The following is a 449,520-nucleotide window of genomic DNA, read 5'->3' on the forward strand; positions in this document are numbered from 1 at the left end:
GACGAACGCCTCCTGGACGGGGTCGAGCCGCTCCTCGCCCGGCGGCCCCTCGGCCAGCCCCTCCACGGTGACGACCTCGCGGCCCTCGGCCTGGCCCGCCGCGACCAGGCAGGCGCACACCGGCACGCCGTCGAGGTAGACGGTGCAGGAGCCGCACTCGCCCTGCTCGCAGGCGTTCTTGGAGCCGGGCAGGCCCATCCGCTCGCGGAGCATGTAGAGCAGGCTCTCGCCTTCCCACACCTCGTCCACGGCCTCCTCGGCCCCGTTGACGGTCAGGTTCACGCGCATCACGAGGCCGCCTTTCCCACGGTCGCCCTGCGGTGGTCGTCCCAGGCCCAGGTGAGCGTGCGGCGCGCCAGCACCGCCAGGGCGTGCCTGCGGTACCCGCCCGTCCCGCGGACGTCGTCGATCGGCGACGCCGCGTCCCGCACCAGCTCGCCGAAGCGCCGGGCGGCGGCCTCGGCGAGCGGGCGGCGCCCGTCCCAGTCCAGCTCGCCGGAGATGAACGCCTCGGCCTCGGTCGCGCGGCGCGGGGTCGGGGCGGCCGAACCGAGGCCGGTGCCGACGCGGCGCTCGCCCGGGTGCAGCGCGACCGCGAACGAGCAGACCGCGATCACCATCGCGTTCCGGGTGCCGATCTTGGAGAAGTACTGCGGGCCGGACGCGGGCGCCGTCCAGAACGCGCGGATCAGCTCGTCCGGCGCGAGGGCGTTGCGCTTCACCCCGGTGAAGAACTGCGCGACGGGGATCATCCGGACGCCGCGCTCGGCCGACTCGGCCTCCACCACCGCGTCCCCGGCCAGCAGCGGCGGATGGCCGTCCCCGGCGGGCGACGCGGCGCCGAGGTTGCCGCCGATCGTGCCACGGTTGCGGATCTGCGGCGACCCGACCGTGCGGGCCGCCTGGGCGAGGCCGGGCAGCCGCCCGCCCAGCTCGCCGATCAGCCGCGCGTAGGGGACGCCGGCGCCGACGCGGAGCCGGCCGTCGACCGTGTCCCATTCGGCGAGGGCGCGGATCCGGGTCAGGTCGAGCAGTGCCTCGGGCCGCCGGACGTCGAAGTTGATCTCGACCATGACGTCGGTGCCGCCCTGGACGGGCAGGGCCCCGGGCCGCGCGGCCCTGGCGGCGAGCGCGTCCTCCCAGGTCAGCGGTCGTAGAAAGTCCATGTCTCAGTATTCCTCCATGGCGGCCTCAGTCGAAGGCCGCCGGGGCGGCGGGCGCGTCGTCGGTGAGCACCGTCCCCTCGATGAGCCCGTACGGGCGGTCCGCCGCGAAATAGACCTCGTTGTCGTTGTCCATGCCGAACGGTTCGAGATCGACCAGGAAGTGGTGCCGGTTGGGCAGCGACAGCCTGACCTCGCAGACCTCCGGCCGTTCGGCCAGGACCCGGCGCCCCATCTGGTAGAGCGTCTGCTGGAGCGACAGGCTGTGCGTCTCGGCGAACGCGTGCAGCAGGCCGTCGCGGGCGGCGGCGTAGGACTCGTCCCAGGCCCCGGCCGTGCCCCGGTGGCGCCACCGGGCCGTCACCGCCGTGGCGAGGATCCGGTCGTCGGTCGGTTCGAGCGTCGTGAACTCGTCCCGGGCGAAGCCGTGGAACTCGCTGCCGGTGGAGTTGAGGACGACCAGGTCGGTGAGGCCCGAGACGACCGACTCCCCCTCGGCGCCGCAGTGCACCAGCGCCGTGCGCACCTCGCCGCCGTCCCGGACGAACGAGTGGCCGCCCGTGACGCGCCGCCAGCCGTACTCGCGGATCTCCACGCGGGCATGGGCGACCGCCGGCTGGGAGGCCGTGAAGTGCCGCGCGAGCAGGAGGCCGAAGTCCTCGATCGCGCCGATGCCGTGCCTCTTGGCGAACGCGAACACGGTGTTCTTCTGGGTGTCGGTCGGCAGCACGGCCGCGTTGTCGCCGGTCAGGTGGACCTCGTCCATGGCGCCGGAGAGGGCCACGCCGACGTTCAGGTCCTTGAGCCGGTGGACGCCGCCGTCCCGCGTCACGCGCACGACGCGCGTCTCCGCCTTGCCGTAGCGGTTGGGCCCGAGAACGATCGCCACTAGCTCCCCCGGTACGTCGAGTACGCGAACGGGCTGATCAGGAGCGGGACGTGGTAGTGCCGGCCCGGGTCGGCGATGGTGAACGCGACCGTGACCTCGGGGTAGAAGTCCGACAGCCCCTCGGTGGCGAACGTCAGCCGGTGCACCCCCTCGCCGGGCTCGGCGCCCCACTCCCGGACGCGGCCGTCGGCGTCGGTGCGGGCCTCGGCGAGCGTCGTCCAGCCGCCGCCCGCGTCGCGGCGGTCCAGCCGGACGGCCACGCCCGCGGCGGGCACCCCCTTCGCCGCGTCCAGAACGTGCGTCGAAAGGCTCACGCGTCCTCCTCCCCCAGCCGGGCCAGCCGCAGGTCGACGATCTCCGCCAGTTCCCGGCGGACGGCGTCGCGCTCGGCGGCGGGGTCGTTGCCGAGCCGTTCCCGCAGCGCGGCGAGCATCTCCAGCGCGGAGCGCCCGGACGCGCGGATCAGGAACACGTGGCCGAAACGCTCCTCGTAGGCCCGGTTCCCCGCGACGAGGGCGTTCTGAACATCGGCCTCCGCGGTTCTCGCCGCGGCCTGCTCTCCCCGCGACCAGCGGGCCTCCAGCGTGGCGCCGCCCACCCGGTCCCCGATGCGCGGATGCGCCGCGAGCGCCTCCTCGACGTCCGCCCAGTCCAGGCCGTCCAGCGCCCGCCGCGACGCGGCGCGCAGCGCGGCGAGGTCGGGGTAGGCCCGCCCGCCGACCGCGGCGATCCACCGGCGGGAGGCGCAGCAGGCCGCCAGTTCCTCGGTGCTCGGTTCCACCACGCTTGCAGTACACAAGCCCGTCCGGGGCCAGGTCGAGAGGCAGGACGTCCGAACCGGGGCGCCGGTCGCGGGCGGTCTTTTGTAGCTTCCTACGTATGAAGCTGCGTTCCCTGCTCGCCATGCCCGGCCTGCGGCTGGAGGTCGTCACCGGGGAGGACGAGCTGGACCGGCCGATCCGCTGGGTCGTCACCACCGACCTGATCGACCCCGGCCGCTACCTGCGCGGGCGCGAGCTCGTGCTCACGGGTCTCGTCTGGCGGACGGGCCCGGCCGACTCGGAGGCGTTCGTCGCGGCGCTCGCCGGGGCGGGCGTGTCCGGCCTGGCCGCGTGGGACCTCACGCTCGGCGCCGTCCCGGACGACCTCGTGGCGGCGTGCCGCCGGCACCGGATGCCGCTGTTCAAGGTCCCGGAGGACGTGGCGTTCGCGACCGTCACCGAGGAGGTCGTCCGGCACCTGTCCGGCGCCCGGGCCGCCGACCTCGCCGCCCTGCTGGACCGGCACCGCCGCCTGGTCGAGGGGACCGGGCTCGACGCCGTGCTCGACCTGGTCGGCCACTGCCACGTCCTCTCCCCGGCCGGGCGCGTCGTCGCGGGCCCGCAGCCGGCCGACCCCGCCGCCCTGGCCGCCGCGTTCCTCGGCGCGCCGCGGCTGCCGCACCACGTCCCAGATCAGGACATGTCGGTCTTCGCCGTGTCGCCCGCCGACACGCCCCGGGTCGCCGACTGGTTCGTGGCGCTGGAGGGCGACGTCGCCGCCTGGCCGCCCGAACGCCACGCGATGGCCGGAGAACTCGCGGCCATCGTCGGCCTCGAACGGGCCCGGATGCGCGCCGACGACCGCGCGTCCCAGGACATCGTCACCGCCGCCTACACCGGGGACGACCCGCCCGAGCCGGAGAGGCTCGCCTCACCGGTCGTGGCCGTCGCCGCGTCCGCGCAGGGACCGCTGCGTCCGGGCGAGCTGCGCACCGTCCTCGCCGAGGTCGTGCCGGGGGCGCGGCCGGTGGTCGGGCTGCTGGACGGGGAGGCCGTCGCGCTCGTCCCGTCCGCCGGGGAGGACGTCGCGGCAGCCGTCCAGGACGCCCTCGGCTTCCTCGCCCCCGGCCTGGCGGGCACCCGCGTGGCCCTCGGGGTGAGCGGCCCCGCCGGGCCCTCCGGGCTGCGCGGCGCGATCGAGGAGGCGCGGCACGCCCGCCGCCTCGCCGCGACCCGCCCCTCCCCTGTCTGCGTGGTCCGGCACGAGGAGCTCGCGACCCACGTGCTGCTGCTCGCCAGCGTGCCGGACGACGTCCGCCGGATGTTCCGGGTGCGCCTGCTGGACCCGCTGCACTCCTACGACGAGGTCCACGGCGCCGACCTCGTCCGGACGCTGGAGACGTTCCTGCGCAACTCCGGGTCCTGGACGCGCTGCGCCGAGGAGCTCCACCTCCATGTGAACTCGGTCCGCTACCGCGTCCAGCGCATCCAGGACCTCACCGGCCGGGACCTGTCCCGGATGGAGGACCGCGTCGACTTCTTCCTCGCCCTCCTCGTCTGAGCCGCACCGGCCCCGGCGCCCGTCAGGCGGAGGTGTGGCGCAGGAGCGCCGGGACGACCGCGTCCCAGGTACGGCGCGGAAGCTCGTTGCCCGTGCCCGGCAGGACGAGGAGCTCGGCGGACGGGATCTCGGCGGCCAGCGCCCGGCCGTTGCCCAGCGGGAAGAAGGGGTCGTCCTCCCCGTGGACGACGAGGGTCGGGGCGCTGATCCCGGGAAGGCGCTCGCGCCAGCGGTCGCCGGTGTCCAGGGCCGCGAAGACGGTCCCCATCTGGTTGGCCCGGTGCGCCTTGCCGGGGTCGGCCCCGGTCACCGTACAATCGAAGATCCGCTCGATGTTCGCGCGGGCCTCGGCCTCGTCGAAGGACGTGCCCGCCATGTGGCGGGCGTTCTCGACCTGGAAGGCGACCACCGACTCCCGGTCCGTCCAGTCGACCTGCGGGCGCTGCATGAAGCGGGCCATCAGCTCCGGGGCGTGGTCGGGCAGGTCGGGGTCGGCCGGCCCCGGGGCGGTGGGCCGGGTGGCGACGAGGGTCAGGGTGGCGACGCGGGACGGGTGGTCGAGGGCGAGGAGCTGGGCGATCCAGCCGCCGGCGCCGAACCCGGCGACGTGCGCGGACGGCAGGCCGAAGGCGTCGAGGACGCCGGCGGCGTCGGCGACGAGGTCGCGCAGGGTGTAGCGGGGCGCCTCGGGGTCGGCGGTCTCGGACCGGCCCGTGTCGCGCAGGTCGTAGCGGACGGCGAACCTGCGCGAGGCGGCGAGGCGCTCGCACAGGTCGTCCGGCCACGTGAGCATCGTGTTGCCGATCAGCAGGATCGGCGGGTCGGACGGGTCACCGAACGTCTCCGCGCACAGTTCCGCCCCGTTGGCCTTGATGAGGTTCTCCATGGTGGGGTGGACCGTGCGCGGAGCCGGAACTCATCGCTTCACGGCGTGTCCCTCTTGGCGGCGATGGCCTCCAGGGCGGCGGTGATGTTCGCCTCGGCGGCCGCCTTGTCGACGCCCGCGTCGGAGAGGGCGCCCGTGCCGTCCTCGAACTCCAGCAGGGCGAGGAGGATGTGCTCGGTGCCGACGTAGTTGTGGCCGAGGCGCAGAGCCTCGCGGAACGTCAGTTCGAGGGCCTTCTTGGCGTCCTGGCCGAAGGGGATGAGCTCGGGGAGCTCGCCCTCCGCCTCCGGCGGGAGCGCCGCCGTGGCGGCCTGCCGGAGGGTGTCCAGCAGGACGTCCTGGGCGAGGATCGCCTTGGCGGCGAGCGCCTCGGGCTCGGTGAGCAGGGCGAGGACGAGGTGGGCCGGGGTGATCTCGGCGTTGCCGGCGGCGCGGGCCTCGCTCATCGAGGCCACGACGACCTTGCGGGCGCGCTCGGTGTAGCGGGAGAAGCCCTGCGAGGGGTCGAGGTCGGGCTGCTCCCCCTTCGGGACGAAGCGCTTCTGCGCCGCCTGCTTGCTGACGCCCATGCTCTTGCCGATCTCCGTCCAGGACGCGCCGGAGCGGCGGGCCTGGTCGACGAAGTGGCCGATGAGGTGGTCGGCGACCTCGCCGAGGTGCTCGGCGGCGAGGACCGCGCTGGTCAGCTGTTCGAGGGCGTCGGTGTGGACCTTCTTGATGCCGTTGATCAGGTCGTCGAGGCGGACCTGGACGGGAGGCCGCTGGGATTCGGTCATGCGTCAACCATAGGTTGACGATCCTCGATCGTCAACCTTGGGTTGACGCTCACCAGCCGGCGGCCCCGGCGAAGGACGTCGGGGCCGGGTCGTAGCCGAGGGCCTCGCGGGCGGCGGTGGTGTCGAAGGTGCGCTCCAGGGCGAGATGGCTGATCGCGTAGCGGGTGAGGCGCGGCGGTTCCGGGCGGCGGGCCAGCAGGAACGCCCCCTCGGCAACGGCGGCCAGCGGGCGGGCGGCGCGGGCCGGGACGTACACCGGGCGCGCCCGCACGCCGCGCTCCCGCAGGATCGCGCGGAAGGCGTCGTCGATCGCGACCGGCTCCGCGTCGGCGACGTTGAAGACGCCAGAGGCCGAGGGTCCGGTCGCGGCCAGCACGCAGGCCTGGACGAGGTTCCCGACCGAGGTCAGGCTGACGCGCTGGCGGCCCGTCCCGACGGCGGGCAGGACCGGGCCCCGCACGGCCGACAGGACGCGCGGCAGGAGCGTCGTGTCGCCGGGCCCGTAGACCGCGTGGGGGCGCAGGATGATCGCGCCGACGCCCGCGGCGGCCCGTTCGGCGGCGGCCTTGGAGGCGCCGTAGGCGTTCATGTAGCGGCGCACCGGGGCCTCGTGCTCGCGCGCCATGGAGCTCGGCACGAACGGGTCGTACACGCTGGCCGTGCTGACGTGCACGAACCGCGCACCCGGGAAGCTCGCCAGGGCGTTGCGCGTGCCGGTCAGGTTGGCGGCGAAGAGGGCGGCGGCGGGCCCCCAGTCGGTGACGCTGCCCGCGCAGTGGACGACCGCGTCCACTGCGGGCGCGTCCGGAAGCGGGCCCCGCGTCAGGTCCCAGGCCCGGTAGGGCGCGCCGCCCACGTGGGCGGCGTTCACCGCCGGGCGGCGGCCGAACGCGAGCACGGCGGTCCCCGCGGACGCGAGCGCCCGGCACACCGCGCCGCCGACGAACCCGGACGCCCCGGTCACCGCGATCCTCACGGCGCCACCAGTTCGCGGAGCCGGTCCCGGTCGAGCTTGCGGGTGCGCCCCGACCGGGGCAGCTCATCCAGGACGACGATGCGGTCCGGGAGGGCGTCGTGGTCGATGACGTCCGGAAGGGTCCGGCGCAGCCGGTCGGGCAGGTCGCGGGGGCCGACCACCGCGAGGACGACCTCCTCGTCCCCGGTCCGCGGGTCCGGCACGCCCACGATGGCGGCCTCGGCCACGCCGGGCAGCGCGGCGATCGACGGTTCGTACAGGCCGGGGTAGAGGTTGAACTTCCCGCGGATCAGCATGTCCTTCTTGCGGCCGGTCAGGACGAGGCGGCCGCCGTCCAGCCGCGCGAGGTCGCCGGTCGGCAGCTCCGCGACGGGGTCCGCGCCGAGGTAGCCGCGGCACAGGTTGGGGCCGGACAGCAGCAGCTCCCCGTCGGCGCCGAGCCGGGCCCCGACCCCGGGCAGCGGCGCGCCGAGCAGGTCGCCGGGCCCGTCGTGCGCGAGCTTCTCCCGCGCCGACGCGATCGCCACGGGCAGGATCTCCGTCATCGCGTACACCGACAGGACCTCCGCGGCGGGGGCCGCCTCGACCGCCTGCCGGAGCACGGCCGGGGGCGCGGGCGCCGCGCCGAGCAGCACGTACCGGACGGACGGCGGCAGCTCGCGGCACGCGTCCAGGATCTCGGCCAGGTGGACCGGGACGCAGAACGTGTGCGTGGCCCGCCGCTCCCGCATCAGCCGCGCGAAGTCGGCCGGGGCGCAGAAGAGCGGCGGCATCGACCAGCGGGCGCCCGCGATGAGCGTCGGCAGGCCGAGCATGAGCTGGTCGGTGTGGACGACGTCCCCCGGCCCGAGGGGCAGCCGGGACCGGAAAAGGTCGAGCGCCGCCGCCAGCGACGCCTGCGTGTGGACGACCGCGCGGGGGTCCGCCGTCGTCCCCGACGTGAAGATGACGGCGGCGGGCGCGTCCGGGTCGGCCTCGCGGTCGGGCTCGGGGGCCTCGCCCCCAGCCAGGCGCGCGAAGGACAGCGCCCCCCGGGGCACGCCCGGCAGGCGGCGGCCCACGTGGAGGTGCCGCATCGGGCCCTCGCCCGGGATCTGCAGGTCGGCGAGGTTCGGCAGGAGCAGCCCGCGCCGCCGCGCGTACGCCCTGACGGGCCGGAGCCTGCTGCCCGCGTACAGCACCGACTCGGCCGCCGACCAGCGGGGACGGGCCAGCCGCAGCCGCGCGGTGAACATCTCCGGCCCGGCCCCCGGGTCGGCGAACACCACGACTCCCCCGGCCGCGACCACGCCCAGCGCGAGGACGAGCGACTCCGGCGAGGGGCGCACCGAGAACAGCACGCCGTCGCCCGGGGCGAGCCCGCCGGACAGCAGCCCGTGCCGGACGGCGAGCACCTGCCGCCGCAGGTCGCCGTAGGTGAGCTCCGCGCCGTCCCCGGAGATCAGGGCGACGGCGGACGGGGTCCGCGCCGCCTGGTCGAGAAGCCGCCGGACGAGCGTCATGCCGCCCTCCCTTCCGGGGAGCGCCCGGACCGGACGGCCAGGTGGCGGTACGTCGGGATCAGCACGTTCCGGGCGGCGGCGCGGCGCGTGACCGTGAGCGGCGCGGCGGCGAGCAGCGTCCGGGCGACCAGCCGGATCTGCGCCATGGCCAGCGGATACCCGATGCAGAAGTGCGGCCCGGCGCCGAACCACAGGCGGCGCAGCTCGGGCGGGTGCGGCCGGTCCAGGTCGAACGGGCCGTGGGCGCGGCAGCAGTTGTGCGTGGCGATCAGCACCCGGTCGCCGGGGCGGACCGCCGCGCCCCCGACCACGGCCGGGCGGTGCACGCTGCGCAGCATGACGGGCGTCGGCGTCGCGACCCGCATCGCCTCCTCCACGGCGCGGTCCAAGAGAGCGGGGTCGCCGGCGACGCGGTCGAGCTGCCCGTGGTCGGCGAGCAGGGCGATCAGACGCGGCAGCAGCGTGGCGACGGTCTCGGTGCCGGTCAGGAAGAACGCGCCGGCGGCGCCGCGCGCCTCGTCCCGCGACAGGCCGAGGGCCCGCATCCGCCCCATGACGGTGGACTCGTCCCCCGCCAGGTAGGACTTCGCCGCGATGTCGCCGAGCGGGTCGAGCACCGCGCGGGCGCGGCGGGCCTGGGACGGGGAGAGCCGCCGCGTGCGCAGCGACACCATCGACACGATCTTCTCTCCCTCGTCGAACAGGTCCCGGTAGGCGGCCTCGGTGCCGCCTTCGAGCCCGATCACCTCGCCGATCACGGTTCCGGCCATGACGCGCGCCGCGTCCACGAGGTCGACGGCCGCGCCGCGGCGCAGGCGGTCCGACAGCGCGGCCAGCGGCTCGGCCAGCACGCGGGCGCACAGCGCCTCGGTGTAGGAGGGGGTGAACAGGTCGGTCAGGCGGCGGCGGAGGGCGCGATGGGCGTCGCCCTCCATGTTGAGCAGGACGGACGGCCCGAGGACGGGCGTCCACAGCTCGCCGGGCGAGCCGGGGCCGTCCTTGCGGAACGTCTCGCCGTCCATGAGGACCTCGCGGGCCAGGGCGGAGTCGTTCACGACCACCCCGACCCCGGGCACGCGCACGACCGGCCCGCGCCGCGCGACGCCGCGCAGCAGGGGGTAGGCGACCGGATGGGCGGCCAGGTAGAGCCGCGTCTCCCAGTTCACCGGCCGTCCCCCGCGCTCAGCCGGATGTCCACGACGGCGGGGCGGTAGCGGTGGTCGGCGTACCAGCCGAGCGTTCTGACGAGCCCGAAGGCGCGGAGCCGGCGGACGGACCCGTAGACGACGACGTCCCTGCGCAGCCCGTAGGCGTCGGTCACGTAGCGGACGCGGTTGACCAGCGCGCGGTCCTCGTGGACGTCCTCGATGCGGGTGCGGGGGAAGCCGCCCGCCCGCGCGTACAGGTCGGCGGTGATCGCGAGGTTGCAGCCCGGCATCATCACGTACGGCCCGAGGTACAGCGGGTCCTGGTTGCCGGGACGGAACCGCCCGAACAGGGCGGCGAGGTCGATGACGGCGGGCAGCAGGCGGCGCTCCCAGAACTTCAGCGGGAACTCGTCGGTGCGCGGCAGCAGCGGTCCGGACACCATCTCCAGGCCCTCGGCGAACGCCCGCTTCACCGCCGCGACCCAGCCGCGGTGGGGCAGGCAGTCGGCGTCGGTGCGGGCGACGTGCGTGGCGCCCGCGCCGATCGCGTGGCGGACGCCGGTGTCGGCCGCGGCGCCCGTCCCCTTCTCCGGCTCGTGGACGATCCGGACGTCGAACGCCTCCGTGCCGGCGGCGAACTCCTTGACGGCGGTGGCGGTCGCGTCCGTGCTGCCGTTGTCGACCACGACGAGCGTGAAACCGGTGTCGGTCTGCGCGGCGAGGCGGCGCAGCGTCGCGCCGATCGAGCTCTCCTCGTTGTAGGCGGGGATGACGATCCACAGATTCATCGGCTCCGCGGGTCCGGGCTGGTTCATCGTCAGAGCTCCGCGAACACGACGCCGAGGCTGACGCCGCCGGCGAGCCCGATCAGCGCGATCCTGTCGCCGGGCCCGCAGCGCCCCTCGGCGAGCGCGGTGGCGATCTGCAGCGGGAGGCTCGCGGACGCGACGTTGCCGTGGTCGGGCAGCGTGACGACGAGCCGGTCGGGCGGGATGCCGAGGATCGCGCGCAGCGTCTCCAGGTACGGCAGCGTGACCTGGTGGACGCCGACGACCGCGAAGTCGTCCCAGGTCAGCCCGGTCTTGGTGAGCGCGGTGGTGAAGATCTCCGGACCGGTCGCCAGGAAGGCGTCCTTCAGCCGCCGCCCGTCCCCGCTGAAGTAGCCGAACTCGGGGTCGCGCGGGTGCATCGAGCCGCCGCCCGGGAGCGTCCCGACCTCCCACGCGGCGGAGACGGCGGCGAAGTCGCGGTAGAAGATCCCGCCGTCCGGGGCGGCCTCGACGAGCATCGCGGCGCCGCCGTCGGAGAGGGTGTAGCCGGCGAACGCGTCCACGAACTGCGCGCGGTCGCGCACGTTCCAGCGGATCGCGCGGGACGGGCTCTCGCCCGTGCAGACCAGGACGCGCTCGTGCTGCCCGGTGCGGATCAGCGCGTCGGCCATCTGGAGGCCGTTGAGGAAGCTGTTGCAGGCGTTCTTGACGTCGAAGACGGGGCAGGTCGCGCCGAGCTTGGCGGCGACGATGTGCGCGGTCGCGGGCTCCACGAGGTCCTGCGACGCCGACCCGAAGACCAGCAGGTCCAGTCGCTCCGGCTCGACCGCGCGGTCGGCGAGGGCACGGCGGGCCGCGGCGACGGCGAGGTCGGACGCCTGCTCGTCATCGCGCATGACGTGCCGGGCGCGGATGCCGGTCATCCGCTCCACGATCGTGGGGTGCGGCCGGTACCCGGCGCTCTCGGCCGCGACGCGGGCCTCGACCTCGGCGCTGCTGACCGTCCGGTCCGGCAGGTGCGCGGCGGCGGCGGTGATGCGGGCTCTCATGGGATCGGGTCCCCCGGTTCCTCGTGCTCGGTGTCCGGCCAGCCTCGCCGACCGCGGGCGCTCCCGGTCAGAGGAACCCTACGCATCCCGGACCGGGCGTTGTACCCGGTACGTCGTGAGTACTGCCACTTAGCCCGGTTTGAGGGATACCGCGTTTCCCTCCGGGTTCCCCGCCCGCCAGAATCGGCGGGTGACCAGCATGAGGACCGACCGGGCGGCGCGGTACGAGGCACGGCTGCTGTGGACGGCGAACCCCGGCCTGTACGCCCTCCTGGAGGCGGCGCGCCACACCGGCCCCATCACCCGCGTGCCGAGGCTCGGGTGGGTGGTGACCGACCCCGTCCTCGCGCGGCAGGTCCTCAACGACCACGCCCGCTTCGGCATGAACGGCGAGGGCGGCGTCGGCCACCTCTGGACGCAGCTCTTCGGGGACGAGATGGGGCGGTTCTTCGGCGGGGCGACGCACACCGAGGTCCGCACCCGCGCCCGGGACCTGTTCACCGAGGACGCCGCGCGGACCCTGGTGGAGCGTTCCCAGGGCCGGACCCACGCCGCGCTCGCCGCCCGCCTCGCCGCCGGAGCCGCCGTCGACGTCGCCGACGCGGCCCGCGTCCTGGCCGGACGCATGGTCGCCGACCTGCTGGGCCTGCCCGCGGACCGGGCCGACGCCGCCTACCGCGCGCTCTTCGCCTCCGGGGAGCGGCTCGCCCGGCTGGCGCTCGGCACGACCGCGTCCACCGGCCTGGACCCGGCGGTCGTCGCGCGGGCCCGCGCCGTCGTGGACGAGATCACCACGGGCGTCCCGCACGCCTACCGGACGGCGGGGCCGGACACCCTCCTCGGCCGCTGCCGCGAGATGGGCCTCGGCCTGCCGCTCGCCCGCGGCCTGGCGACCCTGCTGGTGATCGCCGGGACGGAGACCGGGGCGTCCGGGACCGTCCGCACCGCGGCCCTGCTGCACGACACCGGAGGGCAGCGGGCGCTGCTCGACGACCCGTCCCTCATGGACAACGCGGTGCGCGAGGGCCTGCGCGTCGCGGCCCCCGCGCCAGTGATCGGGCGGCACGTCTCCCGGGACGCCGCGCTCGGCGGGCGGCGGCTCCGCGCGGGCGACCGGGTCCTGCTGCTGACCTACCGGGCGACGGGCGCCGCCGGGCCGTTCGACGTCCGCCGCGCGTACGTGCCCGAGACGCGGCAGCTGTGGTTCGGCGGCGGGCGGCACCTGTGCCTCGGCGCCGCCGTCGCGCGCGTCCAGGTGGCCCGGATGCTGGAGACGCTGCTGGCCTCCGGCCGCCCGTACCGGGTCGCCTCCCGCCGCCCGGCCCGCCGCGTCCTCGTCCCGTCGTACGCCGAGCTGCGCGTGCGGTCCGCCTAGGGCCGGCGCCGCTCCGGAACGCTAGACCTCGGGGATCTCGGTCGGCGGGGCCTGCTTCCCCGGGGCGTTCGGGGTCGGGGCCGTCGGGGTCGGGGCGGGCGCCGGGGAATGCGTGATCGTCGGACCGACCGGCCGCGCCGGCCGCTCGTCGCGGGGGGCGGAGTTCCACCACCAGAGCGCGAAGGAGATCGCGAGCAGCACCAGCACGCCGCCGACCACCTGGAGCACCGCCGCCCGGGGGCTCGGCTCGCGGCCGCGGCGGCGCAGCGCGAAGCGCCCGCCGGCGGCCCGCCGCGACCGGCGCCGCTCGCGCCGGGACGGGGGACGGGCGCGCTCACGTGCGGACGGCTCGGTGAAGACGGCGCTCCTGACGAAGTCCTCGTCGAACACGGGCTCGTCGAAATCTGCGGCCATGGGACTCTCCGGCGCGGGGGGATCGTCGTGCGCCCAGGCTAGTAGACGCCGCCGACGCCCCCGCCGGGCGACCACCGGCGCGGCGGCGTGGGGACCGGTGCGGCGCCGGGTGCCGTGCGGCGCCGGATCCCTCTCACCGGGACCGGCCTTCCCCGGCAAAGTTAGAACACGTTACATTCGGAGGCGAATCGCGTTCTAGAAGGAGACCGCATGGGTACCCCGGTGATCGTCGAGGCGGTGCGCACGCCGCTCGGCAAGCGTGGCGGATGGCTCGCGGGCCTGAAGCCGATGGCCGTCCTCGCGCACGCCCTGAACGCCGCCGTCGAGCGCTCCGGCATCGACGCCGCCGAGGTGGAGCAGGTCTTCGCGGGCTGCGTCACGCAGGCCGGCGAGCAGGGCGGGCACGTCGGCCGCTACTCCTGGCTGTACGCCGGCCTTCCGTGGCAGGCGGGCGTCACCACCATCGACGCCCAGTGCGGCTCCTCCCAGCAGGGCGTCCACCTGGCCGCGTCCCAGATCGCCGCCGGGGTCGTGGACGTCGCGATCGGCTGCGGCGTCGAGGTGATGAGCCGCGCCCCGCTCGGCAGCAACGTCATGCCCGCCAACCCGCGGCCCGACGACTGGTCGCTCGACATGCCGAACCAGTTCGAGGCCGCCGAGCGGATCGCCGCCCGCCGCGGCATCACCCGCGCCGACCTCGACGCGTTCGGCGCCCGCTCCCAGCAGCTGGCCGCCAAGGCGTGGGCGGACGGCCGCTTCGACCGCGAGATCGCCCCGATCACCGCGCCCGTCCTGGACGCCGAGGGCGGCGTCACCGGCGAGACGCGCGAGGTCACCCGCGACCAGGGCCTGCGCGAGACGACCGCCGACGGGCTCGCCAGGCTCAAGCCGGTCCTCGGTCCCGAGGGCCTGCACACGGCGGGCACCTCGTCCCAGATCTCCGACGGCGCCGCCGCCGTCCTGCTGATGTCGGAGGACAGGGCCCGGGCCCTCGGCCTGCGCCCGCGCGCCCGCATCCGCACGCAGGCCCTCGTCGGCGGCGAGCCGTACTACCACCTCGACGGCCCCGTGCAGTCGACCGAGCGGGTCCTGCGGCGCTCCGGCATGACCATGGGCGACATCGACATCACCGAGATCAACGAGGCGTTCGCGTCGATCGTGCTGTCCTGGGCGTCCGTCCACGAGCCGGACATGGACCGGGTCAACGTCAACGGCGGCGCCATCGCCCTCGGCCACCCCGTGGGCGCCACCGGCGCGCGGCTGATCACCACCGCGCTGCACGAGCTGGAGCGCCGCGACGCCGGGACCGCCCTGGTCACGATGTGCGCGGGCGGCGCCCTGTCCACCGCGACGATCCTCGAACGGATCTGACCGGCAGGCATCCCGGAGAGCAGGACAGGGCAGGACTCAGGGCCCCGGCCGCCGCGGCCGGGGCCTTCGAACCATGACAGGCGCGAAAGGCGGTCTCGGTGCAGCCGGAACCTGAGGACCTCGGCGGCGGGCTGTGGAGCGTCCCCGTCCCCATCCCGAACAACCCCCTGTCGTACACGCTGGTGTACGCGGTGGAGAGTCCCCGGGGCCCCGTCCTGATCGACGCGGGCTGGCAGCACGAGGACGCCTGGACGGCCCTGCGCGACGGGCTCGGCACGTTCGGGATCGACGTCGCCGACGTGTACGGCGTGGTCGTCACGCACTTCCACCCCGACCACGCGGGCCTCGCCGGGCGCGTCCGCGAGACGTCCGGCGCGTGGATCGCCATGCACCACTCCGACGCCGGGATCGTCCGGCTGTTCAACGAGGTCGGCCAGGGCGGGCGCCGCTCGTTCGAGCTCACCGCGCTGCGCCGCGCGGGCGCGGCCGAGTCGGATCTGACCGGGCCGACCCAGCAGACCCGCGTCTCGCCGCCCGCGATCCCCGACCGCGAGCTGTCCGACGGCGACCTGGTGGACGTCCCCGGCCGCCGGCTCCAGGCCGTCTGGACCCCCGGGCACACGCCCGGCCACATCTGCCTGCATCTGGAGGACGGCGACCGCATCTTCACCGGCGACCACGTCCTGCCGCGCATCACCCCGCACATCGGCCTCTACCCCTACGACACCCCGGACGTGGACCCGCTGAGCGACTTCCTCGGCTCGCTCGACAAGGTCTCCGCCATGGCCGTGGCCGAGGTCCTGCCCGCCCACCAGCACCGCTTCCGCGGGCTCGGGGACCGCGCCCGCGAGATCATCGCCCACCACGAGGAGCGGCTCGCGGAGGTGGCGGCGCTGCTGTCGCCGCGCCCCGTCACGCTGTGGGACCTCACCGCCGGCCTCACCTGGCGGCACCCGTGGTCCGAGATGGCCCAGCAGGCCCGCCGCATGGCCGCCGCCGAGGCCGCCGCCCATCTGCGCACCCTGGAGACCCGCGGCGTGGCCCGCCGCGACGGCGCCGACGACCCCCTCCGGTACGTGCTGCGCTGACGTCCCCGATCCGCCGCCCGGTGTCGTCCGGGGACGTTAGTCTGCCCGCCGATGATCTCGGGAGGGGATGGGCGGATGCGGGCGATGCCGGGGCAGGACGAGGACGAGGACGAGCTGCGCGGCGCGGTGGCGCTCGCGGCGGACGAGCCGGAGGAGGCACGCGCGCGTGTCCTGCGGACCGGCGGGCGGCAGCCCGCGGCCTCCCTGCCGGACTACTTCTCGGCCGCGGCGCTGGCGTTCGCGCGAGCGGGCCACGCCGAGCAGGCCGCGTTCTACCTGGGCAGGTCCGGCGAGGCCGAGGAGGCGAACGCGCGGCTGCTCGACCTGGCGCCCGACACGGCCCGGGCGCAGCGGGTGCTGGTGGAGCTGGTCCCCCTGGGCGCGGTCACCGCGTCGGCGCTGCACGGCCATCTGAAGCGGCTCGCGCGGCACGACGACGCGGCGGCGGCCCACGCCTGGGCGCGGGAGGCGGTGTGCGCATTCTTCGACGCGGGCGTCGTCCCGTACCCGAACGTCGTCGCGGACCTGCTTCCGGTGGCGCGGGCGGCGGGCGTGGGCGAGGCGGACGAGACCGACTTCGTCGCCGAGCGGCTGCTGCGCGGAGGGCTGCTGCCCCGGGCGCCGCTGCCGCTGTGGGAGGCCCTGGACGCGGCGCTGCGGCGCCTCGCGGAGACGCCCGAGCTGCTCGACCTGCTGATCGGGGCGGGGCCCGACGGCGAGTTGTACGCCGATCCCGGTCCGCGCGCCGAACACCACCGCCGCTGGCTGCTGCTGCTCGGGCTGGTCGGGGCCGGGCGGCGGCTGCCGCGTGACTGGTTCGCCGCCGCCGGACCGCAGCCCGCGAGCGAGCTGATGCGCCTGGCCGCGGACGCGGGCGACCGGCTGTTCCCCGCGCCGGGCCGGTGGTTCGACCCGGCCGCCGACCCGGTCGTCGGACGTCCCGCACCAGACCCCCTCGCCTTCACCCGCACGAAGGTCCAGGCTCCGCACTGGACCGGCGAGGACGACGCCCTCCCCCGGTTCCTCGCGCAGTTCGACGAAGGCGCCCCGAACGCGCGGGAGCGGCTGGACGCCTGCGTGCGGGAGCTCGGCCGGTACGACAACGTCGACTACCCGTCCCTGATGCGGGCGCTGTGGGCGCGGGGGACGGTCCGCCGCGCCCTCTCCGAGGACGTCGCGCGGTGGCGGGAGGAGGGCGCGGCGGGCGACCTCCTCGGCCTGGAGGTCGCGCTGCCCCGGCTGGCGCCGCTGGCGGAGGCCGCGGCCGGAACCCCGGCCGCCGGAGCCCTGGCCGGCCTGGAGATCACCGATCCGGTCGGCGCGCTGTGGCGCGCGCTGCGGGCCGGGCTCCCCGAGGAACTGCGGTTCCCGGCCGTCGAGGGCTCGCCCGTCACCGTCGTCCTGCACGACGATCTGCTCACGCTCGGCGTCGCGGGAAAGCGCGTCGAGGTCCTCGGGCCCGCCGGGCCGGTCCATCGCGCCGACCTCCCCCACAGCACCGGCACCTACCCGTGGTACGACGGCGCCGACTGCTACGTCTCGCGGCTGAACGGGAACCGCGCGGAGACCTACCGCGCACCCGACCCCGGACGGCTGGAGGTGCCCGCCGACGGGCAGTGGCGGTGGCCGCGGAGCCCCGCGGCGGTCGCCCTGACGTTCCCGGGCGCGACCGCGCCGACGCAGGTCATCCTGGACTGGGGGCTCCTGCGCCTGGTCGACGGCGCGGGCCGGACGACCCTCAGGATCCGGTACTCCCCGGCCCAGCGCGGCGACGCGGTCATGCCCCCGCCCGGCTTCTGGCCCCACCTGCCGGCCGTGGACCCCGAGGGCTCGGCGGCGCTGCGCGGCCTCACCCGCGACGGCGCGGTCCGCCTGGTGGACGCCGCCCTCGTCCACCGGCGGGAGCTGGACGCCGAGCTCGGCCGCGTCCTCCCCGGAATCACCGACGCCCGGCTGCTGGAAGGCGTGGCGGAGCTGGTGGTGCGGGCCGCCGCGTGCCTGCTCGACGTGCTCCGCGTGCGGGACGCGCTCCGCCTGGCCCCGCCGGAGGGCCTGCCGGAGCGGATCCGCCCCGTCGGCGGCCTGCGGGCCGGGCGGCTGGGCTACCGCCGGCCGGCCGTCCGGTACCTCGCCGAGGTCCTCGTGGAGGCCGCCGAGACCGGGCCCGCCTACGACACGCCCCATCCGCTCGGCCGCATCGACCTGCCCACCGGCGCGCGGGGCGTGTACTTCGCGTTCGGGACGCTCGGCGGAGAGGCCCTGCTGGCCGCGCTGCCGTGGCGGGCCGCGTACCAGCGGGCCAAGGCCGCGGACCTGCTGGGCGCGTGGGGCGGCACGCCCTGGGGCGACGGCAGCGGCCGGTGGCGGCGGCTGTGGTTCGGCGCGCAGGCCACGCAGGACCCCGAGGGGCAGATCTGGCGGACGCCGAACGGCGCGATGGTGGTGCTCTCCTGGCAGGCCCGTCCGCACAAGGAGTCCTACGCCGTCGAGTACTCGCCGGACGGCGTCTTCCGCGACTTCACCTTCCCCGGCTGGCACCACCGGAATCCGCCCAAGCCGCAGGGCTGGGGCGGGGCGGACCGCATCGCGCGGTACCTGCGCCTGCTGGACGAGCGGGGCCCGGCCCCCTACGACGTGGCGGCCGTGCGGCGCCTGGCCGAGGGCACGGGGCTGCCGGTCTCCGCGGCCGCGTCCGCCGCCTACGGCTACCCGTTCACGGTCGGGCGCGAGAAGGAACTGGCCCGGCTCCCCGCGGACGTCGCCGCGCTCTACGCCGATCCCGAGACGGGCGAGCACGCCCGGGACACCTGGTCGTGGCAGCGCGACGAGGCGCTACGGCAGCCCCTGATGCCCGCGAACCCGGAGGACCTCTGGGTCACGGGCCTGGACGTGGACGCGGCCGTCGCGTGGTGGGACGCCGGGGGGCGCGAACTGGGGCTGTGATCCTCCGTTCCGGGTGCGACGCAGATCACTCTCACCGGCGGGACTCTTGATGAGACTGGAGTCTCATGTTAGAACCTGTTCTAGGTAAGTGCAGCAAGCAAGCGCTCACTGTGGCCTGCTCGCCTCGTGTGGTCTCCACCCCGGCACGAAGGATCCTCCATGGCACTCGCGACGTCCCCCCTCTCCGCCGCCCGGCCCTTCCGGGCACCCGAGATCGACATCATCGATCCGGGCGTCTACGAGCGCGGGGGGATCCCGCACCGCCAGTTCCAGTGGCTGCGCGACAACGACCCCGTCCACTGGCACCCGGATCCGAACGACGGGGTGCCGGGCTTCTGGGCCATCACGCGGCACGAGGACGTGGTGTCGGTGTCGCGGCGCGCCGACCCGTACTCCTCGCACGAGCGCACCTCGATGTTCGAGGAGTTCTCCAGCGACGACATCGCCATGTACGGGCAGATGATGCTCTTCCAGGACCCGCCGGACCACACCCGGCTGCGCTCCATGGTCAACAAGGGCTTCACCCCGCGGATGATCGGGCGGCTGGAGGGGCACATCCGCAAGATCTGCAACGAGCTGATCGACGAGGCGGCGCCGCTCGGCGAGTGCGACTTCGTCGAGCGGTTCGCCGCGCCGCTGCCGCTCTACACGATCTGCGAGCTGCTCGGCGCCCCGATGGAGGACCGGGAGAAGATCTTCCACTGGTCGAACAAGCTCGTCGCGTTCAACGACCCCGAGTTCATCGGGGGCCGCGAGGAGTCGACCCTGTGCGCCGCCGAGTTCGCCGAGTGGGGCGGGCAGCTCGCCGCCGCGCGCGAGTCCACGCCGCGCGACGACATCGTGACCAAGCTGCTGACGCCCGACGCCGACGGCAACCGGATCAGCCTGGAGGAGTTCCAGCTGTTCGTGATCATGCTGTCGATCGCGGGCAACGAGACCACCCGGACCGCCACCGCGGGCGGCATGATCGCCTTCTTCGAGCGGCCGGACCAGTGGGCCCGGCTGCGGGAGGACCGGAGCCTGCTGCCGACGGCGGTCGAGGAGATCGTCCGCTGGGTCAGCCCGATCAACCAGTTCCGCCGGACGGCCCTGGTCGACACCGAGATCGGCGGCAAGCAGATCAAGGCCGGCGACAAGGTCGTGATGTTCTACGGCTCCGCGAACCGCGACGAGCGCGCCTTCGACAACCCGTTCGCCTTCGACGTGGCGCGCGACCCGAACCCCCACATCGGCTTCGGCGGCGGCGGCCCGCACTACTGCCTCGGCACGCACCTCGCGCGCATGAACCTGCGGATCATCTTCGAGACGATCCTGGAGCGCATGCCCGACATCCGGCTCGCGGGCGAGCCGCGGCGCCTGCGGTCCAACTTCGTCAACGGCTACAAGGAGATCCCGGTGCGTTTCACGCCATCGGCCCCGCTGGGAGGTTGACGGCGCCCATCACTCCGGACGAGGAGGTTCGAGGCGATGACCACCACCCCCGACATCGAACTGGTCGACCCCGGCGCGTACGAGCACAGCGGCGTCCCGCACGGGCAGCTGGCATGGCTGCGCGAGCACGAGCCGGTGTACCGCCACCACGGCGACCCGGCCCTCGGCCACCCGCCGTTCTGGGCGGTCACCCGGCACGAGGACGTCGTGCACGTCTCGCGGCACCCGGAGCTCTTCTCGTCGTGGCAGCGGCTGGCGCTGTTCCACGAGACGCCGGACGACCAGCTCGTCCTGCAGCGGATGATGATGCTCAACCAGGACCCGCCGGAGCACTCGCGCAAGCGGAGCATCGTCAACCGGGGGTTCACCCCGCGCGCGATCGGCGCCCTGGAGCAGCACATCCGGGACATCTGCCGACGCCTCGTGGCCGAGACCGCCGAGCGCGGGCCGGAGGCCGACTTCGTCCGCGACCTGGCGGCGCCGCTGCCGCTCTACGTGATCTGCGAGCTGCTCGGCGCCCCGCCCGAGGACCGGGAGAAGATCTTCCACTGGTCGAACACGCTGATCGGCGGCGACGACCCCGACTTCCAGCGCACGCCGGAGGAGGGCCAGCAGGCGGCGACCGAGCTGTACGCCTACGCCAACGAGCTGGCGGCGGCCCGGAGGGAGAACCCGCGCGAGGACATCGTCACCCGGCTGCTCCAGCCGGACGCCGACGGCGAGGTGCTGACCGGGGACGAGTTCGAGCTGTTCGTGCTGCTGCTGTCGGTCGCCGGGAACGAGACGACCCGGAACGCGGCCTCCGGCGGCATGCTCGCGCTCCTGGAGCACCCGGAGCAGTGGGAGCGGATGAGGGCCGACCCGTCGCTGGTCCGGACGGCGGCGGACGAGATCGTCCGCTGGGTCACCCCGGTCAACATGTTCCGGCGCACGGCCGTCCGGGACACCGAGATCGGCGGCCGGGCGATCGCCGAGGGCGACAAGGTCGTGGTGTTCTACTCCTCGGCCAACCGCGACGAGGCGGTGTTCGACGACCCGTACCGCTTCGACGTGGGCCGGGACCCGAACCCCCATCTGGGCTTCGGCGGCGGCGGACCGCACTTCTGCCTGGGCTCCCATCTCGCCCGGCTTGAGCTGAGTGTGCTCTTCGGAACACTCTTGGACACCATGCCCAATATTGAACTCAACGGTAACGTTCGCAGGCTAAGGTCTAGTTTCATCAACGGCGTAAAGGAGATGCCGGTACGGGTGCGTCCGGCGTCCCTCGACTGACGGGAGTGGTGCGTGGGCAGGGGATGGCGTGGGTGAGGCAGGCGAGACGAGCGGTCCGCTGCGGGTGGCCCTGCTCTCGTACCGCAGCAAGCCGCACTGCGGCGGCCAGGGCGTCTACCTCCGGCACCTGACCCGGGAACTGGTCGACCTCGGGCACGCCGTGGAGGTCGTCTCCGGCCAGCCGTACCCGGAGCTCGACCGCGAGGAGATCACCCTCACCAAGCTGCCGAGCCTGGACCTGTACCGGGACGAGGACCCGTTCCGCACCCCGGCCCTCGGCGAGTTCCGCGACTGGCTGGACGTCCTGGAGTTCGCGCACATGAAGACCGGCGGCTTCCCCGAGCCGCTGACCTTCAGCCTGCGCGCGCTGCGGCTGCTGCGCGAGCGCCGCCGCGACTTCGACGTCGTGCACGACAACCAGGTCCTCGGCGTCGGCAACCTCGGCATCTCCCGGCTGGGGCTGCCGCTGGTGACCAGCATCCACCACCCGATCAGCGTCGACCGGCGGATCGAGATCGAGGCCGCCCGCGGCCTCAAGCAGAAGCTCGGCAAGCGCCGCTGGTACGGGTTCGTCGGGATGCAGTCGCAGGTCTCGCGGCGCATCGGGCCCGTGCTGACGGTGTCGGAGTCCTCCAAGGTCGACATCGTCAAGGACTTCAAGGTCGACCCGCGCGACATCGAGATCCTGCCGCTCGGCGTCGACACCCGGATCTTCCACCCGCGCGGCGAGCGCGTCCCCGGCCGGATCGTGGCGATGGCCAGCGCCGACGCGCCGATCAAGGGCGTGGACGTGCTGCTGCGCGCGGTCGCCAAGGTCGCGACCGAGCGCGACGTCCACGTGGTCGTGGTCAGCCGGCCGCAGAAGGACGGCCCGACCGAGCGGCTCGTGCGCGAGCTCGCGCTCGGCGAGCGGGTCCGGTTCGTCAGCGGCATCAGCGACGGCGAGCTGGGCGAGCTGCTGGCGTCCGCGGAGACCGCCGTCGTGCCGTCGCGCTACGAGGGGTTCTCGCTGCCCGCCGTCGAGCACATGGCGTCCGGGACGCCGCTCGTGGCGAGCCGCGCCGGCGCCCTGCCCGAGGTCGTGGGCGACGCCGGGATCCTCGTCGCGCCGGGTGACGTGGAGGAACTGGCCGCGACCCTGCACCGCCTGCACGACTCCCCCGAGGAGCGTGCGCGGATGGGAGCCGCCGGCCTCGCGCGCGTCCAGGAGCGGTTCGCCTGGCCCGCCGTGGCGCAGGCCACCGTGGAGCACTACCGGGCCGCCATCACCCAGCAGAACTACCGGCGCCTAGCCGCGCGCAAGGGCAAGTGAGGGAGCGTCCCGCGGACGCCCTCTGATCGGAAGGAGCACGACCCTGCTGACCGTGGATTTCCAGCGGTTCCGCGTCTCCCCTGGAGACCGCGTCCTCGACATGGGATGCGGCGCCGGACGGCACGCCTTCGAGCTGTACCGACGGGGTGCGCACGTCGTGGCCTTCGACCAGGACGCCGGCGAGCTGTCCGGCGTCGACAAGATGTTCGGGGCGATGCGCCTCGAAGGCCAGGTGCCCGAGGACGCGACCGCCGAGACCGTGCAGGGCGACGCGCTGGACCTGCCGTTCCCCGACGACCACTTCGACGCGATCGTCGCGTCGGAGGTGCTGGAGCACATCCCCGACGACATGCGGGCGATGCGCGAGCTGCTGCGCGTCCTCAGGCCGGGCGGCAGGCTCGCCGTGACGGTGCCGAGCTGGCTGCCCGAGCGGGTCTGCTGGGCCCTGTCGGAGGACTACCACACCGCCCCCGGCGGGCACGTGCGGATCTACACCCGCGCGGAGCTGGAGGCCAAGCTGAAGTCGGTCGGCTTCCGGGTCGGCGGCCACCACCACGCGCACGGGCTGCACGCCCCCTACTGGTGGATCAAGTGCGCGGTGGGGGTGGACAACGACGGCAACCCGCTGGCCAAGGCCTACCACCAGCTCCTCGTCTGGGACATCATGAAGCGGCCGCTCGCCACCCGGCTGGCCGAGCGCGTCATGAACCCGCTGATCGGCAAGAGCGTCGTCGTCTACTTCGCCAAGCCCGCCGCGCCGGACGCGCCGGCGGCCCCGGCCCGGGAGACGGCGGATGCGGTCTGAGACCGCCCCGCCCTCGGTTCCCGGAGTCCTGACCGCGGACGACGTCGTCGCCACGGCGCGGAGCATCGCGGCGCAGCAGGAGGCGTCCGGCGCGATCCCGTGGTTCTCGCCGACGCACGGGGTCCCCGGCCACGTGGACGCCTGGAACCACGTCGAGGCGGCGATGGCGCTGTCGGCCGCCGGGCTCGGCGCCGAGGCCAGGCGGGCCTACGAGTGGCTGCGCGGCGTCCAGCGCCCGGACGGGTCGTGGCCCGCGAAATGGGTGCTGGGCGAGGTCACCGAGCCGGGCGGGGAGTCCAACCACGCCGCCTACGTCGCGGTCGGCGTCTGGCACGAGCTGCTGACCACCGGGGACGAGGACTTCGCCCGGCGCATGTGGCCGGCGGTCCGGCGGGCGATCGACTTCACGCTCGGGCTGCAGACCGGGCGCGGCGAGATCATCTGGATCCGGCACGAGGGCGGCGAGCCGTCCGACCACGCGCTGCTGACCGGCTGCTCGTCGATCTACCAGTCGCTGCGCTGCGCGGTCGCGCTGGCCGAGCGGCTCGGCGAGCACCAGCCGGACTGGGAGCTCGCCGCCGACCAGCTCGGGCACGTGGTCGCCGCGCATCCGGAGGCGTTCGCCGACAAGAGCCGCTGGTCGATGGACTGGTACTACCCGGTGCTCGGCGGCCCCGTGCGCGGCGCGGACGCGGCGCGCCGCTTCGACGAGGCCTGGGACACCTTCGTGGTGCCGGGCCTCGGCTGCCGCTGCGTGTCCGACCAGCCGTGGGTGACGGCGGCGGAGAGCTGCGAGCTGGTGCTGGCGCTGGACGCCTCGGGCGACCGCGACCGCGCGCTGGAGCTGTTCACCACCGTCCAGCACCTCCGGCACGAGGACGGCTCGTACTGGACGGGCTGGCAGTTCGAGAACGAGCGGCACTTCCCGGGGGACCGTTCCACCTACACGGCGGCGGCGGTGATCCTGGCGGCGGACGCGCTGGCGGACGCCTCCCCCGGCTCCCGGCTCTTCAAGGAGATCGCGGGACGGCCCCTCGGCCCGTCCGAGGCGTCCGACCCCCTGGCGTGCGGCTGCGCGCTCGTCGCGGCCGCCCACCGCGCCTGACCGGGCTCCCCCGGCCGCCCGCCCGGGCCGGGCGGCCGGGAACGCCGGTCAGGCGGGCGTGAGCGGGTCGGCGTCGCTGACGCGCTCCAGGACGCGCAGCGAGCCCTCCGCCCGGCGCTCCTCGAAGGCGCCGCTCGCCAGCGCCCGCAGGTAGAGCTCGTAGGGCGGCCGTCCGCCTTCGCGGGGGTCGGGGAAGACGTCGTGGATCACCAGGGCCCCGCCGACGGCGACGTGCGGCGTCCAGCCCTCGTAGTCGCCCTGCGCGTGCTCCTCGGCGTGGCCTCCGTCGATGAACAGCAGCGCCAGCGGCGTCCGCCAGAACGCCGAGACGGTGCGGGACTGCCCGACGATGGCGACGACCTCGTCCTCCAGCCCGGCGGCGGCCATCGTCTTGCGGAACTTGGGCAGGGTGTCCATCCGGCCGGTGCTCGGGTCGACCAGGGACGGGTCGTGGTGCTCCCAGCCCGCCTGGTTCTCCTCCGAGCCGTGGTGGTGGTCGACGGTGACCAGGACGGTTCCCGCCGCCCTGGCCGCGGTCCCCAGGTACACGGCGGACTTGCCGCAGTAGGTGCCGACCTCCAGCATGGGCCCGGTCCCGGCCAGGCGGCCGCCGTACTCCAGCCCCGTCTCGTACAGCGCGAGGCCCTCGCCGTCCGGCATGAAGCCCCGGGCGCTGCGCGCGGCGCGCAGCAGTTCGGCGGGCATCGGCGCCGCCGAGGGCGGTGCGCCTTCGCTGGTCGTCCCCGGTGCGGTGGACGCCTTGGTGTGGGTCATGATCTCCTCCGTCCGGGCACCATATCCGACATCGCCGGGATGAGACGCGAGTCTCACGCGGAGTCTTGCCGGAGCAGACTGGAACGTGTTCTACTTTCGAGGTGAGCCACCCGTTTCCGAACGTTATTCGGTAGGTTGACGGGTGAGTCCCCCGAACGGAGCAGAGCGATGAGAGTACGAGTCGACCCTCTGGTGTGCGAGGCGAACGCCGTGTGCGTCGGGCTCGCACCCGAGGTCTTCGACCTCAACGACGACGACGAGCTGCGGATCCTGCGGCCGGACGTCCCGCCCGAGGAGCAGGACCGCGTCCGCCACGCGGTGCGGTCGTGCCCGAAGGCCGCCCTGGCGCTGGAGGAGTAGCCGGCGGCTGCCCCCGGTCCCCGTTCACCCACCCCAGACGGCAACAGCTCAGGCACAGTGGAGGCAGCCATGGCACGCGCCGCGGTACTGCATGCGGTCGGCGACAGGGAACTCGACCTGCGCGACGACGTCTCGACGATCGATCCGGGTCCCGACCAGGTCAAGGTCAAGATCAAGGCGACCGGGGTCTGCCACTCGGACCTGTCCACCATGACCGGCGTGCTGCCGTCCGCGATGCCGACGGTCATCGGCCACGAGGGCGCGGGCGTCGTGGCGGAGGTCGGCGACCGGGTGACCGGCGTCCGGCCGGGCGACCACGTCGTCGTCAACTGGACGCCCGACTGCGGCGAGTGCGCCGAGTGCCTGCGCGGCGAGCCGTACCTGTGCATGACCTACCTCGCGCAGTCGTTCTCCGAGCCCGGTTTCACGCTCGGCGACGGCAGCCCCGCGTTCGGCATGGCGGGCACCGGCACCTGGGCCGAGGAGATCGTGCTCCCCCGGCGCGGGGTGATCAAGATCGCGGAGGACATCCCGTTCGAGTACGCGGCCCTGCTCGGCTGCGGCATCCCCACCGGCGTCGGCGCCGTCATCAACACGGCCAAGGTCACGCCGGGCTCCACGGTGGCGGTGGTCGGCGCGGGCGGCGTGGGGCTCTCCGTCATCCAGGGCGCCAAGATCGCGGGCGCGTCGACCATCCTGGCGATCGACCCGAACGAGGCCAAGCACCCCATCGCCAAGCAGTTCGGCGCGACCCACACCGCCACCCTGGACGACCTGGAGCAGACCAAGGGGCTCCTCACCGGCGGCGCGGGCTTCGACTACACCTTCGAGGTCGTCGGGAAGTCCGCGGCGATCACCACGGCGTGGAACACGACCCGGCGCGGCGGCGACGTCATCGTGGTGGGCGCGGGCGCCGCCGACGACGAGTGGAGCCAGACGGCGTTCGCGCTGCTGTTCGACGGCAAGAGCCTGAAGCCGTCCCTCTACGGCGGCTGCGACCTCAAGCGCGACATCCCCCTGTTCGTCGACCTCTGGCGCGCCGGGAAGCTCGACATCGACAGCCTCATCTCCCGCCGGATCGGCTTCGAGGACCTGAACGACGCCGTCCGCGCCCTCACCAACGGCGAAGTCATCCGCCAGGTAGTCCTGTTCGACTGATCCCCCCAAGACCGCGGCGTGCCATCCCGCAACCGCGCCCATCCGGGACGGCACGCCGCAGGGTTCCGGACGCGTATCATCCTTGTCTGTTCGGGTCGGGCGGCGAGTCGTCATGGAGCGCGGTTGGTGCACGGTCTGCGGAGGCTCCCGGCCACGGCGGCGATCACGGCGGTGCTCACGGGCTCCGTCACGCTCGCCCTCCTCCCGGCTTCCGCCGCGCACGCCGCTCCGCGGGCCGTCCGCATCCACGACATCCAGGGCGCGGCGCACATATCGCCGCTGAACGGGGCCGCGGTCGCCCGGGTCCCGGGGGTCGTGACGGCGGTGACCTCCAACGGCTTCTGGATGCAGGACCCGCGTCCCGACAGGAGCGCCGCGACGTCCGAGGGCGTCTTCGTCTTCACCCGGGACCGGCCGCGTGCGGCGGCCGGCGATGCGGTCCGGGTCGACGGCCGGGTCAGCGAGTTCCGGCCGGACGGGGGCGCGTCCGGCGGGCTGACCCGCACGGAGATCGACGCCACCGCGACCACGGTCGACGCGCACGGGACGCCCCCGCCGCCCGCCCTCGTGCTCGGCGCCGGCGGGCTCAGGCCGCCGGGCGTGATCGACCACGGGCTGGGGAACGTGGAGCGCGGCGGCGCGTTCGACCCCCGCCGCGACGCCCTGGACTTCTACGAGGCCCTCGAAGGCATGCGGATCGAGCTCCGCGACGCCGTCGCGGCCGGTCCGTCCCGCTTCGGCGAGCTGCCCGTGCTGCCCTCCGGGGGCGCCGGCGCCGGGCCGCGGACGGCGCGCGGCGGCGTCCTGCTGCGCGACGGCGACGCCAACCCCGAGCGCGTCATCCTCGACGACGCGCTCGCCCCGCTGCCCGGCATGGACGTCGGCGACCGGCTGCCCGGCGCGAACACCGGGGTCCTCGACTACTCCTACGCCGACTACAAGCTGCTGCTCACCGCGACGCCGAGGCGCGCCCCCGGCGGGCTCGCCCGCGAGGCGACCCGGCCGCAGCGCCCCGGCGAGCTCGCCGTCGCCACCGCCGGGCTGGACGGGCTCGACCCCGACGCCCCGGCCGCGCGCTTCGAGGCCGCCGCGCGCGACATCGTGGACGGCCTGCGCTCCCCCGACCTCGTCGCGGTGAGCGGCCTCGGCGACAACAGCGGCCCCGACGACGACGGCACCGTCGCCGACGACCAGAGCGTCGCGCAGCTGGTCACGGCGATCAGCGCGGCGGGCGGCCCCGCCTACGACTGGCGCTCGGTCGAGCCGCGCGACAACGCCGACGGCGGGCGCAAGGGGACCAACGAGCGGGTGGGGTTCCTGTTCCGCACCGACCGCGGCCTCTCGTTCGTCGACCGCCCGGCGCTGGCCGACCCCGTCCCCGACGCCCCGCCCGCACGGCCCGACCCGGCCGTCACGCCGGTCCGGGCCGTCCCGCGCGGCGGCGCGGCGGGGCTCACGCTGAGCCCCGGCCGGATCGCGCCGGGCGACGCCGCGTGGGCCGGCGCCCGCAAGCCGATCGCCGGGGAGGTGACCTGGCGGGGGCGCCGCATCATCGTCGTCGCGAACCAGTGGTTCCCCCGCACCGGCGACGACCAGCCGCTGTTCGGGCGCCGCCAGCCGCCCTCCCAGCCCACCCAGTGGCGCCGGGACGCGCAGGCCCGCGTGGTCGCGGGCTTCGTGAACTCCGTCCGGAAGGCCGACGCCCGGGCCCGCGTGATCGTGGCGGGCGACCTCGGCGACCGCGGGACCTCCGCCCCGGTCCGCACCCTCGCCCAGGGCGCGGGACTCGCCGACCTGCCCGCCGAACTGCCCGCGGGCGACCGCTACACGGCGGTGACCGGCGGCAACGCCGAGGACCTCGACCACATCCTGCTGAGCCCGTCGCTGCGCGCGAACCGGCACGAGTTCGACGTGGTGCACCGCAGCGCGGAGTTCGCCGACCGCGCCGGCGACCGCGATCCCACGGTCGTCCGCATCGCGGTGACCGGCCGGTAGAGGCCCCCGGGCGGGCGGCCGATAGGGTCTCCGAATTTGGGAGATGCCGAAAGTAGCGTCACGGTTAGGTCCGGAATACCTCCGGGGTTTTTCTCCTGACCGGCGGGGCAGCGTCCGATCGGCACAACCCCCCACCGGGAGGAGACGCCTTCCATGGCGACCCGATATCGGCCGCACATCAGCCTGCTCGGCCTCATCTACCTGATCATCGGCGTGTTCATCGCCTGGGACCGCGGCTACATCGACGAGGGCCTGGTCGAGAAGATCGTCAGCGCGTTGCTGGCCGTCTTCCTCTGGATCCTCGTCCTGCTCGGCGTGGACTTCCACATCAACTTCTGAACCCTCGCGTCCCCCGAACCGGGCACGGGCCGTCCCTCTTCCCCCGCGGAGGGACGGCCCGTGTCCTTGCCGACAGGTGCACGTCCCCACCCGGGCCATAGACGACAAGTGCCGCAAAAGTTACTTTCCGCTCATGACGAAAAAGGACTGCAGTTGCGGACATGGCGGCGGATGCTCGTGCGCGAAGGGCTGCTCCTGCGGCTGCAACGGCTGACCGCCGCGCCGCCGCGCTCAGCCGAGCGCGGGGGCGCGCCAGAGAATCAGGGCGTCGGCGTCGGCGCCGGTCGCGATGACGGTGGAGCCCGCGGCGGACAGGGCCGTGAGGCGCTGGTCGCCGGGTCCGGTGAGGCCGGGAACGGCGACCCGCCGCCAGCTCACGCCGTCGGGTGACGTCAGAACCGCCGCGTCGTCCTTCGCGGAGGCCGCCGCGACGAAACCGCGCGGCGTCGCCGCGAGCGCGGTGGCGCTCAGGCCGGGGCCGAGGTCGTGCCGCGTCCAGTTCGCCCCGGCGTCGGTGGACACCAGCGCGGCCGCGTCGCCCGCGATCGCGACGAGGGTGTCGCCCCGGGCCGCGACCTGGGTCAGCGGAGCGGTGAGGCCGGCCGGAAGCCGGGCGGCGGTCCAGGTGAGGCCGTCCGGGGACGTCCAGGCCGCGGGCACCCTGCCGCGTCCGCCGACCGCCGCGTAGGCCCTGCTCGTCGCGGCCACGTCGGCCGGTGCGCCGTCGAGGCCCGCGCGGCTCCAGGTGCGCAGGTCGGCCGAGCGCCAGGCGACCCCGGTCCCCACCGCGACATACCCGGCCGGCCCGGCGGCGGCTGCCACGGGCGGCGGGCCCGCCGGGAGAACGGGCTTCTGCCAGGTGAGACCGTCCTGCGACGTCAGCGCGAGGGGGCCGGGGGACGTGCCCGACGCGCGGCCGACGGCCAGCCAGCCGCGCCCGCCGCGGACGGCGTCGGACAGCAGGCCGGCCGTGGTGGGGAACCCGGCGCGCCTCCACGCGCGGCCGTCGGGGGACGTCCAGACCGCGGCGTTGCCGTTGGTGCTGCCCACCGCGACGGAGACCCCCGGCCCCGCGGCGAGCGACCTGACCGAGCGCTCGGGGTGGACGGCCCCCGGGACGGTGCGCAGGTCCACGCCGAACAGGTAGCCGTCGTCGCCCTGCCGCCCGGAGATGTTGATCTTTCCGTCGGCGACCGTCAGTCCGCTGCCGCGCACCGGCGCGGGGACGGCGCCACCCGGCTGCCAGGTGCGGCCGTCAGCGCTGCGCAGGACGGTGCGCGCGCCCCGCTGGCCGGCCGCTGCGCCCCGGACGATGACGGCGAGCCCCGAGGGGGTGCCGTCGAAGCGCTCGACGCCTCCCCCGCCGAACCGGCCCGCGGCCCGCCAGCCGGTGCCGTCCGCCGAGGTGAACAGGACGCCGAAGCGCGCCGTCCTGCGGTGCTTCCCGCGGCCGGTCGTCCGCCGGCCCTCGCGGACGGTCGCGAACCCGCCGGGGCCGACCGCCAGGCCCTTCATGGGCCCGAACGAGCCCTGCGCCTGCGGGACCCCGGCGGACGTCCACGTCCGGCCGCCGTCGGTGGACCGCCAGAGGCCGTCGGTCCGCACGGTCCGGGTGACCTTCTTCCTGCCCCGCTTCTCGGTGACCTTCCTGCCGTAGGTCCCGTGGACCACGATCACGTTGCCGGAGGCCGCGACGCGGTCGAGGGCGATGATCCCCGGGAGGCCGTCGACGCGCTGCCACGCGCGGCCGTCCGCCGAACTCCAGGCCACCGCGCGGCCTCCGGACGCGCCCACGGCGACGAAGCCCTGGCCGGTGCGGGCCAGGTCGTTCACCTGGTCGGACGGTGTGAAGCCCGCGGCGGGCGGGCGGCGCGTCCAGGTCGCGGCGTCCTCGCTCGTCCACGCCGTCACGCTTCCGGCGGAGGTGCGGCCGAGCGCCGCCCAGCGTCCCGCGCCGCCGTCGATCAGGCGCGGGGTGTCGCCGGCGGGCACGGCCGAGCCGTCCGCCGTGCGCAGCGCCGCGAGCGACCAGGCGTGCCCCGCGTCGGCGGAGACGAGGAAGCGGGCCCGCTCCCGGCCGGGGACGCCGTCGCCCTCGGTGCCCGCCGCGACGACGGTGCCGCCCGCGGAGGCGATGGTCGTGAGGTCCTGGACGAGGCCGTCGCTCGTGGCGGCGGGGTCGGGGGCGAACAGCCGGTCCGCCGCGACGGGCCCGGGGACGCCCTGCTCCGCAGGCCCGTCGTCGCCCCGGGACACCGCGTAGACCGCGCCGCCGGCGACCACGGCGAGCCCGGCCGCGACCGCGGCACGCGCGCGCAGCCGCCGCGTGGGTCCGGACCGCATCGCCGGCCCGGGCTCCGGCCGGGGCCGGGGCCGGGGCGGACCGGCGACCCGGACGTCGTGCGGGTCGGGGCTCACCGGGCGCGGCCGCGCCGGCCCGCGCTGTGCGGGGGACTTCGCCGGGGACTTCGCCGGGGACTTCGCGCGGGCGGCGTCGCGGCCCGCGGGCCTCGGCGCGGCCTCCGGGGCCGGAGCGCCGTGGCCCCAGTCCAGCCCGGCGGACCGCCACGCCTCGTAGGCGCGCTGCCAGGGCGACCGCGCGGCCGGCATGTCGGCGAGATCGCCCGCGACGCCGAAGGTGAGGCGCCGGCGCACGTGGCGGGAGTCCGCCGGGCCCTCCTCGGCCGTCCGCCGGGCCTCGTGCTGCTCCGGGGTCCTCGCCGTCACACGCGCTCCTTCACGGTCCCTGTCGAGTCACCATCACATCGCGCCACGGGCGGCCTTGTACTGACATCCACGTGAACGGCGGCCGATGGGGCCGCGGGAGCGTTCTATCACCTCACGCCCGAGATATCCGATCTTTCACGTCGATCGCTCCCTTGTAGGCGTAGCCCTTGACGCGCAGGACCGGAGCCCCGGACGGAGGGGCGCCGCGGACCTCGGCGGACACGCCCACGCCGTCCGCCTCCACGCGGACCCCAGGCGGAGCGACGATCTGCACCGTGGACTTGTAGGCGAGCACCCACAGCGTCGTGACCTCCCCGTCCAGGTCGGCCTCGCGGAGGTCGAGCAGGCCCGTCCCCTTGTAGACGACGGTCGTGAACCGTTCGGGCAGGCGCCAGCGCCCGGCCTTCGCCACCGACCCCTTGTAGGCGACCTGGAACCGTCCGGCGGGCGCCCTCCCGGTCTCCTCCCGGGCGGCCCGCCCGGACGGCAGGTCGGCGACCAGCGCGCCCAGGTCGTCGTAGGTGCGCGCGGCCAGGGCCAGGTCGATGCGCTCGTCCAGCTCGGCTTCGCTCAGCCGCCCCTCGGCGAAGGCGGTGTGGAGCCGGACGAGCATCTCGTCGCGGTCGCGGTCCGAGGCGCGCACGGCGGGCACGGCGCGGTCTTGCTCGACGCTCATCGCATCTCTCCTTCGGGCGTTTCCGCCTCGACAGCCTGGCTCCTCCAGCGACTGGAGGGTCAAGACGCGATGTATCTTAACTCGCCGTCGCTCGGCTATCGAGACATTCGTCCGCATCCCGACGCGCGATCATGGCTGCGCTCTTTCCGGACGGCCGTCCACTAGATTCGGATCAGCCCGTTCATCGAGGTCAGGGGGTCGGTCCATGGGCGGCACGGTCGGCCGTGCGCACGGTCCGTACACGCTGTACGACCTGGACGCGCTCCCCGAGGAGGGCCGCCGCTACGAGCTCGCCGACGGCTGGCTCAACGAACTGCCCGGCGACCTGTGGCACGACCACGCGGCCGAGCAGCTCAAGACCGTCCTGAAGGAGGCGGCCCGGCAGGCGGACGCCGACGTGCACGTCGCCGGAGCGCCGCAGGACGTCACGACCCCGGCGGGCGTCCGCAAGCCGGACGTCTTCGTCGTCGCCCGCGACGTGGCCCGCGCGGCGCTCGAACGCCAGACCCGCACCTACTACGGCCCCGACCTCCTCCTGGTCGCCGAGGTCGTCACGCCGCGCACGGTCAACGAGCAGATCGACCGCGTCCGCAAGGTGGACGAGTACGCCGCGACCGGCATCCCGCACTACTGGCTCGTCGACCTGGAGCCGCGTCCCGCCCTCACCCTGCTGGAACTCCGCGACGGCCGCTACGAACTGGCCGGCAAGGCGCGCTCCGGCGAGACCCTCGCCCTGGACCGCCCCTACCCGATCACCTTCGACCCGGCCCGCCTCTCCGAAATGGACTAGCGGGCGGCGCGGTTCTACGTCCCATGACTGAGAAGATGCGCGCGATCCGGCAGGACGTCCTCGGCGGGCCCGAGGTGCTCAGGGTGGTCGAGGTCGAGCGGCCGGAGCCGGGGCCCACGGAGGTGCTCGTCCGGGTGCGGGCGGCCGGGGTGAACCCGACCGACTGGAAGCACCGGGCCCACGGCGGCTTCCTCGGCAGGCCCCCGTTCACCCTCGGCTGGGACGTCTCCGGCGTGGTGGAGAAGGTCGGCGTGGGCGTGACGCTGCACAAGCCGGGCGACGAGGTCTTCGGGATGCTCCGCTACCCGTTCGGGGCCGGCTCCCACGCCGAGTACGTCGCGGCGCCGTCCCGGACGTTCGTCGCCAAGCCGTCCGCCATCGACCACGTTCAGGCCGGGGCCCTGCCGCTGGCCGCGCTGACGGCGTGGCAGGCGCTGGTCGACACCGCCGACGTGCGGGAGGGCCGGCGGGTGCTGATCCATGCGGCGGCGGGCGGGGTCGGGCATCTGGCCGTGCAGATCGCCAAGGCGCGCGGCGCCCACGTGATCGGGACGGCGAGCGAGGGCAAGCACGCCTTCCTGCGCGGGATCGGCGTGGACGAGCCGATCGACTACCGCGGCGTCGACTTCGCGGACGTCGTCGAGGACGTGGACGTCGTCCTCGACACCATCGGCGGCGACTACGGGCCGCGCTCGCTGCGGGTGCTCCGGCCGGGCGGGACGCTGGTGTCGCTCGTGCTCAGCAGGCTCGACGCCATGGACGCCACCGGCGTCCGCGCGGAGAGCCTGCTCGTCGAGCCCGACCACCACGCGCTGGAGCGGATCGCCGCGCTCGCCGGGGCCGGGGAACTCCGCGCCGAGATCGACTCGGTGTTCCCGCTGGAGGAGGCGGCGAAGGCCCACGAGCGCGGCGAGACCGGCCGGGTCACCGGAAAGATCGTGCTGACGGTCTAGGCTCGGAGCGTGCTGCTGCTGACGACGCTCGACGCCTGGCGGGCCCAGCCCGGTCCCCGTTTCGTCCTCGGAGAGGCGGAGGCCGTGTGGGCGCCCGACGACGAGCCCGGCCTGCTGGCCGTAGCCGACCGGGAGTTCACCGGCGGCCCGCTCGTCGCCGTCACCCTCGACCCCGCTCCCGGCGTCGTCCCGGCGCGCGGCGTCGTCGACCGCACGACCGCGTCCCGCGTCCGCCACCTGCGGCGCGGCCCCGACGGCCGGCACGTCGCGGCCCTGGACCGTCCGGCGACCGCCGAGGCGCTGGACCTGCTGCCCCACCCCGAGGGCGGCTGGTACCGCGAGACGTGGCGGTCGGACGCGGCGTTCACGCCGGACGGCTACCCGGGCGAGCGGGCCGCCGCCACCGCCATCTACTTCCTGCTGCCGCCCGGCGAGGAGTCGATCTGGCACGCCGTCCGGTCGGCGGAGCTGTGGCTGTGGCACTCCGGCGGCCCGCTGACCCTGCTGCTCGGCGGGGACGGCGACCGTCCGTCCCCGGCGCCCGAGCAGGTCACGCTGGGCGCGGACGTCGCGGGCGGTCAGGTGCCGCAGGCCCTCGTCCCGCCCGGCGCCTGGCAGGCCGCCCGCCCGGCCGGGGGCGAGGAGGTCCTGGTCAGCTGCGTCGTCTCCCCCGGCTTCGACTTCGCCGACTTCCGCGCCCTCTGACCGCCGGGCCCCTCACCGCTTGCGGCGCGGGCGCACCGCCTGCTCCGCCCAGAACGGCTCCATGACCCGGCCGATCGCCCGGACCACGGTGCTCAACTCGCCGTCCGACAGCGGCCCGAAGACGTCCTCGCCGACCGCGTCGGCCAGGGCGCGCGCCCGGCGGTGCAGAGCCCGGCCGTCCTCGGTGACGCGGACGCGGTACCGCCGCCGGTCGTGCGGGTCGCGGGCACGCTCGCAGAGGCCGCGCGCCTCCAGGTCGTCCACGAGCCCGACCATCAGCGTGGGGTCGAGCAGCAGGTAGTCGGCCATCTCCTGCTGCGACAGCGTCTCGGACGTGCTGAGCATCGCCAGCACGAGAAAGTGCCGCACACGGATGCCGAGCGGTTCCAGTTCCTCCTCCAGCCGCTGCTCCAGCCACCACCCGCACTTGGACAGCTGGAAGCCCGCCAGGGACGCGAGCCCCTCCGGCAGCCCGTCGCGCATCGCACCCTCCGCCATGGCAGCAGGATATATCCGTTCGATCATCAGTTGACTCGATCATAGAAAAGTTCGATCATCTACGGATGGCACCAACTCTCGGGCTCTTCGCCGTCAACCTGCACGCCTGCGCCGACCCGCACGTCGCCGCCCGGATCGCCGCCCTGGCCGAGGACCTCGGATACGACTCCGTCTGGGCCGGCGACCACGTCGTGCTGCCGCGCCCGCGCGTCGCGCCGTCCCCCGCCGAGCCGGACGCGCCGTTCCTGGACCCGCTGGTCGCCCTCGCCCACCTCGCCGGCCGCACCGAGCGGATCGCGCTCGGCACCGGCGTGGTCGTCCTGCCGCAGCGCAACCCCCTGGTCCTCGCCAAGCAGCTCGCCAGCGTCGACGTGCTCAGCCGGGGCAGGCTCGTCTTCGGCACCGCCGCCGGATACCTGGAGCCGGAGATGCGCGCGGTCGGCGTCCCGCCCGAGGGGCGCGGGGCCCGCGCCGACGAGTACCTCGCGGCGATGCGGTCCCTCTGGTACGACGACGAACCGTCCTTCCACGGCCGCCACGTCGACTTCGCGGGCGTGGACGCCCACCCCCGGCCCGTGCAGCGGCCGATCCCCGTCGTGACGGGCGGCCACAGCCCCGCCGCGCTGCGCCGGGCCGCCCGGCACGCCGACGGCTGGTACGGGTGGATGCTCGGACGCCGCGCCGCCGCGGAGACGATCGCCCGCCTGCGAACCCTGACCGCCGAGGAGGGCCGCGATCCGCTCCACGTCTCGATCAGCCCGCCCCGCCCCCCGGACGCCGGGTACGTCCGGGACTACGGGGAGCTGGGCGTGGACCGGCTCATCGTCGTCCCGCCCATGGGCGTTTCGCCGTCCGAGCTGGAACGCTTCGTGACCGACCACGCCCCCCGAGCCCTGGGCGCCCGCCCCGCCCCCTGAGGCCGGGCCAGCCGGCCGCGGGGGGCCGCAACCACCCAACAACCTCAACGGTTGCGATCGCGTCCGAAGGCAGGATCGAGCGAAGCGAGAACCTGATCGCGCAGCGAGCCGCCAAGGCGAGACGGAGCGATGCCAGCGATCGCCCGCGTCCTTCGACGATGGAGGGCCGCCAGGCCCGAAGGAGGAGAAGAACGCTATGTGAACGCCGAATCGAAGGCGGTGGTGGGGAGTTCCATGGCGTTGAGGGCGCGGACGAACTCCAGGGCCTCGGGGGCCCCTTGGAGGCGGTCCATTCCGGCGTCCTCCCACTCGACGGAGATCGCGCCGGTGTAGCCGATCGCGTTGAGGGCGCGGAAGACGTCCTCCCACGGGACGTCGCCGCGGCCGGTGGAGATGAAGTCCCAGCCGCGCCGCAGGTCCGCCCACGGCAGGTGGGACGACAGGCGTCCGCGGCGGCCGTCGCCCGTGCGGACCTTCGTGTCCTTGCAGTCGACGTGGTAGATCCGGTCGCGGAAGTCGAGCAGGAACCCGACCGGGTCGAGCTCCTGCCACACGAAGTGGGACGGGTCGAAGTTCAGCCCGAAGGCGGGGCGGTGCCCGATCGCCTCCAGCGTCCGGACGGTCGTCCAGTAGTCGTAGGCGATCTCGCTCGGGTGCACCTCGTGGGCGAAGCGGACGCCGACCTCGTCGAACACGTCCAGGATGGGGTTCCACCGCTCGGCGAAGTCGGCGTAGCCGCGCTCCACCATCGACTCGGGGGTGGGCGGGAACATCGCGACCGTGTGCCATATCGAGGAGCCGGTGAACCCGACCACCGTGTCCACGCCGAGCCGCGCGGCGGCCCGGGCGGTGTCCATGATCTCGGCGGCGGCGCGGCGCCGGACGCCCTCGGGCTCGCCGTCGCCCCAGATCCGTTCGGGCAGGATCGCCTGGTGCCGCTCGTCGGGGTTGTCGCAGACGGCCTGCCCGACGAGGTGGTTGGAGATCGCCCACACCCTGAGGCCGTGCTCGGCGAGCGTCTCCAGCTTGCGCGGGACGTAGCCGTCGTCGGCGAGGGCCTTGTCGACCTCGAAGTGGTCGCCCCAGCAGGCGATCTCCAGGCCCTCGTAGCCCCAGCCGGCCGCCAGCCGGCAGACCTCCTCGAACGGCAGGTCCGCCCACTGGCCGGTGAACAGCGTGACCGGTCGTGTCATCATTCGCTCCCTTCGACGTCGATCCAGCATCGGGCCTCGGCGCTGCCGGCGACCGCGGCGAGGACGCGCTGCACCTGCAGTCCGTCGGCGAACGACGGGCGCGGGTCGGTGCCGTCCGCGATCGCGGTGAGCAGGTCGGCGGCCTGGTGGGTGAACGTGTGCTCGTAGCCGAGGAGGTGGCCGGGCGGCCACCACCGGTCCGCGTACGGGTGGACGGGCTCGGTGACGACGATCCGGCGGAAGCCGGCGGTCGCGCCGTCTTCCTCGCGGTCGTGGAACCACAGCTCGTTCAGCGACTCCAGGTCGAACGCCAGGGCGCCGGAGGAGCCGCTGACCTCGATCCGCAGGGCGTTCTTGCGGCCGGTGGCGAACCGGGTGGCCTCGAACGAGGCGAGCGCACCGCCGTCGGTGCGCCCGACGAACAGGGCCGCGTCGTCCACGGTGACCCGCGCCGTCCCGCCGCCGGGGACGGGGCGTTCCGGGACGAACGTGTCCATCAGCGCCGAGACCCCGACGAGGTTGTGCCCGGTGATGAACTGCGCGGTGTCGATGATGTGCGCGCCGATGTCGCCGAGCGCGCCCGTCCCGGCCCGGTCGCGGTCCATCCGCCAGGTGAACGGCGCCTCCGGATCGGCCAGCCAGTCCTGCAGGTACTGGGCCCGGATGTGCCGGACGGCGCCGATGCGCCCCTGGTCCACCAGCCTGCGGGCCAGGGTGACGGCGGGGACGCGCCGGTAGTTGAACCCGACCATCGACCGGACGCCGCGCTCGCGCCCCCGCTCCGCGGCGGCGGCCATCGCCTCGGCCTCCGCGACGGAGTTGGCGAGCGGCTTCTCGCACAGCACGTGCTTGCCCGCGTCGAGCGCGGCGACGGCGATCTCGGCGTGGCTGTCGCCCGGCGTGCAGATGTCGACGAGCTGGACGTCGTCGCGGCGGAGCAGCTCCTTCCAGTCGGTCTCCACCGACGCCCAGCCGAGCGCGTCGGCGGCTGCGCGGGCGCGCTCGGCGGAGCGTCCCGCCAGGGCGGTCATGACGGGTCTCAGCGGCGGCTCGAAGAACGGCCCCACGCTGCGCCACGCCTGGGAGTGGGCGCGTCCCATGAACGCGTGCCCGACCATCCCGACTCCGACGGTCGTCATGTTCTGCTCACCTCTCTGTGTCGTGTTCCGGGGGCGGGCCGCGGTCCCCCGAGCCGGCGCGCCCGCCCTCCGGGGGCGGGCGCGCCGGCGCCCCCGCCGCTCAGGACTCGAAGCCGAGCGGCATGTAGGTGTCGACGTTGTCCTTGGCGACCGTCTCGGAGGCCAGGGTGATCGACTGGGGCACCTGGAGCTCGACCAGGTCGGCCATGCCCTTGCCCTGCGCGATGAGCCGGCCCAGCTTGATCGCGGACGCGGCCATGGTCGGCGGGTAGGTGACGGTGGCCTCCAGCACGCCGCCGCCGGACTTGATATCGCGCATGGCGTTGGCCGAGCCCGCGCCGCCCACCATGAAGAACTCCTTGCGGCCGGACTGCTTGATCGCGGCGAGCACGCCGACGCCCTGGTCGTCGTCGTGGTTCCACAACGCGTCGATCTTCTTGTGCGCCTGGAGCAGGTTGGAGGCGACCTGGTTGCCGGACTCCACGGTGAACTTGGCGTCCTGCTTGGCGGTGACGGTGTAGCCGTAGGACTTCAGCGCGTCCGCGAAGCCCTTGCTGCGGTCCTGCGTCAGCGGCAGCGTCGCGATCCCCTGGATCTCCAGGATCACCGGGTTCGAGGCGCCCTTGCCCTTCAGCTTCTTGCCGATGTAGTGGCCGGCGGAGACGCCCATGCCGTAGTTGTCGCCGCCGACCCACGTCCGGTATGACAGCTTGTCGGGGAAGACACGGTCGAGGTTGACGACCGGGATGCCGGCGTCCATCGCCTTGCGGGCGACCTGGTTCAGCTGCTCCCCGTCGTTGGGCAGGATCACCAGCACGTCGACCTTCGCGCGGATCAGCGACTCGACGGCGGAGATCTGCTGGTTGATGTCGTTGGTCGGCTCGACCGGCTTGAACGTCACGTCCTTGTACTTCTTGGCCTGCGCCTCGGCGTTCTTGGCGATCGCCGCGATCCAGCCGTGGTCCGCGGCGGGCGCGGAGAACCCGATGGTGACCTGCTTGCCCGGCTTGTCGTTGTCGCCGGCGAGCGACCCGGCCTGCGCCGCAGGGCTCGGGTCGTCCTTCTCGCTGTTGCTCGTGCAGGCCGCGGCGAGGCTGCCCGCCGCGACGACGGCGCCGCCGAACAGGACGCCTCTGCGGGTGGGACGGGGGCTCTGATCACGCATGACGTGCTCCTGATCAAGGGATGGGGCGTCCCCCGCCGCGCGTTCCCCGGGACGCGCGGCGCCGGACGTGGGGTGGGTGTCGGGCGGTGTCCTCAGGTGGGCGAGCGGAGCCCGCGGCGCTGCAGCAGCACGGCGATCACGATGATCGCGCCCTTGGCGATCAGCTGGTCGCTGGTCTGCAGGCCGTTCAGGATGAACAGGTTGGTGATGAGGGTGAACACCAGCACGCCGAGGATCGACCCGGCGACGGTGCCGCGCCCGCCGGTGAGCAGCGTCCCGCCGATGATGACGGCGGCGATCGCGTCCAGCTCGTACAGGTCGCCGTGGGTGCTGGAGCCGGTGGTGGTGCGGGCCATGATGATGAGCGCGGCGACGCCGCAGCAGAACCCGGACAGCGCGTACAGCAGCAGGGTGTGCCGGCGGACGTCGATGCCGGCCAGCCGCGCCGCCTCGGGGTTGCCGCCGACCGCGAACGTCCGGCGGCCGAACGTGGTGCGGTTGAGCAGCAGCCATCCGGCGGCGGCGACCGCGGCGAAGATGTACACGACGAGCGGCAGCCCGAGCACCTTCGTGGTGGACAGCGCCTCGATCGCGTCGTTCTCCGGCCGGACGAGCTGGGTCCTGCGGTCCGACATCCGCTGCGCCAGCCCCCGCGCCGCGACGAGCATCGCGAGGGTGGCGATGAACGGGACCAGCCTCCCGTAGGAGATCAGCAGCCCGGTGACGACTCCCGCGCCGGTGCCGACGAGGACCGCGCACAGCGCCATCACCGCGGGGCCGTAGGACTGCGTCGCCACCGTCGTCGCCCACACCGACGCCAGCGCCATCACCGACCCGACGGACAGGTCGATCCCGCCGCCGATGATGACGAACGTCTGGCCGACGGTGATCACGCCGATGGTGGCGGCGAGCGCGAGGATGCCGACGACGTTGCCCGAGGTCGCGAAGTTGCCGGGCTCGGTCACCAGGCCGACGACCGACAGCAGGACCAGAGCGGCGACGAGCCCGAGGTGGTGGATCTCGCGGCTCCCGGCGCCGCCCCGCGCGAACGGCAGCCGCGGCCCCCCGCTCCCGCCGGTCGGCCGGGCGGGCGCCCCGCCGTGCTCGCCGGTGTTCTTCTCGGTCCGGGGGGCCGACCCTCCGGAGTGAAAGGTGCCGGTCACAGGGCACTCCCCTCCATGATCATGTTGAGCACGGCGCCCTCGTCGAGGTCGCGGGCGTCGCCGGTGTGCACGACGCGCCCCTCCCGGACGACGAGGACGCGGTCGGCGAGCCCGAGCACCTCGGGTACCTCGCTGGACACCAGCAGCACCCCGATCCCGCGTCCGGCCAGCTCGCGGATCACCGCGTACAGCTCGGCGCGGGCGCCGACGTCCACGCCGCGGGTGGGCTCGTCGAGGATCAGCAGCCGCAGCCCGGCCGTGCCGAGCAGCCACCGGGCCAGCACGACCTTCTGCTGGTTGCCGCCCGACAGCGTCACGACCGGGCGCCGCGGGTCGGGCGGCCGGATGTCGAGCGACTCGATCTGGCGCCGCACGTCGGCGAGCTCGCGGCGGCGGCTGAGCCAGCCGAACGAGGCGTAGCGCGGCAGCGAGGCGACGCTGACGTTGGCGGCGACGGTCTCGTTCAGCAGCAGCGCCTGGCTCTTGCGCTCCTCGGGCGCCATGCCCATGCCGCGCCGCACCGCCGCGCCCGTGTCGCCGGGACGGACCGGGCGGCCGTCCACGAGCACCCGTCCCCGGGCGGGGCGCCGGGCCCCGTAGACGGTCTCCAGGATCTCCGAGCGCCCGGACCCGACCAGCCCCGCGAGCCCGACGATCTCGCCCGCGCGGACGGTGAGCGACACGTCCTCGAACGCGCCGGGCAGCGTGAGGCCCTCGACCCGCAGCACCTCGGGGCGGCCGTCCTCGGGCTCGGGCCGCGGGGGGAACACGTACTCCACGTCGCGCCCGGTCATGAGCGAGACGATCTCGTCGGTGGAGGTGCCCCGCGCGGGCAGCCCGCCCGCGACCGACCGGCCGTCCTTGAGGACGGTCACCCGGTCGCCGATCTCGCGGATCTCCTCCAGCCGGTGCGAGATGTACACCACCGCGACACCGGCCGCGGTCAGCTCCCGGATGATGCGGAAGAGGTTGGCGACCTCGTCGTGGGCGAGCGCGGCGGACGGCTCGTCCATCACGATGAGGCGGGCGTCGTGCGACAGGGCGCGGGCCATGCTGACGACCTGCTTGCCCGCCGCCGGCAGCCGCCCGACCTCGCGGCGCGGCGGGATCTCCCCGTGCCCGAGGCGCCCGAGCAGCTCCCGCGCCGCCCGCTCGGCCTCGCCGCGGCGGGTGAACCCGAAGCGGGCCCTCTCGTGCCCGAGGAAGATGTTCTCGGCGACCGACAGGCCGTCCACCAGGTCGAGTTCCTGGTAGATCGTGGCGATCCCTGCCCGCATCGCGGCGGTGGGCCCGGCGAGCCGGACCGGCGCCCCGCCGAACACGATCTCGCCCTGGTCGGGCTGGTGCGCGCCGGCGAGCACCTTGATGAGCGTGGACTTGCCGGCGCCGTTCTGGCCCAGCAGGCAGTGCACCTCGCCGGGGCGGACGTCGAGGTCGACGCCGTCCAGGGCGCGGACGCCGGGGAACTGCTTGACGATGCCGCGCATCCGCAGCAGCGGTTCGGGTTCGGGCGAGCCCATCGGGCCTCCTCGGGGGCCGGAGAGGGGGTCAGGACGCGGAGAAGACGTGGTCGCTGATGAGCCGGGCGCCGCCGACCACGCCGGCGGCGCCGGCGAGCTCGGACAGCACGATCGGAAGGTTGCCGGTCGCGAGCGGCGCGGACCGCCGGTACACGACGCTGCGGATCTCCGCGAGCAGCGCGTGGCCGAGGCCCGCGACGCCGCCCGCGATGATGACGAGGCCGGGGTTGAAGAAGCTGACGAGCCCGGCGAGGACCTGGCCGACGTGCCGGCCGCCCTCCCGGATGATCTGCACCGCGCACGGGTCGCCGGCGGCGGCCGCCTCGCCGACGTGCTCGCCCGTCAGCTGCCCGTGGGTCTCCAACAGGGCCGCGAGGGCGGGCGAGCGGCCGGACCGCGCCGCCGCCTCGGCGTCCCGCGCGAGCGCCGCGCCGCCGAAGAACGCCTCCAGGCATCCGGCGTTGCCGCAGGCGCAGGTCGGGCCGTCGTCGTCGACCCGGATGTGGCCGATGTCCCCCGCGCTGCCGGACACGCCCCGGTAGATGGCGCCGTCCACCACGATGCCGCAGCCGATCCCGGTGCCGATCTTCACGAGCAGGAAGTCGTCCACCGACCGGGCGAGCCCGGCGTGCAGCTCGCCGAGGGCCATCAGGTTCACGTCGTTGTCGACGAGGACCGGGCAGCCGAGCTCCTGGCCGATCGCGTCCCGCACCGGGAACCGGTCCCAGCCGGGCATGATCGGCGGGACGACCGGCATGCCGTCGCGGAAGCTGACCGGCCCCGGCACCCCGATGCCCGTCCCGTGCACCTGCGGGATCAGGCCCTCGTCGCGCAGCTTGCCGAGAAGGTCCAGCGCCCGCTCCAGCACCACGGTCGCGCCCTGCCGGACGTCGCACCGCTCGCTGACGTGCCCGAGGACCTCCAGCGCGCCGTCGGTCACCGCCACGTCGATCGAGGTCGCCCCGATGTCGAAGGCGACGAACCGCAGCCGCGGCGACAGCCGGACGATCCCCGACCGCCGCCCGCCCCGCGAGGCCGCCAGCCCGGCGCCCTCCACGAGACCGAGCTCGACGAGCCGGTCCAGCTCCACCGCCAGCTTGGACCGCGACAGCCGGACGACGTCGCCCAGCTCGGCGCGCGAGCGCGGCCCCTCGTCACGCAGCAGCCGCAGCAGGCGTGCCTGGTGCACGTTCTGCGGGCGAGCCGACATGCGCATCACGCCGTCCTCTCGGGATCGGGCCCGGCGCGGTGTGACGCCGGTCTCATGCCCGAGACCGTAACCCGCTTTCGCCGCCCTGAGAAGACCTTTCCCTCAGAATCTCCAAACTTTCCACACTCAGAAGACAAAGCCGCCGACACAGAACGACCCCGCCCAGCGCACAACCACGCCGAGCGGGGCCGTAACCCGCCTAACCGCCTACCTCAGCCCCCACCGCAACCACGCGACGACCTCACCGCCGCGATCGCGTCCGAAGGCAGGTTCGAGCTTGCGAGAACCTGATCGCGCAGCGAGCCGCCAGGCGAGTCGAAGCGATGCCGGCGATCGCCCGCTTTTCTCGACGATGGAGGGCCGCCAGGCCCGAAGGAGGAGAAAAAAGCAATCAATACGCCATCTGTCGTCCTGTGCTCATGGTTCGCATGATGTGTTCGACGAGGCTGATGAGGACGCGCTTGGCGTCCTCGCGGTCGCGGACGTCGCAGGAGATCACGGGGATCTCCGGGGCCAGGTCGAGGGCGTCGCGGACCTGGTCGGCCGAGTGCTGGCCGGCGCCGTCGAAGCGGTTGACGCCGATGATGAACGGGACGCCGCGGCGTTCGAAGTAGTCGACCGAGGCGAAGCAGTCGGCGAGGCGGCGGGTGTCGACGAGGACGACCGCCCCGAGCGCGCCCTTGGCCAGTTCGTCCCACATGAACCAGAACCGGTCCTGGCCGGGGGTGCCGAACACGAACAGCACCAGGCCGTTGGGCAGGGTGATGCGCCCGAAGTCCATCGCCACGGTGGTGGTGGTCTTGGACGCGACGGCTGTGGTGTCGTCGATCCCGATGCTCTTCTCGGTCAGCGCCTCCTCGGTGCGCAGCGGGCGGATCTCACTGACCGCGCTGACCAGGGTGGTCTTGCCGACGCCGAAACCGCCGGCGACGAGGATCTTTACCGTCAGCGCCGAGTCGCCCTGCTGGGCGGCCGCGTCAGAGCGCACGGATTCCATCGATCACTTCCTTGAGTACGCGCTCGCTGGGGAACTGCGCCACCGGCGCGGGGCGCCGGACCTGTATCAGCGAGTGGTCGAGCAGATCGCCGAGCAGGACACGGACGACCCCGAGGGGAAGTTCCAGATCCGACGCTATCTCGGCGACCGACAACGGGGTGCGGCAAAGCTCCAGGATCATGTCATGTTCGGGCTCCGGCGCCCATGGGGTCGCCGGAAGTGCGTGGGCGTCCTCCGCGGGTTCGGGCGGGTCGGCCGCGACGATCAGCGCGACCAGGTCGAACTCGACGCCGTCGTAGTGCGTCCGGCCTCGGGTGAGCGCGTACGGGCGCACGACGGGGCCCGCCGCGTCGTCGTACCACGCCGTGCCGCCCACCTCACGCTCCGCCGGACTCGGCCGCGACGACGCGCGGGTTGGCCGACAGGTGCTGGCCGACCCGGGTGACGAGCATCGCCATCTCGTAGGCGATGATCCCGAGGTCGGCCTCGGCGTCGGCGAGGACGGCCAGGCAGGCGCCCCGGCCGGCGGCGGTGACGAAGAGGAACGACGACTCCATCTCCACGATCGTCTGCCGGACGGGCCCGCCGCCAAAGGACTCCCCGGCCCCGCGGGCGAGGCTCTGGAAGCTGGCGGCCACGGCCGACAGGTGGTCGGACTCCTCAGGCGCCAGCCCGCTGGACGCGGCGATCCGCAGCCCGTCGCTGGACAGCACGACGGCGTTCTGCACCGGGGCGACCCGCTGGACGAGGCTGTCCAGGAGCCAGTTGAGCTCGCCTCCGGCTCCGCCCGGGACCTCCGCGCCGGAGTGCTGGGGCTGTGTCATGGGGCGTCGTCCTCCTGGTCGCCTACGTGTCCCGCGGCCTCCGCGTCGGCCGCGTCCTGCCTGCCGCGCTGCCAGCCGCGCTGCATGCTGGACAGCATCGTTCGCATCGACTCGGGCGAGCGGGCGGCGCCGTCGTCCGGGTCCTCGCCCGCGGGAACGGTCCCGGCCGGGTCGCGGCCGGCCCCGTCCGCGGGAGCGTCCATGGGGACGGGCGCCGCGAGCGGCGTCCCGGCCGGCTCCGGGGCGGGCGGCGCCGGGGGCGCGGCCGGTTCCGGAGCGGTCGGCGGGGCCTGCCCCTGCGCGGCCAGGTGCGCGTCCACCCGTTCCTTGAGCTGGGGCGCCAGGTGCTGCTGCCGCCTGCGCCTGGGCAGCTCTCCCTCCCGCGGGGGCGGGACGGGCTCCGGCCGCTCTTCGGGCCGGGCGGGCGCGGGCGGCGCCTCCGCCTCGGCGGGAGGCGTCGCGGCCGGCACGGGCGCCATAGGCACCGCGGGCGCCGGCTCCTCGGCCGGACGCGCCGGCTCGGGCCGGTAGGGCTCGGCCTCGGCGACGAGCCGGACGTACCCGCCGGACTCGCCTCCGGGCGTGGCCGCCGGGAGCGCCGCGGCGGCGCTCGGCAGCTTCTGCATGGGGCCGGTGGCGCGGCGCACGGCCGGTTCCGGCTCGGCGCTCTCCACGATGAGCGAGCTCGGGATCAGCGCGATCGCCGTCGTCCCCCCGTACGGGGACGGGCGGAGGGTGACGGTGATGTCCTGCCGCTGCGCCAGCCGGGCGACGACGAACAGCCCGAGCTGGGCGCTGTCGGACGGGTCGAACTCGGGCGGGTGGGCGAGCCGCTCGTTGGCCCTGCGCAGCGCCTCCTCCGTCATCCCGAGGCCGCGGTCCTCGACCTCGATCGCGAACCCGCTGGCGACCGCGTGGCCGCTGACCCGCACCGGCGACTGCGGCGGCGAGAACGTGGTGGCGTTCTCCACCACCTCGGCGAGCAGGTGGATGACGTCGGCGACGGCGGAGCCGAGCAGCGAGACGCGCGGCAGCGGCTGCACCCGCACGCGCGGGTAGTCCTCGACCTCGGCGACGGCGCCGCGCACCACGTCCACCAGCGGGACGGGACGGCGCCAGCCGCGCCCGGCGGTCTTGCCCGCCAGGATGACCAGGCCCTCGGCGTGCCGGCGCATGCGCGTCGCGAGGTGGTCGAGGCGGAACAGGTCCGACAGCTCCGAGGGGTCCTCGGTGCGGCGCTCCATCGTGTCGAGCAGGCTGAGCTGCCGGTGCAGCAGCGCCTGGTTGCGGCGCGCGAGGTTGACGAACACCTCGCTGATGCCGCGCCGGGCCGCGACCTCGCCCTCGGCGGCGACGAGCACGGCCTCGCGGGCGCGGTCGAAGGACTCGGCGATCTGCCGGATCTCGGTGATGCGGTAGTCGATGTCGGGCGCGGCCTCGGGCTCGACGGAGGCGCCGGCACGGACCTGCTCGGCCAGCAGCGGCAGCCGCATGCGGGTGAAGTCCACGACGCCGGAGGCGAGCGTGCGGCACTCCTCCAGCAGCCGCCGCGACACCCGGACCGCGAGCAGCGCCGACAGCACGATGGCGAGCAGGCCGACGCCGCCGGCGAGGCCGAGGCGGGTGAAGGCGCTGATCGCGATGTTCTCGCCGTGGTCGACGACGTCGTCGAGGGCCCTGTTCTCCAGCTCGAACAGCCGGCCGTTGACGGTGTCGGCGAGCGACCGCCAGATGGCGGGCTCGATGACCGGCGTGTGCGGGGCGCGGGCGGCGGGCTGCCCGGTGCGGGCCCCCGCGGCGGGCCGGGTGCTCGCCTCGGGGGTCGTGCGCACGGCGGCGCGGGGCGGCTCGGCGCCGCGGATGACCTGGTCCTCCAGCGACCGCAGCTGGACGAACGGCGGGGACGCCGCGAGCCGCTCGTAGCGTTCGTAGTCGTGGTGCAGGTTGGGCGCGTTGTCGGCGTACAGCATCCGCTGGGCGCCGACGAGCTGCGCGAACTGCCCCCGCTCGGCGGTCGTGATGTGCCCGGCGGCCAGCGCGCCGGACAGCAGGGCGTCCTCGCGCGACATGAACTCGCGGGCGCGGCCCAGCGAGGCGAGCGTGCGGGCGTGCGCGGTGATGGACCCGTCCCCCGGCGTGGTCGCGTTGTAGATGGCGAAGCCCGCGTCGATGATGCCGCTGTACTCGCTCAGGACGCGCTCGCGGTCGGAGACGCGCTGGTCGATGCCCTGGCGGACGCCGTGCAGCGTGTCGATCCGCTCCACGAAGGCGTCCAGCCGGTCGGCGACCTGGGGCAGGATCGAGCCCCGCAGGCCCTTGTCGCGCGCGCCCTCGCGGACCTTCTCGGCCGCGTCGTCGGTGGTCTGCCGCTGCGTCCGCATCACGCCGGCGTCGAGGCGGGCGCCGCCGAGCTCGGCCATCGTCAGCCGCCGCTCCTTCTGCAGCGCGTCGATGAGGTGCTGCGTGGGCAGCACGGTCTTCTCCTGGAACTCGCGGCTCCGCAGCAACTGGTTCGCGTCGCCGTAGGTGAAGGCCGTGAGGAACACCCACAGCGAGGCGAGCGCCAGCAACGGCACGAGGACCAGCAGGCTGATCCTCGCCCGGATGGAGGAGAAACGGGGGCCCATCACGGCTGGCGGACCCTGCTCACGTGTGTCGCGGTCGGCATTGGGGGGCGGGACATGCGGGGGAAACCTCCCGATGCGTGGAGTACGGGGGTGTGCGGGAGCCTACTACGTCGCGGGTTCACGATGATCGGCCTTCCGGCCGCCGGGCGCCTCGTCCTCGTCGTCCGGCCAGCTCAGCACGTGCTCCATCAGCGCGACGAGCACCTCCTTGGACGACTCGCGGAGGCGCGCGTCGCACAGCACCACCGGGACGCCGGGGTCCAGGTCGAGCGCGATGGCGATGTCGCGGGGCCTGTGCGTCCGCTCGCCGTCGAAGCAGTTCACGGCCACCACGAACGGGACGCCGCGGCGCTCGAAGTAGTCGATCGCGGGGAAGCTGCCGGTCAGCCGGCGCGTGTCGGCGAGCACGACCGCGCCGATCGCGCCCGCCGCCAGCTCGTCCCACATGAACCAGAACCGCTCCTGGCCGGGCGTGCCGAACAGGTAGAGCAGCAGCTGGTCGGAGAGCGTGATCCGGCCGAAGTCCATGGCGACGGTCGTGGTCTCCTTCGCGGCGACGCCCGCCACGTCGTCGACCCCGGTCCCGCGGTCGCTCAGGAGCTCCTCGGTGTGCAGCGGCCGGATCTCGCTGACCGAGCCGACCATGGTGGTCTTGCCCGCGCCGAACCCGCCCGCGATCAGGATCTTGGTGGTGACCGGCGGCCGGGCCCCGAAGCCCGGCCCGGCCGCCGCCCGGTCAGAGCGCGCGGAGTCCATTGAGCACCTCCCTCAGCACCCCGGACGAGGGCCGCCGGCCCTCGGCCGGGCGCGCCTCGTCCACCACCGCGATGAGCCCCTTGTCCCGCAGGTCGCCGAGCAGCACCCGCACGACCCCGAGGGGCAGGCCGAGGTCGGCCGCGAGGTCGACCACCGTCACCGGCCGCGCGCAGCCGCGCAGCACCCGCGCGTGGTCGGGGCTGTAGCGCAGCCGGTCGCCCGGGGGGACGCCGGTGGCCGCGACCATCGCGATCAGCTCGAAGCCCGCGCCCTCGGGACGGGTCCGTCCCCGCGTCATCGCGTAGGGGCGCACGAGCGGACCGGCCTCCCGGTCCAGCCAGCGCTCTCCCGGCGGGGTCATCGGTCAGAAGCCCCGCGGCGCGGACCCCCCGGCGCCTCCGAACCCCTGACCGCCCGCCTCCGCTCCGAACCTCGGGCTCGCCTGCAGGTGCTGGCCGACCCGCTTGACCAGCACCGCCATCTCGTAGGCGACGAGTCCGGCGTCGGCCTCCGCCTCGGCGAGCACCGCCAGGCAGGTGCCGTCGCCCGCCGCCGTCACGAACAGCAGCAGCGCGTCCATCTCGATGATGGTCTGGCGGACGTTGCCGCCCGCGAAGTGCCGCCCGGCGCCGCGCGCGAGGCTCTGCACGCCGGACGCCAGCGCCGACAGGTGCTCGGCGTCCTCGCGGGCGAGCTCGTTGGAGGCGGCCACGGCCAGCCCGTCGCGCGACAGGATCACCGCCTGCCGCACCGTCGTGACCCGCTGGGCGAAGTCGTTGAGCAGCCAGTTCAACTCACCGGTCACGGTGTTGTGCATCATCGGGTCCCCTCATCCCCCATGTCGGACGCGCGTCCGCGCCGCCATCCCTGCTGTATCGATGCCATCAGCGAGCGTGCCTCCTCGGGCGAGCGTGCGACGGCCCCGGTCGCGCCACCGCCGGACGGCGGTGGCGACGGGGGCCTGTCGCGCAGTTGCGGGGCCAGGTTCCTCTGCCTGACGCGGCGGGGCAACCCGGCGTGGGTCCCCGCGGGCTGCCAGTCCTCACCGGCGGCCTCGGGGGTGTTCTCGGCGCCGCCGCCGGGGCCCTCGGGCGCCGGCGGGTGGGCGTCGTCCGACCAGGGGTTCGGGGCGGGACGCGGCGGCGCGGCGGGCGCCGGCCGGTCCGGGACGCCCCACGGCGCGGCGGGCTCGGCGGGCGCCGGGCTCGCGGCGGGCGCCGCGGGGCCGGTGAGCGCGGGCAGCGCGGGCGGCGCCTCCAGGTGGCCGCCGGCGCCCTCCAGGTGCCCTGGAGCGTTCCGCTGCCACGGGTCCCGGCCGTCGGCGGGAAGGGCGGGAAGATCCTGCGGGGCGCCGGGGTCGCGGAGCGGGACGACCCCGTCGGGGACGGGCGCGGCCATGAGCATCGGCTCCCCCTCCGGGGGGCCGTCGACGGCGGTCCCGGTCAGGGCGGCGGGCTCGTCCCGCGGCCCGTCCGCGGGCGGCGCCGTCCCGGCGGCCATCTCCTCGGCCGGCACCACCAGCTCGTGCGGGAACAGGACGATCGCGGTGACGCCGCCGTACGGGGACCGGTGCAGCGTCACGGTGATCTCGTGGCGGGCGGCCAGGCGCGCGACGACGAACAGCCCGAGCTGGTCGGTGTCGACCAGGTCGTACTCGGGCGGCTCGGCGAGCCGCCGGTTGGCCTCGGCGAGCTGCTCCGGCCGCACGCCGAGGCCGCGGTCCTCGACCTCCACCGCGAACCCGGTGCCGACCCGCTCGGCCATCACCCGCACCTCGGTGTTGGGCGGGGAGAACGCCGCCGCGTTCTCGATCAGCTCGGCCAGCAGGTGCACGACGTCGGTGACGGCCGCGCCGACCAGGCCGTCCTCGGAGTCGGTCAGCACCGTCGCGCGGGTGTAGTCCTCGATCTCCGAGACGGCGGCGCGCAGCACGTCGGCGAAGCGCACCGGCCGCCGCCACCCGCGGCCCGGCGTCGCGCCGGACAGGATGATCAGGCTTTCGGCGTGCCGCCGCATGCGGGTGGTGAGGTGGTCGATGCGGAACAGGTCCTCGAGGTCGTCGGCCTCGGCGCGGCTCTCCAGGCCGTCCAGCAGCGTCAGCTGGCGGTGCAGGAGCGACTGGTTGCGGCGGGCGATGTTGAGGAAGATGCGGCTGACGCCCGCGCGCAGCTCGGCCTGGCCGACGGCGGCGTCGACTGCGGTCCGCTGCACCTTGGCGAACGCCTCGGCCAGCCGGGCGACCTCGGCGGTCCGGCCGGCGTCCAGGGGCGGGGCCTCCGCGGCGACGTCGACGCTCTCGTTGCGGCCGAGCCGCTCGACGATGCCGGGCAGCCGCTGCTCGGCCAGCTCCTCGGCCGACCCGCGCAGCCCGACCAGCTCGCGGACGAACCCGCGCGCGAACCGCAGCGACAGCAGCACCGACAGCAGGATCGACAGCAGCCCGAGGCCGCCGACGGCGGCGAGCCGGAGGTAGGCCTCGCGGCCGAGTTCGTCGGCGTGCTCCCCGGCGCGCCTGGAGTTGCCGAGCACCATCGTGTTGACCGACAGCACGAGCGGCTGCGCCGTCTGCTGCCACTCGGCGGGCTGGACGGGGATCGGCCGGCGCGGGTCGGCGTCGGCGATCCGGTCCTCCATCGCCTTGAACGTCTGGTACTGCGGGGACGCGAAGACCTGCGCGGTGCCGGTCCGGTAGACCAGCGGGTCGAGCAGCGAGCGCTGCTTGGTCCACTGCCAGCGCTGCTCGCCGACCATCTCCACGAACATGCGGTGCTCGGCCGCCGTCATCCGGCCCCTGGTGATGAACGCGCCGGCGACCAGCGCGTTCTCGCGCTGCAGCAGCTCCATGGCGCGGCCGGCGTGCCGGGTGGACTGCGTCCAGTCGTAGAGCGCGGCGTCGTCGATGGCGACGAGGCTGTCGTAGAGCCGGTGCATGTTGTCGACCATCGTGCCGTACCCGTTGACCGCGGCCAACCGGTCGACGGACCGGGCGTCCACCGCGGCGCGCAGCCCGCCGAGCCCGCCGAGCGCCCGCAGGACCGCGGCGACGCGGGACTCCATCTCGGCGTTGGTGGCGCTGAGCGCGGCGGCCGAGGTGGCCTTGCGGCGGAAGTTCTCGACGGCCGCGTCGACGTGCGTGCGCTGCGACACCAGGGCGGCCGGGATGCCGCCCGCGGTCTGGCGCGGGGTGCTGAGGAACACGGCCGAGGCCAGCCGCTCCTTGCCCAGCTCGACCAGGACGCCCTGGCCGCTCGGCGCGAACACGCGGTCGAGGGTGTGGTAGCGGCGCTGCGCCAGCGCGTCGCGGCCGGTGCCGATCGCGGCGTATCCCCAGAGCGCCACGAGCGAGAGCAGCGGCACGAGCAGCAGCGCGGTGACCTTCGAGCGGATCGACCGCCTACGGGGGGATTTCATGTGACCTCGAACGTTCCGGCACGGAGGGCCCCTGGATCATAAAGGCCGCCGGCAACGCTCCCGCAACCCCTTTGACGGCATTCGGCCGTATTGCCGTAATTCCTTGCCACCTGCGGCGATGTGCGGAGGCAAGACGATCTTGTCGAACCCGGCGCAAGTGGATAGCGGCAAATCCGGACAATTTGCTTCATTTCCCCCTGTCGCTCAGCGACAATGCGCCATACTCTGCTTCTTCACCACCGCTCGCGCCGCGACCGGTCCGGGAAGGAGATCAGCGATTCCTACAGGCAACGACGACGGCCGGGCCGGGAGGACGGCTCCCGGGCCGGAGGGCGTTACGATGCCCGCCGTGAGTCCCGAAAGCCAGGCATCCGAGGCATTGCCGTCGCGACGGCGCCGCACACCCCGCGGCGGCCGTCACCGCGGCGACGAATCCTTCCTGCTGCCCCCCGGATCCCCCACGCTCGTCCTCGCCGTCCCCGGACCCGCCCGGCGGGCCGGCACCGACCTCGCCGCCGAGCTCGCCCGTCTCGTCGAGCTGGAGCACACCGGACAGCCCGCCCACGTCGGGCACCTGGAGGGCGACGAGGCGAGCCTGCACGCCGTGCTCGCCTCGATCCGGCAGCAGGGCGACGAGCTCGCGGCCGTGGTGGTGCCGCTGTCCACCGGGCCCGACCCGGCGCTGGACGCCGCCGTGCGCGCCGCCGTCGCGGCCGCGCCCGTGCGCACCGTCGCCGCCGAGCCGCTCGGCCCGCACCCGCTCATCGCCGAGGCGCTGCACGACCGGCTCGCCGACGCGGGGCTCGCCCGCGCCGACCGGATCAGACTGATGACGATGGTGACGGCCGCGTCCGGCGTGATCGTCGCCACTCCGGGCGACGCGGCCGCCGTCCGGCAGGCCGAGGTCACCGGCGTGCTCCTGGCCTCCCGGCTCGCGGCCCCCGTCTTCACCGCCTCGCTGAACGACGAGGCGTCGGTGAAGGCCGCCTACGAGCAGCTCCGCGCGGCCGGCGCGGCGTCCATCGCCGTCGCCCCGCACCTGATCGGGCCCGAGCCGGAGGCCGCGCTGATCGGGGCGGCCGCCGCCGCCGTGGGCTCCGCCCACTCCGCGCCCCTGGGCGCCCACCCGGCCCTGGCCCGCCTGGCCGCCCTCCGCTACGTCGAGGCGCTCTCCACCGCACTCGCCGACTGACCCGTGTCTTCGAAGTCCCGGCCCACTTCGCTCGCCTGACGGCTCGCTACGTGACCCGGCCTTGGCGAACGCGGCATCGCTTCGCGATCTGCCCGGTATCGCTCGCCTTCGGCGTCGCGACACCGGGCAGATCACGCGTTCGCGCACGTGGCCGGGGCCATTCGAGACCGGCCCTGGCCCAAGGGGGCTCACCCCCTTGGGCCGGTCACGGCGCCGGCGATCCGCCGGGAAGCGACTCCTCGCCCCTCCGGCGGTTCCCGGGCTAGCGGTTCTTGAACTCCGGACGGCGTTTCTCCAGCGCGGCCGCCATGCCCTCGGCGAGGTCCTCGCTGAAGAAGGCCAGCGTCTGCACGGCCGTCTCCGCCATGAGCTGCCGCCGCAGACCGGGAACGTCCAGGGACGCGTTGAGCAGTTCCTTCGTGCGGCTCAGGCCGTAGGGCGACCTGCCGAGCAGCTCGTCGGCGAGGGCCTGGGCGGCGGCCAGGTCCCCGCCCTCGGGGGCGATCTCGGTGACGAGGCCGAGGGCGTCGGCGCGCGCCGCGTCCAGGCGCTGCGCCCGGTAGCAGATCTCCGCGGCCTTCGCCGGCCCGACCAGGCGCGGCAGCAACCAGGACAGGCCGCAGTCCCCGGCCGAGAGCCCGAGGTCGACGAACGGCACGACGAAACGGGTCGTCGGATCGGCGACCCGCAGGTCGCAGGCCAGCGCCCAGGACACGCCCATGCCGGCGACGGGGCCGTGCAGCGCCGCGATCACCGGCTGCGGGATCTCCCGCAGCCGCGCGGTGACCTCGCCGCCCCGGGCGATGCCCCGGTAGAGCCGCTGGACGCGGCCCTCCCCGGACGCGCCGCCCGGGTCGCCGCCCTGCAGGTCCATGCCCGAGCAGAAGCCGCGGCCCGCGCCGGTCAGCACGACCACCCGGGTGGACGGGTCGCGCATCAGCCCGTTGAGGACGTCCAGCATCTCCTCGGTCAGCGCGCCGTCGACCGCGTTCAGGCGCTCCGGACGGGACAGGGTGATCGTGAGCACCCCGTCCCGCCGGTCGAGCTCGATCCCGGCCAACGGCTCAGGACGTGAGCTGCTGGATCAGCGGGCCCATCTGCTCGCCCACGTTGCCGAACACGGTCAGCGGCTCCGCCGCGCCGATGGCCGCCCAGTTGTCCCGGACGTCCTCGACCGACAGCGTCTCCTTCTGCCCGTAGCCGGGGCCCTCCGCCACGAAGATCTTCGCGATCCGGCCGCCGCCGACCGTGTAGACCTGGCCGGAGTCCTCGATGGACTCGTGCACGAGGTAGGCCACGAGCGGGGTGACCTGCTCGACGCCGAGCTTGTCGGCGAAGTCGGCGGGCAGCAGGTCCTCGGTCATCCGGGTCCAGGCGACCGGGGCGATCGCGTTGGCCTTGATGTTGTACTTGGCGCCCTCCTGGGCGAGGGTCTTGGTGAACCCGACCAGCCCCATCTTGGCCGTGGAGTAGTTGGCCTGGCCGAAGTTGCCGAACAGGCCCGCGGGCGAGGAGGTGTTCACGATCCGGCCGTAGCCCTGCTCGCGCAGGTGCGGCCAGGCGGCGCTGGAGACCAGGAACGAGCCGCGCAGGTGGACGGCGATGACCGAGTCGAACTCCTCGACCGACATGTTCTTGAACGACCTGTCGCGCAGGATGCCCGCGTTGTTGACGACGATGTCGACCTTGCCGAACGCGTCCAGCGCGGTCTTCACGATCGCCTGCGCGCCCTCGGGGGTGGCGACGTTGTCGGGGTTCGCGACGGCCTCGCCGCCGTTCTTCTTGATCTCGTCCACGACCTCCTGGGCGGGGCCGGCGGAGGCGCCGGTACCGGTCCGGTCACCGCCGAGGTCGTTGACGACGACCTTGGCGCCGCGCGCGGCGAGCTCCAGCGCGTGCTGCCGGCCGAGGCCGTGACCAGCCCCGGTCACGACCGCCACGCGGCCGTCGTAGCGCAGTTCCGACATCTCGTGTCTCCTCACATCGCACCGACTACGCCCCCAGGTAATCATCAAGGGGTTACCCAGTGGTACCACTAAACCGAATCCCGCTCGGCCGCGGCCCCCGGGTTCCTTCCCGACTGGACGCCGGACCAGTCCTGCGTACGATGGGACGTGCGAGGAAGTTGCGCCATTTGCCGCAATTCCCTCCGTGCCCACCGCGTAGTCTCCTCCCCCGACGGCATCACGAGGAGCAACGGAGGTCCCGTGCGATGAGCACCGCCACCGCGTCCGCGCCCGGCCGCCGCTACCGGGTGGTGCAGTGGGCGACGGGCGCGCTCGGGCGCAGCGCGATCCGGGGCGTCCTCGACCGCGACGACATGGAGCTCGCCGGCGCGTGGGTGCACACCCCCGCCAAGGTGGGCTCCGACGCCGGGACGCTCGCCGGACGCGACCCGGTCGGCGTCGCCGCGACCGGCGACCTCGGCGAGATCCTCGGCCTGGACGCCGACTGCGTCCTCTACGCCCCGACTCCCAAGTCCGACCGGTTCGCCGAGCTGGACACGATCTGCGCGCTGCTGGCGTCCGGCAAGAACCTGGTCTCCCTCACCGGGCTGGTCTACCCGCGGGCGCACGGCCCGCTCTTCGTGAACGAGCTGGAGCAGGCCTGCAAGCGGGGCGGAGTGTCGGTGCACGGCAGCGGCGTCAGCCACGGCTTCATGGCCGACGTGATGCCGCTGGTGCTGTCGCGGCTGTCGCGCCGGATCACCCACGTCTACGCCCGCGAGTGCTCCGACTTCGCCCGGCACCCGTCCTGGCGTCTGGTCCACGACCTGCTCGGGTTCGGCAAGGACGAGGAGGAGTACCTCCGCGCGCTGCGCCCCCACCGGGCCGCGATGCGGACGCTGTTCTCCGAGAGCCTGCACCTGGTCGCCGCCGGGCTCGGCGTCGAGCTCGACGAGATCGACGTGGACGTCGACCACCGGCTGGCCGGCGCCGACCTCGCCACCGCCGCCGGTCCGATCCCGCGCGGCACGGTCGCCGCCGACCGCTGGACGTTCAACGGCTTCGCCGCCGGCCGGCCGGTGATCACTGTCGAGATCGTGCACAAGGCCGACGCCGCGCGGATGCCCGACGTGTGGGGACGGCCCGGGTACTCGCTGCGCGTGGACGGCCGGCCGCCGCTCACGCTGACGGCCGGCGAGGAGTGGGTCCGCGACGCCATCTCCGCCGCGTCCGCGCACGCGCTGAACTCCGTCCCGGCCGTGTGCGGGGCCGACCCCGGCATCCGCACCTACCTGGACCTGCCGATGATCAGCGGGCGGATGCACCTCTGAACGCGCCCGCCCGTCAGGACGGCAGCGTCGGCGCCGACTCCGCCTCCTCGCCGTCCCCGGCGACGTCCTCGGCGGCCTGGGCCTCGGCCTCCTCGCGGGCCTCGCGGCGGTGCTTGCGGACGCTCCACACCACCAGCGCGACGACGGCCGCCGCCGCCAGCCCGATGGCCAGGCCCCGGCCCGCGAGCTTGGCCGCGTGCTCGAACGCCGTGCCCGCGAAGAAGCCGCCGAGCGTGAACGTCACCACCCACGTGACGCCGCCGATGACGTTGAAGAGCAGGAACTTCGGATACGGCAGCCGCGAACTGCCCGCGAGCGCCGGCATGAGCGCCCGCAGCAGCGCCGTGAACCGGCCGATGAACACCGCGAACGCGCCGCGGCGGCGGATCATGTCCTGCGCGGCCGCGACCTTCGACCGGTGTCTTCGCATCATCTTGACGTCCAGCAGCCGCGGCCCGTACTTGCGGCCGATCTCGTAGCCGACGGAGTCGCCGGCCACCGCGGCGACCACCGCGACGACCAGCAGCAGCGGCAGCGACAGCACGTGCTGGCTGGCCAGGACGCCGCCGACCACGATCGCTGTCTCGCCGGGGAACACGAAGCCGACGAACAGCGCGGCCTCCGCGAACACCAGCGCCGCGATGATCAGATAGATCATCGCCGGTGGAAGGCCGTCCACCAGGGCGTTGAACTGCTCGAGCATGGACCCCCGCCACCTCGTCGATCCGCCGGTCGGCCGTCGCGGCCGTTTCACACTGGATACCGACGGTTATGGTAGCCGCGAGGTTCCCGTATCCGGATCGCCCTCAGGTGCCGGACCGGGGGCCGTCCTCACCTACTTCGGAGGGAGACGGGCATGAGCGTCCAGGAGGTCGAGGGAGGCCGCTTCGTCCGTCAGGCGAACCGGTTCACCGAGCGGATCACGGCGGACGGGTCGAGCGGACTGCCCGCCGAGCCCGGGCGGTACCGGCTCTTCGTCTCCTACGCGTGCCCGTGGGCGCACCGCACCCTGATCGTGCGGCGGCTCCTCGGCCTGGAGGACGCGATCGGCGTCGGCGTCGTCGACCCCATCCGGGACGAGCGGGGCTGGCGGTTCCCCGACCGCGACCCGGTGACCGGCGCCGTCTTCCTCTCCGAGCTGTACCTGTCCACCGACCCGGCGTTCCAGGGCCGCTACACCGTGCCCTGCGTCTGGGACACCGAGACCGAGCGCCTGGTCACCAACGACTTCCCGAACATCACCACGATGTTCGAGACGGAGTTCACCGCCCACCACCGCCCCGGCGCGCCCGACCTGTACCCCGAGGCGCTGCGCCCCGAGATCGACGAGCTGAACGAGCTCGTCTACCAGACCGTCAACAACGGCGTGTACAAGGCGGGCTTCGCCACCTCGCAGGGCGCCTACGAGGAGGCCTTCGACGCCCTCTTCGACACCCTCGGCCGGCTGGAGGAGCGCCTGTCCACGCGCCGCTACCTGTTCGGCGACGAGATCACCGAGGCCGACGTCCGGCTCTACCCGACGCTCGCCCGCTTCGACGCCGTCTACCACGGCCACTTCAAGTGCAACCTGCGGCGCCTCGCCGACTACGAGAACCTGTGGGGCTACGCCCGCGACCTGTACTCGAACCCCGCGTTCGGCGAGACCACGAACTTCGACCACATCAAGCGGCACTACTACGTGACCCAGCGGAACATCAACCCCTCAGGCGTCGTCGCCAAGGGCCCGCTCATGGACTGGACCGCCCCGCATGACCGGGGACGTTGACCGCTTCTCCCTGGTTATGCTGGCGCATCTCCAGTAATCCCCCACGAGAGGCACGACCCCACCATGCGCAGCCAGTTCTTCGGCAACCTCGAACAGGGACAGCAGCTCCCCGGCCACTTCGCCCTCCAGAACTCCAAGATGCTCCGGGTCCACCTGAACGGCGACGTCCTCGCCCGGCAGGGCTCCATGGTCGCCTTCCAGGGGCAGATGGAGTTCGACTACGAGGGCGCGGGCGGCATCGGCAAGTTCATGAAGAAGGCCCTGACCGGCGAGGGCGTCCCCCTCATGCGCGTCAAGGGCCAGGGCCTGCTGTTCGTCGCCAACGACGCCGACGACATCCACCTGTTCTACCTGGAGAACGAGGGCATCACCGTCAACGGCAAGAACATCCTCGCCTACGACTCGCACCTCCAGTCCGACATCCAGCGCGTCCAGGGCGCGGGCATCGCCGCGGGCGGCCTGTTCAACACCACCCTCCAGGGCACCGGCTGGGTGGCGCTCACCACGCACGGCACCCCCGTGATGCTCGACTGCGGCCGCGCCCCCACGTTCGCCGACGGCCAGTCCGCCGTCGCGTGGAGCACGAGCCTCCAGGTCGGCGTCAACCGCACCTTCAAGGCCAGCGCCCTCATCGGCCGCGGCAGCGGCGAAGCGATGCAGCTCGCCTACCAGGGCCAGGGCTTCGTCCTCATCCAGGCCTCCGAAGGCCCGACCGTCGCCCCGCATACTCACTAGCATTTTTCTCCTCCTTCGGGCCTGGCGGCCCTCCATCGTCGAAAAACGCGGGCGATCGCTGGCATCGCTCCGGCTCGCCTTGCGGCTCGCTGCGCGATCAGGTTCTCGCTCCGCTCGAACCTGCCTTCGGACGCGATCGCGGGTGTCCGGGTCGTTTGCCGGTTGCCGTGACCGCTGAGGTCGTTGCAGTAGTGGGGCCCAGTCGGCGGGCATCGCTTGCCGTGCGGGCGGTTCTCGCTTCGCTCGAACCTGCCTTCGGACGCGATCGCAACCGTCGAGGTCGGCGCGTGGGCTCAGGAGGGGGAGCGCGTTGGTGATTCTTGCCGAAGGCACGGCCCTGCCTTCGGCCGGTTCAGCCAATGGACGGGGCGGTGTGGGCGGGGTTGCGACGCGCTGGCGTGGTGCGGGGGTAAGTGCGAGTAGCCTTGATGCGTCTCAGAACTTACCTGCGAGCTGCGGAAGAGGGCGATCTCCGCCGTGTCGACAGAGTCGTCGCATACTAGTGCCGACCCGATGCTGACCGATTTCGGCGCCAACGAGTGGCTGGTCGACGAGCTGTACCAGAAGTACCTCGACGACCCCAACTCCGTTGACGAAGCCTGGTGGAACTTCTTCGCGGACTACCAGCCGGGCAGCCGGCCCGTGTCCGCCATCCCCCAGGCCGACGGCGCGGCCCCGAAGGCCGCCAACGGCACGGCGGCCGCTCCGCCGACACCGCAGCCACCGGCCGCGCCGCCGAAGGCTCCGGCCAAGCCGGCCGCCAAGGCCCCGAAGACGGACAAGCCGGCGCCCCCGCCGGTGCCGGCGGGGGCCGAGGAGGTCCGGCTGCGCGGTGTCGCCGCCCGGACGGCCACCAACATGGAGGCCAGCCTCGGCGTGCCGACGGCGACCAGCGTGCGCGCCGTCCCTGCCAAGCTGCTGATCGACAACCGCATCGTCATCAACAACCACCTCAAGCGCGGGCGCGGCGGCAAGGTCTCCTTCACGCACCTGATCGGGTACGCGATCGTCAGGGCCCTGACCGCGATGCCCGAGATGAACGCCGCGTTCACCGAGGTGGACGGCAAGCCGGTGCTGATCAGGCCGGAGCACGTGAACTTCGGGCTGGCCATCGACCTGCAGAAGGACGACGGCTCGCGCCAGCTCGTGGTGCCGAGCATCAAGGCCGCCGAGACGCTGGACTTCCGTCAGTTCTGGGCCGGTTACGAGGAGATCGTCCGCAAGGCCCGCGGCGGCAAGCTCACCCTGGAGGACTTCCAGGGCACCACGATCAGCCTGACCAACCCGGGCACGATCGGCACCGTCCACTCGGTGCCGCGGCTGATGCCCGGCCAGGGCACGATCATCGGCGTCGGCGCCATGGAGTACCCGGCCGAGTTCGCGGGCGCGTCGAGCGACACCCTGTCGCGCATGGGGATCAGCAAGGTGATGACGCTGACCTCCACCTACGACCACCGGATCATCCAGGGCGCGCAGTCCGGCGACTTCCTGCGCCGCATCCACCAGCTGCTGCTCGGCGAGGACGGCTTCTACGACGAGATCTTCGAGGCGCTGCGCATCCCGTACGAGCCGGTGCGCTGGGTCAAGGACATCTCCGCCACCCACGAGGACGACGTCGCCAAGGTCGCCCGCGTCCACGAGCTGATCCACGCCTACCGGGTCCGGGGCCACCTGATGGCCGACACCGACCCGCTGGAGTACAAGCAGCGCCGCCACCCCGACCTCGACATCCTCAAGCACGGCCTCACCCTGTGGGACCTGGAGCGCGAGTTCGCGACCGGCGGGTTCGGCGGCAAGCCGACGATGAAGCTGCGCGACATCCTCGGCGTGCTGCGGATGGCGTACTGCCGCACGGTCGGCATCGAGTACATGCACATCCAGGACCCGGAGGAGCGCGCCTGGATCCAGGAGCGCGTCGAGGTCCCGCACGACAAGCCCTCGCGCGAGGAGCAGCTGCACGTGCTGCGGCGGCTGAACAGCGCCGAGGCCTTCGAGACGTTCCTGCAGACGAAGTTCGTCGGGCAGAAGCGGTTCTCCCTGGAGGGCGGCGAGTCGGTCATCCCGCTGCTCGACTCGGTGATCTCGGCGGCGGCCAAGGCCAGCCTGGACGAGGTCGTCATCGGCATGGCGCACCGCGGCCGGCTGAACGTCCTCGCCAACATCGTCGGCAAGTCCTACGGGCAGATCTTCGGCGAGTTCGAGGGCAACCTCGACCCGCGCAGCGCCCAGGGCTCCGGCGACGTGAAGTACCACCTCGGGGCGTCCGGCGACTTCGTCGCCGGCGACGGCTCCAAGATCCACACCGAGCTGGTCGCGAACCCCTCCCACCTGGAGACGGTCGACCCGGTGCTGGAGGGCGTCGTCCGCGCCAAGCAGGACCTGCTGGACGTCGGCGAGGCCGGCTTCACCGTGCTGCCGATCCTGATCCACGGCGACGCCGCGTTCGCCGGGCAGGGCGTGGTGGCCGAGACGCTGAACCTGTCGCAGCTGCGCGGCTACCGCACCGGCGGCAGCGTGCACGTGATCATCAACAACCAGGTCGGCTTCACCACCGCGCCGGAGTACTCGCGCTCCAGCGTCTACGCCACCGACGTGGCGCGGATGATCCAGGCGCCGATCTTCCACGTGAACGGCGACGACCCCGAGGCGTGCGCGCGGGTGGCGCGGCTGGCGTTCGAGTACCGGCAGACGTTCAAGAAGGACGTCGTCATCGACATGATCTGCTACCGGCGGCGCGGCCACAACGAGGGCGAGAACCCCTCGTTCACGCAGCCGCTGATGTACGACCTGATCGATGCCAAGCGGTCCGTGCGCAAGCTCTACACCGAGGCCCTGATCGGCCGCGGCGACATCACGGTGGAGGAGGCCGAGCAGGCGCTCCGCGACTACCAGGAGCAGCTGGAGCGGGCCTTCACCGAGACCCGCGAGGCCGTGAAGAAGCCCCTCGAACCGGGCTCGGTCGTGAAGCCCGACGTCGAGGAGCGCATCCCGATCGACCACGGCAGCGCCGGCTCGGCGATCCCGCTGGAGACGGTGAAGCGCATCATCGACACCCAGGTCAGCCTGCCGGAGGGCTTCACGCCGCACCCGCGGCTCCAGCCGATCCTGCAGCGCCGCGCCCAGATGATCGAGGACGACGCGATCGACTGGGCGACCGGCGAACTGCTGGCGATGGGCTCGCTGCTGATCGACGGCCACCCGGTGCGGCTCGTCGGTCAGGACACCCGGCGCGGCACGTTCGGCCAGCGGCACGCGGTGCTCGTCGACCGCAGGACGGGCGAGGAGTACACGCCGCTCAAGCAGTTCGGGCAGGGCGTGTCGAAGTTCTACGTGCACGACTCGCTGCTCAGCGAGTACGCCGCGATGGGCTTCGAGTACGGCTACTCGATGACCCGGCCCGACGCGCTCGTGTGCTGGGAGGCCCAGTTCGGCGACTTCGCCAACGGCGCCCAGTCGATCGTGGACGAGTACATCTCCTCCGGCGAGCAGAAGTGGGGCCAGCACTCGGGCGTCGTGCTGCTGCTGCCGCACGGCTACGAGGGCCAGGGGCCCGACCACTCGTCCGCGCGGATCGAGCGGTACCTGCAGCTGTGCGCGCAGGACAACATGACGGTCGCCTACCCGACCACTTCGGCGAACTACTTCCACCTGCTGCGCTGGCAGGTGCTGTCGAACCGGCACAAGCCGCTGGTCGTGTTCACGCCGAAGGTGCTGCTGCGGCTGAAGGCCGCCGCGTCCCCGGTCGAGGAGATCACCGGTGGCGCCTTCCAGCCGGTGATCCCGGAGAGCGACCCGGCGATCGACCCGGCGGGCGTGCGGCGGGTGCTGCTCACCACCGGCAAGATCTACTACGAGGTGGTGAAGGCCCGGGAGGCGACGGGCGCGAACGACACCGCGGTCGTGCGGGTCGAGCGGCTCTACCCGCCGCCGGTCGACGAGATCAAGGCGGAGCTGGCCAAGTACCCGGAGGACGTCGAGGTCGTCTGGGTGCAGGACGAGCCCGCCAACATGGGCGCCTGGCCGTTCATGGCGCTGAAGCTGCCGCGCCACATCGACGGGCTGAAGATGTCGCGGGTGTCTCGCCCGGCGTCCTCGTCCCCGGCGGTGGGGTCGAACAAGCTGCACCAGGCGGAGCAGGAGGCGCTGCTCGCGCGCCTGTTCGGCGAGCAGAAGTAGAGCGGTACTGATCGATCCGAGGGCTCCGGTGCACCGCGCCGGGGCCCTCGGCGTCCATGGGGAGGGGACGCGATGTACTTCACCGACCGCGGGATCGAGGAGCTGGCGGACCGGCGCGGCGCCGAGGAGGTCAGCCTGGAGTGGCTGGCGGGCCGGCTCCGCGAGTTCGTCGACCTGAACCCCGAGTTCGAGACTCCCGTCGAGCGCCTCGCCACCTGGCTCGCCCGCCTGGACGAGGAAGAGGACTGACCGGCGACCGGAGCGGAGCGCCAGCGGAGCGGAGGGCGCCGGTCAGTCTCTTCGGGGGGTCTGGGGGTCCGCCCCCAGAAGGCGCACCACCGGCGACCGGAGCGGAGCGCCAGCGCAGCGCAGGGCGCCGGTCAGTCACTTCGGGGGGCTGGGGGTCCGCCCCCAGAAGGCGCACCACCGGCGACCGGAGCGGAGCGCCAGCGCAGCGCAGGGCACCGGTCAGTCACTTCGGGGCCCGGACCCACCTCCGGGGTAACGCGATATGTCTTGACTTCTCAAAGACGCGACATATCGTGTTAACTGACGGCAGGCCTCTCGGACGAAGGGCACATCGTGATGTCGCGCTGGACGATCGACGAACCGACCACCCTCGACTTCGACGGCGTGGTCGCACTGAGGGTCACGCTGATCGCGGGCAGCGTGTCGGTGCTCGCCTCCGACGAGCGCCCCTCCATCATGGTGGGCGGCGTCGAGGGGCCGCCGCTGGTGGTCACGCACGAGGCGGGGATGCTGACCGTCACCCACGAGAAGATCTGGGAGGGCGTGCTGGGCTGGTTGCGCAACCAGCGGGTCCGCGCGGAGGTCACCGTGACCGTCCCGCACGACTGCCCGGTCAGCCTCAACCTGGTGTCGGCCGACGCGGTGGTGACCGGCACGACGGCCCGCACGTCGATCAAGAGCGCCTCGGGCGAGGTGACGCTCGACGGGGTGGCGGGCGCGATCGACGCGAACACGGTCTCGGGCGCGGTCGAGGCGCAGGGCCTGGACGGGACGGTGTCGTTCACCTCCGTCTCCGGTGACCTGACGCTTGCCGGGGCGTCCGTCGAGCGGCTCGCGGCGCGGACGGTCAGCGGCCGCATCGCCGCCGACGTCGACCTGTCCGGCAGCGGCGGCGTCGAGGTGAACACGGTCTCGGGCGAGGTGGCGCTGCGCGTCCCGGCGTCCACGGACGCGCGGGTGACGCTGAACTCGGCGGCGGGGCGGATCGAGACGTCCTTCCCGTTCGACCGCCAGGAACGCGCCGTGTCGCGCTCCGTCAGCGGGAAGATGGGGGACGGCTCGGGGCGGGTCGCGGTCAACACGGTCTCCGGCACGATCGCCCTCCTCGGCCGCGACGACGACGCCCCGGAGATCACCACACCCCGAATGGAGAAGTGACGACGTGAGCCCCGTCTTCGGCCACGGTCGCCTGCGGCTGTACCTGCTCAAGCTGCTGGAGGAGAGCCCGCGGCACGGCTACGAGGTGATCCGGCTCCTGCAGGACCGGTTCCTCGGGGTGTACTCGCCCTCCCCCGGCACCATCTACCCGCGGCTGGCCCGGCTGGAGGCCGAGGGCCTGGTCACCCATGAGGTGGTCAAGGGCAAGAAGGTGTACTCGCTGACCGACAAGGGACGCGAGGAGCTGGAACGCCGGATGGACGAGCTGGCCGAACTGGAGGATGAGATCGCCGCCTCCGCGCAGGAGTTCGCGCGCGGCGTGCAGGAGGACGTCCGCCAGACCGTCCGGACGCTGCGCGAGGAGCTGACGCAGGCCGCCCGGACGATGCGCGACCAGGGCAAGGCCACGTCCAAGGACGCGTGGAAGGAGACCACCGAGCGCCAGAAGGACGAGTGGCGCCGGCAGAAGGAGCACTGGCGGGAGCAGACGCAGGCGTGGAAGGAGGAGTGGCGGCAGAACTGGGACGACGCCTGGAAGACGGCGACCGGGACCCGCGAGGACGTCGCCCGCCTCAAGCTGGAGCGCCTGCTGCGCCGGTTCGTCGAGGACGTCCGCGGGTCCGCGAAGAACGCCCGGCTGGACGACGACGACCTCGCCGCGGCGCAGGCCGTCCTCGACGAGGCGCGCGAGCGGCTGCGGAACGAGATCTTCGACCGGGAGCCGTGACCGGGAGCCCCGGCCACGGCCTCCCCCACGGCGTCAGGGCGTGAAGACGATCTTTCCGAAGAGGTCGCCCTCCGCCATCGCGGCGAAGCCCTCCTCCGCCCTGCCGAGCGGCAGGACGCGGTCGATCTGCGGCCGCACGCCGGTCTTGACCAGGAACCGCGCGAGCCGCTCCAGCTGGTCGCGGGTCCCCATCGTGGAGCCGACGATCTGGAGCTGGAGGAAGAACACGCGGTTCAGCTCGGCGGGCGGCACCTGGCCGCTGGTCGCGCCCGACACCACGACGCGCCCGCCGGGGCGCAGCGACTTCAGCGAGTGCGACCAGGTCGCCTGGCCGACGGTCTCGATCACGGCGTCGACCCGCTCGGGCAGCCGCGCGCCCGTCTCGAAGGCGGCGTCCGCCCCGATCTCCTCGGCGCGCCTGCGCTTGGCCTCGCTGCGGCTGGTGGCGTAGACGCGGTAGCCGGCGGCGGCCGCCAGCGCGATCGCCGCGGTCGCGACGCCGCCGCCCGCGCCCTGCACCAGCACGGACCCGCCGGGCTGGAGCCCGGCCTTGCCGAACAGCATCCGGTACGCGGTGAGCCAGGCGGTGGGGAGGCAGGCCGCCTCCTCGAACGACAGCTCGGCCGGCTTGGGGACGAGGTTGCGGCGCGGCACCGCCACCTTCTCCGCGAGCGTCCCGGGGTGGACCTCCGACAGCAGCGACCGCCTGGGGTCGAGGGTCTCGTCGCCGCCGCCCCGGTCCGGGTCGCCGATCACCGAGTGGACGATGACCTCGTTGCCGTCCTCGTCCACCCCGGCCGCATCGCCGCCGAGGATCATGGGCAGCCGGTCGGCGGGCAGGCCGACGCCCTTCAGCGACCACAGGTCGTGGTGGTTGAGCGCGGCGGCCTTCACCGTGACGGTCGTCCAGCCGTCCGGTACCTCGGGGTCGGGCCGCTCCCCCAGCGTGAGCCCGTTCAGCGGATGGTCTGCGTCGATCTGTGTGGCCGTGACAGCGAACATGAACGCACACTAACCGCCGGCCGGCGAGCGGAACGGCCCGGCCCCGGCGTGTCGGGGACGGGCCGCGCGCCCGGTGTCACAGCACCTTGGACAGGAAGTCCTGCGTCCGGGGGTGCTTGGGGTTGCCGAGGACCTCCCGCGGGGTGCCCTCCTCGACCACGACGCCGCCGTCCATGAAGACCAGGGAGTCGCCGACCTCGCGGGCGAAGCCCATCTCGTGGGTGACCACGACCATGGTCATGCCGTCGAGGGCGAGCTGCTTCATGACCTCCAGGACCTCGCCGACGAGCTCGGGGTCCAGCGCGGAGGTGGGCTCGTCGAACAGCATCAGCGCGGGCTCCATGGCGAGGGCCCGCGCGATCGCGACCCGTTGCTGCTGCCCGCCGGACAGCTGCGCCGGGTAGCTGCTCACCTTGTCGCCGAGGCCGACCCGGGTGAGCAGGGCGACGGCCCGCTCCCTCGCCTCCCCCTTCGGCTGCCGCTTCACCCGCACCGGCGCCTCCATGACGTTCTCCAGCGCCGTCATGTGCGGGAAGAGGTTGAACCGCTGGAAGACCATGCCGATCTCGCGGCGCTGGGCGGCGACCTCCCGGTCGCGCAGCTCGTAGAGCTTGCCGCCCGACTCCCGGTAGCCGACGAGGTGGCCGTTCACCCACAGCCGCCCGGCGTTGATCTTCTCCAGGTGGTTGATGCAGCGCAGGAACGTCGACTTGCCCGAGCCGGACGGTCCGACGACGCACATCACCTCACCCGGCTTGACCTCCAGGTCGATGCCCTTCAGCACCTCGAGGCGCCCGAACGACTTGTGCACCGCCTCGGACTTGACCATCAGCCCGCCGCTCGCGGGCTCCGGGACGCCGGCCGGGGCGTCGCCCACGATCTCCTCGCCTCCGCTCACTGGCCGCCTCCTCCGCCGCGGAAGCGGAGCCGCTGCCTGGCCTCCGCCCCCTTGCTGGTGCCCCGGCTGTAGTACCGCTCCAGGTAGAACTGCCCGATCATCATGACCGAGGAGATGAGCAGGTACCACAGGCAGGCCATCACCAGCATCGGAATGATCTTGTACGTGCTGGCGTAGATGGTCTGCGCGGTGAAGGTCAGCTCCGAGTACGGGACGGCCACGACGAGCGAGGTGTTCTTCAGCATCGAGATCGCCTCGTTGCCCGTCGGCGGGACGATGACCCGCATCGACTGCGGCAGCACGATCCGCCGCATCGTCTGCATCCGGGACATGCCGAGCGCGCTCGCGGCCTCCTGCTGGCCCTCGTCCACCGACAGGATGCCGGCCCGGACGATCTCGGCCATGTAGGCGGCCTCGTTGAGGATGAGCCCGAGCGCCGCCGCGAGCGCGGCGTTGACCAGTTCCTGCGTCTTCCACGTCTCGAACTCGGGACCGAAGGGGATCCCGATCCCGACCGTCGGGAACAGCGTGCCGATCGCGCCCCAGATGAGCAGCTGCGTGTAGAGCGGCGTGCCGCGGAAGAACCACAGGTACACCCAGGCGGCACCGCTCAGCAGAGGGTTGGCCGACAGCCGCATCAGCGCCAGCACGATGCCGAGCACGACACCGCCGACCATGGCCGCCAGGGTGAGCCAGACCGTGTTCCGGACGCCCTTGAGCACCGGATCCGAGAACAGGTACTTCCACTGCTCCGACCAGTCGAGGGCCTTGCTGGTCAGGAGGAAGTGGACGAACATGGCGACCAGCACGAGGACGACCGCCGCCCCGAGCCAGCGCCCCGGATGCCGGACGGGAACGGCCTTGATCGCCTCAGGCCGTCCCTTGCCGGCGTCGTTGTCGACCGTCATGCGATCAGCTCTGCGCCCCGTTGATCTTCGGTTCGGTGATCGCGCCGGTCTCCACACCGGCGTCGGTGAGGATCTTCTTGTAGGTGCCGTCGGCGATCAGAGCCTTGAGCGCGCCCTGGATGGCCTCCTTGAGCTGGCCGGAGTTCTTGCCGACCGCGTAGCCGTAGGGCGCGGTGTCGTAGGTCTGACCGATGATCTCCAGCTTGCCGCCGGTCTTCTTCACCGCGTCGCCGACGATGGGCGAGTCCGCGGCCATGCCGTCGACCTTGCCCGCGACGAGGTCGTTGTTGACCTCGGTCTGCTGCTTGCGGACGACGCTCTTGATGGCCGGCTTGCCCGCGTCGGTGCACTTCTTGCTGCGCGCCGCGAGGTCGTCGACCTGCACGGTGCCCTGCTGGACGCCGATGGACTTGCCGCAGGCGTCGTCGGGGTTGACGCCCTTCGGGTTGCCCTTCAGCACGGCCCAGGACGTCCCGGCCGAGTAGTAGGTGACGAAGTCGACGGCGCCCTCGCGCTCCTTCGTGTCGGTGAAGGAGGAGACGCCGGCCTCGTACTTGCCGGACTGGACGCCGGGGATGATCGTGTCGAAGCCCGCGTTGCTGTACTGGGTCTTCAGACCGAGCTTGGCGGCGACGGCGTTGAAGAGGTCGACGTCCCATCCGACGATCTTCTGGGAGGCCGGGTCGACGGACTCGTTGGGCGGGTACGAGGCGTCCGTGCCGATCGAGATCTTCCCGTCGCTCTTGACGGCGGCCGGGACCATGGCGGCGAGCTTGCTGTCCACGCTCGTGTTCGAGGCCGCGGAGCCCGAGTCGCCAGAGTCGTTGCTGTCGCCGCATGCGGACAGCGCGAGCGCGCCCGTCAGTACGAGCGCGCTCGCCGCGACGGCGCGGCGGCGCAGAGAACCGGTGTTCACTGGTCCCCCTCCTGGTGGTTTCGTCGGATCCGCGTAGATCCGAAGGTCAGGTGCATAGTTTGGCGTACAACGTCCCTGATCTGGATAAAGGGTGCGAAACAATCACGCAACGAGGCGAACCCGGATCCGCCAGTGCTCAAGGGGTATGCCCTACGCAACGCGACCGACCCACCACCGTGTGGGCACGGTCACGTGACGGTCACCACCCACCCCGGCCTCCGGGCGGGTCCGGCCCCCTGTGGCACAATCAGACAACGGGTGACCCCCGTGCGTCGCGAGATCCACCGGGTGACCGGCCACACCACACCACCACGCGGCGGCATCTCAAGAAAGCCAACTTTCACAGACAGGGGTCGCTGTGGCTGCTCAGCCCATTCCCACTGAACCGCCCTCACTGGACGACGATCCGGCCTTTCCGCTGCACCGCGGCGGCAAGCTGGAGATGCGCTCGACCATCCCCGTCCGCAACAAGGACGACCTCTCGCTGGCCTACACGCCGGGCGTCGCCCGCGTGTGCACCGCGATCGCCGACAACCCCGAGCTGGCCTACGACTACACCTGGACCTCCAAGGTCGTCGCCGTCGTGACCGACGGCACCGCGGTGCTCGGGCTCGGCGACATCGGCCCGGCGGCGTCCATGCCGGTCATGGAGGGCAAGTCGCTGCTGTTCAAGGAGTTCGCGAACGTCGACTCCGTGCCGATCGCGCTGAACTGCACGGGCGTCGACGAGATCGTCGACACCGTGATCCGGATGGCGCCGAGCTTCGGCGGCATCAACCTGGAGGACATCAGCGCCCCCCGCTGCTTCGAGATCGAGGACCGGCTGCGCGCCGCCCTCGACATCCCCGTCTTCCACGACGACCAGCACGGCACCGCGATCGTGGCGCTCGCCGCCCTCACCAACGCGGCGCGCTTCGTCGGCAAGCCGCTGTCGGAGCTGCGCGCGGTCGTGGCGGGCGCGGGCGCGTCCGGCATCGCGGTCTCGCAGATCCTGATCGAGGCGGGCATCGGCGACATCGCCCTGTCCGACAGCAAGGGCATCATCCACGAGGGGCGCGACGGCCTGAACCCCGTCAAGGAGCGCATCGCCGCGATCACCAACCGCTCGCACCTGAAGGGCTCCACGGAGGAGGCGCTGCGCGGCGCCGACGTGTTCATCGGCCTGTCCGGCAGCACCGTCCACGAGTCGTGCGTCGCCACGATGTCGGACAGCGCGATCGTCTTCGCGCTCTCCAACCCGACCCCCGAGGTGCACCCCGAGGTCGCCCGCAGGCACGCCAAGGTCGTCGCGACCGGCCGCAGCGACTTCCCGAACCAGATCAACAACGTGCTGGCGTTCCCCGGCATCTTCCGCGGCGCGCTGGACGTCCGGGCCCACACCATCACCGAGGGGATGAAGCTGGCGGCGGCGAACGCCCTCGCCGGCATCGTCGGCGACGACCTGACCGCCGACTACGTCATCCCCGGCCCGTTCGACGACCGCGTCGCCCCGGCCGTCACGGCCGCGGTGGCCGCCAAGGCCCGCGAGGAGGGCGTCGCCCGCATCTGATCTTCCCGACGGCCCGTGTTCCGCACCGGAACACGGGCCGCTTGGCGGTCGGAGGGGCGGCCGGGCCGCGTCAGGACGGTTCCACGTGGTTGTTCTCCCACGCCCAGGTGACGATCCCGACACGGTTCCGCACCCCCAGCTTGGCCTGGATGCCCGCCAGGTGGCTCTTGACCGTGCTCAACGAGATGAACAGCTCCGCGGCGATCTCCTGGTTGGTGAGGCCGCGCGCCAGGGCCCGGACGACGTCGAGTTCGCGCTCCGACAGGGGCGGGGGCCGCTCGGCGCGCGGCGGCGCCGAGGCGGCCGCCAAGTGCCGCAGCAGCCTGACGGTGACGGAGGGCGAGACCAGCGCCTCGCCGTTGCGGGCGGCGCGGACCGCCTCGACGAGCAGCGCGGGCCCCGCGTCCTTGAGGACGAAGCCGCACGCACCGCCGCGCAGCGCTCCGTACACGTACTCGTCCAGGTCGAAGGTGGTGACCACGACGACCCGCATCGGGTCGGGCACCTGCGGGCCGGCCAGCGCGCGGGTCACCGCGATGCCGTCGAGCCGGGGCATCCGGATGTCCACCAGGCACACGTCCGGTCGGAGCCGCCGCGCCAGGTCGACCGCCTCGACCCCGTCGACCGCCTCCCCGACGACGGTGATGTCGGGCTGGTCCTCGAGGATGAGCCGCAGCCCGCGGCGGACCATCGCCTGGTCGTCGGCGAGGAGGACCGAGATGGTCACCGGGACCGCCCCGCGGGGACGGGCAGCGCCGCCCGGACGGACCAGCCGCCGCCGGGCCGCGGTCCGGCGGCCAGCGAACCGCCCAGCGACTCGACGCGCTCGCGCATGCCGACCAGCCCGTAACCGCCGCGATGGGGGTGCCGGGCCGGGGCCGCCGGGGCGTCGTCGGCGACCTCCACGGTGACGCCCTCCGGGCCCTGCTCGACGGTGACCGTGACGGAGCGGGCCCCGGGCGCGTGCCGCAGCACGTTCGTCAGCGCCTCCCGGGCGACGCGGTACACGGTGGTGGTCACCTCCGGCGGCCACGCGGCGTCCGCGTTCCCGTCCGGCATGCTCAGCCGCACCTCCGGGCCCTGCCGGCGGAACCGCTCCACCAGCGCGCCCAGGCGCTCCGGCCCGGGGGACGCCGGCGCCGCGTCGTCGGCGTCGCGCAGCAGCCCGACGACCCGCCGCATCGCGGCCAGGGCCTCGGTGCCCGCGGCCTCCATCTCGCCGAGGTACCCGCTCACCTGCTCCGGGTCCCGGCGGGCGACCACCTGGGCGCCCTGCGCCTGGACCACCATGCCCGTGATGTGGTGGGCCACGACGTCGTGCAGCTCCCGGGCCAGCTCCAGCCGCTCGGCCCGGCGGACCTGCTCGGCCGCCCCGCGCGCCCGCGCGTCCAGGAGCCGCAGCGCCAGCCCGGCGCCGGCGGCGGCCAGCCAGACCAGGCCGTCCAGCGCCGTCACCGCCGCGACGCCCGCGGGCGGCGGGCCGGCGGCGAGCTGACCGGCGATGATCACCGCCGGTCCGGCGGCCGTGACGGCGGCGGCCGGCGCCGGCGGGAGGTGCCGGAGCGCGGAGCAGGTCAGCACCCCCAGGCCCAGGGCCATCGCCGGGCTCGGCTCGGCGGGGAGGTCGGGACCGGCCGCGCGGACGCCGGCGATGGCCGCCACCGCGAGGCCGAACGCCGCGACCGCCGGCCGGAGCGGCCGGCGCAGCCCCAGCAGCGCCGGGACGCACACCGCCGCCGCGGCGACGCAGCCCGGGACCCAGTACCAGGAACCCCAGCTCCCCGCGATGGCGACGGCCTGCGCGGTGATCGCCGCGAGGAGCACGACGCCCAGCCCGGCCACGGAGGCGCCCCGGCCCCACGCGCCCGGATCGGTCATGCGGGCCAGATTATCGACGCCCCGCCCGGCGGCGCACCCGGACGGATCCGCGCCCGCCCCGCCCTCGTCGCGTCCCATCGCTACCGGACCGGGGCGAACGCGCGGAGCAGCGGCCCGGCCACGAGAGCGCCGACCACCATCACCGTGGCCAGGGCCAGCGAGGCCGTGGAGGACGTGGGACCCGACACCCATGCGAGCGCGATCACCGCGGCGCCGCCCGCGGCGATGGCGGCGGCCGGCCGCACCGGCAGCGCTCTGAGGGAGGAGCCGATGAGCACGGCGAGGGCCAGGCCCGCCACCGGCGACGGCTCCTGCGGCAGGCCGGCGGCCATGGAGACCCCCACCGCACCGGCCGCCACGGCGACGCCCGCGGCCGCGGGCCAGGCGCGCCTCCGCCGGATCAGCGCCAGCCCGCCCATCACCACCGCGACGGCGGTGGTGTAAAGCCAGTAGGCGCCGCCCCAGCTGCGGATGAGCATGAACGCCGTGAAGGCGATGCCCAGGGCGAAGACCACGCCGAGCCCCGCGTTGACCAGCGCGTCCGGTTTCACCGGAGACCCGCCGGCACCATTTCGATGACTGTTTCCAAGCGACATGAGAGACCTGGTTTCGCTGTCGGGAATGGTCGCTTCACGCGCGCCGGACGCGCCGCAGGGAAACGGCGGTGAGGAGCGCGGAGGCCAGGAGGTAAAGCCCGGTCTCGGCCAGCTGGAAGCCCCAGTAACGGCCGCTGGGCTGGTATTCGACGTCGACGTGCAGGTCGAGTGCCGCCAGGCACACCGCGGTGTCGCCGAACGTGCCGCCGGCGCCGGTCTTCGCCGGGGTGTCGAGACAGGCGTTGAACCGCTTCCCCTCGATCGTCCGCCCGTCCGCGGTGCGCAGCGGGCTGGTCCCGCTGATCCACGCGTCCGGCGCGCCGGGCACCTGAAGGCCGCCGATGACGGGGGCGCCGGTGATGCTGCCCAGGCTTCTGGCCTGGTTGATGGTCTGCGCGGTCATCGGCAGGGACGTCTTCTCGGGCGGCATGAGGTGCGGACGCACCAGGTTCGGCACCGCGAACTGGACGACGAGGAAGACGACGCCCGTGACGGCCATGGCCGGAAGCGTCCGGCGGACGAACAGGCCGACGGTGGTGCCGAGGGCGAAGGAGAGGAGGGCGTAGCCGATCGGGGCGATGTGGCGGGCGCCGAACTCGATCGTCCCGAACCGGTCGGCGGCGACCTCGTCGTACGGGGAGGCCGCCCAGGTGAGCAGCAGCGCGGCCAGGCCCGCGAGGATCATCGCGGCCAGGCCGACGAACGCCATCCTGCCGATCAGCCAGCGGCGCCGCGTCACGCTCTGGTTCCACACCAGCCGGTGGGTGCCGAGTTCCAGTTCCCGGGCGATCAGCGGCGCGCCCCAGAACACGCCGATGACGAGGGCGAGCAGCTGGAGTCCGGCGGCGAGGAACAGCAGCGGGTTCATGTAGGCGCCCTGGAACTGGGCGACGGCCTGGGCGCAGGCGGCGGGGTCGGTGCACCGGGACCGGTAGGCGTCGTGCGCGTCCCGGATGTCCATGCCCAGGTACAGCAGATAGGCGGCGATCAGGACGAGCCCGGCCGCACCGGCGATCGCCTGGAGGCGGAACTGCCGCCAGTTCAACCAGATCATCGCGATCCCTCCCGGACCTGGGCGGCGGGCGCGCTCGCCCGCGACATGTACGCGAGCACCAGCTCTTCGAGCGTGACGGGCCCGGCCCGGAACGGAAGCTCCGACGCCGGGAGGCCGGTCCGCACCACCGCGCCGCCGGGCTCCGCCCGGACGACCTCGACGCCCGCGGGCAGGTGGCCGAGGTCGCCGCCGGGCGCGGCCAGCCGGTGGTGGCCGGCGAGCAGGTCCCGGACGTCGCCGGCCACCTGGACCCGCGAGTCGCACAGCACGATGAGGTAGTCGCAGACCTGCTCGATGTCGCCGAGCAGGTGCGAGGACAGCACGGCACTGGCGCCGAGCTCCGCGACGAACTCCATCAGGTTCGCCAGGAACCCCTGGCGCGCCAGCGGGTCCAGCGCGGCGGCCGGCTCGTCGAAGATCAGCAGCTCGGGCCGCTTGGCGGCGGCGACGGTCAGCGCCAGCTGCGCGCGTTGACCGCCCGACAGCCGTCCCGCCTTCTGCTTCGGGTTCAGCCCGACCTGCCCGATGCGCCGCTCGGCCAGCCCCTGGTCCCAGGACGGGTTGAGGCGCGCCCCCATGCGCAGGTGGTCGGCCACGCTGAACGACGGGTACACCGGAGTGTTCTGCGCGACGAACCCGACTCTGGCCAGGTGCGCGGCGCTCGCCGCCGGTCTGGAGCCCAGGACGCGCAGCGAGCCCGACGTCGGCTCCAGCAGCCCGCAGGCCAGGTTCAGCAGCGTCGACTTGCCGGCCCCGTTCGGCCCCACAAGGCCCACGACGCATCCGGCCGGAACGTGCAGATCGACGTCGCTCAACGCCTCCCTGCGCCCGTATCTCTTCGTCAGTCCCTCGGCGTGCAGCATCGGGACCGGGTCTTCAAGTGGCATGAAGGGATCGTCGGCGACGGCGCCGCCTCGGGGCACCGGCGCAAAGGACGGTTCCCACCGGCGGCCGTCGTACTTTCGGCCGGTTCGCCGCCGGCGCTCCGCCGGACGCGGCTCAGGTCACCGCGTCCGCCGCAGGGCCAGGCGCGGGCGAGGCCAGTAGCGGCCCACGACCCGTCCCACGACCAGGTCGTCGGCGACGGGACCGAAATCCCAGCTGTCCCTGCCGCCGGGGGCGCGCTGGTTGTCGCTCTCCAGCCACCACCCGTCCGCCGACCGGTGCGCGACGCGCTTCACGATGAGCAGTCCCTCCCGCTCCGGGTGCTCGGCGACGACCACGGCGCCGGGCGCGGGACGGGCGCCGTCGCGGACGACGAGCCAGTCCCCCGGCCGGAGCCCGGGCAGCATCGAATCTCCGGTGACCTCGACGGTCCGCAGCCTCCGCGCGGCGAGCGCGACCGCCGCCGCCCCCGCCAGGCCGCACAGCAGCGGGGTCCGGATCCGCATGGTCCTCCTCGGCCCGCATACTTCGGCGGGCGGCGGTCACAAACAGTGCTGGAGAGGTTCCGGGCCGGCCGGCCCGGGTCTTAGGCCGAATTACCGAGTGCCCTGCCCGGACGGGCCCCGGTGCACAAGGGTAATGTCGGTGACCTGAGCATGATCCACAACGAGGGAAGGGAATCGCAGGTGTTGCTCAAGCTTCTGCGCCCGAAGACCACGGTGTCTGCGCACTGCGATCTGCCGTGCGGCGTCTACGACCCGGCGCAGGCCCGGATCGAGGCCGAGTCCGTGAAGGCGATCTGTGAGAAGTACGCCGCCAACGAGGACCCGGAGTTCCGCGCCCGGGCGATCCTGATCAAGGAGCAGCGCTCGCAGCTGGTCAAGGAGCACCTGTGGGTGCTGTGGACCGACTACTTCAAGCCGCCGCACTTCGAGAAGTACCCGCAGCTGCACCAGCTGTTCAACGAGGCCACCAAGCTCGCGGGCGCCGCCGGCACCAAGGGCAGCATGGACACCAAGGCCGCCGAGGACCTGCTCGCGAAGATCGCTGAGATCGACAAGATCTTCTGGGAGACCAAGCAGGGCTGAGCGCGTCCAGCTCATCGCGAGGGCCGTCCGCTCCCGGACGGCCCTCGCGGCATGTCAGGGGGCGGTCATCCGGGCGAGGGACGGGCGGCCCGGGTGAGGGCGTCGCCGGTGAGGCGGTAGACCGTCCACTCGTCCTGCGGGCGGGCGCCGAGGGCCGTGTAGAACCCGATCGCCGGCTCGTTCCAGTCCAGGACCGACCATTCGACGCGCCCGTAGCCGCGGTCGTCGGCGACGCGGGCCAGCTCGGTGAGCAGCGCCTTGCCGTAGCCGTGGCCGCGGTACTCCGGCTCGACGTACAGGTCCTCCAGGTAGATGCCGTGCGTGCCGTTCCACGTGGAGAACGACAGGAACCACACGGCGAACCCGACGACCCGTCCGTCGTGCTCGGCGACGTGGGCGAAGACCTTGGGGTCGTCGCCGAACAGCCGGTCCCGCAGCTGGTCCTCGGTCGCCTTCACCTCGTGGCGGGCGCGCTCGTACTCGGCCAGTTCGCGGACCAGCCGCAGGATCTCCGGGACGTCGCCGGCCGTCGCGTAACGAATCACACGTGGCAGGTTAATCGAGCGGCGGCAGTGCGGCGTCGGGGTCGGCCCACCGGTCGTTGGGGACGAGCGGGTACCAGCCCGGACGGCCGGGGTCGCGGTCGTAGGGGTAGCCGCCGAGCTCCCTGTACAGCTCCGCGTACTCGGCCAGCTTGTCGCGGTCCAGGCGGACTCCCAGGCCGGGCCCCGACGGAACCGGGATCCTGCCGCCGGAGTACCGCATCGGCCCGCCCTCGATGACGTCGTCGGCGAGGTGGTGGTAGTGCGCGTCGGCGGCGTAGGTGAGGTTGGGCAGGACGGCGCCGAGGTGCAGCATGGTGGCGAGCTGGATGCCGAGCTCCCCGGAGGAGTGGACGGCGACGCCGATCTGGAACGTCTCGCACACCCCGGCGGCCTTCACGCACGCCCGGATGCCGCCCCAGAACGTGGTGTCGAGCAGGACGACGTCCGCGCTGCGGCGCAGCACGTTCGCGGCGAGCTGCTCGAAGTTCACGACGACCGTGTTGGTGGCGAGGGGGACGTTGACGCGCTCGCGGACGAGGCGCAGCCCCTCCAGCCCGAGGACGGGGTCCTCCAGGTAGTCGTTGGGCAGGTCCTCGATGGCCTTCCCGAACCGCAGGCCCTCCTCCAGGCTCAGCACGGAGTTCGGGTCGTAGCGGAAGCGGTCGCCGGGGAACGCCTCGGCGAGCGCCTTGTAGCACTCCAGCTCGTGGGCCGGCGGGAACACCCCGCCCTTCAGCTTGTGGACGGTGAACCCGTGCGCGTCCTTGAGCGCGCGGGCGTGCTCGACGAGCTGCTCGGGGGTGCGGACCTCCGGCGAGCCCCCGGCGCCCGGATAGCGGTAGAACAGGTAGGACGCGAACGGGACGGAGTCGCGGATGCGTCCGCCGAGCAGGTCGTGCACCGGGACGCCGAGGTGCTGGCCGACGAGGTCGAGGCAGGCGAACTCGATGGCGGCGAGCATCTGGGTGCGGTTGTTGTACAGGCTCGCCGTCGGGTTCGCGATCTTGAAGCGGAGCGCCTCCAGCTCGAACGGGTCGTGGCCCTCCAGGTGCGGGGCGAGGGCCTGGAAGGCGGCCTCGGCGCTCTGCCCGCCGCCGCCCATCTCGCCGAGCCCGACCAGGCCGTTGTCGGCCTCGACCTCGACGATCGTCCGGACGAAGCGGCCCCAGTGCGCGCCGTTGCTGTGCAGGAGGGGGGCCTCCAGCGGCACGGTGACCGTGGTGGCGCGGATACCTGTGATCTTCATGTGTCCCCGATCCGTACTCAACGCCGAACCGTGACGGTGGCGACGCCGCAGGCGGGCAGCCGCACCGTCATGGTGCCGTCCCGGACGGGCAGCTCCGCCGGGTCACGCTCCAGACCGCCGCTCAGCGAGGCGCCGGTGGCGCCCGGAACGTGCAGGCCCGTCTCCACGGGGCCCGCGGCGAGCGACTGGAGCCGGACGGCCAGCCCGTCGCCGTCGCGGGCGCGGCCCACGGAGGTGACGAGCACGTCCGGGTCGTCCACGCGCAGGAAGGTCCCCGATTCCGCGGCGGGCATGTCGCCGGTGGCGAGGGTGGCGACGAACGGGTCGGTGATCCCGGCGGCCGTGCGGGCGCCGAGCCGCCGGCCCGAGCCCGCCGCGCCGGACGCGAACGCGTACCGGAACGTGGTCTCGCCCTGCTGCTGGGACGGGAAGTTGGTGTCCCAGATGTTGTTCAGCGCCCACGAGTAGACGGTGCCGTCCTCGTTGTCGAGCGTGGGCGGGAACGGCGCGTAGGGCATGTGGATGGAGCCGAACTGGACGAGCGGGGCCTCCAGCGTCGCCCACGCCACGGTCAGCTCGGGGTCCTCGAAGGCGACCCAGTGGCGGATCGGGCGCATGTGCTCGGCCGATCCCGGGACGCTCGGGACGCCGGTGCCGCCGACGCCGCCGGTGAGCTCCCACGCGGCGGGCGGGCCGTCCACCGCGAACGGGAACGCGAAGAAGACCGCCTCCTTGGCCGCGGTGGGCTGCTTGCCGAGCTGGTAGCGGACGTCCACGCGCGGCACGCCCGCGTACAGGTCGATGGTCGTGCGGAGCCAGTCGACGCCCTTGCCGTGCAGTTCGACGACGAGCCGCTCCCCCGCGGGCGTCCGGCTGCACTCGGTGACGGTGGCGTGGGTGGCGACGGCCCGGTCCCCGAGCATCGTCTTGTCGTGCACGAGCATGTGCCCGGACATGTGGTTGAAGTGCGGCGCGGTCGCGTACCGGTCGTAGACGTACTGCCCGAAACCGGCGACGGCGTCGGCGTTCACGAGCTCGCGGCCGGCGGTCTTGTCGAAGACCGAGGCGATGTGCCCTTCCCTCAGGTCGTAGACGACCCGGTAGAACTCGTTCTCGATCGTGCCGCCGGAGCCGAGGTCGACCGGATCCGGCGCGCCCGCCTCGGCCCGGACGACGTCCACGCGGACGTGACCGTGGCCGGGGACGTCCGGCACGACCGCCTCCAGGTGGCGGCCGATGGGGCGGGTGGGCCACTCGTCCGGGTCGACCTCCTCCTCGCGGTGCGGGACGGGTTCGCCGGTGCGGGCGTCGACCAGCGCGACGGGGACGTCCACGGCGACGACGTCGCGGGGCAGGAACGCGCGGGCCACGTCCGTGCGGGCGGCCGTGCCGGGGTTGACGACGAGGAACGAGGCGAGCGCGTCCGGCGCGGCCCCGAACGTCGCGCCGATCCGCCGCGCGCCGGCCTGGAGCAGGTCGAGGGCGTCGTCGTGGGCCTGGTAGCCGACCTGGGACTTGCGGGTCCACTGCAGGCCGCCGGAGTCGCCGCCCTCCTCCGCGTCCTCCCACGGGTTGGCGGCGCCCCAGGTGTGCTCGTCGAACAGCGCGGCCCGGTCGTAGGCCTCGTCGATCGCCCGGGTGGCCGCGAGGGACGCGCCGGCGCGCTCGCCGCCGCGCTCGTCGGCGAGGGCGTGCAGCGTCTCGGCGGCCCGCAGGACGTTCTGCGCCCGCCGCACGTAGCCGAGCGGACGGGCGCCGGAGCCGAGGCCGTCGGCCCACCAGTCCGTCCAGTCGCCCTCGTGGGTCTGGAGCCGGTCGCCGTGGTGCTCCTCGACGTACTCGAAGAAGTCGGCGTTGGTCGCCATCCGCAGCCGCGGGTAGGCCCAGGTCTCGTTCCACCGGTGCGCGATGTCGGCGGGGACGATCGACGGCCCGGCGTTGTCGGCGTGCGCGCCCTGCACGCGCAGGTGGACGGCGTCCAGGAAGTCGGGGTCCTTGGCGGCGCCGACCTGGCCGGGCGCGGCGTACCAGCCGAACGTGCCGGGCCCGTAGGGGTAGGGCCGGTCGGCGAGGGACCCGAGGTAGCGGGGCAGCAGGTCCTCGGCGAGGTCGTAGCCGTCGACGAGCCCGACGGTGTTGCCCTCCATGTAGGCCATGCCGTGCGGGGTGTCGGTGAACCAGACGATCAGCTCGCCGCCGCCCGGCGACCGCCACCGGAACGGGCGGGCGAGCCTGTCGCCGCCCGTGATGTACGGGACGGAGCGCCCGGCCCAGTTGTGCGCGGCGGCGAGGTAGCGGACGCCGGCCGCGTTGAGGGCGTCCACGGTCCCGACGACCGCGCCCGGGATGTCGGTGTGCATCGCCGAGCGGACCTCGATGCCGTGCTCGCGGCGCAGCTGCTCGACGAAGCGGAGCTGCCGGTACAGCTCCTCGGTCGAGCACGCCTCGGTGTGCAGCTGCATCGGGAACGCGGTGACCTCGATGTCGCCCGCGCGGGCCCGCTCGGCGAACTCGGCGACCTGGTCCTCGGGGCGGGTCGCGAGCCACCGCAGCGCGGGCATGGACGACTCGACCGACCAGCGGAACCGGGCGTCGTCCGGCCGCCCGTCGGTCTCCCGCGCCAGCCGCAGCGCCGCGTCGAGGTAGTCGAGGTGGTGCCGCAGGACGGTGCCCTGCGTGTCGGTGTAGCCGATGTCGAGGTGCGAGTGGTGGACGACGAAGACGTTCCACTTGCGCTGCGGGGTGACGTCGAGCGGCGCGGCCCCGACGAGGCCGCCGGAGTCGCGCACCTCCAGGGTGAGGCGGCGGGGGGCGTCCACCTCGGGGACGAGCAGCGTGACGCTCCCGCCCTCCGCCGCCGCGGACGCGACCCGGGCGTCGCCGTCCTTGAGGGCGACCTCCACCGGCGCCCCGCCGGACAGCGTCAGCCGGACGGCCTGGTGGAGCGCGCCGTTCTCGTCCCGCCTGAACAGCGGCAGCACGGCGGCGCGCACCGACAGGCCGCGCACGGCGAGCACCTCGGTGGAGGTGTCCTGGCGCAGCGCGTCGCGGATCCCGTCATAGTCGGGCGAGCCGAGGCTCGCCTGAAGCAGGCGACTCGTCATCGTTATGCGTCAATCTCTCTTTCGGGGATCTTTCAGAACTGGGCGAGGGTGAGGCCGCGGGTGAACAGGCGCTGGGTCGCGAGGAAGATCGCGACGGTCGGCAGGGAGACCACCAGGCCGGCGGCCAGCGCGATCGGCACCGGCGTCCCGGCGTAGACGTCGGTGGTCAGCGCGGACAGCTCGGCCCACACCGGCCGGACGGTCGGCGACTGCGAGAGCGTCAGGCCGAACAGCAGGTCGTTCCAGACGAAGGTGAACTCCAGGATGAACACCGCGGCGAGGGCCGCGGCCGACAGCGGCAGGTAGATCCGCCAGAAGATCCGGAAGGTGGAGGCGCCGTCCAGCCGGGCCGCCTCGAAGATCGACACGGCGACGTTGCCGAAGAAGTTGCGCATCACCAGCGCGGCCAGCGGCACGTTGACCGCCGAGTAGATGATGATCAGCCCGAGGCGGTCGTCGTACAGCGTCACCTTGCTGTAGCCGACGAACAGCGGCACCAGCAGCATCTGGAACGGCACGACCGTCCCGGCGAAGATGACCACGAACCAGGCGAAGCCGTGCCGCAGGCGCAGCACCACGATCCCGTACCCGGCGAGCGCGCCCATCAGGACGGCCAGCGCAGGCGAGACGACGCTGTACAGCAGGGTGCTGAGCAGCGTGTCGCCGACGGCGGTGCGGTCCCAGGCCTGCGCGATGTTGTCGAACAGGCCGATGGAGGACGGCGGGCTCACCGCGTCCGAGGGGTCGTAGTCGCCGGCGGGCCGCAGCGCGTTCGCGACGATCAGGTAGGTGGGGAAGAGCCACACCAGGCCCAGCGCCGCCAGCACGGCGCGGCGCGCGTGGAGGAGTCCCTTTCCGGTCATCGCGTCTCCTCCCTGCTCACCTGGCGGCGCAGGTACACGTACGAGGCCAGGCCCGTGACGGTGGTGAGCAGCACCGCGACCGCCGACCCGTAGCCGTACTCGTTGGCGACGAACACGTCCCGGTACATGGTCACGGCGAGGGTCTCGGACGAGCGCCCGGGACCGCCCTGCGTCATCACCCACACGATGTCGAAGTTCTTCAGGCCGGCGACGAGCGCGAGGCCGAACACCACGGTGGTGATCGGGCGCATCAGCGGCCAGATGACGTGCCGGAACATCGCCCATCCGGACGCGCCGTCGATGCGGGCGGCCTCGATCGGCCCCTTCGGGATCGACTGGAGGCCGACGACGAACAGCAGCATGTTGACGCCGAGCTGCTGCCACGTCCACACCACGATCATGGCGACGGTGTTGCGGGGGCCGTCCTGCAGGAACGCGGTGTCGCCGCCGGGCATCCCGAACAGGGTCAGGATCTGGTTCGCCATCCCGTCCGGCTGGAGGATGAAGCCCCAGATCACGCCGAGTCCGGCGCCCGACATGGCGTACGGGAGCAGGAACGGCAGCCGGAACCACGCGCCCCGCTTGAGGTCGTAGGACAGGACGGCGACGAGCAGCCCGAGCCCCACCGGCAGGACGACGGTGCCGGCGACCCACAGCAGCGTGTTGCGGATCGAGGTGACGAGCGCGTCGTCCTCAAGGAGCCGCCGGTAGTTGTCGAGGCCCGTGAACTCGGGTGAGGCGAGCCCGTCGTAGCTGGTGAAGCTCAGGTACGCCGTCCACAGGAACGGCAGGTAGAGCAGGACGGCGACGAACAGCACGGCCGGCGATATGTAGACGTGCCGGAACCGGCCGTGCAGCGCGAACCCCTTGCCGGGGCGGGTGCCGGACGCCTTGCGGCGCCCGCCGCCGGCGGGGGGCACCACCGTCAGCTGGGGACGGTCGGCGGTGGCCTTGTGCGTGCTCATGGGTCAGTGCGACTTCCAGTAGTCCTCGTTGACCTTCTGGATGCCCTTGAGCACGTCCATGTAGGTCTCCGGCTTGTTGAGGAACTTGTCGAAGCCGCTGAGCGCCTCGGTGAGCACCGGCGCCGGGGCCGCCTCGAAGTAGCGCAGGACCAGGCGGTTGCCGCCCGACGCGGCCTCCTTGGTGACCTTGTCCAGCTCGGGGTCGGCGACCTTCACCTTCGGGTTGCCGGAGACGTCGCCGCGCGCGTTCGCCCACTTCTCCTGCGCGGCGGGCGTGACCCACCACTTGAGGTACTTGGTGCTGGCGGCCGCGTCGGGGGCCTTGCGCAGCGAGCAGAGCGGGCCGCTCTCGAACACCAGCGACCGCTTGGGCAGCGCCGGGTCCACGTTCGGGATGAAGAAGAACCCGTAGTCCTCGCCCTGCTTGAGGCCGCGCTGGGTCATGCTCGTGTTGAACCAGGTGCCGTTGACGACCATGGCCGCGTCGCCGGACTTGAAGTGGTCGGCGGGGTCGGCCTTGTCGCCCGGCTTGCTGAACCACCCGGCGTCGATCATCGACTTCCAGCGTTCCATCGCCTTCACGACGCCGGGGTCGGTGTAGGACGCCTGGCCCTTCGACAGCCGCTCGTACAGGTCGGGGTCGGTGCCGGCGAGGATCTGCTCGAACCAGGCGAAGGAGAACAGCGACGTCGGGGTGGTCTGGTTGAAGGGGACCTGGCCCTTCGACTTCAGCGTCTGCGCCGTCTTCTCCAGCTCCGCCCACGTCGTGGGCGGCTTCAGGTCGTACTTGTCGAAGATCTTCTTGTTGTAGAACATCCCCCAGTAGGCGGTGTTCAGGGGGACGCAGTACTGCTTGCCGTCCACGGTGTAGTACTTCTTCAGGTCCTCGGTGAGGTCGCCGCTGCCGATGGCGTCCTGCCAGATCCTCGTGGTCTCGGCGACCTGGTTCTGCTTGACGATCTCTTCCAGGCGCCCGCCGGTCGTCCAGGTGAACAGGTCGGGCTTGACGTTCGTGCGGAACGAGGTCTTGATGAACGCGGTGTAGGTCGGCTCGTCGGTGTAGCCGACCGGCGTCATGCCGAGGCCGGTCTGCTGCTTGCCGAGGGCGCCCATCTGCTCGAAGAAGGGCTTCCACGCGCCCTTGTCGTTGTAGAGCTTGAGCTCGGACCTGCTCCCGCCCGAGTCGCCGGATCCGCAGCCGGCGGCGAGCAGCAGCGCGCCCACGGTGAGCGCGGTCACCTGGAGTCGCTTGGACGGCACCATGGTGAGCCTCCTTCATCGGGCGGCGATGCCCGATCGGGGTGGTCGAAGGATGGAATCGGAGAAGGGTGAACCGGCCGCGCGGCGCTCTCGCCGGCGGCGGGGAGGCGGCCCGCTCAGGCGAGCCGCTGCTCGATCACGTGTTTGACGTCGGCGAGGTGGGACCGCATGAGGGACTCGGCGTCCCGCTCCGCGCCCGCCTCGATGGCGGCGAGGATCGCGGCGTGCTCGTCGAAGTCGCGGACGCGGTCGTCGAAGATCCGCTGTATCGCGCGCTGCTCGGAGGCGTGCACCGACAGCAGGGAGTCGATGACCTCGCAGAGCACGGAGTTGCCCGCGACGCCGGCGACCTCCCGGTGGAAGGCCATGTTCGCCTTGTGCAGGCGGGCCTCCGCCTCCGGCTCGTCCGTGCCGAGGTCCGCGCCCGCCTGGTCGAGGAGGGCCCGGAGCAGCTCGATGTCGGCGGGCCGCGACCGCCGCGCCGCCCGTCCGGCCAGCGGCGGCTCGATGAGCAGCCGCGCGTCCAGCAGCTGGAGCAGCCGGTCGGCCTCCAGCTCGCGGACGTTGGGGTTGGGGATGACCACGCGTTCGAGGTCGGCGCCCACGTAGATGCCCGAGCCGTGCCGGAGCTGGATCGCCCCCGTCGCCTCCAGGCGGCGCAGGGCCTCCCGCAGCGTCGGGGTCGTCACCGCGAAGCGCTGGGACAGCTCCCGCGCGGACGGCAGCCGGTCGCCGGCGCGCAGGCCGCCGTCCCTGATCAGGTCCAGCATGCGCTCCGTGAGGGCGTCCGCCAGGCTCGGCCGGGCCACATCCTGTGACATCGCCACCTCGTTCCCAAGACGTAAAGTCATCTAATCACTTAGCGATTGGCGTGTCCACCCTCCCGGAGAGACATCGCCGCAGGACGGCGCGCTCCTCCTCGAACGCGAGCCGCCCGAGCCGCGCCGACATGATGCCGTCGAAACCGTGGCAGGCGCCCGGCACATGGTGCAGCTCCGTGGAAACCCCGGAGACGATCAGCCGGTGCGCGTAGGCGAGTCCCTCGTCCCGCAGCGGGTCGTGCTCGGGCACGAGCACGTACGCGCGCGGGAGGCCGCTCAGGTCCTCGGCCCGCGCCGGGGCGGCGTAGGCGGGGACGTCCGCCCGCCCGCCGAGGTAGTGGCGCCACATGTGCCGCACGTCGCCGCTGTTGAACAGCGGCGGCTCGGTGAACGTCCGCATCGACGGCGTGGCCATCCGGTCGTCCAGGACGGGGTAGAGCAGCATCTGGAACACCAGCGGCGGCCCGCCCTCGTCCCGCGCCCGCAGCGCCACGGCGGCGGCCAGCGCCCCGCCCGCGCTCCCGCCGCCGACCGCGACCCGCTCCGGGTCGCCGCCGAACTCCCCCGCGTGCTCGTGGGCCCACGCGGTCGCGGCGTAGCAGTCCTCGAACCCGGCCGGGAAGGGATGCTCGGGCGCGAGCCGGTAGTCGACGGAGACGACCGCGATCCCGTCCTCCCCGGCGAACTCCAGGCACCGCTCGTGCTCGTTCTCCAGCCCGCCGGTCACGAACCCGCCGCCGTGGAAGTACACGAGCACGGGCGCCGGCGTCTCGCGCGGCCGGTAGATCCGCACCGGGACCCCGCCGGCGACGAGCCGGTCCTCGACGGCCGCCCTCCCGTCGCCCACGGGCCGGGCGAGGGCGCGGACCAGATCGTTCATCGCGGCGCGGGCCCGCGCGGGATCCGCGAGCCCGACGTAGGGCATGCCGTCCAGCGCGGCGGCGAGTTCGGCGTCAAGGGGCATGGTCGGAACCTCCGAGCGGGGGAACGGGACGCGCCCCCGGGCGGGAGGTAACCCGGGGGCGCGGGAAGCGGCACCGCCGTGGACGGGACGACGGCACCGCGGCTTGGGGCTAGCCGGAGACCGGCAGGTTGATGTAGCGCGCCCGGTAGATGCTGACGTCCCGGTAGTTGTCGTTGGCCGGGCCGGCGGTGGCGTCCAGGCTGTTGACGTTGTAGGAGATGACCAGCGTGCCGCTGGACGAGAGCGCCGCGTGCTGGTGGGCGTTGTAGGTGAAGATGTCAGGGTCGCCGTAGGAGCCGAGGGGCCCGGTCTCGGGCGTCCGGTACACGGTCTGCTCGCCGCTGAACGGCCCGGCCGCCGAGCACGACAGCCAGACGTCGATCTCACCGCCGAAGGCGATGTTCGCGTCCTGGTTGACCATGACGTAGTGCGATCCGCGCTTGGTGACGCTGAACTCGTTCGACACCCCGCTCATCAGCCGCACCGAGTCCGTCTCCGTGGACGACCAGCCGCTCGCGGTGCGGTACTGCCAGGCGCCGCGCAGGTCCGTGCCGCTGACCCGCGCGACGCGCAGGTACTTGGTGTTCACCTGCGTCTGGGGGTCGGTGTAGTCCTCGGTGCCGTACACGTAGGTGTAGCCGCCGTCCCTGAGCAGCGCCGACCCCCACTGCACGCCCGACGCCGAGGGCATCGCCTGCACGGTCGGCGCGGCGAGGTTCCCGGTGGAGAACCGGGCGAGGACGTTGTCCTTGAACTTCATGTCCCACCCGGTGCCGTTGCTCGGGTCCGGGTCGTAGTACTCGCGGTAGAGCTGCTGGACCTCCGACCCGCTCTGGGTGAGGTCGCCCGCCCAGTACCAGTGGGCCGGCTGCGCGGGCGGCATGACCGCCTTCGGGGCGGCGGCGGTCCCGCCGTGCACGGTGGTCAGCCCGCCTCCCGTGCCCTGGACGACGAACGAGTTGTTGATGAACGGCGTCGTCCCGCCCTCCTCGACGACGACCGGCCGCGACCCGTCCGCGTTGACCTTGCCGAGGAAGGTGTCGGAGTAGGCGTAGACGATGCGCCCGTCCGCGAGCTTCAGCGAGTACGTCGTGTCCGCGCCGGTCCAGTCGTCCAGGAGCGTGTTGCTGTTGCCGTAGGACGTGAACTTGCCGTTGAGGGCGGTGTTCTGCGAGGCGGTCCCGAAGGTCGGCGCGGCGCTCCCGGAGCACGTGGGGCCGGCGGCCGCGCGACCGAGGGCCTTCCCGCGCCCCTTTCCGGGGCCGTGGCCGTGCGTGTCGGCGCCCGCGGGCACGGCGGGCGCGGCGACGAGCAGCAGGGCGGCCGCGAGGACTCCGGCGCGCCGCCGCCACCCCCCGCGAACGGAGGAGGGGCGATCGGGAGAGAAGGGAGAGGGAGGGACGGACGCCTGCATGGAAACCTCCGCGAGGTCACGATCACACGGTCCTCGTGCGCCCCACATTTTGAGTCATCAAATGACTTGGTGTCTAGGTCTTTTAGGAGATTTCCGGCAGTGCCGCCGGATTGCGGGCCAGCAGCCCGCCGTCCACCCGGTGCTCCGCCCCGGTCACGAACGACGAGCGCGGCCCGGCGAGGAACGCCACCACCTCGGCGACCTCCGCGGGCGCCGCGACCCGCCCGAGCGGATGCGCGCGCCCCCACTCGGCGACCTGCGCGTCCTGCCCCCTGTCGCCGCGGAACAGGTCGGCGGCCCAGCGCAGCATGGGAGTGTCGACCGACCCCGGGCACACGACGTTCGCACGGATGCCGTCGGCCGCGTGGTCCAGCGCCACCGCCCGCGTCAGCGCGTTGATCGCGGCCTTGCTCGCGCTGTAGGCGGCGACCCGGTCCTGCGAGACGAACGCCTGCACCGACGACACCGTGACGACGGTGCCCCCGCCCCGGCGCCGCAGCTCGGGCACGGCGGCGCGGCAGGCGAGGAAGACGCCCTTGACGTTGACGCCGAGCACCTCGTCCCACAGCTCCTCGGACGTCTCCTCGACCGTCCCGTACCGCTGCACGCCCGCGCACGTCACCAGCACGTCCAGGCCGCCGTACCGGGACACGGCCTCCCCGACCAGCCCGTCCATCCGCGCGGCGTCGGTCACGTCGGCGACGGCGCCGGCGACCTCCAGCCCCTCGCCCCGCAGGTCCTCCTCCGCCCGGCGGACCTCGTCCTCGCCGATCCCGCAGAACACCACGGCGGCGCCGTCGCGGGCGAGCCGCTCCACCACGGCCCGCCCGATCCCCAGCGACCCGCCGGTCACCACGGCGACCTTGCCCTCGAACTCCCTCACGTGCCCTCCTCGATGACCGCGGCACGCAGCCACAGGCTCCGCCGCGCATGCGGTTCCAGCGTCAACGCGGTGCCGTTCGCGACGGCGGCGGCCAGCCCGTCCGTCGGGTATCCGGCGAACGGCTCCAGGCCCATCACGTACGCGCGGCCCCACCACGGATGCCCCGTGGTCGCCCCGAACTCCTGCCACAGCCACAGATGCGGCAGGACGTCCACGTCCCAGCGCACCCGCATCCCGAAACCGTCCGGGTCGACGACCTCGTAGCGGCCCTCCTCCAACCCGGTGAGATAGACGATCTCACTCGGCACCCCGGCATCGGGCACCACACCAAGGTCGACGATCCCGCCGCCCTCACCCGGCACGCACGGCCACGCATGCGGACCACCGCCCCGCACCCGCCGCCCGCCGGGACCGATCGCCGTCTCGTGCGGAACCACGAGAGCGCCCTCGGCCACCCTGACCCGGTGCCCGGGCCGCAGAAACGGCGCCCCGAACACGATGTGGTGCCCCCACATCGCCTCCAGCGCCACCCCCGACTCGTTGACCAGCTCCTCCTCCACGAGGAGCTCGGCCTCGCCCGCCTTCAACCGCAGCGTCTTGACGACCCGCAGCGGCATCCGCCGCCCCCGGACGGTGAGCCGGACCGCGACCTCCCGAGCGTCGTCGGCCACGATCTCGGAATCCCACGGCAGCCCGGCCACCTCCCCGTGCTGCGCGAACGCCGCCCCCCGGTACGTGCTGGGCGCGCCCCCGTTGGGCAGGACCTCCTGCCACCCGCCCTCGTAACCGTCGAGGAACAGAGCGACATCGTCGCCCGCTCCCCCCGCCACGTCCCGCGGATCGCGCAGCCCGCCAGGCGAGAGCCACACGAAGTCCATGTCGCGCGGCTTGAAGCAGAACTCGGCGACATCACCGCCCTTGCCCACGAGGACAGTCACCCGGAGCAGCTCGTTCTCCAGGACCACGGCCTCGATCCCAGCCCAGGTGATCTCGTGAACGCGGGCGCCCCAGTTGCGGGACGGCCGGTGCCGGCGCATCAGCTCCAGTTCTCCGCGCCGCTGAAGGCGAAGTGCTCCCCCGCCCGGTACCGGGGCCGCGGCTGGTACTCGTTCACGCCCGGGTCGCCGCGCAGCAGCAGCGCGGACGGGAACGGCAGCGGCTCCGCGGTGATGCGCGTCGAGGTCGGGATGTACCGGATGGTCAGCCCGCACCGCCGGTGCGGCGACTCGTTCGCGTTGCTGCCGTGCATGATGTTCGGGTGGTGGACCTCGACGTCGCCGGGTTCGAGGACGAGGTCCACGGCGCGCGACTCGTCCACGCCCACGGCGCTCTCCACCCCGAAGACGGCTTCCGCGTCCTCCCGCTCCCGCACCTCGTGCAGGACTTCCCTGTGGCTCCCGGGAATGACGCGCAGGCACCCGTTCTCCGGCGTCGACCGGTCGACGGCGAGCCACAGCGTCACCACGCGCATCGGTTCGAGCGGCCAGAACGCCCCGTCCTGGTGCCACAGCACGGCCTTGCCGGTGAAGGGCGGCTTGGAGATGTAGGCGGACGCGAACAGGGCGATGTCGGGCCCGACGAACCGCTCGGCGACGTCGAGGAGCCGCTCGTCGGACACCAGCCGCACCCAGAACGGGTCCCTGGCGACGAGCTCGGTGGAGAGCTCCTCGCCGGTCCGGTCGGGATACCGAGCCTCCAACCAGCGGACATGCTCGTCCGCCTCCGCCACCAGTTCCGGATCCAGCACGTTCCGGAAGATCTCGTACCCGTCCTCGTCGTAACCTCGCAGCGGGTCGTGCATGGGGCGTCCCCTCTCGATGAAGCGCGACACCCCGAAGTCTTAGTCATCAGATCACTTGTTGTCTAGATGTATCGTGGCCCGCCATGCGGAACCGGATCGCCCTGATCGGCGAATGCATGATCGAACTGAGCCATCTCGCCCCCGACCGCCTGGCCGTCGCCTACGCGGGCGACGCCTTCAACGTCGCCGCCTACCTGGCCCGCACCGCCGCCCCCGGCACGGCCGACGTCCAGTTCGTCACCCTCGTCGGCGACGACCCCTACAGCACCCGGATGCGCGAATCCTGGGCCGCCCACGGCGTGAACGCCGACCACACCCGCGCCATCCCCGGCGGACAGGCTGGCCTCTACCTCATCCGCACCGACGAGAACGGCGAGCGGACCTTCCATTACTACAGATCGCAGTCGGCGGCCCGCGGCCTCTTCGGCCCCGCCCACCCCCCGGAGATCGACGACGCGATCGCCGACCACGACCTCGTCTACCTCTCCGGCATCACGCTGTCGATCCTCGGCGCCGACGCCCGCGGAAGGCTCCTCGCCGTCCTGGACGAGACCCGCCGCCGCGGCGGCCGAGTGGCCTTCGACACCAACTACCGCCCCGCCGGCTGGCCCTCCCCCGCGGCCGCCGCCGAAGCCATGTCCGCCGTCCTGACCAGGACGGACATAGCCCTCCCCACCTTCACCGACGACCAGGCCGTCTTCGGCGACCGGACCCCGGCCGACACGATCAGCCGCCTGAGACGAGCCGGGGTGACCGAGATGGCGGTCAAGCGAGGCCCCCAGGGCTGCGTGATCGCCGACACCGTGACGAACCTCAAGATCCCCGCCGTCCCCCACGTCCAGGTGATCGACACCACGGCCGCGGGCGACGCCTTCAACGGCGCCTACCTGGCCACCCGCCTGACCGGCGCCCCCCAGCGACAAGCAGCCGAAGCCGCCACCACCCTGGCCGCCCAGGTGATAACCCACCGAGGCGCCCTACTCCCCCCAGCGCAACCCGCGCAAGCCAAGAGCGAGGCAAGCCACTAGGGAAGCCGAAGCCCCCACCCACGCACGGCACGAGCGAAGCAAGGGCCCCCCGCGAAGCGAGCCGCCAGGCGAGCCGAAGCGCCACCGCAACCCCCCACAACCCGCGGTAGACCCCAGCAAACGAGCCGAACCGAAACCCCCCGCTCCGCACACATCACCAGCCACCACAGCACCCCGGACCAAGGGTGACTGTCGCGATCGCGTCCGAAGGCAGTTTCGAGCGAAGCAAGAAACTGATCGCGAAGCGAGCCGCCAGGCGAGACGGAGCGATGCCAGCGATCGCACGCGTTGGGTTGGGTTGGGGCGCCCCAGGCGCCCCAACCCAACCCAACGCAAATAAACACAGCGCGCCGAAGTCTCGATGCACGGCTCGTAGGCGGTAGTTTCGATGGCAGCGGGACCATCCTGCGAGGGAGTGACGTGACCGAGGAAACCGCTGCAATGCCGGCCAGTACGAAGTTGTCCGTCCGTGACGTGGTCACGGTGAAGCTGCCTGCCGCGAGTGCCTACCTGTCCGTGCTGCGGACCGCGACCGCGGGCCTGGCGGCCAGGTTGGACTTCACGCTGGACGAGATAGAAGACCTGCGCATCGCCGTTGACGAGGCGTGCGCGATGCTGCTCGCTCAGGCGGTGCCGGGCACCGACCTGACGTGCGAGTTCGAGCTGACCGGGGAGGCGATGCGCATCTCCGTGTCGGTCCTGACGGTGGACGGTGAGGAGCCGAGCCGCGACACGTTCGCCTGGACGGTGCTGTCGTCCCTGGCGGGCGAGGTGGACGCCAGGGCGGGCTCCGACGACCGGGTCACCGTGACGCTGCAGAAGCGGCGCGGTGCGGCGGGGGCCCCGTGACGGAGAAGACGACGACGGAGCAGACGACGGTCGCGGGGGCGAGCACCGAGCGTTCGGACAGCAGCGCGGTCCCTGACCGGGCGCGGGCGCGGGCGCTTTTCGAGCGTCTCGCGCAGCTGCCGGAGGGCGACCCGGAGCGTCAGCGCATCCGCGACCAGCTCGTGGAGCTGCATCTGCCGCTGGTGGAGTATCTCGCCCGGCGCTTCCGCAACCGCGGGGAGTGGCTGGACGATCTGATCCAGGTCGCCACGATCGGTCTGATCAAGTCGATCGACCGGTTCGACCTGGAGCGCGGGGTGGAGTTCTCCACCTATGCCACGCCGACGATCGTCGGCGAGATCAAGCGGCACTTCCGCGACAAGGGCTGGGCGGTGCGCGTGCCGCGCCGGCTGCAGGAGCTGAAGCTGTCGCTGACGAAGGCGATCAGTGATCTCGCGCAGCGGGAGGGCCGCGCCCCGACGGTGAGCGAGCTGGCGGCGCACCTGCAGATGAGCGAGGAGGAGGTGCTGGAGGGGCTGGAGTCGGCGAACGCCTATTCCACGGTGTCCCTCGACGCGCCCGACTCCGGTGACGAGGACGCGCCCGCGGTGGCGGACTCGCTCGGCATGGTGGACGAGTCGCTGGAGGGCGTGGAGTACCGCGAGTCCCTCAAGCCGCTGCTGGAGAAGCTCCCGGCGCGCGAGAAGAAGATCCTTCTGCTGCGCTTCTTCGGGAACATGACGCAGTCGCAGATCGCGGCGGAGCTCGGCATCTCCCAGATGCACGTGTCCCGGCTGCTGGCGCGGACGCTCGCGCAGCTCCGGGACGGGCTGACCGCCGACGAGTAGCGGGTGAAGAGCCGAAAGGGCCCCGAGGACGCGTCCTCAGGGCCCTTTCGGCGTCCGTTCAGTTCTCGCCCTTCTTGGCGGGCTGCTCGTTGAGGCGGTCTTTGAGGCGGCGTCCGAGGGAGCGCGGCTCCCCGGTCGGCGGGGCGCCGGCAGCCTTGGCGGGTGCGGGTTCCTTCGGCGCGTCCTCGTCGTCCTCGTCGTGGTCCTCGATGAGCCAGGCGGTGCTCGGCGGGCTGAGGACGGCGATCAGCGCGAGGACGGCGACGAGGCCCAGCGGGACGGCGATCGCGGGCCGGTCGCTCTGCCACAGCGAGTACGCGATCGGCAGGGCGAACAGCTGGGTCAGGACCGTGGGGGCGCGGCTCCACTGGGCGGCGCGCAGCAGCCCGCGGGCGCAGCCCAGCATGCCGAGGCCGCCGGCGAGGGCGAGGACGGTGACCCCGATCGCGCTGGCCGGGTCGACGGCGGCGCCGGCGGCCGTCTCGACGCCGGTGAAGACGCCGAATCCGACGGCGGCGGCACCCTCGGCGGCCTGGAGCGCGGCGGCGGCCTGCACGGTGATGGGACGCTTGGTCACACCCAGAAACCCTACTCGCCCCCTGCGGCGGGCCGCTCCCAGGGGAAACTGCGGGCGAACGCATCCGGAACGATCGATACCCTGACGCCGTGCGCGCCATGCTCATCGCCAACCCCAAGGCGACCTCCACCTCCCGGCGGGCCCGTGACATCCTCGTGCGGGCCTTCACCGGCGACCTCGACCTCGTCCTCGCGGAGACCGGCCACCGCGGCCACGCGACCGAGCTGGCCCGGCAGGCCGCCGTCGAGGGCTACGACGTCGTGGTCGCCCTCGGCGGGGACGGGACGGTGAACGAGACCGTCAACGGGCTGCTGGCGGACGGCCCGTCCCCCGATCTGCCGGCTCTGGCGGTGCTGCCGTGCGGGAGCGCGAACGTGTTCGCCCGCGCGCTCGGTCTGCCGGACGACCCGATCGGCGCGACGCGGTCCGTGCTGGAGGCGCTGCGGGCGGGCCGGCATCGGACGGTCGGGCTCGGCACGGCGTCCCATCCCGGCGCCCCGGACCGGTATTTCACGTTCTGCGCGGGCGTGGGGCTGGACGCGGAGGTCGTGCGGGAGGTGGAGCGGCGCCGCGAGGCGGGCCTGCGCGCGGACCCTTCGCTGTATGTGCGGACGGCGATACGGCATTTCTTCTCCGGCACCGATCGGCGCCATCCGTCGCTCACTTTGGAACAGCCGGGACGGCCGCCGAAATCCGGACTGTTCCTGGCGTTCATCTCCAATACGTCTCCGTGGACTTTCATGGGCCGGGTGCCGGTGAATCCGAGCCCGAAGGCGACCTTCGCGCGCGGGCTGGACGTGTTCGGGATGCGCTCCCTGGAAGTCGGGCCGACGGTGGGGGCCCTGGCCCAGATGCTGACGCCGCGAGCGCGCCCCGTTCAGGGGCGGCACGTCCTCAACCTGCACGATGAGGCCGAGGTCACCGTACGCGCGGACCGTCCCGTGGCGTTCCAGTTGGACGGCGACTACCTGGGCGAGCAGCGGACGGTCACGTTCCGTTCCGTGCCGAAGGCGATCCGCATCGTCATTTGAGACGCGCGAGCACGCATGTGAGAGCCAAGTAACACACCCGACCGATGGGTGTGACACATGCGACACCCATACTTTGAGAATCCTTTCTCAAAGGTCTTGCGTCTGCCCGCACCCTCCTGAAACGCTCAAAGTGCGCCAGCCGACAGGGGCCCCAACGCCGCCGGTCACCTGCTCGCGGCGCCGCCGAACACGCATCCCTGGACCTGGCCACAGCCACCCCGGGCGTTCGCGACATGTGAACCCGTTCACAAAGAGTGGAGCATCTCCACCACCTGACGAAGGAGTGGACCGCATGGACTGGCGCCACCGCGCAGCCTGCCGTGACGTGGACCCCGAACTCTTCTTTCCGATCGGCAACACCGGCCCCGCGATCCTGCAGATCGAGGAGGCCAAGCAGGTCTGCCGCCGCTGCGACGTGAGCGCGGCCTGCCTGCGCTGGGCGCTGGAGTCCGGCCAGGAATCCGGCGTCTGGGGCGGCATGGGCGAAGACGAACGCCGCGCTCTCCGTCGTTCTCGCCGTGCCCTTAGCGTCAGGCGCTGAGCGCCTTCCTTGCGGGCACGGCCGCGATCGCTGGCATCGCTCCGGCTCGCCTTGCGGCTCGCTGCGCGATCAGATTCTTGCTTCGCTCGAATCTGGCTTCGCACGCGATCGCACACCTCCAGCTCTCTGACGGCTGAGGTGCCGGTTGCTCTTGGTGAGGCGCGGCATCTCCGGCCACGGACCGGATCGAATAGCCGTGGTCAGGGGCGGCTGGGGCGGTGGTGGTGGTCTAGGGGGATGTCCACCACTACTTCCGTGCCGCCGCCCTTTCTTGGGCGGAAGTCCAGGTGGCCGCCCAGTTCGCCGACGATGAGGGTGCGGACGATCTGAAGGCCCAGGCTCTCGGTGCTCTCCATGTCGAAGTCGGCGGGCAGGCCGACGCCGTCGTCCGCGACGATCGTGACGAGGCGGCGGCCGGACGGGCGCTCGGGTTCGGCGCCCGGGGCGCGGGGCTCGTCCGCGCCGGGCGCCGTCCACTCGCCCCAGACCGGGACGCCGGCCGGCTCGTGGGAGACCTCCCCCTCGCCGTAGCGGTGCGCCACGACCTCCAGGGTCCCGAACCGGCTGGCCAGGCCGTGCTCCAGAGCGTTCTGCAGCAGCTCGGTGAGCGCCATCGCGAGCGGCGTCGCGACCTCGGCGGGCAGGACACCGAAGCTGCCGGTCCGCTTGGGCGTCACCTTGGTCTCGGGGGTGGAGACCTCCCCCGCCATCGTGATCACCCGGTCGGCGATGTCGTCGAAGTCGATCAGCTCGTCGGGGGTGTGCGACAGGGTCTCGTGCACGATCGCGATGGATCCGACGCGCCGGACGGCCTCGTCCAGCGCGGCCCGTCCCTCCGGGATCCGCAGCCGCCGCGCCTGGAGCCGCAGCAGCGCCGCGACCGTCTGCAGGTTGTTCTTCACCCGGTGGTGGATCTCCCGGATGGTGGCGTCCTTGGTCATCAGCTCCCGGTCGCGCCAGCGCAGCTCCGTCACGTCCCGGCACAGGACGATCGCGCCGATCCGCGTCCCGCCGACGACGAGCGGGATCGTGCGCAGCTGCATGATCGACCCGCGCGACTCGACCTCGACCTCGCGCGGCGCGCGGCCCGACAGCACGACGCTCAGCGCCTCCTCCATCGGCTCGCCGGTGTCGCACAGGTCCGCGGTGATCTTCCCGAGCGCCTCGCCGACCAGGTCCGTCGGGTAGCCGAGCCGCCGGTAGGCGGACTGGGCGTTGGGGCTGGCGTAGGTGACCTTGCCGGAGCGGTCCAGCCGCATCAGGCCGTCGCCGACGCGCGGCGAGCGGACCATGTTCGGCTCCTCGCCCGGCACCGGGAACCGGCCCTCGGAGATCATCGTGGCGAGGTCGCTGGCGCTCTGCAGGTAGGTCAGCTCCAGCCGGGACGGGGTGCGCGCCGAGCTGAGGTTGGTGCTGCGCTGGATCACCCCGAGGATCTTGGCGCCGCGGCGCACCGGGATGGACTCCTCGCGGACGGGGATGCCGCTGCCCCACTCCGGGTCGCCCTCGCGGACGATCCGGCGCTCCCGCCACGCCACGTCGATCAGCCCGCGGCGGCCCGTCCGGACGACCTTGCCGACGAGGTCCTCCGGGTAGGCGGTCGGCCCGGTCGTCGGCCGCATCTGCGCGATCGCGACCCAGCCGGGGACGGCCGCGCCGGTGTCGAGCACGCCCGGCCTGCCCCGGCCCGCGCGGGACGCCCCGTCGGCGGGCAGCGCCTCCGCCGACCGGAGCGGCACCCACAGCAGCAGGTCCGCGAACGACAGGTCGGCCAGCAGCTGCCAGTCCGAGACCAGCGCGTGGAGCCACTCCAGGTCGGTGTCGGTGAGGTCGGTGTGATCGCGGACCAAATCGGTCAAGGTAGGCACGCCACCATCATCGCCGATGGTTTTCGTTCCCGGGGCAGGTGGCCCCGCCGCCGGGGCCACCTGGCAGGATGCCCGGCATGACCGCAGGACGAGACCCCCTGGCCAGGCTCCGGGACGCGGCGGAGCGGCGCGCCGCCGCCGGGCTGCGCCGGTCGCTGCGCCCCCGCCCCCGCCGCGACGGGCTCACCGATCTGGCATCCAACGACTACCTCGGCCTGGCCGGCGACCCGCGGCTCGTCGAGGGCGCCGTCGCCGCCGCGCGCGAGTGGGGCACCGGCTCCACCGGTTCGCGCCTCGTCACCGGGACGACGGAGCTGCACGCCGAGCTGGACCGGCGGCTCGCCGCGTTCACCGGCAGCGCCGCCGGCCTGGTGTTCTCCTCCGGCTTCCTGGCCAACCTCGGCGCCGTCACCGCGCTCGCCGGGCCCGACACGCTCGTGGTGTCCGACCAGGTCAACCACGCCTCGATCGTGGACGCGTGCAGGCTGTCACGGTCCCGCGTCGTGATCGTCCCGCACCGGGACGCCGCCGCGGCGGAGCGGGCCCTCGCCGAGCGCGAGGAGGACCACGCCCTCGTCGTCACCGACGCGGTGTTCTCCGTGGACGGCGACCTCGCGCCGCTCGGCGCGCTGCACGCGGCCGCCCGGGCGCACGGAGCGCTGCTCGTCGTCGACGAGGCGCACGCGCTCGGCGTCGTCGGCGACGGGGGCCGGGGCGCCGCGCACGCCGCCGGCCTCGCGGGCGAGCCCGACGTGGTCCTCACCCTGACGCTGTCGAAGTCCCTGGCGTCGCAGGGCGGGGCGGTGCTCGGCGCTCCCGAGGTGATCGACGCCCTGGTCGACACGGGGCGGTCGTTCATCTTCGACACCGGGCTGAACCCGCCCGCCGCGGGCGCCGCCCTCGCCGCGCTCGACGTCCTCGGATCCGACCCGGGCCTGCCCGGCCGGGCCCGCGGGCGGGCGCAGGCGATCTCAAACCTGGCGGCCGGTTCCGGCCTGGAAACGGCCAGGCCCGCGGCGGCCGTGGTCCCGGTGTTCCTGGGCGAGCCGCAGGCCGCGGTGCGGGCCGCGGGGATCTGCGCTGAGCACGGTCTCCGCGTCGGCTGCTTCCGTCCGCCGTCGGTCCCGAAGGGCCGCGCGTGCCTGCGCCTCACCGCACGTGCCACGCTGGACGAGTCGGACCTCACACGATTGCGGGCGGCCCTGGCGGAAATCGCGTCTTCTACCGGCCGTAGTCTTCACCCATAACATCGGGGAAACCGGTGATGAACGTGAGGAGACGCCGTGACGGAGGTCAGGGGCGGGCCCCGGCACGGGGGCGGATTCGAGCACGGCTTCGACCGGATCTCGCTCGGCGACCTCGGTAAGCGCCACCCGAACCAGGCGCCGCGGATCCCCAAGTACTACAAGCTCAAGGAGCTGCTGGTCGAGCTGATCCAGTCGCTCCCGGCGGGCAGCCCGCTGCCGCCCGAGCGGACGCTCGCCGAGAAGTACGAGACGTCCCGCACCACCGTCCGGCAGGCCCTCGCCGAGCTGGTCGTCGAGGGGCGCCTCCAGCGCATCCAGGGCAAGGGGACCTTCGTCGCCAAGCCGAAGGTCGCCCAGGAGCTCCAGCTCGTCAGCTACACCGAGGACATGCGGCACCACGGGCTGCGTCCCGAGACCCGCATACTGGAGGCCGGCTACGTCAGCGCCGACGAGCGCCTCGCGACCCTGCTGTGCATCCGCCCCGGCGGCCGGGTGCTGCGGATCCACCGCCTCCGGCTGGCCGACGGCGAGCCGATGTCGATCGACACGTCGCACCTCCCGGCCCGCCGCTTCCCCGGCCTGCGCCGCGAGCTGCCGCGCCACCACTCCCTGTACGAGACGCTCGCGACCGCCTACGACGTCCACCTCACCGAGGCCGAGGAGACGATCGAGACCGTCCTCGCCACCCCGCACGACGCGCAGCTCCTAGGCGTGGACGTGGGCCTGCCGATGCTGCTGCTGTCCCGCCACGCCTTCGACACGACGGGGCAGCCGGTCGAGTGGGCCCAGTCCCTGTACCGGGGCGACCGCTACAAGTTCATCACCCGGCTCAGCCGCTGACCCGCCGCGCGGGCGCGTCTCAGAGCGTCCGGCCGAGGGCCTTGATCGGCATCTGGAGCTCGGTGAGCAGCTCCAGGTCCTGCCGCGCCGGGCGGCCGAGGGTGGTGAGGTAGTTGCCGACGATGACGGCGTTGATGCCGCCGAGCATGCCCTCGCGGGTGCCGAGGTCGCCGAGGGTGAGCTCGCGGCCGCCGGCGTACCGCAGGATGGTGCGGGGCAGGGCGAGCCGGAACCCGGCGATCGTCTTCAGCGCCTCGGTGCCCTCCACCAGCGGGTAGTCGGCGAACGGCGTGCCGGGGCGCGGCGCGAGGAAGTTCAGCGGGACCTCGTCGGGCTCCAGCTCCGCGAGCTGCGCGGCGAACTCGGCGCGCTGCTCGACGCTCTCGCCCATGCCGACGATGCCGCCGCAGCACACCTCCATCCCGGCGTCCTTGACCATGTGGAGGGTGTCCCAGCGCTCCTCCCACGAATGCGTGGTGACGACGTTCGGGAAGTGGGAGCGGGCCGTCTCCAGGTTGTGGTTGTAGCGGTGGACGCCCATCGCGGCCAGCTCGTCGACCTGCTCCTGGGTGAGCATGCCGAGCGAGCACGCGATGTTGATCTCGACGGCGTCGTTGATGGCCTTGACGCCGTCGCGGACCTGCGCCATCAGCCGCTCGTCCGGTCCGCGCACGGCGGCGACGATGCAGAACTCGGAGGCGCCGGTCGCGGCGGTCTCCTTCGCCGCCTCGACCAGCTCGGGGATGTTCAACCACACCGACCGGACGGGCGACTCGAACTTGCCGGACTGCGAGCAGAAGTGGCAGTCCTCCGGGCAGCCGCCGGTCTTCAGCGACACGATCCCCTCGACCTCGACCTCCGGCCCGCACCACCGCATCCGGACGTCGTGGGCGAGCGCGAGCAGGTCCTGGAGCCGGTCGTCCGGCAGGTTCAGCACCTCCAGCACCTGTCCCCGCGACAGGCCCTCGCCCTCGTCCAGGACCTGGCGGCGCGCGATGTCGAGGATGTCCGTCACGTGTTCTCCTTGTCGGGGCCGAAGGCGGCGCGGAAGACGGCGGAGTCGAAGCCGCCGCCGAACGAGGGGGCCAGGCCGCGGTGCGCGGCCACGAGGAACTCCGCCGGGTCCATGGCCCCGGCGCCGGCGGGCAGCGCGCCCGACAGCGGGCGTGCCGCGATGGTCTCCAGGTCGCGGATGTTGCTGCGCATGGCGAGGTCCGGCTCGTCCGGCCAGGCGCCGATCACCACCCCGGCGAGCTGCACGCCGCGGTGCGCCATCGCCTCCAGGGTGAGCGCGGTGTGGTTGAGCGTGCCGAGGTCGGGCCGGGCCACCACCACGACCGCGGCGCCGAGCCAGCGCGCGAGGTCGGCGATCGTGGTCCCCTCCTCGTCGTAGCGGACGAGGAGCCCGCCCGCCCCCTCGACCAGCACCAGCCGCCGCCCGGACGCCAGGTCCCGGACGCGTTCGGCGACGTCCGGCATCCGGACGGGCGGCATTCCGGCACGGCGGGCCGCGGCGGCCGGGGAGAGGGGGTCGGGGAAGCGCGCGTACTCGTGCACGTCGTCGATCCCGGCGAGCCTGCGGACCTCGTCGAGGTCGCCCGGCTCCCCGCCGCCGACGCCCGTCTGGCCGGGTTTGACGACGGCGACCGACGCGCCGCGCGCGGCGGCGACCGCGGCCAGCGCCGCGGTGACGACGGTCTTCCCCACACCCGTGCAGGTCCCGGTCACAACGAGCACACTCACAGACCGGCACACTAGCGCGGGCCCGGAACCGGCCCGTCGCCGGGTGTTCCCGGAACCGGCGGAACCCGGGCGGGCCGACGAGCGTCCAACCGTCATGGCCGGTCCGTACACACGCTCCCGCCGGGCGCCGGCACTCGCCTGCGTCGCCCTGACCGCCGGCGCCGCGCTGGCCGCCTGCGGCGACGGCTCCGGCACCGCCGAGCCCTCCTCCCCCGCGCCCTCTCCGTCCTCGTCCTCGTCCTCGCCGGGCGGCGCCCCCGCGGGCGAGACGCTCGTCCTGCGGTGGCGCAAGACCGGCGGCATCGCCGGTCTCGGCGGCCCGGGGAGCCTCCCCGACTTCTCGCTCTACTCCACGGGCCGCGCGGTCGCCTCGGCCCAGGGCGGGCCGACGGAGTACCGCCTGAAGCCCGACGCCCTGCGGCGCCTCCTCGACGGGGCCCGCGCGGCCGGCCTGGCCCGCTCCCACTCGGTCGGGCCCGGCGGCGTCGCCGACGCGATCACGATCGTGGTCGCCATGGACGGCACGACGACCCGGATCGTCCAGCCCGAGGCCCAGTCGGGCCCGGAGGCCCGCTTCCTCCAGCGCCTCGACCCGGCCGCCTGGCCCCCGTCCGACCTGACCAGGAAGCCCGCCCCGTACAGGCCGGAGAAGACCGCCGTCCTCGCCGGGCCGACCACGGGAAGCGCCACCGTCAAGGCGTGGCCGCTGGAGCCGCTCGGCAAGGGCGTCCCGGTCGCCGGTGCGATCTGCACGGTGGCCCCGGCCGCGAAGGTTCCCGCCACGAACCCCGGCACCGCGTGGCGCAGCGGCGGCCAGGCCTACTCCGTCCGCCTGCGCCCCCTCCTCCCCGCCGAGTCGTCCTGCCAGGACGTCAAGTGATCGTTCGGACGGCGCGCCCGGACGAGTACGACCTCGTCGGCGAGCTGACGGTGGAGGTCTACGTGCGCGGCGGCCTGGTCAGCCCGGAGTCCCCGTACGTGCGCAAGCTGCGCGACGCCGCCGACCGGGCGGCGAAAGCCGAACTGCTCGTCGCCGAAGACGCCGGGCGGATCGCCGGTGCCGTCGCGTACTGCCCGCCGGGCACCCCCTACGCGGATCTGGCCGGACCGGACGAGGCCGAGTTCCGCATGCTCGCCGTTCTGGAGGACGCCCGCGGGAGGGGCGCGGGCCGGGCCATGGTGCGCGCCTGCATCGAACGGGCCCGCGCGGCCGGCCTGTCCGGCCTGCGCCTGTCGACGCAGCGCAACATGGAGTCCGCGCAGCGCATGTACGAGAAGATGGGGTTCGTCCGCACCCCCGACCACGACTGGGCCCCGGCCCCCGGCGTGGGCCTCATCACCTACGCCATGTCGTTCCGCGACGCGGATTCGCCTCCCCGTACCTCTGAAGGTGGCGATGAGCATCCCCCGCGCCGGTGATGCTGACGGAGACCGCCTACCTGTTCAAGAGCCCTGAGAACGCCCGGCGGCTCATGGCCGCCATCGGCCGGCCGGAACGCGGAGGCGGAATCGAGCGGTCTCTCGCCGAAGAGAAGCGCTAGGGGGCCTGGTCCGCGGGTTCGAGGGGGCCGTGCTGGGAGCATTCGGCCGTCCAGGCGGTCGGGGTGACCTGCACGATCAGGCGGCGGCGGCAGTCGGGGCAGTAACGGGGCGGTTCCATCCGGCGGGCGGTCCGGCAGGAAGCGTGGTCGCCCTCGGCGGGCTCGCCGCAGCGGTCGCAGTACACGGCGTCACTCTACGACGGGCGCGGAGGCGGTGCTCAGGGGGCCTGGTGGCCGCGCATGCGCGCGACCAGCCCGGTGTCGTAGGTTCCGTCGGCGAACTCGGGCCGGTCGAGCAGTTCGCGCAGGAAGGGCAGGTTCGTCGGCGGGCCCTCGATGTGGAACGCCTCCAGGGCGGCGCGGGCGCGGGCCAGGGCGTGGGCGCGGTCGTCGCCGTGGACGCAGAGCTTGGCAAGCAGCGAGTCGTAGTGGCGGGTGACGGTGGTGCCCTCGGCGTAGCCGGCGTCGATGCGGATGCCGTCGCCGACGGGCTCCTCCCACACCGTGATCTCGCCCGTCCCGGGCAGGAAGCTCCGCGGGTCCTCGGCCTGGACGCGGAACTCGACGGCGTGCCCGTGGGGGACGGTGGAGGTGAACGAGACGGGTTCGCCCGCGGCGATGCGGAACTGCTGCTCGACGAGGTCGATGCCGGTGACCATCTCGGTCACCGGGTGCTCGATCTGGAGGCGGGTGTCCATCTCCAGGAAGGTGAACTCCTGCGCGGCGGGGTCGACCAGGCATTCGACGGTGCCGGCGCCGCGGTAGCCGACGGCCTCGCCCGCGCGGACGGCGGCCGCCAGCATCCGCTCGCGCAGCGCCGGGCTGACGCCGGGAGACGGGGACTCCTCCACGACCTTCTGGTAGCGGCGCTGGACGGAGCAGTCGCGGTCGCCCAGCGCGACCACCGTGCCATCGGCGAGCCCGAGGATCTGGACCTCGACGTGCCGGGCGCCCTCGACGTACCGCTCCAGCAGGATGTCGCCCTGGCCGAAGAGCTGCTCGGCGGCGGCGCGGGTCTCCTCGAACGCCATGCGCAGCGACGCCTCGTCGTGGACGGCGGCCAGGCCCATGCCGCCGCCGCCCGCGGCGGGCTTCACCATGACGGGGTAGCCGATGCGCTCGGCCTCCTCGGCCGCCGTCGCCGCGTCGGGCACCGGCTCCCAGACGCCGGGCGCGACGGGGACGCCCGCCTCCTTCATCAGGTTCCGGGCGTTGATCTTGTCGCCCATCCGGGCGATGGCGAGCGGCGGCGGGCCGACCCAGACCAGGCCGCGCTCGGCCACCCGCCGGGCGAACGCGGCGCTCTCGGCGAGGAACCCGTGGCCGGGGTGGACGGCCTGCGCGTTGGTCCGGTGCGCGGCCTCCAGGATCGCGGCGGCGTTGAGGTAGCTGCCGGACGGCTCGGCGGGCCCGATCAGGACGGCCTCGTCCGCCTCGGCGACGAAGGGGAGGCCCTCGTCGGCCGCGGAGTACACCGCGATCGCCTTGAGCCCCATCGCGCGGGCGGTGTGCACGATCCGCCCGGCGATCTCGCCGCGGTTGGCCACGAGCACCGACTCGAACACCTGGGGGCTCCTCCTCGCGGACCGGCGGGACCCCGTGTCCCGCCCCGGCAGAGACTAGTGGGGCCGCCGGGTCCGCGACCGACGATTCCCGGGTCCGCGCCCCGTACACGCCGTGTGGCGAACGTCTCGGCGAGGGTGTCGGCGAAATCGCCGGTCTCCATTCCGGCGGGTCGGGCGGGGGCCCTGCTCATCCCCCTGATCGGCACGGTTGTGTGCACCTACCAGCCGGTGCTCGGCTCGCACATCAGGCCGGTGGTCCCGCTGTGGCTGGACGCCGGCGGCTGCGCCGACTCGACCTGGGACGTCCCCGCGGGGCCGCAGAGCGAGAAGTCCAGGACGTGGCGCTCCACGGTCTCGGGCGACGTCGTGCACGTCCGCGGGCACCTGCACCACGGCGGCGTCGCCGTGCGGACGGAGGACGCCACCACCGGGCGGCTGTTCTGCCGCAGCGAGGCCGAGGAGGGCGGCACGCCGGAGTTCGTCGACCACCACGGCATGACCGAGGTCTCGAACATGCCGTCGTGCGGCGGCTCGCCGATCGGCCGGATCGGTCTCGGCGACACCCTGCGGATCACCGCGTCCTACCGGGCGTCCGAGGAGGGCTTCACGGACGTCATGGGCATCATGCACGCCTGGGTGACCGAGGGATGATCCCGATGGACCGACTGGGCGAACCGGTGCTCGGGCTGTTCCGCGCCGTCGTGGGCCTGCTGTTCCTGTGCCACTGCGTACGCGTACTTCACCGTCCACCAGCCGCACGCGCTGCTGCCGCTGCGCAACGGCGGCGAGAGCGCGGCGATGTTCTGCTGGGCGTTCCTGCTGATCGCGGTGCTCGGACCGGGCGCCTGGGCGCTGGACGCCCTGCTGGCGGGCCGCCGCCGGGAACCGGCGGCGGCGCCGTCCGGATCCTGAGCCGGGCGCGGGAAAGGGGGTCCGGCGAGAGCCGGGCCCCCTTCACGTCAGCCCGAGACGAGCGTTCGGGCGACCGCGTCCGGGACCTCCGCGTAGGACGCGAACCGCATGGTGAACACCCCGCGGCCCGACGTCATGCCGCGCAGGTGCCCGACGTAGCCGAACATCTCCGACAGCGGGACGAGGGCGTGCACGATCCGGGCGCCGGCGCGCTCGCCGGTCCCCTCGATCCGCCCGCGGCGGGCGTTCAGGTCGCCGATCACCGGGCCCAGGTGCTCCTCGGGGGCGGTGACCTCGACGGTCATCACCGGTTCGAGCAGCACGGGCGACGCGCGCCGGACCGCCTCCCCGAACGCCAGCGAACCGGCGATCTTGAAGGCGAGCTCGGACGAGTCGACGGGATGGAAGTCGCCGTCCAGCAGCGTGACCCGCACGCCCGTCATCTCGTACCCGGCGAGGACGCCGAAGCGCATCGCCTCCTGGCAGCCCGCGTCCACCGAGGGGACGAACTCCTTCGGGATCCGCCCGCCGGTGACCCGGTTGACGAACTCGTACCCGTCCTCGATCGGCTCGACGGCGATCTGCACCTTCGCGTACTGTCCCTTGCCTCCCGTCTGCTTGCGGTGGGTCAGGTCGACCCGGTCCACGGCCCTGCGGATCGTCTCGCGGTAGGCCACGCGCGGCCGGCCGACGTTGGCCTCGACGTGGAAATCCTCCCGCATGCGGTCGATGAGGATCTCCAGGTGGAGCTCGCCCATGCCGCCGATGACGGTCTGCCCCTCCTCGTCGTGGACCTGGAACGACGGGTCCTCCTCCGAGAGCCGCTGGATCGCGGCGCCCAGCTTCTCCCGGTCGGCCTTGGACCGCGGCTCGATCGCGACCTCGATGACCGGCGCCGGGAAGTCCATGGACTCCAGGACCACCGGGCGCGCCTCGTCGCAGAGCGTCTCGCCGGTGGTGGTCTGCTTGAGCCCCATCACCGCGACGATGTCGCCCGCGCCCGCCGAGGCGATCTCCTCGCGCACGTCGGCGTGCATGCGGTAGAGCTTGCCGATCCGCTCCTTGCGCGCCTTGACGCTGTTGAGGACGCTCGCGCCCGCCGTCAGCCGCCCGGTGTAGATCCGAACGAAGGTCAGCCGCCCCAGGTACCGGTCACTCACGATCTTGAACGCGAGCGCGGAGAGCGGGGTCCGCTCCAGGGCGTCCCCGACCTCCGGCGGCGCGACGTCGAGCGGCGACGGCAGGTACCGCACCACCGCGTCCAGCAGGGGCTCGACGCCCTTGTTGCGGAACGCGCTGCCGCACAGCACCGGGGTCGCCTCGGAGGCGACCGTGAGCCGGCGGATCGCCGCGTGCAGCTGCTCCGGCGACGGCTCCGCACCGCCCACGTACAGCTCCATGAGCCGCTCGTCGCGCTCGGCGACCGTCTCGACGAGCCTGCCGCGCCATCGGCGGACGTCCTCGGCCATGCCGGACGGGACGTCCACGACGGCGTGCCGGCCCTCCGGCCAGACGTGCGCCCGCCCGGAGACGAGGTCGACGACGCCCGCGAATTCGGACTCCGCGCCGATCGGCAGCTGCACGACCAGCGGGACGGCGCCCAGCCGCTCGCCGATCATGTCGGCGCAGCGGAGGAAGTCGGCCCCGGCGCGGTCGAGCTTGTTGACGAAGCAGATCCGCGGCACGCCGTAGCGGTCGGCCTGGCGCCACACCGTCTCCGACTGCGGCTCGACGCCCGCCACGCCGTCGAACACGGCCACGGCGCCGTCGAGGACGCGCAGGCACCGTTCGACCTCGATCGTGAAGTCGACGTGGCCCGGCGTGTCGATCAGGTTGATCGTATGCTCGGCGCCGCCGGCGGCGTCCTCGACGGTCCAGCGGCAGGTCGTCGCCGCCGAGGTGATGGTGATGCCCCGGACGCGCTCCTGCTTGGTGTAGTCCAGCGCGGTGTTGCCGTCGTGGACCTCGCCGATCCGGTTCGACACACCGGTGGTGAACAGGATCCGCTCGGCGGTCGTCGTCTTGCCGGCGTCGATGTGCGCCATGATCCCGATGTTGCGAACCTTGGTCAGAGCGAAGGCTGTGGTTGTTGTCATCGGGAATCCTCCTGGTTCTCTCTGATGACGACCGCCGCCGGACAAGATCGTGCCGTGCGGCAGGCCGACCGTAACGGCGGAGGGAGGACCGGCGCGACGAGTTTTTCCGGCTAGGACGCGATCTCGCCGAGGGTCTCGATGACGCTGCGCAGGTGCGCGCGGGCGGCCTGCTCGGCGGCGGCCGGGTCGTGGGCGGCGATCGCGTCGATGATGGCGAGGTGCTGCGGGAGGGAGACCTGGGGGCGTCCCGGGTGCATGGCCAGCTTGAACTGGTGCCGGACGTTCTGGGCGCGCAGGCGCTCCAGGACGCCCGAGGCGGTCCGCTGCCCGCTGATCTCGCGGACGCGGCCGTGGAGGCGCTCGTTCAGCCGGGAGTAGCCGAGCACGTCGCCGGACGCGACGGCGGCGCGCATCTCCTCGCCGATCGTCCGCAGCTCGGAGACCTCGGCGGGGGCCGCGCGCTCGGCGGCCTTCGCCGCGCACAGCCCCTCGATCACCATCCGGACCTCGGAGATCTCGACGGCCTCCGCCACCGAGACGGCGCGCACCCGGGCGCCGCGGTTCTGGACGCGCTCGACCAGCCCCTCGCCCGCGAGCACGGCGAGCGCCGCGCGGACCCCGGCGCGGCTCGCCGCGAACTGCTCCGACAGGTCCGCCTCGACCAGCCGCTGGTTCGGCACGAACTCGCCGCCGAGGATAGCCTCGCGGATCGCGGCCGTCACGTCGCTCACGGAGTCTCCGGGATTGTCGCCAATTTTGGTGTGATCTAGGGTAGCGGTTCGCGGGACATCCCGGCCGCGGAGGAGGACGCATGACGGTGATCGCCGTACTGGGGCTCGGTGAGGCGGGCGGCGCGATCGCGCGCGACCTCGTGGCGGCGGGGGCGGTGGTGCGGGGGTACGACCCGGCCGTCGCCGCGTCCGGCGGGATCGTCCAGGCCCGGAGCGAGGCCGACGCCGCCGCCGGGGCCGATCTGGTGCTGAGCGTCAACAGCGCGCACGACGCGATCGCGGCGCTCCGGGCGGGGGTCGGCGCCGCCCGTGGCGCCGTGTGGGCCGACCTGAACACCGGCTCGCCCGGGTTGAAGCGGGAGCTGGACGCGCTCGCGCGGCGGGCCGGCGCCCGGTTCGCCGATGTCGCGATCATGGCTCCGGTGCCGGGCCGCGGGCTCGGCACGCCGATGCTGGCCTGCGCGGAGGGGGCCCGGGCGGTCGCCGCGGCCCTCACCCCGCTCGGCGCCGCGGTCGAGGTGATGGACGCGGAGGCGGGCGCGGCGGCCGGGCGCAAGCTGCTGCGCAGCGTGTTCTTCAAGGGGCTGGCCGGGTCGGTGGTCGAGGCGCTGGAGGCGGCGCGGGCGGCCGGCTGCGAGGACTGGCTCCGCGAGGACATCGTCGCGGAGCTGGCGGCGGCCGGGGAGCACACCGTGGACCGGCTCGTCGCCGGGACGTACCGGCACGCCGACCGCCGCGCCGCCGAGATGGAGGCCGCGGCGGCCATGCTGGACGAGCTGGGCGTCCCCCCGGCGATGGCCGCCGGGAGCCGCGACCTGCTGAGGCGGCTGTCCGCCCGCGGCGCGCGCTAGGCGCGGCCGTCGCGCAGGTCGTCGAGCAGCAGGCGGCTGAGCCGCAGCAGCTCCTTGTGCGGGTCCCACAGACCGGGGGCGTCGGTCCGCGGGCCGAGGTGGGGGCGCTCCATCTCGTCCTGCATCTTCTCGGCCTCCGCGAGCGCCGCGCCGTCCGGCACGTCGGGCAGTTCCCGGACGAGGCCGCCGAGGGTGCGGAGCACCTCCGCGTACCCGCGCAGGAAGTCCTCTCCCGGCACCACCGCCTCGTCGGCGTCCGCGAGCCGGCGCAGCGTCGCCGCGATCGACCGGCTGTAGGCCGTCGCGTGGTCGAGCATCGTCGTCAGCCGCGGCGCCGGCCACTGCCCGGGGACGTCCCGCCAGCGCAGCCGGTAGCCGCGCAGCTTCGCGCGGGGATTGGCGCGCAGGCTGGCCTCCCCCTGCTCGACCGCGTACCGCGCCTGCTCCTGGACGCTCACCAGCCGGGACTCGCGCTCCTGCCACAGCGAGCTCCACTCGGCGGGCTCGACGACGTCGTCGGCGAGCGTCCCGAGCGCGTCGGCCAGGGTCTCGCGCATCTCCCGGACCGCGTACTCGCCGCGCCGCAGGTACAGCGGCGGGAAGACGGCCGCGTTCACGCCGAGCCCGACCACGAGCCCGACCGCGACGTCGGCCAGGCGCGGCAGCGTGTAGCCGACGACCCCGTGCCCGCCCAGCAGCAGCGCGAACACCGCCGTGAACGGGACCTGGGACGCCTGCGCGCCGAGCCGCCGCCATCCCGACGCCATCATGGCGAGGACGACGACGATGGCGATGCCGGCGACGTTCGGGCCGACGAGCAGCCCGACGGGGATCGCGAGCGCCGCGCCGATCACGAATCCGCCCCCGTAGGCCAGGCTCTCCCGCACGGAACGCACGACCGTCGGGTACACCCCGAGCAGCGCGGCCAGGGGGGCGAAGTACGGCTGCGGTTCGCCGAACACGTACTTCGCGACCAGCCATGCCGTGACCGCCGCCAGGACGGCCTTGAGCGTCAGCTTCGCGCGCTCGTCCCAGTAACGGCGTCCCGCAAAAGGCATCAAATGCCGTCGAATCCTCCCAAAAATCACCGCTTCGCGGTTCCCTCCCACCGCGCTTCGAATCATGGCCGGGCGCGCGGGGAGGCTCGGGCGGGGCCCGTCCCGGGCGGTCCCGGTGAGCGAGACCACAGGGGGGTGATGTATGACACAAGACCGGTTTGCGGAAAGATGCCGGACGAGTGAGCGGAGGGAGGGGGTCACGTGGCGGGCAGGCGCGCGACACCGACCGGCAGGTACGGCGGCCGGTCCGCGGCCGAGCGGCGCGCCGAGCGGCGCCGCCGGTTCCTGGACGCCGGGCTGGAGATGTTCGGCCGCGGCCCCGGCTACCGCGGCACCACGGTCGCGGCGCTCAGCGAGGCGGCCGGGCTGTCCACCCGCCAGTTCTACGAGGAGTTCAGCACGCTGGAGGACCTCCTCGCCGAACTGCACCTGGAGGTCAACGACGCGGCCGAGCGGGACGTCCTGGCCGCGCTGCCGTCCGTCGCGGGCCTCGGGCTCGCCGAGCGCACGGCGCACCTGTTCCGCGCCTACGCCGCAAGCATCACCGCCGACCGGGCCCGCATCCGCATCGCGTTCGTCGAGATCATCGGCGTCAGCCCCCGGCTCGACCGCCAGCGCCTCACCCGCCGCGCCCGCTGGGTCCAGTTCATCTGCGCCGAGGCCGCCGCCGCGGCCGAGCGCGGCGAGATCACCGACCGCGACTACCGGATCGCCGCGACGGCGTTCATCGGCAGCATCAACGGCCTCCTGCACGACTGGACCGCCGGCTGGGTCGAGGCCACCCTCGACGAGGTCATCGACGAGCTCGTCCTGATGCTCCTCGGCCGCCTGCACCTCCAGGACGCCCTGCCCGCGCCCGGATCGGCCTCCCTCGACCCCGGGCCGCCCGACCGGTGACCGGTCGGCCGGGCCGTCAGGGGCGTGCGCGCTCGGCCCGGACGTCCGTCGTGGGGGTGACCAGGCCCAGGCGGGCCCCGGTCGGGTCGGTGACCACGGAGAACCGGCCGGGTTTGAGGTCGGTGGGCGGGATGCGGACGTGGGCGCCGAGCTCGGAGGCCAGGGCCGCGGACTCGTCGCAGTCGGAGACCCAGAAGAACGGCGTCCAGTGCGAGGGGTGGCCGGGCGGCCAGTGCTCGTCCATGGAGACCATGCCGGCCACCGCCCAGTCGCCGACCTTCCAGTGGGTGTAGACGGAGTCGTAGTAGTCCCGGTCGACGGCCCTCCAGCCGAAGACCTCGCCGTAGAAGCGGCGGGCGCGCTCGATGTCGCGGGCGGCGAGCTCCACCCAGACCATCGCGGACGGCTCGTCGACGACGCCCGCGCCCTTGAGGTCGTAGGGGTACCAGAGCCCGAAGTCGGCGCCCTCCGGATCGGAGCACAGGGCCATCCGCCCCAGGTTGGCGATGTCGGTGGGCTCCACCGTCTCCAGACCGCCCGCCCCGCGCACGGCGGCGAGCGTGGCCGGGATGTCGTCGGTCCGGAAGTAGCACGTCCAGGAGGCGGTCTCCGAGTCGTCGGCGAGCGCCTGCATCCCGGCGACCTCGGGCCCCTGGACGCCGCCCAGCGTGAACATCTCGTAGTCGCCGAGGTCGCCCACGGTCAGCGTGTAGGAGTACCAGCCGAACAGCTCGCGGTAGAACCGCTTGGACCCCTCCGGGTCCGGGCTCGCGAGTTCGGCCCACGACGCGTGGCCGGGGGGGAACGCGGTCACCTCGGGCATCGGATCACCTCCGGCATCGGATCACCTCCGGCATCGCCGCGCCCTGGCGGCACGCCCTGGGGCGCGCGTTCCTCCAGGCTAGGGACGCCCGCGCAATCCCCGCCGACACGAATCCCCAAGATCACCCCAATGTTCGCGTCTCCGTCCGGGCGGGGCGGCGGGCCGCGGTCATCCGTGCGGACGGAAGGTGAGGCGCGAGCCGGCCGCCGGGGTGAGGACGGCGAGGCGCGCCCCGCACGGATCGGTCATGACGGCGAAGCGGCCGGCCTTGATGTCGGTCGGCGGGACATGGACGACCGCCCCCAGCACGGCCGCCCGCGCCGCCGCGGCATCGCAGTCGGAGACCCAGAAGTAGGGGATCCAGTGGGGTTCGGAGTGGGCGGGCCACCACTCGGCCAGCGGCACCATGCCCGCCACGGACCACTCTCCGACCTTCCAGTTGGTGTAGTCGGGCGCGAGGTAGGAGCGGTCGACGGCCCTCCAGCCGAAGACCTCCCCGTAGAAGCGCCGGGCGCCCTCGACGTCGCGGACGGCGAGCTCCATCCAGCACATCGCGGACGGCTCGTCCACGACGCCCGCCCCCTGGAAGTCGTAGGGGTACCAGAGCGCGAAGTCGGCGCCCTCGGGGTCGGCGCAGTGGGCCATCCGCCCGAGATTGGAGATGTCGGTGGGCTCGCTCAGCTCCTGCCCGCCCATGGCGAGCACCCGGTCGAGGGCGGCCTGGACGTCGTCGGTCCGGAAGTAGCACGTCCACGTCGGTTCCATCGAGTCGTCCGCGAGCGGCTCCATGCCGGCGACCTCCGGGCCCTGGACGCCGCCGAGGGTGAAGATCGAGTAGTCGTTGAGGTCGCCCGCCAGCGTGTAGACGTCCCAGCCGAACAGGTCGCGGTAGAACCGCTGGGAGGCGCGCACGTCCGGGGTGACCAGTTCGACCCAGGCGGGATATCCGGGGGCGTATGCGGTTACTTCGGGCATCGCCGACCCGCAAAAGTTCGCATATCCCCACGTTACGGACCGCCGCGCAATTTCCAGGGCCGCGAAGACCCAAGATCACCCCAACGTCGGCGGTGCGCCCGGCCACGGCTCGTTTCCGACGCTCTCGACGGTCTGGAGGAGCCCCCAGACGAAGTGCGCGACGAGGACGGCGCCGTCCGGGCCCGTGATCGTCGCGTGCCACCGGCTCGGGACCTCGCCGTCCTGGTGCGCGACGGCGCCGAAGCGCGCGTCCACGTCGCCGGCGACGCAGGACCACGGGACGAGGTCGTCCACGGTGTCCAGCCGCGGGACGGGCACGCCCTCGTCCCGGACGAGCCACTCCTGCATGACGGAGCCGTCCGGCCCCATCATGATCTCGAAGCGCAGGCCCGGCCACAGGGGGAAGGGCCGCCACCAGGCCACCGCGCAGGCGACGTCGCCGATCGGACGCTCCTCGACCGCGACCGGCGGGCCGAGGACGGCCTCGTAGCGGCGGCGGCCGCGCGGGAACGTCCGCGACCGCAGGACGCGCTGCCACCGGGCGTTGACCTCGCGCATCTCCGTGCGCGAAGCGCCGAGCGACCGGATCGCGTCCTCGACGAGGCCCGGCTGGTAGTCGGCCATGCGCCGCAGCAGCACGAGCTGGAACTCCCGCCGGGCGAACCCCTTCACCGTGCCGCTCCCCGAACCGGCGGGCGGGCGGTCAGGACTTGCGGGCGCCGATGGACCTGGCGATGGTCGGCCAGCTGCGGACCAGCTCGATGCGCCAGTACTTCCAGTTGTGCATGCCGGGCCCGTACAGGTGGGAGGTGACCGGCACCCCCGCCTTCCGCGCGGCGGCGACGAAGTTCTCGTTCATCGTGCCGGCGAGCTGCTCGCCGATGCGCCCCGCGTCGTGGGGCGGGGTGTCGGCCTTGTCGTAGGGGCCGGGCTGCCCGTTGCCGGACGAGACGTAGACGCCGACGCCCTTGAGCCTGGACACCATGACGGTCGCGTCGTGCGCCCGCCAGTTCGCCCGCGCGGTGATCGGGTCGCCCCAGATGGCGGTGCCGGCCTCGCGGTTCATGGACGTCAGGATGACCGGCATGCCGGGCGCCGTGATGTTGAGGGCGCCGCTGTAGGAGGCGGCGTACTTGAACATGCGGTGCCGCTCGGCGTAGGTGATGGCGCCCTGCCCGCCGGACGACAGGCCGATCGCGGCGCGCACCGACCCGGCGTGGAAGTTGCGCTCCATCAGCGGGATGACCTCGCCGATGTGGAAGGTCTCCCACTCGGGGATGCCGCCCTTCCCGCCGTTGTACCAGTTGGTGTAGGACCCGTTCCAGCCGCCTTCGGGCATCACGACCATCGCGTCGTAGGGACCGATGACCTGCTCGATGTTGGAGTCCTTGGTCCAGGACAGGTAGTTGTTGTTGCCGCCGTGGTAGGCGTACACGACGGGCCACGACCTGGTGGCGCCGGCCTTCCAGCCCTTGGGGACCATCACGCGGGTCTTCACGGCGGCGCCCAGCGCCGGCGAGGCGATCGTGACGTCGAAGATCCGCGAGTTGATCTTCTTGACGCCCGTGATCGAGGCCCCGTCGGGGGCCTTGGCGTACTTGCCCGGCGAGGTGCCCGACGGCATCTGCGGCTTCTTGCCGCGGTTGCCCGCGTTGCTGTCGGGGTCGGTGGGGCTCGGCGTCCCTCCCCCGGTGCGGAACGGGTTGCTGTTCAGCGGGATGCTGGGCAGCTTCGCCGCACCCGGCGACTTCGTCGGGGAGGCGGACGCGCCGCCGGGGACCGACGGCTGCGTGGCGGGGCCGAACGAGGGGATCGGCTTGGAGTTCCCGCTGGCCTCCGACCTGCCCTTCGGGACCCCCACGCCGGCCTGCGCGAGGCCGACCATGACGGCGGGCAGCAGCACGGCCGCCGCCGCGGTGCCCGCGATGGCGATCTTCCTGTCGGTACGCTTCTTCATGACTCCCCAGCCGCTCGGGCCACGCCAGGCCCGACGCTCCGCTCGCCCGACGAAACTACTGTCCCCGCCGTCACAGCCGCAAGTATTGGCAGCGGATGCAATAAAGGCGAGATGATCCGTGACGCTGCGCCACCGGCCCGTGCCGCTACCCCCGCTTCCCCGGACGGATGGACTGGGCGTGCCGGAACACGTTTCCCGGATCCCAGTGCCGTTTGACCTCCTGGAGTTTCGCGTAGGCGTCCTTGTAGTAGAGGGTCTCCCACGTCTGGGACGACTCGTTCCAGCGCCCGTCGTTCAGATCCGCGTCGGGATAGCCGATGTAGCAGCCGTCCGTGGTCTCGCCGTCCGCGACGGGGACGCCGCCGGTCGCGGCGAACGTCGCCTTGTAGACGTCCCGGATCCACGCGATGTGCGTGTCCTCGTAGGCGTCATTCTGCGTCCAGTACACCTGGTACTGCAGTTTCATAATGGAATCGCGCTGCCGCGCCGCCGTCTTGTGCAGCGGCCGGTTGATGGCGCCGCCGTACGAGTCGACCTGGATGAGCGCCTGCGTGTTCACGTAGTCGGTGTACTTCTCTTTGCCGAGATAGGCCCACATCGCGTCGATCTGTTGGCGGGTAAACGGTTTGCGCAGGTAGGCCGACTTGTACTTTCCGCAGCGGTTCTCGCCGCTGGCGTTCAGCGCCTGGGTGGCGGTCAGCCACGGCATCACGCGCGGGATCTCCAGGTGCACGAAGTGCTCGCCCATCATCGTGCGCATCGGTCTCGCCGACGGGCCGATCCGCCCGTCGAGGGCCACGATGAAGTCGGTCATCGCCCTCGCCCCGTCGGGGTCGTCCACGTCCACCTGGGCCAGCAGCCCGATCTGGCCGTTGCTGACATGGTTGAGCTTCAGCATCGCGAAGAGCTTCCCCGCCGCCGAGGACGGGTCCTGGTGGTCGCGGAAGTACTCGCCGTACGCCCCCAGCAGGGCGGCGAACTCGTCCTTGGTGAAGTCCTTCCAGTCCCACGCGAGCGCCGTCAGCAGCACCTGCTTCGGCGGCTGCGGGAGCCCCCGGAACCAGAACCGCGTGACCACGCCGAAGTTCCCGCCCCCTCCCCCGGTGTGGGCCCACAGCAGGTCGCGGAGCCACCGGTCGCCGTCGTCGCGCCGGGCCACGACCAGCTCGACGTTCTGGCGCTCGTCCACCACCGCCACCTCCACCGCGTAGAGGTAGTCGACGGTGAGGCCGTGCTGCCGCGACAGCAGCCCGAACCCGCCCGCCGGGATGTGACCGCCGAGCCCGACCGAGTAGCACGACCCGCCGGGCAGCGCCTTGCCGCTGATCGGGTACAGGTGGCTGTAGACGTGCCAGTTCGTCGCCCCGGCCTCCACGCAGTACGCCTGCATCGCGGGGTCGTAGGACACCCCGCACATCGGGCTCACGTCCAGGATGACCCGCACGTCGGAGCCGCAGACGAAGTCCTCGTAGCAGTGGCCTCCGGCCTTCACCGTGATCCGCGTCCGCCGCGGGTCGGCCGGCCGTTCGCGCACCGCCTCGGCGAGCGCCGTCCGCGCCTCCTCGGGCGAGCGCACCAGCCGCACGTACTCGGGCTCTCCGATCCACCGCTGGTTGAACCCGCGGCTGAGCGCCGGGTACCGCCGGTCGCCGGGCCGGACGGTCGTGCTGGGCAGGGTCGGGGTCTCACTCATCGGGGCATCGCCTCCGCGCACCTCGGATATGGGATGCGAGGACACCTTCCCCACCATGTCATAAAGTAGTCGATCAGTAACGAACAGTTAGCATCTTGGTCAGGTTTTCGCTCAGCGCGTCCCACTCGCCCGCAAGTCGCGGTGCAACGGCGGAAAGGGGGGCCCTCTCCGCCGTTGCGGATCAGCGGAGGCGTCGGCCGCCGCTGGGTTGGGTCAGCGGAGGCGTGCGCCGCCGCTGGGTTGGATCAGCGGAGGCGTCAGCCGCCGCTGGATTGCGTACCGACCCGCACGGCGCCGCCGGCGGGTTCCTTGAGCAAGGAGACCGCGAAGGCGGCCACGGTGATCAGGATGATGCCCGCCCACTCCGGGAAGAGGGCGAGCCGCTGGTCGGAGTCGATCCAGCCGAGCGCGGCGCCGGCCATCCCCACCAGGGCATGGACCGGCGACGAGAACGACTGCATGATTCCCACGTCCTGCGTCGAGGAGCGGCGCAGGGCGGCGTTGACGCACACGACCGGCAGCACCAGCGTGAGCAGACCCGCCGGACCGGCCGCGTAGAACAGGTCCAGGGAGATCCACCCGTTGCCCCGCGCCTTGAACACCAGCGCGAGGAGCAGAACCGCCGCGATCAGGTTGGCGACGGCGGCGCCCTGGTCCTCCAGTCCGTGCTTCTTCATCTGCCCCAGCATGGTGACCGTGTTCCAGACGCAGAGCGCACTGATCAGGGCCCACAGCATCCCCACGGACTCGCCCGGCGAGGGCCGGTTGAGCATGACGACTCCGAACCCCACGAGCACGCGCCCGCAGATGTGCTGGAGTCCGTACGTGGTGGTCCGGTAGGGCCAGATCTTCTCGATGCCCACCAGCAGGTAACCGATCACCACGACGGCGGCGACGGTGCCCAGCGTCAGGTGGTCCACGGCGTACGGGTAGCTGTACGCGACGGCCGCGTTCCCTCCGGCGAGGAGGGAGATCCACAGCCACATGACAGCGGGGTAACGCCTGAACGGATTCCGTCCGGTGAACAGCATCACCGCGCAGAGCGCGACGGCGCCGACGGCTTGCATCGGCGCCGCCACCACCAGTGCCGAGTGGCCCGTCGTGAAGGCGTAGCCGACGGCCGACGACACCAGGGCGGCGATGACGAGACCCCGGCCGGCGAGCCGGCTGAGGTCGGGCGTAAAGGACATAAGCTCGTGCCCCTCTGGGTTGTGAGAGGCCGAGCGCTCCGCGAGCGGCAAGCCACCGGTTCGCGAACCGGTGGCCTGGGCTCACAGAGCGTTCGACCACCGGTTTCGGAAACCGGCAAGAGGGACCGTGCGGGATGGTGCCGATTTATCAACTACACCGGTCGATAAACCATGAAATGGTGCTGGGCGGGCGGCGAACCGGGCATGGCCTCACAGTGAGCGACCCGCGTCAGGATCCAGGATGCGACGGCGGAGGCGGCTCGTCAGCCGGACTGCCGATGCGCTCCCGCTCGCGACTCCGGACCGAGGTGCGTCATCGCTCCAGGTGGTGGGCGTAGAGGGCGCCTGCCTGGAAGCGGGTGCGGGCGCCGAGGCGGTCGCAGAGGTCGCGGACGCGGCGCTGGACGGTGCGGGTGCTGATGGAGAGTCGGCGCGCGATGGCGTCGTCGGTGAGGCCCGCGGCGAGGAGGGCGAGGACGGCGTCGTCCGGGGCGTCCTCGCCGGGGAGCGGGACGGCGGAGCGCCACAGGGCCTCGAAGAGGGAGACCAGCGCGTCCAGCAGGGCGGACGGGTGGACGATCAGGGAGCTGTCGACCGAGCTGGCGTGCTGGGAGGTGAGCGGCAGCATCGCGGTGCGGCGGTCGGCGACGGCGAGCTTGATGGGCACGGCGCCGAGGCGGGCCTGCTCGCCGGACGCGACGGCGCGGCGGACGTACTCCAGGGCGCGGGGCTCGTCGAGCGCTTCGGGGCCGTAGATGCCGCGCACCGTGATGCCGCGGCGCATGGTGCGCTCCTGCTCGTCGCTCGACACGGCGGCGTCGGTCGCGAACGGCGGCTGGACGAGGACGAGCAGCTCCTCGCGGGCGCCGTTCATGAGTTGCAGGTAGCGGCGGGACACCGCCGCCCGGCCGCTGACGACCTCGACGAGCTCCTCCGGGTGCGGGGCGGCCTCGGCCAGGAGCGGGCCGATGGCGGCACGGCTGCGGGCGATCTCCTCCTGGCGGCTGGCGACGAGGGCCTCCACCGCGACGTGGGGCGGGGTGGCGAGGAGCCGCAGCGGGCGGCCGGCCAGGCGGGTCACGAGTCCGAGTTCCTCCAGGCGCGGCAGGAGGCGGCGCAGGGCCGCGACGGACGCGCCGTGGCGCGCGGCGAGGTCGGCGAGGGTGGACGGGCCCTCCCGCAGCAGGGCGCGGTACGCCCCCTCCTCGGCGGCGGTGACCCCGAGCCCCTCCAGGAGCGGCGAATCGGACACGTCCTAAATCTACGGTGTCCCGGTCCGTTTGACGGGTTCCCGCCATGGCGGAAGCCGCCAGCGCCTTCCCTGGATCGGCCGCGGCGGCCGGCCCGACAATCAAGATCCACTTTTTGGGGAGGGATGGCCATGTGGTCGAGAACCGCGGCGGCCCTGGGGATCGGCGCGCTGGCGCTCGCCGCGCCCGCGCCCGCGGCGGCGGACGCCGGGCCCGCGTCCGCGTTGCGCGCGGAGGCCGGAGCATTCGACGTCACGCTGCCCACCGGTGACACGGTGCACGTCGCGGGGGGCGGCACGACCGTGACGCCCGCGCCGGGGCGCGACCCGGCGTTCTCCGTCCGGCACAGCGGAGGCGACCTGTACGTCGTCCCCGCCGACCGGCTCGGTGACGATCCGGAACGGTACAACGTGACGGCGCTGCACGAGCGGCGGCCGGCCGCGCCGGAGCCGAAGGCGAAGGCTTCCGGCGAGCTGGTCACCGTCCGGGTGAGGAGCATCGCGCGGGACGGGCGGCCCGGCCCCGGCGCGGTCGGCTTCCTGAACGTGAAGGACGCCTCGCTCGGCAACGCCCACCGGCCGCTGCCCGGCGACCCGGACGGCCCCTGCACCGACGAGGGCTGGAACGACTCGAACTGCGTCCGGCTGGCGCCGGGGACGTACTCCGTCATGGGCGTCGTGAAGACGATGCCGTCGTGGGCGCCGAGCACCGACGGCGGCAAGCCGCTCGACTACAGCCTCGTCGGCTACCCGGAGATCGAGATCACCGGGGACACCGAGATCGTGCTGGACGCGCGCAAGGCGCGGGAGGTGACGGTCCGCACGCCCGAGCACGCCACCGCGCCCGGACCGGGAGCGGTCAGCCACCTGATGTGGACGCGCGGCACCGCGAACGGTCAGGCCGTGGACGAGGGCGTCTACCTGGGCGACGGATCGATGCTGGAGGAGCGGGTGTTCCTCCAGCCGACCGAGCGGGTCCGCACCGGGACGTTCGAGGCCTACACGCGGTGGCGGCTGGAGGCGCCCGCGATCACGATGCGGGCGGGGAGCCGGGCGCTGCGCCCGCAGTACTATCCCGCGGCCTACTTCAGCGACACCTCGGACCAGTTCCCGCGCCTCGACGGCAGGGCGGAGATGCGGGTCGCGGACGGGGACAGGCCGGGCGCCGACCTGCGCGGCCGGCTCGCCCTCGTCCAGCGCAGGGACGGCGTGCCCGTCGCCGAGCAGGTCGAGAGGGCCGCCAGGGCGGGTGCGCGCATGGTCGCCGTCTACAACGACGCTCCCGGCGTGAACGACGACCCGGGCGGCTACGGGAGGCCGCTGAAGGTGCCCGCGGTCCGCCTGTCCCACGAGGAGGGACGCGCTCTCCTGCGGGAGCGGGCGACGGTCACGGCCAAGGGCATCGTGGACAGCCCCTACCAGTACGACCTCGTGTTCCCGGAGGAGGGGCGGATTCCCGAGAACCTGGACTACGTCGCTCGCACAAGGGATCTGGCGCGGATCGACAGCGCCTACCACGGCGATGGCGCCATGACCGCCGCGCGCTACAGCAAGCGCCCCTGGGAAGAATTCGCCCTCGCGTACGCCCACCCGGTCACCGGAACTCCGAGAACGCGCGTGGAGTACGTTTCAGCCGATCCGAAAACGCAGTGGTCCGCGATGGCGGTCACTCCGGAGCAGCCCTACAACAACGCTTTCCCCGGCCCGGAGACACCGCACGTCGTGCTCGGCGAAACGAAATGGTCGTCGTACAGGGCGGGGCAGCGCGACGCGCACAGCTGGAACAAGGGACCGCTCACCGGCGGCGTCAGCGCGCAGTCACCGATCGTCCGCACCGGCGACCTGATCCGGCTCCGCGTCGGCCTGGCGGACGCGGCACGCAATTTCTCCGACGTCTACTCCAGCTCCTTTCCGAATGGCTTCGCCACCGACTTCCGCGTCCACCGGGACGGCGAACTGATCGCGCAGACGGCCTACAAGCCGAACGGCACCCTGATGACGACCCCGGAGGACGCCGAGTACCGGATCGAATTCGACTTCGCCAACAGCGCCCCCTGGGCCCGGCTGTCCACGCGCTCCAGAACGTCGTGGACGTTCCGTTCCGCGCGCACGGCCGATCTCACCGTCCTTCCGCTGCTCCAGGTGGGTTACGACGCGGCTCTCGACCCGCAGAACAGGACGCGCTCCAGGACGTTGAAGCTCACGGTCGCCCACCAGGACGGCTCGCCGGCGCCGCTGCGCCGCCTGTCCCTCCAGACATCGTTCGACGACGGCGGGACCTGGACGGACGTCCCGGTGCGGGACGGCGTCGCGCGCCTCCACGGGAAGGGGGCGGTGTCCCTGAGGGTCACCGCCGAGGACGGCCGGGGCAGCTCGATCACCCAGGAGACCATCCGCGCCTACGAACTGCACTGACGGCCGAGCGCCGTGACCCCGGCGGAGGGCCGGGGTCACGGTGCGGGGGCGGGTCCGGCCGACGTCAGGACCGGGCTCCCGCCCTGCCGGGGATCAGGGCTGCTTGTAGTCGTACTTGGCCGTGATCTTGGCCGAGGACGGGCAGAGGATGCCGCTCGTCTTGGGGACGACCTGGTTGGTGAAGGTGGCGGTGAACGGGAAGTTCGTGGCCGAGGCGGTGCCGGTCAGGGTCCCGCCGTAGGTGCAGCCGATCGCGCTCATCGAGAAGTTGTTGATCTTGACGGTGGTGCCGCTGAAGGTGCCGCTCCAGGGCAGGGCCCCGGGAGTGACGGTGACCCCGCAGCCGCCGGCGCTCGCGGACGTGTAGGACGCGTTGACGCCGCCCGACAGGACCGTGCCCTTCAGCACGGAGCTGGTGCAGCTGGCCGGGACTCCCGCGTCGATCACCATGGTGCCGTTGAGGGTGGCGGTGAACGACCCGGTGTTGACGGCCAGAGCGGGGGAGGCCGTCAGGGCGACGGTGGCGGTGGCGGCGGCCGCGACCGCGGCCGAGGCGATCGCGGCGGTCTTCGTGGTGCGAGACAAGGGGGGTCCTCATTTCGAACGGTGGGCGTCGCGCCTGCACCCGAAGGGGTGGGGTGGGAGGTCCGTCGATTCGTGCGCGGCTCCGCCCATGGCCGGTGGGGAGGCCGCCGCGAATCGGGGACCGGGCCGGGGAACCGCCCTGTCGCCCTCGACACGGGTTCCAACCGGAGTAGAACGCGTTCTAACAGAGACCATAGACAAGGGCGGTTGGGTGGTCAATACCTGGACGACACTCTGTCATTATCTGAAGATGACACTGTTCATAAAATGCCGTCGCGCATGTCCGTAAGTGGGTATCCATGCAGGATACAGACGTATTTGTGATCAGCGGCCTTCTTCGGCTCCCGTGCCGCAGCCTCCCTCACGCCGAAACCCCGAGAAGAGAGGCAAGGCCGGTAAGAACCGGTTACAGAGCGCCAACGCGGCACCGGGTTTACGAGGGAGCGTCCAGGCGCCTGTGAAATTTCAGATTCGCTCTGATCGGCATTGAAAACTCGGTTCCGTCTCGATGGCGCGGCATCGGTGAGCTGGCGTTTCGCCCGTGGCTCCAGTTCCCGTAACGCCCGCCTGGACCGGTCTCCCGGCCATTGTCAGGCGGGCGGTTCCGGTCCATCGTGACGGGATCGCGAGCGTCCGTGAGCGTCCGCAGGAGACCCCGCCGCGCGACGAGCGGGCGCGCAGAGCCGAACGGCAGGTACCCCGTCATGAGAAGCTCCCGCCGATTGCGTTCCCTGCTCGCCGTCCCGTGGGCGCTGGCGCTGGCCCTCGCCGGGCTCGCGGCGCCGTCCGCCGCCTCGGCGCCCGGCCCCGAGACCGCGGGCCAGTACGTCGTGACCGGTCCCCGGACCGGCCAGCAGCGCAGCCAGGTCGCCCGGACCGGAGCGGCGATCGGCGCCGTCCGGGCGGGCGGGCTGGAGGTCAGCGCCCTCCCGTCGGAGGTCAGGGCCATCCGGCGGCTCGGCTTCACCGTGAAGCCGGCCCCCGCGCGGACCGCGGACCCGAGCGCGGCCCCGAGCACCGCGGCGACGTCGTACCACACGTTCGCCGAGATGCGGCAGGAGGTCGACTCCGTCGTCGCCGCCCACCCGCAGATCGCCCGCCAGTTCGTCGTCGGCAAGTCCTACCAGGGCCGCGACATCGTCGGCGTGAAGATCAGCGACAACGTGGCGACGGACGAGAACGAGCCCGAAGTGATGATCATCGCCAACATCCACGCGCGCGAGCGGCTCACCGCCGAGCAGGCGCTCGACTACATCGGGCAGCTCACCAGCGGGTACGGGTCCGACAGCCGGATCACGAACCTGGTGAACACGCGCGAGATCTACGTGATGCCGATGGTCAACCCCGACGGCCAGGTCTACGACATGACCAGCGACACGCAGCCGGGGCGGATGTGGCGCAAGAACCGCCAGCCCAACCCCACGTCCACGGGCACGGACCTGAACCGCAACTTCGCCTACAAGTGGGGCTGCTGCGGCGGCTCGTCCGGCAACGGCTCCAGCGAGACCTACCGGGGCACCGGCCCCGAGTCCGCCGTCGAGACGAAGGTCCTCGCCGACTTCGTGCGCAGCCGGGTCGTGGGCGGCAGGCAGCAGCTCGGGATGTTCCTGGACATCCACTCGGACGCGGAGCTGGTGCTGTGGCCGTTCGGCTACACCTACAACAACACCGTGCCGGGCTCGATGTCCGCCGACGAGGAGGCCGCCCACCGCACCATCGGCCGGGAACTCGCCTCGACGAACGGCTTCGCCCCCGAGCAGTCCAGCGACCTCTACATCACCGACGGCACCACGGACGACTACACGTGGGGACAGCAGCGCATCTTCTCGTTCACGTTCGAGCTGGCCGGAGGCAGCTTCTACCCGCCGCCGTCCGCGATCGCCGGTGAGGTCCAGCGCAGCCGCGAGGCCCTGCTGCGGCTGGCCGAATACGCCGACTGCCCCTACCGGGCCATCGGCAAGCAGAGCCAGTACTGCGCCTAGCGGCGGACGGCACGCCGGTCCGGCCCGCGACGGGGCGGACCGGCGCGTCAGCCGAAGCGTTCGCGCAGGGCCGGCAGGAGGTCCGCCTCCGCCCAGGTCCGGAAGTCCTTCTGGTGCTCCGGACCGGACTGGCAGAACGAGATGTGGGTGAAGCCCGCGTCGGCCCACTCCTGGACCGCCTCGACGTAGTCGTCCACGTCGTCGCCGCACGGGACCGACTCCACGACGTCCTCCGGGCGGACGGTCTTCGTGGCGGCCTCGAAGTTCGCCGGACCCGGCAGCTCGGCCATCACCTTCCACGCCGGGGCGGAGAACTTCCACGTGCTGTGGGCGCGTTGCCTGCACTCCTCATAGTCGTGCCCGAAGGCCACGGGGATCTGCCCGTAGACGGGCTTGCCCGCGCCGCCCTCGTTGCGGAAGAGCTCCACGACCTCCGGCACGGGCTGGTCGGAGATGAGAAGGTCCGCGTGCTCGGCGGCGAGCCGGCCGGCGCGCTTCCCGAAGGCCGCCATGCCGATCCGGACGGGCTCGTCGGGCAGGTCGTACAGCTTCGCGGAGTCGACGGTGAAGTGGCGGCCCCGGTAGTTGACGTAGTCGCCGCCGAACAGCGCCCGGATGATCTCCACGGCCTCGGCGAACATCTCGTGCCGGACGTCCACCGACGGCCATCCGCGCCCCACGACGTGCTCGTTGAGGTTCTCCCCCGCGCCGAGGCCGAGCGTGAACCGGCCGTCCGACAGCACGCCCATCGTGGCGGCCTTCTGCGCCACCACGGCCGGGTGGTACCGCATGATCGGGCAGGTCACGAAGGTCATCAGCGGGATGTGGCGGGTGGCCTGGGCGAGCGCGCCGAGCACCGACCAGGCGTAGGCGGAGTGGCCCTGGCTCTCCAGCCACGGGAAGTAGTGGTCGGAGATCACCGAGTAGGCGAACCCCGCCTCCTCGGCCTCCACGAGGTCGGTGACCAGCTGCTTGGGCGGCGTCTGCTCGCAGAGCAGTGTGTATCCGAATTCCATGTCAGATCCCCAGCAGGTCCGTCAGATCGTCGGCATGCTCTTCCTCTTCGGCGAGGATGTGCTCCATCAGCCGCCGGGTCGTCACGTCGCCGTCGCCGAGCCAGCGGATGATCTCCTGGTAGGACTCGATGACGATCCGCTCGGCGACGAGGTTCTCCTCCAGCATGCTCCTGAGGTCGTTCTCGTCGAAGGTCTTGTAGGTGGTGTGCGACCGCTCGGCCAGCGTCTTCGGGTCGAAGTCCGGCTGCCCGCCGAGCTGGCTGATGCGCTCCGCGGCCCGCATCGCGTGGCCGCGCTCCTCGTCGGCGTGCTCGCTGAACTCCGCCGCCACCTGCGCCCGGTCGATCCCGGTCGCGCTGATCGCGTGCTGCGCGTAGCGCATCCAGCACACGATCTCGGTGGCGAGGACGTCGTTGAGGACGCCGATGACCTCCTCGGCGCGTCGGCCGTACCCCGCGGTCACGGGCCCGTCGGTCATCTTCGCGCGGGCGCGTTCCCGGATCGCCGCGACGTCGATGCTGAAGCTGCTCTCGGCCATGCACTCCTCCTGATCAGCGCGAATGTGGGGTCCCTACCCATCACGGGCCACTCATGCCTGTGCGCCGGCGCGAGGCACCCGCTCCCCGGAGGGTCACTTGGCCACCGTCCGTCACATCTGCTATACGTAGAGCTACCTCGCTCCGACCTGGGGCGAGGGAAGGGACATCCGGTATCCACCTTGAGATCCGGGCGTGACAAGGAAGAAAAGGAACCACATGAAGTCCTTCAGCTACACCGAGCTGGACAAGCTCGCCGGTGAGGTCCTGCCGGAGCGCGCCGTGCTGTCCACCCTTCTCGTCGGGGGCGGCGAGAACGAGAACGTCAACATCAACCACGGCGGCGGCAACGGCGGCACGACCGCCATCGTGAACGCCTGCCAGAGCCAGCAGACCCGTCCCGACAGCGGCCTGCTGCAGCTCGTCGGCCTGCACGCGCAGACCGACGCCAGCTCGCAGTCCTGCGTGCCGGGCGCCGCGATCTCCGGCCACTGAGCCGAGCGCGTGTAACCGCGGGCTTCTGCCCGCACTCGGAAGGGCTGGCGGCTTCCGCCAGCCCTTCCCCCTTCCCACAGCGATGCGAAAGCGATTCCATGAGCTCTTCCAACCCTCAGCGGCTCACCTACGCGGTACTGGACCGGTTGACCGCGGAGGTTCTACCGCGACGACTCGCGCTGTCCGCCGGGACCGGCGGCGGCCACCACGGCGGCGACACCGAGGTCTTCTACGCCTGCCAGGCCACCCAGTCCGCCGGCACGTCCGGCCTGCTCGGCACCGGTCTGCTCGCCGAGGCTCCGACCTCCACGGTGTCCTGCATCCCCGCCGTCGTGGTGCACGACAACCGATGAGCGCGCCCGCCGCCCTCGCCCTGCCCGCCCTGGTGGACGGCGCCGAACTCGTCGGCGAGTTCAAGAACTCCGGATACCGGGAGCCGCCGCAGCTGGTCCGGCTGCCGAACCGGCAGCTCGTCCGGCTGCCTCCGCTGCTGTTCCTGGTCGCCAAGGCGCTGCACGAGCACCGCCACCTGGCGGGCGAGGGCGACGTGGCCGCCTCTCTCGCCACGGTGGCCGACTCGGTCAGCCGGGAGGCGGGCGCACGGCTGTCCGCCGAGCAGATCGTCTACCTGGTGGACCGCAAGCTCGCCCCGCTCGGCGTCACCACCTTCAGCGACGGCACCGCGCCGCGGAGCGTGCGGTCCGACCCGTTCCTGGCGCTCAAGTTCAAGATCGCCGTGTTCCCCGAGTCGGTGACCTGGGTCATCGGAGGCCTGTTCGCCTGGCTGTTCCGCCCCTGGGTGATGGCCCCGGTGCTCGCCGCGTTCGTGGCGGGCGAGTACTGGGTGCTCACGTCCAAATCGATCGCCGACGCCATGTCGACGGCGATCCTCAAGCCGGTCAGCATCCTGCTGGTGATCGCGCTCGGGATCGCCTCGTGCGCGTTCCACGAGGTCGGGCACGCCTCGGCCTGCCGGTACGGCGGCGTCCGCCCGGGCGTCATGGGCTGCGGCATCTACCTGGTGTGGCCCGCGTTCTACACCGACATCACGGAGTCGTACCGGCTCGGCCGCGGGGGTCGGCTCCGCACCGACCTCGCCGGCGTCTACTTCAACGCCATCTTCGTCATCGGGCTGACCCTGCTGTACGCGCAGACGGGGTTCGCGCCGCTGCTCGTCGCCATCGTCTACGTCAACCTGGAGATCGTGCAGCAGCTGCTGCCGACGCTCCGGTTCGACGGGTACTACATCATGTCGGACCTCATCGGCATCCCCGACCTGTTCCGGTACATCGGGCCGATCCTGCGCCGGACGCTCCTGCGGCGCCCCGCCGACGCCCGGCTCGAAGACCTCAAGCGCTGGCCCCAGATCTTCGTCACGGTCTGGGTGCTGACGGTGATCCCCATGCTGGCGTTCCAGATCGTGCTGATCATCACCCAGGTCCCCCGGCTGGTGGCCCAGGACTGGGGCATGATGCGCCGGCTCGCGCACGCCGCCGCCGACGGCGCGGACCCCCTCACGCTGCTCACCTCCGGGCTCCAGATCGTCCTGCTCGTCCTGCCGCTGGTCGGTGTGGCGTTCATCCTGTACAGCCTGGTCCGCGGGGTGGTGCGGTGGGCCGTCCGGTACGTGAACGCACCCGTCGCCGAGGCGGCCTCCGGGACCTGACAGACCCCTCTCGCCAACGCGCCGGGTGCCGCCAGGGGGGCACCCGGCGCGTTCTTTTCCCGTTCCGGGGAAAAGCATTTTATAAGCTTTTCCGGTCGCGCTTCGGACCGTGAGGGCCCGGGAATCCCCGGGGACGGGGAGAGAAACTCCACGCAAAGGATCTCTTCCTTTCCCAAGGCCGGCCCCTCCTCGCCGCCGGTGTCTCCGGAAGGCCCCGCGTTGCTCCGTCGCCCTGCCCCCGCCGCGTGGCTGGGGGCCTTCGCGCTCCTCCTGCCCCTCGCGCTCGCGGACCGGTCCGCAGCGGCCGCCCCGCCCCGCGCCGAGGTCGTCGCCGAGACGGCCGTCGCGCCCCGCACCCTGGACCTGACCATCGCCTCTCCCGCCATGGAGGGCCGCCAGAAGGTGCGGCTCCTGCTCCCGCCGGGCTGGTCGCGGGACGCGGGGCGCACCTGGCCCGCGCTGTGGCTGCTGCACGGCGGCGTCGACGACCACACCGCCTGGACGCGCGACACCGACGTCGCGGAACTCACCGCCGGCGCCGGGATCATCGTCGTCATGCCGAACGGCGGCCGCTGCGGCAATTACTCCGACTGGTGGAATTACGGGAAGGGCGGCCCGCCGCGCTGGGAGACGTTCCACATGACCGAGCTGCGCGGCATCCTCGAACGCGACTACCGCGCGGGGACGCGACGCGTGATCGCCGGGAATTCCATGGGCGGCCTCGGCGCCCTGCTGTACGCGGCGCGGTTCCCCGGCGCGTTCGCGGCCGCGGCGGCGTTCAGCGGCTACCTCGACACCCTGTACGGCCACGAGCCGGGCGACGACTCGACCGGCTGGGGACCGTCCCTGGCCTGCCCCGGCACCGACTGGCGGCGGGTGTGGGGCGACCCCGACGGCCAGGCCGGGATCTGGCACGCCCACAACCCGGCCGACCTCGCGGGGCGGCTGCGCGGCGTCCGGCTCTGGGTGGCGAGCGGCAACGGGAGGGCCGGGTCGCTCGGCGGGCTGCCGTTCACCGACCCGGTGGAGGCCGGCGCGAACGACCACGCGCGCGCGTTCGTCGACCGGCTGCGGGCACTCGGCGTCCCGGTGACCGCCCGCTTCTTCGACGGCCAGCACGACTGGCCGTACTGGCAGCGCGACCTGCACGAGGCGTACCCGATGCTCCTGGACGCCCTGGGCCTCGGCCCCTGCCCCGGGCTCAGTCGTTCTTGAGCCGCTCCGCGGGGTCTTCCAGGCCGAGGGGCCCGTGCCATTCGAGCAGCAGGACGGTGGCGTCGTCGTCCAGGCGCCCCGCGTGGTGCTCCAGGATGCTGTGGACGAGGCGCCGCAGCGTCTCGGGGACCGACAGCCCGTCGGCCTCGCGCCGGATGATGAAGTCGACGAACCGGTCCAGCCCGAACTCCTGCTTGCTGGGGTCGCGCGCCTCCACGATCCCGTCGCTGTAGAACAGGATCCGGTCACCCGGTTCCAGCTGCTCGCCGCACAGCTTCGGCTGCACGCCGAGGCCGGTGCCGAGCGGGGTGCCGGGCGGGCATTCCAGCGTGGTGACCCACCGCGACCCGCGGATGACGACCGGCGGGGGGTGCCCGTTCGAGACCCAGGACAGCTGCCCCGAGGGCAGGTCGAGCTCGGCCAGCACCCCCGTGACAAAGCGCCCGCTCGGATCCCGTTCCAGGAGCGCCGCCTCGACCGCCTGCGCCGTCTCGACGAGCCCGGCGCCCTGGATGCGGGCGTTGCGGCAGGCCGCGACGGCGAGGTTGGAGGTGAGCCCGGCAGCGGTGTCGTGCCCCATGGCGTCGAAGATCGTGAGATGGACGGTGTCGCCCGCGAGCGCGTAGTCGAAGGTGTCGCCGCCCAGCATGTAGGCCGGCTCCAGCGCGGCGCCGATGACCACTTGGTCGTTGGCGAAGGTCATCGGGGGCAGCAGCCGCCACTGCATCTCCGCCGACACGGTCATGTCCCTGGTCCGCACGAGCCGGGAGAAGGAGTCGCTGTACGGGCCCTTGCTGACGATGATCAACGCGACCAGGCCGGCCAGGGACTCGGCCTCCTGGTAGGCCCGGGCGTCGTCGCGGCGGACGGTCACGCGCAGCACGCCGATCCGCTCGGCCCCGTCGAGGATCGGCACCCAGTACTGGCAGTTCCCGCCGTCGAGGACCTGCCCGGCCGTGGGTTCCATCGTCTGGAAGGCCCGGCCCGCGACCGTCCCGTCGATTCTCAGTTCCGGGGTCTCGGCTCCGGGGTTCCGCCCGGCGTCCGGGCCCTCGCCCGTCAGCAGCCGCAGCACCGTCTGCTGGAGGTCGACGACGTAGATGATCGCGTCATGCAGGCCGCGGGCGCCGGCGTGCCGGGCCACCGCGCCCGGCAACTGCTCCATCGACATCAGATGGCTGGCCGCCAGCAGCTCTCTCAGCATCGGTTCGCCGCCCTGCCTGCTCGGGTTCTCGGGGGTCGTGCACTCCACCGTCCCGCGGGCGGACCACCTCTCACCAGGACCGCATTCCCCCCTTTTCGCAGGACACTACCCTCCCGCGGCATGTCCATGTGGCATCCGGTCCGAGGCGGGCCAGACGTAGGGCAGGTCGTCGGGCACGCCGGGGAACAGGGGGCGGTAGAAGCCGGGGTCCTTGCGGACGAGCGCCGACCGGTGGCTGAGGTGGAAGGCGCGGTCGCCGAGCCAGGGCGGCAGCTCCCCCGCCGCGGCGAGCCGCTCCTGCGCGCGCGGGCCCCGGACGCCCCGCACGTCGGCGAGCTCGGCCGTCAGCGTCGCCGCGCAGGTGTCGCCGTGGCCGAGCCCGCACCAGCGCCCGCAGATCTCCAGGCCGTACCGGACGAGCGCCTCCTCGTACCCCGTCCACATGAGCGCCGCCGGGTGGCGCCGCCAGCCGTAGCCGGGCACGGTGAGCGCCCGCAGGACCTGGACGGTCTCGACACGCTGCTTGCCGAGCCGCCGCCGGTCGAGGACGCCGGCCGTGGCCGCGAAGTCCGCGTACGGCAGAAAGGTCTGCACACCGCCCCCCGGATATGCCCCGTCCGGCATACCTACCCGGCGGTACACGGCGGACGCGTCGCGCCCGAGGTCAGGTCCGGGACGGGGAGGGACCGGAGGGCAGCAGCGCGGCGATCTCGGGCTTCAGCAGGCCGCGGACGTTCGCGTAGGAGGTGCCGAAGTTCAGGTTGCCGCAGCCGTCGCTGCCTCCCGCCAGGAAGGAGAGCTCGAATCCGGAGGGGGTGAAGAACGGGAACAGGAACGGCACCTGGCCGAGCGTCGCCGGCCGGTCCCTGCGCGGGGAGAAGTCGGCGAGCTCGAACGGACCGTCGGGGCCGCAGTCCTGCCACCGGCGCTCGTTCGGAGCCGGCTTCTGCGGGACCAGGGAGTTGAGCCGGCGCACGCCGTCCGCGGTCAGGGTCGAGGGCTGGAAGACGTCGGCCGCGGTCAGCTTGCGCCCGGTGCGCAGGTCGACGGTGACGACCTCGCCGCCCGGGGAGCCGTCCGCCTGCTGGCAGTTGTCCGACAGCATGAAGTAGCGGACCGACACCAGGCGGGGACCGCGCAGCCCGAGCCTCGTCTCGGTGCCGAGCTTCACGGGCTTGCCCTTGCAGTCGACCTGGGAGGCGAGCCGTCTCGCGGAGGCGACGAGCCGGTCCACCGGCCCGCGGAGTTCGGCGTTGACGCGGCGCTCCAGGGCGGGGTCCTTCAGTCCGGTGACCTTCGGGTACCGCGCGTTCTGGACCACGATCGCCGGGCCGGTGAGCTTGCGGTTGTCGGCGACGAGGGTGACGACGGGGGCGGGTGCGGCGGCGGGCGGCTGGGGTTTCTGGTCCTGCACCGCGTAGACGACGCCGCCCGCCGTCCCCGCGACCACGGCGGCGCCCGCGGCCGCCATCGTGCCCTTGCCGACCGCGGTGGCGAGGAAGCCCTTGCTCACCGCCGCGCCCGTGGTCCCCGCACCGCCCGCGCCGCCCGCACCGGCCGTGCCCGCGGTGCCCGCCGCGCCCGCGGTCGCGGCGGCCGCGGCCGCGCCCGGCGTGACGGCGAGGGCGCCGAGCGGGAACAGCGCGACCAGCGCGACGGCGGCGGCGGCCAGGGCGCGCATGCCCCGCTGCTCCCAGTCGCTCCCGTACGCGGCGATCGCGACGGACTCCAGCCGCGTGACGAACTCCGCCGCGCCCGGCGGCCGCTGCCCCGGGTCCTTGGCCATCCCCTCCAGGACGAGCCGGCGCAGCGGCTCGGGCACCTCCCGCACGTCGACCTGCGCGGTGAGGTGCTGGTTCATCAGGGCCGCCCGCTCGGCCGTCGCGAAGGGGCGCCGCCCGGTGACGCACTCCACGAACACGCACGTCGCGGCGTACACGTCGGTGGCGGGGCTGGCGGGTTCGCCGCGCCACTGCTCCGGCGCCATGTAGACCGGCGTCCCCGACATCGAGCTGCCGCCCGCCAGGACGGCGATGCCGAAGTCCACGAGCTTGCTGAGGCCGTCGCCCCGCACCACGACGTTCGCCGGCTTGTAGTCGCGGTGCACGACGCCGACGGCGTGGGCGGCCGCGAGCCCGAGCAGCGAGCCCTTCAGCACGAGCAGCGCCGCCTCCGGGGCGAGGGCCCCGTGCTCGCGCAGCACCTCCTTCAGGGACGCGCCGTTCACCGCCTCCATCACGATCGCCGCGCCGTGCTCGCCCTCCACGAACTGGTAGAGGCGCGCCACGTACGGGCTCGTCAGGCGCCCCAGCATCTGCGCCTCGGACCGCAGCGCGCCGACCGCGCCGGGATCCCCGCCGACCAGGTACTTGATCGCAACCGGAGTCCCGGACGCCGTGTGGCGGGCCAGGACGACCCGTCCCTGCGCGCCCCGTCCGAGTTCGCGCTCCTCAGTGAACCCCGTCAGCCGCCAGTCCATCCCGCGCTCCCGCCGCTCTTCAGATCATGCTTCACAGGACGGTGACGCCACCGCGTGAGGAAAGGTTCGCGGAAAGTCCGCACGACCGCCGCATCCGGGGGCCGGGCAGGGCCTCCGGGGACGGCCGGTGAGATGGGACACACCGCCCGCCGCGCGACCCCCGGCCCGGAGGCCTCCGAAGCCACAGGTCACGGGCCGCGCTTATCATTCCATGACAAAGCGCGAAGGAAAAGCGCGGCCGGGAATTCACGGAAGGAATGTGCTACAACCCGTTGGAGTTCGCCGACCGCGAAAGGATCTTCATGGGCGCAGCGGAGGCTCTCGCAGGGGTCGTCGACACGGAGCGCTATCCGCTGGCCGCGCCGGGAGGCGCCGGCTGGGACGTTCTCGTTTCCCGGACCAGGGCCGAACTGGCGAAAACGGGCTGCTGCGTGCTGCCCGACTTCATTCGCCCGGCATTGCTGGACGCGCTGCGCGCGGAATGCGAGGCGATCGCGCCGCACGCGCATTACGACGTCGAAACGGTGAACGCCTACAACATCGATGTGAGCACGCCTTTGCCGGAGGACCATCCGGGGCGTCTCACCGTCGAGCGGGGCAACGCGTTCGTCGCCCGCGACCACATCCCCGCGGACTTCCTCGTCCACCGGCTCTACGCGAACGGGCTCTTCCAGCGGTTCGTGGCGGCCTGCTTCGGGCTGCCCCGGGTGCACGAGCTGGCCGATCCGCTGTCGGGGCTCGTCCTCAACGTCGTCAACCCGGGAATGGAGCATCCCTGGCACTTCGACACCAACGAGTTCACGGTCAGCCTGCTGACGCGGGAACCCGAGGACGGGGGCGTCTTCGAGTACTGCCCGAACATCAGGTCGGCGGAGGCGGAGAACTTCGGCGACGTGCGCCGCGTGCTGACCGGCCGCGGCGGCGACCTCGTCCGGCGGCTCACGCTTCGCCCGGGTGACCTGCAGTTGTTCAAGGGACGGTACTCGCTGCACCGGGTCGCCGCGGTCCGGGGGGACACGGCGCGGCACACGGCGATCCTCGCCTACAGCGAGCGCCCGGGGGTCATCGGCAGCGTCGCGCGCACGAGGCAGCTCTTCGGCCGCGTCCTGCCCGAGCACCTGGCGGCGGAGGGGCGCGCCGTCCGGGTCGACCGGCTGCTGGACTAGGAGGCACCCGCCCGTGCGCACGGACGCCACAGGGAAGATCTCGCTCGACCACATCTACACCAGCCCCGATCCCCGCGCCTACTTCGGCACGCTGCGCGAACTCCACTACGACATCCCGGAACTGGCCAAACCGCACTTCCAGCGGCTCATCGCCGAATACCGGGAGGCGCGCGGTGTCCCGGTTCCGACCGTTCTCGATATCGGCTGTTCCTACGGCATCAATGCGGCCCTGCTGAAATATGGCGTGACGATGGCTGACCTGTACGATCGCTACGGCGGTCCCGACGCCCTCGGATACACCCGTGCCAGGCTGCTGGCCCGAGACCGGGAGTTGGTCCGTTCCCGTGAGACGACGAGCCGGCTGCGCTTCCTCGGCCTGGACGCCTCCGACAGCGCCCTTTCCTACGCGCTCGAAGCCGGTTTCCTCGACGGCGCCGTCCACGCGGATCTGGAGAACGACGAGCCGACCCCCGAGCAGCGCGCCCAGCTCGCCGGGACGGACGTGGTCATCTCGACGGGGTGCCTCGGATACGTCACCGAGCGCACCATCACCCGCGTCGTCGAGGCGCACGGGGAGCACCGGCCCTGGATGGCGCACTTCGTGCTGCGCATGTTCCCGTTCGACCCGGTCGCCGACGCGCTCGCGGCCGCCGGGTACACGACGGTCCGCCACGACGGCCTGTTCCGCCAGCGGCGGTTCGCGACGCCGCAGGAGCAGGCGCTCGTCCTGGACCGCCTCGCCGACGTCGGCGCCGACCCGAGCGGCCTGGAGACCGGCGGCTGGTTCTACGCACAGCTCTACGTCTCCCGTCCTGACGACAGAACAAGAGGATCGATGTGAACGCCGGCGATGAACTCTCGTCCCGCACCTTCGGCAACGAGGAGCGCCTGCCGCGGGTGCCGCTGCCCACGCTCGACGAGACCTGCGAGCGGTTCCTCGAATGGTGCGGGCCGCTGCTGACCGCGGAGGAGCGGGCCCGGACGGAGGCGGCGCTGGCCTCGTTCGCCCGCCCGGGCGGGCCGGGCCGCACGCTGCACGCCGCGCTGGAGCGCTACGACGCGAGCGAGGGGGTGGACAGCTGGCTGGACACCTTCTGGCCCTACCGGTACCTCGGCCGCCGCGACCGGATCGCGCTGAACGCCAACTTCTTCTTCCTGTTCAAGGAGTCGCCGGAGGGACAGGTCGAGCGCGCGGCCGGCCTCGTCGCCGGAGCGCTGGACTACAAGCTGCGGCTCGACCGCGAGGAGATCCCGCCCGTCGTGCAGCGCGGCCGGCCGCTGTCGATGGCGCAGAACCGGTACCTGTTCTCCACCACCCGCATCCCCGGCGCCGAGCAGGACACCGTCCGCGCCCCCTACACCGCCGAGTGGCCCGGCCCCTCGGACGCCCGCCACATCGTCGTGCTCTTCCGCGGCAACATGATCCGGATGGACGTGCTGGGGCCCGACGGCCGCCCCCACACGCTGGAGGAGCTGCGGGCGGGACTGGCCGCCGTCATGAGGGCGGAGGCCGCGCCGGAGCCGTCCGCCGGGCACCTCACCACCAAGGCCCGCGCCGAGTGGGCGGCGAGCCGCGAGGCGCTGCTGGCCCTCGGCAACGCCGAGGCGCTCGACGACGTCGAGACCGCGCTGTTCTGCGTGTGCCTGGAGGACTTCGTCCCCGCGAGCACCCTCGACGCCTGCGACCACCTGCTCCACGGCGACAGCGCCAACCGCTGGTTCGACAAGGCCGTCTCCTTCGTCGTGTTCGGGGACGGCACCGCGGGCATCAACGTGGAGCACTGCGGCCTGGACGGCACCACGATCCTCAGCTTCGTCGACGCGCTGCTGGGCGAATCCCCGGAGAAGCTGTCGCACCGGTCGGGCGCCCGGTCGCAGGGGCTCCCGGCCGTCCGGGCGATCGAGTTCACCCTCGACGATGCCCTGCGGCGCGACATCGGCGACGCCGCGGCGGCGTTCGCCGCCTACGGGGCGGCCACGGCCACCGCGACCGTGTCGTTCGACGACTTCGGCACCGAAAGCATCAAGCAGCTGAAGATGTCACCGGACGCGTTCGTCCAGACGGCCTACCAGCTCGCCCACAAGCGCGCCAAGGGCCGCGTCGGCGCCACCTACGAGTCGATCGCCACCCGCCAGTACCGGAACGGGCGGACCGAGGCGATGCGGGTCGTCACCCCCGAGGTGCTCCGCTTCGTCGAGGCCATGGACGACCCGGCCGCCGGGCCCGGACCGCGCCGGGACGCGTTCCGCGCCGCCGCCGACGCCCACGTCCGGCGGGCCAGGGAGTGCCAGGCGGGGCAGGCGCCCGAGCAGCACCTCTGGGAGCTCCAGCTCGTCCAGAAGCGGCGCGGCGCCGAGCTGGGCGTCACCGAGCCGCTCCCGCTGTTCGGGTCCCCGGGGTGGCTCGTCATGCGGGACGACTACCTGAGCACCAGCTCGGCGCCGTCGGTCAACATCCGGTACTTCGGGTTCGGGTCGACGAGCGAGCAGTGCATCGGCGTCGCCTACGTCCTGCTCCCCGACCGGTTCAACGTCTACCTGAGCACTCCGCGGCCGGTGGCGGGCGCGATGCGGGAGTTCGCCGACCGGCTCCGCGAGGCCGTCCGGGAGCTGCGGGAGCTCCTGGCGTGATCACCGGCCGGGTCTCGCCGGCCGGTGCCTCCGCCCGATCGGGTAGAGCCAGCGCCGGAACACCCGGCTGAGCCCGGGCATCACGAGCAGGGTGAGCAGCGGGATCACGATGACGGGGAACGTCAGCGCCCGCACCGGCAGCGGCCACGACTGGGTCAGCGGCGTGACGAACGCCTGCAGCAGCAGGCTGAGCGGGTACACCGCGCAGAAGGTGACCACGATCATCTTGAGCTTGGAGGGCGGCGGGACGGACTCGCCCGGCAGGTTGAACCACGTCTCCAGCCCGGTGGTGTCCTGCCGGTGCTCGTCGGCGATCCCGCTGACCCGCTCGATCCACTCCGCGCGCTCGCCGGAGTGCAGCCACCGGTCGAGACTCTTCTGGTCGGCGAAGTTCACGACCGTGTAGTACCGGTGCCGCGACCCCTCCGCGCGCAGCCAGGTGGCGCCCTGGTGGCCGGAGTACCGGGTCGCGACCTCGTGGAGCCCCTCCGCCCACTCCTCGAAGTCGCGCTCCCGGCCCGGCTTGACGTCCCAGGTGAACACGACCGTGACGGGCTCGGTCTCCGTGGAAGCCATGGCTGAGATCTCACCCGTCACGTCCGGTCCATGCATGTATGTACCGGTCAGGTGGCGGCGAGCGCCTCGGTGGGGCTGAGGCGGGACGCCCGGATCGCCGGGTACAGGCCGGCGACCGCGCCGATGAGCAGGGTCGCGGCGACCCCGCCGAGCACCGCCCACGCGGGGATCACCACCGGCCACCCCTGGGAGACGGCGTAGCCGGCGGTGACCAGCGCGCCCACGGCCGCCCCGCCGGCGCCGCCGAGCGCCGACAGCAGCAGCGACTCGGCGAGGAACTGCGTGCGGATCTGGCCGCGGGTCGCGCCGAGGGAGCGGCGCAGCCCGATCTCCGACCGGCGCTCCAGCACCGAGATGACCATGGTGTTGGCGACCCCCACGCCGCCGACCAGCAGCGCGACCGCGCCGAGGCCGAGCAGCAGCCCGGTGAACGCCTCCCCCGCCGCCTTCCTGGCCGCCAGCGCGTCCGACGGCCGCGACACCTCCACCTCGTTCGGCGCCTCCGGGTCGGCGGTCGCGGCCAGCACGTCCCGGACGTCCTCGACGCTCGCCTCCGCCGACCGGGTGTAGATCGTCGTCGGATGGCCGTCGAAGCCGAGCCGGGACCGCGCCGCCGGCCAGCCGACCAGCGCGGCGCTGTCCAGCTCGGGGGCCAGCACCACCGGCTCCAGGATGCCGATCACGGTGAACCAGCGGCCGCCGATCAGCACCTGGACGTCCGGGGCCGCGTGCCCGATCCCGAGGCGCCGCGCGGCGGTCGAGCCGAGAACCGTCGCGGGAAAGCCGCCGGTCGCGGCGTTCAGCCACACGCCGCCGCGCAGTTTCGCCCCCGTCGCGGCGCGCAGGTCGGCGCGGGCCGCGTACGCCGAGATCCCGTTGGTCTCCGCCTCCGGGATCCTGCCCGTCCGGTAGACCTTCGCGCCGTCCAGCAGACCGGTCGCCGACACCTCCCGGACCGGGGCGATCCGGGCCACCATGGCCTCCGACTCCAGCGGCAGCTCCGCCTTCTCTCCGGTCAGGGTGTTGCCGGGCGAGACGGTCAGCAGGTTCGTGCCGAGCGCCGCGAGCGCCCGGTCGAGGTCGGCGCGGGACGAGGAGGACACCCCGACGACCGCGACCATCGCGGCGATCCCGATCGCGATGCCGAGCGCGGACAGGAACGCCCGCAAGGGCCGGGTCCGCAGGCCCACCGCGCCGACCCTGAGCACGTCGCCCGGCCACAGCCGCGCCGGGCGCAGCGTCCCGGCCGTCATCGCGCCGCCCCCGCCGGGCGCGGGCCGTCCCCCGCCGGGCGCGGGCCGTCCCCCGCCGGGCCGTCCACCGCGGCGGCGTCCTCCACCACGGCGTCCTCCACCACGGCGTCCTCGACCCCGGAGTCCTCCACCACCAGGCCGTCGCGCATCCGGACGCGGCGGGGCAGGGCCGCCGCGATCTCCCGGTCGTGCGTGATGAGCACGACGGTGGTGCCCGCGGCGTGCAGCTCGCGCAGCAGCGCCATCACCCCCTCGCCGGACGCCGAGTCCAGCGCGCCGGTCGGCTCGTCCGCGAGCAGCAGCGCGGGCTCCCCGGCGACCGCCCTCGCGATCGCGACCCGCTGCCGCTCCCCGCCGGACAGCTCGTGCGGCTCGTGCTCCAGCCGGTGGCCGAGCCCGACCCGCTCCAGCGCCGCCGCCGCCCGCCGGCGCCGCGCCGCCGGGCGCAGCCCGGTGTACAGCAGGCCGTCCGCGACGTTGTCGATCGCCCGGGTCCCGGCGGCCAGGTGGAAGTGCTGGAAGACGAACCCGATGCGGCTCGCGCGCAGCGCCGACAGCCGCGCGTCCGGGAGCCGCCCCACGTCGTGGCCGTCGACGCTGATCTCGCCCGAGGTGGGGCGGTCCAGGGTGCCGAGCATGTTGAGCATGGTCGTCTTGCCCGACCCGGAGGGGCCGACGATCGCGACCAGCTCGCCCGCGCCGACGTGCAGCGACACCCCGGCGAGCGCGTGCACGCCGCCCGGGTAGGACTTCCTCACGTCCCGCAGTGTGATCATTTCGGCACCCCCACGAGCACGCCCTCGGCGATCCCCGGTCCGGAGACCTCGACCTTCCCGTCGGCGAACAGCCCCGTCTCGACCGGGACATAGGACGACGTCCCGCCCTTGACGACCTCCACGCCGAAGCCGCCCTCCCGCAGCGCGACCAGCGCGGACACCGGCACCGTCAGCACGTTCTCGCGCCTGCCCGCGGTGAACCGGACGTCGGCGGAGGCGAGCGCGTACCGGGCCGCGGCCTTCCTGGCCGCGGCGGAGTCGAGCCAGATCGTGACCTCCACCTTCGTCTCCGGGTCCTCGCCCTGCCCGCCCGGCTCGATCACGGTGGTGACCTCGTCGATCTCGGCCGCGACCGGCCGGCCCTCCGGCAGGGTCACCTCGACCCGCGCGCCCTTCTTCGCCAGCCGCTGGTCGGCGGTGTCCAGCTCGACCGTGACGGCCTGCGCGGTCCCGGTGTAGCCGAGGATCTTCTTGCCGGGCGCGGCGGGCTCGCCCGGGTTCGCCGCGACGGTCTCGACCCGGACGGGCCCCTCCGCGTAGGCGACCCGCCCGACCTCGACGGTCCCGGTCTCCGGCGCGCCGATGTCCTCCTGCCATTCCCGGACGGCCTCGGCCGTGCCCGAGGTGTACTCGTCGTCCACGGTGAAGCCGTCGTAGCCGAGCGCGCTGAGGTTCCGCTCGAACCGCTTCACGTCGGAGCCCTCGGTGCCGACCCGCAGCGGCCGGTAGGACGGCTTGGGCCCGTACATCAGCACGACGGGGTCGCCGTCGAGCTCGTACAGCCGATGGCCGCGGGTGACCTCGTCCCCGCTCTCGGGCAGCCAGGTGATCGTGCCCCTGGCCTGGCTCGTCGCGGTCAGGGTCGGGCCGTAGCCGAGCCGCCCGTCCTCGGTCTGGGTGTCGCTGAGCGTCTCCCGGGCCACCTTCGCGGTGCCGGGCGGCAGGGCCGCGGCCCGTCCTCCCTCCCGGTCCCCGCCCGCGGCGAGCGCGGCGACGGTGGCGGCGCCGCCCGCCGCGACGACGGCGGCGACGGCCAGAGCGATCTTCAGGCGGGGCCCGCGGCGGCGGGCGCGGCGGCCCGCGGGCTCGGCCGGCGCGCGTTCCGCGACCGTCTCCCCCGTCACTTCCCGCCGCCCTGCAGGACCTTGTCGCACGCCTGCTGCGCCGTCTCCAGATCCGGGTCGTCACCGACCGTGTTCTTGTCGATCCGGATGCCGGGCTGGTTCGGGTCGGGGTCCGGGAACTTCTCCACGCCGTTCTTGCGCATGCACGCGGCGAACTCGCGCGCCCGCTCCTGCATCTTCGGATCGGGCGCGCCGGTGCGGTCGGCCATGGGGTTGTACTGCCGGCACGCCTCCATGGCCTTGTCCATGGCGCCCTTGTCGCCCTTGTTCTGGATCCGGATGCCTCCGCCGGGCTTCGGGTCCTCCATGTCGACGCCGTGCTCGCGCATGCACTGGGCGAACTTGACGCCGCGCTCCTCCGGGGCGAGCTGCTCGCCGCCCTGCTTCGCTCCGCCCTGCTTCGCGCCCCCGTTCGCCGAGGCCACGCCGTCGCCCTTGCCGTCAGAGCCGCACCCGGTCAGGGTCAGCGCCAGCGCGAGCGGCACCATCGCCAGGATCCGCAGTCGCATGTCTCCTCCTCACTCCCGGCCGGAGCGGTTCCGGCCGGCGAGGAGCGATGCAACCCGGAGGAGCGTTTCCCCCGTGTTTCCGCCCTCCCGCGTTCTCGCCGGGAGGCGGCCGCTAACGGAAACGAAACACGTCTTCCGGCACCATCGGCGTTCTGAGGAGGCTTCATGAGAGTGCTGGTGGCAGAGGACGAGCGGCTCCTGGCCGACGCGATCGCCGAATGGCTGCGCGACGACGCGCACGCCGTCGACCTGGCCCACGACGGCGCGGCCGCCCTGGAGCGGCTCACCGTCAACGACTACGACGTGGTCGTGCTGGACCGCGACCTGCCCCTCGTCCACGGCGACGACGTGTGCCGCGAGATCGTCCGGGGCGGGGGCGCGGCCCGGGTCCTGATGCTCACCGCCGCCGCGGAGGTCACCGACCGCGTCGCCGGGCTCGGCCTCGGCGCCGACGACTACCTGACCAAGCCGTTCGCGTTCCCCGAGCTCGCCGCCCGCGTCCACGCGCTCGGCCGCCGCTGCCGCCCGGCCGCGCCGCCGGCGCTGCACCGCGCCGGCATCACCCTGGACCCGGCGCGCCGCGAGGTGTTCCGGGACGGGCGCTACGTGCCGCTCGCCCGCAAGGAGTTCGCCGTCCTGGCCGAGCTGCTGCGCGCCGAGGGCGCCGTCGTGTCCTCCGAGCAGCTCCTGGAGAAGGCGTGGGACGAGCACGCCGACCCGTTCACCGGCGCCGTCCGCCTGACCGTCCTCAAGCTGCGCCGCAAGCTCGCCGACCCGCCCGTCGTCGAGACCGTCAAGGGAGCGGGGTACCGGATCCCATGAGGCTGTCACTGCGCGCCCGGCTCACCCTCACCTACGGCGGCCTGTTCCTCGTCGCCGGGGTGGTGCTGCTCGGCGCGACCTACGCCCTGTTCGACCAGCAGCTGTCGCGGTCCAGTACGAAGGTGCTGGCGACCCGGGTGAACCCGGCGCCCGGCACCGCCCCGCCGGCCGGGAGCGCGCAGCAGGCGTCGCAGGAGGCGAGGGCGATGGCCGACGCCGACCGCTGGATGCGCGATCGGCGCGAAGAACTGCACGACGCCGCCGTCACCTCCCTGGTCACCCAGGGGTCGATCGCGCTGCTGGTGGTCGGGGGCGCCGCGGCGGGCTTCGGCTGGCTCATCGCGGGCCGGGCGCTGTCCCCGCTGCACCGCGTCACCGAGACCGCCCGCCGCATCGCCGGCTCCCCCGCCGCCGACCGCGGCCTGCACGAGCGCATCGCGCTGCGGGGCCCCCACGACGAGGTCAAGGAGCTCGCCGACACCTTCGACGCGATGGTCGACCGCCTCGACCGCTCCTTCGACGGCCAGCGCCGCTTCGTCGCGAACGCCTCCCACGAGCTGCGCACCCCGCTCACCCTCGGCCGCGCGCTGGTCGAGGTGGCGATGCACCGCGAGTCGGCGTCCCCGGACGTCCGGCAGCTCGGCGAGACCCTCCTGCAGATCAACGCGCGGCACGAGCGCCTCATCACCGGCCTGCTGCTGCTGGCCCGGTCCGAGAACGAGATCACCAACCGGGCGCCGGTGGACCTGGCGGACGTCGTCGCCCACGTCGCCGCCCAGACGGCGCTGGAGGCCGACGGCTCCGGCATCGCCGTCGAGACCGACGCCGCCGAGGCCATGACGGCGGGCGACGCCCTGCTGCTGGAACGCGTCGTGCAGAACCTGCTGGAGAACGGCCTGCGCCACAACACCGACTCCGGGTGGGTCTCCGTCTCCTGCCGGACCGAGAACGGCCGCGCCGTCCTGGAGGTCGCCAACTCCGGCCCCGCCGTCCCGCCCTACGAGATCCCCGCGCTCTTCGAGCCCTTCCGCCGGCTCGACGCCGACCGCCTCGTCACCGCCAAGGGGGCCGGTCTCGGCCTCTCCATCGTCCAGTCCATCGTCCGCGCCCACAACGGCACCGTGACCGCCGTGCCCCGCCGGGAAGGCGGCCTCACCGTCACCGTCGCCCTCCCGTCCGCGGATCCGGAGCCGGAGCTGGAGCCGGAGCACCGCCCCGGCCCGCTCGCCGCCCGCGCCTAGGCGCGGGCCGCCTTCGGGGAGAAAAGCCGAGTTCACCGGGGTTATTCCGCTTTGTTATGTCTTGCTGGCATTACCGGGCCAAGACCGCGAATGAGACTTTTATCGCGTTCATTCGGCCTCTCGCGGCCTCCCCGCCCGGACACTCCCCCGGCGCCGGACGGGACTCGCTCGGCTCCCTCGCGAGAGGCGGTGCGGCCCTCGCCGGGAGAAAAGGCGGAAGTGCATGAGAACGCGTACCCGACCCGCCCGGGCGCGCCGGCGGCTCGCGGCCGGACTCGCCGGGGCGGCCGCCGCCCTCGCGGCGTCCACCGGCGTCGCCTCGGCCCAGAATCTGCCGATCACGCAGCAGGTGCAGCAGCAGGACCAGTGGTGCTGGGTCGCCAGCGGCCTGACGATCGCCAAGTTCTTCGGCAAGGGCAACGTCAGCCAGAACGACTTCTGCGCGCTCGGACGCGGCTACCCGCGCGGCAGCGCCTGCCCGAACCAGGCCGGCTACCTGGAGTACGACCAGCGCGCGTTCCAGGCGCTCGGCGTGTCCCCCGGCCAGGTCAGCGGCCCCCTGTCGTACCAGGCGGTCACGACCGAGATCAACGGGCAGCGGCCGATCCTCACCGGCATCTACTGGACGGCCGGCGGCGGCCACGCCCAGGTCATCTACGGCTACTCCGGCCAGACGGTCTCCTACGGCGACCCGTGGCCCTCCAGTCCCCGGTACGGGGAGATGGCGTACAGCAGCTACGTCAGCAACTACCAGTTCCGCTGGGGCCAGGCCCTGTCCAGGATCGGAGGCTGACATGCGCACGACCGCGAGACTCGCGACCGGAGCCCTGATCGGCGGGACGGTCCTGCTGGGCGGCACCGCCGCGCAGGCCGCCGGGCCGTCCTCCGACGAGGCCGCCGCGGCGAGGGCCGCCGCGTCCCCCGCCGTGCAGCAGAGGCTCGGCGCGTTCTTCGTCCACCTCGACCAGCACCGGCGCGGGCGGCTGGTGAACCAGGCCGTGCCCAAGGCCGAGGCGCAGGCCAAGGCCCCGCGCCTCGAAGGAGCCGTCCAGCGCGTCTACTCGCTGAACCCCGCGTTCGTGAAGGGCGACGGCGGCGCTCCCGTGGCGACCTTCGCCTACATGGCGGTCGGCGCGGCGTCGGCCACCGGGCAGCACGCGACGGTGTGGCTGACCAGGTCCGGCGCGGGCTGGCAGGTCATGAACGTCATCTCCGGGTCGGAGGAGGCGGTCTACCCGGCGCGGGCGCGGGGCGGCACGGTGTTCACCGAGCCGCAGATCCACGCGTGGTACCGGCTGAAGGACGGCCGGGTCACCGCGCTCAACGGCACCGCCGCGTCGTCGGTCGGCAGGTCCGGCGTCACGGTGGCGGCGTACCGGAGACTCGTGCGCTCCCGGTACGCCGACAAGCTCCCGGGCAGCGCCTACCAGCGCTCCGGGAAGTTCGGCGGCTTCTCGCCCGCGACCGGCGTCAGCGATCCGGCGCCGGACGGGGGCCCGGCGCCCGCCCTGCTGGCGCTGGGCGCGGGCGGTGCGGTGACCGCCGCGGGCGTCGCCCTCGCGCGGCGCCGCCGCCAGGGCGGCTGCTAGCCGCCCTCCCGCGGGTCCCCGGAACCGCCCCCCTCCCCGGGCCCCGCACCGGCGCCCGGCCCCGCGCCCTCCACCGGGCCGGCGGGGACGGGCAGCGCCGGGTGCGCCTCGGGATGCTCGTCCCACCAGTCGCCGTAGGCGCGCTGGGCCCGGACGAGGTCCAGGTAGACGGCGTCGAACACGTCGCGCAGCCGGGCCGCCGCCCGCCCGGCCCCGGGCCGCCACATCAGGACGACCCGCTGGCCGAGCGGGTCGCCGGTGATCCGGCGGAACGCGACCCCCGCGCGGGGGGCCGCGGTCGGCTGGTAGATGGCGACGGCGCGCCCGGACCGGATGAGCGACGCCGAGATCTGCCAGTCCGTCGCCCAGTACCTGACCCGCGGCCGGAACCCCGCCTCGGCGCACACGCCGCGCAGGTAGGCGGGCCAGGGGCCGTCGTCGAGCGGATCGTCGATCCAGTCGTGGTCGGCCAGGTCGGCCAGGTCGACGGTCGCGCCGGCGGCGAGGGGGCTGGAGCAGGACATCCCGACGAGCGCCGGCTCGCGCTCGACGAGCACCAGCCGCTCCAGGCCGCCGCGCGGCCGCGGCGGACGGTCGACGGGCTCCTGGAACAGTCCGATGTCGAGGGTGCCGGAGGCGAGGAGCGCGGGGATGCGCCCGCCCCCGGGATCCACGCGCAGGTGCAGCCGCGACTCCGGGGAGAGCGAGCCGAGATGGTCGCCGAGCCGGGTGAGCACCGGGCACGCCTGCACCCCGATCCGCAGCAGCGGCGCGGCGGCGGGTTCGCTGACCCGGTGGGCGAGCGCGGCGTTCAGGTCGTCGATGCCGGCCAGCGCGGCCCGGGCGCGGGTGGCGACCTCGGCGCCGACCGGCGTCGGCGTGACGCCCTCCGGGGAGCGGACGAACAGCTGCACGCCGAGGTGGCCCTCGACCCGGCGCAGCATGGTGCTGACGGCGGGCTGGGTGAGGCCGAGCCGGGCGGCGGCCTTGCTGATGCTGCCGGTCGCGGCGATCGCCTCGATCATCCTGAGGTGGTGGGGGCCGAGGTCCACGGGCGCGCTCCTGACCGTCTCTCCGCCCCGTCCGGTGATCTCAGCCGCATCGTAACCCGGGATCGGTCCGGGCCGGCTGGAAATCCGTGCCCGTCAGCGGGCGGCGCCGTGCCGGCGCAGTTCCCGCGGGCTGACCCCGAAGCGCTGCCGGAACGCGTGGCTGAGCGCGCTGGCCGAGGAGAACCCGGTGGCGTGCGCGAGGTCGGTGATGGTGACGTCCCGGTCGAGGGGGTTGCGGAGCCGGTCGCGGACGAGCCGGAGCCGCTCCTCGCGGATCAGCTCGCGGGGCGTGGTCCCGGCGCGCTGCAGGGCGAGCTGCACCTGCCGCAGCGACCAGCCGAGGTCCTGCGCCATCGCGGCGCCGGTGAGCCCGGGGTCGGTGGCGTGCTCGCGGACGTAGCGGCGCACGACCGCCTCCACCTCGGCGAGGTGGCCGGGCGCGGGCGGGCGCTCGTCCCCGGCCAGCAGCAGGCACAGCAGCTCGGTGATCCGTTCGCAGGCGGCGTCGAACTGCGGCGCGGTGAGGCTGCGGCGCTCCTCGCCGACGGCCCGCACCATGTCGGCGACGACGCGGCCGAGGCCGGCGGACAGGTCGAGGCCGGTCGCCGGGAGGACGGGGCCGCCCAGCCGGCCGTCCATCTCGCGGGCCGGGATGGTCATGACGAGCGCGCGGGCCGGGCGCGGCTGGACGACCCGGAACGGCGCCGCGGGCGCGATGAGGCCACCGGTCCCCGGGCGCAGCCGCGCCTCGCGGCCGTCCTGCACCATGAGCATCTCGCCGTCCAGCGGGAGCAGGAACCGGTAGCCGCGGTCGCGGCGCCCCTGCCCGGGGGCGCGGTCGTACTCCGCCCGGTCCGACAGGTGCAGCACGAGCCGGTACTCGGCGCCGTTCGCCCCGCCGAGCGCATCGTCCACCCCGGGCCCCTCCGCCGCTCTAGATCACCTTCGGGCGAGCGTAGTACCGCCGTCACCTGCGAAACAGCCGAATCCATCGGAAAGTAACGTGATTCGGACGATGGGTGATCTTGCGATGCGCCCGGCGGCAAGTTCTCTGCGCGCGAGCACAAGCGCGGCCCCGCGCACCCGTCCTACGGTGCCGAAACTGCGGCGTATCCGCGCCGCCCCCACCAGCCATGAGGCGGTCCGCCGGGTGTCGCCGACACCGGACCGGGCCCCACCTCGCCCGAAGACTTCTGCACCGAGGATCTGATGGAGCAATTCCTGTTGGCGGCGGCGCTCGTCGTCGTGGCGGGCGCCGGCATCGCGGCCGCAGCCCTGCTGGTGCGCCAGCGGCGGGAGACGGCCGGCCTCCGCGCGCAGAACGCCGCCCTGGCCCGCGGGCTCGACCTGCGCGAGAGGGAGCTGCGGCACCTCGCGGACGTCCGGCTGCCCGAGCTCATGGAGTCCCTGCACAACCCCGGCGTGCGCGTCACCGGCCCGCTGCACGACCTCGACCGCGAGGCGCCCGCCTACGGGCAGGCGCTGCGGACCGTCACCGAGCTGTTCGCCGGGTCCGCCGCACGCGTCCGGGAGCGGGCCGACCTGTCGGCCAAGTCGACGCTGCGGGCGATGATGCGCGCCGTGCAGAGCCTCGCCAACGAGCAGCAGCTCGCCATCTCCGACATGCAGGAGCGCCACGACGACCCGGACGTGCTGGAGGGCCTGCTCCGCGTCGACCACATGAACGCCCAGCTCGGGCGGCGCGCCCAGGCCACCGCGGTGCTGTGCGGGTCGTGGCCGGGCCAGCAGCGCTCGGCGTCGTCGATGAGCGACGTGGTGCGCGGCGCCACCTCCCGCATCCGCGACTACCTGCGGGTCAACATGCAGGGGCCGGTGAACACCGCGGTGACCAGCCGGGCCGTGGAGCCGATCGTGCTGACGCTGGCCGAGCTGCTGGACAACGCGGCGCGGCACTCGCGCCCCGACACCACCGTCGAGGTCAACTTCCAGTCCACGCACAACGGCGTCGCCATCATGATCGACGACGCCGGGGTCGCGATGGACGCCGAGGAGCTCCAGCGCGCCGCCGACCTGCTGTCCGGCGACGCGTCGGTCGACATCCACCGGCTCGGCGACCCGCCCCGCGTCGGGTTCGCGGTGGCGGGCGTCCTCGCCGCGCGCTACGGCTTCCGGGTGTCGGTCGACACCCGCTCCCCCTACGGCGGCGTGCGGGCCGTCGTGTTCGTGCCGTCCGCGCTGCTCACCGACCTCCCGGGCGAGCACGCGCCCGACCCGGCCGCCGCGTCCCGCCCGGCCGCGGAGGGCCCCGCGCCCGCGGCCTGGACCCCCGCCCCCGCCACCCCCGGCGGGCTGCCGAAGCGCACCCGCGTCGCGGTCGCCGAACGCCCCGCCGAAGAACAAGAGCCGCCCGACGTGCCCGACGCGGGGGCGCCGCCTCCGCTCAGGCCGGCCCGGGAGACCGCCGCGGGCCTCGGCGCCTGGCAGCGCGGGACGCGGTCCGGCCGCGCTTCGACGCCGTCCGACGGCGAGGGCCCCGGCATCGAGAGCAAGGACCTGCGGCCATGAACGAGGGATGGAACGGCGCGATGGACGACGGTACGAACCGGCTGGGCTGGATGCTGGACGACGCGCTGCGGATGCCGGAGACCCGCTACGCGATCCTGCTGTCGGCCGACGGGCTGCTCATGGCGCACTCCGAGCGGATCAACCGGGACGAGGCGGAACGGCAGGCCGCCGGCATGGCGGGCCTGCAGTCGCTCGCCCGCAGCACCGCCGAGTTCTGCGGGGACGCCGGCACTACCTGGCGGCAGACCGTGAACGAGTTCGACGACGGGTACGTCTTCCTCGTCGCCGCCGGCCCGGGCGCCTACCTGGCGGTGTCGGCGACGCAGCACGTCGACATGGAGACCGTCTCGTTCCGGCTCCAGGAACTCGTGCAGCGGCTCGGCAAGGAGTTGACCACCCCGCCGCGTCCGGGCGCCGGCCGTCCCGCATGACCCCGCGCCGCAGCAGGCGGGCCCTGGTCCGCCCGCACGTCGTCACCGGTGGGCGGGCCCACCCCACCCGCAACGTGTTCGATCTCGTCACCCTCGTGACCGCGACCGGCGACCTGCCGCGCACCGGCCTGTCCCCGGAGAAGACGCGCATCGTCGAGCTGTGCCGCGGCGGCGCGCTGTCGGTGGTCGAGATCTCCGGCCATCTGAGCCTGCCCGTCGGGCTCACCAAGGTGCTGCTGTCCGACCTCGTCGACAGCGGGCACCTCTCCACCCGGGCCGCCGCGCCCTCCGCCCAGCAGTCCAAGGCCCGGCTCCTTCAGGAGGTGCTCGATGGACTCCGCGCTCGCCTCTGAGACCCCCTACCTGCGCGAGAGCGTCCGGACCGCCGTCAAGATCCTCATCGTGGGGCACTTCGCGGTCGGCAAGACCACCTACGTCGGAACGCTCTCGGAGATCCGCCCGCTGCGCACCGAGGAGCGGATGACGCAGGCCGGGGCGGCCGTGGACGACCTCGCCGGCATCAGGGACAAGACGACCACGACCGTCGCGATGGACTTCGGCCGCCTCACCCTCAGCGACGACCTCGTCCTGTACCTGTTCGGGGCGCCGGGGCAGCAGCGCTTCACCCGGCTGTGGGACGACCTCGCGCGCGGCGCCCTCGGCGCGCTGATCCTGGTGGACACCGCCCGCCTCCAGGAGTCGTTCGCCGTCATGGACATCGTGGAGAAGCAGGGCCTGCCGTACGCGGTCGCCGTCAACCACTTCGACGGCTCGCCGCGGTTCCCCGAGGCCGAGGTGCGCGAGGCCCTCGACCTCACGCCGTCGACGCCGCTCGTCAGCTGCGACGCCCGCGACCGCGTCTCCTCGACCGAGGCGCTCATCTCCCTCGTCGACCACCTCCTCACCCTTGACGGGGAGCACCCATGACCATCGACCGCACCGCGCCCGAACGCGTCCCGCTGTACGGGCCGGAGTTCGCCAGGAACCCGCAGGCCGCCTACGCCCGGATGCGCGAGTACGGCGACCTCGCGCCCGTCGAACTGGCGCCGGGCGTGCCGGCGACGCTCGTCCTCGGCTACGACGCCGCCCTGGAGATCCTGCGCGACCCGGCCACGTTCCCGCGCTGCAGCGAGGTGTGGGAGGAGACGGTCGGCCCCGAGTGCCCGGTGCTGCCGATGTTGATGGCGCGGCCCAACGCGCTGTTCACCAACGGCTCCGTGCACGCCCGCCTGCGGTCGGTGATCGTCGACAGCCTGGACCGGGTCGACCCGGTGTCGCTGCGCGAGAACGTCGAGCGCAGCGCCGACACCCTCATCGACCGGTTCAGCCGCGACGGCAAGGCCGACATCCTCGGCCAGTACGCCCGCATGCTGCCGCTGCTGGTGTTCAACGAGCTCCTCGGCTGCACGCCCGAGATCGGCGACAAGCTCCTGCGCGGCATGAACGCCATCTTCGACACCGTCTCCGCCGAGGAGGGCAACGCGCTGCTCGGGGAGGCGGCCGGCGAGCTGATCGCGCACAAGCGCGTCAACCCGGGCGCGGACGTGACGTCCTGGATGCTGAGCCACCCCGCAGGACTCGACGACCTGGAGACGATCCACCAGGTCATCCTGCTGATGGGGGCCGGCACCCAGCCGGAGGGGAATCTCATCGCCAACGGCATCCTGCTGCTGCTCTCCGACGACCGGTTCGGCGGCGACCTGTCCGGCGGCGCCCTTCCCGTCGAGGACGCGCTGGACGAGATCCTCTGGACCGACCCGCCGATGGCCAACTACGGAGGGACCTTCCCCCGCCAGGACATCGACTTCCACGGGTACCGGCTGCCCGCCCACCAGCCCGTCCTGGTCAGCTACGCCGCGGCGAACACCGACCCGTCCCGGAGCATCGCCGACCGCCGGGGCAACCGCGCCCACCTGTCCTACGCGGGCGGCCCGCACAGCTGCCCGGCCAGGAGCCACTCCCGGCTCATCGCGTCCGTCGCGGTCGAGAAGCTCCTCGACCGGCTGCCCGAGGTGGAGCTGGCCGTCCCCGTGGAGCACCTGGAATGGCGGCCGGGCCCGTTCCACCGGGCCCTCATCGCCCTCCCGGTCACCTTCCCGCCGGACCAGGCCCTTCCGTAGCGGCGCGCAGCGCGCCGATGACGGCGGCGAGCTGCGTGACCAGGCCGGCGACGCCGGCCTGGTCGGCGCCGTTGACGGTGACGGTGCGCAGCTCGTCCGGCTTGGGCAGCCTCGCCATGATCTCCGGCAGCGACGCGATGAGCCGCGCCTGGACGGCCGCGGGCGTCCGCTCGTTCTCCAGCGCGGCGCGGGCGGCGTCCCGCTCCAGGTCGAGCAGCGCCTGCTCGTGCCGCGACCGGGCCCGCAGGTCGGCGAGGGCCAGCTCGCCCTCGGTGCGCAGCCGGGCCAGCTCGTGGTCGCGCTCGATGCGCAGCCGGCCCGTCTCGGCCTCCTCCTCGTGCCGCTCGCGCTCCATCCGCAGCGCGTGCCGGGTGGTCTCGGTCTGGAGCTCGGCGAACTCGCGGGTGTCGTCGTGCTCGCGCCGGGTGCGGCGCAGCTTCTCGGCCGCCTCGGTGTCGAACAGCTGCGACTCGTTGCGGGCGCGCAGCTCGGCGAGCTCGCGCTCGTGCTCCAGCCGCTGCGTCTCCTTGATCCGCGCGGCGGCCATCTCCCGCTGCGCGACGGCCTCCTCGGCCTCCAGCTCCGCCAGCCGCGCGATCTGCCCCTGCTCGGCCCGGTAGGGCTTCTGCAGGTTCTCCCAGAGCCGCGACGAGCTGACCACGGCCTCCTTGATCTGCACCGTGACGATCCGCAGGCCGAGCCCCTGGTCGCTGTTGTCCTCGCCCTCGGCGACCGCGCGCAGCCGGGCCGTCAGCTCCTCGATGATCGGCTGCTTGTCGCTGAGGACGTCGCGCACCCCCATCGTGGCGACCTTGTCCTTGATCGCCGCCTCGGCCTGCTCGCGGAGCTGGAGGTTCACCAGCCGCATCGGGTCGTCGCCGCCGAAGTCGAGCTTGCGGTAGGCGGTGCCGAAGTCCTGGATGATCCACTGCACGTAGCCCTGGACGAGCACGCCCTGCAGCTCCCGGCAGATGCAGTACGCGTTGATCAGGATCGTCTGCGTCGCGCCCGGCACCACGAGGAAGGAGTCGGTGGACGGGTTGAAGCGGAACGACACCCCGAGGCCGATGTGCAGCGGTTCGGCGCGCCCGCGCCGGGTGTGGACGACGAACGCGTTGGGCGGGACGAGCACGTTCTTCCACCGCCAGAACCCGCTGATCCGCACGTCCACCGGCCCCGGGCCGGGGCGGTCGGCGGGCGCCGCGCCGCCGAGCGCGCGGTCGCGCTTGGCCAGCGGTCCCGGCGCCGGGACCGCGCCGGGCGGGCCGGGGGGCGGCGGCGGAGAGCGCCGCGCCTTCAGGTCGTCCTCCAGCACCGCCTGCTGCGCGACGACCTTGTCCAGATAACTGTTGCCCTGGTCTGAGGCGCTCATCTCGCTCCCCCGGAATTCGGTGTGGCCGATACATTAATGAACCTTTTGCTTTGATGCGTGCGTATTTGCCTTCGTGGCAGCACAGGAAGCGACGGCGACGCGCGAAGGGGAACGGCGGGAAGCGGCCGGGACGGACCTGCCGATGCTCGCGCTCGGGGCGGGAGCGATCGCGCTGGTCGTCCTCGCGCTCGCCGTGCGGCTCGGCGGCGCGTTCAGCGAGACCGCGGCGCCGGGGCTCTCCCAGGCGGGCGCGCTGGCCAAGACCGGCCTGGTGACGGCGCGGCTGGGCGGTAACGCCGCCGCCGTCCTGACGGTCGGATGGCTGCTGGTCGCGGCCGTGTTCGTGCCCGGCACGCCCGCCGCGCGGAAGTGCCTGCGCGCCGCGTCGCTCACCGCCGCGGCCTGGGCGGCGTGCACGCTGGCGCTGATCGTGTGCACCGTCCTCGACCTGTTCGGCGTGGGCGTCACCAAGGTCACCGGCGACATGATGCGAACGTTCCTCGTCGAGCTGCCGCAGGGGCGGGCCCTCCTCCTCGTCCTCGCCGCCACGGCCGCCGTGTCGGTCGCGGCGAGGCTCCCCCGCGCCGCCGGCGGGGCCGGGTACCTGCTGGCGGGCGCGCTCGCCGGGATGCTGCCGCCGCTGTTCACCGGGCATGCCGCGAGCGGCGCGGACCACGCCCTCGCCGTCTACAGCCTGGTCGCCCACATCGCGGGCGTCGCGCTGTGGACCGGCGGCCTGGTCGCCCTGGTCACCCTCGCCCCGGCGGTCGGCGACCGGCTTCCCCGCGTCGCGGAGCGCTACAGCCGGCTGGCGCTGGTGTCGTTCGCCGTCGTCGGCGCCAGCGGCGCGGTCAACGCGTGGGTGCGGCTCGGCGGACCCCACCTCGGATCGCGGTACGGGGCGCTCGTCGTCGCGAAAGCCGCCGCGTTCGCCGTGCTCGGCGCGATCGGCTGGCGGCACCGCCGCGCCACCCTGCCCGCCCTGCGCGGCGGGAGGGGCGCGCGGCCCTTCCTGCGGCTCGGCGCCGTCGAGGTCCTCGTGATGGCGGCGGCGATGGCGCTCGCGACCGGCCTGTCCCGCACGCCGCCGCCGGAGGTCGCGCCGGGCACGCTGGACGTCGTCGCGCTGCGGCTCGGGTTCCCGCTGCCCGGTCCCGCCGGGGCCGGGCCGCTCCTGCTCGACTGGTGGATCGACCCGCCGTTCCTCGTGCTCGTCGTCGGCGGCGCCGTCCTGTACGGGACGGGCGTCGCGCGGGTGCGCGGCTGGCCGCGCCGGCGGAGCCTGTCCTGGGCCGCCGGGCTCCTCGTCGTCCTTCTCGCGTCCTGCGGCGGGCTCTCCCGGTACAGCATGGTCCTGTTCAGCGCCCATGCCGTCCAGCACGTTCTGATCGGCCTGGTGGCGCCGGTGCTGCTGCTCCACGGGGCGCCTCTCCGGCTGGCGCTGGAGGCGGCGCGCGGAGAGGGCGGGGCCCTGCTCGCCGCCGCTGCCGGATGCCGGGCAGTACGGGTGCTCACGGACCCGGCCGCGGCGTCCGTGCTGCTCCTGCTCAGCCTCTACGCGTTCTACGGCTCGCCGCTGTTCGGGGCGTCCCTCGGCAACCACGCCCTGCACTCGCTGGCGCTGGCCGCCTTCCTGGCCGCCGGGCTCGCCTACTTCCACGGGACGACCGGGACGCCGATGCCGCTCGCCCTCCTGCCGCTCCACGCCATCGCCGGGACCGCCCTGGCGCGGAACGGGACCGTCCTCGGCGGCTGGTACGAGCACCTCGGCCGCCGCTGGGGCGCGTCACCGCTGGAGGACCAGCACCTCGGCGCCCTGCTGCTCTGGACGGCGGCCGCCGCCGTCACGCTCGCCGTGGCGGCGGCCCACGGGCTCTACTGGCGGGGCCCCCGGTCCACGACCCGGCTGAGCGCCTCCACCACCGTCGGGTCGTACTCGGAGGCCGAGTCCAGTCGCAGCCTCTCCAGCACGGCGGCGCCCCGGTCGCGGTCGGCGGAGTCGCCGACCAGGTCGTCGTAGGCGTTGGCGACCTTGATGATGCGGCCGGCGAGCGGCGGCGGGAGCGGCCGTTCCCCGGAGTCGCCGGACGGCTCGCGCCCCGTCCGGTAGGGGTGCGACGACAGCTGGACGATGTGCGCGACCCGGTCCAGGACGCCGGTCTGCTTGATCACCTCGGCGCCGAGCTCGGCGATGCGGCGCTGCTCGGCCGGGGACGCCAGCACCGTCGCGCCGCCGGGGATCGGGTCGCCGAGCGACAGCTGCCCGATGTCGTGCATGAGGGCGGCGTACTCCAGTTCGAGCAGCTCCTCCTCCGACATCCCGAGCTCGCGCCCCATCGCCACCGCGAGCTTGGACACCCGGTGCGAGTGCCCCGCCTCCACGTAGCCGCCGACCTCGGTGACGCGCGACAGCGCCCGGACGGTCTGCAGGTAGGTGGCGCGGATCCCGGCGTAGCGGCGGAACGCGAACTGCGTCACCAGGATCGGCACCGTGAAGATCAGCAGCGCGGCCTCGCCCATCGCCGTCGTGGAGACCGCGATGAGCATGGCGGTCGCGCTGGTCGCGGCGCACAGCGCCATCTTCGCGTCGATCTCGTCGCGCAGCGCGATGCCGAACCGCGCCCGCACGGCCTCCGCGCGGATCATCGCGGCGATCAGCATGTCGGTGAAGCAGGACAGCACCACGACGAAGCACATGACGGCCAGCAGCAGCTGCCAGGGCAGGTGCAGGGACAGCAGCGGCCGGAAGCACAGCGCGACGACCGCGACCGTGAACAGCCGCCGCGCCATCGCGTCGGGCCGCGGCGACCGGCCGACCGCGATGTGCGGCAGCGAGCCGACCAGCATCCCGGCCGCGGCGACCGCGACGACCTGGAGCGCGGAGTGCTCGGCGGCCACGACGCCGAGCGGCGCGTCCGGCGCGGCGCCCTCCGGGCCGACGCCGACCAGCATCGCGTACCCCATCGCGCCGGCGCTGGCGATCGGCGCGACCTCCCGGTTGCCCGGCATCACCATGCGGAACAGCTCGCCGAGCGCGATCAGCACGCCGAAGATGATCGCCACGTCGGGCTGGCGCAGCCCGACGGACCCGACCTCGGCGATCGCGACGATGACGAACAGCCCGGCGGTGGCGATCAGCAGGAGCTGGCCGGAGTCGATGGTCTGCCACGCGGCCCGGTCGCGGGCGCGCGCCTCCCCGCTCACCGCCGCCCCCTCACTGGCGCACCCCGTCGCCGCCGGCGACGCGCAGCGGCGCGCTCGGGTCGTCGTGGTCCTGCTGGGTGGTCTCGACGACGTCGTCGTCGGGCAGCACGACCGGCCGCGGCGGCTCCCAGCCCTCCCGCTCCAGCGCCCGCAGGAACGCCTCCACCATCGCGGGGTCGAAGTGGTCGCCCATCCCGCGGCGCAGCTCCTCGACGGCCTCGTCCTTGGTGCGGGCGGCCCGGTAGGAGCGCGTCGAGGTCATCGAGTCGAACGCGTCGGCGACGGAGATGACCCGGGCGAACTCGGGGATCTCGTCGCCCGCGAGGCCCATCGGGTAGCCGCGCCCGTCCATCTTCTCGTGGTGGTGCATGATGCCGGCGAGCGCCTCGTCCAGGAAGCCGATCTCGCGGACGATCTCCAGCCCGCGCATCGGGTGCAGCTGGATCGCGGCGAACTCCTCCTCGGTGAGCGAGCCGGACTTCTGCAGCACCTTGGTCGGGACGCCGAGCTTGCCGACGTCGTGCAGCATCCCCGCGTACCGGATGGCCTCGACCCGGTCCGCGCGCATCCCGATCTCCTGGGCGATCATCACCGAGCCGCGGGAGACGCGCTCGGAGTGGCCGCGGGTGTAGAAGTCCTTGGTCTCGACCGCCTGGCACAGCGCGGCGAGCGTCGCGGCGTGCGCCTGCTGCTGCGCGTACGCCTGGTCCATGGCCCAGCGGGCGATGAACAGCGGGAGCAGGACGAGGATCGCCGCGAACAGGCCCACCCGCGGCCAGAGCCCGGCGATCAGCAGGCCGACCATGCCGTAGCCGAGGCAGCCGATCGCGAGCTGGCCGCTCTCGCGCAGGAGCTCGCGCGGCGAGGCCTGCCGGCTGAGCAGCAGCACCCCCGCCATCAGCGTCAGGTTCACCAGGACGAAGGCGACCAGCGCGCCGAGGAACGGCCCGATGACGTTCTCGACCCAGCGGGCCTTCTCGGGGTGGAACCGGTCGCCGTCGAGGAGGTTGAACACCGTCCCGGCCATGAAGCCGCTGAGCGCGAACTGCGCGCCGTTGAAGAGCCGCTTGACCGGGGCGAAGATCCGCTGCCCGGTGACCAGCGCGCAGAGGCCGAGCAGCGCGGCGCCGACCGGGCCGAGCAGCACCACCGACGCCAGGCTGGCGGCGAAGCTCAGCGACACCCTGGCCCGCGTGATGTTCAGCCGCGCGGGCGCCGAGTCGCAGATCAGGAACAGCAGCGCCAGGACGGCGAGCTTCGTCCAGTCGATATCCGTGAAGGACGACGTCGCGATGAGGCCCGCCGCGAGCGCGACCACACCGCAGACGTACGCCCAGGCAGCGAGAGGTAGTCCACGCATTGCCGCCCCTCGGGGAGTGACGAGTTGGCAGGCCGCCACCGGGCTCACACGTGCCAGCCGGCACCTAGACCCAGGACACGCCCTTGGTCATCATCAGCGACGACGACGACGGGACGCTCAGGCGCCGCCCGTGTCCATGCGGTGTCACGCGCTTGTGCATGGCTCCTTGCCTCCCCCCAGCCGAGCCGGGCCGACCGGCCTCGCGGCCGGCCACCGGGACCGGTGCGGTCCAGGTCTCCCGGGCGAGCACGTACCCCGAATTCCTCGGAGTGCACGCGCTCCGTCACTGATTTCGGCATAAGCCTAACGCGGACTGCCCAGGTCACACAGGCGTGCAGGAAAACGTGAGCAAAGCGTGAACCAATCGTCACCTTAGGTGATCAATTGTCCTGGTTGAAAATCCAATCATCGGCCCTCTCTCCAGCCTGCACAAACCGCCTGCACAAACCGGCTGCACAATCCCGCTGCACATCATGAATGCACGTGCATCCGCAAATGCATCCACCTAATTCCTTAAAGGTCGGCGAACGAGGCCCCGGAGTTGGAGAAAGCGTGGACCAATCAGCGGCGCGCGGGGTTCCGTTCCCGCGCCCAGGCGACCGTCTCCGCAAGCCCTTCGGGCAGGCCGACGGCCGGCTCCCAGCCGAGCGCCTCCCGGGTCCGGCGCGGATCGACCGACATCGCCGGCAGGTCTCCCAGCCGGGGCGGCGCGAACTCCGGGTCGTCCGGCGCCCCCGCCGCCTCGGCGACGAGCGCGTGCAGCTCGCGGTCGGTCGTCTGCAGGCCGGTGCCCACGTTGAGGCGCAGCCCGCCGCCCGCCTCCCCCGCGGCCCGGGCGTACGCGTCGACCACGTCACCGACGTAGACGTAGTCGCGGGTCTGGGAGCCGTCGCCGAAGACCCGGGTCGGACGGCCCGCCAGCAGCGCGTCCGTGAAGATCGAGACGACCCCCGCCTCGCCCTCGGGGGTCTGCCGCGGCCCGTAGACGTTCGCCAGCGTCAGCGTCGTGAAGTCGATCCCGTGCAGCTGCCGGTACATCCCGGCGTACACCTCGCCGGCGACCTTCGAGGCCGCGTACGGCGACGCGGGGCGCAGCTCGGCGTCCGGGGGGACGGGCAGCGCGTCCGGCACCCCGTACACGGCGCAGCTGGAGGTGAACACGACCTTGCGGGCGCCCGCCGCCCGCGCGGCCTCCAGGACGTTGGCCGTCCCGACCACGTTGGTGCGGGCGTCGCCCAGCGGGTCGCCCACGCTGACCCGCACGCTCACCTGCGCGGCGAGATGGAAGACCACCTCGGGGCGGCGGGCCGCGGCCCGCTCGGCGAGCGCCGGGTCGGCGACGTCCATCTCCCACAGCTCGACCCCGGGCCGGGCGTTCGCGCCCGACGACATGTCGTCCACTCCCACGACCTCGTGGCCGTCCGCGAGGAGCCTGTCGACGAGATGGGACCCGATGAATCCGGCCGCGCCGGTGACGAGTGTCAGCACACCGGAAAGATACCGGCGGTCAGGCGCTCTCCGGCTTGCCGGCGCCACCGGACGCCGGGACCTCGCCGGCCCCGGACGCCTGGATCTCGCCGCAGATCTCCTCGATGCGGCCGAGCACCTTGGCGCGCAGTTCGGTCGGGGCCTGCTCGCACCCGCACGACTTGCTCACGAGCTTCTTGACGGCCTCTTCGAGGCCGTACTCGCGCAGGCACGGGCCGCACTCGTCGAGGTGCTGGCGCACCTCGCCGCAGCCGCCCTGGTCGAGCTCGCCGTCGAGGTAGGTGTACACGCGGGCGAGCACCTCGTCGCAGGGCGTGTCGTGGTGGTTGCCGCAGCTCATGTCGACCCCCTGCTCGCGCGGGTGAGCCCGCGCTCGTCGGCGTAGTCCTCGAGCATGCCGCGCAGCTGGCGCCGGCCCCGGTGCAACCGGGACATCACCGTGCCGATGGGCGTGCCCATGATCTCGGCGATCTCCTTGTAGGCGAACCCCTCGACGTCGGCGAGGTAGACGGCGATCCGGAACTCCTCCGGCAGCTCCTGGAGCGCCCGCTTGACGTCGGAGTCGGGCAGGTGCTCCAGTGCCTCGGCCTCGGCCGACTTCAGACCGCTCGACGTGTGCGACTCGGCACGCGCGATCTGCCAGTCCTCGATGTCGTCGGTGGCCGCCTGCTGCGGCTGGCGCTGCCGCTTGCGGTAGGTGTTGATGAACGTGTTGGTCAGGATGCGGTACAGCCAGGCCTTGAGGTTCGTCCCCTCCTTGAACTGGTGGAAGGACGCGAACGCCTTGGCGAACGTCTCCTGGACGAGGTCCTCGGCGTCGGCCGGGTTGCGCGTCATGCGCAGCGCGGCCGAATACAGCTGGTCCAAGAACGGGAGCACGTCGCGCTGGAAGCGCTCCTGGCGCTGCTCCACGGTCTCCGCGGTGCCCGGTACCTGACCCACCCCCTCGGCTCTGGCGCCCGTGGCCTTGACCGGCCGGGCGGCGCCATACCCCTCAGACGATATCGACCCCACAGACGATATCGGTCCGCGCGGCCCTCCGACGCGGGCGGGGGCCCGCGCGTCGCCGCGGGGCGCCGCCGTGCCGGCTCTCCGCTGCTGATCGGCGACGGCTGTGGTCATCCGGCTCGCACCTCCGCTTTCGCTGCTCTGTGAGAGGGTGCAACACCGGAACGCCCCCGCCGATTCCCGGGCGGGGGCGGGCGCTCCGCGACCGTGTCGCCGGGTCCCGTCCCTCACTCAGGGTGATGACCGGCCCCGGACGGGGAAAGATGTGACGTACACGGCTAGAACAGGAGCAATTGGTGCACTCGGTGCCTTCGGCGCGACCTTCCGAGCCCACCATCGCCAGCCTGCGGGACACCTCCGGTGACGGGTCAGGGGACTCCCTGGCGCGCTACTGGACCTTCTACGAGGCGGTGGCGGACGCCCAGCTCACCCGGTGGCTGCCGCGCAGGCCGTCCCGCGTGCTCGACATCTCGGGCGGGCAGGGGCACAGCGCCGCCCGCGCGGCCGCGGCGGGCCACACGGTGCTGGAGGTGCGCGACCCCGAGCGCCGGGGCCGTCCGGCGCCGGTCCGCCCCGGCACCCCCGGGGGGCGGACCGCCCGCACGGTCCCGCTGATCGCCGACTCCGGCACCCTGTCCTACCTCGCCGACGCCTGCGTGGACGCCGTGATCGCCGAGAACCGCGTGCTGTCGCGGCACCTGGCCACCGAGGCGACGATCGGCGAGATCGCCCGCGTGCTGCGCCCCGGCGGCCGGGTCCTGCTGTGCGTCGACTCCCTCACCCTCGGCATGGCGCTGCTGGCCGAGCGCAACTACTGGGCGCACCTGTCGGACGTCCCGAGCGCCGAGGTCGTCCTCGTGCCCTGGCCGGACGGGACGATCACCCGCTCGTTCTCGGCCCACCAGCTCCGCGAGCTGCTCGCCGACGCCGGCCTGGAGGTCGAGTGGATCCGGCCGCGCACGGTGCTGTCCCCCTCGACCGTCGAGCACGTCCTCGGCGAGTCCCCGCGGGCGCTGCAGCGCCTCGTCCGCACCGAGATGGGCGCACGCCAGACCGACGAGTCGCTCGGCATCCACCTCCTGGCGAGCGCCCGGCTGCGCTAGCCGGCACGTCACGCCGTCACGCGGTCACGCGGTCACGCGGTCACGCCGGCCGTGGCGGAATTGTCGCGCCCGGAGCGCTCCCCGAGCGGAATGGCGCCGGACCCTCCGGCGCGGCCCGTGTCAGAAGAGACCCTCGGAATGGTCACCGGAACCATCCCCGGAATTTGCCGGTTCTATAAGTTCCGGGCCGTTGTTCCGCACGTTGTTGACGGCCTTCGAGACGGGATAGGCGTCCATTGTCCCGGCCATGGCGGGAACGAGCAGGCCGCGCACCTGCTCGGTGTCGGTGAGCGCGGGGTCCAGCCAGGCGTCCCACCGGTCCGGTTCGACGACCATCGGCATCCGGTCGTGGATGCGGCCGAGGTCGTCCGGCGCGTTGGTGGTGATGACGGTGCACGTCCACACCCACTCGTCCTCGGGTGACTTCCACAACTCGTACAGGCCCGCCATCGCCATGACCGCGCCGTCCTTGGGGCGGATGAAGTACGGCTGTTTCCGCGGCTTCCCCTTCGCCTTCTTCTCTCCCTCGGCCGGGTCGGCCCCGTCACCCTGGTCCTGCAGCGTGTACCACTCGAAGTAGCCGTCGGCGGGCAGCAGGCATCGGCGCTTGGCGAACGCCCGGCGGTAGGACGGCTTCTCGTGCACCGTCTCGACCCGGGCGTTGATCATGCGCGACCCGATGGACAGGTCCTTGGCCCAGGACGGCACGAGCCCCCACCGCACCGTGCGCAACTGGCGCACCGCGGCCGCCTCGTCGGGCTCGTCCTTCGGCCGCCGGTCGAGCACGACCGGGACCTGTTTGGTGGGGGCGACGTTGTAGTCGGCCTGGATGTCCCCGTCCACCGCGTCGAGCTGCACCTGGAACTCGTCCAGGAGCTCCTGCCGCGCGCGGGAGGTGGCGTAGCGTCCGCACATGGGTCCCATCCTGCCGCGCTTGAGGCGCGGCGCGCTGGGCATGTAGCGGGCTATGCGACCCTTCACGACCCTGGCCCGCCCGTTCGTGGCGGCGCCGTACATCATGACCGGCCTGGAGGCACTCCGCGACCCGCGCGAACGCGCCGAGCGGGTGGGCCCGGCCGTCAAGCCCGTCGCCGACCGGATCGACTGGCTGCCGAAGGACCCCGAGACCCTCGTCCGCATGCAGGGCGCGCTCAGCCTCGGCACCGGCGCGCTGCTGCTGACCGGGAAGTTCCGGCGGCTCACGACGCTGGTGCTCGCCGCCCAGCTCGTCCCCGCGCTGGCGACCGAGCACCGCTACTGGACCGAGGACGACCCCGAACGCCGCGCGAACGAGCGCTCCCACCTGCTGAAGAACGCCGGCCTGTTCGGCGCGCTGCTGATGGTGGCGACCGAGCCCCGCCGCGCGCCGCGCACGGCCGAGCTGCGCCGCGCCGTGCGGGAGACGCAGATCAAGAGCGGCGCGGAGGCCAAGGCGATGCGCCGCGAGGCCGCCGCGACGCTGCGGGAGGCACGCCGCGAGGCGTCCCGTCAGGTTCGCGTCGCCCGCGCCGAGGGCGGGCGCAAGGCCGCCAAGGCGTCCGGCCGTGCCAAGTCCGCCAAGTCCGGCGGCATGTTCCGGCTGGGCAAGGCGGGCGGCAAGGCGGGCGGCGCGCTCACGGCCGCCGGGGCGGCGAGCGGCGCGCTGAAGGCCGGCAAGGCGGGCGGCAAGGCCGGAGGCAAGGCGGCCCGCAAGGCCGGTGGCGCGCTCAAGAGCGCGGGCGCGGGCGGCGCCCTCGTCGCGGGCAAGGCGGCCGGGAAGGCGGGCAAGGCCCGGGGCAGGAAGAGCGGCAGGGGCGGCGGCGCGCTCAAGGGCGTCCTGGCCGCGGGGAGCGCGTTCAAGCTCGGCCGCGCCTCCAAGCCGGGCAAGGCCGCGCGGGCGGGGCAGGCCGTGAAGGCGGGGACGGCGACCCAGGCGGCGAAGGCCGCCAAGGCCGGCCGGACGGTCAAGGCCGGAACCGCCGCCCAGGCGGGCAAGGCCCTGCACGCCGTCAAACGCTGACTTCCCGAAGAGAACCTTAAAAGAGTCTCAAGGGCGTTGAACCGAAGGCCGGGGCGGTCCCGTACTGCCAGATGACCGCCCTTCCAGCACGACGGAGACGCCCCGGCCATGGCAGTTCCCGGATCGACCGGCCGCCCCGGCGGCGGCCTGCGCAGCCTGCTCCGCCGCCCCGGCGCGGCGCGGGCCGCGCAGACCGCGGCCGACGAGGAGATGGCGGCCGAGCTGTACCGCGAGTACCATCGGCCCCTCCTCGCGTTCGTCCTGCGGCTGACGGGCGGCGACCGCCCGTGGGCCGAGGACGTGGTGCAGGAGACCATGATCCGGGCATGGCGCAGCGCGGACCGGCTCGACGACCGGACGTCCTCGCTGATGCCGTGGCTGGCCACGGTCTCCCGGCGTATCGTGATCGACAACCGGCGGCAGCGCGAGGTCAGGCCGCCGGAGGTCGGCGACGGGCCCCTGGAGAACCTCCCGATGGCGGACGAGATGGACGCGCTGCTGCGCAAGGTCGTGGTGACCGAGGCGCTGGAGTCGCTCTCCCCCGCGCACCGGCAGGCGCTGACGGAGACGGTGCTGCGCGACCGGACGGTGAACCAGGCCGCCGAGCACCTCGGCATCCCGGTGGGGACGGTCAAGTCCCGCGTGTACTACGCGTTGCGCGCTTTGCGGGTCGCCTTGGAGGAGAGGGGGGTGACGTCATGAGTTCCCAGGTCGAGCACACCGATGTCGGCGCGTACGCGCTGGGCCTTCTCGAAGAGGGCGACCGTCGGGCGTTCGAGGCGCATCTGCGGGGATGCGGGTCGTGCCAGGCCGAGCTCGGGGAGCTGTCCGGGGCGGCCGGCGCCCTGTCCGGGCTGTCACCCGCGGCGGCCGGCCCGATCCCGGACGGGCCCGGATGGGAGGGCGCCGGCGAGCCGTCCGCGCCTCCGGCGCCGGTGATCGACATGATGCGGCGCAGGCGGCGGGCCGACCAGCGGTTCCGGCGCGGCGCGTACCTCGCGGGCACGGCCGCCGCCGCCGCGGCGCTGGCCGCGGGCATCGGCATCGGCGCTGCCGTGAACGACGAGGCCCCCGCCCCGAAGCCGCCCGTGACGCAGGCCCTCACCGGCCAGAAGTTCCACGCGGCCGACGCGAGCACGGGCGCGTCCGGGACGGTCGCGCTGGTCGACAAGGGCTGGGGCACGCAGGTCGGGCTGGAGCTGAAGGGCGTCCGGGGGCCGCTGAAGTGCCACCTGGAGGCGGTGTCGCGGACCGGCGAGCGCAGCGTCGTCGCCGGGTGGAGCGTCCCGGACAAGGGCTACGGCGTCCCCGGCCAGCCCAAGCCGCTCGTCATGCAGGGCGGGACCGGGCTCAGCCGCCAGCAGATCGGCCACTTCGAGGTCCGCCTGGACGGCGGCGGAACGCTCCTGACGATCCCCCTCTGATCGTCCCCTCTGATCGTCCCCTCTGATCGCCCTTCTGATCGCCGCGGGCCGCCCGATCGTCCCGCTCTCTCCGGCGGCGGCCCGATAACCTTGGGGCATGGCCTCTCCGCACTGGTCCGCCCCGGTCGCCCATGCCCCGGTGGACGCCACCGTGCCGCTGCCCGGCTCGAAGTCGATGACCAACCGGGCGCTGGTCCTCGCCGCGCTCGCGGGGGCGCCCACCCGCATCGCCCGGCCCCTGCACAGCCGCGACACCGAGCTGATGGCGGGGGCCCTCCGCGCGCTCGGCGCCGGCGTCGGGGAGGACTCCGCCGACTGGCAGGTGCTGCCGGGGCGCCTGGAGGGCCCGGCGCGCGTCGACGTCGGGCTGGCGGGGACGGTGATGCGGTTCCTGCCGCCGGTCGCCGCCCTGGCGTCCGGCGAGGTGTTCGTCGACGGCGACCCGCGAGCCCGCGAGCGGCCGATGGGCCCCATCATCACGGCGCTGCGGGCCCTCGGCGCCGAGATCGACGACGGGGGGCGCGACGCCCTCCCGTTCACCGTCCGGGGCTCGGGCTCGGTGGCCGGGGGCGGGGTGACGATCGACGCGTCGGCGTCGTCCCAGCTGGTGTCGGGGCTGCTGCTGGCCGCGCCGCGGTTCGACAAGGGCGTGGAGGTCAGGCACGAGGGGCCGCCGGTCCCGTCGGCGCCGCACCTGGCGATGACCGTCCAGATGCTGCGCGCGGCGGGCGCCGAGGTCGAGGCGGGGCACGACGTCTGGCGCGTGGCGCCCGGTCCGCTGCGCGGCGGCGAGGTGGTGATCGAGCCGGACCTGTCGAACGCGGCGCAGTTCCTCGGCGCGGCGCTGGTCACCGGCGGGCGCGTCACCGTCCCGGACTGGCCGGCCGAGACGACCCAGCCCGGCGACGCGCTGCGGGAGCTCCTCGCCGCGATGGGCGCCGAGGTGACCCGCGGGCCGGACGGGCTGACCGTGCGCGGCGGGGACGGGTTCGGCGGCCTGGAGGCCGACCTGCACGAGGTCGGCGAGCTGACGCCGGTGCTCGCGGCCCTCGCGGCGCTCGCCGGCTCGCCGTCCCGGCTGACGGGGATCGCGCACCTGCGCGGCCACGAGACCGACCGGCTCGCCGCGCTGGTCGCCGAGATCAACGGGCTGGGCGGCGACGTCCGGGAGCTGCCCGACGGCCTGGAGATCCGCCCGCGCCCGCTGCGCGGCGGCGTCTTCCGCACCTACGACGACCACCGGATGGTGATGGCGGCGGCCCTGCTCGGATTGGCCGTTCCCGGCATCGAAGTGGAGAATCCGGGCACCGTCGGCAAGACTCTTCCGGACTTCACCCGGCAGTGGGCGTCGATGCTGGCGTCCGCCTGACAGCAGGGAACGGACCACTGGCACGGAAACACGACTACGACGAGGACGACGTCCGGGTGCGGCCCGGGCGCCGCGGGTCGCGGCCGCGCACCCGCCGCCGCCCCGCGCACGAGGACGCCTCGCCCGGCCTCGTGACGGCCGTGGACCGCGGCCGCTACCGGTGCCTGGCCGACCCCGGCACGGACGACGAGCGCGCCGTCACCGCGATGCGGGCCCGCGAGCTCGGCCGCAAGGGCGTCGTCGTGGGCGACCGCGTCGCGCTGGTCGGGGACGTCACCGGCGCCCAGGACACCCTGGCCCGGATCGTGCGGGTCGAGCCGCGCACCTCGGCGCTGCGCCGCACCGCCGACGACACCGACCCGTTCGAGCGGATCATCGTCGCGAACGCCGACAGCCTGGTCATCGTGACGGCGCTGGCCGACCCCGAGCCGCGGCCCCGCATGATCGACCGGCAGCTCGTCGCCGCCTACGACGCCGGCATGGCCCCGCTGCTCTGCCTCACCAAGGCCGACCTCGCGTCCCCGGACGCCCTGGTCGCCGAGTACGCGCCGCTCGGCGTCCCCTACGTCGTGACCGAGCGCGGCGGCGACCTCGGTGAGCTGCGCCGCCGCCTCGCCGGCCGCACGAGCGTGCTCGTGGGCCACTCAGGCGTCGGCAAGTCGACGCTGGTGAACTCCCTCGTCCCGGACGCCGAACGCGCGGTGAGCCACGTCAACGCCGTCACCGGCCGGGGCCGCCACACCTCCTCCTCGGCGCTCGCGCTGGAGCTGCCCGGCGGCGACGGCTGGATCATCGACACTCCGGGCGTGCGCAGCTTCGGCCTCGCGCACGTCGACCCGGAGAACGTGCTCGGCGCGTTCGACGACCTCGCCGAGGGCGCCGCCGAACGCTGCCCGCCCCGCTGCGACCATCTCCAGGACGACTGCGGCCTGGACGGCTGGGTCGAGGAGGGCCACGCCAGCCGGGCGCGCCTGGACTCCCTGCGCCGCCTCCTCGCCGCCCGCGAGGGCGAGCCCGAATAGGCCGCGGCGCCGCGGATTCCGCCCGCCAAAAGGTGATCTAGCGCGACAATGGCCGCATGGAGCGGCGAGCGATGCTCAAGGCGGCGGCCCTCAGCGGGCTCGGCGGGCTTGGCGGGCTCGGCGTCGCCGGGTGCTCCGATGAGCGGCCCCGCCCGCGCCGGGCTCCGTCCTCGCCGCCGAGGCCGATGCCGACCGGCCCCGCCGACTGGAACGCCCTGGAACGCGGCCTGGAAGGAAAGCTGGTCCGCCCGTCCGACGCGTCCTACCAGGAGGCCAGGCGCCTCTACATCCCGCGCTACGACCGGGTCCGCCCGGCGGGCGTCGCCTACTGCGCGACCCCGCAGGACGTCGCGGAATGCGTGGCGTTCGCCACGGTGAAGCGCATGCCGGTGGCGGTGCGGTCCGGCGGGCACAGTTACGCGGGCTGGTCGACGGGGCCGGGCCTCGTGATCGACGTCTCCCCCATGGACGGCGTGAGGCGCGACGGCGACCGCGCGGCCGTCGGGGCCGGGACCCGGCTGATCGACCTCTACGACGGGCTCGCCCGCGACGGTGTGAGCGTCCCGTCCGGAAGCTGCCCCACGGTGGGCGTGGCGGGGCTGACGCTGGGCGGCGGGCTGGGCGTGACGTCCCGCGCGTACGGGCTGTCGTGCGACGTCCTGGAGGAGGTCCAGGTCGTCACGGCGGACGGACGGGTCCTGACCTGCGACGGGCAGCGGAACCCGGACCTGTTCTGGGCGTGCCGGGGCGGGGGCGGCGGCAACTTCGGCGTGGCGGTGGCGTTCACGTTCCGGACGCACGAGGTCGGCGACGTGACGCCGTTCAGCATGCGCTGGCCCTGGCGGAAGGCGGCCGCCGTGGTGCGCGGCTGGCAGCGCTGGGCGCCGGCGGCGCCCGGCGAGGTCTGGACGAGCCTGCACCTCGACACCGCCCCCGATCAGGGCGCTCCGGGCGTCGAGGTGACGGGCCTCGCGCTCGCCGGCGCCGACGGCCCCATGGAACGCCTGACGGCCGCCGTGGGCGCGGATCCCGCCTCCACCACCGCCCAGAGCCGGCCCTACATGGACGCGATGAAGTTCATGGGAGGCTGCGCCGGGCAGTCGATCGAGCAGTGCCACGGGCGGGGTGCCCTGCCGGGGCGGCGTCCCGGCGGCGCCTTCCCCCGCACCGAGTACTCGGGGAAGTCGCACATCGCCTACAGGCCGCTGCCCGACGACGCGATCAGCGCTCTGCTCGCCCGGTTCGACAAGGGCAACGACGTCGGGAACCGTTCGGTCCTCATGGACGCGATGGGCGCCGCGATCGCGCGCGTCGGGCCGGGCGACACCGCCTTCCCGCACCGCAAGGGTCTCTTCTGCGTCCAGTACCTGGCGCCTGACGACGCCTGGCTGTCGGCCACGCACGCCGCGATGGAGCCCCACCTGGGAGGCGCCGCCTACGTGAACTACATCGACGCCGGTCTGAAGGACTGGGCCCGCGCCTACTACGGCCCCAACCTGGACCGGCTCAGGAAGGTGAAGGCGGCCCACGACCCCGGGCGCCTGTTCCGCTTCCCGCAGGCCGTCTAGCCCCGCGACTCCTCGAACAGGCTGCGCGCCTTGGCCTCGGCCTCGTTCAGCGCCTGCACGTGCCGGGGCGCGAGCTCCTCCACGCACCGGGTCATCTCCTCGGTGACCTGGCTGAACGCGGCCTCCTCCGCGCCGCGCAGCGCCGCCCGGACGGTCGCGGACCGGGCGCCGAGCGCCGACCACTCCAGCTCCAGCCGCGCCACGGCCTCGTCGAACGCCCGGGACGTCTCGGCTCCGGCGTCCTTCAGCTCGGCCGGGACCGGCCCCCGCCCCGCCTTGCGGGCGTGGCCGGACAGGGCCGAGATCCGGCTGGCGAGCGTCAGCCCCTCGCGGGCCAGCGGGAGCACGTCGTGGATCAGGTCGGTGACCGCCCTGGCGAGCTCCTCGACCCGGGTGAGCAGCAGCTGCGTCGCCTCCTCCAGGGCCTTGGAGGTGCGCTCGGCGACCCGCTCGGCGACGTCCTGCTGCTGCCGCGACAGCGCCGGGACGACGTCGCGGTCGAGCCGGCGGCGCATCTCCCGGCCCCGGTCGCCGTCGCCGGCGGGGCCCGCGCGGTCGGTCCAGTCGGCGAAGACCCGCTCGATGCGCTCCTCCCCGGACGCGGCGATCTCCGCGGTGATCTCCTCCATGGCCTCGCCGACGCGGGCCTTGAGGCGTTCCACCCGCCCGTACAGCGCCTCGCGCTTGAACGGGTCGTTGAGCTCGTTGAGTTGCGCCTGCAATCGACGGGAGACGTCGATGGCGTGCTCGGCCAGGGGGACGAGGCGGTCGGCGAGCTCGTCGAGCGTCTCGGCCCGGCGGGGATCGGTCAGCTCGGCCACCCACTCGGGGAGATCGTGCGCCATGGCCCCCATGCTGCCACCACCCGCGCCCGGAAGCGGGACATCGCGCCCGGCGCGCCGGTCCCGGCCGCCCGAAAAGCCGGAACGGCCCGGGTACGTGTGTCGCGACGGGCGGTGATCAGGGTAGCGTGGCTCGCCGTGGCGGGCTATTCCGATGACCTGCGTCTCGCGCACGTGCTGGCGGACGGGGCCGACGACATCACGACCAAGCGTTTCCGCGCCCTCGACCTCGACGTCGAGACCAAGCCGGACCTGACGCCGGTCAGCGACGCCGACCGCAGCGTGGAGGAGCAGATCCGCGGCACGCTGAAGCGGGCCCGCCCGCGCGACGCGGTCCTCGGCGAGGAGTACGGCAGGACCGGCTACGGCAACCGCTGCTGGATCATCGACCCGATCGACGCGACGAAGAACTTCGTGCGCGGCGTCCCGGTGTGGGCCACGCTGATCGCGCTGATGGAGAACGACGAGATCGTCGTCGGGGTGGTGTCGGCGCCCGCGCTGAACCGCCGCTGGTGGGCGGCCCGGGGCGGCGGCGCCTGGACGGGCCGCAGCCTGACCCGCGCGTCCCGCATGAGCGTCTCGTCGGTGGGCGAGCTGTCCGACGCGTCCCTGTCCTTCTCCAGCCTGAGCGGCTGGGAGGAGCAGGACCGGCTGCCCCGGTTCCTCGAACTGACCCGCTCGGTGTGGCGGACGCGGGCGTTCGGCGACTTCTGGTCGCACATGATGGTCGCCGAAGGCGCGGTCGACATCTCCACCGAGCCCGAGGTGTCCCTGTGGGACCTCGCCGCCCTCCAGGTCATCGTGGAGGAGGCGGGCGGCATGTTCACCGACCTGTCCGGCGTGCCGGGCCCGGACGGCGGCAGCGTCGTGTGCACCAACGGCAGGCTCCACGCGGAGGTCCTCCGCACCCTCGGCGGCGGCCAGCTGTCCCTGCGCATCTGACGGGGCGCATCTGACGGGGCGCCTCCGCCATGGCGCTCGGGCCGACTCGCGACATATCGTGGAACAGCGGTCGCCCGACGGCCGTTCTACAAGTGGGCGGTCCGTCAACGGAGGTGCGAGATGTCGACCCAGACCAAGCTTGTGATCGGCGGCGTCGTCGTCGGCTTCCTGACCCTGTTCGTCTTCCCGTGGTGGCTGAGCGCGCTGATCATCCTCGGCGTCCTCGGCGCGCCGCTCGTCGGGTACATGATGCTCGACCCGTCCCAGCGCAAGCGGGTGCGGGCGCAGGGGCGCAAGCGCCTCGGGAGCTGAGCCGCGCCCCCGCTAGGGTGCGGATGTGGCGGAGACACGGGTCGGCGTCGTCGGCGCGGGCATCGTCGGGCTGGCGATCGCCCGCAGGCTGACGCTGGAGCGTCCGGGGCTGAGAGTGACGGTCCTGGACAAGGAAGACCGCGTCGCGGCCCACCAGACGGGCCGCAACAGCGGCGTCGCCCACGCGGGCCTCTACTACGCGCCGGGGTCGCTGAAGGCGACCCTGTGCAGGCGCGGCATTGGCCTGCTCAAGGAGTTCTGCACCGACCGGAACCTGCCGTACGAGGAGTGCGGCAAGCTCGTCGTCGCCCGCGACGAGGCGGAGACGGCGGCGCTGGAGGAGATCGAGCGCCGCGCGACGGCCAACGGCGTCCCCGGGCTGCGGCGGCTGACCGGCGGCGAGCTGGCCGAGATCGAGCCGCACGCGGCGGGCGTGGCGGCCCTGCACTCCCCCACCACGGCGATCGTCGACTTCCCGGCGGTGGCCCGCGCGTTCGCGGCGGACGTCGCGGACGGCGGCGGCGAGGTCAGGCTCGGCTTCGAGGTCGTGCGGATCGGCCGGGCGGGCGACCGCGTCACGGTCGCCTCCCCGCACGAGCAGCTGACCTTCGACCGGCTGGTGGTCTGCGCCGGTCTCCAGTCCGACCGGGTGGCGCGGCTGGCGGGCGACTCCCCGGCCCCGGCGATCGTCCCGTTCCGCGGCGAGTACTACCGGCTCGTCCCGTCCCGGACGGATCTCGTTCGCGGTCTCATCTATCCCGTCCCCGACCCGCGCTACCCGTTCCTCGGCGTCCACTTCACCCGGCGCGTGGACGGCGGCGTGGACATAGGCCCGAACGCCGTCCTCGCCCTCGCCCGGGAGGGCTACCGGCGGCGCGACGTCCGTCCCGAGGACCTGTGGGAGGCGCTCCGCTGGCCCGGCTTCCGCCGCCTGGCCCGGCGGCACTGGCGCACGGGCGCGCGGGAGCTGTACGGGTCGGCGGTCAGGCGGGCGTTCGTCGCCGAGGCCCGCCGCTTCGTCCCCGAGCTGACGGCGGCCGACGTCGTCCCGGCCCCCGCCGGCGTCCGCGCCCAGGCGGTCGACCCCGACGGCACGCTCGTGGACGACTTCCGCATAGGCCGCCTGGGCCCGATCACCACCCTCCGCAACGCCCCGTCCCCCGCAGCCACATCCTCCCTGGCCATCGCAGAGCACGTAGTGAAAGGGCTGCTCTAGTCCCAGAGTTTGCGGTCGTCGCTGTGGGGGTCGTGGACGATCGCGTCGCCGGGGCCGTCGAAGACCATCACCGCGCGGTCCGACGGGTCGAACCGCTCCCAGCCGGGGTCGCCGTCGACGGCGAAGCGGTTCCAGGCTCGGTGCATCCGGTCGGCGAGCGCCTGCGGCGGGTTCGGCCCGGTGAGGCCCTCCTCCTCGCCGGTGAGGTTGTCGAAGACGAAGCCGAGCTCCAGCGCGTGGCAGGCGCCGAGGTCGTGGTTCGGCGACCGCCACGCGAACTCGTACATCCAGGTGCGCCCGCCGGACGCGCAGTGCCCGGCGGCGGCGCGGTGGGCGGGGATGCGGAACAGGCTGTCGGTGATGATCGTCGCGAGCAGCTCGCCGGACGTCGCCTCCGGATGGTGGGCGCGGTAGGCGGCGGGCAGCCCCGGCGGGACGCCCATGCCCGCGGCGACCGCGCCGACCAGTTCGTCGGTCAGGTCGGCGGCGATGCCGGTCGGCATCAGGAAGAATCGGAACTCCTCGGTGGTGTACCCGATGAGCAGGTCCACGTCCCGCCCGGCGCCGGCGGCGATGGCGTCCTCGGGGCGCCGGGTGATCAGCTCGCCGTCCAGGACGGGCGTGAGCGCCATGCCGCCCGCGGCGGTGGTGGCGCCCCAGCGGCCGGGGTCGGGCAGCATCGCGACCTCGGCGGCGACCTCGTTCTGGACGGGGATGACGGCGGCCGGGTCGAGCGCGGCGAACGCCTCGGCGGTGGGCTCGACGCCGAGCCGGGCCGCCATCTCCTTGGTGACGAGCAGGGCGTCGGCCGGGTCCTGGGCGATGCTGCCCGCGCCGCTCTGCGCGACGGCCCGGTGGAAGAGGCCGAGGTCGAGGGAGAGCAGGGTGGTGACGCTCATCCCGCCCGCCGACTCGCCGAACACGGTGACGCGGGCGGGGTCGCCGCCGAACGCGGAGATGTTGTCGCGGACCCACTCCAGGGCGGCGATCTGGTCGAGCAGCCCGCGGTTGGGCGGAGCGCCGGGCAGATACGCGAAGCCCTCGACGCCGAGCCGGTAGTTGATCGTCACGCAGACGACGCCGTCGCGGGCGAAGTTGCGGCCGTTGTAGACGGGCACCGCGCCCGATCCGTTCCGGAAGGCACCGCCGTGGATCCACACCATCACCGGGAGGCCCTCCTCGCCGTCCGGAAGGCGGGGAGTCCACACGTTCAGGTTGAGGCAGTCGTCACCGGGGATCTGGGGGTCGGGCACGAGAGCGGCGAACACCGGGGGGTAGCCGGGCTTGGGCGCGGTCGGCCCGTACTCGACGGCGTCACGGACACCGTCCCAAGGCTCGGGCGGCCGCGGAGCCTGAAACCGGTCGGCCCCGAACGGCGGCGCGGCATAGGGAATCCCGAGAAACGCGGTCACACCGTCCCGCTCCGCCCCCCGGACCTTCCCGTAGGACGTCTGCACGACCGCCGCCATGCCCACCTCGCTTCTAGAACGAAATTCGACACCCAAAGCCTACGGGACACACCCCCGCAATCACCTCAACCCAAGGGCACTGCCCATGACCTCCCACCTCAGCCCCCACCACAACCACGCAACAACCTCAATGGCCGCGATCGCGTCCGAAGGCAGGTTCGAGCTTGCGAGAACCTGATCGCGCAGCGAGCCGCCAGGCGAGCCGGAGCGATGCCAGCGATCGCCCGCTTTTGTCGACGATGGAGGGCCGCCAGGCCCGAAGGAGGAGAAAAAAGCAATTAACACAGAAGGCGCGACAAATATTCGCGGGCGAAGGCGCGGGTGGCGTCTTCGTCGTCTAGGGCGAGGCCGCCGCCGGGGACGAGGAGCAGCGAGACCGCGACCCGCAGCAGCACCTCGGCCACGGTGCCGTGGTCATCGGGGTCGCCGGGGCGGGCGCGGCGCAGGCGGTCGGCGAGGATGTCGCGGGCCGCGAGCATCACCGCGCCGCCGTTCATGCTGAGCTGCGGCAGGAACGCCTCGGGCTCGCTCTGCAGGACGCGCGTCATGAGCGGGTGGGTGCGGGCGTTGCGCAGGCCGACCACGAAGCCCTCGACGACGGCGTCCTCGGGGGAGGCGAGGTCCTCGGTGGCGTCGGCGATGGCGGTGAGGAAGCGGCGGCACTCCCGCAGGATCACGGCCTGGACCAGCTGCTCCTTGTTGGTGAACCGCCGGTAGATGGTGGTGCGGGCGACCCCGGCCCGCTTGGCGACGTCCTCGACGCTGACCCGGCGCAGCCCGTAGGTCTCGAACTCCGCGAGCGCGGCGTCGAGGATGCGGGTGTCGAGGTCGTCGGCGCCGGCGTCCGGCGCCGCCAGCCGGTCCCGCAGCCCCTGCGTGATGGTCGCGTCCGTGGTCATGCCCGCACCCTAGCCGCCGGACGGCCGGCGCCCCGCCACCGGATGGGACACAGTTACAATGATCGTCGTTCTGTAGTCCCGTTCCGACCCCCGGCGGTGCACATGACGGACGAGGCCGACGCGCGGACCCCGGCCCCCCTCGGACCCGGGTCGTTGACCTGGCGGTACTTCGGCGACACCCGGATGTTCCTCGTCGGCCCGCGGGCGGGCGTGCTGCAGAACATGCTCCCCGCGCTCGGCCAGGGCGTCCTGGACCACTCGGTGTTCTTCACCGAGACGTTCGCGCGGGTCAAGCGGTCCGCGGGCCCGATCCTGAACACCGTGTACGGCGGGGAGCGGTCCGGCGAGACGGGCCGCAGGGTGCGGGACTACCACCGCGAGATCAAGGGCACGATGCCGGACGGCTCCCGCTACCACGCGCTCGATCCCGAGACCTACTACTGGGCGCACGCGACCTTCCTCGACAACATGCTCTACGGCGTCGAGACCTTCATCCGGCCGCTCGGCGAGGACGAGAAGCGCCGGATCTACGAGGAGTCCAAGACCTGGTTCCGGATGTACGGGGTCAGCGACCGGGCCATGCCGGACGACTGGGAGGCGTTCCAGGCGTACTGGAAGCGGATGCTGGACGAGGAGATCGTCGCGCACAGGACCGCGCGGTACGGCGTCGGGTACGTGACCAAGGGGCTGCCGGCGCCGCCCAGGGTGCCGGCGCCGGTGTGGCGGGCGGTGTCGCCGCCGCTGAACGCGGTCGCCCGGTTCATCACGGTCGGCGGGATGCACCCGCGCATGCGCGAGCTGCTCGACCTGCCGTGGAGCGCCGCCGACGAGCGCCGGCACCGGCGGTTCGCGGCGGCCGTCCGCGCGGCGGGACGGGTGTGGCCGCTGCTGCCGGAGGCCGTCCGCTACCTGCCGCCGGCCCGCCGCGCCTTCCGCAGGGCGCGGCGGGCGGGAGCGGTCTAGGAACCCGACCGGATGCGGGCGTCGTAGCCCTTGCGCGCCTCGGGGTCGTACTCCAGGAAGATCTTGTCGAGGCCGAGGCGGCGGGAGGTCGCCCGTCGGACGCGCTCGGGCAGCAGCGCGCCGAGCCGGACCTGCGTGCCGAGCTTCTTCGGCACGGCGACCTGCGGGCGCGGCCTGCCGACCAGCTCGACGACCGCGGCGGCGATGTCCTCGGGCTCGCAGTTCTTCTGCCCCTTCGGGCTGCGCGTCCCCGCGGTCAGCTCGGTGTTGGTGAAGGTGGGCAGGACGGCGCTGACGTGCACGCCGCGGTCCGCCACCTCCAGCCGGGTCGCCTCGGTGAACCCGACGACGGCGGCCTTGCTGGCGTTGTAGAGCGCGAGGCCGGGAGTGAACATGACGCCGGCGAGCGAGGCGATGTTGATGACGTGGCCCCGGCCGCGCGGCAGCATCCGGTCGAGGGCGAGCTTGGTGCCGAGCATCACGCCGTGCACGTTGATGTCGATGCAGCGGCGGGCGTCGGCGTCGCTCTCGTCGGTGACCGGCCCGATCGGCATGATGCCCGCGTTGTTGACGACGACGTCGAGGGGCCCGGCGGCCTCCTCGGCCCTGTCGAGGAAGGCGGTGAACGACTCGCGGGATGTGACGTCCAGGGCGAGGCCGGTGACGCCGAGCGACTCGGCGGCCTCCTTGACGGCGGTCTCGTCGATGTCGCCGATGACGACGGTGGCGCCCCTGGCCTTGAGGGCGCGGGCGGTGGCGAGGCCGATCCCCCGCGCGGCCCCGGTGATGGCGACGACCTTGCTCATCTTCACTGCTCCAGTCGGTCGAGGCGGACGGGAAGCCCGTCCTTGGGCGAGGGAAGGGACGTGGTGTCCAGGGGCCATTCGTAGCGGGCGGGCACGCTCCAGCGGTACCGCAGGAGCATCTGGTGCAGGATCGTCCTGACCTGCATTCCGGCGAAGTGCAGCCCGATGCACTTGTGCGCCCCGCCCCCGAACGGCGCCCAGGCGTACTTGTGGACCTTGTCCTCGCGGCGCTCCGGGGAGAACCGCTCGGGGTCGAACTCGTCGGGGTCGGTCCACCAGTCGGCCATGTGGTGGTTGCTGAGCATCGGCACCACGACGGTCGTCCCGGCGGGGACGTGGAAGCCGAGGATGGAGGTGTCCTTGACGACCTTGCGCGGGAGCGCCGGGACGGGCGTGACCAACCGCATCGACTCCTTCATCACCATGTCGATGCCGGTGAAGGCGTCCAGGTCGTCGAAGCCGGGGCTCTCCTTGCCGAGCCCCAGGGACTGCTCGCGGAGCCGCTCCTGCCACTCGGGGTACCTGGCCAGGTAGTAGGCCATCGTCGTCAGCGTGATGGTGGTGGTGTCGTGCGCCGCCATCAACGCGAAGATCATGTGGTTGACGACGTCCTCGTCGGTGAACCGCTCGCCGTCGTCGGTCTCGGCCTGGCAGAGCGCCGAGAACAGGTCGCTCCCGTCGCCCCGGCGCTTGGCGGGCAGGTGCCGGTGGAAGAACTCCTCCAGCACCTTGCGCGCCTGGAGGCCCTTGTGCCAGCGCAGGCCGGGCACCGGGAAGCGGACGTAGGCCGTCCCCGCCCGGACGGCGTCGATGAACGCGCCGTTGACCCGCGCCCGCTCGGCGTCGTCGAGCTCGACGCCCATGAAGACGTCCACCGCGAGGTCGAGCGTGAGCTTCTTGATGTGGTCGTAGACCTTGAAGCCCTGCCCGGGCTCCCACGACTCCACGCCCTTGACGATGCCGGGGGCCATCGCGTCCATGTAGGAGCGCAGCCGGGGGCGGGTGAACGCCTGCTGCATGATGCGGCGGTGGTGCAGGTGCTCCTCGAAGTCCAGGAGCATGATGCCGCGGTTGAAGAACGGGCCGATGAAGTAGCTCCACGCGGGCCCGTTCGCGAACGCCTTGTCGCGGTTGACCAGGACGACCTCGGCGGCCTCGGGGCCGTGGACGGTGACCATCCGCTGGCCGAGCAGCCATCCCCAGGCGACCGGGCCGTACTCGGCGTACCGCTTGCGGGCCATCCCGATCGGGTCGCGCATCACCGCGAGCGTGCTGCCGATGTAGGGGACGCCGGGGACGCCGGGCACCGGTTTCAGGTCGCTGCCCTGCGGCGGCGGCGCGAGAACACTCGTCATGACCCCTCCGGACGCGTGCAACAAATGCGCGAATTCTGTCGCTTTGTTCTAACGCAACGGCCGCCTGTAAGTCCAGACTTATCGGCGGTGACTTGGGCGTCAGCGGGCCTCGCGGGCGGGCGCCGCCTTGAGGAGCCGCCGCCGCGCGGCGTCCGTCAGCGGCCGGTACGCGCCCGCCTTGTCCCGGTAGAAGGCGCGCCCGTCCCCCGCCGGCGGGACTCCCTCGTCCCGCAGCGGCGCCGTCCGCAGCCGCCGTCCCGCCGTGACGGGCACCTCGTCCACGATCCGCACGATCGCGGGCCGCAGCCCCGGCTCCACCCGCAGCAGCGCCTCGGACAGGTCCACCGGCTTGACGGCGCCCTCGGCGGAAGACCCGGGGGCGGCCCGCAGGCTGACGGCTGCCGCGGCCAGTTCCGTGTCGCCCACCGGGATCCCGTAGACGGCGACGGCGTCGACGTAGGGCAGGTCGCCCAGCGCGTCCCGGATGGGGCCGGGCGGGACGATGCCGTCGGCCGTGCGGATCAGCTCGGTCTCCCGGCCGACGAGCCAGAAGTCGCCGTCGGCGTCCCGCCGGAACAGGTCCCCGGTGATCGTCCAGGCGTCCTCGGGGCGGAACACGCCCCGCACGGGACGGGCCGCCGACCCGATCGCCGACAGCCGCACCCGGGCGAGCAGCATGCCGATCTCGCCGGGCTCGCAGGGGATGGCGAACCCGTCCGGCCCCTCGGCGAGCCGGCCGTTCTCCAGGTCGTAGCGGGCCAGGCGCACCCCGGCGCTGCCCGGCAGCGGCCGCCCGAGCGACCCGGGCTTCTTGCCGCTCAGGTTGACCAGCACCGACTCGCCCTCGGTGGAGGCGTAGAACTCCAGGACCCGCGCGGGCGCGAACCGCTCCTCGACCCGCTGCCACAGGTTGCGCGGCATGCCCGACCCGATGAACAGCCGGACGGCGTGGTGCCGCTCGGCCGGGTCCGGCGGCGCGTTCACGAGCTCGCGCAGCAGCGTCCAGGTGTAGGAGGCGACGGTCACGCCGTAGCGCCGCGCCTCGTCCCAGAACGTCTCGGGGTCGTACTCCTTGCGGGGGGACGACCCCCCGCTCCCCCCGGGATCGGCGTGGGCGCTCGCCAGGGCCAGTCGCGCACCGCCCGCGACGGCTCCTCCGAGGCTCATCAGCAGCGCGGACGGATGCTGGAGCGGCGTGAGGCTGTAGACGGTGTCGGACGAGGACAGGGAGGCCGAGGACGCCGTCCCGAACGCCGACAGGGCCCACCGCCGGTTGGTGATGCGGCTGGCGCGCAGCTGGTCCCCGTCACCGCGGAAGACCACGAACGCCAGGTCGCCGGCCCGGCCCGGGTTGGGCCGGTACCAGCCGGGAAGCTCGACCCGGTCCGGGTCGATGGCCTCCATGTCCATCAGCGGACCGCGCTCGCCGCGTCCCGCGCCGCCCAGCAGGAAGCCGGGCACGTCCTCCAGCCCCGCGGCGGCCGCGGCGTGCTCGGGGTCGGCGATGACCCGCGTGACCTGGCCGAGCCGCGCCTCGGCGGCCGGGTCGCCGTCGGGCCGCAGCAGCACCGCGACGGCGCCGAGCCGGTTGAGCGCGGCGACGAGAGCGAGCGCGGTCGGCCGGGTGCCCATCAGCACCCCGACCGCGTCGCCGCGCCGCACCCCGATGTGGATCAGGCCGCGGACCACGGCGTCGATGCGGCGCCTGGCCGCGTCGTGGGTGTGCCCGCGCCCCTGGTAGAGGAAGAAGACCTCGTCCGGCATGCGGCGGGCCTGCTCGTCCAGCAGCAGCCCCATGGACATGCGGGTGTCGGACTGGATGCGCTCCAGCCGGGCCAGGCGCGGCAGGTTCTGCGCGGCCTCCCCGCCGAGCTGGCGGGTTCCGTGCACGGCCCGCGAGGCCGTCCGGTACGCCGAGCGGGCGGCGCTCGCCCCGACGCCCATGGCGAGCTGGAGGCCGTACCCGGCGGGGCCGCCCGGGAGCCCGGCGGACGCGGCCTCCTCGTCCCCGGCGACGGGCACGACGATCTCGGGGAGCTCCGCCTCGCCGTCCCGCCAGCGCGCCCACGCGGCGACGGCCGGCCACGTCCGCGCGATGGCGAGGCTGCCGACGACGAGCCCGAAGTGCCCGGCGCGCAGCGACGCCTCGTACACCTGGGCGCGCGGCGCGGCACGGCGGATCCCGCGCACCATCGGCGGCGCCGCGATCTCGTCCACCTCCCCGACGAACGTCAGGACGGGGCAGGTGATGTCGGCGAGCGTGACGAGCCGGTCGCCGATGAGGAACCCGCCGGTCAGCATGCGGTTGTGCTGGATGAACTGGCGGATGAACTCCGCCAGCGCCGGTCCGGGCCACGACACCCAGCCCTCCCGCTCCAGGAAGCGGCGCTGGCGCTCCCGGGGCGCGAGCCGCTCCCGGTCGTGGAGCTGGAGGATGAAGTCGACCCGGGAGCGCACCGACTTCACGGGGCTGAGGAGCTGGAACCCGAGCCGCGTGACCCAGCCCGGCACCGCGAACCCGCCGAGCAGGGCGTCGGGGATGCGCTCGACGCCCTCGGACGCGAGCCAGCTCGGCAGCCCGAACGGCAGCCCGACGCTGGTGTCGGCCGGGCTCCCGAACGTCACCACGGACGCGACGCCCTCGCTGCGCCGGTACGCGGCGGCCTGGTAGACGAACATGCCGCCCTGCGAGTACCCGGCGAGGTGCACGTCCCGGCCGGTGGCCTCCCGGATCCGGTCCACCGCGTCACTGACGGCCAGGACGTGGTCGCTGACCGTCCGCTCCAGCCCGCCGGGCTCCCGCTCGGGCGCCCCGAAGTCGACCACCCACGGGTCGACGCCGAGGTCGCGCAGCACGCGCACCGCGCTGACCCGCGAGGAGATGTCGTACACCTCCGCGGTGATCATCAGCGGCGGGACGAGCAGCACGACCGGCCCGCCGCCCGCGCCGGGGAAGTAGTGCCGCAGCCGGTAGACGCGCTGCTCGGTCACCACCTCGCAGGGCGAGGCGTCCTCGTCGGTGTCGAACCCTCCGAACCGGGCGACCTCCAGGGCGTTCTGGGCGGTGGAACCCAGGCGGGAGCCCAGCTTCAGCAGCGTCTTGGCAACAGCCGGCATCATGGCCCTCTCACAGCGTCAACGCCATGTTGTCCTGTTATCACCGGCTTTAGCAATCAGCTGATGATCCGCGCGCCCTCCAGGTGGCCGCCCTGCAACCGCTCCCACATGTACCTGCGGCGGGGCTTGCCGCTGGAGGTGCGCTGGATCAGGCCGGTGCCGACGACGATGGTCAGCTCCACGTCGTCTCCGAGCCGGCGCCGCAGCATCTCGCGCACCCCGCCGATCCAGGTCTCGTCCTGCGTCTCGGCGAACAGCGCGAGCCCCTTGCGCCCGGCGCCGGGGACGCCGACCACGACGATGCGGCCCTTACCGAGCCCGCTCACCTCGGCGATCTTGGATTCGAGGTCCTCGACGTAGACCGAGCGCCCCCGCACCTTGATGCTGTCGCCCATCCGCCCGAGGACGAACAGCTGCCCCTCGTGGAAGAACCCGGCGTCGCCGGTGTAGACCTTCCCGTCCATGAACCGGGTCGACTTGGCCTCGGCCCCCGCGAAGTACCCCGGGCACGCCGACGGTCCCCCGACGACGATCTCGCCGAGGAGGCCGCTCTCCAGCTCGTTCCCCTCGTCGTCGACGATGGCGACGGGCACGTCGTCCTCGGGCGTCCCGCAGCCGACGACCCAGCCGGCCTTGGCGCCGAGGGACTCCGGTCCGAGCGGGTGCTGCTCCAGGATCCGGACGGGCTGCCCGAACGCCAGCGCCTCCGGGTCGGGCCGGACCGCCAGCGGGTTGCGCGGGACGTCGTCCATGGTGACGAGCAGCGTCGTCTCGGCCATCCCGTAGGCGGGCTTGAACATCGTCCGGGAGAACCCGAACGGCTCCATGAGCTGCGCGAACACCTCGAGCGTGTGCGGGTCGATGGGCTCGGCGCCGATCAGCGCCATCTTCCACCCGGACACGTCGAGCCCCTCCAGCTGCTCGGGCTTGACCCGCCGCGCGCAGTAGGCGTACGCGAACGGCGGCGCCGCCGTGTGGGCTGCCTCCCCGAAGCACCGCAGCCACCGTGCCGGGTCGCGGATGAAGTGGTCGGGCCGCATCAGCTTCAGCGTCCCCTGCCGCGCGATGGGCGTGAGGAAGCAGCCGATCAGCCCCATGTCGTGGTAGAGCGGCAGCCAGGAGGCCACCACGTCCCCGTCCTCGTAGCCGGCCTCCCGCGCGATCAGATCGCTGTTGGCCTCCAGGTTCTCCCAGGTGACCATGACGCCCCGGGGGGACCCGCTGGACCCGGACGTGAACTGCAGCAGGGCGAGCTCGCCGGCGGGCCGGACCTCGGCCTCCTCGTCGGCCTTGCGGGGCCGCCACGGCTCCCCGTCCAGCCCGGCGCCGGCCATGGCCCGCCTCGCGTAGTCGGCCAGCCCGTCGGAGGCCACGACCAGCGCCGGCGACGCCTGGCGCAGGATCGCCGCCACGTGCGCGACGTAGTCGTCGCCGTCCTGGAACAGCGGCGGAGTGATCAGGCACACCGTGGCGCCCGCGGCCCAGACCGCGAAGTACGTCTCGACGCAGGTGAAGTCCGTGGGCAGGATCAGGCACACCACGTCGCCCGGCCGGACGCCCTCCTCGACCAGCGCCCCCGCGGTGCGCCGCGCGGCCGACGCCAGCTCACCGTAGTCGCGGAACTCCCAGCCGCCGTCGTCGGCCGCCAGGTGGACGCCGCGTCCGGTGTTCGGCTTGTCCAGCCAGTCGCGCAGCGCAGATGGCATCGTGTCCCCTTCACAGGAAAGGCTCGCGCCCGTACATGACTCGCGGGTAACTTCACCAGGGCGGCGCGACGCCGTCAACCGGTTCGATCAGCCGAAGAGACCGCCCGGTCATCCGGGGGCGTCCTCCAGGGCCCCTCACCCGGAGGCGGACACCTTCCGAGCCGCCGCCAGCCGGGCCACGAGCCGGGCCGCGACCCGCCATCCGAGCAGCGCGGCGCCGAGGAACACCGAAGCCACGATCACGAACGCGAGAGCGGTGCCCTGCCCGGACACGACCCGCAGCACCATTCCCACGGCCACGGACGAGACCCAGATCCCGACCCCGGCCGGAAAGACCTCCTCAGGCCGCCGCCAGGCCCGGAGAAGACCCCATCCGACGCCGAGCCCCACGAGGAACGGCCAGGCGGTGGACAGGAACCCGCCCAGACTGGCCGCCTCCTCATGCGAAGCCCGCCCGATGGCGACGAAAACGAGCACGCAGAGAACGTCGGCGACCGCACCCAAGACCTTCCTCACCCCTCCAGGCTAAGGGCCGCCGCCTGCGCTCTTGCCGCCGGGGAGCAGCCGCGCCATCATCGCGCGATGGACCTCGACCGGGCCTGCTTCCGCCGCCTCTACGAGGATCTGCTGGACCACGACGGCGAGCCCCGCCGGTTCCTGGCGGGCCGGCGGCGGACGGCGGCCGCCCACCTGGCCGGGCTGGCGCCCCTGCGCAGGCGTGAGCGCATCCCGCCGGGCGGCTTCACCGGGGACGACGAGCACCTGTGGCGGATGATGAAGCTGTACGCGCTGAGCCGGGTCAGCGACTACCTGATCGAGCAGGGCGGCGCCGCCCACACGCGCTTCTTCACCGAGATCGGGCTGACCCCGTTCGAGCACGCGGAGGCGTTCTCCCCGTTCCACCACGAGATCTCCGCCGTGGTGCAGGATCCGGGCGCGACGCGGGTCACCGTGGAGGAGGTGCTGTGGCCCGGTTTCTGGTTCGGTGACCTGCTGTTCTGCCGCGCCGGCGTGCGGGTGCGGGCGCCGCGGCATCTGATCGACGCCGCGGTCGCCACGACCTCGACGCTGTACTTCACCTTCCGCCGCGCCTCGCGCCCGGCCGGCGACCTGTCACACGGCTGGGGTTCCCAATCGCAGTGGCGGACGAGCTTCCCCCGTTTCTACGCCGACGAGGCCGGCCTGCACCTCAACTGGGACGGCGCGATCGACATCGGCGAGGACCCTCCGCACCGTCCGGCCGGCCGCCTGGAGGATGAGGCCCCGCTGGACGAGCGCCGTGAGCTGCTGCTGCACCGCTGCTTCGTCCGCACCGCCCTCCCCCGCGACGAGGACGACCGTTTCCCCTACAACGACCGCCTGAGCCTCACCACGGCGGAGTGGCCGATGAATCCGGATGCGATCGTGCGAACACCAAGACCCGAGTAGAACGCTCCCCACATCAGGTCGTGCCGACCTTTGGGGCCGGTGATGCCGCCGCACTCCCGGAGACCTCACCGCTGGACCCGCCGGCGGGGCGACCGGGAAGGGCGAGGGCCGCGATGACACCCACCAGGGTCAGGACGGCCGACACGGCTACGGCGGCGCGCAGGCCGGCGGCGGCGCCGCTGCCGGATGCCGCGACGCCGACGAGCACGGCCAGTCCGACGCCCACCCCGATCTGCATGGCGGTGTTGGCCATGCCGCCCGCGATGCCCTGCTCCCGCGCGTCCACACCGGTGGCCGCGGCGGCGAACTGGGTGGGGTAGATCGTGCCCATGCCCATCCCGTACACGGCGATCCCGGCCAGGACGGTGAGGTACGAGCCGTCGGCCATCATTCCGGCCGCCAGGAGGGCGCTGCCCCCTGCCCCGAGCAGGAGCGCGGTGATGAGGGTGCCGCGGATGCCGATGCGCAGCATCAGCCGTCCGGCGGCGAAGTTCCCCAGGGCGATCACCGCGGACAGGCCGAGGAACGCCAGTCCCGCCCGCAGGGCCGTGTAGCCCAGCACGTCCTGGAAGTACAGGGTGAGGAAGTACACGACGTTCTGCATGGTCGCCCCGAACACGAAGATGATCACAAGGGCGGGGGCCAGGTCGCGGTCGCGCAGGAGGCGCAGCGGCATCAGCGGGCTGCGGCTGCGCGCCTCGACGGCGAGGAAGGCGGCCAGCAGGCCGAGTGCGAGCAGGGCCCCGACGGCGAACTCCGCGGAGGTCCAGCCCGTGTCGGGGACCTCGGCGATCGTGTACACGAGGAGGGTGGCGCCCGCGGTGCCGGTGACCACGCCGGGCAGGTCGTACCCGCGGCCGCGGTCGACCGGTCCGTCCGCCGGCAGCAGCCGGAACGCGGCGGCGGCCGCGGCGGCCACCAGCGGCACGTTCACGAGGAACACGGCCTCCCAGCCGAACGCGTGGGTGAGGACGCCGCCGAGGAGCGCCCCGGCGCTGAGCCCTCCGGCGCCGGCCATGGCCCACACCCCGAGCGCCCTGAGCCGTTCGCGTCCCTCCGCGAACATGGTGTTGACCTGCGCGAGGGTGGCGGGGAACACGATCGCGGCGCCGACCCCCTGGATCGCGCGGGCGGCGACGAGCGTGCCCGGGGAGGTGGCGAGGCCGCCGAGCAGGGACGCGCCGCCGAACGCGACCATGCCGAGGACGAACATGCGGCGGCGTCCCAGCAGGTCGCCCGAGCGGCCGCCGAGCAGCAGGAAGCCGCCGAAGAACACGGCGTAGGCGCTGATCACCCACTGGGCCGAGCCCTCGGAGAAGCCGACGTCGCGGACGAGGTCGGGCAGCGCCACGTACACGATGGTGAAGTCGAGCGAGGTGATGAGGCTGGAGAACGCCAGCAGGGCCAGGCTCAATCCCGGCCTGGGCGCGGAACGCATGATGGACCTTCTTCGGTAGAGGTTCTGGTGCCGTCGCCCGACTATGCGGCGGGCCGCTTACCGCCCGCTTTCCCTCCGCCTACCGTCTCCCGGGCGCCGCCGTAGGCCCCGGTCAGGGCGTTATCGTGGGGATCATGCGTTTCGGGGTGCTCGGACCGCTGGCGGTCTGGACGGCCGACGGCACCCAGGTCGCGGTCCGGGGGCTGAAGGTCCGGGCGCTGCTGGCCGATCTGCTCGTCCAGGACGGGCGGCCGGTGTCGGCGGACCGGCTGATCGACGATCTGTGGGGGCCGGCGCGTCCGGCGGACCCGGCGGGGGCCCTGCAGGTCAAGGTGTCCCAGTTGCGCCGGGCGCTGGAGGACGCCGAGCCGGGCGGCAGGGATCTGGTGGTGTACCAGGCGCCGGGGTATCTGCTGCGGGTCGATTCCGAGGCGGTGGACGCGGGCCGGTTCGCCGCGCTCGTCGCCCGGGCGCGGGAGACCGCCGACCCTCGGGCCAGGGCCGCGCTGCTCACCGAAGCGTCGGCCCTGTGGAGGGGCCCCGCCTACGCCCCCTTCGGCGACGAGCCGTTCGCGCGGGCCGCGATCCTTCGCCTGGAGGAGCAGCGGCTGGCGGCCGTGGAGGATCTCGTCGAGGCCCGGCTCGCCCTGGGCGAGCACAGCGCGCTGGTGGGCGAGCTGCGCGACCTGGTGGCCCGCCACCCCCTCAGGGAACGGCTGCACGCCGCCCTGATGCGCGCTCTGTACGGGGCCGGAAGGCAGCACGAGGCCCTGGACAGCTTCGGGGAGCTGCGCGACCGGCTGCGCGAGGATCTGGGTCTGGATCCGAGCCCCGAGCTGGCGGATCTCCGGCAGGCGATCCTCACCCGGGACCCGGACCTGGCGCCCGGACGTCCCCGGACCAACCTGCCCGCGCCGCCCGGCGAGCTGATCGGCCGCGAGGAGGCGGTCCGCGAGGTGCGGGCGCTGCTGGAGCGGTTCCGTCTCGTCACGCTCACGGGGCCGGGAGGGGTCGGCAAGACCCGGCTGGCCCTGGAGATCGCCGCCGGGGCTCTCGACGCGTTTCCCGACGGGGTGTGGTCGGTCGGTCTCGGCGGTCACGACCGGCCGGACGCGCTGGCGGACGCGGTCGCCGCCACGCTCGGCGTCCGCGATGACGCCGGTGGAGGAGCCGTCCCTGCCGCCGACCGGGTCGCCTGTGCGCTGCGCGGCAGGCGGCTGCTCCTGGTGCTCGACAACTGCGAGCACCTGATCGAGCCCGCGGCGGATCTGGCGCACCGGCTGCTGGCGGCGGCGCCGCAGGTGCGGATCCTCACGACGAGCCGGGAACCGCTGGGGGTCGGCGGTGAGGCGATCTGGTCGGTGCCGCCGCTGGAGCCGCCCGGCGAGGCGGAGGAGGCGGGCCCGTCGGCCCTGCGCCGGTCCAGCGCCGTCCGGCTGTTCGTCGCGCGTGCCGCCGCCGCGTCTCCCGGTTTCGCTCTCACCGCCGGCAACGCCCGCGCCGTCGCGGCGATCTGCCGCCGTCTCGACGGCATCCCGCTGGCGCTGGAACTGGCGGCCACGCGGGTCCGCGCGCTCGGCGCGGACGAGCTGGCGGCCCGGTTGGACGACCGGTTCCGGCTGCTGTCGGCCGGCCGGCGGGACGTCCCGCGGCGGCAGCGGACGCTGCGCGCGGCGATCGACTGGAGCTGGGACCTGCTGACCGGGCCGGAGCGCGCCGTCCTGCGGCGGTTGTCGGTGCATGCCGACGGCTGCTCGCTGGAGGCGGCCGAGGCGGTCTGCGCCGGGGACGGGGTCGCGGGCGAGGACGTCGCGGAGCTGCTGTCCCGCCTGGTCGACCGCTCCATGGTCGTGGTCTCCGACGGCGTGCGCGGCCACCGCTACCGGCTGCTGGAGTCCGTCGCCGCCTACTGCGCCGAGCGCCTGCGGGAGGCCGGGGAGTCCGAGCAGGCCCGAGCCCGGCGCGACGGGTACCACGTCGGGTTCGCGGAGCGGGCGGCGGAGCGACTCCGCGGCCCCGACCAGCGGCGTTGGCTCCAGCACCTGGACCTGGAACACGCCAATCTGCGCGCCGCCATCGAGAGCACCGTGCGGCACGAGCGCCCGGATCTCGCGCTGCGCCTGGTCAACGCGATGGCCTGGTACTGGTTTCTGCGCGGGCGGCTCAGCGAGGGGCGCCGCCTGCTGGATCTGGCGCTCAGGCACGACGGCACGGCGCCGTCCTCCTCACGGGCCGCGGCCGGCGCGTGGCGGACGGGCATGGAGATGCTCGGCCGCCACGGCATCGACCGGACGCGGCAGGTCGAGGCGGCCCTGGAACCTTACGACCGCCTGGACGCCCCGGACGGCCGGGCCCGAGCGGAGTGGTTCCTCGCCGAGATCCTGCTGGGCGGCGCGGACTCGGCCACCGGCGAAGGGCTGGCGCGGCGGGCCCTTGCCGCCTTCGGCGAGGCCGGGGACCGCTGGGGCACGGCGGCCGCGCTGACCACGCTGGCCCACTACGCGCTGATCCGCGGGGATCTGGCCGCCTGCGCGCGCCACACCGAACAGGGCGCGGCGCTCTTCGACGAGCTCGGCGACCGCTGGGGCCGGTTGAGGGCCGCCGATCTGCGAGGCAGGCTCGCCGAGATCCGCGGTGACCTCCAGGGCGCCGCCCGTCTGCTCCGCGAGGGGCTGCGGCTGGCCGAGGACCTAGGGATCTGGACGCAGGTCTCGTACCTGCTGTCCGGGCTGGGCAGGATCGCGATGATGACGGGCGACCTGGCCGGGGCGGAGCGGCTCCACGAGAAGGCCATGCGGCTGGCGACCGAGCAGAGCAACCGCCCCGGAGAGGTGTTCGCCGAACTGGGCCTGGCGATGGGGGCGCGGCGGCAGGGTCGGCTGGACGTGGCGGAGAAGCTCTTGCGCGACGCGCTCGACTGGCAGCGGCGCGTCGGGTTCGACCCCGGTGTAGCGCTCACCCTGTCGGAACTGGGCTTCGTGGCCGAGCAGCGCGGCGACGCCGGAGCCGCCCGCGAGGCGCACCTGGAGGCCCTGGCCGTAGCGCGCCGCACCGGCGACCCGCGGGCGGCGGCGCTGGCGCTGGAAGGGCTGGCGGCCGCCCACACCCTGGCGGGCGAACACCACCGGGCCGCGCGTCTGCTGGGCGCGGCCACCGCAGCGAGGGAGGCGACGGGCGCCCCAAGACCCGCAGCCGCCGGCACCGACGTGGACCGCACCATGAAGGCCCTGCAAGCCGCCCTAGGCGAGCAGACCCTGAACGCCGAACTCCAGCAAGGCCGCACCACCGCCACCCCCGAACCCTGACCGGGGCAAAGCGGAGGGGAACGAGGGCCGCCCCCGAGGGAGATGGAAGGCCGAGGCCCAAGGGAGGCCGATGAGCGAACCCCGAGGGAGGTCGATGGGCGAAGCCGAGGGAGGGCGAAGACCGGAGCCCGACGGAGATCGATGGGCGAGGCCCGAGGAAGGGCGAAGCCCGAGAGGGGTCGAAGGCCGAGGCCCGGGGGAGATCGAAGACCGAAGCCCGGGGGAAATCGAAGACCGAAGCCCGGGGGAAATCGAAGGGCGAAGCCCGAGGGGGGTCTAGGGGCGAAGCCCCAGGGGCGGGCGGGTGGGGGAGGCGGAGGAACAGGGGGCTCCGGGGGATCGTCCCCCGGGCGAAATGCGAAGGGTCCCCGGGAAGCCGCAAGCGGCGACCAGGGGACCCCAGACCAGTAGCGGGGGCAGGATTTGAACCTGCGACCTCTGGGTTATGAGCCCAGCGAGCTACCGAACTGCTCCACCCCGCGGTGATGCCTTAACTGTATGGGGTGGGGGGTGGTTAGGCAAACGGGTTGGGGTGGGGGGCTTGGAGGGCGGCGGTGAGCATGGCGGTGAGGTCGGTGGTGAAGGTGTCGTGTGCGGGGGCGGGTGGGGGTGTGGGGGGGTGGTGTGTGCGGGTGGCGCGGTCGGCTAGGGCGGCGGTGAGGAAGGCGATGAAGAGGGAGATGCGTTCGAGGGCGATGGGTTCGGGGAGGGTGGCGCGGCAGGCGGTTTCGAGGAGGTGGAGTTGTTGTTGGAGGGCGGTGTCGTGGAGGAGGGGTGGGGGTTGGTGGTCGCGGATTCCGGCGCGTCCGGCGAGTTGGGCGGTGATGCGGAGGAAGTCGCGGCCGTGGGGGGTGCGGAGTTCGTCGGCGGTGGGGCGGACGATGGCGTCGACGATGGTGTGGGGGTCGTCGGGGTGGAGGGTGGGGAGGGTGGCGGCGCGGGCGGGTTCCATGCGGGTGATGCCGGCGCGGAGGATGGCGTGGAGGAGGCCGTCGCGGGAGCCGAAGTGGTAGGTGACGGCGGAGTCGTTGGCCTGTCCGGCGAGGGCGACGATGTCGCGGGTGCGGGTGGCGTCGATGCCGTGGGCGGCGAAGAGGTGGGCGCCGGCGCGGATGAGGGCGTCGCGGGTGGCTCTTGCGTCTTTCGGCACGCCGGTGATACTAACAGGGGGCGTTAATAACGACGCCTGTTATAACCGGAGGCGGGCATGGCGGACGTCTACGATCCCTTCGATCCCGGCTTCCAGGCCGATCCCTATCCGGCCTACCGGCGGCTCCGCGACGAGGAGCCGGTGCACCGCCACGGGGAGCCGCCGTTCTGGGCGCTGTCGCGGTTCGAGGACGTCTGGGCGGCGACGCGGGACGCGGAGGCGTTCTCGTCGGCGCAGGGTCTGACGTTCCACCCGGACGAGATCGGCACGCTGGGCCTGGCCCCGACGATCGTGATGCTGGATCCGCCGCGGCACACGGTGCTGCGGCGCCTGATCAGCCACGGGTTCACGCCGCGCCGGACGGCCGCGCTCGAAGGCCTGCTCCGGGAATTCGTCCGGTCCCGGATCGCGGTGATGGAGCGCAGGGCGGCCGACGGCGAGGCGCCCGACCTGCACCGGGACTTCTCCTCGCCGCTGCCGACGTTCGCGCTGGCGCACCTGCTCGGCGTCCCGGAGGCCGACCGCGCGAGGTTCGATCCGTGGGTGTCCGCCCTCACGACCCTGCAGGACGAGGGGTTCGGCCCGCACTCGGCGCGGGAGGGGGCGGTGAACGCGGTGGCGGAGATGTTCGGCTACTTCAGCGACGTGATCGCCGCGCGCCGCGCCGATCCGTCCGACGACCTGGTCAGCGCGCTGGCGGCCGCGGAGGTGGACGGGGAGCGCCTCACCGACTGGGACGTCCTCGGGTTCTGCTTCGTCATGGTGGCGGGCGGCAACGACACGACCGGGAACCTGATCTCGCACGGCGTGGCGCTGCTGGACGGCGCCCACGGGCAGCGCGAGCGCCTGGCGGCCGACCCGTCGCTGATACCGAACGCGCTGATGGAGTTCCTGCGCCTGGAGAGCTCCGTGCAGGCGCTGGCCCGGACGACCACGCGCCCGGTCACGCTGCACGGGACGCGGATCCCGGAGGGCGAGAAGGTGATGATGCTGTTCGGGTCGGCGAACCGGGACGAGCGCGAGTTCGGCCCGTCGGCCGGCGAGCTCGACGTCACCCGTGAGATTCCGCGCCATCTGGGTTTCTCCAGCGGCGTCCACTTCTGCATCGGGTCGCATCTGGCGAAGCTTCAGGCCCGTGTCGCGCTGGAGGAGCTTCTCCAGGCCCACCCCCACATCGGGGTGGACCTGGAGAACGCGGTGCGCATCCAGTCGCCCTTCACCCGCGGCTGGGTCTCGCTTCCGGCGACGGGCGCCGCGGGGCCGCCGCGGACGTCGTGAAGGGCGGCCGCCGTCAGAGAGGGGCGAAGGCTCCGTTCTCCTGGCAGGCTGAGACGGTCGCGGTGTCGACGTCGTAGTACCAGAGGTGCATGCGCAGGCGTCTGGCGCGCAGGCTCTTGGTCACCGCCGGGTAGCGGCGCAGCTTGTCGGCCTGGGCGAGCAGATGCTGGTGCCCGGGATCCGCGTCGGGGGTGTGCAGGCGGCGCCAGTGGTGGGTCTGGAGCAGCCACAGCCACATCGTCGGCGCCGTCCGCGGGGCCTGCGACCGGGTCCGCGCCTGGACGGCGCCGCACTGGGTGTGGCCGCAGAGGATCAGGTCGGTGACGCGCAGCACGTTGACGGCGTACTCCACCGTCGCGGCCTCGGCGGTGAGCCGGCCGATCCGGTGCGGCGGGATGACGTTGCCGGCGGTGCGGAGTTCGAACAGTTCGCCCGGCCGGGCGCCGGTCAGCTCGGTCGGCACGAGCCGGGCGTCGGAGCAGGCGATGAACATCGCGCGGGGCGCCGGGGCCGGCGCGCCGCCGGTCCGGTGGCCGCCCTGGCGCTGCGGGGCGAGGCGGGCATGGTCGATCAGGGGTTGCATGGGGAGCAGATCCTTCGGTTCCGATGACGAACCAGACGGGGCCGGGTGCGGGCACGCGGAGCTCGCACGCGCTCGACCGCGCGCCTATCCGCGTGGGCGTCCGGTTCTAGCAGCGCAGGATCTGCGATCGGTTGCGGGGCGGCGCCGCCGGACCCCCGGCCGCCGGTGGCCTGCCGGTGCCGGCCACGGGGCGCCGGGCCACGGCGGTCACCGTGGGGGCGGTCCGGCTCGGCGGGAAGTGCGCGGCGCCTCCGAAGTAGGAGCCGTGGCCGGCCTCGCAGTGCTCGAAGGACGGCTGGAGGAGGGCGTCCGCGCCATGGGCGGGCGACGTCGCGCAGGACACGGCGGCGGCCGAGCGGTCGGCGTCGGCGATGTACGCGGCGCTGCCGCGATGTCCGCTGGAGTGGCTCACCCCGTGCAGCAGCAGCACCAAGGGGATCGCCGCCAGCACCCACGCGCGCATCGCCCGCGTACGCGGTCGGCCTGCCCTGGTCGCACGGTTCCCCACGCCGCAGAGATTACTCAAAGTAATGATCGGACACTAGCTGTGACGGGTGAGGGGTTCCTGCCCCCCGTGACGCGGGCGGGCCCGCACCCCCCGGGGTGCGGGCCCGCCAGGACCAGGGGAACCGCCTACCCCATGTGCGGGTACCGGTAGTCGGTCGGCGGGACGAACGTCTCCTTGATCGAGCGGGGGGACGTCCAGCGCAGCAGGTTGAACACCGAGCCGGCCTTGTCGTTGGTGCCGGAGGCCCGGGCGCCGCCGAACGGCTGCTGCCCGACGACGGCGCCGGTGGGCTTGTCGTTGATGTAGAAGTTGCCGGCGGCGTAGCGGAGCACCTCGGCGGTGTGCGCCGCCGCGGCCCGGTCGGTGGCGATGACGGCGCCGGTCAGGGCGTAGTCGGCGACCGACTCCATCTGGGCGAGCATCGCGTCGTAGGCGTCGTCCTCGTACACGTGGACGCCGAGGACCGGCCCGAAGTACTCGGTCCGGAAGATCTCGTTCTCCGGGTCGCCGGACACGAGCACGGTGGGCCGGACGAAGTACCCGACGGAGTCGTCGCAGGTCCCGCCGGCCACGATCTCGACGTCCGGGTCGCCCTGGGCGCGCTCGATGGCGGCCTTGTTCTTGGCGAAGGCCCGCTCGTCGATGACGGCGCCCATGAAGTTGGACAGGTCGGCGACGTCGCCCATGGTGAGCCCGTCGACCTCGGCGGCCAGCTCCTCCTTGAAGCCGTCCTCCCAGATGGAACGCGGGATGTAGGCGCGGGACGCGGCGGAGCACTTCTGGCCCTGGTACTCGAAGGCGCCGCGGACGAGCGCCGTCTTCAGGACGGCCCGGTCGGCGGACGGGTGCGCGACCACGAAGTCCTTGCCGCCCGTCTCCCCCACGACCCGCGGGTAGCCGCGGTACTTCTCGATGTTGGCGCCGACGGTCTTCCACAGGTGCTGGAACGTCGCGGTGGAGCCGGTGAAGTGGATCCCGGCGAGGTCGCGGTGCTGGAGCGCGACGTCCGACACCGCGAGCCCGTCGCCGGTCACGAGGTTGATCACGCCCGGCGGGAGCCCGGCCTCCTCCAGCAGCCTCATGAGCAGCACGGCGGAGTACGTCTGCGTGGGGGACGGCTTCCACACCACGACGTTGCCCATCAGGGCGGGCGCGGTCGGCAGGTTCGCGGCGATCGCGGTGAAGTTGAACGGGGTGATCGCGTAGACGAACCCCTCCAGCGGCCGGTGGTCGGACCGGTTCCACACGCCGGGGCTGCTGATCGGCTGCTCGGCGAGGATCCGCCGGGCGAAGTGCACGTTGAAGCGCCAGAAGTCGACGAGCTCGCAGGGGCTGTCGATCTCCGCCTGCTGGACGGTCTTGGACTGCCCGAGCATGGTCGCGGCCAGCAGCGTCTCCCGCCACGGCCCGGCGAGCAGGTCGGCGGCCCGCAGGAAGATCGCGGCGCGGTCGTCGAAGGCCATCGACCGCCACGCGGGCGCGGCCGCGAGCGCCGCGTCTATCGCGTCCCGCGCGTCCTGCTCGGTGGCGGTGCCGAAGGTGCCGAGCACCGACGCGTGCCGGTGCGGCTGGACGACGGCGACCTTGGCGCCCGCGCCGAGGCGCCGCTCGCCCCCGATCGTCATCGGCAGGTCGATCGGGGTCTCGGCGGTCAGCTCGGCGAGCTTCGCCTCCAGCCGGGCCCGCTCGGCGCTGCCGGGGGCATAGCCGCGTACCGGCTCGTTCACCGGCGTCGGAACGTTGGTGACGGCGTCCATGGAAACTCCTTAGCGGGAGACGAACGAACGGAGGAAGAAGGCGAGGTTGGCGGGACGCTCGGCGAGCCGCCGCATGAAGTAGCCGTACCAGTCGGCCCCGTAGGGGACGTAGACGCGCATCCGGTGGGCCTCGGCGAGCCGCCGCTGCTCGGCGGCCCGGATGCCGTAGAGCATCTGGAACTCGTAGGAGGAGGGCGACCGCTCGGCGGCCAGGGTGAGCGCGATCTCGATGATGCGCGGGTCGTGGCTGGCGACCATCGGGTACCCGTCGCCCCGCATGAGCCGCCGCAGCGCCCGCACGTACGCCCGGTCCACCTCGTGCCTGCTCTGGAACGCGACCGAGGCGGGCTCGGCGTAGGCGCCCTTGACCAGCCGCACGCGCGACCCCTCGCCCACGAGGTCCCGCAGGTCGCCCTCGGTGCGCCGCAGCATCGCCTGGACGGCGACCCCGGCCCACGGGAAGTCGACCCGCAGCTTCCCGAGGATCTCCAGCGTGGAGTCCACGGTCGTGTGGTCCTCCATGTCGAGGGTGACGGTCATGCCGACCCGCTCCGCCGCGGAGCAGATCTCCCGCGCGTGGTCGAGCGCGAGGTCGCCGGGCAGCGCCTGCCCGAGCGCGGACAGCTTCACCGAGGCGTCGGAGCCCCCGGCGAGCCCGTGCTCGTCGAACGCCTCGAACAGGCGCAGGTAGGCGTCCCGGGTGGCCCGCGCCTGGGCGGGCTCGCGGGTGTCCTCCCCCAGGTGGTCGAGGGTGACCTCCAGCCCGCCGTCCCGCAGTTCCCGCACGGCCTCGAGCGCGGCGTCGAGATCGTCCCCGGCGACGAACCGGTCGACGACTCCCCTGGTCAGCGGCACGGAGGTGATGACATCGCGCATCCGTCCGCTGCGCGCGGCGGCGAGAAGAAGCGGGCTGAGCATGGAACCCTCCAACGTCAAGGAACACCTCGCACGTTAGGAGCACCGCCGCGCAGCCCCTATAGTCAAACGCCACTTTCAGGGTGGCCAGTCCTCATACAGATGTACGAAGGAAGCGCGATGGCACTCGACCTCCAGGAAATCGTGGAACAGGCCGCCGACCTCCTGGGCGCGCCCGCGACCCTGGAGGACCGCGACTTCCATCTGGTCGCCTACGCCGCGCACGGCGACACGATCGACCCCGTCCGGATGGACTCGATCCTGCACCGCCGCGCCACCGGGGCGGTCCGCGCCCGCTTCGAGCGCCACGGCATCGCCCGCGCCACGGGCCCGGTCCGCATCCCGGCCGACGCCGCGCTGGGCCAGCTCGCCCGCCTGTGCCTGCCCGTCCGCTGGAACAACGTCACCTACGGCTACCTCTGGCTGCTGGACGACCGGCAGCGCATCACCGACCCCCAGGCGGCCAGGGCCATGCCCCTGTGCGAGCGCGCCGGCCTCCTCATGGCCCGCCAGGCCCGCGAGCGCGACGACCTCGGCTGGAAGGTCGCCGACCTGCTGTCCACGCATCCCGACGTCCGGACCCAGGCGGCCGACGACCTCACCGACGCCGGGGCGGTCGACACGCCCCTCACGGTGGCGGTGCTGCGCACCCCGAGCCCCGAGCCCCTGAACCCGTGGCTGCTCCCCCACTCCGTCCTGGCGACGGTGTGGCAGCGCGACCACGTTCTGCTCCTCCCCGCGGGCAACGCCCCGGCGGCCCTCGCCCGCGCACGCCGCCTTCTGGAAGAGCGCAACGCCCCGGTCCAGACGGGTGTGCACTCGCCCTGCCCCACCTTGGACGACGTCCACGAGGGCTGGCTCAGGGCCCGCGTGGCCGCCCGCACCGCGGCCCCCGGCGAAACCCGCGACTGGACGTCCCTGGGCGTGCTGCGCCTGCTCCGCACCGCAGGCGACGAGGCGCTGGCCCAGACGACCCAGACGCCGGGAACCGAACGCCTCCTGCAGCACAAGGATCTCGCCGCGACGGCCCGCACCTACCTGGACCTTGCGGGCAACGTCCAGGAAACGGCGAAGACCCTGAACATCCACCGCCAGACCCTCTACCACCGCCTGCGCCGCATAGAGGAACTGACGTCCCTGACCCTCGCCGACGGCCAAGACCGCCTGACCCTCCACCTGGCCCTGACACTGGCCCCCCACCTGGCGTGAGGGTGAGGGCTCAGTCCTGCGCGAGCCCCGCGTGCCGTTCCCGCAGATCCCGCTTGAGGATCTTGCCGCTGGGGTTCTTGGGCAGGGCGTCCGCGAGCACGACGTACTTGGGGCGCTTGTAGGAGGCGAGACGCTCACGAGCATGGGCATGGACGTCGTCCACGGTCAGAGCGGCGCCCGGCTTCGGCACCACCACCGCCGTGACGGCCTCGATCCAGTGCGGGTGGCTGATCCCGAAGACGGCGACCTCGGCCACCCCGTCCAGCTCGTAGACGGCCTCCTCGACCTCCCGGCTGGCGACGTTCTCGCCCCCGGTCTTGATCATGTCCTTCTTGCGGTCGACGACGGTCAGGTAGCCGTCCTCGGTCATGATCCCGAGGTCGCCGGAGTGGAACCATCCGCCCCGGAACGCCTCGGCGGTCTTCTCCTCGTCGCGGTAGTACCCGAGCGCGGCGTGGGGGCTGCGGTGGACGATCTCGCCGACCTCCCCGGCCCTCACCGGCTCGCCCGCGTCGTCGACGAGGACGGTCTCCACGTTGACGGCCGCACGCCCCGCGCTCCCGGCCCGTTCGAGCTGCTCGTGCGGCTTGAGGATGGTGGCGAGCGGCGCCATCTCCGTCTGCCCGTAGAAGTTCCACAGCCGCACGTCCGGCAGCCGCCGCATCAGCTCCCGGAGCACCTCGACGGGCATGGGCGACGCCCCGTAGTAGCCCTTCCGCAGGCTGGACAGGTCGCGCCGCTCGAAGTCGGGGTGGCGCAGCAGCGAGATCCAGACGGTCGGCGGGCAGAAGAGCTTGGTGACCTTCTCCCGCTCGATCGTCTCCAGCAGCGCCGCGGGGTCGGGCCCCGGCAGGATGACGCTGGTGGCGCCGAGGTAGACGTCGACGGAGAAGAAGCAGTCGAGCTGCGCGCAGTGGTACATCGGCAGCGTGTGCGCCTCGACGTCGTCGGCGCTCATCTCGCCGTCGATCACGCAGCTCACGTACTGGCTGACGAGTGACCGACTGGTCAGCACCACGCCCTTGGGCCGCGACTCGGTCCCCGAGGTGTACATGATCCGCAGCGGGTCGTCGTCCTCGACCATGACGTCCGGCGCCGTCGCGGGCCCGTCGCGCCACCAGGCGTCGACGTCCTCCCACCCTTCGCCCGGCGCGGCGCCCGACAGGGGGATCCACCCGCGCACCCCGTCCTGGACGCCGGCCGCGGCGAGCGCCTTCTCCGCGGTCGCGGCGAGCGCGTCCTCCGCGACGATCCCGGACGCCCCCGAGTGCCCGAGGATATAGGCGATCTCCTCGGCGTTCAGCATGAAGTTCACCGGGACGAGCACCACGCCGAGCTTGGCCGTGGCGAACACCGTCACCGCGTACTGCCAGCAGTTGTGGCTGAGCAGCGCCAGCCGGTCCCCCTTGCGGAGCCCCCGCGCCGCCAGAGCGTGCGCGGCCCGGTTCACCGCGGCGTCGAACTCCGCGTAGGTGACCCGCAACTCCCCGCTGACGACGGCCAGCTTCCGAGGATCCCGCCGCGCCGTCCGATGCAGCAGATCCCCCACCGAATGCCGCCGAGCCCGAGCAACGACCGACACAACCGCCACCTTCCCCACAAAGCCGCAGGTGAGAGCAAGTGGGACAGATCATAACCACCCACCCCAATCCCCACACCACCCCCGAAAAGGGGGACGAGGAGCAGAACCTGGAGGGGAAATGGAAGCCGAACCCGAGAGGAGTCGAAGGCCGAGGCCCGAGGAAAATCGAAGACCGAAGCCGGGGGGAAATCGATGGGCGAAGCCCGAGGGGGGTCTAGGGGCGAAGCCCCAGGGGCGGGCGGGTGGGGGATGGCGGAGGCACCAGGGGGCTCCGGGGGATCGTCCCCCGGGCGAAATGCGAAAGGTCCCCCGGAAGCCGCAAGCGGCGACCAGGGGACCCCAGACCAGTAGCGGGGGCAGGATTTGAACCTGCGACCTCTGGGTTATGAGCCCAGCGAGCTACCGAACTGCTCCACCCCGCGGTGATGTCTTAAGTCTATGGCATGGGAGGGGGTGGTTCGTACGGGGCGCTCATCGGGTGCAGGCGGGGACGGCGCCTTTGCCGCTCGTGAGGGCGTTGAGGGCCTGGACGGCGTCGTGGAGGGTGTCGGCGCGGACGAGGCGGAGGCCGTCGGGGCGGGAGCCGGCGGCGTCGGCGCAGTTGTCCTTGGGGGTGAGGAAGACGGTGGCGCCGGCCCGGCGGGCGGCGATCATCTTCTGCTGGATGCCGCCGATGGGGCCGACCTTGCCGTCGGGGGTGATGGTGCCGGTGCCGGCGACGAACCTGCCCTGGGTGAGGGCGCCGGGGGTGAGCTTGTCGACGATGGCGAGGGAGAACATGAGGCCGGCGGAGGGGCCGCCGATGTCGCCGATGCTGATGTCGATCTTGAAGGGGAACTTGTACTGGTCGGAGAGGACGATGCCGACGACGGCGCGCTTCCCGCTGGGGTCGGCGACGGTTTTGAGGGTGGCTTTGGCCTGCTTGCCGTCGCGGATGTAGGTGAGGGTGACGGGGGCGCCGATGGGGCGTTTGGCCATGGTGCCGGTGACCTGGGAGACGCTGGTGACGGCGGCGCCGTCGAGGGTGGTGATCTCGTCGCCGGGCTTGAGGACGCCGTCGGCGGGGCGCCCCTTCTGGACGCCGTCGACGACGACGCGGGTGGTGAGGGGGACGCCGAGTTCGTGGAGGGCGGCGGCCTCGGCGTTCTGCTGGGAGTCCTGCATCGCCCGGGTGTTCTCCTGGTCGACCTGCTTGGGCGACTCGTTCTTCGGGAAGATCGTCTCTTCGGGGACGATGGCGGTGTCGCCGGCGAACCAGCCGCGCAGGGCGGTGAACAGGTCGATGCGCCCGCCGGGGCCGCCGCGGTAGGTGACCGTGGTGAAGTTGAGGTGGCCCTGGTCGGGGTAGGTCTGGCGGCCTTCGATCCGGATGAGGGGCTGGCCTTTGTCGTTCGTGCCGAGGGTGTTGCTCGTGGGGCCGGGCATCAGGGCGACGTAGGGGACGCGCATGACGGAGCCGACGAGGGCGAGCACGAGGACGAGCACGCTCGCGAGGCTGAGCGTGGCGGCACGACGAGACATGCCGGAAACTCTATGCGGTTCGGGCCCTCAGCAGGCCCCGACCCACTCGTCGCCTCCGTCGGCGAAGGTCTGGTGCTTCCAGATGGGGACGGTGGCCTTGAGGTCGTCGATGAGGCGGCGGCAGGCGGCGAAGGCTTCTTCGCGGTGGGGGCAGGACGCGGCGACGACGACGGCGATGTCGCCGACCCGCAGGTCGCCGACGCGGTGGACGGCGGCGAGGCCGAGGACGGGGAAGTCGGCGGCGACCTTCTCCATGACGGCGCGGAGTTCGCGCTCGGCGGTGGGGTGGGCGCTGTAGGAGAGGGCGGTGACGGCGCGCGCGTGGTCGGTGTCGCGGACGGTGCCGGCGAAGACGGCGGTGCCGCCGGCGCCGGAGGCGCCGACGGCGGCGTACACCTCGTCGACGGACAGGGGCGTGTCGCGCACGCCGATCAGCCGGATGACGTCTCCGCCGGCAACGCTTTGGCTCACGTCCCGCAGGCTACCTCTCCGGGGCGGCGCCGTTCACTCGGGTGCGCCGGGCTCGTCGGGTTCGAGGGTGGCGGCGAGGGCTTCGGCGAGGGCGGGGACGAGGTCGGGTCCGGTGAGGACCTCGTCGTCGGCGTCGTGGCGGCGCAGCCGGAGGGCGGAGTGGCGGGCGCCGTCGCGCAGCACGCCGACGATCATGCGTACGTCCTCGCGCTTGGGGTGGGACGCGGCGAACTCGGCGGCCTGGGCCTCGTCCTCGGGGATCTGCTCCTCGACCTCGGGCGGCAGGACGATCCGTTCGAGGACGAGGGCGCAGCCTTCGACGGTGTCGGGCCAGGCGATGGTGGCGAGGGCGTCCTCGACGCCGGCCTGGTCGGGCAGGGCGGGCTGTTCGAGGGCGGCGAGGGTGTCGGCGCCTTCCCGCAGGCCGAGCTGCTCGGCGAGTTCGGGCTCGGCGCGGCGCAGTTCGGAGCTGCGGACGAGGGCGTAGATGCGGGGCGCGCTGTCCCAGCCCTCTTGGGCCGAGTGACGTTCTAGGTCCAGCACGACTTCTTCCAGAAGACTCACGGGCCCATCTTTCCCCCATTCAGCCCGGGGAAGTGCGGGAACCCCCGTCCCAGTCGGTAAGTTGCATCTACAGCACCGGCGGGCGGCCGGTGGGAGAGATCTCGATCGGAGGGGCCACTTGACCTTCCGGACTCCCGGTTTCGGGCGCCGGCTCGGTACCGGACGGACGCGGCCGCTGCTGCCGGTCCTGGTGGCGCTGGCCGCGCTGCTGGTGGCGTTCCTCACGTTCACGGCCGTGTACACGGACCTGCTGTGGTACCGCTCGATCGGCTTCTCGTCGGTCTACACGACGCAGCTGCGGGCGAAGGTGGTCCTGTTCTTCGGGGCGGGGCTGCTGATGGCGCTGGTGGTGGGCGCGAACGTGGCGGTGGCGTACCGGCTGCGCCCGGCGTACCGGCCGCTGTCGGTGGAGCAGCAGGGCCTGGAGCGCTACCGGGCGGTGATCGACCCGCGGCGGCGGCTGATCGCGTGGGGGCTGCTCGGGGTGCTGGGGATGCTGACGGGGTCGTCGGTGGCGGGCCAGTGGCCGGTGTGGCTGGCGTTCCTGAACCGGACGCCGTTCGGCGTGAAGGATCCGCAGTTCCACAAGGACGTCTCGTTCTACGTCTTCACGTACCCGTTCCTGCGCCTCGTCATCGGGGTGGTCTTCGCGACGGTGATCTTGTCGATCCTGGCCGCGGTGATGGTGCACTACCTGTACGGGGGGCTGCGGCTGCAGGGGCCGGGCGACAAGGCGAGCCCGCCCGCGCGGGCGCACCTGTCGGTGCTGTTCGGGTTGTTCATCCTGCTGAAGGCGGTCGCGTACTGGTTCGACCGGTACGGGCTGGTGCATTCGGAGCGCGGGGTGGCGACGGGCGCGTCCTACACGGACGTGAACGCGCTGCTGCCGGCGAAGACGATCCTGGCCGTGATAGCCCTGCTGTGCGCGGCCATGTTCTTCGGCAACCTGCTGCGGCGCGGCATGATGCTGCCGGGCGTCGGGTTCACGCTGCTGGTGCTGTCGGCGATCCTGCTGGGCGGGGTGTACCCGCTGCTGATCCAGCAGTTCCAGGTGAAGCCTGACGAGCTGGCCAGAGAGCGCCAGTACATCCAGCGCAACATCGAGTTCACGCGCAAGGCCTACGGGGTGGACGGGGCGCGGGTCGTCCCGTACGGGTCGCAGCCGGTGACCGACAAGAAGGCCCTCCAGGACGAGGCCGCCAAGCTCGGGCAGAGCGGGGTGCGCGTCCTCGACCCGAACGTGGTGGGCGAGACGTTCCAGCAGTTGCAGCGGATCCGGCCGTTCTACCGGTTCCCCGACACGCTGGACGTGGACCGCTACCAGGTCGACGGCAAGCTCGTCGACACGGTGGTGGCGCTCCGCGAGCTCTCCGGGGCGCCGGTGGGGCAGCGCAGCTGGGTGAAGGACCACATGGTCTACACGCACGGCTACGGGTTCGTCTCCGCGTACGGCGACCGTTTCGACTCGACCGAGCCGGCCTTCATCACCCCGGACATGCCGGCGTCCCCGAACCAGCCGATCAAGGTGGCGCAGCCGGAGATCTACTTCGGGGAGCGCTCGCCGCGGTACTCGGTGGTCGGCGGGCGCGGCCAGCAGGAGCTGAACTACCCGGACAACAGCCCGTCGGGGCAGCAGAGCAGCACCTACGACGGCCAGGGCGGCGTGCCGGTCGACTCGTTCGCGCACCGGCTGCTGTACTCGGCGAAGTTCCAGGACAAGAACCTGCTGCTGTCGGGCGCGATCAACAAGAACGCGAAGATCCTCTACGACCGGTCGCCGCGGCAGATGGTGCAGAAGGCGGCGCCGTGGCTGACGCTGGACGGCGACCCGTACCCGACGGTGGTGAACGGCCGGATCCTGTGGGTGGTGGACGGCTACACGACGTCCGACAGCTACCCGTACTCGGAGGAGATGAGCCTCGGGGAGGCCACCCGCGACACGATCACCGACACGCGGTCGGCGGTGGCGCGGCAGGCCAACGACCACGTCAACTACCTGCGCAACTCGGTGAAGGCGACGGTGGACGCCTACGACGGCACCGTCCACCTGTACCAGTGGGACGAGAACGACCCCATCACCAAGACGTGGATGAAGGTGTTCGACGGCACGGTGCAGCCGCGGTCGTCGATCCCGCCGGAGCTGGAGTCGCACTTCCGCTACCCGCAGGACCAGTTCAAGGTCCAGCGGAAGATCCTCACGAAGTACCACGTGACGGACCCGTCGGCGTTCTACAACGGGGAGGGCTTCTGGGAGGTGCCCGAGGACCCGTCCGCCAAGGGCAGGCAGCAGCCCCCGTACTACCAGAGCCTGCGGATGCCGGGCCAGGACGCCCAGTCCTTCTCGCTGACCACGGTGTTCAACCCGCGCGGCAACCCCCAGCTCGCCGCGTTCATGTCGGTGGGGTCGAACCCGGGGCGCGACTACGGGCAGATCCAGATCCTGCAGATGCCGCGCAACGCGCAGCCGGCGGGGCCGGGCCAGGTGCAGAACTCCTTCGAGACCGATCCGAAGGTGAAGGCCGACCTGTTCGCGTTGCGGCAGGGCGGGACGAAGACCGTCGCGGGCAACCTGCTGACGATCCCGTTCGGCGGCGGCCTGCTGTACGTGGAGCCGATGTACACGAAGGCGGCGGGCGGCTCCGAGCAGCAGCCCTACCCGATCCGCGGCAAGATCCTGGTGCGGTACGGGGAGAGCATCGCCGCGGCCGACACGCTCGACGAGGCGTTGAAGCAGGTGCTCGGCGGCACCGGGGCGCCGGCCCAGCCGGGGCCGCAGGCCCCGCCGGGCGAGGAGCTGAGCGCGTCGGCGCAGAAGGCGATCGACGATCTGAAGGCCGCCGTGGCCGACTACGAGAACGCCCAGAAGAAGGGCGACTACCCGGGCATGGGCGAGGCCTGGAAGCGGATCAAGGACGCGCAGGCCGCGCTGTCGGCCGCGGGCAAGGAGGAGCCGAAGACCTCCCCGAGCCCGTCGCCGAGCCCGTCGGCGTCGCCGTCCGCCTCGCCGAGCGCCACGCCGCCGGCGAGCTGACAGCGCCCGCCCGCCCTCCGGGGCGGGCGGGCGGGAGCTCAGCGGCGGCGCCTGCGGGCGCGGCGGATGGCTGCGGCCGCGCCGATCGCGGCGACGGTGGCGCCCGCGGCGGTGGCCATGGTGGCCTCCTTGCCGCCGACGCGGCGGCCGACGACGGCGTGCCGTCCGGCGGTCTCCTCCATCACGGCGCGCAGGGCCGCGGCGTTGTCGTGGAGGGGTTTCCAGCCGGCGGCGCGCAGCCGCGCGCAGTCCACGACCCACGGGTAGGCCACGTAGTGCAGGTCGGTGGCGGGCGCCGGGGTCATGCCGAGCCGGTGCAGGCGCTGCGCCATCCCGAAGGTGAGGGCGGCGGGCAGCTCGAAGTGGCGCTTGCCGGTGATCTCGGCGACCTCCTCGGGGCCGAGCCAGCCTTCGGAGCCGACCGCGAGGGGGCCGGGCACGTTCTCGGTGACGACGACGTCCAGCGCGGACGCGAGGTCGTCGATGTGGCAGAACTGCCAGCCGGGCGTGCTGCCCTTGACCGACAGCAGCCGCGGCGCCTCGAAGTGGCGGGTGACGACGGTGTCCACGCCCGGCCCGGCGAGCGCGGCCGGCCGGACGACGGTGACCTCGACCCCCGGGTGGGTGAGGTGCGCCGTGGCGGCCAGTTCCTCGATCTCCAGGTAGTCGCCGGCGATGGAGGTGCTGGCCTCGGCGAGCAGCGGGGCGTCCTCGCTCAGCGGCACCTCGTTGTCCGGCCCCGCCCCGTAGACCATCGCGGACGTGACGAGGACCACGCGCCGGACGCGGGCCGCCGCCGCGGCGGTGACCACGGTCTGGGCGCCGCGGACGTTGTGGGTCCGGCGCTCGCGCGGGTCCGCGTCCGGGGACCGTTCGAGGTCCAGATTGACGATCACGTCGACGTCGGAGAGCCGGCCGGGCAGCAGCGGATCCCTGATGTCGACGACACGCCAGGTGACGCCGGACACGTCGCCGCGGTGCCCGTCGATGGCGACGACCTTGCGGATCTCTTCCCGTTCGGCGAGCCGGGCGGCCAGCAGCCGCCCCGCGCCGGTGGCCGCGCCGGTGACGGCGACGACCGGGCCCTTGCTACGCCGAGGGCGAACCTTGCCCGTTGCCACGGGGGTGCCCCCTTCCTTGAGTACGCGACCTTGCCGGGACCGGCTAACGTTGCGGATATGAGCCCATCATGCATCCCAGGGGCAAACCGATGAGTGACACTCCGTTCGGCTTCAACCGTCCCGGGGACGGCGACGACGACGACCGGCCCCAGGATCCGTTCAAGGGCATGGGCGGCGACATGGCCCAGTTCGCCGACATGCTGCACCGGTTCGCGGACATGATCGGCGCGCAGGGTGCGGGCGGCGAGGGCGGCGGCCCCCTCAACTGGGACCTGGCCAAGAACATCGCCCGGCACACCGTGGTGGAGCAGGGCGACCCGTCGGTGGTGGACACCGAGCGGCGCCAGGTCGAGGAGGCGCTGCGCCTGGCGGAGCTGTGGCTCGATGAGCGGACGACGCTGCCCGCCGGGATCCGCACGCCGCAGGCGTGGAGCCGGTCGGAGTGGATCGAGCAGACGCTTCCGGTGTGGGCGAAGGTGTGCGACCCGATCGCGGCCCGCATGGTCGAGTCGATGGGCGGGGCGCTCGGCGGCGGCGACATCCCCGCCGAGATGCAGGCGATGGCGGGCCCGCTGATCGGGATGGTCAAGCAGATGGCCGGGGCGATGGTCGGCGGCCAGGCCGGGCAGGCGCTCGGCGGGCTGGCCCGCGAGGTGACCGGCTCCGCCGACGTGGGGCTGCCGCTGGCGCCCGACGGCGTCGGCGCGCTGCTGCCCGCGGGCGTCGAGGCGTTCGGGGAGGGCCTGGAGGTCTCCTCCGACGAGGTCCGGCTCTACCTGGCGCTGCGCGAGGCCGCGCACCAGCGGCTGTTCACGCACGTGCCGTGGCTGCGCGCGCACATGCTGGGCGCGGTCGAGGAGTACGCGCGCGGCATCACCGTCGACCTGTCGGGCATCGAGCAGGCCGTGCAGGGGCTCGACATGAGCAACCCGGAGGCCATCCAGGAGGCGCTCGGCGGGGAGATCCAGCTCCAGCCCGAGGAGACGCCGCGGCAGAAGGCGGCGCTGGCCCGGCTGGAGACGACGCTGGCGCTCGTCGAGGGCTGGGTCGACACGGTCGTGAACGAGGCCGCGCAGGGCCGGCTGCCCGGCTCGGTGAAGCTGGCGGAGGCGGTGCGGCGGCGCCGCGCGACGGGCGGCCCGGCGGAGCGGACGTTCGCGACGCTGGTCGGCCTGGAGCTGCGGCCGCGCCGGCTGCGGGAGGCCGCGGCGCTGTGGCGGTCGCTGACCGAGGCCCGTGGCGCCGAGGGCCGGGACGCGGTCTGGGAGCACCCCGACCTGCTGCCAACGTCCGACGACCTCGACGACCCGGAGGGCTTCGTCCACGGCCGCGACGAGATCGAGGGCCTGTCCGACATCGACCTGTCCAAGCTCACCCGGGGGCTGGACGAGGACGAGAAGCCCGACGAGAAGCCCGACGAGAAGGAGTCCGGCGACGCGAAGGGGCCGGACGGCGGGGAGCCCGGGGGGGAGCCCGGCGGCGAACGGGGGCCCGGCGACGAGGGGCCGCGCGCATGAGCCGGTCGCGCCCGTCGCGGGTGAACGGCTGCCGCTACGAGCCGGGCTCGTCCACGAACGCGATCCGGAGGCGGGTCGCGCGGGCGAGCCTGTGCTGGCAGCGCCCGCTCGACCAGGAACGCCGCCGCCGCCATCCGGCCAACTCCCGCTACCCCCGCGTCGGCCGCGCATGAGGCGCTCACCGGGCCCGCGGTCGTGACGGCCGGGGTCCTCTACGGGGACGCGGTGCGCGTCCTCTCGTCCTGGCGGGCGCCCGATTCCGGCCAGGACGGGCTGCGGCAGGAGTTCCTGCGGCATCTGGAGCGGCACCCGGCCGACGGCCTGTGGCGCGAGTGCGCTGACGCGCACATCACGGCCAGCACCGCCGTGCTCGACGCGTCCGGTACCCGGGTGCTGCTGACGCTGCATTCGAAGGTGAAGGCGTGGCTCCAGCTCGGCGGGCACTGCGAGCCGGGCGATGTCGCGCTCGCGGGTGCGGCGCTCCGCGAGGCGACGGAGGAGTCAGGCATCCCGGGCCTCCGGCTGTTCCCGGGGCCCGTCCAGCTCGACCGGCACGAGGTCCCCTGCCACCCGCGGGGGACCTGGCATCTGGACGTGCAGTACGTCGCGGTCGCCCCGGAGGGCGCCCGGCACGCGATCTCGGACGAGTCGGACGATCTCCGCTGGTTCCCGGTGGACGATCTGCCGGAGTCGGCCGACGCGGCGGTCCGGCGGCTGGTGGCCCGGGCGATCGCCGCGCGAGCGTGACGCCCCGGTCAGCGGCCGAGCGGGTGGCCTTCGAGGAGGGCGCGGGTGTTCTCCCAGCCTTCCAGGCCGGGGTCGAGGAAGCGCAGGTCGTCGGGGGTGCGGAGGCGGTGCCAGCCGGGGCCCTGGGGCACGAGGCCGGGGCGCGGCGCGGCGGCCCGGAGCCGGGCGAGGGCGTCGGGGGTGTCGAGGTCGACCTCGCGCAGGGCGCCGGCCAGCCAATCCGGCAGCGGGAGGCGGGCGGCGAGGGCGACCAGGCCGTTGCCGAGGGCGGCGGCGCCTTCGGCCTGGCAGGCGGCGGCCGGGGCGGAGCCGAGGGCGCGGAAGAGCTTGCCGAGCAGCAGCGGCGGCAGGTCCGGGGCGTCGGGGGCGATCAGCGCGGCGGTCTCGGCGCCGAGGGCGTGCAGGGCGGCGAACGCGCCGGCGAGCGTGCCCTCCCGGACGATCGGCGTGCCCGGCCAGGTGACGGCCTCGGCGTCCGGCTGGTCCGGCGGGTCCAGGACGAGCGCGGGCGTCACGAGTTCGAGTCCGGCGACGACCTCGTAGGTGTCCTCGAGGAGCGCGAGCCGGTAGTCCTCCGGGTCGAGGCCGGGGGGCACGGCGGAGCGGAGCGGCCACGCGAGCACGGCGGCGCAGCGCGCCGGCCCTTCGGGCGTGTGACCCGTGGCGACCTGGTCGGTCACCCGGCGGCCTCGTGCGGGTACGCCTCGCCGGGGTGCAGGCCGTCGCCGTGGTGGATGTCGGCGACGTCGCCGGGGGCGTCCGCTTCGAGCGGCAGGTGGGCGGCGGCGGCGACGCCCTCCAGGTAGCCGCGGGCGCGGTCGGCCTTCGGGTAGTTGCCGACCAGCTCCCAGAAGTCGGCGCCGTGCCCGGGGATGAGCAGGTGCGCCAGCTCGTGGACCAGGACGTAGTCGACGACCCAGCCGGGCATGCCGCGCAGCCGCGTGGACAGCCGGATGGTGCCGTCGTCGGGGGTGCACGATCCCCAGCGGGCGCGCTGGTTGGCGACCCATCGGACGCTGACCGGGTCGGCGCGGCCGGCCAGGTAGCGGCGGGACAGCTCGCGGGCGCGGGACTGGAGGTCGGCGTCGGTGGGCCGCCGCCGGCGTTCCCGCTCCGCGAGGCGTTCCAGGATGGTCGCGATCCACTGTTCCTCTTCGGCCTTGCTCAGCCTTGACGGAACCATCACCACCACCTTGTCGCCCTCACGGTAGGCGGACACGGTGCGCCTGCGCCTCGGGCTGCGGCGGACCTCAACGTTAGGGGGCACGGTCAGAACCGTACTCGAATTTTTGCCGAATCCACAGGGGGTGTTTGACGTTACCGCAGGTCAACCCCTACGTTTTAGACAGTTCTCCAGCGGTTCCACCAATCTCGGCGGACCGTTGCGGCGGTGCGCCCGCGCACTTTACTCGCCTGAGAATTGCGGGCTGCGCTTCTCCCGCTGCGCCGCGAGGCCCTCGCGCATGTCCCGGGAGGCCATCGTCACCGGCTGGGCGAGGGACTCCCAGCGCAGCGCCGACTCCATGTCGGGGTGGCCGCCGTTCGCCAGGGCGACCTTGGTGAGCCGGGTCGCGATCGGCGCCTGCGCGGCGATCCGCTCGGCGACGGCGAGGGACTCCGCCAGCACGTCCTCGCGCGGGAAGGCCTGGTTGACCAGGCCGTGCCCGGCGGCCTCGGCGCCGGTGAGGACCCGTCCGGCCAGCAGCATCTCGCGGGCCAGCGGCAGCCCGGCGACCTCGGGGAACAGCCAGGTCGCGGCCATGCCGGGGTGCAGGCCGAGGGCGGTGAACGGGGCGAGCAGCTTGGCGTCCAGCGCCGCGTACCGCAGGTCGCAGGCCAGCGCGAGGCAGAGGCCGGCTCCGACGGCGTGCCCGTTGACGGCGGCGATCGTCGGCACCTCCAGGCCGCGGATCGCGAGCCACGTCCGGTAGAACTCCAGCATCCGGTCGCGCAGCGGCGGGACGGCGACGTCGCCGGTTCCGGCCAGCCAGGACAGCTCGCCGCCGGAGCTGAACGCGGTGCCGGCGCCGGTCACGACGACGCAGCGCAGCGCGGCGTCGGCGCGCAGGTCCTCGACGGCCCGCTTCCAGGCGGCGGTGAGCTCGTCCGCCATCGCGTTGCGGCGGCCGGGGTCGTTCAGGGTGAGGACGGCGATCCCGTCGGGACGGCGGTCGATCAATAGCACATCGGCAGGCTCCGCGGACATGTCCGGCACCGTACCGTGCCCGCCGCGGCGCGCGGCGCGCGGCCCCGCACCCGCGTGAGAAAGCGCACACTTACCGTGTTTGAGCAGGTCAGATCGGTGGACCGGTTCCGGCTGCGGGGAGAGTTCGGGATGGTTGTGGCGTGAACGACAGTGGATCATCGACAATGGTCGTCGTGAGCGATCTTCCCCGCCGCGCGGTGACGCGGTCAGCAAAGCTGGCGTCCCTCCCCATCGGCTTCGCGGGACGCACCGCCCTCGGCGTGGGGAAGCGGACCTTCGGCCGGCCGGCGGAGACGGTCGCGATGGAGATCCAGACCCGGACCGCCGAGCAGCTGTTCAAGGTGCTCGGCGAGCTCAAGGGCGGCGCGATGAAGCTCGGCCAGATGCTGTCGATCTTCGAGGCGGCGCTGCCCCCGGAGATCGCCGGCCCGTACCGGGCCACGCTGACCAAGCTGCAGGAGGCCGCTCCCCCGCTGCCGGCGTCGACCGTCCACAAGGTGCTGGAGGAGTTCCTCGGGGAGGACTGGCGGGACTACTTCGAGTCGTTCGACGACCGGCCGGCCGCCGCCGCGTCGATCGGCCAGGTGCACCGCGCCGTCTGGCACGACGGCCGGGCCGTCGCGGTGAAGGTGCAGTACCCCGGCGCGGGCAAGGCGCTGATCAGCGACTTCAACCAGCTCGCCCGGCTGGGGCGGCTGTTCGGGGTGCTGATGCCGGGCCTGGACGTCAAGTCGATGCTGGCCGAGCTCAAGGAGCGGGTGGTCGAGGAGCTCGACTACACGATCGAGGCCGAGTCGCAGACCCGGTTCCGCGAGGCCTACCTGGACGACCCCGACTTCGCCATTCCCGAGGTCGTCGCGCAGTCCGGCAACATCCTGATCACCGAGTGGATGGACGGCACCGCGCTCTCGAAGATCATCAGCGACGGGGACCAGGAGACCCGCGACCACGCGGCCCTGCTGTACTGCCGCTTCCTGCTGTCGGGGCCGAAGCGGTCGGGGATGCTGCACGGCGACCCGCACCCCGGCAACTTCCGGCTGCTGGAGGACGGGCGGCTCGGCGTCCTGGACTTCGGCGCCGTCGACCGCATCCCCGGCGGGTTCCAGCGGCGCCTCGGGCTGCTGCTGCGGATCGGCACGATGGCCGACATCGACGAGGTCGAGGAGGCCCTGCGCCGGGAGGACTTCATCCGCGAGGGCGTGGAGATCGACGCCGAGTCGCTGCAGGCGTTCCTCGCGCCGATCACCGAGCCGTTCGTCACCGAGACGTTCAAGTTCAACCGCGAGTGGCTGCGCGACATGGCCGCCCAGGTCACCGACCTGCGGCCGTCCAACGTCGTCCGGCAGCTGAACCTGCCGCCCGAGTACGTGATCATCCACCGGGTGCTGTCGGCGGGCACCGGCGTGCTCTGCCAGCTGGAGTGCGAGATCCCGGCCCGCGCCGAGTCGCTGAAGTGGGTGCCCGGCTTCGCCGACGACGCGGACGGCGAGCTGGTCGGCGGCTGACGGCCCCGTCCGGGAGGCGCCGGAAAAGCTCGGGGGCCCCGCGCACTGATGAGGTGCGCGGGGCCCCGCTCTTCGCGCGGCCGGCGAGTGGGTCACCGGACGCGCTCCACGCGCCCGCCGGGAGGCGTGCCGTCCGCCAAACCATCCAAGAAAGGACGGACGGCGGCCTGCGACCGGCGGGTCTGAAGCCTTTCGGTCCTGCGTCGTCTGTCGAGCCTGCGCCGTCTGTCGAGCCTGCGTCGTCCGTCGAGCCTGTGCCGTCTCCCGGCCCCGGCTCGTCCGCCGGGCACGGTGGGCGGTCGGGCCCGGATCGGGATCCGGGCCCGGTCCGTCGGTCAGTCCCGGTGCCGCGGCCGCTGCGGGTGCGCGTACGCCTCGCCGGCCGCGGTGGGCGCCAGCAGGACGCGCCGCACCCGCGACGCCCTCGTCCGCGCCTCCCGGCGGGCGCGCCTGAGCGCGACCACGCGGGCGGCGAGCTCGTCGGGCACGGGTGGTCGCTCCCGGGACAGGTCCTGGCTGAGCAACGTCATCTCGCTGAGCGGTGTCATCTCGTTCTCCCCGGCCGCCCGTGGGCGCGGTCCCCGCGCGGGGACCGCGTCCACGGGTTCGATTCGGCCGATCACCGGCGTGCTGGGCATCGTCGCCTCACACGGCCACTTCGTCGGGCCGCGGGTGCTTGCGCGGGCGGCCGCGCGGCCGCTTGCGCGGCACGATCACACCGCGGACGAACAGTTCGCCGCCCCAGACGCCCCAGGGCTCCTTGCGCTCCAGCGCCCCGGCGAGGCACTCCTTGCGGAGCGGGCACTCCAGGCACAGGGCCTTGGCGAGCTCGACGTCGGCGGGAGCCTCGGCGAAGAACAGCTCCGGATCGGTCCGGCACGGAAGCGTGAGGTCCTCCTCGCTTACTGCGAGAGCCCCCTGCATCACAGTCACCCTTGTTCCTCTCGTTGGATCTCAACGGGCGTGTCGGTGGGTCTGGACAAAGAAGAAGGCCGCGGATCCGGTGTCGGATCCGCGGCCTGGGGGCTTGCCGGCCTTGTTCTAGACCGGTCGTCGCCTCCAGGGGTACGGACCCGACACGCCACCCGTGAAGGTGACGCCCGTGTGGGCCGTGGCCGGAGCCGGAACGCTCATGTCCTCGAGAAGGTGTTCGAAGACACTGCGCCCCTGGTCGTCCTGGATTCGCTGCTCGAAGCGCAGATCGCACAGATTCGTGCCGCGCAGCCCGCGCTCGTCGCGCCGCCACATGCCGCGCTCACGCTGCCGCAGGGCGGACGCCTCGAAGACGGACGCCTCGACATACGCGGCGGACTCGCCGGGCTTCGAGACACGGGTCATCGGGGCGGGCACGGAGGTGCCGAGCATCGAGGTGCCGGGGCAGGCCGCGGTCCAGGACGCGAATTTGATCAACGTGTTGCTCACCGGACTGCACACCACCTCTCGGGCTCCTCGGGCCGTGTCCGGCGGATCCAAGATCCACACCGGTCGGCCGGTTGATTGCTCGCGTCGAGCGTACGGGGACTCCGCCGAATCAAGCAAGATATTTTTGACCTGCGGTTTCGTGGGCGACCTCACCCGGATTCCGCAGAACCCCGGGCGTCCCGCGAGCGTCGAAACTCCCGGGCGCCCCTTACGGAACGATCATTTCACGGACGGGCCGCCGGGCGCCTCGCGTCCGGTGTCGGAGACCCGGACCAGGCCCTCCTGCATGACCGACACGACCAGCTCCCCCGAGCGGGTGAACACCTGGCCGCGGGCGAGCCCGCGGGCGCCGCCGGCGAACGGCGTGTCCTGGTAGTACAGCAGCCAGTCGTCGGCGCGGAACGGCCGGTGGAACCACATCGCGTGGTCGAGGCTGGCGCCCATCGTCCGCTTGTCGCCCCAGGCCAGCCCGTGGTTGAGCAGGACGGTGTCGAGCAGCGTCATGTCCGACGCGTAGGTCATGAGGCACACGTGCAGGAGCGGGTCGTCCGGGAGCTCGCCGTCGACCTTCAGCCACACCTTCGACTCGGGCGTGGCGAGGGCCGGGTCCTTGGCCGCCTCCCACGTCAGCGGCGTCGCGTGCCGGATGTCGAACGGGCGGCGGGTGACGAACTCGCGCGCGCCGACCTCGCCGAACAGCGGCGTGAGGCGGGTCAGGCCGTCCGGCAGCGACTCCGGGGCGGGGGCCTCGGGCATCGGCGCCTGGTGGGACGGGCCGTCCTCGACGATCTGGAACGACGCCGACAGCGTGAAGATCGCCTTGCCGTGCTGGACGGCGGTGACGCGGCGGGTGGTGAAGGACCGCCCGTCCCTGACCCGGTCGACGGTGTAGACGAGCGGGACCAGCGGGTCGCCGGGGCGGATGAAGTAGGCGTGCAGCGAGTGGACGGGCCGGTTCGCGGGGACGGTGCGCCCGGCGGCGACGAGCGCCTGCCCCGCCACCTGCCCCCCGAACACGCGCTGCCGCCGCTCCTCGGGGCTGCGGCCGCGGAAGATGTCGTTCTCGATCTGCTCCAGGTCGAGCAGGTCCAGCAGTGCCTTCAGCGATTCCTTCACGGCGGCCAGTCTTCCCTATCGGTACGAGTGAGCCAGGTCTCACCCCGCGTCACCGGCGCCTCCGCGCCGCCCCGCCACGCCCGCGGCGCTAGTGCCCGCACAGGCCGAGGACGGCGTCGCCGTAGCGGTCGAGCTTCACCCTGCCGACGCCGGGGATGCGCGCCAGCTCCTCCATGGACTCGGGGGCGTGCTCGGCGATCGCCTGGAGCGTCGCGTCCGTGAACACCACGTAGGCGGGCACCTTCTGCTCGGCCGACACCCCGGCGCGCCACTCCCTGAGCGCGAGGAGGAGCTCCTCGTTCAGCTCGGAGGGGCAGTCCTCGCAGCGGCCGAGCTTGCGCTCGACGGCCGCGGTCAGCGGGCGCCCGCAGACGCGGCACGGCTGCGGGCCCTTGGCGGGGCGCCGCTTCGACCGGTCGACGCGCGCGGGCGTGTGCGTGGTGGTCTTGCCGGTCAGACCGTCGAGGAAGCGGGACGGGCGGCGCGCCTGCGTCCCGCCGGGCGAGCGCGCCAGCGCCCACGACAGGTTCAGGTGCACGCGGGCCCGCGTGACGCCGACGTACAGGAGGCGGCGCTCCTCCTCGATCTGCTCGGGCGTCTTGGCGTAGACGATGGGCAGCGTGCCCTCGGCCAGCCCGACGAGGAACACGGCGTCCCACTCCAGGCCCTTGGCGGCGTGCAGCGAGGCGAGGGTGACGCCCTCCAGCGGCGGCGCGTGCTGCGCGGCGGCGCGCTCCTCCAGCTCGGCGACGAACTCGGGGAGCCCGGCCCTGGGGTCGTCGGCGGCCATGTCCTCGGCGAGCTGCGCCAGCGCCGCGAGGGACTCCCAGCGCGCGCGGGCCGCGCCCGCGCCCTCGGGCGGCCGGTCGGAGAACCCCGCCCCGCTCAGCACGTGGCGGACGGTCTGGATCAGCCCCATCCCGTCGGTCTCGGCGTCGGCGCCCGCCCTGGCCGCGCCGCGCAGCCGGACGACGGCCTCGCGCACCTCGGGCCGCTCGAAGAAGCGCTCCGCGCCGCGCAGCACGTACGGGACGCCCACGGCCGCGAGCGCCGACTCGTACGTCTCGGACTGCGCGTTGATCCGGTAGAGGATCGCGATCTCCCGCGCGGGCACGCCCTCCTCGATCAGCTTGCGGGCCCGCCGCGCGGCGTCGTCGGCCTCGGCGACCTCGTCGTCGTACTCGTTGAACACGGGCTCGGGCCCGTTCTCGCGCTGCGCGACCAGCTCCAGCTTGTGCCGCGCGCCCCGCGCCTGCCCGATCACCCCGTTCGCCAGCCGGACGACCTGCGGCGTCGAGCGGTAGTCGCGGACGAGCCTGACGACCTTGGCGTCCGGGTGCTCGCGGGTGAAGTCGAGCAGGTGGGAGGGGGACGCGCCGGTGAAGGAGTAGATCGTCTGGTTGGGGTCGCCGACGACGCACAGGTCGTCGCGGTCGCCGAGCCAGGCGTCGAGCAGCATCTTCTGCAGCGGGTTGACGTCCTGGAACTCGTCGACGACGAAGTACCGGTACTGCTCGCGGACCTGGTTGGCGACCTCGCGGTGCTCGGTGATCACGGCGGCGGTCAGCTCCAGCATGCCCTCGAAGTCGAGCAGGTTGCGCTCGCGCCTGAGCTGCTCGTACATCGCGTAGACGCGGGCCACGTCGACGATCTCGGCGGGCGGGCGGCGGCTCGCCTTCACGACCGCGGCGGGGTAGTCCTCGGGGCGGTTCTGGGTGACCTTCGCCCACTCGATCTCGCTCGCGACGTCGCGCAGCTCCGTGCGGCCGAGCGAGAGCCGGCACGCCCGCGCCGCGTCCGCGACGAGCCCGATCTTCGAATCGACGATCTTCGGCGGCTCGCCGCCGACGACGCGCGGCCAGAAGTAGCCGAGCTGCCGCAGCGCGGCCGCGTGGAACGTGCGGGCCTGCACGCCGGGCGCGCCGAGCTGCCGCAGCCGGCTGCGCAGCTCCCCCGCCGCCCGGGTGGTGAACGTCACGGCGAGCACCCGCTGCGGCGTCACGACGCCGGTGAGCGTGGCGTAGGCGATCCGGTGGGTGATGGCCCTGGTCTTGCCCGTCCCGGCGCCCGCGAGGACGCAGACCGGGCCCTTCACCGCCTCGGCGACCGCCCGCTGCTCGGGGTCGAGTCCCTCCAGCACCGACTCAGCTGACATTCCCCCATACTCGCAGCCCGCCTCACCTGCATCGGCCATCCCGCCGCCTGTGGACGGCGCGGAATGCGAAACGGCTGTCTACTGTTCTTCCGGAGGTACACCCCCGAGCGCAAGGAGACGCGGAAGCGATGGCGACGCCGACGACCGACCGGGCCAAGGGCGCGGCCGGCCAGCTCACCATGTACACGACGTCCTGGTGCGGTTTCTGCCGGCGGCTGAAGAGCCAGCTGGCCCGCGACGGCATCCATATGGTGGAGATCGACATCGAGCGCGACCCCGAGGCCGCGGAGTTCGTGATGAGCGTGAACGGCGGGAACCAGACGGTCCCGACCCTGGTGTTCCCCGACGGCACGGCCGCGACCAACCCCAGCGCCAAGGAGGTCAAGCGCCGCCTCGCGCAGATCGCCGACGCGGGCTGAGACCCACGAGAAAGGCCCGCCGACCGTCCGGTCGGCGGGCCTTTCGCACGCCCCTAGAACGGCGGCATCTTGGGAAGCTCGCCGCCGTACCAGCGCATGATGATCTGGGCGGCGATGGACAGCGGGCCCGGCGCGACGATCTCGCCCGCGTCGATCGCCGCGCGCAGCTCCTCGCGCGTGTACCAGGCGGCGTCCAGGATCTCCTCGGGGTCGGGGCGCAGCGGGAGGTCCCCGTCCGTCTTCGCGGTGAACCCGAGCATGAGGCTCCGCGGGAGCGGCCACGGCTGGCTGCCGAGGTAGCGGACGTCCCGGACGGGCAGCCCGACCTCCTCCTGCACCTCCCGCGCGACGGCCTGTTCGAGGGACTCGCCCGGTTCGACGAACCCGGCGAGGATCGAGCGGCGGTCGGCGGGCCACTGCGGGCCGCGGGCCAGCAGCACGCGGTCGGCCTCGTCCGTCACCAGCATGATGACGGCGGGGTCGACGCGGGGGAAGTGCTGCGAGCCGTCCTCGGGGCAGACGCGCACGTGCCCGGCGGACGCCACGCGCGTCTCCGCGCCGCACCGCGGGCAGAACCGGTGGGTCGCGTGCCAGTGCTCCAGGGCGACGGCGTGGGTGAGCAGGCCGGAGTCCTGGTCGCCGAGAAGGGCGCCGACGCGGCGGAGCCCGGCCGGCTCCGCCCCCTCGATGACGGGCAGCGGGCCGCTCACCCCGAAGTGGGCGACGCCGTCGCCGTCGACGCCGAGGAGCCACCGGTCGCCGTCCGGCGCCTGGTCCGGCGGGACGAGGACGAGCGCGGGGACGGGCTCGAAGGCGACCGGCGACCGGCCGTCCTCGATGACCAGGACGCGCGTCCTGGGGTCGGCCCACGCCTCGTCCAGCCAGGCCTCGTCGCGCCGGTTCAGCGCGACGCGGTCGAGCGTGCCGCGCGCGAGCGCGAGCCACTCCAGCGGGGCGTGCGGACTGTCCGTCGGGGCGTCGGTCATCGTGCTCCTCTCCTGCGTGTTCAGCGCAGCGCGGCCGCGAGTTCTTCCCACAGGTAGGCGGCGGTCTCGGCGCCCTTGAGCAGCAGGGGGATCTCGACCTTCTCGTTGGGGGCGTGGATGCGGTCGCCGTCCAGCCCGACCGCGACGAAGATCAGCGGCGCGTCAAGGATGTCGGCGATGTCGGCCTCGGGGCCGCTGCCGCCCTCGCGGGTGAACAGCACCTCGGTGCCGAACGCCCGCTCCATGGCGCGCCGGGCGGCCTTCACGCCGGGCGAGTCGATCGGCGAGAAGCAGGGCCGGACGCCGCCGCCGGACACGCGGACCTCGGCCTCGACGCCGGGCGGCGCCTGCTCGGCGACCCACGCCTCGAAGCACTCCTGGATCTTGCGGGGGTCCTGCCCGGCGGCGAGCCGGAACGAGATCTTGGCGTGCGCCTCGCGGGGGACGATCGTCTTGCCGCCCGGACCGGTGTGCCCGCCCCACATGCCGTTGATCTCGGCGGTCGGCCGCGCCCAGACGCGTTCGAGGGTGGTGTAGCCCTTCTCGCCGTGGGCGGCGCGGCTGTTCCCGGCGGTGCGCAGCCACTCGGCCTCGTCGAACGGCAGCTTGGCGAACAGCTCCCGCTCCTCGTCGCTGAGCGGGACGACGTCGTCGTAGAAGCCGGGGACGGCCACGCGGCCGTCGTCGTCGTGCAGGGCGGCGAGCAGCGAGACCATCGCGTGGAGCGGGTTGGGGACGGCGCCGCCGAACGAGCCGGAGTGCAGGTCGCCGTCCGGGCCCCGCAGCGTGACCTCGGCCTCGGCGAGGCCGCGCATGCCGGTGCACATGGACGGCACGTCCGCCGCCCACATCGTGGTGTCGCTGATGACGACGGCGTCGCAGGCGAGCCGGTCGCGGTGGGTGCGCAGCAGCTCGGCGAAGTGCACCGAGCCGGACTCCTCCTCGCCCTCGACCAGCAGCTTGACGGTGACGGGCGGGGCCTGCCGCCCGGACGCGGCGAGCGCCGCGCGGATGCCGAGGGTGTGGAAGAAGACCTGGCCCTTGTCGTCGGAGGCGCCGCGCCCGACGAGCCGGTCGCCCTTCTCCACGGGCTTGAACGGGTCGGTCTCCCATTCCTCCAGCGGCTCGACCGGCTGGACGTCGTGGTGCCCGTAGACGACGACCGCGGGAGCCTCCGGGTCCTCGGCGGGCCATTCGGCGAACACCGCCGGCAGGCCGGGGGTCTCCCAGACCTCGACGGTGGGGAAGCCCTGCCCTCGCAGGTACTCGGCGAGCCATCCGGCGGAGGTGCGCACATCCTCGGCGTGCGCCGGGTCCCCGGAGATGGACGGGATCGCCAGCCACTCCTTGAGGTCGGCGACGAACCGGTCGCGGTCCGCCTGGATGTAGGCGACTACATCGTTCACCTGCATGCCCCTTCGCATGTCGTAATGTCGGGCTGAGTTACCTCTGTCCGGGGTCTCCGGACGTCCCGACCCCTCGGGTTCCCCGAGACTGGAGAATCACAGTAGGGGATCCCCTTGCCTCGATCGCGGGAGTGGCCTTGATCCTCATCGACCCGCCGCTGTGGCCCGCGCGGGGCCGCGTGTGGTCGCACATGGTCAGCGACGTGTCCTACGACGAACTGCACGTCTTCGCCGCCGAACTGGGCATGCCGCCGCGGGCGTTCGAGCGCGACCACTACGACGTCCCGTCGGAGCTGTACGAGGCGGCGCTGCTCCAGGGCGCCGAAGCGGTGGGCTGCCAGGAGCTGCTCCTGCGGCTGACCGAGGCGGGCCTGCGCCGCCGCAAGGCGTCCCGGCCCCGGCCGGTGCCGGACGGCCGGCTCGGCGTCTAGGCGTTGAGGAGGAGGAGTTCGGTCCGCATGTTGCCGCGGGCGCGCTCCTCGAAGCGCTCGCGCGCGGCGGGCGTGTGGAAGAGCCGGGGCAGGGCCAGGAGGCCGTTGAGGACCTCGGCCCGTCCGGCGCGGAAGAACTCGTCGGGGACGAACGCGTACTCCTCGCGGACGGCCGCCGCGTAGGCCGCGTACTGCTCGGGCTCCGCGCCGAGGACGGCGAGGTCGGCGTCGCAGAGCACCTGCCCGTCCCGGTCGTCCTCCTCCGGGGCGTGCGTGGCGGTCAGCTCGACGAGGCGGACGACCCGCGCGACGACCGCCTCCGGGAGGTCGGTGTCGGCGAGCATGCGCGCGGCCAGGCGGGCGCTGCGCTCCTCGTTGTCGGCGCGCTCGGGGTCGTAGACGGCGTCGTGGAACCAGGCGGCGATCCGGACGGCGTCGGGGTCCTCGGCGTGCCCGGCCAGCTCGTCCACGAGATCGAGCACCGCGGCGAGGTGCGCGCGGGTGTGGTAGCGGCGGTGCGGCTCCCCGTAGCGCTGGTCGAGCTCGGTCCCGATGTGCCGGGTGTGAGGCCCCGCCAGCGCCACCCACCGGTCGACAAGATCCATGGGCCCATCCTGGCGGATCGCGGGACGGGCCGGGACACGCGGTGCCATCGTTCTTGCGTGCGGAGGGCGCCCCGGCCACTATGGTTGATCACTGCGAGTTAGGCAAGGCTTACCTCACTCACTGGAAGGGCCGGTCGTGGCCGCCTCTCTCTACCTGGTCGCCGGCAAGGCGACCGACTCGGTGACGCACGGGTTCCTGCCCGCCGCCGCGCGCCTGGGCCTCGACGTCACGCTCCTCACCGACCGTCCCGCCGACCACGACGCCGGCGTGCCGGTGGTCGAGTGCGACGTCTCCGACTTCCGCGACATCATCGCGCGCGTCGAGGACACCGCCGCGCGCGGCGGGGGCCGGCCCGCCGCCGTGTTCTCCAACAGCGACTTCCTGCAGGCGCCCGCCGCCTTGGCCGCCGCGTACTTCGGCCTGCCCGCCAAGGACTGGCGGGCGGCGACCCGCGCGAAGAACAAGGCGCTCATGCGGCGGCACCTGGCGTCCCTCGACCCGGTCTTCTCGGCGGACGCGGGCCGGGTCCCGGCGGACGCGCCGTATCCGCTCGTCGTCAAGCCGCGCGAGGGCGTGGCGAGCGAGGACGTGTTCCTCGTCCACGACGCCGTGGAACTGGCCGCCCGGGTGGAGGAGATCAGGGCCCGCCGCGGCGATCCGCTCGTGGCCGAGGAGTACCTGCCGGGCCGTCTCCACACGCTGGAGACGCTGGGCGACGGGCGGGAACTGCGGGTGCTGGGCTCGTTCCGCACGACGCTCTCGCCGCCGCCGTTCTTCGTGGAGGAACGGCTTGAGTGGGCGCCCCCTCCCCCGGAGACCGGGGAGGTCCTGCGGCAGCTGGAGGCGCTGGGGGTCGGCTTCGGGGCGTGCCACACCGAGTTCGTCGTCCATGAGGGGCGCGCCCGCGTCATCGAGGTGAACTACCGGCTGATCGGCGACCACTGCGACTTCCTGCTGGCCGATCTGCTGGACGTGCCCCTCTTCGAGCAGATCCTGCGGGTCCATCTCGGGGCGGCCCTTCCGGGGCGGCGGGTCCCCCGTCCGCGCCATGCCGTCGCCGAGCCGGTCATCGCCGATCGCTGCGGCACGCTCACCGCGGCTCCCGGCCCCCTGCGGTTCGAGGACGGCCCGGTGCGGCTGGCGTACCGTCCTCAGCGCGCGGTGGGCGACACGGTCTCCCTCACCCGGACCAACCGCGACTACCTCGGCACCGTGCGCGCCATCGGTCCCGGACCGGACGAAGTGAACGCCGCCCTGGCGCGGTTCCGCGCGACCCACGACTGGACGATCGCGTGACGGGCGACGATGGCGAGGGCCCGCTCGCGGCCCGCGTTCTGGACGCGTTGCTGAGGGAGGACTACGCGGGCCTGAGGCGATTCGTCCGGGGCCGCGCGTTGGAGCTTCCGGGCCGTACAGTGCGTCTTCTGGAGGCCCGGCCCGCCTTCCTCTCGGAACTCGTCGTGGATCCTGGGCAGGGCCTGAGGCTGAACGACGTCTTCCATGCCGTTCGCCTGGTCTCCGACCCGCGTGACGACACGGCGTCCTTCGAGCGCGAGTGCCTTGAGGCCCTGGCGACCATCAAGCTGCACGACGACGCGCGTCCGGCCGTCCACAGGCGGCTGGGCCGCCTCCCGGCCGAGCTGCGCAAGGGCCCCGGCACGTTCTACGAGACGCTGGCGGCCTACAACGACCACCCCGTGCATCCGACGGGCCGGAGCCGTTCCGGACTCTCCCTGGGCGAACTGAGCCGCTACGCACCCGAGTTCGCGCCGTCGTTCCCGCTGCGCTGGGCGGCCGTGCCGAACGCGACGCTGGCCGGGACGCTCCCCGCATGGTGGCCCAGGCCGTCCGACGTCGGCCTGCGCTTGGACGACGCGGCCGGAGCGCTGTTTCCCGTCCATCCGCTGGCGGCGCGGCAGGTGCGCTCCCGGCCCGGCGTTTCCCTCGCGCCCGAGCCGTACCTGCACGTCACGCCCACCTTGTCGATGCGGACGGTCGCCGCGGCACCGCTCGACCACGTGAAGATGCCGCTGCCGACGAGCACCCTCGGGCTGCGCAACCGGCGCACCATCATGCCCGGCACCCTCCCGGACGGCGCGCTCGTCGAGCGGATCCTGCGCCAGGTACTTCTGCAGGAGCCGTCGCTTCCCGTGCTCCTCGCCGACGAACAGACCTACGGCCACGCCGACGACCCGCTTCTCGGCTATCTCGTGCGCCGTTTCCCGTCCGAGACTGCGCGCGCGCACATCGTCCCTGTCGCTGCCCTGCTCGCCGAGGCACCGGACCGCGGTCACGTCATCGAGCGCTGGGACGTCGAGGAACTGTTCGGCGCCTACCTGTCGGCACTGCTCTCCTGGAACGTCACGCTGTTCCGGTACGGCATAGCGCTGGAGGCGCATCAGCAGAACGTGGCGCTCGTCCTGGACGAGTCTCCGCTGCGCCTCCTCATCAAGGACAACGACGGTGCGCTCATCGACCCGTCCCGCCTCCGCGAGCGCGTCACGCCCACCCCTGACACGGACCCTCGCGACCTCGTCGACCACCGGATGACGACGTCCGACCCTGAGGCGCTCGCCCGCGTCTTCGTCACCATCACCCTGCATCTGTGCGCCGCGGCGCCCGCGCTGGGCCTGGCCGAGCGCGGCCTGCTCCCCTGGCGGGCCGGGCGCCGGATGATCCGCGAACGGCTCGACGCGGCCCTCGGGCCCGAGGACGCGTTCCTGCGCGCCCGCACGCTCGACGCCGACACGCTGCCCGGCAAGGCCATGGTCACCGCCGGGACCCTCGTCGACAAGGCGAGGACGGGCGCGGCCGACATCAACAAGCACTACGGCCCGCCGGGGCCCAACTACCTACTGGACACGACGTGCTGCTGACAGAACCGGCCGTCACGGCCGACGACGCGACCGCGACCGCCCTGCTCAACTGCCTGATCCGGGAGGTGTGCGGGCCGGAGCAGCAGGTCTGGCCGGACGGCGCCCGCCTGGTGTTCCGGCTGCCCCGCGCGGGGGTCGTGCTGCGTGCGGGACTGGCGCGCCCTCCGGTCGGGGCGACCTACCGCCTGGCGCCGCCCTACGAGGAGCGCCGCGAGGACGACTGGATACCCGCCGCCTGGGGCAGACTGGCGAACCTGGTCGCGGGCGAACTGGAACTGGCGACCGGCTCCCCTAACGCGGAGTTCCTCGCCCAGGTGGACGACAGCCACACCGCGCTCACCGCGATCCTCGCCGCCAGGGGCGAGTCCGCTGAGGACCGCTCCATCGACTACATCGGGTCAGAGCAGTCCCTTGTCGCGGGGCACCGTTTCCACCCGTCCCCCAAGGCCCGCCAAGGGTCGCCGGAGGAGTGGCTGGCCTACGCGCCTGAGGCGAGGGCTCGATTCCGTCCGCTGTGGCTGGCCGTTGCTGCGGAACTCGTCGCCGAGGAGGGGGCCGCGGAGGCGTTCGCGGCTCTGGAGGCGCACGGCCCCTCGGCGCCGCCCGGACGTCGGCTGCTTCCCGTTCACCCGTGGCAGTTCTCCTTGCTGGCGGACAATCCCGTCTTGCAGAAGGCTTTGGCGAACGGCTCTCTGGTCAATCTCGGTCCATCCGGCATGGAGGCGGTGCCCACCTCGTCCGTCCGGACCGCGTACCTGCCGGACGCCGACGTGTTCTGCAAGTTCAGCCTCGACGTGCGCATCACCAACTGCGTCCGTAAGAACGCCTGGTACGAGCTGACCGGGGCGATGACGCTCGACGAAGTGCTGCCGCCCATCCTGGAAAAGCTGAACGCCACGTTTCTCAGAGAACCCGCCTACCGCAGCGTGGCCCTCCCTGACCGACGCCTGTACGAGGGCCTAGGGGTGATCCTGCGGCAGGGCGTCAGATCCCTTCCCGGCACGCCTCTCCTTGCGGGAGCCCTGGCCGATCCCTATAACGCGGTCCTCGCCGGGCTGCCCGTCCTCTCGTCTCTGGAGGGCGCCCAAGCTTGGTGGGACGCGTACGTAGCCCATGTGGCACCGCCTGTCCTGGGCACCTATCTGGACCACGGCGTCGTCCTGGAACCTCATCTGCAGAACGTCCTCGTCTGCGTCGGCGCCGACGGGATGCCGGTCCATGCCGTCTTCCGCGACATGGAGGGCACCAAACTGACCGCCGGCCACTGGGATCTGTCGCATCTCCCCTCCCGCGTGGCCGAGGGGCTCACCTACTCCCCCGACGAGGGCTGGAACCGTGTCGTCTACTGCCTCCTCGTCAACCACCTCACCGAGATAGCCGCCGCCGTGGCCGACCTCCACCCGCCCTTGGACGAGACCCTCTGGCGCACGGCGCGCAAGCACTTCGCCGCCTATGACCGCCACCCGCAGGTGAGGGCTCTTCTCGCCGGTGTGCCGCTGCCCGCCAAGGCCAACCTCCGCACCCGCTGGTCGCAGACGGCCGACCGCGGCGCGGCCTACGTCCCCGTCCCCAACCCGCTCGCCGCGTCCCGACCGCTGTGAACGACCTCGCGCTCGGCCTCGACCGGTACCCCGCCTACGTCTATGACCTTCCCGGCCTCGAAGCCCACGTCCGCGGCATCCGTGCCGCGCTGCACGGCACGGAGGTCTTCTACGCCGTCAAAGCCAACCCGGACGCCGAGATCCTCCGGACTCTCGCGCCCCACGTCGACGGCCTGGAGGTGTCGTCCGGCGGCGAACTCGCCCACGTCCGGGAGACCCTCCCCGGCAAGCCCGTGGCTTTCGGCGGCCCCGGGAAGACCGCTGACGAACTGGAGTCCGCACGCACGCTGAAGGCCGACCGGATCCACGTGGAAAGCCCTAACGAATTGGTCCGCCTCGCCGGCATGGGGCCCGCCGACGTCCTGCTCCGCGCGAATCTGCCCGTGAACGTGCCGGACGCCGCCCTCACCATGAGCGGCCCTTTCGGCATGGACGAGGACGCCCTCGACCATTGCGCCCGCCTTTTGACCGAGCACCCGCACCTCACGCTACGAGGCGTCCACGCCCATCTGGCATCCGGCCTGGACGCTCCGGTGATGCTCGAACTGGCCCACCGGATAGCGGAATGGGCGATCCCCTGGCTCCGTTCCCGAGGAGTGGACGACCCCGAATTGAACGTCGGCGGCGGAATGGCGGTGGACTACACCTCCCCGGAGGCCCGCTTCGACTGGCAGACCTACGGGGCAGGCCTAAGGCACATTCCAGCGAAAGTCCGCATAGAGCCGGGACGGGCGATGACCGCCTACCACGGCTGGTACGTCACCGACGTCCTGGACGTGAAGACCACGCGCGGAGAGACCTACGCCATTCTCAGAGGCGGCACCCACCACCTGCGGACTCCCGTGACGAAGGGCCACGATCAGCCTTTCGAGGTTCTGACCGCGAACGGCCCGGAGCGCCCGGCGACCCTGGTCGGCCAGCTCTGCACCCCGAAGGACGTGTTCGCACGCGACGTCCTCGTGCCGCCCCTCGCGCCAGGCGACGTCATCGCCTTCGCCATGGCCGGCGCCTACGCCTGGAACATCTCCCACCACGACTTTCTGATGCACCCCAAGCCGGCCTTCCACTACCGGCGCTGAGCGAGACGGCCGTCAGCCGCGGGGGCTTCCGTACCAGCGCCAGGACGTCACGCGCGGGTGGCCGGGCAGGTCCCCGCGACCGGTGGCCCACAGCAGCGTCGACCAGGGGTCGGTGTCCTGCGGCGCGCCGGGGAACAGGCGTCCCAGCACGCGGGCGCACAGGTCGGCGGGCGGCTCCCACGACAGCCCCAGGCCGTCCGCGAGGTCGTGCATGTGGACGAGGGTCTCGACGATCCCCATCGCGGCGAACCCCTCGGCGTCCGATGCGCCGAAGGTGTGGTGCGCGCGGACGTCCGGAGGCGTGCGGCGGACCACGGCGGACAGCATCCCGCCGCACGCGTCCAGCACCTGCAACAGCCCCGCGGGCCCGGCGCTCCTGTCGGCGTGGACGGCGTTGGCCGGCCCGCCGGGACGCCGGCTCTCCCAGACGAACGGCACCTCGCCGTCCGCCGGCGGCGTCCTCGGAGCGATCTGGGCGGCGTAGGCGAACAGGTCGTCGCTGAGGTGCTCGACGGTCTCCCAGCAGCTCCATTCGAGCGACCCGGCCTTCCCGTCCCAGGCCTCCGGGGGCGCCTCCCGCAGAGCGGCGACGGCCAGCTGGACGGCGAGGTCGAGATCGTCTGCGGTCACGGCAGCGGTCGAGTTCGGCATGGCCCGACGCTACTGGACGCCGCCGGTCAGCCCATCGGCGCGGCGGTGCCGCTCACGCCGACGCCCGCGTCCCCCGGGGGGACGTCCACCAGCAGCCGGCTGGGACGGCCCATGTCCTCCCCCTGGTTGACGGTGATCTCGGCGGGGGCGGAGACGAGGCCCAGCGAGCGCAGGTACCCGCCGAAGGCCGCCGCGGCGGCGCCGGTCGCCGGGTCTTCCACGACCCCGCCGGGCGGGAACGGGTCGCGCGCGTGGAAGACCGTCTCGCTCTCCCGCCAGACGAGGTGGACGGTCGTCCAGCCGCGGCGCGCCATGAGCTCGCCGAGGGCTACCCAGTCGTAGTCGAGGTCGGCGAGCCGGGCGCGCGTGGACGCCGCCAGGACCAGGTGGTCGTTGCCCGCGTTGGCGATGCGCGGCGGCAGTTGCGGGTCGAGTTCCCCGGCCTCCCAGCGCAGCGCGGCCAGCGCGGCGGCGAGATCGGCCTCCTCCACGGCCCGGACGGTGGGCGGAACGCTCGTGAGGGTGGCGAGGACGCGGCCGCCCGCCTCCCTCGTCTCGACCCCGACCTCGCCGGCCGGGGTCCTCAGCCTCACGGTCCCCGTCCCCTGGCGCTCGGCCAGCGCGACGGCGGTCGCGATCGTGGCGTGCCCGCAGAAGGCGACCTCGGCCAGCGGGCTGAAGTAGCGGATCGCGAACCGGCCGGGCGCGCCGCCCTCGTCCACGAGGAAGGCCGTCTCGGAGAACCCGACCTCGGCCGCGATCTCCTGCATGCGCGCGTCGTCCAGGCCCCGGGCGTCCAGGACGACCCCGGCGGGGTTGCCGCCCTCGCCGTCCACGTCGAATGCGGTGTAGCGGAGTACTTGTGCGCTGTCGCTCATGCGGGCAGTCTGCTCCACGGACTAGCATCGCGTCCAACGATGGTTATTGATCGAGCACATCGGGAAACTCGATGGACACGCGCCTCCTCACCACCTTCCTGGCCGTCCTGCGCACCGGCGGGATGACCGCCGCCGCGGCGGAGCTCGGCTTCGTGCAGTCCACGGTCACCGCGCACGTCCAGGCGCTGGAGCGCCTCGCCGGGACGCCGCTGCTCGACCGCCGCCCCGGCGGCGTCTCCCCCACCCGCGCCGGTTCGCTGCTCGCCGAGCACGCCCGGGGCGTCCTCGACCTCCAGGAGCGCATGCTCGCCGAGGTCGGCGCCGCCGCCACCGAGCCGTCCGGCCCGGTGCGGGTCCGGGCGCCGGAGTCCGTGTGCGCCTACTGGCTCGCGCCCCTCCTGCCCCGGTTGCGCGCGCGGCTCCCGGACGTGACCCTGTCGCTGTTCCCCGCCGACACGCGGACCGCTCTCACCGCCCTCGCCGACCGCCGCGCCGACCTCGCGCTCGTCCTCGACCCCTCGCCGGACCCGTCCGGGGCGGACCTCGTCGACCTCGGCGCCCGGCCCCTGTCTCTCGTCGGGGCGGCGGCCACGGCCCTCCCCCGGGACCGGCCCCCGTCCCCGGCGGAGCTGGCCGCGACCGGCGTCCTGCTCCTGGAGGAAGGCTGCTCCTACAGCGACGAGCTCGCCGCCCTCGTCAAGGCCGCCGACCCCGCGGCGGACCCGCCCCGCTTCGGCGGCGTCGAGACGGCGAAGCGCTGCGCGGCGGCGGGCCTCGGCGTCACGCTGCTGCCCACGGTCACGGTCGCCGACGAACTCGCCGCCGGTGTGCTCGTCGAGCTGCCCCTGCCCGCCGGCCTGTCCCGGCACCACCTCTGGCTCGCCGAACCGGCCTCCCGCTGGCGCTCTCCCGCCGTCCACGCCGTGCGCACCGCCCTGATCGACTCGATCAGGCCGGGCACGCCCGCTCCACCGCCGCGCGCCTAGCGTCCGGTCTTCGCGCGCTCGTAGTGCCGGGCGGCCTTGGCCCGGTTCCCGCAGACCGCCATGGAGCACCAGCGCCGGGTGCCGTTCTTGGTCGTGTCGTGGAAGTGGAGCACGCAGCCGGGACGCGCGCAGGGCTTGATCCGCTCGGGACTGTCGGCCATGAGGCGCAGGTAGTCGGCGGCGGCCGACCAGGCCGGCAGCCAGGCGGGGTCGTCGGTCCGCGGACGGCTCTCCGGGCCGTCGGGCCCGAGCCGGTGATGCAGCGCGCCGCGTTCCAGGACGCCGTTGAGCGCGGCCACCGCCTGCGGGGACGGGTCCTCGTCCACGAGCGTCAGAAGGATGTCGCGGGTCTGAACGGCGGCGTCGAGCGCCGCCCGGGTGGCCGCCGCGCGTCCGTCCAGCCCGGCCGACCGCAGCCAGACGGCGAGGCCGTCGGTGGAGTCGAGCAGGTCGCGCCGGACGCCGTCCTCGACCCACCGGGTGTTGAGCAGGTCGAGGCAGAGCGGCTCCCCGACCAGGGGACGAGGGTCCGCGGCGTCCCGCCTGGCGGTTCCGTCTTCCGGCTGCACACCGCGATTCTACCCGCCTATCCCGCCTTAGCCGGTTGACGCCGCGCCTCTAACCTCTTATCTTCAGTTAGCCAGTTAGATCAAGACCGGGCGCGACGGCCCGGGTTTGCGAGGTGTGCCATGGAGACGGTCGCCATCAAGTCCCTGCAGACGGGGCACGTGGGACTGAACGTGAACGACCTGGATCGGTCCTTGCCCTTCTACCTGCGCGTCTTCGGACTCCAGGTGCAGGCCCGGGGCGACGAGCCCGGCCGCCGCTGGGCCTTCCTCGGCCGGGACGGGCGGCTGGTGCTGACCCTGTGGGAGCAGAGCGACACCGTCTTCGCGACCCGCTCGGCGGGCCTGCACCATCTGTCCTTCCAGGTCGAGACGATCGAGGAGGTCAGGGCCGCCGAGCAGGTGCTGCGCGACCTGGACGCCGCGTTCGCCCACGACGGCGTCGTCCCGCACGGCGAGGGCGCCTCCTCCGGAGGCGTCTTCTTCACCGACCCTGACGGGACCCGCCTGGAGATCTACGCGCCCTCCGGCGCCGACACCGCCGCCGCGCCCAGCGGAGCGGCCCCCACCTGCGGATTCTTCTGACCCACCGGCACATCGAAAGGAGGCCGCCGTGGCGGCCGACGTCTACCACCAAGGCGAACGAGCCGCCCAGCGGCGCGCCGGGCTGCTGGACCAGGGCGCGTTCTCCTCCCGCGCCGTCCGCGCGGAGATCCCCGAGGTCGCGCGCGGGTTCCTGCTCCAGCAGCCGATGCTGGTCCTGGGCGCCGCCGACGACCGGGAACGCATGTGGGCCACCCTGCTCACCGGGCGGCCCGGCTTCCTGCACGCCGAGGACGACCGCACCCTCGCGATCGACGCCCGTCCCGCGCCCGGCGACCCGCTGCACGACCGGCTCACCGAACCGGCCCCGGTCGGCATGCTGGCCGTCGAACCGGCCCGGCACCGCCGGATGCGGATGAACGGCCGAGCCGTCCCGACCGCGCGCGGCCTGCGCGTCGATCTCGACCAGGTGTACTCCAACTGCCCCAAGTACATCCAGAAGCGGCAGCCCCGCTGGGAGCAGGCCACGCCGTCCGCGCCGCGCCGGTCGCGCGCCCTGACCGGCGACCAGCAGCGGTGGATCACCGGCGCCGACACCTTCTTCATCGCCACCGCCGGCCCCGACGGCCACGCCGACGCCTCCCACCGCGGCGGCGCTCCCGGCTTCGTGCACGCGCCGTCGCCGACCGTGCTGCGCTGGCCGGACTACGCCGGCAACGCCATGTTCAACACGCTCGGCAACCTGGAGGTCCGGCCCCGGGCCGGACTGCTCTTCTGCGACTGGCGCACCGGCGGCGTCCTCCAGCTCACCGGCACCGCCCGCACCGACTGGGATCCCGCGCACGCCGCCGCGGTGCCGGGCGCCGAACGGCTGGTCGAGTTCACCGTCACCGACGTCGTCGAGACGGCCGGAGCGTCACCGCTGCGGTGGAGCGACCCCGTCCCGTCCCGCTTCAACCCGCCCGCGGCCCTGGATTTCCCCTCCTGACCGACGTCGCCCTGCGGCACACTCGACGTTGGCCATCGCTAGAAGATGCCTTTGCTCGGCCGAGAGCCGGGTATGCGGGGAGCGAAGCCGGGTCATCGGAGGAGTGACGTGCTGTTGCTTGAGCGGGTGCGGGGTGCTGCGGAGGCGGGAGTCAAGGCGGCTCGGGCGGTGCGGGACGCCGGGTTGGTGCGGCCCGTCCGGCCTGATCGGGCCGCGCGGCTGCTGTTCCCGTACGCGCGGTACGGGCCCGTCCCCGCGACGCTCGGCGCGATGGCCGCGCTGCGGTTCCCCGACCGGACGGCCCTCATCGACGAGCGCGGGGCGCTGACCTACGCGGAGCTCGAACGGCGGGCCGCGTCGCTCGCCACGGCGCTCGCCGGCCGTGCGGGCGACGGGAAGATCGGGATCCTGTGCCGCAATCACCGGGGGTTCGTCGAGACGGTTCTCGCGGCGACGCGGCTCGGCAACGACGTCGTGCTGCTGAACACCGACTTCTCCGGCAGGCAACTGGGCCAGGTCGTCGAACGCGAGGAGATCGAACTCCTCGTCCATGACGAGGAGTTCGGGCCGGCCGTCGAGGAGTCGGGGTTCGGCGGGGAACGGGTCGTCGCCTGGGCCGACGGCGGCGGGGCGCTCGACTCGCTCGTCGCGGAGACCGCTCCCGAGCCCGTCAAGCCCGAGCGGGCGAGCCGGGTGGTCCTGATGACGTCCGGGACGACCGGCACGCCCAAGGGGGCGCGGCACGACCTGTCCGCCTCGTCGCTGCTGCCCGCGGCCCTGAGCCACCTGATGCGCGTCCCCGTCCGGTCGGGCGCGCCGATCGTCATCGGGCCCCCGCTCTTCCACCTGCTCGGCTTCGCCTACACCACGGTCGGGCTCGCCATGGGGATGCCGCTCGTCCTGTCCCGCCGCTTCGAGCCCCGGCAGGTGCTGGAGACGATCGCGGACTGCCGGGCGGAGGCGCTCGTGGCGGTGCCGGTGATGCTCCAGCGGATCCTGGACGTGCGGGACGCGCCGCCGACCCCGGCGCTGCGGGCGGTCGTCTGCGGCGGGGCGGCGCTGCACCCGCACCTGTCCGAGGCGTTCATGGACGCGTTCGGCGACGTGCTCGTCAACGTGTACGGCGCGACCGAGACCGGGTGGGCCACGATCGCCACGCCCGAGGACCTGCGGGCCGCGCCCGGCACGGTCGGCAGGCCGTCCTTCCGGCTCACGATCAAGGTGCTCGGGGAGGACGGGCGGGAGCTGCCCGCCGGCGAGACCGGGGAGGTCTACACCGGCGGCGGCCTGCGGTTCGCCGGGTACACGGGGGGCGGCGGAAGGCGGACGCGGGACGGCCTGACCGGCACCGGCGACCTCGGGCACTTCGACGCGGCGGGGCGGCTGTTCATCGACGGCCGCGCCGACGACATGATCGTCTCGGGTGGGGAGAACGTGTTCCCCGCCGAGGTGGAGGACCTCCTCGGCGGCCACCCGGACGTCGCGGAGGCGTCGGTGACCGGGGTGGACGACGAGAGGTTCGGGCAGCGGCTCGCCGCGCACGTCGTCAGGACCGAGGGGGCGTCGGTCACCGAGGACGAGCTCAAGGAGTACGTGCGCGCGCACCTGGCCCGGTACAAGGTCCCGCGCGACATCCGGTTCGTCCGGGAACTGCCCCGCACCAGCACAGGCAAGGTCAAGCGGCCGGCCGCCGGCGACCGATGAGGGAAACGCCCGGGCCCAGGGCCGCGAGGTCCCGGGCGTGCCCCGTCCCGAGGGTCAGGCGGCGCCGGCGCTCCGCTTGGCCGCCATGCAGATGCGGGCGAGGTCGTTGAGGGCGTCGGCGCGGCGCTCGTCCAGCGTCCGGCGGTCGCCCGGCCCGGCCTCGGCGAGGGTGTCGATGACCAGGGAGAACACCGGCCACTCGGCGGGCCCGATGGCGCCCTGGAAGTCGACGCCGTCCTCAAGGTCGTCCAGGTCGAGGTTGCGGGCGAAGGTGGCGAGGGCGGCCTCGGCCGCGACCACGCCGATGCGCATCGCCAGCGCGGCCGGCTCGCGGTCGAGAGCACGCGCGGTGCTAGAACCCATGTTCGACAACATAGACCACACGCGTCACACGCGTCGAAAGTTTGCTCGAAAAAACGTCTACCCGGCGATGGCCTGCTGGAAGGCGTAGGAGTGCGTGAAATGCAGGACGCCGTCGACCATGCTCGGGCGCATGCCGGTCGCGGGGCCGCCCGCCAGCTCGTCCCGCAGCTCCCGCCTGATCTGCTCCGCGGTGTCGGAGGGGGTGTGCGAGAACTCCAGCCACGGGTCCAGCGGGCGGGTGTGGTCGAACCGGTCGGCGCGCTTGACCTCCGCGCCCGCCGCCGCCACGAGCTCGGCGATCCGCGCCTCGGTGAGGGCCTCGCCGTGCGAGGGGTCGCGGAGGCGCTCGATGCGGTCGGGGTCGCCGTCCAGCCCCTCGGGCCGGACCAGGTCGGCGATGATCAGCGCCGCGCCGGGGCGGCTGACCCGGGCCATCTCCCGCACGACGGCCTCCGGGTCGGCGACCTGGTGCAACGAGAAGCGGGTGACGACGAGGGTGAACGACCGGTCGAGGTAGGGCAGGGCGGTGGCGTCGCCGTGCGCGAAGGTGACGTTGGTGAGGCCGGCGTGGTCGGCGTCGCGCTTGCCCTCGGCGAGCATCGCGGGCGTGAGGTCCAGCGCCGTCACGTGCCGGACGCGGCGGGCGATCGCGCGGGCCACCATCCCGGTCCCCGCGGCGACTTCCAGCACGACGTCCTCCAGGTCGAGCTCGGGGTCCATGAACCGGACGAGCCGGTCCAGGTGGCGGGTGAAGGCCGCGTTCAGCCTCGGGTCGGAGAACCCGGCCGCCTGCTTGGAGAACTCCCGTACCACCTTCTCGTCATGGGTCACCGACACGTCGCCTCCTCGGATGGTTGCCCGGATCATCCCCGAAACCACGCACGGTGAACAGGGGGCGGCGGCGAAACCCTCAGGCGGCGGGGACGCCGTCCAGCAGCGCCGCGAGCCCGGCGGCGTCGAGCAGGTCCGCGGGACGGACCGTGACCTCGGCGGAGACGTAGTGGAACGCGGCGCTGACCCGATCGACGCCCACCCCGGCGAGCTCGGCCCACGCCAGCCGGTACGCGGCGAGCTGCACGGCGGCGAACCGGGCCTCGTCCCCGCGCGGCGGGGAGCCGGTCTTCCAGTCGACGACCTCGTACCCGCCGTCCCGGGACCGGAACACGGCGTCCATCCGGCCCCGGACCAGCCGGTCGCCGATGACGGTCTCGAACGGCACCTCGATGTCGAGCGGCTCGCGCGCCGCCCACTCCGACCGCTCGAAGCGCTCGCGCAGCGTCGCCAGGTGCGCGTCGTCGGCGGCGCCCTCGTCGGCGGCGCCGGGCAGCTCGTCGGGGTCGAGGAGGCGCTGCTGCCCCCAGCGGCCCTCCAGCCAGGCGTGGAAGGCGGTGCCGCGCCGCGCGTACGGGGCGGGCGGGCGCGGCATGGGACGGCGGATCTGCCGCGCGAGCGCCACCGGGTCGCGGGCCAGCGACACCAGCGACGACACCGACAGGTGCGCGGGAAGCTCGACGAGCAGGCCGTCGCCCCCGCGCCCCCGGTCGCGCTCGGCGAGCAGCAGCTCGACGTCGCGCGCCCACGCCGTCATGCGCCCCCGGTCGGCGTCGGACAGCCCGGCGTCCCCGGCCCAGTGGCGGGTGCGCCCGGCCATCTCGTCCTCGACCATGCGGGCGCCCTCCACGACCGCCTCGTAGCGCGCCCGCGCCGACAGGTCGGACCGGCCCCGCTCCCCCGGCGCGACGGGCCACTGCGCCTCGTCGGGGTCGGCGAGCAGCGGGTTGGCGGCGCCCTCCTCCGGCGGGTCGGCCCACACGGCGACGGACCCGGCCCCGGCGAGGCACACCGCCCGCACCTCCTCCAGGAACGGCGACGGGCCGAGCGGCCGCCCCGAGGACCCCCACCAGTAGCCGGTGGTGATCAGCAGGCTGGACGCGCGGGTGACCGCGACGTACGCGAGCCGCCGCTCCTCCCGCAGGTCGCGCTCGGAGCACGCCTGGTCGAAGGCGGAGAGGTCGTCCTTCTCCAGCCCCGTCAGCGCGGGCAGGTCGGCCCGGTCGCCGCGCAGCATGAACGGCAGGACGCGCGGGTTCGCCGTCCAGCGGGTGGCGTTCTGCGGCGGCGAAGGGAAGATCGACCCCTTGGCGGGGGATCCGTTCTTCTGCGGCGTGTAGGCCAGCCCGGGGACGACGACGACCGGCCATTCCAGGCCCTTGGAGGCGTGCACGGTGAGGAGCTTGACGCTGTCGGTCTCCCCGACCCGCCCGGCCTCCAGCCCGAACTCCTCGGTCTCGGCGGCCTTGAGGTAGGCGAGGAACGCGCCGAGCGTCGGGTCTTCGGCGTCGCCCGCGAAGGTGGCGGCGGCGTCGATGAACGCGTCGAGGTCGGCGCGGGCCGTGACGGGGTCGAGCCCGGACCGCGCCGCGACCTCGATGTCGAGGCCGAGCGTGCGCTCGACCTCGTTGACCAGGTCGGGAAGCGGCAGCCCGACCTGTCCGCGCAGGGCGCGCAGCTCGTCGCGGAGGCGGCGCAGGCGCCCGTGGCCCTCGGGCGAGAACGCGTCGGGCGGGCCGAGGTCGTCGAGCGCGTCGACGAGGCTGCCGGTCTCCTGGTTCAGCTCGCTGACGAGCTGCCGCAGGGGATCGTCCCCGGCGCCTTCCTCGCCCCCCTCACCAGGCGCGATGTCGGAGGCGGACGTCATGTCGAACGAGGGGCCGGCCTCTTCGCGGGGCGCGGCGCCGGACTCGGCGGCGCCGGGCGCGGGGCCGGGGTCCTCCTCAGGCGCGGCGGCGGGTTCGGGGCGGGTGATGTCGCGGGCCGTCTCCTGGGCCAGGGCGCGGGCCCGGCGGCCGAGGGCGACGAGGTCGCGGGGGCCGAGGCGCCAGCGCGGGCCGGTGAGCAGGCGGGCGAGGGACGCGCCGGCGGTCGGGTCGTGCATGACGCGCAGCGTGGCGACGACGTCCTGCACCTCCGGGACGGTGAGCAGGCCGCCGAGCCCGACCACCTCGACCGGGATCCCGCGCGCCTCCAGGGCCCGCCTGATCAGCGGGAACTGGGACCGCTTGCGGGCGAGGACGGCGACGTCGGAGTAGCGGAGCGGCTCGGTCTGGGGGCCGCCGTCCGGGGCGGTCCCGGGGTCGGCGGCCATGAGCCCGGCGATGCGCGCGGCGATGCGGTCGGCCTCGTCCTCGACGGTGGGGAAGAGGGCGCATTCGACGCGGCCGCGCCCCTCGCGCCCGGCGCCCGGGACGAGGCGGGGCACGGCCTTCGTCTCGGCGCGCAGCTCCTCCTGCACCCTGGCCGCCGCCTCCAGGATCTGCTCGCCGTTGCGGAACGAGCGGCTGAGCTGGACGACCGGAGCCGCCACGGGACGTCCGCCGGGGGCCGCCGCGGGCTGCGTGGGGAAGTCGTAGGCGAAGCGCAGCAGGTTCCCGGCGCTCGCGCCGCGCCACCCGTAGATGGACTGGCACGGGTCGCCGACGGCCGTCACGGGATGCCCGCCCGCGAACAGCGACTTGAGCAGGACGAGCTGCGCCTGGCTGGTGTCCTGGTACTCGTCGAGCAGGACGACGGAGAACCGGGACCGCTCGATCATCCCGACCTCGGGATGCCTGTGGGCGATGCGGGCCGCCAGGGCCATCTGGTCGCCGTGGTCGATGACCTCGCGGTCGGCCTTCGCGCGCCCGTACGCCTCGACGAGCGGCATGAGCTGCTCGCGGACGGCGTGCTTGGCGAGGATGTCGCGCTGCGCCTTGAGCGGCTTCTTCACCACGGCGAGCCGCTCGTCGAGCCACGCGCCGACCTTGCGGACGTCCTCGGCCGTGCGCAGGTGCTCCGACAGGTCGCCCGAGAGCTCCATGACGGCCTTGGTGACGGTGTCGGGCTGCCAGTCGATCCGGTCCATGGGGCCGTGGTAGGCGTCCACCACCCGGGAGCAGATCTGCCAGGCGACGGCGGGGGAGATCAGCCGCATCGTGGGTTCGAGGGCCTCGCGCAGGGCGTGGTCGCCGAAGAGCCGCGCCGCGTACGAGTGGTACGTGGACACCATCGGCTCGCCGTCGAACAGGGCCTCGCCGCCCAGCCGCTCCAGCTCGTCGCCCGGCAGGACCTCGCGGAGCCGGTCGAGCCGCTTGCGCACGCGCACGCCGAGCTCGGCGGCGGCCTTGCGGGTGAAGGTCAGCCCGAGGACGCGCTCCGGCCGGACGAAGCCGTTCGCGACCAGCCACACCACCCGGGCGGCCATCGTCTCGCTCTTGCCCGACCCGGCGCCGGCTATCACCGCCATCGGCGCCATCGGCGCCTCGATCACCCGGGCCTGCTCCTCCGTCGGCGCCGGGATCTCCAGCAGCCGGGCCAGCTCTCCCGGCGTGATCACCTCGCTCCCCCCGAGCTAGTCAGTCACCCACCTGCCCGCCCTCGTCATGGACGGGGCAGCAGGAGCGTACGGGACAGGTGCGACACTTGTCGTTCGCCCTGGCCTGGAAGACGTCGCCGGCCATCCCCGTGGCGACGATCTCGACGAGCCTCTTCGGCCACTCGGGGTCGGCGTCCTCGGCGGGCGGGGGCTGCTCCTGCTCGCGCGCCTTCGCCGTGAACGCGGCCTTGCCGACCTGGATCAGCTTCGCGCCGCCCGGCTCGATCAGCCCGTGCCGCTCGAACGCGCCGAGCATCACCGCGTACTGGTACACGCCGAGCTGGGGATGCCGGGCCAGCTCGTCCTTCGGGACGGCGGTCGAGGAGGTCTTGATGTCGATGATGACCGCGCGGCCCTGGTCGTCGCGTTCCGCGCGGTCGATGCGGCCCTTGATGACGACGCGGCCGAGGTCGACCTTGAACGACTCCTCCAGCGCGACGACCTCGTTGGGGTTGTCGCGGTGCCAGGCGAGGAACTTGTCGACCATCCTCGCGGCCTGCTCGCGCTGCTTCTCCGAATACCACGAGCTGCGGAACTCCAGGTCCTTCCAGATCTCGTCGAGCCGCTGGGCGACGTGGACCTCGTCGACGCCGTCGTCCGCGCCCGCCATCTCGGCGACGGCGTGGACGACCTTGCCCATGGTGCTGTACTCGTTGGGCCCGCCCTCCTGGGCGCCGACCGCCGAGGCGAGCAGCCAGCGCAGCCCGCACGTGGTGAACGCCTCGACCTGGGACGGCGAGAGCGTGATGGGCTCGTCCTCGGCGAACGCGGGCCCGCCGTCGGACAGCGCGGTGATCGCGTACCAGTTCTCCGGCCGCGCGCCGCGCACGCCCGCGCGCGCCAGGCGGGCCAGGTGCCCGGCCGCCGCGCGCCGCAGCGGTTCCGGCCGGGCCGGGTCGCCGACGACGGAACGCAGGTCGGCCACCAGCGCGGACAGCGACAGCCACCGGGTCTTCTCGTCCAGCTGCGACTGCTCGATCGCGCCGGGGAGCAGCTCGTTCAGGAAGCGGGACGGGCGCTCCTCGGTGTCGTCGCCGCCGACGGCCGTCACCACGAGCCGCCGGCGCGCCCGCGTGACCGCCACGTAGAACAGGCGCCGCTCCTCGTCGAGCATCTTGGCGGCCATCGAGGCGCCGGCGGCGGCGTCCCCGTCGGGCTCGGCCCCGGCCGCGTGCTCGACCAGCTCCTCGACGCCGAGCAGCGACCCGCGCAGCCGGACGTCGGGCCACACGCCCTCCTGGACGCCGGCGACGACGACCACGTCCCACTCCAGGCCCTTGGAGCGGTGCGCGGTGAGGATCCGGACCGCCTCGCCCTCGGGCGCCTGCTCGGCCAGCGTGTCCCCGGCGATCTCCTGGGACGCGATGTTGTCGACGAACAGCTCGGGCCCCGCCTGGGGAAGCCGGTCGACGAACCGCGCGGCATGGTCGAACAGCGCCACCACGGCGTCGAGGTCGCGGTCGGCCGCCGCGCCGCGCGTCCCGCCCTTGACGCTCTGCTCCAGCAGCACGTCGGCCTGGCCGCTCTCCTGCCAGACGGCCCACAGCACGTCCTCGGCGGTGCCGCCGTCGTGCACGCTCCGCCGCGCCACCTCGATCAGGTTCGCGATCCGCTCCGCCGGGGCGCGGACCCTCTCGTGGACCAGAACCAGCTCGCGAGGGTCGTTCACCGCCGCGACCAGGAGCTCCCCCAGTGGGCGCTGCCCGCCCGACAGCTCCTCCAGATCGCGCAGGGCGCGCTTGAGGCGGCGCATGGCGAGCGCGTCGGCGCCGCCCAGCGGCCCGGTCAGGAGGTCCTCGGCCACGACCTCGTCCAGGAAGCCCTTCTTCAGCGCCGCCCGCAGCAGGACGAGGAACGGGCGGACGGCGGGCTCCCCGACCAGCGGCACCTCGTCGCCGGCGACCACCACCGGCACCCCGGCCTGGGCGAGCGCCCGCCGCAGCACCGGGACCTGCCGCACGGCGCTGCGCACCAGGACCGCCATCCGCGACCACGGCACCCCGTCGAGCAGGTGGGCGCGGCGCAGCTCGTCGGCCACCAGCGCGGACTCCTGGCTCTCGGAGTCGGCGATGACCGCGCGCACCTCGCCCTCGTCCAGTTCCTCCACCGGCCGCAGCGCGCGGTGCTCGGCGGCGCCCGCCGACCCGGCGGGCAGCCGCCGCGCGATGCGGCGCGACGCGGTGAGGATCTCGGGCCCCATCCGGCGGCACGTCCGCAGCGCCACCACGGGCGCCGGGTCGCCGTCCAGGGTGCGGAAGCGGTCCGGGAACTCCTGGATGCCGCGCACGTCGGCGCCCCGGAACCCGTAGATCGACTGGTCCGGGTCGCCGACCACGACCAGGTCGCGCCCCTCGCCCGCGAGATGGTGCAGGAGGGCCTCCTGCGCGGGGTCGGTGTCCTGGTACTCGTCCACGAACACGGCGTCGTAGGCGTCGCGCTCCCGGATCCGCACCTCCTCGTCCGCGAGCATGCCCGCGGCCATGTGGATCAGCTCGCCGTAGTCGTAGGTGGGGACGGGGTCGAGCAGGAACCGGTCGACGTACCGCTCCATGAACCCGCCGACGGCGGCCCAGTCGTCGCGGCCCCGCAGGCGTCCGAGAGCGGCGAGGTCTTCCGCGGCGTACTGCCGCTCGACCGCGCGCAGGGCGAAGTCGCGCAGCTCCTCGGCGAACCCCCGCGTCGCCAGCGCGGCCCTCAGGCGCTCCGGCCAGTCGCGGGCGCCGTCCGCGAGCTCGCCCTCCAGCAGCCGCCGCACCTCCAGCAGCTGCTCCGGACCGGACAGCAGCCGGGGCGCCGGCTCCTCGTTCAGCACGGCGTCCCGCCGGATCAGCGCGTACGCGTAGCTGTGGAAGGTGAGCGCCAGGGGCGTCCGCGTGGTCCGGTGCAGGCGGCCGGTGATGCGCTCCCGCAGCTCCCCTGCCGCCTTGCGGCTGAACGTCAGGACGAGCACGCGCTCGGGGTCGGCGCCGCGGTTTTCGATGCGGTCGACGACCGCCTCGACGATCGTCGTCGTCTTCCCGGTGCCCGGCCCCGCCAGCACGAGCATCGGCCCGCCGGCATGCTCGACCACCCGCCGCTGCTGCTCGTCGAGCACGGGCGGGACGCTCCGCGCGGGACCCGCGCGTCGCACGAGACGGTAGGAAGCAGACGGCACAACAGTTCATTGGAACAGATCAGCGGGACCGTTCTGACCACAACGCACGCATGTCGCCAGAGAGAAAGACCACCGGAGCGGCGCCCCCGCACGGCGACACCCTGCACAATCCACGGCCCCCGCGCTGTGCGGTTTCGTCATTGCTCCCGCCGGGAGGCATCGTGCACATTCACCAGAACCCTCGTGCACGGACGCGGACCCACCGCGTCCCGGAGGTGGGAGGTACGCGTTGTCCCCTGCCCACTGGATCTACCTGCTCGGCCTGGCCGCCCTCATCGCGACGGTGGTCGCGCGGAGGAACGTCGTCGCCCTCGCCCTCCTTGGAACGTTCCTCACCGCCCTCGTGTACAGCGGGAGCGTCACGACCGGCCTCGGCGCGGTGTTCAACGCCGCCATCACCGCCGCGAAGGAACTGCTGCCGATCTTCGTCATCATCGCGGTGGTGACGGCGATGCTCGGCGCCATGCGCACCCTCGGCTCCGACCTGATGATGGTGCGGCCCCTCCAGCGGCTCGTCCGCAACGGGCACGTCGCCTACCTCGTGCTCGCCGTCGTCACCTACCTGTTGTCGATGTCGTTCTGGCCGACGCCGGTACTGCCGCTGATCGCCGCGATCCTGCTCCCCGCGGCCGTCCGGGTCGGGCTGCCGCCGATGGCCGCCGCCATCGCGATCGCCATCACCGGGCAGGGCATGGCGCTCAGCTCCGACTACGTCATGGGCGTCGCGTCCGGGCTGTCCGCGCAGGGGGCCAAGGTCCCCGCGGACGCCATCGCCGGCCGCGCGCTGGTCATCTCGCTGATCGCGGGCGTGGTCGCGCTGGCCTTCTGCTACCTGCGCGACGTGCGCGGCAGGCTGCTGGACCCGGCGGAGGCCGAGGCGGAGGCGGTCGACCTGGCGGCGGTCGGCGAGGGCTCCGCGCACGCGGCGGCCGGAGACGACGGGACGCAGGCGGTGAGCGCCGAGCCCTCCGGCGGCGGCACCGCGACCCTGACCGCCACCGGCGGCGACGGTCACGGTGACGCGGAGGCTCCCTCAGGCCGGACGCGGCTCGTGGCGTTCGCCGTCCCGCTGGCGTTCGCCGCGCTCCTGGTGGTGATGCTGCTCGGCCGGTTCACCTCCCTCGTCCCCGACATCGACGACGGCGCGGGGGCCCCGCTGGTGGGCGGGACGGCGTCGCTCGCGCTCGTCGCCATCTGCGTCATCGCGAACCGGCGGACCTGGCTGCAGGACTGCGCCGACCATTTCACCGAGGGCATCGCGTTCGCGTTCCGCACGATGGGGGTGGTCATCCCGATCGCCGGGTTCGTCTACGTCGGGCTCTCCGACTACTCGGGGCAGATCCTCGGGCTGCCGGACGGCGAGCAGGGCCCGGCGCTCCTGCTGGACGCGATCGCCAAGGTCCAGCCGCACATCCCGCACGTCCCGGTGTTCGCCTCCTTCGCGATGCTGCTCGTCGGCATGGTGATCGGCCTGGACGGCAACGGCTGGCCGGGGCTGCCGTTCACCGGCTCGCTCGCCGGGGAGCTCGGCCACAGCGCGGGCGCGGACCCGGCGACGCTCGCGGCCATCGCCCAGAACGGCGCGAGCTGGACCGGCGGCGGCACCCTCGTCATCTGGTCTTCGCTGATCGTCGTCGCGGGCCTGACCGGCGTCTCCGTCATCGACCTGGCGCGACGCCTGTTCCTCCCGGTCGTGGCGGGCCTGGTGGTGGCGACGGCGGTCGCGGCGGTGGCGCTGTGAACGCGGTCGAGCTGGCGGAGGAGGTCCGCGCCGGACGGCTCTCGGCACGCGAGGCGGTGGCGGAGGCCCTCGCGCGGATCGAGCGCTCGGACGGCGCCGTCGGCGCGTTCGTCCACGTGGACGCCGAAGGCGCGCTCGCCCGCGCCCGGGCCATCGACGCGGCGGTGGCGCGCGGCGCGGACCCCGGGCCGCTGGCCGGGGTGCCGCTCGCGGTGAAGGAGCTGCACGCGGTGGCCGGATGGCCGTACGCGATGGGCAGCGTCCTGCACGCCGGCCGGATCGCCGACCACACCTCCACGATGGTGGCGCGAGCGATGGCGGCCGGGGCGGTCCCCGTCGGGCTCACCGCGTCGCCGGAGTTCGGGCGCGCGTCGTTCACCGCGTCCGCCCTGCACGGCGTGACCCGCAACCCCCACGCCCCGGAGCTGACGCCGGGCGGGTCGAGCGGCGGATCCGCGGCGGCCGTGGCCGCCGGGATGGTCCCACTCGGGACGGGCACGGACGGCGCCGGCTCGCTCCGCATCCCCGCCTCCTACTGCGGGCTGGTCGGATTCAAGGGGACCTACGGGCGCGTCCCCCGCGGGCCCCGGCACCGGGGCACGGCCGAGAACGACCACTACGGCGTCCTCACCCGCACGGTGCGCGAAACGGCCCGCTTCCTGGACTGCGTCTGCGGGACGGACGAGTACGACCGCGCCTCCCTGCCCGCCCCCGCCGCGCCCTTCGAGACGTCCCTCGACGGCATCGACCTGAGCGGCCTCCGGGTCGCCTGGTCGCCCGACCTCGGCTACGCGCCCTGCGACCCGGAGGTGGCCGCCGTCGTGGAGGACGCGGCCAAGACGTTCATCGCCGGAACCGGCGCCCGCCAGGTCCCCGCCGACCTGACGCTGGAGTCCTGCGGGGCCGCCTTCCGGACGCTGTCGGTCCCGGACGTCCACGCCGAACTCCGCGACGCCCCGGCCGACCGCCTGGAGTCCGTCCACCCCACGGTCCGCCGCTACGGCGACGCCGCACGCGCCCTGGACGCCGACGCGCTCGTCGACGCCCACGAGGCCCGCGCCCGCCTGGTGGCCGCACTCGCCGAGGGCTTCGCCCGCTTCGACCTCCTGCTCACCCCGGCCACCCAGGCACCGGCGTTCCCGGCCGAGGGCCCGATGCCGACCGAGATAGCGGGCCGCCCGGTGGACCACTGGGGAGCCCTGGCCGTCACCTTCCCCTTCAACCTCTCAGGCCACCCGGCGATCTCCGTCCCCGCAGGCCGGGCAGGCGGCACCCCCACCGGCCTCCAGATGGTCGCCCGCAGACACGAGGACCTGCTCACCCTGGCGGCCGCGGCAACCTACGAACGGCTGTGTTGAATGCCTTTTTCTCCTCCGCCAGGCCCGAAGGAGGAGAGAAAAGCAATCCTATACAGCCACTTTTTCCCTGAAGGCTTTCAGGGCGGCGGCGCCCACGGCCTTGTCCTGCTCGCCGTTGCCGCCGCTGACGCCCACGGCGCCGACGACCTCGCCCTCGTGGACGATGGGGAAGCCGCCCACGAAGATCGCGAACTTGCCCGGGTGCATCTGGTTGATGCCGAAGGCCTCGTTGCCCGGGAGGGCGGGGCCGTGGGGCGGCTCGTTGAACTTGTGGGTGTCGCGCTGGTGGCCGGCGGCGGTGAACGCCTTGGCGATGGCGATGTCCACGCCGGTGAGGCGGGCGCCCGTCATGCGGTGGACCGCGATCGGGTGCGCGCCGTCGTCGGCGATGCAGATCGTCTGCTTGACGCCGATGCGGCGCGCCTCCGCCTCGGCGGCGGTGAGCATGACGAGGGCGTCTTCCAGGGTGAGCCGGTGGACGGTGTGCACGGGGCCTCCAGAGGGGTATTGCCCTATTCAGGTCGGTAAAGCAGGATGTGAGGGACGGTTTCTCCAGGTCACGCCGTCCGCCACGTACCTCTTCCCACCCCGTCAGTCTCGAAGGACCGCGTCCATCGGGGCTATGTACACTTCGCCGAACGAACCCGACGGGATGTGGGCACATGGCACATCACCCTGCGATCGTCACGACCGCCGGCGGGCATCTGCCCGTCGGGGCGCTGCTGGCAGAGCCGCTGCTGCGCGGGACGCTCGTCGCCGGACGGGCGGGGCTGGAGCGCGGCGTCGGCTGGTGCCTCCCGCTCTCGGAGACCCGCCGCTGCGCCGGCGACCCCGACCGCGACCTCGCCGGCGTCGCCGTCCATCTGCCGGTGACGGCGGTGGCCGCGCCGGAGGAGGCGGCGGCCGTGGTGGGCGACCTCGTCCGGCGGGACGCCGCCGCGCTGCTGGCGTGGCGGCCGCCCGGCGTCGACTCCGACCTCGACGCGGCGGCGCGGGCCGCCGAGGCCGCGGGCGTGCCGCTGCTGGCGCTGCCCGCGGAGGCCGACTACCGGGCGGTGAGCCGGCTCGTCGGGCAGAAGGCGCTGGCGCAGTCCGCGCACATCCTGGAGTACGGGTCGCGGGTGCACCGCACGCTCGCGGAGGTCCTCGCGCGGGGCCCGGGGGTGCCCGCCATGGCCCGCGCGGTGGTCGGGCTGTCGCGCTGCGGCGTCCTCATCTGCGACGCTGACGGCGAGCGCCTCGCCTGGGAGGAGGCGCCGGACGCCGCGCCGATCGACCCGGACGCGCTGCTGGCCGCGCTGCCCGAGGAGCCCGGGCCGGACGCGCAGGCCGCCGAGACGCGCCTGCGGCCCGACCCGGACGGCCCTCCCGTGCACGTGATCGTCATGCCCGTCCTGGTGGGCGGGGAGGCGTTCGGCCGGATGGTGATGGTGGAGCGGGCGTGCCCGCCCGACCCGCACGACCTGGCGCAGCACCGCGTGGTCGCCGAGCACGGCGCGACGCTGGTCGGGTCGGAGATGCTGCGGCAGCGGTCGGTGCGGGCGGCCGAGGAGCGGGCGCGCGGCGACTTCGTCGAGGCGCTCGTGCACGGCCGGTTCGCCGACTCCCACGAGCTGGGCGCGCGGGCCCGCCACCACGGGTTCGACGTGGACGGGCACTTCGCCGTGCACGTGGTGGCGGCGGCGTCGCTGCTGCCCGTCGGCCGCGACTACCTGCGCCGGACGGTGTCGGCGACGCGGACGGCGCAGAACCTCGAACCCGGCGGGTGCGCGCTGACCGCCGCGATCAGCTCGACGATCGTGGTGATCCAGCAGGTCCCGGCGCGGCCGGACCCGAACGGGCAGCGGGCGGACGCCGCCCGGTTCGCCGAGCGGCTGCACCGGGCGCTGCGCCCGCACCTCGGCGACGACCTGCGGGTCGCGCACGGCCGCCCGGGGCAGGGCGCCGCCGGGGTCGCGTCGGGGTACCACGAGGCGCGGCTGACGATGGGCCTCGCGTGGCACACCGCCGCCGAGCCCGTCTGCGGCTACGACGACCTGCGGGTGTTCGCCGCGCTGAAGGACGTGGCGCGTAGCGCGGAGGCCAAGTCGTTCGCCCGCGAGACCCTGGCGCCGCTGCGCCGCGCGAACGGCGGCGACCTGGAGCGGATCGTGCTCGCCTACATCAGGACGTCGGGGAACCTGAACGCGGCGGCGCGCGACCTCGGCCTGCACCGCAACACGATGCTCTACAAGCTCGACCGGGCGTCCCGCGCGCTGCGCATGGACATCCGGTCGGCGGACGCGCAGTTCATGTTCTGGCTGGCGCACCACATCGACACGCTGACCACGGTCACCGGCGCCCTCGACGAGGAGATGGCCCCGCCGGCCGCCGCGCCCGGCTGATCAGGCACCGCCGGTTCCCGGCAGATCAGGCACCGCCGGTTCCCGGCAGATCAGGTGGGGTCGGGGCCGGCGAAGGACGCCAGCAGCCCGAGCGCGGCGGTCGCGGCGCAGACCGCGAACATGACGCCGAAGGCGGGGGCCCGGTCCAGCACGGCCCCGACCCACGCGGCGCCGAGGGCGGAGCCGCCGAAGCGCAGCAGGTTGAACAGGCCGAGGCCGGCGCCGCGGCGGCCGGCGTCCGAGCGGGTGGCGCCGGTCGCGGCGGGCGTCTGGACGAACGCGACACCGGCGCCGGTGAGGGCGAGCGCGGCGAGCAGCCACGGAACCGGCCCGGACGCGGCGAGGACCGCGGCGACGAGGACCTGGCCCGCGATGAGGACGAGCAGGCCGCCGCGCAGCACGGCGCGCGGCGACAGCCGTTCCATGAGGACGCCCGTGACCGGTCCCAGCACCGACATCACGACCGGCAGGCTCAGCAGGACGGCCCCCGCGTAGAGGGTGCCGGCCTGCCGCTGGGTGGTCAGGTAGACGGGGACGGCGAGCAGCGTGGCGCCCAGGCAGAACATCTGCGCGAGCACGCTCAGGCAGGAGCGCAGGTAGCGGGTCTCCAGCAGCAGCCGCGGCGGCAGGAACGCGTCGGGCCGCCCGCGCGAGGTCGCGACGTAGGCGGCGGCGGTGAGAAGGCCTGCGAGCACGCCGCCCCAGACGAGGGGCGAGGTCGCGCCGAGGGTCGCGGCGGAGGAGGTGGCGCCGAGGCCGAGCCCGGCGGCGAGGGTGAGCAGGGCCGCGCCGCGCCGGTCCAGCGGGACGCGCCGGGGCCGCCCCGCCGGGACGAACCGGACGGCCAGCGCCGCGGCGGCGGCGCACAGCGGCACGACCGGCCAGAACACGGCGTGCCAGCCGAACCAGGTGGCCAGGCCGCCGCCGAGCGTCGGCCCGGCGGCCTGGCCGACGCCGTTGGCGGCCGCCCACAGCCCGAGGGCGCGGCCGCGCCGCCCGCCGCCGAACAGCGAGGCGATCAGCGCCATGACCGCGGGCAGCATCGCGGCGGTCGCGACGCCCTGCACCGCGCGCATCGCGACCAGGGAGGCCAGGTCGCCGGCGAGCCCGGCGCCCGCCGAGCCGATCCCGAGCAGCAGCAGCGCGGCGAGGAACACCCGGCGGGGGCCGCAGCGGTCGCCGAGCCACCCCGACAGCGGCAGCAGCACGGCGAACGGGAGCGTGAACCCGACGACGACCAGGGTGCCGGCGGAGATCGAGGCGTCCAGGTCGCGCAGGATCAGCGTGAGCGGGACGTTGACGATCGTGTTGGCGACGGTGCCGGTGAACGTGCCGAGCAGCAGCGGGACGAGCGCCGGCCACGGCCCGCGCCCCGTGCCGCGCCCGTCCGCCGGGTCAGGCTCGGCCAACGGGCCGCCGCCGTCGGGGCCCGCCGTTGGCGGCGTCCTCCGGGGGGACGTGCACGAGGATCTCCCCGTCCTCCTCCTTCACCGGGTACACCGTGATCGGCCTGGTCGCGGGCGGGGTGATCGGCTCGCCGGACCCGAAGTCGAAGACGCTGCCGTGGCACGAGCACAGCAGCCCGTCCTCGGTCACCCGCCCGGACGACAGGAGGCAGTCCAGGTGGGTGCAGTAGTTCGACATGGCGTGCACCTCGCCGTCCCAGCGGGCGACGGCGACCTCCGCCTCGCCCACGAAGAAGCGGCGGACGACGCCCTCGGGCACCTGGCCCGAGCGGGCCACGCGCTGGTATTCCATCGGTCGCTCCCTAGCTGAGTGTGTCGAGCAGGTCGGTGAGGTCGGCGTCCTCGTCGCGCAGGGCGCCGGGGTCCAGGACGGCCCCGCGGGCGATGAGCTGCCGGGCGATCGCGAGGTCGCCGCCGCGGTCCACGGTGAACGCGGCGCGCAGCACGCCGTCCGCGAGGTAGAACGCGATGAAGTCGAAGTCCTCGACGCGGCCCCGGACGACGAGCCGGTCCGTGCCCTCGCCGTGCCCCGCGTGCTGGACGGCGTGGCCGAACTGGTCCGACCAGAACCAGGGCGGCGCCGTGTGCGCCGACGCGCCGCCGAGGATGTTCTTGGCCGCCGCCATGCCCTGCGCGTTGGCGTTGTCGAAGTGCTCGGCGCGGACGTGCCGTCCGAGGAGCGGCTGCCACTGGCAGGCCACGTCGCCCGCGGCGTAGACGCCGTCCACGCCGGTGCGGCAGTACGCGTCGACCGCGATGCCGCCGGGGGTCTCGATCCCGGCGCCGGTGACGGGCTCGACGTTCGGGACCATCCCGGCGCCGACGACCACCACGTCCGCCTCCAGGGCCGTCCCGCCGCTGGTGGTGACGACGGCGCCGGACGCGGTCTCCTCGTACCGCTCGACCTTCTCGCCGGTGCGCAGGTCGACGCCGTTCGTGCGGAGCATCGCGGCCATCACGTCGCCCATGGGCTCGCCGACGACGTGCCCGAGCGGGCGCCCTGCCCGCTCGACGACCGTGACGTGCGCGCCGCGGTCGAGCGCGGTGGAGGCGACCTCGCAGCCGATGAACCCGGCGCCGACCACCACGACCCGCGCGCCCGGCCGCAGCTCGCCGCGGAGCCGGTCGGCGTCGGCGACGGTGCGCAGGTGGCGGACGCGCTCGCCCTCGACGCCGGGCAGCCGCCGGGGGCGCCCGCCGGTCGCGACGAGCAGGGCGTCGCCCCGCAGCACGGTGCCGTCCGCCAGTTCCAGGGCCCGCTCGGCGGGGCGGATCGCGGCGGCCGCGGCGCCGAGCCGCAGCTCCACGTCGTTGGCCTCGCACCATTCGGGGGTGAGCAGGCACAGCTCGTCGCGGTCCTGCTCTCCCGCCAGGTACTCCTTCGACAGCGGCGGGCGCTGGTAGGGCGCCTCGTGCTCGGCGCCGACGAGGGTGACGCGGCCGTCGAAGCCGCGGCGGCGCAGCGTGCGGGCGGCGACCGCGGCCGTCTGCCCCGCCCCCGCCACCAGGACGTCTCTCATGAGGGATGCTCCTCCGACAGGATCCGGGGCCGCGGGTCGACGTAGACGTCGTCGCCGTCGACGCGCACGGCATGGCTCGGCTGGCATTCGTCCCGGCCCTCGATCTCGCCGGTCTCCGGGTCGAACACCCACTGGTGCCCGGGGCAGATCACCCGTCCGTTCAGGACGGCTCCCTTGGACAGCGACCGCTGCTTGTGGACGCACACGTCGTCCAGCGCGTAGACGTCGCCGCCGACCAGGAAGAGCGCGATCCGCCGTCCCCCGACGGTCACGGCGAGGCGCCGGCGCCGGCGTACCTCGGCGAGCGCGGCGGCCCGCACCCACTCGCCCGTCTGCTGCTCCACGGTCGTCCTCCCTGCTGGATGGCCGGCGGCGGGGCGGGACGCCGCCCCGCCGCCGGACCGGATTCGGGTCAGGCGCTGACGAGGTCGGGCTTGACGTAGGTGTCGTACAGGCCCTGCGTGTAGGAGAAGCGCATCTCCGCGCCCCACCGGCACAGCCGCAGGCAGCGCTGCTGGAGCTCCGGCGTGTCCGCGTGGTCGAGGACGATCTGGTAGCCGCGCTCCCCGTGCACCACGTCGGAGGTGATGTGCAGGTCGAAGAACTCGATCTCGTCCTCGGTGAACCCGTAGACCTCGCGCAGCGGCACGATCTGCTTCTTGTAGATGCTCGGCACCTGCGATTCCAGGCCGACCACGAGGGCGGCGGTGGCGACCACGAAGTGCTCGCGCATCGCGACCGCGTAGCACCACGCCTGGAGGCCGCGGGTGATGGCGTTCATGTTGGACGGGTCCTCGACGCGCTCGCGGGTCGTGCCGCACGCCTCGGCGAACCGGATGAGGAGGTCGGTGTGCCGGATGTCGGCGAGCTCCTCCTCGTACATGTTCTGGAGCGTGAAGTCCTTGGCGCCGGTGAACTCGTCGGGCGTGTTGGCGTAGACGTAGGCGAGGTAGTCGGCGAACGGGCCCACGTAGTGGTAGTGGTTCTCCGCCCAGCGGGCGAAGTGCTCGCGCTTCAGCTCGCCGTCCGCCCACGCCTTGCTGAACGAGGCGTTCTTGGCCTCGCGGCCCTTGATCGCGTTCTGCAGCTCGGCGCGGAACGCGTCCTTCGACAGCAGCTCTGCCATTTCCTGATCCCTTCTCGGATTTTCTTACCGGGGTGAGATGTAGACGCTTTTCTCCTGCGTGTAGAAGAGCATCATCGAAGGTCCGGCCTGCTCTTTGAACGTCTGCGTGCTGGATTCCTTGAGCCCGCCGAACGGCACGGTCATCGCCATTCCCGAGGTCGGCTGGTTCACCTTCACCAGGCCGCTCTCGGAGCGCCGGGCGAACTCCAGCGCCCGGCCGGTGTCGCGGGTGACGATCCCGGCCGACAGCCCGTAGTCGGTGCCGTTGGCCAGCGCGACGGCCTCGTCGAGGCCGGACGCCCGCAGGAAGGCCAGCACCGGGCCGAAGATCTCCTCGCGGGCGATCCGCATGTCCGGCGCGACCTCGCCGAAGACGGCCGGCCGCACGAAGTACCCGTCGCCGGGGAGGCGCCGCCCCCCGGTGACGAGCTTGGCCCCCTCCTCCTCGCCGATCCGCACGTAGTCGAGGAACTTCTCCAACTGGAAGTCCGCGGCGAGGGGCCCGAGGTCGACGCCGTCGCCCAGCCCGTTCCCGACGGTCAGCGCCTCGGCGGCCCGCGCCACGCGTTCGAGCAGCTCGTCGTGGACGGCGCCGTCCGCGATGACCCGGCTCGTCCCGGTGCACGCCTGCCCGGACAGCCCGAACGCGCCCTTGACGATGATCTGCGTGGCGCGCTCCAGGTCGGCGTCGTCCAGGACGACCACCGGGTTCTTGCCGCCCATCTCCAGCTGCGCGCGGCGCGACGGGCCGACCGCCGCGTGGACGGCGCGACCGGCCCGGGTGGAGCCGGTGAACGTCACGGCCCCGACCCGCTCGTCCGCCGCCACGGCGGCCCCGGCCCCGGCGCCGCCGTGCACCAGCGCGATCGCGCGCGGCGGCAGCCCGCCGGCCAGCAGCGCCTCCACCAGCCGCTGCGCCAGCAGGGGCGTCACCGGGCTCGGTTTGAACACCACCGCGTTGCCGGCCGCCAGCGCGGGCCCGATCTTGCGGGACGGGATGTTCAGCGGGAAGTTCCAGGGCGTGATCGCGCCCACCACCCCGACGGGCTCGCGCCGCGTGTAGACGAGCCCGCCGTCGGGCGCCGGGTGGCTCTGGCCGGTGATGCGGTGGGCCTCCCCCGCGTAGAAGCGCAGGTTCCGGGGCGTGCGGGAGACCTCCATGGCCGCCTCGGCGCGCGTCTTGCCCTCTTCCCGCACCAGTTCGGCGACGAGTCCGCCCGCCCGCTCCTCCAGCCACCGCGCCGCCGACTCCAGCACGTCGGCGCGCTTGTCCGCGGACGCCGCGGCCCATTCCGCGGCGCCCTCGACGGCCCCGCCGACGGCCGCTTCCACGTCGGCGGCCGACGACTCGGGGAACTCTCCGACGATCTCGCCGAGTTCCGCCGGATTCCTCCGCCGGAACGTCCTGCCGTCCTGTGCCGGGCGCCATTCGCCCCCGACGAGGTTCAGGCCCTCATGCATGCTCGCTCGTCTCCATTCCCGGGTCACCGGCGATCGCGGTGAGTTCGACTTCGACGGGGGCGCCGCCGGGGAGGGCGCGGACGCCGACGGCGCTGCGGGCGGGGCGCCCGAGCCCCGGCGCCAGCGCCTCCAGGGCGGCCGAGGCGCCGTCCGCGACCGCCGACAGGTCGGTGAACCCGTCGGCGCAGGCGACGTAGACCGTCATCCGGACCCACCGCCGGACGCGGCCCCCGCTGCGACGGAGGTCCCCGTCCGCGACCGCGGCGACGGCGTTGCGGACGGCCAGGGCGGCGGCCTCGCGCGCGGCGGGGACGTCCAGGTCGCGGCCCACGAGGCCGGTGGCGGTCAGGCGGCCGTCCCGGCGCGGGGTCATGCCAGCGCTCGCGACCAGGAGGTCGCCCGCGCGGATCGGCTCGGCGACGGCCGGGACGTAGTCGCCCTGGGGGCGGGGCGCGGCGGGAAGCTCAGACACCGAGGGCCACCCCGTCCTGGCGGGGGTCGGACGCGCCGAGGAGGGCGCCGTCCGCGACGGAGACGATCTGGGCGCTGCCGCCCGCGTCCCAGGGGTCCTGGACGGCGACGTCGTGCCCGGACGCGCGGAGCGCCTCGATCCGGCCGGTCCCGAGACGGGACTCCACGCGCAGTTCGGGCGGACGGCCGAGGACGTCGGCGTCGCTGCCCGGGTGGACGGTGAAGCGCGGCGCCGCGACGGCGGTCGCGGGGTCGTGGCCGTGGTCGAGCAGATGGGACAGCAGCTGGGCGTTCCACTGGACCTGGCCGTCCCCGCCGGGGGTGTTGCCCGCGTGCAGGAGGCGGCCGGAGGCGCCGGTGACGAGCCAGGCGTTCAGGGTGTGCAGCGGGCGCCGGCGCGGGCGGACCTCGTTGGGGTGCCCGTCGATGAGGTAGGCGCCGCGGCCGAGCCGGTTGTTGAGGACGATGCCCGTGCCCGGGACGGTGATCCGGGCGCCGAAGGTGAAGGCGAGCGAGTGGATGAGGCTGACCGCCCGCCCCTCCGCGTCCACGGCGACCATGGAGGTCGTGTCGCCGCCCGCGGGGACCGGCGACGTGAGGCCGGCCGGGAGGTCGCCCGCGTCGAGGCGGGCGCGGGCGGCCGCCAGCGCGGGCGGCGCGAGCAGTCCGCGCCAGTGGTCGCTGCCGTCGCCGCACCCCGCGAACCGGTCGGCGAACGCGATGCGGGCGGCCGAGGCCATCCGGTGGACCGCCTCGGCCGACAGCCACGGAAGGCCGGACAGGACGCCGTCGCAGAGGCCCGCCTGCTGAGCCACCATCCAGCCGGGCGTGGGCGGCGGGGTCAGGTGGATCGTCGTCCCCCGGTACTCGCAGGTCAGCGCCGCCTCGGGGACGGAGCGGCCGCCCGCCATCCATTCGTAGCCGGAGAACGGCGCCCCGGCGTCGACCAGGGCGTCCACGGAGCGTTCGGCGAGGGCGCCCGAGTACAGGTCGGCGGGGTCGTCCGCCAGCCTGCGGAGGGTGGCGCCGAGGTCGCGCTGGACGATCGGCGCGCCGGCGGCGGGCACGCGGCCGCCGGGAAGGAAGACCTCGGCCGTGCCGGGGTCGCGGGCCAGCGCGTCGCGGCGCTCGACGATGTCGGCGCGGGTCTTGCGGGTGCAGGGCAGGCCGTCCTCGGCGGCGGCGATCGCGGGCGCCCACAGCTCGGGCAGCCCGCGGGAGGCCGAGTCGGCGTGCAGGGCGGCGAGCGCGGCGACCGCGCCGGGGGTCGCGACGGCGAGGGCGCCCTCCAGCGGGACGGCGGCGAGGCCGCGGTCACGGTAGAAGGCGGGCTCGCCGCCGTCCGGGCCGAAGCCGCTGCCGCCGAACGCGGCGACGGAGCCGTCCGGGCGGCGCAGCAGGGCGAAGGCGTCGCCTCCGACCCCGCACTGGCCGGGCAGCGCGAGCCAGGACAGGGCGGCCATCGCGAGCGCGGCGTCCACCGCGTTCCCGCCGCCCGCGAGGATCCGCGCGCCGAGCAGGCTCACCGCCGGATGGCTGGAGGCGACCATGCCGCCGGACGCGACGGACGGGCCGCGGTCCGGGAGGCCGAAGGGGCTGCGCTCTGACATGCCGCCAGTGTCGGCGGCCCCCGATCAGCGCCGATACGGACCGATCGCCGAAGATCCGGCACCTTCCTTGGGCACCGTGCACACCGGCCCCGGGCACCGCTGCTTCGCTCGCCGGACGCCCGACATGGTGCACAAAATGACCAAGCGCGTAGTGTGCACGTTCCTCATTGTTCACCTCGGACCGATCGAGCAGATTCTCTGCAATCGTTGCGCCCGTCGGCCTCGCAGAGGGCGCGTACAGGGAGGGGGCGTCCTTTGGAAGCCGCTCACTGGATCTATCTGTCCGGAATCGTCGTCATCATCGCCGTGATGATCGCCCGTAAGAACGTCGTCATCCCCGCGGTGACCGCGACGTTCCTCACCGCCTGGGTGTTCACCGGCAGCCTCGTCACGGGACTGGAGTCGATCTTCAACGCCAGCCTCACCGCGGCGTCCGAGCTGTTCAGCATCTTCCTCATCATCGCGCTGGTCACCGCGCTGCTCGGGTCGCTGCGCGCGCTCGGCGCCGACCGCCGCATGGTGGAGCCGTTCCGCGTCGTCATGCGGTCCGGCCACTCCGCCTTCTGGGTGCTCGCCGCCGTCACCTACGTGATCAGCCTGTTCTTCTGGCCGACCCCGGCGGTGCCGCTGATGGGCGCCATCCTGTTGCCCGCCGCGATCGCCGCGGGGCTCCCGCCGATCAGCGCGGGGGTGGCGATCGCGATCGCCGGGCAGGGCATGGCGCTGTCCAGCGACTACGTCATCCAGGTCGCCCCGGGCCTGTCGGCGAAGGCCGCCGGGGTGGAGACCGGCGCGGTCGCCGACCGCGCCATGGTGCTGTCCCTGATCACCGGCCTGGTGGCGCTCGGCATCGGCTACCTGATGACGCGCTCGGAGTTCCGCAGGCCGGACGCGGCACTGCTCGAACGCTGGGAGGCCGGGGAGTCGGAGCTGGAGGCGCCGGCGCCGCGCCGCTCGCTCATCCGCGTGCTGCCGCGGCGGCGCGTCCTGCAGCCGGAGCCCGCCGCGGCGGGCGGCGGCGACGGCGGCGTGGCCGTCCTCGACCACGGGCCCGGCTCCGGGTCCGGCGGCGGCTCGTCCACCGTGCCCGGACCCCGCTCCGGCGGATCGGGCGACGCGGGCGAGGCGTCGGACGAGATGACGCGGCGGGCGCTGTCGTCGCTGAACGGCGGCGACCGGCCGGGCGCGGACTGCCCCCGGCGGTCCAAGGCGTTCGCCGCGATCGTCCCGCTGGCCCTGATCGGCCTCGTCGGCTACATGATGCTGGGCAAGTTCACCGGGCTCGTTCCGGAGGTGGTGGGCGGGGACGCCGCCGCGCTCGTCGGCGGCGTCGCCACGGCGCTGCTGCTGGCCGCCGCGATCGCCAAGGACGGCCGGGGCAGCCTGGAGCGGTGCGCCGACCACATCGTGGACGGGCTGGTCTTCGCGATGAAGGCGATGGGGGTCGTGATCCCGATCGCCGGGTTCTTCTTCATCGGCAACGCCGACTTCGCCGGGAAGATCATGGGCATGGAGGAGGGCGCGAAGGCGCCCGGCTTCCTGTTCGACGCCGTCGTCCGGATGCAGGACGCGATCCCCGACAGCCAGTACGTCGTCGGCTTCGGCGTGCTGATCATCGGGATGGTCACCGGGCTGGACGGCTCCGGGTTCTCCGGGCTGCCGCTCACCGGCTCGCTGGCCGGCTCGCTCGGCCCGGCCTCCGGCGTCGACCCGGCGCTGCTCGCCGCGATCGGCCAGATGGGCTGCATCTGGGCCGGCGGCGGCGTGCTGATCGCGTGGTCGTCGCTGATCGCGGTGGCCGGGTTCGCCCGCGTGCCGGTGCTCGACCTCGTCCGCCGCTCGTTCCTGCCCGTGATCGCCGGCCTCGTCGTCGCCACGGTCGCCGGTCTGATCATCTACTAGGGAGCACGGTGACCGCGTCCTCCGACCTGTCCGATCCGGCCCCCGCCGCCGCGCCCGCCGCGGCGGCGGGGGGCCCGCCGCGCGCCGCCCTCCGGTGGCGCGCCGCGCTCCTGGTCCTGCTCACCTTCGGCGCCGGGACGACCGACATCGTCGGTTTCCTCGGCATGGAGAAGGTCTTCACCGCCAACATGACCGGCAACATCGTGCTGTTCGGCCTCGCCGCCGGCGAGGGGAACGGCGCCGACCTGGCCCGCTGCGGCGCCGCGACGCTCGCGTTCGCGCTCGGCCTGCTCGCCGGGTTCCTCATCGCGGGACGCACCGCCGCCGGACGGGTGTGGCCGCCCCGCGTCACCGCCGTCCTGGCGTTCGTGCTGGCGCTGCAGACCGCGTTCCTCGCGGGGTGGGCCGCCGCGGGCGCCGAGCCGCGCGGCGGCGGGCTGCTCGCCCTCGTCTCCCTGTCGTCGGTGGCGATGGGCGCGCAGACGGCGGCGGCGCGCAGCATGGCCGCCGACGGGATCACCACCACGTTCGTCACCGGCACGCTGACCTCGATGATGGGCGGTCTCGCGGTCGGGCAGGGCGCGGCGGCCGGGCTGCGGACCGCGGTGATCCTCAGCCTCGCCGCCGGGGCGGCGGTGGCGGGCGCGCTGATGACCAGCGCCCCCCTCGCGGCCGCGGCCGTCAGTCCCGCCGTGCTGGCCGTGGTGATCGCCGGCGCCTTCCGGCTGCACCCGGCCCGGACGTCCTAGGCCGGTTCCGCCCGGTCAGGCGGGGCCCGTCCAGCGGGCGCGGGCCATGTCGACGCGGCGGCCGTCCGGGCGCAGCGGCGTCCCCTCGGCGCGGTAGTTCTCGTGGGCCCGGAGCTCGTGGCCGCTCGGCGGGTTCCCGTCCGCGCGGATCACCCGCCACCACGGGACGGCGCCCCCGTACAGCGACATCACGCGCCCGACCTGCCGCGGCCCGCCCCGTCCGACCAGCTCGGCCACGTCTCCGTAGGACAGGACGCGGCCCGGCGGGATGCGCTCCACGGCGTCCAGCACCGCCTCGGCGTACTCGTCAGGTTCGGACCACATCCGCTCATTCTCCCGGATCCCGCTCGGCGCGCAGCAGGACGGCGGCGCCCGCCAGGCCGAGCAGGCACAGCGCGCAGATCAGCGAGTAGGCGAGGACGAGACCGCCGGAGCGGTGCACGACCTGGACGGGGCGGACCGGACCGGTCGCGAACCGCTTCCCGGCGGGCAGGCCCGCACCGTCCGTCCGGGCCCCCGCCAGGGCGTCGGACGCGGCGAGCGCGGCGGCGGCGTCCACCCGCCCGAACCCGACGCCCCGGTCGTAGCCGCGCGCCGGGCGGTTCGCGGTGCTCGCCGCGACGGCCTGCGTGACCAGTGCGGGGGCGAGGCCGCGGTGGCGCGACCGGATGAGCGCGGCGACGCCGGAGACGAACGCGGTCGCCGGGCTCGTGCCGTCCCCGATCCAGTACCGCCCGTCCGGGCCCGCGCCGACGATCCGCACGCCGGGCGCGGACACGACGACGCCGGAGTTGCGGTTGGAGAACCCGGCGTGCCGGCCCCGCGCGTCCACGGCGGCCACGGAGATCACGCCGGGGAACGACGCCGGGTACAGGTACCTGGTGGAGCCGCCGCTCCCGGGCCGGGGGGCGCCGCGCGCCGGGGCGGGACGGCCGCCCGCGCCGCGCGGGTCGTCCTCGGCTCCGCTGTTGCCGGCGGCCGCGACCACGACGACGTTCCGGCTGATCGCGTAGGCGACGGCGTCGCGCTCGCGCGGCGTGGGGTAGGAGCGGCCGAGCGACAGGTTGACCACGTCGGCGCCGTGGTCGACGGCGTACCGGATGCCCTGGGCGATCGTCCCCGTGTAGCGCGCGCCGCCGGTGAACTCCGCGAAGCCCGGCTCGTCGCGTTCCAGGATCACCCGCAGGGACAGCAGGCGGGCCTCGGGCGCGACGCCGACGACCCCCTCGGCGCCGCCGGGGCCGTGCCCGTGCCCGGCGATGATCGACGCCATGTTGGTGCCGTGCAGCCGCTTCGGCGGGACGCCGGGCGGGTTCGCGCCGCGCGTGTAGTCGGGCCCGGTGGTGACGGAGCCCGCGAGGTCGGCCTGGCCCTCGTCCACACCCGAGTCGAGGACGGCGACGGTGACGCCGCCGCCCTTGGACATCGTCCAGGCGCGCGGCACGTGCAGCGACTCCAGGACGGGGGTGACCGCGTCCCGCACCGGGTCGGAGGCGAGGGCCGCGCTCCGGGGTCCGGCGGCGCGGGCCGGCGGCGCGGCGGGGGCCGCGGCCAGCGCCACCGCGGCGGCCCCGGCCGCGGCGCGCCTCAGCACCGCCACTCCCGGGTGCCGCAGCGGACCTCAGCGGGTGCGGTCAGCGGCCGCAGGACGCCCTGGACGAGCTGCGGCGCCAGCTCGGCCGCGTCGGCCGGCGAGCCGCGCATCGCGGGACGCCCGTCGGCGTACCCGGCCGTCGCCGCGACCACGTACGGGCCGCGCTGCGCGGCGGTGGACGCCTGCCGGGCGGCGTCGCCGAACCGGGCGGCCACCGACCCCGGGAGCGGCAGCGCGCGCAGCCCCGGGCCGGGCTTGCGGGACGGGAAGAAGGCGACGGCCTCGCGCGCGGACCGCTCGTCCGGGAGCACGACCACGCCGACCGTGACCGCGAGCCCCTGCGCCTGGTCGAGGTAGGTGGCGCGCAGCACGGCGCGGCAGCCGCGGGCCGTCAGGGTCCCGGCGAACGCGTCGTCCACGGCCGTCTCGCAGCGGGTGTCGGGGCCGATCCCCACCCGGCGGGCCGTCTCGGCGGACGCCTGGCCGAGCCGGTAGGCCAGGCCCGCGGGGAAGATCCGCCCGGCCGTCCAGGTGCGGTAGCGGCCGGACCGCTCCGCCGCCGCGGCCTCCGCGCGCTCGGCGGGGGTGGGGGCGCGGGTCAGCTCGGAGGTCAGCCGCACCCCGGCCACGAGCAGGACGGTCGCGCACGCCGGCGCGGCCACCAGCGCGGCCGTCCTGCGGGAGATCCGCCGTCCGGCGCCCGGTTCCGGCTCGCCGTCCGGAGCGGAGATCTCGGCGCGCGACACCAGCGGAGCGTAGCCCAAGGCGGCTCAGGACGGGGCGGCGGGAGGCCGCCCGGGATGGCGCCGCCGGAACGCGACCGCGAGCGCGAAACCTCCGGCCGTCCCGCCGAGCCCGAGCAGCACGATCACGATGACCAGCGGGCGGACCCAGAAGGGCCGCTCGATGACCTCCACCGGGCCGGGGTCCTGCTTCCCGAACCGCTGCCCGGCGGGCTTGGCCTGCGCCGGGCCGGGCGACGCCGAGGCCAGCGAGTCCGCCGCCGACAGGGCCCGGGCCGCGTGCACCTCCCCGAACCCGATCTCCGGGTCGTAGCCCCCGGACGGGCCGTGCCGGGTGCTCTGGATCAGCGCCTGCGCGACCAGCGCGGGCGCCATCCGGGGGTGCTTCGCGCGGATCAGCGCCGCGATCCCGGCGACGATCGCGCTGGCGTCGCTGGTCCCGCTGCTCGCGAAGTACCGGCCGCCCGGCGCCCCGACGGGCAGGCCCGTGCCCGGCGCCGACAGCAGCACCGAGTAGTTGCGGTTGGAGAACGGCGCGCGGGAGTGGCCGGGCTCGGTCGCCGCGACCGCGATCACACCGGGGAAGGACGCCGGGTAGAAGTACGGCGCGAACCCGTCGCCGTCCAGCAGCCGCTCCTCGTCGCCGTCGTTGCCGACGGCCGAGACCACCACGACGCCCTTGCCGATGGCGTAGCCGACGGCCTCGCGCTCGGCCGGGTCGTCGTCCCCGCTGCCGAGCGACAGGTTGATGACGTCGGCGCCGTGGTCGGCGGCGTAGCGGATGCCGCGCGCCACCGCTCCGTTCGCGCTGCCCGCCGCCCGGAAGCGGCGGTAGCTGGCGTCCTCCGGCTCGCCGATCGTCCGGACGGCGAGGATGCGCGCCTGCGGGGCCATGCCGATGACGCCCGACCTGCCGCCCGGGCCGTGCCCCTGCCCGGCGATCAGCGTCGACATCCCGGTGCCGTGCAGTCGCGCGGGCGTCGTCCCCGCGTCGATCCCGGCGAGCATGTTGGGGCCGACGGTGACCCTGCCGCGCAGGTCCGGCTGCGTGGGATCGACGCCCGAGTCGACGACGCCGACCGTCACGCCGGCGCCCTTGGTCACCTTCCAGGCGGTCTCCATGCCGAGCAGGGCGAGGACGGGGCGCTGCCCGTCCCGCACCGCGTCGGCGCGCGCGTGGACGGGCATCAGCCAGGTTCCGGCCACGACCACCGCCGCCGCGGCCGCCGGCAGACCGCGACGCCTCACAAGCGCCCCCCTCAGCATTGCCACTCGGGCTGGTCGCAGTCGGGCAGGGCCTTGGCCGACAGGGTCCGCGCGATCGCGTGGGCGATCTGCGGGGACACCGCGAACGGCTCGCCCGGGCGCGCCTTCTTGATCGCGGAGGCGGGGCGGCCGTCGGCCTGACCGGACGTGGTCAGCACGACGTAGGGGCCCCCGCGGTCGATCGTCCGGTCCTGCCTGGCCTCGTCGGTGAAGCGGGCGGACGCGGTCCCCGGGAACGCGGCGGCGCGCAGGGCCGGGCGGACGGAGCCCGTCCCGTCAGGGCCCTGCGAGCCGGGCAGCTCCTTGTAGGCCCGGTCGGCCTTCCACGGGTCGGGGAACGCCACCACCCCGACGGTGACGACGACGCCCTGCAGCTGGTCGACGTAGGTCGCGCGCAGGACGGCCCGGCAGCCGTGCCTGACGATCGTCGTCGCGATCTCCTCGTCCACGCCCTGGACGCAGCCGGCGTCGGGGACGATCCCCGTCCGGGACGCGTACTCGGTGTGGTTGCCCGTCGGACGGTAACTGAGCCGCTCGGGGAACACGCGCCGCGCGGGCCAGGCCTCCCAGCGCTGCGCGACCTCCTTGTTGGCCGCGGTCTGGAGTTCGGCGTTGGTGGGCTCGCGCCTGAGGGTCGCCCAGGTGCCGACGAACGAGATCCCCGTGGCGACGAGGTAGCAGCAGCCGACGACGAGCGCCGCGAGCATCCACTGTCGGCCGGTCAACCCCAGCACCGTCGGCGGGGCGCCGCCCTCGCCCGCCGGTCGCGGCGGCGCGCCGAACGGGCGCGCGGGCCCGGGGCGCGGGTTCGCGGGCGGGCCGGGCGGCCCGGGCGGGCGGAAGCCGCCGGGCGCGCCGGGCTGGTGCGGGGACCGCGGCGGGGGCGGCTGCTGGGAGGGGGGCAGGAATGCCACAACAGTCAAGATTAACGGCGCTTCGCGACATTCCGCCGGTCATCCCGCGAAGGCCGGGCGTCGCGGCCCGGCGGAGAAAGGGAAGAGGCCCCTCCGCAGAGGGGCCCGCTTCACCAGGTTCCGCGGCCGGAGGCCGAGGTCCGCGGACTCACTCCACGGCCCGCTTCGCCTCCCTGGCGGCGTCCTTGGCCTTCTCGCCGACCTGCTTTGCGCCGCCGGTCGCGCGGTCGCTCTTGCCCTCGGCCTCCAGGTACGGGTCACCGGACTGGCGTCCGGCCTCTTCCTTGCCCCGGCCCTTGGCCTGCTGAGCCTTGTTCTTCAGCTTGTCGAGGAAACCCATGGTTCCTCCTCGTGTACGGAGAGTCGTCCAACCCGGCTATGCCCCTGAAAGCCCGGATTATGCGGAAGTCCGGGTGCCGCGGCGCAGCCGCTCGGCCTCCTCGTGGATGAGGGCCTCGGTCTCCAGGAGCTTCTGCTCGGCCTGCTCGGTGCGCATCCGCGCCCGCAGCTCGCGCTGGCTGGGCTTGCGCCGCCTCCCCGCCGTCCGGCGGCCGGCCCGTTCCCCCGTGAGCCTCTTCATGAACCCCATGCCCGTCACCTCTCCTCACCCGCGGCCGGTCCGGTCGCCGGCCTCGCGCCCGTACGGTGCCCCTTTTATGGCGATCCATTCCGGTAGCGGGGGAGACACCGGCGACCGTCCGGCGGGCGGCTGCCGGGAATGCCGCAGCACATGGCAAGGTTGTGCCGTGGGAGGACGATGACGTCCCGCCGTCCCTGAACGTCGAACGCCAGCACAGGAGCACTCACGTGTCGTTGCCACCTCTGGTCGAGCCCGCCCCGGAGCTCACCCGCGACGAGGTCAACCGCTACTCGCGGCACCTGATCATTCCCGACGTGGGCATGGCCGGGCAGAAGCGCCTCAAGAACGCCAAGGTCCTGGTCGTCGGCGCGGGCGGCCTCGGCTCCCCCGCCCTGCTCTACCTGGCCGCCGCCGGGGTCGGCACCCTCGGCGTCATCGACTTCGACGTCGTCGACGAGTCCAACCTGCAGCGGCAGATCATCCACCGGCAGTCGTCGCTCGGCAAGCCGAAGGTCGAGTCGGCCGCCGAGACCGTCCGCGACATCAACCCGCTGATCGACGTCGTGGTGCACGACGTCGCGCTCGACCGCGACAACGTCATGGAGATCTTCTCCGGATACGACCTGATCGTGGACGGCACCGACAACTTCGCCACCCGCTACATGGTGAACGACGCCGCCGTCCTGCTCGGCAAGCCGTACGTCTGGGGCTCGATCTACCGGTTCGACGGCCAGGCGTCGGTGTTCTGGGCCGAGCACGGCCCCTGCTACCGCTGCCTCTACCCCGAGCCGCCGCCGCCCGGCATGGTGCCCTCCTGCGCCGAGGGCGGGGTGCTCGGCGTGCTGTGCGCGTCGATCGGCTCCATCCAGGTGAACGAGGCCATCAAGCTGCTGACCGGCATCGGCGAGCCGCTCGTCGGCCGGCTGATGGTCTACGACGCCCTGGAGATGACCTACCGCTCGGTCAAGGTCCGCAAGGACCCCGAGTGCCCGCTGTGCGGCAAGAACCCGACGCAGACCGAGCTGCTGGAGGACTACGAGGCCTTCTGCGGCGCGGTGTCCGACGAGGCCGCCGAGGCCGTCAGGGACTCCACGATCTCCGTGCACGACCTCAAGGCCATGCAGGAGCGGGACGACGACATCTTCCTCGTGGACGTCCGCGAGCCCAACGAGTACGAGATCGTCGCGATCCCGGGCGCCACGCTCATCCCCAAGGGCGAGTTCCTGAACGGCTCCGCCCTGGAGCGCCTGCCGCAGGACAAGAAGATCGTCCTGCACTGCAAGTCGGGCGTCCGCTCCGCCGAGGCCCTCGCCGTCGTGAAGAACGCCGGCTTCGGCGACGCCGTCCACGTCGGCGGCGGCGTCCTGGCCTGGGTCAACCAGATCGACCCCAGCCTCCCGTCCTACTGACGCCCGCCCGAAGGCCCCCGCACCCGTCCCGGGTCCGGGGGCCTTCCGCTGTCCGGACCCCGCCCGGCCGCCGCCGAGCCCCGGCTCACCCCCTGGGGGGCGCGTAGGTCAGGCCGAGTTCGACGGTCACCTCTTGGAGCATCAACTCGAACATGGGGGCGGCGTCGCTCAGGGCGAACTCCAGGTGGCCGAAGACCTCCAGGCTGACGCCGCCCTGGAGCCTGATCCAGCACTTGAGGAACTGCTGGATCACCCCGAGCGGCAGGGCGATGCCGAGCACGTCGTCGCGGTAGCGGCGCAGCTCCTCCCGCAGGCCGGGGTCGATCTGCTCCTCGGGCATCACCGGGAACGGCTGCTTCCTCCACAGCTCCAGGAACAGGGCCATGAACGTCCAGCCGAACTGGCGGGCGCACTCCTCGGCGAAGTCGACCTCCTGCTGGTGCGCGGCGCCGCGCACGGGCGTCCCGAAGAGCAGCGAGTACTCGCGGGGATGCGCCAGCGCCCAGAGGCGGAACTGGCGGGCCACCGTCATGAACTTGCCGCTCATGTCGCCCTTCGGCACGTCCTCCATGGCCGCGTGCAGGTCTGCGGTCAGCTCGGTGAACAGGTCGCCGACCAGGTGCCGCAGCAGCTCGCCGTGGCTGCCGAAGTAGCGGTAGAGCGCGGGGGCGGTCATGCCCATCTCGCGGGCGATGGCGCGCAGCGTCACCGCTTCGGGGCCCTCCTCCACGAGGATCCGCCGGGCGGTGTCGGTGATCTCCCTGACGGTCGCGGCCCGCAGACGATCACGACGCGATGCCACCTCGCCCCCTCTCTGCCGGGTGCCCGGCCGTCACCGGCCGCCCTCGCATGATTCCTCAAAAACACCCTTGACGACAGCTAACGCTGTATGCGAAGTTAACGCTGTTCTCAGTTTACGGCGTTCACTGGAATTACTCAAGGTAACGGGGCTGGAGGAGGAGCGTCATGTTCGAGCGATGGGGCAGGTGGGTCCACCGGCGCAGGCGGTGGGTCCTCGCCGCCGCGGGGGCGTTCCTGGTGTTCGCCGCGGTGTGGGGCACGGGCGTCTTCGGCGCGCTGACCTCCTCCGGCGGCTTCGACACGCCGGGCAGCCAGAGCGCGACGGCGGAGCGGATCGCCGAGCGCGACCTCGGGCGGGACGGCGCCGACGTCGTGGTCCTCTACCAGGGCAGGACGACCGTCGACGACCCGTCCTTCCGGGCGTCGGTGGAGCGCGCGCTGGCCGCGCTGCCACCCGGCAAGGTCGCCAAGGCCAGCACGTACTGGACGACCAGCGCGCCGCAGTTCGTCAGCGACGACCGCAAGGCGACCTATGCCGTCCTCCAACTCGCCGGCTCCGACGAGGCCGCCAGGGAGGACAACTACAAGGCGGTCGAGGACGACCTCACCGAGGTCGGCGGCGGGCTCACCGCGAAGGTCGGCGGCGCGGTCGGCACCGGCGTCGCGATCAACGAGCGCGTCTCGTCCGACATCGGCCGGGCCGAGGGCATGGCCATGCCGGTCCTGCTGGTGCTGCTGGTGCTGATCTTCGGCGGGCTGGTCTCGGCGAGCCTGCCGCTGCTGGTCGGCGGCCTGGCCATCCTCGGCTCGTTCACCGCGCTGCACGCGCTGGCCTACGTCACCGACGTGTCGATCTTCGCGGTCAACATCACCACGTTCCTCGGGCTCGGCCTCGCCATCGACTACGGGCTGTTCATGGTCAGCCGGTTCCGCGAGGAGATCGGCCGGGACGGCGCCTCCGCCGAGGACGCGCTGGCCGCCACCATGGCCACGGCCGGGCGCACCGTCGCGGTCTCCGGCGTCACGGTCGCCGTGTCGCTGTCCGGGCTGCTGCTGTTCGACCAGAACTTCCTGGTCTCCATGGGCTACGGCGGCATCGCCACCGTGCTGGTGTGCATGGCCGGGGCGCTGACCGTGCTGCCCGCGCTGATGGCCGTCCTCGGCCCGCGGGTGAACGCGCTGCCGATCCGGCGGCGCCGGGCGGCGGCCGGCGGCCGGTCCGACGGCTGGTGGGGACGGGTCGCGCGCAGCGTGATGCGCCGCCCGGTCGTCTACATGGTCGCGACGGTGGCGCTGCTCCTCGCGCTCGGCGCGCCGTTCCTGCGCATCAACTGGGGCGGCGTGGACGCGAAGGTGCTGCCGGACGGCACGGACGCGCGGGTCGTCTCCGAGACGCTGGAGACCCGGTTCCCCCGCAACGCCACCAGCCCCATCGAGGCCGTCGTGACCGGGACGTCCGACCGGGCCGCCGTCCAGGCGTACGGGGCCCGCCTGGACGCGCTGCCCGGCGTCACGGACGCGACGGTGACCGGCGCCGGCGGGACGACGACCCGGATCGCGCTGCGCTACGACGCCGACCCGAACTCCGGCGCCGCCCGCGACCTCGTCCAGCGGGTCCGGGACGTCCCGCCGCCGCCCGGCGCGCGCGCCTACGTCGGCGGCGAGACGGCCGACGTCGTCGACCAGCTCGATAGCATCGGCGCGACCCTGCCCTGGCTGGCCCTGCTCGTCGGCGGCGCCACGTTCCTCCTGCTGTTCCTGGCGTTCGGGTCGGTGCTGCTGCCGCTGAAGGCGATCGTCATGAACATGCTGTCGCTGTCGGCCACCTTCGGCGCGGTCGTGCTGGTCTTCCAGGACGGCCACCTGTCCGGCCCGCTCGGCTTCACCGCGACCGGCTCCATCTCCCCCGCGATGCCGATCCTCATGCTGGCGATGCTCTTCGGCATCTCGATGGACTACGAGGTGTTCCTGCTGTCGCGGGTCCGCGAGCAGTACGACCTGACCGGCTCCAACACCGCGGCCGTCGCCTCCGGCGTGCAGCGCACCGGCGCCATCATCACCAGCGCCGCGCTGCTGTTCATCGTGGTGATCGGCGCGTTCGCGACGTCCGGCATCACGTTCATCAAGATGACCGGCGTCGGGATGGCCGTGGCGATCCTGCTGGACGCGACGGTCGTCCGCGCGCTGCTCGTGCCCGCCACGATGCGGCTGCTCGGCCGCGCGAACTGGTGGGCGCCCGGCCCGCTGGCCCGGCTCTACGGCCGGTACGGGATCCGGGAGAGCGACGCCCCCGCCGCTCCCCCGTCGCGGCTGGAGCCCGTGGGCTGACGCCCGCCCCGGTGGCCGGCACTCCGAAGTGCCGGCCACCAATCCTTCCGAACCGCTTGTGGTCTCCTCCGCCCGGCGCAAGACTGAACGCCATTCCACCGGCTGCACCCCTCGTGTGACGCATTCCGCGACGGCCCCCGCCCGGCGGATCCCCGAACCCTTCCCGTGCCGGGACGTTCCTTTGGAGGCACCATGTCCGTGCTGATGATCACCGAGGCCGAGACGGCGCTCGCGCACCTGGAGCGGCTCACGGACGTCCTGCGCTCCGCCGGCTGGGCGGTCGAGGTCGCCGCGCCCGCCGACCGCCGTCCGACCGCGCACATCGCCGACCCGCGCCTGCCGCGGGTGAACGAGAGCGTCATCGCGGTGCGGGAACGTTCCGGCGACGGCTGGTCCTACTGCTACGGCTGGGGCGAGCGGATCGCGCCGTGCGCCGACCCGTCCGCCGCCGCCGCGGCCGTCGGGCGCGTGCTCGCCGCCCGCCGCGACAACTGAACCGCTCGGCGCACGCGGCCGCCCCCTGACCGATTCGGGGGGACGCCGCCGCCCGCTCCGGGGGCATGCTCGTGAACCACCGAGCCCGGACGCCGCCACGCCCGCGGCGTCCGGCGCCCCGCACCACGGAGAGGAAGCGTCATGCGAACGCCCGTCCGCGCTCCCGCCCTGCTCGCCGCGTCCGCGCTCGCCGCGTCCGGCGCCGCGCTCGTCCCCGCCGCCCCTGCCCTCGCCCGGTCCGGGCCGCACGCGATCGTCGTGCGCGGGCCCGACAACGTCCACGACCAAGCCTTCCGGACCGCGAAGACCAAGGTCGTCGTGGTCCGCGACCACCACAGGACCTGGGTGTCCCTGCGGGTGTGGGGCATGCCGCGCGAGGCCGCCGGCCGGACGTTCGGCGCCCACGTCCACGTGAACCGGTGCGGGCCGAAGCCCGAGGACGCCGGGCCGCACTACCACGATCCCGACGCGCCGCCCGGAACGCCGATGCCGAAGAAGGAGATCTGGCTCGACGTCACCGTCCGCGCCGACGGGCGCGGCCACTCCCGCACGTCCGTGCCGTGGCGCGTCGCGGAGAAGGCCGCGGGATCGCTCGTCGTGCACGCCAAGCCCACCGACCCGAAGACGGGCGACGCGGGCGCACGGCTGTTCTGCACCACCGTCCCGTTCTGAGCCGCGGCTCCGGGATCACCCCGACCTCGCCGCCGGCCCGGCCGGCGGCGGGGTCACGCCGACTTGCGGCTGCGGCTCTTGGCCGGCTCCTTCTTCTCGCCGGCCTTGGACGACGCCGTCTTGCGCGCGGCGGGCTTCTTCGCCGCCGTCCCCTTGCCGGACGCCGCCTTCCCCGCCTTCTCGCCGCGGCTCTTCTTCGCCGCCTCAACGCTGGCGCGCAGCGCGCTGAGCAGGTCCGCGGCGGGCTCCTCCGCGCCCTCCTCGGCGGGCCGCGCCACCTCCCGCCCCTCGACCTTGGCGTCGATCACCGCCTGGAGCGCCTCCCGGTAGGCGTCCTTGTACTCGCCGGGGTCGAAGTCCCCCTCCATCGACTCGATCAGCGACGTCGCCATCGACAGCTCCTGCTTGCGGACCTCGATGTCCTCCTCCAGGAAGGGGAACTCCGGCGCGCGGACCTCGTCCGGCCACAGCATCGTCTCCAGGACGAACACGCCCTCGCGGACCCGCAGCGTCGCGAGCGACTCGCGCTGCCGCAGCGCCACCTTGACGATCGCGACCTGGCCGGAGCTCTCCAGCGCGTCCCGCAGCAGCACGTACGGCTTGGCGCCCTGCGCGTCGGGCTCCAGGTAGTAGGACTTCGCGAAGTAGATCGGGTCGACCTCCTCGCGCTCCACGAACTGCAGGACGTCGATGCGGCGGCTGGACGACAGCGGCAGGTCGGCGAAGTCCTCGTCGGTGAGGATGACCATCTCGCCGCTCGGCAGCTCGTAGCCCTTGGCGATGTCGGAGTAGGGGACCTCCTCGCCGTCGAGCGTGCACACCCGCTTGTACTTGATGCGCCCCCCGTCCTCCCGGTGCACCTGGTGGAAGGCGACGTCCCGCTGCTCGGTCGCCGAGTAGAGCTTCACCGGTATGGTCACCAGACCGAAGGAGATCGCGCCCTTCCAGATACTGCGCATGATCCGTCCTTACCCAGCACGTTCCTGCCCCTAGCGTCGCAACGTCGTTCGATTTGCGCCAGAAGGGCGTCGTGATCCTTTCCCCGTGCGGCGGGACGGGGTAAGACGGCGTTATGACCATGCCGTGGCCCGTCGAGCCGATGATGGCCTCCACCGGGGACCTCCCCTCCGACGGCGGGAAGTGGGGTCTGGAGCTGAAATGGGACGGCGTGCGCGTCCTGTCGCACGTCTCCGCCGACGGCGTCCGCGCCGCCGGGCGGCGCGGCGGCGAGGTGGCGAGCCGCTACCCCGAGCTGTCCGCCCTCGCCGACCTGCTGCCCGACAGCGACGTCGTCCTGGACGGCGAGGTCGTCGCCTTCCAGGAGGGACGCCCCAGCTTCGAACGCCTCCAGCGCCGGATGCACGTCCAGCGCCCCGACCCCCGGCTGATCCGCGAGGTTCCCGTCCGCTACGTCGTGTTCGACGTCCTCTTCCTGGACGGGCACGTCCTGTACGACGTCCCCTACGCCGACCGCCGCTCGGTGCTGGCGGAGCTGGACCTCGCCGGCACCGGCCCCGTCGAGGTGCCCCCGTACCTGCACGGCGGTGACCAGACCCAGGTGGAGGAACTGCTCGCCTTCACCCGCGAGCAGCAGATGGAGGGCCTGCTCGCCAAGCGCCTCGACTCGCCGTACCGTCCAGGGCGCCGCGTCGACTTCTGGCGCAAGGTGAAGAACTTCATGACGCGCGAGGTCGTCATCTGCGGCTGGAAGCCCGGGAAGGGCCGGCGCGAGGGCGGCGTGGGCTCGCTGCTGCTGGGCGAGTACGACATGAAGGGCCTGCTCGGTTTCGTCGGGCACGTGGGCACGGGTTTCAGCGACCGCGCCCTGGACGAGCTGTACGAGACGCTGTGGCCGCTGCGCCGTTCGACGAGCCCCTACGACGAGCCCGTTCCGCGCGAGTTCGCCCGCGACGCCCAGTGGGTTGAGCCCCGGCTCGTCGGGGAGGTCGCCTACAGTGCCCGGACCAGGGACGGCCGCCTCCGCTTCCCGTCCTGGCGGGGCCTGCGTGACGACAAGGACCCCCTGGAGGTCACGAGTGAGCAGTAAGAGGACCGCCGTCGACGTGGACGGCCGTCAGCTCTCCCTCTCCAACCTCGACAAGAACCTGTACCCGGAGTTCACCAAGGGCGAGGTCATCGACTACTACGCCCGCATCGCCCCGGTCATGCTCCCCCACCTGCAGGACCGCCCGGCGACCCGCATCCGCTGGCCGGACGGCGTCGACGGCGGCAAGTTCTTCGAGAAGAACGCCCCCTCCCACACCCCGGACTGGGTCCGCACGGCGACGATCCCCACCCCCGGCAGCTCCAAGGGCCGCGACACCCTCGACTTCGTCGTCGTCGACGACCTGCCCACGCTCGTGTGGTGCGCGAACCTCGCCGCGCTGGAACTGCACGTCCCGCAGTGGAAGGTCGGTCCGCGCGGCAAGGTGCACACCCCCGACCTGGTGGTCTTCGACCTGGACCCGGGCCCGCCCGCCACGATCGTGGAGGCGTGCGAGGTCGCCGCCCTGCTCCGCGACGTGCTCGCCGAGGACGGCCTGGAGTCCTACCCGAAGACGAGCGGCAAGAAGGGCCTGCACCTGTACGTCCCGATCGAGGAGCCGAAGGAGGCCGAACGGACGTCGGAGTACGCCAAGGCCGCCGCGCAGCGCCTGGCCGACGAGAACCCGAAGCTGGTCGTCGCCAAGATGGAGCGGCGGCTGCGCAAGGACAAGGTCTTCGTCGACTGGAGCCAGAACAACCCGGCCAAGACGACCGTCGCGCCCTACTCGCTGCGCGCCGGGAACCGCCCGTCGGTGTCGACGCCCATCACCTGGGACGAGCTGGAGTCGTGCGGGGACGCCGCCGACCTCGTCTTCGGCCCCGAGGACGTCCTCGCCCGGGTGGACGAGCACGGCGACCTCCTGGAACCGCTGCTGAAGGACCACCGGCCCCTGCCCTGAGCGACATCGGCGATCTCGCGTGCCCTATGTGTTCGAATCGGCACTCTCCGGGACCGCGTTCCGTCACCATGGTGCCTGGGGACACCACGGGTGGAAGGAAGAGACCGTTGTCGCACAACCATCACTACGACGCCGTGGTGCTGGGCGGGGGGACCGCGGGGGAGCTGGTCGCGACCGGCCTCGCCCGCGCGGGAAGGGACGTCGCGCTCGTCGAGAACCGCCTCGTCGGCGGGGAGTCGCCGTACTTCGCCTGCGTCCCGTCCAAGTCGCTGCTGCTGTCGGCCCGCCGCGGCGAGACCTGGGAGATGGCCCTCGCCCGCCGGGACGCCCTGGCCGGGAACCGGGGCGACGACCCCGCCGTCGCCCGGATGGCCGAGGACGGCGTGACCGTCCTGCGCGGCCGGGGGCAGGTCCTCGACCACGGCCGGATCGAGGTCGACGGCGCCGTCCACGGCTTCGGCGACCTCGTCGTCTGCACCGGCAGCGAGCCGGTCATCCCGCCCGTCGAGGGGCTCGCCGACGTGCCGCTGTGGACGAGCGCCGAGGCCCTGTCGGTTCCCGACCTGCCGCGCCGGCTGGTGATCCTCGGCGGCGGCCCGGTCGGCTGCGAGCTGGCGCAGGTGTACGCGGCGTTCGGCTCCCAGGTCGCGGTCGTCGAGGCGTCCGGGCGGCTGCTGACCGCGGAGGCGCCGTTCGCCGGCGAGGTGCTCGCGGACGCCCTGCGCCGGATGGGCGTCGACCTGCGGCTCGGCACCGCCGTCGCCGACGCCGAGCGCAAGGACGTCGGGCTGCGGCTGTGGCTGACCGACGGCGGCACCCTCGACGCCGACCGCGTCCTCGCCGCCGCCGGGCGCCGCCCCCGCGTGGAGGGCCTCGGGCTGGAGAACCTCGGCATCGACGTCACCCCCGGCCAGGGGATCCCCGTGGACGAGACGTGCCGGGTGCCGTGCGAAGCGGGCGGCGTGTGGGCGGCGGGCGACGTCACCGGCGTCGCCCGCACCGCGCACGCCGCCCGCTACCAGGCGCAGGTCGCGCTGTCGAACCTGCTCGGCCACCGGCGCGAGGCCGACTACCGCGCCATCCCCCGCGTCGTCTACACGACGCCCACCGTCTACTCCGTGGGGATCTCCCCGACGCAGGCGGAGGAACTCGGCATAGACATCCTCACCGCCGGGTACGACCTCGCCGCGACGGCGCGGGCGGCGGTCGAGGCCGACGAGCGCGGACGGGTGGAGCTGTACGCCGACCCCGCCCGCGGGCTGCTGGTCGGCGCCGCCGCCGCCGGACTCCACGCCGAGGAGTGGATGAGCGAGATCGCCCTGGCCATCCGCGCGGAGACGCCGCTGAGCCTGCTCGCCGACGTCGTCCACGCGTTCCCGACCCACGGCGAGTCCGTCGAGGCGCCGCTGCGGGAGCTGGCCGGGATGCTGTGACCCGAGGCGGCCGTGGACCCTGAGGCGGCCGTGAACCTGGAGGAGGACCCCTGATGAGCGAGACCGACGACCTGGAGCAGCCCGCCCCCGACGACGCCAACGAGGCCGACGCGGCCGAGCAGCGCGCCGCCCTCGACGACGAGGAGCGCGTCGAGGGCGGCCCCATCCCGGACGACGCGAACGAGGCCGACGCGGCCGAGCAGCGGCGGGAGGTCCGGCTGGACGAGGACGACTACCGCTGATCCGCGTTGGCCGCCGGCACAGGAAGGAGGGTTCACAGAAAGATCGTGGCGGCCCGCTTCCGGTTCCGGCGGGAATACACTGACCTGCGCGAAGGAACGACGGCGGGCGCCGCCCGTGACCAACGGAGTTACTCGCGCGTAGGATAATGAGATTGTTTCCCGGTGACGGACACCCCCCATCCGTCCCCCGATTCGGTGATCGGAGAGTGTGGTGACCGCGACCCCGGACGCCCGCCCCCGTGGCACGAGACTGCCGCGACTGGCGCGCCGCAAGCAGTTGCTCGGCGCGGCCCAGGAGGTGTTCGTCGCCCAGGGGTACCACGCCGCAGCGATGGACGAGATCGCCGAGCGCGCGGGCGTCAGCAAGCCCGTGCTCTACCAGCACTTCCCGGGCAAGCTGGAGCTGTACCTGGCGCTGCTGGACGAGCACGCCGAGGCCCTGGTGAAGATCGTTCGCGAGGCGCTGGAGTCCACCACGGACAACAAGCTTCGCGTGCAGGCGAGCATGCAGGCCTTCTACGACTTCGTGGCGGGCGACGGCGAGGCCTACCGGCTGGTCTTCGAGTCCGACCTGCGCAACGTGGCGCCCGTGCGCGCCCGCGTCGACCGCGCGAACCAGCAGTGCGCCGAGATGATCGCGCAGGTCATCGCCGAGGACACCAACGCCCCCGCCGAGGAGGCGCACCTGCTCGGCATGGGCCTGGTCGGCATGGCCGAGGTCAGCGCCCGCTTCTGGCTCTCCCAGCACCGGGCGATCCCCAAGGACACCGCGGAGAAGATCATCGCCCGGCTGGCCTGGCGCGGCATCTCCGGTTTCCCGCGCACCACCGACCAGAGCTGACGCCGGCTCCGGCCCTGCCCGCGCCGGAGGGCGTTCACCCTCGGCACAACCGGGCGCGCCACGCTCCGGCGATCTCCGTGCGACCATCGGATGCGGGTCCGCCGGCGGTCGGCGGGACGCGCCCGACGACGGGAGGCATCGCGTGCAGGTTCGCATCGGGGTTCAGAACGTGGCCAAGGAACTGGTGGTCGACACCGACCAGACCGCCGACGAGGTGCAGGACGCGCTCGGCGCGGCGCTCGCCGACCCGCACGGAGTGCTGGTGCTGAAGGACCGCCGCGCCGGCCGCGTCGTCATCCCCGGGGCCCGCGTCGGCTACCTGGAGATCGCCGAGGACGAGCAGCGCAGCGTGGGCTTCGGCACCCAGTACACCTGAGCCGCGTACCTGAGCCGTGCACCCTGAACCGCGCACCTGAGCCGTCCACCCCGGGCGGCACCGGCGCGGCGAGCCGCGCACACGAGCGGCGCGACACCTCACCAGCCTGCTGACCTGCGACTTTACCGTTCCCATACGCGCCTTGACCAGATTTTTGTTTCAACCTGGCAGGCGGGGCATACCGATCACCGACCTCGGGCGACCGGCCCAGGGAAAGGAACGGTTGATCGAAATGCTCACCACGATCCTTTGGTTCATCGTCGTCGGTGCCGTGATCGGTGCACTCGCGCGGCTGGTCGTGCCGGGCCGCAATCCGATCGGCATCCTGCTCACGGTCCTCGTCGGCATCGCCGGCGCGATCCTCGGCGGCGTCGTCGCGGACGCGCTGGGGGCGGGCATGCTCGTCGCCTTCGTCTTCGCGGTGGTGATCGCCGCGCTGGGCGTGGCGGCGCTCACCACGATGCACACGCGCGGCCGCGGGCGCGGCCACGGATGGCGGACCCGCCGCCGGAGCTACTGACCCCCGGCACCACCCCCGACGCGGGCCCCCGCCTCCCCGGGCGGGGGCCCGCGTCGTCGCGATGTGTCCGGATGTGGCCGTCCTCGTCCCGCCTTGGACCGGTCCGGAGGCCCCGCCTCGCCGAGTGCGTAAGGCCTGGCGGGCTGGGGACGGAATAGATGAAACCATGGAAACGTTGGGTCGAGTGACCGGCTATTGGTGTAGGCAATCAACGGTCGGTACACTGCGTCGCGGAGTGTGACCGCACGCAGCCACAGTGAGTGACTGCTTTCAACCCCTGACTGCGGTCGCCGGAAGATTTGAGCAACGGCTGGTCCCTCCCGCGCGAGCGCGTGGCCACAGGAACGGCGGACACGCCGGTTCGGCGGCGTCACGCCACCAGGCCGCGCCGCACCCGGGAGCGGAGACCCCGCATATTGGAGGCTGAAAGCCCTGACTACCTTTCGTGAACTCGGGGTCGTCCCCGAGATAGCAGACGCCCTCGAAGCCGAAGGCATCGTGGAGGCGTTCCCCATCCAGGAGCTCGCCCTGCCGATCGCGCTCGGCGGGCATGACATCATCGGCCAGGCCCGCACGGGCACCGGCAAGACCCTCGCCTTCGGCGCCGCGCTGCTCCAGCGCATCGAGCACGGCGGCCGCGAGCCGCGCGCGCTCGTCGTCGCGCCGACCCGCGAGCTGGCCCTCCAGGTCACCGACGACCTGCTCGTCGCCGGCGGCAAGCTCGGCAGCCGGGTGCTGTCGGTGTACGGCGGCCGCGCCTACGAGCCGCAGATCGAGGCGCTGCGCGAGGGCGTCGACGTCGTCGTCGGCACCCCGGGGCGGCTCCTCGACCTCGTCAAGCAGAAGTACCTCGACCTGTCCAAGGTCGGCGTGCTGGTGCTGGACGAGGCGGACCGGATGCTCGACCTCGGCTTCCTGCCGGACATCGAGCGGATCATCGACCGGATCCCGGCGCAGCGCCAGACCATGCTGTTCTCGGCGACGATGCCGGGCGAGATCGCCGCGCTGTCGCGCCGGTACCTGACCCGCCCGACCAACGTCCGGGCCGAGTCGCACACCGAGTCGGACGCGACGCCGCAGGTCGTCCAGCACGTCTTCCAGGCCCACCAGATGGACAAGCCGGAGATGCTCGCCCGCCTGCTCCAGGCGGAGGGCCGTGGTCTGACCATGGTCTTCTGCCAGACGAAGCGTGCGTGCGACCGGGTGGCCGCCGACCTCGCGCAGCGGGGCTTCGACGCCGCCGCCGTGCACGGCGACCTCGGGCAGAGCCAGCGCGAGCGGGCCCTGCGCGCGTTCCGCAACGGCAAGATCGGCGTGCTGGTGGCCACCGACGTGGCGGCCCGCGGGCTCGACGTCGACGACGTCACCCACGTCGTGAACTACGAGTGCCCCGACAGCGCCGACACCTACGTGCACCGCATCGGCCGGACCGGCCGCGCGGGCAAGGAGGGCGTCGCCGTCACGCTCGTCGACTGGTCCGACCTCACCCGGTGGAAGCTGATCAACGGCACGCTCGACCTGCCGTTCGCCTCCCCGGAGGAGACCTACTCGACGTCCCCGCACTTCTTCGAGACGCTCGGCATCCCCGCCGGCACGAAGGGGACGCTGCCCGCCGACAAGCGGAACGGCCGCGCCGGGCTCGACGCCGAGAAGCTGGAGGACATCGGCGAGACGGGCAAGGTCCGCAGCCACGACCGCGGCCGCGGCCATGACCGAGAGCGGGAGCAGGAGCGTCCGCGGCCGCGCCGCCGCAAGCGCGACCGCACCCGCACGCGGGCGGGCCGGCCGGTCGAGGGCGCCGCGGCGGACACGGCGGTCGAGACCGCCGCGGACGACAACGTCGTCGACGCGGTCGCCACGGAGCGCAAGCGCAGCCGGCCCCGCCGCCGCACCCGCGCCGGCAAGCCGGCCGCCACCTCGGGCGGTACCGCCGAGGCGTCACAGACCGCCTGACCGGGCGGCGGAGCGGCCGACCGCGAGACGTCTCAGTCCCGCGGTCGCGTTCCGTCCGGGCCTCTTCCCTCGCGCAGTCGGAGGGCGAGGCCCGGGTGGTCGGTGACGAGGACGGCGACGCGCGGGTCGCGCAGGAAGCGGTGCATCACGGGCTCGGCGTTGACCGTCCAGATCATGGCCGGTATCCCGGCGCGCCCGCACTGGCGCAGCACGCCGACGCGGGCGAGCCGGTGGTTGAGGGCGACCATGTCGGCGCCCGCCCGCCGGATCAGGCGCAGCGGCGCGAAGTCGTGCGCGGCGCCCCGCTCCCACAGGTTGCGGCCGACCGACAGGGCCGTCCGCACCCCGGGGAAGCTCTTCTTGATCTCCACGAGGGACGTGATCTCGCGCGTGGTCACCACGAAGTTCCCGGTGCCGAACGCCTCCACCGCCAGCGCGACACTCTCGTGCTCGCAGCCGCGCTCCTTGAGGTCCAGATGTCCCTGCGCCCGGCCCGCGATGACCTTCATCGCGTCGCCGGCCAGCGGCACCGGCCGCACCGCGAGCTCCTGGATCCGCTCGTAGGGGAGCCGGTTCAGCCGGAGCCCCGCGATCTCGGGATCGTGGTGGACGACGAGCCGCCCGTCCCCCGTCCGCCTGATGTCGATCTCCACGTACTCGGCGCCCGACGCGACCGCGTCGCCGAGGCCCGTGAGGCCCGCCTCGTCGCGGCGGTGGGCGGAGATGGCAGGCATGGCGACCACGCTGGCGACGCTACCACCGAAGATTTCTTACCGATGCCCGCAGGCCCCCATTGACTAAGGTTTCCACCGTGAGTACGCCCCGGTTCGTGAGTCTGCCCCCCGGTGTTCGCCGGACGACCGTCGAGACCTCCCGCGGCCCGTTCGCCGCGCTGGAGGCCCTTCCGGGATCGGGCGTGCCCGACCGCTGCCCCGCCCTCCTCGTCCCCGGCCTCACCGGCAGCAAGGAGGACTTCCTCGCCGTCCTGGAGACCCTGGCCGCGTCGGGCCGCCGCGTCGTCGCGATCGACATGCGCGGCCAGTACGAGACCCTCGGACCGGACGACGAGAGCGCCTACACCCGCGCGGCCCTCGGCGCCGACATCGCGGCCCTCCTGTCGGCGCTGGGCCCCGGCCCCGTCCACCTGGTCGGGCACTCGTTCGGCGGCCTGGTGTGCCGCGAGGCCGTCCTCGCCGGGGCCCGCCCCGCGTCCTTCACGGTGATGAGCTCGGGGCCGGGCGCCGTCGGCGGCCCGGCCGCCGCCAGGGCCCTCGCCCTGCGCGACGCCATCCCCGAACTCGGCATGGCGCAGATCTGGGAGCTCGGCCTCGAACCCGACTACCTGGGACGGGGCGTCCAGCGCGAGATCGTCGCCTTCCTCAAGGCCCGCACGCTCGGCAACTCCGAGAAGGGGCTCGCGCGCATGGCGGACGAGATCCTCACCGCGCCCGACCGCGTCGACGAGCTGGCCAAGCACTGCGCCGACACGGGCCTGCGCGTCCTCGTCATCTACGGCGAGGACGACGACGCCTGGGACCCGCGCGCCCAGGCCGCCATGGCCGAACGCCTCAACGCGCCCAAGGTCGTCATCCCGGGCGCCGCCCACTCCCCCGCGTGGGACGCCCCCGAGACCACGGCCGCCGCCCTCCTCGCCCTCTGGTCCGACAGCGAACGCACCCTCAAGTAGGTACCGGTCGCACGACCGGTTCACGCCCTCGCCGGGTGCCCGCCGGTCCCGGAGACCGACGGTGGGTCACCGCAGCGTCCTCAGCCCGCCTCGGCGCCCGGCGGGCCGTGTCCGCCGTTCACGGAGCCTGGAAGTAGTGCCCCTTCTCCAGGTCCTCGACAAGGTTCGGGCCGGTCGGGCGCCATCCCAGCAGCTCGCGGGTCAGCGCGCTCGACGCCGGCGCGTCCAGGCCCACGACTCCGGCGAGCCAGCCGAAGTGGCCGGCCGCGTCCCCGGGAGCGATGGACGCCACCGGCAGGTCGAGCCGGCGTCCGATCACCTCGGCGATGGCCCGGAACGGCACGCCCTCATCGGCGTTCGCGTGCAGCGCCGACCCCGCCGGGGCCTTCTCCAGCGCCAGCCGGAACAGCCGCGCGGCATCCGACACGTGGCCCGCGGGCCAGCGGTTGGCCCCGTCACCGATGTATCCGGCGACGCCCTTGTCACGCGCGATGCCGACCAGGCCGGCCACGAAGCCCTTGTCGCCTTCGCCGTGCACGGTCGGCGGGAGCCGGACGACCGACGAGCGGACACCACGGGACGCGAAGGAGAGCGCGAGCTGTGCGGTGGCCTGCCGAGCCTGCACCTCCTCCCCTTCTGCAGGCTCGCGCCCGTCCCGCTCGGTCGCCACCTTCCCCGGCGCGAGGCCGAGCAGGCCGGACGCGAGCACGAAGGGCCGGTCGGAGCCCGCGAGCGCGTCGCCGAACGCCTCGACGGCGCGCCGGTCCGCGTCGGTGGCGTCCTGGAACCCGCCCGAGAACGCGATGTCGTGCTTGAACGCCAGATGGACGACGCCGTCGGAGGCCGCCGCGGCGCCGGCGAGGACGTCGAGGTCGTCCAGGGTGCCGCGGCGCACCCCGGCGCCGGCCGCGGTGAGGGCGGCGGCCGAGGCGTCGGAGCGGGCGAGCCCGGTGACGCGGTGCCCCGCCGCGAGGAGTTCGGGAACGAGCGCCGAGCCGATCCAGCCGGACGCCCCGGTGACGAAGACGTGCATGGAGACCTCCCGATGAGCCGCCGGGCACGGTCGCGCCCGGCTGATGTCAGTCACTGTCGTCAGCATACCCCCACGATGGCAGTGACTGTCATCGACTAGGATTCCGGCCATGGGGCGATGGGAGCCGAACGCGCGCGGCCGGCTCGAACAGGCGGCACTGGACCTCTACGGCGAGCACGGCTTCGACCGGACCACCGTCGCGGAGATCGCCCGCCGGGCCGGCCTCACCGAGCGCACGTTTTTCCGCCACTTCGCCGACAAGCGCGAGGTCCTGTTCGCGGGCTCGGCACTGCTCGAGGACATGCTGGCGAGCGCCGTCGCCGAGGCGCCCGCGGAGGCGGCGCCGCTCGCCGCGACGGCCGAGGCGCTGGAGGCCGTCGCCGCCGTCTTCGAGGGGCGCCACGACCACGCCCGCCGCCGCCAGGCCGTCATCGACGCGAACGCCGAACTGCGCGAACGCGAGCTGATCAAGCTCGCCGCCCTGGCGGGCGCGCTCGCCGGGTCCCTGCGCCGCCGCGGCGTCCCGGACCCGGCCGCGGCCCTCTCCGCCGAGGCCGGCATCGCCGTCTTCAAGGTCGCCTTCGAACGCTGGCTCGCCGACGACCGCCACGACCTCCCCCACCACATCCACGAGTCCCTGAACGCGCTGAAGTCCGTGGCCGCCGGCAGGTGACCGGCGCCGCGCGACGCCGGGCCACGCGGACGCGCCAAGAGGGCACCCGCTGCTTAGTCGAGCTGCGCCGGGACGATCCCGAGTCCCGCTTTCCCGGCCTGCTGGACGCCGTCCGCCCCGACGGCGTCGGCGCGCATGCCGGCGAACAGCGGCGCGGCCCCGCCCGATCTCTCAGTCGAGGCAGAACTCGTTGCCTTCGGGGTCGGCCATCACGATGTGGCCCGCGTCGAGCGGGGGCTTCGGGTCATGGCGCTGGAGGCGGGCGGCGCCGTGGGCGATGAGGCGGTCGGCCTCGGCCTCCAGGGCCGCCATCCGCTCGTCGCCGTCGAGGCCCGGCGCGGCCCGCACGTCGAGGTGCACCCGGTTCTTGACCTGCTTGCCCTCCGGGACGCGCTGGAAGAACACCCGGGGTCCGGAGCCACCGGGGTCGACCACCGCCGATGCGTCGTTGCGGTTCTCCGGCGGGACCCCCATCGCCTCCAGGGCCTCGTCCCACGACGCGAAGCCGCCGGGCGGGTCCTGGAGCCGGTAGCCGAGGGCCTCGGCCCAGAAGGCCGCCATCGCGGCGGGGTCGGCGCAGTCGAAGGTGATCTGGACGTCGCGGGCCATGTCAGCTCGCCTCCCGGTGAGTGTGCGTGTAGAGGTCGCGGAGCAGGCACACCTCGGACAGGTGGTGGACCAGCTCCCGGTTGATGTGCAGGACCAACGCTGCCAGAGGGCGCTCGGCGTACGGCCCCTCGGCCTCCCCGCACGGGCGGGTGAGGCCCGTCTCGCCGAGCGATCCGACCCCGGCCAGCCACGTCGCGTACTCCGCGTCGAGCTGGGCCAGCGCCTCGTCCGCCGTCGCGGCGTACCCGAACGCCTGGTAGTCGGTGGGCGGGCGCCCGAAGTGCGCGGCGCTCCGCACCGCCAGGACGCCGACGATCACGTGCGCGAGCCGCCAGGCGATCGTCGTGAACGGGGCAGGGTCGGGCGGAGGCATCGCGAAGTCGATGGTCATCGCAGAGCCGCCCTGCCCTGGCGGGGCGTCGGCGACGCGCGGTCGCACGCTCCAGCAGCCGGGCGCCGGCTCCCAGAAGTACTCGTCGTCCGTGAGCCCGCTGATGCGAGGCCGCAGCTGGTTGTCCCAGTGCCAGGCGATCTGGTCCCGGAGCAGCGGGTTCCAGGTTTCGGTCATGGGGCCACTGTCGCCGAGATAGCGGACAGCTTCGTTCCGCGTTCCGTGCGACGATGGGCACATGAGCGTCGAGGCGACGACCGAGCGGGTGCTGCGGCTTCTGGGACTGCTGCAGCGGCGGCCGTCCTGGACGGCCGCCGCCCTCGCCGCCGAACTCGGCGTCACCGACCGCTCGGTGCGGCGCGACGTGGAGCGGCTGCGAGCGCTCGGCTACCCGGTGCACGCGACGGCGGGCGTGGGCGGCGGCTACCGGCTGGGCGCGGGCACCCGGCTGCCGCCCCTGCTCCTCGACGACGAGGAGGCGATCGCGACGGCGGTGTCCCTGCGGATGGCGTCCGGCGGCACGGTCGCCGGTGCGGGCGAGGCGGCGCTGCGGGCGCTGGCGAAGCTCGACCAGGTGATGCCGCCCCGCCTGCGGGCCGAGGTGCGGGCGGTGCACGGCGCCACCGAGACCCTCGTCGGCCCCGGCGTCCAGATCGACGCGGAGCTGCTGGTGACGCTCGCGCGGGCCTGCCGCGACGCGGTCCGGGTGCGGTTCCGCTACCCCGGGCGGGACGGCGAGCGCGAGCGCACGGTCGAGCCGGTGCGGATGGTCGCCACCGGCCGCCGCTGGTACCTCATGGCGTGGGACACCGACCGCGACGCCTGGCGCACGTTCCGGCTGGACCGGATGCGCGAGGCGGCGGCGACGACCTGGCGGTTCCGGCCGAGGGAGCATCCGGACCCGGTCGCCTACGTGCAGCGGGCCGTGACCGAGGCGCCGTACCGGCACCGCGCGCGGATCCGCGTCCACGCCACGGCCGACGAGGTGCGGCAACTGGTCCCGCCCCAGGTGGGCCGCGTCGAGGACGACCGCGACGGCTGGTGCGTGCTCGTCGTCGGCGCAGCGGACCTCGACGCGGTCGCCGTGCACGTGGCCCGGCTGGACTTCGAGACGGAGGTCCTGGAGCCTCCGGAGCTGCGAAAGGCCGCCGCCCGCCTCGCCCACCGCCTAGCGGCACTGGCCGGCTAGGGCGTGTTTCGAAGTCCCGGCCCACTTCGCTCGCCTGGCGGCTCGCTACGTGACCGGGCCCGGGCGAACGCGGCATCGCTCCGCGATCTGCCCGGCTCCGCTCGCCTCCGGCTTCGCTCCACCGGCCAGGTCACGCGTTCGCGCGTGCGGCCGAGGCCACTTCGAGACAGACGCTAGGGCACAGGGCGGAGCTGCACGAGGATCATCCAGTTGCGGTCGTCCCGGATGGGGGCGGCGCGCACGCGGTAGCGGCCCGGGGCCAGGTCGATGCCCAGGTGGTTGCCGGGTTCGGGGGTCGCGCCGGGCCAGGCGGAGTCGAAGAGGACGACGGCGCCGTCCACGTCCCAGTCGAGCTCCTCCTGCCACTCGACGCCGTGGACGGCCTGCCTGGCCGCGTCGACGAGCTCGGACTCGGAGTCGGCCGCCGCCCACCGCACGAAGAGGCGCTCGTCCGGCAGGTAGGTGGTGGTGGCGGGTTCGTCACCGAGGACGAGGCCCTGCCCTTCGCCGATGCCGAGCAGCCCGATGTAGCCGCCGACCGCGCAGGCGCGCCCGTAGTCGCCCCAGTTCTCCTCGGGCCCCTCGTCGTCGGTCGCGCCCTCCCAGCGGGCCAGCTGCGACGCGGGCGCGGCCAGCAGCGGCCCCCCGCCGGACTCGACCCACTCCATGGGCACACCCTCTCCTCGGTGAGGCGACACCGTACAACGCGCCTCGGACACCTTCCCCCTGACATGGGGATATGCGACGATTGAAGTGCATTGTGACGGTGTGGCGGGATGAACGGCCGGACGGGGCGCCGCCGCCGAGCACGACCTCACCTCGCGCGCGGGCGCCGGGCCGGCGAGGGGGAGACATGCGCAAGGTGGCCGACTGCAGGGACATGCCGAGCGAGATGAACTGCACGCTCGCCATCAGCGGCGAGGAGGACGAGGTCGTCCGCGCCGCCGCCGAGCACGCCGCATCGGTGCACGGGCACGAGGACACCCCGGAGCTCCGCGATGAGATCCGCACTCACCTCAAGGACGAGCGCGCGACCGTCGGGAGCTGAGCCGGATGGGCTTCGTACAGATCATCGACTACCGCACCGACCGCCAGGACGAACTGGAAGGCCTGTTCGACGAGTGGGCGCAGGCCAGCCAGGGCAAGCGGACGGCGACCCACGAGCTGCACACCAAGGACCGCCAGGACTCGTCCCACTACGTCGACATCGTCGAGTTCCCGTCCTACGAGGAGGCCATGCGCAACAGCGACCTGCCCGAGACCCGGCGCATCGCCGGGCAGATGGAGGCCCTGTGCACCGACGGCCCCCGCTTCCTGAACCTGGAGGTCATGCGAGACGAGCCCCTCTAACCAACCAGACCACCGGAGCCGCGGGCGCCGTGGACGCCTCGCCCCCCGGAAGGGGGGCGGTGGCGCGGGGACACTGGGGTAATGACACACTTACTTCAGTTTGTCTCATGGAGGTGTACATGTCGGCGACCGTCCAGGCTCCCGAGAGCGTCACGTGGCGCGTCCACATCGATCGGTCCATGTGGATCGGCGGGGTGCGCAGCCTCATGCTCCAGGCGCTGCACCCCATGGCGATGTGGGGCGTCTGGCAGAACTCCAACTTCCAGGAGGACCCGTTCGGGCGGCTCCAGCGCACCGCCGACTTCGTCGGGGTGGCCACATACGGGTCGCACGAGGAGATCGACGCGTTGGCGTACCGCGTCCGGGAGATCCACCGGAGCCTGCGCATCCTCAACCACGACACCGGGAAGCGGGAGCGGCTCGACCAGCCCGAACTGCTGCGGTGGGTGCACTGCGCCGAGGTGTACTCCTACCTGGAGGTCGCGCGGAGGGCCGGGCTGCCGCTGACCGGCGCCATGGCGGACAAGTACCTCGACGAGCAGCGGCACACCGCGACCTACGTCGGGCTGCACGCCGACGACGTCCCCGGCAGCGTCGCCGAGATGGAGGCCTACCTCGCCGAGATGCGGCCCCAGCTGCGCGTCACCGAGGAGGCCGCCGCGACGGTGCGGTTCCTCATGTGGCCGACGATGCCGGAGAACCTCAGGTTCCTCGCGCCCGGGAAGCCCGGCTACTTCCCGTTCGGGGCGCTCTGCTACTACTCGCTGCCGGACTGGGCCCGCCAGATGTACGGGGCGCTGCCCGAGGTGCCGCAGCCCGCGGTGACGGCGGCGCTCCGCTCGTTCCGCCTCGCGATGAACGCGGTTCCCGAGCGGCTGCACGACTACGCGTTCGCCAAGAACACCCGCGACATGCTGGAACGTGCCCGGCAGCGGCTCGCCGCCGACGGCTACGACCTGAGCAAGGGCCTCTACGGTCTCCGCGACCCGCGCCGCTGGCCCGGGCAGCGGGCCCTGGCCACGGTCTAGACGGCGTCGACGGGAAGCGCCGCCCACGGCTCCTTGCGCGGGGCGGCCTCCCTGCCCTCCGGGCAGTGGCGGGCGAAGTCGCACCACGAGCACAGGTTCCCCGGACGCGGGGGGAACAGCTCGTCGTGCGGGGCGTGGTCGACCTCCCCCTCGCGGGGCCTCGGCACGCCCGCGCGCTTCCCGGCGCCGGCCCGGTAGGCGTCGTCGGCGGCCGCGGCCTCGGCGGCGATCTGCTCCGCGCGCCGGATGTGCCGGGCCAGCGACTCGTCGGTGTGCTCCCACACCGCGACCTCGCCGGACGGCAGATGGTGCAGCTCGACCCGGCGGCACGGGCGCCGCAGGACGCGCGACGCCGCCACCGCGTAGATCGCCAGCGCCAGCGAGCCGCGGGCGTCGTCGGCGGTCAGGACGTGCCGCCCGGTCTTGTAGTCCACGACGACCAGCTCGGAGCCGCGCGCGTCCAGCCGGTCGATGCGCCCGGACACCGCGATGCGGTCGGTGCGGGTCGCCACGGTGCGCTCGACGCCGAGCGGCTCGTCGGACGGGTCCAGCCCGGCGACGTACCGCTCCGTCATCTCCCGGGCCCGCTCGCGCCACTGAGCGGACTGCGCCTCGTCGCGGAACCCGTCGGTCAGCCAGCCGCGGAGCAGCAGCCTCCCCGCCGCCTCGGGGCTGCGCTCGTGGACGGGCAGCCGCCACCAGCCGGCCAGCGCGTTGTGCACGCTCGCACCGACGCTGTTGTGCGCCCACGGCGGCCCCTTGGGCGGCATCGGACGATCGAGATACGTCATCCGGTACCGGCGCGGGCAGTCCAGCCACGTGTTCAACCGCGAAGGCGTGCACGTGTAAAGCCGCTGAGGCATCCCCTCAAAGCCCAGCTGCTCGGCCACCGTTAGTCGTCAGACTCCCGGGCCATGGAGCCCCAGCTCTCCCAGCGGGCGTCCTCTTCGCCGACCGTGGTCTCCTCGCCCTGCGCGGGCAGGACGCGCAGGTCCTTCGGCAGCGGGGTGAGCAGCGCGCCGATCGAGTTGAGCTGCTTGCGCAGGTCCTCGTAGACGCCGCCGACCGAGCCCGGACGGCCGCGGTGCAGGGTGTCGCCGGAGAACAGCAGGCCGAGCTGCTCGCTGATCACGCAGACGCTGCCGGGCGTGTGGCCCGGGGTGTGCACGATCTCCAGCTGCGCCTCGCCGATCTCGAAGACGCCGCCGTCCTCCAGCCAGATGTCGGGTTCGAGGGAGCGCAGCGCCTTGGCGTCGTCCTCGTCGTCCTCCTCCTTGGCGAGGCGGCCGAAGTAGTCGCGCCACAGCAGCCGGTCGGCGCGGTGCAGGGCGATCGGGGCCCAGTTGTCCTCGTCCTCCTCGCCGGCCGCGGCGACTTCGAGGACCACGCTGAGGCGGTGCTCGTTGCCGTCGGTCAGCAGGACGGCCATGACCTCGCGGTCACCGACCTCCTTGAGGATGGCCTCGGCGTCGTTGGCCGGGTCGATCACGATGACCTCGTCGTCGTCGCCGACGATGTAGGTGTTGTTCTCGACGTCGTACTCGGTGTCGTCCAGGGTGAGCTTCCCCGACGTCACCACCTGTTCGATGCGCGCGTCCACGCTTCGCACCCTACCGCGATTCGCCGCCCCGGTCGGGCAGACGGAGATCGCCGCCGGTGGCGGCCGCGCGGAGCGTGTCGAAGGCGTCCGGCGCGGTGGTCTCGACGCCGATCCGGTCGCCGGTGAACGCGCCGTGGTCGTCGCTGGAGCCGGTCACGGCGAGGCCGAGCGCGGCGGCCAGGTCGCGCAGGCGGGCGCGGTCCTCGGGGGTGTGGTCGGGGTGGTCGGTCTCGACCCCGGCGAGCCCGGCGGCGGCGAGCCGCTCGATCACCTCGTCGCCGAACACGTAGCCGCGGCGGCGCGCCCGGGGATGGGCCAGGACGCACACTCCCCCGGCCGCGCGGACGAGCTCGATCGCCCGCTCCGCGTCGAGCGCGTACCGCTCGACGTAGGCGCGGCCGCCCTGCGCGATCCACCGGGGCGTGAACGCCTCGTCCGCGGTCTCGATCACGCCGGCCTCCACCATGGCGCGCGCGATGTGCGGGCGGCCGACCGCCTCGCCCGTGGCCAGCGCGCGGACCGTGTCCCAGCCGACCTCGGCGCCGAGCTCGTTCAGCCGCTCCACCATGCCGCGCGCCCTGACCACCCGGTCGTCGCGGATCCGGGCCAGCTCGGCGGCCAGCACCGGCTCGGCCGGGTCGAACAGGTAGCCGAGCAGGTGCAGGCTCCGGTCGTCCTCCTTGCACGACAGCTCGATGCCGGGGACCAGCGCCAGGCCGTCCGGGAGGGACGCGGCGGCCTCGTCCCAGCCGGCGACGGTGTCGTGGTCGGTGAGCGCGACGACGTCGACGCCGTTCTCGCGCGCCCGCCGGACGACCTCCGCCGGGGGGCGGGTCCCGTCGGACGCGTCGCTGTGGCAGTGCAGATCGATCCGCATAGGCCCTTCATACCAGCCGCTCAGCCGTCGAGGCGGGGGCTGTAGGCGCCGTAGGGGAGGTCGAGTTCCATTCCCGGCTCGCGGAGGTCGAGCAGGGTGAGGCGCTCCACCATGAGCACCCCGGCGTCGGCGGGCCACAGCACCGCCCACAGCCAGTTCCCCATCGCCTCGCCGACGTAGGCGGCGCGGTCGGGGCGGTCGCCGACCGCCCACAGCGGCACCGTCTGCCCAGTGGTCGCGGCGGGGCCGCCGATGTCCAGCTTCACGTGGGGCGGGCCGCCGTTGAAGGCGGTGCCGGGGTCGGGGCCCGCGAGCCCCGCGAAGTGGGCGCCGAGGCCGATGCCCGGTTCCTCGGCGATCAGGACCATGTCGGCGGGGCCGTGCAGCAGCCCCGGACCGGACACCGCGACGGCGGTCGCGCGGGCGCCCGAGCGCTCGTCCCCGACGGAGGCGAAGCCCGTGACGAGCCACGCCGCCGGAAGCGGCCACGGCGCCCAGACCGGGACCCTCGCGTCCTGCAGGACGACGGCCAGCCCCTCGGCGCCGGGGCGATGGGACGGCTGCCTCGGCAGTACGGCGCCGTGCACGCCGCAGCTCCAGTCGCTGGACCAGAGGCCCGGCGCGGTCAGCGGGCCCGCGCAGCGCGGGCAGGTGGGCTCCGCCCTCATGAGTAACCACCCTGCGCGGCCACGTCCCGCCTCGTCAAGGGGCTGCCGGGTCGCCGCCCTGGAAAGTGGCGACAAAATGGGGTCATGCGAGTGCGCTGCGTGGGCGGGGTCGTCCGGGACGGCGAGGGACGGTTCCTGCTGGTCAGGCGCGGCCACCCGCCGGGAGAGGGCCTGTGGTCGATCCCGGGCGGGCGGGTCGAGCCCGGCGAGGACGACGCGGCGGCGGTCGCCCGCGAGCTGAGGGAGGAGACCGGTCTGGACGTCCTCGTCGGCGCCCTGGCCGGGACGGTGGAGCGCCCCGGCCCCGGCGGCGTCGTCTACGAGATCCACGACTACACGGCCACCGTGGCCGGCGGGACGCTCCGCGCGGGCGACGACGCGTCCGACGTCCGCTGGGTGCCCCGGGGCGAGCTGGGCGCCCTTCCGATGACGCCCGGCCTGCTCGACGCCCTCGCCGAGTGGGGCGTCCTATGAGGCGTGCGCGGGCGCCGTGGCCGCGGTCAACGGGGCCTCACCGTCCCCGGGGCCGGCCGTGACCCGCTGGATTCGCATCCGCCGCGCCACCCACGTGACGGCGGCCGCGTAGAGCAGCATCGGGACGATGTCCGCCGCCACGAGCTGCCAGGGGACGGAGCCCTGCTCGATGTCGAGCTGACCGATCGCCGCGGGGCCGAGGAACGCCATGAGGTTGTTGAGCACGTGCAGGGCGATACCGGCCTCCAGCCCGCCCGTCCGCACCGTGAGCCACGCCGCGACCGCGCCGAACGCGAAGATGTCGAGGATTCCCCAGCCCGTGTAGCCGTGCCCGGCCGTGAACAGGGCCGAGCCCACGACGATCCCCGGCCACGGCGTGCGGAACACCACGCTGAAGGCACGGCCGACGCGGCTCCTGGCGTTCTCCAGGGTGCACGCGCCCACGGCCTGGAGCATCCAGCCGCGGAAGGCGTACTCCTCCGCCGCCGACTGGAACGGCACCAGCAGGATGATGACGATGGCGGGGGCGATGAACCGCCCCCATCCGACCCAGTGCTCGTCGCCGCCCGACTGGTCGTCGATCGCGGCGGAGGCGACGATGGACGTCCCGTAGGACACGGCGCAGAACAGGATCGCCAGGCCCGAGCAGGCGAGGAGCCAGCGGCGGCGCAGCCGCCCCGCGACCGAGGAGAGCGTGCCCGGGCGCCGCCGCTGGACGAGCCACGCCGCGCCCAGCGTGACCGGCAGGAACAGCGCCAGCGACCCGAGGTTGTACGCCAGGTCGGCCGTCTGGTCGCCGAAGATCGCGTCGGTGTCCGTCCCCGAGGTGTCGGGGGTTTCGCCCGTGACCACCACCTGGACGATGACGCCCACGATCAGCAGTCCGATGGCCAGGGCCATCCCGAGGGCCGCGATCCCGAAGGTCCCCGCGAGCGGGCGCCACCACCGGTGCGCCTCGTTGCGCGCCAGCCGGTGGAACGGGGCCGCTTTGGGGGTCTCCACCGTCCAGGGCCGCTTCGCCGCGTGGATCCCGTATCCGGGAGCGTAGGGGCCGAGGTGGTCCGCGCCCGGCGGCTGCGCCGGCGCCCCGTCCCAGTACGGCGTTCCGGGCGCGTACCCCTGAACCTGCGGCCGGCCGGGGCCGTAGGGCTGCCCTGCGGCAGGGGGTTGTGCCGGGTTCGGCGGCCAGGCGGCGGGCGGCGGCCGCACGCCCTCCGGCACCGGCTCGGGACCGGACGGCTGCGGGTTCCGCCGGGGCTCGCGTCCCAGATCGGGGTCGAGGGGCGCCCAGCCGTCGCCGTCCCCTGGTCCTGCCACGTGTGACGCCTCTCGGTAGATCTCGTGTACGTGGGACGAATCGTACGGGCCCCTCAGTTCCCGGACGGATCGAAGCGCTTCGTCCGGGCCATCCCCGCGGCGCGGCCCTTGGCCGCGACGACGAGCGCCATCTTGCGGGACGCCTCGTCGATCATCTCGTCGCCGAGGCGGGCGGCGCCGCGGCCCTCGCCGAGCGAGTGCTCGTAGGCGTCGAGGATCAGCTCGGCGTGGTCGTAGTCGTCCTGCGACGGGGAGAACACGGCGTTGCCCGCCTCGATCTGGGACGGGTGCAGCACCCACTTGCCGTCGAAGCCGAGGGCGGCGGAGCGCTCGGCGACGCGGGTGAAGGCCTCCACGTCGCGGACGTTGAAGTAGGGGCCGTCGATCGCCTGGAGGTCGTGGGCGCGGGCGGCCATCAGGATCCGCATGAGGATGTAGTGGTAGGCGTCGCCCTCGGTGTAACCGGGCGGCTGCTCGCCGACGACGAGCGTCTTCATGTTGATCGACGCCATGAGGTCGCCGGGGCCGAGGACGAGGGCCTCCAGCCGGGGCGAGGACGCGGCGATCGCGTCGACGTTGACCATGCCGCGGGCGTCCTCGATCTGCGCCTCGATGCCGATCCGGCCGACGGGCAGGCCCGTCGCCCGCTCGATCTGGGTGAGCAGCCGGTCGAGCCACTGGACGTGGGAGGCGTCCGGCACCTTCGGCAGCATGACCGCGTCGAGGTTGGCCCCGGCGCCCTCGACGACCTCGATCACGTCCCGGTAGGCCCAGTGGGTGTCGAGGTCGTTGACGCGCACCACCCGCGTCCGGCCCGTCCAGTCGCCGTCGTTGAGCGCGGCGACCACGGTCGCGCGGGCGCCCTCCTTGGCCGACGGCGCGACGGCGTCCTCCAGGTCGAGGAAGATCTCGTCGGCGGGCAGCCCCTGCGCCTTCTCGACGAAGCGGGGATTGCTGCCCGGGACCGCGAGGGTGGTACGTCGTGAGCGCATGGCCCCGGATGCTATCCAGGGGTGTGAGACCCTCGGGGCATGGGTCTGAACAGGGCACTGCTGGAGGAGGCGGCCAAGAAGTCGGGGCTGCTGTGGCTGGACCTGCCCGGCCTGCCCCAGCCGCGCGCCGCCTGGCACGTGTGGCACGAGGGGTCGGCGTACGTGCTGACCGGCGGGGAGGGCGAGCAGCCGCTGCCGGGCCTGCCGGAGGCCGCGCAGGTGACGGTGATCCTGCGCAGCAAGGACAAGGGCGGGCGGCTCCTGACGTTCGTCGCCGACGCCGAGCAGGTCGAGCCCGGTTCACCGCTGTGGGACGAGGTCGCGCCCGTCCTCGCCAAGGAGCGGCTGAACGCCCTGACCCACGAGGGCCAGGTGGAGGCGTGGGCCGAGGAGTCGTGGATCGTCCGGCTCACCCCGGCCGAGGAGGTCGTCGAGGCGGGCGGGGAGTACGCGACCGTCCGGCCGGTGCCGACGCCCGCGACGACCGCCGGAACGCCGCCGCGCCTGTACGGCCGCAAACGCCGGCGCGCCGACCGCTAGCCGCCGCGCGGGCCCCACGGCGGGCCCTCACATCGGCAGGCGGCGCCCTTCCGCGAGGGCGCGCAGCTTGTCGGGGTTGGCCACCAGGTGGATGGCCTTGACCCGTCCGTCCGCGCCGACGTCGGCGGTGACGGCGCTGATCGGCCCGTCCGGGCCGTCCACGATGACCGCCGGGCCGCCGTTGAGCTCCACGGGCCGGATGCGCATGTCCGCCGGGTCGACGCCCTGGTAGGGCTGCCCGCCGATGGCGACGAAGAAGCGGGCCACCTTCTCCGCGCCGATGATCGCCCGGAGGGGCGCCCGGACCTTGCCGCCGCCGTCGGACCACAGCGCGACGTCGGGCGCGAGGACCTCCATGAGCCGGTTGACGTCGCCGCCGAGCACCGCCTCGAAGAACCGCTCGGTGGCGGCGCGCCGCTCGGCGCCGCGGGCCTCGAAGCGGGGGCGCCGCGCCTCCACGTGCTTGCGGGCGCGGGTGCCGAGCTGGCGGACCGACGCCTCGGACCGGTCCAGCGCCTTGGCGATCTCGGCGAACGGGTAGCCGAAGACCTCCTTCAGCACGAACACGGCGCGTTCGAGGGGGCTCAGCGTCTCCAGGACGACGAGCATGGCCATCGACACCGACTCCGACATCTCGGCGTCCTCGGCGACGTCCGGGGTGGTCAGCATCGGCTCGGGCAGCCACGGCCCGACGTAGGTCTCGCGCCGGGCCCGCGCGGAGCGCAGCCGGTCCAGCGCGACGTTGGTGGTGATCCGCACGAGGTAGGCCTTGGGGTCGGCCACGCCGGAGCGGTCGCCCGCCGACCAGCGCAGCCAGGCGTCCTGGACGGCGTCCTCGGCGTCGGCCGCCGTGCCGAGCATCCGGTAGGCCACCGCGAACAGCAGGTTGCGGTACTGCTCGAACGGCTCTGCGAAGGCGTCGCTCACGGTCCCCCACCCTTTCACGTCCCTTTCGCCCCCCAGACGGGGGGTGACGGCCGGATGTGACATACCCGTCCGGATCAGTCGGGAGATCACGGGTAGTGTCCAGGCCATGAGCGGACCTCCGTCGCGGGTGTTCATCGCCCGCCTCGCGGGCGTCGCGGTGTTCGACCCGGCCGGGGACCAGGTCGGCCGGGTCCGCGACGTCGTGGTCGCGCTGCGTCTCGCGCCGCGCCCGCCGCGGGCGCTCGGGCTGGTGGTGGAGGTCGCCTCGCGCCGCGCGGTGTTCCTGCCGATCACGCGGGTCACCGTGATCGAGGCGGACGCCGTCGTCTTCGACGGGCGGCTGAACATGCGCCGCTTCCAGAAGCGCGAGTCGGAGACGCTGGTGATCGCCGAGATGCTGGACCGGACCGTCCGGTTCCGCGACTCCGGCGAGGCCGCCTTCGTCGTGGACGTGGCGATGGAGCCGACCCGCACCCGCGACTGGCTCGTCACCAAGGTCGCCGTCCGCCGCCGGACGGGCCGGGGCCTGCGCAAGCGGGGCGAGAGCATGGTCGTGAGCTGGGACGCCGTGGAGGGGTTCTCCGCCGTCGAGCACGGGCAGGGCGCGGCCGGGCTGATCGCCGCGTTCGAGCGGATGAAGCCCGCCGACCTCGCCACGATCGTGCACGAGCTGCCGGAGAAGCGGCGCACCGAGGTCGCCGTCGCGCTGGACGACGAGCGGCTCGCCGACGTCCTGGAGGAGCTGCCCGAGGACGACCAGATCGAGATCCTCGGCAAGCTCGGCGTGGACCGCGCCGCCGACGTCCTGGAGGCGATGGGCCCCGACGACGCCGCCGACCTGCTCGGCGACCTGCCGACCGAGCAGCGCGAGCAGCTCCTGACGCTGATGGAGCCGCGCGACGCGGCCCCCGTCCGGCGGCTGCTCACCTACCCCGACCAGTCCGCGGGCGGCCTGATGACGACCGATCCGGTCATCGTCCCGCCGGACGCCACGGTCGCCGAGGCGCTCGCGCTGATCCGCCGTCCCGACCTGAACCCGGCGCTGGCCGCCCAGGTGTACGTGTGCCGGGCCCCGACCGCGACGCCGACCGGCCGCTACCTCGGCACGGTGCACTTCCAGAAGCTGCTGCGCGAGCCGCCGCCGACGCTGGTCAGCGGGATCGTCGACACCGAGCTCGACCCGCTGCGCCCCACCATGTCGCTGGAGGCCGTCGCGATGTTCCTGGCCACCTACAACCTGGTCGCGGGCGCGGTCGTGGACGAGAACGGGCACCTGCTGGGCTCGGTGACGATCGACGACGTCCTCGACCATCTGCTGCCCGAGGACTGGCGGGAGGCCGCGATGGAGGCGACCGCCGAGGAGACCGCCGATCCCGAGGAAGAGGCTCTCCGGGGGACGACATGACGACGACACGCCAGATGGCCTCGCGCCTGGACCAGCCGAGGGAGCTCCGCCGGACGCTGCTGCCGCGCCCCTCCTACGATCCCGAGTCGTTCGGGCGGCTGTCGGAGCGGATCGCGCGGTTCCTGGGGACGGCCCGGTTCCTCGTGTACATGACGGTGTTCGTCACCGTGTGGATCGGGTGGAACCTCCTCGTGCCGTCGTGGTTGAGGTGGGACCCGTACCCCTTCATCTTCCTGACGCTGATCCTGTCGCTCCAGGCGTCCTACGCGGCGCCGCTGATCCTGCTCGCCCAGAACAGGCAGGACGACCGGGACCGCGTCCAGTACGAGCAGGACCGGTCGCGCAACGAGCGCAGCATCGCCGACACCGAGTACCTCACGCGCGAGATCGCGGGGCTGCGGGTCGCGATGAGCGAGGTCGCCACCCGCGACTTCCTGCGCTCGGAGCTCCAGCAGATGCTCAGGGAGATGGACGCCAAGAAGCCCGTCCCCTAGGCCCCCTCGTCGGCGAGCCTGTCGAGGAGGTGGCCGAGGGCGCGCAGGTCGGGCTCGTCCAGCCGGCTCAGGATGTGGTCGCGGACGCCCTGCCGGTAGGTGGGCGCGGCCTCGGCGAGCCGGGCCCGGCCCTCGGCGGTCAGGACGGCGAACAGGCCGCGCGCGTCGCTCGGGCAGGACTGCCTGGCCACCAGCCCGTCCCGCTGGAGCCGGTCGACCAGCCGCGTCAGGCCGCTGCGCGACAGCAGCACGCGGTCGGCGAGGTCGTTCATCCGCAGCCGCCCGTCCGGCGCCTCGCCGAGGTGCACGAGGACCTCGTAGGCCCCGAGCGCGAGGTCGTGGCGGGCCGTCAGGTCGGCCTGCAGCCGGCGGGAGATCTGCGCCTGGGCGCGCAGCATGGTCCGCCACACGATCAGCTCGGCGGCGGCCGAGGCGAGGTCGGTGGTCACGGACCGATGGTAGGACGGGCGTGCCTTCCGCGCGACGGACGCGCAGGCCGGGTGCACGCCGCGTGTGAGGACCGACACCCTGATTAGCAGGTTGGCGCGTCGGGTTCATACCATGGACGTATGGCCTCCCTTCTGACGAACGAGCGGGTGAACGCGGCTCTCGCCACGGTGCTCGATCCCGAGATCCGCAAGCCCATCACCGAGCTCGACATGGTCAAGAGCATCGACATCGACGCGGACGGCGCCGTCCGCGTCGGCGTCTACCTGACCGTGGCCGGGTGTCCGATGAAGGACACCATCACCAGGAACGTCACGGAGGCCGTGTCCAAGCTCGACGGCGTGTCCTCGGTGGTCGTCGACCTCGACGTGATGAGCGAGGAGCAGCGCAAGGACCTGCAGACCAAGCTGCGCGGCGGGCAGCCCGCCAAGGAGATCCCGTTCGCCCGGCCGAACTCGCTGACCAAGGTGTACGCGGTGGCGAGCGGCAAGGGCGGCGTCGGCAAGTCGTCGGTGACGGTGAACCTCGCCGCCGCGCTGGCCGCGCAGGGCCGCAAGGTCGGCGTCGTGGACGCCGACATCTACGGCCACTCGGTGCCGCGGATGCTGGGCGTGGACGCCCCGCCCACCAAGGTCGAAGACATGATCATGCCGCCGACCGCGCACGACGTGAAGGTGATCTCCGTCGGCATGTTCACCGCCGGGAACCAGCCGGTCGTGTGGCGCGGGCCGATGCTCCACCGCGCGCTCCAGCAGTTCCTCGCGGACGTGTACTGGGGCGACCTCGACATCCTGCTGATGGACCTGCCGCCCGGCACCGGCGACATCGCGATCTCCGTCGCGCAGCTGCTGCCGTCCGCGGAGATCCTCGTCGTCACCACCCCGCAGCAGGCCGCCGCCGAGGTGGCCGAGCGGGCGGGCGCGATCGCCGCGCAGACCCACCAGCAGGTCGTCGGTGTGATCGAGAACATGTCCTACCTGTCGTGCCCGCACTGCGGTGAGCAGCAGCACATCTTCGGCGAGGGCGGCGGCCAGACGGTCGCGGACGCGCTGACGAAGACGCTCGGGACCCGCGTCCCCATGCTCGGCCAGGTGCAGATCGACCCGCGCCTGCGCGAGGGCGGCGACAACGGCGTCCCGCTGGTGCTCTCCGACCCCGACGCCGGGGCGGCCAAGGAGCTGCGCACGATCGCCGACAAGCTCGCCGGCCGCAGCCGCGGCCTCGCCGGCATGGCCCTCGGCATCAGCCCCAAGGGCCGCTGACCGCCGCCCGCCCGGGGCCTCCCCGGGCGGGCGCCCGCCGCCGGGCCGGGCCCGCGCGGACGCCGCGGCCCCGGGGGGCGGCGCCTCGCGGGGTCAGGTCGCCTCGTTGTCGAAGGGCGGCTTCTCGCTCGGGTCGAGGCTCGCGGTCGCCGTCGCGTACGAGGGCTCGTCGTCGAAGACGCCCGTGTCGTTCTTCAGGTACGTGTCGTCGTCCTCGAACAGGTGCTTGCGGACGAACGTCTTCGGGTTGAGGTCGTTGAGGTCGAAGTCCTTGAACTCGGGGCCGAGGCCCTCCTGAAGGTCGGCCTTGGCGCTGTTGGCCATCTCGCGGAACTGCCGCAGCATCCGGCCGGCCTGCCCGGCGACCTGCGGCAGCTTGTCGCCGAAGATGACCAGGGCGAGGACGACGAGCACCGCCATCTCACCGAGTCCGACGTCGAACAACCCGTCCTCCACACACACGGCAGGCCGCGGCGCGACCGCCTGCACACGACCCGAAGGGGACCGGCCCAGAGACGGGCCGGTCCCCCCAGCGTATCCCCAGCCCGGATGAACCGGACTTGAACATCGGTGCCCTAGTCGGAGGCCAGGGTCACCTGCGCGGTGGCCTCCTTGCCGCCCCGCTGGTAGGTGAGGGTGACGCGGTCGCCCGGCGCCCGGCTGCGGATCTGCGCGATCAGGTCGGTGGCGTCCTCGATCGGCTTGTCGTCGACCTTGGTGATCACGTCGCCGGGCTTGAGGCCCGCCTTGTCCGCCGGGCCGCCCTTGGTCACCGGGTCCTGCCCGTTGACCGGCTGCTGCATGATCCGGGCGCCGCCCTCCTGGTAGCGGGGGTCGGGCAGCACGCCGAGCTTGGCCTGCTTGACGACGCCCGTCCGGATGATCTCCTCGGCGATCCGCTTGCCCTGGTTGATCGGGATCGCGAAGCCGAGGCCGATGCTGCCGCTCTGCTGCTCGCCGCCGAGGGACTGGCCGCCGAGCGTCGCGATCGCGGTGTTGATGCCGATCACGCGGCCCTTCGCGTCCACCAGCGGCCCGCCCGAGTTGCCCGGGTTGATCGCGGCGTCGGTCTGGATGGCGTTCAGGTAGGACGCGTCGCCGCCGCCCCCCTCGCCCCGCGTGGGCACGGCCCGGTTCAGCGAGCTGACGATGCCGGTGGTGACCGAGCCCTGCAGGCCGAGCGGCGAGCCGATCGCGATCACCGGGTCGCCGACGGCGATGGCGCTGGAGTCGCCGACCGGCAGCGGGGGCAGCGAGTGCTGGCCCTCGGGCTTGAGCACCGCGACGTCCGAGCTCGGGTCGGCGCCCTTGATCGTGGCGGGCAGCGTCTTCTTGTCGTTGAAGACGATCTGGATCTGGCCGCCCCCGCCGCCTCCGCCGGAGGCGACGTGGTTGTTGGTGATGACGTAGCCGCCGTTGACGATGAAGCCGGTGCCGCCGATCTCTCCCTGCGACGACTGCACGCGGATCATCACGACGCTCGGCAGCACCCGCTGCGCGACGCCCGCGACCGAGTCCGGCGGACGGTTCTGCACCTTGGTGTCGTTGCTGTCGCTGCCGCCGAGGCTCACCGAGCCGGGGTCGTCGGACCCGCCGGTGGCGATCACGCCGATCCCGGCGCCGACGGCCCCGGCCACCAGCGCGACGATCAGCGCGACGACGGCGAGGAGCCCGAGGCCCGGCCCGCCGCGCGACGACGACGGGGGCGCGGGGACGGGAGCCCAGTTGGGCCCGGTGCCGCCGGGCGGCATCCCGTACCCCGCCATCGGGCGGGGGCCCGGGCCGCCGGGCGGCGGCGGGCCGGGCGGCGCGGGCGGCGGGCCCATCGGCGGGCGGCCGGGGGCGGGCGGCGGCGGGCCCTGGTGGGACTGCTGCGGCCAGCCCCCGTACGGGCCGCCCTGCGCGGCCCTCGGGTCCTGGTTGTGCGGCACGAACCCGGGCCGCATCCGGTCGTCGGGCGCCTCCACGGGGGGCTTGTCGAGCGCGACGGGCGGCGGGGGCTGCGGCATGTCGCGCGGAGGGGCGTCCTGCAGCGGCACCTCCTGCGGCATGTCCGCGGCGGCCCCGGAGAGCACGTCCTCGCTGGTGTCGGGCGGGCCGCCGAGCGAGTCGGGGGGCGCGAACCCCCCGGCCACCAGACGGTCGCCCTCCTCGCCGGAGTCGCGCCCGTCGCCGCTCGCGGCGGCCTCGCCGCGGGCGGGTGCGGGCTCGGGGTCGTCGGCCTCGGGCTCGTCCGCCGGCTGCTCCCCGGGGATCCCCTGGTCGGTCACCGTCTCGGGAGGAGCCGCCGCCTCCTGCCGCTCAGGCTCCTGCCCGGGGGCGACGTCGTCGCCCTCCGACGGCGCCCTCACCGGGCCGCGGTTGTCTTCCGTCATCCCCATCTCTCCTACCGAGCATGGTCCTCGTTATCGGTGCACATGCTGCCCCGCGGGGCATGTGGCGAGCATAAGACTCGCCGCCAATACCCATAACTCGGGTCAATCGAACGGATTCACCGCCGATGCCAGGCGCCGGGCGCCGCGGGAGAGGCGCGTCCGGAACGGCACGGAGCCGCGCGGCATGTTCAGCGCCACCGCCGTGGCCGTGCTCTGCGGAGCGTCCGTCACGACGGTGTAGACGTAGCCGTTCCCCCCGGACACCGCCCAGCGCCTCAGGGACTCGCGGCGGTACACCGTCCGGCCCCGGCGGACGGTCCGCTGCCACCCGGCCATGCCGCGCTCGTCGAGGGCGCCGCGCTGCACGAACACCGACACGGCGGCGAGGCCGTCGGAGTAGCTGAGGTGCAGGGCGCCGCCGCCGTGCTCGCGGCGGGCCTCGTAGAGGGCGAGCCGTCCCGGCAGCTCCTTCGGGACGGGCCAGCCGCGCCCGCGCAGCCCGGCGAGGCCGGCGCGGTCCAGCCGCTCGCCCCACGCGCCCGCGGTGCGGGCGCCGGCGGACTCCTCGGCGTCGCCCGCGGTGGCCCCCGGGAAGCGGGAGGGCCCGCCGAGGGGGCGGCCGAGCGGGGAGGGCTCGACGGGCGACGGGGTGAAGCTGATCTCGGTGAAGCCGGTGGCGATCACGGGGCGGCCGGTGGCGTCGATCAGCTCGCGGTGCAGCATCAGACCGGTGTCCCGGTCGATCCAGAAGCGCCCGGCGGGGCTGCCGTCGGCGCGGCGCGCCTCGACGACGCGGGCGGGACGGCCGCAGGCCGACCCGTCCGCGGCGCGCACCACCGCGTAGTTGCGGGTCAGCAGCGCGAGCGTCGCGGGCGTGAAGCCGGTGGTGTCCCCGGCGGAGGACTCCGGCCGGTACCCCTCGCCGCTCGGCCCGGACCGGTACCGGATGCCCGCGCCCGGCGTGTGCGACACGACGACGCGGGAGGTGGCGGCCCGGCCGCCGCCGCGGGTGGTGAGGAACCGCCGGCCCTCGTAGGGGACGCGGCGGGCGGCGTCGGCGGCGGCGCGCAGCAGCGCGAGGGCGCCCGGGTCGGTGCGGGCGCGGCGGACGGAGGCGGGGTCGCCGGCGAGCGCCCCGGCCAGCGCGAGGGCGCCGGCGAGCCCGCCGGCCAGGACGGCGCCGCGCCGGCGCCGGCCCGGCGGAGCCGCCCGCCTCACGGGCTCGGGGAGACCTGGATCTGGTTGACCGGGTCGGTGAGCGGGTCGGTCATCGGCGCGTCGCCGGACGTGAGCGCGTGCTCGACCGCGAACCGGTCGAAGGCGGGCGTCACGGCGGGGCTGTCCTGGCGGCCGCCCGCCACGTAGGAGGCGGTGCCGAGGCCGAGGAACAGGGTGGCGGCGCCGACCACGAGGTAGCGGCGCCGGGGCTGGACGCGGATCGCGGCGGCGTGCCCGGCCGGGCGGTTGTCGCGCGGGCGGGCGACGTGCGGCGGCCTGACGGGACGGGCCGATGATCGAAGCGGCCGGGAGGGGTGCCGGGGGTGCGAGCCCGGGTGCGGCACGGGAGACTTCGGCGACAGGCCGGGAACGGGTGCCTCAGGGGCCGCGGGACCGCCGGGAAGACCGGACATTTCCGGCAGAGTGCGCAGTCGGCTCAGGAAGTCGGGGGACGGCAGGTCGTCGGTGCCGTCGGTCGCCGGCAGCTCCGAAAGGCCCCGCAGCCTCCCCTTGAGCCTGCGCAGCTGGTCGGCCTCCTCCCGGCAGCGGGCGCATCCCGCGAGATGGGCGTGGGCGCGCTCGCGCTCCTCGTCCCCCAGCTCACCGTCGACCAGCGCGGTCAGACGCTCCCCCAGACAACTCACGCCGCCTCCGTCGATTCCGTTCGGTCAGGCGCGCGGTCCCGCCCCGCGCGCGGTGCACAGCTTTACACGCCCTCCGGCAGCGGCCGGACGCCGCCCGCCGCGTGCACTCCCCCGGGCTCGCCCTCGAAGGCCGCGTCGGCGGCCTGGTAGTCGTTCCTGGTCCCGGGCCGGCGCCGGGTGGGCGCGCGGTGCTCCAGCGCCGAACGCAGCTGCGCCCGCCCCCGGTGGATGCGGCTGCGCACGGTGCCGAGCTTGACGCCGAGGGTCGCGGAGATCTCCTCGTAGGACAGGCCCTCGATGTCGCACAGCACGACGGCGGCGCGGTAGTCGGGGGCCAGCGCGTCGAGCGCGGCCTGGACGTCGGCGTCGAAGTTGCTGTCGTCGAACGCCTGCGCCGGGGTCGGCTCGCGGCCCTGGAGTCGTTCCGCGGCGTCGTCGGCGAGACCCTCGAAGCGGATGCGCTGGCGGCGCCGGGCCATGTCGAGGAACAGGTTCGTGGTGATCCGGTGCAGCCAGCCCTCGAACGTGCCCGGCGTGTAGTTCGACAGCGAGCGGAACACGCGGACGAAGACCTCCTGCGTGAGGTCCTCGGCGTCGTGCTGGTTGCCGGTCAGGCGGTAGGCCAGCCGGTAGACGCGGGCGGAGTGCTCACGGACGACCTCGTCCCAGGACGGCGGCGCCCATTCTGCCTCGGGTGCGTTCTCTCGGGTGCGAGCGGCGTTTCCCAGACCCTGCCTGGCGCCGACCCCCACAGCGCTTCTGAAACTGAGTGCTGCGACTCCCATGGTGCCGGGCTGTTCCTCTCTCGTGAGCCAAGGTCTCGCCTTGGAACGGCACGGTCTCGCCTGGGCTGGGGCGGTTCTGATACCGACTCGGTGCTTGCCTGTGTTGGTAACAACGCACTGAAACGCCAGTTGGTTCCCCTGCAACGATATGGTCTTTCCAGCATGAGCCATGCGGGGGTCCCACGAGGAGGCAGCCATCGACGCCATTGAGGCCACCCGGGCCTATGTGGAGGATTTCCTCCCCGAGGACGAGCCGCTCCTGAACGCCAGGCGGCGCGGCCAGGAGGTCGGCGCGACGCCGATCGGCCCGGCCGGGGGCGCCGCGCTGCGCTTCGTCGCCACGCTGATCGGCGCGCGGACGGTGGTGGAGGTCGGTTCGGGCTGCGGCGTGTCCGGCGTCTACCTGATGCGCGGCATGCCGAAGGACGCGGTGCTGACCAGCGTCGACATCGAGCCCGAGCACCAGCGCCTGGCCAAGCAGGCCTACCGGGAGGCGGGCCTGTCCGGCTTCCGCACCCGGATGATCATCGGCCCGGCGCTGGAGGTGCTGCCGCGGCTCACCGACGGCGCCTACGACATGGTGTTCTGCGACGCGGCGAAGCGCGAGTACCCCGAGTACCTGGTGGACGCGCTCCGGCTGCTGCGGCCGGGCGGCGTCGTCGCGTTCGACAACGCGCTCTGGCACGACCGGGTCGCCGACCCCGACCGGCGCGACCCCGACACCGAGGCCATCCGCGAGGTGCACCGCATGATCCGCGAGGACGACCGGCTCGTCCCGCTGCTGATGCCGGTGGGCGACGGCCTGCTCTGCGCCGTCAGGCGTGACTGAGGACGTCGAGCGCGACCGGGCCGCCGGGGAGGCGTTCGCGGTCCGGGTGCGGATCACCTGGCGCGGGATGTGGCGGGTCGCCGCGTTCGTGATCCTCTTCCTGGCGTCGGCGGCCTTCGTCGCGGGCGGCGCGATGCGCGGCGCGGCCGTCGGCGGCGTCGCGGTCATGGTGCTGGGGGTGGCGGGGCTCGGCCTGTTCGGGGCGGGCCTGCTGGTGTCGGCCGGGGCGATGCTGTCGCGGCGGCCCGTCCTGGAGCTCGACGGCGGCGGGGTGCGGCGTCCCGCCCGCTGGCCGCTGCCGCGCCGGTCCGGGCGGACGCTGCCCTGGGACGACGTCGCGGCGATCGCGGCGCTGCGGCGCGGCGTCGGCGGCACCCGCCGCGGCGAGCAGGACTACCTTGTCTTCCTGCCGACCCCGGAGCTGGCGGAGATGGCGCGCACGTCCGAGCGGGCGCCGCTGGTGGCGCTGACGATGCGGGACGTGCCCGCCACGGCGGCGGCCGTCCCGTGGTGCTTCGCGGTCGAGCCGGGCTGGGACGCGACGCTTCCGGAGATCGTCAAGCAGGCCAGGCGGCGCCGCCGCGTCCCGGTGATCGACCGCCGGAGCAGGTGACCGGCGCCTGACCGCGAGGCCCGGTCAGGCCGTGAGCCAGTCCAGCAGGAGGCGGGCGCCGTAGCCGGTGGCGCCGCGGGTGATCTCGGCGTCCTCGGAGGTGGAGCGGCCGGGCCCGGCGATGTCGAGGTGCGCCCAGGGCCGCTCGCCCGCGAACTCGCGCAGGAACAGCGCCGCCGTGATCGAGCCTCCGCCGTAGCCGCCGCGCCCGATGTTGTTGACGTCGGCGACGTCGGAGTCGATCGCGGTGCGGTACTCCTCCACCAGCGGGAGCCGCCACACGGGCTCTCCGGCGGCCGCCCCGGCCCGGGTGAGCTCCTCGGCGAGGGCGTCGTCGCTCGCGAACAGGGCCGCGTGCTTCAGGCCGAGCGCGACCTTGGCCGCGCCGGTCAGCGTCGCGACGTCCACCACCGCGTCGGGGTCGAGCCGGGCGTCGGCGTAGGCGAGCGCGTCGGCGAGGACGAGCCGTCCCTCGGCGTCGGTGTTCAGCACCTCCGACGTCGTGCCGCCGTAGTGGGTGATCACGTCGCCGGGGCGCATCGCCGACCCGGACGGCATGTTCTCCGCCGCGGCGACCAGACCGGTGACGCGGGCGCGGACGCCGAGGGCCCGGAGCGCGCTCATCACGGCGATGACGGCGGCGCCGCCCGCCATGTCGGTCTTCATCGTCTTCATGCCCTCGTTCGGCTTCAGCGACAGGCCGCCGCTGTCGAACGTGATGCCCTTGCCGACGAGGACGACGTGGCGCGGGGAGGACCCGCCGGCGTCTCCCGGGTCGTAGGCGAGCTCGATCAGCCGGGGCGGGCGGGCCGAGCCGCCGCCGACGGCCAGCAGGCCGCCGAACCCCTCGTCCGCGAGCTCCTTCTCGCCCCGCACGCGGACGGTCAGGCCGGACTCGCCGGCGACGCGCTCCGCCTGGGCGGCGAGCCACGACGGGTCCTTCTCGCCGGACGGGGTGTTGGCGAGGTCGCGGGCGAGGGCGGTGGCCCGCGCCCGCGCGGTGCCGAGCTCGATCGCGGGGGCGTCGGACCCGGGGCCGGCCTCGGTCAGCACCGCGAGGGTGCCGAGCGCCTTCTTCGGCGGGGCGGCGCCGATCCTGAACTCGTAGGAGGCGAGCAGCGCGCCCTCGACGAAGGCGGCGAGGTCGCCGTCCGGGACGCCCGCGACGAGCGCCGTGCGCCCCCTGCCGCGGCGGGCCAGCGCGGCTCCGGCCCTGCGCAGGTCGGCCGGGGCGGCCTCGCCCACGCCGTAGAGGAGCAGTTCCCGTATCCGGTCGCCGACGCGGACCTGCGTGGCGACGATCTCACCGGGCTCGCCCTTGGCCTGGTGCAGCGCGAGCAGCTCGTCGAGCGTGAAGGGGAGGGAGGCCGCCACCTCCGCCGCCGGGGCGGCGGGGCCGGACCGGACGGGCACCGCCACCACCTCGGCCCCGAGGTCGACCGCGGTCTGCGACACGGTGCCGCCGGCGCCGTGGATGCGGGTCTCGATGGGCATGGCGGTGGTCCCCCCTGGTCGCGCTGGATCGTCGCGCTGGATGGTCACGGAAATGGCAAGGGCCCCGGCGCCGACGCCGGGACCGTCACCAGAAGGCCGGGAACGCCGGGCCGTCAGCCCACGACGTCCTTGAGGGCCTCGCCGAGCTCCTTGGCCTCGTCGGCGGAGAGCTCGACCACGAGGCGGCCGCCGCCTTCGAGGGGGACCCGCATGACGATTCCGCGTCCCTCCTTGGTCACTTCGAGCGGACCGTCTCCCGTCCGCGGCTTCATCGCCGCCATGCGTGCATCCCCTTCCTAAGTAGGGCCGCGGCCTCGCACACCTCTGGCCGCGTGGCCGCGTGTCGCATCCGCGTCATCAGTAGTGGTCCATTATCTCGTCTTCCGGGCGCGAAGTGGTAACGATCAGCCTCCAGATCGGCAGCCGGGGCACGCGGACGCAGGTCGCGGACCGCTCCGGGCCTCCGGATCGGCGGGGGCCGCAGGGCCGCTCCGCCCGCCCGCGGACCGCCGCACCGGGCGGGACCGCCCTTGCCCAGGGCGCCGGTGTTCGTCGAAGGTGGCCTGGGAAGATCTACCGAGGACCGAGAGGACGACGATGTCTGAGACCGTGCTCTACGACGTGACCGGCGCAGTGGGGACAATCACACTCAACCGCCCCGACGGGATGAACTCGCTGACCGTCGAGATGAAGGAGGCCCTGCGCGCGGCGGTGGTGCGGGCCGCCGCCGACCCGGCCGTCCGCGCGGTCGTCCTGACGGGCGCGGGGCGGGCGTTCTGCGCGGGCCAGGACCTGCGCGAGCACGGCGACAACCTCGCCGCGGGCCGGGGGCTGGACGACACCGTCCGCAAGCACTACAACCCGATCGTGCTGGCGATCGCGGGCATGCGCAAGCCGGTCGTGGCGGCGGTGAACGGCGTGGCGGCGGGCGCGGGAGCGTCGCTGGCGTTCGCTTGCGACCTGGTCGTCGCGTCCGACAGGGCCCGGTTCGCGACCGCGTTCACCGGGATCGGCCTCGCTCCCGACAGCGGCATGTCGTGGACGCTCCAGCGCCTCGTGGGCCGCGCCAAGGCCACCGAACTGCTGCTGCTGGGCGAGCCGGTGAAGGCCCAGGAGGCCCTGGAGCTGGGGCTGGTGACGCGGGTCGTCCCGGCCGACGAGCTGGCCCCGGCGTCGGTGGAGCTGGCGCGCCGCCTGGCGTCCGGTCCCACGGTCGCCTACGGCGCGGTCAAGGCGGCGCTCGACCACGCGGCGACCCACGACCTGGCGTCCGCGCTCGAACGCGAGGCGGAGCTCCAGGACGAGTGCGAGAGGACGAGCGACCACCACAACGCGACCGAGGCGTTCCTGAAGAAGCAGCAGCCCGTCTTCGAAGGCCGCTAGTCCTCGGGCTCTCCCGGGGGCGGGGGTGGGGGCTTCCCCCGTAAGAAGTGGGGAGGCCGCGTCAATGTGGGCCGGGGGCGCCCGGCGGTTTGCTGGACGGCATGACGCAGACAGCCGCCGCATCCCTCGCCGGACAGGTCCACGACCATGTCGCCGTCGCCCGCGACGTCGTCAGGACCTACGGGGCGGGCGAGAACGAGGTGACCGCGCTCCGCGGCGTCTCGGCGGCCTTCCCCCGGGGCCGGTTCACCGCGATCATGGGGCCGTCCGGCTCGGGCAAGTCGACGTTCCTGCACTGCCTGGCCGGGCTCGACACCGTGACCTCCGGCTCGATCATGATCGGGGACGTGGACATCACCCGGCTGTCGCGGACCCGGCTGACCAAGCTGCGCCGCGACCGGCTCGGGTTCGTGTTCCAGTCGTTCAACCTGCTGCCGATGCTGACGGCGGAGGAGAACATCCGCCTGACCGGGCGCCTCGGGAACCGGCGCGCCGACCGGGAGTGGTTCGACACGATCGTGGACTCGCTCGGGCTCCGGGAGCGGCTGGCGCACCGGCCGAGCGAGCTGTCGGGCGGGCAGCAGCAGCGCGTCGCGGTCGCGCGGGCGCTGCTGACCCGGCCCGAGGTGCTGTTCGCCGACGAGCCCACCGGCAACCTCGACTCCCGGTCGGGGGCGGAGGTGCTGGGCTTCCTGCGCCGCGCGGTGGACGCCTACCGGCAGACGGTGATCATGGTGACGCACGATCCGGCGGCCGCCGCGCACGCCGACCGGGTGCTGTTCCTGGCCGACGGGATGATCGTGCACGAGCTTCCCGCGCCGACGGTCGACGGCGTCCACGCCGTGATGCGCCGGATGGAGGGCTGACGGTCATGTGGCTGATCGCGCGCCGCTCCTTCGCCGAAAGCTGGACGCGGCTGGCCGCCACGCTGCTGGCGGCGGTGTTCTCCATCGGGCTGATCGCGGGCTCCCTGCAGTTCACGATGCGGGCGCAGGAGGCGGTGTCGGGCAGCGACGCCAGCGAGTACTCCCGCGCGGACGTGCTCGTCCAGGGCGGCTCGGCCGACCCCGACGACCCCTACTCGCCGCCGGACGGCCGGGTCGCGCTCGCCGCCGTGGCGGGACGTCCCGGCGTGGCGGCGGTCGCGGGCGACGCGACGGTCCCGGTGACCGCGAGCGGCGCGGACGGCGAGCCGATCCTGCCGCCCGCGGGGGCGGGGACGTCGCTGCGGCCGTGGACCTCCGACGGCCGCCTCAACCCCTACCGCCTGGAGTCGGGCCGCGCGCCCGCCGCCGACGGCGAGGTCGCCGTCACCCGGCACATCGCCCGCGCGGGCGGGCTCGGCGTCGGCGGCACCCTGAAGGTGCTGCTGCCGAAGCAGAGCCGTGACATGAGGATCGTCGGCGTCGTCACCGTGCAGGGGCACAGCTCCGTCGCGAGCGGCGACCTGGTGCTGGCGCCCCCCGCGACCGTCGCGCAGGCGGCGGGCCTTCCGGCGGGGACGTGGCAGAGCGTCTGGGTCAGGGCGTCGGGCGGGCCGGCGTCGGGACTCCGCGCCGCCCTCGCCCGCGACCTCGGCAAGGACGTCACCGTCCGCACGGCGGCGCAGGTCCGGCGCGCCCAGTCGGCCGACCTGGAGGGCGCCGGCGCGTCGATCGGCGGCGCCATCGGCATGCTCTCGTCCGTCGCGGTCTTCGTGGGGCTGTTCGTCGTCGCCAACACGTTCGGCACGCTCGTCCGGCAGCGAACCAAGCGGCTCGCGCTGCTCAGCGCGATCGGCGCGACGCCCCGGCAGATCAGGCGGCTGATCCGGTTCGAGGCCCTCGCCCTCGGCGCCGTCGCCTCCGTCGGCGGCGTGGCGCTCGGCTACCCGGTGTCGGCCCTGCTCACGCACCTGTTCGCCGAGGACGGCTTCGACATCTCCGCCGCCGACGCGCAGTACGGCTGGATCGCGCTCGCGGTCCCCGCCGCGGCGGGGATCCTCGTCACGCAGCTCGCGGCCCGGCGCGCCGCGCGCCGCGCCGCGAAGATCTCCCCGATGCAGGCGCTGCGCGCCGCGAGCACCGAGACGGCGGGCCGCCGCTGGCCGCGCCTCCTCGGCGCGCTGGCGGTGTTCGCCTGCGCCTGGATCTTCTTCGGGGGCGTCTTCGGCATCCGCTACGAGGAGCCGCCCGGCCCCGAACGCACCGCCGGCACCAGCGTGATGACCCTCATGGGCTGCATGACGACCGTGGCGGCGCTCGCCGTCCTGGCCCCGTTCTTCGTCGGCCCCCTCGGCGGCCTCGTCGGCCGCGTCGGGACGGCCGTGAGCGGCGAGGCCGGGCGGCTCGCCCGCGCCACCATCACCCGCAGCCCGCGCCGCGTGTCGTCGGCGGCGTCCTCCCTCATGCTCGGCGTCGCGCTCGTCGCCTCGACGGCGCTGATCGTCCTGTCGGTGGGCGCGCGGTTCGACGAGGCCGGCCGGGAGGTGATGCGGGCCGACCACGCGATCACCGCGACCGGGATGACCTCGAACGGGCAGGCGCCCCTCCCCCGCGACGCCGCCCGGAAGGCCGCCGCCGTGCCCGGCGTGTCCGCCGCCGCGGCGCTCACGGCGTCGGAGGTCAAGCTCGTCTCTCCCCCGCCGCGGAGGCCGTCGCCCGAGGAGGCCCCGGAGCCCGTCTACCTCGCCGTCACGGGCGCCGACCAGAACGTCCTGCCGGCGGTGCTGAGGCTCGGCGGGCGCCTCCCGCGCCTCGGGGACGGCCAGATCGCCCTCACGTCCACGATCATGAAGGGCCAGAAGATCAAGAAGGGGCAGCGGATCGTGGTGCGCGGCGCCCGCGGCAGGGTCGCGCTCACCGTCGCCGCCGCCTACCACGACCCGTCCCACCTATTCGCCGACCAGGCGCTGGTCTCGGAGGCCACGATGGACCGGCTCGACCCCACCGCGGCCGCGCAGGTCGTGCTCGTCAGCGGCGGCGCCGAGCGGGACCTGTCCCGCGCGTTCGCGGACGCGCCGGGCCTCAAGGTGGTCGACCGGGCCGGCTACGTGAAGGCGGCGTCCGACGCGATGACCAAGGGCATGAGCGTCATCTACGGGTTCATCGGCATGGCGCTCGTCCTCGCCCTGTTCGGGATGGCGACCACGGTGTCGATGAGCGTCGGCGAGCGGACCCGCGAGTTCGGCCTGCTCGGCGCCGTCGGCGCGACGGCGGCGCAGATCCGCTCGATCGTCCGCTGGGAGGCCGCGACGGTCGTCCTGCTCGGCAGCCTCCTCGGCCTCGGCACGGCGCTCGGCACGGCGACCCTGCTGCACCTCGCCACGGGCAGCTCGTTCCTCACCCCGAACGCCCCCTGGTGGCTCTACGCCGCAGTGATCACCGGCGCCGCCGCCGTCACCTTCGCCGTCTCGGCCCTCCCGGCAAGGCGGGCAGTGGCCATCGCCTCCACGCGTTAAGCACCGCCGTGGCGGTGGCAACCGGTGAGGTGGTCGTCGACCAGGCCGCAGGCCTGCATGAGGGCGTAGGCGGTGGTGGGGCCGACGAAGCGGAAGCCGTGCTTCTTCAGCTCCTTGGCGAGGGCCTTCGACGCGTCGGTGTAGGCGGGAACCTCGGACATGTCGGTATAGGACGGGGAGTCGGGGTCGGCGTAACGCCAGGCGGTGGCGGCGAGGCCGCCGGGGAGGTCGAGGGCCGCGCGGGCGTTGGCGATCGTGGCCTCGATCTTGGCGCGGTTGCGGACGATGGAGGCGTCGGCCATCAGGCGCTCGACGTCGTCCGGCCCGAACGCGGCGACCTTCTCGGGGTCGAAGCCGTGGAACGCGGCGCGGAAGCCCTCGCGCTTGCGCAGGATCGTCAGCCACGACAGGCCCGACTGGAACGCCTCCAGGCACAGCCGCTCGTAGAGGCCCTGGTCGTCGCGGACCGGACGGCCCCATTCGTCGTCGTGGTAGGCGACGTAATCGGGCGCCGACAGCCCCCAGGGGCAGCGCGCCAGCCCGTCCTCGCCCATAATCGCGGTGCTCACGCGCCCGTTCTACCTCATGGCTGCGACAGAACGGCGAGGCGGCGCAGCCCGAGCCTCATGAACGCCTTCACGACCGGCCCCGCGACCAGCCAGGCGGCGCGGCCGAGGGGGCCCAGCGGCAGGTCGACGCGCTCGGCCCAGATGACGCGGCTGCCCGAGCCCTCCGGGACGACCTTGAAGAACGCCTCGCCGCGCACCACGCGGCCGGTGTGCCGGACCGCGACGCGGCGGCCGGCCCGCCAGTCGGTGATCACCATGGTGTCGAGGAAGCCGACCGGGCCGACGCCGGTCCACGCCCGCAGCTCGTCGCCGACCTGGTCGCCGCCCTCCGCGCGGGTGAACGGCATCCACTCGGCGTGCCGCGGCCAGTCGGTGAGGACGTCGAAGAGCCGCTCGGGCGGGGCCGCCGAGACCGCCTCCGCGTGGACCGCGACCGCGCTCACCGGCTCTCCTCCGCGTCCGCCTCGAAGGACTCCTTGCCGAGCGCCACCCGGGCGCCGGGCTCCTCGATGCCGTGCAGGGCCCCGACCGGGCCGGCCGGTTCGTCGTCGCCGGCGCGCTCGCGGACGTCGTCGAGCTGCCGCTCCAGGTCCGCCACGCGGACGTCGCGCTCGTGCAGGGCCTCGGTGAGGCGGTGGAACGCGTCCTCGGTCACGTGCGGCTGGTACCCCCACAGAGTCCGGGGGAACCGGAGGTGGGAGCCTTCCCAGCCGATGACGGGCCGCCCCTCGGCGTCGACGCTGACCGGCGGATAGTCGGGATGGGCCTCGGCCAGCCCGCCGCCCCGGCCCATGGCGAGGACGACGACGGCGCCCAGCACGGCCACGCCGGCCAGGACGAGAACCACGACCACGATCACGCTCCGATCTGACGGGACCCCATCGGGAAGACGATCCCCCGTCCCCGATCGTGCCACGATCGGGGACATGGGGATGCAAGAGCGCGGGGTCCTTCCACCGGGTGCGCAGGTTTCCGGCGGGTCGCGGACGCGGCACGGCGCCCCCGGCGAGCCGTGTCGAGCGGCTCGCCCCGTCCGGGGACGCCGTGCCGGTGGTCCTCAGCCGCGCAGGCGGTGCCAGGGCCCGGTGATCGCGAAGGTGGCTCCCGGGTCGGACTGGCGGTTGGCGAACAGGATCCGCCCGTCCGGGGAGAACGTCACGCCGGTGAACTCGCTGTCGTTGAGGGCGTTGCGGGCCATCGCGAACGGCTCGTTCCGGCGGGTGGTGCCGACGAGGTACTGCTCGCCGTCGCCGTCCTCGGCGAGGATCACTCCGCCGCCGTACGGGGACACGGTGATGTTGTCGGGGCCGTCGAAGCGCCCGCCCGGCTTGAAGACGAGCTGCAGCTCGATCTCGTTCCGGTGCGGGTCGTAGGTCCAGACCTGCCCGGCGTGGTCGGCGGCGCCGCCGTCGGACTTCCGGGAGTAGCTGCACACGAAGTAGGCCTTGCCGTGGCCCCACCAGGCGCCTTCGAGCTTCTGGCTCCGCGTGATCGTGTCGAACTGCTTGCGGACGGACGTCTGCTTCGCCGACGGGTCGGGCACCTCCACCCATCCGGCGCGCAGGCGCGTCCCGGGCTCCTGGACGGCCGACAGGTCCGGGACGCCGGGGACGTTCAGCGCCTCCAGCCTCCCGCCCGACATGTAGGCGTGGTAGCCGCCGCGGTGGGCGCGGGGCCGGAACCGGTAGAACAGGCCGAACGGCTTGGAGGCGTCCTCGGTCAGGTACGCGGTGAGCGTGTGCGGGTCGACGGCGACCGCCTCGTGCGCGAACCGGCCGAGCCCGGTGAGCGGGACGGGCTCGGTCCTGCGGCCGGTCGGGTCGACCTCGAACACCCACCCGTGGCTCTTGGTCTGGCCCGTGAAGCCCTCGGTCTCCTCGCAGGTCAGCCACGTCCCCCACGGGGTCCGCCCGCCCGCGCAGTTGGTGGACGTCCCGGCGAGGCTGACGTACTGCGACAGCAGGTCGCCCTGGCTGTCGACCTCCAGCGTGGTGGTGCCGCCGTTGGCGGCCGGGTCGTAGGTCAGCTCGGGACGGCCCACGGCGCGGGTGCCGTTGTTGCTCTGCTCGTGGTTGCGCACCAGCCGGGTGCGGCCGTGGCGGCTGCCGGAGAACGTGGCCATCCCGTCGTGGTGCCCGGGGACGACGACGCCCTCGGAGATGGGTTCGCCTTCCACCGACAGCGTCTTGTAGGAGAAGCCCTTGGGCAGGTCCAGGACGCCCTTGGGGTCGGGGACCAGCGGGCCGTAGCCGTACGCCTCCCCGGTATCGGCGCCTGCGGACGTCTGGAAGATTCCGTCCAGGCTTCCGGCGAGGGCGATGGACAGCGCGCCGGCCGCGCCGCCCTTGACGACTCCGCGACGGGTCACGGACATGGGCACTCCTTCACGTAAGGGGATCACGCGGGAGCCTGGTCGCCGTCCCTGAACCGGGTATGAACGATCACTGGCCGGGAGGAGAAACCCCAGGACAACGTTGGTCCGCACTGACCGGGAGTGCCCGCGGGCTTGCGGAGCGCCGCCTCAGAGGAGGTCCACCGCGGCGTCGACGGCCCCGGCGACGTCGCCGTCCGGCGGATACAGCAGGGACCGGCCCACCACCAGACCCCGCACGGTCGGCAGCCGCAGCGCCCGCCGCCACCCCTCACGCGCGGCGCCCTGGTCGGCGGCCACCTCCCCGCCCAGCAGCAGGGCCGGCAGCGTCGACGCCGCCATCACCCGCTCCATCTCCGCCACCACCGGCACCTTCAACCACGTGTACGCCGACGTCTCCCCCAACCCCGACGCGATCGAGACCGCACGCGTCATCGCCTCCGGCGACAGATCGTTGCGCACCCGCCCCTGCACCCGCCGCGAGACGAACGGCTCCACCATCGCCATCAACCCCCGCCCCGCGAGCTCGGACACCGCACCCGCACACGCCTCCAACGTGCGCACCGTCGCCGGATCGGCGTCATCCACCCGCAACAGCATCTTCCCGCCGTCCAACCCCGACGCCGCGATCGCACCCGCCCCGTACGCGGTGAAACGATCATCGATCTCGAACGACGCCCCCGCCAGCCCGCCCCGGTTCATCGAACCGACCACGACCTTGCCGTCCAGCACGCCCAGCAACAGCAGATCCTCGATCACATCCGGCGTCCCCAGCACCCCGTCCACACCCGGACGCTCCAACGCCGTGCACAACCGATCCAGCAACTCCCCCCGATCGGCCATCGCCAGCGGATCACCCCCCGCCGCCAGCGCACCCCGAGCCGGATGATCAGCCGCCACCAACATCAACCGACCCGAACCACCCAGCAACGACGCACGCCTCACCCGCCCCCGAGCCGCCTCCGCCACCGCACCCGGACGCACCGCCCGCACCTCCGGCAGCCCCGCGATCCGCTCCGCCCGGGACCCGGCCGGAGTCACCGGGTCCCCCGTCCCACCAGCGCATCGATCATCGTTCACCGTTCCTGTCCGCGAGCGCGCGGCGCCGGGTCGCGCCGCCGGCGCCGCCGAGTCTGGTCAAGATCACGAAGGGCTGTCAAACCACCACGGGGCGCGCTCGCGGGCGGGTCCTCAGGCCCCCGCGCCCTTGTAGTCCGCGACCTCGGCGATGACGGACCCGGCGAGGTCGAAGCCGGCCACGCACGCCAGGTAGCCGGGGGCCTCCCAGTCGTCGCCGCCGGGCTCGCCGCCGAGCGGCACGTACGTTCCGCCCGCCTGCCTGACCAGCAGAAGTCCGGCGGCGATGTCCCACGCGTTGATGGACGAGTCGTAGGCGGCGTCCGTCCATCCGGCGGCGACGTGGGCGAGGGTGAGGGCGGCGCTGCCCGGGCGGCGGACGGTGGCGAACGCGTCGACCATCCGGCCGTAGCGCCGTAGCGCCTCCTCGCGCCCGAGGCTGAGGTCGTAGGCGCTCGGGTAGGACGTGGCGACGACGGCGGTGTCGTCGCGGGTCGCGCCGCGGCTGCGGATCGGTTCGCCGTTGCAGGTCGCGCCGTCGAGCGTGGCGGTGAACATGTCGTCGCGCACCGGGTCGTAGACGACGCCGGCCACCAGCTCGCCGCCCAGGGCCGCGCCGATGGACACGCAGAAGAACGGCAGGCCGACGGCGAAGTTGGCCGTTCCGTCGATGGGGTCGACGAACCAGCGCAGGTCGCCGTCGCCGCCGCCCACGCCGCCCTCCTCGCCGACGACGACGCTGCCGGGGGTGTGCTCGGCGAGCACCTGGCGGATCGTCTCCTCCGCCGCCCGGTCGTGCTCGGTGACCGGGTCGTGGATGTCGCGCTTGAGATCGACCTCGGGACGCGACCGGAACGCCGTCCGCAGACGGTCCCCGGTGGCGCGGGCGGCGAGTTCGGCGATCCCGGCGAGCTCCCGCGAGGCGGGGACGTCGACGCTCATCGTTCTCCTTCGATTACGGCAAGGTCACGAATACGCACAGCACGACCGTATCCGAGCCCCGCGAGGCGTCCGGGCGGGCCCTTTGTTACAGGGCCCCCGGCTCGGGCAGTGGGTCCCTGTGCCGGATCCAGCATCGCCGTCATGGGGAATGAGCATGAACTACAAGATCGATAAGGGCACGGTCGTCGTGGTGACGGGAGCCTCCGGCGGCATCGGGCGCGCCGCCGCCGAGGCGTTCGCGCGCCGCGGCGCCCGGGTCGCCCTCCTGGCCCGCGGGGACGAGGGGCTGGAGGGGGCCGCCGCCGACGTCGAGGCCGCCGGCGGGCGCGCGCTGCCGATCAGCGTTGACGTGGCCGACCCCGGCGCGGTGGACGAGGCGGCCGAGCGCGCCGAGAGGGAGCTCGGGCCGATCGCCGTGTGGGTCAACGTGGCGTTCTCCTCGGTGTTCGCGCCGTTCTGGGAGATCGAGCCGGAGGAGTTCAGGCGCACCACCGAGGTCACCTACCTCGGCTACGCCAACGGAACCCGGGCCGCGTTGCGGCGGATGATGCCGCGCGACCGCGGTGTGATCGTCCAGTGCGGGTCGGCGCTGGCCTACCGGGGCATCCCCCTCCAGAGCGCGTACTGCGGCTCCAAGCACGCCGTCCAGGGGCTGCACGACTCGCTGCGGGCGGAGCTGATGCACGAGCGCAGCGGCGTGAAGCTCACGATGGTGCAGATGCCCGCGGTCAACACGCCCCAGTTCGACTGGGTGCTGAACCGGATGCCGCGCCGCCCGCAGCCCGTCCCGCCCATCTACCAGCCGGAGATCGCGGCGGACGCGCTCGTCTACGCCGCCGAGCATCCCCGGCGCCGGGAGTACTGGGTCGGGGGCAGCACGGTCGGCACGATCCTCGCCGACAAGTTCGCCACGGGGCTGCTGGACCGCTACCTGGCCCGGACGGGCTTCAAGTCCCAGCAGACCGAGAAGCGCACGCGTCCGGACCAGCCGGCGAACCTGTGGGAGCCGGCGGACGGGACCCCGGGCCGCGACCACGGCAGCCACGGGCGGTTCGACGAGCAGGCGCACGCGCGGAGCCCGCAGATGTGGGCGGGGCGCCACAAGTACCTGGTGGGCGCCGCGACGGCCGGCGCCGCCGCGGGCGCCGCCGCGGGCGCGGCGCGGCTCCTGCGGCGATGACGCACGACCGACGACGAAGGAGAGAGCGATGGCGCAGCAAGTGGCCGACTACGTCCTCCAGCGGCTGACCGAGTGGGGCGTGAAGCGCGTCTACGGCTACCCGGGCGACGGCATCAACGGGCTGCTCGGCGCGTTCGACCGCGCGGAGGGCGAGCCGGAGTTCATCCAGACGCGGCACGAGGAGATGGCCGCGTTCATGGCCTGCGGGCACGCGAAGTTCACCGGCGAGGTCGGCGTCTGCGCGGCGACGTCCGGGCCGGGCGCGATCCACCTGCTGAACGGCCTGTACGACGCGAAGCTCGACCACCAGCCGGTCGTGGCGATCGTCGGGCAGCAGAAGCGCCTGGCGCAGGGCGCGCACTACCAGCAGGAGGTCAACCTGGAGAACCTGTTCTCCGACGTCTCGGAGTTCTGCCAGATCGTCATGCATCCCGGCCAGATGCGGCACGTCATCGACCGGGCGTTCAAGACGGCCCTGACCACCCGCGGCGTCTCGACGATCATCATCCCCGAGGACGTTCAGGAGGCCGGCGCGGTGCCGTCGCCGCCCAAGGAGCACGGCTCGGTGTACTCCAGCGTGGGCTGGAGCAGGCCCCGCGTCCTGCCCGACCCCGAGGAGCTGCGCAAGGCCGCCGGCGTCCTCAACGAGGGCGCGAAGGTCGCGATGCTGATCGGCCAGGGCGCCGCCGGCGCCGAGGCCGAGGTGATCGAGACGGCCGAGCTGCTCGGCGCGGGCATCGCCAAGGCGCTGCTCGGCCGCGAGGTGGTCCCGGACGACCTGCCGTTCGTCACCGGCCCCATCGGCCTGCTCGGCTCCAAGGCCAGCGACGAGATGATGATGAACTGCGACGTGCTGTTCATGATCGGCACGAGCTTCCCGTACGCCGAGTGGCTGCCGGACGAGGGCAGTTGCAGGGGCGTCGAGATCGACATCGACGGGAGCATGATCGGCATCCGCTACCCGATGGACGCGCACGTCGTCGGGGACGCCAAGGAGACGCTGCGGGAGCTGATCCCGCTGCTGCGCCGCAAGGAGGACCGCTCCTGGCGCGAGGAGATCGAGGAGAACGTCCGCGCCTGGAACACGGTCATGGAGAAGCGGGCGGGGCAGAGCTTCGAGGGGAAGGTCAACCCGCAGGCCGTCGCGCACGAGCTGTCGCCGCTGCTGCCGGACGGCGCGATCCTCACCGCCGACTCCGGCTCGGCCACCAACTGGTGGGCCCGCCACATCAAGCTCCGCGACGGGATGAGGGCCTCCCTGTCGGGCACCCTCGCCACGATGGGCCCCGGCGTCCCGTACGCCATCGCGGCCCGGTTCGCCTACCCCGACCGCCCGGTGATCTGCTTCGTGGGCGACGGCGCGTTCCAGATGAACGGCATGAACGAGATGCTGACCGTGAAGCGGTACGCCGACCGGATGGCCGGCCCGGCGCCGCTGATCTTCGCCGTGTTCAACAACCAGGACCTCAACCAGGTCACCTGGGAGCAGCGCGCGATGGGCGGCGACCCGAAGTACGAGGGCTCGCAGAGCATCCCCGACTTCCCGTACTCCGAGTACGCCGAGCTCTGCGGGCTCAAGGGCGTCTACTGCGACGACCCCGGGAAGGTCGCCGACGCCTGGCGCGAGGCCCTGGCGAGCGACCGTCCCGTCGTCCTGGAGTTCGTGGTCGACAACGAGATCGCCCCGATCCCGCCGCACATCATGAAGGACCAGGCCAAGAAGGCCGTCAAGGCGGGCCTCAGGGACCCGCAGAAGCTCGGCATCGCGGCCCGCGGCTTCCGGCAGAAGCTCACCGACATGTACGAGAACATGCCGGGCCGGAAGCATGACTGACCGGCGCCCGGAGCGGAGCGCCAGCGGAGCGGAGGACGACGGTCAGTCCCCTTCGGGGGGGTGGGGGTCGCCCCCCACAATGACCAGCAGGCGGGAAGGGGGACGGTCAGAGTTCGGCTTCGGCGTAGTCCTCGGGGGAGAACTCGATCCGGGGCTGGGACCGCTCCAGGAGGTCGAACGCCTCGGGGACCGAGCTCGTCCAGCCGACGGCGTCCCAGATCTTGGGGCGGGCGAAGCCCTGCTCGGTGAGGCCCGTCATCAGCTCGCGCAGCGGCTCGTAGACGCCGGTCGGGTCGAGGATGACGATGGGCTTGTCGTGCATGGACAGGACGCGGGCCGTCCACACCTCGAACAGCTCCTCCAGCGTGCCGATGCCGCCGGGCAGGACGAGGAACGCGTCGCTGCGCCGGTCCATCTCGCCCTTGCGGGCCCGCATGTCCGGGGTGACGATCAGCTCGTCGTTGTCCTCGTCGGAGATCTCGACGCTGACCAGCCCCTCGGGGATCACGCCGACCGTGCGGGCGCCGCCGGCCCGCGCGGCGCGGGCGACGGCGCCCATGCACGAGACCTGGGCGCCGCCGCTGACGAGGCTGTGGCCGCGCCGGGCCAGCTCGGCGCCGGCCTCCGCGGCGAGGTCGACGTAACGACGGTCGATCTTGCCGCTGGACGAGCAGAACACGCAGACGGCGAGGGGTTTCCGGGAAGTCACCCGGCCAATCTAACGGCTCGGGTCCGGGGAGGCTCGCCGATTATCCGGCGCCGGGGTCATGCCGTGGAGAGGTCGCGGCGGCGGAAGCCGAGGAGGCCGAGGGCGGACAGGACGGCCGCGATCGCCAGCAGCCAGAGCAGCGGCGCGGCGGTGACGTCGTGCCCCGGCAGTTTCGGGACGTGGGTGAACGGCGAGACGTCCAGGGCCCACTGGCTCAGGTCGAGCCCGGCTCCGAACAGCGTCACGACCGCGAAGACCCCGACCGCGGCCCAGGCGCCGCCGGTGAACCTCGGCGCGAGGCCGAACAGCGCGAGCGCGATCGCCCCGACCAGCCACACGGCGGGAAGCTGCGCGAGCGCGGCGAGCAGGACGCGCGGGACCTCGCGGCCGGGGTCGCCGGTGTCGACGCCGTGCGCCAGCCCGGCGGCCAGGCCCGCGACGCCGAGCCCCGCGACCGGGCCGAGCAGCGCGAAGGCCAGGTGGCCGGACGCCCACCGCAGCCGCCCGACGGGGGTGGCGAGCACCGGCTCGGCGCGCTGGCCCGTCTCCTCGGTGCGCAGCCGCAGCGTGGCCGAGACCGCGTAGGCGGCGGCGATCAGGCCGAGCATGCTCATGATCGAGGCGAAGTAGGCGTCGGTGATCCCGCCCTGCCCGCCGAGCCGGGTGAAGATCTTCTCCAGCTCGGGGTTGTCCTTGACCATGTCGCCGACGCCGCCCGCCACCGCGCCGTACACGACGCCGAGCGCGGCGAACCCGGCGAGCCAGCCGTAGAGGGCGCGGCTCTGGAGCCGCCAGCCGAGGCCGAGGGGCCCCGAGAGCGGGCGCGACGCGTCCGCGGGGCCGAGCCTGGGCGGCAGCACGCCCGCGCCCACGTCCCTGCGCGCCGACAGCAGGCCCGCGGCGGCGACCAGGGCGGCCGTGAGCGCGGCGATCGGCAGGAGCGTCCACCAGCGCTCCCCGCCGTAGGCGCGCAGGCGGTTCTCCCATCCGAGCGGGGACAGCCAGCCCAGCCACGACAGCCCGTTGCCGGCGCCGCCGACGTCGGCGGCCATCCGGACCACGAACGCGGCGCCGACGGCGGCGATCGCCATGCCCCTGGCGGCGCCCGCGCCCTCGCTGAGCTGGGCGGTGACGCCCGCGAGGGCGGCGAAGACGCATCCCGCGGCGGCCAGTTGCAGGCCGAACACCAGCGAGCCCGCGAGCGGCAGGCCCTGCGCCGTCATGCCGGCGGTCAGCAGGGCGGCGAGGACGAGGTTCGCCGCCATGGTCACGGCCAGCGCCGCGGCCAGGCCGGCGCCGCGCCCGGTGACGGTGGCGCCGAGCAGCTCGCGGCGGCCCGCCTCCTCCTCGGTCCGGGTGTGCCGGACGACGGTGAGCACGCTGATCAGCGCCACGATCACCGGGATGAACCCGGAGCGCTGGGCGATGATCGCGCCGAGGCTCGTGTCGTACAGCGGCCCGTACAGGGCGAGGAACGTCGGGTTGTTCCCCGTGGTCTGCGCGTACTTGAGGCGCTCGGCGGCCGTCGGGTAGAGGCTGTCGGTGGCCGCCACGAAGTTCATCGGGATCAGCGCCAGCACGATCACCCAGGACGGCAGCAGGAACCGGTCGCGGCGCAGGATCAGCCTGATCAGCCCGCCGGTCCCGGTGAGCGACCGCAGGGGCGTGGCGCGGGACGGCGCGGCCGCCCGCGGTTCGTGGACCGTCGTGCTCATCGCGCGGCCTCCGGGGCCGCCTGGGCGAGCTCGTCCTTGTAGTGGCGCAGGAACAGCTCCTCCAGCGTCGGCGGGCGGCTGCTCAGGCTCCGCACGCCGACCTCGGTGAGCTGCCGCAGCGCCGCGTCCAGTTCGGGGGTGTCCACCTCGAAGCGGATCTTGTTGCCGTCGATGCGGACGTCGTGCGCGCCGGGCAGCGGCAGGCCGTCCGGCGGCGAGGCCAGCTCCGCGTCGATGGACGTCCGGGTCAGGTGCCGCAGCTCGTCCAGCGTCCCCGACTCCACCGCGACGCCCTTGCGGATGATCGTCACCCGGTCGCAGAGCGCCTCGACCTCGGACAGGATGTGGCTGGACAGCAGCACGGTGCGGCCGTCGCGGCGCTCCTCCCGGACGCACTCCTGGAAGACCTCCTCCATGAGGGGGTCCAGCCCGGAGGTGGGCTCGTCGAGCAGCAGCAGCTCGGCGTCGGAGGCGAGCGCGGCGATGAGCCCGACCTTCTGCCGGTTGCCCTTGGAGTAGGCACGGCCCTTCTTGCGCGGGTCGAGCTCGAACCGGTCGAGGAGCTCGGCCTTGCGGCGCGCGTTCACGCCGCCGCGCATCCGGCCGAGCAGGTCGATCACCTCGCCGCCGGACAGGTTCGGCCACAGCGTCACGTCGCCGGGGACGTAGGCGAGCCGGCGGTGCAGTTCGGTCGCGTCCCGCCACGGGTCGCCGCCGAGCAGGCGGGCGGTGCCGCCGTCGGCGCGCAGAAGGCCGAGCAGGATGCGGATGGTGGTGGACTTCCCGGCGCCGTTCGGGCCGAGGAAGCCGTGCACCTCTCCGGGCCGGACGGTCAGGTCCAGGCCGTCCAGCGCGCGGGTCCGGCCGAACTTCTTGACCAGGCCGGAGAGGGCTATGGGGGGCGTGTTCGTGGTCACCGGTCCTCCTCGTCGAGGGGTCGCCCGCCGGGGGCGGGCAGGTTCTTCAGGGCGGCGCGCGTCTGCGCCACCAGCTCGGGCGACAGGAGCCGGTCGTCGAGGACGTCCAGCATCGCCAGCGCCATGCGGGGGTAGCCGTCGCCCAGGAGGACGTCGCCGCCGAGGGCCCTGGACATGTGCTGGTGCAGGACGATCACGCCGAAGCTCATGCCGGTCAGGACGGTCGCGTAGCCGTGCAGGTCGTCGGTGTTCGGCGCGGCCATGCCGGGCGCGCCGCGTTCGAGCATCTCCTCGCTGAACGCGATCGCCTCGGCGAAGAGCACGGACGCGGCGGCCGACCCGTCGGTCAGGGCGCGGGCCAGGTAGCGCTGGACCGGCAGGGCCGTCCGCATGGCGATCGCGAGGAAGCTCGGGCTCGCCATCCCGCCGTTCAGGGCCTCCTGCTTGGTCTCGCGGATCACCTCGATCACGTGCTCGTCGCACGCGGCGCGCAGCGCCTCCTTGGTGCCGTAGTGGTGCTGGACGAGGGCGGGCGACACGCCGGCGGCCTTCGCGATGCCCCGGATCGTGGCGCCCTTCACGCCGTGCTCGGCGAACTCCAGCAGGGCCGCGTCCCTGATCCGGGCGCGCCCGGTCAGGTCGTCGGCCCGCTCCCGCGTCGCCATCCCCACCCCCTGTACGCATGTTCAGTAGCCTGTACGCTTGTACACTGTACTCGCGTACAGGCCACCGTCAACCCGTTGGGGACGGGTGGTGCTGGCGGTCCGGGCCTAAGGGGCTCAACCGCCTCCGGGCAGCTGGCCGAGCGTCACCTGGACCTGCTTCTTCGAGCCGTCCGGCTTCTGGATCTCGACCTTCACCGTCTGGCCGGGCCTGAGGTTCGCGAGGACGGTGGTCAGCGCCGTCTGGTCGGGCGTCGCGGTGCCGTTCACCGCGAGGATCAGGTCGCCCGGCCGGATCCCCGCCTTGGCGGCCCCGCCGCCCTTCTGCACCTCCACGACGGCGACCGCCGTCCGCCGGCCGGTCTGCGGGTCGACGATCGTGCGCACCGCCACGCCGAGCGCGGCCCGGCCGGAGTTCGACACCTTCCCCGACTCGATGAGCTGCGGGACGATCCGCTTGACCGTGTCGCTCGGCGTCGCGAACCCGATGCCGGGCGCCGCGGCGCCGATCTGCGGGTCGGAGGCCGCCGCGGTCGGGATGCCGATCACCTGGCCGTCCAGCGTGACCAGGGCGCCGCCGCTGTTGCCCGGGTTGATGTCCGCGCTCGTCTGGATGGCGTCGGCGATGGTCGAGCCCTGGAAGGCCCCCTCGCCCTTGGTCGACACCGTCCGGTGCAGCGCGGAGACGATCCCGTTCGTCACGCTTCCGGAGAGGCCGAGCGGGTTGCCCATCGCCAGCACGATCTGCCCGACCTGCGCCGTGCTCGACTCGCCCCACGACGCCGGTTTCAGCGACGCGCCGGCGACCTTGACGACGGCCAGGTCGTCGGCGGCGAACTCGCCGACCAGGGAGGCGTTCATCGGGGAGCCGCCGCCGGACGAGGTGACCTGGATCTTCTTCGCCCCCGCGACCACGTGCGCGTTGGTGACGATGTCGCCCTGCGCGTCGAACACGACGCCCGACCCCTCCCCCTGGTCGGTCTGGATCTTCACCACCGACGGCAGGACGGCGTCCACGACCTTCACGTACTGCTGCTGCAGGTCCGACCCGGACTCCGGCACCGGCGCCGACGTCCGCACCGACGCCGGACCCGGGTTCCCGGCCCGCCCGGCGTTCTCGGACCCCCCGCTGCACCCGGCGAGCGTCATTCCTCCCGCCATCGCCCCCGCCAGCGCCGCCGCGCACGCCTTCGCTCTCGCGCTCCTGTCCACGCTCCACCTCCAGAGGGCACCGTTCCCGCCCTCCGCGCGGCGGGCGCCGCGCCGCGCGCGATTTTGCGACGTCATGCCGCAGGCCGGGGCCGCAGATGATCTTTCGGGGGCCTCCGGCGCTCCCGGCCGCCCGCCGCAGGGGCCCGGCCGGTTTCCCGTGACCGGAGCCGGGTAGCCGTCCGGCCATGGCGGGCGCGAGCGGGCACCGGGGCGTCCCCCACCCCGCCGACCTGCGGATCGAGGCGTGGGGGCCGACGCGGGAGCGCTGCGTCGCCGAGGCGGTGGCCGGGCTCGTGGAGTCGTTCGCCGACGTCTCCGGCGTCCGCCCGTCCGGCGGCGTCCGGGTGGACGTGCCGCCGGGCCCGGACGCGGACCTGCTCGTCGCCGTCCTGGACGAGGTGATCTACCGCCTGGAGGTCGACGGCGCCGTGGTCCTGGACGCCGCGCTCGCGGGGGCGCCGGACGGCGGGCTCACCGCCCGGCTGGCGACCGGGGACGCGGCGGAGGCGGTGGGGACGGGCGCCGTGCCGAAGGCGGTGTCGCTGCACGACCTGCGGTTCGGCCGCGACGCCCGCGGCTGGTCCTGCGCCGTGACGATCGACGTGTGACGGGCGCCGCGCCGGGCGCCCGCCACGCCGCGACCGGCCGGTCAGCCCTTCACGACGCCCAGCGGCACGAGGCGGGCGACCTTGCGGCAGAGCCCCGCCCCCTCGCCGGCCTCGACCACGGCGGACACGTCCTTGTAGGCGTCCGGCGCCTCCTCGGCCAGACCGCGCCACGACGACGGACGCACCGCGATGCCCCGCTCCTCCAGCGCCGCCCGCAATCGCCTCCCGTCGACGCCGCGCGCGGCCTGGTGGCGGCTCTGCACCCGTCCCGCGCCGTGGCACGTGGACGCGAACGCGGGCCCGCCCGGCACGCCCGTGAGGACGTAGGACGACGTTCCCATGGTCCCGGGGATCAGCACCGGCTGGCCGGCCGCGCGCAGGTCGGGAGGCAGCTCGGGGTGGCCGGGCGGCAGCGCGCGGGTGGCCCCCTTGCGGTGCACGCACAGCCGCCGCCGCTCGCCGTCCACCACGTGCTCCTCGATCTTGGCCAGGTTGTGCGAGACGTCGTAGACGAGGTCGAGCCGGGCGCCCGCGACCCGCCGGAACACCCGGCGCGCCGCCTGGGCGAGCAGCTGCCGGTTGGCGCGGCCGTAGTTGGCCGCCGCCGCCATCGCGCCCAGGTAGGCGCGGCCCTCGGCGGAGTCGACCGGGGCGCAGGCGAGCTGCCGGTCCGGGACCTCGATCCCGTGCCGCGGCATCGCCGCCTCCATCGCCCGGACGTGGTCGGTGCAGATCTGGTGGCCGAGCCCGCGCGACCCGCAGTGGATCATGACGCAGACCTGTCCCGGCCGCAGCCCGAACGCCCCGGCCACGTCCGCGTCGTAGATCTCCGCGACCCGCTGCACCTCCAGGAAGTGGTTGCCCGAGCCGAGGCTGCCGACCTGCCGGGCGCCGCGCTCCACCGCGCGCTCGCCCACCTGGCCGGGGTCGGCGTCGGCGACCGCCCCCGCGTCCTCGCAGCGGCGCAGGTCGCGCTCGTCCCCGTGGCCCCGCTCGACCGCGTACCGCGCTCCCCCGGTGAGGATGCCGGTCAGCTCCCGCCGTCCCGGCAGGCTCCACACCGCGCCCTTGCCCATGCCGCGCGGGATGACGGGGTCGAGGCCGTCCATCAGGTCCCGCAGGACGGGGGCGAGGCCGGAGGCGTCGACGTCCGCCGCCAGCAGCCGGACGCCGCACGAGATGTCGAACCCGACGCCGCCGGGCGAGACCACGCCGCCCTCCGCCGGGTCGGTCGCCGCCACGCCGCCGATCGGGAAGCCGTATCCCAGGTGGATGTCCGGCATCGCGTAGGAGGCCTCCACCACCCCCGGGAGCGCGGCGACGTGGGCGACCTGCCCGATCGCGTTCTCGGCGGGCGCGAGCAGTTCCCGCGACGCGAACACCACGCCGGGCACGCGCATGGCGCCGGTCGGCTCGATCCGGAACCGGTAGGGGCCGTCCTCGACCAGGTCGGCGTTCACAAGGCGGGGCTACCCGCGGCTCCGCCCCTCATGCGCAGTTCACAGGCCCCCGGCACGCCGGCGGTCGAGGAGTTCACGCGTGTCATGCGGGTAGCGTGCGAATCATGCTCGCCGAACCCGCGCCCGCGCTGAGCGACCTCGCGCTCGGGCTGGTCGTGGTGGCGCTCGCGGTCCGGCTGGGACGGTTCCCCGCGCCGCATCGGCACTGGCGCACGGCCTTCTGGTGGGCCGGGAGCGCGGCGCTCGCGGGGTCCGTCCACCACGGGCTGATCAAGTACTCGGCGCGGTGGTCGGGGCCGAGCTGGGCCGTGATCAGCGCCATGGTCGTCGTCGCGGTGTCCTACCTGCTGGCGGCCACCGTCGCGGAGGTGCTCGGCCCGCACCACGGCAGGACGTTCTGGCTGCTGCGCTCGGTCGGGATCGGCGCCTACGCCGTCCTCGCGGTGACCGGGCACGCCGGGGTCGGCGCCCTGCTCGCCTGCGAGGGCCTGACGATGGCGTGCATCCTCGCGCTCTGGGGCCGGGCGGCCCGGCGCCGCCACCCGATGGCCGGCCCGGTGCTCGTCGCGCTGGTCGCCAGCGGGGCGGCCGCCGCGACCAAGGCGATCGACCCGAGCGTCACCCGCGGCGTCGCACTGGACCCGACCTCGGTCTACCACCTCGCCCAGATCGTCGGCATGGTCCTGCTCTACCTGGCGGTCAGCAACCCGCGCCGCCCGGATCCCGAGCCCCGCGCCCTCCTCGGATAGCCGCGGGCCCGTCCGCTACCACGGAGCCCGCCGGGCGCGCGGCGCCGGGCGGGCAGGAGTGTCCGCGGTGGAACATTCCCCTAACGGAGGTGTCTTCCTTCTGTGCTGAAGAGCGCCCTTTCGGACACGGACGGTCACCGTTAGCTTTCAACCCGTGATCCCGAGCCACCGTCCCCGTGGAGGAAAGCGTTCATGACGGCCATCGCCAGCGTCTACCAGCACGACGTCGCCACCTACTGGAACACCGAGCGCAACCCGGTCAACCTGCGGCTCGGCGACGTGTCGGGGATCTACCACCACCACTACGGCATCGGCGAGGTGGACTGGTCGGTCCTGGAGACCCCGGAGGACGCCCGCGAGGAGGCGGTCATCGCCGAGCTGCACCGGCTGGAGAACGCCCAGGCCCGGTTCCTGCTCGAACACCTCGGCGACATCCGGCCCGACCACCGCCTGATGGACGCGGGCTCCGGCCGCGGCGGCTCCAGCATCATGGCCAACGCCGCCTTCGGCTGCCAGGTCGACGGGGTGTCGATCTCCCAGGCCCAGGTGGACTTCGCCAACGGGCAGGCCGCCGAGCGCGGCGTGTCCGACAAGGTCCGGTTCCACTTCAAGAACATGCTCGACACGGGTTTCGAGGCGGGCGCCTTCCAGGCGATCTGGAACAACGAGTCGACCATGTACACCGTGCTGGACGACCTGTTCGCGGCGCACTCCCGGCTGCTGGCCCGCGGCGGCCGGTACGTCACCATCACCGGCTGCTACAACGACGTCTACGGGCTGCCGTCCCGGGCGGTGTCGACCATCAACGCCCACTACGTGTGCGACATCCACCCGCGCAGCGCCTACTTCCGCGCCATGGCGGCCAACCGGCTCGTCCCCGTCACCGTGGTCGACCTGACCGCCGACACCATCCCGTACTGGGAGCTGCGCGAGAAGTCGTCGGTGGCGACCGGCATCGAGAGCGCCTTCCTGGAGGCTTACCGCGACGGCAGCTTCCAGTACCTGCTCATCGCCGCCGACCGCATCTGAACCCGTTGACCCGGACCGGTCGCCTTCGGGCGGAGGCAGGTGAGCAGACCATGGAAACGAGGCACCACGGGTGCAGCGGCCGGCGCGCCCCCTACGGCTCGGCCGCGGAACCCCGGCTGGCGCGGCCGTCCGGGCCGGGCACCGAGGCGGCGGCCCTGCCGTCGCTGATCGCCGCGGCGCGTCCCAGCCGGGAGGTCCCCTACGGCGACCTCCTGGCCGGGAGGCATCCGCGTCCGGTCGGCGGCGGCGGGCCCGGCTACGTCGAGCGCGACTGGGGCGACGGCTCGCACTCTCCGCTCTACTGCCCTCTGCCCGAGCGCGCCAACGACGTCCTCGCCGCCGAGGTCGACGCCCGGCTGGCCTCCTGGGCGAGCGACCGCGGGTTCGACGAGCACGAGCTCGACGCGCTGGGCAAGGCGGCCTTCGGGCGCCTCGTCACCCTCGCCCACCCCGACACCGACGACCCGGACGCCCTGCTCGTCGCCGCGCAGCTGAACGCCGGATGGTGGGCGGCCGACGACTACTACGCCGACGACACCGCCCTCGGCGCCGTGCCCGCGCGGCTGCCGCAGCGCCTCACGCTGGTGATGTCGGCGATGGACCCGGTGCCGTCCGCCGGCGAGTTCACCCCGCCGCTGGACGAGGCCGTGGAGGGCGACGTCGTTCTGCGGATGCTCGGCTCGGCGGTCGGCCACCTGAAGCGCCACGCGTCCGCCGTGCAGGTCCAGCGGATCTGCTACTCCACCTTCGCCATGTTCGTGAGCTGGACGGCCTACGCGGCCTGGCGCGAGACCGGCGAGCACCCGCCCGCCTGGGAGTACCTGGCGGCGCGCCAGCACGACAGCTTCTACACCTCGATGACGCTCATCGACGTCGTCGGCGGCTACGAGGTCCCGGCCCACCTGTACTACGACCCGCGCGTCCGCCGCGCCGCCTTCCGGGCGGGGACGGCGAGCGTGATCGTCAACGACCTGCACTCGGTGGCCAAGGACGCCGCCGACGAGAACCCCGTCTGCAACCTGGTGCTGCTGATCGCCGCGGACCGGGGCTGCTCGGTGGAGGAGGCGACCGAGACCGCCGTGCGCCTGCACAACGACCTCGTCCGCGACTTCGAGGCCGGGCACCGGGAGCTCGCGGGCGTCCCGTCCCCCGAGCTGCAGCGGTTCCTGCGCGGGCTGCGGGCCTGGATGGGCGGCGGCTTCGAATGGCACGCCACCAACCCGCGCTACCGCGACGGCGGCTGAATCCGCTGTTCCGGAGGTGTCCGGCGCCGGGCTTTACCGGACACCAGTGATCACCAGATCATGTTCGGTCGCACGGCCGGTGTTGACGGCATTACCACATCGAGTCAAGACGGAAGCCAAGAATCGTCCGATGTGCAAGCGTGATCCGGCACGGCCGGGCCGGCGCGCACCGGAAAAGGCCGCCTGCATTACTCTCTCTGCGTCGCTGTATCCGGGGATGAAGCGAGGCGCACGGTGGAATTCCGTATTCTGCGCAAGAGGCTGGGCATCCGGGCGGAGAGCGGCGAATCCATCGCCGTGCCCCACTCCGGCGCCCGCGGGCTGCTGGTGACGCTGCTGATCGAGGAGGGCCGCCCCGTCCCGGCCGACGTGCTCGTCGAGCGGCTCGCCGCCCCCTCCGGCGTGCCGGATCCGGCCGCGGCGCTCACCCGGGCCGTCGGCGCCGCGCGGCTCTCGCTCCCGCCCGGCCGGCTCGTCACCGAGAACGGCGGGTACCGGCTCGTCCTGGACGAGGACGACGAACTCGACCTGACCCGGTTCCGGTCGCTCGCCGCCCGCGCACGGCGGCTGCGCGCCTCCGACGCCGCCGCGGCGATCGCCGGCTACGAGCGCGCGCTGGGGCTGTGGGGCGGGGAGCCGCTGGGCGACCTGCCCGCCGCCGGCGCCATGGACGCGACCCGGCGGGCCCTCGTCGGCGAGCGCGGCCAGGTGCGCGAGGAGTTAGCCGAGGTGCGGCTCTCCCAGGGCCGGCACCGCGAACTCATCGGGCCCGCGCGCGGCTGGGTCGCGCAGGAGCCGGCGAACGAGCACCTGCGGAGCATGCTGATGCTCGCGCTGCACCGGGCCGGGCGCAAGCACGAGGCGCTCCGCCTGTACGAGGAGGCGGAGGACCTGCTGGCGCCGGGCGGGCCAGGGCCCGCCCTCCGGCGGACGGCCGGCCAGATCGGCCGCGACGACCCGGGGGTGGACTACCGGCCCCGCCCCGTGCTGGTGCCGCTGCCCGCGGACCGGGCCGCCGACCTGGCCATCGACACCCTCCAGGCCTCCCCCGCCCGCATCTACGACTACTTCCTCGGCGGCAAGGACAACTACGCCGTCGACCGCGCGGCCGCCGAGGAGATCATGAAGACGGTGCCCGACGCCCCCGCCGCGGCCCGCGCCAACCGCGACTTCCTGACCCGCGCCGTCCGCCACCTGGCGGCGCAGGCCGGCATCCGGCAGTTCATCGACGTCGGGACCGGCCTGCCCACGCAGGGCAACGTCCACGAGATCGCCCGCGACGCCGCTCCGGACGCCCGCGTGGTCTACGTCGACCACGATCCCGTGGTGCTCGCGCACGGCCGCGCCCTGCTGGAGGGCAGCCCCAGCGTCGCGGTCGTCGAGGGCGACCTGCGCCGCCCCGAGGAGCTGCTGGCCGACCCCCGGCTGAACGAGCTGATCGACTTCGGCGAGCCCGTCGGCCTGCTGCTGGTGGCCGTCCTGCACTTCGTGCACGACGATGACGACCCCGCCGGGCTCGTCGGGCGCCTCGCCCGCCGGCTGCCCTCCGGCAGCCACGTGGTGATCTCCCACGGCTACGACGGCGGCATGGACCCCGGCGACACCGAGCACTCCCGGGCCGTGTACCGCAGGTCGAAACTGCCGATCTACTCGCGCGGCCCCGAGGAGGTGGCCCGCTGCTTCGCCGGGCTGGAGATCCTCGACCCCGGCGTCGTGTGGGTCCCGCAGTGGGGCCGCCCGCGCCCCGCGGGGCCGGCGCCGGACCCGCGGTGGTGCCACTTCATCGGGGCCGTCGCCCGCAAGCCCTGACCGGTCCCCCGCCCTCATCCCGCCCCGCGAACGATCATGGTCGGCAGCTCGGCGAACCCGCGCACGTACGGCGAGTTGACCCGCCGGGCCCGGGCCTCGTCGATGTCGTAGTCGCCGGTGCGGGCCGCGAGCTCCTCCAGGGCGACCCGGGCCTGCAGCCGGGCCAGGTGCGCGCCGATGCAGTAGTGCCGCCCCGACCCGAAACTGATCTTGGCGTTGGTGTCGCGGTCCAGGTCGAAGCGGTCGGGATCGGCGAAGGCGCGCGGGTCGCGGTTCGCCGCGCCGATCACCAGCAGCATGCGGGCCCCGGCCGGGACGGTCACGCCGTGCAGCGTGAACTCCGCGGTCACCGTCCGCCCGTCGGCCTGCGCCGGGGCCTCCAGCCGCAGCGTCTCCTCGATCCAGTCGCCGATCCGCCCGAACGCCCCGGACGGCCGGTCCAGATGCCGCCAGGCGCAGTGCCAGGCGTTCGAGATCAGGTGGGTGGCCGTCTCGTTCCCGGCCGCGATCAGGATGAACAGCACCCCCATGATCTCGGCCTCGGTCAGGTGGTCGTCGCCGTCGGCGGCGTCCAGCAGCGCCGACGCCAGGTCGTCGCGGCGCCGCGCCCGGCGCTCGGCGAGCAGACCGTGGAAGTAGCCCACCAGGGCCGAGATCGCCCCGCGGCCCGCCTCGGTCACGTCCCGGACGCCCTGCTGGTGGTGGACGATCGCGTCGGCCAGCCGCCGCAGCTCGCCGCGGTCGGACTCCGGGACGCCGACCAGCTCGGAGATGACGTCCATCGGCAGCAGCGCCGCGTAGTCGGCCACGAGGTCCAGTTCCGCGCCGCCCGGGCCCGCGCCGTCCAGCGCCCGGTCCAGGTGGCCGCGCGCGATGCCGCGGACCCGTCGCTCGAGCGCGGCGACGCGGCGCGGGGTGAACGCCTTCGCCACGAGCCCGCGCATCCGGGTGTGCTCGGGCGGGTCCATCGCGAGGAACGACGCGTGCGTCCGCGCCTCCGGCCCCCACACCGACGGCTCCAGCAGGATCCCGTTCGCGCTGGAGAAGCGCCGGAAGTCCCGGAATGCCGCGGTCACGTCCGCGTGCCGCGACAGGACGAAGAAATCCTCCTCGTCATTTCTGTAGACCGGCGCGTCCTCCCTCAACTGCGCGTAGACCGGATACGGGTCCTGTTGAATTCCGAAGTCGTACAGGCTGTACCGCACACCCATCGCAGCCTCCTACCGCCATCGAAAGCCGCACGCCGGTCAGCATTCGCTTACGGCGTCCTTCCCCCCAACCCCAGCACATCGCGAAGGGCGCCATGTGACCGATTACGGCCATCCGGCGGTGGACCGTGCCACAATTCCCGCGCTCGAATGGCCGCGTCACGACCGAAGGCGGCGGGACGCGGGCTGGGGCGGGCGGGGGCGCGGCGGGCGGTCAGCCGGCGGGCTTGTCGCGGAGGCGCCCGACCGGGTGGGGCCCGTCGGTCTCCAGGCGGTACTCGTCGCCGAACTTGGCGCGGTGCTCGTCGATGACGCGCTCCTGCGGCGGCCGCTCGGCGTTGATCTTGTCCTGGTACTCCTCGAAGCGGCGGTGCGCCTCCTGGACGTAGCCGGTGCCGAGGGTCGTGTAGTCGATCTGCGTGGCGAGCAGTTCGCGCACGTACTGCTTGTTCGGCTCGAAGGTGACCGGCTCGGGAAGCATGGGGGCGAGGATGCTCTCGGGGTCGCGGCCGTCGTGGCGGCGCATCAGGTCGCAGGCGATCCGCAGGTGCTCCAGCTCCATGTTCAGGTGCAGCTCCCAGATGTCCTTGACGCGCGGGTCGGACTCGGTCTGCATGAACGAGTAGTACAGGTAGCACTCGTTGTACTCGTGGTTGACGAGGCGCTCCCACCAGGTCTCCCCGGGGTCGACCAGCGACTCGTAGTGGGTGACGTGCTCCTCTTCGATGAGGCCGATGTCCTGGTAGAGCTGCCGCGCGATGGGCTCCATGTACATGGGGCCGACGTTCATGTAGAAGTTCATCGTCTGCTGCTCGGCCGCCATGATCGTCAGCGCGTGCAGCTTGGAGATCGGCGCGGCCGCCTCGCGGTCGTAGGGCTCGCGGACGTTGTCGAAGGGGTGGCGGTGCTGGAGGTGGCCGGGCCGTCCCGGCATCACCTCGGTGAGCTGGTCGACGATCTTCTCGGCCCGGCGGTGCTCGATCATCTCGTACAGGTTGGCGTACCGGTACAGGTGGTCGAAGTCCTCCAGCAGCCCGAACTGGTAGGCCTGCTTCAGGTAGGGGTCGGGCTCCTGGCGGGCGACCCAGCCGGTCAGGTCGACCGCGACCTGCTCGTAGCTGATGGTGGTCTCCAGCACCGACGCCTGGCCGGGCAGCAGCCAGTTGACCACCTTCTGCTGCTGCTGCTCGATGTTGCGGACCTGGGCCAGCTGCCGCTTGACCTCCAGGTCGGGGCAGATGCGGTTGAAGTGGTGGCTGAACATGATCGCCTCCACCTCGATGCCGTTCATCGCGATGATGCGGCACTTGGTGTAGGGATCGGACTTGTCGGGGTCGACGGGTGCCACGTCCAGCTGCGCCCAGTTGCGCAGCTGGTCGTCCAGCGGGATGCCGCGGTGTTCGAGCGGGTTGAAGGCCACCAGGCTCCTCCCTTCCTGTGCGGGGCGGTTCGGGCTGACGCCCGGGGCGCGTACCCGAAGCGATCCGTCCCGCACCTCCCGGCACCGTCCGATTCCAAGATTGGTCCGGCGTTGACCGAAGCCCGGCGGGAAGAAGCCAGAGCCACCGGTATGGGGCCTCCCTCCCTGGGTACGGCCCGCCGCATCGCCCACCCACCGCGCCGTTCGGCGCTCCGCACCAGGCCGCGGCCGAGCGAGAAAGCGAGAGAGGCCATGCGGACCACACCCGCCAACACCGGGACCACCGAGGACGTCGTCGACCTGCTGCGCGCGCAGCACGGCCGGATCAGGGACCTGTTCGACGAGGTCATGAACTCCGAGGGCGCCGAGCGCAGGGACGCCTTCCGGCAGCTGGTCAAGCTGCTGGCGATCCATGAGACCGCCGAGGAGGAGATCGTCCACCCCGTGGCCCGGCGCCTGCCCGGCGGCGACGGCATCGTGGACGACCGGCTGGCCGAGGAGCGCGAGGCCAAGGAGCTGCTCGCCGAGCTGGACGGCATGGACCCCGGCGATCCGCGCTTCCTCAAGTCGCTCGACAAGCTTCGCGTGGACGTGCTGACCCATGCCCGCGCCGAGGAGCGCTACGAGTTCGACCGGCTCAAGGACGAGCTGAGCCCCGCCCAGCTCAGGGGCTTCGCCGCCGCCGTCCGCGCGGCGGAGGCCACCGCGCCCACGCGCCCGCATCCCGGAGTGGAGTCCGCGACCAGGAACATGCTCGCCGGGCCGCTCGCCGCGGTGACCGACCGCGTCCGCGACATGATCCGCGCTGCCCGCGACAAGAGCTGACCCGGCCGTTCAGCGCGGCGGCCGGAGGTCCGTGCAGCCGTGCCGCTCGACGGCGCGCCCGGCGAAGGCGCGCAGTGCGGCCCGCAGGAACGACTTCGTCGGGGCGGCGTACTCGGTCGCGTCGACCAGGAACAGCGCCCGCGCGGTGTGCCCCGGGCAGCGTGCCGTGGCCCAGGCGCTGTGGGTGTCGAGGCCGGAATCGGCCTTCAGGCCGTAGCGGCCGCCGTGCCCGCCGTCGTACCGGGTGGTCCGCAGCCTCTGCGCGTACGGGCCGTAGTTCGCCTGGAAGTGGTACGCCGCCGCGGAGAAGGCCACGGTCTTGCCGAGCACGCACTCCTCGACCGGCGCGCTCCCCCCGCCGTCCGTCCACTTGATCCAGTTGACCTCGCCCCGGTCCACGGCGGTGGCGACCGGGATGCCCGCGCAGGTGCCGCCGGCGTTCTCGGGGGCCGTCTCCCCGGTCGGCCTCGGCACGGGCGGCACCGGGCCGCCGGGTCTGGCGGCGCAGCCGTAGTGGCGGGCGGCCCGCACCGCGGTGGCGGTGACGAGCCGGGCCACCTGATGCGCCTTCGCGGGATCCGCGAGCGTCTCCTGTGAGGCCGCGGACACCAGGACGGACGCGGGCCGGTTGGCACAGGGCAGCACCACGGCGGTGTTGCGCAGATCGGTGTAGCCCTCCCAGCCGCCGCCCAGCGCCACCGGCAGTTCGCCGGAGCCGCGGTGCAGCCGGGTGAAGAACGCTCCGGGAGCGCCGGTGTTGTCCAGCGTGTCGGCGACGTCGCCGATGGTGAGGCTGAGGTCGGCGACCGTGCACCGCTCCCATCGCAGGGCGTCGTCCGCGATGTGCTCGTCGCGTCCGAGACCGCTCGCCTCGTGGCCGGTGAGGACGGCGGACTCGGCCTCGGGGACGAGCCCCTGGCAGAAGCCGGCGAGCGCGTCCCGGTAGCGCCAGTCCCTGCCGGTGTCGCTGAGCCGGTACCAGGCGAACACGGCGACGGCGATCGCCACCAGCGGCACCACTCCGAACAGCCCCGCTCGCCGCAACCCCGGCATCCCGCTCCGCGCCCCACTTCCGGTCGGCCGCAACACCCTCCGGCGCACGACACAAAGCCCTCTTCCTATCGGCACCGGCACCCGCCGTCAACAGTCCGCTGGGCGCGACGCCCCCCGCTGAGTACCGCACCGGACGGACCTGAGTAGCCGCACGGATCGATCAAGCGTCCGGGGGGCTGTTCACTGAAGTCGTGACCACAGAGAACACCGCTGCCGTCTCCCGGAAGCGCTCGGGCTGGCGCGTGGCCGCGGCGATCGCGCTCGCCCTGCTGCTCCCCGCCACCGCGCTCGCCTGGATCTGCGTGCTCGCGACACCCGAGTACGGCCGGTGCCTCACCTACGGGGAGCAGTGCGATCCGGCCTCCGGCATCCTCATGCCCATCGCGTGGTGGTCCTTCTGGGCCAGCGCCGCGGCCGGCGTCACCGCCCTGATCCTCCGCTCCTCCTGGACGGCGACCCGGCGAATCCACCCGATCCTGGTCACGGGACAGGTCGTGCTCGCGATCGTGACCCCGGCAGCCGTGATCGCCAGTGGATGAAGCCCGGACCGGCCGTGTCGTGTGACGCAGGTCACGGGAACCTGAACGTTCCGGCGAACAGTCCCCGCATGTGGAGATGAGTTTGCGTACCCGGGTTCACGCCGGGGATCCGGATGCGTTCAGAGAACTGTTCGACGAACAGGTGCGCTCGGTCTACAACCACGCCTTCCGCCTGACGGGGAACTGGGCGACGGCGGAGGACGTGGTGTCCCTGACCTTCCTGGAGTCATGGCGCCTTCGCGAGAGGGTCGACGTCGAGGCGGAGGGGTCGCTGCGTCCCTGGCTGCTGGGCATCGCCACCAACGTCGCCCGCAACGTGCGCCGCGCGGCCAGGCGGCACGACGGCGCGCTGGCGCGGCTTCCGAGGAGCGACACGGTCCCGGACTTCACCGACGAGGCCGCGGGCCGCATCGACGATCGCGAGCGGCTCGCCCTGATGCGCGCGGCGCTGGCGGCGCTGCGCGAGCCCGAGCGCGAGGTGCTGGCGCTGTGCGTCTGGTCGGGGCTCGGCTACGCCGAGGCCGCCGAAGCGCTCGGCGTGCCGGTCGGCACGGTGCGCTCCCGGCTGTCGCGCGCCCGCAGGAAGCTCGACGGCCTCACCACCGGAGGCGCCCGGCCGCCCGCAGAAGACCGGGAACCGCCTTCCGGCCACGGACAGCAAGAGGGTGACCGCGAGATCGCGGTCCGGTCCGCTCAGGAGAAGACCCGATGAATTCCACACCGATCCAGCCGAACCCGGACGAGCGTGAGGAGCTGGCCCGGCTGCTGCCGGTGCCGGCGGAGCGGGATCTGCCGGGCGACCGCCGCCAACGACTCCAGGAGTTCGTGATGAGCGAGATCCAGCAGGACCTTCGATCGGCCGAGCAGGCTCCGCGCCGCCCCTCCAGGCGGCGCCCCCTCCTCCTCGCCGCGGCGAGCACCGCGATCGCCGCGGCGGCCGCCGCGGTGGCGATCGGCGCCGTCGGCACCGGAGGGGCCCGGAAGCCTGACGGGGGCCCGGGGGCGTCGGCCCCGTCCGGCCGGCAGGTCCTGCTCGTGGCCGCCACCACCGCGGCGAAGACGCCGGCGGGAGGCGGCGCGTACTGGTACGTCAGGACGGTGTCCACCGCTCGCGAGGGCGGCGCCCGTACCTCGCTGGAGAGCTGGACCGGGCGCGACGGCCGGGTCTGGTGGAAGGGAGAGAAGACGGGCGGCAAGGTGGTCCCGCTGACCCGTCCCGCCCCGTTCCGGCTCGGCGGCCCCGGCGTCACCCTCGCCCAGCTCCAGAGCCTTCCGAGCTCTCCCGGCGCACTGAAGGCGCGGATCGCCGCCGGGTTGGAGCGCGGCGGCATCGAGACCAGTGCCGGCCGCCCCGACGCCGCCGCGCGGGAGCGCTCCGTCTTCGACGGGCTGCTCTCCCTCGTCTCCCAGCTCCCGGCCCCGCCGAAGGTCCGCGCCGCCGCCTTCCGCGCGATCGCCGCCTATCCGAACGTCCAGGACCTCGGTGCGGTCAAGGGCGGGCAGGGCCTGTCGATCTCCTTCGGCGGAGGAGGGGACGCGCACCTGGTCGTCGATCCGAAGACGTCCCGCATCACCGACACCGACTTCTTCGTCTCGGCGGACGGCGCGCGGGTCACCGTCCCCGGCGGCGCCGCGATCACGGCCGAGTGGACGGACCGGGCGCCCAGGTAGCGCCCCCCGCACGCGGAGACCGTCTGGACCTGCATGATCGGGGGATCATGCAGGTCCACGGGACGGGGGCTACTCCCCGGCGGTCTCCGCGGCCTCGGCGGCGGCGCGGGACTCGATGATCTCCTGCTGGGCCCGGGTGTGGCCCTCGATGATGATCCGGACGACCTCCTCGGGGTCGTCGGTGAGGTGGATCAGGTCGATGTCCTGCGGCGAGATCTTGCCGGAGGTCAGCATCGACTCCTTGACCCAGTCGAGCAGGCCGCCCCAGAACCTCGTGCCGACCAGCACGATCGGGAACCGGGTGATCTTCTTGGTCTGGACGAGGGTGATCGCCTCGAACAGCTCGTCCAGCGTCCCGAAGCCGCCCGGCAGGACGACGAAGGCCTGCGAGTACTTCACGAACATCGTCTTGCGGACGAAGAAGTACCGGAACTCCAGGCCGATGTCGAGGTAGTCGTTCAGCTTCTGCTCGAACGGCAGCTCGATGCCGAGGCCGACCGACAGGCCCCCGTTCTCGTCGCAGCCCTTGTTGGCCGCCTCCATGATCCCCGGCCCGCCGCCGGTGATCACGGCGTAGCCGGCCTCGTGCAGGCGGGCGCCGATGTCGACCGCGAGCTCGTACTCGGGCGAGTCCGGCTTGGTGCGGGCGCTGCCGAAGACGCTGACGGCCTTCGGCAGCTCGGCGAGGAGGCCGAAGCCCTCGACGAACTCCGCCTGGATCCGCAGCACCCGCCACGGGTCGGCGTGCACCCAGTCGACCGGGCCGCGGCCGTCCAGGAGCCGCTGGTCGGTCGTGGTCGGGGGGACGGCCCTCCCCCGCAGCATGGCCGGCCCCTGCCGGCGCGAGCGGGAATTCACTTCCGATGTCATGAGGCCACGGTAATGGGACCCTCCAGCCACGTGCGCATTCGTTGCTCGCACTCGGCGATGAGAGGGATCTCGACGTACTCGTCCCGCGTGTGCGCGAGGGTCGGCTCGCCGGGGCCGTAGTTGACGGCCGGGACGCCGAGCTCGGCGAAGCGGGCGACGTCCGTCCAGCCGAGCTTCGCGCGGACCTCCGCGCCGCTCGCCGCGGCGAACGCGGCGGCGGCCGGGTGGTGCAGCCCCGGGCGGGCGGCCGACGCGCCGTCGGTGACCGTCACCTGGAAGCCGGCGAAGGTTTTTCGCAGGTACGCCTCCGCGTCGGCGAGGGACTTGTCGGGCGCGAACCGATAATTCACGGTGACGACGCACTCGTCCGGGATGACGTTCCCGGCGACGCCTCCCGAGATGAACACCGCGTTCAGGCCCTCGTGGTACTCCAGCCCGTCCACGACCGGGCGGGACGGCTCGTAGGCGCGCAGGACGTCCAGGATCGCTCCCGCCGAGTGGATCGCGTTCGACCCCATCCAGGCGCGCGCGCTGTGCGCCCGCTCCCCCGTCGCGGTGACCTCGACGCGCATCGTGCCCTGGCAGCCGCCCTCGATCAGCCCGCCGGTCGGCTCCATCAGCACCGCGAAGTCGCCCGCGAGCAGCTCCGGCCGTGCCTGCGCGAGGTGCCGCAGCCCGTTGCGCGCGGCCTCGACCTCCTCGCAGTCGTAGAAGACGTAGGTGACGTCGCGGCTGGGCCGGGCGACGGTCGCGGCGAGCCGCAGCGCGACCGCGACGCCGCTCTTCATGTCGGTGGTGCCGCAGCCGTAGAGCCGGTCGCCCTCCACGCGGGACGGGAGGTTGCCGTTCAGCGGGACGGTGTCGAGGTGCCCGGCCAGCACGACCCGTTCGGCCCGTCCGAGATCGGTGCGCGCGACGACGTTGTTGCCGACGCGCTCCACCGCCAGGTGCGGCAGCGCGCGCAGCGCCTCCTCGACGGCCCCGGCCAGGGGTTCCTCCCCGCCGCTCACCGACTCGATGTCGACGACCGCCGCCGTCAGGTCCGCGACGTCCGAGTACAGATCAAGCCCCATGGTCGAAGGTTATCTATCATCGCGTCCGTGGAGATGCCCGTACTGGAGTGCGCCGTCCATTGGGCGCGTCCCGCCGACGACCCCCGGATGCGCGACCTCCTCGACGACGGGGAGCGCGCCCGCTACGACCGGTTCATGCGCGCCGAGGACAAGGCCCGGTTCGTCACCGGGCGGTTCCTCGCGCGCACGGTCCTCGCCGAGGCCACCGGCCGGGCCCCGCGCGACCTGCGCTTCACCACCGACTGCCGCCTGTGCGGCGACGCGCACGGCAAGCCGCGCCTGCCCGGCAGCGGCCTGGACTTCTCGCTCTCCCACTCGGGGGACCGCGTCCTGCTCGTCGTCGTCGAGGGCGCCGAGGTCGGGGCGGACGTGGAGCAGGAGAGCGACCGCGACATCGACGGCCTCTCCCGGATGGTCCTCACCGCCGCCGAATCGGAGGCGCTGAAGGCCATGACCGACCGGAAGCGCGGTTTTCACGTCTACTGGAGCCGGAAGGAGGCCCTTCTGAAGGCCACCGGCCACGGCCTGGCCGCGCCGATGACCGCCATCCACGTGTCCGGCCCGGACGAGCCCCCCGAGGTGCTGGGCTGGGAGGGCGAGGCGGCCGTCTCGCCCGTCCGCCTCGCCGACCTGGACGCGGGCCCCGGCTACGCCGCCTCGGCCGCCGTCCTCACCGACCGCCCCCTCGACGTCGCCGAGTTCCCGCTCAGGTGTTGATGCCGTGGTCGCGGAGGATGTCGTTGAGGGACGCCTTGTCGTGGCGCTGCCCCTCCTCCAGCCGCTTGAGGATCAGCACCGCCGGGAGCCCGAACGTGCCTCCCTTGAACTCCTTGTAGCGGGTGCCGCCGACCGCGACGCACCAGTCGGGGATGCGCCCGCGGCTGATCTCCTCGCCCGTCTCCACGTCGATGACCGGCATGGACGCCGACAGGTTCGTCCCCGACCCGACGACGGCGCCGCGCCCCACCCGCGCGCCCTCGACGATCATGGACCGGCTGCCGATCATCGCCTCGTCCTCGATGACCACCGGCTTGGCGTTCGGGGGCTCCAGCACGCCGCCGATGCCGACGCCGCCCGACAGGTGGACGTTCTTGCCGACCTGCGCGCACGACCCCACGGTGGCCCACGTGTCGACCATCGTCCCGGAGTCGACGTAGGCGCCGATGTTGGTGAACGACGGCATCAGCACCACGCCCGGCGCCAGGTGGGCGCCCCACCGCGCGATGGCGCCCGGCACGACGCGCACGCCGTCCAGCCGCGTCTTCAGCGGGATGCGGTCGTGGTACCGGAAGTCGCCCACCTGCGAGCGCGCCATGCCGAGGACCTTGAAGCTCAGCAGGATCGCCCGCTTGGCCCGCTCGTCGACGACGACCTCGTCGGTCGCGGGATCGATCCGGGCGACGCGGGCCTCCCCCGCGTCGAGCTGGTCGACGGCGGCCACGATGGCCGCTCGGGCCTCGGCGTCGTCCGGCGTCAGCTCGGCGCGCCGCTCCCACAACTCGTCGATGCCGCCGGAGATCGGGCTGGTGAACGTTTCGGTCATGCCTCCTGAGCTTACTGGTGGCCATCTCCCAGTACTGTCTTCGCGTGGCTGTTTGGGCGAGGTTGAAGGCGCGCCCCGATGAGGGGGCGAGCGGCGGGCGCCGCCGGCGCGGCGTCCGCTGGGCCGCGGTCCTGTGCGTCGTCGTGCTGCTGGCGGGCGTGGGCGGCTACGTGGCGTTCCAGCGGATGCGCCCGTACCTGCACGGGTCCGGCTGCGAGGTGCGCACGAGCCTCGGCAAGATGCCGCTCGACCTGGAGCAGGGCGCGAACGCCGCCACCATCGCCGCCGTCGCGTTCCGCAAGCAGCTCCCCGAACGCGCCGTGGTGATCGCCTACGCGACCGCGATCCAGGAGTCGCACATCCACAACCTGCCGAACGGCGACCGCGACTCGGTGGGCATGTTCCAGCAGCGCCCGTCCCAGGGCTGGGGGACGCCGGACAAGCTTCGCGACCCCGTCCAGGCCACCAGCAAGTTCTTCGACGCCCTCGTCAAGGTCAAGGACTACCTCGACCGCGACCTGCACGACGCGGCGCAGAAGGTGCAGCGCAGCGCCGACGGCCGCGCCTACGCCCAGCACGAGCCCGACGGCAAGCTCCTCGCGACCGCCTTCACCGGCCGCGAGCCCGCCACGGCCCGCTGCTGGTACCCGCCCGACAAGAAGACGACGTCCCGCCGCCCCGAGGCGCTCCTGGAGATGCGCCGCGCCTTCGGCAGCCGCCTGAAGGTCGGCGGCCCCGGCCCCCTCAAGGCGGGCTCCCCGTCCGACCCGAAGTCGTGGAACTCGATCCAGGTCACGAACCCCCGCTCGGGCTGGGCCGTCGCGAGCTGGGCCGTCACCCACGCCCAGGCCTACGGCCTGACCGAGGTCCGCTACGCGGGCAAGCACTGGCAGTCCAAGGCCGGCCACGACGGCTGGACGGACGACAAGCAGGCCGCCCAGACCACCGTCATCGTCCAGTAGCTCGGGGGCCGCTATTCCAGCCAGGCCCCGTCGCGCATGATGACTCGGCCGCGCAGCTCCGGCTCGCCGCGCCAGGCGCGCACGACCTTCGGCACTACGCGCACATACAGATAGGGGTCCTTCTCCGCGCGCGGGTCCCATCCGAATTTGGCGGTGAAGGCCTCCGCCGCGTCTTCGGGCACGTCCCGGTCCGGGAAGCACTCTGCCTCGCCCTGGAGGAGCACCACGTCGAAGGTGTCCGGCAGCCCTAGCCGCACGCGGGGCTCCTCGCGGACGTTCCGAGCAGTCGCGGAACCGGCACCGGTGCACATCCACACCGCTTCGCCGTCCCACATGAACCACAGCGGCACCTGGTGCGGGCCGTGATCAGGGTGTGCCGTCGACACCCACACATCCCGCTCGCTGACGAGCCGCTCCAGGGTGTCGCGCCTACGTTCCGCCACCTGGCGGCCGACTATGCCCGTGGTCCGCATGAGCGCCGACCTTAGCCAGCAGACTCAAGGCGCGCATGAGGCGAGAGACCTACTCCCAGCGACCGAGAAACCCTCAGCCTCAGCCTTGTCGGCCTATCGCGGGCGTATCGAAAAGCGCATACGCCGCCGCAACAGTCCTTCGTCTTCGGTGGGGGCACGGACCACAGCGGTTCGTGCCGGGGGCCGTTTTCCCCGGCTTCGGAAGGCGAACACGAAAAGGAAACGCGTGGTGTCGCACAAGAACGTCCGCCCGCTGCTGAAGGCCGGTCTCGCCGCCGGTCTCGCCATGACGATGGCGGCACAGGCCGCGCCCGCCACCGCCGCCCCGGCGCAGGCCGGGAACGTGCAGAAGGCGATGGAGGAACTGGCCGGGACTCCCGGGGTCGTGGGGGCTGTCGGCGGGGCCTACCTCGACGGGAAGGCCGTCGGGCAGGGCAGCGGGGGCTCGCGCCTGCTGGACGGAGAGGGCGGACAGATTCCGGCGAACGCCCGCTTCCGGATCTGGTCGCAGACCAAGCAGATGGTGGCCACCGTGGTGCTGCAACTGGTCGAGGAGGGCCGGCTGGGCGTGGACGACAAGCTCGGCGACCTGCTGCCGGAGGTGGCGGAGAAGGATCTGGTGGAGCGGGCCGACGAGATCACGGTCCGGCAGATGATCCGGCACACCTCCGGCATCCCCGACTGGTACGCCGGAAAGCCGAAGCCGGACGGGAGCGAGGGAGACGACCCCGCGTTCGACGTGTTCGACTTCACGACCCCCTACCAGCCGCTCGATCTGGTGAGGTGGAGCCGCGCCCGGCCCCGGACCGGGGAACCGGGCGAGAAGTGGACCTACTCCAACACCAACTACACCCTCCTCGGCATGATCATCGAAAGGGCGACCGGCCACGACCTGGGCACCGAGCTGCACGATCACCTGTTCGGCCCGCTCGGGATGACCAAGACCTACCTCATGGTCGCGCCGCCGGACGGCGTCGTGGGGCCGCACGGCCACGGCTACTACCCCGACGCCGAGGGGAGGCTGCGCGACGTGGACCGGTTCAACGCCGGCTACACCGGCGGGGCCGGAGGGGTGGTCTCCACCGCGCACGACGTCAGCGTCTTCCAACGGGCGTTCAACCAGGGCAGGCTGCTGCCGCCGGAACTCCAGCGAGTCCTGACCGACCGGCTGCCCGGCGACTCGCGCCTCCAGGGCAAGCGCCGCACCAGTTGCGTCGACGATTTCTACATCGTGGGCGGGCTGGCCCCCGGCTCCATCGCCTTGACCTTCTACTCAGAAGACGGCCGCCGCCAGTTCGCGATGTCGCTCACCCTGAGCGCCAAGCCCAGCGCCGTGGAGTTCGACGCGGGCAAGGCCGTGGAGGCCGCCTTCTGCCCGTCGAAGCCGTCATGATGACGGCGTGGCCCCCTTTCCAGTTCGGAATGCCAAGCCTGAACAGGCCGTGCCCGCCGGTCGGATGGGCTACGACCTCGACGCGGAGCGGCTGCTGCTTCACACCGTCCAACCGGTCGAGGCGTTGGAGACCCTGCTCACGACGGGCACACTGAGGCCGGACCCGAAACTGGCTGAGGAAGCGTTCGCGGACGCCTACGCCTGGATCTACCGCATGATGGCGGCCCGCCTACCGACCAGCGGAGACGGCGCACTGTGGTTCTGGGCACGCACCCATCGCAAGCATCTGGTCGAAGCCTGTCGCCACTCGCGCGGCCAGGTGCTGCTCACCTGCCGGGTCCCGCGCGACCGGGTGCTCCTCTCCCACTTCGACGAGTGGCATCTGGTCCTGAACAGGGGCCTGGGGATGCCGAGGCGCCCTGGCGAGTCCGAGGACGACGCGTTCGCCCGCTGGGAGGAGACGTACGACGAGTTCGACGCCCGCCTCCGCGCGACAGGTATGCGCGACACCCCGATCCGGGAGTGGCCCACCGACCTGCGGAACGAGATCGAGAAGTCCTGGGAATGCATCCTCGACCGAGGCAACTACGGCCCGTTCGAATGCTGGCAGGGCACCGCCCACGCCCTGAACGCCGACGAAGTGCTGGAAGCCGTCCGGATCACCTGACCGCCCGAATCGGCCGAGCGGCAGCGAGACGACCCACGGGGCACACAAGGTCTCGGGGGTTGAAGGCGCTTCGAGAGGCGCAGGCTAGTCTTCGGCGCCATGACCGAGCAGCAGGAACAGCGCACCGTCGAGGCCAAGTTCGAGATCACCGACTTCGACGAGAGCGTGTACGAGGAACCTTCCGAGGGGCCCAAGATGACCCGGGTCACGATCCGCAAGCGGTACCAGGGCGTGATCGACGGTACGGGCGTCGCGGAGGTGTTGACCGCCCAGGGAGAGGCGGGCGGCGGTTACGTGGCGTCCGAGCGGATCGAGGGGACGCTCGACGGGCGACAGGGCACGTTCGTCATCCAGCATTTCGGGCTCGCCGACGGGGACGAGCAAAGCAGCCACGGCAGCATCGTCCCCAACTCCGGAACCGGAGGCCTGGCCGGCATCTCCGGCCAGGCCATGGAACGTGAATTCCAGGTGCTCACCCTCGCTTACACCCTGTAATTTCGCGGCGCACTCCAACTGGCGTACTAGGTTCGCCGGGCGTGGTCGGGGCAGAGCGTCTTGATCCACGCCTGGCCGGTCTCACTGCCCGGCTCGCCGCACACCTCGCAGGTGCGACGCGACTCTTCCCGGGCGGCCCCGAGAATCGCACTGACCCGGCTGCCGAGTTCCCGGTCGATGCCCAACTCCCCAGTGACGGGGTCGACGTACCCGCCCAGGTTGACGTCCAGCATCCCGTACTTCTCCTTGACCTGGGCCACCTGGTAGTTCGGCAGCACAGCGAGGAGTTCGGCGTGGGTCCGCATCAGGATGTCGCGCCACCCGGGCCCGACAAAGTCGAGGTACTCGGGAATCTGCCGGTCGGCCACGTTCGTCATGGATCCGATTCTGCCCCTAGTGCACCGCCGAGGCCCTCCCATTTTCAGCTCATTAGGGGCGTAGCGCCAAGCGCACCGCCCGGCATCTGCGGTCCCCGTTACCGGATGTCGTGGCCGGGGTTGGTCTGGTCGTACCGGTGCCGCGCCTCAGCGATGACGTCGCGATGAGTGAGGGACCAGTCGGCGAGTGCTTTGACCAGGTGGGTCAGACTGGTCCCAGTCTCCGTCAGGCGGTAGTCGACCTGGGCCGGGACGGTCGGGTACACGGTGCGGAGGACGAGTCCGTCGCGCTCCAGCCTGCGCACCGTGAGGGTGAGCATGCGCTGGGAGATGCCGTCGATCGCGCGCTGGAGCTCCCGGAAGCGCCGCGGCCCGCCCGCGAGTTCAACGACCACCAGTACCGACCACTTGTCCCCGATGCGGTCCAGGACATCGCGGATCCCGCAGTCCGGGTGGTCCGCCCGCCCGCAGGGATCGAGGGCCGCCGATGCGGCGGTTACCCCGGTGTGCGTGGGTGACATGAGACTGCCTCCTTGTGGCCGACGCGCGGGCAAATCAAGATCAAGCGTAGTTACCGAAGAGAACCACTACGGAAGTCGGGGACTGACATGATCTTGGTGACCGGAGCGAGCGGGAACCTCGGCTCGGCGACGCTCGCGGCGCTCAACGCCCGCGGCGCGAGCGCGACAGGCGGCAGCCGCACGCCCAAAGACGGGATGCGGCGCCTCGATTTCGACGACCCCACCGGCATGGACCTGGCCGGCATATCGACCCTGGTGCTGATCTCCGCCGGCTATGCCGAGGACGACCAGGTCATCGGGCGCCACAAGGCCGTCCTCGACGCCGCCGTCCGTGACGGCGTCCGGCACGTCATCTACACGAGCCTGACCGGCGCCGGCGACCACCTCGCTTTCGCACTGGCGCACCGCGCAACCGAAAGGCTCGTGCGCGCCTGCGGCCTGCCGTGGACGATCCTGCGCAACGGCCTGTATGCCGAACTCTTCGGCGGTCTGCTGATGTGGGCCGACGACGGGGTGGAGTCCGCGTTCGGCGACGGTGCTCTGGCCGCGGTCTCCCGCGCGGACCTCGCCGAGGCCGCGGCGATCATCGCTGAGGATCCGGCACGGCACAGCGGGCGCACCTACGACCTGACCGGCACGCCGATCACGACAGCGCAGGTGGCCGAACGACTCGGAGTCCCCTACCGCGCCATCGGCCTGGACGATTACCGGCGCCTACTCCTGAACGAGATGCTGGGCTTGCTGCCGTTCCAGCCGCCCATGCTCGTCTCGATCGCGACAAGCATCCGGCACGGCTTCCTCGACGGCACCAGCCCCGACCTCGCCCACGTCCTCGGCCGCCCCATCCGAGACCCACTCGCTACAGCCGTCGCAGCCGCCTCCACCACAAAACCGGCAGCACCCCAATAACACCGACCAGCACGGCAACGAGATGAGTCCTCCCAGCAATCACCCTGGGAGGACTCACACGCGTCCCCACCCAGACCCCCACCAGAAGGCCACCTCACCAGCCGCGCACACCAACCCGGCGACAGGAACCCGCCACCTGAAAGCGCTATTCAATCCTGGCGAAAACGGCGCCGAGCTTGTCCCAGCCAGCCTCTTCGACTCGCTCCAGCCTCCAGGTCTGGTTCCCGATGAGAAAGGTGTCTCCAGGACGGAGGATCAAGTCGCGCTCGCTATCGTCCTTGACGAACAGAGCAATCTCTGGAGGGCGGTCCTCAGTCCCCTTGCGCGCACCGACCAGACCGATTTTCATCTCGTTCTCGATGTAGGTCTGCGTACCCTGCTTCAGGCCGATTTCCTCGATCGCCATCGTCACTCCATTGTGGTGTAGGGCGGCCAAATGCAAGCCTTGAACTCTTTGACCGTCAGCGGGAGGGGCTCTTTGTCTCTCCAGGGGTTACGCAGGTGGAAGTTCCCCTGATCGTCAACCTTGGTGACCTCGTAGACGTGGCCGGCAACGAGCTTCTTCGGCAGAAGCAACTCGTTCTCCTTCAGCTCGCGGGTTCCCACCAGCACAGGCCTGCCCTCGGAGAGATGATCAGCGATTTCGTCCTGGAGCCGACGATCAGCGCTTCGCCCTTGACCATCATAGCCGGTGGGAAAATCTACCGTTCTGGCGGGACGGCCCGTGAGCTGTGTGAGAAGTTCGGCCCGATGTTCAGAACTGCTCCCCTGATTCAACCGCACATAACCAGTAGGCGCATCCCCAGGCTTGCCTTGCGCTTTCCAGATGCGGTTGACCCTCTCCTTGCGTTCAGTGCTCCACGTTTGATCCAGCCCGGCTATCGCCTTCTCCAGAACAGGCGCCCATGCCACATTCGTTGCCGTCAACGCAGCGAATGCGGGTCTACTGGGATCTCTGTCTTTGATCGGCAGTTCAGGCGTCACCGTGAGCTTTATAGACCGTCCGGTCGGCTCGTAACGCTGCCTGGACTTCGAGTACTCAGTATCGTGAAGGCGGACTTCATAGCTGCCGTCACCAAGTTCGATCACGCTGTTCCGGATGGCTTCGGGGTATTTCTCAGCGACTGCCCCAAGGGTGGCTATGATCCCGCAGTCCCCAAGCACTCCCTGTTCCGCCTGCTCCCGGGTGAGTTGATCGGAGAACAGTGGAACCCGGGTACCGTCAGCACGATCCAGCGGCGTACCATAGCGATCGGGAATGTTCTTCGGGTTTTCCCAAGGGTCCTGAGAGTCCGGGCGATCTACCGTACCCTTCAACTCCTCTGGCTTGCCGCTTCGGTCCAATTTGGCGGCAAACTGCTTTAGCCGGTCCGATATCCCGCGTTGGAGGACGACTTCCTCGTCGTAGTCGACGACACGTCCGTTATCGGAGGCTGGTTCTTCTTCCCCGGCGATCTTTCCCTTCGGGTCGTCTGTCACCTGATCGGAGCCCCTGGGGGCCGCTACACCGTCCAGCTCGCTGATCGGCCGCGCACCCAGGTCATTGCCGGGCACGTCTTCCGGCTGATTCGCGGACTCCCGAGCGAGACCTGCCCCCAAGTCGCGCGCGTCCTCGTTCCCCGTTCCGGAGGCGGGCGGTGGTTCACCGGTGCCTGGATTCTGGTCCTGCTGAAGCCTTGAGTCCTGCTCCTGCGGACGCTCGCTCTTCGAGCCGCCGTTCTCCGGTGATGGCGGCATGGGCTCGACGGCGGGTTCCGCGGGTTGCTGACCACCGGTGTCCGTAGTTTCGGTTCCTGGTGTCCCGCGCTCTTGCAGAGCGTCTTCGCGGGCGCGGGCGAGGCTTTCTCGGCGGGACGGCTGATCTGGGGAGCCTGGGTTGTCGGCCGGCAGGGTGTGCGGCCGTTTTGAGGAAGCGGGGTCGTCATGCGTCTCGGCCTTCTCGCCAACTCTCTCGGTTTGCGCGTCAGTGGGCTTGCCGTCACTCTCGCCCTGCGAGTCGTCGCTGCCCAGCCCCGTGTCAGGCTGCTCGCTTTCGGCGCCTTCCCCACCCTCGGTGCGCTCGTCGTCCCCTCTGCCCTCGTCCCGCTCGGCCTGCTCGGCCTGCTCGGCCTGCTCGTCGTGCTCGTCGTGCTCGTCGTGCTCGGCCTGCTCGGCCTGCTCGGCCTGCTCGTCCCGCTCGGCCTGCTCGTCCCGCTCGGCCTGCTCGTCCCGCTCGGCCTGCTCGGGTTGTTCGGCGGGCTTGGAGTTGTCTGCTTCTACGTCCTGTTCGGCTGCATCGTCTTCCCGATCGGGGGTCTCGGGACCGGTCGGCCTGTCCTTCTCGTCACCGGTGGGGGCAAGCTTGGCGCGTGCTTCCGTCCCCTTGGCGCCGCTGTCTTTGATCGCTGGCTGTTGGGTGTCGCTCTCTTGCGGTGCGGGTTCGCGGGCGCGGGCGAGGCTTTCTCGGCGGGACGGGTAGCCGGGAGCGCCAGGGTTGTCCGGTGGGGGCCCGGGAGGCTTGTCGGACGGCTTGGGCCGGTCGGTGTCCTCGACCTTGGCATCGGTCCTGGTGGGATGCTCCAAGCCCACGCTGCGCCCCTTCCACAAGACGAACCCACACCGGCCCGCGTCGACCCCATGCGAGCCTGGGTGGCCGATGCCGAGCGGGGCCTTCGGCCGGTCACACCGTCGTCTATGAAAGCGTGAATGCTCAGGGATTGCACGCTTCGTTGATCAGTGAGTCGTTCTCCTGTTTCGATGCCGCGGCTCGGACACCCTCACCACCGCCTCATCGTCGACCTCGCGAGATCAACGCTGCCGGATGGACTCATCGCACACCCGACAGCTCGCGGGCACGTGTCCAGCGAGGAGGGCGGTCTCAGGAGGCGCGAGCATGCTGGCCTGGTCTCTCCTCGCGCGGCGCCGGCCGCTCTTCGTCGACTTGTCACTTGTTTACCGTTGCATTTGCTCCGTGTTCCTTACACCATCCTTTCTTTTTGCTTTTGATCGGTTCGGGTCGACTTGTGCTGGTGCTTTGGGAGGGACATATCGGCTCGTGGCCTGGTGGATTGGTTGGGGGGCGTCTGGGCGGGAAATCGTGGACGCATGGAGATACCGCGGACGTTGGTGCTGACCGGGCACTTTCCACCGGAGCCCGGCGGTGTGCAGACGTTCACGTGGGAGTTGACTCGCCGGCTGCCCGAAGACCGGCTGCTCGTCGTGGCGCCCGCCTGGCCCGGGGCCGCGGAGTTCGACGCCGAGCTCGGGTTCCCCGTCGTCCGGCGGCGCGGGTACCTGCTGTTCCGGGGGCTGCGGCGGCTCGTGGTGCGGCACCGGGTCGAGGCGGGGTGGATCACGGCGGCGGCGCCGTTCGGGATGTACGCGCCGCTGGTGCGGGCGGCCGGGGTGCGGTGGCTGGTCGGGTCCGCGCACGGGCAGGAGCTGGGGTGGTTCCGGGCTCCCCCGACGCGGGCGGCGCTGCGGGCGGCGGCGCGGTCGTTCGACGTCCTCACCCATCTCAGCACGACGACGCTGCCGGAGCTGCGGGACGCCGTCGGCGACCGGACGCGGCTGGCGCGGCTCGCCGGGGCCGTGGACACCGTGCGGTTCCGGCCGGGGCTGGACGGGACGGCGGTCCGCCGCCGGCACGGCCTCGGCGGCGGGCCGGTGGTGCTCAGCGTCGCGCGGCTCGTCCGGCGCAAGGGGCACGACATGCTGGTCCGCGCGTGGGGGGACGTGGTGCGCCGGTGCCCCGACGCGCGGCTGGTGATCGTCGGGGACGGTCCGATGCGGCGCAGGCTCACCGAGATGGCGGACCGGGAGGCGCCCGGGACGGTCACGGTGGCCGGGCCCGTTCCCGCGGCGGAGCTGCCGCGCTACTACGCGGCCGCCGACGTGTTCGCGCTGCCGTGCCGCGACGACCGGGCGGGGCTTCAGACCGAGGGGCTGGGCCTGTCGGTGCTGGAGGCGTCCGCGTCGGGGCTGCCCGTGGTGGTGGGCCGGTCGGGCGGCAGCCCCGAGTCCCTGATCGACGGCCGGACGGGGGTCCTGGTCGACGCCACCGGGCCGGACGAGATCGCCCTGGCCCTGCACCGCATGCTCGGCTCCCCCGCGCGCGCCGCCGCGATGGGGGCGGCCGGACGGCGGTGGACGTGCGAGCGGTGGAGCTGGGACGCCGCCGCGGGGCGGCTCGCCGCCCTGCTGAAGGGCTCCGTCCTCGACGCGCCGCCGAAGCACGACACACCGGGGATGGAGCCCGCATGGGACTCAGGGAGCAGCTGAACAAGCGCGACTTCCGGCGGCTCATCATCGGCCAGACGGTGTCCTCGTTCGGCGACTGGATGGGCACGCTGGCGCTGATGTACTTCGTGCTGGAGCTCAGCGACTCCACGACGGCGGTCGGGGGCGTCCTGGTGCTGCGGCTGCTCCCGTCCGCGCTGGGCGCGCCGGTGGCGGCGCGGGTGGTGACGCGCTGGCGGCGGCGGAGCGTGCTGATGTGGTCGACCCTGGTCCAGACGGGCATGGCGCTGGCGCTGCCGATCGTGCCGTGGCTGGCGTGGGTGTACTTCTGGGCCTTCATGATCGAGGTGGCGGGCCTGATCTTCCTGCCGGCCCGGGACGCGTCCATCCCGTTCCTCATCGAGGACGAGGAGAACCGGCACGACACCGGCACGCTGGAGATCGCCAACGGGATCACGATGGCGACCTCGTACGGGATGATCCCGGTGGGCGCGGGGGCGTTCGGGCTGATCCTCTACTTCTCGCAGCACATCGGCCTCGGCACCCATCTGCGCTACCTGGTGGTGTTCTGGCTGGACGCCCTGACGTACCTCGCCTGCTACCTCGCCATCCGCTCGATCCCCGATCTCGGTCCGGGGCCGGCCGAGCGGCTGGAGGTGGAGCGGAGCGAGCAGGAGGCGTCGCCCCGCGGACTCCTCGCGGCCCTGCGGCTGCCCGTGGTGCGCGGCGTCCTGCCGGGCGTGGCGGTGGTCTCGCTCGGGCTGGGCGCGCTGTTCTCGCTGGGCGTGGTGTTCGTGCGGAACGTCCTGACCGCGGGGCCGCTGGAGTTCGGGACGCTGGTGGTGCTGTTCGGGGTGGGCGCGCTCGTCGGGCTGCTGATCATTCACCGCAAGGTGCGGAACCTGGAGGTGCAGATCCGGGTCGGGACGGCCGTGCAGGGCGTGGTGATCTTCATGATGGCGCTGCTGGGGACGGTGACGTGGGCGTTCATCGGGGCCGTGCTGTTCGGCGCGGCGGCGACCAGTGCCCTGGTCGGCGGGATCACCTACCTGCAGGAGGCGCTGAGCGGCGTCAACCGGAACCTCGCCCTCACCGCCTTCCACGCCGTCCTCCGGTTCGGCCTGGCGCTGGCCGCGCTGCTCGCCGGGGCCGCGTCCGACCTTCTGCGGAAGGCCGGCGTGTCGCCGCTCGGTCTGTCGCCGTCCCAGTTCGCCCTGGCCATGTCCGGCCTCATCGTCCTGTTCGGGGCGACACTGATCCGCGTCCCCGGCGCGAAGGACATCGCCTCTAGGTGACGGGGACGGGGCCGGCCTTCTTCTCCGGCTCCGCCGCGGACGCCTCCCCTCGGCTGTTGGCGGCGCGGAGGGCGACGACGGCCGCGGCGGCCAGGAAGAGGGAGCCGGCCAGCAGCGCCCGGGAGAACCCGCCGGTGAGCGCCTCGGGCACGGGCCTGCGGTCGGCCAGCAGGTCGTCGGTGCGGGCGGTGGCGACCGCGGAGAAGATCGCCAGGCCGAGGGCGCCGCCGATCTGCTGGGAGGCGTTGAGCAGCGCCGCCGCGAGCCCGGCCCGGTCCGGCGGGACGTTGGCGTTGGCCGCGGTGGTGACGGCCACGAACGTGAAGCCGAGCCCGAACGAGGTGACCATCAGGCCGGGCAGCAGGTCGGCGAGGTAGTGGCCGTCCACCGGGATGCGCGACAGCAGGTAGGTGCCGGCGGCCGCGAGCAGCAGCCCGGCGATCATCACCGGGCGGGTCCCGGCGCGTCCGATGAGCGGGGCGGACGCTCCCGCGGCGACCGCCACGCCCGCGCAGAGCGGCAGGTAGGCCGAACCGGTCTCCAGCGGCGAGTAGCCGAGGACGTTCACCATGTACAGGCTGAGGAAGAAGAACATCGACAGGAACCCGGCGACCGCGACGAGCTGGGTGACGTCCGCGGCGGCCAGCCCCCGGATCCGGAAGATCGACAGTGGCAGCAGCGGGTCGCGGCTGCGCTGCTCGTTGAGCAGGAACGCCGCCAGGAGCGCGGCGGCTCCGGCGAGACCGCCGATCGTGCGGCCCGCGTCCCAGCCGACCTCCGGGGCCTTGACCAGGGTGAACACCAGAAGCAGCATGCCGCCGGTGACGAGGACGGTGCCGAGCGCGTCGAAGCCGGCGAGCCGGGCGGTGCGCCGGTCGCCCTCGACGAGCAGGAACAGCCCGGCGATGACGATCGCGCAGACCGGGACGTTCACGAGCATCACCCAGCGCCAGCCGGGCCCGTCGGTGAGCAGCCCCCCGAACAGGACCCCGGCCGCCGAGGCGCCGCCGCCGACGCCGCCCCACACGCCGAGCGCCTTCCCGCGGTCGCCGCCCTCCTTGAAGGTGGTCGTCAGGATCGACAGCGTGCCCGGCAGCATCAGCGCCGCGCCCGCGCCCTGGGCGAGCCGCGCCGCGATGAGCGTCCCGGACGTGGCGGCGAGCCCGCCCGCGACCGAGGACAGCGAGAACAGCGCGGTGCCCGCGACCACGATCCGGCGGCGTCCGAGCAGGTCGGCGAGCCGTCCGCCGAGCAGCATGAACCCGCCGTAGGTCAGCAGGTAGCCGGACGGCACCCACTGCAGGTCCTGGACGGAGAAGTCCAGGTCGGCGCGGATCGCGGGCAGCGCCACGTTGACGATCGAGGCGTCGATGAAGTCCAGGAACGCGATGGCGCACAGCAGGGTCAGGGTGAGCTTGCCGCGTCCCGTCGCGAGGAAGGACGGAGGGGATTCGGTCATGGGAGGTCTCCGGTCGGTGGGCCCGCGCCGGGCGCGGGGCGCCAGGGTCCCCTGGCTGATTCGTTCCGCGACCCATGAGCGGATCGGAGGGCGGGTGTGTGACGCGGCGGGACGCGAATGAGGTCCAGGTCACATTCCGGTCGCGGATGTCACGATCGGGGGTCCGGTCTCGCTCTGAGGGGGGAGCGCACAGGAGGTCGAGCCATGTCCGAAGGCGTCGCGGACGACACCGCCACGCGGGTGTTCGCCGATCATCGGGAGCTGCTGTTCTCGGTGGTGTACAACATGCTCGGAAGCGTCACCGACACCGAGGACGTCCTGCAGGACGCGTGGCTGGCGTGGGCGTCGCGCGGCGGCGCCGCGGGCGAGGTCGAGAATCCGCGCGCCTACCTCGTGCGGATCGCGGTCAACACGGCGCTGTCGCGGCAGGCCGCGATCAGCCGCCGGCGCGAGACGTACGTGGGGCCGTGGCTGCCCGAGCCGCTGGTGGCGCGCGCCGACGTGGACGACGCCGCCGAGCGCACCGAGGCGGTCTCGATGGCGCTGCTGGTCGTCCTGGAGACGCTCACGCCGCTGGAACGGGCGGTGTTCGTCCTGCACGAGGTCTTCGGCTACGCCCACACCGAGATAGCGCCGATCCTCGACCGCAGCCCGGCGGCGATCAGGCAGCTCGCGCACCGCGCCCGGGAGCACGTGCACGCCCGCCGCCCGCGCTACCAGGCCGACCCGAAGGTGCAGCGGCAGGCGACGGAGCGGTTCCTGCAGGCCGCCCTCGGCGCCGACCTGGAGGCGCTGATGGAGATCCTCGCGCCGGATGTGACGCTGTGGACGGACGGCGGCGGCAAGTCCAGGGCCACGGCGGCGCTGCGTCCCATCCAGGGAGCCGGCAAGGTGGCGCGCGCCATCGCCGGGACGGCCGCCCGGAGGCCCATGGATCTGGACGTCGTCTACCGCACCGTCAACGGCGACCCGTCCGCGGTGCTGTTCGACCAGGACGCGCCGTTCGCCGTCATGGTCCTCGACCTGGACGCGGACGGCCACCGCGTCCGCGGCGTCTACGCCGTCACCAACCCCGACAAGCTGACCCACATCGATGAGGACCAGCAGGGCGAGGGAGACGGCTGACGGGCGCTCGTGTGACGGCGTCACGCGCCCTCACGTGCAATACCTACTAAGACAGTCGGAATAGTTGACTTAACGCGTGGGGTCGTGGTTCGCTGATGCCTGGGTCCGAAGGGGTTCTGCGGTTGTCCCGCGTACCGGGCCCGGCGCGGGGTGGCGCCGGGCCCGCCTCCGCGTCAGGAGTGCGGCAGGACGCACATCGCGTCGAGGCCGAGGACGCGGTTGAGGCGGCCGAAGGCCAGCCACGAGCCGATGCACATGCTCAGCTCCACGATCTCCGCCTGGGTGTAGCAGTCGGACATCCGGGTCCAGAACTCCTCGTCCAGGCCGTGGTGGTCGAGGATGTAGCGCTCGGCGTACTCGGCGGCGAGGCGGGTGCGGTCGTCGAAGGCGCCCGTGGTGCGCCATTCGGTCACCGCGTCGGCGAACCCCTCCTCGACCTTCTCGCCGTCGCGCTCCGTCCGCCAGTCGAGGCAGAACAGGCAGCCGTTGAGCTGGGCGACGCGCAGCCGGGCGGCCTCGAACTCGCGGAGCCCGAGCGTGGTGTGCGCGTAGACGGCGAGGGAGAGGTTCGAGGCGGCGGGGCCGATGCCCGGCACCATCTCGCCCCACACGTACTGGATCGGGTCCTTGCCCTCGGGGATCTCGATGTTCACGGGCCTGCCCTTCTGCTGACGCCTCTCATGGCGCCGTCCTGCCGAGTTTGCCCACGGCGGGACGGACGGGAACGTCGAGCGCGTCGTAGAGGCCCGGTTCGGCGTCCACGAGCCAGTCGATGGCGTTCACCAGGCGCCCGGCCGCCGTGGCGTTCCCTCCGGCGGCGCGGTTGCCGTGCTCGTCGGTTGCCTCGACCGTGACCTCGATGCGCGGGACGCCCTCGATGACCACGCGGTGCGCGCCGTCGCCGTCCGGGGGCATCGGCCAGTCCGGCGCGCACGACGGGTGGATGCGCGTGACGTGCTCGACGACGATGCGGGGCTCGCCCGCCACGATGCCCTGGACCTCGAAGCGCACCGCTCCCTGCGTTCCCTTCTCGAACTCGCCCATGGACGCGGTGGTGATCGTGGCGTCGAGCGGGCGGCGGTCCACGGTCTCGCGGATCTCGTCCAGCTCGGCGCCGAGCGCGCGGGCCATCAGCCGGACCTGGCCGCCCCACACCATGGTCGGGATGGTCGCGGCGAGCATCGGTGGCTCGTAGTCCATCGGCTGGCCCATGCCGACCAGGTACCGGACGGAGTCGGGCTGGTCGTAGGTCGAGTAGTCGAAGATCTCCTGGCAGCGGACCACGTCGATCGTGCCGCCGAGGCCGCTGACCAGCAGCGGCAGGACGTCGTTGCCCCACCCCGGGTCGACTCCGGAGGCGAACAGGGAGCCGCCGCCCTCGGCGATCGCGTCCAGCACCTCCGCGCGCGTCTCGGGCGGCGCCCCGCGCTGGTCGTAGAGGGCGTAGAGGGCTGGGGTGACGACGACCGCCCCCGCGCGGATCGCCCTGAGGACGTCGGCGAGCGCGTCGTCGGGCCGGACGTCGCCCGACGCGGCGTAGACGACGGCCTGCGGGCGGGCGGCGAGCACGGCCCCGGCGTCGGCGGTGGCCGCGATGCCGAGGTCGCGGCCGAGGCCGGCGAGGTCGCCCGCGTCCCGCCCCACCTTGGCGGGATCGTGGACGATCACGCCGGTCAGCCGGAGCGCCGGATGCGCCTCGACGGAGCGGACGGCCAGCCGTCCCATGTTGCCGGTACCCCAGACGACCACGGAGATCATGCGCGGAATGTACCAGCTGCCAAGCAAGCACTTGGTAGTCCACATGTGGACACGAGAAAGTTTCGGTCAGCTCGTGACGCGCCTCATATTTCGATATAGAACACGTTCTAATCTCACGAGTGAGGGAGGTCACATGCGTGACTCCACCCCGTCCCTTAGCGTGTCCCGCCGCGGCTTCATCGTTGGAACTGGTTCTATCGTCGGGCTGGGTATGCTCGGCCGGACCGGCGCCTCGGCGGCCCCCGTCCCGGCGCCCATCCCCAACGGCGCCCGCGTCCCCGTCCTGGTCGTCGGCACCGGGTACGGCGGCTCGGTCGCCGCGCTGCGCCTCGCCCAGGCGGGCGTCGACGTCCACATGGTCGAGATGGGCATGACCTGGGACACCCCGGGCTCGGACGGCAAGATCTTCTCGGGCATGAGGTCTCCCGACTACCGCGCCTACTGGCTCCGGACGCGGACCAAGCAGCCGCTCAGCAACTTCCTCGGCTTCCCGATCGACAAGGACGTCCCGAAGTACACCGGGATCCTGGACGCCGAGGACTTCGGCGGCATCCTCGTCTACCAGGGCCGGGGCGTCGGCGGCGGCTCCCTCGTCAACGGCGGGATGGCGGTCACGCCGAAGCGGTCGCGGTTCAGCGCCATCCTGCCCTCCGTGAACGCCGACGAGATGTACAACGTCTACTACCCGCGCGCCAACTCCGGGCTGGGCGTCAACGAGATCGACCGGGCGTGGTTCGACACCACCGACTGCTACCAGTACGCGCGGGTCGGGCGGAAGCACGCCCAGCGCTCGGGGTTCGAGTTCGTCTACGTCCCGAACGTCTACGACTTCAACTACATGAAGCAGGAGGCCGCCGGCGCCGTGCCGCAGTCGGCGCTCAACGCCGAGATCCTCTACGGCAACAACTACGGGAAGAAGTCACTCCAGAAGACCTACCTGGCGCAGGCCAAGGCCACGGGCCGGGTCGCCATCTCGGCGCAGCACCGGGTGACGTCGGTGTCGCCCGCGTCCGGCGGCGGGTACACGGTCGCCATCGAACAGATCGACACGAGCGGGAACGTCGTGGCGACCAAGACGGTGACCGCCGCGCGGGTGTTCTTCGCCGCCGGCAGCGTCGGCACCAGCAAGCTTCTGGTCAAGCTCAAGGCGACCGGCGCGCTGCCCAACCTGAACGGCGAGATCGGGAAGGGCTGGGGCGACAACGGCAACGTCATGGTCGGCCGCGCCAACCACCTGTGGGACCCGACCGGCAGCCTCCAGTCGGGCATGCCGACGGGCGGCATCGACAACTGGGACGCCGGCGGCGCGTTCGCCGAGGTCGCGCCCCTGCCGACCGGGATCGAGACGTACGCCTCGTTCTACCTGTCGATCACCAACACCCCGCACCGGGCCGAGTTCTCGTGGAACGGCTCCGCCGGACGGGTCGACCTCAACTGGCAGACCGCCTGGAAGCAGGCCAGCATTGACATGGCGAAGTCGATCTTCGACAAGATCAACAGCAAGGAGGGGACGATCTACCGGACCGACCTCTTCGGCTCCTACAAGATCTGGGGCGACCACCTCACCTACCACCCGCTCGGCGGCGCCGTCCTGAACAAGGCCACCGACAACTACGGCCGGCTGCACGGCCACCCCGGCCTCTACGCCATCGACGGCTCGCTCATCCCGGGCAACACCAGCGTGAACCCCTTCGTCACCATCACCGCCCTCGCCGAGCGGAACATCGAGAAGATCATCGCCACCGACCTGTGATGATCCACCGGGATCCGGCCACGGGCGCGTGTGGCCGGACCCCGCTACGGGCAGGCGGGGAACAGCCGCCGCGTCCCCGTCCCGGCCGCGTAGGCGGCGGGATCGCTGAACCGGCAGCCGTAGTCCGGACGCGCCACCGCCGAAGGCCGCGTGGTCACGTCGCCCGCGGGCCGCGCGCCCCCGCCGGCCCAGCGGACGAGATCGTCCCAGGCCGCGCCGGCCTCCGCGTTCGAGAACTCGCAGTGCTGGCTCGTGCGGATGGCCCGCTGGACGAGCAGGCCCGACCGGTGGTTCCGCGCGACGTCCCTCGCGTAGATCTGCTCCATGGAGAACGGGACGAACAGGTCCCCCAGCCCGTGCAGGCTCAGGACCGGGACGTCCGGACGCCCGCTGATGCGCGGAACCTGGGAGAGGCGGTTCGACAGCCGCGCCGGCAGGTTCTCGACGCGCACCCGCTGGACCGTCCCGTTCACGTCCACCGGCTCGTTCGGCTCGTATCGGGTGAACTGATTGGTCCCGACCTGACCTGGGTTCTCGGCGAGGGTGGCGTCCGGGTCGGAGGGCTCGGCCAGGGTGAACGGGAAGTCCTTCCAGAGCGCGAACGACGGCACGGCGCCGGGACGCGTCCCGCCCGTCCGGTCGATGACGATCGAGCGGAACTGCTTCCCGCGGTCGTTCGTGGTGTCCGGCCCGCCCGGCCGCAGCGCGGTCAGCCCGAGCGCCGCCTCGATCCTCGGCACGGTCGCCGTCAAGTACTGCGCGGTGACCGGGTACTCCCGGACCCCTGACAGGTCCTGCGCGACGAGGTTGTAGTCGAGCAAGTAGTCGAACAATTCCTGGTCGCCGAGGACTCCGCACATGGGAAGCGCGCCGTCGTAATACCCGGGGAACTGCTCCAGCGAGCGCCCGATGATGTGCCCGCCCATGGAGACTCCGATGATGATGCGCTGCTTGGGACGTCCCACTTCGCGGGCGAACAATTCGGCCACGTCGCGGGTGCTCAGCACGCCTGCGCGGACGTCGTACCCGTTGTCGTAATAGGACGACGCAGCCCACGCGTACCCCTGGTCGAGAAGGCGTTGCCGCAGGCCGTACTGGGGTGGCTCCACCGTCAGCACGTGGCCCTTGCCTGCGTAGCCATGGGCCCAGAGCACCAGCCTGCCGTTCCACTGCGGCGGCACTTCGATGTCATAGGCCGCGTGGCGGTGGACGCCCTGGAGCACCCGCGACGGTTTCCCGTGCACCTGGACGGGCGGGAGCGGCGGGTTGGCGATGGTGTAGCCGGGAAGCGGCTGGTCGCCGGGGACGCGATCGGCGCGGGCCGTCCCCGCCGGGGCGAGTGCCGCGAGCACGAGAGCGGAGAGAACGGCGAGGGGGCGGAGGCGCATGGTGCGCATTACATACCGCCCGGTCGGTCAGCGGAATGGCGCGACCGGATCCGGCCTCGCAGGCGGCCGCATGACCAGGGACGCGGCCCCTCCCGAAGGTCATCCGCTGGGGGCCGCGACGCGGGCGGGAGACCGGCTCATCGCCGCGCCGTACAGCGATCCCGCGAGCAGCGTGACGCCCGACAGGGCACCGCTGACGAACGGGATCCACTCCACGGACGACACCGCGGCCATGATCATTCCGGCCGCTCCGAGACCGGACAGCACGACCCCCGGCACCGCGATGGCGCCCCTCTTCCACACCCGTGCCAGCACGACGAAGTGCAGACCGACGATCAACGCGATCCAGGCGACATTGATCTCCTGCGGCGCGTCCAGCGCCCTCAGCACGGCGATCCCGCCGAAGATCAATGCGAACTCCGCGACCACCACGAGCCCGAACCGCGGCCCGAACCACCCCGGCCACCCGTCGCCGCGCCCCGCCCCTTCCCGGCCCGTCGCCCCGCGCCGGTTCCCGCGGAAGCCGACCACCACCACCGCGAGCAGGCAGACCACCGCCAGGATCCGCATCGCGATCCCGGCGCCCTCCGGCAGGGGATCTCCCGTGTTGGCGAGCACGAAAGCCGTACCGAACCCGGAACCGATCAGCAGACCAAGCAATTGCGGCGACACGCCGATGATCATACGCGGACGCGCCTGAACAGGCCTCTACCAGGAGGAACCCTGCACTTCGCCCTGGGCAGAGACACCCGACCGGAGATGGGGAACGGACTCCCCGGCAGCGGTCCCATGGCCGGCGCGCGGCCATCCGGCAGGGAGGTCCGTTTCGAGCGCCGCTGAGGGACCTCCGACTCCACGTGACCGCGATGCGGAACGCGTTGCGCTTCGCGGCGTGCTGCGAACGGTCCCTTCCGTAACACGCCTAGGGCACCAACCAGCGCAACGAAAAGGGAATTTCCCATGAAACGCGCCTACTCACTCGCCTGCCTCTTCGCGGGCGTCCACGGCGGCCTCCTCAGCCACTTTCTCGGCGGCTTCGCCGGGATGCCCGTCGGCATGGTCGGCTGCGCGATCTGCGGTGCGATCGGCGTCTTCATCAGCCGCCTCATCTACCGCGCATGGAGGCGGGACATCGTCATCGCGTGTCCTCCGGCCTCGGCCTGGCCGCCCTGATCGGCACGGCGGGCTTCACCGCCACGGTCAACCCGGTCGCGGCGGTCCTCAGCCCCGAACCCTTCACCCGGGAGTCCTCCATCGACGAGTCCAACCGCCCCAGTACCTGGCGCGACGAGGGGTATCGCCCCGACTCGGCGGAATGGCCCCGACTCTGGTCCCGGCTCCAGCTCGGGCAACCCCTGGTCGGGACCGTCGTCTGGGTCCCGCGACCGGGCGCGATCGGGATCGGCATCGACCTCGGCCTGCCCGTGGGCGGCTTCGTCGACGTCCTGCATCTGCCCCTGGACAGCGCGCGGTGGCCCGCCAAAGGCACCACCACCGACTTCACGATCTGGTGGATGGACGAGCGGCCCCAGATCAGGCTGATGCCCGCCGACCCCCGCTACCGTCGCGAAGACTTCGACGACTGGGTCCGGCAGCAGAACACCGTGGCGGCCAGAACCTTCCTCGCGGGCGGCGCCGGTCCGGCAAGCGGCACATCTTAGATCTTGACCGGACAAAGGTGATTGGCCGTCACCTTGCTTTCGTCGAACCTCTCACTTGGGGACTCTCCCTCAATCACCCCGGTCGTGGCCTTCCGTGCAGGTGACACGAACACGCACACCGAAACAGAATGCCATTCGAATAATCTCCGCCTTGCGTGGGCCAGAGGGCTCCGGACGGTGTGTTGCGAGACCTGACAAAACGAAACGGCCAGGAGGCCACGATGAACAGCTTTGTCGAATTCAACAACGGGCTCGACGAGGTCCAGAACACGTTCGACCGCCTCGCCGCGGAACTCGACGGGCTCGGCGCAGAGGTCGACCCCTTCGACCGGATCAAGCTGCAGGTCGAGCTCAACAAGGCCCGGCTCGACGTCCTCAAGACGCGGCAGGAGACGACGAAGACCGAGGTCGGCGTCCTCACGACCGACTTCAACCAGATGAAGAGCGAGCAGCACAAGCGGATCGGCTACCGCGACACGCTGATCTACACCGCCTTCGCGGTGGTCGCCGGTGCGGCCTACGCCATCACGCAGGGAGCCTCCCTGCTGGTGCTGCTGGGGCTGATCCCGGCGGTTCTCTCGCTCGGATGGATCTACCTGGCGAACGACACCAAGGTGGGCGAGATCGGCCAGTTCATCCGGTCCGAGCTCGCGCCGCGCATGAAGCTGCTGCTGCCCGCGGGGGCGACCCCCTTCGGGTGGGAGTCGTGGCACCGGGGCCTCCCCGGCCGCCTGACCGGCAAGATCGGTCACCTCGCGGTGACACTGACGATCTTCTGCGTCTTCCCGGTGACCGCCTTCACCATCGTCATCGGGAACCTCTCTACCCTTCCCTCCTGGGTCTTCCCGGTGGGGGGAGTGGAAGCCATCGCCACCCTGTGCATCGGGTGGCTGTTCCTCCGCGCGAACCTGGGGCGGAGGACGCCACAGACCGTCGCCGCGAACACCGGCGAGGGGGCACTCGCGTCCGACTGAGGCAGCGCCTCGGCAGGAACGCACCACACCCGAAGGGCCCGGCACACCCGGGCCCTTCGAGCTACCCGGGCAAAGCGGCTGCCGCGCGAGAATCGCGGTCAGCGGTGAAGGTCGAGGTCGCTGCGCTTCGCGCGGGCCAGCAGCTCGGCGAACGCCTCACGCCCGAACGCCAGGCGCTCCCCGTCCGGATCCCTGGAGTCCCGCACCCACACCCGACCGCCCAGCGCCGCCAACTCCACGCAGGCATCGTCATTGCCGCCCCCGCTGTGGGAACTCTTACGCCAGCCGTTCATTCGTACTTCCTCAGCGTCTGGTCCATCAGCTCTCGCGAGCCTGGTCGAGGTAGGGCAAGTGCCCCGATCTGATCGAAACGTACTTCGAGAAGGGCGGACTCGTCACCGGCTTCGATCAGACGACCGGCGACCTGCGCGACGGCGTAGGAGACATCGCGGCCATTGATCGTCATCACCTGGAAGTGCCCGTCATGCCCTGGGTGCCACCCCGAAGTACGCGGGACGACGCGGATGCAGACGCGGTCGGTATCTGAGAGCTCGATGAGGTAGCGCAACTGCTCCGCCATGACGTCGCGACCGCCCACGACGTTGTCGAGTACTTCTTGGTCGATGAGAATCCAGAGGTAGGGCGGCTGCTTTCGCCTCAGTACCTCCTGGCGCTTCATTCGAGCTTTGGCCTCTGCTTCGACTTCGTCCACGCGACCGGCGGCTTTGAGGAGGGCCTCCGCATACGCCTTGGTCTGCGCCAGGGCCGGAACGGTCTTGCCGTGGTACATCTTGATCACATCGGCGGCCGCCTCGTACTGGAGGTACTGCTTGAACCAGTCCGGATCGTGTCCACCGCAAGCGAACATGTGCAGCCGTTCGAAGTGGCCACCCGTATTCCATGCCTGGTCAAGGCGCTTCAGGTATGTATCGCGCGGCCGGAGGCGTCCGGCTTCCCAGTTGGATACGGTCGCCCGGGTCACGTGGACGATCATGGCTGTCTGAGCCAGGGAGAGACCCCGCTGCGTGCGATAAAACCACAGGTCGAAAGCCAGCCAGGCCCACAGCGAGGACGCCGGGTCGATCGACTCTCGAACACTCATCACGCCCCCACAGGTGTATCGCGACCCCCGCTTATCACCTCAAGTTAGAACGTCGACACGAAGAGTGAGAGCACATTCCTCCAACTGGGGACGGCTCTCATGAACGATCTTGAATTCGTCACGTCGGCGCACGGGATTCCGGAGGTGCGCCTGACCGTGCTCGCCGTGCCGTCGAGCGTGGTGCTGGCTCGGGAGCTCGTCCGCTACACGCTGACGAACTGGGGTTTCGACCGTGAGGTGGTCGACGACGCGAGCCTCGTCATGAGCGAGATCGTGTCCAACGCCGTCGCGGCGGCGCACGGCCACCGGATCCGTCTCGGCTGCGCCCTCCGGGAGGGGGCGCCGCTGCTGGAGTGCTGGGACCCGGCCCCTGACCTGCCGGTCCGGTGCCCACCGTCGCTCACGGCCGAGAACGGCCGCGGGCTCGCCATCGTCTCCGCCCTCGCCAAGGAGACCGGCACCCGCCCTTCCGCCACCGGCGAAGGAAAGGTCGTCTGGGCCCTCATGCACGCCTGAAGCCGGTCGTCCAGCGGCAGGCAGGCCCGGCGGCCTCCGGCTCGTGGGTTCACCCGGTCGAAGCAGAAGTGGCGTCTGGAGTGGTCACGGGCGGGGCGAGTCGCTGGGTGAGGAACCGCTCGAAGGTCAGCAAACCGGGATGCTGCTGGCGCAGAGCCGGGATGTCGGCCTGGTATCCGGCTTCGGCGAACCACTGGAACATGCGCTCTTCGATCGGGAGCGGCTCGAACCGGGTCGGGGTGCCGGTGACGCGCTCGTAGATCCGGGCAACCTCGGGGAAGGTGAGCTCGTCGCCGGCGAGTTCGATCTGGCGGCCGATGGACCGCGCGGGGTCGTCGAAGGCGTCGGCGGCGAAGACGCCGATGTCGTCGGTGGCGATGAACTGCATGGGCTTGTCGGGCCTGACAGGCAGTGACAGCACCCGCTCGTCCCGAGCGTCGGCGTAGTGCAGCAGGTTGTTCATGAAGAACACCGGGCGCAGGATGGTGGCGGGCAGTCCGAGCGCCAGGATGTACCGCTCGATCTCGGCCTTGCTTTCGAAGTGGTCGATGCCGGTGTCCCGTTCGGCGCCGCCCACGGAGCTGTAGACCAGGTGCGCCACGCCGGACTCCTCGGCGATGTCGGCCACCGTCTTGCCCTGACGCACCTCGGCGGCCAGTGTGCGCGGTTCATGGGCCAGTGCCTGGACGCTGAAGACCGCGCGCACGCCGTTCATCGCCTTGCGCAGCGAGTCGGCGTCGTCGAGATCGCCCCGGACGAGCACCGCGCCCTCGTCCCGCAGCCGGCGGGCGGCGGGGCTGCCCGGGGCGCGCACCAGCGCGTGGATCCGCCGGCCGCGCGCCAGCAGCTGACGGGCGGTGGCGCCGCCCTGATTGCCGGTCGCGCCGATGACGAGGACGGCGTCGGAGGAAGACATGAGGGAATCCTTCTTATTCGGAGTGGTTCGCTCCGAATAACTTAACTCGGAGCGAACCGCTCCGCAATGGGTATCCTTGGCCCATGGCCGAAGCCACCGCACCGCGCAGGCGGGGACCCCAGGCCCGCGCGGCCCGCAACGATCGCGCGCTGGTCGAGGCGGCCCGCGAGATCTTCCTCAGCCAGGGGTTCGACGCGCCGGTGTCCGCCATCGCCGAGCGGGCCGGGGTGGGGATGGGCAGCCTGTACCGCCGCTACCGCACCAAGGAGGAACTGCTCCAGCGCCTGTGCGCCGACTCCATGGAGCACCTCGCGGAGGCGGCGAAGGCCGGGCTGGCGATCGACGACCCGTGGCAGGGTCTGGCCTCCTACGTCCAGCGGTGCGCACGATCCGGGTTCGGCGCTCTGTCTCCCTTGGCCGGGACCGTGGAGGTCACCTCCGAGATGCGGCAGGCCGGCGAACAGGCCCAGCGCCTGGCCGACGAACTGGTCACCCGGGCCCGCGACGCCGGAGTGATCCGCGCCGGCGTGACCTCCATGGACGTCTTCCTGCTCATCAGGCAGTTCGGCCGCCCGGCCGCGGGCCCGTCGCCCCACGTCGAGGAGGAGGTGCGGTCCCGCTTGCTGGCGATCGCGCTGGACGGCCTCAAAGCCCACAACACCGATCCGCTTCCGGGGGAACCGCCCGACCCCCAGCACTACCAGGCGCTCTGGAACACCTGATGGAACGCCGGTGGGGGGCGTGGTCGTCGGGGCTTTATTCGCTGGAAGCCGTGAGGCGGGGCCGGTAGCGTGAGCGGCATGGCACGAGGCATCTGGTCGCAGAAGGTTCGCAGCGCCCGCTGACGGCGGCGCCTTTCCTTCTCTGAATCCGCGTTCGCCGTCCCGGTCCTGCCGGGCGGTCGTCTGATTCTGCCCGGCTCCATGGCGAGCTGCGGAGCACCCTTTGAGCCTCACCCCCTTTTCCGAGAGCATGTCCCTGCCCGTCCCGGCGGGCGGCAGCGCGCACGTCCGCGTCCAGGACGTCGCGGTCACCCGCGGGTCGCGGCGGATCCTGCACGACGTGTCGGTCACCGTCTCGGCCCGGTCCCGGATCGCCGTCGTCGGCGAGAACGGGCGGGGGAAGACGACGCTGCTGCACGTCCTCGCCGGGCTGATCCCGCCCGACGAGGGCACCGTGCACCGCGCCGGCACGATCGGCCTCGTCCGCCAGGAGCTGGCGGCGCGCGACGGTGAGACCGTCGGCACGCTGACGTCCGCGGCGCTGGCCGCCCCGCTCGCGGCCCTCGCGGCGCTGGACGAGGCGACCGCGGCCGTGGCCGCCGGTGATCCGGCCGCCGGCGACCGCTACGCCACGGCGCTGGAGGCCGCCACCCGGCTCGACGCGTGGGACGCCGAGCGCCGCGTCGACGTCGCCCTCGACGCGCTCGGCGCGTGCACCGACCGCGACCGCCGGTTGTCGACGCTGTCGGTCGGGCAGCGGTACCGGGTCCGGCTGGCGTGCCTGCTCGCCGCCCGGCACGACGTGCTGCTGCTCGACGAGCCGACCAACCACCTCGACGCAGGCGGGCTGGACTTCCTGACCCGGCGGCTGCGCGAGCACGACGGCGGGCTCGCCGTCGTCAGCCACGACCGGGCGCTGCTGCGCGACGTCGCCGACCGGTTCCTCGACCTCGACCCGAGCCGCGACGGGAGGCCGCGGCTGTACGCGGGCGGCTACGACGCCTGGCAGGATGCACGGCGCGGCGAGCGCGAGCGCTGGGAACAGGACTTCGAGGAGCAGCGGGCCGAGCACCGGCGGCTGCGGGACGAGGTGTCCAAGGCCCGCGACAGGCTGTCCACCGGTTGGCGGCCGGACAAGGGCACCGGCAAGCACCAGCGCCAGTCCCGCGCGCCGGGCGTCGTGCAGGCCCTGAACCGGCGGCAGGACGCCCTTGAGGCGCACCGCATCGATGTGCCGGAGCCGCCGCCGGTCCTGCGATGGCCTGACCTGGGGGTCCGGTCGCGGGTGCCGCAGCTCCGGGCCCACGGCGTCACCGTCGACGGGCGGCTGCCCGGGCCGGTCGACCTCGCCCTGGACGGCGGCGACCGGCTGCTCGTCACCGGCCCCAACGGCGCCGGGAAGTCCACGTTGCTGGCGGTGTTGGCCGGTTCGCTCCAGCCCGCGGACGGACGCATCTGGAGAGCGAACGGCACCCGGGCCGCCCTGATCGCGCAGGAGACCACCGAGCACGACCCCGACCTCACGGCCCGCGAGGTGTATGACCGTCATGTGGGGCGGCTGGTGGCCCGCGCAGAGCTGCGCGACGCCGACGTCGTCCCGCTCGGGGCGCTCGGGCTCCTGGACTCCGCCGCGATGCGGACGCCGACCGCGCGGATGTCGCAGGGCCAGCAGCGGCGCCTCGACCTGGCCCTCGCCCTGGCCGGGCGCCCCGGCCTGATCCTGCTCGACGAGCCGACCAACCACCTGTCGTCGGCGCTGGTCGACGAGCTGACCAGCGCGATCCGCGCCACCAGCGCCAGCGTCGTCGTCGCCACCCACGACCGGCAACTCCTGAGAGACCTCGCCGACTGGCCGCGCCTCGACGTCGGACGGCCGATGAAGATGTAGCCGGTCAGGTCCAGCGGGCCAGGGCCGATTCCAGGGGTTCGTAGCCGTCGTCCGCCCAGGCGATGTGGCCGTCGGGGCGGACGAGGACGGCGTCCACGTCCACATCTCCGCGCGGGTGCGGGACGCCGCCGTGGCGTGGCCGGTCGCCCAGTTCCAGGACGGCGTGCCGCCCCGAGCGCAGGACGGCCGGGTCGAGCCCCGGCATCGTGCGGCCGATGAGCGGATGCCGTCCGGGGAGCTCGTAGCGGATGTCGAGACCGGAGACCAGCCCGGCGAGGTGGCGGTTGGCCTCGGGGATCTTCAGGAGTTCGGCCAGGATGCCGCGCAGGGCGGCGACGTCCTCGTCGGGGATCAGCAGGACTCCCTGCGCGCGCGTGTTCGCCAGGACGGCGGCCCCGACCGGATGCCGTTCGGCGTGGTAGGTGTCCAGCACCGTGGGGTTGCCGCGCAGGTCGGCGGCCAGTTTCCAGCCGAGGTTGAAGGCGTCCTGGAGACCGAGGTTGAGTCCCTGCCCGCCGGTCGGCGAGTGGACGTGGGCCGCGTCCCCCGCGAACAGCACGCGCCCGTGCCGGTAGCGCTCGACCTGCCGCGAGGCGTCGGTGAAGCGCGAGGCCCACCGGATCTCCCGCACGTCGGGGACGGCGCGGCGCACCTCGTCCAGGGTGACGGGCGTGCCGCGGTCGGCGGTCTGCTGCTCCGGTCCGGCGATCAGGGCCCGGTACAGGCCGTCCCCCAGCGGCAGGACGTTCGCGACGCCGTCCTCGGGACGGTCGAACGAGGGCAGCCGCCACCGGCCGGGCCGCTCCCGCGTGAGCGTGACGTCGGCGACGACGGCGGACACGCGGCCGTCGCGGCCCGGGAACGGCACGTCCAGCAGCGTGCGGACCGTGCTACGACCGCCGTCGCACGCGACCAGGTACCGGCCGCGGAACTCCCGCCCGGCGCGGACGGTGACCCCGGCCTCGTCCTGCTCGACCCAGGTCACCTCGTGCCCGCGCAGGACCGGGACGTCCCGCTCGGCGAGGCGTCCTTCGAGATGCTCCTCGACCCGCGCCTGGGGGATGCCGATCTGCCGTTCGCCCCACGGCCCGTAGTCGAGCGGCAGACCGGCGAAGTGCCCGGCGGGGAGCGTGTCGGCCGCGCGCTCCAGCAGCGGTTCCAGCATGCCGCGCGAGTCGAGGATCTGCGCGGAGCGGGGCTGGAGGTTGAGCGCCCGGGACTGCCCGGTGCGTTCGGGCCGCCGCTCCAGCACCGCGACGCTCACCCCGGCCAGCGCCAGTTCGCAGGCCAGCATCAGCCCGGTCGGGCCCGCGCCCGCCACGATCACGTCGGCGATCACGCCCGCAGGTCCTTCCGCTTGGTGTAGACGAGGTGGAACGCGAACAGCGGCACGGCGATCACCGGCCACACGAGGTTGAGCGCGAACGGAGCGACGTCCAGCGGCAGGACGAAGGCGCCGATCACGTGCAGCACCGCGTTCAGGACCGTGGCCGCGCCCCACACCGCGGTCAGCGTCCGCAGGCCCTGCCGGAACCCGGCGTCGTGGTCCCAGCGGGCCTCCCACTCCCGCAGCCCCTCGGGCCCGACCTTCGTCAGGACGAACGAGCGGAACACGACCATCAGCGCGGGACGCCCGTAGACCACCGAGGCCAGGAGCCACACGCCGGCCACGCCCACGAGCATCCAGATCCAGGAGTCGCGGACGAGCAGGGTGCGCGGGTTCCCGGTCAGCAGGGACAGGACGATCCCGAACACCATGAGGACCATCACGAACAGCGCCGGGTAGTCGACCACGCGCTTCCGGACGAACCGGACCGCCACCACGATCACCGGCACGACCGACGAGGCGACCAGCGCCTGCCACAGGCTCGCGCCCGCCGCGCGCAGCCCGTACAGCACGGCCATCGGCACGACGAGATCGACCGCGATCGGGAGCAGCGGGGCCAGCCGTCCGGGGTCCTTCCGCGCGGCGGGGGCGCCGGCGGGCCGCGCGTGCGCCGCGGGGCTCACGACGCCTCCGCGCGGGTCGCCCGGTCGAACAGCTCCACGAGCTCGCGGGCGTACGCGGCGTGGTCGACGTCCGGCATGGTGGCGACGGCGTCGATCGCGGCGCGCAGGCTGACGGCCATCACGTGCGGATCGAACGCGCGGAACTCGCCCTCGGCCTGGCCCGCTCGGAAGAACTCCCGCGCCATCGCCGCGGGAGTGTCCGAGAACGCGACGCCCTCGCCCCCGCGCGTCCCGCCGATGATCTCGACGAGCGCGCGGATGTGCGCGGGGCGGTCGCGCATGAACGCCAGGTTCGCCTCGATGTAGGCGGCCAGGGTGTCCCGGCGGGTCGCCGCCGCGTCCAGCCGCGGCCGCATGAACGCGGCCGCGTCGCCCAGCGCCGTGTCGACCACGGCCTGGATCAGCTCGCTCTTGCCCTTGAAGTGGTACGAGATCAGCCGGGTGCTGCTGAGCCCGGCGTGCTCGGCGATCCGCCCGAACGAGGCTTGGCCGTACCCCGCCTCGGCGATGACCTCGATGGCCGCGGCCACGATCTGCGCTCGCCGCGCGACGGCGGCCGGGGAACGCACCCCCTCATTTACTTGCATGAGTAAGAGATTACTCAGCCAAGTAAATCTGTCAACGGCAGGCTGCGGGCGCCGCTCTCACGGCGGTCGGCCGGGGCGGGGCGTCAGGTCCAGGTCGCCGTGTCCGGGTCGATGCCTCTGGCGCGGGCGTTGGCGTCGATGATGTCGCGGAGCCAGGCGGTCATGCCTGGTTCGATCGCGTCGTAGTAGGCCGCGAAGCCGGGGTCGGCGGCGTATCTCCTCCCCAGGCAGACCTGCATCGAATGGGTGCAGTCGAAGTACTCGCCGATCGAGGCCCGGTGCCGTTCGGCCAGAGCGTCGGCTTCGGCGCTGCCCGGCCTGACGCCGGCGCGCTTGGCCGCCGCCAGGTCGTTCTCGAGCGTCGCGACGTCGCCGGCGATCTGCTGCCAGTCCTCGGAGGTCCTGCCCGCGGCGCGCTCGGCGGACTGCGCCCACTGAGCCGTGTCGCCCCACCGGTCGCGTGCGGCCGCGAGCCATGACGGCTGCCATCGCCGCCCGAAGATCGCGACTTGTTCCTCCGCGGAGAGCAGGATGCCGGCGCCCGCGGCCTCGATCAGGCGATCGACCGCGTCGACCATCGCCTGCAGGCGGGAGATCCGGTCGAGGAGTTGGGCGCGCTGCCGCCTCAGCGGCACGGTCATGTCGGCGGCCGGAGCCGCGAGAAGACCACCGATGTCGTCGAGGGACAGACCCAGTTCGCGGTAGATGAGAACCCGGTGGATCCGTGCGACGTCCGCCGCCGAGTAGAGCCGGTAACCGCCGGCGGTCCGTCCCGACGGGCGGACGAGCCCGATCGCGTCCCAATGGTGGAGGGTGCGGACGGTGACCCCCGCGTGCGATGCCACGGCCCCGACCGCCAGCCCGCCGGCGCCCGCGGCATCGTCCCCTGCGTCGTCGGTCACGCCGCCGAGTCTGACATGCGAGGTCTCACTCCTGGGGAAGGGGGATTCCGACCGCTTCGAGGTCGCGCGCCTCGGGGCTGTCAGGGTCGAGGGCACGGGCCGCGGTGATGATCACACGGGCGTTCTCCGGTGTGATGACCTCCAGATCCACGGTGTTCCAGGGGGTCTTCCGCGGTCCCGCCGTGCATCCGGGCACCAGCGCGGTGCACGCCTGCGCGATCTCGTCGATCTGGCTCAGCACGCAGGAGAAGGTGACGCTCACCGCCGGAGGGGCCGGCGGGGCGCCGGTCGGGACGAGCAGGACGTCCTGGAACCTCCACCGTCGAAGGTGCGTGACCTGGCCGGGGATCGTGAACAGGTCGATGAAACCGAACCCGCGCACCCAGAAGTCCGCGGACGCGGCCAGGTCCGACGTCGGCACGTTGACGAACATCGGCATGCCGTAGATGCCCCGGTAGATCTCAGGAGGCGTCGCGTCAGGCCCGGGCGGAGGAACCGGGCTGACCTCGAACGCTTCGAAGTAGTCGCTCATGCGTTCAGCGTGGAGCCTGACGCAACGTCAGGGTCAAGCCCGGACAGGACGCCTCGGAATGGGGCATCGCGCTGGGAGCGTTGTAAAGGAGATGACTACGGTGGAGGAGCGGTCGACCGCGGACCGCGTCGGCACGCTGGAGCCCATGGCGTCGCCGACCGGCGTCCGGGCGGGCCTGGCCGAGCCGCCCGCCACCCGCACCCGCGCCGCCTGTGCGGGCTGATCATGATCAAGGTGCGCTCCTTCAGGGAGACCGACCGCGCGGAGCTCCGCAGGCTGTTCCGGCGCGCGGGTGAAGCGTCCCCGAGCGCCGGCCGGTGGGGCCACGAGGATTCCGAAGCGGCCATCTACCTGGACCCGTACATGGACCTGGCACCGGACTCGCTCTTCGTCGCCGTGCTCGACGGAGCCCTCGTCGGTTACCTGGCGGGGTGCCTCGACAGCGTGAGGTTCCCCAGTGAGAGCGAGCGCGTCGGTCGGGCCATCCGGAAGTATCGACTGGTCTTCCGTCCCAGGACCGCCCCCTTCTTCGCGCGCGCGGCCTTCGACGCGGCGTCCGTCGCGCTGCGGCGGGAGCCCACCGCGTGGGGGTACCGCGACCCCCGCAGGCCCGCGCACCTGCACATCAACCTCGCACCGGAGGCACGGGGCACCGGTGCCGCCGACGCGCTGCTGAACCGCTGGTTCGACCGGCTCCGGGAGACCGGCTCGCCCGGCTGCCACTTGCAGACCCTGGTCGAGAACACCCGCGCCGTCCGGTTCTTCCGGCGCATGGGCTTCGTCGAACACGGCCCGACCCCGCTCGTCCCCGGCTTCCGGTACGACGGCAGGCGGATGCACCAGCAGACGATGATCTGGCCCCCTCAGCCAGACGGGCCCTGAGGCGATCGCCGCGATGAGTTTTCCGTTCGGCCCTGGTCGTACTTGGTGACCCCAAGAGAGCGGAGGCATGGGATGAGCGAGACCACCCGGATCACCCAGCTCGCCACGGTCGGGATCCGCGTCACCGACCAGCAGAAGGCGACCGAGTTCTACGTCGATGAGCTCGGTTTCGAAGTACGGCGGGACGTGCCCTTCGGGCCCGGTCGCTGGATCGAGGTGGCACCACCGGGGGCGACGACGACCATCGCGCTCGTTCCAGGAGAGATCCCGGCCGGTATCCGCCTGACGACCACGGACGCCGACGCCGACCACACGGCCCTGCGCGCACGAGGCGCCGACGTGGATGCGGAGGTCATGCGGATGGGACCGGGAGTGCCGCCGATGTTCTCCGTCCGCGACCCGGACGGCAACAGCCTCATTCTCATCCAGGACTCCTGAACGGACGGTGACGGCGATGGACAAGCAGTTCACTGCGCATATGCAGAAGAGCCCGAGCAAAGGCGGCTGGACCTATGTCGTATGGCCCGAGTCGGCCGAGTTCTTCGGCACCCGTGGACGGGTGAGCGTACGGGGCACGATCGATGGCCATCCGTTCCAGAGTTCGTTCATGGCCCTGGGGGACGGCACCCACAAACTGCCGGTGAAGGCGGACGTGCGCAAGGCGATCGGCAAGCAGGAAGGAGACACCGTGACCGTCCGTCTCCAGGAGTGGTCGAAACCCTAGGCGGTACTGCCGGCGGCCGGTACGCGGCCCCGCCCCCTCCGCCACCGCGCCGGAGGGGGCGGGATATAACGACAGCATGGACTTCAAGTTGGAGCTGGTCGCGGTGCCCGTTTCGGACGTGGACCGCGCGCTGGCCTTCTATACCGACAAGGCCGGGTTCGTCCTGGACCATGACCACCGGGTGAGCGACGAGATCCGGTTCGTTCAGCTGACGCCGCCGGGGTCGGCGTGCTCGATCGCCTTCGGCGAGGGGGTCGTCGAGACGGCACCCGGCTCCCTCCAGGGCCTGCAACTGGTGGTCTCGGACGCCGACGCCGCCCGAGCGGAGCTTGCCGGACGGGGTGTCGAGGTCAGCGAGGTGCAGGAGTTCCCCTGGGGCCGTTTCGTCTTCTTCAAGGACCCGGACGGCAACGGCTGGAGCGTCCAGCAACTCGTGCCACGAAGCTAGAGCCGCCGAGCCCCGGCTCGCGCCGGCGAATGCCGACCGCGGCCGACCCGGCCGCCCCGACGGCTCAGCCACCCCGCGCCCGAACGGCGGTGTGGCGCACGTCACAGTTGGTCGCGTCATGTTCGCGAATCCCTTCCCGTCTGGTGTCCCGACCGGGCCTTACGGGCCACGTCAGCGGGAAGGGAGGCGCGGTGGCGGAACGATGCCGCTGGACGATCGCGGTGGGGTTCGGAAGTTCCCTGATGACAGGGCAGTGGACGGCCGCGATCGGGCTCATCATGCTGGGTGGAGGACTCCTCGCGATGCTCGCGCTGCTGGTCGGCGTGGCCGTCCTGGGACGTCCGGCCCACAGCGGGCGGGCTCTGCACCTCATCGACCGGTTCGCCGCCGCCGCGTCCGGCCGGGAGGACGTGCCGGCATGCTGCGGTCCTCACTCGCCGCGGGAGGAGGGAGACCGCCTTGAGCCGGGAGAGGACGCCGGATCTTCCTGACGACGCGGCGCTGATCTCCCGGGCCCGCACCGGTGACGTGTCCGCCTACGCGACGCTCTACGAGTGCCACGTGGACGCGGCGCGCCGTCTGGCCCGAACCCTGGTCGAGGGGGACGCGGCCGAGGACGCCGTCCAGGAGACCTTCACCAAGGTCCTCGACCTGTTGCGCCGAGGCGACGGGCCGCGGGAGGGGTTCCGGCCGTACCTGCTCACCGCGCTCCGGCACACCGTCTACGACCGCTTCCGGGCCGAGAAGCGACTCCGGCCGACCGGCGAGATCGAGAAGTACGACCCCGGCGTCCCGTTCGCCGATCCGCTGCCGGAAGGGTCGACCGCCGTCCGGGCCTTCCGGTCGCTGCCCGAGCGCCGGCGGGTCGTGCTGTGGCATACCGAGATCGAGCGCGCCAGGCCCGCCGAGGTGGCGTCAGTGCTCGGACTCACCCCCAACGGCGCCGCCGCACTGGCCTACCGCGCCCGTGAGGGGCTCCGCCGGGCATACCTGCAAGCGCATCTCGACGAGATGCAGCCGACGGGGCGTGAGGAGTGCCGCGAGGCGTTGCGGAGTATGGGCGCGTACGTGCGCGGCGGGCTGTCCAGGCGAGAGTCGCTCGCACTCGACCGGCACCTCAGGGGATGCCCGGACTGCCGGACGATCCTCGGCGAGGCGCGCGACGTCAACGCCACGTTGCGGAACGTCCTGGGCCCGCTGGCGTTCGGGGCCGTGACGGCCACGGGGGGCCTCGGCGCCGGCGGGACGCTCACCTGGCTCGGTCACAGGGCCAGAAGGCTGCTCTGGGTCGCGGCACCGTTGGGGGTCCTCGCGTCCGTCGCGGGTGCCGTCCTCGCCTGGGTGGGGTGACCGGTCGTCGGAACCGTCGGGCGGGTGCGGACGCCTGGCGTCCGGCGGATACTTCGATCATGGTTGTGCTGGAGACGGAGCGGCTCGTCATGCGGCCGCTGACGGGTGACGACTTCGCCGATTACGCCGCGATGCTCGCAGATCCGCAGGTCGCGGGAAGGCTGGCGGAGGGCGTCAGCACCTCGCCTGCGGATGCATGGCGGAGTCTCGCCTTGTTCATCGGGCACCGGGAGATGCGCGGTTACTCGCACTGGGCGCTGGTGGAGAAGGCCACGGGCCGGTTCGTCGGCCGTGCCGGGCCCTGGCAGCCGCACGGGTTCCCGGGGCTGGGCGTCGGCTGGTGCCTGGCGCGAGAGCACTGGGGGAAGGGGTACGCCACGGAGGCGGCCCGCGCTTCTGTGGATTACTGCTTCAGGGAACTGGACGCAGAGGAAGTGGTCTCCGTCATTCTGCCGGGCAACTCCCCTTCGATCGCCGTCGCGGAGCGAATCGGTCACCGCTACCTGCGCGATATCCAGTACCGCGGCCAGACCGTCCACGTCTACGGCCAGCGCCTGAGTTCGACCTGAGATATTGCTTTGCGGGTGAGAGGGGCGCCTGCCTAGGCTCCGGCGGGTGGGACGCACCGTCATCGTGGGCGACGTTCACGGCTGCTTCGACGAGCTGATCGATCTGCTGGAGAAGGTGGAACTTCAGCCGGACGACCTCCTCGTCAGCGTGGGCGATCTGGTCGACCGGGGTCCGGCGCCCGGGAAGGTCGTCGGGTTCTTCCGCGATCGTCCGAACTCGGTCGTGGTCATGGGCAACCACGAGCGCAAGCACGTGCGCGGGATCTTCTCCTACGCGCAGGAGATCACGCGCCTGCAACTGGGCGACGAGTACGCCGAGACGGTGGAGTGGATGCGGACGCTCCCGTACTTCTTCGAGAGCGAGGACGTCCGGGTCGTGCATGCGGCGCTGGTCCCCGGTGCGCCTCTCGCCGTCCAGCGGGAGGAGATCCTCTGCGGTTCGACCAGCGGCGAACGGGGACTCGCCGCGCTGTTCCCGGACGGCCACTGGCACGACCGCTACACCGACGACAAGCCGGTCGTGTTCGGTCACCACGTCACAGGCCGGGAGCCGTTGGTCCGCGACGGGAGGGTCTTCGGGCTCGACACCGGCGCCTGCCACGGCTGGAACCTCACCGCGTTGTGCGTTCCGGGGTTCACGGTCCACTCGGTGGCGGCACGCGCCGATCACTGGTCGGCCGTCAAGCGGGAGTGGCAGTTGCCGGTCCTGAAGGCCAAGCCGTGGCGTGACTTCGCCTGGTCGGAGCTGAGCGAGAAGGCGGCCCGGTTCTCCGGCACGTCCGATGCGGCGTCGCAGGAATGGCTCCGGGCGGTCGAGGAGTGGGCCGCTCGGCTGCGCGCCCTGGCTCCCGTTCTGGTCGATGCGGCGCATCGCGTCTCCATGGAGCTCACCCCGGACGAGATGCGGCGGCATCCGGTTGCGCCGGTGCTGTTCCAGGCCCGCGGCGGGCGACTCGACCAGACCGCGTTGGCCAGGCGGTGCGCGACGCCGCGCAGGGCGCTGGAGGTGGCGGCCGCCCTGGGAGTCGTCGCTCCCGACCCGCCCGGCTGAAGCGTCGCTGCGTGGTAGCGTTGCGATCGCATGGACGACGTGTCGGCTACGGGACGAGAAATGGGAGGTGAGGTTGATGAGCGCCGCGAAGGCCGCTGCCCTGTGCAGCGCCCGCCGGACCATCCTCACGTCCCGGGCCCTGGTCTGACCTGACGTCCACGACCCTCGAAGCCCTAGCGGCTTTCGGGCGGTCGCGCTCTGTGCCGATCGGGGCCCTCGTTTAAGGGTCTTCACGTTGTCTCATTCTTTCTCCACCCAGCCGCGCCCTCTGGCGCGCTACGGCTGGGACGATGCCTACGAGCACGCCTTCACGCCTCATCACGCCGCCGGGCTGGTCCCGGCCCGGATCGTGCGGGCCGAACGCGGCCTGTGCGAGGCGGTCACCGATGCGGGGATCGTCCGTGCGGAGATCCCCGCCGCCCGGCAGGGTGATCCGCTCACGGCGCCGTGCACCGGCGACTGGGCGGCGCTCCGTCCCGCGACCGCCGACCATGCCGCGATGCTGCACGAAGTTCTGGAGCGGCGCACCGCCCTGGTGCGTTCCAGCGCGTCGCGCACCTCGCACGGGCAGGTCCTCGCCGCCAATGTCGACACGGTCGTGGTGACCGTGTCTTTGGCCGCCCCGCTCAAACACGACCGCACCGAGCGGATGCTCGCCCTGGCCTGGGAGAGCGGCGCGCAGCCGGTCGTGGTGCTCACCAAGGCCGACGCGGGCGCCGACGCGGTCTCGGCCCAGGCCGAGGTGTCAGCGGTGGCGCCCGGCGTGGACGTGCTGGTCACCAGCGCCGCGACCGGGGAGGGCGTGGACGTCCTGACCGCCGTCCTGACCGGCACGGTCGTGCTGCTCGGCCCCTCGGGGGCGGGCAAGTCCACTCTGGGCAACGCCCTGCTGGGCGAGCCCCTTCTGGCCACCGGCGCCGTACGCGCCACGGACGGCAAGGGCCGGCACACCACCGCGTGGAGGGAACTGCTGCCGCTGCCCGGCGGCGGCGTCCTGCTGGACACCCCGGGCCTGCGCTCGATCGGCCTGCACGATGCCCAGGACGGGCTGGAGCAGACCTTCGCCGATATCCAGCGGCTCGCTGAGGACTGCCGGTTCACCGACTGCGCGCACATGAGCGAGCCGGGCTGCGCGGTCCTGGCGGCCGTGGAGGCCGGGACGGTGCCGGAGCGGCGGCTGGAGAGCTATCACCGGCTCCTGCGGGAGAACGCCTACGCCGCCTCGCGCACCGACGCGCGGCTGCGGGCCGACCGCGAGGCCGCCAGGAAGAACATCACGCAGCACCTGCGCGCCACCTACCGCTTCAGGGAGCGCCAGCAGTGACCTTCATCGAGAACAGGACCGCCATGCCCGCCTGGATCACCCGCTCCGAGACCGCCGAAGACGTGCCCGCCATCCGCGAGATCGTCCTGGCCGCCTTCCCCACCGCCGAGGAGGCCCGCATCGTCGACGCCCTGCGCGCCGACCCCGAGGCGTGGATCGACGGCCTGTCCATGATCAGCACGACCCCCGACGGCACCCCAGCGGGGTACGCGCTGCTGACCCGCTGCCACGTCGACGGCGAGGCCGCGCTCGCCCTGGCTCCGTGCGCCGTACTGCCGTCGTTCCAGCGGACCGGCGCCGGCTCGGCCGCCATCCGCGCCGGTCTGGACGCCGCGCGGGCCATGGGAGAGAACCTCGTCCTGGTCCTCGGCCACGCCGGCTACTACCCGCGGTTCGGCTTCGTCCCGGCCTCCCGCTTCGGCGTCCGCGCGCCCTTCGAGGTCCCGGACGAGGCCATGATGGCCCTGCCCCTGGACGACGCCCGCCCGGTCCCGACCGGCACCATCCACTACCCCGCCGCATTCGGAGTCTGACCCCACCCGGTGGTGCCCCGCCCCCTCGGGGCACCACCGCCCCGGGCGGGGCGTTCCGGGGGTGGTGGGGTCAGATTCCGAGGCCGCGGCCGATGATCTCTTTCATGATCTCGGTGGTGCCGCCGAAGATGGTCTGGATGCGGACGTCCTGGTAGGCCTTGGCGATCGGGTACTCGGTCATGTAGCCGTAGCCGCCGTGCAGCTGGACGCAGCGGTCCACGACCCGCTTGAGGAGCTCGGTGTTCCACCACTTGAGCATCGCGGCCTCGTCGGGGGTCAGCTCGCCCCGGCCCTCCTTGACGATGCACTCGTCGGTGAAGGACCGCGAGACGGTCAGTTCTGTCTTCATCTCGGCGAGCGTGAACCGGTTGTGCTGGAACTTGCCGATGGGACGGCCGAACGCCTCGCGGGTCTTGCAGTACTCCAGGGTCTGCTCGAAGGCGGTCTCGGCGGCGGCCTGCGCGGTGGCGCCGATGGACAGCCGCTCGCGGGCGAGGTTCTGCATGAGGTAGATGAAGCCCATGCCCTCCTCGCCGAGGAGGTTCTCCTTCGGGACGCGGACGTTGTCGAAGAACAGCTCGGCGGTGTCCTGGGCGTGCATGCCGACCTTGTCGAGGTTGCGTCCGCGCTCGAAGCCCTCCATGCCGCGCTCGACGGCGAGGAGGCTGACGCCCTTGGCGCCGGCGGACGGGTCGGTCTTGGCGACGACGATGACGAGGTCGGCGAGGATCCCGTTGGAGATGAACGTCTTCGAGCCGTTGAGGACGTAGTGGTCGCCGTCCTTCAGCGCCGTGGTCCTGATGCCCTGGAGGTCGGACCCGGCGGCGGGCTCGGTCATCGCGATCGCGGTGATGATCTCTCCGGAGCAGTAGCCGGGGAACCAGCGCCTCTGCTGCTCGGGGCTGCACAGCTGCCGCAGGTAGCCGCCGTTGATGTCGTTGTGGACGGCGAAGCCGGGCCCGTGCACGCCGGCCTTCGCCAGCTCCTCGTTGAAGATCACGTAGTAGCGGTAGTCGGGGTCGCCGCCGCCGCCGAACTCCTCCGGCATGTCGATGCCGAGCAGGCCCGCGCGCCCGGCCGCCAGCCAGACCTCGCGCGAGACGATCCCGTCCTTCTCCCACTGCTCGTGGTGGGGCGCGATCTCCTTGGCGATGAAGGAGCGCACCATGTCGCGGAAGGCCTCGTGCTCCTCGGTGTAGATGTCGCGTCCCATCCGCCGGTCTCCCTACTGAGTGCGTGCCGACAAGTAAGTGCGTGCTGATACACGATTAATGTAACACTGGTGCTGTCACATACAGGGAGGCGGCATGGAGCTGACCGTCGACGAGCTGGCCTCGCGCGCCGGGGTCACCGTCCGGACCGTGCGGTTCTACGCCGGGCGCGGCCTGCTGCCCCCGCCGAGGCTGCGCGGCAGGACGGGCCTCTACGGCGCCGACCACCTCGCGCGGCTCGAACTCGTCCGGGAGCTCCAGTCGCTCGGGCTCACGCTCGCCTCGATCGAGAAGCACCTCCAGCGGATCCCGCTGGACGCGCCGGCCGAGGACCTCGCCCTCCAGCGCGCCCTGCTGTCCCCCTGGGCGCCCGAGCGCCCGGAGGACCTCGACCGGCACGAGCTGGACCGCCGCGCCGGACGCCACCTCGACGACGAGACGATCGCACGCCTGGAGGCCCTCGGCGTCGTCGAGCGGATCTCCGACGGCCCGGCGGGCGAGGTGCGGATCGTCAGCCCCGCGCTGCTCGGCGTCAGCGCCGAACTGGCCGCGCTCCCGCTGCCGCTGGACACGCTGGTCGCCTCGTACGAGGCCGTGGACCGGCACACGACCGCGCTGGCCGACGAGCTCCAGCAGGTCTTCCGGGACACCGTCGTCCGCCCCTACCGGGCGGGCGGCCGGGAACCGCGGGAGCGCGAGCGGCTCATGGAGATGGCCGGGAAGCTCAAGCCGCTGATGATCCAGTCGCTGGTCACGTCGTTCCAGCGGGCGGTCGACCGGGCGCTCCGCCGGTCGGTGCCCGACTAGGCCGGGCGGTCGGCGGCTAGGAGTTCTTCCATTCCTGGCCCTCGTACTCGACCAGGCGCGGGTGGACGAGGGTGTTGACGTCCACGTCGCGGGTCCGGCGGTCCTTGGGGAACACCGCCGCCGCCTGGAGCACCGGCCCGTCGAGGAAGCGCAGGTCGGGGACGTCCCGCGGCAGCTCCAGCGCGGGGGGACGCTTCCCGGGGGACGCCAGGACGAACCCCCAGTCGCCGAAGCTCGGCACGTCCACGTGGTAGGGGGTGGTCGCGAGGCCGGCGGCGGCGACGGACTTCTGGATGCTCCAGAACGACTTGGGCGCGAAGTAGGGCGACCCTGACTGCACGACGATCCGCCCGCCCGGCGCCAAGGCCCGCTTCACCATTCCGTAGAACTCGACCGAGTACAGCTTGGCGGTGGACACGTCGTCGGGGTCGGGCATGTCCACGATGACCGCGTCGAACTGCCGGTCCAGGCCGCGCAGCCAGGAGAACGCGTCCGCGTTGACGGTCTGGGCGCGCGGGTCCTCGAAGGAGCGGCGGTTGAGGGACTCCAGCGGTCCGTACGTCCGGGCCAGGTGGATCATCTCGGGGTCCAGCTCGACCAGCGTCGCGCTCTGGACGTCCCGGTAGCGCAGCACCTCGCGCAGCGCGAGGCCGTCCCCGCCGCCGAGGATCAGCACCCGCCCGTGCGGGCCCGACATCAGCGGATGGACGAGCGACTCGTGGTAGCGGTACTCGTCCAGCGAGGAGAACTGGAGGTCGCCGTTCAGGAAGAGCCGCAGGTCCGAGGGGCCGACCCCGGCCCGCCGGGTGATGACGATCTCCTGGTACGGGGTGCGCTTCGCCACCGCGATCGGGGCGTCGTACAGCGCCTGCCGCGCCGACACCTCGAACCCGTCCGCGAGCGTGTACGTCACTCCGAGGGCGGCGAGGACGGCCACCATGCCGGCGGCGAGCGCGATCCGGGCGGCGCGTCCGACCTCGCGGCGGAACAGCCACATCACCACGGCCATCCCGGCGACGGCGTTCACCACGCCGACGAGCAGCGCGCCCTTGATGTGCCCGAACGTGGGCAGCAGCAGGAACGGGAACGCCAGGCCGCCGATCAGCGCGCCGACGTAGTCGGCCGCGAACAGGTCGGCCACCGCCGACCCGGCGTCCTGCCTGCGGATCCGCTGGAGCAGCGTCATCAGCAGCGGGATCTCCGCGCCGATCAGCGCCCCGACCGCGAACGCCACCACCACCAGCGCCGGGACGTACAGGTCGAGCCAGGCGAACGCCGCGTACAGCACGAGGACCGACACGCCGCCGATCAGCGCGAGCACGCCCTCCACGACCGCGAACGCCACCACGGCGCGGCCCTGCAGCGGCTTGGCGGCCAGCGAGCCGACGCCCATCGCGAACACCATCACCGACAGGACGATCGACGCCTGCGTGACGGAGTTCCCGACGAGGTAGCTGCCGAGCGCGACCAGGGCCAGCTCGTACACCAGGCCGCAGGCCGCGCACGCGAACACGGCCGCCAGGACCAGCGCGCGCGCCGCCCGCGCCGGGACGCGCAGTCTCCCCGGGCCGTCCCCCTCGGGACGGGACGGCTCCGGGGAGGGGTCGCCGGACGGCCGGACGGCCTGGTCCAGATCGCGGGACGTCAGGAGACCGCCCCGGCCACGATCGCCGCGACCCCGAGGTCGGCGGCGGCGACGACCCAGCCCGCCGGGTGGATCGCGCCGGCCGTCCCGCCCCCGTCCACGAGCGTCGCGCCGAGCTTGCCGGGGGTGAGCACGTCCAGCAGGAAGAACGCGACGATCATCAGCACGATGCCGATCCCGCCGAACACGGCGGTGTCCACCAGCCCCTCGGAAAGGTCGCTGTCGCTGGTGACGATCGCGGTGGTGACGATCAAGGAGACGCCGAGGAGCTTGGCGGCCAGCAGGAGCGCGGCGCCGCGGTTGCCCTCGGTCCAGATCTGCTTGCCGAGCTTGCCGGGCGTCGTCACCTCCACGACCAGGTAGCCGAGCGCCATCAGGGCGATGCCGACCGCGCCGTAGGCGAAGGTCGCGCCGATCTCGTGAAGGATGTCGTCGTTCATGTGTCGCTCCTCATCTGCCCGACCGCGTCATTTGCCCGACCCGGGTCCGCCACCGCGGAAGGACGCGGCGCCCCTGCTCGTCCATCCGTTGCTGCCCGGACTGCTCCAGCGCCCGCTCACGTGCGAGTAGTGGCGGCTGTAGCCGCCGCGCGGGTTGTCGACCGTGATCCGGCTGCCCGTCCCGTTCGGCAGGACGCCGACGACGAGCTTCGGGTAGCGCATGAAGATGCCGCCGTTGGCGCCCATGGTGGCCAGGTCGTCCACCCGGTCGATCGGCTTGAACTTGCGGCCGATCTCCGAGGCGACCGTCTGGGGGGCCTTCGGCGACCGGTAGGTGTCGTATCCGACCTTGGTGTACTTGTCGGCGATCCAGGACGACTGCGACTTCCCGCAGCCGCCGAGCGCCGTGGCGGTCAGGGCGGCGGCGGCCACCGCGCCCGCCACCCGGTATCTGCTGTTCATGAGGGTCTCACCAGCCGGCTCCGCGTCATCACGATCTCCCGGGTCTGCGGGTAGGCGTGCCAGGTGCGCCATCCGAGCGCTGCCTCCTGCCCCGCCGTGTCCTCCAAGGCAAGGACGGTGACGGCGTGCGGGGATCCGGGGAAGGCCCCGGTCAGCGCGTCACCGCGGTCCGCGAGCCGGGCGCACACGGCCTCGACGGCGCGGGCGAACGCCGTCCCGTCGCTGTGCGCCGCGGTCGTCGCGGCGAAGTCGTACGCCCAGCCGGGCACGCTCGCCGCCGCATGGCCGGGCAGCGGGTCGGCGCGTCCGGGCAGGCACGCCACCGTCTCGCTCAGCGGCCCGGCGATGACCTGGTGGGACGCGCCGAGCAGGCGCAGCTCCACGGTCAGGCCCGCGCGCTCCACCGGCAGGACGGCGAGCGCGTCCATCGGCGGCAGTCCGAGCGCGAACGAGAGCCCGTCGGCGCGGGCGTCCGCGTAGGGGGTGTCGAGGGTGGCCTGCAAGGTCAGCTACCGCCCGGGTAGATCGTCATCGATCCTGCCGGGACGCGCTCGCCGAGGCCCGCCTCCCACTGGCCGCCCCCGTACTGCTCGAACGACAGGTACCTGCCGCGCGGGCCCTCGTAGTCGACGTACTCGACGCGGCCCTGCACGCCGACGCCCGTCGTGCCCTCGCTGGTGTAGTCGGCGGTGCCGTGCTCGTCGCGCCGGTACTCGACGCCGTCGACGACGATGGTCTTCTCCCCCGGCCGCAGGTCGCCGATCTCGTACTCGTTCCACCAGACGACTTCGAGGTCGGGGTCCTCCTCGACGGAGATCCACACCTTGGCGCCCTCGGTCGTGTCGGCGTCCAGGAGGTGCTCGCTCCAGGTGAAGCCGCCCTCCTTCAGCCGCAGCGAGCCGCGGACGAAGTAGCGGGTGCCGAGGTACTCCACCATGTCGCCGGCCTTGAGCGTGCGCGGGTCGCCGGCCACCTGGTCCTCGGCGGCGAACGGGTCGCGCGGGACGGCCGGGGCGGGCGCCGGCGCCGGAGCGCCCGAGCGGCGCCGCAGCAGGACGACGATGAGCACGACCAAGGCGATCAAGATCAGTGCCAGCAGGACCACTATCGCCGCTTTGCCCACGGCACCTCCATCGTTTCGTCCGTTCAAGGGGGACAGACCTGCGGATCCTACCGACTGTGGCCTGTCCAGCCCATACCGCGATCAGACGTATCAAAAGGAGATGCGGTTTCGCCCGGCAACTCCCGAATCACCGCGTGGACGCCCGGACCGGAACCGGCCGAGGCCGAGGGCGGGCGCGGCGGGTCAGAGGCGGGCGACGGCGGCGGCGACGCGGGCGTCGGTGGCGGTGAAGGCGATGCGGACGTGCCGGGCGCCGCCGGGGCCGTAGAACTCCCCGGGACCGACCAGGATGCCGAGGGACGCCAGGTGGGCGACGGTGTCCCAGCAGGGCTCGTCCCGCGTGGCCCACAGGTACAGGGACGCCTCGGAGTGCTCGATGCGGAAGCCGTGCCGCTCGAACGCCTCGCGCAGCGCGGCGCGGCGGCGCGCGTACCGGGCCCGCTGCTCGTCGACGTGGGCGTCGTCGCCGTAGGCCACGGTCATCGCGGCCTGCACCGGAGCCGGGACGATCATGCCGGCGTGCTTGCGGACCTCCAGCAGCCGCCTCACCAGCGCGAGGTCGCCGGTGAGGAACCCGGCGCGGTAGCCCGCCATGTTGGAGCGCTTGGACAGCGAGTTCAGCGCGAGCAGCCCCTCGTGGGAACCCTCGCAGACGTCCGGGTGCAGGATCGAGATCGGCGGGTTGTCCCCGTCCCAGCCGAACTCCAGGTAGCACTCGTCGCTGACGACGACCGCGCCGCGGCCGCGCGCCCACGCCACGACCTTGCGCAGGTGCTCGGCGGGCAGCACCTTGCCGGTCGGGTTGGACGGCGAGTTCACCCACACGATCTTCGGGGAGACCGGGCCGAGCGCGAGCGTGCCGTCGGTCGCGACGGGGTCGGCCCCGGCGAGCCGGACCCCCACGTCGTAGGTCGGGTAGGCCAGCGCGGGGAAGACGACCTTGTCGCCGGGGCCGGCGCCGAGCAGCGTCGGCAGCCAGGCGACGAGCTCCTTGGTGCCGATGACGGGGAGGACGGCGTCGGGGTCGGCGGCCGTCACGCCGGCGCGGCGCCGCAACCATCCCGCGACCGCCTCGCGCAGCTCCGGGGTCCCGTAGGTCTGCGGGTAGCCGGGCGCGTCGGACGCGGCGGCGAGGGCCTGGCGGACGAACTCGGGCGTCGGGTCCACGGGCGTTCCGACCGAGAGGTCGACGATGCCGTCCGCGTGCGCCAGCGCCCGCTCCTTGTACGGCGCGAGCCGATCCCACGGAAAGTCCGGCAGCGTGAACAACGCCCATACCTCCTTGGAGAAACCCGCCGGGCCGCGGTCGTCCCCGACCACGGCCCGGTTCCCGGCGAAGGCGGGCCCCGGAACGCTCCCGTGCGGAGCGCTCCAGACCCGCCCGAGATCAGTCGTCCTGGCTCTGCGGGGGCAGCGCGGCGACGATCGGGTGGTCCTTGTCGATCTTCCCGACCTTGGACGCGCCGCCGGGCGAGCCGAGGTCGTCGAAGAACTCCACGTTGACCTTGTAGAAGTCCTTCCACTGCTCGGGGACGTCGTCCTCGTAGTAGATGGCTTCGACAGGGCAGACCGGCTCGCACGCACCGCAGTCGACGCACTCGTCCGGGTGGATGTAGAGCTGACGCTTCCCCTCGTAGATGCAGTCGACCGGGCACTCCTCGATGCATGCCTTGTCGAGCAGGTCCACGCAGGGCTGCGCAATGACGTAGGTCACGTCAGTGACTCCTCTCGGATTTCCGGCCCCGCCGCACGTCACGGCTCACCGCAAGCTCGCTGTGAATAGTATGGCCACCCGGCCGCCGTCGATTCGACATGGGGGTCCCTACATGTCCGGCCGCTTCGCCGCACGCCTGGTGGTGGCCATCAATGGCGCCGACGTGGGCCAGCGGATCTCGCTGCGCCGCCGTCTGCCTACGGGAGAGTACAGCGACGTCGTGGGCGTACTCGAATCATGGTCCGGAGGGACGCTCGCGGTGCGCCGCCGCGACGGCGAGCTCGTCGAGGTGCCGGAGGCGACCATGGTCGCGGCGAAGGTCGTCCCGCCGCAGCCCCCGCCCCGGCGGCGCCCCCGCCGCGAGGAGCCCGACGAGGGCTAGCGCCCGCGCCGAAGATCGTCGGCGTGTCGCCGGGACGCCTCGTCCCGGGAGGTTCCGGGCGCCCGTCCACCGATCGGTGGACAACGGGTTCAACCGGTCGAGGCTGTCGGCGCCACCATGCCCGCGACCAGCATTGACGGCATGACGGAAGTTGCTGAGCGGGCGAGCGGGGATCCGGTGACCGGGCCGGAGGAGGTCGTGCGGCTGGAGGCCGTGCGCAAGGTGTACGGCGGTTCCAGGCGCGGGGTGGCGGCCCTGGACGGGGTGACGCTCCAGCTGGCCCGGAAGTCGTTCACCGCCGTGATGGGCCCGTCGGGGTCGGGCAAGAGCACGCTGCTGCACTGCGCGGCGGGGCTGGAGCGGCCGACGTCGGGAGCGGTGCGGCTGGCCGGGGCGGACCTGACGGCGATGGGCGAACGGGCGCTGACCCGGTTGCGTCGCGAGCGGATCGGGTTCGTGTTCCAGGCGTTCAACCTGCTGCCCGAGTTGACGGTGGTGGACAACGTGACGCTGCCGCTGCGGCTGGCCGGCCGCAGGCCCGGCCGGGGTGCGGTGGAGGAGGTGCTGGAGCGGGTCGGGCTCGGCGACCGGCGCCGGCACCGTCCCGCGGAGCTGTCGGGCGGCCAGCAGCAGCGGGTGGCGATCGCCAGGGCGCTGATCACGGACCCGGCGGTGATCTTCGGGGACGAGCCGACCGGCGCGCTGGACACCGGGAACGCCAGGGCGGTGCTGGAACTGCTGCGCGAGGTCGTCCGCGAGGCGGGGCGGACGGTGGTGATGGTGACCCACGATCCGGTGGCCGCCGCGTACGCCGACCGGGTGGTGTTCCTGTCCGACGGCCGGATCGCGGGCGCGCTGAACCGGCCGACGCCCGAGCGGGTCGCCGAGTGGATGACCCGGCTGCGGAGCGAGCCCGCGGCGGCGGGCGCCGAGGACGGCGGGGCCGAGACCGTGCGGGAGCTGTGGTGATCGGGATCGCGCTGCGCACGCTGCGCTTCCACAGGGGCGGGTTCGTCGCCTCGTTCGTCGGGATGTTCCTGGGCGCGGCGATCGTGATCGGCTGCGGCGGGCTGCTGGAGTCGGGGATCCACCGGGCGGCGCCGCCGCTGCGGATGGACGCCGCGCCGATCGTGGTGAGCGGTGACCAGCGCTACCACGGCACGGCCAAGGACGAGGTGTTCGCCGAGCGGGTTCCGCTGGACGCGGGGCTCGCGGGCGAACTGGCCGCGGTGCCGGGCGTGGCCGGCGTGGCGGCGGACGTGTCGTTCCCCGTGACGCTGACGCGCGACGGCCGCCGGCTGACCGGGCACGGCTGGTCGTCGACCCGGCTGGCCCCGTACAGGCTGGTGGAGGGCTCGGCGCCGTCCGGCGAGGGACGGATCGTGCTGTCCGACCGGCTCGGGGTGCGGGTCGGCGAGACGGTCGAGGCGCTGGTGCGCGGCCGTGCCGAGCGGTACCGGGTGTCCGGGCTCGTCGGCGGCGCCGGGAACGGCGCCTTCCTGCCGGACGCCGAGGCCGGGCAGGCCGCCGGCCGTCCGGGCGAGGTCGACTCGATCGGGCTGTTCACCGCCCCCGGAGCCGACGTCGCGAAGGTGCGGCGGGACGTCGAGAGGGCGGTGGACGGCCGCCAGGCGTCGGTCCTGACCGGCGACGAGCGGGGCCTGGCCGAGAACCCGGACGTCATGTCCGAGGGCGAGGACCTGATCCCGCTGGCCGCGGCGTTCGGCGGCCTGTCGGCCATGGTGACGGTGTTCGTGGTGGCCGCCACGCTCGGGCTGTCGATCCGGCGGCGGCGGCCGCAGACGGCGCTGCTGCGGGCGGTCGGCGCCACTCCGGGCCAGATCCGCCGCCTGATCGTCGGCGAGACGATGCTGCTGGCGGTGGTCGCCACGGGGCTGGCCTGCCTGCCCGGCCCGCACGTCGGGCGGTGGCTGCTCGCCGCGTTCGCCGAGGCCGGGGTGGTGCCGGACACGCTCGCCTACCGCGCCGGGATCGTCCCGGTCGTCGCCGGTGCCTGCACCGCGCTGCTCACCCCGCTCGGCGCCGCCGTCGTCGCCGCCCACGGCGCGGCCCGCACCCGGCCTGTCGAGGCGCTCGCCGAGGCGTCCCGGGAGACGCGCCGGTTCAGCCGGGTCCGCCTCGCGCTGGGGCTGGCGTTCCTCGTCGGCGGCGCCGCGCTCGCCTGGGGCACCGCCGGCTCGGACGGCCCCGACGCGGCCGGAGTCGCCACCCCCGCCGCCATGGTGTGGACGGCCGGGTTCGCGCTGCTGGGCCCCGTCCTGGCCGCGGCCGTCACGGCGGCGCTGCGCCGGCCGCTGCGCGCCGCGACCGGATGCGCCGGGTACCTGGCCACCGAGAACGCCCGGGCCGGGACCTCGCGGCTGACCGGCGCGATCCTGCCGGTCATGCTGGCCACCGGGCTGGCGCTCGCGCTGACCTACATGCAGACCACCCAGACCGAGGGGGCGCGCGCGGTGTTCCAGGAGAACCTCCGCGCCGACCTGGCGGTCACCTCCCCGGCGGGCGGCCTGCCGCTGGACACCGTCGACTGGATCGCCCGGCGGCCCGGCGTCGCGGCCGCCTCGGCCCAGGTGACCAGCACCGGCTACATCGAGCCCGCCGAACTGGCGGGGCCCCTGGTCCACAAGGGCGACGCGGGCGAGGGCGCCCCGCAGCCTCCGGCGATGGCGCTGCTGGGGGTCACCGCCGCCGGCGTGACCCGGACGACCGCGTACCGCGCCACCGGCGGCAGCCTCGACGCCCTCGTCGGCGCGTCCGTCGCGCTGCCGGAGCGCTTCGCCGCCCCCTACCGGATCGGCGACACGGTCCCGTTGCGGCTGGGCGACGGCAGCCGGGCCGCCCTCAGGCTCGTGGCCACCGTCCGCACGCGGCCCGGATACGAGACCGCGCTGCTGCCCGCCGCGACCCTCCTGCCGCACACCGGCGGCGGGCTCGTCCCGCAGATCATGGTGACCGTCCGGCCGGGCGCCGACCGCGACCGGCTCGCCCGCACGCTCGCCCAGGGGCGCCCCGGCCTCCGCGTGGTCGACCGGGCCGCGCTGTCCGCGCTGCGCGCCGAGCAGGATCGCACGCAGGCGTGGATGTCCTGGCTGGTGCTGGCCGTGGTCGTCGGCTACGCCGCGATCGCGCTGGTCAACGCCCAGATCCTCGCCGTCGGCGAGCGGCGCCGCCAGTTCCGGCTGCTGCGCCTGGTCGGCGCGGCCCGCCGGCAGGTCCTGCGGATGATGGCGGTGGAGGCCGTCCTGGTCACCGCGGCCGGGCTCGCCGCGGGAGCGCTGGTCGCCGCGGCGACGCTGGTCCCGCTGAGCCTGAGCGTCCTGGACGCGCCCGTCCCGCACGGCTCCCCGTGGATCCTCGCCACGGTGATCGCCGCCGCGCTCGCCCTGACCCTGGCCGCCACGCTCCTGCCAACCCTGTCGCTGCTGCGCGCCCGTCCAGGCGGCGCCGTCGCGGGCGGCCGCCGCTAGCCGGTCCGGGAGCCCCGCCGCCCGCGCTCGTACGGTTCAGCACCGTACGGGCGCGGGCGGCGGCTCCCTACGTCCTGAGGGGGCGGGTCAGGGGCTCGGAGAGATGGGCGGGGCGGGGGCCAGGCCGCTCGGCGCCGGGCTGACGGGGCCGCCGGACTGCGGGGCGCCGGGCACGGGGCCCCTGGACGCCGACGAGTCGGGAACCGGGGCGCCGGGCGCCGGGGCGCCGCTCCCGGACGAAGGGCCCGCGGACGGGCGCGCCGGCGGCGGGCTCGTCGCGACCTGGGTGGGCGGCGCCGTCCGCTGGCTGTAGGACGTCCCCGGCGCGAGGCGCTGTCCGGTGAACAGCTCCGAGACGGTCACGAACGTGAACCCGCGTTTGCGCAGACCGTCCACGACCTTGGGGATGGAGTCGACGCTCGGCTTGTGGATGTCGTGGAACAGGACGATGCCGCCGCTCTCCGGCTCCTTGACCCCGACGCGCGTGTCGCGGGCGACGTCGCGGTACCGCCAGTCGAGCGTGTCGACGCTCCAGAGGACCAGCGGCATCCCGATCGCGTGTTCGACGCGCTTGTTCGTGGACCCGTAGGGCGGCCGGACGAGCGTGGGCGTGACGCCGGAGGCGTCCTTGACGGCCTTCTGCGTGCGCTGGATCTGGGAGCGCACCTCGCTGGACGACAGGGTCGTCAGGTCAGGATGCGACCAGCTGTGGTTGGCGACCTCCTGGCCTTCCAGCGCCATTCTGCGCACGATGTCGCGATGGGCGCCCACGTTCTCGCCGAGCATGAAGAACGTGGCGCGCACGCCATTCTTCTTGAGCGTGTCGAGCAACCGCGCCGTGTAGGGGCCGGGGCCGTCGTCGAAGGTCAGCGCCACGCACTTCACCCGGTCGCAGTCGATCTTCCTGGGCGGCGGCGGTGTCGGGCTCGGCGGCCGTGTCGCCGTGGCCCTGCCCTTGATCGCGCCATGCTCACCGGCGGTCCGCGCTTGCCGCTCGGCGTGGCTGCATCCGGCCGCGAGCAGGAGTCCAGCGCCTATGACGGCACAATTCCTCATCCGCACCAGGCACCCCCGTAACGTGTCGCCTCGGGCGGCTTAATACCCTCCGTAACTGATGAGACACGCTTCCCGATGGTCCGGAAAATCAAGATCGTCCTTGGGACGCACCGGGGGATTCCCTCCATCATGCGACAGTCCGCTCCCCGCACATGTCACCGGGGGTCGCGCCAGGCGCGGACGCCCCCCGTCGCCGTGCGACGGGCCTTCCGGTGACCGAAGGCGGCCATCCGCCGGGGCGTCCTGACGGCTCCTGGCCCTCGCGGGCGAGGGCGTCCTCAGCGGAGGGGCCAGTCGGGGACTTCGGGCGGGAGGTCCTTGCTGACGCGCATCGGGAAGGCGGCGTCGCGCTTCTCCAGGAAGGACGAGACGCCCTCGACGGCGTCGGCGGCGCCGCCGAGCGAGGCCATGAGGCGGGAGTCGGCGATGTGCGCGTCCCACGGGGACGGCGCGGACAGGCCCGACCACATGAGGCGGCGGATCGCGGCGACCGAGACGGCGGAGGTGTTGTCGGCGATCTCGCGCGCGAGCGCGTACGCGGCCGGGAGGAGCTCGTCGGGCGCGTACACGCGGGAGACGAGGCGGCCCGCGAGGGCCTCCCGCGCGTCGAAGATCCGGCCGGTGGCGGCCCACTCCATGGCCTGCGCGATGCCGACCAGGCGCGGCAGGAACCAGCTGGAGGCGGCCTCGGTCACGATGCCGCGCCGGGCGAACACGAAGCCGAACCTGGCCTTCTCGCTCGCGAGCCGGACGTCCATCGGGAGGGTCATGGTCACGCCCACGCCGACCGCCGCGCCGTTGAACGCGCCGATGACGGGCTTGAGGCAGCGGGCGATGCGGAGCGCGACCGTCCCGCCGCCGTCGCGCGGGGTGCCGTCCTCCAGGACGTCGTCCTCCCCCGCGAACATGTCCTTGGACTTGTCCTTGTCGAAGGTGTCGCCGCCGCCGCTCAGGTCGGCGCCCGCGCAGAACGCGCGCCCGGCGCCGGTCACCACGACCGCGCGCACGGCGTCGTCGGCGTCGATCCGGTCGAAGACGTCGAGCATCTCGTTGCGCATGACGAACGTGTAGGCGTTCATCTTCCGCGGCCGGTTGAGCGTGACGGTCGCGATCCCGTCCCGAACCTCGTACTCGATCTCTGCGTACGGCACCCTGCGCACCCTTCTCCAGCCCGGCTGTCAGAATCCGATTCTAGGAAGGGGCCCCTCAGGCGCGGGCTTCGGGGAACATCCGGAGCAGGACGTCCCGGCGCCACTCGGCGAGATCGCGTCCCGGCGGCGGGACGGGGGCCAGCGTGCCGTCGTCCGCCGGCGCGAGGCGGATCTCGACGCCGGGGGCGAGCTCTTCCGGGATCTCCCCCGTGGCGGCGAGGCGCTGCGCGAGGGCGGCGAGGACGCGCGCCCAGCCCTGTCCCAGATAGGGCGGAAGCCCGTCGGCGCGCAGTTCCGGGAGGCCCCTGGCGGCCAGTCCGGAGGTGCGCAGGGCCAGGCCGTCCGGGCCCTCGGCCCCGACGACGCGGATCTCGGACGTGACGTCCGCCACGGCATCCCCACCTCACCATCGGGCGATGTCCGATAAATTATGACAGTGAACTGGGCCGTGACGACGTACGACTCCGCCTTCGGGTATGTGTCCGCGCACGGTGCGCCCCTCGTCGATCTGCTCGATCCGCAGCCCGGCGAGAGGATCATCGATCTCGGGTGCGGCACGGGCTCGTTCAGCGCGGAGATCGCCGAACGGGGCGCCGAGGTGCTGGGCATCGACGGCAGCCCCGAGATGGTCGCGCAGGCGACCGCCATTCACCCGGGGCTGTCGTTCGTCGTCGGCGACGCCCACGACTTCACCGTGGGCGAGTCCTTCGACGCGGTCGCCTCGAACGCGGCCCTGCACTGGATGACCCGCGACCCCGACGCGGTGATCGGCCGCGTGCACGCGGCGCTGCGCCCCGGCGGCCGGTTCGTCGGCGAGCTCGGCGGCGCGGGCAACTGTGCCGAGCTGATCGTCGCGATGCAGACCGCCTGGCGGGTGTTCGGCCTCGGCGAGCCCGAGCTGCCCTGGTACTTCCCGTCGCCGGCCGCGTACGCGACCAAGCTGGAGGAGGCCGGGTTCACGCTGCGGCTGCTGGAGCACGCCGACCGCCCGACCCGGATGACCGAGGGCCCGAACGGCGCCGCCGACTGGGTCCGCGCCTACGCCTCCCGCGCGCTGGCCGACGTCCCGCCGGAGCTGGTCGACCCGCTGCTCGACCGGGTGAACGACCTCGCCGCGCCCGCGCTGCGCCGCGAGTCGGGGTGGGTCGCCGACTACGTCCGGCTGCGGTTCGCGGCCGTCCGCCGGTCGGACGGCGCCGCGCCGACGCCGTTCGGGCCGATGGCCGCCGACCTCCCGCTGTAGGCGCCGCCCTAGGGTGGGAGGCATGCTGCGGCTCCACGACCACCGGACGGGACGGACCGAGGCGCTGCCCGCCGGGCGCGGGCTGCGCGTCCAGGTCGTGGACGGCGCGTACCGCCGCGCGGTCGTCGCCGACCTTCTGCGGCGGGTGGCCGAACGCGCCGGGCGCCGCGTCCTGGCGGTGAGCACGCCGGGAGCCGCGACGGGCCTGGACGACTACAACGTCCAGCCGTTCGAGGTACGCGACGACGTCCTCCCGGACGCCGACGTCTACGTTTCCGAGACGGCCGACAGGGACGCGCTGTGCCTGGCCGTCCCGCAGGAGACCGGAACCTCGCCGGACCCGCTGACCGCGCGCCTGGCGATGCTGGAAGTCCCCTACCGGGAGCCTCTGGAGCTGTCGGCGCCGAGGCTGTCGGCTGCCGCGGAGCGGCTCGCCGGGTGGCGCGGCAAGGTCGCCGAATGGGCGACGTCCCCGGGGCGCCCGATCAACCGCGAGTACGCGGACGAGGCCGAGGCCGCGCTCGCCGACGACCTCGGCAGCCCCGCCGCGCTCGCCGTCCTGGACCGGCTCGCCGCCGACCCGGACGTCCCGCCGGGAGCGAAGCTGGAGACGTTCATCCACCTCGACCTGGTGCTGGCGCTCGGGCTCGTGTCCGCGATCGGCCAGGCCTGAGCCGCCGCCCGGTCAGCCGCCCGGCACCTCGACGAGGCTGCCGTCGGCGACCAGGTCGGCCATCGACCGCCGGAACACGTGCGCCGTCCCGCCGCCCGGCTGCCCGAACCACGGGACGGCCTTCCCGGTCAGGGTCTCCATGGGCCGCCGCAACCGGTAGACGCGGTACGGGCGGTTCCGCCACTCGGGCGGCAGCGACCGCTGCGGATACGGCGTGCGCGCCGCGTACGCCACGTTGCCGTCCGGGGCGCCGTAGCGGTCGACCTCCGTTCCCGCCGCCAGCTCCATGACGTGGCGGTCGCGCAGCAGCGAGAGCGGCGGCTCCCCCTTGAGCGGCGCGAACGGCCCGTCCCCGGCGGTGTGGCGCGGGTCGAGCAGCAGCCGTCCGAGCAGGTGCGCGGACGCCTGCTCGGCGTCGTCGAAGACGGCCTCCTTGCGGCGCTCGCCGTCGCGCATCTGGAACACCGACCAGCGGCCCGGCCGGGACGTCAGGCACCAGACCCCCTCGGCCACGTCGTTGACGCGGTAGGCGGCGCGGTCGACGCGGAGCTGGTCGAGACGGTGCTGGAGCGTCCCCGCCCAGTCGGGCTCGCGCGGGACGCGTTCGGGCGCGGCGCGTCCGGTGACGGCGGCGTTCGCGGCGTTCATCGTGTCGTCGTCGACGTCGGGGACGCGGAACGCGTTGGCCCTGATGTGCGCGACGAGATCGGGTTCCGGCGGGACGCCGTGCTCGCTCAGGTAGTAGGCCACCGCGCTCGACCACACCCACGTCCCGTCGGTGTGGAAGGTCAGCGGCACCGCCGCCCCGCGCGACGGGTCGAGCCGGTCGGGGGCGTTCGAGCGCGCCGCCATGACGGTCGGGGCCCGCCGCAGGTACTCGGCCACGCGGCCCGCCTCGTCCGGAGGGACGGGCGGGCGCGAGACGGCGGGACGGCTCCCGTCCGGGCCCGCGTGGTCGAAGATCCTGGCCCGGCGCAGCCCCGGCCGGGGCGGCGGCGTGCCGGCGACCGGCGCGGGCCGGGGCGGTGGCTCGTCGTCGTGGGTGAAGCTCGCGCGGCAGCGGACCGCCCCGTCCTCGTACAGGACCTCGAAGTCGATCCGGGACCAGGTGGAGCCCTGGAACGCCCGCGTCCCGGCGCGGAGCCGTTCGAGCAGCGCGGCCGCCGCGGCGGGCGCCGTCCAGGACGTCTGGGCGCCGGTGGCCTGGCGGCACGTCAGCGCGGGCATCTCGGCACGCCCGCCGGCCACCCGGTAGTGCCCGGAGACCCGCTCCCACAGCCCGGGCGCGTGGACGGCGACCAGGGTGGAGAGCCGGTCCGACAGCAGCTCCGCCTGCTCGACCGGGTCCATCGGCGCCGGGTCCGGCGCGGATGGCGCGGACGGCTCGCGGCCCTCCAGCCGGTCGCGCAGCCAGTCCGGCACGGCGTCGCCGTCCCTCGGCATGACGGTCTGGTCGCGCCGCCAGGACTCCGCCGGGAGCGGCGGGTCCCACAGCGGGTCGAACTCGCGGTTGTAGAGCGGGCACACCGAACCCGGCTCGATGATCATGACCATCGAGAACCAGGTGCCGCGCTCGGGCCGGTAGTGGGCGCGGCGCAGGTCCGTCAGCAGATCGGTCAGCTCCTCCGGGACGTCCCCGGACATCTCCATCCGGCCCTCGCCCGTCAGCACCGCCAGCGCGGCGACGGTGCCGGCGACCGTCGCGGCGCAGTGCAGGTCGAGCCGCCGCCAGCCGGGCGGGGCCAGCCGCCGGGCGGACTCGGCGACCCGGCCTTCGAGCTCCGCGACGCGGTCGTCCTGGCCCGTCACCGCGCGTCCCTCCGTCCCGATGGCTCCCCCTATGGCACCTGATCGGCAGATTAACCGCACCGGTCGATGTCTTGCGCGCCGCCCCGGGCACTGGCGACGCTCGCGGGAGGCTACTTTCGTATGTCGTGTCCACCGCTGCCCCAGCGTCATCCGTCCCGGCGACCCCCGGCCCGCCGCGCCGCCGGCGCCGCCGCGCCCGCCCGCTGATGTCGGCGGTCGTCACGATCACCGCGCTCCTGTGCGCGCTCGTCGGCGGCATCGGCTGGTACTTCGCCGGCGTCGCCATCGAGGTCGACCACTCCGCCGAGTACCCGCTGACCATCGAGGACGCGGGCAACGGCACCGTCACGCTGCCCCGCGAGCCGGGGACGGAGCGCCCCGGCGCCTGGGCCCTGGTCTGGAAGGGCGGGCGCGCCCTGCTCGGGCCCGTCGTCGGGGGGAACGACCGGCACGTCGTCCGGAAGGTGTCCCCCGTCGAGGGCGCCCTGGTGAAGGACGCCCCCGCGATGATCGACCACTGGATGTACGACGGCGACCCGAAGACGGCGCTCGGGCTGCCGTTCCAGGACGTCACGTATCCGTCCGAGGTCGGGCCCATGCCGGCGTGGTTCGTCCCGGGGACGTCCGACAAGGGCACCTGGGTCATCGGCGTCCACGGGCGCAACGCCGACAAGGCCGAAACCTTCCGCGTCATGCGCACCGTCCACTCGCTGGGCCTGCCGATGCTGTCCATCGCCTACCGCAACGACGTGGGCGCGCCCCCGTCGCAGGACCGCCGCAACCACCTCGGCGACAAGGAGTGGCACGACGTCGTCTCCGCCATGGGCTACGCACGCGCGCACGGGGCGACGGGCGTCGTCCTGTACGGATGGTCGATGGGCGGCGCGATGGCGATGACGACGTTGCAGCGGGACCCGTCGTTCGTGCGCGGGGTCGTGCTCGACTCCCCCGTCCTCGACTGGAACGCCACCCTGGACAAGCAGGGCGACGCCCGCCATCTGCCCGGCTTCATGACCGGCATCGCCAAGCGGGTCCTCCAGTGGCGCATCGGCATCGACCTGACCGACTTCGACATGCGCCGGTTCGCGCCCCACCTGCGTACGCCCGTCCTCATGTTCACCACCGAGGACGACTCCACCGTCGCCAACGGCCCCGCCTTCGCCTTCGCCAGGAAGGCGCCGCCCGGCACGGTCACCCACATCCCCACGCCGGGCGACCACACCGAGTCGTGGAACGTCGACCCCGCCGCCTACGAACGCTCGCTGATCGCGTTCCTCACGAGGGTCGGCTGACCTCCAGGAGGGTCTTGCCGACGGTCCCCCGCGACTCGATCAGGGCGTGCGCCTCGGCCGCGCCGTCGAGCGGGAACCGCTGCCCGATCACCGGCGTGAGCCGTCCGGCCGCCGCCTCGCGCAGCGCGTGCTCGGTGAACTCCCGCATCTCCTCCGGCGTGGCCGAGGGCCAGACCAGCGTCACGCCCGCCTCCCGGGCGTCCTCCTCGGGGATGTTCGCCCCCTCCCCGCCCGCCAGCCCGAAACTGACCATCCGCCCGCCCTTCCTGAGCAGCCCGAACGCCGCACGGGCCACGTCGCCGCCCACCCCGTCGAACACGACGTCCACCGGCCCGGTCTTCTCCGCCCAGCCCGGCTCGCCGTAGTCGACGGCCTCGTCCGCGCCCAGCCGCATGGCCAGTTCCGTCTTCCGCTCCCCCCGCGCGGCCGCGACGACCGTCGCCCCCTGCGCCTTGGCGAGCTGGACGAGGAGCGTCCCCACCCCGCCGGCCGCCGCCTCCACCAAGACTCGTTCGCCCTCGCGGATCTGGGCCGCGCGCGTCATCATCGTCGCCGTCCGCCCGTCCGCGAGCAGAGCCACCGCGTCGTCGAGCGCCAGGCCGTCCGGCACCTCGAACAGGCCCTTCGCGTCCACGGCGGCCTTCTGGGCGTAGCCGCCGGTGCCGCCGGTGCTGCTGACGACCCGCCGGCCGACGAGCGTCCCGTCCACCCCGTCCCCGACCGCCGTGACCACTCCGCCGACCCCGTTGCCCGGGATCATCGGCGGCTCCCAGCGAACCGGCATCGGACCGGTGCCCGACCGCATCTGCGTCTCCACGAACGTGATGTTGGCGAACTCCACCTCGACCAGCGCCCGCCCCTCACCCGGCACCGGGTCGGGCGCGTCACCCGCGACCAGGACCTCCGGCCCGCCGAACTCCCTCAACCACACAGCACGCATATCCGGCTCCTTCCATCAGCGCTCCCCCAGAAGCCTGGTACCTCAAGCAAGGTCGAGGTCAAGCGGGACGCAACGAATCCCTTTTCTCGCCCCACGCATCTCTGTAAGCTTTCGCGCGTATTCGGCCCGTTGTCTGCTGCCGCTCAGGGATGGCGATGCGCATTCGTTCCTCCCCTCTGGGGCCTCGCCGCGCCGCCTGCCTGACGGCCGCCCTCGCCGTGTGCACGGCCGCCGGATGCGGCTCGTCCGGCTCGTCCGCCAGCGGCGAACTCTCCCCCAACGGCAGGTTCGACACCGGCGGCACTCCCGCCGCCACGCCCACCGCGGTCTCGACGGACCAGCTCTTCAAGACGGTCCTCGCCCGCTACCGCGCCTACCAGGCCGCCTACCAGAAGGCCTACGAGAAGAACGACCCCGCCGGCCTCGCCGACGTCGCCATGGACCCCCTCCTCACCGAGGTCACCGACGACGTGGAGGCCACCAAGGCCCAGGGCCACATCTGGCGCTTCGCGAAGACCCTGAACCCCCGGGTCTACGCGGTCTCCAAGGACCGCTCGAAGGTCTACCTCATCGACTGCGTCAACACCGTCGCGGGCTACCGCTTCTCCGCCAAGACGGGCAAGCGGACGGGCGGAGGCAAGGGCGGCGCCTACCTCTACCGCTACACCGTCCAGTACGACGGTGATGCCTGGAAGGTCGCCGCTTCCGTCCGGGACCGCACATGCTGACATCCCCCAGAGGACACGCGATGTCTCACACCCCCACCCGGCGCCGCGTGGCGTCGGGCATCACCGTGGCGGCAGCCCTTCTCTCCACTTTCGCGGCCCCCGCCGAAGCCTTCGCCGACGGATGCGGCGTCGCGAACCAGGGCCTCGACTGCAACCTGTCCGGCGTCACCGGCGGACGCGGCGGCGGAAACAGCGGTGGAAACGGCGGAAACGGATCGGGCGGCGTCAGCGGCCCGGTGGCTCCGCCCGCCCCCGAGGGCCTGACCGACAACCAGGGCGTGGACGGCATAGACGTCCCCGGAGGCAACGCGCCGCCCGCCGCCCAGCCGCCCGACGTCTGGACGATGATGCTGCGGGCCAGGGCCTCGGCCCCGTTCCCCGTGCCGACCGCCTACACGGCCCCCAAGGACAAGACCTTCGTCCGGCTGCGGACGAACCTCTGGGTGGACGGCTTCACCGTCGTGAAGACCGACCCGATCTCGGAGGGCGGCGTGACCGTCCAGGCGACGGCGACCCCTTCGTCCGTCGCCTGGGACCTCGGCGAGGCCAAGATCACCTGCGACGACGCGGGCAGTGAGACCGGAAAGACCTGCGGCTACACCTACAAGCGCTCCTCCACCGGCCAGCAGGGCGGCGCCTGGCAGATCACCGCGACGATCACCTGGACGCTCGCCTGGACCTGCACGGGCGCCCCCTGCGGCGGCGGCCTCGACGACTACACCATGACCTCCGAGCCCACCCCCCTGGCCGTCAGCGAGATCCAGACCAACACCCACAACTGACCCGACCCACCCCCGGCCAGTCGCCAACACGTCCGTCCCAGCCGTCTCCGGTGGACCGTGATGTACAAAGTGTGCACTCAGATCACTGTGTGCACTATGGTGGCGAGATGGAGTCCTACCCGATCAAAGAAGCACGTGTGCGACTCGGCGATCTCCACGCAGCCGTCGTACACCGGGCCGCACATCCCCGTATCACCAAGAACGGCAAGGATCCGGTCGTGCTGGTCACTGAGCAGGAGTGGCAGGAACTCCAGCAACTCCGACTTGAGCGGGCGGCCAGAGAAGCCGATCGAGAGGCCACGCGAATCAGGCCCTACCTGGAAGCCGGCACGACCCCGCCGGGCTACGAGGTCTACACCCGTGAGCAGATCGCCTCAGGGGACTGGCTTGCCTGACCACCTCTCGATGACCAGGTCCATCCGGCTGCAGATCGCCGCGATGGCACCGCACTATCGCACCGCGGTCCAACTGGTGATCATGTCTTTGATGACCGACCCGGTGCCGCCTGACGCCAAACCCCTCGGCATCGAGGAACTGGATCACGCGCACTATGTGGTCACCCGAGACGACATGACGGTGTACTACCTGCTCATGGGCGAGACCATTGTGATCAACAACGTTCATCCCGACAGCTGAACCCGGGATGACAGGGCGCGGGCAGGACACCGAGCGCAGCAACGTGCTCGACATCGCCCGCAGCTTCCCATGGCCGCCCAGGCCGAGCAGGACGCCGCTGACCGCCTCTTCAGGCAGTGACACCAAGGCGCCTTCCCCGCCGCTTCCGGACGGCTGCACGCACTACCCGCAGAGCACCGCACCACCATGGACCGCCCCCTGGTTCAGGCGTTCCGCATGACGCATCCGGTCGCGGCGTCGAGGATCCGTTCGCTGCTACCCGGACTCGTTCCTTTGCAAGGCGGGACGGGAATGGAGACTCACCGTCCATCGCCGCTTGCAGAAGGCTCAGAGAAGACGAACGGATGAGAACGCGCCCCTTGGCCTGCCACATGCCATGGTTCAGGGAAATTTCCCAGGACGAGTAGCGTTCGCGTAGGGAAACCAGTGCGTCGGCCTCGTTCACGACGTGCTTTCAGGGAGCAGTGCCCACACGGCCTTCCCGCCGCCTCCGAGTGGCTGCGTCCCCCATTCCTTGACGAGAACATCCAGCATCGCCAGCCCACGCCCGTCCTCGCTCAGCAGGGCCGCCTGCCCCGCCATCGGCAGGACGTTGGAAGAGTCGAAGACCTCCACGACGGTTCCCTTGTCCGCCTGGACGACCCGCACGGTCGTGGTCGCGCTCCTGGTGTGCCGCAAGACGTTCGTCACCAGTTCCGACACCACGACCTTCGCCACATAGGCGTCCTGCCCCCACGTTCCCAGGACGCCCTCGACCCAATCCCGAGCCACTTTCACCGACTCGGCCCTGACCGGCACCACGATCTCCGCGGGGCACTCCATTAACGATCACCTCCCATTTCCGGTAACTCCCCGCACAGAATCCACTCCAAGGCGTAACCTGACTAGGAAAGAACGACAACACACGCACCCCGGTTTCAGAGGGTGCGAGCCGATGCCAGGAGGTGTGCCACATGGCTGCACGCAAGCCGACCCGTCAGACGATCGCCTTCGGCCAGGAGGTCATCCGCCTTCGCCACGAGAAGGGTCTATCCCGGCTCGAACTGGCAGAAGGGGCCGCCGTGAGCCGCAGCTACATCGCCCAGGTGGAGAACGGGACCACCCGGTGCCGCAGAGACTTCGCCTTACGGCTAGACGACGCTCTCAGGACCGGTACCGCTCTCACTGACACCTGGGACGACATACTCAAGTCATCCGCCCACCCAAAATTCTTCGCCGACTACTCGGAAGCAGAGGCGACCGCCGACCTTCTACGGATGCACGCGGAAACGTTCATCGTGGGCTTATTCCAAATCAAGGAGTACGCCCACGTCTTACTTCCTTCTCCAGACGCCCTCGAAAGCCGCATGAAGCGCCAGCAGATCTTAGAGCGCGAGGCGCCCCCAAGGGTCATCGCGGTCTTGGCCGAGGTCGTGCTCAATCGGCTGGTCGGAACTCCCGAAGTGATGTTTCGCCAGTGTGAGCACCTACTTGAGGTCTCCGAGCGGGAAAATGTGACGCTTCAGATCGCTCCGACGGCGTACTATCGAGGCATCTCCGGAACCTTCAGCATCGCAACTCAGCCAACTGGCGAAGAGCTGCTCTATCAAGAGATTTCGACCGGAGGCTTCACGTCGCAAGAAGCGAGCGATATCTTGCACTGCGTCGGCGCGTTCGCGGAGATGCAGGCGCGCTGCCTGAGCGTCAGCGACTCACGCGACTTAATACGAAGGGCGATGGACCGGTGGAGACTGTGACCTGGCGCAAAGCGCGGCGAAGCAACGATCAGGGCGGCGAGTGCGTGGAGGTCGCGAATCTTCGCCACGGTGTGGGCGTCCGGGACTCCCAGGATCCGGACGGGCCGAGAATCCTGCTCGCCCCGGTCGCGTTCCGCGCGCTGCTCGCGGATCTCAAGCAACGATAAGGCCAGACGGAACCGCCGGGCGGGACCGGTGCCGCCGAGCCGGACGACCACGGGCTCGGCCGCTCGCGGGGTGGGCTGACCACCAAGTTGCACCTGGCCGTCGAGCAGGGGCAAAAGCCGTTGTCGCCGGCGCTGACGGCCGGGCAGCGGGGTGACTCGCCGCAGTTCGAGGCAGTGCTGGAGCGCATCCGGGTCGCCCGGCCCGGCGGCGGGCACCCGCACGACCGTGCAGATCGCCGTGATCAGTGAGTGGCTGTGATCACGTGCCAAGGCGCTGGCCATAGCCGGCCGATCACGCGAGTTTGCTCTCGATCCAGTTGACGCCGAACCTCACGACGTCGGCCGCCTCGAACAGGTAGCTGGTTGCGGCGCCGACCTGGCCTTGTCGTCCGTGCCCGGCAGTGAGCATGTCGCGGGCGATGACCTCGAAGGGATCTTGCCCCTTGGGCACGACCGGGGTGTAGTCGAAGGCACCGTCCTCGGAGTCGATGTCGCGAAAGCGCCGCCAGACGCGCTCGCCGTCCACGGTGATGGGCTGTTGGTAGTCGACAAACCGCTTCCCCGGCGCCTTGGCGAGGGCCTCTGCGTGGTGCAGGAGCGTCAGGGTGTCCAGCGGTGCGCCCAGCAACAGCACCCGGCCGCCCCTGGCGGCCAGACGCGCCAGCGGACTGTCGGGACCATGTGGGTCATCCCACGGGTGATCATCCATCAGGCCGTGGGCCGCCGGGCCGAGAGCGGCGAAACTGGCGTCGGGATGACGACTGCGGACCGCACCCGGCCACCGGCGCAGCGCCTCGGGCAACCGGCCGTTGTTGTGGTCGGCCTCACTGAACCGCAGGTCGTAAGGCGGATGCTCGGCGCGCAAAGCGTCCTGCCAATCTCCGGGCCAGTCGGTGAAGTCGTAGGGCGGCGCGTCGTTCCAGCCGCAGGTGACCATCAAGGTGCCCGTCGCGCCGACCGTGTCCCGCAGCGCATTGATTATCGTCTGGGGACCACCGGCGACGTAGTCCAGCGCCGACATCCGGGTGTGGAACATCACGATGTCGCCCTCGGCCAGGCCCAACCCACGCAGATCGCGGACGAGCCTGCTGCGGGTGACTGGACCATCGGAGCGCTTGAGGAGGTCTAGCTCATCCATGATCGAAAGGTATGCGCAGCCTCCGCAACTGGCCACACGCTTTTGGAACACGCCCTAGGCCCTGTCGGGTGAATCTTGGTGGCCGGCCCCTGCCCCCGCTCGGGCCGCGAGCAGGGCGGCGGACGACACCGGTGGCGTAGGCCAGGGTCCGGCGCTACAACCGATCAGCGCACACCGAACTGCCGCTGAAAAAGGCTCAGTGCGAGTCGGCACCGCCCATGCGGCACCTCTGCGGGCCGGAATACCCGGAATCCCCCTCGCACCAGGGGCGGGAGCGTCCTGCGGGCTTGACATGCGGTGGGCCGCGTCCGGAAGAATCGGAGGCCGGCGGAATTGATCATGATGTGTGGAGGCTTTCATCAACGAGTGGGCGCGGGAGTGGCTGCCTGTACACCTGGAGCGTATGGAGGAAAAGCTTCCGGATGCGGTGACCTCTCGGGAGACCTGGCGATGGCTCGCCCATCCGAACCTGATCGACCACGTTGTGCGAGCTCCGGTCCCGGTCACGCCCGGGCGGATTGTGCACCACACTCAGACGTTCGGGCAGCTGTTCCTGATGGTCAGCTCCTTCCCGTCGGCGAGCTTCCGGAAGATTCGCAAGAAACTGCTTCCGGAGGGTTACCTGGCGATGCTGGATCCGGTGATGCACTCGTCCGGTTTCTCCAGCGGCTCGGTCGACCTCGCGCATTGGCTGCTGTTCAAGGACGAGGACGGCAGCGCACTGGTGCTGCTTTGCTACCTGGCGGCCAACCGAGAGGCGATCCCGCTGCTGCCATTGGAGGTGCTGTCCTCCAAAGAACGCCGCCAAGTCGGTACTTACATCATCTGACGCTATGAGGAGCGGGGCCTCCGGTCCTCATGACGGTTCCAGTGTCCGGGCGGACACCGGGATCACCACGCCAATCCGCTCAAGGATCGGGGGCCGTTATGTTCTTCGTGATCCGTAAGAGGGCCGCTGGCCTTCGGGCCCGGCATGACTGACCCTTTTCATCCTCAGGTGAGCTCGCAACATGAGCCGCAGGCAACCGAGAAGTCTCATCGGGCATACCGCGTCGCGGCCGCTACTGATGATGCCCAGAGAGGTCGGCGGTGAGGCCGCCTCGCTGGGCATCGGGGTTAGGCATGGCGCGGTCGTCTGGGTGGCCGTGCCATGTTTATGGGTGGGAGCAGAACGTGGTCAGTTCCGCTCCTGAAAAATAGTCCGCTAGAGACTGCGTCCCTTAGGACAGCCCGGCCGCGCCGAGCGCGATCACGCCGAGCACCATGCTGACGATCGCGAGCCTTTGGTAGGCGAACTTGATGCTCACCAACCTGCTCTTGACCTGGATGTCGTCTTCGCGCACCTCATCGAACGTGAGGGGCGCCTTGTCCTTGCCCGGAGGGGTGTACTGGTGCTTGCCTCGCAAGAACGCGACGAGCCGGCCAGGGCCCAAAGCGGCATAGACCCTAAAGGTCGCCTTGGAGTTCGGGCGGGCCGGCCAGGCCACCTTGAGAAGCAGCACCAGGACGGCGAGTGCGAAGAACACACCGGCCGTCTGGCCGAAGATCTGTGAGAGTTTTCCAGCCTTGTCGAATGCGGTGAAGCCGGCGACGGCTCCACCCAGCGCCAGCGCCATGAACATGCTGGACTTGTTGTCGATACGCGTCAGCTCGGCCAAGAGCGCGGTGCGCTCGGTGTCGAGCTGGTTGGGCATCTGACCGGCAGCGGCCTCGATGGACGGCTTGGCCACGACCGATTCCCTCGCCGGGCGCATCCGCTGCGGATTCCGAACACGTCCCCCCTGACCCGCGGAAACGGGACGGAGGGCGGACCGCCGGGACCCGTGGACGTGCAAGCGGGAGACTGGAGTGAACGTGGACATGATTGTGTACCCCTTTTGATTTGCAGTGACTCGATACCCATAGCCTAGAGGAAATCCGCAGCCCGCCGCGCAGAACCACGCCGAGACCAGTGGGTGGCGTTGCGGCTAACGCCAAGGCCTCGGCAAAGCGTTACAGAAAGACGGACTCGTGTTCGCCAGGCGTTAGCGCGTAACGCTTGGATGTGTCGCCGACCGTGCCGAAGAGCGTTACCGAATTCAGCTTGGTGGGATCAGGAGCGGCGGCCTGGCGTGCGCCCTGCGGGCCGGTCCCGGCCGGGGACGATCATCATGATCTGAGCGGCGCGAACCCCCGATGTGAAGCGGTGAGGCAGAGCCGGTGCCGCGAGCGTGCGGGTCGCCCCGAGCTTCCTGAATTCGGGCGCGCCCACCCGGCTCCACGACAGGTCATTCGGCCACCTGGTGGCCGGCGCGGCGGAGTACGGTGACGGCTTCCTCAAGGCGGTCGGACGGGACGAGCACCAGGTCGCCGTCGTAGCTCGCGGCGGTCCAGACGGGGAGCTCACCAGCGGCGAGCGGCGCGACGATGGCGCTGAGCATTCCCGTCGCTTCCGGGTCGTGCGCGTCATCGCCGTTCCACAGGGCCGCCCAAGCGTCCTCGGCCGTGTCGTCGCGCCGCATCGCCGCGCCTCCGTCCGGGCCGAGCACGAGGGCGAGCAGGTCGGATCCGAAGGCGACCGTGCGGACGTCGGAGACTCGCTCTAGAACGAAGCGGCCCTCCAGCACGCGCAGGTTCTGAGTTCGAGCGGCCGGCATCGAGCTACCATTCACAGAGTCCTCCAATTGCGTCGCAGCGATCCCGAGGTGGTGGCCGCCGGGCGGCACCGAGGGGAACCGCCCCGATGGAATCATGTCGCCCATCCGCAATTCCAAGCATCGGCCGCCGGGAGTAGGTCTCTCGCGTCCGGTGCTCATAGAGACCACGGGAATTGTTCGCCGCCAGGGACGCGGCCCGCCCCTGACCGGCCCCTGCCGCCCTCGGTTCGGTGGCCGATGTCGGTCATCGTGCGTACGCTGGCCCGTCAAGATCGAGATGGGGGGCCGCGGGGCTTATGGGGTGGCGGATCGAGGCCGGTGGGTACACGGCGGAGTTCACGGACGATCTGGAGATCGTCTACCGCAATCCCCGGGGGCGGAGGCTCAAGCAGGCTCCCGAGCAGTTGGGGGGCGCGCCCGGCCTGGCCGGGATGTACACGGTGCGGCGGTACCTGAAGCGCCACCAGGAGCAGTGCGGCGAATCGGCGCGCTCGTGGGCGGCTGAAGGGGTCGCCGTCCCCCGCGCCCTGGCAGACGTCGACCCGTTCTGGGCGGAGGCGCTGGACGAAGCGGGTGTCACGCTCACCACGGAGCCGGTCGAAGGCGGGCTGTGCGCGCGGACCTACGCCGGCCCCGACGACCGCAGGCTCACCCAGGTGCTTGGCGAGTCGGCCGTCCGCTACCGCGACATGCTGATGGCGGTGGACGGGTGGGAGCCGGAGGGGCTGTTCGAGACCGGCCTGCCCGCCCCCTACGCCAGCGTGGTCCCCTTCCCCGAGCGCGTCATCGAGGCACACCCCGAAGCGGAGCGGCTCGCGGCGGAGAAGGTCCACACCTTGGAGCTCCGGACCGGTGGCTGGCGCTACTTCTACAAGCCGGCCGTGGAGGAGATCCTGGCCGGTCTGGAGGAGTCCGCGCCCGCGCTCCTGATCACCCTCCTGGACGCGGTGGCCGATGCCGCCCTCACCCACAATGAGCCGAACCTGGCCTCCGCGTGGTTCGGCCGCGCGCGCAAACTGGAGCGGACGCTGGCGCACCGTCCCGATCCGGAGTGGCTGGCCGACCGCTACGAGGAGCACGCGCACGCGCTGTCCGCGACGCTCCTACGGGGGTGGGCGCGCGACCTGGCCGCCAAGGGCGCGGCGACGGCGGAGGGCCTTGCCCGCTTCCGCGAGGTGATGGTGTGGCGGGTCGAGGACGGCGGGGACGTCTATCCGCAGCTCGCCGCCGACCTCCGGAAGATCGCCAAGGCCGCGGGGCTGGACCCCGAGGCGGAGCTCGCGGAGCTCCTGCGGTCCGTCTTCGCGGCGGACGAGGTGTCGCTGAGCGACGACGCGTTCTGGACCGACGCGCTGAAGGGCCGCGCCATGGACCTGGTGTCCGGGCCGGAGGCGGCGCGGCCGGTGCTGGAACTGCGCCCGGCATATCCGTCCCAGGGACCGCTGTGGCTGAAGCTGCTCGAACGCAGCGGCGCACTGGCGATGCTGACCGGGGACGCCCCCGGCCTCCAGCGCGGGGACGCCGCCGCCTGGCTGGTCGCCTGCGTGCAGGGACCTCAGTGGAGGGACCCGCTCGGCGAGTTCTACGAGGTGGCCGAGCGGATCGCCCCGCGGCTCGCGTCCGACGGGGTGCCGGTGGCGTTCCGCTTCTGGGGGCTCGACGAGACCGGCCGCAGGAGGACGCCGCTGGACATGATCGACATGCTGCTGGAGCACGGCGTCCCCGTCGCCGACCCGCCGGAGCGCCTCGGCCCCGCGTTCCTGCCCGACCTGGTGATCGACCGCCGCCCCGAGCTGCGGCACGTCCTGGCGGACGAGCGGTTCGCGCGGGAGCTGCGCGCCCGCGCGCGGGGCGACCTCGACATGACCGTCGGGGACAGCGCGTCCAACACCTGGTATGAGCCGCACGAGACCAAGGGGTGGGGCAAGCTCCCGGGGCTGTTCGACAACCCGATCGGCCACGAGGAGCTGCGCGCGTGGTGCGCCCGCGAGCGCGCCCTGCTGCGTGAGGGCGTCGACCTGTTCGGGCTGCGGATGCTGCTCGCCCGGTTCGTGCACGTGGGCGCGGCGGTGGACCTGCTGCTCAAGGACGCCGAGGCGGCACGCGAGTTCGCTGCGGTGGACGTCATGGCGCTGCTCATGGCCGACCTGCCGGAGGAGTTCACCCGCGAACGGGTCGAGGAGCTGCTGAAGCTCCTGGAGCCCCACTACATCAACCGCTCGGTGTCGGGGCCGAACTTCGTCGCGCTCTCCAAGGCGCTGCCGGAGCTGAAGGAGCGGGACAGCGAGACCTTCGCCAGGGTCGCGTTCTCGCTGGTCACGGCGGTCAACTGCCGGGTGGGCCTGGAGCGGCTCGTCCGCCGCCTCACTCCGGGAGAGGAGGCGAAGGAGGCGGCCCCGGCGCGGAACGTCGACCCGGTCGTGCGGCAGTGCGGCTGGCTCATGGACCTGGCGGGCTCCGGCACGCCCGTCTGGGACGGCGATATGGGCACGCCGAGCGGCAAGTTCGACGGCAACATGATCGGCCTGGAACTCCGGCCGAACCACGTCAACACCGCCGCGTACACCGGCGTCCCGTCAAGGTCGAGGGCGCGTTCGTACCAGAGGCCGGCCGCCTACGGGACCTACCCCTTCGTGTCGGGCGAGCCCGGCCGTTGGCGGGTGGTGCGCTGCGAACTGCCCGAGGACACGAAGGGCGGCAAGGCCACCCCTGGGATGGCGTTCCGCACGTCCACGTCCGTCGCCCTGGTGGTGAGCGCACAGCATGGGGTGCCCCCCGAACGAGTGCTCCTTGAGTACGCGCCTGAGGGGAAGTTCGCCGAGGAGGGCCCGCTGGCGGCGGCCGGTGCGCGCCTGCTCGACGCCTGCGTCCTGGAGCCGGTGCGCTCCGGCGCCTGGTTCGCGCGCTTCAGCGAGCTCTGGCGCGAACGGGACCGCCCAACGGTGAGCCCTGAACTGGCGGCCGCGTTCGCGGAGAAGACGGGCCTGTCGAAGGCCGAGGCGGCCGTCGTGCTCCAGGGGGCGTTCCTGTCCGCGCCGTACCAGCTGGGCAAGGACGACCCCGTCCGGCTGGTCCACTTCGGTTCGGGGTGGAACTCGCAGGCGGACGAGGTGAAGGAGGGCCTCAGGGCCCTGCGACCGGCCGAGTTCTACACCAGGCTCTACGAACGGCTCCTGCCGGACGACCCGGAGGAGCTGTGGACGTCCGGCCCGGCGGTCGACCGCGCGCTCGCGTGGTGCCTGGAGGAGTCGGGGGACCCGTTCCCCGTGCCCGCCGGGCTCCTACCCCGCGCGCACAAGGAGATCACCCAGCCCAAGTGCGAGATTCCGCTGCCACGCGCGGATCTCAAGGCCCCGTGGCCGTGGCGGAGCGGCCGGCCGCCGCTGCGGCCGTGGGCGCTCATCGGCCGCGTCGCCGCCGGCGCGGACTGCCTCGCGGCCACCCCGCTCTTCTCCGGCGAACCGGACCCGCTGGCCCTGCCGCGCGTCGCCGCCTGGCTCGCCTACCGGACCCCGGCCGGCGATCCGCTGCGGCCCGCGATCGGCGCCGCGATCTCCCGGCTGCGCGAGGCCGCCGGGCCGCGCACCCTGTTCTCGCTGCAGAGCAACCACCTGATGGGCGACCCGCCTCCCACCGACGCGCTCACCGCCCATCCGGCGGTGACGCTGGTCGAGGACGACGTCTTCCGTCTCCGCCACCTGCGGGTGGATCCCGCCGCGGTGAAGGGGCCGGACGACCCGCTGCTCGACGCCCTCGACGACTACTACGACGCGACCCTGCCGTCCCAGGCGGTGCCCGGCGATTCCGGGCTCCCCACGCTGGCCGACCTGCGTCTCCTGCTCAGCGACGACTTCGCCGCGCTCGGCGCGCACCTGGCCTCCGACGCGGACCTGGCGCCGGGCTGGGAGCAGCATCCGGCACGCTCGGTGCCGCAGCTGCTGGAGGAATGCGCGGAGACCCACCGGCTGGGCGAGGACGCGGCGGCCCTCTACCTGATGCTGCTCGCCCTGCCCGACCCGTCCGACCGCAACGTCAAGGAGTGGACCGGCTGGAAGCCCGCCCGCTTTAAGGCGGCGGTGGCCGAACTCGGCGGCTCGGGGCTCGTGCTGAGCGCCACCCGGGCGCGTGCGGGGCGCTCGCTGTTCGTGCACGGCGCTTGGCGCGAGTACAAGGCACCGCGCCTCCCCATCGAGGTGCCGAAGATCCGCCTGATGCCGCTGGCGGACGAGCACCGCTCCCTGGCGAACATGGCGGCCGTCCCGTCCGGCCCCGTCCCCGCCCTCTTCGAGCGCGCCTGGAGGAACATCCTCACCAGCTGATCGCGGCCGCCACCGGCAGGTGATCGCTGCCGGTGGCGGGCAGGACCCGCGAACTCCTCGGCTCCACGCCGCGGACGAGGATCTGGTCGATCCGGGCGACCGGGAAGGCCGCCGGCCAGCTGAAGCCGAAGCCGTCCCCTGCCTCGTCCTGGGCGGAGCGCATCCGCGAGGTGATGGAGGCGAACGCGCGGTCGTCCTCGGTGCCGTTCAGGTCGCCGAGCAGCACCACCCGCTCGTTCCGCTCGGCGGCGATGGCCTCGCCGAGGGCCTGCGCGCCCCGGTTACGGTGGACCGCCCAGAAACCCGCCCTGGGGTTCACGCGCACGGACCCCAGGTGGGCCACGTACACCGCCAGCGGTCCGTGTTCCGTGGCCACGGTGGTGCGAAAGGCCCGGCTGTCCTTCATCTTGACGTCGGCCGGCTTGGTCTCCCCCAGCGGCCCGGTGTCCGTCTTGATGTCGACCGGCCGGGTGTCCGACAGCGGCAGCCGGCTCCACAGCCCGACCGTGCCCTGCACCGCGTGGTACGGGTACGTCCCGGCCAGCTCCCTCTCGTAGACGCCCTTGGCCTCCTGGGCCAGTTCCTCCAGGGCCAGCACGTCCGCGCCGGAGGCGGCCAGGTCGCGTGCGGCGGCGACCGGGTCGGGGTTCCCGGCGCCGACGTTGTGGCTGACCACGGTCAGGTCCCCGCCCGGGTGGGACTTGTCGCCGAGCAGCCCGCCGAACAGGTTCAGCCACACCACGACCGGCAGGAGCAGCGCGGCGACGGCGGAGGCGGAGCGGCGCCACAGCGCCCCGGCCAGCAGCACGGGGACGAACAGGCCGAACCACGGGAGGAACGTCTCCACCAGGCTGCCGAGGTTCCCGATCCGGTTCGGGATCTCCGCGTGCAGCAGCATGAGCAGGCCGAGCAGCAGCGCCGACACGGCGAGCACGGGGCCGCGCCTCCACGGCTCCGGCCGGGAGCCGGCGCGGATCGCCCGGCGGATGCCCGCGCGCCAGGACCCGGCGCCGGTGCGCCGCCCGGCCTCGGCCTGTTCGGGCTCCACCGTTTCCGCCGTTTCCGCCGTTTCCACCGGCGCCATCGTGTGTCCTCGCTCAGCCATGCCGCCAGTGAAGACGGCGCGGTGTTGCCGGCGCGTATGGGATTTTCGATACGCGGACGATATGCAGCGGCTCGTACCATCGCGGGCATGGGTGTGTCGATCGCCGGAACGAACGCCGTCGCCATGGATAGGCGCCCAGGTCTCAGCGCCCGGCTGAAGCTCACGCTCAGCTACGCCGGTTTCCTCCTGCTGGGCGGCGGGCTCCTGCTGGCCGTGGTCTGGGTGTTCGTGCTGCGCTGGATGCGCGACGTCGACGCCGGAGCCATCCAGAGGAGATTCGGCGTCGTGATCGTGCTCGGGCCCGACCGCTCCGAACTGCAGCGCGGCTTCTATCCCGCCGCGGCCGCGGCCATGGGCTTCCTCCTGCTCTTCGGCCTCGCGGGAGGGTGGCTCCTCGCCGGCCGGATGCTCGCGCCGCTCACCCGGATCGCGGACGCGGCGCGGACGGCCTCCGCCGGCTCGCTGTCCCACCGGATCCGGCTCCGGGGCCGCAGGGACGAGTTCCGGGAACTCGCCGACGTGTTCGACGCCATGCTCGAACAGCTCGAATCCCACGTCGCCGAACAGCAGAGGTTCGCCGCGAACGCCTCCCACGAGCTGCGCACCCCGCTGGCGATCTCCCAGACCCTGCTCGACACCGCCCGCAACGACCCCGCGCAGGACCAGGGCGAAGTCCTCGAACGCCTCAACACCGTCAACACGCGGGCGATCGACCTCACCGAGGCCCTCCTGCTGCTCAGCCGCATGGACCGCAAGAGCTTCACCCGCGACGCGGTCGACCTGTCCCTCATCGCCGAGGAAGCCGCCGAAACGCTGCTCCCCCTCGCCGAACAGCGCCGGATCACGCTCGACGTCACCGGCGAGAGGACACACGCCCTCGGCTCCGCCGAGCTCGTCCTGCGGCTGGTGACCAACCTCGTCCAGAACGCCATCGTCCACAACCTCCCGGACGGCGGCACCGTGACGGTCCACACCGGATCGCTGCACGGCGCGAGCGTGCTGCGGGTCGAGAACACCGGTCAGCCGGTCCCGCCGGAACTGGTCCCGACCCTCACCGAACCCTTCCAGCGCGGCACCCAGCGCGCACGGACCGACGAGCACGCCGGAGTCGGCCTCGGGCTGGCGATCGTCCACAGCATCGTCCGGGCCCACGACGGGACGCTCGACCTCACCCCCCGCCCCACGGGCGGCCTCATCGTCACCGTGCGGCTGCCCGGCGAGCACGCGGGGGCGCCCGAGCCGGCGCCGTCCCCGGGCGGGCCCGGCACGATCCGTTGACGGGAGGCCGCCGGTGGCGGCTCCCCCGTGCCGTCCCTACTCCGGCCCGGGTTCGCCGAAGGCGCCTGCGGCCGCGGCCAGGGCGGCGGTTCTGGCCGCGTGGGCGGGGAGGCCCGGGTCGGGATCGGTGCGCAGGAGCACCAGGTGGTGGTACATCGGCGCGGTGGCGGCGACGAGCAGGCGCCGGGCGTCGGTGGACGGCGGCAGTTCGCCGCGCCGGACGGCCCGGGTGACGACGATCTCGCAGCGGGTGTAGCGGTCCTCCCAGAGCCGCCGCTGGGCCCGGGCGGCCTTCTCCGAGCGGAACGAGGCGGCGATCAGGGCCTCCATGATCGGCGGCTCCGCGCCCATGGCCGTCTGGATCTCCTCGTTCAGCGCCGCCAGGTCGCCTTCCAGCGAGCCGGTGTCCGGGGGACTCCAGTCGTCGTCGCCGGCCGCGTCGAGGACGTCGGCGAGCAGGCCGCCGACGTCGCTCCAGCGCCGGTAGACCGTGGCGCGGTGCACGCCCGCGCGGGCCGCGACGGCCTCCACGGTGAGCCCGTCGTAGCCGTGCTCGCCGAGCTCCGCGAGGACCGCGTCGAGCACCTGCGCACGGGTGCGGGCGGTCCGGCCGCCGGGGCGGGGCCGGGGCGGCGGCGCGCCTCCGGCGCCCTCCGGTCGTGCGTCTGGGGAAGTCATCGCAGGTGGTCCGGTTGCTCTGGGGGATGCGGCATGGCAGAATCCTAATGTAACAGTTGTCGCATTAGTGGAGTGATCGATGCTCTTCCGAAGCGTTCACCCGGCCGCGCGGTCGCTGACGGCCGCCCCGTCCTCGAATGCTTGGGAGTGCACGCATGGCCACGCAGATCACCGCGCTCGGTGTCGGCAAGTCCTACGACGGCAGGCTCGTCCTTGACGAGGTGACCTGCTCACTCGCCCCGGGAGAGCGCACCGGGATCGTCGGTGAGAACGGCTCCGGCAAGACGACCCTGCTGCGCCTGCTCGCCGGACGCGAACGTCCCGACCAGGGCCGGGTCGTCGTCCAGGCGACCGGCGGCGTCGGCTACCTCGCCCAGGACGAGCGGACGGCGCCGGACGCGACCGTTCAGCAGGTCATCGACCGGGCGCTGAGCGATCTGCGCGCGGTGGAGGAGCGGATGCGCCGCCTGGAGGCGGCGATGGCCGGAGGCGAGGAGTCGGTCGCGGCCGAGTACGGCGACCTGATGACGGTCTTCGAGCTGCGCGGCGGCTACGACGCCGACGCGCGCGTGGAACGCGCCCTGCACGGGCTCGGCCTGGGCCTCGTCGACCGCGACCGCACCGTCGGCGACCTCTCCGGAGGGGAACGGGCCAGGTTGCGGCTGGCGGCCGTTCTGGCGTCCGCGCCGGAGGTTCTGCTGCTGGACGAGCCGACCAACCATCTCGACGAGAACGCCCTGCACTGGCTGGAGGAGCACCTGCGCGCCCGGCGGGGCACCACGGTGGCGGTCTCGCACGACCGGGCGTTCCTCGACCGCGTCGCCACCAGCCTGCTGGAGGTGGACGCCGACCGGTGCGGCGTCGTCCGGTACGGCGGCGGATACGCCGGCTACCTCGCCGAGAAGGCGGCGGCCCGGCGGCGCTGGGGCCAGGCCCACGAGCAGTGGAGGTCCGACGTCGAGCGGCTCCGCCTGGCCGCCGCGACCACCGCGCGCCAGGTGGCCCCCGGCCGGGAGATGAAGGACCGCAACAAGATGGCCTACGACCGGGCGGGCGGCCGGGTCCAGCAGTCGGTGGCCGCCCGGGTGCGCAACGCCGAGGAGCGGCTGCGCCGCCTGCTCGCCGACCCGGTCCCGGCTCCGCCGGAGCCGCTGCGCTTCACTCCCGTCCTGCGGGCCCGCCGGCTGCGGGGCGCGGTGATCGAGGCCGACGGCGTCGCCGTCGACGGCCGGCTCGACCGCACGAGCCTCACCGTCGCGGCGGGCGACCGGCTGCTGGTCACGGGGCCGAACGGAGCGGGCAAGAGCACCCTGCTCCGCGTCCTGGCCGGCGAACTCGCCCCCGACGGCGGAAGCGTCACCCGGCGCGGCCGGATCGCCTACCTGCCCCAGGAGCCGCGCCCCGGACGCCCGGACGAGACCGTGCTGGCCGCCTTCGCCCGCGGGCGGGCGGGAGATCCGGCCGAGCACGCCGAACGGCTGCTCTCCCTGGGGCTGTTCAGGCCCGACCGGCTCACGGTCCCGACCGGGCGGCTGTCCACCGGGCAGCGGCAGCGGCTCGCGTTGGCGCGGATGCTCACCGAGCCGTCCGACGTCCTGCTGCTGGACGAACCCGCCAACCACCTGTCACCGGCCCTGGTCGAGGACCTGGAGACCGCCCTGGCCGACTACGGCGGCACGCTCGTCGTCGTCAGCCACGACCGCCTGCTGCGCCGCCGCTGGAAGGGCCACCACCTGGCCGTGCGGCCGGCTCCGGCGCCCGCCGCCCGCGGCTGAGCGCACCCATCTCACCGGTAAGGAAGCGAATCGTCATGCCACTCGTCCCCGCCGACCCGAACGTCGTGCACCCGATGCCCGAGCAGCCGCGGGTGGTGCTGCTGAAGCCGCTGGTCACCTCGCCGCTGATCGAGGTCGGGGAGTTCACCTACTACGACGACCCGGACGATCCGACCGCGTTCGAGACCCGGAACGTGCTGTACCACTACGGGCCGGAACGGCTGGTCATCGGGCGGTTCTGCGCGCTGGGCGAGGGCGTGCGGTTCATCATGAACGGCGCCAACCACCGCATGGACGGGCCCTCGACGTTCCCCTTCCCGATCATGGGCGGCTCCTGGGCCGAGCATTTCGATCTCATCACCGGCCTGCCCGGACGGGGCGACACCGTCGTCGGCCACGACGTGTGGTTCGGCTACCGGGCCACGGTGATGCCCGGCGTCCGCATCGGCCACGGAGCGATCGTCGCGTCCGGCTCCGTCGTCGTCGACGACGTCCCGGACTACGGCATCGTCGGCGGCAACCCGGCCAGGCTCATCCGCCGCCGCTACGGCGACGCCGACGTCGCCCGCCTGCTGGCCGTGGCCTGGTGGGACTGGCCGCTCCAGCACATCACCGAGCACGTCCGCACGATCATGTCAGGAGGCATCGACGACCTGGAGGAGGCGGCGGCCCGCATGGAGTAGGCCGATCGCCGTCCCTCCCCCTCCGATCCGGAATCGAGTTGCCAGCATGCCTGCTCCGTCCCCCCACGCCACCTTCGCCGACCGGCTCGGCTCCGCCGCCGTCGCGCTCGACCACCTCGCCCCCGAGGCGCCGCTGGACGACCTGGAGCCGCTGCGCGGCATCGTCGGTGACGCGCGCGTCGTCGCGATCGGGGAGAACTCCCACTTCATCACCGAGTTCTCGCACCTGCGCCAGCGCGTCCTGCGGTTCCTGGCCGAACGGTGCGGTTTCACCGTCCTCGCCTTCGAGTACGGCTTCAGCGAAGGCTTCCCGCTGGACGACTGGGTCCAGGGGAAGGGCACGGACGATGAGCTCTCCGCCCATCTCGCCGAAACGATCCCCGTGGGGGTCGAAGAGCCCTTGCGCTGGATGCGCCGGCACAACGCCACGGCCGGCGCGCCGGTGCGTTTCGCCGGGATCGACGTCCCGGCGGCGGGCGGGTCGCTGCTGCCGGCCCTGGCCCCCGTCGCCGACTACCTGCGCCGGGTCGACCCCGAGATCCTTCCGGTGGTCGAGGAGGCCGTGCGGATCGCCGAGTCGTTCGCCGGCCCCTCGGCCGCCGCGGCCGCACCGGCCTGGACCCGCCTGGCCGCCGCCGAGCAGGACGCGCTCAGCGCGCTCCTGATGCGCCTGCTCATCCGGTTCCGTGCCGTCGCGCCGCTCTACCTGTCCCGTGGCGACCGGCACGAGTACGACATCGCTCTGCGTCGCCTGGAGGCCGCCTGCCACGCCGACTACGGGTTCCGCGCGATGGCCGGCCTGTACGCCGGCAGCGGCCTGACCGCCGACACCTCGGCCCGGGACGTCTACATGGCCGGGTCGGTCCAGTGGCACCTGAAGCGCTTCGGGCCTGGGACCCGCATCGTGCTGGCGTCCCACAACGCCCACATCCAGAAGACGCCGGTCTCGTTCGACGGCCACCTCACGGGACTCCCCATGGGGCAGCACCTGCGCGACGCCCTGGGCGATGACTACGTCGCCCTCGCCCTGACCAGCGTCGCCGGACACACCGCCGACATGCGCCCGGACGAGTCCGCGCGCTTCGGGTTCGCCGTCGACGCCACCCCGCTCCAGCCCCCCGAGCCGAACAGCATCGAAGCCGCGTTCGCCGACGCCGGGCTCGGGCTGAGCATCGCCGATCTCAACCGGGTCCGCGCGCGGGGCTCCGGCGGACCTGACCGCATCCGGATCCAGAGCGCCTACCTGGAGACTCCCGTCCTCGACGCGTTCGACGCCGTCATCACCACCCCGACCTCCACCGTCGCCGACCTCGGCGACACGTGAGGCCGTGCTCAGGCGCCGGAGCCGGAGGGTTCGACATCGCGTTCGGGACGGCTGATCTCGGCCCACACCTCGTCGAGGGAGAGGCCGAGGACGCCCGCGATCGCCGCGATGGTCGAGAAGGCGGGGGTGGCCACGCGGCCCGACTCGATCTTCCGGAGGGTCTCCGGGGAGACGCGCGCGTCGAGCGCGGTGGCGAGCATCGAGCGCTCCCCCCTGGCCCGGCGCAGGAGGGCGCCGAGGCGCTGCCCGCGTTCGACCTCCGCGGGAGTGAGCGGCAACCTGACCATGGCCCCTATTCTAGTACCGGTATAGTATGACCGGTATAGTTATTGGGTGCAGGGGATGATGGCCACATGATCGAGATTCTGAACCCCGGCGAACTGGCCCGGGCCAAGGACACGGGCGCCCTGGTCGCCGACATCCTGCAGACGGTGAAGAGCCGCACCGCGGTCGGCACCAACCTGCTGGAGATCGACCAGTGGACCAAGGCCATGATCGTCGAGGCGGGGGCGGAGTCCTGCTACGTCGACTACGCGCCGTCCTTCGGGCGCGGGCCGTTCGGCCACTACATCTGCACGTCCGTCAACGACGCCGTCCTTCACGGGCTCCCCTACGACTACGCGCTCGCCGACGGGGACCTGCTGAGCCTCGACCTCGCCGTCTCCCTGGGCGGAGTCGCCGCGGACTCGGCCATCAGCTTCGTCGTGGGCGAATCGAAGGCCCCGGAGAGCGTCGCGCTGATCGACACGACCGAACGCGCGCTGCGGGCGGGGATCGCCGCCGCCGGACCCGGGGCCCGCACCGGAGACATCTCCCACGCCATCGGCACGGTCCTGCGCGAGGCGGGGTACTCGATCAACACCGATTTCGGGGGCCACGGCATCGGATCGACGATGCACCAGGACCCGCACGTCTCCAACACCGGACGCCCCGGCCGCGGGTACAAGCTGCGCCCCGGGCTGCTGCTCGCGCTGGAGCCGTGGATCATGGAGGACACCGCCGACCTCGTCACCGACGCCGACGGGTGGACGCTCCGCAGCGCGACGGGCTGCCGCACGGCGCACAGCGAGCACACGATCGCCATCACCGACGACGGCGCCGAGATCCTCACCCTGCCGAAGCGGACGCGGCCGTGACGGAGCCGTCTCCACGGTCGCCCGCTCACGGCTTCAGCATTGCTCCAGGGCGGCGTCCATGGCCCGGTCCCTTCCGCGGATCAGGCTGAGCTTCCGGCCGGGTTCGGGCAGTTCGACCCCGTGCTCGGCCAAGCACGCCTGGAACCGATTCCCCTCGGTCACCCGCACCAGGACGGCCTGCCCCGGCTCCATGAGGGACGCGCATTTCTCGATCCCCCGGTTGATCCGCTGCTCGTTCCCGCCGGCACGGTCGTCTTCGGGCAGCCGGACGCCGTGCGTACGCAGGCAGGCGAAGAACCGGGACTCCAAGGTCGCCGAAGGCGACGGCGCACTCGGCGACACGGACGCACTGGCCCTCGGAGGAGCCGAGGAGTCACCGCCGTCGCCGCCGCACCCCGCCACGGCGATGAGCGTCACCGTGAAGCCGACGAGCGTTAAGACACCACGCATACCCGCATCGTCCTCTCTTACGGCAAGAACGGCAGGCGCCGCCCACGCGCGACACTAATGCGCCAGTAGAAGGTGGCACAATTCCGGCGCGGACCGCCATCCGGCCGACGCGACGACCACCTGATCGCAGGGCCGGCGGCCCCCGAGGGGCCAGAAACATAGAAGCGGCACCTGGGGGCCGCTTCTATGGGTGTTTCAGCCGGCCGTGCCCGGCCGGCTGTTGCTTCGGTCAGGCGCCGTCTCGCAGCGCCTGCCGCGCCCGCCGCATCGCGGGTGTGGACGCGTTGCGGGGGTCCACCAGCGACTCCCAGAGCGTCTGCCCGGCGCTGCGGTTGCTCACTTCGGCCATCTGCCGCGCACCCGCCCTGACGACGGGGTCGTCCGTGCGCAGGGCCAGAAGGGTGTAGTCCTCGGCACGATTTCCGCAGGCCCGCTGGAATTCGCTGAGCCGTTCTTGCTCTCTTCTCCTTCGCCTCGATGCCATGACAGGCTCCTTCGGGGTCTTTTGTTTGTTGGGAAAGGACGGCTCGGTGACAGCCCGTCTCGGCCACTACCGTCCCGCTCCCCCGGCCGTCAGCAACGAGCCGGTTCGACGGTCACGGAGTCCGCGGTCCGTGCGATCCTCGGTCCCGCTGCACCCGGTGGCGACGCGGCCGGGCGGGAAATGCCGCCGCCACCTGGTCGTCTGCGGTGGACAGCACGGGCGGGCGGGGGCGGCGCTGGTAGGCTCTCGGCCGATGCGTGGGCGGCAGTGAGTGACGTAGTGGCCCGCCCCGGCGCGACGCCGCCGGTCCAGGACCGGCGCAGGATCTGTCCGCCCGCACGTCCCACAGTTAGGTACCCGGTGTCGTTCTCCCCTTCGACCGTCCGCCGCAACTGGCTGTTCTGCGCGGTGCTGCTCGTGGGCGTCGTGCTGCGGGTGCTCGCCATGGTCGGGTTCCGGGGCGTGCTGTGGTTCAACGACAGCTACGACTTCGTCCGGATCGCGGACGACCCGTTCCCGCACCCGATGAGGCCGTCCGGGTACGGGCTCTTCCTCTGGGTGCTGAAGCCGTTCCACAGCCTGGCGCTGGTGACGGCGCTCCAGCACGCGGCCATCCTCGGGCTGGCCGCGCTCGGATACCGGATGCTCGTCCGCGACTTCGAGGTCCGGCGGCCGTGGGCGGCGCTGGCGGTCGCGCCGGTGCTGCTCGACTCCTTCCAGGTCGAACTGGAGCACCTGCTGCTGTCGGACACCCTGTTCACCGTCCTGGTGTTCGGCGCGATGCTGCTGCTGGCCCGGCCCGGGGAGGCCGGCTGGCGGCGCGCCGCGCTAGTGGGCGCGCTGCTCGGCGTGGCGGCCGTCACGCGGACCGTGGGGGTGCCGCTCTTCCTCATCGCCGTCCTCTACCTGCTGCTCAGGCGGACGCGATGGCCGGTGTACCTGGCGCTCGCCGTGACGTTCGCGCTGCCCGTCGGGGCGTACGCGACGTGGTTCCAGCGGGAGCACGGCCGGTTCCAGATGACGGGCGTGGACGGCATCTTCCTGTGGGGGCGGACGGCTGCGTTCGCCGACTGCGACGCGTTCGCGCCCCCGCCGGACCTGGCGGGGCTCTGCCCGTACGGCGCCAAGGACGACCGGCCCGCCTCCTCCCACCAGATCTGGGAGGACAACTCGCCGACCGGCTGGTCCAACGGGCAGGCGTTCGACGAGGAGACCAACGCGCGGGCGCAGCGGTTCGCGTTGTGGGCGATCAAGAACCAGCCGCTCGACTACCTGCGCGTCGTCTCCTACGACTTCTTCGTCCGGACGTTCTCGTGGCACCGGTCGCGCTACCCGACCGTGGGCACCGAGGCCCGCTACCACTTCCCCACGCGGCCCACGGCGCGCAAACCGAGACTGCCCGTCTACGGGGGCGGAGACCGGGGCGCGGTCGTGTACGAGTACTCGCACGGGACGGGCCGCACGCACGTCGTCGAGCCGTACGCCGGTGTGCTGCGCGGCTACCAGAAGCACGTGAGCGTTCCGGGGACGGTGCTCGGCGCGGTGCTGCTCGCGGGCGCGGCCGGGATCGTGTGGCGGCGGGGCCGCGCCCGGACGGCGCTGTTCTGGACGTCCGGCGTCGCCCTCCTGGCCATTCCTCCGATCACGGTCGACTTCGACTACCGCTACATGCTGCCCGCCCTGCCGTTCGCGTGTTTCGCCGCCGCGCTGGCGTGGGGCCGCCGCCGCCCGGTCACGGCCGAGCCGGAGGCCGAGCCGGTCGAGGCGACGCCCGAGGTGCAGCCCGCCGACGCCTGAGACGGGTTGAGTACGAGAGCGGATACCGCCGCGCGGCGGCCGCCGGGATCATTGGCGGCATGCGCCGATTCGTGATCCCCCTGGTCGTCCTGCTCGCCGCCGGCTGTGGGCAGCTGGGCCGGAGCCCCGAGGACGTGGCCGCCGCGGACGCGCGGAAGGCCGCAGAGCGGGCCGGGGACCGGGTCTACGACTCCCGGGTGCGGCCCGCGCGGGACATGGGGCACCGGGCGGCGGACCTCGACGGCGTGGAGGTCATGCGGGTGACCGGCGTCTCGACCGCCGGGGACGGGGTGCGGCTCGTCCTCCGGACGGAGGGGACGGCGCCGGAAGGCGGCTGGTTCCCGTCCTCGACGGTCACCGTGCGGCGGTGCTTCGAGCTGCGGTTCTCGACCACCACCGAATGGCAGAACTACGGAACGCGGCAGGTGCCGTGCCCGTCCGGGGCGCCGCTCGCTTTCCCGCCGTGGCCGAAGACGCCGGAGATTCCGTTCGAGCGGCTGGGCAAGGCGCTGCCCCGTGTGCCGAAGGGAGGCCGGGCGGACGAGGCGAAGATCCGCGCGGCGGTCGCGTCGCTGCGGCTCGACCCGGCCATCCGGCGCGAGTTCGCCGCCAGGGGCGACGTCGTCGGCGTGGCCCTCACCGTGAAGCCCTACGGGTCGGACGTCTTCGACTGCGTCCTGGCCCGTGTCGCGCCGGGCCGCACGAACGTGTGGACGCCGCCCCGGATGCAGCGGATGGCGGGCGAGGGCGGCTGCGGCGCCGGCAACGCCGTCGACCCGCTGCCGCCGCCGCACTGAGAACGCGCGCCGGTCAGCGCATGAAGGGCCGTGGGGGCGGCGGCGGGGGCGGCGGGGGCGGCCCGGGGCGGTTCACCTCGGCCTCGGCCTCCATCAGCGGGCGCTCCCTCGCCATCCGCAGGCCGGGGAGGGCCAGGAGCAGTCCGGGGACGCACACCGCCGCGCACACGACCAGGCCCCGGAAGACGATCTTCTCTCCCTCGCCGGGATCGCCGGTGTCCAGCGCGGACAGCAGGAAGCGGGTGAAGGCCACCAGCGCCGCGCAGACGACGAGGTGCCCCAGGATGATCAGAAGCCGGCCGATCCGGTCCCGGGCGCCGCGGCGGCGGGCGCCGCGCCACAGGTAGCGGCCGATCGTCAGCACGGTGGTGCCGACGATGACGACGGTGAAGCCGTTGACCAGCGGTTCCATCGCGGGCCCGGCGCCGCTCAGCCCCTCGGAGCCGAGATCGGGGCCGAGGTCGGCGCCCAGGATCGACTGGACGCCGTAGAGGAACCCGAGCACCATCGCCGCGGCGCCGACGACGATCAGGAGCAGGCCGAGCAGTAAGAACAGGACGTTGGGGCGGTGGACCCCCGGACGGTGGTACTGGGTCATGTGATGGCTCCCCCCGGGTGTGGTCGGGACTCCGGCGCGGCGACGGCCCCCGTGGCGCGGCGCCGCGTTCGCCACGGTCGCCGAGACCGGTTCCGGACGCCACGGGAGCGTGTCACTGAGTGACCCGCCGGTGGCTTTTCGTCCGTCCGGGCAGGACCATGGAACGCATGGACGACCGCACCGTGACCGGCCGCGTCGTCGCCGTCCTCGACGCGGTCGCCGCCCGCGGCGGGCCGATGACGCTGGCCGACCTCACCCGCGAGGTCGGCGTCCCCAAGCCCACGGTGCGGCGCATCGCCGCCGACCTGGTGGCCCGGCGGATGCTCCGGCGCGACCCCGACGGGCGCTACCGGCTGGGGCCGCGCCTGCTGGACCTCGGGAGGCGGGCGGCCCTGCAGGAGGGCCTGCTCCACGCCGCCACCCCGCACGTGCAGGACCTGTTCGCCCGCACGGGGGAGATCGTGTGGGTCTGCGAGATCAGCGAGGGCTCCATCACGTTCATGACCATTGCCTACGGCGCCAACCGGGCCCCCGACGTGCGGCGCGGGGAGTGGTCGAACGACCCGAGGAGCGCGGCGCTGCAGGCGTCCGCGCTCGGACGGGTGGTGCTCGCGGAGCGGCCCGACCTCCTGGAGGGCCTGCGCGGGAGGCCGCCAGCGCCGCAGACACCGCGGGGCACGACGTCCTGGCCGCGTTTCCTGGACGAGGTCAACGCCGTGCGCGACACTGCCATCGCGGTGGAGCACGAGCAGTGCCAACTCGGTTTCAGCTGCGTCGCCACGGGGGTGCGCGGCCCGGACGGCGCGCTGGTCGGCTGCCTCGGCGTGACCGGCCGCACGGGCAGCCTGCCCACCGGGCGGATGGCGCGGCTGCTCCCCGCCGCGTCGGACGGCATCGCCCGCGCCGCCGGGGCGCTGCTCGCATCACCCCCGCGCCCGTCGGACGGGCGTCATCCGTTCTGAGGGCCGAGGCGCGCTGCGGCGACCTTCTTCGGGACGACCATCCGCCACGCGTCGGTGACGAGTTCCTCCATCTCGGCCTCGTCCAGCGCCGCGGTCCAGGCGTGCACCCAGTTGAAACGCATGTCGGATTCACCGGGGAGGTGGAACTTGTCCGGCTCGGATTCGACCAGGGCGAGCCGCTCCTCCTTGGGGAACGCGAACCCCATGACGGTCTCGTCCCGCGAGAAGGCGACGTAGACGATGGAGCCGACGCGGAACTTCACCCGGTCCCTGATCAGGTGCTCGGACGTGCGGGGCAGCGTCGCCGCGAAGGCCCGCACCTGCTCGACGGTGATCATCCTGTCCTCCTGTGGCCGCGCCGCCGCCGGTGCGGCACTTCCAGCAAAGCACCCCGCACCGCATGATCTTGTTAGATTTGCCGGGTGAACGAACTCGTGCGCTGGCAGACCGAGAACGGGACCGTCGTCGTGGAGACCGACGACCGGGAGCCGGGGTTCCAGTCGGTGTCGCTCTCCGGCGACCTGATCCACGACGCGGTCGGCAAGTTCGAGGACGCGTTCCAGAACGTCCGGGAGGCGGCGCAGTCGGCGCTCGCGTCGCTGCGCGGCGGCTCCCTGAACCCCGACGGGATCGAGCTGGAGTTCGGCGTCAAGCTCAACGCGGCGGCCGGGGCCGTCATCGCCAAGACGTCCGTCGAGGGCCACCTCAAGGTCAAGATGACGTGGGGGCAGCAGCCGCGCGCCGCGGAGGAGGCGTAGCCGCATCGTGGACGACTGGCAGTGGCGCGCCTGGGTCGGCCCGCCGTCCGGCGGCAGGCTCGGCGCGGCGTTCCTCGTCACCGCGACACGGCTGCTGACCTGCGCCCACACCGTCCACGGGCGGGACGAGGTGCGCGTCGGGTTCCCCGGGCTGCTGGAGGACCTGCCCGCCAGGGTCGTGCGGCGCGGCGACTGGGAGCGGGCGGGAGACCCCGGCGACGTCGCCGTCCTCGAACTGCGCGAGCCGGTCGCGCTGACCCCCGCCACGCTGGCCGCGCCCGACGGCCCGCACGAGGGGAGCCTGCTCGGACGGACGTTCGGGGTGTGCGGGTTCCCGCGCCGTCCCGACCAGAACGAGCGGCACGCGTCGGTGACGACGTTCCCGCACCGCGGGATGCGGCGCGAGTGGTGGGAGCTGAAGACCGGCCAGGGCGACTGGCTGGAGGAGGGCTACAGCGGCTCCGCCGTGTACGACACGGCGACGGGCGAGGTCATCGGCATGGTGACGAACGCCGAGCTGAGGCACGGCGACCGGGCCGACCTCGGCTGGATGCTGCCCATCGCGCACATCCGAACGTACTGGGAGGAACTCGACGATCTGCTGCCGCTGCGGTGGCTCACCCCCGACGCCCGCCGCGAGCTGCGGGAACTCCTGGACGGTGTCCGCTACACCGACCCGCTCGCCGCCGACCTCGAACGGATCACCGGCCGGCGGGCGTTCGGCGGCTTCCGGTCGGCGTGGGGATCGGTGCGCTACGTGGCCGAGGGCTGGGCGGAGGACCGGCTCGTCCGGTACCTCGCGGCGCTCGGGCCGCACCTGTCCGAGTCCGCCCGGCTGCGGCTCACCGCGTGGTCCGCGCGGCACCTGCCCGGCGCCGCGCCCGCCGCCCCGCGCTCGGGACCCGCGTCGGTGATCGTCCGGCTGGAGCGGGTCACGTTCGACAACGCCTTCGACGTGACCGTGCACACCTGGATCGACGGGGCCGAGGGTCCGGGGCGGCCGACCGAGCGCGTCCCGGACCGGCGGGTGCGGCCGGTGGTCGAGGCGGGCGTGGCGGCGCTCGCGCCCGCGCTGTTCGGCCGCGACTGGATGATCGAGTTCGCGGTGCCGGAGGGCTGGCTCGGCAAGCCGTTCGAGCAGTGGTACGTCGACCCGCGCAACAGGATCCCCATGCGCAAGTACCCGGTCGTGGTACGGGACGTGGAGCGGCTGCGGCCCGACTCGATCCGCCGCGACCAGGCCCACCACCGCTGGCGGCTGCTGATCGAGCGCGGCCGCAGCGAGCCCCGTCCCATCGCGTGCGACGCGCCGCGCCGGGGCAGCGACTTCCAGGACTGGCTGGAGGCCAACATCGACTTCTGCGTGCTGGTGTACGGGTCGCGGCCGGTGAAGAGCTGGCTGACGGCCGCGCTCAACAACGGCGTCCCCGTCATGATGTGGACGCGCACCCCGTGCGACGCGTCCTCGCACGGCGACTGCCGGGGGCACCGCGTCCTCGACGAGCTCACCGCGGCGGTCGGCGACCGGCATCCGGGCGACCTTCCGCGGCTCGCGCTCGCGCTGCGCAAGGCCGCGCTCGTCGCCCCCAAGGACACGCCGCACTGCGGGCGCGACCTGACGCTGCTGTGGGACGATCCGTCCCGGCTTCCCGACCCCCCGCTCGCGATGGAGGTATAGGTGCCCGACTGGCTGCTCTACACCGGGAGCCGACGCACGCACGACGGCATCGACCGGCTGCCTCCTCCGCCGCCGTGGCGCGCGTTCGACGGCGACCCCACCGTGGAGCCCCCCTCCGGCGGATCCGGGAACGAGCACCAGGCGACCACGTACCGTCCGTCCGACGACGCCGTGCAGCAGGTCAACGCCGCCCTCTACCTGCGCCGCCCGCTGCTGGTGACGGGGCCTCCCGGCACCGGGAAGTCGACGCTGGCCTACGCCGTCGCCCACGAACTGGGGCTCGGGCCCGTCCTGCACTGGCCCATCACCAGCCGGACCACCCTCCGCGACGGCCTCTACCAGTACGACCCGCTCACCCGCCTGTACGCGGCCGGACGGCACGACGCGGCCGGACGGGACGACGCCGCGCGCGAGGAGGACATCGGCCGCTACATCCGCCTCGGCCCGCTCGGCACGGCGCTGCTGCCCTACCGGCGGCCGCGCGTCCTGCTCGTCGACGAGATCGACAAGAGCGACATCGACCTGCCCAACGACCTGCTCACCATCTTCGAGAAGGGCGAGTACGAGCTGCCCGAGCTGACCCGGCGGGCCGACCCGGTCGCCGAGGTCATGACCGCCGACGGGCCGGGCGCGCGGGTCACCGTCACCGCCGGGACGGTCCGCTGCCGCGCGTTCCCGCTGGTCGTGATGACCAGCAACGGCGAGCGCGAGTTCCCGCCCGCCTTCCTGCGGCGCTGCGTGACCGTGGAGCTGCGGCAGCCGTCGGGCGAGGCCGAGCTGTCCGCGATCGTCCGCGAGCACCTCGGGCCGCTCGCCGACCAGAGCGACGACCTCGTCCGCCGCTTCTTCGAGCGCTCCGCGTCCGGCACCCTCGCCACCGACCAGCTCCTCAACGCCGTCTACCTGTGCCGCCACGCCGGCGCCGAGGACCGCCGGGCCCTGGCCGACCGCATCATGCCCTACCTGACCGGGCCCGTCGATGACGATTGACCGGCTCCGGAACGTCCTGTCGGCGGTCGGGCCGCCGCCGGACGCCCGCGAACTCAGCGAGATGCTGTGGCTCGCCTGCCACATCTCCCCGTCCGAGGAGCCGGTCCCCTCGGCCCCGCCGGTTCCGCCGCCCGTGCCCGACGAGCGCGCCGACGACCCCGGCGGCCCCAGGCCGCCCGAGCCCGCGCCCCCGCGCCCCTCCGAACCGCTGACCGAGCTGCGCCCCCGCCCGGGCGCCGACGCGGAGCCGGTGGGCCGCGCGTCCGAGGTGCTCGTCCCGACCGCGCCGATGCTGGCCGACCCGCTCGGCGTCCAGCGTGCGCTGCGCCCGTTGAAGCGGCGCGTCCCGTCCCGGCACCGCGTCGAGCTGGACGAGGACGCCACCGCCGCGCGCATCGCCGACACCCGCCTGTGGACGCCCGTCCTCGTCCCGTCGCCCGAGCGGTGGCTCGGCCTCAGCCTGGTCGTCGACACCGGCCCCACCATGCGGCTGTGGCGCCCCCTCGCCCGCGAGCTGGCCGAGACGCTGCTCCGCCAGGGCGCCTTCCAGGACGTCCACCTCGGCTACCTCGACGGGAACGGCCGCGTCGCCTCCACGCCCGAGGCGCCGCCGCAGGACCCGGGGACGCTCCTGGACGCCTCCGGGCGGCGGGCCGTCCTCGTGCTGAGCGACTGCTCGGGCCCCCACTGGTGGAACGGGCGCGCCGGGCAGGCCGTGCGCCGCTGGGCGCAGGCCGGGCCGACCGCGATCGTCCAGCCGCTCGCCGAACGCCTCTGGCGCCGCACCGCCGCCCCCGCCTCCCCCGGTCTCGCCGTCCTCCCCCGCCCCGGCGCCCCGAACACCGACCTGCGCTTCGCCCCCTACGACGGCGCCGCCGCGCCCGGCGTGCCCGTCCCCGTCCTGGAGATCGCGCCGCGCTGGTTCGGCGCGTGGGCCCGGCTGGTCTCCGGGTCCGAGCCGCAGCCCGCCGCCGTCGCGACGCTGCCGGCCCGCCCGTCCGGGGCGGCGCCCGTGCGGCGCGAGCGGGAACTGCCGATCGCCGAGCGCGTCCGCCGCTTCCTCGCCACCGCGTCCCCGGGCGCCGCCGAACTCGCCGCCCACGTCGCCGTCTCCGTCCCGTCGCTGCCGGTGATGCGCCTGATCCAGCACCGGATCCTCGGCGGCTCGGGCCCCGGACAGCTCGCCGAGGTGCTGCTGAGCGGCCTGCTCCGCCCGGCCGACGGCGTGCGCTACGCGTTCGTCCCCGGCGCCCGCGAGGCCCTCCTCGACACCCTCCCGCGCCCCGAGGCCCTGCACACCCGGCACGTCCTGGAGGCCGTCTCCGCCGAGATCGAACGCCGCGCCGGAACGTCCGCCGAGACGTTCCGCGCCCTCCTCCCCGCCGACGGCGGCCCGGTCGTCCTCACCGCCGACACCGACCACTTCGCCCTCCTCACCCCCCAGGCCCGCTCCCACCTCACCCCCGCTCCCCCGGCCCCGGAGGCGGCTCAGGGCCCGGACCTGCTCGGCCTCTTCGACACCCCGGCCGAGGAGCTTCTCGACCGGTGGGCCGACGCCCCGTGCGAGACCCCGATCGGAGAGGACGGCGGCGGTCGGGTGACGCTGGATCTTCTCCGGAGCACGCCGGAGCTCCCGCACGGCCTGATCATCGCTCCGCGGGTCGACCGCGCCGAGCTGGTGCGGACGACCGTGTTCAGCCTCGCCCTCACCCATTCCCCGGACATCCTGAACTTCGCCTTCGTCGACGCCCACGGGGGGAGACCCTTCGCCGGCCTGGGCGACCTTCCTCACGTCGCCGCCGCCGTCCACGCCGGGTCGCCCGAATCAGTGCAGATCGCCACGTTGATCGCAGCGCTCGAAGACGAGGGCCGCCGCCGCACCACGGCAATACGGAATGCCGGGTTCTCCGCGTGGGACGAGTACCAGGCGGCCGTCGCCGAGGGCGCCGGCCACTCGCCGATTCCCGGCCTGGTGGTCGTCATCGACGACCCCGGTCCGTTGCTGGATGCGCAGCCTGCCCTGATCGACGCCCTCATGTGGCTGTCCGGAGCGGGAGCCCCGGCGGGGATACGGTTCGTCTTCTGCAGGCCGGAAGACTCGCACCTGCCAGGGCCCCTCCAGGACTACGTCGGCTGGAACCTGGGGTTGCGCGGCCAGGGGCTCGCCTTCCTTCACGTCTTCGCGGATCGGGCTTACCCGGTGTTCCAGCCTGCGCACATCTCCATCGACGACGCCGACCGGCTCGTAGCGCGGATGAAGCGCCAAGGGCGACAGGCACGCGAACTCCCCTGGCCGACCGAACCAGGGTCGGTGCCGCTGCCCTCCGCAGCCGACGTCCCTCTGCGCGAGGCGCCTCCCGCCACGGCCCCGCCTCCCGCGCCTTCCCCCGAGTTCGACGTGCTGCGGTTGAACGGCGGCGGGCCGAGCGGGATGCTGCACGAGACATGGGCACTGCCCGCCGAGATGCCGCGCAGCCCGGCGATCGGTTACCGGCCGGGCGGCCATCTCCTCAACCTCTATCCGCTCGATTCCTCGTCGGGCATTCCGCACGGCCTGATCGTGGGCGGTCCCGAGGCCCGCCAGAAGGTCGTCCGCGCCATCACCCTGGCCCTCGCCGCAGGGCACTCACCGACCGACCTGCGATTCGTGTTCGCGGGGATGGGCGAGCATCCTCTCGGGGAGCCCATCGACCTTCCACACGTCCACTACTCCGAGGAAGAGCTGCTCGGCTCGCCGGAGCGACTCCGGCGGTTCTTCGAGTTCCTCTCCGGCGAGCTCGAAGCACGGTCCGCGAGCCCGCCGCAGGACACGCCGCATGTTTCGGATCTCGGCACCGGCCAATGGACGGTCGACGAGCTGTACGAGCAGTTCCGCCAGGACCCCAATTCGGTCGACCGGGTCTGGTGGAACTTCTTCGAGGATTACCAGCCGGGCGAACAGCCCGCCACCCTGCCTCCCGGGTCCCCGTCCACGCCGCCGCCCCAGACGCGGCCGCGCCTCCTCGTGGTCGCCGATCTCTCGCTCACCTTCCCGATCAGCAGACCCGAGGTGGGGGAGACGCTCCTCTCCCTGGCACAGCGAGGCAGAGCGCTCGACGTCCAACTCCTGCTCACCGCGTCCACCGTCGAGAACACCACCATCTGGGGCCGCTTCCTGCCGCTCCTCGGCTGGCGCATAGCGGCGGGCCGCCTGCCACCCGACCAGCTGCGGCACGTCCTCGGGCAGGCGAGCCTCCAGTTCCCGGACGGCGAGCGAACGGCCTACCTCCTCGCCGGAGGCGGCTCCCCCCAGCAGTTCACCGTGGCACCGGAGCCTCCCCGCGACGCCATCGACGACTTCGCCCGCCGAACGCGCACACCCCCTCGGAGTCCTTCGGCGGCGACCGCAACGGAGGGGCTCCGCCCGGAACAGCTCGACCGCCTGATCGCCGACCTGGACGACAGAATCGGGCGCGAGCAGCACACAGCCGCAGGCGTACCCGTCGACGTCGCCGTGGTGCGGGCGGCCCTCCGGGAGATCCTCCAGGCCGACGCCGAAACCGTGCGCTCCGGCGAGCCGCGCCCGTTCCGTCATCTGATCTTTTCGGGTCGATACGGGCCGGAGATGCTCATGACGGCGAGGCTGTACGGCCAGATGCTCAACGAACTCGGAGTCCTGTCTCTGAGCGGCCTTCCCCTCCTCCAAGATGACCCGCCGGTCATATGGTCTTCCGATTCCGCAAGCGAGGGAGAGCCCCTCCCTCGCCGTATCCGCAGCAGCGTCCTGGTCGTCCATGTAGGCGAGCCGCCAGCAATCGCGCTGGACGACTCGTCCGTCCCAGCGGATCTCGAACCCGTGGTCACCATGCTGCAAGAGGAGCCGACCGGCTTCGTGGTCGTCCTCTGCGGGGAGCCGGAGCGACTTGAGCAGATGCTCCGGTCATCCCCTGAACTCGCTCACCACTTCAGGCGGATACACGCCTTCGACGCGGAGGCCGCGCCCCGGCGCGCCCCGGTCTCGCGGAACCGGAGCGTGCGGCTCGGGAGTGATCCGGAGACGGGCGAGGCCGTGCTTCTGGACTTCGACGTCGATCGGCATCTGCTCATCAGCGGCCCGTCCGGTTCCGGGAAGGCGACCCTGGTGCGCAAGATCGTTGACGGGCTGGCGTCGAGTGGTACCGAGCGGGACCGGCTCGTCTACTTCCTGGACATGCACATGAGCCCGCACGACCTCGCACGCGCAGAGGCGTGGGGGCGGGGGGGCGTGCGGCACACGTCGTCGCCGGAGGAATTCGGCAGGATGCTGACCGAGGCCAGGTGGAGCACCAGCGCCCGCCTGCTCAGGCGCAGGGGGCCCTCCATCTTCCTGGTCGTGTCGCACCGTCCGCGCCTGCTGGGAGACGACCCGCTCGCCGCGGCCATTCCCGACCTGCGAACGATGCGCGAGCACGGCGTCCACCTCGTCCTCGCACGGCATCAGATCACGTTCGGCGAGTCGCTCGATCCCGTGGTGACCCTGCTCCGTGACCTCGGCGCACCGGCTCTGCTGACCAGGTACGTGGGCGGGCATGAGGCGAGGCTCTGGGATGTTCCCTCCTCGCTCCAGGGACCCCTGGAGCCTGGCGACGCGCTTCTGGTGCATCCCGGGCGGCAGCGGCTCGTGCGGCTCGGCGATCCGGCCGGATGATATTGGATCGAGCTGTCCATAACGTGTTACGGTGACTGCATGGCGCGGCCGAGGAAGTTCGACGAGGGTCTTGCCGTCGAGGCGGCCATGCGGGCCTTCTGGGCGGACGGCTACGAGGCGACGTCGACGCAGGGGTTGTGCGCGGCGACGGGTCTCGGGCGCAGCAGCATCTACAACACGTTCGCCAGCAAGCGCGATCTGTTCGTCAAGGCGCTGACGCACTACATGGAGGTGCGGACCGGGCGGCTCATCGACCACTTGCAGGGCGGTGAGGGCACGGTGCGCGAGCGCCTCCGGGCGGTCATGGACTGGGCCGCCGAACCGGACGAGGACGACCCGTCCGGATGCCTGGTCGTGAACGCCACGGTGGAGCTCGGGCCGCACGACCCCGACATCGCCGAGCGGCTCGAACGGGACCGGCGGCGGCGGTTCGCCACGCTCAGGGCGGCGATCGAGGACGGGATGCGCGACGGCGAGATCGACGCCGCCAAGGACGCGGGCGCGCTGGCGCATTTCATGATCTCCACGATCAGCGGCATCCAGGTGGCCGCGCGCGGCGGCGCCGGCCCCGACACCCTTCGGGCCATCGCGGACACGGCGATGCTCTCCCTCTGATCCGGGCGGCCGGCGCGCCGCCCTTTTTCACGCCCGAATTTTGTACTGATCTATCCAATACAGGAGGACCGATGCCACTGGCCGTCTACGCGCTGGGACTGGCGATCTTCGCGCAGGGCACGTCGGAGCTGATGCTGGCGGGGCTGCTGCCCGGCATGGCGCACGACCTCGGCGTGTCCGTGCCCGCCGCCGGGTGGCTGATCTCGGCGTTCGCGATCGGGATGCTGGCCGGGGCGCCGCCGCTCGCCGTCCTGACGCTGCGCTGGCCGCACCGGCGGGCGATGCTGGCGTTCCTCGCGGTGTTCGCGCTGACGCACGTGGTCGGCGCGCTCACGCCCGGATACTGGACGCTGTTCGCGATGCGGATCGTCGGGGCGTTCGTCTACGCGGGGTTCTGGGCGGTGGCGGCGGCGACCGCCGTGAGCCTCGTGCCGCGCGACGCGCGCGGGAAGGCGATGGGCGTCGTCGCGGGCGGCCTCACGGTCGCGGCGATCGTCGGGCTGCCCGCCGGGACGGTGGTCGGGCAGCATCTCGGCTGGCGGGCGGCGTTCTGGGCGGTCGCGGCCATGTCGGCCGCCGCGATGGCGCTGGTGGCCGCGACGATCCCCGCCGCGCGCGCGGACGCCGCGCCGCCCCGGGTGCGGGACGAGGTGCGCGCGATGGCCGTCCCCGGCCTGTGGCTGCTGTACGGGACGACGGCGCTGGCCACGAGCGGGCTCCTCGCCGTGTTCGGCTACCTGGGCGCCTTCCTGACGGAGACGACGGGCATCGCGGAGGCGTGGGTCCCCGGCGTGCTGGCGCTGTACGGCGTCGGCGCCCTCCTCGGGATCACGCTCGGCGGGCGGACGGCCGACCGGTGGGGCGTCCCGACGCTGTACGCGGGCTTCGCGGGGCTCACGGTCGTGTCCGCGCTGCTCGCCCTGGCGGCGAGGTCGCCCCTGCCCGTGGTGGTCCTCGTGTTCTTCCTCGGGTTCGTCGGATTCGGGACGAACCCGGCCCTCAACTCGCGGGCGTTCGGCCTGGTGGACGGCGCGTCGACGCTCGTCGCCGCCGGGAACGTCGTCGCGTTCAACATCGGCATCACGGTGGGGCCGTGGCTCGGCGGGCTCGCGATCGACGCGGGGAAGGGCTACCCGTCCACGGCCTGGATCGGAGCGGCGCTGGGCGTCGCGGCGATCGGCGCCGTGGCGGTCGGGTCCCTGGTGCGCGGCGGTCCCCGGCGGCGCTCCGCGGGAGAGGCCGAGCCTGCCAGGTCGGCGATCAGGGCGTGAGGCACCGGAGGTCACCGGCAGGAGGCCGCGCGGAACGCCCACAGGGCGCGCCGGCCCGGGTGCTCCGCGAGCGTGAAGACGCGGTGGCGGCCCCGGTGGCAGGACAGGTCCTCCGGTCCGTAGGAGACGGTGCGGCGGCTCACCGGTGCCCAGCCGCGGCCGGTGTAGCGGGTCGAGAAGAGCCGGCCGCGCTCGCCGCTGCGGCTCTGGGTGAACCACCACTGCCCGCGCGTCCGGACCGCGCCCTGGACCCGGTCCACCGGGAGCCGCGCGCCGCCGTCGGCGCTCGCGGTCCCGCGTCCGGCCAAGGACTCCAGCGGCCAGGAGACCACCCGTCCCCGCGGCTGGTCCGGGCGGCAGTACTCGCCCGCGATGAGGACGTGCGGCCACGTGGTGCGGTCGATCGCCGTCCACGACATGCGCAGCGGGCCGCGGCCCCTGCACTCGCCGCCGGTCCGGCCGCGGGCGAAGTGCCGGCTGCTCGTCTGCGCCATCACGTACCGGAAACCGTGGGCGTAGTACGTGCCGCCGTGCAGCCCGATCCGGTCGGGGCGGCGAGTCGAGCCCGCCCCGCTCGCGGCCAGGTCGAAGATCTGCCGCATGTCGAACTCGCGCAGCCCGTGCCGGGTGTCGGCGACGTAGAGCTTGTCGCCGTACCAGGCGATGCCGCCCGCGTGGACGCCGACGTCGGTGTAGGTGGGCCGCCCGCCCCGCATCACCGGCGCGACGAGCAGGACGTGCCGGTAGACGCGCCGGTCGGGGTCGACGAACGTGATCCTGACCCGGCCGCCGTTGTGCCAGGACACGAGGATCGGCCGGACGCCGCCCGCCCATCGCTCGCCCGCCGCGGCGTCCGAGACGGACGTGACGCCCTGCGGGACCCAGTCCTGCGTGGTGCTGTCCGCCTGGTCGAAGCAGTAGACGAGCGAGCCTCCGGGGACCCCGGCCGCCCGTCCGCAGCCGCCGCCGAGCCTGGCGTGGCCGGGCGAGCGGAGCAGCGCGGCGACGCCGGTCCTGCCGAGCACGCCGCCCAGCGCCCTGACCGAAGCGCTCCGGTCCGTGCCGCGCCGCAGGTCGAAGTCGCGGGCGTCCAGTGGCGCCGCAACGGTGCCCGCCGCCCGCGCCGCGCTCGCCGCCCGCGCGGGCGCCGGCGCCGGGGCCGGCGCCGCGAGGGCGGCGCCCGGGCCGGCGACCGCCAGGACGCCCGCCGCGACGGCCGCGGTTCCCGGCCAGGAGACCGCTGTCACCGTACGTCTCTTGATCGTCACAGTGCGCGACATACCCAGCCGGAAGCTCCGGACGACCCCGACATGACCTAGGGAAAGACAACTTAGGGTTCGCGGCCCATTACTTCGGCGGCGTCAACCCCCGCCTCCCCCGACGTCGCGGACGGGACGGCCCCGAGAGGAGGCCGTCCCGTCCGGTAAGGGTCAGCGCAGGGCGCACGTCCCCGAGTCGGACTTCGACGGGGCGCTCTCCGAGGTCCCCGTCAGGCTGAGCCGCGCGTGGCGGGAGGCGCCCGGCCCGGCCTTCGCCCAGACCTCGACCTTGGCGCGGCCGCCCGCCGGGGCGGTGGCCAGCTCGTTCGGCAGCCACGTGGTCCAGCCGGCACCGGACACGGACGCCTTGAGACGGAACACGTCGGAGCCGTGCGGGCCGTCACCGCCCCGGCCCGTGTTGGTGAGCGTCATCGTGCACTTCGTCCAGCCCGCGCCGGTCGGCCGGGCGGGGCCGGAGTCGACCCGCACGCCGCGCCGCTGCGGCCCGGCGCCGTCCAGCGAGCTGACCGCGACCGTGTAGGACAGCACGCCCCTGCGGTCCCGCCTGAGGTTCAGGACGTAGAAGTGCAGCCGGTTCGCCTGGTCGACGTACTCGTACTCGCTGCCGGAGTTCGTCCCCGCGTGGTAGAGCGCGTCGGAGAGCTGCCGGTAGTCGCCGATCGTCATCTTCTTCGGGGTGCCGTCGGGCAGGACGAAGTCGACCTTGTCGATGTCCTGCGGGTTGGCGTCCTCGACCCAGATGAACGGGGCGCGGTCCTGGTCCTTGGTCTTGGCCAGCAGGACGCCGGAGTCGGGCGTGAAGGAGTCCGTGCCCATCCGGTCGACGACTTCGAGGGTGTAGTTGTCGTAGCCGCCGCCGTCGCACAGCGGGTCGGCGCCGGTGTCGCACTTCGGGCTCTTGTCGCCGCCCTCGCCGAGCTTGACGTTGATGCCGGTCAGGCCGCCCTTGCCCGGCTCGACCGACCGGGCCGTCACGTTGGCCACGACCATGCCCGACGCGGCGAGCCCGTCCCGGCTGAGCTGGAGCACGTCGCCGGCGTCCACCATGCCGAGCTTCAGCTTGTTGCGCAGCATGTGCTGGGCGCCCATGGACCCGCCGCCCGTCGCCGGGATCGTCCACCGGCTGTGCGGGCCGCCGGGCCCGTTGAACGTGCCGCGGCTGAGCATGTCCCACGGGCCGCTGTAGGCGCGGCGCGGCGGGTCGCCGTAGGGGTTGTTGTAGTTGTCGCCGATGCCGAGGATGTGGCTGAACTCGTGGGCGTACACGGACATGCCGGAGCTCTCGGCCTGCGTCGAGGAGACGCCCGGGATGGCGTTCGGCCAGATCGTCGAGCCGGCCTGCCAGGACGTCCAGGGGACGTACCGGGTCTTCACCCAGTTCGTCAGGGCCGGGTCGCCCGGCCCCCACTCGTTCGGCACCTGCTCCTTCGTGCCGAACTTCATCTCGCCGAACTCCTGCCAGGTGGACGACTCGTCCTGCCCGGCGCTCAGGAAGAAGACGAAGTCGAACTTGTTCGCCGCCTCCTCGCCGATGTCGGCGACCCACGCGGCCCGCGCGTCCTTGCGCAGGTCACGGCCGCAGGTGTCGCCGGTCGGGCATCCCGTCCCGCCCTGCATGCCGTCCACGCCGTACTCGTGGTCCTTGGCGGGCATCTGGTAGGCGCCGAACCCGGTCAGGTCGACCCCGAACCGGCCGCCGGAGTCCTCCATCCAGTACTCGTGGAGGGTGTGGCCGTGGTTCAGGTCCTGCGGCTTGTTGAGGAACTCCTGGTAGAACTTCGCCACCTGCGCGCGCGGGACGTCGCCGACCTTGACCGGGTTGCCGAAGACCGACGAGTTCACCGGCTGCGTGACCTCGAACGGCTGGTTCGGGTAGTCGGCGAGGACGATCGCGACGTTGAAGTTCTTCACCGACCCCTTGCGGGCCGGGTCCGCCCACGAGGCGCCCGGGATCGCGGTGTAGTCGTCCCAGGTCATCGTGTCGGGAAGCTCGTAGTTCTGGGGGTCGATCGGGCGCGGGGCGCCCGCCGCGAACGCGCGGGCGGACGGCTGCGCCCGCTGCCACGGCTGCGTCTGCGGCCAGTGCCGCATCTGCCACGGGTTGGCGGTCGGTTTCGGCACCCGGGGCCCCGGCTGCGCGGCGGCCGGGACGGCCGCGAGTCCCACGACCAGCCCCATCACCGCCGCGGGCACCAGCAGAATCTTCTTGGCGCGCATGTCTCCCCTACCTCGGCTGGGTTGCGGGGAGACGGTAAGGACGCGCGGTTCCGCCCGGCTACGGCCGACATATACGATCTTGCGCCGACCACCCTGGCATTTCGCGCCATGCGCCCAGGTCAGAGCGGGAGTTCGCGCTCCGCGACGACGATGCCGTCCTCGTCGCTGTAGAGCCAGTCGCCCGGCCGGAACTCCACGCCGCCGAACGCCACCGGGACGCCGGTCTCGCCCGCGCCGTCCTTGGCGCTCTTGCGCGGGTTGGAGCCGAGCGCCTTAACGCCGAGGTCCAGCCCGCGCAGCGCCGCCACGTCCCGGACCGCGCCGTTGATCACGACCCCGGCCCAGCCGCCCGCCACCGCCGAGGCGGCGATCATGTCGCCCATCAGCGCGGACGCCAGCGACCCGGCGCCGTCCACGACCAGCACCCGGCCCTCCCCCGGGGTGCCCAGCAGCCGCTTCACCAGGCCGTTGTCGCGATGGCAGCGCACGGTGGCGACCGGGCCGGCGAAGGCCGTCCGCGCGCCGTACTGCCGGAACTGCGTCTCGCAGCTGCGCAGCTCGTCCCCGAAGTCGTCGATGAGGTCAGCGGTCGCGAAGTCCATGACGGCAGACTACTGGTCGGTAATGCCTCAGCCGGAGGGCGCGTCGGTCGGGCGGCCGATGAGCCGCGACAGCACGATCGCCGTCTTGGTCGCGGTGATGTTGTCCTCGCGGCGCAGCCGTTCGAGGGCCTGCTCCAGATGCTGGATGTCGCGCGCCCGCACGTGCACGAGCGCGCTGGCGTCCCCGCTGATCGTGTACGCCGCGACGACCTCGGGGTGGCCGCGGACGCTGGAGTAGATCTCCTCGGGGGACGTCGCCCCGGTGCAGAAGATCTCGATGAACGCCTCGGTCGTCCAGCCGAGCGCGGCCGGGTCGACCACGGCCGCGAAGCCGTTGATCACGCCGTCCGCGCGGAGCCGGTCCACGCGCCGCTTCACCGCGGGGGCCGACAGGCCCACCTTGTCGCCGATCTGCGCGTACGAGGCGCGCCCGTCCTCCAGCAACCGCGCAACGATCCGCCGGTCGAGCTCGTCAAGACGCAACAAATAACACCCCCCGAGTCGGCTTTCGTCATTGGTCGGCAGTCAATTCCGAACATACGCTGGGTACGGACCGGCGGCCACCTGATCCGCCGGACCCCCTCCCCCTCGGCACCGGGTCCCGCGCCCGGTGTCCCCGCCATGCCCCGGCACGACCGGCCGGGCCGAGCCGCGAAGGAGCGTCGTGACGCCGACCGACCAGCTGCGAGCGATGTCCGAGGACCACAGCGCGCACAACTACCACCCCCTCCCCATCGTGGTCTCCGAGGCCGACGGCGTCTGGCTGACCGACGCGGAGGGCCGCCGCTACCTGGACATGCTGGCCGCCTACTCCGCGGTCAACTTCGGGCACCGCAACCCGCGGCTGACCGAGGCCGCGCGGCGGCAGCTCGACCGCGTCACGCTGGTGAGCCGCGCCTTCGACCACGACCAGTTCGGCCCGTTCGTCACCGAGCTCGCCGAGCTGTGCGGCAAGGACATGGTGCTGCCGATGAACAGCGGCGCCGAGGCCGTCGAGACCGCCCTGAAGACCGCCCGCAAGTGGGGCTACGAGGTCAAGGGCGTGCCCGCCGGCGAGGCGAACATCATCGCGTTCGAGGGCAACTTCCACGGCCGCACGACCACCATCATCAGCTTCTCCACCGACCCCGACGCCCACGACTCCTACGGCCCCTACACGCCGGGCTTCCGGACCGTCCCGTACGGGGACGTCGAGGCGCTCCGGGCCGCGATGGACGACAACACGGTCGGCGTGCTGGTCGAGCCGATCCAGGGCGAGGCGGGCGTGAACGTCCCGCGGAGCGGGTTCCTGCGCGCCGTGCGCGAGCTGTGCACGGCGGGCCGCGCGCTGATGATCGCCGACGAGATCCAGTCGGGTCTCGGCCGCACCGGCGCCACGTTCGCGGTCGAGCACGAGGGCGTCGTGCCCGACGTCTACATCCTCGGCAAGGCCCTCGGCGGCGGCATCATGCCGGTGTCCGCGGTCGTCGCCGACCGGGACGTCCTCGGCGTGTTCAAGCCGGGCCAGCACGGCTCGACGTTCGGCGGCAACCCGCTGGCCTGCGCCATCGGGCGCGAGGTCATCGCGATCCTGAAGACCGGCGAGTACCAGGAGCGCTCCCGGACGCTCGGCGCGCACATGCACGACCGGCTCGGGCGGCTGCCCGGCGACCTCGTCCGCGAGGTGCGCGGGCGCGGCCTGTGGGCGGGCGTGGAGCTGCACGGCAGGGCCCGTCCGGTCAGCGAGCGGCTGATGGACCTCGGCGTGCTCGCCAAGGAGACCCACGAGACCACGCTGCGCCTCGCCCCGCCGCTGGTCATCGAGCGCGACGAGCTCGACTGGGCGCTCGACCAGCTGGAGATCGCCCTCAAGGGCTGACGCTCCGGCCCGGGCGAAGGACCTGGAACGCCGCCGGTCAACGGCGCCCGGCGGCGTTCCATTCCACCCGTTCCCGGCCCCCGTTTCCGTCATCGCAAACCCCGGTCTCCGCCAAGGGTCGGCCAGCGCCCGCCCGGCGCGGCCGCCTCCCCCGCGCCCCGCCGCGAGGGTGAGGGGATGCTGCGGAACAGGAGTCGGCGCCGGGTGATCATCGGGTGCGCGGGGCTGGCGACGGGCCTCGTGCTGCTGCTCGCGGGCGGCCTGTACCTCCTGCAACGCTTCTACGACGGCGAGGTCAGGCGGGTCTCGGGCGCGCTGCCGACCGCCGGCGGGCGCCCGGCCTCCAGCGGGCGCGGCGAGAACTGGCTGCTGATCGGGTCCGACCGGCGCGCCGACATGCCCTCGATGGGCGCCCGCGCCGACACGATCATGCTCGTGCACCTGTCCGGGCACGGCGACCGGGTGTCGGTGATCGCCCTCCCCCGGGACGCCTGGGTCCCCGTCCCCGGGCACGGCTTCACCAAGATCAACGCGGCGTTCGCCTACGGCGGGCCGTCGCTGCTGATCCGGACGGTGGAGCAGCTCACCCGCGTCCGCGTCGACCACTACGCCGCGCTCGACTTCGGCGGGTTCGTGAAGATGACCGACGCCCTCGGCGGCGTGGACGTCACCGTCACCAAGACGACCCACGACCCCATGCACGACCGGACCTGGCAGGCCGGACGGCACCATCTGGACGGCGTCGAGGCGCTCGACTTCGTCCGGCAGCGCTGGAACCTGCCGGGCGGCGACCTCGACCGGATCAAGCGCCAGCAGGCGTTCCTGCACGCGCTCGCCGCCAAGGCGCTGGACACCCGCAACCCCATCAAGATCGACCGGTTCGTGCGGGCCGCGACCCGCTCGGCGACCGTGGACGACTCGGTCACCTCCGGCACGATGCGCGGTCTGGCGCACCGGCTGCTGCGGACCTCGCTGATGGAGTACCTGACGGCCCCGGTCGACCGGCCGGCCGAGCGCGACGGGCAGAGTGTCGTACTGCTGGAGGACGATGGGGTCGGAGAGCTGTTCACCGCCGTCCGGGAGGACCGGGTCGGCAACTACGTCGCCCGCAACGGCGCCGCCAACACCGTGGACTCCGTGCGCTGACCTGCCCGAATATGCCCGTTTTTCTGGGAAGATGACGGGAGCGGTCCGAGTGGATTAGTCTATGTGGACTAATCGAGTTCGACCATAAGGGCCGCAGCCATGTCCAGACCCCTCACGCCGCTGGCGCTGACCGTGCTGCGCATGCTGTGCGACGGACCCATGCACCCGTACGAGATGCAGCAGCGCATCCGCGACCACGCCTACGACCAGGCCGTCAAGATCACGCACGGGTCGCTCTACCACTCGGTGGAGCGGCTCGCCGCGGGCGGGCTGATCGAGCCGCTGGAGACGAGCCGGGAGGGCCGCCGGCCCGAACGCACCGTCTACGCGGTGACCAGCGCCGGACGCGACGCGGCGCAGTTCCGGCTCGCCGAACTGCTCGTCCGGCCCGCCGAGGAGTTCCCGCTGTTCGGCACCGCGCTGGCGTTCATCAACCTGCTGCCGGAAGGCGAGGTCGCACGGCTCCTGCGCAACCGGAGCGTCTCCCTGGAGGCGGCGCTCGCGGCGCACCAGACCGCGCACGACTCGCTCCGCAAGCAGGGCATCGAGCGCTACAAGCTGATCGACCAGGAATGGCTGATCGCGCGCCTGCGGTCGGAGCTGGACTTCGTGCGGGGGCTCGTCGCGGACCTGGAGTCCGGCCGGCTCACCTTCGACGACACCGAGCCGCGGGCGATCTGCCACCCGCGGCCCCGACCACGACGGAACGACGACGAGATGGGGGCCTGATGAAGAGATGGAGCGGCAATCCCTGGGCGATCCTGCTGACGCTCTCCCTCGGATTCTTCATGACACTGCTCGACCTGACGATCGTGAACATCGCGATCCCGAGCATGATCGACAAGCTTGACGCCTCGCTGGACGAGGTGCTGTGGGTCGGCAACGCCTACATCCTGGTGCTGGCGGTGCTGCTCATCACCGCCGGCCGCCTCGGCGACCTGTGGGGCAAGAAGAACCTGTTCATCGCCGGTGTCGCGGTGTTCACGCTGTCCAGCCTGGTGTGCGGGATCTCCCAGGATCCGGCGCAGCTCATCGCGGCCCGCGCCGTGCAGGGCCTCGGCGCCGCGCTCCTGATGCCGCAGACCATGTCCATCATCATCAGCGTGTTCCCCCCGGAGCGGCGCGGCGCCGCGCTCGGCGTCTGGGGCGCGGTGGCGGGCGTGTCCACCATCGCCGGGCCCACGGTCGGCGGGCTGCTGGTCACCAGCCTCGACTGGCGGTGGATCTTCTTCGTGAACCTGCCGATCGGCATCCTCGTGCTGGCCATGGCCGTGCCGATCCTGCCCGGCCACACCCGCACCGTCCGGCACCGGTTCGACGTCGCGGGCGTGCTGCTGGCGTCCGCCGCGCTGTTCTGCCTCACGTTCGCGCTGACCGAGGGCCAGAAGTACGAGTGGAACGAGGGCATCTGGGGCCTGATCGCCGCCGGTCTCGCGCTGTTCGTGATCTTCGTGGTCTACCAGCGAGGACGCCAGGACCGCGAGCCGCTCGTGCCGTTCTCGCTGTTCAAGGACCGCAACTTCACGATCCTCAACCTCGTCGGCGCGGCCGTCTCGGTCGGCATGATCGGCCTGTTCCTGCCGATGACGATCTACCTGCAGTCGGTGCTCGGCTTCAGCGCCCTCAAGGCGGGCCTCGTCATGGCGCCGTCGTCGGTGGTGTCGATGCTCCTCGCCCCGGTCGCGGGCCGGATGTCCGACCGCATCGGCGGCAAGTTCATCCTGATGGCCGGCCTGACCCTGTACGCCGTCGGCATGGCGTGGATGGTGATCATCGCGCAGGTCGGGACGGACTGGACCGCGTTCATCGCCCCGCTCGTGGTGTCCGGGTTCGGCATCGGCGGCGTGTTCGCGCCGATGGCCACCGAGGCGACCCGGAACGTCCCGCCGCGCCTCGCGGGCGCCGCGTCCGGCGTCAACAACACGATCCGGCAGGTCGGCTCGGTGCTCGGCAGCGCGGCGGTCGGCGCCGTCCTGCAGAACCAGCTGGCGTCGTCGCTGCGCGACGAGGCGGCGACCCGGTCGGCGGCCCTCCCGCCCGACGTGCGCGGCGGCTTCGTGCAGAGCTTCGCGGACGCCGCCAAGGGCGGCCTGGAGGTCGGCGCGGGGCAGAGCGGGGCCCGGCAGCAGCTGCCGCCCGGCGTCTCGCCGAGCGTCGCGCACCGCGTCCAGGAGCTGGCCGGCCAGGTGTTCTCGCACGGTTTCGTCCACGCGATGAAGCCCACGATGTGGCTGCCCATCGGCGTCGTCCTGCTCAGCGCCGCCGCGTGCCTCACCCTCAAGGGCCACAAGGCCGGCGCGCCCGTCCACAAGGACTCCGAGCCCGCCCCCGTGGCGAGCTGAGGACCCGCTACCCCCGGGAACGGCCCGCCTTGCCGAGCATCCATTCGCCCGGCGGGCGGGCCGGCGGAACCAGCATGATGCCGACCACGGCGGCGACCATGCCGCCGATGACGAACAGGTACCCGGGCAGCGTCGCCGAGACGACGAGATCGCCCTCGGGGCGGCGCATCTGCAGGACGAACACCACGACGCCCCACACCAGCGCCGGGACGAACGCGCCGAGCCGCCCGCCCATCGCCTTCCCCGACGCCCACGTCATCGCGAAGACCAGCGCGACCAGGACGAGCGCCGTGAGCGGGACGGGGCCGACGGACCAGTCCTGCGCGAACGAGCCCACGACGCCGAACACGCCGCCGAGGACGCCGAGCGCGGCGTAGGCGGCGCCGGACACGAACGCGTCGCCGGGGCGCTCCCCGTCCGCGGCCGCGGCGGACGCCCCGCCGCCCTCCGCGGCCGCGCCCGCGCCGGCGGGCTCGACCTCGGCGGCATCGGCCTCGGCGTCGTGCGCGCCGGCGCCCGCCGGGCGGCCGTCCTTGGCGAGCCGCACCCGGGCCCGGTCGTCCTTGTCCACGGACGCCAGCGTACCGGGGCCCGTCAGTCCCCCGCGCTCGCCAGACCGGCGAACAGGTCGCGCTCGCGGCGGCCCGGGCCGACCGGGCCGAGCTCGCCCGCCTGGAGGATGAAGTACTCGGTGCCGAACGCCTGCTGCCCCAGGTTGTTCGACAGCGCGAAGAACGGTCCGACCTGCTCGGGCGCGACCGTGACCTGGGTGTGGTGGGCGCGCAGCGCGGCCAGCTTGGCGGGCAGGTGGGCGCGGGCGTCCACGACCGTGGTGACCTCCCCGTCCGGGACGCCGGAACCCAGCTCCTCCAGCCCCGCGACGCGGGCGAACGGCAGCCGGGCCTCGCGCATCACCGCGATCGCGCGGGCGAGGACGGTGCGCGGCGCGGCGTAGGCGTAGACCTTGGCCGCCCGCCACGGCTCGGCGCCGTCCTCGTGGGAGGGGTCGGCGGCCAGCTCGAACGCCCGCCACGTGACGCGGTGCGCCTGGATGTGGTCGGGGTGGCCGTAGTTGCCGCGCTCGTCATAGGTGACGATCACCTGCGGGCGGACCTCCCGGATGACGGTCACGAGGTCGCGTGCGGCGGTCGTGACGTCCGCCTGCCAGAAGCAGCGCGGGTCGTCGTTCGTGGGGGCGCCCATCATGCCGGAGTCGCGCCAGCGACCGGGACCGCCGAGGAAGCGGTGGTCGCGGACGCCGAGCGCCTCGCAGGCCGCGGCGAGCTCGCCGATCCGGTACTCGCCGAGGGCGTCCTCCTTGTCGGAGGCCAGGTGGCGCAGATCCTCGGGGATGACCTCGCCCTCCTCGCCCAGCGTGCAGGTGACGAGGCAGACGTGGGCGCCCTCGGCGGCGTATTTGGCCATGCTGGCCCCGGTCCCGATGGACTCGTCGTCCGGATGGGCGTGGACGAACAGGATCCGCGGCTCCTTCATAGTCCACGAGCCTACTCAGGGCCCGGCATCGCGGCGATGACCGCCCTGCCCCGCGCATCCCGGAGGGCCTCCCCGGGCCCCCGTCAGCCGCCGCCGGTGCCGGTGCCGCCGGCGCCCGTTCCCGTGCCGCCGTCGCCCCCGCCGGTGCCGGGGCCGCCGGTGCCGCCGGTCCCTCCCGTGCCGCCTCCGGGACTGGTGGGCGTGCTCGGCGGCGTGTCGGTGGTCGGCGGGTCGGTCGGGGTCTCGGTGGTCGGCTGCTCCTGCGTCGGCTCGGACGTCCGCGGCGGCGGCGTGTTCTGGCGCGTCCGGGTGCGGGTCGGCGTGGGCTCCTCGGGCTGCTCGGTCGTCGGCTCCTCCGAGACCGGCCCGGAGTCGGTGACCGTCGGGGTGGGCGGGGTCTCCTTGGAGTCGCTGCCGCTCCGGGCCGCCATGAACAGGCCCACGACCAGCGCCAGCACCGCGATCGCGGCGATCGCGCCGAAGATCGGCGCCTTGGACTTGCGCTCGGGCTCCCAGTCGTCGTACCGGGGACGGCCGCCGCCCGTCGGGGGCCCGGCCGGGGGCAGGGTCCCGGTGTAGTCGCGGGGCGCGACGGGGGCCGCTCCGCGGCCCGGCTGGGTCGCGCCCGCCATCATCCCGGCGCCGGCGAGGCCGCCCGCGGCGAGCGTCGACCCCTCCGCCAGCATCGTGGTGGCCTGGGCCGGGTCGTCCATGCGGGTCTGCCCGGCGCCGCCCGGGCCGCTGCCGATCAGCGCCATCATGATCTGCTGCGCGGTCGGCCTCCGCTCCGGCTCCTTGACCAGGCAGGCCGCGATCAGCCGGTGCAGGTCGGCGGGCACGCCGTCCAGCGACGGCGGCTCGTTCATCACCCGGTTGATCACCGCGACGACGGTGTCGTCGCCGAACGGCGGGCGCCCGGTCGCGGCGAACACCATCGTGGTGGCCCAGGCCCACACGTCCACGGCCTCGGTGAGGGTGGCGCCCGCCACCTGCTCGGGCGCCATGTAGGACGGGGTGCCGATCGCCTTGGTCGCGTTGGTCTGCCCGGTGTCCAGGGCCCGCGCGATACCGAAGTCGATCACCCGGGGGCCGTCCGGGGCCATGATCACGTTGTGCGGCTTGAAGTCGCGGTGCACGATGCCGGCCTGGTGGATCGCGACGAGCGCGGTCGCGGTGCCGATCGCGAGCCGGTCCAGCGGCGCGCCGCTGATCGGGCCGGTCTCGGTGACCTGCTTGTACAGCGACGGCCCCGGCACGTACTCGCTGGCGATGTAGGGCTGGTCGCCCGCGACGTCGGCCTCCAGGACCTGCGCGGTGCAGAACCGCGCGACCTGCTTGGCCGCCTGCGCCTCCCGGACGAACCGGTTGCGGGCCATCGTGTCGCCGGCCAGGTCGGCGCGCAGGAGCTTGATCGCGGCACGGTTCCCGGAGGCGTCGACGCCGCCGTAGACGACGCCCTGGCCGCCCTCGCCGAGCCGGTCGACGATCTCGTAGGAACCGAGCCGCCGGGGGTCACCCGGCTGCAGCTCAGGCATTGACATACTCCTCAGCCCGCGACGACAGAAGTGCTTGGGGAAGCTTTGAGCTTACGCGAGCGCGGACACGGGCACGGGACATTCCCGTCCACCACGCGACGACCCGTGATCATAGAGGGCAGGAGGCCACCGTGCGCCGCAGTTCCGGACCGTCCTGGCAGACTCGGCTGCCATGAGCATCAGCTATCCGCGGCAGAGCGCCCGCACGCGACGGTTCAGCCTCGGCGTCCCGCGCGCCTTCCAGATCGCGCCGGACGGGTCGCGCGTCGCCTTCCTGCGCACCCGCGCCGGCGACGATCCGGTGACCTGCCTGTGGACGCTGGACACCGCCACCGGCGAGGAGGAGTGCGTCGCCGACCCGGCCGCGCTGGACGTCCCCGGCGAGGAGGACCTGCCCGCCGAGGAGCGGGCCCGGCGCGAGCGCGCCCGCGAGCAGGCGGGCGGCATCGTCGGGTACGCGACCGACCGCGCCATGGGGCAGGCCGTGTTCACCCTGGGCGGGCGCCTGTACGCCGTCGACCTCGACACCGCCCTCGTGCGGGAGCTGCCCGCCCGGCCGCCCGTCTTCGACCCGCGCCCCGACCCCGCGGGCCGCCGCGTCGCCTACGTGTCCGGCCGCACGCTGCGGGTCGTGGAGATGGGCGGCGCGGACGACCGCGCGCTCGTCGAGCCCGAGTCCGACCAGGTCTCCTACGGCCTCGCCGAGTTCGTCGCCGCGGAGGAGATGGGCCGGATGCGCGGCCACTGGTGGTCGCCCGACGGCGGGACCCTGCTGGTCGCGCGGGTGGACGAGACGCCCGTGCAGCGCTGGCACATCGCCGACCCGGCCAACCCGGACCGGCAGCCGTCCGAGATCGCCTACCCGGCGGCCGGCACCCCGAACGCCCTGGTGTCCCTGGTGCTGCTGAAGGTGGACGGCGGGCGCACGGCGGTGGCCTGGGACCGCGGCATGTTCCCCTACCTCGTGACCGCCGTCTGGGACCGGCACGGCCTCCTGATCGTCGTGCAGCCCCGCGACCAGCGCTCCCAGCGGGTGCTGCGGGTCGACCCGACCAACGGCGAGACCGCGCTGCTGCACACCGAGCACGACCCCGTCTGGACGGAGGTCATCCCCGGCCTGCCCGTCCGCACGCACGGCGGCGACCTCGTCTGGGCCACCGAGGACGCCGCGACCGACACCCGCCGCCTCACGGTCGCGGGCGAGCCGGTCACGCCCGCCGGCCTCCAGCTGCGCTCCGTGCTCGGCGTGGACGGCGAGTCGGTCCTCTTCACCGCCTGGGAGGAGCCCACCGAGGTCCACCTCTACTCCTACGAGAACGGCGAGGTGACCCGCCTCAGCGAGGGGCGGGGCGTCTTCGGCGGCGCCCGGTCCGGGGGCGTCACCGTGGTCTCGGGCGCGCGGCTGGACCGCCTCGGCTCCCAGGCCGAGGTGCGCACGCCGAACGCGGTCCACCCAGTCGCCTCGTTCGCCGAGACCCCGGTGATCACGCCGCGGGTGGAGCTGCTGCGCGCCGGCGACCGCGAGCTGCGCACCGCCGTCGTGCTGCCCACCGGCTGGGAGCGCGGGGACGGCCGCCTGCCCGTCCTGATGGACCCCTACGGCGGGCCGCACGCGCAGCGCGTCCTCGCCGTCCAGCGCTCGTACTGCGAGGCGCAGTGGCTCGCCGACCAGGGCTTCGCCGTCGTGATCGCGGACGGGCGCGGCACCCCCGGGCGCGGCCCGGCCTGGGAGCGCGCCGTGCGCGGCGACTTCGTCGGCCCCGTCCTGGACGACCAGATCAGCGCGCTGATCGAGGCGGCCCGCAAGCACCCCGCCGCCCTCGACCTCGACCGCGTCGGCATCCGTGGCTGGTCCTTCGGCGGCTGGCTCGCGGCCCTCGCCGTCATGCACCGCCCGGACGTCTTCCACGCGGGCGTCGCCGGCGCCCCGGTCACCGACTGGCGCCTGTACGACACCCACTACACCGAGCGGTACCTGGGCCACCCCGACGAGGAGCCGGAGAACTACGACGACAACTCCCTGCTCGCCAGGGCCGCCGACCTGAAGCGGCCACTGATGATCATCCACGGTCTGGCGGACGACAACGTGGTGGCCGCGCACACCCTGCGCCTGTCCTCGGCCCTCCTGGCCGCCGGCCGCCCGCACACCGTCCTCCCCCTGTCGGGGGTCACCCACATGACCCCGCAGGAAGTGGTCGCCGAGAACCTCCTCCACATCCAGGTCCACTTCCTGAAAGAGGCGCTCGCGAGCCAGTAGCCGCCGAAGGACTCAGCTCCTCCAGGAGGCCCAGAGGGCTGCGTAGGAGCCCCGGGCCTCCAGGAGTTCCTCGTGGGTGCCCAGTTCGGTGATGCGGCCGTCCTCCACCACGGCCACGCGGTCGGCGTCGTGGGCGGTGTGGAGGCGGTGGGCGATGGCGACGACGGTCCGGCCGTCCAGGACGGCGGCGAGCGAGCGTTCCAGGCGGCGGGCCGCGCGCGGGTCGAGCAGGGACGTCGCCTCATCCAGGACGAGCGTGTGCGGGTCGGCGAGGACGAGCCGGGCCAGCGCGAGCTGCTGGGCCTGCGCGGGCGACAGGGGCTCGCCGCCCGAGCCGACGACGGCGTCGAGGCCGGGGCCGTCCCAGTCGACGGCGGCCAGGGCCTGGCGGACGTCGTCGTCGGAGGCGCCCTCGCGGGCCATCACGAGGTTCTCGCGGAGGGTGCCGCGGAACACGTGGTGCTCCTGGGTGACCAGCGCGACGTGGCCGCGCAGGTCGTCCAGGGGCAGCTCGACCAGCGGGACGCCGCCGCCCGCGCCCACGGTGACCGCGCCCGCGCGCGGCCCGTCGACGCCGGCGAGGAGGCGGCCGAGCGTCGACTTGCCCGCGCCGCTGGGCCCCACCATCGCCAGGCGCTCGCCCGGTCTCAGGTCGAGGTCCACGCCGTGCAGGACGTCGTGGCCGCGACGGTAGGAGTAGTGGACGCCGCGCGCCGCGATCCGCTCCCCGGCGGGGCGGTCCCCGTTCGGCGATCGGTCGGGCGGGACCTCGCCGACGCCGAGCAGCCGGGCCAGGGACGCGCCGCCGAGCTGGAGTTCGTCCAGCCACTGCATGAGCGTGTCGACCGGTTCGATGAGCTGCTGGGCGTACAGCGTCGCGGCGGTCACCTGCGCGAGCGTGGCCATGCCGTTGATGTAGAGCAGGCCGCCGACGAGCAGCGTCGACACCACGGGGAGGACGAAGCTCATCTCCATCACCGGGAACAGCACCGTGCGCAGCCGCAGCGTGTACCGCTCGACCTCGTAGGACGCCGCGATGTCGGCGTCGCCGCGCTCGTGCCGCCGCTCGGCGAGCCCGAGGGCCTCCACGGTCCGGGCGCCCTGGACGGTCTCGGTCAGCCCGTCGGCGATGCCCGCCCATGCCGCGTTCTCGCGCAGGTAGCCCTTGTGGGCGCGGGGCAGGTACCAGCGCATCACCGCCACCAGCAACGGCACCGCGACCAGGGCGGGCAGCGCGACGAGCGGCCCGTTGACCATCAGCGCGGCGACGGTGAACCCGCCCACGACGATGGCGACGAGGGTCTCCGGCATCGCGTACCGGACGGAGGTGCTCAGCGTGTCCACGTCGCGGGAGGCGCGGGTGACCAGGTCCCCGGTGCCGGCGCGCTCGACCGTCGACAGCGGCAGGGCCATGACGCGGTCGACGAACTCCTCGCGCAGCTCGGCCAGCACCCGCTCGCCCAGCCTCGCCGACGCCAGGTAGGCGTACCGGATCAGAACGCCCTGGGCGACCACGAACCCGGCGATGGCCAGGCCGGTGGTGTCGATGTCGGCGCGGCCGTCGCGGACGCCCTCCACCAGGGAGCCGAGCAGGCGCGGCGTGACGAGCCCGGTGACGGCCGCCAGCGCGTGCAGGGCCAGCACCAGGGCGAGGTCGCGCGGGTGCCGGAGGACGAGCCGCCGCGCGTAGGCCCGCACCTGCGCGGGCGTCGCGACGGGCAGTATCCGGGCGCTCATGTGCCCGCCCTTTCCGTGGTCTCGCCGCGGGTGACGGTCGCCGCGTAGCGCGGCTCGGAGTCCAGCAGCTCCCGGTGCGTGCCCTCCGCGACGACCAGGCCGTCGCGGACGAAGGCGACATGGTCGGCGCGGTCCAGCATCAGCGGGCTCGTCGTGCACACCACGGTGGTGCGGCCCGCGCGCGCCTCGCCGAGCCTGGCGGCGATGCGCGCCTCGGTGTGCGCGTCCACCGCGCTGGTCGGCTCCACGAGGACGAGCACGTCGGGGTCGGCGGCGAGCGCTCTGGCCAGGCGGAGGCGCTGCTGCTGGCCTCCGGAGAACTCCCGTCCGGCCTCCGCCACGTGCGCGTCGAGCCCGATCGGGTCGACGACGTCCTCGGCGCAGGCCGCGCGGATCGCCGCCCGGAGCGCGGGCTCGCCGGCGTCCGGTGCGAGCGACTCGGCCAGCGGGCCGGAGAACAGCCGGTCCTCGTTGACCGCGACCAGGATCCGCTCGCGGACGTCCGCGACCGCGCGCAGCGGGACGCCGCCGAAGTCGACCTCGCCGTCGGCGTACCGGCCGAGGCGGTCGGCGACGGCCTGCGCGTCGCGCGGGTCGGCCGCGGCGACCGCGGTGATCCGGCCCGGCCGCACGACCAGCCCCGAGGCGATGTCGACGAGCTCGGCGTCCGCCGCCGGACGGGCCGTCCCGGCGGCGGGCAGCTCGGGGTCGAGCCGCAGCAGCGCGGTGACCCGGCCCGCCGCCACCAGCCCCTTGGTGATCTTGCTGGCGGCCTCGCCGAGCGTCTTCAGCGGGACGATCAGGAACACCGCGTACCCGTAGAACGCGACCAGCTCGCCGACGCCGATCTCCCCCCGCGCGGCGAACCGGGCGCCGGCCCAGGTGACCAGCGCGATCAGCAGGCCGGGCAGCAGCACCTCGGCGCCGCTCATCCGCGTCTCGGCCCGCGCGACCGCCACCCCCGCCTCCCGCACCCGCTGGGACTCGGCGCGGTAGCGGCCGGAGAACAGGGCCTCGCCGCCGATCCCGCGCAGCACCCGCAGGCCCGCGACGAGGTCGGTGGCGTGCGTGGTCAGCTCGCCGACCAGCTCGCGGTGCGCCTGCTCCCGTTCGCGGTAGGGCCGCAGCAGCGGGGCCGCCGCCACCAGGATCAGGGGGACGCCGACCAGCACGATCAGACCGAGCGGCGGCGACGTGGACAGCAGGATGCCGGCCACGACGACGATCGACACCACGGCGCCCGACCCGCGCGCCGCGATGTCGATGGTGTCGCCGATGTGCGAGACGTCGGAGAGCCCGACGCTCACCACCTCGCCGGCGCTCAGCCGCTTCGGCAGCGTCGAGCCGAGGCGGGTGGCCTGCCGGGTGACGAGCTGGACGGTCCGGTACGCGGCGGACAGCCAGTTGAACACGGCGCACCGGTGCCGGAGCACGCCCGTCACGGCCTGCACGGCGCCGAGGCCGAGCAGGACGGCGGCCCACGTCAGAAGGGCGCCCTCGTCCCGCGCCGCGACGCCGTCGCCGATGGCGCGGCCGAGCGCGGCGGGCATCAGGGCCTGGCTCAGCATCCAGGCCACGCCGAAGAGGGCGCCCGCGGTCACGCTGCGCCACTGGGCGCGCAGCAGCGACAGCAGGTAGCGCGCGGGGGATCCTCGATCGGCGCGGGAGGCGCTCCAAGGGTCGGGGGACGTCGTCCGCCCTCGCACAACGTGGTCGGGGCCGCCAGGATCTTTCACCGGCAACGGCTTCACCCGACGAAGGTTATGCAGGGGAACTCCCGGCACACGACTGGTTTTTCAGCAGCGCAAACGGGTTTCGGTCCGTCCGGAAGCACCGACAAAGGCGGGCTCAGGGGGTGCGCCCGGCCGCGTGGACACGCTAAGGTCGTCACCGTACGGAGCGATGCTTCCTCCGCTCCATGAGCCGGGACCCTTGGCGGCTAGGCCCACGCCGCTGCCCCGGCGCGGCCCGTGCCGCTCCCCGTTTCCGCGGGGACGAGCGGGACGACGCGGTCGTTGCCAGTGCCGTCGCCAGCCCGACTTTCCGGAAGCCCTGTGAGCACCATCAGTCACCAGACGCATCCCCTCACGCCAGGTACCGAGGACAGGATCGAGCTGCTCCTCATCGACGACGACCCCACCGACGTGCTCATGGTGGAGAAGATGCTCGCCGACAGCGGCCTGGACGCGGGGATCACCGTCGCCTGCGACCTGGACGCCGCCCGGCGCATGCTGACGCGGCGCGTCCAGTGCATCATCGTCGACCTGTCCACGCCCGGCATCGACCGGCTGGAGGGGCTGCGGCGGGTGCTCGCGCTGTCCGGCCCGGCCGCCGTCGTCGTGCTGACCGGCCTGGACGACGGCCGCCTCGGCGTCCAGGCGGTCGCCGCGGGCGCCGAGGACTACCTGGTCAAGCAGGAGATCGACGGGCCGCTGCTGGCCCGCGCGATCCGCTACGCGATAGAGCGCAAGCGCTCGGAGGAGACCGAGCGGCGGCTCGTGGAGGCCCGCATCCTCGGCCGCGAGAACGCCCGGCTGGAGCGCGGCCTGCTGCCGGTCCCGCTGATCGAGGACCCGACGCTGCGGCACCACACCCGCTACCGGCCCGGCCGGCGGCGGGCGCTGCTCGGCGGCGACTTCTACGACACCGTGCAGACCGAGGGCGGCGCCGTCCACCTGGTGATCGGGGACGTCTGCGGGCACGGCCCTGACGAGGCGGCCCTCGGCGTCCAGCTCCGCATGGCGTGGCGGACGCTCGTCCTCGCCGGGCACACCGGCGAGCAGCTGCTCGGCACCCTCGACACCGTCCTCGGGCACGAGCGGCGCAGCGAGGAGATCTTCACCACCCTCTGCATGGTCACGATCGCGCCGTCCCGGCGGACCGCGCGGATGCACCTCGCCGGCCACCCCGCGCCGCTGCTGTTCCGCGGGGCGCCGGGCGAGGGCGGCGAGGTCGCGGCGCTCCCCGACTACGCCCACGGCCCGGCGCTCGGCCTGGTGCCCGGCGCCGAGTGGCCGACCACCGAGATCGACCTCGGCGAGTCGTGGGGCCTGATGCTCTACACCGACGGCCTGATCGAGGGGCGGGTCGGCGAGGGCTCGGACCGGCTCGGCACCGAGGGCCTGGTCGGCCTGGCCCGCACCGCGCGCACCCGCGGCGCGGCCGGACGGTCGCTGATCGACGCCCTGGTGGCCGAGGTGGAGCGCCTCAACGGCGACGCCCTGACCGACGACCTCGCCGTCCTGCTGCTGTCGCGGCAGGGCGAATCGGAGCGCCCAGGGCGCTGACCACAAGCCCCTGACCTCCGTCAATGTCTTCTGGGTCACTCACCGGCAGAGTTCCCGCACCGCCTGTGAAGTCCCTCACCCGCACCCGGGTCACGGAACGGCCACAAGGCGCGTGCGGCGTGTGTTCATAGCCTGCGGCTATCGCCACCAGTGCGCTCATGACTTGGAACGAATCGCCGAGCCGGACATAACGTGCAGGTCGTGGCTATAGCGATACCTGCGATCTACCGATCGACCGTCGGCAAGAAGGCCGTGATGGCCGTCACCGGCGGCATCCTCGTGCTGTTCCTGGTCCTGCACATGATCGGGAATCTGAAGATCTTCCTCGGCGCGGAGGACTTCAACCACTACGCCGAGTGGCTGCGCACGATGGGCGAGCCCGCGGTGCCGCGGCGGACGGTGCTGACGGCCCTCGAGCTGGTGCTCGGCGTCTCGGTCGTGCTGCACATGTGGTCGGCGGTGTCGCTCGCCAAGCGCGCGGCGCACGCGCGCCCCGTGAAGTACCAGTCGAAGAAGAAGTCGCACGCGCAGGGCTACGCCGTCCGGACGATGCGGTACGGCGGGATCATCATCGCCGTCTACATCATCTGGCACCTGCTGGACCTCACGTTCTTCGCCCTGAACCCCAAGGGCGCCGACGCCACTCCCTACGAGCGGATGGTCGCCGACTTCGACCCGTCCCGCTGGTACATCACGGTCTGGTACGTCGTCGCGGTCCTGCTCGTGGGGCTCCACCTCAACCACGGCATCTGGAGCGCGTTCCAGACGCTGGGATTGCGCACGCCGCGCAGCCACAACGCCCTGAGGGGCCTCGCCGCGACCACTGCCGCGCTCGTCACGCTCGGCTTCGTCGCCGTCCCCGTCTCCATCACGTTCGGATGGGTGAGCTGATCCATGGCAGCTGACGACATGACCACCGCCTTCTACACGCCCGGCGAGCCGATCGCCGACGCCAAGGCCCCGGCGGGCGCCATCGAGGAGCGCTGGACGACCCGCAAGTTCGAGGCCAAGCAGGTCAACCCGGCCAACAAGCGCAAGAAGAAGATCATCATCATCGGGACGGGGCTGGCCGGCGGCTCGGCCGGCGCCACCCTCGGCGAGGCCGGCTACCACGTCCAGCAGTTCTGCTTCCAGGACTCCCCGCGCCGCGCCCACTCGATCGCAGCGCAGGGCGGCATCAACGCCGCCAAGAACTACCGCAACGACGGCGACAGCGTGTACCGGCTGTTCTACGAGACGGTCAAGGGCGGCGACTTCCGGTCCCGCGAGTCCAACGTGTACCGGCTCGCCGACATCTCGCGGCAGATCATCGACCAGTGCGTCGCGCAGGGCGTCCCGTTCGCCCGCGAGTACGGCGGCCTGCTCGACAACCGCTCCTTCGGCGGCACGCAGGTCTCCCGCACGTTCTACGCGCGCGGGCAGACGGGCCAGCAGCTGCTCCTCGGCGCCTACCAGGCGCTGATGCGGCAGGTGGACGCCGGGAACGTGGAGCTGTACCCGCGGCACGAGATGCTCGACCTGATCATGGAGGACGGGCGGGCGCGCGGCGTCGTCGTCCGCAACCTGATCAACGGCGAGGTCAAGCACTACACCGCGGACGCGGTGGTGCTGGCGTCCGGCGGCTACGGCAACGTGTACTTCCTGTCCACGAACGCGATGGGCTCGAACGTCACCGCGTCCTGGCGCGCCCACCGGCACGGCGCCCTGTTCGCCAACCCCTGCTACACCCAGATCCACCCGACGTGCATCCCGGTCAGCGGCGACCACCAGTCGAAGCTGACGCTGATGTCGGAGTCGCTGCGCAACGACGGCCGCGTGTGGGTGCCGAAGAAGGCCGGCGACACCCGCAGGCCCTACGACATCCCCGAGGACGAGCGCGACTACTACCTGGAGCGCATCTACCCGTCCTTCGGCAACCTCGTCCCGCGCGACATCGCCTCCCGCGCGGCCAAGAACGTCTGCGACGAGGGGCGCGGCGTCGGCCCCGGCGGGCTCGGCGTCTACCTCGACTTCGCCGACGCGATCGCGCGCCTCGGCCGGGACAAGGTCGAGGCCAAGTACGGCAACCTCTTCGAGATGTACGAGCGCATCACCGGCGAGAACCCCTACGACACGCCGATGCGCATCTACCCGGCCGTCCACTACACGATGGGCGGCCTGTGGGTGGACTACGACCTGGAGTCCACGATCCCGGGCCTGTTCGTCATCGGCGAGGCGAACTTCTCCGACCACGGCGCGAACCGGCTGGGCGCCTCCGCGCTGATGCAGGGCCTCGCGGACGGCTACTTCGTCCTGCCGAACACCATCGGCGACTACATCGCCCGCAACAGCCTCCCCCCGGTCGCCGAGACGGCGGTCAGCGAGGCGGAGGAGCGGGTGCGGACGCGGATCGAGCGGCTGCTGTCGATCGACGGCGACCGCACCGTCGACTCCTTCCACCGCGAGCTCGGCCACATCATGTGGGAGTACTGCGGCATGGAGCGCACCGAGGAGGGGCTGCGCAAGGCGCTGGACCTCATCCCCGCGCTGCGCGAGGAGTTCTGGACGCGCGTCAAGGTCACCGGCAAGGGCGAGGAGCTGAACCAGCAGCTGGAGAAGGCGGGCCGCGTCGCCGACTTCTTCGAGCTGGCCGAGCTGATGGTCATCGACGCGCTGCACCGCGCCGAGTCCTGCGGCGGCCACTTCCGGGCCGAGAGCCAGGACGAGGAGGGCGAGGCCAAGCGCGACGACGAGAACTTCGGCTACGTCGCCGCCTGGGAATGGGCCGGGGAGGGCGCGAAGCCCGTCCTCCACAAGGAGGCCCTCAACTTCGAGTACGTCAAGCCCACGCAGAGGTCGTACAAGTAATCATGAAGCTCACACTGCGCGTCTGGCGCCAGAGCGGCCCGCAGGACAAGGGCGGGATGGTCGAGTACAAGCTCGACGACGTCTCCCCCGACGCCTCGTTCCTGGAGATGCTGGACGTCCTCAACGAGAAGCTCATCGCCTCCGGCGAGGAGCCGGTCGCGTTCGACCACGACTGCCGCGAGGGCATCTGCGGCATGTGCTCGCTGGTCATCAACGGCACCCCGCACGGCCCGGAGCGCGCCACCACCACGTGCCAGCTCCACATGCGCAAGTTCAAGGACGGCGAGGTCATCGACGTCGAGCCGTGGCGCGCCAAGGCGTTCCCGGTGGTCAAGGACCTGGTGGTCGACCGGTCGGCGTTCGACCGGATGATCCAGGCGGGCGGCTACATCACCGCGCCGACCGGCACCGCCCCCGAGGCGCACTCGACGCCCGTCCCGAAGCCCGACGCCGACCGCGCGTTCGAGGCCGCCGAGTGCATCGGCTGCGGCGCCTGCGTCGCGGCCTGCCCGAACGGCTCGGCCGCCCTGTTCCTCGGCGCCAAGGTCACCCACCTCGGCCTGATGCCGCAGGGCCAGCCCGAGCGCTGGGACCGCGTCGTGTCCATGCTGGACACCCACGACGAGGAGGGCTTCGGCGGCTGCACCAACACCGGCGAGTGCACCGTCGCCTGCCCGAAGGGCATCCCGCTGGACGTCATCGGCCGGCTGAACCACGACTACCTGAAGGCGACCGCCGGCGGGAAGAAGCGGTAGCGGGCGCGGCAGAGGGAGCGATCCCGGCCGCCGCTGTTCTCGGTCCCGCCCGGAGTACCGGGCGGGACCGTTCTAATGTGTCCACATGACGGTCACACTCCTCCCCTACCACCAGGACGAACGGCTCCCCGACGCGTCCTTCCCCCTTTCCGGCCTCGACGTCGTCCCCGTGACGCCGGACCTGCCCGACGGCGACGTGTGGCAGCGCGTCGCGGCGCTGTTCGAGCCCGTCGTCGCCGAGGTCGCCCGCCAGATCGACGGCGGTTCGATGCCGCGCGTGGTGTCGGGCGACTGCCTGACCGCCGAGGCCGTCCTCGCGGGCGTGCAGAAGGCGGGGGTGGACGCCTCCGTGGTCTGGTTCGACGCGCACGGCGACGTCCACACGGTGGACAGCTCGACGTCCGGCTACATCGGCGGGATGCCGCTCCGGCAGATCCTCGGCGCCGACACCGCGCTCCTCCCCGACCGGCTGGGCCTGCGCACGCTGCCGGA

The 449,520-nt window shown here is 73.2% G+C and carries 435 protein-coding genes, 2 tRNA genes and 2 pseudogenes (2 of these 439 running past the window's edge); 201 read left to right on the forward strand and 238 right to left on the reverse strand.

Features of this window, described 5'->3' with window-relative positions; all coding sequences use genetic code 11:
• The 5 genes in view from AB0C87_RS00260 to uraD are tightly spaced (at most 25 nt apart) and all read right to left on the reverse strand, a layout consistent with a single transcriptional unit that may run on beyond the window.
• A protein-coding gene (locus AB0C87_RS00260) for a (2Fe-2S)-binding protein (RefSeq protein ID WP_345184102.1) crosses the window boundary here: on the reverse strand, positions 1-288 show its 5' portion. Its footprint begins 198 nt before the window's first position; the window shows 288 of its 486 coding nt (coding positions 1-288); its start codon is at positions 286-288; the stop codon falls past the left edge of the window.
• Positions 288-1,166, reverse strand: coding sequence for an FAD binding domain-containing protein (locus tag AB0C87_RS00265; protein ID WP_360575803.1), 879 nt, complete (start codon positions 1,164-1,166; stop codon positions 288-290). Before AB0C87_RS00265 ends, AB0C87_RS00260 begins: the two co-directional genes overlap by 1 nt.
• Positions 1,167-1,191: 25 nt before the next feature.
• On the reverse strand, positions 1,192-2,052 hold the full coding sequence (gene pucL, locus AB0C87_RS00270) for a factor-independent urate hydroxylase (protein WP_360575805.1): 861 nt from the start codon (positions 2,050-2,052) through the stop codon (positions 1,192-1,194).
• Positions 2,052-2,366 (reverse strand): hydroxyisourate hydrolase, encoded by a 315-nt coding sequence (gene uraH / locus AB0C87_RS00275; RefSeq protein ID WP_345183989.1) that lies wholly within the window; start codon positions 2,364-2,366, stop codon positions 2,052-2,054. Before uraH ends, pucL begins: the two co-directional genes overlap by 1 nt.
• Positions 2,363-2,836, reverse strand: a complete 474-nt coding sequence (gene uraD, locus AB0C87_RS00280; RefSeq protein ID WP_360575807.1) for a 2-oxo-4-hydroxy-4-carboxy-5-ureidoimidazoline decarboxylase — start codon at positions 2,834-2,836, stop codon at positions 2,363-2,365. Before uraD ends, uraH begins: the two co-directional genes overlap by 4 nt.
• 95 nt (positions 2,837-2,931) lie before the next feature.
• Here uraD and AB0C87_RS00285 point away from each other — a divergent pair, with 95 nt between their 5' ends.
• Positions 2,932-4,374 carry a PucR family transcriptional regulator ligand-binding domain-containing protein gene (locus AB0C87_RS00285; RefSeq protein ID WP_360575809.1) on the forward strand — a complete coding sequence of 481 codons (1,443 nt, stop codon included), beginning with the start codon at positions 2,932-2,934 and terminating at the stop codon, positions 4,372-4,374.
• Positions 4,375-4,396: 22 nt separating this feature from the next.
• On the opposite strand, the gene AB0C87_RS00290 is transcribed toward AB0C87_RS00285, so the two are convergent.
• The 7 genes from AB0C87_RS00290 to AB0C87_RS00320 are packed head-to-tail and all read right to left on the reverse strand — an operon-like array spanning position 4,397 to position 11,481.
• The gene (locus AB0C87_RS00290) at positions 4,397-5,260 is read right to left on the reverse strand and encodes an alpha/beta hydrolase (RefSeq protein WP_360575811.1); all 864 of its coding nucleotides are present in this window, start codon (positions 5,258-5,260) and stop codon (positions 4,397-4,399) included.
• Positions 5,261-5,298: 38 nt separating this feature from the next.
• Complete coding sequence (locus tag AB0C87_RS00295; RefSeq protein WP_345183981.1) at positions 5,299-6,036, reverse strand: Clp protease N-terminal domain-containing protein; 738 nt, start codon at positions 6,034-6,036, stop codon at positions 5,299-5,301.
• Between the two features lie 49 nt (positions 6,037-6,085).
• On the reverse strand, positions 6,086-7,012 hold the full coding sequence (locus AB0C87_RS00300; RefSeq protein WP_360575814.1) for an NAD(P)-dependent oxidoreductase: 927 nt from the start codon (positions 7,010-7,012) through the stop codon (positions 6,086-6,088).
• The gene (locus AB0C87_RS00305; protein ID WP_353834583.1) at positions 7,009-8,514 is read right to left on the reverse strand and encodes an AMP-binding protein; all 1,506 of its coding nucleotides are present in this window, start codon (positions 8,512-8,514) and stop codon (positions 7,009-7,011) included. The genes AB0C87_RS00300 and AB0C87_RS00305 overlap by 4 nt, the downstream gene beginning before the upstream one ends.
• Entirely contained in the window at positions 8,511-9,680 is a 1,170-nt protein-coding gene (locus AB0C87_RS00310) for a cytochrome P450 (RefSeq protein WP_345183975.1), read from the reverse strand. The genes AB0C87_RS00305 and AB0C87_RS00310 overlap by 4 nt, the downstream gene beginning before the upstream one ends.
• Positions 9,677-10,477: a glycosyltransferase family A protein gene (locus tag AB0C87_RS00315; protein WP_345183972.1), complete on the reverse strand. Its 801-nt coding sequence runs from the start codon at positions 10,475-10,477 to the stop codon at positions 9,677-9,679. Before AB0C87_RS00315 ends, AB0C87_RS00310 begins: the two co-directional genes overlap by 4 nt.
• A gap of 2 nt (positions 10,478-10,479) precedes the next feature.
• Positions 10,480-11,481, reverse strand: coding sequence for a ketoacyl-ACP synthase III (locus AB0C87_RS00320; protein WP_345183970.1), 1,002 nt, complete (start codon positions 11,479-11,481; stop codon positions 10,480-10,482).
• A 199-nt stretch (positions 11,482-11,680) separates the two neighbouring features.
• Between AB0C87_RS00320 and AB0C87_RS00325 the strand changes: the two genes are divergently transcribed.
• Positions 11,681-12,856 carry a cytochrome P450 gene (locus tag AB0C87_RS00325; RefSeq protein WP_345184099.1) on the forward strand — a complete coding sequence of 392 codons (1,176 nt, stop codon included), beginning with the start codon at positions 11,681-11,683 and terminating at the stop codon, positions 12,854-12,856.
• A 21-nt stretch (positions 12,857-12,877) separates the two neighbouring features.
• Here AB0C87_RS00325 and AB0C87_RS00330 read toward each other — a convergent pair whose 3' ends face one another.
• The gene (locus AB0C87_RS00330; protein ID WP_360575817.1) at positions 12,878-13,270 is read right to left on the reverse strand and encodes a hypothetical protein; all 393 of its coding nucleotides are present in this window, start codon (positions 13,268-13,270) and stop codon (positions 12,878-12,880) included.
• A 210-nt stretch (positions 13,271-13,480) separates the two neighbouring features.
• On the opposite strand from AB0C87_RS00330, the gene AB0C87_RS00335 reads away from it, so the two are divergent.
• The 8 genes from AB0C87_RS00335 (at position 13,481) to AB0C87_RS00370 (ending at position 24,597) form a co-directional block, all read left to right on the forward strand.
• Entirely contained in the window at positions 13,481-14,641 is a 1,161-nt protein-coding gene (locus tag AB0C87_RS00335; RefSeq protein WP_360575820.1) for a steroid 3-ketoacyl-CoA thiolase, read from the forward strand.
• A 98-nt stretch (positions 14,642-14,739) separates the two neighbouring features.
• Positions 14,740-15,729, forward strand: coding sequence for an MBL fold metallo-hydrolase (locus AB0C87_RS00340; RefSeq protein ID WP_345186389.1), 990 nt, complete (start codon positions 14,740-14,742; stop codon positions 15,727-15,729).
• Between the two features lie 75 nt (positions 15,730-15,804).
• Positions 15,805-18,672, forward strand: a complete 2,868-nt coding sequence (locus AB0C87_RS00345) for a hypothetical protein (protein ID WP_360575822.1) — start codon at positions 15,805-15,807, stop codon at positions 18,670-18,672.
• A gap of 159 nt (positions 18,673-18,831) precedes the next feature.
• Positions 18,832-20,103: a cytochrome P450 gene (locus tag AB0C87_RS00350; protein WP_345186382.1), complete on the forward strand. Its 1,272-nt coding sequence runs from the start codon at positions 18,832-18,834 to the stop codon at positions 20,101-20,103.
• A gap of 36 nt (positions 20,104-20,139) precedes the next feature.
• Positions 20,140-21,375, forward strand: coding sequence for a cytochrome P450 (locus tag AB0C87_RS00355; protein ID WP_353835178.1), 1,236 nt, complete (start codon positions 20,140-20,142; stop codon positions 21,373-21,375).
• A 28-nt stretch (positions 21,376-21,403) separates the two neighbouring features.
• A complete protein-coding gene (locus tag AB0C87_RS00360; RefSeq protein ID WP_360358364.1) occupies positions 21,404-22,687 on the forward strand; it encodes a glycosyltransferase family 4 protein in 1,284 nt (427 codons plus the stop codon).
• A gap of 43 nt (positions 22,688-22,730) precedes the next feature.
• Complete coding sequence (locus AB0C87_RS00365; RefSeq protein WP_345186402.1) at positions 22,731-23,492, forward strand: methyltransferase domain-containing protein; 762 nt, start codon at positions 22,731-22,733, stop codon at positions 23,490-23,492.
• Positions 23,482-24,597 (forward strand): prenyltransferase, encoded by a 1,116-nt coding sequence (locus AB0C87_RS00370; protein WP_345186356.1) that lies wholly within the window; start codon positions 23,482-23,484, stop codon positions 24,595-24,597. Before AB0C87_RS00365 ends, AB0C87_RS00370 begins: the two co-directional genes overlap by 11 nt.
• Positions 24,598-24,645: 48 nt before the next feature.
• Here AB0C87_RS00370 and AB0C87_RS00375 read toward each other — a convergent pair whose 3' ends face one another.
• On the reverse strand, positions 24,646-25,302 hold the full coding sequence (locus tag AB0C87_RS00375) for a class I SAM-dependent methyltransferase (RefSeq protein ID WP_345186399.1): 657 nt from the start codon (positions 25,300-25,302) through the stop codon (positions 24,646-24,648).
• A gap of 237 nt (positions 25,303-25,539) precedes the next feature.
• On the opposite strand from AB0C87_RS00375, the gene AB0C87_RS00380 reads away from it, so the two are divergent.
• The 4 genes from AB0C87_RS00380 to AB0C87_RS00395 all read left to right on the forward strand — a co-directional run bounded on the left by AB0C87_RS00380 (position 25,540) and on the right by AB0C87_RS00395 (position 29,223).
• Positions 25,540-25,731 carry a ferredoxin gene (locus tag AB0C87_RS00380; RefSeq protein WP_345186353.1) on the forward strand — a complete coding sequence of 64 codons (192 nt, stop codon included), beginning with the start codon at positions 25,540-25,542 and terminating at the stop codon, positions 25,729-25,731.
• Positions 25,732-25,800: 69 nt separating this feature from the next.
• Entirely contained in the window at positions 25,801-26,889 is a 1,089-nt protein-coding gene (locus AB0C87_RS00385; RefSeq protein WP_360575825.1) for a Zn-dependent alcohol dehydrogenase, read from the forward strand.
• Between the two features lie 126 nt (positions 26,890-27,015).
• Positions 27,016-28,884, forward strand: coding sequence for an endonuclease/exonuclease/phosphatase (locus tag AB0C87_RS00390; RefSeq protein ID WP_360575827.1), 1,869 nt, complete (start codon positions 27,016-27,018; stop codon positions 28,882-28,884).
• Positions 28,885-29,037: 153 nt separating this feature from the next.
• Positions 29,038-29,223, forward strand: coding sequence for a hypothetical protein (locus AB0C87_RS00395; protein ID WP_345186343.1), 186 nt, complete (start codon positions 29,038-29,040; stop codon positions 29,221-29,223).
• Positions 29,224-29,454: 231 nt separating this feature from the next.
• Here the strand turns inward: AB0C87_RS00395 and AB0C87_RS00400 are convergent, their stop codons facing one another.
• Positions 29,455-31,950: a sialidase family protein gene (locus AB0C87_RS00400; protein WP_360575829.1), complete on the reverse strand. Its 2,496-nt coding sequence runs from the start codon at positions 31,948-31,950 to the stop codon at positions 29,455-29,457.
• Between the two features lie 112 nt (positions 31,951-32,062).
• Complete coding sequence (locus tag AB0C87_RS00405; RefSeq protein WP_345186338.1) at positions 32,063-32,626, reverse strand: DUF1707 domain-containing protein; 564 nt, start codon at positions 32,624-32,626, stop codon at positions 32,063-32,065.
• A 205-nt stretch (positions 32,627-32,831) separates the two neighbouring features.
• Here AB0C87_RS00405 and AB0C87_RS00410 point away from each other — a divergent pair, with 205 nt between their 5' ends.
• Genes AB0C87_RS00410 through AB0C87_RS00420 form a run of 3 tightly spaced genes read left to right on the forward strand, consistent with a single transcriptional unit; the run spans position 32,832 to position 35,074 of the window.
• Positions 32,832-33,416 carry a Uma2 family endonuclease gene (locus tag AB0C87_RS00410; RefSeq protein ID WP_345186335.1) on the forward strand — a complete coding sequence of 195 codons (585 nt, stop codon included), beginning with the start codon at positions 32,832-32,834 and terminating at the stop codon, positions 33,414-33,416.
• Between the two features lie 35 nt (positions 33,417-33,451).
• Positions 33,452-34,369 carry an NADP-dependent oxidoreductase gene (locus AB0C87_RS00415; protein ID WP_345186396.1) on the forward strand — a complete coding sequence of 306 codons (918 nt, stop codon included), beginning with the start codon at positions 33,452-33,454 and terminating at the stop codon, positions 34,367-34,369.
• Between the two features lie 9 nt (positions 34,370-34,378).
• Positions 34,379-35,074: a cupin domain-containing protein gene (locus AB0C87_RS00420; RefSeq protein ID WP_345186332.1), complete on the forward strand. Its 696-nt coding sequence runs from the start codon at positions 34,379-34,381 to the stop codon at positions 35,072-35,074.
• A gap of 12 nt (positions 35,075-35,086) precedes the next feature.
• Here the strand turns inward: AB0C87_RS00420 and AB0C87_RS00425 are convergent, their stop codons facing one another.
• Positions 35,087-35,572, reverse strand: coding sequence for a MarR family transcriptional regulator (locus AB0C87_RS00425; protein WP_345186329.1), 486 nt, complete (start codon positions 35,570-35,572; stop codon positions 35,087-35,089).
• A gap of 65 nt (positions 35,573-35,637) precedes the next feature.
• On the opposite strand from AB0C87_RS00425, the gene AB0C87_RS00430 reads away from it, so the two are divergent.
• Positions 35,638-36,489: an LLM class F420-dependent oxidoreductase gene (locus AB0C87_RS00430; RefSeq protein WP_360575832.1), complete on the forward strand. Its 852-nt coding sequence runs from the start codon at positions 35,638-35,640 to the stop codon at positions 36,487-36,489.
• A gap of 194 nt (positions 36,490-36,683) precedes the next feature.
• Here AB0C87_RS00430 and AB0C87_RS00435 read toward each other — a convergent pair whose 3' ends face one another.
• From AB0C87_RS00435 to AB0C87_RS00500, 14 genes are all read right to left on the reverse strand, one after another.
• Positions 36,684-37,682 (reverse strand): sugar phosphate isomerase/epimerase family protein, encoded by a 999-nt coding sequence (locus AB0C87_RS00435; RefSeq protein ID WP_360576249.1) that lies wholly within the window; start codon positions 37,680-37,682, stop codon positions 36,684-36,686.
• Positions 37,682-38,821 (reverse strand): Gfo/Idh/MocA family oxidoreductase, encoded by a 1,140-nt coding sequence (locus tag AB0C87_RS00440; RefSeq protein ID WP_353835371.1) that lies wholly within the window; start codon positions 38,819-38,821, stop codon positions 37,682-37,684. Before AB0C87_RS00440 ends, AB0C87_RS00435 begins: the two co-directional genes overlap by 1 nt.
• Positions 38,822-38,921: 100 nt before the next feature.
• Positions 38,922-39,986 carry an ABC transporter substrate-binding protein gene (locus tag AB0C87_RS00445; protein ID WP_345186321.1) on the reverse strand — a complete coding sequence of 355 codons (1,065 nt, stop codon included), beginning with the start codon at positions 39,984-39,986 and terminating at the stop codon, positions 38,922-38,924.
• A 92-nt stretch (positions 39,987-40,078) separates the two neighbouring features.
• Complete coding sequence (locus tag AB0C87_RS00450) at positions 40,079-41,149, reverse strand: ABC transporter permease (protein WP_353835369.1); 1,071 nt, start codon at positions 41,147-41,149, stop codon at positions 40,079-40,081.
• Positions 41,146-42,669, reverse strand: a complete 1,524-nt coding sequence (locus tag AB0C87_RS00455) for a sugar ABC transporter ATP-binding protein (RefSeq protein ID WP_345186315.1) — start codon at positions 42,667-42,669, stop codon at positions 41,146-41,148. Before AB0C87_RS00455 ends, AB0C87_RS00450 begins: the two co-directional genes overlap by 4 nt.
• A 28-nt stretch (positions 42,670-42,697) precedes the next feature.
• Complete coding sequence (locus AB0C87_RS00460) at positions 42,698-43,885, reverse strand: ROK family transcriptional regulator (RefSeq protein ID WP_345186312.1); 1,188 nt, start codon at positions 43,883-43,885, stop codon at positions 42,698-42,700.
• Positions 43,886-44,270: 385 nt separating this feature from the next.
• Positions 44,271-44,876: an ATP/GTP-binding protein gene (locus tag AB0C87_RS00465; RefSeq protein WP_345186309.1), complete on the reverse strand. Its 606-nt coding sequence runs from the start codon at positions 44,874-44,876 to the stop codon at positions 44,271-44,273.
• Positions 44,857-45,252, reverse strand: coding sequence for a DUF742 domain-containing protein (locus AB0C87_RS00470; RefSeq protein ID WP_179833175.1), 396 nt, complete (start codon positions 45,250-45,252; stop codon positions 44,857-44,859). Before AB0C87_RS00470 ends, AB0C87_RS00465 begins: the two co-directional genes overlap by 20 nt.
• A gap of 1 nt (position 45,253) precedes the next feature.
• Positions 45,254-45,700, reverse strand: coding sequence for a roadblock/LC7 domain-containing protein (locus AB0C87_RS00475; protein WP_345186305.1), 447 nt, complete (start codon positions 45,698-45,700; stop codon positions 45,254-45,256).
• A complete protein-coding gene (locus AB0C87_RS00480) occupies positions 45,697-48,327 on the reverse strand; it encodes a nitrate- and nitrite sensing domain-containing protein (protein ID WP_360576251.1) in 2,631 nt (876 codons plus the stop codon). Before AB0C87_RS00480 ends, AB0C87_RS00475 begins: the two co-directional genes overlap by 4 nt.
• A gap of 105 nt (positions 48,328-48,432) precedes the next feature.
• The gene (locus tag AB0C87_RS00485) at positions 48,433-49,083 is read right to left on the reverse strand and encodes an ATP/GTP-binding protein (protein WP_345186303.1); all 651 of its coding nucleotides are present in this window, start codon (positions 49,081-49,083) and stop codon (positions 48,433-48,435) included.
• Positions 49,064-49,444, reverse strand: coding sequence for a DUF742 domain-containing protein (locus AB0C87_RS00490; RefSeq protein WP_345186301.1), 381 nt, complete (start codon positions 49,442-49,444; stop codon positions 49,064-49,066). The genes AB0C87_RS00485 and AB0C87_RS00490 overlap by 20 nt, the downstream gene beginning before the upstream one ends.
• 3 nt (positions 49,445-49,447) lie before the next feature.
• Positions 49,448-49,900: a roadblock/LC7 domain-containing protein gene (locus tag AB0C87_RS00495; RefSeq protein WP_089314511.1), complete on the reverse strand. Its 453-nt coding sequence runs from the start codon at positions 49,898-49,900 to the stop codon at positions 49,448-49,450.
• Complete coding sequence (locus AB0C87_RS00500; protein WP_360575836.1) at positions 49,900-52,494, reverse strand: ATP-binding protein; 2,595 nt, start codon at positions 52,492-52,494, stop codon at positions 49,900-49,902. Before AB0C87_RS00500 ends, AB0C87_RS00495 begins: the two co-directional genes overlap by 1 nt.
• 349 nt (positions 52,495-52,843) lie before the next feature.
• Between AB0C87_RS00500 and AB0C87_RS00505 the strand changes: the two genes are divergently transcribed.
• The gene (locus AB0C87_RS00505) at positions 52,844-53,686 is read left to right on the forward strand and encodes a CbiX/SirB N-terminal domain-containing protein (protein ID WP_345183224.1); all 843 of its coding nucleotides are present in this window, start codon (positions 52,844-52,846) and stop codon (positions 53,684-53,686) included.
• Positions 53,687-53,948: 262 nt separating this feature from the next.
• Here AB0C87_RS00505 and AB0C87_RS00510 read toward each other — a convergent pair whose 3' ends face one another.
• A complete protein-coding gene (locus tag AB0C87_RS00510; RefSeq protein ID WP_360575838.1) occupies positions 53,949-54,746 on the reverse strand; it encodes an enoyl-CoA hydratase-related protein in 798 nt (265 codons plus the stop codon).
• Positions 54,747-54,750: 4 nt separating this feature from the next.
• Positions 54,751-55,653 carry an SDR family NAD(P)-dependent oxidoreductase gene (locus tag AB0C87_RS00515; RefSeq protein WP_353835106.1) on the reverse strand — a complete coding sequence of 301 codons (903 nt, stop codon included), beginning with the start codon at positions 55,651-55,653 and terminating at the stop codon, positions 54,751-54,753.
• Positions 55,654-55,898: 245 nt separating this feature from the next.
• On the opposite strand from AB0C87_RS00515, the gene AB0C87_RS00520 reads away from it, so the two are divergent.
• Entirely contained in the window at positions 55,899-56,963 is a 1,065-nt protein-coding gene (locus AB0C87_RS00520; protein ID WP_345183230.1) for a dihydrodipicolinate reductase, read from the forward strand.
• Positions 56,964-56,976: 13 nt separating this feature from the next.
• Here the strand turns inward: AB0C87_RS00520 and AB0C87_RS00525 are convergent, their stop codons facing one another.
• Positions 56,977-57,666 (reverse strand): VTT domain-containing protein, encoded by a 690-nt coding sequence (locus AB0C87_RS00525; RefSeq protein WP_353835104.1) that lies wholly within the window; start codon positions 57,664-57,666, stop codon positions 56,977-56,979.
• 153 nt (positions 57,667-57,819) lie between these two features.
• On the opposite strand from AB0C87_RS00525, the gene AB0C87_RS00530 reads away from it, so the two are divergent.
• The 6 genes from AB0C87_RS00530 (at position 57,820) to AB0C87_RS00555 (ending at position 65,773) form a co-directional block, all read left to right on the forward strand.
• Complete coding sequence (locus tag AB0C87_RS00530; RefSeq protein WP_360575841.1) at positions 57,820-58,728, forward strand: glutathione S-transferase family protein; 909 nt, start codon at positions 57,820-57,822, stop codon at positions 58,726-58,728.
• Positions 58,729-58,791: 63 nt separating this feature from the next.
• On the forward strand, positions 58,792-59,463 hold the full coding sequence (locus tag AB0C87_RS00535; RefSeq protein ID WP_179833163.1) for an AIM24 family protein: 672 nt from the start codon (positions 58,792-58,794) through the stop codon (positions 59,461-59,463).
• Positions 59,464-59,940: 477 nt separating this feature from the next.
• Positions 59,941-63,639 (forward strand): multifunctional oxoglutarate decarboxylase/oxoglutarate dehydrogenase thiamine pyrophosphate-binding subunit/dihydrolipoyllysine-residue succinyltransferase subunit, encoded by a 3,699-nt coding sequence (locus AB0C87_RS00540; protein WP_360575843.1) that lies wholly within the window; start codon positions 59,941-59,943, stop codon positions 63,637-63,639.
• A 72-nt stretch (positions 63,640-63,711) separates the two neighbouring features.
• Positions 63,712-63,888 carry a DUF6104 family protein gene (locus AB0C87_RS00545; protein ID WP_345183242.1) on the forward strand — a complete coding sequence of 59 codons (177 nt, stop codon included), beginning with the start codon at positions 63,712-63,714 and terminating at the stop codon, positions 63,886-63,888.
• A 336-nt stretch (positions 63,889-64,224) separates the two neighbouring features.
• Positions 64,225-65,046: a DUF4097 family beta strand repeat-containing protein gene (locus tag AB0C87_RS00550; protein WP_345183244.1), complete on the forward strand. Its 822-nt coding sequence runs from the start codon at positions 64,225-64,227 to the stop codon at positions 65,044-65,046.
• Between the two features lie 4 nt (positions 65,047-65,050).
• Positions 65,051-65,773 carry a helix-turn-helix transcriptional regulator gene (locus tag AB0C87_RS00555; protein ID WP_353835102.1) on the forward strand — a complete coding sequence of 241 codons (723 nt, stop codon included), beginning with the start codon at positions 65,051-65,053 and terminating at the stop codon, positions 65,771-65,773.
• Positions 65,774-65,806: 33 nt separating this feature from the next.
• Here the strand turns inward: AB0C87_RS00555 and AB0C87_RS00560 are convergent, their stop codons facing one another.
• The 4 genes from AB0C87_RS00560 to AB0C87_RS00575 form a co-directional block, all read right to left on the reverse strand.
• Positions 65,807-66,775, reverse strand: a complete 969-nt coding sequence (locus AB0C87_RS00560; RefSeq protein ID WP_360357672.1) for a zinc-binding dehydrogenase — start codon at positions 66,773-66,775, stop codon at positions 65,807-65,809.
• A 76-nt stretch (positions 66,776-66,851) separates the two neighbouring features.
• Complete coding sequence (locus AB0C87_RS00565; protein ID WP_345183371.1) at positions 66,852-67,604, reverse strand: amino acid ABC transporter ATP-binding protein; 753 nt, start codon at positions 67,602-67,604, stop codon at positions 66,852-66,854.
• Positions 67,605-67,669: 65 nt separating this feature from the next.
• Positions 67,670-68,581 (reverse strand): amino acid ABC transporter permease, encoded by a 912-nt coding sequence (locus tag AB0C87_RS00570; RefSeq protein WP_345183250.1) that lies wholly within the window; start codon positions 68,579-68,581, stop codon positions 67,670-67,672.
• Between the two features lie 4 nt (positions 68,582-68,585).
• Positions 68,586-69,497, reverse strand: a complete 912-nt coding sequence (locus AB0C87_RS00575) for an ABC transporter substrate-binding protein (protein ID WP_360575845.1) — start codon at positions 69,495-69,497, stop codon at positions 68,586-68,588.
• Between the two features lie 358 nt (positions 69,498-69,855).
• Between AB0C87_RS00575 and AB0C87_RS00580 the strand changes: the two genes are divergently transcribed.
• Positions 69,856-71,046: an NADP-dependent malic enzyme gene (locus tag AB0C87_RS00580; RefSeq protein WP_345183254.1), complete on the forward strand. Its 1,191-nt coding sequence runs from the start codon at positions 69,856-69,858 to the stop codon at positions 71,044-71,046.
• Between the two features lie 70 nt (positions 71,047-71,116).
• Here the strand turns inward: AB0C87_RS00580 and AB0C87_RS00585 are convergent, their stop codons facing one another.
• From AB0C87_RS00585 to sodX, 6 genes are all read right to left on the reverse strand, one after another.
• Complete coding sequence (locus tag AB0C87_RS00585; RefSeq protein WP_345183256.1) at positions 71,117-71,773, reverse strand: response regulator transcription factor; 657 nt, start codon at positions 71,771-71,773, stop codon at positions 71,117-71,119.
• Positions 71,770-72,924: a histidine kinase gene (locus AB0C87_RS00590; protein ID WP_360575848.1), complete on the reverse strand. Its 1,155-nt coding sequence runs from the start codon at positions 72,922-72,924 to the stop codon at positions 71,770-71,772. Before AB0C87_RS00590 ends, AB0C87_RS00585 begins: the two co-directional genes overlap by 4 nt.
• 80 nt (positions 72,925-73,004) lie before the next feature.
• Positions 73,005-73,475, reverse strand: a complete 471-nt coding sequence (locus AB0C87_RS00595) for a hypothetical protein (RefSeq protein WP_360575850.1) — start codon at positions 73,473-73,475, stop codon at positions 73,005-73,007.
• Between the two features lie 79 nt (positions 73,476-73,554).
• Positions 73,555-74,574: an ABC transporter permease subunit gene (locus tag AB0C87_RS00600; protein WP_345183262.1), complete on the reverse strand. Its 1,020-nt coding sequence runs from the start codon at positions 74,572-74,574 to the stop codon at positions 73,555-73,557.
• The gene (locus tag AB0C87_RS00605; protein ID WP_353832922.1) at positions 74,571-75,461 is read right to left on the reverse strand and encodes an ATP-binding cassette domain-containing protein; all 891 of its coding nucleotides are present in this window, start codon (positions 75,459-75,461) and stop codon (positions 74,571-74,573) included. Before AB0C87_RS00605 ends, AB0C87_RS00600 begins: the two co-directional genes overlap by 4 nt.
• Before the next feature lie 117 nt (positions 75,462-75,578).
• Positions 75,579-75,965 carry a nickel-type superoxide dismutase maturation protease gene (gene sodX, locus AB0C87_RS00610; protein ID WP_353832923.1) on the reverse strand — a complete coding sequence of 129 codons (387 nt, stop codon included), beginning with the start codon at positions 75,963-75,965 and terminating at the stop codon, positions 75,579-75,581.
• Between the two features lie 180 nt (positions 75,966-76,145).
• On the opposite strand from sodX, the gene sodN reads away from it, so the two are divergent.
• Positions 76,146-76,547 carry a superoxide dismutase, Ni gene (gene sodN / locus AB0C87_RS00615; RefSeq protein ID WP_345183267.1) on the forward strand — a complete coding sequence of 134 codons (402 nt, stop codon included), beginning with the start codon at positions 76,146-76,148 and terminating at the stop codon, positions 76,545-76,547.
• Between the two features lie 65 nt (positions 76,548-76,612).
• Here sodN and AB0C87_RS00620 read toward each other — a convergent pair whose 3' ends face one another.
• The 12 genes from AB0C87_RS00620 to AB0C87_RS00675 all read right to left on the reverse strand — a co-directional run bounded on the left by AB0C87_RS00620 (position 76,613) and on the right by AB0C87_RS00675 (position 90,413).
• Complete coding sequence (locus tag AB0C87_RS00620; RefSeq protein ID WP_360575852.1) at positions 76,613-77,092, reverse strand: GNAT family N-acetyltransferase; 480 nt, start codon at positions 77,090-77,092, stop codon at positions 76,613-76,615.
• Between the two features lie 10 nt (positions 77,093-77,102).
• Positions 77,103-78,338, reverse strand: coding sequence for an enolase C-terminal domain-like protein (locus AB0C87_RS00625; RefSeq protein WP_345183271.1), 1,236 nt, complete (start codon positions 78,336-78,338; stop codon positions 77,103-77,105).
• A gap of 17 nt (positions 78,339-78,355) precedes the next feature.
• Positions 78,356-81,442: a glycoside hydrolase family 38 C-terminal domain-containing protein gene (locus tag AB0C87_RS00630; protein WP_360575854.1), complete on the reverse strand. Its 3,087-nt coding sequence runs from the start codon at positions 81,440-81,442 to the stop codon at positions 78,356-78,358.
• 32 nt (positions 81,443-81,474) lie between these two features.
• Complete coding sequence (locus tag AB0C87_RS00635) at positions 81,475-82,305, reverse strand: carbohydrate ABC transporter permease (protein ID WP_360575856.1); 831 nt, start codon at positions 82,303-82,305, stop codon at positions 81,475-81,477.
• Positions 82,302-83,270: a sugar ABC transporter permease gene (locus AB0C87_RS00640; RefSeq protein WP_360575858.1), complete on the reverse strand. Its 969-nt coding sequence runs from the start codon at positions 83,268-83,270 to the stop codon at positions 82,302-82,304. The genes AB0C87_RS00635 and AB0C87_RS00640 overlap by 4 nt, the downstream gene beginning before the upstream one ends.
• 3 nt (positions 83,271-83,273) lie before the next feature.
• On the reverse strand, positions 83,274-84,533 hold the full coding sequence (locus tag AB0C87_RS00645; protein ID WP_360575860.1) for an extracellular solute-binding protein: 1,260 nt from the start codon (positions 84,531-84,533) through the stop codon (positions 83,274-83,276).
• Positions 84,534-84,646: 113 nt separating this feature from the next.
• Positions 84,647-85,351: an FCD domain-containing protein gene (locus tag AB0C87_RS00650; protein WP_345183281.1), complete on the reverse strand. Its 705-nt coding sequence runs from the start codon at positions 85,349-85,351 to the stop codon at positions 84,647-84,649.
• Between the two features lie 34 nt (positions 85,352-85,385).
• A complete protein-coding gene (locus AB0C87_RS00655; protein ID WP_345183284.1) occupies positions 85,386-86,315 on the reverse strand; it encodes an alpha/beta hydrolase in 930 nt (309 codons plus the stop codon).
• A 109-nt stretch (positions 86,316-86,424) separates the two neighbouring features.
• A complete protein-coding gene (locus tag AB0C87_RS00660; RefSeq protein ID WP_345183286.1) occupies positions 86,425-87,729 on the reverse strand; it encodes a DUF4185 domain-containing protein in 1,305 nt (434 codons plus the stop codon).
• Positions 87,730-87,811: 82 nt separating this feature from the next.
• Entirely contained in the window at positions 87,812-88,612 is an 801-nt protein-coding gene (locus AB0C87_RS00665) for an SDR family oxidoreductase (RefSeq protein WP_345183288.1), read from the reverse strand.
• Positions 88,609-89,649 carry a DUF4432 family protein gene (locus tag AB0C87_RS00670; RefSeq protein WP_360575862.1) on the reverse strand — a complete coding sequence of 347 codons (1,041 nt, stop codon included), beginning with the start codon at positions 89,647-89,649 and terminating at the stop codon, positions 88,609-88,611. The genes AB0C87_RS00665 and AB0C87_RS00670 overlap by 4 nt, the downstream gene beginning before the upstream one ends.
• Complete coding sequence (locus AB0C87_RS00675) at positions 89,649-90,413, reverse strand: phytanoyl-CoA dioxygenase family protein (protein ID WP_345183293.1); 765 nt, start codon at positions 90,411-90,413, stop codon at positions 89,649-89,651. The genes AB0C87_RS00670 and AB0C87_RS00675 overlap by 1 nt, the downstream gene beginning before the upstream one ends.
• Positions 90,414-90,496: 83 nt before the next feature.
• Between AB0C87_RS00675 and AB0C87_RS00680 the strand changes: the two genes are divergently transcribed.
• The 3 genes from AB0C87_RS00680 to AB0C87_RS00690 all read left to right on the forward strand — a co-directional run bounded on the left by AB0C87_RS00680 (position 90,497) and on the right by AB0C87_RS00690 (position 93,117).
• The gene (locus AB0C87_RS00680; RefSeq protein WP_345183295.1) at positions 90,497-91,441 is read left to right on the forward strand and encodes a sugar kinase; all 945 of its coding nucleotides are present in this window, start codon (positions 90,497-90,499) and stop codon (positions 91,439-91,441) included.
• Between the two features lie 420 nt (positions 91,442-91,861).
• Positions 91,862-92,290 (forward strand): anti-sigma factor, encoded by a 429-nt coding sequence (locus tag AB0C87_RS00685; protein WP_345183298.1) that lies wholly within the window; start codon positions 91,862-91,864, stop codon positions 92,288-92,290.
• 116 nt (positions 92,291-92,406) lie between these two features.
• A complete protein-coding gene (locus AB0C87_RS00690) occupies positions 92,407-93,117 on the forward strand; it encodes an RNA polymerase sigma factor SigF (protein ID WP_345183373.1) in 711 nt (236 codons plus the stop codon).
• Positions 93,118-93,175: 58 nt separating this feature from the next.
• Here the strand turns inward: AB0C87_RS00690 and AB0C87_RS00695 are convergent, their stop codons facing one another.
• On the reverse strand, positions 93,176-93,694 hold the full coding sequence (locus AB0C87_RS00695) for a hypothetical protein (RefSeq protein ID WP_360575865.1): 519 nt from the start codon (positions 93,692-93,694) through the stop codon (positions 93,176-93,178).
• Positions 93,695-93,783: 89 nt separating this feature from the next.
• On the opposite strand from AB0C87_RS00695, the gene AB0C87_RS00700 reads away from it, so the two are divergent.
• Complete coding sequence (locus AB0C87_RS00700; protein ID WP_360354253.1) at positions 93,784-94,725, forward strand: diacylglycerol kinase family protein; 942 nt, start codon at positions 93,784-93,786, stop codon at positions 94,723-94,725.
• Positions 94,726-95,017: 292 nt separating this feature from the next.
• Positions 95,018-95,266 (forward strand): WhiB family transcriptional regulator, encoded by a 249-nt coding sequence (locus AB0C87_RS00705; RefSeq protein ID WP_345183304.1) that lies wholly within the window; start codon positions 95,018-95,020, stop codon positions 95,264-95,266.
• Positions 95,267-95,466: 200 nt separating this feature from the next.
• Here the strand turns inward: AB0C87_RS00705 and AB0C87_RS00710 are convergent, their stop codons facing one another.
• Entirely contained in the window at positions 95,467-97,134 is a 1,668-nt protein-coding gene (locus tag AB0C87_RS00710; protein ID WP_353832933.1) for a histidine kinase N-terminal domain-containing protein, read from the reverse strand.
• 77 nt (positions 97,135-97,211) lie between these two features.
• Here AB0C87_RS00710 and AB0C87_RS00715 point away from each other — a divergent pair, with 77 nt between their 5' ends.
• Together AB0C87_RS00715 and AB0C87_RS00720 are read left to right on the forward strand one after the other, a co-directional pair.
• Positions 97,212-98,381: an 8-amino-7-oxononanoate synthase gene (locus AB0C87_RS00715; RefSeq protein ID WP_360575867.1), complete on the forward strand. Its 1,170-nt coding sequence runs from the start codon at positions 97,212-97,214 to the stop codon at positions 98,379-98,381.
• A 96-nt stretch (positions 98,382-98,477) separates the two neighbouring features.
• Entirely contained in the window at positions 98,478-99,221 is a 744-nt protein-coding gene (locus AB0C87_RS00720; protein ID WP_345183375.1) for a GntR family transcriptional regulator, read from the forward strand.
• A gap of 19 nt (positions 99,222-99,240) precedes the next feature.
• Here AB0C87_RS00720 and bioB read toward each other — a convergent pair whose 3' ends face one another.
• Positions 99,241-100,236, reverse strand: a complete 996-nt coding sequence (gene bioB, locus AB0C87_RS00725; protein WP_360575869.1) for a biotin synthase BioB — start codon at positions 100,234-100,236, stop codon at positions 99,241-99,243.
• Positions 100,233-100,964, reverse strand: a complete 732-nt coding sequence (gene bioD / locus AB0C87_RS00730; RefSeq protein WP_360575871.1) for a dethiobiotin synthase — start codon at positions 100,962-100,964, stop codon at positions 100,233-100,235. Before bioD ends, bioB begins: the two co-directional genes overlap by 4 nt.
• Before the next feature lie 94 nt (positions 100,965-101,058).
• Between bioD and AB0C87_RS00735 the strand changes: the two genes are divergently transcribed.
• From AB0C87_RS00735 to AB0C87_RS00745, 3 genes are read left to right on the forward strand one after another with little or no spacing between them, the layout of a single operon-like run.
• The gene (locus AB0C87_RS00735; protein WP_360575873.1) at positions 101,059-101,844 is read left to right on the forward strand and encodes a hypothetical protein; all 786 of its coding nucleotides are present in this window, start codon (positions 101,059-101,061) and stop codon (positions 101,842-101,844) included.
• Positions 101,841-102,383, forward strand: coding sequence for a GNAT family N-acetyltransferase (locus AB0C87_RS00740; RefSeq protein WP_345183316.1), 543 nt, complete (start codon positions 101,841-101,843; stop codon positions 102,381-102,383). Before AB0C87_RS00735 ends, AB0C87_RS00740 begins: the two co-directional genes overlap by 4 nt.
• Complete coding sequence (locus tag AB0C87_RS00745) at positions 102,383-102,505, forward strand: hypothetical protein (RefSeq protein WP_345183318.1); 123 nt, start codon at positions 102,383-102,385, stop codon at positions 102,503-102,505. Before AB0C87_RS00740 ends, AB0C87_RS00745 begins: the two co-directional genes overlap by 1 nt.
• On the opposite strand, the gene AB0C87_RS00750 is transcribed toward AB0C87_RS00745, so the two are convergent.
• Both AB0C87_RS00750 and AB0C87_RS00755 read right to left on the reverse strand, forming a co-directional pair.
• Positions 102,502-102,690, reverse strand: a complete 189-nt coding sequence (locus AB0C87_RS00750; protein ID WP_345183320.1) for a hypothetical protein — start codon at positions 102,688-102,690, stop codon at positions 102,502-102,504. The two genes, AB0C87_RS00745 and AB0C87_RS00750, sit on opposite strands and share 4 nt — an antisense overlap.
• A gap of 33 nt (positions 102,691-102,723) precedes the next feature.
• Positions 102,724-104,070 (reverse strand): biotin carboxylase N-terminal domain-containing protein, encoded by a 1,347-nt coding sequence (locus AB0C87_RS00755; protein WP_360575876.1) that lies wholly within the window; start codon positions 104,068-104,070, stop codon positions 102,724-102,726.
• 135 nt (positions 104,071-104,205) lie between these two features.
• On the opposite strand from AB0C87_RS00755, the gene AB0C87_RS00760 reads away from it, so the two are divergent.
• Positions 104,206-104,721: a hypothetical protein gene (locus AB0C87_RS00760; protein WP_345183324.1), complete on the forward strand. Its 516-nt coding sequence runs from the start codon at positions 104,206-104,208 to the stop codon at positions 104,719-104,721.
• Positions 104,722-105,029: 308 nt separating this feature from the next.
• On the opposite strand, the gene fusA is transcribed toward AB0C87_RS00760, so the two are convergent.
• Both fusA and AB0C87_RS00770 read right to left on the reverse strand, forming a co-directional pair.
• A complete protein-coding gene (fusA, locus tag AB0C87_RS00765; protein WP_345183326.1) occupies positions 105,030-107,078 on the reverse strand; it encodes an elongation factor G in 2,049 nt (682 codons plus the stop codon).
• Positions 107,079-107,188: 110 nt separating this feature from the next.
• The gene (locus AB0C87_RS00770) at positions 107,189-107,809 is read right to left on the reverse strand and encodes a GntR family transcriptional regulator (protein ID WP_345183328.1); all 621 of its coding nucleotides are present in this window, start codon (positions 107,807-107,809) and stop codon (positions 107,189-107,191) included.
• Positions 107,810-107,889: 80 nt separating this feature from the next.
• Between AB0C87_RS00770 and AB0C87_RS00775 the strand changes: the two genes are divergently transcribed.
• On the forward strand, positions 107,890-108,660 hold the full coding sequence (locus AB0C87_RS00775) for a DUF1932 domain-containing protein (protein WP_353832938.1): 771 nt from the start codon (positions 107,890-107,892) through the stop codon (positions 108,658-108,660).
• On the opposite strand, the gene AB0C87_RS00780 is transcribed toward AB0C87_RS00775, so the two are convergent.
• Positions 108,657-109,718: an FUSC family protein gene (locus AB0C87_RS00780; RefSeq protein WP_360575880.1), complete on the reverse strand. Its 1,062-nt coding sequence runs from the start codon at positions 109,716-109,718 to the stop codon at positions 108,657-108,659. The genes AB0C87_RS00775 and AB0C87_RS00780 overlap by 4 nt on opposite strands.
• A gap of 201 nt (positions 109,719-109,919) precedes the next feature.
• Here AB0C87_RS00780 and AB0C87_RS00785 point away from each other — a divergent pair, with 201 nt between their 5' ends.
• On the forward strand, positions 109,920-110,615 hold the full coding sequence (locus AB0C87_RS00785; protein WP_345183334.1) for a TetR/AcrR family transcriptional regulator: 696 nt from the start codon (positions 109,920-109,922) through the stop codon (positions 110,613-110,615).
• A gap of 16 nt (positions 110,616-110,631) precedes the next feature.
• Here the strand turns inward: AB0C87_RS00785 and AB0C87_RS00790 are convergent, their stop codons facing one another.
• The 7 genes from AB0C87_RS00790 to AB0C87_RS00820 form a co-directional block, all read right to left on the reverse strand.
• Positions 110,632-111,438, reverse strand: coding sequence for a VOC family protein (locus tag AB0C87_RS00790; RefSeq protein ID WP_345183336.1), 807 nt, complete (start codon positions 111,436-111,438; stop codon positions 110,632-110,634).
• Between the two features lie 168 nt (positions 111,439-111,606).
• Entirely contained in the window at positions 111,607-112,413 is an 807-nt protein-coding gene (locus AB0C87_RS00795; RefSeq protein WP_353832941.1) for a VOC family protein, read from the reverse strand.
• A gap of 75 nt (positions 112,414-112,488) precedes the next feature.
• Positions 112,489-113,085, reverse strand: coding sequence for a hypothetical protein (locus AB0C87_RS00800; protein ID WP_360575882.1), 597 nt, complete (start codon positions 113,083-113,085; stop codon positions 112,489-112,491).
• Between the two features lie 31 nt (positions 113,086-113,116).
• Positions 113,117-114,370 carry an alpha/beta hydrolase family protein gene (locus AB0C87_RS00805; RefSeq protein ID WP_360575884.1) on the reverse strand — a complete coding sequence of 418 codons (1,254 nt, stop codon included), beginning with the start codon at positions 114,368-114,370 and terminating at the stop codon, positions 113,117-113,119.
• 145 nt (positions 114,371-114,515) lie between these two features.
• Positions 114,516-116,063: an FAD-binding oxidoreductase gene (locus AB0C87_RS00810; RefSeq protein WP_360575886.1), complete on the reverse strand. Its 1,548-nt coding sequence runs from the start codon at positions 116,061-116,063 to the stop codon at positions 114,516-114,518.
• Positions 116,064-116,320: 257 nt separating this feature from the next.
• Positions 116,321-117,253 carry a hypothetical protein gene (locus AB0C87_RS00815; protein ID WP_360575888.1) on the reverse strand — a complete coding sequence of 311 codons (933 nt, stop codon included), beginning with the start codon at positions 117,251-117,253 and terminating at the stop codon, positions 116,321-116,323.
• Positions 117,254-117,566: 313 nt separating this feature from the next.
• Positions 117,567-118,505 (reverse strand): helix-turn-helix domain-containing protein, encoded by a 939-nt coding sequence (locus AB0C87_RS00820; protein WP_345183348.1) that lies wholly within the window; start codon positions 118,503-118,505, stop codon positions 117,567-117,569.
• Positions 118,506-118,634: 129 nt separating this feature from the next.
• Between AB0C87_RS00820 and AB0C87_RS00825 the strand changes: the two genes are divergently transcribed.
• On the forward strand, positions 118,635-120,917 hold the full coding sequence (locus AB0C87_RS00825; protein WP_360575890.1) for a PA domain-containing protein: 2,283 nt from the start codon (positions 118,635-118,637) through the stop codon (positions 120,915-120,917).
• Positions 120,918-121,010: 93 nt separating this feature from the next.
• On the opposite strand, the gene AB0C87_RS00830 is transcribed toward AB0C87_RS00825, so the two are convergent.
• On the reverse strand, positions 121,011-121,502 hold the full coding sequence (locus tag AB0C87_RS00830; RefSeq protein ID WP_345183352.1) for a hypothetical protein: 492 nt from the start codon (positions 121,500-121,502) through the stop codon (positions 121,011-121,013).
• A 704-nt stretch (positions 121,503-122,206) separates the two neighbouring features.
• Between AB0C87_RS00830 and AB0C87_RS00835 the strand changes: the two genes are divergently transcribed.
• A complete protein-coding gene (locus AB0C87_RS00835; RefSeq protein WP_345183354.1) occupies positions 122,207-123,484 on the forward strand; it encodes a M14 family metallopeptidase in 1,278 nt (425 codons plus the stop codon).
• A gap of 47 nt (positions 123,485-123,531) precedes the next feature.
• Here AB0C87_RS00835 and AB0C87_RS00840 read toward each other — a convergent pair whose 3' ends face one another.
• Positions 123,532-124,500 carry a TIGR03557 family F420-dependent LLM class oxidoreductase gene (locus AB0C87_RS00840; protein ID WP_345183356.1) on the reverse strand — a complete coding sequence of 323 codons (969 nt, stop codon included), beginning with the start codon at positions 124,498-124,500 and terminating at the stop codon, positions 123,532-123,534.
• Position 124,501: 1 nt separating this feature from the next.
• Positions 124,502-125,038 (reverse strand): DUF892 family protein, encoded by a 537-nt coding sequence (locus AB0C87_RS00845; RefSeq protein ID WP_345183358.1) that lies wholly within the window; start codon positions 125,036-125,038, stop codon positions 124,502-124,504.
• A gap of 217 nt (positions 125,039-125,255) precedes the next feature.
• Here AB0C87_RS00845 and AB0C87_RS00850 point away from each other — a divergent pair, with 217 nt between their 5' ends.
• The 4 genes from AB0C87_RS00850 to AB0C87_RS00865 all read left to right on the forward strand — a co-directional run bounded on the left by AB0C87_RS00850 (position 125,256) and on the right by AB0C87_RS00865 (position 128,412).
• Positions 125,256-125,531, forward strand: coding sequence for a hypothetical protein (locus tag AB0C87_RS00850; protein WP_345183359.1), 276 nt, complete (start codon positions 125,256-125,258; stop codon positions 125,529-125,531).
• A gap of 98 nt (positions 125,532-125,629) precedes the next feature.
• The gene (locus tag AB0C87_RS00855) at positions 125,630-125,884 is read left to right on the forward strand and encodes a hypothetical protein (protein WP_345183361.1); all 255 of its coding nucleotides are present in this window, start codon (positions 125,630-125,632) and stop codon (positions 125,882-125,884) included.
• Positions 125,881-127,197 (forward strand): hypothetical protein, encoded by a 1,317-nt coding sequence (locus AB0C87_RS00860; protein WP_360348275.1) that lies wholly within the window; start codon positions 125,881-125,883, stop codon positions 127,195-127,197. Before AB0C87_RS00855 ends, AB0C87_RS00860 begins: the two co-directional genes overlap by 4 nt.
• 219 nt (positions 127,198-127,416) lie before the next feature.
• A complete protein-coding gene (locus AB0C87_RS00865) occupies positions 127,417-128,412 on the forward strand; it encodes an alpha/beta hydrolase-fold protein (protein ID WP_353832945.1) in 996 nt (331 codons plus the stop codon).
• On the opposite strand, the gene AB0C87_RS00870 is transcribed toward AB0C87_RS00865, so the two are convergent.
• From AB0C87_RS00870 to AB0C87_RS00880, 3 genes are all read right to left on the reverse strand, one after another.
• Positions 128,399-129,616 carry a PP2C family protein-serine/threonine phosphatase gene (locus AB0C87_RS00870; RefSeq protein WP_345183367.1) on the reverse strand — a complete coding sequence of 406 codons (1,218 nt, stop codon included), beginning with the start codon at positions 129,614-129,616 and terminating at the stop codon, positions 128,399-128,401. The genes AB0C87_RS00865 and AB0C87_RS00870 overlap by 14 nt on opposite strands.
• A 105-nt stretch (positions 129,617-129,721) precedes the next feature.
• Positions 129,722-130,210: an MSMEG_6728 family protein gene (locus tag AB0C87_RS00875; protein WP_345183369.1), complete on the reverse strand. Its 489-nt coding sequence runs from the start codon at positions 130,208-130,210 to the stop codon at positions 129,722-129,724.
• Between the two features lie 70 nt (positions 130,211-130,280).
• Positions 130,281-132,095 carry a serine/threonine-protein kinase gene (locus AB0C87_RS00880; protein WP_360575895.1) on the reverse strand — a complete coding sequence of 605 codons (1,815 nt, stop codon included), beginning with the start codon at positions 132,093-132,095 and terminating at the stop codon, positions 130,281-130,283.
• A 302-nt stretch (positions 132,096-132,397) separates the two neighbouring features.
• Here AB0C87_RS00880 and AB0C87_RS00885 point away from each other — a divergent pair, with 302 nt between their 5' ends.
• The 3 genes from AB0C87_RS00885 to AB0C87_RS00895 are packed head-to-tail and all read left to right on the forward strand — an operon-like array spanning position 132,398 to position 135,892.
• Positions 132,398-133,261: an arpA protein gene (locus AB0C87_RS00885; protein WP_360575897.1), complete on the forward strand. Its 864-nt coding sequence runs from the start codon at positions 132,398-132,400 to the stop codon at positions 133,259-133,261.
• 13 nt (positions 133,262-133,274) lie between these two features.
• A complete protein-coding gene (locus AB0C87_RS00890) occupies positions 133,275-134,102 on the forward strand; it encodes a class I SAM-dependent methyltransferase (RefSeq protein WP_353835727.1) in 828 nt (275 codons plus the stop codon).
• Positions 134,099-135,892, forward strand: a complete 1,794-nt coding sequence (locus tag AB0C87_RS00895) for a choline/carnitine O-acyltransferase (RefSeq protein WP_360575899.1) — start codon at positions 134,099-134,101, stop codon at positions 135,890-135,892. Before AB0C87_RS00890 ends, AB0C87_RS00895 begins: the two co-directional genes overlap by 4 nt.
• Here AB0C87_RS00895 and AB0C87_RS00900 read toward each other — a convergent pair whose 3' ends face one another.
• From AB0C87_RS00900 to AB0C87_RS00920, 5 genes are read right to left on the reverse strand one after another with little or no spacing between them, the layout of a single operon-like run.
• Positions 135,893-136,468: an antibiotic biosynthesis monooxygenase gene (locus tag AB0C87_RS00900; RefSeq protein WP_345185025.1), complete on the reverse strand. Its 576-nt coding sequence runs from the start codon at positions 136,466-136,468 to the stop codon at positions 135,893-135,895. It abuts the gene before it with no gap.
• A gap of 47 nt (positions 136,469-136,515) precedes the next feature.
• Complete coding sequence (locus tag AB0C87_RS00905; protein ID WP_345185023.1) at positions 136,516-137,721, reverse strand: ABC transporter permease; 1,206 nt, start codon at positions 137,719-137,721, stop codon at positions 136,516-136,518.
• Positions 137,718-138,497 (reverse strand): ABC transporter ATP-binding protein, encoded by a 780-nt coding sequence (locus AB0C87_RS00910; RefSeq protein WP_360575902.1) that lies wholly within the window; start codon positions 138,495-138,497, stop codon positions 137,718-137,720. The genes AB0C87_RS00905 and AB0C87_RS00910 overlap by 4 nt, the downstream gene beginning before the upstream one ends.
• The gene (locus AB0C87_RS00915; protein WP_360575904.1) at positions 138,494-139,621 is read right to left on the reverse strand and encodes a peptidoglycan-binding protein; all 1,128 of its coding nucleotides are present in this window, start codon (positions 139,619-139,621) and stop codon (positions 138,494-138,496) included. Before AB0C87_RS00915 ends, AB0C87_RS00910 begins: the two co-directional genes overlap by 4 nt.
• A complete protein-coding gene (locus AB0C87_RS00920) occupies positions 139,618-140,130 on the reverse strand; it encodes a hypothetical protein (protein ID WP_345185013.1) in 513 nt (170 codons plus the stop codon). Before AB0C87_RS00920 ends, AB0C87_RS00915 begins: the two co-directional genes overlap by 4 nt.
• A 165-nt stretch (positions 140,131-140,295) precedes the next feature.
• Here AB0C87_RS00920 and AB0C87_RS00925 point away from each other — a divergent pair, with 165 nt between their 5' ends.
• The 4 genes from AB0C87_RS00925 to AB0C87_RS00940 all read left to right on the forward strand — a co-directional run bounded on the left by AB0C87_RS00925 (position 140,296) and on the right by AB0C87_RS00940 (position 143,782).
• Positions 140,296-140,952, forward strand: a complete 657-nt coding sequence (locus AB0C87_RS00925; protein ID WP_345185011.1) for a response regulator transcription factor — start codon at positions 140,296-140,298, stop codon at positions 140,950-140,952.
• Positions 140,949-142,193 carry a HAMP domain-containing sensor histidine kinase gene (locus tag AB0C87_RS00930; protein WP_360575906.1) on the forward strand — a complete coding sequence of 415 codons (1,245 nt, stop codon included), beginning with the start codon at positions 140,949-140,951 and terminating at the stop codon, positions 142,191-142,193. The genes AB0C87_RS00925 and AB0C87_RS00930 overlap by 4 nt, the downstream gene beginning before the upstream one ends.
• A gap of 223 nt (positions 142,194-142,416) precedes the next feature.
• Positions 142,417-142,986 (forward strand): papain-like cysteine protease family protein, encoded by a 570-nt coding sequence (locus tag AB0C87_RS00935; protein WP_345185006.1) that lies wholly within the window; start codon positions 142,417-142,419, stop codon positions 142,984-142,986.
• Between the two features lies 1 nt (position 142,987).
• Complete coding sequence (locus AB0C87_RS00940; RefSeq protein ID WP_360575908.1) at positions 142,988-143,782, forward strand: hypothetical protein; 795 nt, start codon at positions 142,988-142,990, stop codon at positions 143,780-143,782.
• Here the strand turns inward: AB0C87_RS00940 and AB0C87_RS00945 are convergent.
• Both AB0C87_RS00945 and AB0C87_RS00950 read right to left on the reverse strand, forming a co-directional pair.
• A complete protein-coding gene (locus AB0C87_RS00945) occupies positions 143,779-144,834 on the reverse strand; it encodes a LysR family transcriptional regulator (RefSeq protein WP_360575910.1) in 1,056 nt (351 codons plus the stop codon). The genes AB0C87_RS00940 and AB0C87_RS00945 overlap by 4 nt on opposite strands.
• A gap of 93 nt (positions 144,835-144,927) precedes the next feature.
• Positions 144,928-145,749 (reverse strand): helix-turn-helix domain-containing protein, encoded by an 822-nt coding sequence (locus AB0C87_RS00950; RefSeq protein ID WP_353831790.1) that lies wholly within the window; start codon positions 145,747-145,749, stop codon positions 144,928-144,930.
• A gap of 294 nt (positions 145,750-146,043) precedes the next feature.
• Here AB0C87_RS00950 and AB0C87_RS00955 point away from each other — a divergent pair, with 294 nt between their 5' ends.
• Genes AB0C87_RS00955 through AB0C87_RS00975 form a run of 5 tightly spaced genes read left to right on the forward strand, consistent with a single transcriptional unit; the run spans position 146,044 to position 149,911 of the window.
• Complete coding sequence (locus AB0C87_RS00955; protein WP_353831789.1) at positions 146,044-147,360, forward strand: ATP-binding protein; 1,317 nt, start codon at positions 146,044-146,046, stop codon at positions 147,358-147,360.
• The gene (locus AB0C87_RS00960; RefSeq protein WP_345184995.1) at positions 147,357-147,791 is read left to right on the forward strand and encodes a roadblock/LC7 domain-containing protein; all 435 of its coding nucleotides are present in this window, start codon (positions 147,357-147,359) and stop codon (positions 147,789-147,791) included. Before AB0C87_RS00955 ends, AB0C87_RS00960 begins: the two co-directional genes overlap by 4 nt.
• On the forward strand, positions 147,788-148,144 hold the full coding sequence (locus AB0C87_RS00965; RefSeq protein WP_345184993.1) for a DUF742 domain-containing protein: 357 nt from the start codon (positions 147,788-147,790) through the stop codon (positions 148,142-148,144). Before AB0C87_RS00960 ends, AB0C87_RS00965 begins: the two co-directional genes overlap by 4 nt.
• Positions 148,122-148,718: an ATP/GTP-binding protein gene (locus AB0C87_RS00970; RefSeq protein WP_345184990.1), complete on the forward strand. Its 597-nt coding sequence runs from the start codon at positions 148,122-148,124 to the stop codon at positions 148,716-148,718. Before AB0C87_RS00965 ends, AB0C87_RS00970 begins: the two co-directional genes overlap by 23 nt.
• The gene (locus tag AB0C87_RS00975; protein WP_360575913.1) at positions 148,715-149,911 is read left to right on the forward strand and encodes a cytochrome P450; all 1,197 of its coding nucleotides are present in this window, start codon (positions 148,715-148,717) and stop codon (positions 149,909-149,911) included. The genes AB0C87_RS00970 and AB0C87_RS00975 overlap by 4 nt, the downstream gene beginning before the upstream one ends.
• On the opposite strand, the gene AB0C87_RS00980 is transcribed toward AB0C87_RS00975, so the two are convergent.
• Positions 149,880-151,283, reverse strand: a complete 1,404-nt coding sequence (locus AB0C87_RS00980; protein WP_353831787.1) for an SPFH domain-containing protein — start codon at positions 151,281-151,283, stop codon at positions 149,880-149,882. The genes AB0C87_RS00975 and AB0C87_RS00980 overlap by 32 nt on opposite strands.
• Positions 151,284-151,911: 628 nt before the next feature.
• Here AB0C87_RS00980 and AB0C87_RS00985 point away from each other — a divergent pair.
• Positions 151,912-153,108: pseudogene (locus AB0C87_RS00985) on the forward strand (cytochrome c oxidase assembly protein); the annotation flags it as partial.
• 50 nt (positions 153,109-153,158) lie between these two features.
• Here the strand turns inward: AB0C87_RS00985 and AB0C87_RS00990 are convergent.
• The 5 genes from AB0C87_RS00990 to AB0C87_RS01010 form a co-directional block, all read right to left on the reverse strand.
• Positions 153,159-154,487 (reverse strand): HD domain-containing phosphohydrolase, encoded by a 1,329-nt coding sequence (locus tag AB0C87_RS00990; RefSeq protein WP_345184982.1) that lies wholly within the window; start codon positions 154,485-154,487, stop codon positions 153,159-153,161.
• 10 nt (positions 154,488-154,497) lie between these two features.
• Complete coding sequence (locus AB0C87_RS00995) at positions 154,498-155,847, reverse strand: HD-GYP domain-containing protein (RefSeq protein WP_345184980.1); 1,350 nt, start codon at positions 155,845-155,847, stop codon at positions 154,498-154,500.
• Between the two features lie 561 nt (positions 155,848-156,408).
• Positions 156,409-157,335 carry an NAD-dependent epimerase/dehydratase family protein gene (locus tag AB0C87_RS01000; protein WP_345184976.1) on the reverse strand — a complete coding sequence of 309 codons (927 nt, stop codon included), beginning with the start codon at positions 157,333-157,335 and terminating at the stop codon, positions 156,409-156,411.
• A gap of 19 nt (positions 157,336-157,354) precedes the next feature.
• Positions 157,355-157,675 carry a mycothiol system anti-sigma-R factor gene (gene rsrA, locus AB0C87_RS01005; protein ID WP_345184974.1) on the reverse strand — a complete coding sequence of 107 codons (321 nt, stop codon included), beginning with the start codon at positions 157,673-157,675 and terminating at the stop codon, positions 157,355-157,357.
• The gene (locus AB0C87_RS01010) at positions 157,672-158,457 is read right to left on the reverse strand and encodes a sigma-70 family RNA polymerase sigma factor (RefSeq protein ID WP_353831785.1); all 786 of its coding nucleotides are present in this window, start codon (positions 158,455-158,457) and stop codon (positions 157,672-157,674) included. Before AB0C87_RS01010 ends, rsrA begins: the two co-directional genes overlap by 4 nt.
• Before the next feature lie 182 nt (positions 158,458-158,639).
• Here AB0C87_RS01010 and AB0C87_RS01015 point away from each other — a divergent pair, with 182 nt between their 5' ends.
• A complete protein-coding gene (locus AB0C87_RS01015; protein WP_353831784.1) occupies positions 158,640-159,446 on the forward strand; it encodes a methyltransferase domain-containing protein in 807 nt (268 codons plus the stop codon).
• A gap of 120 nt (positions 159,447-159,566) precedes the next feature.
• Here the strand turns inward: AB0C87_RS01015 and AB0C87_RS01020 are convergent, their stop codons facing one another.
• Complete coding sequence (locus AB0C87_RS01020) at positions 159,567-160,361, reverse strand: SOS response-associated peptidase (RefSeq protein WP_345184968.1); 795 nt, start codon at positions 160,359-160,361, stop codon at positions 159,567-159,569.
• Positions 160,362-160,413: 52 nt separating this feature from the next.
• On the opposite strand from AB0C87_RS01020, the gene AB0C87_RS01025 reads away from it, so the two are divergent.
• The 6 genes from AB0C87_RS01025 (at position 160,414) to AB0C87_RS01050 (ending at position 166,828) form a co-directional block, all read left to right on the forward strand.
• Positions 160,414-161,445: a DoxX family membrane protein gene (locus AB0C87_RS01025; RefSeq protein WP_345184965.1), complete on the forward strand. Its 1,032-nt coding sequence runs from the start codon at positions 160,414-160,416 to the stop codon at positions 161,443-161,445.
• Positions 161,446-161,655: 210 nt separating this feature from the next.
• Positions 161,656-162,147 (forward strand): sigma-70 family RNA polymerase sigma factor, encoded by a 492-nt coding sequence (locus AB0C87_RS01030; protein WP_218826252.1) that lies wholly within the window; start codon positions 161,656-161,658, stop codon positions 162,145-162,147.
• Complete coding sequence (locus tag AB0C87_RS01035; RefSeq protein WP_360348208.1) at positions 162,144-162,869, forward strand: zf-HC2 domain-containing protein; 726 nt, start codon at positions 162,144-162,146, stop codon at positions 162,867-162,869. The genes AB0C87_RS01030 and AB0C87_RS01035 overlap by 4 nt, the downstream gene beginning before the upstream one ends.
• A 97-nt stretch (positions 162,870-162,966) precedes the next feature.
• Positions 162,967-164,238, forward strand: a complete 1,272-nt coding sequence (aroA, locus tag AB0C87_RS01040) for a 3-phosphoshikimate 1-carboxyvinyltransferase (RefSeq protein WP_345184961.1) — start codon at positions 162,967-162,969, stop codon at positions 164,236-164,238.
• 17 nt (positions 164,239-164,255) lie between these two features.
• On the forward strand, positions 164,256-165,260 hold the full coding sequence (gene rsgA, locus AB0C87_RS01045) for a ribosome small subunit-dependent GTPase A (protein ID WP_345185038.1): 1,005 nt from the start codon (positions 164,256-164,258) through the stop codon (positions 165,258-165,260).
• Positions 165,261-165,316: 56 nt separating this feature from the next.
• Positions 165,317-166,828, forward strand: coding sequence for an FAD-binding protein (locus AB0C87_RS01050; protein ID WP_353831780.1), 1,512 nt, complete (start codon positions 165,317-165,319; stop codon positions 166,826-166,828).
• On the opposite strand, the gene AB0C87_RS01055 is transcribed toward AB0C87_RS01050, so the two are convergent.
• A complete protein-coding gene (locus AB0C87_RS01055) occupies positions 166,825-167,673 on the reverse strand; it encodes a hypothetical protein (RefSeq protein WP_345184957.1) in 849 nt (282 codons plus the stop codon). The genes AB0C87_RS01050 and AB0C87_RS01055 overlap by 4 nt on opposite strands.
• 135 nt (positions 167,674-167,808) lie before the next feature.
• Between AB0C87_RS01055 and hisN the strand changes: the two genes are divergently transcribed.
• The 3 genes from hisN to lhgO all read left to right on the forward strand — a co-directional run bounded on the left by hisN (position 167,809) and on the right by lhgO (position 170,140).
• Complete coding sequence (gene hisN, locus AB0C87_RS01060) at positions 167,809-168,612, forward strand: histidinol-phosphatase (RefSeq protein WP_345184954.1); 804 nt, start codon at positions 167,809-167,811, stop codon at positions 168,610-168,612.
• A 120-nt stretch (positions 168,613-168,732) separates the two neighbouring features.
• Positions 168,733-168,924 (forward strand): hypothetical protein, encoded by a 192-nt coding sequence (locus AB0C87_RS01065; protein ID WP_141577897.1) that lies wholly within the window; start codon positions 168,733-168,735, stop codon positions 168,922-168,924.
• A 25-nt stretch (positions 168,925-168,949) separates the two neighbouring features.
• Complete coding sequence (gene lhgO / locus AB0C87_RS01070) at positions 168,950-170,140, forward strand: L-2-hydroxyglutarate oxidase (RefSeq protein ID WP_360575918.1); 1,191 nt, start codon at positions 168,950-168,952, stop codon at positions 170,138-170,140.
• Here the strand turns inward: lhgO and AB0C87_RS01075 are convergent.
• Positions 170,137-171,609, reverse strand: coding sequence for a carboxylesterase/lipase family protein (locus tag AB0C87_RS01075; protein ID WP_360575920.1), 1,473 nt, complete (start codon positions 171,607-171,609; stop codon positions 170,137-170,139). The two genes, lhgO and AB0C87_RS01075, sit on opposite strands and share 4 nt — an antisense overlap.
• A 278-nt stretch (positions 171,610-171,887) precedes the next feature.
• Positions 171,888-172,508 carry a TetR family transcriptional regulator gene (locus tag AB0C87_RS01080; protein WP_345184943.1) on the reverse strand — a complete coding sequence of 207 codons (621 nt, stop codon included), beginning with the start codon at positions 172,506-172,508 and terminating at the stop codon, positions 171,888-171,890.
• Positions 172,509-172,610: 102 nt separating this feature from the next.
• Between AB0C87_RS01080 and AB0C87_RS01085 the strand changes: the two genes are divergently transcribed.
• Entirely contained in the window at positions 172,611-173,471 is an 861-nt protein-coding gene (locus tag AB0C87_RS01085) for an oxygenase MpaB family protein (RefSeq protein WP_345184940.1), read from the forward strand.
• Here AB0C87_RS01085 and AB0C87_RS01090 read toward each other — a convergent pair.
• The 5 genes from AB0C87_RS01090 to AB0C87_RS01110 form a co-directional block, all read right to left on the reverse strand.
• A complete protein-coding gene (locus tag AB0C87_RS01090) occupies positions 173,468-174,277 on the reverse strand; it encodes an SDR family NAD(P)-dependent oxidoreductase (RefSeq protein ID WP_353831777.1) in 810 nt (269 codons plus the stop codon). The genes AB0C87_RS01085 and AB0C87_RS01090 overlap by 4 nt on opposite strands.
• Positions 174,278-174,279: 2 nt before the next feature.
• Positions 174,280-175,632, reverse strand: a complete 1,353-nt coding sequence (locus AB0C87_RS01095; RefSeq protein WP_353831776.1) for a cytochrome P450 — start codon at positions 175,630-175,632, stop codon at positions 174,280-174,282.
• A 99-nt stretch (positions 175,633-175,731) separates the two neighbouring features.
• The gene (locus AB0C87_RS01100) at positions 175,732-178,752 is read right to left on the reverse strand and encodes an AMP-binding protein (protein ID WP_353831775.1); all 3,021 of its coding nucleotides are present in this window, start codon (positions 178,750-178,752) and stop codon (positions 175,732-175,734) included.
• 53 nt (positions 178,753-178,805) lie between these two features.
• Positions 178,806-180,455, reverse strand: coding sequence for an AMP-binding protein (locus tag AB0C87_RS01105; RefSeq protein ID WP_353831774.1), 1,650 nt, complete (start codon positions 180,453-180,455; stop codon positions 178,806-178,808).
• A gap of 135 nt (positions 180,456-180,590) precedes the next feature.
• Positions 180,591-180,971: a DUF3054 domain-containing protein gene (locus AB0C87_RS01110; protein WP_345184929.1), complete on the reverse strand. Its 381-nt coding sequence runs from the start codon at positions 180,969-180,971 to the stop codon at positions 180,591-180,593.
• A 66-nt stretch (positions 180,972-181,037) separates the two neighbouring features.
• Here AB0C87_RS01110 and AB0C87_RS01115 point away from each other — a divergent pair, with 66 nt between their 5' ends.
• Complete coding sequence (locus AB0C87_RS01115; protein WP_360575924.1) at positions 181,038-181,883, forward strand: hypothetical protein; 846 nt, start codon at positions 181,038-181,040, stop codon at positions 181,881-181,883.
• A 13-nt stretch (positions 181,884-181,896) separates the two neighbouring features.
• On the opposite strand, the gene AB0C87_RS01120 is transcribed toward AB0C87_RS01115, so the two are convergent.
• Positions 181,897-183,321, reverse strand: coding sequence for an MFS transporter (locus AB0C87_RS01120; protein ID WP_360575926.1), 1,425 nt, complete (start codon positions 183,319-183,321; stop codon positions 181,897-181,899).
• Positions 183,322-183,455: 134 nt separating this feature from the next.
• Between AB0C87_RS01120 and AB0C87_RS01125 the strand changes: the two genes are divergently transcribed.
• Positions 183,456-186,626: a BTAD domain-containing putative transcriptional regulator gene (locus AB0C87_RS01125; protein WP_360575928.1), complete on the forward strand. Its 3,171-nt coding sequence runs from the start codon at positions 183,456-183,458 to the stop codon at positions 186,624-186,626.
• Between the two features lie 408 nt (positions 186,627-187,034).
• On the opposite strand, the gene AB0C87_RS01130 is transcribed toward AB0C87_RS01125, so the two are convergent.
• Both AB0C87_RS01130 and AB0C87_RS01135 read right to left on the reverse strand, forming a co-directional pair.
• Positions 187,035-187,108 (reverse strand) — tRNA-Met (locus AB0C87_RS01130).
• Between the two features lie 32 nt (positions 187,109-187,140).
• A complete protein-coding gene (locus AB0C87_RS01135) occupies positions 187,141-187,776 on the reverse strand; it encodes a helix-turn-helix domain-containing protein (protein WP_360575930.1) in 636 nt (211 codons plus the stop codon).
• Positions 187,777-187,833: 57 nt separating this feature from the next.
• Between AB0C87_RS01135 and AB0C87_RS01140 the strand changes: the two genes are divergently transcribed.
• A complete protein-coding gene (locus tag AB0C87_RS01140) occupies positions 187,834-189,054 on the forward strand; it encodes a cytochrome P450 (RefSeq protein WP_360575932.1) in 1,221 nt (406 codons plus the stop codon).
• A gap of 13 nt (positions 189,055-189,067) precedes the next feature.
• Here the strand turns inward: AB0C87_RS01140 and AB0C87_RS01145 are convergent, their stop codons facing one another.
• The 4 genes from AB0C87_RS01145 to AB0C87_RS01160 form a co-directional block, all read right to left on the reverse strand.
• Positions 189,068-189,637 (reverse strand): carbonic anhydrase, encoded by a 570-nt coding sequence (locus tag AB0C87_RS01145; RefSeq protein ID WP_345184416.1) that lies wholly within the window; start codon positions 189,635-189,637, stop codon positions 189,068-189,070.
• Between the two features lie 106 nt (positions 189,638-189,743).
• Positions 189,744-190,145 carry a hypothetical protein gene (locus AB0C87_RS01150; RefSeq protein ID WP_345184418.1) on the reverse strand — a complete coding sequence of 134 codons (402 nt, stop codon included), beginning with the start codon at positions 190,143-190,145 and terminating at the stop codon, positions 189,744-189,746.
• Positions 190,146-190,270: 125 nt separating this feature from the next.
• Entirely contained in the window at positions 190,271-191,902 is a 1,632-nt protein-coding gene (gene pruA / locus AB0C87_RS01155) for an L-glutamate gamma-semialdehyde dehydrogenase (protein ID WP_360575935.1), read from the reverse strand.
• Between the two features lie 9 nt (positions 191,903-191,911).
• Positions 191,912-192,820 (reverse strand): proline dehydrogenase family protein, encoded by a 909-nt coding sequence (locus AB0C87_RS01160; protein ID WP_345184422.1) that lies wholly within the window; start codon positions 192,818-192,820, stop codon positions 191,912-191,914.
• 117 nt (positions 192,821-192,937) lie between these two features.
• Here AB0C87_RS01160 and AB0C87_RS01165 point away from each other — a divergent pair, with 117 nt between their 5' ends.
• Positions 192,938-194,026 (forward strand): helix-turn-helix domain-containing protein, encoded by a 1,089-nt coding sequence (locus AB0C87_RS01165; protein ID WP_345184424.1) that lies wholly within the window; start codon positions 192,938-192,940, stop codon positions 194,024-194,026.
• Between the two features lie 10 nt (positions 194,027-194,036).
• Here the strand turns inward: AB0C87_RS01165 and AB0C87_RS01170 are convergent, their stop codons facing one another.
• From AB0C87_RS01170 to AB0C87_RS01190, 5 genes are all read right to left on the reverse strand, one after another.
• Positions 194,037-195,626: an acyl-CoA synthetase gene (locus AB0C87_RS01170; protein ID WP_345184426.1), complete on the reverse strand. Its 1,590-nt coding sequence runs from the start codon at positions 195,624-195,626 to the stop codon at positions 194,037-194,039.
• A gap of 330 nt (positions 195,627-195,956) precedes the next feature.
• Positions 195,957-196,030: transfer RNA gene (locus tag AB0C87_RS01175), tRNA-Met, on the reverse strand.
• A gap of 49 nt (positions 196,031-196,079) precedes the next feature.
• Positions 196,080-197,129, reverse strand: coding sequence for a PDZ domain-containing protein (locus AB0C87_RS01180; protein WP_345184429.1), 1,050 nt, complete (start codon positions 197,127-197,129; stop codon positions 196,080-196,082).
• Positions 197,130-197,156: 27 nt separating this feature from the next.
• Positions 197,157-197,600, reverse strand: a complete 444-nt coding sequence (locus AB0C87_RS01185) for a molybdenum cofactor biosynthesis protein MoaE (protein WP_345184431.1) — start codon at positions 197,598-197,600, stop codon at positions 197,157-197,159.
• Positions 197,601-197,633: 33 nt separating this feature from the next.
• The gene (locus AB0C87_RS01190) at positions 197,634-198,164 is read right to left on the reverse strand and encodes a PPA1309 family protein (protein ID WP_345184433.1); all 531 of its coding nucleotides are present in this window, start codon (positions 198,162-198,164) and stop codon (positions 197,634-197,636) included.
• Between the two features lie 118 nt (positions 198,165-198,282).
• Between AB0C87_RS01190 and AB0C87_RS01195 the strand changes: the two genes are divergently transcribed.
• Complete coding sequence (locus tag AB0C87_RS01195; RefSeq protein WP_360575937.1) at positions 198,283-201,195, forward strand: UPF0182 family protein; 2,913 nt, start codon at positions 198,283-198,285, stop codon at positions 201,193-201,195.
• A gap of 38 nt (positions 201,196-201,233) precedes the next feature.
• Here AB0C87_RS01195 and AB0C87_RS01200 read toward each other — a convergent pair whose 3' ends face one another.
• Positions 201,234-202,316, reverse strand: a complete 1,083-nt coding sequence (locus AB0C87_RS01200; RefSeq protein ID WP_353831764.1) for an NAD-dependent epimerase/dehydratase family protein — start codon at positions 202,314-202,316, stop codon at positions 201,234-201,236.
• 89 nt (positions 202,317-202,405) lie between these two features.
• Between AB0C87_RS01200 and AB0C87_RS01205 the strand changes: the two genes are divergently transcribed.
• From AB0C87_RS01205 to AB0C87_RS01215, 3 genes are read left to right on the forward strand one after another with little or no spacing between them, the layout of a single operon-like run.
• The gene (locus AB0C87_RS01205; RefSeq protein ID WP_353831763.1) at positions 202,406-203,833 is read left to right on the forward strand and encodes a zinc-dependent metalloprotease; all 1,428 of its coding nucleotides are present in this window, start codon (positions 202,406-202,408) and stop codon (positions 203,831-203,833) included.
• A complete protein-coding gene (locus tag AB0C87_RS01210) occupies positions 203,830-204,006 on the forward strand; it encodes a hypothetical protein (RefSeq protein ID WP_345184443.1) in 177 nt (58 codons plus the stop codon). Before AB0C87_RS01205 ends, AB0C87_RS01210 begins: the two co-directional genes overlap by 4 nt.
• Positions 204,007-204,028: 22 nt before the next feature.
• Entirely contained in the window at positions 204,029-204,580 is a 552-nt protein-coding gene (locus AB0C87_RS01215) for an NUDIX hydrolase (RefSeq protein ID WP_345184445.1), read from the forward strand.
• Positions 204,581-204,588: 8 nt separating this feature from the next.
• Here AB0C87_RS01215 and AB0C87_RS01220 read toward each other — a convergent pair whose 3' ends face one another.
• The 3 genes from AB0C87_RS01220 to AB0C87_RS01230 form a co-directional block, all read right to left on the reverse strand.
• Positions 204,589-205,260, reverse strand: coding sequence for a hypothetical protein (locus AB0C87_RS01220; protein ID WP_345184446.1), 672 nt, complete (start codon positions 205,258-205,260; stop codon positions 204,589-204,591).
• A complete protein-coding gene (locus AB0C87_RS01225) occupies positions 205,257-205,799 on the reverse strand; it encodes a M48 family metallopeptidase (protein WP_345184542.1) in 543 nt (180 codons plus the stop codon). The genes AB0C87_RS01220 and AB0C87_RS01225 overlap by 4 nt, the downstream gene beginning before the upstream one ends.
• Positions 205,800-205,985: 186 nt before the next feature.
• Positions 205,986-206,786 carry an enoyl-CoA hydratase-related protein gene (locus AB0C87_RS01230; RefSeq protein WP_345184448.1) on the reverse strand — a complete coding sequence of 267 codons (801 nt, stop codon included), beginning with the start codon at positions 206,784-206,786 and terminating at the stop codon, positions 205,986-205,988.
• A 173-nt stretch (positions 206,787-206,959) separates the two neighbouring features.
• On the opposite strand from AB0C87_RS01230, the gene AB0C87_RS01235 reads away from it, so the two are divergent.
• Positions 206,960-208,291: an AarF/ABC1/UbiB kinase family protein gene (locus AB0C87_RS01235; RefSeq protein WP_345184450.1), complete on the forward strand. Its 1,332-nt coding sequence runs from the start codon at positions 206,960-206,962 to the stop codon at positions 208,289-208,291.
• A gap of 335 nt (positions 208,292-208,626) precedes the next feature.
• Here AB0C87_RS01235 and AB0C87_RS01240 read toward each other — a convergent pair whose 3' ends face one another.
• The 5 genes from AB0C87_RS01240 to AB0C87_RS01260 form a co-directional block, all read right to left on the reverse strand.
• Positions 208,627-208,839 carry a hypothetical protein gene (locus AB0C87_RS01240; protein ID WP_345184455.1) on the reverse strand — a complete coding sequence of 71 codons (213 nt, stop codon included), beginning with the start codon at positions 208,837-208,839 and terminating at the stop codon, positions 208,627-208,629.
• 97 nt (positions 208,840-208,936) lie between these two features.
• Entirely contained in the window at positions 208,937-209,215 is a 279-nt protein-coding gene (locus AB0C87_RS01245; protein WP_052357680.1) for a WhiB family transcriptional regulator, read from the reverse strand.
• 117 nt (positions 209,216-209,332) lie between these two features.
• Positions 209,333-209,713, reverse strand: coding sequence for a hypothetical protein (locus tag AB0C87_RS01250; protein ID WP_345184457.1), 381 nt, complete (start codon positions 209,711-209,713; stop codon positions 209,333-209,335).
• Between the two features lie 219 nt (positions 209,714-209,932).
• Positions 209,933-210,829 carry an acyl-CoA thioesterase II gene (gene tesB, locus AB0C87_RS01255; protein ID WP_345184460.1) on the reverse strand — a complete coding sequence of 299 codons (897 nt, stop codon included), beginning with the start codon at positions 210,827-210,829 and terminating at the stop codon, positions 209,933-209,935.
• 88 nt (positions 210,830-210,917) lie between these two features.
• Complete coding sequence (locus AB0C87_RS01260; protein WP_345184463.1) at positions 210,918-212,984, reverse strand: ATP-dependent DNA helicase UvrD2; 2,067 nt, start codon at positions 212,982-212,984, stop codon at positions 210,918-210,920.
• A 128-nt stretch (positions 212,985-213,112) separates the two neighbouring features.
• On the opposite strand from AB0C87_RS01260, the gene AB0C87_RS01265 reads away from it, so the two are divergent.
• Positions 213,113-213,403 (forward strand): mycoredoxin, encoded by a 291-nt coding sequence (locus tag AB0C87_RS01265; RefSeq protein ID WP_345184466.1) that lies wholly within the window; start codon positions 213,113-213,115, stop codon positions 213,401-213,403.
• A 53-nt stretch (positions 213,404-213,456) separates the two neighbouring features.
• On the opposite strand, the gene nudC is transcribed toward AB0C87_RS01265, so the two are convergent.
• On the reverse strand, positions 213,457-214,389 hold the full coding sequence (gene nudC / locus AB0C87_RS01270; protein ID WP_345184469.1) for an NAD(+) diphosphatase: 933 nt from the start codon (positions 214,387-214,389) through the stop codon (positions 213,457-213,459).
• A 20-nt stretch (positions 214,390-214,409) separates the two neighbouring features.
• Positions 214,410-215,795, reverse strand: coding sequence for a dipeptidase (locus AB0C87_RS01275; protein ID WP_345184471.1), 1,386 nt, complete (start codon positions 215,793-215,795; stop codon positions 214,410-214,412).
• Between the two features lie 137 nt (positions 215,796-215,932).
• On the opposite strand from AB0C87_RS01275, the gene AB0C87_RS01280 reads away from it, so the two are divergent.
• Positions 215,933-216,226: a DUF4031 domain-containing protein gene (locus tag AB0C87_RS01280; RefSeq protein ID WP_345184473.1), complete on the forward strand. Its 294-nt coding sequence runs from the start codon at positions 215,933-215,935 to the stop codon at positions 216,224-216,226.
• On the opposite strand, the gene AB0C87_RS01285 is transcribed toward AB0C87_RS01280, so the two are convergent.
• Entirely contained in the window at positions 216,223-216,831 is a 609-nt protein-coding gene (locus AB0C87_RS01285; RefSeq protein WP_345184475.1) for an HD domain-containing protein, read from the reverse strand. The genes AB0C87_RS01280 and AB0C87_RS01285 overlap by 4 nt on opposite strands.
• Before the next feature lie 136 nt (positions 216,832-216,967).
• Here AB0C87_RS01285 and AB0C87_RS01290 point away from each other — a divergent pair, with 136 nt between their 5' ends.
• Genes AB0C87_RS01290 through AB0C87_RS01305 form a run of 4 tightly spaced genes read left to right on the forward strand, consistent with a single transcriptional unit; the run spans position 216,968 to position 222,388 of the window.
• Positions 216,968-218,128: an ATP-grasp domain-containing protein gene (locus tag AB0C87_RS01290; RefSeq protein ID WP_360575942.1), complete on the forward strand. Its 1,161-nt coding sequence runs from the start codon at positions 216,968-216,970 to the stop codon at positions 218,126-218,128.
• Positions 218,125-219,708 (forward strand): IucA/IucC family protein, encoded by a 1,584-nt coding sequence (locus AB0C87_RS01295; RefSeq protein WP_360575944.1) that lies wholly within the window; start codon positions 218,125-218,127, stop codon positions 219,706-219,708. Before AB0C87_RS01290 ends, AB0C87_RS01295 begins: the two co-directional genes overlap by 4 nt.
• A complete protein-coding gene (locus AB0C87_RS01300) occupies positions 219,699-221,309 on the forward strand; it encodes an IucA/IucC family protein (RefSeq protein ID WP_360575946.1) in 1,611 nt (536 codons plus the stop codon). Before AB0C87_RS01295 ends, AB0C87_RS01300 begins: the two co-directional genes overlap by 10 nt.
• Complete coding sequence (locus tag AB0C87_RS01305) at positions 221,306-222,388, forward strand: alanine racemase (protein WP_360575948.1); 1,083 nt, start codon at positions 221,306-221,308, stop codon at positions 222,386-222,388. Before AB0C87_RS01300 ends, AB0C87_RS01305 begins: the two co-directional genes overlap by 4 nt.
• Positions 222,389-222,400: 12 nt before the next feature.
• Here the strand turns inward: AB0C87_RS01305 and AB0C87_RS01310 are convergent, their stop codons facing one another.
• On the reverse strand, positions 222,401-223,039 hold the full coding sequence (locus AB0C87_RS01310; RefSeq protein ID WP_345184486.1) for a DinB family protein: 639 nt from the start codon (positions 223,037-223,039) through the stop codon (positions 222,401-222,403).
• Between the two features lie 26 nt (positions 223,040-223,065).
• On the reverse strand, positions 223,066-223,917 hold the full coding sequence (locus AB0C87_RS01315; protein ID WP_360575951.1) for a PhzF family phenazine biosynthesis isomerase: 852 nt from the start codon (positions 223,915-223,917) through the stop codon (positions 223,066-223,068).
• A gap of 71 nt (positions 223,918-223,988) precedes the next feature.
• Between AB0C87_RS01315 and AB0C87_RS01320 the strand changes: the two genes are divergently transcribed.
• Entirely contained in the window at positions 223,989-224,903 is a 915-nt protein-coding gene (locus AB0C87_RS01320; protein ID WP_360575952.1) for a LysR family transcriptional regulator, read from the forward strand.
• On the opposite strand, the gene AB0C87_RS01325 is transcribed toward AB0C87_RS01320, so the two are convergent.
• On the reverse strand, positions 224,900-225,472 hold the full coding sequence (locus tag AB0C87_RS01325) for a CGNR zinc finger domain-containing protein (protein ID WP_360575954.1): 573 nt from the start codon (positions 225,470-225,472) through the stop codon (positions 224,900-224,902). The two genes, AB0C87_RS01320 and AB0C87_RS01325, sit on opposite strands and share 4 nt — an antisense overlap.
• A 120-nt stretch (positions 225,473-225,592) precedes the next feature.
• Here AB0C87_RS01325 and AB0C87_RS01330 point away from each other — a divergent pair, with 120 nt between their 5' ends.
• From AB0C87_RS01330 to AB0C87_RS01340, 3 genes are all read left to right on the forward strand, one after another.
• Positions 225,593-226,054: a VOC family protein gene (locus AB0C87_RS01330; protein ID WP_360575956.1), complete on the forward strand. Its 462-nt coding sequence runs from the start codon at positions 225,593-225,595 to the stop codon at positions 226,052-226,054.
• A 28-nt stretch (positions 226,055-226,082) separates the two neighbouring features.
• Complete coding sequence (locus tag AB0C87_RS01335; RefSeq protein ID WP_360575958.1) at positions 226,083-227,000, forward strand: pyridoxamine 5'-phosphate oxidase family protein; 918 nt, start codon at positions 226,083-226,085, stop codon at positions 226,998-227,000.
• A 108-nt stretch (positions 227,001-227,108) separates the two neighbouring features.
• Positions 227,109-228,704: an AMP-binding protein gene (locus tag AB0C87_RS01340; RefSeq protein WP_353831748.1), complete on the forward strand. Its 1,596-nt coding sequence runs from the start codon at positions 227,109-227,111 to the stop codon at positions 228,702-228,704.
• Positions 228,705-228,758: 54 nt separating this feature from the next.
• On the opposite strand, the gene AB0C87_RS01345 is transcribed toward AB0C87_RS01340, so the two are convergent.
• From AB0C87_RS01345 to AB0C87_RS01360, 4 genes are all read right to left on the reverse strand, one after another.
• Positions 228,759-229,067 (reverse strand): hypothetical protein, encoded by a 309-nt coding sequence (locus tag AB0C87_RS01345; protein WP_360575961.1) that lies wholly within the window; start codon positions 229,065-229,067, stop codon positions 228,759-228,761.
• A gap of 57 nt (positions 229,068-229,124) precedes the next feature.
• The gene (locus tag AB0C87_RS01350; protein ID WP_360575963.1) at positions 229,125-229,904 is read right to left on the reverse strand and encodes a methyltransferase domain-containing protein; all 780 of its coding nucleotides are present in this window, start codon (positions 229,902-229,904) and stop codon (positions 229,125-229,127) included.
• A gap of 73 nt (positions 229,905-229,977) precedes the next feature.
• Positions 229,978-233,439, reverse strand: a complete 3,462-nt coding sequence (locus AB0C87_RS01355; RefSeq protein ID WP_360575965.1) for an ATP-dependent DNA helicase — start codon at positions 233,437-233,439, stop codon at positions 229,978-229,980.
• Between the two features lie 19 nt (positions 233,440-233,458).
• Positions 233,459-236,572: an ATP-dependent DNA helicase gene (locus AB0C87_RS01360; protein WP_360575967.1), complete on the reverse strand. Its 3,114-nt coding sequence runs from the start codon at positions 236,570-236,572 to the stop codon at positions 233,459-233,461.
• 289 nt (positions 236,573-236,861) lie between these two features.
• Here AB0C87_RS01360 and AB0C87_RS01365 point away from each other — a divergent pair, with 289 nt between their 5' ends.
• Positions 236,862-238,373: a hypothetical protein gene (locus tag AB0C87_RS01365; protein ID WP_345184510.1), complete on the forward strand. Its 1,512-nt coding sequence runs from the start codon at positions 236,862-236,864 to the stop codon at positions 238,371-238,373.
• Positions 238,370-239,731: an amidase family protein gene (locus tag AB0C87_RS01370; protein WP_345184512.1), complete on the forward strand. Its 1,362-nt coding sequence runs from the start codon at positions 238,370-238,372 to the stop codon at positions 239,729-239,731. The genes AB0C87_RS01365 and AB0C87_RS01370 overlap by 4 nt, the downstream gene beginning before the upstream one ends.
• Positions 239,732-239,779: 48 nt before the next feature.
• Here the strand turns inward: AB0C87_RS01370 and AB0C87_RS01375 are convergent, their stop codons facing one another.
• Complete coding sequence (locus AB0C87_RS01375) at positions 239,780-240,220, reverse strand: heme-binding protein (protein ID WP_360575969.1); 441 nt, start codon at positions 240,218-240,220, stop codon at positions 239,780-239,782.
• Between the two features lie 173 nt (positions 240,221-240,393).
• Between AB0C87_RS01375 and AB0C87_RS01380 the strand changes: the two genes are divergently transcribed.
• Positions 240,394-242,115 (forward strand): helix-turn-helix domain-containing protein, encoded by a 1,722-nt coding sequence (locus AB0C87_RS01380; protein ID WP_353831742.1) that lies wholly within the window; start codon positions 240,394-240,396, stop codon positions 242,113-242,115.
• Between the two features lie 50 nt (positions 242,116-242,165).
• Here the strand turns inward: AB0C87_RS01380 and AB0C87_RS01385 are convergent, their stop codons facing one another.
• The 8 genes from AB0C87_RS01385 to AB0C87_RS01420 form a co-directional block, all read right to left on the reverse strand.
• Positions 242,166-243,524, reverse strand: a complete 1,359-nt coding sequence (locus AB0C87_RS01385; RefSeq protein ID WP_360575972.1) for an MFS transporter — start codon at positions 243,522-243,524, stop codon at positions 242,166-242,168.
• Positions 243,511-243,873, reverse strand: a complete 363-nt coding sequence (locus AB0C87_RS01390) for a Rieske 2Fe-2S domain-containing protein (protein WP_345184521.1) — start codon at positions 243,871-243,873, stop codon at positions 243,511-243,513. Before AB0C87_RS01390 ends, AB0C87_RS01385 begins: the two co-directional genes overlap by 14 nt.
• Positions 243,874-243,883: 10 nt before the next feature.
• Positions 243,884-245,101 (reverse strand): FAD-dependent oxidoreductase, encoded by a 1,218-nt coding sequence (locus AB0C87_RS01395; RefSeq protein ID WP_345184523.1) that lies wholly within the window; start codon positions 245,099-245,101, stop codon positions 243,884-243,886.
• Positions 245,098-245,445 (reverse strand): Rieske 2Fe-2S domain-containing protein, encoded by a 348-nt coding sequence (locus AB0C87_RS01400; protein WP_345184525.1) that lies wholly within the window; start codon positions 245,443-245,445, stop codon positions 245,098-245,100. The genes AB0C87_RS01395 and AB0C87_RS01400 overlap by 4 nt, the downstream gene beginning before the upstream one ends.
• Positions 245,446-245,513: 68 nt before the next feature.
• Positions 245,514-246,227 (reverse strand): iron-containing redox enzyme family protein, encoded by a 714-nt coding sequence (locus AB0C87_RS01405; protein WP_179833015.1) that lies wholly within the window; start codon positions 246,225-246,227, stop codon positions 245,514-245,516.
• A 24-nt stretch (positions 246,228-246,251) separates the two neighbouring features.
• On the reverse strand, positions 246,252-247,688 hold the full coding sequence (locus AB0C87_RS01410; RefSeq protein WP_360575976.1) for an aldehyde dehydrogenase family protein: 1,437 nt from the start codon (positions 247,686-247,688) through the stop codon (positions 246,252-246,254).
• Positions 247,681-248,160, reverse strand: a complete 480-nt coding sequence (locus AB0C87_RS01415) for a RidA family protein (RefSeq protein ID WP_345184530.1) — start codon at positions 248,158-248,160, stop codon at positions 247,681-247,683. The genes AB0C87_RS01410 and AB0C87_RS01415 overlap by 8 nt, the downstream gene beginning before the upstream one ends.
• Complete coding sequence (locus AB0C87_RS01420; protein ID WP_353835649.1) at positions 248,153-249,769, reverse strand: gamma-glutamyltransferase; 1,617 nt, start codon at positions 249,767-249,769, stop codon at positions 248,153-248,155. Before AB0C87_RS01420 ends, AB0C87_RS01415 begins: the two co-directional genes overlap by 8 nt.
• A gap of 309 nt (positions 249,770-250,078) precedes the next feature.
• Between AB0C87_RS01420 and AB0C87_RS01425 the strand changes: the two genes are divergently transcribed.
• Both AB0C87_RS01425 and AB0C87_RS01430 read left to right on the forward strand, forming a co-directional pair.
• Entirely contained in the window at positions 250,079-251,671 is a 1,593-nt protein-coding gene (locus AB0C87_RS01425; RefSeq protein WP_360575978.1) for a hypothetical protein, read from the forward strand.
• Positions 251,672-251,679: 8 nt separating this feature from the next.
• Positions 251,680-252,420, forward strand: coding sequence for a DUF1275 family protein (locus AB0C87_RS01430; protein WP_353835647.1), 741 nt, complete (start codon positions 251,680-251,682; stop codon positions 252,418-252,420).
• Between the two features lie 15 nt (positions 252,421-252,435).
• On the opposite strand, the gene AB0C87_RS01435 is transcribed toward AB0C87_RS01430, so the two are convergent.
• From AB0C87_RS01435 to AB0C87_RS01465, 7 genes are all read right to left on the reverse strand, one after another.
• Positions 252,436-252,744 carry an MGMT family protein gene (locus AB0C87_RS01435; RefSeq protein ID WP_345184540.1) on the reverse strand — a complete coding sequence of 103 codons (309 nt, stop codon included), beginning with the start codon at positions 252,742-252,744 and terminating at the stop codon, positions 252,436-252,438.
• Between the two features lie 4 nt (positions 252,745-252,748).
• Positions 252,749-254,014, reverse strand: coding sequence for a S8 family serine peptidase (locus tag AB0C87_RS01440; protein ID WP_353835646.1), 1,266 nt, complete (start codon positions 254,012-254,014; stop codon positions 252,749-252,751).
• Entirely contained in the window at positions 254,008-254,760 is a 753-nt protein-coding gene (locus AB0C87_RS01445) for a hypothetical protein (RefSeq protein ID WP_360575980.1), read from the reverse strand. Before AB0C87_RS01445 ends, AB0C87_RS01440 begins: the two co-directional genes overlap by 7 nt.
• 24 nt (positions 254,761-254,784) lie before the next feature.
• Positions 254,785-256,005 carry a S8 family serine peptidase gene (locus AB0C87_RS01450; protein ID WP_360575982.1) on the reverse strand — a complete coding sequence of 407 codons (1,221 nt, stop codon included), beginning with the start codon at positions 256,003-256,005 and terminating at the stop codon, positions 254,785-254,787.
• Between the two features lie 11 nt (positions 256,006-256,016).
• Positions 256,017-256,937, reverse strand: a complete 921-nt coding sequence (locus AB0C87_RS01455) for a hypothetical protein (RefSeq protein ID WP_360575984.1) — start codon at positions 256,935-256,937, stop codon at positions 256,017-256,019.
• Between the two features lie 148 nt (positions 256,938-257,085).
• Positions 257,086-257,277 (reverse strand): CsbD family protein, encoded by a 192-nt coding sequence (locus AB0C87_RS01460; RefSeq protein ID WP_345186698.1) that lies wholly within the window; start codon positions 257,275-257,277, stop codon positions 257,086-257,088.
• Positions 257,278-257,334: 57 nt separating this feature from the next.
• Positions 257,335-257,526 carry a hypothetical protein gene (locus tag AB0C87_RS01465; RefSeq protein ID WP_345186695.1) on the reverse strand — a complete coding sequence of 64 codons (192 nt, stop codon included), beginning with the start codon at positions 257,524-257,526 and terminating at the stop codon, positions 257,335-257,337.
• A gap of 218 nt (positions 257,527-257,744) precedes the next feature.
• Here AB0C87_RS01465 and moeZ point away from each other — a divergent pair, with 218 nt between their 5' ends.
• Positions 257,745-258,926 carry an adenylyltransferase/sulfurtransferase MoeZ gene (moeZ, locus tag AB0C87_RS01470; protein ID WP_345186693.1) on the forward strand — a complete coding sequence of 394 codons (1,182 nt, stop codon included), beginning with the start codon at positions 257,745-257,747 and terminating at the stop codon, positions 258,924-258,926.
• Between the two features lie 85 nt (positions 258,927-259,011).
• On the opposite strand, the gene AB0C87_RS01475 is transcribed toward moeZ, so the two are convergent.
• Positions 259,012-259,728, reverse strand: a complete 717-nt coding sequence (locus AB0C87_RS01475; RefSeq protein ID WP_353834256.1) for a TetR family transcriptional regulator — start codon at positions 259,726-259,728, stop codon at positions 259,012-259,014.
• 164 nt (positions 259,729-259,892) lie between these two features.
• On the opposite strand from AB0C87_RS01475, the gene AB0C87_RS01480 reads away from it, so the two are divergent.
• From AB0C87_RS01480 to AB0C87_RS01490, 3 genes are all read left to right on the forward strand, one after another.
• Complete coding sequence (locus tag AB0C87_RS01480; RefSeq protein ID WP_360575986.1) at positions 259,893-262,055, forward strand: MMPL family transporter; 2,163 nt, start codon at positions 259,893-259,895, stop codon at positions 262,053-262,055.
• A gap of 192 nt (positions 262,056-262,247) precedes the next feature.
• Positions 262,248-262,550: a hypothetical protein gene (locus AB0C87_RS01485; RefSeq protein ID WP_345186687.1), complete on the forward strand. Its 303-nt coding sequence runs from the start codon at positions 262,248-262,250 to the stop codon at positions 262,548-262,550.
• A 141-nt stretch (positions 262,551-262,691) separates the two neighbouring features.
• Positions 262,692-263,222, forward strand: coding sequence for a superoxide dismutase family protein (locus tag AB0C87_RS01490; RefSeq protein WP_345186684.1), 531 nt, complete (start codon positions 262,692-262,694; stop codon positions 263,220-263,222).
• A gap of 53 nt (positions 263,223-263,275) precedes the next feature.
• On the opposite strand, the gene AB0C87_RS01495 is transcribed toward AB0C87_RS01490, so the two are convergent.
• A complete protein-coding gene (locus AB0C87_RS01495; protein ID WP_345186681.1) occupies positions 263,276-264,181 on the reverse strand; it encodes a Ku protein in 906 nt (301 codons plus the stop codon).
• A 113-nt stretch (positions 264,182-264,294) separates the two neighbouring features.
• Between AB0C87_RS01495 and ligD (AB0C87_RS01500) the strand changes: the two genes are divergently transcribed.
• From ligD (AB0C87_RS01500) to AB0C87_RS01535, 8 genes are all read left to right on the forward strand, one after another.
• Positions 264,295-265,269 carry a non-homologous end-joining DNA ligase gene (gene ligD / locus AB0C87_RS01500; RefSeq protein WP_360575989.1) on the forward strand — a complete coding sequence of 325 codons (975 nt, stop codon included), beginning with the start codon at positions 264,295-264,297 and terminating at the stop codon, positions 265,267-265,269.
• Positions 265,259-266,167: a non-homologous end-joining DNA ligase gene (gene ligD, locus AB0C87_RS01505; protein WP_345186679.1), complete on the forward strand. Its 909-nt coding sequence runs from the start codon at positions 265,259-265,261 to the stop codon at positions 266,165-266,167. The genes ligD (AB0C87_RS01500) and ligD (AB0C87_RS01505) overlap by 11 nt, the downstream gene beginning before the upstream one ends.
• Before the next feature lie 107 nt (positions 266,168-266,274).
• Entirely contained in the window at positions 266,275-267,600 is a 1,326-nt protein-coding gene (locus AB0C87_RS01510) for an NAD(P)/FAD-dependent oxidoreductase (protein ID WP_345186678.1), read from the forward strand.
• Between the two features lie 53 nt (positions 267,601-267,653).
• Positions 267,654-267,842 (forward strand): hypothetical protein, encoded by a 189-nt coding sequence (locus tag AB0C87_RS01515; protein ID WP_345186676.1) that lies wholly within the window; start codon positions 267,654-267,656, stop codon positions 267,840-267,842.
• Between the two features lie 211 nt (positions 267,843-268,053).
• Positions 268,054-268,683: a TetR/AcrR family transcriptional regulator gene (locus tag AB0C87_RS01520; RefSeq protein ID WP_179843698.1), complete on the forward strand. Its 630-nt coding sequence runs from the start codon at positions 268,054-268,056 to the stop codon at positions 268,681-268,683.
• A 142-nt stretch (positions 268,684-268,825) separates the two neighbouring features.
• Complete coding sequence (locus AB0C87_RS01525; protein WP_345186671.1) at positions 268,826-269,059, forward strand: DUF3107 domain-containing protein; 234 nt, start codon at positions 268,826-268,828, stop codon at positions 269,057-269,059.
• A gap of 232 nt (positions 269,060-269,291) precedes the next feature.
• Complete coding sequence (locus AB0C87_RS01530; protein ID WP_185035303.1) at positions 269,292-269,579, forward strand: GlsB/YeaQ/YmgE family stress response membrane protein; 288 nt, start codon at positions 269,292-269,294, stop codon at positions 269,577-269,579.
• A 498-nt stretch (positions 269,580-270,077) separates the two neighbouring features.
• Entirely contained in the window at positions 270,078-271,532 is a 1,455-nt protein-coding gene (locus AB0C87_RS01535) for a DEAD/DEAH box helicase (RefSeq protein ID WP_360575991.1), read from the forward strand.
• Positions 271,533-271,564: 32 nt separating this feature from the next.
• On the opposite strand, the gene AB0C87_RS01540 is transcribed toward AB0C87_RS01535, so the two are convergent.
• On the reverse strand, positions 271,565-272,266 hold the full coding sequence (locus AB0C87_RS01540; RefSeq protein ID WP_345186703.1) for a glycerophosphodiester phosphodiesterase family protein: 702 nt from the start codon (positions 272,264-272,266) through the stop codon (positions 271,565-271,567).
• 77 nt (positions 272,267-272,343) lie between these two features.
• On the opposite strand from AB0C87_RS01540, the gene AB0C87_RS01545 reads away from it, so the two are divergent.
• Positions 272,344-273,219: an alpha/beta hydrolase gene (locus tag AB0C87_RS01545; protein WP_360575993.1), complete on the forward strand. Its 876-nt coding sequence runs from the start codon at positions 272,344-272,346 to the stop codon at positions 273,217-273,219.
• Positions 273,220-273,337: 118 nt separating this feature from the next.
• Here the strand turns inward: AB0C87_RS01545 and AB0C87_RS01550 are convergent, their stop codons facing one another.
• Positions 273,338-274,306 carry an SDR family oxidoreductase gene (locus AB0C87_RS01550; protein ID WP_360575995.1) on the reverse strand — a complete coding sequence of 323 codons (969 nt, stop codon included), beginning with the start codon at positions 274,304-274,306 and terminating at the stop codon, positions 273,338-273,340.
• Between the two features lie 55 nt (positions 274,307-274,361).
• Between AB0C87_RS01550 and AB0C87_RS01555 the strand changes: the two genes are divergently transcribed.
• On the forward strand, positions 274,362-274,925 hold the full coding sequence (locus AB0C87_RS01555; RefSeq protein ID WP_360575997.1) for a TetR family transcriptional regulator: 564 nt from the start codon (positions 274,362-274,364) through the stop codon (positions 274,923-274,925).
• A 171-nt stretch (positions 274,926-275,096) separates the two neighbouring features.
• Here the strand turns inward: AB0C87_RS01555 and AB0C87_RS01560 are convergent, their stop codons facing one another.
• Together AB0C87_RS01560 and AB0C87_RS01565 are read right to left on the reverse strand one after the other, a co-directional pair.
• Positions 275,097-275,534 carry a VOC family protein gene (locus AB0C87_RS01560; RefSeq protein WP_360575999.1) on the reverse strand — a complete coding sequence of 146 codons (438 nt, stop codon included), beginning with the start codon at positions 275,532-275,534 and terminating at the stop codon, positions 275,097-275,099.
• A 1-nt stretch (position 275,535) separates the two neighbouring features.
• Positions 275,536-276,102 carry a DinB family protein gene (locus tag AB0C87_RS01565; protein ID WP_360358278.1) on the reverse strand — a complete coding sequence of 189 codons (567 nt, stop codon included), beginning with the start codon at positions 276,100-276,102 and terminating at the stop codon, positions 275,536-275,538.
• A 61-nt stretch (positions 276,103-276,163) separates the two neighbouring features.
• On the opposite strand from AB0C87_RS01565, the gene AB0C87_RS01570 reads away from it, so the two are divergent.
• Entirely contained in the window at positions 276,164-277,114 is a 951-nt protein-coding gene (locus tag AB0C87_RS01570; protein ID WP_360576001.1) for a YafY family protein, read from the forward strand.
• A 173-nt stretch (positions 277,115-277,287) separates the two neighbouring features.
• On the opposite strand, the gene AB0C87_RS01575 is transcribed toward AB0C87_RS01570, so the two are convergent.
• Positions 277,288-277,782, reverse strand: a complete 495-nt coding sequence (locus AB0C87_RS01575) for an Imm21 family immunity protein (protein ID WP_360576003.1) — start codon at positions 277,780-277,782, stop codon at positions 277,288-277,290.
• Between the two features lie 185 nt (positions 277,783-277,967).
• Here AB0C87_RS01575 and AB0C87_RS01580 point away from each other — a divergent pair, with 185 nt between their 5' ends.
• From AB0C87_RS01580 to AB0C87_RS01590, 3 genes are all read left to right on the forward strand, one after another.
• Positions 277,968-278,162, forward strand: a complete 195-nt coding sequence (locus tag AB0C87_RS01580; RefSeq protein ID WP_345186653.1) for a DUF1059 domain-containing protein — start codon at positions 277,968-277,970, stop codon at positions 278,160-278,162.
• 5 nt (positions 278,163-278,167) lie between these two features.
• Positions 278,168-278,464 carry a hypothetical protein gene (locus AB0C87_RS01585; RefSeq protein WP_345186651.1) on the forward strand — a complete coding sequence of 99 codons (297 nt, stop codon included), beginning with the start codon at positions 278,168-278,170 and terminating at the stop codon, positions 278,462-278,464.
• 119 nt (positions 278,465-278,583) lie between these two features.
• Positions 278,584-279,492: an oxygenase MpaB family protein gene (locus AB0C87_RS01590; protein ID WP_360576254.1), complete on the forward strand. Its 909-nt coding sequence runs from the start codon at positions 278,584-278,586 to the stop codon at positions 279,490-279,492.
• On the opposite strand, the gene AB0C87_RS01595 is transcribed toward AB0C87_RS01590, so the two are convergent.
• The 4 genes from AB0C87_RS01595 to AB0C87_RS01610 form a co-directional block, all read right to left on the reverse strand.
• Positions 279,489-280,319, reverse strand: a complete 831-nt coding sequence (locus AB0C87_RS01595) for a PD-(D/E)XK nuclease family protein (protein WP_360358275.1) — start codon at positions 280,317-280,319, stop codon at positions 279,489-279,491. The genes AB0C87_RS01590 and AB0C87_RS01595 overlap by 4 nt on opposite strands.
• Before the next feature lie 65 nt (positions 280,320-280,384).
• Positions 280,385-281,092 (reverse strand): MBL fold metallo-hydrolase, encoded by a 708-nt coding sequence (locus AB0C87_RS01600; RefSeq protein WP_345186645.1) that lies wholly within the window; start codon positions 281,090-281,092, stop codon positions 280,385-280,387.
• A 10-nt stretch (positions 281,093-281,102) separates the two neighbouring features.
• Positions 281,103-281,969 carry a PHP domain-containing protein gene (locus AB0C87_RS01605; protein WP_353834244.1) on the reverse strand — a complete coding sequence of 289 codons (867 nt, stop codon included), beginning with the start codon at positions 281,967-281,969 and terminating at the stop codon, positions 281,103-281,105.
• Positions 281,970-281,989: 20 nt separating this feature from the next.
• Positions 281,990-282,637: a DUF6758 family protein gene (locus AB0C87_RS01610; RefSeq protein ID WP_360576006.1), complete on the reverse strand. Its 648-nt coding sequence runs from the start codon at positions 282,635-282,637 to the stop codon at positions 281,990-281,992.
• Between the two features lie 84 nt (positions 282,638-282,721).
• Here AB0C87_RS01610 and AB0C87_RS01615 point away from each other — a divergent pair, with 84 nt between their 5' ends.
• Complete coding sequence (locus tag AB0C87_RS01615; RefSeq protein ID WP_345186639.1) at positions 282,722-283,111, forward strand: NUDIX domain-containing protein; 390 nt, start codon at positions 282,722-282,724, stop codon at positions 283,109-283,111.
• On the opposite strand, the gene AB0C87_RS01620 is transcribed toward AB0C87_RS01615, so the two are convergent.
• Positions 283,106-284,428: a CPBP family intramembrane glutamic endopeptidase gene (locus tag AB0C87_RS01620; RefSeq protein WP_360576008.1), complete on the reverse strand. Its 1,323-nt coding sequence runs from the start codon at positions 284,426-284,428 to the stop codon at positions 283,106-283,108. The two genes, AB0C87_RS01615 and AB0C87_RS01620, sit on opposite strands and share 6 nt — an antisense overlap.
• Positions 284,429-284,481: 53 nt before the next feature.
• Positions 284,482-285,420, reverse strand: a complete 939-nt coding sequence (locus AB0C87_RS01625; RefSeq protein ID WP_360576010.1) for a CoA ester lyase — start codon at positions 285,418-285,420, stop codon at positions 284,482-284,484.
• A 39-nt stretch (positions 285,421-285,459) separates the two neighbouring features.
• Between AB0C87_RS01625 and AB0C87_RS01630 the strand changes: the two genes are divergently transcribed.
• Positions 285,460-285,960, forward strand: a complete 501-nt coding sequence (locus AB0C87_RS01630; protein WP_360576012.1) for a hypothetical protein — start codon at positions 285,460-285,462, stop codon at positions 285,958-285,960.
• 27 nt (positions 285,961-285,987) lie between these two features.
• On the opposite strand, the gene AB0C87_RS01635 is transcribed toward AB0C87_RS01630, so the two are convergent.
• The gene (locus AB0C87_RS01635) at positions 285,988-286,887 is read right to left on the reverse strand and encodes an RNA polymerase sigma-70 factor (RefSeq protein ID WP_345186631.1); all 900 of its coding nucleotides are present in this window, start codon (positions 286,885-286,887) and stop codon (positions 285,988-285,990) included.
• Between the two features lie 106 nt (positions 286,888-286,993).
• Here AB0C87_RS01635 and AB0C87_RS01640 point away from each other — a divergent pair, with 106 nt between their 5' ends.
• Together AB0C87_RS01640 and AB0C87_RS01645 are read left to right on the forward strand one after the other, a co-directional pair.
• On the forward strand, positions 286,994-288,292 hold the full coding sequence (locus AB0C87_RS01640; protein ID WP_345186629.1) for a CBS domain-containing protein: 1,299 nt from the start codon (positions 286,994-286,996) through the stop codon (positions 288,290-288,292).
• A complete protein-coding gene (locus AB0C87_RS01645) occupies positions 288,289-288,786 on the forward strand; it encodes a DUF1003 domain-containing protein (protein WP_353834239.1) in 498 nt (165 codons plus the stop codon). The genes AB0C87_RS01640 and AB0C87_RS01645 overlap by 4 nt, the downstream gene beginning before the upstream one ends.
• Here the strand turns inward: AB0C87_RS01645 and AB0C87_RS01650 are convergent.
• Entirely contained in the window at positions 288,783-289,235 is a 453-nt protein-coding gene (locus tag AB0C87_RS01650; RefSeq protein ID WP_353834238.1) for a MarR family transcriptional regulator, read from the reverse strand. The two genes, AB0C87_RS01645 and AB0C87_RS01650, sit on opposite strands and share 4 nt — an antisense overlap.
• Before the next feature lie 120 nt (positions 289,236-289,355).
• On the opposite strand from AB0C87_RS01650, the gene AB0C87_RS01655 reads away from it, so the two are divergent.
• On the forward strand, positions 289,356-290,495 hold the full coding sequence (locus AB0C87_RS01655; RefSeq protein WP_345186622.1) for an Mrp/NBP35 family ATP-binding protein: 1,140 nt from the start codon (positions 289,356-289,358) through the stop codon (positions 290,493-290,495).
• Positions 290,496-290,588: 93 nt separating this feature from the next.
• Here the strand turns inward: AB0C87_RS01655 and AB0C87_RS01660 are convergent, their stop codons facing one another.
• From AB0C87_RS01660 to sigE, 5 genes are all read right to left on the reverse strand, one after another.
• Entirely contained in the window at positions 290,589-290,939 is a 351-nt protein-coding gene (locus AB0C87_RS01660; RefSeq protein ID WP_345187832.1) for a sec-independent translocase, read from the reverse strand.
• Between the two features lie 131 nt (positions 290,940-291,070).
• Positions 291,071-292,870: a trypsin-like peptidase domain-containing protein gene (locus AB0C87_RS01665; protein WP_353835936.1), complete on the reverse strand. Its 1,800-nt coding sequence runs from the start codon at positions 292,868-292,870 to the stop codon at positions 291,071-291,073.
• A gap of 102 nt (positions 292,871-292,972) precedes the next feature.
• Complete coding sequence (locus AB0C87_RS01670; RefSeq protein ID WP_360576015.1) at positions 292,973-294,088, reverse strand: MucB/RseB C-terminal domain-containing protein; 1,116 nt, start codon at positions 294,086-294,088, stop codon at positions 292,973-292,975.
• Positions 294,085-294,732 (reverse strand): zf-HC2 domain-containing protein, encoded by a 648-nt coding sequence (locus AB0C87_RS01675; protein WP_360576017.1) that lies wholly within the window; start codon positions 294,730-294,732, stop codon positions 294,085-294,087. The genes AB0C87_RS01670 and AB0C87_RS01675 overlap by 4 nt, the downstream gene beginning before the upstream one ends.
• A 62-nt stretch (positions 294,733-294,794) precedes the next feature.
• Positions 294,795-295,517, reverse strand: coding sequence for an RNA polymerase sigma factor SigE (gene sigE / locus AB0C87_RS01680; protein WP_345180033.1), 723 nt, complete (start codon positions 295,515-295,517; stop codon positions 294,795-294,797).
• Between the two features lie 169 nt (positions 295,518-295,686).
• Between sigE and AB0C87_RS01685 the strand changes: the two genes are divergently transcribed.
• Both AB0C87_RS01685 and AB0C87_RS01690 read left to right on the forward strand, forming a co-directional pair.
• A complete protein-coding gene (locus AB0C87_RS01685; protein WP_345180031.1) occupies positions 295,687-296,346 on the forward strand; it encodes an O-methyltransferase in 660 nt (219 codons plus the stop codon).
• On the forward strand, positions 296,339-296,959 hold the full coding sequence (locus tag AB0C87_RS01690) for a hypothetical protein (protein ID WP_345180030.1): 621 nt from the start codon (positions 296,339-296,341) through the stop codon (positions 296,957-296,959). Before AB0C87_RS01685 ends, AB0C87_RS01690 begins: the two co-directional genes overlap by 8 nt.
• A gap of 24 nt (positions 296,960-296,983) precedes the next feature.
• Here AB0C87_RS01690 and AB0C87_RS01695 read toward each other — a convergent pair whose 3' ends face one another.
• Positions 296,984-298,453, reverse strand: a complete 1,470-nt coding sequence (locus tag AB0C87_RS01695; RefSeq protein ID WP_353835349.1) for a leucyl aminopeptidase — start codon at positions 298,451-298,453, stop codon at positions 296,984-296,986.
• A gap of 113 nt (positions 298,454-298,566) precedes the next feature.
• The gene (locus tag AB0C87_RS01700) at positions 298,567-298,734 is read right to left on the reverse strand and encodes a DUF3117 domain-containing protein (protein ID WP_083980698.1); all 168 of its coding nucleotides are present in this window, start codon (positions 298,732-298,734) and stop codon (positions 298,567-298,569) included.
• Positions 298,735-299,050: 316 nt separating this feature from the next.
• Between AB0C87_RS01700 and AB0C87_RS01705 the strand changes: the two genes are divergently transcribed.
• The 3 genes from AB0C87_RS01705 to AB0C87_RS01715 all read left to right on the forward strand — a co-directional run bounded on the left by AB0C87_RS01705 (position 299,051) and on the right by AB0C87_RS01715 (position 303,275).
• Positions 299,051-299,836: an enoyl-CoA hydratase-related protein gene (locus AB0C87_RS01705; RefSeq protein ID WP_345180027.1), complete on the forward strand. Its 786-nt coding sequence runs from the start codon at positions 299,051-299,053 to the stop codon at positions 299,834-299,836.
• Positions 299,837-299,937: 101 nt separating this feature from the next.
• The gene (locus AB0C87_RS01710) at positions 299,938-300,702 is read left to right on the forward strand and encodes an ABC transporter ATP-binding protein (protein ID WP_360353855.1); all 765 of its coding nucleotides are present in this window, start codon (positions 299,938-299,940) and stop codon (positions 300,700-300,702) included.
• Positions 300,703-300,707: 5 nt separating this feature from the next.
• Positions 300,708-303,275, forward strand: coding sequence for an FtsX-like permease family protein (locus AB0C87_RS01715; protein ID WP_360576019.1), 2,568 nt, complete (start codon positions 300,708-300,710; stop codon positions 303,273-303,275).
• Here the strand turns inward: AB0C87_RS01715 and AB0C87_RS01720 are convergent.
• The 6 genes from AB0C87_RS01720 to AB0C87_RS01745 form a co-directional block, all read right to left on the reverse strand.
• Positions 303,272-303,844 (reverse strand): DNA-3-methyladenine glycosylase I, encoded by a 573-nt coding sequence (locus AB0C87_RS01720; RefSeq protein WP_360576021.1) that lies wholly within the window; start codon positions 303,842-303,844, stop codon positions 303,272-303,274. The genes AB0C87_RS01715 and AB0C87_RS01720 overlap by 4 nt on opposite strands.
• Positions 303,845-303,858: 14 nt before the next feature.
• Entirely contained in the window at positions 303,859-304,287 is a 429-nt protein-coding gene (locus tag AB0C87_RS01725; protein ID WP_345180021.1) for an SRPBCC family protein, read from the reverse strand.
• Positions 304,284-304,703 carry a hypothetical protein gene (locus AB0C87_RS01730; RefSeq protein ID WP_353835345.1) on the reverse strand — a complete coding sequence of 140 codons (420 nt, stop codon included), beginning with the start codon at positions 304,701-304,703 and terminating at the stop codon, positions 304,284-304,286. The genes AB0C87_RS01725 and AB0C87_RS01730 overlap by 4 nt, the downstream gene beginning before the upstream one ends.
• Positions 304,704-304,901: 198 nt before the next feature.
• A complete protein-coding gene (locus tag AB0C87_RS01735) occupies positions 304,902-306,218 on the reverse strand; it encodes an alkaline phosphatase PhoX (RefSeq protein ID WP_353835344.1) in 1,317 nt (438 codons plus the stop codon).
• A 147-nt stretch (positions 306,219-306,365) separates the two neighbouring features.
• Positions 306,366-307,226 carry an aldolase gene (locus AB0C87_RS01740; RefSeq protein ID WP_345180045.1) on the reverse strand — a complete coding sequence of 287 codons (861 nt, stop codon included), beginning with the start codon at positions 307,224-307,226 and terminating at the stop codon, positions 306,366-306,368.
• A 180-nt stretch (positions 307,227-307,406) separates the two neighbouring features.
• On the reverse strand, positions 307,407-308,234 hold the full coding sequence (locus tag AB0C87_RS01745; RefSeq protein WP_345180017.1) for an inositol monophosphatase family protein: 828 nt from the start codon (positions 308,232-308,234) through the stop codon (positions 307,407-307,409).
• 154 nt (positions 308,235-308,388) lie between these two features.
• Here AB0C87_RS01745 and AB0C87_RS01750 point away from each other — a divergent pair, with 154 nt between their 5' ends.
• Positions 308,389-309,414, forward strand: a complete 1,026-nt coding sequence (locus AB0C87_RS01750; RefSeq protein WP_360576024.1) for an SDR family oxidoreductase — start codon at positions 308,389-308,391, stop codon at positions 309,412-309,414.
• Between the two features lie 28 nt (positions 309,415-309,442).
• On the forward strand, positions 309,443-311,248 hold the full coding sequence (locus AB0C87_RS01755) for a thiamine pyrophosphate-requiring protein (RefSeq protein WP_360576026.1): 1,806 nt from the start codon (positions 309,443-309,445) through the stop codon (positions 311,246-311,248).
• 106 nt (positions 311,249-311,354) lie between these two features.
• Here the strand turns inward: AB0C87_RS01755 and AB0C87_RS01760 are convergent, their stop codons facing one another.
• The 5 genes from AB0C87_RS01760 to AB0C87_RS01780 all read right to left on the reverse strand — a co-directional run bounded on the left by AB0C87_RS01760 (position 311,355) and on the right by AB0C87_RS01780 (position 316,463).
• On the reverse strand, positions 311,355-311,957 hold the full coding sequence (locus tag AB0C87_RS01760; protein ID WP_345180012.1) for a TIGR00730 family Rossman fold protein: 603 nt from the start codon (positions 311,955-311,957) through the stop codon (positions 311,355-311,357).
• A 56-nt stretch (positions 311,958-312,013) separates the two neighbouring features.
• Entirely contained in the window at positions 312,014-313,672 is a 1,659-nt protein-coding gene (locus AB0C87_RS01765) for an ABC transporter permease (protein WP_360576028.1), read from the reverse strand.
• The gene (locus AB0C87_RS01770; protein WP_360576030.1) at positions 313,669-314,589 is read right to left on the reverse strand and encodes an ABC transporter ATP-binding protein; all 921 of its coding nucleotides are present in this window, start codon (positions 314,587-314,589) and stop codon (positions 313,669-313,671) included. The genes AB0C87_RS01765 and AB0C87_RS01770 overlap by 4 nt, the downstream gene beginning before the upstream one ends.
• On the reverse strand, positions 314,586-315,254 hold the full coding sequence (locus tag AB0C87_RS01775; RefSeq protein WP_345180008.1) for a TetR/AcrR family transcriptional regulator: 669 nt from the start codon (positions 315,252-315,254) through the stop codon (positions 314,586-314,588). Before AB0C87_RS01775 ends, AB0C87_RS01770 begins: the two co-directional genes overlap by 4 nt.
• 114 nt (positions 315,255-315,368) lie before the next feature.
• Entirely contained in the window at positions 315,369-316,463 is a 1,095-nt protein-coding gene (locus AB0C87_RS01780) for a trypsin-like peptidase domain-containing protein (protein WP_345180007.1), read from the reverse strand.
• 185 nt (positions 316,464-316,648) lie between these two features.
• On the opposite strand from AB0C87_RS01780, the gene AB0C87_RS01785 reads away from it, so the two are divergent.
• Positions 316,649-317,071 (forward strand): archease, encoded by a 423-nt coding sequence (locus tag AB0C87_RS01785; RefSeq protein WP_345180006.1) that lies wholly within the window; start codon positions 316,649-316,651, stop codon positions 317,069-317,071.
• A 41-nt stretch (positions 317,072-317,112) separates the two neighbouring features.
• On the opposite strand, the gene AB0C87_RS01790 is transcribed toward AB0C87_RS01785, so the two are convergent.
• The gene (locus AB0C87_RS01790; protein WP_345180004.1) at positions 317,113-318,531 is read right to left on the reverse strand and encodes an RtcB family protein; all 1,419 of its coding nucleotides are present in this window, start codon (positions 318,529-318,531) and stop codon (positions 317,113-317,115) included.
• A gap of 104 nt (positions 318,532-318,635) precedes the next feature.
• Between AB0C87_RS01790 and AB0C87_RS01795 the strand changes: the two genes are divergently transcribed.
• From AB0C87_RS01795 to AB0C87_RS01810, 4 genes are all read left to right on the forward strand, one after another.
• The gene (locus AB0C87_RS01795; RefSeq protein ID WP_360576033.1) at positions 318,636-319,280 is read left to right on the forward strand and encodes a hypothetical protein; all 645 of its coding nucleotides are present in this window, start codon (positions 318,636-318,638) and stop codon (positions 319,278-319,280) included.
• A 192-nt stretch (positions 319,281-319,472) separates the two neighbouring features.
• The gene (locus tag AB0C87_RS01800; protein ID WP_179843744.1) at positions 319,473-320,309 is read left to right on the forward strand and encodes a geranyl diphosphate 2-C-methyltransferase; all 837 of its coding nucleotides are present in this window, start codon (positions 319,473-319,475) and stop codon (positions 320,307-320,309) included.
• A 50-nt stretch (positions 320,310-320,359) separates the two neighbouring features.
• Positions 320,360-321,553 (forward strand): family 2 encapsulin nanocompartment cargo protein terpene cyclase, encoded by a 1,194-nt coding sequence (locus tag AB0C87_RS01805; protein WP_360576035.1) that lies wholly within the window; start codon positions 320,360-320,362, stop codon positions 321,551-321,553.
• 234 nt (positions 321,554-321,787) lie between these two features.
• Positions 321,788-323,362, forward strand: coding sequence for an SAM-dependent methyltransferase (locus AB0C87_RS01810; RefSeq protein ID WP_360576037.1), 1,575 nt, complete (start codon positions 321,788-321,790; stop codon positions 323,360-323,362).
• Positions 323,363-323,376: 14 nt separating this feature from the next.
• Here the strand turns inward: AB0C87_RS01810 and AB0C87_RS01815 are convergent, their stop codons facing one another.
• Positions 323,377-324,573 carry a cytochrome P450 gene (locus AB0C87_RS01815; protein ID WP_360576039.1) on the reverse strand — a complete coding sequence of 399 codons (1,197 nt, stop codon included), beginning with the start codon at positions 324,571-324,573 and terminating at the stop codon, positions 323,377-323,379.
• Positions 324,574-324,784: 211 nt separating this feature from the next.
• The gene (locus AB0C87_RS01820) at positions 324,785-325,990 is read right to left on the reverse strand and encodes a hypothetical protein (RefSeq protein ID WP_360576041.1); all 1,206 of its coding nucleotides are present in this window, start codon (positions 325,988-325,990) and stop codon (positions 324,785-324,787) included.
• A gap of 252 nt (positions 325,991-326,242) precedes the next feature.
• Between AB0C87_RS01820 and AB0C87_RS01825 the strand changes: the two genes are divergently transcribed.
• Positions 326,243-326,815, forward strand: coding sequence for a hemerythrin domain-containing protein (locus AB0C87_RS01825; RefSeq protein ID WP_360576043.1), 573 nt, complete (start codon positions 326,243-326,245; stop codon positions 326,813-326,815).
• A 9-nt stretch (positions 326,816-326,824) separates the two neighbouring features.
• Here the strand turns inward: AB0C87_RS01825 and AB0C87_RS01830 are convergent, their stop codons facing one another.
• Positions 326,825-327,868, reverse strand: coding sequence for a hypothetical protein (locus AB0C87_RS01830; RefSeq protein ID WP_345179989.1), 1,044 nt, complete (start codon positions 327,866-327,868; stop codon positions 326,825-326,827).
• A gap of 191 nt (positions 327,869-328,059) precedes the next feature.
• Here AB0C87_RS01830 and AB0C87_RS01835 point away from each other — a divergent pair, with 191 nt between their 5' ends.
• The 3 genes from AB0C87_RS01835 (at position 328,060) to AB0C87_RS01845 (ending at position 330,078) form a co-directional block, all read left to right on the forward strand.
• Positions 328,060-328,407 carry a hypothetical protein gene (locus AB0C87_RS01835; protein ID WP_353832396.1) on the forward strand — a complete coding sequence of 116 codons (348 nt, stop codon included), beginning with the start codon at positions 328,060-328,062 and terminating at the stop codon, positions 328,405-328,407.
• Between the two features lie 76 nt (positions 328,408-328,483).
• Positions 328,484-329,119 (forward strand): RNA polymerase sigma factor, encoded by a 636-nt coding sequence (locus AB0C87_RS01840; protein WP_345179985.1) that lies wholly within the window; start codon positions 328,484-328,486, stop codon positions 329,117-329,119.
• Complete coding sequence (locus AB0C87_RS01845; RefSeq protein ID WP_345179983.1) at positions 329,116-330,078, forward strand: CU044_5270 family protein; 963 nt, start codon at positions 329,116-329,118, stop codon at positions 330,076-330,078. The genes AB0C87_RS01840 and AB0C87_RS01845 overlap by 4 nt, the downstream gene beginning before the upstream one ends.
• 69 nt (positions 330,079-330,147) lie before the next feature.
• Here AB0C87_RS01845 and AB0C87_RS01850 read toward each other — a convergent pair whose 3' ends face one another.
• Together AB0C87_RS01850 and dapE are read right to left on the reverse strand one after the other, a co-directional pair.
• Positions 330,148-330,948: a TIGR00730 family Rossman fold protein gene (locus tag AB0C87_RS01850; RefSeq protein WP_360576046.1), complete on the reverse strand. Its 801-nt coding sequence runs from the start codon at positions 330,946-330,948 to the stop codon at positions 330,148-330,150.
• Entirely contained in the window at positions 330,945-332,021 is a 1,077-nt protein-coding gene (gene dapE, locus AB0C87_RS01855) for a succinyl-diaminopimelate desuccinylase (protein ID WP_360576048.1), read from the reverse strand. The genes AB0C87_RS01850 and dapE overlap by 4 nt, the downstream gene beginning before the upstream one ends.
• A gap of 33 nt (positions 332,022-332,054) precedes the next feature.
• On the opposite strand from dapE, the gene AB0C87_RS01860 reads away from it, so the two are divergent.
• Positions 332,055-332,738, forward strand: coding sequence for a 4'-phosphopantetheinyl transferase superfamily protein (locus AB0C87_RS01860; RefSeq protein WP_360576256.1), 684 nt, complete (start codon positions 332,055-332,057; stop codon positions 332,736-332,738).
• Here the strand turns inward: AB0C87_RS01860 and AB0C87_RS01865 are convergent.
• Positions 332,728-333,564, reverse strand: coding sequence for a 2,3,4,5-tetrahydropyridine-2,6-dicarboxylate N-succinyltransferase (locus AB0C87_RS01865; RefSeq protein WP_345179977.1), 837 nt, complete (start codon positions 333,562-333,564; stop codon positions 332,728-332,730). The two genes, AB0C87_RS01860 and AB0C87_RS01865, sit on opposite strands and share 11 nt — an antisense overlap.
• Positions 333,565-333,608: 44 nt before the next feature.
• Between AB0C87_RS01865 and AB0C87_RS01870 the strand changes: the two genes are divergently transcribed.
• Positions 333,609-334,526 (forward strand): hypothetical protein, encoded by a 918-nt coding sequence (locus AB0C87_RS01870; protein WP_345179976.1) that lies wholly within the window; start codon positions 333,609-333,611, stop codon positions 334,524-334,526.
• 11 nt (positions 334,527-334,537) lie between these two features.
• On the opposite strand, the gene AB0C87_RS01875 is transcribed toward AB0C87_RS01870, so the two are convergent.
• Positions 334,538-334,999 (reverse strand): pyridoxamine 5'-phosphate oxidase family protein, encoded by a 462-nt coding sequence (locus tag AB0C87_RS01875; RefSeq protein WP_345179973.1) that lies wholly within the window; start codon positions 334,997-334,999, stop codon positions 334,538-334,540.
• A 229-nt stretch (positions 335,000-335,228) separates the two neighbouring features.
• Between AB0C87_RS01875 and AB0C87_RS01880 the strand changes: the two genes are divergently transcribed.
• The 3 genes from AB0C87_RS01880 to AB0C87_RS01890 all read left to right on the forward strand — a co-directional run bounded on the left by AB0C87_RS01880 (position 335,229) and on the right by AB0C87_RS01890 (position 337,554).
• Positions 335,229-336,392, forward strand: a complete 1,164-nt coding sequence (locus AB0C87_RS01880) for a serine hydrolase domain-containing protein (protein ID WP_345179971.1) — start codon at positions 335,229-335,231, stop codon at positions 336,390-336,392.
• 49 nt (positions 336,393-336,441) lie between these two features.
• The gene (locus AB0C87_RS01885; RefSeq protein WP_345179968.1) at positions 336,442-337,059 is read left to right on the forward strand and encodes a DUF3841 domain-containing protein; all 618 of its coding nucleotides are present in this window, start codon (positions 336,442-336,444) and stop codon (positions 337,057-337,059) included.
• 99 nt (positions 337,060-337,158) lie between these two features.
• Complete coding sequence (locus tag AB0C87_RS01890; RefSeq protein WP_345179966.1) at positions 337,159-337,554, forward strand: DUF3224 domain-containing protein; 396 nt, start codon at positions 337,159-337,161, stop codon at positions 337,552-337,554.
• Positions 337,555-337,580: 26 nt separating this feature from the next.
• Here AB0C87_RS01890 and AB0C87_RS01895 read toward each other — a convergent pair whose 3' ends face one another.
• Positions 337,581-337,931: a hypothetical protein gene (locus tag AB0C87_RS01895; protein ID WP_345179964.1), complete on the reverse strand. Its 351-nt coding sequence runs from the start codon at positions 337,929-337,931 to the stop codon at positions 337,581-337,583.
• A gap of 98 nt (positions 337,932-338,029) precedes the next feature.
• Entirely contained in the window at positions 338,030-338,452 is a 423-nt protein-coding gene (locus tag AB0C87_RS01900; protein WP_345179963.1) for a helix-turn-helix domain-containing protein, read from the reverse strand.
• 87 nt (positions 338,453-338,539) lie between these two features.
• Between AB0C87_RS01900 and AB0C87_RS01905 the strand changes: the two genes are divergently transcribed.
• Entirely contained in the window at positions 338,540-339,361 is an 822-nt protein-coding gene (locus tag AB0C87_RS01905) for an NAD(P)H-binding protein (RefSeq protein WP_345179960.1), read from the forward strand.
• Positions 339,362-339,506: 145 nt separating this feature from the next.
• On the opposite strand, the gene AB0C87_RS01910 is transcribed toward AB0C87_RS01905, so the two are convergent.
• Positions 339,507-339,767 (reverse strand): DUF6406 domain-containing protein, encoded by a 261-nt coding sequence (locus tag AB0C87_RS01910; RefSeq protein WP_345179959.1) that lies wholly within the window; start codon positions 339,765-339,767, stop codon positions 339,507-339,509.
• A 2-nt stretch (positions 339,768-339,769) separates the two neighbouring features.
• Positions 339,770-341,929, reverse strand: coding sequence for a hypothetical protein (locus AB0C87_RS01915; RefSeq protein WP_360576053.1), 2,160 nt, complete (start codon positions 341,927-341,929; stop codon positions 339,770-339,772).
• A gap of 516 nt (positions 341,930-342,445) precedes the next feature.
• On the opposite strand from AB0C87_RS01915, the gene AB0C87_RS01920 reads away from it, so the two are divergent.
• Together AB0C87_RS01920 and AB0C87_RS01925 are read left to right on the forward strand one after the other, a co-directional pair.
• Complete coding sequence (locus AB0C87_RS01920; protein WP_345179954.1) at positions 342,446-343,621, forward strand: glycosyltransferase family 4 protein; 1,176 nt, start codon at positions 342,446-342,448, stop codon at positions 343,619-343,621.
• The gene (locus AB0C87_RS01925; RefSeq protein ID WP_360348418.1) at positions 343,600-344,874 is read left to right on the forward strand and encodes an MFS transporter; all 1,275 of its coding nucleotides are present in this window, start codon (positions 343,600-343,602) and stop codon (positions 344,872-344,874) included. The genes AB0C87_RS01920 and AB0C87_RS01925 overlap by 22 nt, the downstream gene beginning before the upstream one ends.
• Here the strand turns inward: AB0C87_RS01925 and AB0C87_RS01930 are convergent.
• Positions 344,867-346,333, reverse strand: coding sequence for an MFS transporter (locus AB0C87_RS01930; protein ID WP_360348415.1), 1,467 nt, complete (start codon positions 346,331-346,333; stop codon positions 344,867-344,869). The two genes, AB0C87_RS01925 and AB0C87_RS01930, sit on opposite strands and share 8 nt — an antisense overlap.
• A gap of 204 nt (positions 346,334-346,537) precedes the next feature.
• On the opposite strand from AB0C87_RS01930, the gene sigJ reads away from it, so the two are divergent.
• The gene (gene sigJ, locus AB0C87_RS01935) at positions 346,538-347,458 is read left to right on the forward strand and encodes an RNA polymerase sigma factor SigJ (RefSeq protein ID WP_360576055.1); all 921 of its coding nucleotides are present in this window, start codon (positions 346,538-346,540) and stop codon (positions 347,456-347,458) included.
• A gap of 173 nt (positions 347,459-347,631) precedes the next feature.
• Here the strand turns inward: sigJ and AB0C87_RS01940 are convergent, their stop codons facing one another.
• Entirely contained in the window at positions 347,632-348,111 is a 480-nt protein-coding gene (locus AB0C87_RS01940; protein ID WP_360576057.1) for a carboxymuconolactone decarboxylase family protein, read from the reverse strand.
• Positions 348,112-348,136: 25 nt separating this feature from the next.
• Positions 348,137-349,216 (reverse strand): dihydrodipicolinate reductase, encoded by a 1,080-nt coding sequence (locus AB0C87_RS01945; protein ID WP_360576059.1) that lies wholly within the window; start codon positions 349,214-349,216, stop codon positions 348,137-348,139.
• A 211-nt stretch (positions 349,217-349,427) separates the two neighbouring features.
• Between AB0C87_RS01945 and AB0C87_RS01950 the strand changes: the two genes are divergently transcribed.
• Complete coding sequence (locus AB0C87_RS01950) at positions 349,428-350,969, forward strand: GMC oxidoreductase (RefSeq protein WP_360576061.1); 1,542 nt, start codon at positions 349,428-349,430, stop codon at positions 350,967-350,969.
• Between the two features lie 44 nt (positions 350,970-351,013).
• On the opposite strand, the gene AB0C87_RS01955 is transcribed toward AB0C87_RS01950, so the two are convergent.
• Positions 351,014-352,357: a hypothetical protein gene (locus tag AB0C87_RS01955; RefSeq protein WP_360576063.1), complete on the reverse strand. Its 1,344-nt coding sequence runs from the start codon at positions 352,355-352,357 to the stop codon at positions 351,014-351,016.
• A 99-nt stretch (positions 352,358-352,456) separates the two neighbouring features.
• Positions 352,457-353,029: a hypothetical protein gene (locus tag AB0C87_RS01960; RefSeq protein WP_360576065.1), complete on the reverse strand. Its 573-nt coding sequence runs from the start codon at positions 353,027-353,029 to the stop codon at positions 352,457-352,459.
• Between the two features lie 288 nt (positions 353,030-353,317).
• Between AB0C87_RS01960 and AB0C87_RS01965 the strand changes: the two genes are divergently transcribed.
• The 3 genes from AB0C87_RS01965 (at position 353,318) to AB0C87_RS01975 (ending at position 354,992) form a co-directional block, all read left to right on the forward strand.
• A complete protein-coding gene (locus AB0C87_RS01965) occupies positions 353,318-353,530 on the forward strand; it encodes a hypothetical protein (RefSeq protein ID WP_360576067.1) in 213 nt (70 codons plus the stop codon).
• The gene (locus AB0C87_RS01970) at positions 353,500-354,018 is read left to right on the forward strand and encodes a hypothetical protein (protein ID WP_345179937.1); all 519 of its coding nucleotides are present in this window, start codon (positions 353,500-353,502) and stop codon (positions 354,016-354,018) included. The genes AB0C87_RS01965 and AB0C87_RS01970 overlap by 31 nt, the downstream gene beginning before the upstream one ends.
• 221 nt (positions 354,019-354,239) lie before the next feature.
• Complete coding sequence (locus AB0C87_RS01975; RefSeq protein WP_360576070.1) at positions 354,240-354,992, forward strand: hypothetical protein; 753 nt, start codon at positions 354,240-354,242, stop codon at positions 354,990-354,992.
• 98 nt (positions 354,993-355,090) lie between these two features.
• Here AB0C87_RS01975 and AB0C87_RS01980 read toward each other — a convergent pair whose 3' ends face one another.
• Both AB0C87_RS01980 and AB0C87_RS01985 read right to left on the reverse strand, forming a co-directional pair.
• Positions 355,091-355,285, reverse strand: a complete 195-nt coding sequence (locus AB0C87_RS01980) for a DUF397 domain-containing protein (RefSeq protein WP_345179934.1) — start codon at positions 355,283-355,285, stop codon at positions 355,091-355,093.
• Entirely contained in the window at positions 355,282-356,094 is an 813-nt protein-coding gene (locus tag AB0C87_RS01985; RefSeq protein ID WP_345179931.1) for a helix-turn-helix transcriptional regulator, read from the reverse strand. The genes AB0C87_RS01980 and AB0C87_RS01985 overlap by 4 nt, the downstream gene beginning before the upstream one ends.
• Positions 356,095-356,193: 99 nt before the next feature.
• On the opposite strand from AB0C87_RS01985, the gene AB0C87_RS01990 reads away from it, so the two are divergent.
• Complete coding sequence (locus AB0C87_RS01990) at positions 356,194-356,610, forward strand: ATP-binding protein (protein ID WP_360576072.1); 417 nt, start codon at positions 356,194-356,196, stop codon at positions 356,608-356,610.
• Positions 356,611-356,659: 49 nt separating this feature from the next.
• On the opposite strand, the gene AB0C87_RS01995 is transcribed toward AB0C87_RS01990, so the two are convergent.
• Positions 356,660-357,526, reverse strand: a complete 867-nt coding sequence (locus tag AB0C87_RS01995) for an NmrA/HSCARG family protein (protein ID WP_360576074.1) — start codon at positions 357,524-357,526, stop codon at positions 356,660-356,662.
• Positions 357,527-357,609: 83 nt separating this feature from the next.
• Between AB0C87_RS01995 and AB0C87_RS02000 the strand changes: the two genes are divergently transcribed.
• On the forward strand, positions 357,610-358,248 hold the full coding sequence (locus AB0C87_RS02000) for a helix-turn-helix domain-containing protein (protein ID WP_360576076.1): 639 nt from the start codon (positions 357,610-357,612) through the stop codon (positions 358,246-358,248).
• Positions 358,249-358,498: 250 nt separating this feature from the next.
• A complete protein-coding gene (locus AB0C87_RS02005; protein ID WP_360576078.1) occupies positions 358,499-360,136 on the forward strand; it encodes an ABC-F family ATP-binding cassette domain-containing protein in 1,638 nt (545 codons plus the stop codon).
• A 4-nt stretch (positions 360,137-360,140) separates the two neighbouring features.
• Here AB0C87_RS02005 and AB0C87_RS02010 read toward each other — a convergent pair whose 3' ends face one another.
• The 5 genes from AB0C87_RS02010 to AB0C87_RS02030 all read right to left on the reverse strand — a co-directional run bounded on the left by AB0C87_RS02010 (position 360,141) and on the right by AB0C87_RS02030 (position 364,167).
• Positions 360,141-361,475 carry an FAD-dependent monooxygenase gene (locus AB0C87_RS02010; protein WP_360576080.1) on the reverse strand — a complete coding sequence of 445 codons (1,335 nt, stop codon included), beginning with the start codon at positions 361,473-361,475 and terminating at the stop codon, positions 360,141-360,143.
• A complete protein-coding gene (locus AB0C87_RS02015) occupies positions 361,472-362,146 on the reverse strand; it encodes a VC0807 family protein (RefSeq protein WP_345179924.1) in 675 nt (224 codons plus the stop codon). Before AB0C87_RS02015 ends, AB0C87_RS02010 begins: the two co-directional genes overlap by 4 nt.
• Positions 362,143-362,733, reverse strand: a complete 591-nt coding sequence (locus AB0C87_RS02020) for a TetR/AcrR family transcriptional regulator (RefSeq protein WP_345179922.1) — start codon at positions 362,731-362,733, stop codon at positions 362,143-362,145. Before AB0C87_RS02020 ends, AB0C87_RS02015 begins: the two co-directional genes overlap by 4 nt.
• Positions 362,734-362,816: 83 nt before the next feature.
• Complete coding sequence (locus AB0C87_RS02025; RefSeq protein WP_345179920.1) at positions 362,817-363,635, reverse strand: MerR family transcriptional regulator; 819 nt, start codon at positions 363,633-363,635, stop codon at positions 362,817-362,819.
• Between the two features lie 25 nt (positions 363,636-363,660).
• Positions 363,661-364,167, reverse strand: coding sequence for a VOC family protein (locus AB0C87_RS02030; protein WP_345179919.1), 507 nt, complete (start codon positions 364,165-364,167; stop codon positions 363,661-363,663).
• 91 nt (positions 364,168-364,258) lie between these two features.
• On the opposite strand from AB0C87_RS02030, the gene AB0C87_RS02035 reads away from it, so the two are divergent.
• The 11 genes from AB0C87_RS02035 (at position 364,259) to AB0C87_RS02085 (ending at position 371,048) form a co-directional block, all read left to right on the forward strand.
• A complete protein-coding gene (locus AB0C87_RS02035) occupies positions 364,259-364,390 on the forward strand; it encodes a hypothetical protein (RefSeq protein ID WP_345179917.1) in 132 nt (43 codons plus the stop codon).
• Between the two features lie 2 nt (positions 364,391-364,392).
• A complete protein-coding gene (locus AB0C87_RS02040) occupies positions 364,393-365,049 on the forward strand; it encodes a GNAT family N-acetyltransferase (protein ID WP_360576083.1) in 657 nt (218 codons plus the stop codon).
• 72 nt (positions 365,050-365,121) lie between these two features.
• Positions 365,122-365,487 carry a VOC family protein gene (locus AB0C87_RS02045; RefSeq protein WP_353832430.1) on the forward strand — a complete coding sequence of 122 codons (366 nt, stop codon included), beginning with the start codon at positions 365,122-365,124 and terminating at the stop codon, positions 365,485-365,487.
• A 16-nt stretch (positions 365,488-365,503) separates the two neighbouring features.
• The gene (locus tag AB0C87_RS02050; RefSeq protein ID WP_345179913.1) at positions 365,504-365,773 is read left to right on the forward strand and encodes a DUF1905 domain-containing protein; all 270 of its coding nucleotides are present in this window, start codon (positions 365,504-365,506) and stop codon (positions 365,771-365,773) included.
• Positions 365,774-365,849: 76 nt separating this feature from the next.
• Positions 365,850-366,221 carry a VOC family protein gene (locus AB0C87_RS02055; protein ID WP_345179911.1) on the forward strand — a complete coding sequence of 124 codons (372 nt, stop codon included), beginning with the start codon at positions 365,850-365,852 and terminating at the stop codon, positions 366,219-366,221.
• A gap of 191 nt (positions 366,222-366,412) precedes the next feature.
• Positions 366,413-366,712, forward strand: coding sequence for a hypothetical protein (locus AB0C87_RS02060; protein ID WP_345179908.1), 300 nt, complete (start codon positions 366,413-366,415; stop codon positions 366,710-366,712).
• Positions 366,681-367,571, forward strand: a complete 891-nt coding sequence (locus AB0C87_RS02065; RefSeq protein WP_360576086.1) for a sigma-70 family RNA polymerase sigma factor — start codon at positions 366,681-366,683, stop codon at positions 367,569-367,571. The genes AB0C87_RS02060 and AB0C87_RS02065 overlap by 32 nt, the downstream gene beginning before the upstream one ends.
• Before the next feature lie 59 nt (positions 367,572-367,630).
• Complete coding sequence (locus AB0C87_RS02070) at positions 367,631-368,140, forward strand: GNAT family N-acetyltransferase (protein ID WP_360576088.1); 510 nt, start codon at positions 367,631-367,633, stop codon at positions 368,138-368,140.
• A 46-nt stretch (positions 368,141-368,186) separates the two neighbouring features.
• On the forward strand, positions 368,187-369,191 hold the full coding sequence (locus AB0C87_RS02075) for a metallophosphoesterase family protein (protein WP_360576090.1): 1,005 nt from the start codon (positions 368,187-368,189) through the stop codon (positions 369,189-369,191).
• Positions 369,192-369,426: 235 nt separating this feature from the next.
• On the forward strand, positions 369,427-370,515 hold the full coding sequence (rsgA, locus tag AB0C87_RS02080) for a ribosome small subunit-dependent GTPase A (protein ID WP_345179902.1): 1,089 nt from the start codon (positions 369,427-369,429) through the stop codon (positions 370,513-370,515).
• A 23-nt stretch (positions 370,516-370,538) separates the two neighbouring features.
• On the forward strand, positions 370,539-371,048 hold the full coding sequence (locus AB0C87_RS02085; protein ID WP_360576258.1) for an N-acetyltransferase: 510 nt from the start codon (positions 370,539-370,541) through the stop codon (positions 371,046-371,048).
• Positions 371,049-371,118: 70 nt separating this feature from the next.
• Here AB0C87_RS02085 and AB0C87_RS02090 read toward each other — a convergent pair whose 3' ends face one another.
• On the reverse strand, positions 371,119-372,261 hold the full coding sequence (locus AB0C87_RS02090; protein ID WP_353832438.1) for an acyl-CoA dehydrogenase family protein: 1,143 nt from the start codon (positions 372,259-372,261) through the stop codon (positions 371,119-371,121).
• 94 nt (positions 372,262-372,355) lie between these two features.
• Here AB0C87_RS02090 and AB0C87_RS02095 point away from each other — a divergent pair, with 94 nt between their 5' ends.
• The gene (locus AB0C87_RS02095; RefSeq protein ID WP_360576092.1) at positions 372,356-373,066 is read left to right on the forward strand and encodes a MerR family transcriptional regulator; all 711 of its coding nucleotides are present in this window, start codon (positions 372,356-372,358) and stop codon (positions 373,064-373,066) included.
• 16 nt (positions 373,067-373,082) lie between these two features.
• Here the strand turns inward: AB0C87_RS02095 and AB0C87_RS02100 are convergent, their stop codons facing one another.
• From AB0C87_RS02100 to fdxA, 7 genes are all read right to left on the reverse strand, one after another.
• Positions 373,083-374,624: a polyamine aminopropyltransferase gene (locus AB0C87_RS02100; RefSeq protein ID WP_345180037.1), complete on the reverse strand. Its 1,542-nt coding sequence runs from the start codon at positions 374,622-374,624 to the stop codon at positions 373,083-373,085.
• An 86-nt stretch (positions 374,625-374,710) separates the two neighbouring features.
• Positions 374,711-375,151, reverse strand: coding sequence for a DUF350 domain-containing protein (locus AB0C87_RS02105; protein WP_345179896.1), 441 nt, complete (start codon positions 375,149-375,151; stop codon positions 374,711-374,713).
• 27 nt (positions 375,152-375,178) lie between these two features.
• On the reverse strand, positions 375,179-375,613 hold the full coding sequence (locus tag AB0C87_RS02110) for a DUF4247 domain-containing protein (protein ID WP_345179895.1): 435 nt from the start codon (positions 375,611-375,613) through the stop codon (positions 375,179-375,181).
• The gene (locus AB0C87_RS02115; RefSeq protein WP_345179892.1) at positions 375,610-376,116 is read right to left on the reverse strand and encodes a DUF2617 family protein; all 507 of its coding nucleotides are present in this window, start codon (positions 376,114-376,116) and stop codon (positions 375,610-375,612) included. The genes AB0C87_RS02110 and AB0C87_RS02115 overlap by 4 nt, the downstream gene beginning before the upstream one ends.
• 2 nt (positions 376,117-376,118) lie before the next feature.
• Positions 376,119-376,736, reverse strand: coding sequence for a DUF4178 domain-containing protein (locus tag AB0C87_RS02120; RefSeq protein WP_345179891.1), 618 nt, complete (start codon positions 376,734-376,736; stop codon positions 376,119-376,121).
• 183 nt (positions 376,737-376,919) lie between these two features.
• Positions 376,920-378,005: a succinyldiaminopimelate transaminase gene (gene dapC, locus AB0C87_RS02125; protein WP_345179889.1), complete on the reverse strand. Its 1,086-nt coding sequence runs from the start codon at positions 378,003-378,005 to the stop codon at positions 376,920-376,922.
• A 118-nt stretch (positions 378,006-378,123) separates the two neighbouring features.
• Positions 378,124-378,450: a ferredoxin gene (gene fdxA, locus AB0C87_RS02130; protein WP_131759039.1), complete on the reverse strand. Its 327-nt coding sequence runs from the start codon at positions 378,448-378,450 to the stop codon at positions 378,124-378,126.
• A gap of 112 nt (positions 378,451-378,562) precedes the next feature.
• Between fdxA and AB0C87_RS02135 the strand changes: the two genes are divergently transcribed.
• The 3 genes from AB0C87_RS02135 (at position 378,563) to AB0C87_RS02145 (ending at position 382,320) form a co-directional block, all read left to right on the forward strand.
• Positions 378,563-378,832, forward strand: coding sequence for a hypothetical protein (locus tag AB0C87_RS02135; RefSeq protein WP_345179888.1), 270 nt, complete (start codon positions 378,563-378,565; stop codon positions 378,830-378,832).
• A gap of 141 nt (positions 378,833-378,973) precedes the next feature.
• On the forward strand, positions 378,974-379,801 hold the full coding sequence (locus tag AB0C87_RS02140; RefSeq protein ID WP_360576095.1) for an ABC transporter ATP-binding protein: 828 nt from the start codon (positions 378,974-378,976) through the stop codon (positions 379,799-379,801).
• On the forward strand, positions 379,798-382,320 hold the full coding sequence (locus AB0C87_RS02145; RefSeq protein WP_360576097.1) for an FtsX-like permease family protein: 2,523 nt from the start codon (positions 379,798-379,800) through the stop codon (positions 382,318-382,320). Before AB0C87_RS02140 ends, AB0C87_RS02145 begins: the two co-directional genes overlap by 4 nt.
• Before the next feature lie 87 nt (positions 382,321-382,407).
• Here AB0C87_RS02145 and AB0C87_RS02150 read toward each other — a convergent pair whose 3' ends face one another.
• The 3 genes from AB0C87_RS02150 to AB0C87_RS02160 form a co-directional block, all read right to left on the reverse strand.
• On the reverse strand, positions 382,408-383,196 hold the full coding sequence (locus AB0C87_RS02150) for a polysaccharide deacetylase family protein (protein WP_353833356.1): 789 nt from the start codon (positions 383,194-383,196) through the stop codon (positions 382,408-382,410).
• A gap of 458 nt (positions 383,197-383,654) precedes the next feature.
• On the reverse strand, positions 383,655-384,527 hold the full coding sequence (locus AB0C87_RS02155; RefSeq protein ID WP_345179881.1) for a crotonase/enoyl-CoA hydratase family protein: 873 nt from the start codon (positions 384,525-384,527) through the stop codon (positions 383,655-383,657).
• A gap of 55 nt (positions 384,528-384,582) precedes the next feature.
• Entirely contained in the window at positions 384,583-384,918 is a 336-nt protein-coding gene (locus AB0C87_RS02160) for a hypothetical protein (RefSeq protein ID WP_360576099.1), read from the reverse strand.
• 45 nt (positions 384,919-384,963) lie between these two features.
• On the opposite strand from AB0C87_RS02160, the gene AB0C87_RS02165 reads away from it, so the two are divergent.
• Positions 384,964-385,770, forward strand: coding sequence for a class I SAM-dependent methyltransferase (locus tag AB0C87_RS02165; protein ID WP_345179877.1), 807 nt, complete (start codon positions 384,964-384,966; stop codon positions 385,768-385,770).
• Positions 385,771-385,792: 22 nt separating this feature from the next.
• On the forward strand, positions 385,793-386,443 hold the full coding sequence (locus tag AB0C87_RS02170) for a hypothetical protein (RefSeq protein WP_360576102.1): 651 nt from the start codon (positions 385,793-385,795) through the stop codon (positions 386,441-386,443).
• A gap of 12 nt (positions 386,444-386,455) precedes the next feature.
• Here AB0C87_RS02170 and AB0C87_RS02175 read toward each other — a convergent pair whose 3' ends face one another.
• A complete protein-coding gene (locus tag AB0C87_RS02175) occupies positions 386,456-388,252 on the reverse strand; it encodes a TNT domain-containing protein (protein WP_360576104.1) in 1,797 nt (598 codons plus the stop codon).
• A 125-nt stretch (positions 388,253-388,377) separates the two neighbouring features.
• On the opposite strand from AB0C87_RS02175, the gene AB0C87_RS02180 reads away from it, so the two are divergent.
• Entirely contained in the window at positions 388,378-389,544 is a 1,167-nt protein-coding gene (locus AB0C87_RS02180; protein WP_345179873.1) for an alpha/beta hydrolase, read from the forward strand.
• Here AB0C87_RS02180 and AB0C87_RS02185 read toward each other — a convergent pair.
• Positions 389,528-390,484: a zinc-binding dehydrogenase gene (locus tag AB0C87_RS02185; RefSeq protein ID WP_345179871.1), complete on the reverse strand. Its 957-nt coding sequence runs from the start codon at positions 390,482-390,484 to the stop codon at positions 389,528-389,530. The two genes, AB0C87_RS02180 and AB0C87_RS02185, sit on opposite strands and share 17 nt — an antisense overlap.
• A 155-nt stretch (positions 390,485-390,639) precedes the next feature.
• On the opposite strand from AB0C87_RS02185, the gene AB0C87_RS02190 reads away from it, so the two are divergent.
• From AB0C87_RS02190 to AB0C87_RS02205, 4 genes are all read left to right on the forward strand, one after another.
• Complete coding sequence (locus tag AB0C87_RS02190; protein WP_353833350.1) at positions 390,640-391,212, forward strand: hypothetical protein; 573 nt, start codon at positions 390,640-390,642, stop codon at positions 391,210-391,212.
• Positions 391,213-391,232: 20 nt separating this feature from the next.
• Positions 391,233-391,994, forward strand: a complete 762-nt coding sequence (locus tag AB0C87_RS02195) for a hypothetical protein (protein ID WP_353833349.1) — start codon at positions 391,233-391,235, stop codon at positions 391,992-391,994.
• Positions 391,995-392,101: 107 nt separating this feature from the next.
• Positions 392,102-392,389, forward strand: a complete 288-nt coding sequence (locus AB0C87_RS02200; protein WP_353833348.1) for a type II toxin-antitoxin system prevent-host-death family antitoxin — start codon at positions 392,102-392,104, stop codon at positions 392,387-392,389.
• A 10-nt stretch (positions 392,390-392,399) separates the two neighbouring features.
• Positions 392,400-392,630 (forward strand): hypothetical protein, encoded by a 231-nt coding sequence (locus AB0C87_RS02205; RefSeq protein ID WP_345179864.1) that lies wholly within the window; start codon positions 392,400-392,402, stop codon positions 392,628-392,630.
• A gap of 441 nt (positions 392,631-393,071) precedes the next feature.
• Here AB0C87_RS02205 and AB0C87_RS02210 read toward each other — a convergent pair whose 3' ends face one another.
• Positions 393,072-393,452, reverse strand: coding sequence for an ATP-binding protein (locus AB0C87_RS02210; protein ID WP_360576108.1), 381 nt, complete (start codon positions 393,450-393,452; stop codon positions 393,072-393,074).
• Between the two features lie 131 nt (positions 393,453-393,583).
• Here AB0C87_RS02210 and AB0C87_RS02215 point away from each other — a divergent pair, with 131 nt between their 5' ends.
• The 3 genes and pseudogenes from AB0C87_RS02215 to AB0C87_RS02225 all read left to right on the forward strand — a co-directional run.
• Positions 393,584-394,366: a helix-turn-helix transcriptional regulator gene (locus tag AB0C87_RS02215; protein WP_360576110.1), complete on the forward strand. Its 783-nt coding sequence runs from the start codon at positions 393,584-393,586 to the stop codon at positions 394,364-394,366.
• Complete coding sequence (locus AB0C87_RS02220; RefSeq protein ID WP_360576261.1) at positions 394,363-394,533, forward strand: DUF397 domain-containing protein; 171 nt, start codon at positions 394,363-394,365, stop codon at positions 394,531-394,533. The genes AB0C87_RS02215 and AB0C87_RS02220 overlap by 4 nt, the downstream gene beginning before the upstream one ends.
• Before the next feature lie 54 nt (positions 394,534-394,587).
• Positions 394,588-394,728, forward strand: a pseudogene (locus AB0C87_RS02225) (IS5/IS1182 family transposase); the annotation flags it as partial.
• 97 nt (positions 394,729-394,825) lie between these two features.
• Here AB0C87_RS02225 and aac(3) read toward each other — a convergent pair.
• Complete coding sequence (aac(3), locus tag AB0C87_RS02230) at positions 394,826-395,671, reverse strand: aminoglycoside 3-N-acetyltransferase (protein ID WP_360576112.1); 846 nt, start codon at positions 395,669-395,671, stop codon at positions 394,826-394,828.
• A gap of 346 nt (positions 395,672-396,017) precedes the next feature.
• On the opposite strand from aac(3), the gene AB0C87_RS02235 reads away from it, so the two are divergent.
• On the forward strand, positions 396,018-396,500 hold the full coding sequence (locus tag AB0C87_RS02235) for a hypothetical protein (RefSeq protein ID WP_360576114.1): 483 nt from the start codon (positions 396,018-396,020) through the stop codon (positions 396,498-396,500).
• 391 nt (positions 396,501-396,891) lie between these two features.
• On the opposite strand, the gene AB0C87_RS02240 is transcribed toward AB0C87_RS02235, so the two are convergent.
• Positions 396,892-397,401, reverse strand: coding sequence for a hypothetical protein (locus tag AB0C87_RS02240; protein ID WP_345179852.1), 510 nt, complete (start codon positions 397,399-397,401; stop codon positions 396,892-396,894).
• Positions 397,402-397,938: 537 nt separating this feature from the next.
• Positions 397,939-398,307, reverse strand: coding sequence for an ACT domain-containing protein (locus tag AB0C87_RS02245; protein WP_360576116.1), 369 nt, complete (start codon positions 398,305-398,307; stop codon positions 397,939-397,941).
• A gap of 296 nt (positions 398,308-398,603) precedes the next feature.
• Here AB0C87_RS02245 and AB0C87_RS02250 point away from each other — a divergent pair, with 296 nt between their 5' ends.
• Positions 398,604-402,626 carry a hypothetical protein gene (locus tag AB0C87_RS02250; RefSeq protein ID WP_360576118.1) on the forward strand — a complete coding sequence of 1,341 codons (4,023 nt, stop codon included), beginning with the start codon at positions 398,604-398,606 and terminating at the stop codon, positions 402,624-402,626.
• Here AB0C87_RS02250 and AB0C87_RS02255 read toward each other — a convergent pair.
• The gene (locus tag AB0C87_RS02255) at positions 402,616-403,731 is read right to left on the reverse strand and encodes an endonuclease/exonuclease/phosphatase family protein (RefSeq protein ID WP_360576120.1); all 1,116 of its coding nucleotides are present in this window, start codon (positions 403,729-403,731) and stop codon (positions 402,616-402,618) included. The genes AB0C87_RS02250 and AB0C87_RS02255 overlap by 11 nt on opposite strands.
• A gap of 87 nt (positions 403,732-403,818) precedes the next feature.
• Here AB0C87_RS02255 and AB0C87_RS02260 point away from each other — a divergent pair, with 87 nt between their 5' ends.
• The gene (locus tag AB0C87_RS02260) at positions 403,819-405,009 is read left to right on the forward strand and encodes a HAMP domain-containing sensor histidine kinase (RefSeq protein WP_360576122.1); all 1,191 of its coding nucleotides are present in this window, start codon (positions 403,819-403,821) and stop codon (positions 405,007-405,009) included.
• 36 nt (positions 405,010-405,045) lie between these two features.
• Here the strand turns inward: AB0C87_RS02260 and AB0C87_RS02265 are convergent, their stop codons facing one another.
• Positions 405,046-405,687 carry a TetR/AcrR family transcriptional regulator gene (locus AB0C87_RS02265; protein WP_360576124.1) on the reverse strand — a complete coding sequence of 214 codons (642 nt, stop codon included), beginning with the start codon at positions 405,685-405,687 and terminating at the stop codon, positions 405,046-405,048.
• Positions 405,688-405,842: 155 nt separating this feature from the next.
• Here AB0C87_RS02265 and abc-f point away from each other — a divergent pair, with 155 nt between their 5' ends.
• The 3 genes from abc-f to AB0C87_RS02280 are packed head-to-tail and all read left to right on the forward strand — an operon-like array spanning position 405,843 to position 409,469.
• Positions 405,843-407,462, forward strand: a complete 1,620-nt coding sequence (gene abc-f, locus AB0C87_RS02270) for a ribosomal protection-like ABC-F family protein (RefSeq protein ID WP_360576126.1) — start codon at positions 405,843-405,845, stop codon at positions 407,460-407,462.
• Between the two features lie 35 nt (positions 407,463-407,497).
• Positions 407,498-408,145, forward strand: a complete 648-nt coding sequence (locus AB0C87_RS02275; RefSeq protein ID WP_353833336.1) for a CatB-related O-acetyltransferase — start codon at positions 407,498-407,500, stop codon at positions 408,143-408,145.
• A 46-nt stretch (positions 408,146-408,191) separates the two neighbouring features.
• Positions 408,192-409,469, forward strand: coding sequence for an erythromycin esterase family protein (locus AB0C87_RS02280; protein WP_360576128.1), 1,278 nt, complete (start codon positions 408,192-408,194; stop codon positions 409,467-409,469).
• An 8-nt stretch (positions 409,470-409,477) separates the two neighbouring features.
• Here AB0C87_RS02280 and AB0C87_RS02285 read toward each other — a convergent pair whose 3' ends face one another.
• Positions 409,478-409,756, reverse strand: a complete 279-nt coding sequence (locus AB0C87_RS02285; RefSeq protein ID WP_345179838.1) for a helix-turn-helix transcriptional regulator — start codon at positions 409,754-409,756, stop codon at positions 409,478-409,480.
• A 66-nt stretch (positions 409,757-409,822) separates the two neighbouring features.
• On the opposite strand from AB0C87_RS02285, the gene map reads away from it, so the two are divergent.
• On the forward strand, positions 409,823-410,605 hold the full coding sequence (map, locus tag AB0C87_RS02290; RefSeq protein WP_345179836.1) for a type I methionyl aminopeptidase: 783 nt from the start codon (positions 409,823-409,825) through the stop codon (positions 410,603-410,605).
• A 33-nt stretch (positions 410,606-410,638) separates the two neighbouring features.
• Here the strand turns inward: map and AB0C87_RS02295 are convergent, their stop codons facing one another.
• The gene (locus tag AB0C87_RS02295) at positions 410,639-411,055 is read right to left on the reverse strand and encodes a hypothetical protein (RefSeq protein ID WP_345179835.1); all 417 of its coding nucleotides are present in this window, start codon (positions 411,053-411,055) and stop codon (positions 410,639-410,641) included.
• Positions 411,056-411,284: 229 nt separating this feature from the next.
• Positions 411,285-411,539 (reverse strand): hypothetical protein, encoded by a 255-nt coding sequence (locus tag AB0C87_RS02300; RefSeq protein ID WP_345179833.1) that lies wholly within the window; start codon positions 411,537-411,539, stop codon positions 411,285-411,287.
• A gap of 360 nt (positions 411,540-411,899) precedes the next feature.
• On the opposite strand from AB0C87_RS02300, the gene AB0C87_RS02305 reads away from it, so the two are divergent.
• Together AB0C87_RS02305 and AB0C87_RS02310 are read left to right on the forward strand one after the other, a co-directional pair.
• Positions 411,900-413,336: a hypothetical protein gene (locus AB0C87_RS02305; RefSeq protein ID WP_353833334.1), complete on the forward strand. Its 1,437-nt coding sequence runs from the start codon at positions 411,900-411,902 to the stop codon at positions 413,334-413,336.
• A gap of 59 nt (positions 413,337-413,395) precedes the next feature.
• Positions 413,396-414,133: a hypothetical protein gene (locus AB0C87_RS02310; protein ID WP_353833333.1), complete on the forward strand. Its 738-nt coding sequence runs from the start codon at positions 413,396-413,398 to the stop codon at positions 414,131-414,133.
• Between the two features lie 13 nt (positions 414,134-414,146).
• On the opposite strand, the gene AB0C87_RS02315 is transcribed toward AB0C87_RS02310, so the two are convergent.
• Positions 414,147-414,731: a hypothetical protein gene (locus AB0C87_RS02315; protein WP_353833332.1), complete on the reverse strand. Its 585-nt coding sequence runs from the start codon at positions 414,729-414,731 to the stop codon at positions 414,147-414,149.
• A gap of 167 nt (positions 414,732-414,898) precedes the next feature.
• Here AB0C87_RS02315 and AB0C87_RS02320 point away from each other — a divergent pair, with 167 nt between their 5' ends.
• Positions 414,899-415,693, forward strand: a complete 795-nt coding sequence (locus tag AB0C87_RS02320; protein ID WP_353833331.1) for a helix-turn-helix domain-containing protein — start codon at positions 414,899-414,901, stop codon at positions 415,691-415,693.
• On the opposite strand, the gene AB0C87_RS02325 is transcribed toward AB0C87_RS02320, so the two are convergent.
• Complete coding sequence (locus tag AB0C87_RS02325; RefSeq protein WP_353833330.1) at positions 415,681-416,031, reverse strand: MmcQ/YjbR family DNA-binding protein; 351 nt, start codon at positions 416,029-416,031, stop codon at positions 415,681-415,683. The two genes, AB0C87_RS02320 and AB0C87_RS02325, sit on opposite strands and share 13 nt — an antisense overlap.
• Before the next feature lie 84 nt (positions 416,032-416,115).
• On the opposite strand from AB0C87_RS02325, the gene AB0C87_RS02330 reads away from it, so the two are divergent.
• The 6 genes from AB0C87_RS02330 to AB0C87_RS02355 all read left to right on the forward strand — a co-directional run bounded on the left by AB0C87_RS02330 (position 416,116) and on the right by AB0C87_RS02355 (position 425,671).
• A complete protein-coding gene (locus tag AB0C87_RS02330; RefSeq protein ID WP_345179821.1) occupies positions 416,116-416,451 on the forward strand; it encodes a CU044_2847 family protein in 336 nt (111 codons plus the stop codon).
• Positions 416,452-416,458: 7 nt separating this feature from the next.
• Positions 416,459-418,129 (forward strand): trypsin-like peptidase domain-containing protein, encoded by a 1,671-nt coding sequence (locus tag AB0C87_RS02335; protein WP_353833329.1) that lies wholly within the window; start codon positions 416,459-416,461, stop codon positions 418,127-418,129.
• Entirely contained in the window at positions 418,130-419,119 is a 990-nt protein-coding gene (locus AB0C87_RS02340) for a MoxR family ATPase (protein WP_360576132.1), read from the forward strand.
• On the forward strand, positions 419,109-423,785 hold the full coding sequence (locus tag AB0C87_RS02345) for an SAV_2336 N-terminal domain-related protein (RefSeq protein ID WP_360576134.1): 4,677 nt from the start codon (positions 419,109-419,111) through the stop codon (positions 423,783-423,785). Before AB0C87_RS02340 ends, AB0C87_RS02345 begins: the two co-directional genes overlap by 11 nt.
• A gap of 39 nt (positions 423,786-423,824) precedes the next feature.
• On the forward strand, positions 423,825-424,400 hold the full coding sequence (locus tag AB0C87_RS02350) for a TetR/AcrR family transcriptional regulator (protein WP_345179814.1): 576 nt from the start codon (positions 423,825-423,827) through the stop codon (positions 424,398-424,400).
• 71 nt (positions 424,401-424,471) lie between these two features.
• Positions 424,472-425,671, forward strand: coding sequence for a Cmx/CmrA family chloramphenicol efflux MFS transporter (locus AB0C87_RS02355; RefSeq protein ID WP_360576136.1), 1,200 nt, complete (start codon positions 424,472-424,474; stop codon positions 425,669-425,671).
• 11 nt (positions 425,672-425,682) lie between these two features.
• Here AB0C87_RS02355 and AB0C87_RS02360 read toward each other — a convergent pair whose 3' ends face one another.
• The 4 genes from AB0C87_RS02360 to AB0C87_RS02375 form a co-directional block, all read right to left on the reverse strand.
• A complete protein-coding gene (locus tag AB0C87_RS02360; protein WP_360576138.1) occupies positions 425,683-426,918 on the reverse strand; it encodes a hypothetical protein in 1,236 nt (411 codons plus the stop codon).
• A gap of 183 nt (positions 426,919-427,101) precedes the next feature.
• Entirely contained in the window at positions 427,102-429,168 is a 2,067-nt protein-coding gene (locus AB0C87_RS02365) for a M6 family metalloprotease domain-containing protein (protein WP_360576140.1), read from the reverse strand.
• Positions 429,169-429,287: 119 nt separating this feature from the next.
• Positions 429,288-429,770: a ribonuclease E activity regulator RraA gene (gene rraA, locus AB0C87_RS02370; RefSeq protein WP_345177218.1), complete on the reverse strand. Its 483-nt coding sequence runs from the start codon at positions 429,768-429,770 to the stop codon at positions 429,288-429,290.
• 27 nt (positions 429,771-429,797) lie between these two features.
• The gene (locus AB0C87_RS02375; protein WP_345177216.1) at positions 429,798-430,253 is read right to left on the reverse strand and encodes an Lrp/AsnC family transcriptional regulator; all 456 of its coding nucleotides are present in this window, start codon (positions 430,251-430,253) and stop codon (positions 429,798-429,800) included.
• Between the two features lie 208 nt (positions 430,254-430,461).
• On the opposite strand from AB0C87_RS02375, the gene rocD reads away from it, so the two are divergent.
• From rocD to AB0C87_RS02395, 4 genes are all read left to right on the forward strand, one after another.
• Entirely contained in the window at positions 430,462-431,628 is a 1,167-nt protein-coding gene (gene rocD, locus AB0C87_RS02380) for an ornithine--oxo-acid transaminase (protein ID WP_360576263.1), read from the forward strand.
• A gap of 177 nt (positions 431,629-431,805) precedes the next feature.
• Positions 431,806-432,774, forward strand: coding sequence for an LCP family protein (locus AB0C87_RS02385; RefSeq protein WP_353833323.1), 969 nt, complete (start codon positions 431,806-431,808; stop codon positions 432,772-432,774).
• 99 nt (positions 432,775-432,873) lie between these two features.
• Positions 432,874-433,503: a PadR family transcriptional regulator gene (locus AB0C87_RS02390; RefSeq protein WP_345177211.1), complete on the forward strand. Its 630-nt coding sequence runs from the start codon at positions 432,874-432,876 to the stop codon at positions 433,501-433,503.
• Entirely contained in the window at positions 433,503-435,116 is a 1,614-nt protein-coding gene (locus AB0C87_RS02395; RefSeq protein ID WP_345177208.1) for a DHA2 family efflux MFS transporter permease subunit, read from the forward strand. The genes AB0C87_RS02390 and AB0C87_RS02395 overlap by 1 nt, the downstream gene beginning before the upstream one ends.
• 7 nt (positions 435,117-435,123) lie before the next feature.
• Here AB0C87_RS02395 and AB0C87_RS02400 read toward each other — a convergent pair whose 3' ends face one another.
• The 3 genes from AB0C87_RS02400 to AB0C87_RS02410 form a co-directional block, all read right to left on the reverse strand.
• Complete coding sequence (locus tag AB0C87_RS02400) at positions 435,124-435,687, reverse strand: DUF6113 family protein (protein WP_360576143.1); 564 nt, start codon at positions 435,685-435,687, stop codon at positions 435,124-435,126.
• 23 nt (positions 435,688-435,710) lie between these two features.
• On the reverse strand, positions 435,711-436,610 hold the full coding sequence (mshB, locus tag AB0C87_RS02405) for an N-acetyl-1-D-myo-inositol-2-amino-2-deoxy-alpha-D-glucopyranoside deacetylase (RefSeq protein ID WP_345177203.1): 900 nt from the start codon (positions 436,608-436,610) through the stop codon (positions 435,711-435,713).
• 83 nt (positions 436,611-436,693) lie between these two features.
• Positions 436,694-438,145, reverse strand: coding sequence for a protein kinase (locus tag AB0C87_RS02410; RefSeq protein WP_353833321.1), 1,452 nt, complete (start codon positions 438,143-438,145; stop codon positions 436,694-436,696).
• Positions 438,146-438,317: 172 nt separating this feature from the next.
• Between AB0C87_RS02410 and AB0C87_RS02415 the strand changes: the two genes are divergently transcribed.
• Positions 438,318-440,402 (forward strand): prolyl oligopeptidase family serine peptidase, encoded by a 2,085-nt coding sequence (locus tag AB0C87_RS02415; protein ID WP_360576145.1) that lies wholly within the window; start codon positions 438,318-438,320, stop codon positions 440,400-440,402.
• A 12-nt stretch (positions 440,403-440,414) separates the two neighbouring features.
• Here the strand turns inward: AB0C87_RS02415 and AB0C87_RS02420 are convergent, their stop codons facing one another.
• A complete protein-coding gene (locus AB0C87_RS02420) occupies positions 440,415-442,139 on the reverse strand; it encodes an ABC transporter ATP-binding protein (RefSeq protein WP_345177195.1) in 1,725 nt (574 codons plus the stop codon).
• Positions 442,136-443,890: an ABC transporter ATP-binding protein gene (locus tag AB0C87_RS02425; RefSeq protein ID WP_345177192.1), complete on the reverse strand. Its 1,755-nt coding sequence runs from the start codon at positions 443,888-443,890 to the stop codon at positions 442,136-442,138. Before AB0C87_RS02425 ends, AB0C87_RS02420 begins: the two co-directional genes overlap by 4 nt.
• Before the next feature lie 303 nt (positions 443,891-444,193).
• On the opposite strand from AB0C87_RS02425, the gene AB0C87_RS02430 reads away from it, so the two are divergent.
• From AB0C87_RS02430 to AB0C87_RS02450, 5 genes are all read left to right on the forward strand, one after another.
• Positions 444,194-445,426 carry a SpoIIE family protein phosphatase gene (locus AB0C87_RS02430; RefSeq protein ID WP_345177191.1) on the forward strand — a complete coding sequence of 411 codons (1,233 nt, stop codon included), beginning with the start codon at positions 444,194-444,196 and terminating at the stop codon, positions 445,424-445,426.
• Between the two features lie 201 nt (positions 445,427-445,627).
• Positions 445,628-446,317 (forward strand): succinate dehydrogenase cytochrome b subunit, encoded by a 690-nt coding sequence (locus tag AB0C87_RS02435; protein ID WP_345177189.1) that lies wholly within the window; start codon positions 445,628-445,630, stop codon positions 446,315-446,317.
• Between the two features lie 3 nt (positions 446,318-446,320).
• Positions 446,321-448,273 carry a fumarate reductase/succinate dehydrogenase flavoprotein subunit gene (locus AB0C87_RS02440; protein WP_345177186.1) on the forward strand — a complete coding sequence of 651 codons (1,953 nt, stop codon included), beginning with the start codon at positions 446,321-446,323 and terminating at the stop codon, positions 448,271-448,273.
• 2 nt (positions 448,274-448,275) lie between these two features.
• Positions 448,276-449,028, forward strand: a complete 753-nt coding sequence (locus AB0C87_RS02445; protein ID WP_185032610.1) for a succinate dehydrogenase/fumarate reductase iron-sulfur subunit — start codon at positions 448,276-448,278, stop codon at positions 449,026-449,028.
• Positions 449,029-449,113: 85 nt separating this feature from the next.
• Positions 449,114-449,520: the 5' portion of an arginase family protein gene (locus AB0C87_RS02450; protein WP_345177183.1), read on the forward strand. Its footprint extends 340 nt past the window's final position; only the first 407 of its 747 coding nucleotides appear in the window; its start codon is at positions 449,114-449,116; its stop codon lies off the right edge, out of view.

It is taken from the genome of Actinomadura sp. NPDC048021, from assembly GCF_040653135.1.
Classification (GTDB): domain Bacteria; phylum Actinomycetota; class Actinomycetes; order Streptosporangiales; family Streptosporangiaceae; genus Spirillospora; species Spirillospora verrucosospora.

Bases quoted from the DNA above. Each gene is read 5' to 3' on its own strand.
- AB0C87_RS00265 (WP_360575803.1), bottom strand. From the start codon at position 1,166: ATGGACTTTCTACGACCGCTGACCTGGGAGGACGCGCTCGCCGCCAGG.
- AB0C87_RS00285 (WP_360575809.1), top strand. From the start codon at position 2,932: ATGAAGCTGCGTTCCCTGCTCGCCATGCCCGGCCTGCGGCTGGAGGTC.
- AB0C87_RS00290 (WP_360575811.1), bottom strand. From the start codon at position 5,260: ATGGAGAACCTCATCAAGGCCAACGGGGCGGAACTGTGCGCGGAGACG.
- AB0C87_RS00295 (WP_345183981.1), bottom strand. From the start codon at position 6,036: ATGACCGAATCCCAGCGGCCTCCCGTCCAGGTCCGCCTCGACGACCTG.
- AB0C87_RS00305 (WP_353834583.1), bottom strand. From the start codon at position 8,514: ATGACGCTCGTCCGGCGGCTTCTCGACCAGGCGGCGCGGACCCCGTCC.
- AB0C87_RS00315 (WP_345183972.1), bottom strand. From the start codon at position 10,477: ATGAACCAGCCCGGACCCGCGGAGCCGATGAATCTGTGGATCGTCATC.
- AB0C87_RS00320 (WP_345183970.1), bottom strand. From the start codon at position 11,481: ATGAGAGCCCGCATCACCGCCGCCGCCGCGCACCTGCCGGACCGGACG.
- AB0C87_RS00325 (WP_345184099.1), top strand. From the start codon at position 11,681: ATGAGGACCGACCGGGCGGCGCGGTACGAGGCACGGCTGCTGTGGACG.
- AB0C87_RS00330 (WP_360575817.1), bottom strand. From the start codon at position 13,270: ATGGCCGCAGATTTCGACGAGCCCGTGTTCGACGAGGACTTCGTCAGG.
- AB0C87_RS00335 (WP_360575820.1), top strand. From the start codon at position 13,481: ATGGGTACCCCGGTGATCGTCGAGGCGGTGCGCACGCCGCTCGGCAAG.
- AB0C87_RS00345 (WP_360575822.1), top strand. From the start codon at position 15,805: ATGCGGGCGATGCCGGGGCAGGACGAGGACGAGGACGAGCTGCGCGGC.
- AB0C87_RS00350 (WP_345186382.1), top strand. From the start codon at position 18,832: ATGGCACTCGCGACGTCCCCCCTCTCCGCCGCCCGGCCCTTCCGGGCA.
- AB0C87_RS00355 (WP_353835178.1), top strand. From the start codon at position 20,140: ATGACCACCACCCCCGACATCGAACTGGTCGACCCCGGCGCGTACGAG.
- AB0C87_RS00370 (WP_345186356.1), top strand. From the start codon at position 23,482: ATGCGGTCTGAGACCGCCCCGCCCTCGGTTCCCGGAGTCCTGACCGCG.
- AB0C87_RS00375 (WP_345186399.1), bottom strand. From the start codon at position 25,302: ATGCCCGCCGAACTGCTGCGCGCCGCGCGCAGCGCCCGGGGCTTCATG.
- AB0C87_RS00380 (WP_345186353.1), top strand. From the start codon at position 25,540: ATGAGAGTACGAGTCGACCCTCTGGTGTGCGAGGCGAACGCCGTGTGC.
- AB0C87_RS00385 (WP_360575825.1), top strand. From the start codon at position 25,801: ATGGCACGCGCCGCGGTACTGCATGCGGTCGGCGACAGGGAACTCGAC.
- AB0C87_RS00395 (WP_345186343.1), top strand. From the start codon at position 29,038: ATGGCGACCCGATATCGGCCGCACATCAGCCTGCTCGGCCTCATCTAC.
- AB0C87_RS00405 (WP_345186338.1), bottom strand. From the start codon at position 32,626: ATGAGCGTCGAGCAAGACCGCGCCGTGCCCGCCGTGCGCGCCTCGGAC.
- AB0C87_RS00410 (WP_345186335.1), top strand. From the start codon at position 32,832: ATGGGCGGCACGGTCGGCCGTGCGCACGGTCCGTACACGCTGTACGAC.
- AB0C87_RS00415 (WP_345186396.1), top strand. From the start codon at position 33,452: ATGCGCGCGATCCGGCAGGACGTCCTCGGCGGGCCCGAGGTGCTCAGG.
- AB0C87_RS00425 (WP_345186329.1), bottom strand. From the start codon at position 35,572: ATGGCGGAGGGTGCGATGCGCGACGGGCTGCCGGAGGGGCTCGCGTCC.
- AB0C87_RS00430 (WP_360575832.1), top strand. From the start codon at position 35,638: ATGGCACCAACTCTCGGGCTCTTCGCCGTCAACCTGCACGCCTGCGCC.
- AB0C87_RS00435 (WP_360576249.1), bottom strand. From the start codon at position 37,682: ATGACACGACCGGTCACGCTGTTCACCGGCCAGTGGGCGGACCTGCCG.
- AB0C87_RS00440 (WP_353835371.1), bottom strand. From the start codon at position 38,821: ATGACGACCGTCGGAGTCGGGATGGTCGGGCACGCGTTCATGGGACGC.
- AB0C87_RS00445 (WP_345186321.1), bottom strand. From the start codon at position 39,986: ATGCGTGATCAGAGCCCCCGTCCCACCCGCAGAGGCGTCCTGTTCGGC.
- AB0C87_RS00455 (WP_345186315.1), bottom strand. From the start codon at position 42,669: ATGGGCTCGCCCGAACCCGAACCGCTGCTGCGGATGCGCGGCATCGTC.
- AB0C87_RS00460 (WP_345186312.1), bottom strand. From the start codon at position 43,885: ATGCGCATGTCGGCTCGCCCGCAGAACGTGCACCAGGCACGCCTGCTG.
- AB0C87_RS00465 (WP_345186309.1), bottom strand. From the start codon at position 44,876: ATGGAATCCGTGCGCTCTGACGCGGCCGCCCAGCAGGGCGACTCGGCG.
- AB0C87_RS00475 (WP_345186305.1), bottom strand. From the start codon at position 45,700: ATGACACAGCCCCAGCACTCCGGCGCGGAGGTCCCGGGCGGAGCCGGA.
- AB0C87_RS00480 (WP_360576251.1), bottom strand. From the start codon at position 48,327: ATGGGCCCCCGTTTCTCCTCCATCCGGGCGAGGATCAGCCTGCTGGTC.
- AB0C87_RS00485 (WP_345186303.1), bottom strand. From the start codon at position 49,083: ATGGACTCCGCGCGCTCTGACCGGGCGGCGGCCGGGCCGGGCTTCGGG.
- AB0C87_RS00490 (WP_345186301.1), bottom strand. From the start codon at position 49,444: ATGACCCCGCCGGGAGAGCGCTGGCTGGACCGGGAGGCCGGTCCGCTC.
- AB0C87_RS00495 (WP_089314511.1), bottom strand. From the start codon at position 49,900: ATGCACAACACCGTGACCGGTGAGTTGAACTGGCTGCTCAACGACTTC.
- AB0C87_RS00500 (WP_360575836.1), bottom strand. From the start codon at position 52,494: ATGAAATCCCCCCGTAGGCGGTCGATCCGCTCGAAGGTCACCGCGCTG.
- AB0C87_RS00515 (WP_353835106.1), bottom strand. From the start codon at position 55,653: ATGTCGGAACTGCGCTACGACGGCCGCGTGGCGGTCGTGACCGGGGCT.
- AB0C87_RS00520 (WP_345183230.1), top strand. From the start codon at position 55,899: ATGAGCACCGCCACCGCGTCCGCGCCCGGCCGCCGCTACCGGGTGGTG.
- AB0C87_RS00525 (WP_353835104.1), bottom strand. From the start codon at position 57,666: ATGCTCGAGCAGTTCAACGCCCTGGTGGACGGCCTTCCACCGGCGATG.
- AB0C87_RS00530 (WP_360575841.1), top strand. From the start codon at position 57,820: ATGAGCGTCCAGGAGGTCGAGGGAGGCCGCTTCGTCCGTCAGGCGAAC.
- AB0C87_RS00535 (WP_179833163.1), top strand. From the start codon at position 58,792: ATGCGCAGCCAGTTCTTCGGCAACCTCGAACAGGGACAGCAGCTCCCC.
- AB0C87_RS00545 (WP_345183242.1), top strand. From the start codon at position 63,712: ATGTACTTCACCGACCGCGGGATCGAGGAGCTGGCGGACCGGCGCGGC.
- AB0C87_RS00550 (WP_345183244.1), top strand. From the start codon at position 64,225: ATGTCGCGCTGGACGATCGACGAACCGACCACCCTCGACTTCGACGGC.
- AB0C87_RS00560 (WP_360357672.1), bottom strand. From the start codon at position 66,775: ATGTTCGCTGTCACGGCCACACAGATCGACGCAGACCATCCGCTGAAC.
- AB0C87_RS00565 (WP_345183371.1), bottom strand. From the start codon at position 67,604: ATGGTCAAGTCCGAGGCGGTGCACAAGTCGTTCGGGCGCCTCGAGGTG.
- AB0C87_RS00570 (WP_345183250.1), bottom strand. From the start codon at position 68,581: ATGACGGTCGACAACGACGCCGGCAAGGGACGGCCTGAGGCGATCAAG.
- AB0C87_RS00590 (WP_360575848.1), bottom strand. From the start codon at position 72,924: ATGACCGATCCGGGCGCGTGGGGCCGGGGCGCCTCCGTGGCCGGGCTG.
- AB0C87_RS00600 (WP_345183262.1), bottom strand. From the start codon at position 74,574: ATGATCTGGTTGAACTGGCGGCAGTTCCGCCTCCAGGCGATCGCCGGT.
- AB0C87_RS00605 (WP_353832922.1), bottom strand. From the start codon at position 75,461: ATGCCACTTGAAGACCCGGTCCCGATGCTGCACGCCGAGGGACTGACG.
- sodX (WP_353832923.1), bottom strand. From the start codon at position 75,965: ATGCGGATCCGGACCCCGCTGCTGTGCGGCCTGGCGGGGGCGGCGGCG.
- AB0C87_RS00625 (WP_345183271.1), bottom strand. From the start codon at position 78,338: ATGAAGATCACAGGTATCCGCGCCACCACGGTCACCGTGCCGCTGGAG.
- AB0C87_RS00630 (WP_360575854.1), bottom strand. From the start codon at position 81,442: ATGACGAGTCGCCTGCTTCAGGCGAGCCTCGGCTCGCCCGACTATGAC.
- AB0C87_RS00635 (WP_360575856.1), bottom strand. From the start codon at position 82,305: ATGACCGGAAAGGGACTCCTCCACGCGCGCCGCGCCGTGCTGGCGGCG.
- AB0C87_RS00640 (WP_360575858.1), bottom strand. From the start codon at position 83,270: ATGAGCACGCACAAGGCCACCGCCGACCGTCCCCAGCTGACGGTGGTG.
- AB0C87_RS00645 (WP_360575860.1), bottom strand. From the start codon at position 84,533: ATGGTGCCGTCCAAGCGACTCCAGGTGACCGCGCTCACCGTGGGCGCG.
- AB0C87_RS00650 (WP_345183281.1), bottom strand. From the start codon at position 85,351: ATGTCACAGGATGTGGCCCGGCCGAGCCTGGCGGACGCCCTCACGGAG.
- AB0C87_RS00655 (WP_345183284.1), bottom strand. From the start codon at position 86,315: ATGCCCCTTGACGCCGAACTCGCCGCCGCGCTGGACGGCATGCCCTAC.
- AB0C87_RS00660 (WP_345183286.1), bottom strand. From the start codon at position 87,729: ATGCAGGCGTCCGTCCCTCCCTCTCCCTTCTCTCCCGATCGCCCCTCC.
- AB0C87_RS00670 (WP_360575862.1), bottom strand. From the start codon at position 89,649: ATGCGCCGGCACCGGCCGTCCCGCAACTGGGGCGCCCGCGTTCACGAG.
- AB0C87_RS00675 (WP_345183293.1), bottom strand. From the start codon at position 90,413: ATGCACGACCCGCTGCGAGGTTACGACGAGGACGGGTACGAGATCTTC.
- AB0C87_RS00680 (WP_345183295.1), top strand. From the start codon at position 90,497: ATGCGGAACCGGATCGCCCTGATCGGCGAATGCATGATCGAACTGAGC.
- AB0C87_RS00705 (WP_345183304.1), top strand. From the start codon at position 95,018: ATGGACTGGCGCCACCGCGCAGCCTGCCGTGACGTGGACCCCGAACTC.
- AB0C87_RS00715 (WP_360575867.1), top strand. From the start codon at position 97,212: ATGACCGCAGGACGAGACCCCCTGGCCAGGCTCCGGGACGCGGCGGAG.
- AB0C87_RS00735 (WP_360575873.1), top strand. From the start codon at position 101,059: ATGGCCGGTCCGTACACACGCTCCCGCCGGGCGCCGGCACTCGCCTGC.
- AB0C87_RS00745 (WP_345183318.1), top strand. From the start codon at position 102,383: ATGCTGACGGAGACCGCCTACCTGTTCAAGAGCCCTGAGAACGCCCGG.
- fusA (WP_345183326.1), bottom strand. From the start codon at position 107,078: ATGACAACAACCACAGCCTTCGCTCTGACCAAGGTTCGCAACATCGGG.
- AB0C87_RS00775 (WP_353832938.1), top strand. From the start codon at position 107,890: ATGACGGTGATCGCCGTACTGGGGCTCGGTGAGGCGGGCGGCGCGATC.
- AB0C87_RS00780 (WP_360575880.1), bottom strand. From the start codon at position 109,718: ATGCCTTTTGCGGGACGCCGTTACTGGGACGAGCGCGCGAAGCTGACG.
- AB0C87_RS00790 (WP_345183336.1), bottom strand. From the start codon at position 111,438: ATGCCCGAGGTGACCGCGTTCCCCCCCGGCCACGCGTCGTGGGCCGAA.
- AB0C87_RS00795 (WP_353832941.1), bottom strand. From the start codon at position 112,413: ATGCCCGAAGTAACCGCATACGCCCCCGGATATCCCGCCTGGGTCGAA.
- AB0C87_RS00805 (WP_360575884.1), bottom strand. From the start codon at position 114,370: ATGAAGAAGCGTACCGACAGGAAGATCGCCATCGCGGGCACCGCGGCG.
- AB0C87_RS00810 (WP_360575886.1), bottom strand. From the start codon at position 116,063: ATGAGTGAGACCCCGACCCTGCCCAGCACGACCGTCCGGCCCGGCGAC.
- AB0C87_RS00815 (WP_360575888.1), bottom strand. From the start codon at position 117,253: ATGTCCTTTACGCCCGACCTCAGCCGGCTCGCCGGCCGGGGTCTCGTC.
- AB0C87_RS00825 (WP_360575890.1), top strand. From the start codon at position 118,635: ATGTGGTCGAGAACCGCGGCGGCCCTGGGGATCGGCGCGCTGGCGCTC.
- AB0C87_RS00835 (WP_345183354.1), top strand. From the start codon at position 122,207: ATGAGAAGCTCCCGCCGATTGCGTTCCCTGCTCGCCGTCCCGTGGGCG.
- AB0C87_RS00840 (WP_345183356.1), bottom strand. From the start codon at position 124,500: ATGGAATTCGGATACACACTGCTCTGCGAGCAGACGCCGCCCAAGCAG.
- AB0C87_RS00845 (WP_345183358.1), bottom strand. From the start codon at position 125,038: ATGGCCGAGAGCAGCTTCAGCATCGACGTCGCGGCGATCCGGGAACGC.
- AB0C87_RS00850 (WP_345183359.1), top strand. From the start codon at position 125,256: ATGAAGTCCTTCAGCTACACCGAGCTGGACAAGCTCGCCGGTGAGGTC.
- AB0C87_RS00855 (WP_345183361.1), top strand. From the start codon at position 125,630: ATGAGCTCTTCCAACCCTCAGCGGCTCACCTACGCGGTACTGGACCGG.
- AB0C87_RS00860 (WP_360348275.1), top strand. From the start codon at position 125,881: ATGAGCGCGCCCGCCGCCCTCGCCCTGCCCGCCCTGGTGGACGGCGCC.
- AB0C87_RS00870 (WP_345183367.1), bottom strand. From the start codon at position 129,616: ATGCTGAGAGAGCTGCTGGCGGCCAGCCATCTGATGTCGATGGAGCAG.
- AB0C87_RS00880 (WP_360575895.1), bottom strand. From the start codon at position 132,095: ATGGACTGGCGGCTGACGGGGTTCACTGAGGAGCGCGAACTCGGACGG.
- AB0C87_RS00885 (WP_360575897.1), top strand. From the start codon at position 132,398: ATGGGCGCAGCGGAGGCTCTCGCAGGGGTCGTCGACACGGAGCGCTAT.
- AB0C87_RS00900 (WP_345185025.1), bottom strand. From the start codon at position 136,468: ATGGCTTCCACGGAGACCGAGCCCGTCACGGTCGTGTTCACCTGGGAC.
- AB0C87_RS00905 (WP_345185023.1), bottom strand. From the start codon at position 137,721: ATGACGGCCGGGACGCTGCGCCCGGCGCGGCTGTGGCCGGGCGACGTG.
- AB0C87_RS00910 (WP_360575902.1), bottom strand. From the start codon at position 138,497: ATGATCACACTGCGGGACGTGAGGAAGTCCTACCCGGGCGGCGTGCAC.
- AB0C87_RS00920 (WP_345185013.1), bottom strand. From the start codon at position 140,130: ATGCGACTGCGGATCCTGGCGATGGTGCCGCTCGCGCTGGCGCTGACC.
- AB0C87_RS00925 (WP_345185011.1), top strand. From the start codon at position 140,296: ATGAGAGTGCTGGTGGCAGAGGACGAGCGGCTCCTGGCCGACGCGATC.
- AB0C87_RS00930 (WP_360575906.1), top strand. From the start codon at position 140,949: ATGAGGCTGTCACTGCGCGCCCGGCTCACCCTCACCTACGGCGGCCTG.
- AB0C87_RS00935 (WP_345185006.1), top strand. From the start codon at position 142,417: ATGAGAACGCGTACCCGACCCGCCCGGGCGCGCCGGCGGCTCGCGGCC.
- AB0C87_RS00940 (WP_360575908.1), top strand. From the start codon at position 142,988: ATGCGCACGACCGCGAGACTCGCGACCGGAGCCCTGATCGGCGGGACG.
- AB0C87_RS00955 (WP_353831789.1), top strand. From the start codon at position 146,044: ATGGAGCAATTCCTGTTGGCGGCGGCGCTCGTCGTCGTGGCGGGCGCC.
- AB0C87_RS00960 (WP_345184995.1), top strand. From the start codon at position 147,357: ATGAACGAGGGATGGAACGGCGCGATGGACGACGGTACGAACCGGCTG.
- AB0C87_RS00965 (WP_345184993.1), top strand. From the start codon at position 147,788: ATGACCCCGCGCCGCAGCAGGCGGGCCCTGGTCCGCCCGCACGTCGTC.
- AB0C87_RS00970 (WP_345184990.1), top strand. From the start codon at position 148,122: ATGGACTCCGCGCTCGCCTCTGAGACCCCCTACCTGCGCGAGAGCGTC.
- AB0C87_RS00975 (WP_360575913.1), top strand. From the start codon at position 148,715: ATGACCATCGACCGCACCGCGCCCGAACGCGTCCCGCTGTACGGGCCG.
- AB0C87_RS00980 (WP_353831787.1), bottom strand. From the start codon at position 151,283: ATGAGCGCCTCAGACCAGGGCAACAGTTATCTGGACAAGGTCGTCGCG.
- AB0C87_RS00995 (WP_345184980.1), bottom strand. From the start codon at position 155,847: ATGCGTGGACTACCTCTCGCTGCCTGGGCGTACGTCTGCGGTGTGGTC.
- rsrA (WP_345184974.1), bottom strand. From the start codon at position 157,675: ATGAGCTGCGGCAACCACCACGACACGCCCTGCGACGAGGTGCTCGCC.
- AB0C87_RS01010 (WP_353831785.1), bottom strand. From the start codon at position 158,457: ATGACCACAGCCGTCGCCGATCAGCAGCGGAGAGCCGGCACGGCGGCG.
- AB0C87_RS01020 (WP_345184968.1), bottom strand. From the start codon at position 160,361: ATGTGCGGACGCTACGCCACCTCCCGCGCGCGGCAGGAGCTCCTGGAC.
- AB0C87_RS01025 (WP_345184965.1), top strand. From the start codon at position 160,414: ATGCGACCCTTCACGACCCTGGCCCGCCCGTTCGTGGCGGCGCCGTAC.
- AB0C87_RS01030 (WP_218826252.1), top strand. From the start codon at position 161,656: ATGGCGGCCGAGCTGTACCGCGAGTACCATCGGCCCCTCCTCGCGTTC.
- AB0C87_RS01035 (WP_360348208.1), top strand. From the start codon at position 162,144: ATGAGTTCCCAGGTCGAGCACACCGATGTCGGCGCGTACGCGCTGGGC.
- aroA (WP_345184961.1), top strand. From the start codon at position 162,967: ATGGCCTCTCCGCACTGGTCCGCCCCGGTCGCCCATGCCCCGGTGGAC.
- AB0C87_RS01050 (WP_353831780.1), top strand. From the start codon at position 165,317: ATGGAGCGGCGAGCGATGCTCAAGGCGGCGGCCCTCAGCGGGCTCGGC.
- AB0C87_RS01055 (WP_345184957.1), bottom strand. From the start codon at position 167,673: ATGGCGCACGATCTCCCCGAGTGGGTGGCCGAGCTGACCGATCCCCGC.
- AB0C87_RS01065 (WP_141577897.1), top strand. From the start codon at position 168,733: ATGTCGACCCAGACCAAGCTTGTGATCGGCGGCGTCGTCGTCGGCTTC.
- AB0C87_RS01075 (WP_360575920.1), bottom strand. From the start codon at position 171,609: ATGGCGGCGGTCGTGCAGACGTCCTACGGGAAGGTCCGGGGGGCGGAG.
- AB0C87_RS01080 (WP_345184943.1), bottom strand. From the start codon at position 172,508: ATGACCACGGACGCGACCATCACGCAGGGGCTGCGGGACCGGCTGGCG.
- AB0C87_RS01085 (WP_345184940.1), top strand. From the start codon at position 172,611: ATGACGGACGAGGCCGACGCGCGGACCCCGGCCCCCCTCGGACCCGGG.
- AB0C87_RS01090 (WP_353831777.1), bottom strand. From the start codon at position 174,277: ATGAGCAAGGTCGTCGCCATCACCGGGGCCGCGCGGGGGATCGGCCTC.
- AB0C87_RS01095 (WP_353831776.1), bottom strand. From the start codon at position 175,632: ATGACGAGTGTTCTCGCGCCGCCGCCGCAGGGCAGCGACCTGAAACCG.
- AB0C87_RS01100 (WP_353831775.1), bottom strand. From the start codon at position 178,752: ATGATGCCGGCTGTTGCCAAGACGCTGCTGAAGCTGGGCTCCCGCCTG.
- AB0C87_RS01105 (WP_353831774.1), bottom strand. From the start codon at position 180,455: ATGCCATCTGCGCTGCGCGACTGGCTGGACAAGCCGAACACCGGACGC.
- AB0C87_RS01115 (WP_360575924.1), top strand. From the start codon at position 181,038: ATGGACCTCGACCGGGCCTGCTTCCGCCGCCTCTACGAGGATCTGCTG.
- AB0C87_RS01120 (WP_360575926.1), bottom strand. From the start codon at position 183,321: ATGCGTTCCGCGCCCAGGCCGGGATTGAGCCTGGCCCTGCTGGCGTTC.
- AB0C87_RS01125 (WP_360575928.1), top strand. From the start codon at position 183,456: ATGCGTTTCGGGGTGCTCGGACCGCTGGCGGTCTGGACGGCCGACGGC.
- AB0C87_RS01140 (WP_360575932.1), top strand. From the start codon at position 187,834: ATGGCGGACGTCTACGATCCCTTCGATCCCGGCTTCCAGGCCGATCCC.
- AB0C87_RS01145 (WP_345184416.1), bottom strand. From the start codon at position 189,637: ATGCAACCCCTGATCGACCATGCCCGCCTCGCCCCGCAGCGCCAGGGC.
- pruA (WP_360575935.1), bottom strand. From the start codon at position 191,902: ATGGACGCCGTCACCAACGTTCCGACGCCGGTGAACGAGCCGGTACGC.
- AB0C87_RS01160 (WP_345184422.1), bottom strand. From the start codon at position 192,820: ATGCTCAGCCCGCTTCTTCTCGCCGCCGCGCGCAGCGGACGGATGCGC.
- AB0C87_RS01165 (WP_345184424.1), top strand. From the start codon at position 192,938: ATGGCACTCGACCTCCAGGAAATCGTGGAACAGGCCGCCGACCTCCTG.
- AB0C87_RS01180 (WP_345184429.1), bottom strand. From the start codon at position 197,129: ATGTCTCGTCGTGCCGCCACGCTCAGCCTCGCGAGCGTGCTCGTCCTC.
- AB0C87_RS01205 (WP_353831763.1), top strand. From the start codon at position 202,406: ATGAGTGACACTCCGTTCGGCTTCAACCGTCCCGGGGACGGCGACGAC.
- AB0C87_RS01210 (WP_345184443.1), top strand. From the start codon at position 203,830: ATGAGCCGGTCGCGCCCGTCGCGGGTGAACGGCTGCCGCTACGAGCCG.
- AB0C87_RS01230 (WP_345184448.1), bottom strand. From the start codon at position 206,786: ATGTCCGCGGAGCCTGCCGATGTGCTATTGATCGACCGCCGTCCCGAC.
- AB0C87_RS01240 (WP_345184455.1), bottom strand. From the start codon at position 208,839: ATGACACCGCTCAGCGAGATGACGTTGCTCAGCCAGGACCTGTCCCGG.
- AB0C87_RS01245 (WP_052357680.1), bottom strand. From the start codon at position 209,215: ATGCAGGGGGCTCTCGCAGTAAGCGAGGAGGACCTCACGCTTCCGTGC.
- AB0C87_RS01260 (WP_345184463.1), bottom strand. From the start codon at position 212,984: ATGTCAGCTGAGTCGGTGCTGGAGGGACTCGACCCCGAGCAGCGGGCG.
- AB0C87_RS01265 (WP_345184466.1), top strand. From the start codon at position 213,113: ATGGCGACGCCGACGACCGACCGGGCCAAGGGCGCGGCCGGCCAGCTC.
- nudC (WP_345184469.1), bottom strand. From the start codon at position 214,389: ATGACCGACGCCCCGACGGACAGTCCGCACGCCCCGCTGGAGTGGCTC.
- AB0C87_RS01285 (WP_345184475.1), bottom strand. From the start codon at position 216,831: ATGGATCTTGTCGACCGGTGGGTGGCGCTGGCGGGGCCTCACACCCGG.
- AB0C87_RS01310 (WP_345184486.1), bottom strand. From the start codon at position 223,039: ATGCCGAACTCGACCGCTGCCGTGACCGCAGACGATCTCGACCTCGCC.
- AB0C87_RS01315 (WP_360575951.1), bottom strand. From the start codon at position 223,917: ATGAGCGACAGCGCACAAGTACTCCGCTACACCGCATTCGACGTGGAC.
- AB0C87_RS01320 (WP_360575952.1), top strand. From the start codon at position 223,989: ATGGACACGCGCCTCCTCACCACCTTCCTGGCCGTCCTGCGCACCGGC.
- AB0C87_RS01330 (WP_360575956.1), top strand. From the start codon at position 225,593: ATGGAGACGGTCGCCATCAAGTCCCTGCAGACGGGGCACGTGGGACTG.
- AB0C87_RS01345 (WP_360575961.1), bottom strand. From the start codon at position 229,067: ATGGGTTCTAGCACCGCGCGTGCTCTCGACCGCGAGCCGGCCGCGCTG.
- AB0C87_RS01380 (WP_353831742.1), top strand. From the start codon at position 240,394: ATGGCACATCACCCTGCGATCGTCACGACCGCCGGCGGGCATCTGCCC.
- AB0C87_RS01390 (WP_345184521.1), bottom strand. From the start codon at position 243,873: ATGGAATACCAGCGCGTGGCCCGCTCGGGCCAGGTGCCCGAGGGCGTC.
- AB0C87_RS01395 (WP_345184523.1), bottom strand. From the start codon at position 245,101: ATGAGAGACGTCCTGGTGGCGGGGGCGGGGCAGACGGCCGCGGTCGCC.
- AB0C87_RS01405 (WP_179833015.1), bottom strand. From the start codon at position 246,227: ATGGCAGAGCTGCTGTCGAAGGACGCGTTCCGCGCCGAGCTGCAGAAC.
- AB0C87_RS01410 (WP_360575976.1), bottom strand. From the start codon at position 247,688: ATGCATGAGGGCCTGAACCTCGTCGGGGGCGAATGGCGCCCGGCACAG.
- AB0C87_RS01420 (WP_353835649.1), bottom strand. From the start codon at position 249,769: ATGTCAGAGCGCAGCCCCTTCGGCCTCCCGGACCGCGGCCCGTCCGTC.
- AB0C87_RS01425 (WP_360575978.1), top strand. From the start codon at position 250,079: ATGATCGCCCGTAAGAACGTCGTCATCCCCGCGGTGACCGCGACGTTC.
- AB0C87_RS01435 (WP_345184540.1), bottom strand. From the start codon at position 252,744: ATGTGGTCCGAACCTGACGAGTACGCCGAGGCGGTGCTGGACGCCGTG.
- AB0C87_RS01460 (WP_345186698.1), bottom strand. From the start codon at position 257,277: ATGGGTTTCCTCGACAAGCTGAAGAACAAGGCTCAGCAGGCCAAGGGC.
- AB0C87_RS01465 (WP_345186695.1), bottom strand. From the start codon at position 257,526: ATGGGGTTCATGAAGAGGCTCACGGGGGAACGGGCCGGCCGCCGGACG.
- AB0C87_RS01480 (WP_360575986.1), top strand. From the start codon at position 259,893: ATGTTCGAGCGATGGGGCAGGTGGGTCCACCGGCGCAGGCGGTGGGTC.
- AB0C87_RS01485 (WP_345186687.1), top strand. From the start codon at position 262,248: ATGTCCGTGCTGATGATCACCGAGGCCGAGACGGCGCTCGCGCACCTG.
- AB0C87_RS01490 (WP_345186684.1), top strand. From the start codon at position 262,692: ATGCGAACGCCCGTCCGCGCTCCCGCCCTGCTCGCCGCGTCCGCGCTC.
- AB0C87_RS01495 (WP_345186681.1), bottom strand. From the start codon at position 264,181: ATGCGCAGTATCTGGAAGGGCGCGATCTCCTTCGGTCTGGTGACCATA.
- ligD (WP_360575989.1), top strand. From the start codon at position 264,295: ATGACCATGCCGTGGCCCGTCGAGCCGATGATGGCCTCCACCGGGGAC.
- AB0C87_RS01515 (WP_345186676.1), top strand. From the start codon at position 267,654: ATGAGCGAGACCGACGACCTGGAGCAGCCCGCCCCCGACGACGCCAAC.
- AB0C87_RS01530 (WP_185035303.1), top strand. From the start codon at position 269,292: ATGCTCACCACGATCCTTTGGTTCATCGTCGTCGGTGCCGTGATCGGT.
- AB0C87_RS01540 (WP_345186703.1), bottom strand. From the start codon at position 272,266: ATGCCTGCCATCTCCGCCCACCGCCGCGACGAGGCGGGCCTCACGGGC.
- AB0C87_RS01555 (WP_360575997.1), top strand. From the start codon at position 274,362: ATGGGGCGATGGGAGCCGAACGCGCGCGGCCGGCTCGAACAGGCGGCA.
- AB0C87_RS01560 (WP_360575999.1), bottom strand. From the start codon at position 275,534: ATGGCCCGCGACGTCCAGATCACCTTCGACTGCGCCGACCCCGCCGCG.
- AB0C87_RS01565 (WP_360358278.1), bottom strand. From the start codon at position 276,102: ATGACCGAAACCTGGAACCCGCTGCTCCGGGACCAGATCGCCTGGCAC.
- AB0C87_RS01570 (WP_360576001.1), top strand. From the start codon at position 276,164: ATGAGCGTCGAGGCGACGACCGAGCGGGTGCTGCGGCTTCTGGGACTG.
- AB0C87_RS01575 (WP_360576003.1), bottom strand. From the start codon at position 277,782: ATGGAGTGGGTCGAGTCCGGCGGGGGGCCGCTGCTGGCCGCGCCCGCG.
- AB0C87_RS01580 (WP_345186653.1), top strand. From the start codon at position 277,968: ATGCGCAAGGTGGCCGACTGCAGGGACATGCCGAGCGAGATGAACTGC.
- AB0C87_RS01585 (WP_345186651.1), top strand. From the start codon at position 278,168: ATGGGCTTCGTACAGATCATCGACTACCGCACCGACCGCCAGGACGAA.
- AB0C87_RS01590 (WP_360576254.1), top strand. From the start codon at position 278,584: ATGTCGGCGACCGTCCAGGCTCCCGAGAGCGTCACGTGGCGCGTCCAC.
- AB0C87_RS01605 (WP_353834244.1), bottom strand. From the start codon at position 281,969: ATGCGGATCGATCTGCACTGCCACAGCGACGCGTCCGACGGGACCCGC.
- AB0C87_RS01610 (WP_360576006.1), bottom strand. From the start codon at position 282,637: ATGAGGGCGGAGCCCACCTGCCCGCGCTGCGCGGGCCCGCTGACCGCG.
- AB0C87_RS01615 (WP_345186639.1), top strand. From the start codon at position 282,722: ATGCGAGTGCGCTGCGTGGGCGGGGTCGTCCGGGACGGCGAGGGACGG.
- AB0C87_RS01625 (WP_360576010.1), bottom strand. From the start codon at position 285,420: ATGCGCTCACGACGTACCACCCTCGCGGTCCCGGGCAGCAATCCCCGC.
- AB0C87_RS01630 (WP_360576012.1), top strand. From the start codon at position 285,460: ATGGGTCTGAACAGGGCACTGCTGGAGGAGGCGGCCAAGAAGTCGGGG.
- AB0C87_RS01640 (WP_345186629.1), top strand. From the start codon at position 286,994: ATGAGCGGACCTCCGTCGCGGGTGTTCATCGCCCGCCTCGCGGGCGTC.
- AB0C87_RS01645 (WP_353834239.1), top strand. From the start codon at position 288,289: ATGACGACGACACGCCAGATGGCCTCGCGCCTGGACCAGCCGAGGGAG.
- AB0C87_RS01655 (WP_345186622.1), top strand. From the start codon at position 289,356: ATGGCCTCCCTTCTGACGAACGAGCGGGTGAACGCGGCTCTCGCCACG.
- AB0C87_RS01665 (WP_353835936.1), bottom strand. From the start codon at position 292,870: ATGACGGAAGACAACCGCGGCCCGGTGAGGGCGCCGTCGGAGGGCGAC.
- sigE (WP_345180033.1), bottom strand. From the start codon at position 295,517: ATGGGAGTCGCAGCACTCAGTTTCAGAAGCGCTGTGGGGGTCGGCGCC.
- AB0C87_RS01685 (WP_345180031.1), top strand. From the start codon at position 295,687: ATGCGGGGGTCCCACGAGGAGGCAGCCATCGACGCCATTGAGGCCACC.
- AB0C87_RS01695 (WP_353835349.1), bottom strand. From the start codon at position 298,453: ATGCCCATCGAGACCCGCATCCACGGCGCCGGCGGCACCGTGTCGCAG.
- AB0C87_RS01700 (WP_083980698.1), bottom strand. From the start codon at position 298,734: ATGGCGGCGATGAAGCCGCGGACGGGAGACGGTCCGCTCGAAGTGACC.
- AB0C87_RS01705 (WP_345180027.1), top strand. From the start codon at position 299,051: ATGTCTGAGACCGTGCTCTACGACGTGACCGGCGCAGTGGGGACAATC.
- AB0C87_RS01710 (WP_360353855.1), top strand. From the start codon at position 299,938: ATGACGCAGACAGCCGCCGCATCCCTCGCCGGACAGGTCCACGACCAT.
- AB0C87_RS01715 (WP_360576019.1), top strand. From the start codon at position 300,708: ATGTGGCTGATCGCGCGCCGCTCCTTCGCCGAAAGCTGGACGCGGCTG.
- AB0C87_RS01735 (WP_353835344.1), bottom strand. From the start codon at position 306,218: ATGTCCGTGACCCGTCGCGGAGTCGTCAAGGGCGGCGCGGCCGGCGCG.
- AB0C87_RS01745 (WP_345180017.1), bottom strand. From the start codon at position 308,234: ATGAGCGTCGACGTCCCCGCCTCGCGGGAGCTCGCCGGGATCGCCGAA.
- AB0C87_RS01750 (WP_360576024.1), top strand. From the start codon at position 308,389: ATGAACTACAAGATCGATAAGGGCACGGTCGTCGTGGTGACGGGAGCC.
- AB0C87_RS01755 (WP_360576026.1), top strand. From the start codon at position 309,443: ATGGCGCAGCAAGTGGCCGACTACGTCCTCCAGCGGCTGACCGAGTGG.
- AB0C87_RS01765 (WP_360576028.1), bottom strand. From the start codon at position 313,672: ATGAGCACGACGGTCCACGAACCGCGGGCGGCCGCGCCGTCCCGCGCC.
- AB0C87_RS01775 (WP_345180008.1), bottom strand. From the start codon at position 315,254: ATGGCGACGCGGGAGCGGGCCGACGACCTGACCGGGCGCGCCCGGATC.
- AB0C87_RS01785 (WP_345180006.1), top strand. From the start codon at position 316,649: ATGGCGGGCGCGAGCGGGCACCGGGGCGTCCCCCACCCCGCCGACCTG.
- AB0C87_RS01795 (WP_360576033.1), top strand. From the start codon at position 318,636: ATGCTCGCCGAACCCGCGCCCGCGCTGAGCGACCTCGCGCTCGGGCTG.
- AB0C87_RS01800 (WP_179843744.1), top strand. From the start codon at position 319,473: ATGACGGCCATCGCCAGCGTCTACCAGCACGACGTCGCCACCTACTGG.
- AB0C87_RS01805 (WP_360576035.1), top strand. From the start codon at position 320,360: ATGGAAACGAGGCACCACGGGTGCAGCGGCCGGCGCGCCCCCTACGGC.
- AB0C87_RS01815 (WP_360576039.1), bottom strand. From the start codon at position 324,573: ATGGGTGTGCGGTACAGCCTGTACGACTTCGGAATTCAACAGGACCCG.
- AB0C87_RS01825 (WP_360576043.1), top strand. From the start codon at position 326,243: ATGCGGACCACACCCGCCAACACCGGGACCACCGAGGACGTCGTCGAC.
- AB0C87_RS01830 (WP_345179989.1), bottom strand. From the start codon at position 327,868: ATGCCGGGGTTGCGGCGAGCGGGGCTGTTCGGAGTGGTGCCGCTGGTG.
- AB0C87_RS01840 (WP_345179985.1), top strand. From the start codon at position 328,484: ATGAGTTTGCGTACCCGGGTTCACGCCGGGGATCCGGATGCGTTCAGA.
- AB0C87_RS01845 (WP_345179983.1), top strand. From the start codon at position 329,116: ATGAATTCCACACCGATCCAGCCGAACCCGGACGAGCGTGAGGAGCTG.
- AB0C87_RS01850 (WP_360576046.1), bottom strand. From the start codon at position 330,948: ATGACATCGGAAGTGAATTCCCGCTCGCGCCGGCAGGGGCCGGCCATG.
- dapE (WP_360576048.1), bottom strand. From the start codon at position 332,021: ATGGGGCTTGATCTGTACTCGGACGTCGCGGACCTGACGGCGGCGGTC.
- AB0C87_RS01860 (WP_360576256.1), top strand. From the start codon at position 332,055: ATGCCCGTACTGGAGTGCGCCGTCCATTGGGCGCGTCCCGCCGACGAC.
- AB0C87_RS01865 (WP_345179977.1), bottom strand. From the start codon at position 333,564: ATGACCGAAACGTTCACCAGCCCGATCTCCGGCGGCATCGACGAGTTG.
- AB0C87_RS01875 (WP_345179973.1), bottom strand. From the start codon at position 334,999: ATGCGGACCACGGGCATAGTCGGCCGCCAGGTGGCGGAACGTAGGCGC.
- AB0C87_RS01890 (WP_345179966.1), top strand. From the start codon at position 337,159: ATGACCGAGCAGCAGGAACAGCGCACCGTCGAGGCCAAGTTCGAGATC.
- AB0C87_RS01895 (WP_345179964.1), bottom strand. From the start codon at position 337,931: ATGACGAACGTGGCCGACCGGCAGATTCCCGAGTACCTCGACTTTGTC.
- AB0C87_RS01900 (WP_345179963.1), bottom strand. From the start codon at position 338,452: ATGTCACCCACGCACACCGGGGTAACCGCCGCATCGGCGGCCCTCGAT.
- AB0C87_RS01905 (WP_345179960.1), top strand. From the start codon at position 338,540: ATGATCTTGGTGACCGGAGCGAGCGGGAACCTCGGCTCGGCGACGCTC.
- AB0C87_RS01910 (WP_345179959.1), bottom strand. From the start codon at position 339,767: ATGGCGATCGAGGAAATCGGCCTGAAGCAGGGTACGCAGACCTACATC.
- AB0C87_RS01920 (WP_345179954.1), top strand. From the start codon at position 342,446: ATGGAGATACCGCGGACGTTGGTGCTGACCGGGCACTTTCCACCGGAG.
- AB0C87_RS01925 (WP_360348418.1), top strand. From the start codon at position 343,600: ATGGGACTCAGGGAGCAGCTGAACAAGCGCGACTTCCGGCGGCTCATC.
- AB0C87_RS01930 (WP_360348415.1), bottom strand. From the start codon at position 346,333: ATGACCGAATCCCCTCCGTCCTTCCTCGCGACGGGACGCGGCAAGCTC.
- sigJ (WP_360576055.1), top strand. From the start codon at position 346,538: ATGTCCGAAGGCGTCGCGGACGACACCGCCACGCGGGTGTTCGCCGAT.
- AB0C87_RS01945 (WP_360576059.1), bottom strand. From the start codon at position 349,216: ATGATCTCCGTGGTCGTCTGGGGTACCGGCAACATGGGACGGCTGGCC.
- AB0C87_RS01950 (WP_360576061.1), top strand. From the start codon at position 349,428: ATGCTCGGCCGGACCGGCGCCTCGGCGGCCCCCGTCCCGGCGCCCATC.
- AB0C87_RS01955 (WP_360576063.1), bottom strand. From the start codon at position 352,357: ATGCGCCTCCGCCCCCTCGCCGTTCTCTCCGCTCTCGTGCTCGCGGCA.
- AB0C87_RS01965 (WP_360576067.1), top strand. From the start codon at position 353,318: ATGAAACGCGCCTACTCACTCGCCTGCCTCTTCGCGGGCGTCCACGGC.
- AB0C87_RS01975 (WP_360576070.1), top strand. From the start codon at position 354,240: ATGAACAGCTTTGTCGAATTCAACAACGGGCTCGACGAGGTCCAGAAC.
- AB0C87_RS01980 (WP_345179934.1), bottom strand. From the start codon at position 355,285: ATGAACGGCTGGCGTAAGAGTTCCCACAGCGGGGGCGGCAATGACGAT.
- AB0C87_RS01985 (WP_345179931.1), bottom strand. From the start codon at position 356,094: ATGAGTGTTCGAGAGTCGATCGACCCGGCGTCCTCGCTGTGGGCCTGG.
- AB0C87_RS01990 (WP_360576072.1), top strand. From the start codon at position 356,194: ATGAACGATCTTGAATTCGTCACGTCGGCGCACGGGATTCCGGAGGTG.
- AB0C87_RS01995 (WP_360576074.1), bottom strand. From the start codon at position 357,526: ATGTCTTCCTCCGACGCCGTCCTCGTCATCGGCGCGACCGGCAATCAG.
- AB0C87_RS02000 (WP_360576076.1), top strand. From the start codon at position 357,610: ATGGCCGAAGCCACCGCACCGCGCAGGCGGGGACCCCAGGCCCGCGCG.
- AB0C87_RS02005 (WP_360576078.1), top strand. From the start codon at position 358,499: ATGTCCCTGCCCGTCCCGGCGGGCGGCAGCGCGCACGTCCGCGTCCAG.
- AB0C87_RS02020 (WP_345179922.1), bottom strand. From the start codon at position 362,733: ATGCAAGTAAATGAGGGGGTGCGTTCCCCGGCCGCCGTCGCGCGGCGA.
- AB0C87_RS02030 (WP_345179919.1), bottom strand. From the start codon at position 364,167: ATGAGCGACTACTTCGAAGCGTTCGAGGTCAGCCCGGTTCCTCCGCCC.
- AB0C87_RS02035 (WP_345179917.1), top strand. From the start codon at position 364,259: ATGACTACGGTGGAGGAGCGGTCGACCGCGGACCGCGTCGGCACGCTG.
- AB0C87_RS02040 (WP_360576083.1), top strand. From the start codon at position 364,393: ATGATCAAGGTGCGCTCCTTCAGGGAGACCGACCGCGCGGAGCTCCGC.
- AB0C87_RS02045 (WP_353832430.1), top strand. From the start codon at position 365,122: ATGAGCGAGACCACCCGGATCACCCAGCTCGCCACGGTCGGGATCCGC.
- AB0C87_RS02050 (WP_345179913.1), top strand. From the start codon at position 365,504: ATGGACAAGCAGTTCACTGCGCATATGCAGAAGAGCCCGAGCAAAGGC.
- AB0C87_RS02055 (WP_345179911.1), top strand. From the start codon at position 365,850: ATGGACTTCAAGTTGGAGCTGGTCGCGGTGCCCGTTTCGGACGTGGAC.
- AB0C87_RS02070 (WP_360576088.1), top strand. From the start codon at position 367,631: ATGGTTGTGCTGGAGACGGAGCGGCTCGTCATGCGGCCGCTGACGGGT.
- AB0C87_RS02085 (WP_360576258.1), top strand. From the start codon at position 370,539: ATGCCCGCCTGGATCACCCGCTCCGAGACCGCCGAAGACGTGCCCGCC.
- AB0C87_RS02090 (WP_353832438.1), bottom strand. From the start codon at position 372,261: ATGGGACGCGACATCTACACCGAGGAGCACGAGGCCTTCCGCGACATG.
- AB0C87_RS02095 (WP_360576092.1), top strand. From the start codon at position 372,356: ATGGAGCTGACCGTCGACGAGCTGGCCTCGCGCGCCGGGGTCACCGTC.
- AB0C87_RS02105 (WP_345179896.1), bottom strand. From the start codon at position 375,151: ATGAACGACGACATCCTTCACGAGATCGGCGCGACCTTCGCCTACGGC.
- AB0C87_RS02110 (WP_345179895.1), bottom strand. From the start codon at position 375,613: ATGAACAGCAGATACCGGGTGGCGGGCGCGGTGGCCGCCGCCGCCCTG.
- AB0C87_RS02135 (WP_345179888.1), top strand. From the start codon at position 378,563: ATGTCCGGCCGCTTCGCCGCACGCCTGGTGGTGGCCATCAATGGCGCC.
- AB0C87_RS02140 (WP_360576095.1), top strand. From the start codon at position 378,974: ATGACGGAAGTTGCTGAGCGGGCGAGCGGGGATCCGGTGACCGGGCCG.
- AB0C87_RS02170 (WP_360576102.1), top strand. From the start codon at position 385,793: ATGCTGCGGCTCCACGACCACCGGACGGGACGGACCGAGGCGCTGCCC.
- AB0C87_RS02185 (WP_345179871.1), bottom strand. From the start codon at position 390,484: ATGCGTGCTGTGTGGTTGAGGGAGTTCGGCGGGCCGGAGGTCCTGGTC.
- AB0C87_RS02190 (WP_353833350.1), top strand. From the start codon at position 390,640: ATGCGCATTCGTTCCTCCCCTCTGGGGCCTCGCCGCGCCGCCTGCCTG.
- AB0C87_RS02195 (WP_353833349.1), top strand. From the start codon at position 391,233: ATGTCTCACACCCCCACCCGGCGCCGCGTGGCGTCGGGCATCACCGTG.
- AB0C87_RS02200 (WP_353833348.1), top strand. From the start codon at position 392,102: ATGGAGTCCTACCCGATCAAAGAAGCACGTGTGCGACTCGGCGATCTC.
- AB0C87_RS02205 (WP_345179864.1), top strand. From the start codon at position 392,400: ATGACCAGGTCCATCCGGCTGCAGATCGCCGCGATGGCACCGCACTAT.
- AB0C87_RS02210 (WP_360576108.1), bottom strand. From the start codon at position 393,452: ATGGAGTGCCCCGCGGAGATCGTGGTGCCGGTCAGGGCCGAGTCGGTG.
- AB0C87_RS02215 (WP_360576110.1), top strand. From the start codon at position 393,584: ATGGCTGCACGCAAGCCGACCCGTCAGACGATCGCCTTCGGCCAGGAG.
- AB0C87_RS02245 (WP_360576116.1), bottom strand. From the start codon at position 398,307: ATGCCGGCCGCTCGAACTCAGAACCTGCGCGTGCTGGAGGGCCGCTTC.
- AB0C87_RS02250 (WP_360576118.1), top strand. From the start codon at position 398,604: ATGGGGTGGCGGATCGAGGCCGGTGGGTACACGGCGGAGTTCACGGAC.
- AB0C87_RS02255 (WP_360576120.1), bottom strand. From the start codon at position 403,731: ATGGCTGAGCGAGGACACACGATGGCGCCGGTGGAAACGGCGGAAACG.
- AB0C87_RS02260 (WP_360576122.1), top strand. From the start codon at position 403,819: ATGGGTGTGTCGATCGCCGGAACGAACGCCGTCGCCATGGATAGGCGC.
- AB0C87_RS02265 (WP_360576124.1), bottom strand. From the start codon at position 405,687: ATGACTTCCCCAGACGCACGACCGGAGGGCGCCGGAGGCGCGCCGCCG.
- abc-f (WP_360576126.1), top strand. From the start codon at position 405,843: ATGGCCACGCAGATCACCGCGCTCGGTGTCGGCAAGTCCTACGACGGC.
- AB0C87_RS02275 (WP_353833336.1), top strand. From the start codon at position 407,498: ATGCCACTCGTCCCCGCCGACCCGAACGTCGTGCACCCGATGCCCGAG.
- AB0C87_RS02280 (WP_360576128.1), top strand. From the start codon at position 408,192: ATGCCTGCTCCGTCCCCCCACGCCACCTTCGCCGACCGGCTCGGCTCC.
- AB0C87_RS02285 (WP_345179838.1), bottom strand. From the start codon at position 409,756: ATGGTCAGGTTGCCGCTCACTCCCGCGGAGGTCGAACGCGGGCAGCGC.
- map (WP_345179836.1), top strand. From the start codon at position 409,823: ATGATCGAGATTCTGAACCCCGGCGAACTGGCCCGGGCCAAGGACACG.
- AB0C87_RS02295 (WP_345179835.1), bottom strand. From the start codon at position 411,055: ATGCGTGGTGTCTTAACGCTCGTCGGCTTCACGGTGACGCTCATCGCC.
- AB0C87_RS02300 (WP_345179833.1), bottom strand. From the start codon at position 411,539: ATGGCATCGAGGCGAAGGAGAAGAGAGCAAGAACGGCTCAGCGAATTC.
- AB0C87_RS02310 (WP_353833333.1), top strand. From the start codon at position 413,396: ATGCGCCGATTCGTGATCCCCCTGGTCGTCCTGCTCGCCGCCGGCTGT.
- AB0C87_RS02315 (WP_353833332.1), bottom strand. From the start codon at position 414,731: ATGACCCAGTACCACCGTCCGGGGGTCCACCGCCCCAACGTCCTGTTC.
- AB0C87_RS02320 (WP_353833331.1), top strand. From the start codon at position 414,899: ATGGACGACCGCACCGTGACCGGCCGCGTCGTCGCCGTCCTCGACGCG.
- AB0C87_RS02325 (WP_353833330.1), bottom strand. From the start codon at position 416,031: ATGATCACCGTCGAGCAGGTGCGGGCCTTCGCGGCGACGCTGCCCCGC.
- AB0C87_RS02345 (WP_360576134.1), top strand. From the start codon at position 419,109: ATGACGATTGACCGGCTCCGGAACGTCCTGTCGGCGGTCGGGCCGCCG.
- AB0C87_RS02350 (WP_345179814.1), top strand. From the start codon at position 423,825: ATGGCGCGGCCGAGGAAGTTCGACGAGGGTCTTGCCGTCGAGGCGGCC.
- AB0C87_RS02355 (WP_360576136.1), top strand. From the start codon at position 424,472: ATGCCACTGGCCGTCTACGCGCTGGGACTGGCGATCTTCGCGCAGGGC.
- AB0C87_RS02365 (WP_360576140.1), bottom strand. From the start codon at position 429,168: ATGCGCGCCAAGAAGATTCTGCTGGTGCCCGCGGCGGTGATGGGGCTG.
- rraA (WP_345177218.1), bottom strand. From the start codon at position 429,770: ATGGACTTCGCGACCGCTGACCTCATCGACGACTTCGGGGACGAGCTG.
- rocD (WP_360576263.1), top strand. From the start codon at position 430,462: ATGTCCGAGGACCACAGCGCGCACAACTACCACCCCCTCCCCATCGTG.
- AB0C87_RS02385 (WP_353833323.1), top strand. From the start codon at position 431,806: ATGCTGCGGAACAGGAGTCGGCGCCGGGTGATCATCGGGTGCGCGGGG.
- AB0C87_RS02390 (WP_345177211.1), top strand. From the start codon at position 432,874: ATGTCCAGACCCCTCACGCCGCTGGCGCTGACCGTGCTGCGCATGCTG.
- AB0C87_RS02395 (WP_345177208.1), top strand. From the start codon at position 433,503: ATGAAGAGATGGAGCGGCAATCCCTGGGCGATCCTGCTGACGCTCTCC.
- mshB (WP_345177203.1), bottom strand. From the start codon at position 436,610: ATGAAGGAGCCGCGGATCCTGTTCGTCCACGCCCATCCGGACGACGAG.
- AB0C87_RS02410 (WP_353833321.1), bottom strand. From the start codon at position 438,145: ATGCCTGAGCTGCAGCCGGGTGACCCCCGGCGGCTCGGTTCCTACGAG.
- AB0C87_RS02415 (WP_360576145.1), top strand. From the start codon at position 438,318: ATGAGCATCAGCTATCCGCGGCAGAGCGCCCGCACGCGACGGTTCAGC.
- AB0C87_RS02420 (WP_345177195.1), bottom strand. From the start codon at position 442,139: ATGAGCGCCCGGATACTGCCCGTCGCGACGCCCGCGCAGGTGCGGGCC.
- AB0C87_RS02440 (WP_345177186.1), top strand. From the start codon at position 446,321: ATGGCAGCTGACGACATGACCACCGCCTTCTACACGCCCGGCGAGCCG.
- AB0C87_RS02445 (WP_185032610.1), top strand. From the start codon at position 448,276: ATGAAGCTCACACTGCGCGTCTGGCGCCAGAGCGGCCCGCAGGACAAG.